Here is a 400705-nt window from a genome sequence, read left to right on the forward strand (position 1 = left end):
GGACCCTGATATTGTAATCAAATAATCCTTTCTTCCCATCGTGCCTAAAGGTATTGCAGGCCGCATTTCTTCCAGGGAGAAGAAATCAAAGCGGTTCTAAAAGATTAAGGTAGCTATAGCGGCGGGGCACCACCTCTTCCCATTCCGAACAGAGAAGTTAAGCCCGCCAGCGCCGATGGTACTGCGTAAAAGTGGGAGAGTAGGCCGCTGCCGGATTTATCCAAAGCCCGTGTTCTTTTGAGCACGGGCTTTTTTATGAAATCCTGTTAATTTTCATGAAAAGTTTTTAAGTTTTATCCATCATTCCCTTGCTTTTTTTAGTTTTGCTTTGCTTTTGCACAATGATATGCGCGTTTTAAAAAGTATAAAATTATTGTTGGTCGTTTTGACCCTTTTGCCCGGTACGGTTTATTCACAAACACAGCGGGAAATGAGGATGGGGCAAAGGCCTCAGGGGATGCAGGACGAAGGAACCCAACACAATCCTGAAAAGCAGGTTGAACCGGGCATTAAACTTTGGGAATTAAAAGGGTTTGGTGCATTTAAAGATTCTGTCCGGTTAGATACTTTGCTTGATTACTCACATATTTACCATCCTGTGTATAAGAATACGCTCACAGCTTCTTACGTAGGGAATTATGGCTCTCCTTATCTGGATAATAATTTTTTTAACAGAGAACTGGATAATGATTTCTTTTTTCTGAGAACGAGAGACGCTTATTTAATGACTCCGGGAGCTATTAGCTATTACAATACCCGCACTCCCTATACTGTCCTTGATTTTACACAGAGTGAACACCGGACACGGAAAAATGAAACCCGGTTCAATGTCCTTCATACCCAGAATGTCAATCCGTATCTTAATTTTACTTTCCGGTACGATCAGGCGCGTTCTGCCGGGCAATACCAGAATCAGAGTACAAAAAATAATTTTGTAACGCTTTATTCAAGTTACAATAAAGATAAATGGAGTATTCATACCGGATTTATCAGTAATAGTATTTTGAATAATGAAAATGGAGGGTTACATGAAGATGCCGATCTGTTGGGTGAGCCGGATACCGACTTTCTTGACGTCAATCTTACCTCTGTTCGTTCCGAGTTTTCGAGTACATATATTTTTGCAACAGGGGAGTACCGGTTTGGACGGTACATTGATGTAATACCTGAAGATACCGATTCTGAAGATTCAGAGGAAGAGGAATTAGTAAACCAGAAGAAGTTTAAACCGTTTGCAGGGATTCTGTACTCTTTTGAATTTCAAAATCACAGGAAAGAATATATTGACGAGGAAGATACAACCAATACTTTTTTTGAACATGCTTATTTCGGGGATGACTATACGAAAGACTCCGTTCGTTTTAGGAGAATAAAAAACATTGTTCAGCTTAAACATTATGAAAACCCTGATAGAAAAACCAGCTTTGGGAAACGTGCATTTTTGGGGCAGGAGTTTGTAAAAGCCTCTTCTCCCGGCCCTGTTTTGGGATTTTATAATTATAGGACCCATAAATATTCAAATGTTTATGCCGGGGGAGGTATCTTTCGGGAAACAGGTAACTTCTGGAGATGGAATTTTGATGGCCGTATTTATCTGCTTGGAAGGAATGTGGGGCAAACCGAGCTCTCGGGTGTGGTGACAAAACCATTGCCGTTTTTGGGAGATTCCCTGGCTTCATTAAACCTGAAAGGACGAATTGAAAACTTGAAGCCTGACTATTTTCAGGAGGAATTTTATTCCAATCGAATCCGTTGGGATGAAGACCTGAAAATGGAACAGCGAATGACAGTGAACGGTAGCCTGAATTTTCCATCCCGGAAATTGGAATTGAGTGCCAATTATGCCATTATAAATAATTTTATTTACAACGATACTTTGGGAATTCCTTCACAGTTTGGAGGACAATTACTGGTTTTATCTGCTTTTGCCGACAAAGATTTTAAAGCTGGTAATTTTCATTTCAGAACGAGATTGTTATGGCAAAAAGCATCCAATGAGGAAATACTGCATTTACCCGACTTTTCTGCTTTTGTTTCAACCTATTTCCAGTTTGTGGTATCCAAGGTCTTATTTTCCCAGCTTGGTGTGGATATGCGGTACAATACAGCGTATTATGCTGATGCTTACCACCCGGCAACTGGTCTTTTCTATTTGCAGAATCAGGAAAAAATCGGCGATTTTCCGTATATTGATGCGTATGTGAATTTACGCCTGAAACGAACAAGGGTATTTTTTAAAATGATGAATGTAGGGACTGAATTTATAAATAAAGAGTACTACACTACACCAGGGTATCCCATGAACCGTATGACTTTCAGACTGGGTGTTGCCTGGACTTTTTACGATTGATGTTTTATTCCGAAATATATAAGTCAACCGTTAAAACCTTGTTTCTTTTTTTTGTGGTTCTTTTTTTTGTCTCATCTGTCGGCTGTAAAAGAAAACGGGAAAAGGAAGCGGGAAACGATCTTCAACACATTCAGGAAACCGGAATTTTAAGAGTAGTTATCGACTTTAATTCTACCAACTATTTTGTTTACAGGGGAAGACCGATGGGATATCAGTATGAGCTGATTCAATCCTTGTGCAATGATTTGGAGGTAAAAGCTGAAATCACTGTCAGCAATGATATGACGGAAACATTTGAAGGGCTTAAAAGCGGGCAGTTTGATTTAATTGCCAAAAATCTGACCGTTACACGGGCACGTAGCCTGGAGGTAGATTTTACCGAACCATTAAAACAAACCCGGCAGGTAATTGTCCAACGAAAACCTTCAAAAAATACACCCGATTCATTATTTCTGAAATCTACTACAGGGTTGGCGGGTAAAAAAGTTCACGTTCAAAAAAATACTTCTTATTACCGAAGGTTGACTCACCTTTCCAATGAAATTGGTTATCCTATTGAAATTGTGAAAGACTCGGTTAATGGCGTAGAACAACTTGTAGCGATGGTATCGCGGGGAGAAATTGATTACACCGTTTGCGATGAAAATGTGGCAATTCTGAATCAATCTTATTATCCCAATATAGATGTTTCGTTAAAAATCAGTTTTCCTCAAAACATTGCCTGGGCTGTAAGAAAAGGCTCCGGAGAGTGGCGGGAGTATCTCAACAGATGGATAACAAAGTTTGAAAAGACCGAAAAGTACAGGCAGATTTATTACCGTTATTTTGTAAGCCCACGCACTTCGGGGCGTTTCAACAGTGAGTACCATAGCATTTCAGGGGGGAAAATCTCAGAGTTCGATCCAGTTGTGAAAAAACTAGCTGTAAAATATGGGTGGGACTGGCGGCTGATTTCTTCTGTAATGTATCATGAGTCCCGGTTTAATCCTGAGGCTGAATCCTGGGGCGGGGCATACGGTCTGATGCAACTCATGCCAAATACCGCCGAGGCGCTTGGCGTGAATGATATTTACGATCCGCAACAAAATATTGAGGGGGGAATCTTACTTCTAAATTGGCTTGATAAGCAACTAATTACTTCCATTTCTGATTCGACAGAACGAATAAAGTTTGTACTGGCCGCCTATAACATTGGGTTGGGACATGTGCAGGATGCACAACGGCTGGCAGAAAAATACGGAAAGAACAGCCATGTTTGGGAGAACAATGTAGACTACTACCTGAGGTACAAATCATCTGAAAAATATTTTGAAGACCCCGTAGTCCGCTGGGGATATTGCCGCGGAGAAGAGGCCTTCAACTTTGTAGACAGGGTAATCGGAAATTATGAACATTACCGTAACCTGATACCTCAATGACACCGGGCATTATTGTGCCAATGTAAACCGGAAACTTACCCCAAAGTTTGTATTTGATGTTGGGAACGAAAGTTGCGTAAACGGGTTGTTCAACACCTTGTCAAAAAAGACACGAAGCTGGAACCGGTCGCTTAGCATATAATCCGCGTACGTTTTAATAGTAAAAGCGCTTTGTCCGGCAGTAATCTGATTATCCTCTTCCACAATTTTACGTAACACAGTTTTATTTTTCCGGTATGAAATATCAGCCCTCAAATTAAGGTCGTTGGAGTAAGCTTGTTGTGAATTTTTTGTTTTAATAATCAAATCCATCTGGGTGAAACGGTAGCCGGCTCCAATGGTGTATTCATTACTCAGCACTTCGGTGAGCTGATTATTGGCAAACGAAAGGGTCAGGTTACGCGACCGTTTTATTTCAGCACGCGTGGTCAGGTCGCCCTGCCAGGTTATATCTATATTGATAAGCGGGCTGAAAGTTTCCATGATACTTACCGAGTTAAAATCGTAAGCAGCAATAAAGTTGGTGTTGGTAGCCAGATCGCGTATGTAACTGAATCCGTCTTCCTGCTCAGCATATCTCAGATTGGTAATGAATGAACCCACATTGTAGCTTGAACGGTATGCATGTGTAAAGTTCAGGGAGCGTATTACGCGGTTCAACCCAGGTATTTTCGAAACCATCCCTTCGTACCGGATACGCCAGTTGGGGCGAATAAATTTTATGGAAGGGAAGAGGCCCAGCGAAACGGTTTCCGGATCTTTACCCTGGTAAGCAGCCAGGAATGCCGGAACCATAACTTCCACCGAGTTGGGCCCATAGCCATCCGGATATCTCGGGTCATCCGGGTGTGGCGCACTCGGGTCGTAACCAAAACCATTGTTGGGATTACGCCGGTTCGCAAGACGGTGGGCAATAATACGTCTGTATTCTTTAAAGTTCTCAAATGCTTCCGACTGGTGCACTTCTTCTTTCCCCATCGCAAAGAAGGCGGTTCCCCAGGTAAGGGTTGACATACTGAAGTTTCCGCTTTCGGAAAAGCTGTTGGGAGTGAAGTCACCACTCCCCGGATCATAGTTGTAGAACTCGTTTACATTTTTTGAAAACGACCGGTCGGCAGTAATATCGATGCGCAGGTCAGGCAAGGGTTCTACGGTAGCCCGGATGTTGAAACGCTCGTTTTTGGTAAAAAGATAAGGCGAATTCAGGGTGGAATCGGTCGTAATCCATCCTTTGGATGCGGCCTTCCGGGCGAAGTTGTAATCCTGCCAGCCTGCCAGGAATGGTAACCCGGGAGCAAAACTGGCTCCAAAGTCACGTTCAAACATATTCATCTCCGGATAGTAAGTTCCGGCGCCAAAAAGTCTTGGCTCGGGCAAATACCCTGGTAAAACGGTACCTCCATTCAGGCTGTAATTAACCGAAATAGTACGCACACCGATAAGCATTCGGGTGGTCAGGTCAAGAATGTCTTTGAAAAGGGTTTGGTCGCCCGGCACTCCTTTAACACTAATTCGGGCCTTCCCGCTGTCGGCACGGGCTGTAAATTCAATATTGTTGACATCAGTAATATTTATACTTCCCCGAACAGGTTCTCCGTTTTCTCTGGTCGCCAATACCCTTACTTTCCGGGTATTCAGCTTGTGGCTAATCGTTTGCGGCTGTCCGGATGTAAGCGTAATTTCGGTTGAGTATGTTTGTTCGGCTTTTTTTTGCGGTTGCTGCTGCTCTTGTGTCTGCTGCCTTCCTGTGCGCCCGCCCGATTGTCGGTTCAGGCTGTAACGACTTCCACCGGTTCTGCGGAACTTTTGGTTCAGTTGCTGGAAATACGGAACTTTATTGTAGAGGCTTTGCAAATTGACACTTCCGGTGAACTGCATATTCCGGGAATTCTGTACTCGGTTACCCAACCGGATGGTGTCGGCGGTCATGGGACCTGCCTGCCAGTCGTAAGTTCCCTGATAACGTACCGTGGAAGTAATAAAATTGAACATTTTAATCCGGTTGAGAGGAAGGGTATAAGAAATGTTTACATTGTGGTTATATAACGTTGGCCTTCCAAGGTTCCACAGGTTGTTAAGGATGGAATCGCGTTTCATCTGATAGTCGTCCATATTTTTATTTATTCGGCCTTCAGGCTCGTCAATACGCGAGGTAGACCGCGACGAGAAATCAAATTTGATGGAGCGGGTCAGATCATACCTGAGATCAAAAAACCGGTTCCACAGAAAATCCTTTTCATAAGTAGCAGGAAGGATAAATTCAGGATTGGTAATATTCCGGGTTTGCGTTTCGTGGTAGCGGCGCGTAAGGTCTGTGCGATACGAAATCTGCGTGGGCAACGGATAAAAGTTAAAATCGCCCAGTAGCTTCAACGGCCCCTTTTGTAACAGGTTAACCTTCCCGAATGGTTCCACAATTTTCGGACGGCTGCTGTAATTGTATGAAAACATACCCCGGTAAGTTTTGTCGAGGTTAAATTCAGTGTTTACATTGCGTTTAAAAATTTCGTTGTACGCATAAGACACTGCAAAATTTTCCGGATCCCAGATATGTGCCTTGGTTTTTTGGCGTTGTGGTTCTACCCTTACATTGGTAAAGTTGATGCTTTTTCGGGTAACCAAATCCTGTGAGATGTGTTTGATGGAATCGCGTATTTGATCCGATTCAGCCCTTTCCAGCGACTTGTCCAGTTCGATGTCCGGTTCCAGCGGATTGTATTTGGGAGTACGTACACTGCGTGAATAGCCGTAATACAGGGGCAGCCTGACACCTGCTTTTTCAGGGAAGAAGCGGCCCAGATCGATAGAGGTGGCTACATCTATTTCATTTAAGTCGTCCAGCGAACGGCTGTTGATATTTTGACTGATGCTGCCAAACCCGGCAGAACGGGTACGTCCGGCAACGGTAATGCTCCCCAGGTCGGCCAGCCGTGTGGTAACCCTTGCATTGGCAGCCCAACCTCCGCTTTCATCGAAATCGGAAAGCCGCATTTCATTCACCCACACTTCCACCGACTTGGATCCGGTATTAAGTTGTCCTCTCTTATTGCGGATACCCATCATTATCACCTGCACATTCCCCAGGTTGGGGCTTCCCTTTATTTTTACCCGGTTTTTATCTTTATTCCAGCCGCGGTGGACATCTTCATAAATATCCTGAATGCCCAAAGTGGAGCCTGCCATTCGCATTGTTGCATTTCGGTCAAGTTTGAGGTTGGTAAAAATTTCGAGCGGAATATCAAGCCTGTTTTCATCAGGCCATACAATATACCGATCGCTTTCAATGTCGTTTCTATACAAACCTCCATTATGTGGCGGGGTCAATTTTAAGGGGACTTCGTATTCGTAGTAGTTGTAATTGTAATCGGAACCCAGGCGGATAAAGAAGTGCAATTCATCGTCCTCCAGCGGGTAATTCTCCATTTCTTCAGCATGCACTTCTAATTTCAGCCGTTTATATCTTCTGAAGTCCATGTAAAGCGCTTTATATGCAGCACGGGCGTCACCCTGTTCCAGTTCGTTTACCTTTAATACCATCGACTGTTCGTTTAACTGGCGAAGCTGCGGGTTGGCGGGATCGATTACGCGGTCAATCCCGGGAGGCAGAATGTAGTTCACCGGCGAACGACTGCCGTTTTCTTCGATGTTTACAGCGGATACATCGAAAGTGGCATTGGGCGATACAGCGTCAGATTCGCCAATGGGACGGGTGTAGCGGCGCCAGTCGGCCCGAACCAAATCAAGGGTGGCAAAACGCAAAATCACCGGATCTTCAAAACCGCGTAAATACATTCTTAAAAACCGGATTGACTTAAAGTCGCGGATGTTTCCAACCACCTGGTTGGGATTACGAACCGGTATTTTAAACTGAAACCATTTCACCTCTCCTATCTGGCCGTTTTTTAACTGGACCCGGCTCTCTTTTATATCGGTAATATAGTTTTGTCCCAGTTGCATATCCTCTTTCCGGATATTGACCCTGTATTGATAATATCGTTCGTTTTCATTCAGCGTATTGTCGCCGTTAATGTCTTCCATATTGGGAATGGAGGATGCAGCCGTCAGGTAAGGTTCCGGGGATATCTCAGTGGTGGGCGAGTTTCCGTCAGGGCCATTATACTCTTTATATCGCTCAAGAATTCCTACTTCCTGCTGGTCATAATCGGAGCCACGGTAATAATGGAAATTATCGGAGGAAGGGTCGTTAAAATATTTTTCAAACACATCGTCGTAAACCAGGTTGCGAAGTTCATTCAGGTACTCTTCGTAAAATGACTGTTCATCTTCATCATTCAGGCCGTCGAGGCCAATATCCTGGTGTTTTCTTGACTGGTCGTCGTTTACAAAGGCATTTACCAGTGACTGGAGAGTGGAAACCCGTCCCCAGATAGTAGTGTCTACATTTGTAACTTCTTCGGTAGTTGGCAGACCCTGTTCGAACGATTTTCTGCCATCCCTTAAAATATCTTCAGAAATATCGCCGAGGTTGAAATAGAGTTGTCCGCCATCATGGGTACTCAATGTATCATATACAAAAGGATCCATCATCCAGAATTCGATAAATTCGATGTTGGAAGTTTCAAAGTCACTGGTTTCGATTTCCCGCATAATTCCACCCCACCTTGATTCCGGATTTGCCAGGGTCCCGTCAGGGTTTACCCCGGCAGAGAAACCGGTAGGAGAGGTGTCATAGTTATACGGGCCGCGTTCCTCCGGATAAAAAGCCAGGTCGAAAACCGGGATGTTGGTGGGCTCTCCAACCGGCGATTCTTTGGCAGGGAAAATTTCTTTTTCGTACACCTCGCGAACGAAGTGGTTAGACTGCAGATTCGGGTTATTCCTGATATGATCGGGAGTGAGGCTGTTATTTCTCAAAAAGAGCGGATCAATGATGTACCAGGCTAACTTGGCCCGGTTAAAACCCTGGCTCCTGTCATTGGTAAGGTTTCCTTCCGGGAAAAGATTGTTTTGGTTCTGCGGGGTACTTGCCATTACCCATGCCTGCCTTGCTTTCAGATCGATGGTTGTTTTGGTTCCTTCAAAATCGTCGATATAGGCATTTCCACTTTTCTCAATTACCCTGGAGTGTCCCGGAATCAACCGGGCAACTTCCGCTTCCATGTCAATTGTAGACGGAGTATTGGTACTGTAAAACGGCAGAGCATCTACTGCCTTGGTCAGCAACATACTTTCGGTCGACCAACGTGCATCCATTCCCATCATCAGGTTTGAAATAGGATCTTCCCCGTAATCCACTTTCTGTGTCAGGGGGCGTTCCTGCATGTAGAGCGCTGTGGCGCCGAGGTTAAAATTATCGGAAAAAGCATAGTTGGCATGTGCTCCAAGCAATGTTTTCCGCTGCATGGTAAAGAGGTCTTCGCTTTCGGTCGAAACCTGGATAGGGGTGCCCGCTTCAAGCAATGCCTGGTTTATAATTTTTACACGACCCAGAGTGTAGTCCACCGTATAGTCTACATTTTCAGTCAGTTCGCGCCCTCCGGCAGTAACTTTTACCGAACCCTGGGTCAGGTTTAAGGTTCCCAGGGCAATATCGGAACCGGAAGCTCCTTTGTAACTCCCTGACAATCGGAACTTATTATGTTCCGCATCCTGCTCGGCATACACCTGGATGGAGTCGTACAATGACTGGAAAGTATATTTTTCAATGAGTACCGGATCCTGAATAGCTTTGGCCAGGTGACTGCCAAATGGCTCCACCACCGGAAAAATAATCCGTCCCCGGTTTGAGTGCACCGTAAGCCCTTCAATGTAGTCAAACAAACCGTCTTTGTATGGGTCAAGTTGCTTGTTTAACTTGTCTAAGTTCATTACCTCCAGCAGTATATTTCCATTGATTCTTCCTTCCGGAAGGTAGTTAATGTACGTTCCGGTAGAATCGTTTTGGTAAACGATATTCAGAATAAAATCATCGTTGGTAAGCTGGTAGGCATCCAGGTTGTAAATGTTTTTCATCATCAGGTCCCAGGTGGGAAGGTTCGGCGACAGGTTTGTCCCTTTCAGCAATTTCAGGATCAGCGTTTGGGGCGCAGTAATCCCATCGGTTGAAAATTCACCCACCTGGAAAATTTTGCCGTTCGAAGTATAACTAAAGGCAACTGCCAGCACTTCATCTGCGTTGAGGGATGTGTTCAGTGAAATATAGCCGAGTCGCTCGTTTACGGTGTACTCTGACGGGGAGAGTTTCCGCGCCTGTTCAATCTTTTCGTAATCCTGCCCTCCGGTAAACCCGGGGCTAAACTGGGCCATTACCGAAGTGATATTCTCGGTGCTCCGGATATCGCTGTAAGTATTTGCCATTTCGTAATAAAGGCCGTTGGCATTGTTGAGCGGGAATATGTTTTCAGGATAAGGCATTCCTGGTGTTTCCTGGAATGCGGCAATGTTGTTGTAAATATGTGGATTGTGTTCCCCAAGATCCTGGAACGCAATGATATTACGCGATTCTTCAAAATTGTTGGATTTGTTGGTTACCCAGATTTCAATTTTGTTGATGTTGATAGGCGATGTGGGAACGGCGGTATTTTGGAGCCACCGGTCGTAATTGTCGCGGAAATATTGAGAGAGGAAGAAGTGGCGGTTCGCATCGTAGTCGGCCACTGAAATTTCGAAATTGGTAATTTGGGCACCTCCTTCTGTTTCCACTGTTTGCGATTCGCCTTTATGTTGCGAAAATAGTGTGGTGAGCGTCAACCTTCCGAACTGCATTTCGGCCTTTACCCCAAACAGGTTGGAAGCTCCTGTGATGAGTGTACCGTTTAGTGGAAGAGATACATTACCGGCTTCAATCCGTTTGAGGATTTCATCTTCATCTCCGGTGTATTCCAGGTTCATTTTATTTTCGTAATCAAAGGTGGCCTCGGTATTGTAATTCACCCGCATGTTCATTTTGGTACCGATCTGGCCCATTACGTTCATCTGGATCTTTTGATCAAAATCAAAAGTGGGCACCCTTCGTAAACGTTCGGGAATGGCCGTGTTTTCAGTGGTATTTACCTGGTAGCCAAAACTAACTTCCACATAACCCTGTGGTTGAATGTTGACCGTGTTGCCACCAAAAACCCGGTTAAACGCTTCTCCTCCGATAGTGAGTTTGGGAATGAGTGAACCGCGTTCGTCCATGTCCTGCAACCTGCTGCGCTGTTTCCAGTAATCCCTGATCGACTTATCAAAATCATAATCGATGTAATCGTCCAGGGTCATGGCTTGTGGCAGACGGTAGTTTAACCGGCCTATTTTTTCGTAGAAGACGTATTGTCCGGTTTCGGCATCGTATTCAATTTCAAAATTGATGTTACTCGGTTTATTCAGGTAAAGTTTGGTTGAGTCCTGCGAAGGGGTACCAAAGGCAGGCTGATCTTTAAACGGGAACGGTAACGATCCGGTGGTGTCAATTACAACCGAATCAGGGAGTTGCACAATGGGTTGGTACTCCAAATAATCGGATGCTGCAAAACTTCTTCCCCCATAAGTTAGCAGGGAAGCAATAAGGATAGTAAAGAATAATTCTCGTAAAAAGCGGGCCATTCCTGAATTTATAACCTTTTTAATGCCTGTTTTATCACACTCTGCACTGTTGCGTCCGGTTTATCCCGGATAATTTTCGACACAACTTTTTCTGCATCTTTCCTTGTAAAACCCAGTGTGACTAATGCAGATAACGATTCATTTTGCAGAGTATTGTCTGGTGAAATTAAAATTTGCCCGCTGTCCGCCAGTTTCCCGAATTTATCTTTTAAATCGATGATGATACGCTGGGCTGTTTTTGCACCAATCCCTTTCACTGCCTTTAATGTTTCGGCATTCCCGGAAGTAATGGCAGCCACTATTTCATCGGGCTCCAAAGACGAAAGCATCATAATCGCAGTACTGGCGCCGACACCACTTACCGAGATGAGATTCCGGAACAGATCCCGTTCGCGTTTCTCTGCAAATCCATATAAAATGTGGGCATCTTCGCGCACAACCTGGTGAATGAGAAGGTTGACTTCCTTTTTGTCGTTAATTTTGGTGTAAGTATTCAGTGAAATATTTACAAAAAAACCAATTCCACCGGCTTCAACCACTGCGCTTGCCGGGTTCAGTCCGGCAATAGTTCCCCGTATAAATTCGTACATGGAAAATCGGATTAATAATTTTGTTCGTCTTCGGCTTCAATGTCAACGCTCTCATCTTCCTGGTTGGAAGTAATGTCATATTTTTTCAGCGGGTTTCTGGAAATTTCTTCATGGATTTGTCGGTTTTTGTAAATGTCGAGTGCCAGATAGAGTGCCTGACGGAATGAATCAGGAGAAGCTTTACCTTCCCCGGCCAATGCATAGGCTGTTCCGTGGGCAGGCGAGGTGCGGACAACGGGTAACCCGGCCGTGTAATTCACTCCCCGTTCAAACGAAGCCAGCTTAAACGGAATGAGCCCCTGATCATGATACATGGCCAGGATGGCATCAAATCGCCGGTAGTTTTCTGAACCGAAGAAACCGTCGGCGGGATATGGTCCCAAAGCAATAATACCTTCCTTTTTGGCCTCCACAATGGCTGGCAGAATGATTTCATTTTCTTCATTTCCAAGCAAACCATTATCGCCGGCATGCGGGTTCAATCCAAACACTGCAATACGTGGCCGGGTAATGGCAAAATCCTGCTGCAGCGACTGTGAAATAATTCGCAGCTTCGATAAAATAACCTCCTTTGTAATGTGATCAGCTACCTGTGAAAGGGGCAAATGAGTGGTTACCAGCCCGACTTTCATCGTTTCACTTACCATCAGCATTAAAAAGTTGCCTGCATTAAATCGCTGGGCTAAAAATTCGGTGTGCCCGGGAAAGTTGAATTTTTCACTCTGGATATTGTCTTTATTAATGGGAGCGGTAACCAGCACATCAATCAAACCTTCATGCAGATCGGTAACTGCCTTGTCAAGCGCCATAAAAGAGGCTTCGCCTGCCATAGGGGTTGATTTTCCCAGTTCTACCCGTACATCGTCGTCAATGCAGTTAAGCACATGGGCGCGATTGGGACCGGCTTCTTTTGGGTTTCGTATGTGGTTTAGACTGAGATTGTTGATGTTCAGCGCTTTCCGGTGATAAGCCGCTACTTTGGGTGACCCGTAAATAATGGGCGTACACATTTCCAGGATGCGCGGGTCGAGTAAGGTTTTCATAATAACCTCGTAACTAATCCCGTTAATATCGCCATGTGATATTCCTACTTTGATTGTATTTGTCATTTTTTATTTTCTATCAGATTAACAATTAATCTTTTAAATGCGAGAGGCAAAGTTACGTTTTTAATTGAATTTTTTCAAAAAGTGATAAAGCAGACGGATTCCAAAACCAGTGCCTCCGGCTGGTCGGTAAAAATCTTTTTCCTGAAGGAAAGCCACCCCGGCAATATCGAGGTGAAGCCAGGGGTAATCCGTAAAATGTTCAAGAAATTTTCCGGCAATGGAAGTTTGCGCTTCCCGCACACCAAGGTTATTTAAATCAGCTACAGTTGATTGGAGTGGTTTGGCAAACTCTTCCCAGAGGGGCACCTCCACCATCCGTTCGTAAACATCTTCCCCGGTTTTTTTTAGCCTGAGCAGGTTTTCATTGCTGTTTCCCATTCCGACAAACGCCTGCGTACCGGTAATAATTTCTGCGGAGCCGGTAAGCGTTGCAATGTCCAACACCAGTTCGGGATTATACTTTTTTGCATAACTCAGCGCATCGGCCAGCAGGAGGCGCCCCTCGGCATCCGTATTTTTAATTTCCACGGTGGTACCGTCGAACATGGTAATCACATCGCCGGGCACGTAGGCATTTCCATCAGGGCGGTTGTCGGTGGCAGGAACCAGGCCAATTATGTGCAGGGGCAGTTTATTTTTGGCGACGGCGTACAAAACCGCTGCCACCACGGCGCCACCAGCCATGTCGCTTTTCATGTAGTCCATCGATTTTGCCGTGGGTTTCAGGCTTAAACCGCCGGTGTCGTAAACCACTCCTTTGCCCACAAGAACCAGCGGCTTTTTATTCCGGGCGTTTTCAGGTTTCCATTCCAGGACATTAAAAGTGGGCGGATCGATACTGCCTTTGTTTACCGCCAGAAGGCCGCCCATTCGTAATGACTCAATTTTTTTCCGGTTGAATATTTCCACGGAGAATCCTGCTTCATGCCCCATTTTTTCCATCTCTTCCGAAAAGCGGCTGGCAGTGAGGTACGAAAGTGGCTCGTTTACCAGGTTGCGGGCACAAAAAACAGCGCTGGTCAGTGTTTCCAGTTCAGTTATTTTTTTCTCGTCTACCCGGTCGTCGAGTACAAAAATTTCTGCCGGTGCATAGTTGTCCTTTTCTTTTTTATACTTTGAAAAAGAGTAGGCCGAAAGCAGCAACCCTTCCAAAAACGGAAGCGTTAGTTCATTTTTACTGCTCCCGATTATTTGCAGGGAAGTGATTTTTTCCGTTTTCAGCACATCGTAGAATTTGGAGCCGGCTTGTCGGGCCGATTCGGCTTGTAACCAGGCAGCCTTTCCTTCTTTGGCTTTGTGAAAAAAGAAAACCAGCGGCTGTTTAAAAACCGTCCACTCGTTTTCGGAAGCCATTTTTTCTTTCAAATAGCCGGCTTCTTTTTCAGCAAAAGAGGAGAAAGAAGGAGATTCAAAATTGTCGAACAACAATGCTGCTGAGATATTTTCTCTGCGATGGGTAATTTTTTTTATATTCGGTAGCATATTTTTTCAATTTGGGTCAAAAATACGATAAATCTTATTGTTTCTAAACCCACTGTTTCCATTGAGATAAATCAACGAAAAAAACGTAGCTATTGTTTTTTGAGACAAAGGTTTATTCTATTTTTGTGCATTCTAAAAGATAAGAATACAAAAGCAACATGTTTACATTCGGAATTTTTTCAACCCATTTGCCCTACCTCGCTTTTGTATTTTTCTATGCCTTTTTTTTCTTGTTTGGAATGCAAAAAGTTGCTGACGATGATTTACCGGGCGATGAAAAATGTTTCCGTCACCACGTGGTGGTTGTCACCGACCATCAGCTTGATGCCAGCGCCGGACAGTTCAGTTTTAATGCATTTGATTTTATGCGGTCTCCCGAAAAAGGGAAAACGTTTTATGTGGATCGAAAAACAACGTTTTTTTACGCTCCGGCAGAAAAATTGAAGCCGGAAATATTTTACTTCTCTTTCTTTTCAAGGCCCCCGCCAATTATCTGATTTTTTGTTCGTTTGATGAAAAATGGGCTTTGGGATGCAAGGCCTGGGTTTTTACATTGCCTTTTCAAAAAAATCATGAAAAAATTAACACTTTTAGCCATTATAGTTGTATCCTGCTATGCCGTAACCAGGGCACAGGAAGTAAAACAGGACAGTATAAAGAATTACAAATTAGACGAAATTGTTATTCAGTCGCCCAAATATAACCGGAATATCTTTGAAATTCCGGCAGCAGCAACCATGGTGTCTGAGCGGCTGATTGAAAACAGCCGGGTGGAAGACCTGACAAGTATTTCGTTGGTGGTTCCCAATTTTTTCATGCCGGACTATGGATCTAAATTAACCTCCCCAGTTTATATCCGGGGGGTAGGTAACCGCATCAATACCCCTTCGGTTGGGTTGTATGTTGATGATGTTCCCTACTTTGAAAAGGCCGCTTTCAACTTCGATTTTTACGATGTGGAGCGAATCGAAGTTCTGCGCGGCCCGCAGGGAACCCTTTACGGAAGGAATGCGATGGGTGGGCTCATTAACGTGTTCACCAAAAAACCCGGGAAGAAGCAATCAACGAGCGTTTCGGTTGATTACGGAAACTATAACCAGATTCGGTCGAATGTTACACACAACCAGCCCCTGGGGAAGGCGCTGTCTGTTCAGGCGAGTTTAAACCAGCGGCACAACGATGGATTTTATGAAAATACATTTTCGCAAACCGAAGTGGACAAAATCAATAGCTACTCCGGGCGGGTCAAGGCGCTGCTTTCGCCATCGGACAAGTTTAATGTTCTGACCAGCATACAATATGAAGACAGTAAGCAGGGAGGATATCCTTATGCTTTATTTGACGATCAGGAAATGAAAGCCGGTGACATCAGTTACGACAAGGAAAGTATTTACAACCGCCAGCTATTATCTGCCGGAGTAAACATGAATTATTCGGGTCCGGGGTTTTCCCTGCGGGTGAATTACAGCTACCAGTCACTGGATGATTTTCAGGAGATTGATCAGGATTTTACGCCCCAGTCATTGTTTTTTGTTGTGCAGGATCAGCAATTGAAAATGTTTGCCCAGGAGTGGAATATTGAGTCGGCAAAAGGAGGGGTTTATAATTGGCTGTTTGGCACCTTCGGTTTTAAACAGCTTCTTGACAAGGCAGTTACCGTAGAGTACGGCGAAGATGGACTAGCAAAATACAAGCTGCCGTTTTCGCAGTACCATTACACCAAGTTTTACGACAACACTAATTCCGGCATTGCCTTTTTTCACCAGTCAACGCTAGACCTGGGCGGGTTTTCGTTGTCGGCCGGCATTCGCGCAGACTATGAAAAGGCTACCCTCGATTATGTGCATGATCTTTTTATGAATGGCAACCGGAACAATGCCGATGCCTTTGTCAGCGAGATGGATTTTTTTGAGATCCTACCCAAAGTTGCGTTGAAATACAGCATCGACGAATATCTTGTTCCTTATGCAACTGTGGCAAAAGGGTACAACTCCGGCGGCTTTAATTCTACCTTTGAGCGGGATGAAGATCGTTCTTTTAAGCCCGAGCATTCATGGAATTACGAAGCCGGAGTAAAAGCAAAATGGCTTCAGCAACGAATTTATGCAAACCTAGCCTTTTTTTACATTGACTGGGTTAACCAGCAGATATACCAGGCAGTTCCCAGCGGCACCGGTTCCATGCTTACCAATGCCGGTAAATCGGAAAGCAAAGGCGTTGAACTGGAGTTAAAAGCGCTTCCGGCACGGAACCTGGAAACCTGGGTGAATTTTGGCTACAACAAAGCAAAGTTTGTTGAATACGTAAAAAACGAAAACGAAGATTACAGCGGGAATTACCTGCCGTATGTCCCCCAATATTCCTTTAATGTGGGCGGAAATTATCATTTTAACGTCAGGGCAAACTGGCTCGATCGTGTAAATATTCACCTCACCTACAATGGATTTGGTAAGCATTACTGGCACGAATCAAACGAAGCTTACCAGAGTTATTACGGCCTGCTGAACCACCGGGTCAGCTTTGATAAGGACAACATTACTTTTTCCTTCTGGGGAAAAAATATCCTGAATGCAACCTATAATTCATTCTACTTTCAGGCGTTGGGGAATTCATATGCCCAGATTGGCAAACCGGCCACCATGGGGGTTAACCTAAAAATATCATTTTAAAAAAGAATGAAAAAACAGGAAACAACAAAGTATTTTACGCTGCTGACCCTCTACCTGGCGCAGTCGATTCCCATGAGCTTTTTCTCTACCGTAGTGCCGGTCATTATGCGAATGGAAAATTATTCGCTAGAATCCATTGGCTACCTGCAATTGATTAAACTGCCATGGATTATTAAGTTTTTATGGGCGCCGATGGTTGACAGAAATTGCAACAATACAAGGCAGTACCGTCGGTGGATACTAGTTTCGGAAACGTTTTATGCCGTGGTCATTTTTTCCATTGGTTTTTTAAACCTCGAAACCGATTTTACCTCGATCATTGTTTTAATGGTGATTGCTTTTACCGCTTCGGCAACGCACGATATTGCCACCGATGCGTTTGCCATTCTTATTTTGAAGGAACGTGAACGCAGTTTGGGGAACAGTATGCAGTCGGCAGGCAATTTTATAGGAACCCTCATGGGCAGCGGTGTATTGTTGGTTATTTACCATTATTGGGGTTGGCAATACCTGCTTTTTTCGCTGGCGGCTTTTGTACTTGTAGTCCTGATTCCGGTTTCGCTTTACCGCGACCGGGAACAAAAGCAACCCGAACAATCGCGTAAAAATATTTCTCCCCTTGAGTTTGTCTGGTTTTTCAGGCAGAAAAAAATCGGGGGGCACCTTTTGCTTCTGTTTCTTTTTTATTCAGGCCTTATCGGTATTTTAACGATGGTGAAACCTTACCTGGTTGATTTGGGTTACAGTGTAAAGGAGATTGGCTTTATTTCCGGTATTTTTGGTACGGCTTGTGGTGCAGCAATGACAGTTCCTGCCGGTATATTTATCCGGAAAGTGGGTTTGTCCAAAGCTGTTTGGGTTTTTCCTCTCATAAACCTGATGGTAGCCTTTTACTTTTTTGGCCTCACTTTTACGAGCCATACCACTTATCTTATTTATATTGCCGTGGCATTGCTTTGGAGCGCTTACGCCATGTCGTCGGTGTTTGTTTATACGCTGGCCATGAAAATTGTGCGGAAAGGCCGCGAAGGGACCGATTTCACCCTTCAGATTGTAATCACTCACCTGAGCAGCCTCATTATTGCGGTGATGAGTGGTAAAATAGCCGATGCTGTGACGTACCGGGGACTTTTTGTCCTCGAAATCGGCATGGGACTTTTGTTAATTATACTGATTCCGTTTATATTTAAAAACCATTTTTACAAGAGCTATGCAGATTCCTGAAAATTTGATTCAAAAATATAACATCCCTGTTCCGCGGTACACCAGCTATCCGCCGGCCAATTTTTTTTATGAAAATTTTGGAGCAGACGATTATGTGAAGGCCATAGAAGCGTCGAACAGCGAGTGGCCCGAAAATATTTCCCTTTACATTCATATTCCGTTTTGTTCCAAGTTATGTCACTTTTGCGGTTGTAATACGCAGTTTACCCGCGATAAAGAGAAAATGGGCCGTTATGTGGAAGCGGTGAAAAAAGAAATCCGGATGGTGAAGCGGTTGCTTGATCCGTCGCGAAAAGTCTCCCAGGTGCACTGGGGAGGAGGTACGCCCAACACATTACCGGTTGAGATGATTCGTGGAATAATGGATGTCATTCACGAAAACTTTTCTTTTATCAAACGGCCCGAGATTGCCATCGAATGCCACCCGGCCATGCTCAATGAGAATTATACCGGTCAGCTGGTATTGGCCGGATTTAACAGGTTCAGCCTTGGGATTCAGGATTTCAGACAGGAGGTGCTCGACAACGTAAACCGTGATGCACCTAAAAGGCCGGTAAAAGAAATTGTAAGTTGGATACGAAGTTTTGAAAATACCAGTGTGAACCTCGATTTTATTTACGGGTTACCGTTTCAGGATGAAAGAACGTTTTCAGAAACCATTGAAAAGGCTTTGGAGATTTCACCCGACCGGCTGGTTACTTTCTCGTATGCGCACGTGCCCTGGATTAAGAAAGCACAAAAAATTCTTGAAAAACGCGGGCTTCCCGAAGCAGATGAAAAGCTGACAATGTTTGAAGCCGGCTTCAAAATTCTGACCGAAAACGGGTATACTCCCATTGGGCTCGACCATTTTGCAAAAGATACTGATGAGTTAAGTATTGCTTTGAAGAACCGGAAGCTGCACCGTAACTTCCAGGGATACTGTACCCGGGAAACCACCGGCCAGGTTTATGCTTTTGGCTCCACCGGAATCAGTCAGCTCGAAAGTGTATATGCCCAGAATGAAAAGAAACCCGACAATTATGTGGAATTGATTAACCAGGGAAAGTTTACAGTTGAAAAAGGATATCATCTGAACAGATCCGAAAAAGTTATACGGCACGTAATTACCGAAATCATGTGCAATGAGTTTGTTTCGTTTGAAGAAACCGCTGCACATTTCAGCATTTCAACAGAGGAAGTAAAAAAAGCACTGAATTTTGATAAATCCCAGTTCAGTGGCTTTGTGGCCGACGGTTTGCTGGAAATAGAGGGTGATCACAATTTCAAGGTTTCCGGTAGCGGCCGGTTTTTTATCCGCAACATTGCCGCCCGTTTCGATCCGAACCTGAATAAAACGAACAAACAGTTTTCAAAAGCGTTGTAAGCAAAATGAATAATGGAAAAGGAAGCAAAAATAAAAGTGGCCATTGTAGGTGCCGGTCTGACAGGACTCACCACAGCATTTTACCTGCGTAAAGCCGGGATCGATTTCCGGGTTTTTGAAAAAGCCGGACGACCCGGGGGGGTTATTCAAACACACAGGGAGAACGGTTTTACTTTTGAAGCAGGCCCAAACTCCGGTGTTTTGTCAAGACCGGAAGTAGCAGAGTTGCTCGAAGACCTGAAAGACGACTGTACCCTTGAAACAGCTGACGAAGCAGCCAAAGCCCGCTGGATTTGGAAAAAAAACAGGTGGGTGCCGCTTCCATCAGGCCTTGCTTCAGGAATTTCAACGCCGTTGTTTTCTTTTCCCGATAAACTGCGCCTGCTGGGAGAACCTTTTCGTAAAAAAGGCGACAACCCTGACGAATCGCTGGCTCAGCTCGTTTTGCGTCGGATGGGGAAAAGCTTTCTCGATTATGCCATCGACCCGTTTATTCTCGGTATTTATTCGGGCGATCCCGCCCGGCTGGTTACCCGGTATGCTTTTCCGAAGCTTTACAGGCTGGAGCAGGATTATGGCAGCTTTATAGGCGGTTCGGTTAAAAAGGCAAAGGAACCCAAAACCGACCGCGATAAAAAAGCTACCAAAGCCATTTTTTCTATTGAAGGTGGATTGGGCAATCTGATCCATGCTTTGGTGAAAAATATAGGGGAAGAAAAAATTCAGTTGAATTGCAACACGATTTCCTTTGGGAAAAAAGACAATGGATTTTTTTCCAATCAGGGAGACGAAGCGTTTACCCACGTGGTTTCCACTACGGGCAGTTATGCACTGGAAAGTTTATTCCCGTTTCTTGAAAAAGAGAAACTGCATGCGGTTACAAAAATGGAATACTCCAGAGTGGTGCAGGTTTCGCTTGGCTTTAAAAAATGGGAAGGGAATGAACTCAGGGCATTTGGCGGGTTGGTACCCTTTATTGAGCAGCGGCGTATTTTGGGTGCGTTGTTTCTTTCATCTTTTCTGAAAAACAAAGCCCCGGAAGGAGGCGCTTTGCTCTCTGTGTTTCTTGGCGGTGTTCGCAGGCCCGAAATAATAGATCTGTCCGATGAAGAAATTGCTCACATCGTGGAAGAAGAACTGACAGAAATGTTTCAGCTAAATACATTTAAACCGGAACTCCTTAAAATTTTCCGCTACAGCCATGCCATTCCTCAGTATGGTTTTGAATCCCATGAAAAGATGGAAACCATTGCACAGCTGGAAAGTGAGCACCCCGGGTTGGTGCTGGCAGGGAACATCCGCGACGGAATCGGTATTGCAGATCGTATAAACCAGGGGAAAACGGTAGCTTCCCAACTTATAAATTCCGGAAAATGAAAAACGATAAAACGGCAGTCCTGCTGATGAATGTGGGCAGCCCCAACGAGCCCAAAATTGGATCTGTTTGGAGATATCTTACCGAGTTTCTGAACGATAAACGGGTTATCGACCTTCCTTTTTTGCTTCGTAAATTTCTTGTGAATTGTATCATTATCCCGTTCAGGGTGCGGAACTCGACAAAGTTGTATCAAATGCTTTGGACAGAAAAAGGCTCGCCCCTTATTTTTTATTCCTTTGAAATGAAGGAAAAGCTGCAGGCCAAGCTGGGGGATAATTACGAGGTTTTTGTGGCAATGCGTTATCAGAATCCTGACTTCCGGAAAGTTATCGGGAACATTAAACAACGCGGGTTTAAAAAGTTGGTATTGTTTCCGCTTTACCCGCAACATGCCATGTCAACTACAGAAACAACGGTTTTTGCCATTGAAAAGGAGTTAAAACAGCAAAAGGCAACTATTGATCTGAAGGTAGTCGGGCAGTTTTACGACAATCCGCAGTTCATTAAAGCTTTTGCCGAACAGGGCCGGAAATACGACCTCTCAAAATTCGACTACGTGGTTTTCTCTTATCATGGTCTTCCCAACAGGCACCTGGAAAAAGCCCACCCGAACATCGATCCCGAAACCTGTTCCTGTGAGGTTTCCGTTCCGTCATACGGGAAACAGTGTTACCGGGCATCCTGCTACGCTACTACAAGACTGCTGGCAAAGGAGCTGGGATTGGAAGCGGGACAGTATTCCGTTGCATTCCAGTCGCGGCTCGACAAAAACTGGATGGAACCGTTTACGGATAAGGTGCTGATTGAAAAGTTGAAAGAAGGAAAGAAGCGAATTCTGGTTTTTGCCCCTGCTTTTGTGACGGACTGCCTGGAAACCATCATCGAAATTGGCGATGAGTACCGGGAGATATTCCTGGAACAAGGAGGGATGGATTTGCAACTGGTTGAAAGTTTAAACGCTGAGGATTCGTGGATTGAGGCTATGGACGGCCTGATAAAACATGTGGCTTTTTAGATGGGACAGGAGTGAAATTCCGTTGCTTGTCTAAATAATCATTATAATAAGCACAAAAAGATATTTTTTTGCTATTATATGTTTTCAGGAAGTAGATTTTTTTTGCTATGTTAGCAAAGTGATTTCTGAAGGTGAGTAAATTGTATTTTAAAATACTTTTACAGTGTAATGGCAGATGATATTCATTTAAAAGGCGTTGATTTTAACTGCCTCCATTGTGAGAAGCAGCATAACGACTGTGAGAAAACATTGGACTGCTGCTGTAAAAACTGTTTTAATGACGGTAGTACCAATCTTTTGAAATCACTGGACTACAAAGAACTGGATTTCCTGGTGGACGGGAAGCAACAAATAATCTACAAACCGGGTGAAACCATCATCAAGCAAAATACTTCTTCTACCTATGTGGTTTGCATTCGTAAAGGTCTTGCCAAAGTATATGTTGAAGGAGTAAAGGGAAAATCATTGGTTGTGAGGCTCATTGGTCAGCATGATTTTGTTACCGGCGGCGATCTTTTTAACGGGAACGTTCAGAAATTCACTATTTCGGCGGTTACAGAGGTTCACTGCTGCCTGATCAGCGCATCGAAACTTTCACAACTTTTTTCAGAAAACAACCGCTTTGCCGTGGAGCTGCTGCGGCACCACACGAAACAGAATAACGACCTGCTGAACAAGCTGGTAGTCCTTACGCAGAAATATATGCCGGGCCGGGTTGCAGATACACTTCTCTACCTGAAAAACCACGTTTTTTGCGTCAATCCGTTTTCGGTTCCGCTAACCCGGCAGGATTTGGCTGATATGTCGAATATGACCAAAGAAAGTTTGGTGAGAATACTTCAGCAGTTTAAATCTTCCGGATTAATCAAAACACAGGGAAGTACCTTCGAAATACTGGATGAGAACGGCCTTCAGGAAATAAGCAGAAACGGCTGATTGATATATGTCAATCTTCTGATTGTTCCAGATCACTTTTCATAAAAATTTATATCAATTACAACTCATTGATATATCATCAATTACACTCCAGTTTCAAACGGTTTCCATTGTATTTTTACGACATGAAGTTTTTAGTAATTAATTAGAATTATAAACAACTAAACTGGTCATGTTATGAAATATGTATCTTTTTTAAAACTGTTATGTTTTTGCGTCGTGTGTGCATTTCTTGCCACATCGTGTGTGAAAGAAGGACCAATGGGACCTGCGGGAGCCGACGGTGAAGATGGTCAGGATGGTATGAATGGTGTGGACGGGAATGTTTCCTGTCTGGCGTGCCACAATAGTGATAATATAGAGTCCATTCAGGGGCAGTTTGCCATGTCGGGGCATTATGCCGGTGAAGCAGCAGTTGCTTATGCTGGTGCACAGGCAAGATGCGCTCCCTGTCACTCTCACGAACAATTTGTTCAATATGCTGAGTTGGGTGGAGTGGCTGGTGATATTTCGAGCCCGAGTGCATGGAAATGCAATACCTGTCATGGGTTGCATGAAACATTTGAAACGACCGACTATGCCCTGAGGCTAAATGAACCGGTAGTTGCACAGTTTGATAAATCAACCGTTTTGGACATGAAGGGGAACAGTAACCTTTGTGCCAATTGTCATCAAACCAGAACTCCTTCTCCGGTAGATGAAGAACAAAAAGCCAGAGACGGAAGTGTTATTGATGAAGCGGGAAATGGAATGTTTGCCATTACTTCAACCCATTACGGACCACACCACGGGCCACAGTCTAATTTGCTGGCAGGAGTTGGTTTTGCAGAAATTCAAGGTTCTGTTTCGTATCCTTCTGCCGGAAATTCAGTACACCTGAAAGAAGAGGCTTCCTGTACGGGATGTCACATGGGTGAATTTAGCAACGGTGGCGGCGGACACTCCTGGCATCCCAGCCTGGATGCATGCAATACATGCCACGAAACAGCAGATTTTAATTATCGTGGAAGACAAACCGATGTGGCAACAAAACTTACTCAACTAAGGGAGAAGCTTATTGAATTTGGAGTTGTGGAAGGAAACGAAGAAGAAGGATTTGAGCCGGTGGTCGGTACTTTCCCAATGGTTCTGGCACAAGCCTATTTTAACTGGATTGGTTTGGTGGAAGACAGAAGCCTTGGGGTACACAATCCTCATTATACAAATGCCTTGTTGATCAACACGCTGGAAGCGTTGGATGCATATCAACCAGCTAATTAGCAGGTACTGTTATTCAGGCTTTGGTTGCTTTAAAAGTAGCTGGTACAGGAATGAAAAATGATACAAGATGAAGATTCAAACTAAAATATTGCTGTTGGTTGTTGTAGCGGTTTTTTTTGCTGTAGGGTGTAAATACGACTGGGTAATTCCCGAAGAAGTTCCGGATATCGATCCGAATGAAGATGTCATTAAATTCTCGGAACATATCCTGCCTATCTTTACAGACAATAATAACTGTACAGCCTGCCACGACGGGGGCCAGATTCCCGACTTACGGACTGATAAAGCTTATAATTCGCTGAACAGCGCCAGGTATATTAATAAAACATCGCCCGAAGAAAGCAGAATTTATTCTGTCCCTCATCCTGATACAGACGGCCATTCGCAAAAAAAATATTCTGCAACGCAGGCTGCATATATTAAGGCATGGATTCAGCAGGGCGCTGAAAATAACTAACCGCAGATAAAATGGTAAAAATGAAGAATTATATATTGCTCCTTTTACTTTCCATCCTGCCTTTTTCCGGAATTTTTGCACAGGAAGAGCAGGAGAAGGACAAGCCGGTGAGGGCGCCTTTTGCAAGTGGATATCTGATTGATAACCAAACGACCATGATTCCAATTAAAGGCACATTGGAATTTGCCATTCAGCATAAATTTGGAAGCATTGAAAACGGCATTTCCGATTTTTATGGAATTTATTCTCCCGGCTCAAATATCAGGCTCGGGTTAAATTATGTGCCAATAACCAATTTTCAGGTGGGTCTCGGTTTGAGCAAAGAAAAAATGTACACCGACCTGAACGCCAAATGGACCATTCTTGAACAAACCCGTGAAAACACCATCCCGGTGGCGGTTGCGCTATATGGAGTTCTAGCTATTGACGGCAGGAATGAAAGCGCTTTTGGAGAAGGTAAAGTTTGGCACTCGGGAGAAGGAATATCAGAATTTGAAATGGTTCTTGCCGACCGGTTTTCTTATTTTTCTCAACTGATTGTTGGCCGTAAGTTTAATCACTGGCTTTCGCTTCAAACAGGCGTAAGTTTTACGCATTATAACATGGTTGAACGGGAATTTGACCACGATAAAGTCGGATTGCATTTTAACGGACGAATTAATGTTTCACCACAGTCATCCATCATTTTCAATTACGATTTGCCGCTGAAAATTCAGCAGATTTCTGAGCAACTTGAAGTGCCTAAGCACCACGAACCCAACGTAGCTTTAGGTATTGAGATTGCTACCAGTACGCACGCTTTCCAAATTTATATGGGAAATTCGGGCGGTATTATTCCGCAAGATGTGATGATGTGGAACTCAAATAGCTTTAGCTGGAAAAATTTAGCATTTGGTTTTACGATAACGAGAATTTGGAATTTTTAATTTAACCATAAAAAGAACATCATGAAAAGAAGTAAGATGAATTTTTTAGTATATCCCCTGGTATTCCTGTTCGCAGGAATACTATTGGCAGCATTTGTATCACCTTCAGTAAATATGTCGAAAGAGTGGGATATTCCGGCAAAATATAAAGAGATGAAAAACCCGCATGCAGGGGATAAATCCCTGGAAAGGGTGGGGAAGATGCTTTATGCAAAACACTGTAAATCCTGCCATGGGAACATCGGTCTTGGTGATGGCCCTAAGGCGGCAAGTATGGAAACCAAAATGATTCCATTCAACGATGCAGGATTTCAGGGACAAAGCGATGGCGCTATCTATTATCAATCGATTATAGGACGGGATGAAATGCCCAATTTCGAGAAAAAAATCCCGGATGAGGAAGACCGCTGGGCGCTTATCAATTTTATAAGGACCTTAAAGTAAGTTATAAAATCGAAAGCTGCTTCGGAGAATTTTGGGGCAGCTTTTTAATTTCACACTATGAAGTGTAAAATTCATACTCTTCTGTGTCTGATTGTAACCGTTTTTGCCGGTACTGGTATTGTTAACGGGCAATCTTCTGTTCCGGAAGAAAATCGAGCCTGTTTGAAATGCCATGCCTCACAAACTTTTTCCATATATAATGAATGGACGGAGAGAGAAGAGAAACGGTTAATGAATCCTCTTTATATTCTGGATACCGTGCAACTGGCAGGGGGCGTTCATCATACGTTTAACTGTATCGACTGTCACTCCTATGAATATGAAACATATCCGCACAACGGGGAGTTGAAACTTGAACCGATGATGACATGCATCGATTGCCATGGAGGAGATCCTACATTTGCAGAGTGGCAGTTCGACAGGGTTGAAGAGGAATTTAAGAAGAGTGTCCATTTCGAAACCCATGGAGAGCAGTTTTCCTGTTCGAAATGTCATAGCCAGCACTATTACCGGGCTACTGCCAGAACAAGTAGTGACGTAAAGGAGATTGTAGAATACAGCAACAATATGTGCCTTTCATGCCACGATAACATGACCAAATACCAGTTGGTTTCGGAACACGAAAATCCGCAACTGATAGAAATTCATAGCTGGTTGCCCAATCAGGCCCTGCATTTCAGGCGGGTGCGGTGCATCGAGTGCCATACAGATGTACAGGATTCTTTAATGGTTTCACATAATATTTTAAGGAAGGAACATGCAACGAAAAACTGTGTGGAATGTCATTCCGCCAATTCCATGTTACAGGCTTCGCTTTACAAATATCAAAATCTTAGAACGCGAACGGAAACCGGGGGAAATAACCAAAAATCATTTTTAAGTCTTTTTAAAGTAAATGCTTCGGATGAAGAATTTACATCTGAATATTATGTAATCGGAGCTTCGCGTGTTCCTTTCCTTAATGTGTTTTTTGCCGTTGTCTTTTTTGCTGCGGTCGGGGGGATTGTTATTCACACCATCATGAGGATGATAAAAAAATAGGTTTATGGGAACAGGAGGAAAACTTTATTTGTATCCGCTGTGGTTAAGAATCTGGCATGCAATAAATGCCCTGGGAATATTGGCATTAATTTTTTCCGGGATTAGCCTGCATTATTCCGGCAGGGGATTTCTCCTGCTGAAGTTTGAAACAGCAATTGCCCTTCACAATATGGCAGGAGTACTTGTTTCAGCAAATTATTTTTTATTTGTTCTTGGAAATATTATGACCAAAAACGGGAAGTATTACCGGGTAAAAGTGCCAGGCCTTTCCAAAAGAATAAAAAAGCAAATTCAGTACTATGTTTCCGGAATATTTAAAGGGGAAGAACCTCCTTATCCGGTATCGGAGAAAAGAAAATTTAATCCGCTGCAAAAATATTCCTACATTTTCATAATGTACTTTTTTTTGCCTCTTTTAATTGTTACCGGGTTTGCTCTCTTTTTTCCCGAGATTATTATGGAGCAGGTTTTCCGGGTGAGCGGAGTTATGCTTACGGCAGTGTTGCATAGTGTTTCCGGTTTTCTGGTGTTTATCTTTTTGCTGATTCATTTGTACGTTGCTTCGCTTGGGAAATCACCTTCCGATAATTTCAGGAGTATTTTAAACGGGTGGCATGGCTGAAAACCAGGAAGCTGTGGGGTGATAAGCGTCATTTTTTGTTAAAGAGAATCAAACTATTTTGAGGATCAGTTTAAAAATCCATATCCAATGAAACTACCACAATCACTTCGAAACTGGACCTCCATTGTTGGGGCAGCACTTGTCGGATTAAGCTTGTTTTTAATCGCCCTGCTATTTATAATTACATTGGTTCTTGATATTGGAAGTTCGTATGTCGGACTGTTTATATACATCATTCTCCCCATTTTTTTAATTATTGGGCTGGTTATGATTCCTGTAGGAATGCTGGCCGCAAAACGCAGATTAAAAAAACAGGTACAAGTTTCTGAAGGAAAAGACTGGCCGGTCGTCGACTTTAATAATCCTGCTACCAGAAATGCAACCATAATTTTTTCAGTGGGCACTGTCTTGATTTTAATTCTTTCGGCCATTGGAAGTTATGAAGCTTTTCACTACACAGAATCGGTAGAATTTTGCGGGAAGGTTTGTCACCGGGTTATGGAGCCGGAATATGCTGCATACCAGGAATCTTCCCACGAGCGTGTATCATGTGTAGAATGTCATGTGGGTAGTGGTGCCGACTGGTATGTAAAAAGTAAATTGTCGGGTCTGTATCAGGTATATTCTGTGATGTTCGACAAGTATCCGCGTCCCATTCCAACTCCTGTTCATAGTTTGCGCCCGGCAAGGGAAACCTGTGAAGAATGCCACTGGCCGGAAAAATTTTACGACAGAAAGTTACGAATCAAACGTTCATATATTGCGGATGAAGGAAATACGGAATGGGATATCCACATGCTTTTAAAAACCAGTTCGGAGCATAGTGCTAAAGGGATTAGTGAGGGTATTCACTGGCATATTAATCCGGAAGTAAAGATCGAATATATTGCTTCCGATGAAAAGCGCGGCACCATTCCGTGGGTAAAATATACCAATCTGAAAACCGGCGAAATAACCGTTTACGAGGATAAGGAAAATAAACTCCCGCAAAGCCGGATGGACTCACTGGAGGTGAGGGTAATGGATTGCCTTGATTGCCATAACCGGCCATCGCACAACTATAAAGTGCCCCAGAATTTTGTGGACGAGTATTTGGCTTCCGGGGAAATACCCAAAGATTTACCCGACATTAAATCGGTTGCAATGGGCATTTTTACGCAGGATTACCCAACTACCGACAGCGCATTTACAGCCATCAAATTACAGGTAAACGAATACTATGAAATTATGTATCCTGAGTTGCTGGAATCTAAAAAACAAGACATTGAAAAAACCATTGCTAGCATACAGGAAGGTTACTCCAAAAACTTTTTTCCCGTGATGGGGGTGAAATGGACCGAGTATCCCAACCATCTGGGGCACCTCGAAACAGAGGGCTGTTATCGTTGTCATAACGACAGGCACACTTCGGCACAAGGAGAAGTCATTTCACGCGACTGTAACCTGTGTCATCACATTACTGCGCAGGGAACAGTGGATAACCTGGAAGTTTCAAATGTAGCTAACCCGCTGGAGTTTAAACACCCAGTCGAAATTAATGAAGTTTGGCGCGAACAACACTGCTCCGAATGTCATTCCCAATTGTATTAATTTTTAGCTGTAAAATTTTTTTCTGATTTTAGTACCCACCTTAACTTTTTAAAAGGGAACTATTTGAGTTATGAAACGAGCATGTAAAACAGGTACGCCCGGGAGAATGATGAAAATGCATGCGAGTTCCCGTTTGACCACGCAAGCCGGGCTGGAATACTTTACCTTTGAAAAACAAACATTTTTAGTAGCATGAAAAAATTTAGTTCGTTTTTGTTCTCCATGTTGTTTACCGGAATTCTGGTAATTGTTTTTGCAATTTCAATCGGCTATGCCACTTTCATTGAGAATGATTATGGTACTGCTACCGCGAAGATTCTGGTTTACAACTCCAGGTGGTTTGAAATATTATTGGTAATAATCGCCATAAATCTTATCGGAAGTATTTTTGAAAATAACCTCTTCAGTAAAAAGAAATGGCCGGGATTTCTGTTCCACATTTCTTTTGTAATTATGATTATTGGCGCCGGAATTACCCGGTATTACGGCTACGAAGGCACCATGCATATTCGTGAAGGGCAATCGTCTGATTTTATCGTTTCTGAGGAAACATTTATAAAAATAGCCGCTGCCAACGGAAATGCGGCTGTTGAAGAATTGTATGAAGTTAAATTTTCGCCCTACACGGCAAACCGGTTTTCTGAAGAAGTGTCAATTAACGGGCATGCAGTTCGGGTTACGAATTTGCAGTACATGCCGTCAGCAGCCGAAACAGTTGTGGCTGACCCGGGCGGAGAGCCGCTCGTTGCGCTCATGGTCGTTAATGCGGGAATGGAACGGACTGACTTCGTTTTGAAAAATGGTGACAAAAAAACGATTGAAGGCAGCACCATCGGGTTTAATGAACAAAACGGAATTTCGGATATAAACCTGGAAATGGATCAGGGAAATTTATACTTTACTGCCTCCGATTCTGTTTTTGTTTTGGATATGAGCGGGGCAAACAGGGAGACAATAATTCCCGGGATTCGCCATCAGCTAAATACCCAAACGATATATTCAACCGGAAATATTCATTTTGCAGTCAGGCAGTTTTTTCAAAAAGGAAAAACACAACTGGTTTATTCAACGCCCCAACAGGGACGGTCCATTAGTGATGCCATCCAAACGGAAATTACCGTTGGAAACGAGAGAAAAAACCTGGTGGTTTATGGCATGAAAGGCATGGTTGGCGAACCCTACACTACAACAATTGGCGATACCGAAGTATCAGTTACTTTCGGTTCCCAAAAAATAGAACTTCCTTTTTCCATCCATTTAACTGATTTTCAGCTGGAGCGTTATCCCGGATCCAACAGTCCGTCATCTTATGCCAGTGAGGTCGTTTTAAAAGATGGCGCCACTGAAAAACCGTTTCGTATTTTTATGAACAACATTTTGAAATACCAGGGTTACCGCTTTTTTCAGTCTTCGTACGATACCGATGAAAAAGGCACCATCCTTTCGGTAAACAGTGATGCCTGGGGGACTTCAATCACATATTTGGGTTATTTGCTTATGGCCATTGGATTTGTTTTGACGCTTTTCAACAGAAACAGCCGGTTTATGAAACTTATAAAAGCTTCGGCCAAATTGCGGGAAGAGCGGAAAAAGCTGTTCGCCATTTTTATTTTCGGACTTTTCTTTTCTGCATTGAATGCCCAGCCAGTGCAAAATATTCAGTCGCTGAATAAAAATCATATTTCTGAATTTGATGAATTGTTGCTTCAAAGTACCAAAGGGCGGACCGAACCAACCGCAACTCTTGCCTCTGAAATATTGCGAAAAGTTGCCAAAAAGAACAAGTGGGAGGGAATGAGCGCCACGGAGGTTTTTCTTTCCATGCAGGCCAGTCCCGAACATTGGAAAAATGTACCGATTATTAAAGTGGCCAATCCCGAACTTCGGAAAACGCTGGGAATTTCAACGGATTATGCACCCTTTAATGCCATTGTCCTGCCACGCGAAATGGGGGGGTACAAGCTGAATAAAATGGTTTCGGAAGCTTTTGCCAAAAAAAGCAGCGAGCGTAACAAACTCGATAAGGAAATTATTAATGTGGATGAGCGGGTGAATATTATTTTTAATGTTTTCTCCGGGAACTTTTTAACTGTTTTTCCGGTTCCCGGCCACGAAAACCAGAAATGGGTTACGGCAAACGATGCAGGCACGCTGGGTGCCGAAGGGGACACTTTTGCCAGACAGACCATTCAAAGTTATCTGGGTGCTGTGGCTTCGGGCGACTGGGGAACTGCAACCCAGGTGTTGGATCAAATAAAAAAATACCAGCAAAAAGAAGGCGCGCAGATCATTCCATCCCCTGCAAAGGTCAAACTTGAGATTTGGTATCATAAATGGGATATTTTTGGTAAACTTTCGAAAATATTGCTGACTGCTGGTTTGATTCTGTTGCTGTTGCAGCTTTACACCATTTTTAATCCGAAAATAAAACTGACAACGCTCAAGCAGGTGGCCTTTGTTTTTATTTTGTTGCTGTTTGCGGCCCAAACGGTTGGGTTGGCGGTTCGCTGGTATATATCGGGCCATGCTCCCTGGAGCAACGGGTATGAGTCGATGGTATTTGTAAGCTGGGCTACCTTGCTGGCAGGACTTGTATTTGTGCGCCGTTCAGAAATTACGTTGTCGCTTACCACGCTGCTCGCCGGATTAACACTTCTCGTCGCCGGTTTTAGTTGGATGAGCCCTGAAATAACCAATCTCGTTCCTGTACTGAAATCATACTGGCTGATTGTGCATGTGGCCATCATCATGGCGAGCTACGGCTTTTTGGGAATCGGTGCCATGCTGGGACTTTTAAATCTTGTTCTGATGATTTTCAGAAACGATAAAAATAAAATCAGGCTAAACCACACCATTAAAGAACTGGTGGTAATAATCCATATTTCTTTGATTCTGGGTCTTTTGATGCTGGCTTCCGGCTCATTCATTGGCGGGGTTTGGGCCAACGAAAGCTGGGGGCGCTACTGGGGCTGGGATCCCAAGGAAACTTGGGCAATGGTTACCATTTTAGTGTACACGTTTATTGTGCACATGCACAAAATCCCCGGATTTAAAGGAAACTACGCCGTAAGCGCTGCTTCATTGGTTGGCTTCGGGTCGGTCTTAATGACCTATTTTGGGGTGAACTACTACTTGTCCGGGTTGCATTCTTATGCACAGGGAGAGCCAGCGCCCATTCCTGCAGGCGTTTATATTGGAATTGGTATTGTGTTGCTGCTTGTTTTAGTGGCTTTCTTTTCTGACAGAAAGAAAAAGCAGGATGAGGTCGTGCTGTTGTAAATATTTTTAGAGTCTGAATGTTTTTGAAATGATAAAGGTAAATCCTGTGCCGGCGCCCAGTTGAGTGCCTTTAAAGTGCTGGTAAACCGGAATGTCGATCATGCCCGAGAGGTACCACTCTTCCCGGAGCACAAAATTGAGTTGTGGTGCGATAAAAAACAAAGTGCTTCCCGATGATTCTTTTTTTTGTTCTTTTATTTTGTCGGGTGCCCTGATTTCATTTCGCAATTGCAGAATGGCAGTCCAGTTATCCTTTAGCCAGGGTTGCTTGAGGTGCTTCGAAATATAAAAAGAGTTGTATACAGAGGTTCCTAACCGGTAGCCTTCTTTGTTGGGGGAGTGCATTTCCACCCGGTTGGTGAAAAAATAGCGCATGCCCGTTTCCGAACTTTCTTTTACAAAAGATGCTGTAAGCACAGCTCCGAATGCCCCGATGGTGGGCTGTACTTCTACGGGCAGTTTTACATTCTCCGACCATTGCAACCTGCGCGAAAAAGGGATCTTTGCACCCACGGCACCGGTAATGTAAATGCGCCTGAACGGATCTGTGAAAATGCTGTGTTTGGCAAGCAGCACCGCATTGGACAATCCTTTTCCTGTGAGGGAGTAAGCCGGCTGGAGATTATAATTTTGTGTTTTGTTGAAAAAATGGCCCAGCTCCGTTTCCAGGGTTAACTTGTGGGTAAGTCCGTAGCTAATGATGGTCGAAAGGTAGTTGTAGTACGCCTTGTTTATCAAATTAAAATCTGAATGTTCAGACCCTTCAAAATAGTGGTATCCCTGTCCGTATTTATAAAAGGAAATAACCCTCAGGGAGTTTTTCTCCAATACCAGCAGGTTGTTTGTTCCGCCAACAGGGTTCACAGAAGAAAGGCACTGAGCCTGTGAAAACCGGGGGTAAAATAGTGCGACGACTATCAGAAAAAAACAATATTTATTCATAAACAACAATATCGATGGTCTTCGTTTGCGACAGTTTGCTTCCATTGGTCACTCTGCATGTAACCTGGTTTTTCCCTATCTGGCACGGCGATGCGGCGTAAGTTACCTGGGCGCCTGAGCCCAATATATCGCCTACGGAGGCCGACCAGAAATATCTCAGTTCGCTGCCGGTGGCCTTGGCAGTTAGTTTTACCGTTTCGCCAGGAGCCATGGTGTCCTTTTCTGCTACCAGTGAGTAAAAATCGAAATCAGAGGGTATTTCCCTCTCTTCTTCGCTACAGTATAAAAACAGGAAGGAGCAGGCAAGAAGGGCCAGAGTGAGTATTATTTTTCCGTTCATTTTTAAGAACTATTTTGTTTTTTTATTTTGTATGCACCGTACAGAAAAGCCGTAGCTTTTAGGGAAAGTATTCCAGCGCCCCACAGTCGGGGAATTGACATTGAGACAACGGCGCCAGGCCAGATCCTTCTCGTATTCGGTAGAGGTCCACATGTATTCCATTTCGCCAATATACCCCAAACGCCCACCGGATGAACGTCTTCCGGCTAATTGAGCATCATAGCCGGAATTACCCCCTTCTTTTAGTGAAGTCCCTACCAGCGAGCCTCTCCATGTGTTTGCCATTTCGGCTTCAGCTTGTGTCATGCCGAGGTGTATCTCCAGCTTTTTGAACTCATCGTCGTCAGGAATGTGCCAGCCACAGGGGCAGATTCCCTGTGCCTCCTCTTCTGTGGAGCCATTCATGGCAACATCCCAGGAGTATAGCCGGCCGTACCTTTCTTCTGCTTCGGGATTATCAATATAAACATAGCTGATAATTTCCGAACCATCGGGAGCATGTTTCACCCGAAGGTTTTCACCCATCCAGGTTTGTTCGCCAATGGTGATGACGGAGTAAATATTGCCGTCCACATCCATCACTCCATCCAGTTCGGGTTGTATTACCTCAAAGGTGTCAGTTACTGTTTGAGATGATTGATCGGAAATCGTAACCGAATAGATCCCTGCCGGTATTCCGGATAAGTCTTCGAGGGTGTCGGTAGTGACCACAAAAAGCGGAAAGGCTCCCTGCCTCCCGTTGCGGTCAAATCAATGGAGCCATCGCTTCCACCAAACTCTGTTACATGTTGTATCTCTGCTTCCAGTTGAATGGGCAAACTGACCTCTTCTGTTTGGCATTTGAGTAACATACACAAAAAGAGGGCGGTTGTAAGGACTTTGGTCGTTTTTGTTATAATCAAAAGTAAATAACTTTTGTTCATATATTTTTATGTATTTATTTCAAATACTATATATTATGAACTTCAAAATTACAAAAATTGATTATAAGATATAATGGATTGAGAAAAGAAATAAAGGGGGTGAAAGAGTGAATCAATATTATTCTGAGACTCTGCTGAGTACACGTTCGGGATTATCTTTTTTGGCGAGGCTTTGTATCGTTTCTTTTGTGAGGAGTTCATTGATGCCCTCGCGAATGGGGCCGTAAGCGTCGTGAAGGGGGCATGGGTTTTTTTCATCGCAATGTTTCAGCCCAAATCCACAGCCTGTAAATATTTTATCGCCTTCGATGGCAACAACCACTTGTTTAAGTGGGATTTCAGGGCTCTGGGGGTTAAAATAATAACCTCCGTTTTTGCCTTTTATCGATTCAAGAAATCCCAGTCGCACCAGTCGCTGCAGAATTTTTGCAGTGAACGACGGCGGGGTATCTATTTCTGAGGCAATTTCAACAATTCCTGGTCTTCTGTCCAACTGGTTTTGAATCTGAATATATACCAGCCCTCTAAGTGCATACTCGGTTTCTTTCTTAAACACGGCTTTTTTTCTTTAGATGACAAAAGTATAAAAAAATTGTAATGATTAAAAGACCTTTTTGTCAACAAAAGAAAAAGATTTTTATATTTGCGCTATAGAAAAGTAAAAATCAGGCTTTATGAAGACAAAAAAATTGTGGTTAGGTTTTATCGGAGTAATGGTGATTTCGTTTGGGGTATTGTTATATTATGGTAAGGAAATTTATCGCGAAGCTCCGCCTGTTCCTGATAAAGTATTGACAGAGGACGGGAGAACTTTGTTTACCGGTCAGGATATCAAGGACGGTCAAAACGTCTGGCAATCGCTTGGGGGCCAGCAGTTGGGAACTATTTGGGGGCATGGCGCGTACCAGGCTCCCGACTGGACTGCCGACTGGCTGCATCGCGAAGCGGTTTTTATGCTGGATGAGCTCGGCATGGAAACTTACGGCAGGGGGTACGACGATCTGACGGAAGAACAGCAGGCTGCCCTGCGGGTTACCTTGCAGCGCGATATGCGGACGAACACCTATGACCCCGAGCGGGATGTTATTACGGTTTCTTCGCTCAGAGCTGAGGCTTTTATCCATAATAGTAAACATTATGGCGGACTGTTTACCGATGATCCTGAACTGGCGCATTTACGCGATGCATATAGTGTTCCTGAAAATTCACTGAAAGATGAGGAACGGGTTCGTAAGTTAAATACGTTTTTCTTTTGGGCTTCCTGGGCCTGTATTACAGAAAGGCCGGATAAGGATATCACCTTCACAAATAACTGGCCGCCTGATGACCTGATTGGTAATAAACCAACCGGGTCCCTGATTCTTTGGACAGGATTTAGTGTAATTCTTTTGCTGGCAGGAATCGGGATAATGATTTGGTACTATGCGTCGAAAAAAGAAGATGATGAATTGAAGCCTCCTGCTTCGCATCCTTTAAAGAATATTGTGCAAACTCCTTCTCAAAAGGCAACGTTAAAATATTTCTGGATTGTAACCCTTTTAATTCTTGTTCAGGTAATCATGGGTGTTGTGACGGCACATTACGGTGTTGAGGGACAAGCATTTTACGGGATTCCGCTTGCTGACTGGCTGCCCTATTCCATCTCGCGTACCTGGCATGTGCAGATAGCCATTTTTTGGATTGCCACATCGTGGTTGGCTACCGGGCTGTACTATGCGCCTGCTATTTCGGGCGTTGAACCAAAATTCCAACGGTTAGGAGTGAATGTACTTTTCAGCGCACTTCTGGTGATTGTGGTTGGTTCATTGGCCGGTCAGTGGATGGGAGTAATGCAGAAATTGGGACTGGTGGAGAATTTTTGGTTCGGTCACCAGGGATATGAATATGTCGATTTAGGCAGATTCTGGCAAATATTCCTTTTTGCCGGTCTTTTCATCTGGCTTTTCTTAATGGGGAGGGCTATCTGGCCGGCATTGAAACAACGTAACGAAAGCCGCCATTTGCTCATCCTTTTTCTTGTTGCATCGGTTGCCATTGCTGTTTTTTACGGAGCCGGCCTGATGTGGGGCCGTCAGACCAACCTGGCCATTGCCGAATACTGGCGCTGGTGGGTGGTGCACCTGTGGGTAGAAGGGTTCTTTGAGGTGTTTGCCGTTGTGGTAATGGCCTTTCTGTTTGTGCGAATGCAGCTTGTAAAGGCAACTACTGCCACGCTCGCTGTGCTGTTTACAACAATCATTTTTCTTTCAGGTGGGATTTTAGGGACGTTTCACCATCTTTATTTTACGGGTACGCCAACTGCTGTAATGGCGCTCGGGGCAACTTTTAGTGCCCTTGAGGTAGTGCCGCTCGTGCTCATGGGGTATGAGGCCTACGATAACCTGAAAATATACCGCAGTTCGGAGTGGATAAAACCCTACAAGTGGCCTATCTACAGTTTTATAGCCGTCGCATTCTGGAATTTGGTGGGAGCAGGAATTTTTGGTTTTCTTATCAATCCGCCCATTGCACTTTATTATATGCAGGGGCTGAATACCACGCCGGTTCACGGGCACACAGCTCTGTTCGGTGTTTACGGAATGCTGGGTATTGGCCTCATGCTTTTCGTCCTTCGCGACATGGACTCGGTTTCAGTCTGGAAAGAAAAGTGGTTGAAGTTTGCTTTCTGGTCTATTAATATCGGGTTGCTGGCCATGGTGCTCATCAGCGTATTGCCCATCGGGATGGCCCAAACGTTTGCCAGTGTTCAGGAAGGACTTTGGTACGCCCGTTCCGCCGAGTTTATGCAGCAACCACTCATTGATACATTTAAGTGGCTCAGGGTAATCGGTGACACAATATTCGCATTGGGAACGGTTGCCTTGGTGTGGTTTGTATTCGGTCTGAAATTTGGCTGGAGTATTTCCAAAGAACGTAAATAGTTAACATATTGTTTTATCATTCTGGCCGGGTATTCCGCCCGGTCAGAATTGATTCATTGGTTTCAGGTGTAGTTTTGTGTTTACCGACTCTGTTTTAGTATCCGTCTCTATCCGGCCTGTATCATTTTTTGAAGAAAAGGTTAACCGGATGATATTCATTTTTTTGCTCTCTTTCGGTTTTTTAATCTATAATTGAATTTTTCAAGATTGGTAATATTCTTTATTATGTTTATTTAGAATATCTGTTTTTACCAAAGTTTCAGTTCGCAGAATCAATGCTCAACAAAATGAGCGGCAGTTCGCCTGCGGTTATTGCACGAAGCAGGTTAAAAAAGGATACTCCGGTCAGTTATTAGGCAGCAGGCAGTAAATCAGTAGTTTGAAATATAATTTTCACCCGTACACTATTACCTATTTTGGATCAGTATACAATCCGGGTATATCAGAAAACAGGACAGAATTATCTTTTTTATTAATTTTACAAGATCGTATGTTAAAACCAGTCGGATATTTACTGGGTTTTCATGTTACGTTTTAAAAATATATTATTTGTATGAGTGAACATATTGACAATTCAAAATTTAGGAAAGCAAAGCTGAAAGAACTTATTTTGAAGTTGCACGAAGGTGAATCGCAGGAAGGAGTCAGAGAGCAACTTTTGGTGAGTTTGAGCAATATTCCTTACGGTGAAGTGGTAGAAGTGGAGCAGGAGTTGATTTCAGAAGGGCTCCCGGAAGAAGAAGTGTTGAAACTTTGCGATGCTCATTCTGCTGTTTTGGAAGGAAGGGTTGATCTTTCATCTTCCAAAGCAGTTCCCGAAGGACACCCGGTGGATGTGATGCAGGAAGAGAACAAGGCGCTGAAGCGTGTGGCCGGGAATGTACTTTCTGTCTTGTCTGCCCTGGAGTATGTGAAAGAAGAAAACCTGGAAGAGACTATTCTTCAGTTAAAAGCTGGGTTTAATCAGTTGATTGATGTGGATAAACATTACCTGCGAAAAGAATATTTACTCTTTCCTTACCTTGAAAAGATAGGTATTACCGGGCCGCCTAAAGTAATGTGGGGAAAGCATGATGAAATAAGGGAGTTGCTCCACGGGAGCATTGAGATTTTGAATATGCCCGGGCTGACAAAAGACGATTTGGCGGGTTCGGCAGAACTGATTTTGCAGCCAGCTGCCAAAGCGGTCGTGGATATGACAGTGAAGGAAGAAGAAATCCTGTTCCCAATGGCGATGGATGCACTTACCGATGGCGATTGGTACCAGATTCGTAAGCAGTCAGTAGAAATTGGTTTTTGCCTGTACGATCCGCCAACAGAATGGACTCCGGCAGGGATGGAAGAGGAAAGCATTAACGAAGTGCAGAAAGAGGGAGGCAACATCCAGCTGCCATCGGGTAGTTTTACTGCCGAAGAGTTAATGGCTATTTTGAATACTGTTCCGGCAGACATGACTTTTGTAGACCGTAACGATAAAGTGAAATATTTCACTCAGGGGGCCGAACGGATTTTTCAACGGAACCGGGCAATATTGAACCGCGATGTACGGCACTGTCACCCACCGGCCAGTGCACATATTGTTGACAAGATTCTGGAAGATTTTAAATCCGGGAAACAGACCCGTGCGCCCTTCTGGATTAACCTGCACGGAAAATTCATTCATATCGAATATTTTGCCCTGCATAATGAAAAAGGAGAGTACCTGGGTACCCTTGAGGTTTCAAAAGACCTGACTGAATACCGGAAGCTGGAGGGAGAACAACGCATCTTGTCCTACAAATAGGTAGATTGCTATTTTTAATCGCGTTTTTCCCATGGATAACAGCGCATTTTAATTTTATACATAGACATCATGGAAAACAAGAACGATATCATTATTTCTCCCAAAACAAAGGTGATGCAACTCATTGAGACCTGGCCGCAACTGGAAGATGTACTCATAGATTACGTGCCGGCTTTCAGTAAGTTGAAGAACCCGGTGCTGCGAAAAACAGTGGCTAAAATTGCCACACTGCAACAGGCTGCCACCATCGGAAATGTAAAGGTGGAGGATCTTATTAATCGGTTACGCAAAGAGGTTGGGCAGGATTTGCTTAAAGAAACGGAACACGGAGGTTATAACACGGCTCGCCTGTGGTGGGTCAATGAACAAAAAATTTATAAAGAGATGGATGCGCGCAAAATGCTGGCAGCAGGCGAACATCCGGTAACCCAGGTGATGGCTGACCTGAAACAGCTTCCTGCGGGCATGGTGTATAAATTATATGCGCCATTCTTGCCTGCCCCACTCATCGATAAAGCAACCAGCCTTTCCTTTGAGCATTGGGTAAATGAAATCTCGGAAGCGGAGTTTGAAGTGTATTTTTATAAATCGTAACCTGAATAGTACTTTGTGGATGTGAAATATTTTCAGCTTTTTGTGGATACCGGCGGCACATTTACCGATTGTATCGGAATAGACAAATATGGGAACGAGTATCGACAAAAAGTATTGAGCAACAGTAGCTGCAGCGAGTCAGGGAACCATGAATAACGTCCTTTTTGGTAATCAACATTTCGGTTACTACGAAACTGTTTGCGGAGGTTGCGGTGCCGGAGAAAGTTTTAACGGAGCCCATGCGGTACACCACCACATGACGAACACCCGGATTACCGACCCTGAAGTGCTGGAGCACCGCTACCCGTAAATTTTGTGTCTGGAAAAATTCAGGCGGGAATGGCAGGTGGAAAGGAGGAGATGGTGTTATCCGTGAGTTCATATTTCTTGAGCCAATGAGCCTTTCTGTGCTTACCCAGCGGCGTAAATCCGGGCCATTCAGTCTGAGTGGAGGAGAAGAGGGTGAGCCGGGATGCCAAAAAATTATCCGGGAAAACGGGGAAGAAATTCAGCTGGATTCCATTCAGAATATAAATTTGGTGGAAGGAGACAGATTTATTATTGAAACACCCGGAGGGGGTGCTTCGGGAAAGAGGAGGAGTAGCCGGTTTTTTACGTTGTGCCATTCACGGCCTTTGTCTGTTTTTTTGCTTTTCAGTTCGCGGCAGAAAGGTTGCAAAGCGGTATGTTTCTTCCGGGGATCTGGAGTGCATTGTGAATTCTTCATTTTAGATATGGCATGATTCCGGAGTAAAAAGATGTTTCTTTTGGGAGGGGAAGGTAGTTCGGAACAACAACGAAATCAGGGATTTTGTATCTTCTGTTCTGATTTTATTTTTTACATTTACCTGGTAAACAGAAAGAATCAAATTTAAACCCATTCCCATGTTGGTAAAAGCTTACGGAAGTGCAGTTTTCGGAATAAATGCCACTACCATTACCATTGAAGTAGACGTAACACAAGGAATCAAATTTTTACTGGTTGGCCTCCCTGACAACGCTGTAAAGGAAAGTCAGCAACGTATTGAATCGGCCCTCCGGCTGAACGGTTTTAAGTGGCCGCGATACAAAATAATTATTAATATGGCGCCTGCCGATATCCGTAAGGAAGGATCGGCGTATGATTTGCCGCTTGCCACCGCTGTTTTGGCGGCTTCAGCCCAAATTAATGCGGAGAAACTGGAGAAGTATGTGCTGATGGGAGAGCTCTCGCTCGACGGCACGCTGCAACCTGTGAAAGGCGTTTTACCCATTGCCATCAATGCAAGGAAAGAGGGGTTCGAGGGATTCATCCTTCCAAAACAGAATGCCCGTGAAGCGGCGGTGGTAGACAAACTGAAAGTTTTCGGGGCAGAAAACCTGCGGGAAGTAACTGATTTTTTGAACGGCGAAGAGAATCTGGAACAAACTGTTGTGGATACCCGCGCTGAGTTTTACGCGCAAATCAGCAATAATCCATTCGACTTTTCCGATGTGAAAGGGCAGGAAAATGTGAAGCGGGCGCTGGAAATTGCAGCTGCCGGAGGACATAACATTATTCTCATTGGTCCGCCCGGGTCGGGAAAAACAATGCTGGCAAAACGGATTCCTACCATATTGCCGCCCTTTACGTTAAAAGAGGCATTGGAAACCACTAAAATACATTCGGTAGCCGGAAAAATAGGGAAAGATACTTCGCTGATGACCCAGCGACCGTTTCGCAGCCCGCATCATACCATCTCCGATGTTGCCCTTGTGGGAGGCGGGAATTATCCGCAACCGGGCGAAATAACATAAGATAATATTAAGGGTATCTCCATATTTTTTTGTATTTTACACCAAAACTTTACATGGCACAGAGATGCGCAATTTATATCCGAGTTAGTAGTGATATTCAGGATTACGAAAGACAAGTGTCAGATTTAAAGAGTTTTGTGAAAGATAACAATTTCATTTTTGAAGACAAAAATCTTTATGAAGATAAATTAAGTGGATTTAAAGATGAAAGGGAAAGAGAAGGTCTGGCCAAACTTTTAAAAGAGGTAATTGCATCTAATATCAAAATAGTGTTAGTATGGGAGATGTCGCGTCTGGCAAGAAAACCAATAATACTGCTCGAGCTAACTGATTTCTTTCAAAATAATTCAATTAACGTTTATTTTTACATTCAGAGGTTTTGGTTATTGGATGAAACCGGGAAAGTCAGTCCTCAAGCTGGATTATCTATCTCCGTTTTTGGATGGCTAACTGAATATGAGGCTCGGCTAACAAAAGAGAGATTTATATCTGCAAAAACAAATAATGTTAAGCATGGTAAATACAATGGGGGAAAAATTCCATTTGGGTACACCCTAGACAACGAGAATCGTTTCGTTGTAAATGACAAAATTATAGAATCTTTAGATAAGAGTGAAGCCGATATTGTACGAGAAGTGTTTGACCTTTATGAAGACGGTCTAACCTGTTCAAAGATTAGCAGAATATGTCGCTCAAAGAAGTACCCCAAAATCGTTTGCAATACTCATACTTTGGCAAGGGTTCTTCGGAACACTCAATACATAGGGTATAAAATAGTAAAACTTGGAATTAGACCTACACCACCTTTGATATCAAAAGCACAATTCAATCTTGTACAAGAATTGGTTGAATCTAATAAGACAAAAGCGGATAAAGGTAAAAAGCATATCTTCTTACTTCGAGGGAAACTCAAATGTGCTGTTTGCGGTGAGTATTATGTGGGAAAACAAACAGATGATGCCTATATCTGTCCAAAAAATTCAGGTAGTAATAAAACAAATAAGGGAACATCTTGTCGCGGCAGTAATATTTCGATATCAACATTAGATGGTATAACTTGGGAACTGGTAAAAGAAAACTTAATTAATATGCCTGATACAGAAGTTGAAGGTTTCTTTATTTCAAGTACCGATAAGATTGATAATTTGAAGAATCAGATTAACGAATTTCAAGATCTATTAAAAGGAATTGAAAATAGGCGAAAAAGAACCAATATTATTTTTCAGAATGAAGGTTATTCTGTGGAAGAATACACGAATGAGATTGGTAAAATAAACAATGAAAAAAATGAATGCCTAAGAAGCATCGAGTTATATGAACAAGATTTAAGATATAATGAAAGAATTCTTGAAGAATCTAACAATATTTCTAACCGATTACAGGAACTTGATTCAATTTCTGATCGTGTGCAAATTAAAAAGGTTATAAAAACTATTGTTCGTGAAATTACCTTTCATAAGATTGGATTTTTTAAAACCATCGTAATTATTGAATATATTAACAACTACAAGGAAATGATATTGTATAATGCAGTTGCGAAAAAAAATAGCAACAGATTTAAGAAACTAAATTACACGTTCTACTATTTCAATCCTGATGATAACCAGTTTTATGCTTTGGAATCTGAAAATGATATTTATTTCGAAGCAAAAACTGAATACTTGAAGAAGAATAATATTGGACTTAATCTACCGGATAAAATCTCAGCACAAATGTTTCATGGAATATGTAGAACTTCAAACCTGACAGATTATGATCCATATGAGATTAGAATTCCACATCCTCGTTATGACTATAATAAGGTTTATTCTTTTGATGAAATGTTGTTGCATCCTGATGATTCAAAAACCTCAACACACCCTTATAGCAAGATAACCTATTTCAAGGAATTAAAAAGGGAACGTTTCAATCGAAAAAGATAAATCCTTTTTAAGTGCTTTTATTGCCAATTAAAATTGACAAGCCCATCTTTTATGATATGTGTTCCCGGACAGAAGGGTTCTACCCATCCCCTCTTAGAGAGTCCCCCCCGGTAGCTTGAAATAGGTCTTGACTACCTTGAAAATTTTGGTCCATAAAAAACGCTAGAATTCAAATTTTTTTCTGCCAATTTTTTCCCTAAAATCTGACATCCTGTAAAATACAGGAACGACATCTCCTTCATTGCGATTAGCAATACAAATAAAAAAAACATAGCAATTATCCATTGAAATTTGATACAATTTTTGGGAAATTTTTAATATAATTTACTATTCGATGATACTTATATGCATCTGATAATAAATAAAAAGATAAAAACTTTATACAATGTTAAAAACAAGTATTCAAACAGAAAACAAGAATGTAAAAGTCAACCTTTCTTTGCCGGTTGAGTTTTATTTGAAAGTTGAAAGAAAAGCACACAAGGAATATCTGCCGGTTGCCACACTTCTCAAACAGATCCTCATGAAAAATCTTATTTGGGGTGATAATTCAATAGAAAAACATCAACCCTCAAATGGAACACAAAAATGAAATTACTTATCAACTAACAATAAATCCAGCCCCTTTATCATCAAAACCACCAAAAGATGATAAAATAATTGGCAAGATTGTCAACAACCTAAATGTCACCACCGGATTAACAATTAACCACTTCTCCAAAATCGTAAGACAACCTTTCGGTTATACTTGGTCTGGTGGTCTATTCCATGGAAACATCAACAATGAAAATTGGTATCTACAACAAATTTTTGGTCTTGATTTCGATAAAGGGGAAATAACTATTGAGGAAGTTTTTCAACGACTAAACGAATTCGGGATAACACCACAGGTTTGGTACACTTCCTTTTCGGACTCTCCTTCATTACGAAAATTTAGGGTGGTATTATTTACTGATATGCCAGCGAATAATCAATTACAACATTCTTATATCGCCAAAGGTCTTTTGACATTATTCCCTGAAGCAGACCAAAAATGTAAAAATCGTGGTAGGTGGTACTTTGGTGGTAAAGAATCTTTTATTATTCATACTGATCCAATCCCTTTACAAAAACTAGTTGATGCACTTGGAATCACAATGACTTCTGAAGATGGTGGAAGAACCAGAAAAATTACACCGGAATTATTTAAAAATTCCAGCAACCATAAAAATGGTAAAAACTGGTCATTTCTATATGATTATAATACAAATACCCAGATTTCACCAAAAAATAAAAAATACAAATATGAAGGGGGTCAATTAGAAAAGATTGATTGGTGTGTAGCTAGGAAAAAGGTTAAAATACTTGATGACTTCCTTAAAGGTAAATGGTTGAATCATGATTTACTTTGGGGACTAGCAACAAACTTGATTTATATAAATGGTGGTAGGAAACTATTCAAAGAAACAATGCAGAAATACAATGAATTGGGACTAACACAATACACTCAGAACAATTTCAATATTCATAGCTATTTAAATGTCCCCAAATATCCACCACTCCCGCTTTATGAGTTTTCTCCTTATAAAGAAGACCATGAACACTATGATATAATCTCAGCTACCAAAGATATTAGGGGTGAAGTTATAATTACACAACCCATTAATATGATAAAACTATCTGATGCAGAAGCTCTACTAAAAGAAAAATTTGAGTTTTTAATGAAACATGCTGAAAAGGGTAAGATTTACATTTTTATACTACCAACGGCAATTGGAAAAACTCGATCATTATTATTCTTAGAAGGAGTAATCATAAGTGTACCTACAAATGATTTAAAAAATGAGATAAGTGATACGATGAAAGTAAAACATATAACTTCCCCAGATCCGGTAGAGTTTGAAGATGAATCATTAAATCGTACTCTAAGACACTATTATTCAATCGGTCTGCCGAAAAAAGCTACAGCAATACTATATAAGGTGATTGAGCAGGGTATTGGAAGATATTCTCAGAAGGACATAGATTCAGCACAAAATTATATTGACCAACTTAGTGCATGTAAATATTCCACAGAAACGATACTTACAACACATTCAAGAGCATTACATACAGAATATTCCCATGACACAATTGTTTATGATGAAGATCCCTTGAATCAAATTCTCGATATTAAACAGATTCAGATTTCCGATTTGCATAAATTAAAGATACAATCAGGAGAAATATTTAAAAGTGATTTAGACCCAGTTATCGAGAAACTCGAAAAATCTATTCCTACCGAGATTAATAACACACCAACATTGATTGATATCGAAATAGATGAACTAGTGAAGCAAGTTTCAACATTTCAATTTGAAAGTAATATTTTCGAATTCTTTCATAGCTCCTTTTTCGTGAAAGATAAACTTGACCATAACATTATTCATTATGTGGTGAAGAAAGAATTACCAAAGGACAAAAAGGTTATAGTAATGTCGGCGACAGCACCCTCATTTATATATAAAAAGTTGTATGGGGACAAGGTTGAAATTATTGACCTAACCGATGTCGAGCAACAAGGAAAAATAATCCAATACACAAATAAATCCTGTTCCAGAAATGGATTGAATAGATATGTTGATTCAATCAGTAAGCAGGTTGGAGACAAACCTGTAATAACGTTTATGTCATATGGTCATCATTTTAAGAATCCTGTAAAAGAAATGTATTTTGGGAATTGCTCAGGATATAATGGAATGAGTGGTAAAGATCTGGCTGTTGTTGGCACGCCTCACAGGAACAATGTAGAATATCTGTTAACAGCGAAGGTTCTTGGTGTTGATTATAAAACAACTGATACTACAATGAGTTATCAAAACATTGAGTACAACGGCTTTAAATTCAAGTTTAATTGTTTCGACCATGAAGAATTACGCAATATTCAGTTGGCACTAATACAAAGTGATTTAATTCAAGCCGTTGGTCGTGCGAGAACTTTACGAACAGATGCACAGGTCGATTTGTATTCAAATTTTCCTTTACGGATTTCCGATGAATTTCGGTACTAGGTATTTTTGATATCAAATGAAAAACAGGTGGTGTCTTTTATAAAGTTAATTGAATTATATAGTTGGGATATTTGGGAGACAATACCAACTGATGAATTTGCTGCAATCCATTTTAACAAAGTTTTCTGATTGGGTAGTGAGAAATCCCTTCAGATTGGCAACCTTTAAAATTACACTACCGGATTTGCTCTGGTAAGGTATTTTCATGTACGTTTAAGAATATAATTTATCGTATTTTGTATCTATTGGCTTTCTTTAAATTTCATCACTTTTTTTTGGGTTCCCGTGTACAGGAACGAGAATATGAGATAAAATTTACTTTCCAAAATTTACCCCAAGAAACTATCCCATTCGATAATTTCTAGCAATTTTTTACATTTTATCAATTTATGCTATAATTAGGACTTATTAGAAGTTCCTGTAATACCAATGAAATGGGGAATTTTAAAGAATATTCTACATCCTGTAATTTACATGAAGCAGAAAAAAATCAATAAATTTTAAAAATGTAATTCACTTGTTTTGAATTACAGAATATTTTTCTTTACTTTGTTCTGTAAAAATAATGATTTCATGGAATTTATTGAATTTATATTAGCCAGTCTAACTAGTGCAGGGGTAGTTAAATCATTAATGCTACTACTATTAGAAGCTGAAGATTTAATGACAAATGAATATGTAAAAGAACAGATGGAACATTATATGAAATATCAAAAAGATGTAAGAGATAAAGACAAGGCACGCGAATTTGTGTCATGGGCTTTTAACGACAACTTTAGTGCGCAGACATTGAATCGAAATATATCCTTATACCAATTTCAACTTGAGGTAGTAAGGAATAATATTTTAGATTTCTATTTTAAAACAATTGATAAGCTTTCAGAGGAAAAGAATGATATCAATATGGCTTGTGATGTGGATAGTACCCTTAGTGATTTTGTCATTCAACTGATGCGGATAAGAATGGTCGTGCAGCCAGAAATTCGAATCTCAAATGGTGTACATCCTGTCAGCAAGATAAAATATCTATATGTGAAGTCATACTGGTTAAGTGATAATGGTAAGAAGGTACGAAAGTTTACTAAGCTAATTGGTAAGACAGAAGATTATAAGCTTGGGATTAAAGATCCTCAAGCGTTGGAAGATGGTTTGAATCTTATTCAACCGGTGATGTATGAACATTATAAGGAATTGTACATAGATTAAATTTTTTTGCAAAACATGTAAGTCATTTAATGTGATTTACATTTCATATAAACAACTAAAACATAAAAATTAGTGAACAGCGAGGGTGAGAAATCATCTTCGCTAGAGAGCTGCGTTCTCTTTTTTTGAAAAATATGTAAGTCATTAAAATAGAATTACAATTAATTAATTTTAAAATTTTACACAATGGAAAGTAAAAAAACAAACAAAAAAGAAACTTCAAATGAAGTAGTTAATGAATCAGTAAATGGTTCAAGTGTTGAACTATACAATGGGTTGGACAAATCCAATCCAATGGCGAATGTTGAAGATATGAAACCCTTTCAATCTATCTTCAAAGTTTATGAGACTAAGGATCTTTCCATTCTCAAGTTGACAATTAAGTTAAAGGGATTACTGGAACCCATTGATGTTGTAATGCGTGGGGGAGAACCTAAAATTATCAATGGCATTAGTAGATACTTCGCTTGCAGGGAACTAGGGTGGAAAAAATTGCCGGTTAAGATTCACGAATTATCTGATGATGAAATAAACGAGCAGTTCGTATTTAAAAATTACAAGACGAGGCGGTCAATAATGGAACTCTTGAAACAAGCTCTTGTCATCCTTGGTGTACTCGGATTGAGTCAAGGTAAGGTACGTGAAAGAATTGGTGATATAGAGATGGGTGATGACGAATTTTCACTTGTAGGTAAAGATAGGTTTCAAATTGCTTGTGATATTATTGGTGCTGACATTAAAGCTTCTTCATTGAGAAGGTTGATTGCGGTTAAACAATTTGTGGATAATGGTGATGACGAAATTAAAGGTCTGCAATTGCTAGAGAAATTGGATTCTGGCGAAATGAAAATTCATAATGCTTGGAATACAATGAATAATTATATCTTATTCAAGAAGCAAGAAGGTTCAAATGAATTGACAGAATCATTGGATTATGTACGTGGAAAAAACTTTGAACTACACAATAAATCCTGTGAAAACCTTGCAGCTGTTCCCGATAATAGTGTGCCATTGGCAATCCATTCAGGACCATATTTCCAACAACGTAATTATTTGAAAAAGGGGAATGATGAACCACCGGAGCATGGATTGGAAAGAACCCCTGAAGAATTTATCGAAAAAGAGGTTGAGATATATGATCAGGTTTATAAAAAGTTAACCGATTCAGGAAGTTTGTTTGTCAACATTTCAGATAGCTATGATAAAGGTGTTGACTGTCTGATACCGGAACGGTTAATTCTTAAAATGGTAGAACATGGGTGGTATGTCAATCAGAAATGGTATTGGGTTAAGGAAAATCCAAAACCGCAACACAATATCAAAAGATTAATGCCGAATGTCGAGGTGCTGATACATTTTGTAAAAGATCCTAAAAAATTCTATTTCAGAGATTTTATTAATTGGAAAGAAGGTAATTATGAAACAAAACGAACTTCAAAAGATTCGGGAATAGGTAAAGAAAGGAAAGACCATGGTTGGACTTTGGTCAAACCCATTGAAAGGTTTCGTAGTTTCTTAGACGAGCAACACGTTAAAAATGTAATTGAAGCCAATGGTTTCCGTTGGGATGAACTCAAGGAAATAGATCCCAATTTTCGTCATCTTGCTCCTTTCCCTTATTACATCACACTCCTTCCAATATTAATGTGTAGTAAAATCGGTGATACTGTCCTTGATATTTTTTCAGGAACGGGGACAACTGCCGCTGTTGCTTTACAATTGGGACGTAAAGCAATCGGATTTGATATCGACAAAGTCAGTCATGAATTTGCAGTCAAACGACTTAATATGGTGGAACAGAACCTACCTGAATTGAATGAGATTCAAAAACTTGAAAAAGAATTTCTCGAAGAATCGAACGGTGATGTTCAGGCTGCATAATAGAATAGGTCGAGGTAGATCTTAATTGACAAAGGGAAGTGGTTACAACCACTCTCCCTTTACACTAAAAACCAATGATTATTTAAAAACAAAAGATTATGAAAACTATAAAATTCACAAACAAAAATTTGGAAAGTATATTATCAGAAAATTGTATTTTCCGGACGACAGATGGTAGAAATCATGCCGTATTCCATGCTGAAAGTGGTTCAGCTACTGAAAACATTATAACAGCGTTAAATAAAAACGGCATTACCTTTTATTTTGAAAACTATTTGGACGAATATGAGGAAATTGATGAAGACAATGGAGAAACAAAAACAGTTGAAGGAGAACAGGTTAAGTTCTCGAAGTTTGTTATAAGAATAGACGACTTGAAGGATGTATGCATAGACCTGTTTATCGAATTAAAATTAAAGGAGAAGATAAGTAAAAAGGTTTGGCAGGGTCTTGTTGAAAACAACAAAATTAATGACGTGTTCTTTAGTTGAATCCCATTTGTAATAGTCTTAAATTAATTCTGAAAGAGATCCTGATATAAATAGTTATCGGGATTTTCTTTTTATAAAAACAGACAGACATGAAGATTGAACAAAAATCTCATGTCATTTATATTTAAAAAGAAGGTGATCCAATATAAAGACACCTTCTTTCAAATGAAAATAATAATTACCGGACATCACCGAGTATATCAATAAATATCAACCATTTTAATAATGCTCCGACATAATTTAATTAAATTTATTGCAGCTAACTGATAAACTCAAACGATGTATAAAGTAAACATTACTGACAAGTCGCTAACCAAACTGACCCCTACTAATTTTTCGGTACACAACCTTTTAGAAAGGTATGATATTCAAGAATGGATTGAGAAGACACCTGAAATATTAGGGGAAGAACTTTTAATAATTGCAAAAGAATTACCAACGCCGTCCGGCAGCCGGTTGGATCTTCTTGCAATTGATAAACATGCACGACTTGTTGTCATCGAGTTAAAGCGTGATGATTCAGGGAGAGATGTCGATTGGCAAGCAATCAAATACACTTCATACTGTTCAAATTATCTAGTGGATGAAATTATAAATCATTTTGCGGTTTATTTGAAATCAGATGAAGATGATGCTCGTGATAGAATAGACGATTTTATTGATGAAGAACTAGATATACTAAATCATTCCCAACGAATAATTTTAGTTTCCAAAGAATTTCATTCTGACGTGATATCATCTGTTTTATGGCTTAGGGATTATGGAATTGATATCGAATGTCTTCGTCTTGTTCCTTTTGTCGATGAAAATAATGATCTATTTGTACATCCTGACAAAATTATTCCGTTACCTGAAGCTAAGGATTATATCGTTAAAAAAGAGAGAAAACAGAAGGAAATAAAGAAAGCACAGGGTTCATTTGACCGAGGTACAGTTATTGAAAATGTAACGATTTCTCTTAAACGTGGATTATTCCGCCTTGACAGATATGACACCACCACAATAATCGTGTTTAATCTTGATGAAGAAAGAGAAGAAACAGCAAAACCAATACTTCGTGAAATCAACAATGAATTAGATCTTGGCGTGCCCCTATTAAATTCAATGGGGAATAATAAAAATACGAGAACACTTGGGAAAGATATTATTGCGGAAATAAAAGCTCAGCAAAAAGAATATAAGTCAGATTCACAGTAAGATTAAGTGGTTAATACACTTCCTGTAAATTAAACGAAGTCATAATTCAATGGATAAGTACAGATTAAAAGAAGTTTTAAATAGTAGTTTTCTTAGTTCCCTGAATATTACTGCCAATGATAATTTCCACTTGAATGCCTTAAAGTCAGCCAAATTTGTCTCAACGGTAGGTCATTCCTTATTTAATGAATTCTATAAAAATACTGATTACACTCTGAATGTGATACCCGTAGATGATCAAGGAAATAAGTTACCCGGTGAATGGTTATTAGACGTAGCAATAACACAAAACGTACATGGATTTAGAAAGAAAATTATTCTTGCTGTTGAATCAGAGAGTAGCACTTCCATTAAAGCATTCAATGATGATTTTGCCAAACTTGTTCATATTCGTGCAGATAATTACATTTATTTAAATGGACTTGATCAGAAAACAGAAAAAGGAAAACAAGATTATACAGATCGTAGATTATTGTATGCAAAAAATCTTCTATCAACAGGGAGTTACCCCTCTTTTTATTTGGGATTTTGGGCATCACCTAAAAAAATTAAGGGATATAAATCTATTTGGGCTGCTATTCTCGATGGTGAATTTTCGCATTTGAAAAAAGTTGAACTGTACAAATATCAAAATGGTGATTTCATAAAAGTGTAAATAATGAATAAAATAGATAGAATAATGGCATTGGGGAATTTGCTTCAATATTATTATACAGATTTGATATACATAAATAATTTCCAAAAATACAAAGCTGGCCAATTGAAGACAGAAGATTACTTGCAGAAATCAGATGGTTCTTTTAAATCTTTTATAAATGAATTTCGTGTTGCAAGGAATATTGAAAAAGGTAAAACGGATGAATTACTTAAAATGGCTATGATATATACCAGCGAAGGAGAAGGAATATACGTTGATGATTTTGCAGAATTCTTAAATGAGATTGGTATTACCCATGGAAAAACAATGACTTCTCTGGCTTCAAAAGTTTTGTTCTTAAATAACCCATGGAATATATTGCCAATTGACAACTTAGTAAAAAGAGCTGTAAATCTAAGAGAAAACAAGTATGAGTCTTATAAAGTAAAGTTTAATGAGTATAAGAGAAATCATATGTTGGAAATTAACGAAAGCTTGGCTTCCGTTGAAAAACATCTAAATATTATTGAAGCACCATTCATGGGAAAACTACCAGATATTCAAACAATCCGATTTAATCGTTTTCTCGATAAAATACTTTGGACAATTGGTAAAAAGAAGTAAAAATCTTCATGTAGTATTACAGGAAAATAGCTTTTGCTCGCAGTTTAGTAAGAAGTTGCAGCAGCTTATATCTCATTCTTTCGGATTAGTACGATAATTACTAAAACCAACAAGAATAATGTCAATATATAATTTGCGACTATTAGAGGTTGTGTATTATTTACTTGTCCTAAAATGTATGTTTTATTGTGATGATAATATTGTAGCCCAAAACCGATAAACACTAATGCCATTCCCAAAGAAGAAAGAATTTTTGTGATTTTTTCGACTAACTTTTCATTCGATGTAGGTGATTTGTAAATAATACCGTATTCTTTTGTGAATTTAAAAGGAGATCCAAAGACGAACAACATAAAAGAACCTATAATATTTGATATTAAACCAAGTTCATTGTAATCCATAACGTTATAAATTTTTAATTTCTTTTAGAAATCTTAGAAATCTTTTTGATGTCAACAAGAAGAAAATCAAAAGTATTAATAATCCTTGTGCAATAACCCGGATTATAAAACTTGAATCATTTTCAATCCAAAAAAGTGATCCTGAAAAAACTATATATAATATAGTTGATATAATTTGTAGAGAATATTTTTTCATGACATTAATTTTAATGCCACTTTCCTAAACAGAAAATGGGCGTATTCTTTAACTTCATACTCCCATATTTTTAAAGGTAGCAATTTTGCAAATATTAGTTGCAATTATTTATCTATTTTGCTGAAGCAATTCTCCTTGAATTTTTATAAAACACTTCAGAATTCTAAAATAACATCATTACTAATATTCGTAATAGCCTAGTTATTTGATATTTATCACATGTTGTCTTAAGGCGAAAAATAATGAGAGTAATTATATAGTTAAATATTGTTGATATATCCTATTTCAACAACTTTAGCAACCCATATAAAGTTAGGCATTGTGAGTTTAATCAGTATCAGTCTGGTTCACAGGGACTTTGCAATATTTAAGCCATCCTATGATTAAATTGAGTAATACCCCACATAGTGATATGCGCACATGCAGTTATTACCTTATCTTGATCTCTATACGCGAAAGTGCTTTTATTTTATTCAAGAAGTATAAGCAACAATTTTTTCGATTTTATTGGTCCACAATCACTTACGAAATTTCGTTAGTTAGTTCTGAAATTTAGCTTATACTTAACCTTGGAAATGCTGCGAAGTATAAGGTTTTGCGGTAGTTTTAAGTATAAATCTATAAACTTTATACTATGTCATTACCGGGTCAAAAAACAACAACTTCAAGCATCGACTGGGACGATTTTAAGTCCTTAATTTTTAAACTTGAGAGAGATAAAAATTACAAATACTGTTTGCTTATCGCAACTGGAGTATTTACAGGTCTTCGCATATCGGATCTTCTCCAATTAAGGTGGTGTCAATTTGATGATACTAATTATTTAAATGTTGTCGAGAAGAAAACGAAAAAACCGAGGAAGATTAAAATTAATCCTGACCTATTGGATTTAATTGAACGGATTCAAGTTAAAATGGAAATTACAGACACCAGTCAGTATATCTTTCTTAATAGATATGGGACTAAACCAATTGATAGAAGCTGGGTTAATGTCAACTTGAAGAAAATCTTCAAAAAATACAAAATTGAAGTTGAAGGTAATGTTTCAACTCACATGTTTAGAAAAACTCTTGGTAACCGGATTCTGAAGCTCAATAATTATAGTAACGAAAGTATTGTCCTACTTAATAGTATATTTCAACATTCTTCGATCCAACTTACTAAGGTCTATCTCGGCATTAAAGAACGTGAAATTATGGGAGTTTATGATAGCTTACATCTATAAGAATATAAATTTGGATTTTGATATGTCTTTCGATCAATTAATATTTAATTGGTATTTTTGAACCGTAGCATGAACAAGAGAGGTAATATCCTTTTTAGAATAGCAAATGACAGAATTTAAGAAAATTGACGGAGAGGAATTAACTTCAGCAACAAAACTCATCCTTGGGGATTCAAGGAAAGTACTTGCTTCAATTCCTGAAAATACTTTTCAATGTTGTATTACCAGTCCACCATATTGGGGTTTGCGAGATTATGGAATTGAAGGACAGATTGGTGCTGAATTTATTATTGATGATTACATAAAAGATTTGGTTGACATTTTCCGTGAAGTCAGAAGAACCTTAAAAGAAGATGGAACCCTATGGTTGAATATTGGCGATTCCTTTACTAGTGGGAATAGAAAATGGAGAGATTCTGACAAAAAAAATCCAGCAAGAGGTATGTCATATAGACCACCTACTCCAGAAGGACTAAAACCAAAAGATTTGATTGGTGTTCCATGGAGATTAGCTTTTGCACTTCAAAATGATGGTTGGTATCTTAGGTCTGATATCATATGGAATAAACCAAATTGTCAACCGGAATCAGTTAAGGATAGACCAACACGTTCTCATGAATTTGTATTTCTTTTGAGTAAATCAAAAAAATACTTTTATGATCCTGAAGCCATTAAAGAACCTGCAAGTGATGGAAAGTTGAAAAATAGAAGGAGCGTTTGGAATATTAACACAAATGGATTTAAGGGAGCACATTTTGCGGTTTTCCCCCCAGAACTTGTAAAAGTTTGTATGTTGGCCGGGTCTGAAATGAATTCAATTGTTTTGGATCCATTTTTTGGTTCAGGAACCGTAGGTATTGTCGCAGAGCAGTTGCAAAGAAAGTGTGTTGGTATAGAATTAAATCCTGAATATGTTGATATTACTAAGAACCGGATAAACGAACTTGTACTAAAATTTTAAATATCTATACTTTCAAAACTCCAAGATGCGTGTACGATGCAATATTTCTTTAGCAGATTTTTGATTTGAAGCTTCCTCTCTGAACCACCATCAAAATACAGTTGAAATTTTAAATTTTCTAGATCGTCAAAAACATCACAATATCCCGGTTTAGGAGTTTGCTTACTACCCAACATCATTCGGAGTTGACCATTTTCAGCTTCTTGAAGTAAAGATTTTGGAATCTCAACTAGTTCATATTTCCAACCCTTTGATTTTTTTGATAGACATCTTAAGGTAAAAATTCTTTGATATCCCTTCATGTGATTAAAGAATAAATCCATAAGATTATTTAAGTCATCAGGATTATCACCCCATGAACCTTTACCCAATTCCATGAATTTCGATATATGAACTTTATTCAATTTAATATCTCTATCAGCTTGGGTTTTGAGTGAAACTTTTACATTATTAATTTCAATATCATGGCCGGGATTTCCTATTCGAGGCATTATTATATTGTACCCGTTGAGTTTTAGTATTCTTTCAAGTGCATATTCAAATTTATCTTTCCTAAAAGGTTCATGAGAAAAGCAATGATGGATTCTTAATGTATCACCAAAATCTTTTAAAACAGAATCATTTATTAAATCAGAATCACTATTTCTATGAATTAATAAATATGGTTTCGAAAATTGTTCGATTATTTGTTCAATAACTTCAATTTGGGTTGAAGAAAGTGCTGCAATCTCTTTGCAAATTTTCTCGATTCTGGGATTCATATCTTTGGATTAGTTAAAGAGTGTCCAATGATACAATGATTTTACATAAAATCCCAGCGTAGATGCAAAAAATATTCGATTAAAAGAAAAACTAAAAAATGATAACTTTATAAACTTATATTAAATACTAAGTTGATTATCTTTAAATGTAATTATACCTGAATGCAAAATCTCAAATTAGGATATAACAGTATAACATCTGTTTACGAGTTGCTTGGTGATAAGGAAGATGACATGACCTATGGACTTGGTTATGTCCTTTCAAAAAGTCCTGCTTTTCTTTCATTGGCACTTTTGCAATATGGCCACCAGTACATAGACCCTGAACTTTGTAAAATTCAACTTCAAAGACATGAAATCAAAGACAGAGGTTACTCTGATATCGAAATTTGGTATCGAGAAAAGCGATTGTTAATAATCGAAGCAAAAAAGGGATGGGTTTTACCTAATATCAATCAATTGGAAAAATATAAAGGACGTTTTACTAAAAATGATTTCCCATCTAGTATCGGAGTTCTAAGCGAGTGCTCAAATGAGTATGCCAAAAGAAATCTTAACAAGCATTATAAGTTTGTATCATGGAAAACAATATATAAACTACTAAATAAGGCATACAACGAAACGACCTCAATAATTGAAAAAAATCATTTAAACGAATATTCTACATATTTATCAAAACTTATTACAATGGACAGAGAACAATCAAATTGGGTCTATTGCGTATCACTAAGTAGAACTAAAGTTAAAGGTTCGGACGCTACATTTATTGACATTGTCAACAAGTATAGTCGTTACTTTTTCCCTTATAATCAGGGAAATGGCTGGCCAACTGAAGCTCCAAATTATCTGGCTTTCCGTTATGATGGAAAATTACAATCAATTCATAAGGTCGAGAAATTTGAGGTCAACGACAACTTAAATCAAAGTATGCCGACAGTTATTAGTGATAACACTCCTGACTTACATTTTTATTTGCATTTAGGTCCAGCAATAAAACCCCCGAAAGTCGTTAAGAATGGTAAAATTTGGCCTAATGGAAGATTGTGGTGTATGATTGACACTTTACTCACTTGCGACACGATTGAAGAAGCAAGAAACATTAGCCAAGAAAGAATGAAAAGATAAAATACTTTCATTACAAAGAAGTTTAATCTAGCCTAAGAAGTGTTAGTCCCCCGTAATCCCCCAGCCTGTATGTTTGTTCAATGCAGCTGACATCTCTCTTAGTTTTGGGAATGATAGTAGGAACCCATTTTGATAAGGAAACTTTGTCTTCAATGTAATCGGTATTAATATCAATGGAGTCTAACAGTCCAAATTGACTTTTTACTCCGTCAACGTTCACTTTTAATGCTGGTCGTCCTTTTACTCCGGTTGCACTTGCAAAGGATTTTGAATAACTGATAAATTTTGGAGTAATATCAGCATTCCATTTAATAATCATACACTTTGAAATATCAAGCTGTGCATAACGTATTACAGTACTTTCGATTGAAGTATTAAATTGGGTTCTTAAGTTTAATATTGTTTCTAAACCCGGTTCAAATTGGTTAGAAAGATTAACAAAGTGTTTTTCTGGCATTAAAAGATTGGATGCAAAAAAATTTGCTTCCTTCTCTATTTCATAATTAATTCCACCTTCAGAATCCGATTTATGTAATGAAATGCCTTCTTTCAGAAGATTCCGATGTTCGTCAATAAAATAGTGTCCTAATTCGTGTCCTAATGTAAATCTCGCTCTAGGGGAGTTTTCATCTATCAATTGATCATAGTTTAGATGAATAAAAAATTCCTCTGTATCAAAGACCAATTCCCCTATGAAGTAATCTTGATAATTTCCAGATATAACAGATATTGATTGATTTTCTGCAATCTTAAAGGGATCAACTTTATTTTCAAAAATAAATTCCTCTGCAATAGATTCTGCTAGATAACCTATTTCCAATAGTTTTTCATCAATCATTTTTTGTTTTTCTTACTTCGAGCGATATCTCGTTCCTGTTTCATTTTTTCTTTGATATGTTCAGGAATAAAATTCTTCCCATCTCTGGCAGCCATTGTAACTCTGACTGTATTAGTTGTATCGGGAAAGATAATATCCTCACTCTTTTTTGTATCTAAAAATACAGGTTCTTGAAGTTCTTCAGGTAAAATAAAATCAGTATTACCATACAAAAGTTCATATTCCTCTACTTCATCGACATTTTCAGGGAATAAAAATCCACCTGTTCTTAAAGCACGTTGAATGTTCATTTCTTTTTGGGAATCTTGATACTTTGAATTTGATTGCTTTTTCATTTTTTACTTTGTTTCTTCGAAACATTTACTTTTAATCTTATCCAATGCTCTTTTTTTCCTTTGCCTGATATTTGCAGATGTTGTTTTATGTGCGGAACAAAGAAATTCCATTGCATTTTCGCTAATATGACGTGTATTATCAATGCAGTCTTCGGCTGCATAAGTTAGTACTATATGTTTATCTTTTTCTTTTAAATCATTTAACGCTGATTGTAGTTTTTTCATGAAAATATTTGAAATTGGCTGAACATTTAATTCTTCATCTTCATTTTCAAAGATTTTTAGTTCCTCTATTTCTATTTTTTTATTGCATCTTTTTTCATTTATATATTCAGCAATCGTATTCAACAATACTTTATTACCAATTTGTCCAAGCAAAGCTTTAATAATTTTATTTGCTTCTTCATCCTTGATACCACTTTTAAAAGTAAAATTTGGTAAATAATCAAAAGCTTTAATAAATGTGTTTTGAACTACTTCTTTAGCTAAAAAATTAGGATCGACAAAATTGCTACAGCTCTGAACTGCTAGTTTATAAACATATCCAGCAAAGATTTTGTAAAATCTTGTCTGTGCAATTTTCACTTCCTTTTCATCGCCATTTTTAATCTTATCAACCAAGTAGATTATTGAATCATTTCGAACAGCAATTTCCATTACAATAATTTCATGTTTATAACATAAACGCCTAAGCGTGACATTTCGGTTGATGTCACGCTTCTATGTTTTATGTTCGAAAACAAATTTAAAAAAAGATGGAAAAAATTATTATTGACCTTGAAGTTTATGCGAAAGAAGGGAAAAGTGTTCCTAAAGCGCAAAAGTACAAGTTTAAAGTGGACAGGGAACATTATACTGTCGAACAGGAAAGAATGACCGGAAGGGAAATTCTAATATTGGCCGGGAAAAATCCAGTCGAAAAGTATCAATTGAATCAAAGGAGTAATGGTGGTAAGGTAGTTAAAATTGATTATGATCAAGTAGTCGATTTTACCGAACCGGGGATTGAAAAATTTATGACGATCCCTTTAGATCAAACTGAAGGGGGGAAGTAAGCGGTGAGGCGTCAATTCACACTTCCTGAAGAAGATATACTTTTTCTGGATAATTTAGGATTAGAATGGGAAACTATTATTGACAGAGGAATGCATTGGGTAATCGTACATGATTACCCCGTTCCTTTAAAATATGATTGTTCTTCAGTAAGTGTCGCAGTAAAAATTGAGACAGGTTACCCAAGATTAGGACTAGATATGGCTTATTTCTTTCCACATTTAAAAAGGTCAGATGGGAAAGGGATTCGTGCGGTCTGTAATATGACAATTGACGGGAAACAATATCAACGTTGGTCAAGACACAGGACTGCTGCGAATCCATGGCGAGCTGGTGTTGATGATCTATCTACACATTTTAGTTTAATAAATTTCTGGTTTGAACAAGAATTCATAAAACAACCATATGGACTTCCAGCTTAAAATTTCAGGTGAACACTATAATTCATTAAAAAATCATTTACTCCCTAATGATAAAAAGGAATCAATCGCTATCGCTTTATGTGGACGTCATATTGATGAAGATTGCCAATGTCTTTTTGTCCATGAAGTTATTTTAATACCATACGAAGATTGTCAAGTTAGGGAGAATGACTTAATTCAATGGTCAACAAATAAAATAATTCCTTTTTTTAAAAGGTTAACAAACACAGATTTTGGTATTCTGAAAATACATAGTCATCCATTGGGATTAAGAAGTTTTTCTGAGCAGGATGATTTTTCAGATAAAGAGTTATTTGATTCTGTTTATGGCTGGTCGAATACTGGAAATCCACATGCAAGTGCCATAATGATGCCCGATGGAGAAATCATTGGAAGGTATATTTTTAGTGATTTACATTTCGAACCGATATCGAAAATTTCGATTGCTGGTGACCGACTTCTCTATTTTGGTGGGAATAGTGACGATTATTCAAAACCGGAATTTGCACTAAGAACTATACAGACCTTTGGTGATACAACATATCAAAAACTGAAAGGGTTGAAGATTGCTGTTGTCGGATGCTCAGGGACGGGGAGTCCAGTAATTGAACAATTGGTAAGATTAGGTGTTGGGGAACTCATTTTGGTTGATCCGGATATAGTCGAGTTTAAAAATCTGAATAGAATAATTAACTCAAAATATACTGACGCAAAAAAAAGAAAACCTAAAGTTGAAGCTATTGCTAATGCCATCGAAGAAATTGGATTAGGGACAAAAATTAAAGTATTTCAAAAGAATCTGTTTGATGATATAGCTACTCTAAAAGCAATTTTAAAAAGTGATGGTGTTTTTGGTTGTATGGATAGTGTTGACGGAAGGTTCTTGCTAAATCAGTTATGTTCTTTTTATTTATTACCCTATTTTGATCTTGGAGTCAAATTGGAAGCAGATGGAGAAGGTGGAATTAATCAAATAGTTGCATCAGTACATTATGTTCAACCACTTAAATCTTCCCTTCTAACAAGAAATCTTTTTGATATGAACGATGTTAGAGCTTCAAGTCAATATCGAAAAAATCCAGAAGAATTTTTGGAATTGAAAAAGAACGCCTACATTAAAAATGTAAATGTAAATAGTCCAGCAGTTATTAGTATTAATATGACTATCGCAAGTCATGCAATTAATGACTTTCTAAACCGAATACATCCCTACAAGGTTGAAGAACCTAATGAATATGCATCAAGCACAATTGATATTACAGAGGGATATATTATTAATGGAAAAGAAGAAACATATGAGGTTGATCATTACTTGGCGAAAAGAGCAGGTAGGGGTGATATGACACCTTTTATTGAAATGCCAGAATTATCCAAATGAAAGTATTAAAGAATTATAGAAATTTCCATTTCTGGTTTAGAAACAAATATAAAACAAGAGTTGCTTATGATATTATTGAAGAATATAAAGCCAATACCATATATCTTATAAAAGATACGGATAAGAATCCATGGCTGATTACCTTTTTATGTCCATGTGGTTGCAAATCAGAGATTCATTTAAATTTATTGAAAGAAGCAAATCCTTGCTGGAATTATGTAGTTGATAAAAAGAACCGAATAACAATTAGACCATCTGTCAATAGAACTGTTGGATGCAAAAGTCATTTTAATATAATTAAAGGTCGGATCTATTGGGTATAAGTAAATTTGTCTTGACAATATTTCTAATAATCCTTATTTAAAAGGGGGAAATTTAAAGAACTAAAGCAAGGACAACTGACAAAATACCAAGTATGACTGAGATCAATGCCAAAACGGTAGATAATCGAAAGGATGGTTCAGGATGATACAACCCTGCAAAAATGGATTTAATCCGCCCCGTTTTAGTTATAGTTAATTTAATTGGTTCATCTATATCTTCATCTCGATTATTAAGGTCTAACCAGCCTACCCAGTCCAATAAGATTTCTTTATCATTGTTGTTTGAACTTGTCCCTTTAATGTTTGGAGCAAATCTAAGTACCCGGTATATCTTTTTATGGTCACTTTTTATAGTAAACCATTTACCATGATATTCTCGCCGGTCATTTTTATCCTTCATTAAGTTGAACCCAATAACAAACCATCCAACAGGGACTGGTATCTTTTCTGGTAACTTTCCAAGAGGTTTTCTTACAAAATTTCCTTTTATTTCTATTTTATTGGACATAACGAAGTACTTTTATTCTGGTTTTATAGGATTTTAAACTTACTTAAATCAGTAGGAATTATAGATAAGATGTTTAATAATTTAAAAATAATATTCTTGTTGTTGCTTATTTCAAGCTACAGCTATTCACAAATCCCCGATGGTTACTACACCACAGTTGACAATTTAATTGGCGAGCAATTAAAATCTGAACTTCACAACATTATCAAAGACCATGTAGAATTTCCATATACATCTTCATCAACCGACACATGGGATATACTAAAAGAAACCGACCGGGACACCACCAATCCCGAAAATGTAATACTTTTTTATACTGGTTGGTCAGTTAATGCAGCCCAAGAGTACAATGATAATACAGGATGGTCAAGGGAACATGTTTGGGCTAAGTCGCATGGTGATTTTGGAACCACAATGGGTGCAGGAACGGATGTTCATCATCTTAGGCCAGCCGACATCACCGTAAATAGTGCAAGAAACAATAAGGATTTCGATTATGGTGGTTCTTTGTATGTCGATGGTGATGGTGCAACAGAATGTTATACTGATGCCGATAGTTGGGAACCAAGAGACGCTGTGAAAGGTGATGTCGCTAGGATGCTATTTTATATGGCTGTCAGATATGAAGGTGATGGTGATGAACCTGACCTTGAATTGGTGGATACAGTTAATACCTTTGATTTAAATGAATCCGGCAAGGGGTATATGGGTAAACTTTCAACCCTTTTAGAATGGAATAAAGAAGATCCGGTTGATAGTTTTGAAATCCATAGAAATGATGTAATATATTCTTACCAAAAGAACAGAAATCCCTTTATCGACCATCCAGAATTTGTCGATTTGATTTGGGGAGATAATGTAACCGTAGTGGATGTTTTCGATATAAAGGAAATAACTTTATATCCTAATCCTGCGTCAGAGTATGTTGTCATAGAAGCACCATTTGAAGGTGATGTTTCCGGGGAAATTTACAATACAAGTGGTGTCTCTGTATTACGTTTCGATTTGGTAGGGTCATCAAAGAGGATCAATTTAAATGGCTGGTGTAATGGGATTTATTTTCTTAAAATAACAAACGGTGATGTAATTTACCGTAAGAAAATGGTGGTGTCGAACTTCATGTAAATTACAGGAAGATGTTACCAATTTCTACTCGTACTATTGCAGACCGTATTTTTATACAACCGAAAATTCGATTATGAAATTACAAGAATATTCAACGCTTGACGAAAAAGAGGAATTCTTCATTAATGGAAAAACCAAAATTAGCGTCAATATAACTTCAATATTTAAGAAACTTAAAGAATTTGAAACAGAAGGAACCAATTTTATATTTCGGGGTTGTGGTGAAGCAAAATATCGAATGTACAATTCTGCACAAAGAGTATACATTACTCAGGAATTGCATAAACAGGTTCCACCTGATTCAATTAGCGAGCATTATAATAAATTCGTATCGGAATCAATACAAAGTTGTAAACAATGGAATGATGGAGTTGTGAAACGACTATTAGAAGATTCAGGCATAAATGAAAATAATTCTTTGGCATACTTGAGCTATATGCAACATTATGGAGTTCCAACACCATTTTTAGATTTTACTTATAATCCTTATGTCGCTTTATATATTGCCATAGACGATATTTCCTTTACTCCGAGTGAGAATGAGATAGATAATTACTTCTCGCTTTACTATACTTATACAGATGCAACAGCTTTTAAGATGTGGGAAAATGTTTTTGACAATAGGTTTAACTCGCAAGAAATACCATATGAGCAGGTTGCTGAAAATGAAATGAGCATTATTTTACCAAGTTCAGAAATATACAAGGTTATCAATAATGTAAATATAATCAATCAAAAAGGTTTGTTTTTATATAATAATCACCCATGGTATCCTCTTGAGCATCAGTACAAAGAATTTGCTGCATATGTAAAAAAAGAAATGGGTGAGGAAAAATGGGATATGTTATTACTACATGATACAATTGCAGGGTGTTTTAATATTCATAAATCGTTAATTCCTGCTATTAAAAAACAATTAAAAAGTGAAGGGATTGATAAAAAATATGTGTATCCTGATATGAAGGATTTTACTGAGCAAGTGTCATCCGAAGGTATTCTTAATTGTTTAACCTTGAAAAAGTAGTTGATTTAAACACAATTTAACCCGAAACGATTTTTTAATTTTTCAGCGGCGTCTGTTTGGAATAAAAAGGGAATAGGTACTGAAAGTTTATTTTGAAAGGTGATATCTTTGATAGGTTGTTTGAATTTGTACTGCCTCGGAATTTCTGAAGATTTTATCACAATTCTTATTTTTAAGCCAGTTCTTAATCTTTCAACAAATAAAAACTTTGTTTGTGTAAAACGAGTTCATCTCTATCAATTCCATCCAATAGTTCATCATATGATTCAATAAATGGATCAAACCAATCCGCTTTTTTTCTAATCCATTCAATTCGTTTTTGGGTTTCATTGCCTAAGTCATTATTTGAAAGAGCTGATTGTTCAAGTTTATCGGCAAATCTCCTAATTGCTTGTGCTTTATCGTGTCGCAGAGATAATTTGAATATTTCCTTAAAATCGTCAAGTTCCTTTTCCTTTTTGTCCTGTATTTCTTTTTCCATTAGCTGTTTTTGTCTTCTTTCTTCCCATTGTTTTTCGTTTTCAATTCGTTCTTCATGATCTTTCCTGCCTCGATACTCTACACTAGCTAGAATTTTTGAAACTTGTTCTTCGATGGGTATTTTCCCTTCAGTCCATTCTTTTCGAAAGTAAGATTCACCAAGTCTAAATGATAAACGCCCTGTTGGTTCTAATTGAGATTCTTGTCTGCCATATTCATTAGTAATTTTTATCCTTCTTTCTTTCTCCTGACAAGATATCCGATAGTCTTCACCATAAATTGCTAAATGTGCACTTCCGTTTTGATTTATAAAGTGGTGCCCCCTACTTCGTAGTGCCTTTATCATTGTATCCATGAATCGTAGAGCTCTATTAAGTTGAGACGGGGTCACGTAAATTCCAATGCTCCCTTGATTGTGGTGAATAATACCTTGGCTTTTACGATATACTTCCTTCTTATATAGTCTATCACGAGCGGTAGCTATTAATGGATCAGGATTAGTCAATCTTTCTGGGACTTTCAAATTGACATTGGAGTCTTCCTCAATTTCCTTTTTAATATTGGAGATTTTCTTCTGTATAGACTCTTTCTTTTTTTCATAATCCTCTCTCAATTTAAGGTATACCATATCGTAACCGGAGTATTGAGGTAATGGTACTTTTGTTGGTGGATTGGTGGTATCTTTCAACTGGATCCAGTATTTTAAGTTTGGCATTGGGATATTCCATTCCTGACATTTTTTAATCAATCCATTTTCAGAAATGTAGTATTTTTTAGCGATATCACTTTGTCTTTCTGTCCATACCAGTTCATATAATTCGTCTCGTGATATACGAACTTCTTTAACATTATCATAGTCACTTATAGGCATATGAATGATTACGAGAAAATGCAACACATGTTTTTAAGAATCGTTGAATAAAACAATCACTAATCAAATAATTATGGAACAGGATACTGATTTTCAGAGATTACTGCGAGATTTACTGGAACCAATAATTGACGACTGTGTAACTCGTGCATTTAATAAGAACATCAATGAACTCAAATTTGAGAAACCGGAGAATGAAGAAGTGTTCGACATGAAAGAAGCGATGGAATATCTTAAATTGAAAAAGGGGACAATGTATCGTATGACTATGGATCGTGAAATTCCGCATTATAAAGTTGGGAGAAGACTATTTTTCCGCAAAGAAGAATTGGATTCTTGGATAAACAAAGGTAAGGTTAGAACCAATGATGAAATTAATCAAGAGGCTGATGCATACATATTGAAAAAAGGCAGGAGATATTAAATACTGATTGCTTTTTTTCTGTTTACCGAGGAAATAGAATATAATAGATCGTAAGGATTCACAAATTGAAATTAATTGGCAAAAGGGGACACTTAGAAGTCTTGATTTTAAAGTCAGTCCTTGATTTTAGTAATTTGCACATGTGTCTGAAAAATGATCTAAAAGATCCAGAAATGTGTAGTTAATTGGCAAATCAATTCTTAGGATGATTGTTTTTTGATTATATTTTTAAATCAGAATTTTCAGTAAAAATTCCTTTGAGTTCTTTGGAAAACTACTTTTAGAGGATTGGGGAGCCGTATATCGCAATAGCACAACAAATTAGAGATACCCTATATATAACCTATTGTTATTTCTTTGGCGCACAACGGGGTGTTGTTTCTCGATGAGTTGCCGGAGTTTAAACGCACAGTGCTCGAAGTGATGCGCCAACCACTGGAAGACCGCCTGATTACCATCTCCCGGGCAAAATTTTCGGTGGAGTACCCCAGTAGTTTTATGTTGGTGGCTTCCATGAATCCCTGTCCGTGCGGCTACTACAACCATCCTTCCAAAGACTGCGTGTGCGCGCCGGGCGTGGTGCAGAAGTATCTGAACAAGATTTCCGGACCGCTGCTCGACCGCATCGACATTCACCTGGAAGTGGTGCCGGTGCCGTTTAAAAAACTGGCTGAAATGGAGGCCTCGGAAAATAGCGAAGCAGTCCGTAAGCGAGTGATGGAAGCACGAAAAATACAGGAGAAACGATTTGCTGAATACAAGGGCGTTTATTCGAATGCACAAATGAGCTCCAAACACATCCGCAAATATGTGCAACTGGATGAAGCCGGTAATGAACTTATCAAAAATGCCATGGATAAACTGGGGCTTTCGGCCCGTGCCTATGATCGTATTCTGAAAGTGGCCCGTACCATTGCCGATTTGGAAAGCGAAGAACAGGTGCAGGCACATCATCTTTCGGAAGCCATCCATTACCGGAGCCTGGACCGGGATAATTGGGGAGGGTAGTAGCTTTCGTCGTTGCAAACGACTTATAGTTTACTCCTCGTTGCAAACGAGGAGCAGGGGGGTTTTTTAAAGGGAAAGTGGAATTCCTTCCGGGCGTTTGTGTTTCCAGCGGCGGTGTGACCACAGGTAAAATTCAGGTTCTTTACCAATAACTTTCTCCATTTTTCTAATATAGGCACGCAAAATTTCTTTGGAGTCTATTTCCTTCGGGTTTTCAATCAGGAGAATAAAACGGGCCAGGTAACGACCGCGTCCGGTTTTGGTTACATGCTGAAAGAATACCGGCTGGTTGGTTTTCTCTGCAATTTTTTCGGGTCCTGAAAAAAACGGTGCTTCGCGGTTCAGGAAGACAGTCCAGAATTTTGAGGTGGCAGCCGGAGTCTGGTCGGCACCCAGCCACAGGGCCGTGGGAATTTTTTCCCGGTGAAAATGTAATGCTACCCGGGCCGATTGATGTACCGGAATACATTTTCCTCCCCATTTTTCGCGGGAGTGCAGCAGGAATTTTTCCATGGCCTGGTTACCCCGCACCGGGTTGTAAATCATCAGAATCAGGTGCTTTATTTTGGTCTGTGCAAAACTGCACCATTCCCAGTTGTTGTGGTGCATGGCCAAAACAATAATACTTTTCCCCTTTTGGTAACACTCGTCAATGGTGTCCAAACCTTCAAATGTAATCCGTTTCTCCATCTGCTTTTCGCTCATACTGTGTAGCTTGATGCTCTCCAGCATCAGATCGGTAAAGTGGCGGAAAAACCGGGCGGCTATTTTTGTTCGCTCTGTTTCACTCTTTTCAGGGAAAGCATAGTGCAGATTTTCCAGCACTACCTTTTTCCGGTAACCAAAAACGTGGTAGATTAAAAAGTACAGGAAATCTGAAATCAGGAAAATAACCGGAAAAGGCAGGAGTGAAAAAAGGAACATAAAACCGGCAAGGAGCCTATTGAGGTTTTTTTTTAAAAAACCTTCGCTGTATCGTTTGTCTTTTAATGCCAGATTGTCGTCCATGATTGGAATAACTCAATAATTGGGATACAAATTTAACCTTTTAGCGGAACATCTGCAGGGCGTTTGTTTTTCCATCGCTTATGCGACCACAAATAGTATTCGGGCTGCTCCCGGATAGTGGCTTCCATCTTCCGAATGTATGCTTTCATTATTTCCGTTTCACTGAATTCCTGAGGGTTTTCAAATAATAGGTCAAATGAAATTTCATAAACGCCTCGTTGTTTCTTTACTGTTTTCTGAAAAAATACAGGATAATTGAAACGGCGTGAAATGGCAGCAGGGCCAGGGTAAAACATGGTTTCCTGGTTCAAAAAGGTGAGCCAGAACTTGTGAAAGAACGGCGGGGTTTGGTCGCCGGCAAGCCAAATGAACACTGGTTCTTTTTCTGTGTTGGCTTTTATTACCCTGCGGAGAACCTGGAAATTGGAGATCATCTCGGCTCCCATTCGTTGGCGGTTTTGATATACAAACACATCGTATTGCGGGTTGTGGAGTGGTTTGTAAACTCCCAGGATTTTATGTTTTATAAAAAGGGGAAAACAACTCGCCCATTCCCAGTTGTTGTAATGCATGGTGAGTACAACTACACTTTTCCCTTCTTCGAAAAAACGGTTCACCGATTCTGCGTTTTTAACGGTTATTCTTTTTCGAAAATCGGTTTCTTTCATTTTGCCAAGTTTGATCACTTCAAGCATTAAGTCGCCGAGATGCTTGTAAAACTTCCTGAAAATGGATTTTAATTCTTTTTCTGATTTCTCGGGGAAAGATTTTTTCAGGTTTTCCAACACTACTTTTTTCCGGTAGCCAACCACATAATAAACGATCAGAAAAAATAATCCGGATAAAAAATAGAGTACCGGAAAAGGAAACCGGGCTACCTGTTTAAGGAAAAAGATACCGATATTTGAAGAAAAGCCCCTGTTCATAGTAGTTCTAAAAGAGAGGTAAAACTACACTTTTTTCGACCAAAACAGGTCAAAAAACTATTTTCCTTTTTATCTTCGGCATAAATAATATACTGCTATGAAAACTTACTGGACATTTTTTATGGTTCTTTTTAGTACGGGGCTGTTTGCCCAGCAAACATTTATTGCCCATCGTGGGGCTTCGTACCTCGCGCCTGAGAATACCGTTGCCTCTGCCAATCTGGCCTGGGAACTGGGTGCCGATGCTGTGGAAGTGGACATTTACCTTACAAAGGATAACCGGGTGATGGTTATTCATGATAAAGACACAAAAAGGACTGCAGCCTGGAAAAAAAATATGGTCATTAAAGATTCTCCTGCGCTGGTGCTGCGCGACCTTGATGTAGGAAGCTGGAAAGATGAGAAGTACAAAGGGGAAAAAATTCCGTTTCTTTCTGAAATAATTGAAACCGTTCCGGAAGGTAAAAAGCTGGTGGTGGAAATTAAATGTGGAAGTGAGGTAATTCCTCATCTCGAACGAGTGGTTGAAAAGAGCGGGAAGAAGGATCAGATTATTTTTATCTGTTTTGGTTGGGAAACCATCCTCGACACAAAGAAAGCTTTTCCGGATAATAAATGTTACTGGCTGAGTTCGTCCAAAGGTGGATTGGAAAAGAAAATTGAACAGGCTGCCGCTGCCGGTTTGGAGGGAGTTAACCTTCATTTTAACATCGTGGATGAAGAGGTTATGGAAGTAGCAAAAGCAAACAACCTCGAGGTACTGGTATGGACTGTGGATGACCCTGCCGTTGCCCAAAAATTGACGGATTTAGGTGTTGCAGCTATTACAACCAACCGTCCGCAATGGCTGAAAGAGGAAATGGGGAAACTGTAATGTCTGCCGGCAATTTATTTTGTCAACCGTTCAAGCCTTTTCATAATAGAAAAAATGAAGGCAGCTGAGGCCAGACAGCATATTACAAAAATGGCCCATAGTTGCCACAGTTCCAGTCGATCCCAGAAGTAGCTTCCGATTCCCAGCAGCTTATTTCCAACTGCGGTTGCCAGTAACCATCCCCCTTGCATAAGTCCCTGAAAACGGACCGGGGACACTTTTGAAACAAACGAAAGTCCCATAGGGCTGAGGAATAATTCTGCAATAGTAAGTACCAGATAGCTGTTTATTAGCCAGTAAGGAGAAACCCTGGATGTGTCAGGAACAGGTTCTCCCTGTAGTTGCACGGGCGACACTACATCGAGCGAAGCCACCAGCATGATGAGAAACCCGAAGGAGGCGATGATCATGCCAATACCTATTTTTTTCGGTGTGGAAGGCTCCTTCCCGCGGTTGGCAAGCCAGGTGAATATGCCCATTACCATGAAGGTGAGCGAAACAATAAACAACGGGTTGAACGATTGAAAAATTTCGGGTGCAATGGCATTTTCCGGTTTGCCATGGCTGAAAAAATAGTAAGAAAGAAATCCCAGTCCGGCAAAAAGAACACCTCCCAGAATGCGAATCTGTTTCTGAAGTTTCTTCCGTAACAGCATAACCAGTCCGGCAATGGCTCCGATAAAAGCAAGGATATACCAGAGGTTGAAAAACAGGTAAGTAAACGGGCCTACTGATTTTGCGGTGTAGTCACGGGCAAACATGGTTTGCGTCAGCCCGTTCTGGTGAAATGACATCCAGAAAAAAATCACAACCACAAAAACCAGCAGTAAGGCTGTTACCCGCGGACGTTCCTGTTTTGTAGATGCCTGGAGTATCCAGGCAACAAAACCGCCAAAAAGGCCGAATGCAAAAGCAATGTCGGCATTGCCAAAAAGCAGGTAAATAACCAGGGCAATTGCAACCATTGCACCTAAAGAAAGGGCAATTTTTGAGAAGCTCTTTTCTACTTTTACTTCAGGCGCTGAAGTATCTACCTCTTTTTTTGGTAGCAGTTTACTGAAGAAAATATAAACCAGCAGCGAAACAAGCATAGCTCCGGCAGCCACTGCAAAGGCATAATTGTAGCCTTTTGCAAAAACCTCAATGTACTCGTGGGCAAATTTGTCCACATCGGTTACCGGTCCGTTCAAACAAACACTGTTTGCCAGCTCGGCAAACTGCGTTGAATGGGTAAGTTTTCCGCTGATAACCTGGTGGCAAAGTGCAGGCAGACTGCCATCGTGCACGAACCCGTTGGTTTTTAGCCACCAGTTACGAACACTCGTGGCGGCAAACGGCGCAAAAAAAGCGCCGATATTGATACCCATATAAAAAAGCAAATAGGCTTTGTCGCGTAGTTTTTCATATTTCGGATTGTCATACATTTGACCCACCACTGCCTGCAGGTTTCCTTTGAACAGACCGTTCCCAAGGGCAATGGTGAAAAGGAAAATCACTGTAAGCGAAAGCGGCATACCCGGGATGGCCATCATGGCATAACCAAGCAGCATGATAATAATACCGCTGAGGATAACCGTTTTATATTTTTTTGTGGCGTCGGCAATAATACCGCCAAGCAAGGCAAGCGCATAAATGGCAAAATAAAACCAACTGTAAATGCTCCCTGCAGTTTCTGCATTTACTCCATATTTTGCCTGGAGAAATAACACGAGAATAGCCATCATGGTATAAAAACCAAATCGTTCGCCCATATTAGCAAAAAAGGCAACGATCAAACCTTTGGGATGATTCTTAAACATCGGTTGCTGATTAAAATGATTTTTGATTCTTTTTTTACGGGTGATAAAGATAGTTGGATAACGGGCCTTTAAAGTGTGATATAAGTCAGTCTTTTTCCCTGATTTCAAAAAAAAGTCACATCCGGGTTAACTGTTTCTGTCAATTTATATTTTTGAAGTGAATGGGAATGTTACAGAAGATATTTTTAAAAATGATGTACTTTTATAGCTTGAATCACTTATGTATTAAATGCCAGAAGTGAAATAACTACTAATTACTAAAACAATAACAAAAATTAGAGACCAATGAAGTATGTTTTTCTTTTCTCAATGATCTTTCTAATGCTCCACGTAAATGCGAAGGACTATTCTGTTCAATCTCCGTCAGGAAGGATGGAAGTAAAAATATCGGTGGAGGAAGCTATTCAATATTCCGTTTTTCTTCATGGTGCGGAAATCATTTCACCATCGCCAGTTTCTTTGACACTGGAGGATGAAGTACTGGGACAGAATGCCAGGGTGAAGAAGGCCCGGACCATTTCGGTAGATGAAAAAATAGTGCCGGTTGTTGCCTGTAAATTTGCCCAAATTGAAGATACGTATAACCAAATGACCCTTTCTTTTAAAGGGTACAATCTGATTTTTCGCGCCTATGACGAGGGAGTGGCTTATCGGTGGGAAGTTACCAAAGACGGCCCGCTGAAGGTGATGCAAGAGTTGGCATCTTTTACTTTTCCTGCCGATCACCGGGTTTGGTTTCCGGAGGAAGAGAGTATGTTTTCTCACCAGGAGCGTATGTATCTCGATGTAAAACTATCTGAAATCACTCCCGAAAGGTTTGCCTCTACCGGATTATTGGTGGATTGCGGGAATAACGTAAAGGTTTACATCTCTGAGTCAGACTTGATTACCGATTATGCCGGCATGTTTTTAAAAGGTTCTGCTGAAAATCCTTACCGGTTGGAAGGAAAATATGCTGGTGTGGTGTTGAAAGAAGACAGGCGCAACGACCGGGATGTGGCTCCGGTAAAGCATGCAGATTATATCGCAGAACTGGAAGGCCCTAAAAGTTTTCCGTGGCGTGCAATGATCATTTCTGATGATGATAAGCAACTGGTGGAGTCGGAACTGATTTTTAAACTGGCACCTGAAAACGTACTGGAAGACACCGAATGGATCAAACCCGGCAAGGTAGCCTGGGACTGGTGGAATGCACTCAATATCTACGGGGTTGATTTTGAGTCGGGAGTTAACAATAACACATACAAATATTACATCGACTTTGCTGCAAAATACGGCCTCGATTATATCATTCTCGACGAGGGCTGGTATCACCTTGAGAATATTATGGATGTTGTGGATGAAATTGATGTTCAGGAGTTGGTGGACTACGGAAAGGAAAAAAATGTGGGCGTTATTCTTTGGGTAGTCTGGAAAGCGCTGGATGATAAATTTACCGAAGCGCTCGATCAGTTTGAAAAATGGGGAGTGAAAGGGATTAAGATAGATTTTATGCAACGTGACGACCAGTATATGGTGAATTTCTATGAAAAAGTTGCCCGTGAATGTGCCCAACGGAAACTGCTGGTGGATTACCATGGCGCTTACAAACCGACCGGTCTTCAGCGCAAATATCCCAACGTGGTTTCTTTTGAAGGGTTAAAAGGGCTGGAGAATAGCAAGTGGTCTGAGCAGCCCGATCCGGAGCACAATCTGACCTTGCCGTTTATCCGCATGGTGGCAGGGCCCATGGATTATACACCCGGAGCCATGCTGAACGCCAATAAAGAGAATTTCCGTATTATTTTTAATGCTCCAATGAGTCCCGGAACCCGTTGCCACCAGTTGGCTATGTATGCTGTATTTGAGAGCCCGTTGCAAATGCTTACTGACAATCCGTCGAACTACTACCGGGAGCCGGAGTGCATGGAGTTTTTGAAGCAGGTACCTACCGTTTGGGACGAAACCCGTGTACTGGAAGCCAAAGTGAGCGACTACATTTTAGTGGCCCGCCGTTTGGGTGAAACCTGGTATGTGGGTGCCATGACCGATTGGTCTCCCCGTGAAATGGAGCTGGATCTCGGGTTTCTCGACTCCGGAAATTTCAAAATGCAGGTGTGGAAAGACGGCGTGAATGCAGACAAACATGCGGCAGATTTTAGCCAGGAAGAGGTGAATGTAACCAAATCATCTAAAATTAAAATCGAAATGGCTCCCGGTGGTGGATGGGCTGCAATAATTAAAAGAAATTAGGAATCGGGGTTTTGCTGGTTTCTTTGGTGATTGCTCCGCCAAAGAAACATCGTCATTACTTAGGTTCATTTATGTTGAAATACAATTAAAACCATAACCAATGGAAAGAAGGAATTTTATTAAAAATGCCGCAGCCAGTGGAGTTGCAATGGCTGGACTCGGAAATGTATGGAGCGCTGGAGCGTCGGAGAAAATGACCACCAACGAAGCCAGGTTTAAGTTGAAGTATGCCCCTCATCTGGGAACATTTGCGGCACATGCAGGGAAAGACCCCATTGACAATATTAAGTTTATTGCGGATCAGGGGTTCAGGGCCATTTTCGATAACGGGCTTATGAAAAAGCCGCCTGAGTTGCAGGAAAAGATTGCCAGCGAACTGGATCGTCTTGGAATGGATTTAGGTCCTTTCGTGCTGTATGCCGATTTTAGTGTAAAGTCTTTTGTTTTACAGGATGCGGAAATAAAAGAGATGCTAAAAAAGAAAATGCAGGAAGCCCTTGAGGTGCAAAAACGTACCAATGTAAAAACAGCTTTGGTTGTACCCGGGCGTTACGATGAAAAGTTGCACTGGGATTATCAAACAGCCAATGTGATAGACAACATGCGTTTATGTTGCGACGTTGTGGGAGATTCCGGCCTTGAACTGGTTATGGAACCATTGAATGCCCTTACCAATCATCCTGGTTTATTCCTTACCCGGATGCCACAGGCCAAGATGATTTGTGTGGCTGTGGACCATCCCAGTTGTAAAATTGTAAATGACATTTACCACCAGCAAATTACGGAAGGGAACATTATTCCAAACATTGATATGAGTTGGAATTACATTTCCGCCTTCCACATTGGCGATAATCCGGGTCGTAATGAACCCACTACCGGAGAAATTAACTACAAAAATATTTTCAAACACATCTACCACAAAGGTTACGACGGAGTGCTTTGCTGTGAGCACGGGAAAAGTATTCCGGGCAAAGAAGGGGAGTTGGCTTTTATTAAAGCCTACCGGGAAATGGATGCGTTTGAAATTTGAATCCACGGAAAGTTCGTCTGCTGACTTGTGTTGACGTACTGACTTTTTTCGTAGAATAAGTGAGCTGGTGTGTCGGAAGCCGCCAGCTCATTTTATATCCTTTCGCTTGTTGACTGGCGATTCTTAGCGAACAGTTATTTTATGAGGGATTCAGTGAAAGAGCTTGTTTAAAGCGCAGGTATATTGTTTTTTTCGAAAGGGAAGTACCGTCCAAATTTTTTTGCCCAGAAATTGCCCTATAAAAAAGCTGCCCAGCAGAAACGGCGCCAGCGACCAGGTCAATTCCAGATGATGAAACTGACGGATGAGGATAATTAGCGGCACCGGTGCATGAATGGCAACAAACCAGCAAACGGAAAGTTTTTGCAGCCCGCCACGCAGGTAGCCAAATGGCAGGTTGATGAGGATAGTGGCCAGGCAGGTATAAAATACGCGCCATTCAAGGCTCAGCATGTTGCTGAAAAAAAGCATATTGCCGGTATCCGGATTCATGTAGGTTTGGAATTAAAATGTATCCAGTCTATCCCCTTTTTTAATAATCCGAGTGTGTTTTCCTCAAAACCGCCGGGTTCTGGCGAATAATTGTACTTCCAGGATGCATTTGCGGGAAGACTTGCAAGAATCGATTCGGTGTTTCCTCCCGATTCCAACCCGAATTTGGTGCCCCGGTCATGTACCAGGTTAAATTCCACATACCGTCCACGACGCAGTAACTGCCATTCTTTTTCACTTTCAGAATAAGAGCGGTGGCCGTTTTTTTTCATATATCCCACGTAGATATCAGGGTAGAGTAGTGACAGGCTTTTTGTAAATTCAAAAAGCTTTTCAAACTCTTCGGAACTTCCGGGTTTGAGCCGGTCGAAAAAAATACCGCCCACGCCACGGGTTTCGTTACGGTGAGGCAAAAAGTAATAATCGTCTGCCCACTGTTTATAGTCCTGATAGAAACGGGTATCGAACCGGTCACAGGTTTCCTTTAGTAAATGATGAAACGAAATAGCATCCTCTGGTTCAATAATATGTGGTGTGAGATCGATTCCACCGCCAAACCACGAAATTCCATTGTCAAGTGCAAAGTAGCGCACGTTCATATGAATAATGGGCATCCATGGGTTTTGCGGATGGATAATGGAGGAGATGCCGGTGGCGGCATAATGTTGTGCATTTTCGCCCAGTATTTTTTTCATTTCCGGCGAATATTTTCCTTTCACAAAAGAAAAGTTTACGGCTCCTTTTTCAATAATATTCCCGTTTTGAAAAATGGCGGTAGTCCCTCCGCCAATTTCTTTTTCCCACTGATCGCTACTGAACTTTCCTTTGCCATCGGCTGATTCCAGCGTGTTGCAAATTTTTTTCTGAAGGTCAGAGTAGGTACGGGCTATTTTTTCAATTTTATTCATGTTTCTTTAACCGATGTAACCTAAAAAACTATTTTTCCTTTTTAGCGTGGTTTCCTGTTCGTGCTTTTCAGAAAACATACGCTCAAAAAAAGAGATGATGTTGTATTTAACAGCCTGCGTGTAGTATTGTTTTCTTAGGCACAGTAAAAAGGCAAGATACAACATATTGTTTTTCACATAAAGTATATTGAAAAAAACCGCAGTAAAAATTTGAGAAAAGTATCGTTTTTTGCTACTTTTATCGAAAAATTACTAAAGTGAATGCAAAGAAATATATCAAATATTTATTGTCAGTAGAAGATTATTCCTTTTCACTTGAAGAAATTGCAGGGAAAACTGATGGCAATGGTACCTCATTAAAATTTGAACTGTTGAGACTTGCAGAAAAAGGGGAGATTATTAATCTCCGAAAAGGGTTTTATCTGATCATTACTCCAAGATATTCATCAGCGCAAAAATTACCGATCCAGCTTTATTGTGAGAAACTATTTACCTTTTTGGAAAGAAATTATTATGTCGCTCTTTTTTCTGCTGCAAAGTTTTATGGAGCAGGTCATCAGCAAATTCAGCGAGATTATATTGTAACTGAAAGGCCTAAATTTAATGACATCTCAAAGAACAACTTTGATATACGTTTTTTTACAACAAGCAAATGGTCTGAAAAAAATATTCAGATTAAAAAATCGGATGCTGGTATTTTTAAAATATCCGGCCCGGCTTTAACAATAGCTGATTTAATTCATCATCAAAGTAAGCTGGGGGGAATAAACAGGGTATTTTCAGTAGTAGAGGAACTTACTGAAGAATTAAAAGAACCTGATTTACTTGAGTTATTGAAATGGTATCCCAGTAAAAGTACTCTGCAACGTTTTGGGTTTTTACTTGAGGAATTAGGAATTAGTAAAAATTTTCAGGATATCATATATGATAGCTTAAAGCCAGTGAAAATATTTCCGGTTTTGTTAAGCCCAAAATCTGACGAAAAACCGGGAGCTGTTAATAATAAATGGAAGGTTGATGTGAATGTAAAATTGGAAAGTGATTTATGATTCCGAGGCCTTATATCGCAAAATGGCAGGAATATGCCCCCTGGAAAGAATTTGCACAGGTGGAACAGGATTTAATTATCTCGCGTGTTCTCGTTGAGATATTTAACGACGAGTTCCTGCTGGAAAATCTGGCATTTAGGGGAGGAACTGCCTTGCATAAACTATATCTCAGTCCTGCCCCACGATATTCCGAAGACATTGATTTGGTTCAAATTAAGCCAGGCCCCATAAAACCAATAATGCAGCGAATAGGCGAAGTTATTTCGTTTTTTGAAGAAGAAAGAACAACACAGGTTAGAGGGCATGGAGCAAAAGTGCTTTATCGTTTTACTTCGGAGTATGAAGAAATACGGATGCGATTGAAGTTGGAAATAAATTGTAAAGAACACTTTAATGTACTTGGATGGGTAGATTTTCCTTTTGAAGTAAGCAGCGAATGGTTTACGGGGAAAACTCAAATAAAAACTTATACGCTAAATGAGCTGTTAGGGACAAAATTAAGAGCCTTATACCAACGAAGCAAAGGACGAGACTTGTTTGATTTAAGTTATGCCCGTCAAAATTTGGAGTTGAACTATGTGCAAATAATAAAATGCTTTAGAGAATATACCTCATTTTCAACAGGGAAAAGATCTCCCGGTAAAAGGGAATTTTTATTGAATGTTGAAGAAAAGGAAAACAGCCCGGAATTTAGTGGAGATATAGAAGGCTTATTGCGACCGGAGATTTTTTACAATCCGGGCGAAGCTTTCGAATGGGTAAAATCAGAACTAATTGAAAGAATTTAAGAGATACTATAGTGAAGTCCGTTAAAATTCAGCTATTTCGTTTCCAATCAGTATTTTTTACCCAGTCTGCTAAAAACAATGCGTTCTCAAACGGCAACCCCGGAATAAATCCGTGCCCCAGATTAAAAATCCAGTTTTGGTGTTGGTTTCCGAACTCAATGTAATTGTTCAGGGTTCTTTCTATCTCCTCGCGGCTGGCAAACAGCAGACGCGGATCAATGTTGCCCTGTAACCCTATGTCATTGTGCACCAGTTTTCTGGCTGTCGTCAGAGGTGTCTGCCAGTCGATGCTCAGAAAATCGCAATGTTCGGGAGTGATTTCAGCAATACCGGTTCCCACACCTTTCGGGAAAAAGATAAAAGGGATATTCTCTTCACGCACAGCTGCCGCAATTTTTTTTGTTGCCGGTAAAAACAGTTTTTTATACATGTCGAACGGCAGCAGTCCGGCGTGTGTATCGAAAAGCTGGAACACCTCCACTCCGTGCCTGATTTGCTCTTTTGCATAAATGATGGAAAGTGTTGTGATGGCATCCACCAATTTTTGGGTTGTTTCCGGGTTTTGGTAGATGAATTTGACCGCATCGGGGAAATCGCCTTTGCGGCCCAGGCCTTGCAGCATAAACAGCAGTACAGTAAGCGGCGCCCCGCAGAAGCCAATCAGCGGGGTATTTGCCGGCCTTGTTTTGATAATCTCATCTACTACATCGTAAATATAGAATAGCTTCTCTGGGTTAGGATTCAGGTTCTCCAGCGGGTTTTTGCGCTGTGCCAGTGGTTTTTCAAAAACAGGCCCGGCATCAGTAAAGTCAAGCCCCATGCCCATAGCGTAGGGAATAACCAGGATGTCGCTGAACAGAATGGCTGCATCCACCCCTAAATCATAAACCGGCAAAAGAGTAACCTCTGCTGCAACTTTGGGGTTTTGCATCATCTGCCAGAAGGAATACTTTTCCTTTATTTTCAGGTACGAAGGTAAAACCCTGCCCGCCTGGCGCATAAACCAAACGGGGGGGCGCGACGTAGGCTTTCCTTTTAAGGTCTGTAACAAAATGGGTTCCGGCATTATCCTAACTAATTTTAATTATTTTTTTAGTGCTTCTATCCTCTCTTAAAATCTACTTCAATTTTTTCATTGCCATATAACTGGCCTCCACCGTTTTTTGAATGTCTTCTTTGGTGTGTGCTCCTGAAACAAATCCGGCTTCGTATTGCGATGGCGCCAGGTAAATGCCACTTTCGAGCGACATTCTGAAATATTCAGCAAACAAGGCAGTGTTGCATTTTTTTACATCGGCAAATGACTTTACACTTTTTTCGTCGGTAAAAAACAACGTAAACATGGAACCAACCCGGTTGATTACGCCATTGAACTGGAGTTCATTTAGGTTGTTTTGTAGCCCTTCTTCCAGCAAAGCAGCGGTTTCTTCCAGTTTATCATAAAAACGTGTCATTTCATTGAGCAGTTTGAGGGTGGTAATGCCGGCAGCCATGGCCAGTGGATTACCCGACAATGTTCCGGCCTGGTACACCGGCCCTTTGGGCGCCAGGGAATCCATAATTTTTTGTTTCCCTCCGTAAGCACCAACGGGGAGCCCTCCTCCGATGATTTTTCCGAATGTGGTTAAGTCAGGCGTGATGCCAAGTAACTCTTGTGCACCGCCTTTTCCTAACCGGAAACCGGTCATTACCTCGTCGAAGATGAGGACAGTATTATTTTCATCACACAATTTGCGGAGTCCTGTAATAAATTCTTTTTCAGGAATTATAACTCCCATGTTTCCTGTAATTGGTTCGAGAATTACAGCGGCAATCTGGTTTTTATATTTTTCGAAAAGCCGTTCTACTGAAACGAGGTCATTAAATTGTGCGCTTAACGTATCGCGGGCAGTTCCCTCGGTAACACCGGGCGTATTGGGCGTTCCAAAGGTTAGGGCCCCTGAGCCGGCCTGAATCAGAAAACTGTCGTTGTGGCCATGGTAGCATCCTTCAAACTTAACCACCAGGTTTCGGCCGGTGTACCCCCGAGCAAGGCGCAATGCGCTCATGGTAGCTTCGGTTCCCGAGTTAACCATCCGCACCATATCAATAGAAGGCACCAGCTTTTTTATAAGTTGTGCCATTTCGGTTTCGGTTTCGGTTGGCGCTCCAAAGCTGGCACCCAAGGCAGCTGTTTGCTGAATGGCTTCAACCACCTGGGGATGAGCATGACCTAAAATCATTGGACCCCACGAACCCACGTAGTCGATGTATTCATTTCCGTCAATATCGGTAACTTTGGAGCCTTCGGCTTTGGCGATAAACGGTGGATTTCCGCCTACACTGCCAAATGATCGTACGGGTGAATTTACCCCGCCGGGAATATGTTTTTGTGCTTCCTGAAAGGCTGCAATGCTTTTTGTAAGATTCATTTTGTTAACTGTTTTTTAAGTAACTCATGAGTTACCTGCTACAAATCCTGAATAATTTCCTGTGTGTGATACGAAATAATGATGTCGGCGCCGGCGCGTTTCAGTCCGGTGAGTAGCTCGTGTACAATGCGTTTTTCATCGATCCAGCCTTTGGCGGCAGCGGCTTTCACCATGGCAAATTCGCCGCTTACGTTATAGGCAGCCACGGGCATATTGAATGTGTTTTTTACCCGGAAGATGATATCCATGTAGTTTAGGGCAGGTTTTACCATCACAATATCAGCGCCCTCTTCGATGTCGAGCTCTACTTCGCGCAGGGCTTCATCGCCATTGGCCGGATCCATCTGGTATGTTTTACGATCTCCAAACTGTGGGGCGCTTTCGGCTGCCTCACGGAACGGTCCGTAAAATGCCGAGGCATATTTGGCTGAATAGGCCATAATGGGCAAATTGTAAAAGCCTTTTTCGTCGAGTGCTGCACGAATAGCCTGCACCCGGCCGTCCATCATGTCGCTCGGCGCTACCATATCCACGCCGGCCTCTGCCAGCGAAACCGATTGTTTGGCCAGCGTCTCAAGGGTGAAGTCGTTGTGCACATCGCCGTTCACAATAGTTCCGCAATGCCCATGGGTGGTATATTCACAGTTACAGATGTCTGCCACGAGAAACAGGTTGGGAACTTCCTTTTTCAGGGCCTGAACAGCCTGTTGTACAATTCCGTTGTGCTGGCAGGCAACCTCTCCGGTTTCGTCTTTCTGCTCAGGTATTCCAAAAAGAAGTACTGTTTGCACCCCTTTGTCGAATAACTCCTTGCCCTTTTCCACCAGCTTGTCAACCGAAAGTTGAGCGTTGCCCGGCATCGAAGAAATGGGGTTTTCAACTCCTTTCCCCGGGCAAACAAACAGGGGCATCATCAGGTCGTTTCGCGTTAGGGTGGTTTCACGTATCAGGTTGCGAATAACTTCCGTTTGGCGCAACCGGCGAAGTCTTGTTACTGGAAATGTCATGGTTATGTCTTTTTTATGTTTTTTGAAATATAATAATTTAAAATGGATTCAACGATTCCTGAAGAAGAACTGTTTTGTGCCACCGCCAACGGATGATAACCGCTTTCCCTGGCTGCATGGGCAGTAATTTCACCAATACAGGCCAGGCGAATTTTTTGAGTGCTCAGTCCCGGAAACAGTTTCAGAAAATTGTAAATTCCCGAAGGACTGGTAAAAATGATCATGTCGTATTTGTCTTTTTCAATTCGATCGACCACTTCGGGATCCATCTTTTCAGGCATTTCTGTCTGGTAAATATCTATTCTGGTACAATCGGCCCATTCGCTTAAATGATCCTGGATAACCGTGCGGGCCAGATTTCCAAGGGGCAACAATATTTTGGGTTTTGTTCCGGTTGTTTTGATGTGCCGGGCAAATGGCTCCGAGAAATCTTCGGCTGTAGAACCCGGGTTTATGAACGCTGCCCGGTATCCGAATTTTTCCAGTGTTTTTTTTGTTTTTTCCCCAATTACAGCGATTTGCAGTTCTTCCGGTAGTTTACTATTCCCCTTTACTTTCTGCAACATTTCAAAAAAATAACTGACGCCGTTAGAGCTGGTTAAAACCATCCATTGAAATTTTTCCAGCTCCAAAAATGTTTTTTCTTCCTCACCGGTTAAAGCCAGCGCTTTGATTTCGATGAGAGGAAATTCCAACAATGTCGCTCCTAAGTCTGTCAACAGACTATTTAATTCACCGGAAGCGCCTTTGGGACGGGTTGAAATGAATACCTTATTTTGGAGATGTTGGCTCATGAAGTTCTGATTGCCTCTATCATTTTTGCCGCGCCTCGTGCAATGAGTTTTTGGGCCAGCCTTTCGCCAACAACAGCTGGATTAACCGCGGATCCGGTTTCTGTATCCGACAGGTAAGAGGTGCCGTCTAAGGAAGCAACAAAACCGGTTAGTGAAAGATGCTCCCCGTCGAATTGTGAGTAGCATCCTACCGGCACCTGACATCCTCCCTCAACGGCATGAAGAAATCCGCGTTCAGCTTCCGCGGCATCCCAGGTAGCGGCATGGTTGATCCCTTTCAGAAGTTCATCGGTGACTGTGTCGCCAGTCCTCGATTCGATGGCAATAATTCCCTGACTGGTAGCCGGAATAATGATTTCAGGCTGAATGATTTCGGTGATATACTTTTCAAGGCCAAGCCGCTGAAACCCGGTTGCGGCCATGATCATTGCGTCGCAGTAACCCTCTTCCATTTTTCGCAGACGGGTGTTTACATTTCCCCGGATATCGATAATCCGGAAGTTTTTGTTGTACCTGAGCAGGCTTGCTTTCCTGCGCAGGCTCGAAGTAGCAATTATGTCGTTTCCTGTCAGTTCATCTAACGTGCGACCGTCTTTGCAAACCAGGGCATCCCGGAATTCCCCCCGTTCGAGAACCGCCCCCAGTTTCAATCCTTCGGGAAGTGAAGTGGGAAGATCTTTGAGGCTGTGCACGGCCATATCTATTTTGCCATCAAGCAGATCCTTTTCAATTTCTTTGGTAAAAACTCCTTTGTCGCCAATTTTTGAAAGGGCAACATCCAGAATTTTATCTCCTTTGGTTTTGATGATTACAATTTCAACATCGGTTTCAGGGAACTTTTCCAGCAATTTTTTCCGGGTTAGTTCGGCCTGGAAAAGGGCAAGCTGGCTACCCCTTGTTCCAATTCTGACGGTTTTTTTATTCATTTTTTATTCGTTGCCAATACTGAACAATTCATTAACTAATTTCAAAGATTCGGTTCTTTTGCCGTTGGAGGTCATTTCTTTCAGGTTTTTAATGAACAGTCGCGTATATTTTTGAGTGAGGTGATTTGAAAACTCTTTGATGGCATGCTGCGTTTCTTCTGAATTAATATTGTTATAAAGCGATAACTCTTCTTTGGTCACTTTCAGCATATTGTAGGTAATGGCCTTAATGGCGGGCCGTAAAGAACGACTGGCCAGCCACTCGCTGAATTCTGCCACAATTTCGTTGATGATTTCGTTGGCCGCATCGATACTGCCTTTTCTTTTTTCCATGTTGGCGTTTACAATTTCCTGTAAATCGTCAATGGTAAACAGCCGGGCAGCCTCCAGTCCCTCAACATTTTCCTCTATATTCCGGGGCACAGAAATGTCGATATAAACCTGGCTGCCACCTTTCCTTTCAGTCAGGGCCTGTTCAATCATAGTGCGGGTAACCAATGATACTTTTGACCCGGTGGCCACAATAACAATATCGTACAGGTACAGGTGGCTCGGTACCTGGTCAAAAGGCAGGACGGTGCAATGGTGTCTTTCGGCCAGTTTCCGGGCTTTTTCTTCGGTCCGGTTGGTAACGGTGATTTTTGTGATGCCGTTTTTGTACAGGTTTTGTAAAACCAGGCCTCCGGTTTCACCGGCGCCAATCATTAAAACTTTTTTTGCCGCAAGGTCTTCAAACAAAGCAGAACATTTCTGAACTGCAGCGCTGCTTACCGAAGTAGCGCCCATTTTTATCCGGGTTTCGGTGCGCACACGTTTCCCTGCCTCAAACGATTTTTGAAACAACCGCATTAAAACCGCATCGGTCAGTGCCGCTTCGGTGCAAAACAAGTAGGCCTCTTTAATTTGCCCGATGATCTGGTCTTCGCCAATAATCATAGAGTCGATGCCTGAAGCCACTTCAAACAGATGTTTTACAGCGTCATCGTTTTCATAGCTGTAAAAAGAGTGCCAGTATTTGTTTTCAATTCCTTTGAAATGTTTCAATGTTTTGTACACCAGCTTTGCCGCCAGCTGAAAATCGTACTTGTCCTGCGAAAAGTAAATTTCGGTCCGGTTGCATGTGGACAAAACCACAATGTCTGAAATTTCGGTTTCTTTTTGCAACAGTTCCGAGAAAGGAATAATTTCTTCTTTCGATAAAGAGAATTGTTCCCTCACTTCAACGGGCGACGTTTTATAACTAATCCCTGTCAGGCCAATCATAATTTTGTTTTTCGAATAAAAAAATCACTAATGAAATTAAAGATAACAGGAGTGCAATGTGTTGATACATACCTGTCAGGCAGTTTCCTTGTTTAATCCTGCCGGGTTGAAATGAATTTATAATGAAGTGGGAGGCGGACGGCCAAAAAGAGCAGGGTGAAAGCAGTTATTCCATTTTTTAAAACAGAAATAGCTTGTATGCTGTAGTTTCTTTTTAAAGACAAGAAATTCATTAGTACCGGGAGAGAAAAAATCTGCATTGCTTTGGTAATGAAAGTTTGAAAAATATCCGGTAGCAGATTCAACGTAAGTTTTTCCGGTAGCAGATTCAATGAAGATATTGTGTTCATCCCATTGAATTTCACCTGCAGAAGCTTTGTTTACACCAAAAAGCAGGAAAAAGGCATAAAACATCACAAATGCGATGTAGGGAATATGTGTGGTAAAAATGCCTATTGTAAACATTCTGCTTTTTTTGTTTCTGTCAGTTTGCTAAAGTATAAAAAATAAGTCGGAAAATTGTTTAATGTTTTTGTGTTTAAAAGAGAGTTTGTGTAAACATCAACCGGGTGGTTGAGATATGTCAACGGGTTGTTCAGGTGTTTCCACGAAAAAAATCAAACGTTCAGATAAGAAGGAGTATTGGAACCCGGTCGGGCAAAAATCGGGAAATGTACCTTCAGTATATGTAATTTCAAGTTCTGTCTGTTTTCGGACCTCTTTTGGCCGAATGGAAGGTTGTAATTTTCGGCTCATTCTTAATTTTAAATTTATCTTTGTCTTCATTCCAAACTTAAATAACTAAAAATGAGAAAGGAATGGCTTTTTGTTTTATTCGTTTTGTTGTTAATGAATTCGTGCGTGAATAGAAAACCAGTTGATTTGATAGTAACGAATGCCACTGTTTACACGGTGGATAATACGTTCTCAAAAGTGGAAAGCTTTGCTGTGGTAAATGGAAAGATTGCAGCCACCGGAACTGCAACGGATATTTTAGCAAAATATACCTCGGAAAATATACTGGATGCCGATGAAAAATTTGTTTTTCCGGGATTCAACGACGCACATTGTCATTTTAACGGCTACGGCGAAAACCTGATGCAGTATGCCGATTTACGGGGAACCTCGGGCCCGGATGAAATTTACCGTGCCATTCGTGCGCACCACGAAAAGTTTGGAGGAGAATGGTTGCTGGGGCGAAGCTGGGATCAGAACGACTGGCAAGCAGCTGGTTTCCCGGATAAAACCAAACTGGATGAACTCTTTCCGGAAACACCGGTTTACCTGGTGCGAGTGGACGGCCATGCAGGCTGGTGCAACTCCAAAGCACTGGAACTGGCCGGAATTACTGTCGCAACCAAAGTGGCTGGCGGTATGGTTGAAATAAAAAATGGCGAACCTACCGGAATTTTAATTGACAATGCTATGGGATTGGTTTCGCGCTTGATTCCTGATAGTAGCCGGGAGCAACAAAAAAAGGGGCTTTTGGAAGCACAGAAAAGTTGTTTTACAGCCGGGCTTACCTCTGTTACCGACTGTGGCCTGGGTAAAAATACCATTCTGCTCATAAAAGAGATGCAAAACGGTGGCGAACTGAAAATGCGCATCAACGCCATGCTGAATCCTACGGAAGAGAATTTTGAGTTTTTTGTGAAGGACGGGCCGGAGAAAAACGAACGGCTGGTGGTAAACACCATAAAACTTTTTGCCGATGGTGCCCTGGGATCACGGGGAGCGCTGTTACTCAAGGATTATTCCGATGACCCCGGGAACAGTGGAATTCAAATAGAAGGACAGGAGTATTATGATCGGATTTGTCAATTGGCCTACGACAACCATTTTGCAGTGGCCACCCATGCTATTGGCGATAGCGCGAACCGACTGGTATTAAATACGTATGCCCGTTTTTTGAAAGAAAAAAACGATCGGCGCTGGCGCATTGAGCACGCGCAGATTATCGATTCGGATGATTTTGAAAAGTTTGCCCGTTATTCCATAGTCCCGTCGGTGCAGGCTACCCACGCTACTTCTGACATGTACTGGGCCGGTGACCGCCTGGGAGAGAAAAGGCTGAAGAATGGTGCATATGCCTATCAAACCTTGTTGAAGCAGAACGGCTGGCTGCCTAATGGCACCGACTTCCCGGTAGAGCGTATCGAGTCGCTGTTTACTTTTTATGCGTCGGTTTTTCGTACCGACCCCTCCGGTTGGCCCGAAGGTGGATTTCTGAAAGAGGAAGGACTTTCGCGTGAACAGGCGTTGCGTTCCATGACCATCTGGCCGGCAAAAGCTTCGTTTGAAGAAAACGAAAAAGGAAGCCTTGAGCCTGGTAAGTGGGCCGACTTTGTTATCCTTGATACTGATTTAATGACGGCCGATCCGCAGGAAATGTTAAAGGCAAAAATCGAAAGTACGTGGATTGCCGGGGAGAAGGTGTTTGGAAATTAACCGGGAGAATTTGACTCCACCTGCCTGGTAGTTAACATTCCGGATGTTGTTTCCGTTGTGTTAACGCAGTATGGATAAAAACCCGATATCAGGGATATAAGCAGATTATTTATTTACTTTGCAGCGTCAAATTTTTGAAGCAATGATGCTGGTAAAAACCAAAAAGGAACTTTTTGAAAAGTTACAGATGCTCCGCGAAAAAGGGAGCATTGGCTTTGTTCCTACAATGGGTGCGCTGCACCGCGGGCATTTGTCGTTGGTAGATTTCGCTGCAAGGGAGAACCCTGTGGTGGTAGTGAGCATTTTTGTAAATCCTACACAGTTTAATGATCCCGACGACCTGAAGCGTTACCCGCGTGACCTGGAGGCCGATCTCGAGTTGCTGAAAACGACCGGCTGTAACCTGGTATTTGCTCCGGAAGCAGCGGAGATGTATCCGGAACCCGACACCCGGAAATTCGATTTTGGGCACCTGGAACAGGTAATGGAAGGGAAGCACCGTCCCGGACATTTTAACGGCGTAGCGCAGGTAGTAAGTAAGTTTTTTGAAATAGTGCAACCCGACCGGGCCTACTTTGGGCAGAAGGACTTTCAGCAATTGGCTGTTGTTAAAATGCTTGTGCGTTTGTTAAACCTGCCGGTTGAAATCGTTGCCTGCCCCATTATCAGGGAAAAGAGCGGGCTGGCCATGAGCTCCCGCAACGAACTGCTTTCTCCGGAGGAACGCGAAAATGCCTCTCTGATATTTGACATACTAAGTCAGGCAAAAAACCTAACCGGGGAAAAATCCGTAGAAGGACTTGTAAACTGGGTGATTGAGAACATCAACAAAAACCCGTTTTTAAACGTTGAATATTTTGAGGTTGTTGATAGTGAAAACCTTCAACCAGTGAAAACCTGGGAAGAAAAAGGTGAAAAAACAGGGTGCATTGCTGTTCATTGTGGTAAAGTACGATTGATCGACAATATAGTTTTGAACTGAAAAACCGTGTTATGCAGATAGAAGTTTGTAAATCGAAAATACATAAAGTAACCGTCACCGAAGCCAACCTGCAGTATGTAGGTAGCATTACCATTGATGAAGATTTGATGGATGCCGCCAACATGATTGAGAATGAGAAGGTACAGGTGGTAAACATTAACAACGGTGAGCGTTTGGAAACATACGTTATTAAAGGCGACCGTGGTTCGGGAACCATTTGTCTGAATGGTCCTGCCGCCCGGAAAGTGGCTGTTGGCGATGTGGTTATTATTATCTCTTATGCTTTAATGGATTTTGAGGAGGCGAAAAGCTTCAAGCCCTCTATCATTTTTCCCGACCTGGAAACCAACAGTCTGGTGTAGCAGATAGCAATATTTACACGAACTTTTCTCTTTTCTGCAGATTGAAAAGTCCGTAAAGAATAAAAACAACCATCCCTACTCCCAGGAAAATCCTGTTTTTAGTAACAATTCCCTGCCAGATGATTTCGTTAAAATTATTGGGAATCTGAAACGGGTTCAAAAATACATTCCATTGCGTACGTTCCACGGCGTCCTGTAAAATAATGAGAGCCACTCCAATCAGCACCATGAGCACCGCCGTTCCGTTTCCGTTTTTTATAATCGTTGAAAACATAAAAGAGAGAGAGCCCATAAATACAATGGGGTACATGAGTTGGTAGGCCATTTCTGTGATATCTACCTTGTAAAGAAGAATGGAGGCTACTCCCGAAAACAGTAAGATGATCAGGAAAATCAGGATGTAGATCATGAGTAACCTTACCAGCCATACTTTGTAACGGTAGTTCGGAATGCCAAAGAGGATTTCGAGCATCCGCGCATCGTCGTCGTTTTGAATGCCGAATACCGAAGGATAAAAAATCAGCAGGATTCCGGGGAAAATAAGCAGGCTGTATACTGTGCCCTCGCTCAGTACACCGCGGTTCCAAACTGTTTGAATGGCGAAAAAAAGGAAGAACGCAAAAGCGGCGAGCAGGAACCAGATAAACCGGCCGGCAAAAATAATTTTCAGGTTGTACCGTACCATTCTTGCCAGGTTGATAAGACTGTTTTTTATATCGGGATTTCGTTTCATTTGCTACACATTTTTTGCAAAATCTTTTAACAAACATAAATAAGCATCCTCAAGGTGAGGAGACACGTTCACTGCATCCTGCGCCGGTTTTTCTTTGGAAAGTACACGCACCTTAATGTTTTCGCCGTCGCGCATGTGGTGCACAATCAGTTGTTTGTTGGCAAAGTTGTCGAATTCTTTGGCTGGCAGGGTCATTTGCCAAACAAAACCTTCGCCCATTTTTACCATGTCGCCGGGTGTCCCGAAATATTTCAGATCGCCCCGGTTTATCACAGCTACCTGATTGCACGAACTGGAAATATCCTCAATGATATGCGTCGAGAAAATTACGATTCGTTCGCGACTGAGTTCCACCAGAAGGTTTCTGAAACGGATACGCTCGCGGGGGTCGAGCCCTGCCGTTGGTTCATCTACAATGAGAATGCGCGGCAGGTTAAGCAAAATCTGGGCAATACCAATACGTTGTTTCATTCCGCCGGAGAATGAACCTATTTTGTCGTCTTTGCGCTCAAACAGATGTACACTTTTCAGTACGTATTCCAGTCGTCCTTTTCGCGTGCCGGCATCCCTGATTCCTTTCAGGATAGCCTGGTAGTCGAGAAATTCCCAGGCCGACATATTCTCGTAGGTGCCAAAAGCCTGGGGCAGGTACCCGATAAGTCCCTGTAACTCTTCCCGGTGTTTCTGGGTGTCGAGGCCGTTGATCCAGATTTTTCCGTAGCTCTGTTCAAGGATTCCGCAGATAATGCGCATCATGGTCGATTTTCCTGCGCCATTAGGCCCCAGTAATCCAAACATGCCGGTTTTAATTTCCAAAGAAACGCCGTTCAGCGCCCGGAAAGGTACTTTACGTTTCCCGATAACAGGGATTTGCCGTACCAGGGTAAAGTACCACCGGCGGAAGGTTGCCAGTCTTCCTTCAATGCGTGCGATGTTCAGGTTTTTCCGGTGAATGTATTCGCCCGAACTGTAAATAACAAGCAACAATAACCACACAATGCCAGCAAAAATGATCATCCCAATGTTGTCCCAACGCCTGAAAAAGATAAAAAGAAACAGCGCCGGGACTCCCCAGTAAATTACATTTTTTACGATTCGGTTAACTTTCAGGTAAACAGGTTTTTGGGTTGCTTCAAATTTGTTGGACATTATCTGTGCAAACGGAACTCTCAGCAGGAACAGGAAGAAATATACAAAATGTGACATGACCCACATCCATACATTGCTTTCAAGATAGAAGAAGGTGAAATAAATAAGAAATCCGAATAGTGGAACCTGCCACACGAGGTCGTAAAAATCACGTAGTTTCTTGTAATCCTTCAGCAAGCCGGCACGTTCCCTGATTTTGATTCCAGCCTTCCATTCACGGGCCAGCCGGCTGTCCCGATCATAGATTTTTACCAGTTTGCGAACCACAATACGGATGGGCTCTTTTTCGTCGATGACCCTGGAACTTGCCTGCCTCAGACTGGTGAGCACAAAGGCGGTCACTCCCGGAATAAGAATGACAACCAGCATAAAACTAAGGAGTTGCCACATAAAGGATTCTACTTCGAAATAAATGTAGATTGTGCCAGCAACGAAGAGTACAATTTGAAGTACTTTCAGTGACCAGTGGAGTGATTTGAGCCAGTTCACGGCATTTTCCATCCCGAAATAGAGCGTAGGCACAAAAACCAGGGTAAGCAACGTACTTACCGAAAGGCCTCCGATTACCGTAATAGCGAAAGGCGCCCCAATTGCCCCAACATATTCCGACTGCCCCATTGCCAGTGGCATCATCGCCACAATGGTTGTGATGGCGGTAATCAGGATAGGTCGTACCCGTGAAAGACCGGCTGTTATAAGCGCCCGTGACTTGCGGTATCCGCGTTTTCGAAGGATGTTGGTAAAATCGATTAGGATGATGCCGTTGTTGACCACTACGCCCAGCAAAATAAGAAATCCTGTCAGGGTGTTGGCATTGAACAGGCTATTGCCGGTAAATATCAATGCGATAAATGAACCGATGGCAGCCAGGGGGACTGAAAACATCAGTACCACCGGTGTTGTAAGCGATTCGAAAACCGAAGCAAGGATCATTAAAATCAGGATAAATGCCGCCCCAATCAGGAAATAAAATTCGGTATACTGATCTTCCTGATGAATCACTTCAATTGCCACACCGGAAGGTATTTTGTAGTTACCAACAACCTGATCAATTTCAAGGCGGTAAGCTTCCAGCAGATCTTTTGATTGTTCTGCTTCAGAAGCAAAGCGGTAAAACAATTCAATCTGTTTTTCCTGATTTACCCGGTTAATGCTTGCCATCCCGTCAGCATATACCAGATCGGCAATATCCTGCAAATCGTAAGCAGCACCTTCGCTGTTGTTAACCTGGAGCCGCCTCAGGTCTTCAATGGTTTTTTCCTGTTCTTCTTCCTCTTCTGCGAGGTTTTCTTTTATGATGATTTCGTATTCTTCAGTTCCCTGCTTAAAGTTGACCCCTGATGTAAATTCACGGGAGAAAGAGCCCAGTTCTGAGGCAATATTGTTCAGGGTTAATCCAAACTCAGTAAGCAGAAGCTGATTGAAATAGAGGTGCAGTTCAGGCCGGTCGCTGGCTACACTGATATTAGCGCTTCGTATCGATTCCAGGTTTTCGATGTAATATTCCAGATCCTCGGCCACCCCTTTCATCACCTCGAAGTCTTCCCCTTTAATTACAATCCGCTCACGGTTTTCACCAATTCCAAGAAAACGGCTGAAGTTTTCCATTCCGGCGCCTCCGCGGCCACCCCCACGGAAACTGGAACTGGATGCCGGCGCTGAGAGGCTGATTTCAGCCTCCGAAAGTCGGTTAATCATGCCTTCTACCTCCGATTTAATTTCGGCAATATTCCGGTCATCGATTTTTTCATAATCTTCCTGCAACACCACTGTAATTATTGCCTCCTCTTCCTGGATGTTGGCAATGACATCCTGCCTTTCCTCAATTTCTCCCAGCCGGTTCTCCACTTCGGCCACTACCTTGTCTGTTGCTTCGAGTGTAGAACCGGTTGGCATGGTTACATAAACGGAGAACCGCGTTTCTTCCACTTCTTCCAGGTTATTTACACTGATGGCAAGCACAATAAAAATGGTTATAAAAAACAGCACAATGGCTCCAACAACTGTAGCAGCAGGTGACCGCATGGCGCTTTTGAGCAACAGTACATAAATCTGAATGATGCGGTTATTGGTAGTTACCTTTTCATAAAAAATATTGTGGGAAGATTTTCCTTTCAGAAGAAAGTGTGCTGCCATGGGAATTAGTAACAACGCCACAAACAGCGAGACTGTGAGGGTGGAGATAATGGAAACACCTATATGACTCCCCAGCAACTTTATCATATATTCCGAAGAAAAAAGGAAAGGGAGAAATACGGTAACCGTGGTGAGGGTGGCGGCAACAATGGAGCGCCAAACCTCGGAAGTTCCCTGCACCACCGCTTCGTCGGCCCCATAGCGTTTGCCCGACAGGCGGTAAATGTTTTCCAGAACCACCACGCTGTTGTCGAGCAGCATTCCAATGGCCAGTACCAGACCTACCAGTGTCAGGCTGTTAATGGAAACATTAAATGCATAAAACAGGTTAAATGCCGTAAACACTGAAACGGGAATGGCCAGTGCAATGATTGATACAATGCGAATGTTTTTCAGGAACATCCATAAAACGAAAATGGCCAGAAGTCCCCCAATCAGCGCCAGGTTCATAATCTGGTCGATATTTCTTTCCATGGTTTCGGCCAGGTTGGTTTGTACCACCAACTCTACATCTTTGGATGCCAGTTTTTCGTTCAGCGCCAAAATACGGGCCTGTACTTTTTTCGAAAGTTCGATGAGGTTTGCCTGCGAATCGCTTACCAGCATCACGGAAACAGCATCCAGCCCGTTTACACGACTAATGGTTTCTTCCTCTTTTACACCAAAAAAAACATCGGCTACATCTTTCAGGTACACTGGCCCATCGGCAACCACAATGTTTTCAATGTCGGTTACCTGTTTGTACTCAGCCGTTACATGTACAAAATACTGCTTCTCGTTTTCGTGCAAAAAACCGGTAAAAGTCCGGTTCGACGAATTGGAAGCAACGGCGTTCCGGATTTGAGCCGGTGTGATGCCGTAAGCCTCACAGGCTCCTTTGTCGTAAGTGATTTCGATGGAACGTTCATTTCCGCCAAATACATTTACCGATGCAATGCCATCAATATTTTCAAACTCAGCAGCAACCTCCTGGTCTACAATGTTTCGGAGCCGGTCGGTTCCTCCGCTACCCCTCATCTGTAATTCCATGAACTGGTTGCTGAGCTGCCGGATATCAACCCGGTTAACTGAAACAATAAAATTTTCGTCAAGGTTATCGGCTGCCTGTTCTATTTTTTCCTGAAGTTTCAGGAATGTGTATTTGAAATTGACATTTTGGTTGAAGTTAACCTCTATGGTCGCCCTTTGATTATTCAGAAAGGTTTCCATGCTTTCAATTCCTTCCATCGTCCCGATAGCCCCTTCAATGGGAATAACAGCCTGGTTTTCCATGTAGGTAGGGTCCACTTCGATACGCGAATTGATCTGGACGAATAACATGGGCAACTCGGCATTGGGCATTAGCTCTACCGGCAATTGTTTGTACGAAACGTACCCAAGCAGGGTAAGCCCCGTAAACAACATGCTGATAAGTATTTTCCTGTTTATGATGAACTTCATGCTCTAAAAATCCCTTTTATCCTGTCTAAAATATCATACACGCAGGGGATGACAACCAACGTTAAAAGAGTGGAGGTAACCAGTCCGCCAATGACTGCCAGAGCCATAGGGGAACGCAGCGACGCACTTTCGCCAAAACCGAAAGTGAGCGGCAACAGGGCCAGCACAGTGGTAATGCTGGTCATAAAAATAGGGCGGATACGTTGCTGCCCGGCCTGTAAAATGGCTTCCCTTCTGTTCATTCCTTCGCGAATCAGCTGGTTTATCCGGTCAACCAGGATGATGGAGTTGTTAACGGCAATCCCGGCCAGCATAATTACCCCAATAAGCGCCATAATGTTGAATGTTTTTCCCAGGGCAAAAAAGATGAGAATGCTCCCCACCACAGCGAGTGGAATGGTAAGCAGTATGGTAAACGGGTGAATGAGCGATTCGAACTGCGAGGCCATTACCATATAAACCAGAATTACGGAAAGCAACAACGCAAAACCAAGACTGCTCATCGATTCCTGTCTTTTTTCTTCTTCTCCGGTTACTAAAATCCGGTAGTTGGCGGGCAGCTCGATGGAAGCTGTTTCAAGCCGGATTTTTGCGGCTACCTGGTCCAGGGGTAGACCTTCGTCCAGGTGGGCAATGACCCGGCCTGTGCGGCTCTGGTTTTTCCGGTGGATTTCTTTGGGTGAAACGCCATAGGAAATATCGGCAATCTCACTGAGCCTGAATACCTGGGTTCCTGAGGTAATGGTAAGATTGTGAATATCATTCAGCCCTTTTTCCGGAACTTTTATGGTAATGTCCCGCATTTCGCCGCCTTTTTCCATTTGCCCGGCATTTTTCCCTTCCAGCTGATCCTGTATCTGTGTAATAACGGTGTTGATATCGATATTGTACATTCCTGCCCTGATGCGGTCTACATGTACTTCTACCTCAGGTGCGCCGTCTTCAATGGACGTTTGTACATTGAACAAGCCTTCGATGCCCGTCATTTTTTCTTTTACCTGGTTTACGATTGTTTCAATTTCGCCGAGATCTTCACCCTTCACCTCCACAACTAAGGGGGCTTCATCGGTACCGAGAATGGATTTCAGGGCGCTTTGTTCTTCGGAGAAACTAACTTCCAGACCGGAAATATTGTCCGTAAGTTTATCCATTGTTTCAATCACCTGGTCTGTTGATATGGTTGTTTTATCCGTCAGAATAACTTTTATCTGTGCGGTATTATCGCCTTCAAAAATGGATGTAACACCGCCCGAGATACTGGTGGACGGTCCGGAATGGGAATAGAGTTTTTCGAGGTTGTCGCCGAGGTATTCCGTTAAAATCGACTCTATGTTTTTTACGGTTGATTCCGTTCGTTTCAGCTCTGTCCCTTCCTGTAATTTCAGGTTCATGGTAAACTCGCGTGTTTCGGTTCGGGGCATGAACTCAGCGCCAATCCGGGGCACCAGTAAAAAAGATCCTGCTACAAGAATTACAGCGAGTAAAACAACCACCCACTTTATTTTTAGTATTCTGTCGAGAAATCGACTGTAGCCTCCCATTTTCAGCGATCGCTTTTTTACCGGCGCTTTTTGGTTTTTGTAAAACCAGTGGTAAAGTGCGGGAATAACAAAAATGGCCACAAGCAGGGATGAAACCAACGAGAAGGCCACGGTCCAGGCCTGGTCTTTAAATAGCTCACCCGAAGCGCCATGCAGGTACACAATAGGAAGGAAAACGATAATGGTGGTGAGGGTGGAGGCTGTAATGGCGCCGCCCACCTCGGCTGTTCCGTTTATCGCAGCATCTTTCACATTCATTCCGTTTTCATGATTGCGGAAAATATTTTCCAGCACTACAATGGCATTGTCAACCAGCATGCCGGCTCCCAGCGCAAGCCCTCCCAGTGTCATGATATTTATGGTGAGGTCGTTGAAATACATGAGGTTGAACGTGGCAATAATGGAGATGGGAATGGCAATGCTTACAATGAGGGTAGTCCCCAGGCGGCGAAGGAATAGGAAAAGGATAAACACCGCCAGCAAAATACCGAGCAGGGCTGTGTTTTGTACTTCACCAATAGCGTTGCTAATAAAACGTCCCTGGTTGGTTACCTGCTGCAACGAATACCCCGGAAGGGCCTTTTCGATGGTGACCAGCGCTTCATTGATTTGCTCTACTGCTTTTACTGTGTTAAACTTGGTTTCCTTGTAAATGGCCAGACCCACGCACCTTTCACCGTTAAAATGTACAATGTTGGCGGGTTCTTTATTGCCCAGAGTTACTGTCGCCACATCTCTCAGAAAAACAGGGGCCATTTCCACGCTGCGTTCCCCTTGGGTTTCAGTTCTCACAGCTTTATATCCTACAATCAGGTTTTCAAAATCTTCTACATCGTTGAGCAACCGGACTCCTTTCACGATGTATTGCAGTCCCATTTCGCTTATGCGGCCTCCGGACACATTCCGGTTAAAATTTTGAATTCGGGAACTCACCTGGTCGAGTGTCAGTCCCTGCGCTTCGAGGCGATAATGGTCGGTGTGGATGATTATTTCGCTCTCTTCCTGCCCCGACAGCTCCACCTCAGCCACTCCTTCCAGACGCACCAGTTCATTGCGAATGTAGTTTTCCGCCACTTTTCTGATTTCATTCATGTCGGTGATTTCGCTGTGCCGAACGGCAATCAGCATCACCGGGGCGGTATTGGGGTCGTGCTGGGTAATCCTCAGGTCATCGATATCTGCATTTTGTGTGAGTGCATTCAGCGCTTTCTGAAGGTCAAGAAATGCCTCGTCCATGTCTTTGTTCCAGGCATATTCAACCGTTATTTGTGCCGTTCCCACTTTTGTAACGGAAGAAACCTGCACCACGTCTGACTGCCGGATGGCCAGCGCTTCGATGTTTTCCACAAACTGTTTTTCCATTTCCTCGGGTGGGCGTTCACCCGACTCGATTTCCACAAAAATGCGGGGCGAGTTGAGATCCGGAAACAGGTCAACTCCCAGCTTGTCGAACGAAATGTACCCCAGGAGGATGACTCCCAGGACAACCATCAGCACGGTAACCGGGTAATTGACAGAAAATTGTGTTAGTTTTTTCATTGCAAACCTTTCTTATGGTTGTCCGGGAACTCCTACCGGATGATCTTAACTTTTGAATCGTCGCGAAGAGTTTCAAAGCCTTTGATAATGAGCCGGTCATTTGGCTGCAGGCCTTCCACCACTTCCACATAATCCTGGTTTTCAATTCCGGTTGTTATCCAGCGATCGTCCGCCGCACTGTTTCTGCCTACCACAAACACATACTTTCCACGGCCTCCTGTCATAATAATATCTTTTGGGATTACGATGGCGCTGTCTTTCCGGGCAGTAATAATATCGCACTTTACAAACATCCCGGGACGTAATTTTAATTCCGGGTTATTGATTTCAATTTTTCCCGGGAAGGTGCGGGTTTCAGTGCTGATGGCCGGTGAAAGCTCCGTTACTTTCCCTTTCAGCGTATCTTCAGGAAGGGTATAGTTTGTTATAAGTACATCCTGTCCCAGCTTTACTTCCGAAATGTTTTTTTCGGGAAGGTTCATGTTCATGTACATTTGGGTGTAGCTCATGAGGGTAACCATGTGGGAGCCGGATGCCACCCGCGTTTCTTCTGTGTAGTAAGGCAATTCTGTAATGACACCGGAAAAGGGGGCCGTGATATTCATTTTGTCCAGTTGAATCCGGGCATTTTCGAAATTGTAGCGTGCATTGGTTTTCGACACTTCCGAATTTCGTAGTTCGCGCAGGGTAACTCCGCCCTTTTCGTATAATGATTTTTGTTTCTCATATTCCTGTTCTGAGATTTCGAGGTTTAGTTTCACCGCATCCGGGGCCAGGTTGTTCTCATATTCCTCGTTTTCAAAATGGATGATGGTTTGTCCTTTTTGTACCCGGTCGCCCAGCTTAAAAGTCCTGCCGGTTGCCGGATTGGTTTGCAAAAAGTAGTCGCCGGCCATCTCCGAATTCATGACCACTTCTGAGGTGGCATTTACCGTTCCGGTAGTATTTACGAATTGCTGAATATCCTGAAGTTTGATGTCTTCAATGGAAACCGGAACGGCTAATTCGGTACTTTCAGATTGGCTCTGGTTGTTGCAGGCTGCAAGGACTGCCACAAGGATGAGGAGCGGAATGAATCTTATATTTTTCATTTTATACTATTTTGCTGGATTATTGATTGTTTTCGTCTAAGTAAAGTTCGGATGGGAGGATGGATTGATTGGTTTCAAAGTCGTACAAACTTTGAATTTTCAGGTTCAGCAATTCAATTTTATAATTGATAAGCGCCTGTGCATAGGCAATTTTCCTTTCTGAAAGCTGTGTCTGATACAGGTTGAGATCCATTCCGGTGAGGTCGCCGTTTTCGTACCGTTCGAGGTTGATTTCATATGTCAGTTCGGCATTGGTCTGGCTTTGTTCTGCAATTTCAATCTGGCCCAACTGGTTTTGCAGGTTTCTGAAAGCTTGCCTGATTCCTATTATGATTTGATTTTGTTCATCGGAATAATTCAGCTTTTGCGACTCAATGGCAGCCTCCTGTGCGGCAATGCGGGCTTTTTTCTCGCCCCAGTCGAACAGCGGAATGTTGAAACTTACGGCTACCGAAGGGCTGTTGGTTGGAGCGTCAAAAATCTGGTCGAGGTTGGGGTTGTCGCCCGAAATACCGAGGCGGAGGTTTACATCGCCACGGAATTCATTTTGCGATTTGGTCCGAATCAAATCAAACTGCCCGTTTTCAATCTCGATTTCGCGCTGCCTTAATTCCATGCGCGATTCAAGCCCGGTCTCAATGGCTTTTTCCAAATCAACCCGGACCGGGTTCATCGCCACATCGGCCAAAATGGAAAAATCTTCGTACAGGTCCATCCCCAGATACAGTTTTAGCTGGTCTTTGGCGTTCTCAAACGAGACCTCCCGGTTCTGTAAGGTGGATTTGGAAGTAGCCAGGTTGAGCTCGGCCTGGTACAATTCCTCCCTGGCTGCCAACCCGGCCTCCACTTTGTTTTTGATAATTTCGTAACTTTTTTGAGTGTTTGCCAGTTCTTCCTTTGCAATGTTCAGGTTCATCTGAGCCATATACACATTGTAAAAGAACTCGGTAACATTCCGCTCCAGGTTCAGCCGCTGGATGGCGTAACTGATGTTGGCATTTTCAAAACTCAGCTCCAGCTCTTTCAGTTCCAGCTTTTGCCTGTTGTAGGTAAAAATGGGTTGGTTAAAGTTAAGGTACAGGTTGTTGTAAAAAACCTGGCTTTCGGAATCGGTAGCGTCCGAAAAATTGCTTTGCCATCCGAACTCGTTGGTAAGTGAAAGGGTACCGTCGGTTAAAAGTATGGGTTGCTCAACCCTGAAGAGGGCATTGGTTTGAAAATTTTCGTTGGTGTACCACTGCGACACCCGGTTGTCGAAACGGCGGTTACGGCTAAACCCGACGGGTGAAACATCGAGCGAAAAACGCGACTTGAGGGCGGCCCGCTGTGCTTCCAGGTTTTTTTGGAATTGCTCTAAGTTTAGCATCGAGCGTTTCAGGTCGGGGCTTCCGGTTTCGGCCACTGAAATGGCCTTGTTGAGGGTGAGGATTTCCTGGGCATTGATTGCCGGAATAATAAAAAGGAGCAGAGAAACTCCAAAAAATATTTTCAAACGCTGTGTCAATTTCCTGAGTGGATTCATATTTTTGACAATTTATTGTTTTACAATTTTACGAGCCGTACGGCATCGGCAAAAACGATGCGGAGCTCTGACTTATTGGTTAATTCGATGAGTGCTGTGTCGGGCGAAAAGTAATAAGATCCCAGGTGGTTCCAGCCTTCGTCGGCGCTTTGGTAAGATAGTGTTTGCTCTTCCTGCCCATCGTCGCTGTGAATAAAGAACTGGTATTCGCCCTGTTCATCTCCTCCTCTCCGGCCAAACCTTCTTGTTTTATAAATATGGTAATACACATCGTAATATCCGGGTTCGGTTACCGGCACATGCCACTTTGCTTTCATAGAACCGTCGCCCGCTTTGATGTAATAGCCGGAGCGCACATATTCACCGTAAAAATCAGAATTGGTAGTGGCTGTCCAGTTTACAGGAGGCCGCCAGTAATTCATTCCTTCATACTTTCGTGTTCCCTCTTCTTTTTTTATCAGCCATTTTTCCAACAGACTGATTTTTTCGGTTTGGGTAATTTCAAATTCAGGGTCTTCGTTATCTACAATTATTTCGCCTGATAATTCACTCTTAACCGGTATATCCGTTATCACTTCTCCTTCAAACTGTACCGCTCTTGGGTCTTCCTCAATGTCGCGGAACCCTTCTGTAATTACCTGCGGAATATTCTGGGAAGTCATGGTATTCAACATTACCATTCGGGGGTCGGCATCAAGCATAAAACTGATATCCTTGCTTTGTCCCGGGTCGAGGTATACCAGCTTGTTGATCATGTCTTCAGCACTCGGACCGCGGCCAAATCCTCCGCCACGACCTCCTCTGTCCCCAAGCCTGAAAGAAAATTTTACAATCCCTTCGATTTCGGAAAAATTGGTTGCTTTCAAAAATATTTTTGTCCGCATTCGGTTTTGGGTTCTTACCTTTACCGCTTCGATGGGTGAGAAAAGGTAACCGGGTAACTTTTTTTCCTTGAACCAGTTGTCCATCATGGGGATAAGCTCAATGCCAAATTTTTCTTTTATCTTCTGGTCAAACGTTTCAAACGAGATATTTTTGAACCGATACTGTCTTAATAAATCACGTAAAAAATCTTCAAATTCTTCCTGGCCTGCTTTCCACTGTACCATGGAAAACAATACTTCCCCTTTCAGTTTAATCACATTATCAATGATTCTTTTTTGTTCGGGGTCGGCCAGAATTTCTTCAAAGGTGCTGTCTTGCAGGGCGATGTTGGCCAGTTCATCATCACTCATTCCCTGCATGTTACGCATCCATCCCGAGCGTAGGTTGGCTGACTGACTTCTCAGGTAGGCCTCAAAAATGCGGTTTGTGATGGGCCATTCTTCCGATTGAATATTATTTTGAAAGTTGTAAAGCATGGGAAAAACAAAGTAAGGGTTGGCCAATTCCACTACAGAAAATCCACCGCGCCTTCCCCGGAAATCCGTTTTCTGTTCTTCTGTAAATAATCCGAGAAAATCATTTAAAATGCGCATCTCAATGTCTTTCCCGGTCATGTTGTTATTGCCGCGTCGCCCCCAGCGCTCCATTCTTTTTTTTGAGCCTTCCAGGTCGGCTTCCCTGAGCAGGTAGCCTTTTTCGGGAATCAGCACCTGTTCCGGCTGAACAAATTCCTGCCGGGCCGACCATATCCGTTCATACGTTTTAAATTGCACGGGCACTTCCATCAAAAAGAGCCGGTCGAATGCATATTCCAAATTATAGGTGCGTTCAAAATCGCCCATCCGTTCCCCAATAAGTTGTGGAATTGTATCTTTTATTTCGGGAAAAGCACCGGTGAAAAAGTCATGTCCTTTTATATGCCAAATGCCGTATTCCAGGCTGTCGTATTCCATGTTCTTTTTTTCATAGGCACCAATGGCAAGCGAAATCTGGGTAAGGGGAACGTTGTTGGTGAAGGTAAACCGGCCGTCTGAGATTTCAGTAATTTCACCCTGGGAAACAGCCTGAAGTCCAGGTGCTGTTTTTACTTCCAGATTAAAATTAATAAATTCAGGACGGTTCCAGCTTACATCTTCCGTGCTGTAGGTAACGCCCGTTGTTGGATACCAGTTTGCTTCGGAAGTGAGCAGGACGTAATGGGGAGTTAAAAAGGCATATCGTTTATCCACATTCAGCACAAATTTTCCGTATTTTTTTTGCCGTTCTTCTTCCGGAATATCAAGATAGCAAAGGTTTTCGCTGATATTTCCGGCGTAAACGATTTCAGCCTTCGCTTCCTGGCCCGGCTGCAGGAGAACATCCTGAGTTACGAGAATCAGATGACGCTTGCGCAGAAAAGGGATCTCTTTTCCATTCCATTTAAAACTTTTTACTGTCAATCCTTCATTCAGGCTGAAGATGAGTTTTTCAAGTGGTTTTGCATTTTCATTTTTAAGCGTGAGCGTTGAAGTTGCTGCCAATTTTTTCCCCTGGTGTTCCATTGAAATGGAATGAGCAAGGGTAACCGGAAGTTGTTCTTTTACATAGGAGTTATTCAGCTCGATTGCTTCGGTTCGAATGATTTCATTTTTTTTAAACTGATCGATATGACGGTACCCGAGATATCCTCCGGTTCCCAGAAAAGCAATGGCAAAAACGAGGGAGAAGTATGTCATGGATTCCGATTGCGGAAGCCTTTTCAACAGGAAGATAGTGAGAAAAATGAAACTGGCGCCAAGTGAGAAGTAAATGCCGCGGTGTATGAGTACCTTTTCGAGGTTCCCCATGCCGGTAATGTCGGAAATAAGCATGGGAATGTTGAAAGCCATGTAGTCGAAAATGTAGTAGAATTTGGCCTGAAGCAAAAAAAGTGTAATGCCAATGTAGCCCAGGATGATAACAAATGTTATCGCCTGGTTGCGGATAACGCTCATTAGCAGGAACGAAAGCCCCATAATAAAAACCAGCGTGGGCACACTAATGAGTAAGAGGTAAACCCCGTACGATTCCCAGTTGACAGATGTTCCCTGCGACAGCATGTTAAAAATGAAGGCCATGAGAATGACGGCAATGTTTAGCACCAGAAATACCTGGAGGTTTCCCCATGTTTTGCCAATAACGTACTCGCCGTTGGTCATGGAACGCATGTAGATAACTTCTGTGGTGTCGAGTTTTTTATCGCGTTTCAGAAAATCAGATGCCAGGAAAACAGCGATAATCGCCTGTGCTACATTTAAAATCAGCAAGTTGAAATAGGGAATTGCTGCCGGAATACTCCGGATAGCCCAACCATCCGGGCCGCCGCCTTCGATAATAAATCCGAAGTTCAGTCCAAACAACACGAGTAACGAAAGGACACTGAAAATGCGAAAAAACCAGCTTCGGAGCAGCGTTTTTCGTTCGTATTTGGCAATGGACAATATGTTGTGCAATGAAATCATTCTGCGCTGTTTTTATTTTATGAATTGGACCATTGGTTCAGTTTGTTTTCCATAAAATGTACGTAAGCATGTTCCAGGTTGGGTTCTATCTGTTTTCCGTAGTAACCGTTTATTTCGGGCGCAACTACCTGCACCTCCCAACCTCCTTCGGTAGGAATAGTGGAAATCACCGGGTATTTTTCGTTAATTTCCATGTATTCGGTTTCGGTGGCGCTAATCAGCCAGACATTTCCTTTGGCTTCTTTAATCAATTGTTCGGGCGACCCGGTAAATGCCAGTTCTCCCTTATTTAAGAGGGCCATGTTGTTGCAGGTGCTGGAAATGTCACCCACGATGTGAGTAGATAAAATGATGATTACGTCGCGGGTGCTGATATTGGAAAGCAGGTTGCGGAAGCGGATACGTTCCTCCGGGTCCAGGCCGGTGGTAGGTTCGTCCACAATAATAATTTTTGGGTTGTTGATGAGCGCCTGTGCAATACCAAGCCGGCGTTTCATCCCGCCCGATAGTTTGTTGGCATTGCGGTCGCGGGCTTCAAACAAGCCCACTTCCTCCAGCATCTGATCGACAGCGGTTTTGCGGGAAGCACCATTTTTCATGCCGGCAAGGCGTGCCGTGTAATCTAAAAATTCATACGTTTTCAGTTTCGAAAAAAAGCTGAAATCCTGCGGCAGATAACCCAGCATCGCCCTGATTTCGCGGCGGTTTTTTGCCAGATCCAAATCATTTACCAAAACCTTGCCTCCCGAAGGCTTCATTAAAGTTACCAAAATCCGCATCAGGGTCGATTTTCCTGCACCGTTCGGCCCCAGTAATCCAAACATACCATTGGGAATTTCGAGGTTCAGGTTTTTGATGGCATAATTCCCGTTACGGTAAACTTTATTCAGGTTTTCAATTTTTATCTGCACGGTTTTTTATCTCTAACTTGGTTGAACTCTGATTTGGACTTGACCTACACCAAATAGTTTAACCCTGCCTGAAATTATTTCTGTGGTTCGAAGCAGGATAAAACACAAACAATATGTGTGACAAAAGGGGAAAATATTACGTCGTAAGAAAATGATGACCATAAAAATATATTTCCCCGGGCGAATAGTGTCATATTTCATGGGAATCCTTCCGCCAGAGTTAAAGGGATTATTCGTGGAAATATGCAATGAAAAATGCAAAAAAGTGGGATCAGACGAATGTAGATCCCACTTTGCAATTGGCATTTAGCGGGTTTTTTCTGCAGTTAATTCCATTTTTCCTCCTGAGGAACCAACCGTTCCTTTCATTTTTTTCCCTTCTATTTTTGTTTTTACGGTAATGAGTTCGTAGTCAACGTATAAACTAAATGTCAACTCTCCTTCTTTATACAACACGTCCTTTAATTTAATTTTGTACCCATCGGCAAATTTTACTTCACCGGACAGTTGCTTTTCATTTTCAGAAAAAGTTAATGTTCCTTTTTCGTAGCCATAAGGAGCAGATTTTACATCATATTTCCATTCTCCTACCACATCATTGTTGTTCTGAACCATTGCAGCGTTTACTGTCATTGTAAATGCGGCAAAAAATACAAGTACTAAAAAGCTTTTCATTTTTGAATTATTTAAAAGTTTAACGGGAACAAATTTTACACGGATTGATAAGATTTCCAAATGTTTGGGGTGAATGAACCTATGAGGGGGTAAATAATCCGGCTTTAAGAAATGTAAGCGAGAAACAGGGGGAAATATTTTGAAGAAACAGGAATGGAGCTATCGGTTTGTTTTAGTTTGAGGAAAAGTCTTTTTCCTTTTTTGTACGCCATTTCTACATTTTGGGTATTCACAATGAATGATCGGTGGCAGCGTAATATGTTTCGGGCCTTTAAAGCTTCTTCCAGGTTTTTTAACGTATTCCGTAAAATTCTGCGGTTCTTTTTTCCGTCAGCCAAATAGTAAACATAAACATAGTTGTCGGCTGATTCCAGAAATAATAAATCTTCCGTCAGTATGGAGAAATGGATTTTACCCTTTTCGTCTTTAAAACCGATGAGTTTGCCGGGTGCCGGCCTGGCAGCCTGTTGTTTCAACGTTTTTATTTCTGAGTACTGGTTTTTATAATAGATAAGAAGCAATGCAAAAGAATAAGGAAGACAAACACCGGGGAGGGTATATTTTATGGAGAAACCCATATCGTTCATAAAATTACCTAGCGGATTTCCGTAGGAGAAAATGTAAGTGAGATTTATAAGTGCGGCCTCAATTGACAGCCAAAGCAGGTAGGTTTTTACTTTGAAATGGGTTATTTTAAAGATTTTCCGTAGGGGAAACTGGGTGAAAAGGAAAACTATGGCAATAATTACTCCGTAGCTTGAAAGTCGCAGAAACTGAATGAAGCCCGAATCAGAATACCACCTGTTAATATTAAACGGGACAAAAACATTTACAAAAACGACACTGAAAATAAGGCAGATAAGGATAAGCAGATAACGATCCTGCTTTTTGTCAAGAAGAGTAAATTCAGCATTAAAAAAGCGGTGTATCCCGGACCGGTTCTTCATTTTTGTTTTAATCGGTATTTGTTTGCTTGTGTAATTATTTTATGTCGCAATTTAATTATTCCAATTGAATTGTAGGTGGTTGATGTTCAATTAACCTGCAAAACGATTGCCGTAATGTTGTATTTCCATTATTTTTTAGGACGACTGCAAGGGGAGTTCTTTGCAAAGTATTTTCGCGGGCGCTGAAGGTTTCTCCGGGAATATTTTAAACATTCAGGACGAAACCTGCACGCTGAATCCTTCTTTTTTCACCCGTTCTGCAATGGCATTCAGTTTTTCAAGCGAAACCTTTTCGAGTGTGTCCAAAGGCGTGTCGCGGGCAATCGTGTAAATCATCACTTCTCCGGGACGAATTTCTTTGAGCAGTTCCAGCCAGGCTGCAATCTCCTTTTCGGAGGTGTTGTTAACCGGACGGTTTTTAAAATGCCCTTTGATAAAAAGGGTCTGGATAGTTACTTTTCCGTCGAAACGTTGCAATTGACCAACTACTTTTTGCAGATCGAAATTGCCCCGGGGGCAGTCAAGTAGTTCTACTGTTTCTTCGAAAGCCGAATCAAGTTTTTGAATGTTGTCCTCTATTTTAAGAAGCGCGTTAAAAACGTCGGTTTTGTGCAGCATGGTGGCGTTCGACAAAACTGCTATCCGGGCTTTTGGGGCCAGTTTGTCGCGCAGCTTAATGGTATCGTCAATAATTCCTGCAAACTCCGGATGGAGCGTGGGTTCTCCGTTTCCGGCAAAGGTAATTACATCGGGGAGCAGGTTGTTGCCGGTCATTTCCTGCAGTTTTTCCTCCATTTTCTGCTTTACTTCCTTCCTGGTTGGAAGGATTACTTTTTCCTTGTATTTTTTTGGGGTGAATCCGCATTCGCAGTAGATACAATCAAACGAACACACTTTTACATTTACAGGAAGCAGGTTCACTCCCAGTGAAACACCCAGCCGGCGGCTCTGCACCGGCCCGAAAATAATCTTGTCAAAAAGAAAAGTGGCCATGGTTTTTTAATATTTGGCAAAGATAACCCGAAGAGTGGGGAATAGTGAACAATGGAAGGTAAAATTTAAACTAAAGATTATGGGTTTGGGAAATAAAAAAGCCCCGTCAAATTGACAAGGGCTCTGGTTTCTATCTGTTTTTTCAGCTTTTATAATACACTTTCCACATTTTCGTGAGACAGGTTAAATGCTTCGGCAACACCTTTGTACACTACTTTTCCATCTACAACGTTCAGTCCTTTGCGTAAAGAGAGGTTGTCGGAACAGGCTTGCTTCCAGCCTTTGTCTGCAATTTGCAGGGCGTAAGGCAGGGTAGCGTTAGTGAGTGCTATGGTGGAGGTACGCGGGACAGCACCCGGCATATTGGCCACACAGTAATGAATGACATCATCGATTGTAAATGTGGGATCGGCGTGAGTCGTTGCCACGGTGGTTTCAAAACATCCTCCCTGGTCAACCGACACATCCACCAGCACAGTCCCGGGGCGCATGATTTTCAGCATGTCGCGGGGTACGATGTGGGGAGCCTTGGCGCCGGGGATAAGCACTGCACCAATAATTAAATCGTGCGTTTGAACCATGTCACGAATATTGTATTCGTTGCTCATCATGGTTTTTACATTGGCCGGCATAATATCGTCGAGATAGCGCATTCTTCGCAGGTTAATGTCCATTATGGTTACGTCGGCGCCCAGGCCGGCTGCCATTTTTGCCGCTTCGGTGCCTGCAATACCACCGCCCAGAATCAGTACTTTTGCCGGCGGTACACCAGGAACCCCGCCCAGCAGTACACCGTAACCCCCGAACGTTTTTTCCAGGTACTTGGCGCCTTCCTGCACCGACATACGGCCTGCAACTTCACTCATAGGAACAAGAAGTGGTAATGACCCATCGGGGAGTTCCACCGTTTCGTAAGCCAGGCAAACCGACCCGTTTTCAATCATCGCTTTGGTAAGCCTTTCGGAAGATGCAAAATGGAAGTAGGTGTAGAGAATCTGTCCTTTTTTAATCAATTTGTATTCCGGTTCGATGGGCTCTTTTACCTTCATAATCATTTCAGCGGTTTCGTAAACCTTTTCAATGGTAGGAAGCATTTTTACACCTGCGTGGAGGTAATCTTCATCTGTAAATCCACTGCCATTGCCTCCTCCGGCCTGTACATAAACTTCGTGTCCCCGCTTAACCAGCTCGGCTGCACCGGCAGGAGTCAGCGCTATCCGGTTCTCGTTGTTTTTTATTTCTTTCGGTACTCCAATTATCATTTTCATAAAGTTTAATATTCAGGCCAAAAATAGAATCCTTAACGGTATTAAAATATGATAAAACTTCATAAATATAATTTATTGTAAAAAGTGGGTTTGCTGGGATTAGCTTACTGATAATTTGAAAGTTAATTTTTTAATAAAACTCAAAATTGAAAATTTTCAATAATTATTGTTTTAAGATTGTTACTCGTATATTTGTTCCCTTTATATAATATTTTACAATATGCCAGAAGTTTCAGATAGAGGAAAGGCCATGCCCGATTCACCCATACGGAAGTTGGCTCCGCTGGCCGAGAAAGCCAAAGAGCGGGGAGTGAAGGTTTATCATTTAAATATCGGTCAGCCCGATTTGCCCACCCCGCCCGAAGCATTGGCAGCGATAAAAAATATTGACAGGAAAATCCTTGAATATACACCCAGTGAGGGCATTCGCTCTTTACGCCAAAAGCTGGCGAAGTATTACCACAAATTCAATATTGATGTGGAGGCGGATGATATCATTGTTACAACAGGCGGCAGTGAAGCGGTAACATTTGCATTTATGAGTACACTGGACCCGGGGGATGAAATCATTGTGCCTGAACCAGCTTACGCTAATTATGAGGCATTTGCCATTGTGGCGGGAGCAGTAATTAAATCAATTGCAGCCACTATTGATGATGGGTTTGCCCTGCCTCCGGTAGAAGAGTTCGAAAAACTCATTACCCCCAAAACAAAGGGGATTATGATTTGCAACCCGAACAATCCAACCGGATACCTTTACACACGTGAAGAGATGAACAAAATACGCGATCTGGTAAAAAAATATGACTTGTATCTTTTTTCAGACGAGGTGTACCGTGAATTTTGTTACACCGGGTCGCCCTATATTTCTGCTTTTCATCTGGAGGGGATCGAGCAGAATGTGGTGCTGATCGATTCGGTTTCAAAACGTTACAGCGAATGCGGGCTGCGAATCGGGGCGCTCATCTCCAAAAACAAAGAGGTGCGTCGGAATGTACTGAAGTTTTGCCAGGCCCGGCTGAGCCCGCCTCTGATTGGGCAAATTGCTGCAGAGGCTTCACTTGATGCCGATCCGGAGTACATGTTAAACAACTACAATGAATACGTGAACCGGCGGAAGTTTTTAATAGACGGACTGAACCGGATTGAAGGGGTCTATTCTCCCATTCCAATGGGGGCCTTTTATACTGTAGCCCGACTGCCGGTTGACAATGCCGACAATTTCTGCTCCTGGTTGCTTTCCGATTTTGAATATGAAAAACAGACTGTTTTCCTCGCTCCGGCTTCGGGCTTTTATACTGCTTCCGATAAAGGAATGGATGAAGTGCGTATTGCGTACGTTTTGAAAAAGGGAGATTTGGCCGTTTGTCTGAAAATATTGGAAGAAGCGCTGAAAGTTTATCCGGGAAGTAAGGTGCGAAAAAGCGCGCCAATAAAGGAGTCTGTAGAATAATTCAAAAAAAATTATTTTTTTTTAAACCTTTTCTAACCTGGTGTGTTTTGATTGTACACTTAGCTCACTACACACAATGGTTTGGTTTTTGGTTTAGTTTAGGTTTAGGTTGATAGAGAAAAGGCTGGTTGTTGAACTGGCCTTTTTGTTTTTATATCATCTCTGTTGTCAAAAAATATTTTACCTGCAACGTTTTCAAACATACATTTTCGTACAAAAAATTCGTTTATAGATAGTGAAAACTAAATAAATGAAAATCAATAAGAAAGTTAATCAAATGTTAAACTTTATGCTAAAAAACATATTTAAATAATTATTTATACATTTGAAAGGGACATTAATGTCTTTTTTTGCAACAAAAAGTTATGGAAACAAAAACAAATCACAATCAGATTGTCATTACGACAGGTTCTGAGGACAGGAAACAGAAGCTGCCTGTAAACTTGCTGATTACATTGGTAGCAGGTGCTATAACAGGCATGGCAATTATTTTCGGCCTTTTTTGGGGGGCAGAAATGCTTTTCAGTCTTTAATTTTTGATCCCTGAACCTGCAATCAAAAGCGGAATTCTTTATCTTTCGACAAAATTCAATTACAGAATAAGTTTTTTGCCGAAAATTAAAGTCCAATGAAGCACTTTCAAAATTTTTTGCTGGCGGTAATATTGATTGCCATATCCCTGAACAGTTGTAATACAAAAGAAACAGTAACTGAAACACGTCCTAACATTATTTTGGTAATGGCTGACGATCAGGGGTGGGGTGACATGGCCTACAACGGACATCCGGTGCTGCAAACCCCAAATTTTGATAACCTGTCAGCTTCCGGATTACGTTTCGACCATTTTTATGCCGCTGCGCCAGTGTGTTCCCCTACTCGCGGGAGCGTAATGACCGGCAGGCATCCTAATCGCTTTGGCTGTTTTAGCTGGGGACACACATTGCGGCCACAGGAAATAACCATTGCCGAGGCGCTGCAATCAGCAGGCTACGTTACCGGCCATTTTGGAAAATGGCATTTGGGTTCGGTGGAAAATGGCAGTCCGGTAAGTCCGGGTGCCAGTGGTTTTGATGAGTGGATTTCATCCCCCAACTTTTTTGATAATAATCCGATTCTTAGTCGCGAAGGTACTGCTGTTCAAATGCACGGCGAAAGTTCAATGGTAACTACAGAAATTGCATTGGAGTTTATACGTAAATATGCAGATTCAGAACAACCTTTTTTTGCCGTTGTTTGGTTTGGTTCCCCGCATGTTCCGCACATAGCTGCTAAAGAGGACAGCGCTTTGTATCCGGGGTTTGAGTCACATCTTCAGCATTTTTACGGAGAAATTTCCGGAATGGATCACGCCATGGGAAAGCTCAGGCAGGAGTTAAAAGATTTGGGGATCAGGAACAACACCTTACTTTGGTATTGCAGCGATAACGGTGGCCTTCCAAAAGTTGGAGCTACGGGCGGACGCGGGCATAAGTCAGACATTTATGAAGGTGGCCTCCGCGTTCCTGCCATCATTGAGTGGCCGGCAAAAATACCACAACCCGGAGTGGCTGGAATCCCGGCCAATACGTACGATATTTATCCCACCCTGCTCGAAGTTGCCGGAATTCAACCGGCAAACCAGCCCGTTCTCGACGGGATTAGTTTGTTGCCTGCGATGGAGCAAAAGGAGCATCAGCGCTCCAGGCCAATGGGGTTTTGGCAATATCCGGTTCGCGGAAAAATAACACCGGCCCATAAATGGATGTCCGATTTACTGGAAGCACAAAAGCAGGGAAAAGCTGTTTCAGACTCGGCCAGACTGGTTTTGGATGCCGGAGATATTTCTGTCCAGTATCCGACAGATTCCCTTCCCGGTCATTCCGCCTGGATCGACTGGCCGTGGAAATTGCATCGCATTCAGGATGAATCAGGCGAAATAACGATGGAACTCTACCATCTGGAGCAAGACAGTATGGAACAAAACAACCTGGCAGATTTGGAAGCTGAAAAAGTACAGTCGATGCTTCCCGAACTGGAAAAATGGCAGGAGTCTGTTGTACAAAGTTTGAACGGCAGAGATTACCGCTAAACGTTGAGCCGTAAAAAGTCAGCTACCATTTATTCTTTTGGGTTAAACTTCTGCATTTTTGACTGAATGATTATCTTTGTCCTTTCATTTTAAAATTGGTCAGAATGTTGGACAAAATCAAAGCTTTGCAGCAGGAACTTGAAAATGCAACGGCTTCGTCTCAGGACGATGTGGAACTATTGCGCATTAAATATATAAGTAAAAAAGGTAGTATCAACCAACTTTTTTCCGATTTTAAAAATGTTCCCGGCGACCAGAAAAAAGAGGTGGGCAAGGCTATCAATGATTTGAAAAATTTTGCCCTTGAAAAAATTAACAGTCTGCGCGATTCCTTCGAGTCGAAAACGGCTGAAACCTCTGGTGCTGATCTGACCAGGCCAGGAGAACCACTAAGGTTGGGCACACGTCATCCGCTCTCACTGGTTAAGAACAAAATTATCCGCATTTTTGGAAGACTTGGTTTTACGGTAGCGGAAGGCCCTGAAATTGAGGACGACTGGCATGTTTTTTCGGCGCTGAACTTTCCACCCGAACATCCGGCCCGCGATATGCAGGATACCTTTTTTATCGAAAAAGATCCGGATATATTGTTGCGCACCCACACTTCCAGTGTTCAAATACGGGTGATGGAAAACCAACAACCGCCCATCCGTGCCATCTTCCCCGGAAGGGTTTTCCGGAATGAAGCTATTTCGGCCCGTTCACATTGTATTTTTCACCAGGTTGAAGGTTTATACGTGGATGAGAATGTGTCGTTTGCCGATCTGAAACAGACCCTGCTTTACTTTGCAAAAGAGCTGTTTGGCGAAGATACCCAAATCAGGTTACGCCCGTCTTATTTCCCGTTTACCGAACCCAGCGCCGAAATGGATGTGAGCTGTTCGATTTGTGGAGGAGAAGGATGTAATGTGTGCAAGTACACCGGCTGGCTCGAAATCCTGGGATGTGGAATGGTAGATCCCAACGTGCTGGAATCCTGCCGTATCGACAGCCAAAAATATAGCGGCTTTGCTTTTGGTATGGGAATCGAGCGGATTACCATGCTTCTTTACGGGATAAAAGATATTCGTCATTTTTTCGAGAATGATGTTCATTTTTTAAAACAATTTGGGCCTGCTGTCTGATAGAGAATAAATTGCACCCCGAAAAATTCTGCAAGCACCGGTAGTTTTTATTATGTGGTAAACACATTCTTCAAAAATAAGATAAAAATATATTTTTCTATTAATTAGGAATTCTGTAACTTGTTCATGATTTTTTACAAACTCGATACAGAAGATGACCGGACGAATTGATTCCACTTCAAGTGAAAATTGAGGGGATTCTTTATTGAAAGCTAAAGTTTACAAATGAAGAATTCTCTTATGTTGAATAAATTCCTCAAATCAGGGTTCCTGGCTCCAGCCAGGTTAATGATACTGTTGTACAAACCCTCTAAATTTCTTGTCAGTTTAATACACAGGCTTTTAGTATTGAATATCCGGATAAAGTTTGAACCATTAAATAATAATTATGAAAAAGTGTACTTTAATCTTGTTTTGTAGTAAATTCTTTTTTCCCATTTTTGATTCAGGGGGAAAGAAGCTCTCTTTGTTGCTTTTTATGCTGGCGGTTCCGCTGCTTATGATGGCGCAACGGAAGTATCCGGATATGGATGTATCCATATCTTCCAACGGGTCTGATTACACAATTAGTTTTTCTTACGATGGAGCGGGTGTGGTTGGATGTAGTGAATCTGTTAAATACGATTTTGATATCTTTAAGAATTCGGATTCCAATTCACTTAAAACAATCTCTGGTTCAGGAAGCCAGGGCAGTGGCACCCTGACTTATGTTGCCGGGCCAAACAACTCAGGGGATTGGGGCTTGCGTTACAAGGAATGGGAAGATTGTATTTGGGCCTGGTGTAATTGTGTGGAATGGGCCTGGAGCGGCTATCCGAGAGACATGACCGACAATGGTTCCCATCCTTCAGGATACAGTGTGTTAACCCACGCTGCTACGGTACCCATAAAGTCCCCTTCAAATGTTACTGCTTCGAATGAAGCATTTTATGACAAAATCACCATTGAATGGACCAAAGAAACCGACATTCCGGATGGAAGTACAAACTACCGGATTTATCGGGGAACAACTTTGAACAATGGAACATTAATTCACACTACCGATGGTAGCACCCGTTCATGGACGGATAACACCGTTGAGCCCAATGATGAATTTTATTATTGGGTAACTACTTATACTTCTTCTTGGGGAAGTCATGAGTCGCCAAGAAACAGCGGCAGGGCTGTGCTGGGGAAGGCAAAAAAACTCTCAGTGCAAGCTTCTGATGGTCTGTACACCAACAGGGTCAAAATTGAGTGGGAAGATTTGTCTGAGTTTGCGGAAGAAATTCGTATTGAAAGAAGTATTCCGGAATCGGCAGAAAGGGAAGAACTCGACATTCTGAGCAAAAATGCACAGGCATACAGCGACGATGGGGCAATTCCCGGATACAACCATACATATTATATTACGCCTATTCACGAGTCTCGCACTTTCCCGTCTTTTTCAGATAAGGGTTACAAAAAGCCCAACGGGACTATTAAGGGAAATATTACCTCGTTGCTTGGCGCAGGGGTAGAGGGTGTAACCGTTTGTGCGGTACTGGCTACACAGGATTTGCCGGAAGGGGCAGTACCTGTTCCTTCGTTAGGGTACTGTACAACAACGGATATAGACGGATACTACGAAATCAGGAATATTTACTATTTCGAAGAGGCCGAGTTTAAGATAGTTCCCTTCAAATCGGGACCTGTCGGGCCGCATATATTTTCTCCGGACACCATCACCCGAATTCTGGATTTAAATTCCAAGTTAAGTTCGGGTGCGAATTTTACGGATGAAAGTGTATTTACGGTTTCGGGGAAAGTTATTTTTCCAACATCCTCAACAGGTGTAGAATGTGGCGTGCCAGATGTTGAAATAAAATTTGACGGCGAAAGCCGGGGGATTTTTACCGATTCTGACGGAAACTGGAGTTATGCCATTCAGGAAGAAGGAACGTATACCTTCGCTCCGGAGTTTATGCATCATTATTTTGAAAACGATGAGGGAAATACGTCGACCACCGTTTTGGTAAACGACGATATTTCCAATATAGATTTTACCAACCTTCAGGTGGATAGTATTGAAGTGAAGGTACAGGGCGGATGTGGGAACCCAGTGGCTAATTTTGCAACGGTTCGCGTTACATCTCCGGGAAATTGTTACAACCAAACTTTTGCGACTGATGCCAATGGTTTGCTGACACTTAAAAATTTACCGGCACGTGAGTACGATGTACAGGTGATTGCACTCAGTCCAACAAGTTCCAGTATAATGGACCAGATTGGAAACAAACCCGTTACAATTGACCTCACCGTCCGCGATACAACGGAGGTTGTAGCTGAGCGGGACAGTATCAGCATTACCCCTGCCGATACGTTATTCTTGCCGAATGGAAGTGTTTCCATAACTCCTGCCGATACAACCGTTGTAACCCTCACCGATACAACCCGCAGCGAAGTTATTCCACGCGCTGATTTCATTTACCATTCTCCGCTACAAATAGATGTTGATTTTGAAGATACCGGAGCAGAGGTTATCGATGATTGCCTGAACTCCGACGGAGATCCTATCATTTTGATGGAACAAAACAGCAAGTATAAAATAGTTTTTGATGTAACAGAACAGTTGGGAGATTGTCCGATAAAAGAAGGCACTCTGCGTATTTTCGATTTTGTGAGTGACAACGGGGATGAACCCATAGAGGTGCCTATTGTCAATGGTTTTGCTACATATACTGTAGAGGCAGGGTTGCCTGAAATTGCTGAAAGTGAAGAGCACAATCATGAAAAATTGCTTTACATTGTACCCGAAGTGGGATTTCTGGAGGCACAGCCCGTTGAATACTGGGTTATGGTAACCGGAGTAAAAACCCAGGCTCCGTCGTTCATCACAAGGTCGGTGGATTTGCCTATGTTGGTATTGCACGATCCTCCGGGAGACAATAGTCATGCTTTTGTAGAAAAAGGGACTGAGTTTAAAAGTTTTGAAACCCACGAAGTACTGGTTGGAGGTGAAGCGGGCGTTTTTGCAAATTTATTGATTGGAGCCAAAATAATTACTCCATTCTCCACCAACTCGTTTGGTACCATGGTCAATTTTAAGGCGGTTGCCGGAAGGGATAATTTCGACCGGGATGGTATTGAGACAACCATCACATTTAATGAAACCTTCTCAACTTCCGACATGGAAAACCTGACCGGTAACGACGGGGACGTGTTTATTGGAGCAGCATTTAACCAGGAGTTTGCAATAGGCGACGAATTAGCTTTCGACAAAGATCAGTGTAAACCTGTGATCAAGGTTGTACCAACCATCGACGTTACCGGGTTTGCCACTACATTTATTTATACAGAGAAACATATTAAAAACACTCTGTTGCCCAAGCTGGGAGAATTAAGGGCTGCCATTATTGGCGGAAAAGACGCCAGCCAGTTAACCGAGGAAGAAAAAATACAGGCCAACCAGCTTATGTTCGACAGTCTTCACTGGGAGAATGTAATGGCTAAAAATGAAGCGAACCGCGATACCAATGCTATTTTCAAAGAAAATAAATCATTTAGCGCAGGGGCTCCCTACAGCAATTCATATTCATCCAGTACCACCAACTCTGTTTCGTATGAGTACAACGCATTCGTTAATATTGATCTGGATATCGGGATTAAAATTGATAACGCTGCCGGTGCCTGGTTTGACAGTGAATTGGGGGTGACTTCGAAATTCAGATGGGGTACAACAACAAATACAGGAACCGCAAATACCACGAGCAGGACAGTGGGATATATTCTGGATGACAATGATATCGGCGATTTCTTTAGTGTCGATATAAAAGAGGATACGGCCTATGGTGTGCCATCCTTTAAATTGAAATTGGGAACTACCAGTTGTCCTCACGAACCCGGGTCCCAACCCCGCGACGATGCGCGGATTCAAATTTTTCCGCCTCAGATTAATAATGTGCCCATTGGAGGCCAGGCGGTGTTTACTGCAAATTTGCTGAATGAAAGCCAAAGCAGGGAAACAAGGGAATACCACGTCCGGGCGATATCTACTACAAATCCTGACGGAGCAGTGATTAAAATTGGCGGCCAACTTATAAATAACGGTGGTGCATCCTTCTTCCTCGACTTTAACCAGACTGCCAGCGTAGCGTTGACTGTGGAGAGAGGGCCGTTGGCCACTACCTACGATTCAATCGGGATTATGATGTACCCGCCTTGTGAATATTCGTTGTGGGAAGACAATGGAAATATTACCAGCGGCGATACTGCGTGGATTTTTGTTGATTTCCAGAGCGACTGTTCCAATGTGTCGTTGCACTTGCCGGGTGATGGCTGGCTGGTAAATCAAAATAATAATGACATCCTTGATGTTGCTTTTACAGGATACGATTTGAATAATGAATACCTAGAGAGCATTACCCTGCAATATAAGCGGGAAGGTCAAGGCTGGGTGGATGACATTACTATCCAGAAAGAGGAATTGTCTGGTAACTTTTTTGATTACGCATTCGATGTGTCCGGGTTGCCCGATGGAAATTACAGGCTAAGGGCAAAATCCTTTTGTGGTATCGAAGGCGGGCTTTCCTATTCTTCGGAGCAAAAAGGAATCATTGACCGCACTTCGCTGGCGCCGTTTGGTATGCCTTCACCGGCTGATGGGTTCCTGCGGTTTGGTCAGGAAATCAGTGTCACTTTCGATAAAGATATCAATTGTAACTTCAATAGTTACGATCCGGCCCTTTCGCAGGCCTATGTGAGACTTTTCCTTGAAGATGGAACTGCAATTCCTGCCACGGTCCAGTGTTCCGGAAGTCAGGATAAAATCATTATTGTTCCCAACGAAGATTTGTTTTCGCAGCCATTGCTGGAAGGAGTAAGGGTTTTTGCCGTAGTAGATAGTATCCAGGATATTTCCGGAAATGTGCAGAAATACCGGACCGAGTGGTCGTTCCTGGTAAATGTAAGTCCGGTTTCATGGAATCCGGAAGATATTCATCGCACAGCAGTAGAAACGGATGAGGTAATTATAAGCGCCAACCTCGATAACAGCGCTACGATAACCAAATCGTTCATTATTTCAGAATGGCCCGATTGGCTTACTCCTTCGGTCACCTCTGCTTCTATTCTTTCCGGGAACAGCTTTACGGTCCAGTTGCATGCTGCGGATGACCTCGAGCCCGGCCTTTACGAAGGACAGGTGGTTGCATTGGTTGATGAAGTTCCTGAGATTCTGAACGTAACATTGGAATTATATGCTGAAGATGTGAACTGGAATATTAACTATCCGGATTTTGAGCATAGTATGAGTATTGTTGCCCAGTTTAGTTCTGATGCAGGGGACTTGAATCTGTCAACCGGATTGCGCGACAAAATTGCAGCGTATGTTAATGGAGAACTGAGAGGGGTCGGAAATATTACGTTTGTTTCCGAACTGAACAGGTATGCTGCGTTTATAAATGTAGCCGGAAATATAAGTGGCGAAAACGGTAGTCTGCTTGAAGCGGAAGATTATGTGAGTGATTTGAGTGTACAGGATATCACTGTTACGGACGAAGGAGTCAATTCCGGAGCAACCCGTTTTAAAAAGAATAACTGGATTGAGTTCGATGTTTATGCTACGAAGCCGGGCACTTTCGATGCTGCCTTCAGGCTGGCAAGTACAAGATCGGGCGAAGAGGTTGAGTTGTATGTTGATGGGGTATTGAAAACTACCTTCACTGTTCCCAATACCGGGAGCCTCAGCGCTTTCTCAACATTTGTAACCAGTGTTGAAATGAGTGCAGGAGCCCATCTTCTTCGTATTCAGTCAAAAAATGCTGAGTTCGATTTAAACTGGATTAATTTTCCGGAATACCATGTAAGAAATCAACATACTCCGGAGGTAATTAAATTCAGGATGTGGGATGGCTTGAACGGGATAGAATATGGTGCCATTGAAGAATTAACTTTCTTCAGCGACGGTGTTGTAGGGAATGCCCAGGAGCCATTTATTCTGCACCCGGCCGGAGGAATCCAGGAAATGATACTGGCCAAAGGCTGGACATGGATTTCGGTTAATAAAGAGAGTGACGATATGAGCGTGGGTAAAGTACTCGAAAGTATTACACCTCCCACTTCTTTGAATAATATCACATTGAAGTCACAAACAGCATTTTCTCAATATACCAGCGAAGCTGGCTGGCAGGGAGGTTTAGCCGATATCGACTTACAGTCGGGGTATATGATTCATCTGGATACCCATGGAGATACCCTGAATTTAATCGGGAAAACACCTGAGAATAATGTAAACATTTCTCTGACGCCAAAATGGAACTGGATTGGTTTCCCCAAACCCGGAATAATGGGTGTGGATAGTGTGTTGAACCAGTTGACTTCTAATCCGGGAGATATCATAAAAAGCCAGTTCGAATTTGCGGAGTACAACGAAAGTGCCGGTTCCTGGATTGGCGATTTAGACTTCTTCAAACCTGGAATGGGCTACAAATTATTTGTGTCGGATTCTGATAATCTGGAATTCCTGAAATCGGGTAGTCCGGAGGAACAGTTCCTGAAGTTTGAATATAATATGACGCTTACTGCTGCCATTGATTTTGGAATACTTCCTGAATCTGAAAATTACAGGTTGAGAACATATATCAACGGTCAGTTGCGAGGAGATAACTCGTTAGCTTATGTTGATGGATTGGAGAAATTTATGGCATTCAATATGGTTTATGGTAACCGGTCCGACATTGGAGAAAAGGTCGACATTGTGTTGTGGGATAGTTTTAATCAGAAAGAGATTGAAATGTCTTCTGCTGAAATTAGTTTCGGTATCGACAAAATTGCCGGAACCCTTTCCAGCCCGGTAGTTCTTTCTCCTTTAAGTGTCGGGATTGACGAACAGGGTGGTGGTATGTTTGAATTTGATACGTATCCGAATCCGTTTGCCGGCAAAACCAAAATCAGCTATTTCATCCCGGCTGATTCGCATGTTGTCCTGACAATAAGCGACTCGTTTGGTAAGGAGATTACCCGACTTGTTGATGAACAACAGCGGGCCGGACAGTATGATTATACTTTTGTTGCAAAGAATCTTCCTTCAGGTATCTACTTCTGTACCTTAAAAACAGGTAATGAAGTGAATACTAAAAAGCTGATTCTTCTCGAAGATTAATTATGACAGACGAATGTAACTGGTTCTAAAAGAGGATTACAGTATTAGATACATTTTATTTATTTGATAAAGGATGCAGACCCATTGGTTTGCATCCTTTCTTTTTATACGTTTTGATCTTTTTATTTTCCTTTGCTGGTAGTGGGCCACGTCATAGAATTCCATATAAAAATGCGCATAAAGTATTATAATGCTTTGCTGTATTTTATTTAGGACTCCTGTTTCCGAATACGCTCTTTTTGCATAGCGGCCTTTGTGCAATGGCTCTTCTTTGGGCTCACCTTGAATTTTCTGCTTCGTCTTTGCCTCAGGGTAAAGATGAAGACCCCCGGTAGGGAAAATAAATTTATTAATGCAAATCAAGAGTTGAACCCACTTCGGTTTTTTTTTCATACCCACTTCATTACCATGGGTTTTACCCGTGGCTATTATTGTTTAATCCCTTTCGGGATAAAAAAATGTCCGAAGGACACAAATAAAAATAGCCCCGTGCGAAGCTCGGGGAAGGAAATACGTTGTAAAGGCGTAACCCCGGAGTGGGTTGAATTGTTGATAATCAGCTAATGCCAACTTTTGATTCATATTATACTTTAATTTTCTTATCCCACTCGCATTTTTTAATGTGCTCTGCCTTTAGAAAACAAATCGGAGTGTTAGAAATGTCACTTTCTTTCTGTTTCGGGTAGCTGAAATTTTTGCATAAAAAACTAAATCCACCGGATTTTCAAGATGAGCCCTTCTTTGCACATCTCATGGCCACGGGATGTATAAAATGGTTCAAATATTTTTTTGTGCGCTTGAGGTACAGGCTTTTAATCTTTTTTTTGCCGGGCATTACTTTTTTGTTGTAATGCTATTTTAAGACGTACCAATGGATGAAGTGTCTTGTAAAGGGTTCTGAGGACGCTACCCTTTTAATCATTTATCCATTTATTCCGAGTATATTTTGCAGCGACTGGATTTCAGCTTTTAGTTTGCTTTTTTGTTTTAATGCTTTGGAAAGGGCAATGGCATCTTTTACAGCCTGTTTGTCATAAGTTTCCAAAATGATGTAGTAGTATTTGTTGCCGAGGAAAACTGCTTTCAGGCGGCGGTCGGCATTGTTGGCAATAAATTCCATCACCCCGTTATCTTTGCCATTGCGGTAACTCACTTTTTCCCATTTGGCTTCCATAAAATCGCTGCGGTGGTTGTTTACATCGCCAATTGGAATTTCCTCGGTTTTGGCATCATCTCCCTGGTCGTAAACACGAAGTGCTGTGTGGTCCAGCCATTTTTCACCATGGTAATTGCTGCTTAAGTAAATCTCACCGCGTTCATCAAGGTGAACCTGGATGTAGGAGCGATCCCATGCCCGCTTAAAATTTTGCCTTTTATGAATGTATTGTGTATACCGGTCAAATTCTGTTTTTTCCTTTTCAAATGGCTCTTCCAACTCGGTAATTCGCACTTGGAGTGAGTCAAACTGTGCTTCTTTTCGGTGGAGTAAATCAAATTGCACCTCACGCTGAAGGTTTTTGGCTGCATTTACAGCATAAACTGCTTTGGGGAAAAGTTTTGGGATGCTGTCGAGGTGACGCAAAGCAACAGTAGTGTCATTTTTTTCCAGGAGTGTCCGTGCCTGTTCAAGCTTTGTGCGGGCCTTGTCTTCATCCGACGGACCGCAGGCAACCAGCAAAACGGCCAGAATTAAAACGGTTATATGGAATGAAATCTTCATTATCGATTGTTTTGCACAAAATTACTATTTTTCCGTTACCTGAAAAATGTATGATCTTTTGTTCTGAACAGCCCCAAAATATTCATATAATGCGATAGCTTTTTTTTGCGAATACAGAGCCCTCATTCAGGGCGGTATTGTATTTTTTTCAAATTTGTAGAACAGAAATAAAAAGAGCCGGTTAAGTTTTTGTAATAAAATCAGATTATCACGGCTTTTTTTTTCGGTACATAAGATATTTTCTATTTTTAGTGCCAAAATTTTTGCGCCATGATAACGCTTACCCAACTGGAATATATTGTTGCGGTAGACACCTACCGGCATTTTGGAAAAGCCGCTGAATCGTGCTTTATTACTCAGCCCACACTCTCCATGCAAATTAAGAAGCTGGAAGAAGACCTGGAGATCATTATTTTCGATCGTAGTAAGCAGCCGCTTATTCCAACCGATGTGGGGCAGCGTATTATCGAACAGGCACGGGTGGTGTTGAAGCAGTCTGAAGAGCTTACGAATATTGTAAAGGACCATAAGAATCAGGTTTCCGGAATGTTGCGCATTGGCATTATTCCAACTCTTGCCCCTTATCTTTTGCCGATATTCATAGGCCGTTATAAAAAGAAATACCCTAATATTTTTATTAAAGTGGTGGAACAAACCACTGATCAGATTGTGAACCTTCTGAATAAAGATCTTATTGATGTGGGCATTTTGGTCACCCCGCTGGGGGAGCAGAAAATTATTGAAAAGCCTCTTTTTTATGAAGAGATGCTCATTTATGTGAACCCGGAAAGTGAGCTGTACAAAAAGAAGGAAATTACCCTGAAAGATATTGCGATCCCGGAAATCTGGCTGTTGAGCGATGGACATTGTTTCCGCGACCAGGTAATTAATCTCTGTTCTTTTCTTGGAACGGTGGACAGTCAGTTGCCTTTCCACTTTGAAGCTGGTTCGCTGGAAACCCTCATGAATATTGTTGACAGGGAAGGTGGTATTACCCTGATTCCCGAGTTGGCCAAGTTGGGAATGTCGGAGAAAAGACAGGAAAACGTACGATCTTTCAGCAACCTGAAACCATTGCGGGAAGTGAGCCTCGTTTACTCGCGGCACTTTGCAAAGCATAAGCTGATAAACCTGCTTTGGCGCGAGATTAAAGATGCCATCCCAGAAGAACTTCAAAATGAGCAGAGAGGAACTGTTGTTGAGTGGAAATAATTTTTTATTGATTTAAAAAAAATGGTTACCTTTGCGCCCTGTTTTTAGCGGACGTGGCGGAATTGGTAGACGCGCCAGACTTAGGATCTGGTGCCTTATGGCGTGGGGGTTCGAGTCCCTTCGTCCGCACAAATGCCGCCGGCCAACCTTCAGGGGATTTGCGCCGGCGGTTTAAATAAACAGTTCTGTCAAATTATTTTATCATGAAACGAGTATGAAAATTTTCTTGCAGAAATAGTACAAAGAGTGCATACAGGTTTCATGCTTATCAAAAATGGAAACAAATAATTTTTAAAAGATGAATATTACGAGGGAAAATATCGACAGTGTGAATGCGGTAGTTAAAGTTTTGATTGAAAAAACAGACTATGAAAAAACCGTCGAAGAAACATTGAAAGAATACCGTCAGAAGTCTTCTATCCCTGGATTCAGACCGGGAAAAGCTCCCATCGGGCTCATCAAAAAACGGTTCGGCACATCTGTGATGGTAGAAGAAATCAATAAGATGCTGTCGCAAAATCTTACCCGCTATCTGGTGGATGAGAAACTTCGGATTTTGGGTGAACCACTGTCGAGTACCGAACAGCAGAAGCCTATTGACTGGGACAACGATGAAAACTTTGAGTTTGCTTTCGATGTGGCCCTCGCACCTGAAATAGAGGTTCCGCTGGATGAAAAGGATAAACTGGACTATTTTACCATCAAGGTAGCGGACGATATGATTGACCAGCAGATAGAGATGATTCAATCTCAGATGGGCCAGAATGTGGATTCCGAAGCGGTAAAAGAAAAGGATTTGTCTCGTGGTGATTTCGTGGAACTCGATGCTGAGGGAAATGAAAAGGAAGAAGGTGTGCGTGCCGAGGGCGTGCTTCTTTCGGTTGATTTAATAAAAGATGAAGAGATTAAAAAACAATTCCTGGGAAAACAAAAGGGCGAGGTGCTGGTTTTCGACCCGGTTAAAGCCTATCAGGATCGCCATGAAGTAGGCCACCTGTTAAAAATTAGCCATGAAGAGGCCGATGAACTCAACAGTGAATTCAAATTTACCATTACCGAAATTCTTGAGTTTAAAAAGGCCGAATTGAATGAAGAGTTGTACAAAAAAATATATGGAGAAGATACCGAAGTCAAAACGGAAGAAGATTTGAAGAAAAAGCTGAAGGAAGAAATTGCACTCAGTTTATTGCAGTCTTCTGATCGTAAGTTTGCAACCGACGTACGGGATACCCTTGTGGAGAAAATAAAACCCGAACTTCCGGAAGCTTTCCTGAAACGCTGGCTTATTGAGTCGAACAGAGATGTAACCGAAGAACAGATCGACAAAGATTTCGACGGATTTTTGAAAGACCTGCGCTGGCAGCTCATTAAAGATGTTATTATTAAGGATAATGAGTTGAAGGTAGAAGAAGAGGAAGCCCTCGGTTTTGCGAAACAGCTTGCCCATGCACAATACAGCCAGTATGGGATTTACAATGCACCCGAAGATCAGTTGGAATCCTTTGCGAAAATGATTCTGGAAAAACCCGAAGAGAAAGAACGCTTGTATAATAAGCTTCTGGAAGACAAGGTAATCGATGTGGTAAAAGAAAAAATTACACTTCAGGAGAAAGAGGTTACCCGCGAAGAGTTTGAGGAAATGGCCAAGTAACTTTTGAGAGAGACATATTCGCAAACAACTTTTTTGTAACTTTGGTGTTCATTTTCAATGTAAAACAAATAACACAGTTATTTTTTTAAAGAGAAAGAAAATGGAGAGATACGACGAATTTAAAAAATATGCAGTTAAACATAGCGGAATCAGCAGTTTAACTTTGCAGCGTTATAATTCAGTATACGGTAGCTATATTTCGCCAACCATTATTGAGGAACGTCAACTGAACGTAGCTTCAATGGACGTTTTTTCGCGGTTGATGATGGACCGGATTATTTTTCTGGGTGTGCCGATCGACGATACAGTTGCTAATATTATTCAGGCACAATTGCTTTTCCTGGAATCGACTGACCCAACGAAAGACATTCAGATTTATCTGAATTCGCCCGGCGGGCATGTGCATGCGGGTTTGGGAATTTATGACACCATGCAATATATTTCGGCCGATGTGGCTACCATTTGCACCGGTATGGCCGCTTCCATGGGAGCGATCCTGCTTACTGCCGGAGCCAAGGGAAAACGATCGGCCCTGAAGCATTCACGGGTTATGATTCACCAGCCAATGGGTGGCGCCCAGGGACAGGCTTCTGATATTGAAATTACCGCACGCGAAATATTGAAAATTAAAACAGAGCTTTATAATATTATTTCCGAGCATACCGGAAAAACCGTAAAGCAAGTTGAAAAAGATGCGGATCGTGATTACTGGATGACCTCGGAAGAGGCGGTAAAGTATGGTATGATCGATGAAATTTTAGTAAGGGATAAGGCAAAAAAGTAATCAATGGCAAATAAAATCAGAATGGATAAATGTTCTTTCTGTGGTCGCGAAAAAAAGGAAGTAAACCTTTTGATTGCCGGGATTGACGGGCATATTTGTGATCGCTGTGCTGAACAGGCTTATTCAATTATCCAGGAAGAAATTAAAAAAGACAGTTCGTTTGATTTGGCCGGGATTCAATTGCTGAAGCCAAAACAGATCAAAGAATTTCTCGATCAGTATGTGATTGGTCAGGATGAAGCAAAAAAAATTATCTCGGTGGCTGTTTACAACCATTACAAAAGGTTAACACAGCCGTTTGATAAAGACGAAACGGAGATTGAAAAGTCGAATATTATTTTGGTGGGTGAAACCGGTACCGGAAAAACGTTGCTGGCCCGCACAATCGCCAAAATGCTGCATGTTCCTTTTACCATTGTAGATGCTACGGTACTTACCGAAGCCGGTTATGTGGGAGAAGATATTGAAAGTATCCTCACCCGTCTTTTGCAGGCTGCCGACTATAATGTGGAAGCTGCCGAGCGGGGTATTGTTTTTATCGACGAAATAGATAAAATTGCCCGGAAAAGTGATAATCCTTCCATTACCCGCGATGTATCGGGCGAAGGAGTACAACAGGGACTGCTTAAGTTGCTGGAAGGGGCAGTAGTGAATGTTCCTCCGCAGGGCGGGCGTAAACATCCAGAGCAAAAATTAATACCTGTGGATACGAAAAATATCCTGTTTGTTTGTGGCGGAGCGTTCGATGGTATTGAACGAAAAATTGCCCACAGGCTCAATACAAAAGTGATTGGGTACAGTGCCGCCAAACAAGTGGATCGTATAGAGCGTGAAAATCTACTTCAGTACATCGCTCCTCAGGATTTAAAGTCGTTTGGCTTAATACCTGAGATTATTGGGCGTTTACCTGTGTTGGTTCACCTCGATCCTTTGGATAAAGAAGCATTACGGAATATTCTTACCGAACCTAAAAACTCGGTAATAAAGCAGTATAAAAAGCTGTTCCAAATCGACAAAATTGAACTGGAGTTTGAAGAAGAAGCGCTACAGTATATTGTGGAAAAGGCTGTAGAGTTTAAGCTTGGCGCCCGCGGGTTGCGTTCTATTTGCGAAAGCATTATGAACGATGCCATGTATGAAATGCCTTCGGAAAAAGCAGAACACCTGATTATTACCCGGGAATATGCGCAGGGAAAAATGGATCGTTCCAGTATCCGCAGACTGAAAGCAAGTTAAGCAAGTCAATGTATGTGAAAATACAAAAAAGGCCGTCTCCATTTTGAGACAGCCTTTTTTCTTTACTAAAATTTATAACTCATTTTTCTCCGACTCAACATTTTTTACTCAGTCGGTTCTAAAAAAAAAAGGAAGCCAGCGCTTTAAGCTCTGCTCTTTCTCTTTTTAACTTTTTCCTCCTGTTTTTTTATCTTTTTCTCCTGCCTTTTTTCTTTTATGCTTTTCTTGGGCTCTTTTAACCCCGCATTCTTTTTTGCCATATCAATAATTTTTTAATCAGCGTTTATTTCTTTTCCTCCGGGTAAACAATATTTTTAATTTTTACCTTTTTTACACCCCGTGGGGCATTGAACGAAATGATACTGCCCGCTTTGTAACCAAGCAATGCGCTTCCGAGCATCGATAGAACAGAAATATTCCCTTTTTTAAAGTCAGCATCTTTTGGGTAGACGAGTCTTACCTTCATTTCTCTTTTGGTATCCAGATCGATTAATTCAACCATTGAATTCATAGTGATAAAATCGGGCAGGTTTTTTTTACTGTTAATTCTTCTGGCCCGTTTAATCTCAGAACCCAGGTATACCAGGTTGTTCATCTCTGTCGTGTGCCCGTCTTTTTCGGACTTAATCAGATTACACAACCTGGTGTAATCATCTTCTGTGATATTGATGTTATTTTCCATTTTAAAACATTTTTATCGTATTCGTACTAAATATATCGTATCCGATGCAATATTAATAAAACTTTTATATTTTTACAAAAATTTTAGCTGAATGGGGAAAGACAAGTACGCTATTCTGAAGCAGATAATTGATCTATATGAGGATTTCGAGGTAGAGGAAAAACATCTGGATCTGTTATCCTTTGCACAGTGGATAATAAAAAAGTTGCACGATACACCCGAGTTAAACAAAAAGGCTCCGCCAGAGAAGTACCCCAAATTTTTTCCGGATAATACGCCTGTCGTTAAAAAGTTTGAAGAAAAAGCGCGATTGCTTGAAGCTGCTTCGCGAATTGCCCGTTATCATGAGTTTTATTCCAGAAAGGCCCTGAAAGATTTGGTTATCAATACCCGACTTGAATTTCTGTTTCTTCAGGCGGTAGATATGACGGAAAAGGCGAAAAAGACCGATCTCATCAATATATATCATCTGGAATATACCACAGGGATGGATACCATACGGAGGCTAACGAATAACGGGTTGCTTAATGAGATTCCGGATGAATCAGATAAACGGGCGAAGTTGTTGGTACTTACTGAAAAAGGTCGAAATATTTTGGAACAGGCCCTCAAACGGATGAGAGAGGAAAACAAAATGTTTCTGACGGCTATTAATGACAATAAATGGAAAAAAGTTTTGGTTATTCTGGAAGAGATTGATGAATTTCACAGCATGGTTTATCAGAACCACGGTGATAAACCTTTCGCGGAGTTATGCAACCTGATGGACTCCCTGAAACATTTATATAAATAAAAGAGGGATTGGGCTGTACCGTGTTTATCAGCTTATTTCATTATGCTGGCTTTTTATTTGTTTGTGTCGATTTACCTGGAAAATAGAGGATGGCCAACCCAACAAGTATTCCGGGCATCCCTTCGTAAATTGTGGTTTCCCATCCCAGTATCCGCCATCCCAGGGCGACCGCTAAACCCGAAAAGATGGCCAGTAAAGCCCGTATCCGGCCGGGCTTTCCGCCAAGGCTTAAATAGATGAGCAATGGCCCGAATGCACTGGCAAGTCCTGACCAAGACATAATTACCAGACTGAAAACACTTTGCTTGTTGAACAGGGCCCAGCCCAGTGCAGCAAAAGTAATAACTGCAGTACCTGTTTTTAGTAAATAGGGTTTTTCAATTTTATGAGGAATTAAGTCGTGGGTGAGTGCAGAAGAGCAGCTTAATACCAGTGAATCAGCTGTGGACATCGTGGCGGCAAAAATACCCGCCAGAACGAGGCCAACCAGATAAGGGGGGAGTAGCTCAACAGCCATGATGGGCAGGGCAAGTTCCGGGTCAAAGCTTCCCGGATCCTGAAGGTAAATGCGTGATAACATACCTACACCTGTTGACATGACATAAAACAGAGTAAACCAGGTGTAATACCAAACTCTTGCCCTGCGCATCTTGCCGGTATCGCTGAGGGTCATAAAACGGACCATCACATGGGGCTGGCCAATTACTGAAACGCCGGCAAAAGCCCATCCGACAGCAAAAAGGATACCTCCTGAAATGCCTGGAAGCAGAAGGTTTTCCGGAAATAGATCCAGGAAACCATCCACTTTGCCCATTTCCGCAATAGTTTTCTCCATGCCTCCCAAAGAATACACCCCGATAATTAACAATGTTGCCATGGCCAGTATCATTACAACTGACTGTGCTCCATCCGTCCAGATAGAGGCACGTATTCCCCCGGAGAAACAATAAAGCACAACCAGTACTGCCCCAATGGTTGCCCCTGCCCAGTTAGGCCATCCAAACAGCACATGCAGCGCTTTGCTACCTGCAACAAGCTGGGCGCTGGCATAGGATAGCAAAAATACAAGGGAGATAACAGCGATGGTTCTTTGAAGAAGCAGGTTTTGTTTCCCGTTCCAGTTGCTCAAAACCCCTGCAAAACTTACCTCTCCTGTTCTTTGAGTGGCTTCGCGTAGTTTACGGTGGATAAATATTGAGCCGAGAAAATCGCCCAGTATCCAGCCGGCCATCAGCCAAACGGCGGCAAAACCTGTTGCATAGGTGTAGCCAATGACGCCAATAAACATGTATCCGCTGTTGTTAGTGGCTACTGCTGATAAACCTACCAGCGATGGGGGAATTGAACTGCTTGCCAGGTAGTAATCCTTTTTAGTACCACGACTTCTTAGTACAGAACTTACACCTACCAGGGCAAACATTCCGAGAAAAATAATAAAGCTGAGAATCATAAAAATAGTTTAGTGCCACCTAACCATTTCCCGGCAGGCTTATGCCGGGATAGGTTCTGTTTCTGCTCTGGTACAGATGTATTCCGGACGTGGTGGCTGGTTGCAAAATGGTTCTGTTACATGGTTTGAAACAGCATTAAAAACAAAAAATATGTTTGAACGGGGATAGGGAGTGACGTTCCCGTTGGAGCCATGCATTGTGTTGCAGTCAAAAATAATGACATCGCCAGGATCTCCTGTTGCTGTAACGATGCCACCTTCTTCAACCATTTTGGCTAAATTTTCGTTGCTGGGTACACCGTATTCCTGTTTTTTTAGCGATGACTTAAAATGATTTTCCGGCGTATTTCCTTCGCACACGGCGAAAACATTATGCGAACCGGGGATAAGCATCAATGCACCGTTGTAAGAGTAGTTTTTGGTTAAAGCAACGGACATGCTCAAGGCACGCATACGGGGCATGCCGTCTTCTACATGCCAGGTTTCGAAATCGGAATGCCAGTAAAACTCTTTTCCTTTGAATCCGGGTTTGTAATTTACCCGCGACTGGTGAATGTATACATCGTCATTTAGTATATATCTTGCTAACCCTGCCAGACGCTTGTCGGCAGCCAGCTTTTTAAAAACAGGACTTATCTGGTGTGCTTTAAATACCGATCGTACATCGCCGCTGGTGGGTTCAGTAATAGTGTAATCCAATGATTTTAGTTGTTCGTCATTTTTTAACCGTTCAAGCTCATCCTGGAATACTGCAATTTCACGTTCAGAAAAAAGATTTTTTAAAATGATGAATCCATCCTCCCGGTATTTATGAATTAATGCTTTTTCGATGGGGGAGTCTTCAAAATTATCCCGGTAAACTACCGGGTCTGTTCGCGGAATTAATGTTGCCTTTCTCCCCCCGCGTGATGGATAAAAGTCTTTGCTCATTGCTTTTTGTTTTTAATGTGAATTGCTAATCTGCTATGGTTTCTGCATCTAACTCATAAGCACCTTCTGCGTTATGCACCTCTTTCCCGCTTAATGGAGGGTTAAAAACGCAAGCCATCTTCATCTCGGTAAAGGCGCGTAAAATGTGCTCGTCGTTTTTATCTAAAATATAAATGGTACCAGGACGAATTTTATACTTGTTCCCGTTTTCCAGTGTTTCTATTTCACCTTCTCCCGACATGCAGTACACTGATTCGAGATGGTTTTTATAGTGCATCCGGAAATCGGCACCTTTGTAAATGGTCGTAATGTGAAATGAAAAGCCCATATTGTCGTTTTTCAACAACAGGCGTGTACTTTCCCAATTGCCATCGGGAGAGACAATTTTTCTGTCAGACTGCTCCGCCTCGTTTAAATTTCTTACTATCATGTTCTATTTATTGTTATTGTTTAAAACTACGTCGTCAAAATAGTCTGAATCTACTGGTACATCGGCATTCCGGCATACCTCTTTAACCGATTGCTCGATTATATCGATACCCTTTTCCAGGTTTTTTATGTCGATGGTTAAGGGGCAGAGTAATTTGATAACCTGGTCGTCAGCGCCACTGGTTTCAATCATGAGTCCCTTTTTAAATGCTTTGCTTGTAATGTTGTTTGCAATTTCACCGTTTACACAGTTTATTCCCTGGAACATACCGCGCCCACGTGCGTGCAGATTGCCATCGCCGTATTTGGCAATAATGTCTTCCAGTCTTTTCTGTACATAGTCTCCTTTGGTACGAATTTCTTTTTCAAATTTATCATCCGACCAATAGGCATCTATTGCAGCTTTGGCTGTTACAAATGCCAGGTTATGCCCTCTGAAAGTCCCGTTGTGTTCTCCCGGTTTCCATAAATCGTATTCCGGTTTGATTAAAACGAGAGAGAAGGGGAGTCCGTAACCACTTAATGACTTGGAAAGAGTAATAATATCGGGCTGAATACCAGCTTTTTCAAAGCTGAAAAAGGTTCCTGTACGTCCGCATCCGGCCTGAATGTCGTCTACAATAAGTAATATTCTGTGTTTTTTGCACACGGTCTGCAGGTCTTTTAACCATTCCATATCGCATGAGGTAACACCACCTTCGCCCTGCACGGTTTCTACAATAACTGCAGCCGGTGTATCAATACCGCTGCTTGAGTCAGAAAGAACTTTGTCGAGGTATGCGGTGGTATTTACGTCTTCTCCCAGATAGCCATAATAAGGCATCCGGTGTACTCCCTGCAGTGAGATACCCGAAGCGCTCCGGTGTGTTGAGTTTCCTGTGGCGGCCAGCGAACCAAGTGTTACGCCATGAAACCCGTTGGTAAACGAAATGATGGTGTCGCGTCCGGTATAATTGCGGGCAACCTTTAGCGCGGCTTCAACGGCATTTGTTCCTGTGGGGCCGGTAAACTGGAGCATATAATCAAGTCCCCTGGGCTCCAGTATTTTTTTCTTAAACGTTGTCATAAAATCACCTTTGGCGTCGGTGTGTAAGTCCAGACCATTGGTAATCCCATCACTTTCAATATATTCAAGAAGCTTTTCTTTAAAGATTGAGTTGTTGTGGCCGTAGTTCATGGAACCTGCGCCTGCAAGAAAATCAAGATATTCATTTCCATCCTGATCGTAAATAAATTCTCCTTTTGCTTTTTTGAATACCCGGGGAAAAGAGCGGGCATAACTTTGAACTTCTGATTCAATTTCATTGAATATTTTCATAATATTCGACTTTTAATTTAAATAAAATGTATTTTAAAATTCAGATAATCGGGCCAATACGGTAGAGCTGTTCTGTGTCATGCAACCCGTTAAAATGTTTTTCTTTGGTAAAAGCATCCGAAACTTCGATTTTTGTTTTCAGATTATTTGCCAGCTTTTGAAATAGTTTTTTTGAAGCGGTGTTTGAAGGAGTGATTGTTGTTTCTACAAACCGTACATCTTTGCAGGCAGGACGGTCAAGCAGCTCGTGCAACATGCGGATTGCCAGTCCGTTTCCCCTGGCCGGTTCAGCTACTGCTACCTGCCAGATAAAAAGCGTATCGGGTCTTGTGGGGATAAGGTAACCGGAAATAAACCCAGATAAATTTTCGCCTGTTTTTGCACAAACCGATGTTTCTGCAAAATGCGAACTTTGTAAGATGTTGCAGTATACGGAGTTGGGGTCTAATGGTGGGCTGGCTTCTATCAACTGATTGACTGCATAGCCATCTTCGGCAGTTGGGCGTTTAAATTGAAATGATGTCTTTTCATACGATGATTCATCTTGTAACATAAATTATCCTGTTTTTTTCATTCTGTTTAATCACACTACACTTTTGCAGGATTACTACAATTTTACAATATGTATAAAAAGCAACACTAGGGGTTTTAGATTGTTCAAACAAATTTTTTGGAGAGAACATTGGATACTTGGGCCAAAGTTAACATTCTCGTTAAACACATGCGAAAGTAGTGCGTATGGATTACGTGTTTCTTCTTTTTCAGGATACCCCAATTTTTGAAACACGGGAATCCTGTTTTTAACAAATTATCACATATTTTTTAGGGTGATTTTTTTTACGTCTTGAGGAATGGCAGTTTGTTTTCTAATGTCATAAAAATCAAAAGGCTTGCCAAATCTGGTAAGCCTTTTGATTTTTAAAGTCTTATTTTTTGAATAATCAGTTTATTGATAAATCATAAGGCATGCGGGCAAAAATGCCATTCATCTGAGAAGATTTTTTCAGGTATTCGTAGTACCGGTATTTTTCACCCAGTTCCTTTTTCAGGAACCATGTACGTACGTTGTCGGAGCCGGTTTTTAACAGTTGCTGGAACGGGTCCAGTTGTTCAGGGAGGGAAACGGTACGGTAATTCTCCAGACCTTCAATTTCTGCAGCCAGCTCAATGGCATCCTGAAGTCCGCCGAACTCGTCAATCAGTCCTATTTCCAAGGCATTTTCACCAGTCCAGACACGGCCCTGCCCAATTTTATCTACCTCTTCTTTGGTCATTCCCCTACCATCTGCCACATGCGAGATGAACAGATCGTAACCTTCTTCTATGCTTTGCTGCATCAGTTGCCTTTCGTATGCTGTCATCGGACGTGTGAGTGAAAGCAAATCAGAGTTTTTGTTGGTTTTTACAACGTCTGTGGTAATGCCCAGTTTGCTGTTTAACAACTCACCCATATTGGGAATCATGCCGAATATGCCAATGGATCCCGTAATGGTATTTGGATGTGCCACAATCTGGTCGGCCGGGCAGGCAATGTAATATCCTCCCGAAGCCGCTACATCGCCAAATGAAACAACCATGGTTTTTTGTTCGGCTGCAAGTTTTACCTCACGCCAGATAACTTCCGAATCGAAAACACTTCCACCGGGGGAATTGATTCGCAATACAATGGCTTTGTAGCTGCTGTCCTGGCGTGCTTTTCGTATCTCACGGCCCAGTTCATCACCAATTATCACCTGGTCACCCATTGACATGCCGATATCGCCGCTGGCGTAAATCACGGCAATTTTATTCCGGCTGAATGGTTTACTGAATTCTTTGACCGGTGCTTTGGCATAATTGGTTACACTAACGATTGGAACCCCTTTGGTTCCTTCAATTCCGGTTATTTTGCGCAGGTCATCCAATACTTCATCTTTGTATTTGGCAGCATCCACCAGTCCTGATTCCACCGCTTCGCCGCCTCTCTTAAAAGTTTGAACTTTATCAGCCATATCATTTAATCCTTCTACAGGAATATCTCTTGTTTCCGAAATACCCTGCAACATTTTATTCCAAAGGCTACCCATGTACACCAGTTGTTGTTCGCGGTTTTCTTCGCTCATTTTTTCAAGCATAAACGGTTCTACCGCCGCTTTAAATTTCCCGTGGCGTACAATTTGCATTTCAATGCCCAGTTTTTCAAGGGCTTTGGTGAAAAACATCATTTCGCCCCCGAGTCCTCTGAAATCGACGGAACCTAACGGGTGAACCACAATCTCGTCTGCTACAGTGGCCAGGTAGTATGCTTTCTGATCGTACATGTTGCCATACGCGTAAATCGGTTTGTCGCAACTGTCTTTAAATGTTATCAGTGCATTCCTGATTTCTTCCACCGAGGCCATTCCTCCATTTACCATGGAAAGTTTCAGGTAAACACCTTTAATGCGGTCGTCGTAAATGGCCTTTTCCAGCGACGATTGAATGTCGTCTAATCCAATGGCTTTTATTTGAGGAAATCCGGGAATGTCAAGATCCTGGAAAGGATCGTTGGGCGCACGATCGATAATCTGATGCTCTAAATCAATTACCAGCATCGAATTGGCTTGTACCGAGACCTGTTTCTCGGTAGAGGATACCAGAATTCCAATGACCATAAAGAACAGGAAAAATCCAATGATTGAAACTGCCGCAATCCCAACCACAGTTGCCAGCACGTACTTAAAAAATTCTTTCATCTTATGTATGTTTTATGTTTTCGCTACCTTTATCAATAATTGATGGGTAAATTTATATTTAAAAACATTACAAATATACAGTTCAATGCACCAGGTTTTTTTAGGAATTGGAGGAAATATTGGGAACAAGCGGTTAAACGCTGAAAAAATATATGTTTTAGCAGAAGAAGAACTCGGTGTTATTCTCGAAAAATCATCCGTTTACGAAACACCTCCCTGGGGATTTCAGGCCGAAGAAAACTTCTGGAATCAGGTGCTTTACATAGAAACCGGACTGGAACCGGAGGAGTTGCTTTTTAAAATTGAAAAAATTGAACAGCAGTTCGGCCGCAAACGTGAACCAGGAAAGTACTCATCGCGTGAAATGGACATTGATATTTTATATTTTGATGATCTCATTTTAAATGAAGAAAAGTTGTGCATTCCCCATCCGCGTATTGCCCGGCGGCTTTTTGTGCTGGTGCCACTGGTTGAAATAGCCCCCGGGTTTATTCACCCTCAGTTTAAATTGACTAACCGGCAATTGCTCGCGCAGTGTGACGATAATGCGCAAATTAAAAAGATTGAGTTGTAGGTGTATTTTTTCGTTTATTCTCTGTTGTGAAAATTCAGACCGGGATTATTGCTTTGTATAACTCTGGGTTCAGATCCAAATAAAGATTAATTGGTCAGTTAGGAGCTAGTACACAGAATGGGTAGAACGATACATTTCGTAATACCCAGAAAACGACAATGATCCCGAAAATGATCCAGGGGGTATTTTTCAAATAAAAAATATTGGGAAGTTTCCAGTTTAATTTCCGGTTAAGCAAGGGGTGGAGATAGTGGTATGCAATGGCTAAAATAGCTGGCAGAAACAGGAGGTTGTTGCTGACTACGCCAGCTAAATTGAGATGTAACAAATTGTGAATAGCCCGTTGGGAACCACACCCGGGGCAGTAATAGCCTGATATCGAGTAGAAAATGCACCGGGGAAAAATCTCATGTTTCCCGGGGTCAAGCAGAAAAAAGAGGGCTGCTGCCGCCAGTATGCCCAGCAGCAGTCCTCCTTTTAAAAGTTTCTTCATGTATTACACACTCAATGAATCGAGGGCGCCGAGGCCCAATCCGGCTACCACTCCAAATATGACCAAAAGGAGCCACAGAAGCATACCGGCAAGGGCTGCACCAAAGGATACCCACGCCCACAATTTGGCATTTTTACTCGAAATTTTTGCCCCATCGTAATCGCCTGCCTGCCACTTGGTATTTACCTGTGCTGCATACACAATGGATACAATGCCAAACGGAAGGCAACACAAAATAGTAGTAAGAATAGCCCAAACCAGGTAATTGGATGGAGGAGCCTGTTGAGAAACTTGCGGTTGTTGTTCCTGCTGTTCGTTCATAATGATATTGGTTTTAAAATTTACTTTTTAATAGTAGAATTGATTGCAAACAAATTTACCAACTGATTCTTTAAAATAAAATGGATTCTGTAAATAAATTTAAGAAGGACCCAATAAGCAGGAAATTATAAGCTTAGTAATGTATAATAAACTACAATACTTTGCTCATGCATCGTATTTCAATCTTTTGCCCTGTCCTTTGCCTCCTCCTGATTTCCGGCGTTTTCCTTGCCCTTTTCCCAGTTTTTGCAATAGTTCTTCAAAAGGTTTGTCTTTGCATTTTCCAAGGCCTCTCCCTGTTTGGGAGCCCTTCCCTTCAGGGCCTGTTCCGTTTAATTTTGGCATGACTGTTAAATTAAGGCACGATATAATTTTTTTTCCTGATTTGGTTGAGTTTATTCCGGAGCAACTTTCTTCTGATTGCGCTAAGTTTGTCGATAAAAAGCGTTCCTAGCAAATGGTCGTATTCATGCTGAAAAATACGTGCAACAGTGCCATCCAGCGTTTCTTCATGCCAGTCGAAGTTTAAATCACGGTAGCGTACTTCCACTGCTTCGGGGCGACTGACATCCTCAAATATTCCCGGGATGCTCAGGCATCCTTCGTTATAATAAACGTTGTTGTCACTGTAGTTCAGTATTTCAGGATTGATGAACACTTTTTCCTCACTTTGAACCCCTTCACTCTCTAAAGGCGATGTGTTGATAACAAACAGATTTTTCAAAGCTCCTACCTGAGGTCCGGCCAGACCTAACCCGTCAGCGTCTTTTAAGGTTTGCATCATGTTTTCTGCCAGTGAAATGATTTCATCCGGTTTTTCAATATCGAACGATTTTTTTCTCAGGATTGGTGAGCCGTATATTACGATGGGCATAATCATATCATTTTTAATGGTGCTAAATTAAGTATATGTTTAAAATTATTCAAATTTATAACCACCGGCGAACCTTTCGTTTATATTTCAAAAAGGCTTCACCGAACTGCTCTGTCAGGTATCGTTCTTTTTTTCGGATATAAAAAACTTCCATAGCAAGCCCGAATAAAAGGAGGGTAAAAGCAGAAGAACAGATTTTAACAAAATTACTACACCGGCAAGAATGAGCAACATTCCGAGGTACATGGGAGCCGGTTAATACTTGTTTATTCCCATGCTTAATCCAGGCCTTCTCGATGGTACTGGTCCAAATGCTATCATGTTAAGATTGTTGGTTAAAATATACAACCGAATTTTTCGTATGCGTGCCAATCAGTTTCCCAATTACATCGCATTTTACCATAAACAGGAAAAATATTTTTTTCTTCCGGTTATTAATCAGTCCTTCCAGGTTTCCCTGTCCCTTGGAGATGATGATATCGACTTCATCAAATAGCTTTTTAAACGAAGGGGAACAGTGTTTCTCCAGAGTGGAAGGTGCATCGTATCCATTTGAAATAATTTTTGCAACATGAGCCATTCCCACGTTCTCCGCGTCTTCCGTTGTTACATCGTTGATAACCGGTGCACCTCTTGTGGCAAACCAGAGGTTGGGGTGGTTTATCACGCTGATAAAAATTTTATCGAGCACAATTTCTCCGGTATTGTCGCCAAGATACAATACGCTGGAGGCTCTTTTTAGTTCTTCGTAAAGTAATTCTGAGTGATCGATGACAGGTATTTTCGAGGCAGCTGTCGCCAGCGTCTCCAATACATTAAATGGCTCCGGCGGGCCAAAATCAATGATATTTCCTGCCAGCGCGTAGCGCAACGCCGTTTGGAAGGGATTTGCGGATTTGTCAATTTTTTCCCGGATATCTTCTTCCAGGTCCAGCATGAGCTGATTGTATTCTTCTTTTTCGGTTTTATATAAGTCTTCAATATGGGTTTCTTTTTTTATTAACCGGTGCAGGAAACATGCAACTTCAGGTGATGGCAGGTTGTTGTTCCTGTTTTTATGTATGAACAGCTTGAAGCTATCCATAATATTGTTTGACCGTTCTTTCGGGATATTGTGTTTTGTCAGCATCTTTTGTGCCTGTACAAGCAGGCAGTTTATACAATCAGTTTGCATCACATGATATTTTTCCACAAAATTAATGAGAATGATTTTATTTTGAACTAAAGTTTGATTAATTTTGTTTATTTCCTTCTGGAAACCCTTTGAATAGTAAGGAATAGTTAATAGGCGGCTTGGACGAATAGTCAAAAGGTGTAAGGAGTATTGTTACGGTATGGAAGCAATGAGAATGACAAAATTTTGTTGCAAAAAATCATTTTAAGCATGCGGATTTTATTGAAATAAGTTTACGAATTCTGTTGGGAGTCACTAAAGTAATTGATGGAGTATAGCAAATTAGTCACTGGAATGAGAAGAAATCTTAAATCAAAAATCATGAAAACTTACGATGTAATTATTATCGGCGGAGGCCCGGCTGCTATTGTAACCGGGATGACAATCAAAAGATTTTTTAAGGGTAAATCTGTCCTGATGATTAAAGAGGAGGCAGATGGTCTTGTGCCGTGCGGAATTCCCTATATTTTTTACCTGCTGGCAAATGATTCCGAAAAAAATAAAATGGGCCCGAAACCTTTTGTAGACCTGGGAGGAGAAGTAATAGTAGGCAAGGCCGCTAAAGTAGACAAGGAAGAAAAGGTTGTTTCAATAGAATCGGGAGATCTGTTTGGTTACGATAAATTGGTTTTTGCTACCGGCTCACTTCCGGTTGTTCCGACTTTTATTCCGGGATACGACCTTCAGAATGTATTTTATATGAAAAAGAGTTTTCCTTACATTCATAATCTGGCTTCTCAAATCAACCGGTTCAAAAATGTTGTTACTGTCGGCGGTGGATTTATCGGGGCCGAAGTTGCCGAACAGTTGTCGGCAGCCGGAGCAAATGTTACCCTGATAGAAAGTGAACCGCTCTGCTTCTCCAGGGCTTTTTCGCCCGAGCTGAGTTCCATTGCCACCGAGGCTTTAAAAGGGACAAAAATGAAGGTATTGACCTCTGCCCTTGTGAAAGAGATTGTTGGTGAAAATGGTACGGTTCAACAGGTAATGCTGGCCGATGGCAGCAGGATCGACGCAGATGCAGTCATCCTTTCAATCGGTTACACGGCCAATTCCAAACTGGCGAAAGAGGCAGGCATTGAGTTGAACAGGTATGGCGATATTCATGTCGACCATTACGGACGTACAACTGCAAAAGACGTTTGCGCAGTGGGAGACTGTGCGCAAACTTATGGATTCCTTACCGGGCGAAGTGATGTAATAAAACTGGCCTCAACTGCCACGGCTGAAGCACGTACGCTGGGGCATAACCTTTTTGGGATAAGAATAAAAAAATGTACAGCAGGAACACTGGGTGTATTTTCTACTGAAATTGACGGATTGGCTATGGCTGCATCTGGAGCAAACGATAAAAATGCCAGGGAATGGGGTGTGGATCTGATATCTGCTAAATTTTCGTCTCCCGACAGGCATCCGGGTTCTTTGCCAGGAGTATCCAACCTAACGGTAAAGTTGTATGCCTCGCCAGTCGATGGAAGTATCCTGGGCGGTGAAGCCTGGGGTGGAAAATCGGTTGGGGAAATTATAAATGTTATCAGCCTTGCTATTCAGAAGTCTGTTACGGTTTTTGAACTGGTATCTTTTCAGGTGGGGACGCACCCGCTGCTGACAGCTTCTCCGGTGAATAACCCGATTATAAGAGCTGCCGAAGAAATTGTGTATAAAATGACTTCGTAAAGAAAACGGTAAGATATGGAGATGCAATGAAAGATATAACTTTTCATCCTGTGGGTGTTATCCATTCATCCTTTAAAAAAACGGAAAGAATGCCCATTCAGCCAGCGGCTGCTGCCGGGAGCAAGGGGCGGATCGAAATTTTCCGGGAATATGCCGACGGGTTAAAGGATATAGAGGGATTTTCGCATATTATTTTGCTGTATCATTTTCACCAGGCAGCCGGTTTTAGATTAGAAGTAAAGCCGTTTTTGGATGAAAAATATCACGGGGTATTTGCTACCCGCGCTCCCCAAAGGCCCAATCCTATCGGTCTGTCGATTGTAAAGCTTGTTGGCAGGACAGACAATATTCTTGAAATCGAGAATGTCGATATTCTGGACGGCACTCCGCTGCTCGACATTAAGCCTTTTGTTCCTGAATTTGACGCAATAGGTGAAATTTCTATCGGTTGGCTGGCAAATTCGAAGCACAAAATAATTCATTCGGTAAGCGATGGTCGTTTCAATAGTAACTTTAAAACAGAAGATGATGACAAACCGGAAATTTGACAAATCCAAAGTCAATCTGATAATTGATGGCATCATGCTATTGCTGCTGGCTCTGATGGCCGGCCTGGGATTCCTGATAAAATATGAGCTGGTGCCCGGATTTAAGCGAAACGCTGTATATGGGGGCGACGTAGAGCTTTATTTTTGGGGACTCGACCGGCATCAGTGGGGAAGTGTCCATTTGTACATCAGCTTTGCATTTCTTTTTCTTATTCTTCTTCACATCGTATTGCACTGGAAAATGATAGGGTGTATTTTCCGGAAAATGGTTCACGGGAAAGTTCCGCGAACTGCTGTCGTGATTTGTCTGAGTGTAGTTTCCTTGTTTTTTTTCGTTGCCCCGTTGCTGGTGTCACCCGATATTGCTCCGCTGCAGGGCAGAAGTATCCACGGTGGCCATACCGGGCATTTGGAGGGTGGCTCGCTGAGGGAAGCGCATCAAAATATTTCTGTTGCATCTGAAGCTCTGGCGGAAGAAAAAGCGGGCAAGAGTAACCCGGAGAATCACCCGGAACACGCTTTTTCCCATTTGGAGATTCATGGAAGCATGACTGTTGATGAGGTTTGCAGCAGATACTCTGTTTCTGCAAATAAACTAACAAAGGCATTGGATATTCCGTCCGGTTTGTCATCTGAAAGGATTGGGCGACTGAAAAAGAGGTATGGGTTTGAGATGGAGGAGCTAAAAGAGGCTATCGTAGAAATCAAAAATCATAATTGATTGTTGGTACTGACAAATTTGAGTTTTTAACAGAAATTCGTTTAAAAAGTATTTATTTTGTTTTCAATATGATAGCAAAAATAACAAAGGTAGTTCTGGTTATTGTTGTTTCCCTGTTTTTTGCGTGTAACTCAAAAAGGGCTAAAAACAATGAAGATGAGCAGGTAATCACAGTTAGTATTTTACCGATAGAGACATTTGTAAAAAAAATTGCCGGTGACGATTTTAGGGTGAACGTGTTGTTGCCTCCCGGTGCAAGTCCCGCCAACTTTACACTTATTCCTTCGCAACTGGAAGATATATCCCGCTCAAAGGTTTGGCTGCGTATTGGTTACATTGGCTTCGAATATTCATGGAAAGAAAAAATAGCGCAGGCTAATACAAGTATGAAGGTAGTTAACCTTTCGGAAGGATTGGATTTGATTTACAGTGGGAAGCAAACTCAAAACAACTCAAAAACGGCCATGGGAGTGAACCCCCATACCTGGTTGTCGCCCATTCTGGTGAAACAAATGGCAGAGGTGATAACCAAAGAATTAATTGAATTGAATCCCGGGAAGAAAGAAGTTTATACCCGTAATTACCTCCAGTTTGTAAAGGAAACGGAGCAGTTGGATCAAAAAATCAGAAGCGGGCTGCAAAATTATAAAGGACGTCAGTTTATCATGTTTCACCCCAGTCTTTCGTATTTTGCACGAGAATACGGGTTGGTTCAGCATTCACTGGAACCCGGAGGAAAAGAACCCACACCGCAGCGGATGGCAAGTCTTGTGGAACTGGCCCAAAAAGAAGATATTGGCGTTATTTATATTCAGAGTGATATGGATCGTGAGCAGGCCCGTGTGTTTGCAGAAGAGATTGATGGAGAAATTATTGACATGTGGCCGCTAAACCCTGCGTGGGAAGAGAATTTGATAAAAATTACTGACATGCTCATTGATAACTTTTGATGAGTTGGATGCTCATTGTTTTTCTGGGAGCCTGTCTTTGATACAAAAAAAAGGCAGGTGACGCTCCTGCCTTTAAGCACAATTAAAAAATTTCCGGCTAATTTTCTGTAATGGTATAAGTTACCTGTACAGAGAATGTTTCTGCCATCACCTTATCAAATTTATTGTCTTTTACTGCGAGACTGTACGTTAACCGGTGTCCTTTTCCTGCTCCATTTTCTGTATAACAACTGCCAATGTCGTCGATTACTGTTGTGGGGCCTTTTTTAAGGGCGATTTTCTCCTGGATAGCAGTACCTGTCTGGCCGCTACCGGAAGCAATTGTCCCCACTTCAAGCATCAGATCGAGGCCGTCAGGAAGGTTTTCATCTATTTCGGCTTTTATTTTTCTGGTTTTCGAACTCCCATTTCCATTTCCATTCCCGTTATTTCCTTGCTCGATAATGGAGGTGTAGTTTAACCAAAGACTGTTATCATTTGCAGTAGTAAAATCAACAGCGGCACCGGCTTCCAGGTTATTAATATTCGGAGACAGGTTAATTGTTGTGCCTTCTCCGGAAGGACCTTCCACGTCAACCAGGGCCACCTCAGGAACGGAAATGCCAAGGTTATGTGAGGAAGTTTCGTCGTCACCCGTGCTACCTGTCGATACTTTAACTGTTGCTGAAATTAAAATAATAGAAGTAAGAATGAATGCTAGTTTTTTCATGATTTTGTGTTTTTAAAGTCTGTTAAAAATTTTAGAGTTTGTAAATTCAATCTTCAAAGCGTTTCTGTGCCTCCCCATTTCCAATATGAATGCCAAAAACTTAAATTCCTGTTTTTTAGTTTATTGCGAGAAGGTGCATTTTTTCCTGTCGTCCCGTTATCAGAACGTGTGTTTTATTTTGGGACAGCTGTTTCAATTCGGTTGTCTGTTAGAAAAGACTTATGGTATTAACAACTCGTTAACAAAAACCGGGTTAAACCAATAAGGGAGCATTTTGTCTTAATATCTGCGTGCTCAATTTGATCACATAAAATAAATAGCGAAAAGGATGAAGAATTTGCAGGTACTGTTATATTTTCTTGTTATAGTTTGTCTGTTGGTAATTCCTGTTAAAGAAATAATGGGAGACCCTTCTGACGATGATTCAAAAACGGTAAAGATCACTGGTGTGGTGCTTGACGAGGCCACGGGAGCACGTTTAGAGTTTGCCAATGTGGCTGTTTACAGTAAAAATGATTCATCGCTTGTGTCGGGAGTAATAACCGATGAGAAAGGCCGGTTCGAAATAAAAGGTCTTGGTTACGGAGAGTATTACCTCGAAGCTAATTTTATTGGTTTTTCCAAAACAAATGTGGATGATATTGTTGTGAGTAAGGACGAACCTTCTCCCGACCTGGGTAAAATTCATTTACGTCCCTCTTCCGTCGAGCTTGGTAGTATAAATGTAGTGGCAGACAAAGCCGCTGTTGAATTTGAACTCGACAAAAAGGTGGTAAATGTGAGCCAGGTAATTAGCGCTGTGGGTGGTACTGCGGTTGATGTATTGGAAAATACTCCGTCGGTACAGGTAGACATTGAGGGCAATGTGAGTTTACGGGGTTCTTCCAATTTTACGGTTTTAATAGACGGCCGCCCGAGCGTGCTCAGCGGCAGCGATGCTTTGCGCCAGATACCTTCATCTGCGCTTGAGAGTATTGAAATAATTACCAATCCTTCTGCAAAATACGAACCCGATGGAATGGCAGGAATTATTAACCTGGTGACGAAAAAAAATTCAATGAATGGGTTGAGTGGTATTGTCAATGGTTCAATTGGAACCGGGGATAAATACCGCGGCGATTTTACATTGAATTACCGTACAGAAAAAATCAACTTTCTGTTGGGAGCAGACTGGCGTGATGAAACGAACTACGGAAGCATGTATTCTTTCCGTGAAACCTATTCAAACGACACAACTTCTTATCTGATTATGGATGGTTCCAGAAATTTTACCCGCGGAGGACATAACTTTAAAGCAGGGGCAGAATGGTTTCTTTCTGATAATACAACGCTGTCGCTTTCTGCCGAGCAGGGAAAGTCGAAAAATTTACGGGGAGGAGACGGGAAAATGCAAAATTATACGATGCCCGAAGAGGAACATATTTTTTCAGTAACAGAAGAAAGTTCGGAAAGAGAAAATGATTTTTATAGCTTCAACCTAAACTTTCAGCATAATTTTAATAAAGAAGGGCACAAGCTGGAGGCCATGGCTTTTTACTCGGGAGAAGAGGGAACTGATACGGAAAAAGAAGATGAGATTCTGGCTGATTCTGAATTCAGCAAAACTGATGAGTATATTGAAAGGGTATTTACCCTGGAAACGGAAGAAGAGCAGGAGATAAGGCTGAAAGCAGACTATACTTACCCATTTAGTGAAAAAGGCAGGCTGGAAGCGGGATGGCTGAGCCGCCTTGATAGCGAAACAGAAGGAATGACTTTTGAGAATTTTGATCCGGTATCAGGAGAATGGATTGTAAATGATGATTTTACCAGTGTAACCGACTTCAGGCGCGATATTCATGCGGTGTATTCTACGTACAGCAACGCATTGGGTAAACTGGAATACATGGCCGGACTACGTGGTGAACTTACCCAGCGTGAAATTCTGAATACAAATTTTGCGGAACCTTCTTTGCTTAATCGTTTTGATTTGTTCCCCACACTTCACCTCTCATTCAGTTTAAAGGAAAACAATGAGTTGATGACCAGTTACAGCCGCCGGATTAACCGTCCCGGAGGACGTGATTTGGATCCAAATCCTAATTATTACAACCGATACACCATTCGTATCGGGAATCCCGACCTGGAGCCTGAATATACAGATTCTTACGAGTTGGGAATGTTGAAAAGGTTTGGAAACAGACGATCGTATGTTTCACTGGACGCCTTTCATCGGGTTACCCGCAACAAAATAGAACGTTATGAAACCCTTGGTGATGACGGAGTTTTTTACCTGCAAACAGATAACTTCGATAAAGATTATTCCACCGGATTTGAACTCGCCGGGAATGTCCATTTTACGGAATGGCTGCTTGTTAATACCAGCGTGTCTATGTATAATTACCGGATTACGGGAGAGGTAAACGGGGAATCTTTCGATCGTACAAGTACCAACTGGAATGGAAGAATGAACACAACACTCCGGTTTTCCGGTAGCTCAAGAATGCAGGTGAACGGGTTCTTCCGCGGTCCGTCTGTTTCTCCCCAGGGCGAAACCAAATCCATGTTTTATTCCAGTATTTCTTACCGGCAAGAGCTTTTTGACAAAAGACTAATGGCCACGCTCAGCGTACGTGATCCACTTGGGACGGCCAAATTTGAGCGTGAAACGGTCGGAGGGGATTTTAAAAGCCGGTTCAGATGGGAGCGTGAACCCCGGGTAGTGATGCTGACCCTTAGTTACCGGATAAATAACTTTACATCAGAAAACCGGGATAATGGAAATGGCGGAGGAAATGTGGATATGGGAGGAGGGGAATATTAGCCTTTTTCAAGGTAATCCGCAGCTATTTGCAACTCTTTGTACCATTCTTCTCCGTATTTCCGGATAAGGGGTTCTTTCAGAAACTGGTAGAGTTTTACCTTTTGCGATTTTCCACAAGCGCGGCCTGGCTTACAAATATCCAGTTCTTCGTAATTTACGGCATCGAAATTTTTGTATTCTGTGATACGTATCGGGAAAAGGTGGCATGACACCGGTTTTCTGAATTGGGTTTTTCCTTCGAAAAAGGCCTTTTCAATGCTGCATTTCAGAATGCCATTCCCGTCATAAAAAGAATAGGCGCATTGGCGTTTGTTTACCAGTGGGGTAACCAAATCGCCGTCATCGTCAATAACGGAGTATCCCTGTTTTTTTATTTCTTCCCGGTGTTCTTCCGGGAGGTAACCTTCGAAACGGGAATACTCCTTCTCAATAGTTTTTGCTTCCCCGGGGGTTAACGGAGCACCTGAATCGCCTTCCACACAACAAGCCCCTTTGCATTTCAGCAGGTCGCAAACAAAATGCTGCTCAAATACATTGCGGCTTATTATGGTGCGACCTATTTCAATCATGAATTAAATTTTTTCCAGTCATCTCTTTCGGAACCTCAAGGCCCATTAAATGCAACAGAGTTGGGGCAACATCCGCCAGGATACCATTGTCGATTTTTACGTTTGTTCTGTCGTTGCTCACGTAAATACATGGTACCGGGTTCAGCGAATGAGCTGTATTTTCCGATCCGTCTTTATTCACAGCATTATCGGCATTTCCGTGGTCAGCAATTATTATAATGTTGTAATCACCTTCCAGCGCGGCTTCCACCACTTCTTTGGTGCACTGGTCAACAGCCATTACAGCTTTGTAAATGGCCTCATAAACTCCGGTGTGGCCAACCATGTCGCCGTTTGCAAAATTGAGGCAAACAAAATCTGCTTCCTTGTTTTTTAATTTGGGAACAATGGCATCTTTGATTTTCGGTGCCGACATTTCGGGTTGAAGATCATAAGTAGGAACGCGCGGCGACTGAATCAAAATACGTCCTTCTCCCTCAAATTCTTCTTCCCGTCCACCGCTGAAAAAGAAAGTAACGTGCGCATATTTTTCTGTTTCGGCAATTCGGATTTGTTTCCGGCCAGCATTTGAAACCACTTCGCCCATGGTGTTGGTTACGTTTTCCTTGTCGAAAATAACATGGACTCCTTTAAAATCGGCTTTATAGTTGGTCATGGTGTACCATTGCAAATCCATGGTCTTCATACCAAACTCCGGTAAATTTTCCTGGGTAAAAGCAATGGTAGTCTGACGAAGACGGTCGGTGCGGAAATTGAAACAAATAACCACATCTCCCTCTTCAATTTTTGCAAGAGGTTCTCCTTTTTCGTCCACCATCACAACGGGTTTTATAAACTCATCGGTTACGCCATTGTCATAAGAAGCCTGCACTGCTGCCAGAATATCAGTTACTTTCTCTCCTTTTCCTTCAGTGTATAAATCATAAGCCAACTTCAGTCGATCGTAATTTTTATCGCGATCCATGCCGTAGTAGCGGCCAATAATTGAGGCAAAGCGGGCATTTGTACCTTTCAGCGCTTCCAGATCATTTTTAATAAATCCATAACCCGAGCGCGGGTCAGTATCACGTCCGTCGGTAAGTCCGTGAATAAAAATATCTTTCAGCCCCATTTCCGTGGCAATCTGGCTCAGCGCTACCATGTGAGAACTCAGCGCATGCACCCCGCCAGGGCCAATAAGTCCGATAAGGTGAACCTTTTTACTGTTTTCTTTTGCGTAAGTATATGCTTTAACGATTTGCGGATTTTCCCACAACGATTTGTCTTTAATGGCGCGTGTGATTTTTACCATGTCCTGGTAAAGTACACGCCCGGCACCAATATTCAGGTGGCCTACCTCAGAATTTCCCATTTGCCCATCGGGAAGCCCTACATGTTCGCCCGAAGCCAACAGTTGCGAATGGGGATATTTTTCCATTAGGGAATCCATAAAAGGGGTAGGTGCCGAAGATACGATATCCCCTTTCGACCCATCTCCAATTCCCCAGCCGTCGAGGATCATTAACAGTGTTTTCTTTTTATCAGTCATATTTTTTTTGTTTTTTCCAAGTGAACAGACAAAAGTATCTTTTTTTGAATCAATAATAAAAAACAATCAATCCGCTAAAAATGATTTAACAAATTCTTTGCGGGTGTGGTTTGGGAAGTTTGATTTTTTGAGTCGAACGTTCTTTGTTTGGACTTTCAAATGTCAGGGCTTCTATAAAATAAGTGAATGTAGCCGTATTCAGAACTGAGAACAAGAAATTTTACACTATCAAAAAAAATGCTGTTTGGAACAATGAACCAAACAGCATTTTTTTTGATAAATATTATATCTGACTAATAAAATTTAGTCCGCTGATCTTCGATTTCAGCCTTCTCACGATGCGCATTATAGGCTTGTGAAGAAGCACGGAAGTTCAGGCTTTGTGCCAACCGTAATTTTTCGCTTTCCACGTCCTGGTTATCCTCTTCCGAAGCGGAGGTAACTTTTACAATAAAAACACCGTTATTCCCGGCCACAGGCGTTGAAATTTTTTCTGTAGAAAGGCTGGAGGCAGTTCCGATAACTTTCGGTTCCATCCCTACGCCTGGTATCTGGATAGCGCTAAAGTTAATATTATTGGCGTTTCGTACCGTTGTTCCCAGCTCGGTAGCAATTTCTTCCAAATCGGTTTTCCCTTCCAGTGCAGCATTAGCTTTTTCCAACAGGTACTGACTTTTCTTTTCTTTTAAAACGGCCAGCTCAACCCGTGCTTTTACACTCTCGAAACTTGCAATACCTTCTTCTGTGGCCGAAATAAGCGTAGCAACAATGAAGTTGTCGCCCAAGTCAAAGATGGTAGAGCCTTGCGTATCCTGGATAATTTCTCCCACTTCCGAATTGTAAGCGGCGCGAATCAACGAACGTGAATTTTCAAGACCGGCAATCTGGCGGTCAGCTTCCCTGACAGACGCTGTTTTTTTATCGAGGTTTTGCTCCGCAACAGCGGCATCAAAATCTTCTTTGCTAAGGTTTTTTCCTGCAAACTCACTTGCTTTTGCATACACATTCTGGTAGGTTTGTGTACTCGGTGTTACGTTACGCACAAGATAGGCAATCTGCACCTGCCTTGATGCTTTTCCCCGGTCGGTAGTTTGAACAAGGTGTATTCCAAACTGAGACTGAACAATGGTTATTTCGTTCACTTTGTTGCTAAAGGCTGCTTCTTCAAAAGGTTTTACCATTTGTCCACGGCCAAACCAGCCCAAATCTCCACCCTGAATGGCGGAACCCTGATCGTCGGAGAATGCGCTTGCAAGACTGGCAAAATCACTTCCACTTTCAATGGCTGATTTCAAACTGTCTGCCAGGGCTTGTTTTGCAAGTACTTCCGGCTGGGTATTTATTCGCAACAGAATATGACGGGCTTCAACTGAGTCAGGCATCATCTCAGAAGCATACAACTTGGCCAGTTTATAGGCATCATCTTCAAAATATGGCCCGAAAATGCTGTTTACTTCCGCATCGGTTTCAAAAGCCCAGGTTCCAATATCTTCCGGTAAATCTTCTTTCTTATACCAACTGTCATCAAAATCCACATCGGAGTTTGCATTAATAAAAGCAACATTATCAGTGGCCGATGCAAAATCAGAAACAATGCCGTTTATCCATTTTTCAGTGTGTTCGTAGTCTTGTTTTGAAGGGGTAACCTCAAATGCAATGTATTCAATCCGGCGCAGTTTTTCCTGCTTGTAATTATCCTGATTTTCATCGTAATATTTTCTCAGGTCTTTGTCGGTAACTACCACCTGACTGTCTGCTACGGAATTGTGATTCAGCATAATATAGTCGAAATTGACCTGCTTGTTCCTTTGTTCTACGCTCTGCTGCGCTTCCTGACTGGTAACATACAAACCTTTTCCAACCATATTGCTGTATTTGCTCTGAACGCGTTCATCCACAATTTGATTTTCGAGGTAAAGCCAGTATTGGCGTTGTTCCGGTGCCACACCGGTTTCCAGGTTTCTCAGGAACTGGACCACAGCGCCGCGATCAACCTGACCGGTATTGGGATTACGGAAAAGCTGCTGAATAATGGGGTGTAAATTGGTTCCCTGCAGCATATCGAAAAGTTCTTCAGAACTTACCTCTATTCCCAGGTTATCGTATACATCGCCCATTATTTGGTCGCGCACTATATTTTGCCAGGTTTGCTCACGAACCTGTACCCAGGTTTGTTCGTCCAACTGGTTTTGACCACTATTCATTCGGTAAATATCTCCAAGCTTTTCAACCTCCTGCTGAAATTGCGGATATTGGATGGATTCTCCGTTTATTTCACCTATTTCCAAACGGTTTCCCTGAAAAAGGGAACTTCCCCCCTGAAACATATCACCCAGAATAAAGGCAGCAAGTGAAACTCCAATCACAATTGCCACCAACAATCCTGCTTTTGTTCTGATAGTTTGTAACGTTGCCATTGATTTACAGTTCTTTTAATGCAATTTTTATTTTAATTTTTCGAGGTACGAAGATAGCAATTTTAAAAAGAATCCATGAGATTTTATTCTTTTTTGGGAACTCCGTTGATAAGGAGTTATATTTTATTGATTTTCAGTGTGTAAAATTTGAGGTTTCCTGCGCTTTTTTAGGATTTGAAGGTTTGTTTAATTAGGAAAAACTTAACAGGTGACTGCGCGTCAGTTGCCCAATTTAAGAGGTTGTTGACCCGGTCGTTGCAATGTCATTCCTTGTTGTGATTGAGGCGAACGAAGTGTATCTGTGTCATTTTGCTCCTGATTATCTTGCACGTCGACATATATGGTGCCCTTTGGGTTTTTAATTCTCCAGTTTTGAAGCGATTGGTCAGACACAAATCCAATTCCGGTGATAATCTGATCGGTGCGAACGATTCTTACAAATTCTTCGGTATAAATCTTCTCCTCTTTTTCTTCCCAAATCAGGTGTTCGGTTTTTAATGTGTCGCCCTGGGCATTGGTGGCAACTACATTATTTTTTGCCTCCCACTTTTTTTCCTTTTCGAATTGTTTGGCATAATCAGCAGTAATGCTGGAAATAATATTCTGCTTTTCGTCGTATTTTATCAGTTCAATTCCTTCAGGAAATTCAGCGAAAGATTTTCCATCGGTTTCAAAGCGTAAAAGTTTCGGGGCTTTTAAAAAAAAACGTACTTCGCCACTGTCCGTAAACATCGTTTCAAAATTGGTTGCTTCCAGTACCGGAAGGTTTTCCGGAGAGCTGAATGCTTTTATTTTTTCGATGTTGTCTTCACAGGCAGAGAAAAGAAATGCAGCCCCTGTAAAAAGGGCTGCAATCTTTAAAAAATAAAATATTTTTTCGGCTTTAGAACCTGACTTTTGTGCTTTCATTGATCCAACCTCCTACTTTGTAGGTTTTTCCTTCCTGCAAGCTACGGAAGAAAGCTTCTTCTTTGTTGGGGAAATATTTACGGTAATCTCTAATTTTTGTTGAAGCATCTACTGCACAATCGGGATTTGACCGGGCACGTTCAAAATAATCGACTACTAACCAGAAGATAGAGGCTTTTTCAAAGTCGTCTCCTCCGAAAGAATGGCTTGCTGCCACATAAATTTCGCCAATCAACATAAGTGCTTCACAATAGTTTGACTTAATATCCAATGCTTTGCGAGCATAGCTTCGTGCTTCCTGTAATGCATGTTCCTTCGCAAAAATGAAAAGGCCATATTCATAATAATACTTGGCAAGCAATTCTTTGTCTGTTTCCTGCTCCATTGCCTGCTGGTAGTATTTTTTAGCTCTTTCTGTATCATTACTTTTTACATTCCGCCGTGCCATGTTGTATGCTGCTTCGGCAGAAGGATCCAGCTCGTAAAGCCGTTCAGTTGCATCAGAAAACAATGGTGTTTCATCACAATTTGCATTACCCAGTCGACGCAGCATATTTTTTATAAAATCAATGTCATCCTTGTTTTCATCAAACTGAGGCGTAAAAATGTTTACCAGCGCTTCACAGTCTGCTGCACCCGATTTACTAAATATTTCTTCGATAGCAACTTTAACCTTTTCTATGTCACTGAGTTTTGACTCTTCTTCCGTTTCTGCCTGAATCGTATTGAGCAGGTTATTACAAATGTCGTAGTTTTTAACTACTGTTTCTTTCGGAATTTCACCCAGTTTGAAAAGAGAGCGGCTCGTTTGCATAAATAATACCAGCACCGGGAGCTCGGTTTTGCTTCCTCCTTCGGCAATCGACTCGTTAGTCCAGTCGTAGCCTTTTGTCAGGGTTTCTTTTAACTCTCCATTTTCAAGCTCCCTGCCGTTTTCGAGTTTATATTTGAGCCATGCGGTTGCTTTACGCCCCAATACAAAACCCTTCTCGTTAAAATACTTGACCCTTTTGTCATAAATTTTCATCAACTCATTGATGTTCTCATTCTTTTTTTCCGGCGAATCCGACTTCTCAATAAATTTTTCAAACATGTTGGCGCCATGAATGTAAATGTTCAGAGTGGATTTCGGGTACCTGGCATAAATTTTTCTCCAGTGAGGAAGGGCAGACTCAAAATTTTCCTGCTTGTAGAACTGATCGTACAACGACCATTCATTCATAAAATCCCTGTCCTGATCCTGGATGAGTTCTTTTATGGATTTTAATATAACATCGGACGATTCTCCTTCTTCCTCTCCTTCTCCGGCAGAAGGTAACTCTCCTTCAAAAGGAAAATCGAATACATCGCCTGTTTTATCTTCAATATCCAGTCTTTTGCTCTCATTGATATAAGTAAACTTAATCCACTTGGTTTTTTCGTCGGCCTCTACTTTATACTTCCCGTCGAAACTTGTCATCATCGAACTGCCACGATGGGCTTCAACATTAATACCCGCAGCAGGTTCCCCGTCACGGTAGACAGTACCGCTTATCATTCTTTGAGCCTGCAGGTTGGAGGCGAATACCAACCCAAGTGAGGTAATTAAGAGCGCTATGCGAAAAACAGCTTTCATAGTTTTGTTAATTTTTATCATTTAATTTTTTAATCAAATCTCCGTTGAATAAACCATAAGTCATATAAATTGACACTCAGGTTAATTTTTGCATAATTTTCAAGAACCAAATTGTTTTCTTTTGTTCCTCTTTTTCCCAATTCAGCCGAAATATTGATCGTTGAATTGGACCGATAAACAGGTAATCCAAAACCAAAAGTTATGCCAAAATCATTAATCTGTTGACCTTCAAGCTTTAAGTATGTTTGCTCATATTTAAAACCTGCGCGATAGGCAATCCGGCTCAGGTAGCTCCTTATGGAAAATTTGTCTGGAATCCATTCGGCGCCGACGGCAAATTTATTTAAATCTGTCAAAACAGGATTCGTTGAGCCAAGGAATTTTGCTTTTGACCATGCCTGGTGGTAGTAGTCGGCATTAACCTCCCATTTATTTTCTTTTACATAAGAAAGTCCAAATCCGTAAGTGAGAGGAAACTCAATGCTGCTCTTTTTCTCACTTTCAAACGGAATAATGGTGTCCTGATCGGATATGCTACTATTCCCAATCTGAAGGGAAACAATTTTGCGGGTTAAATTGGATGCAAACCCGGCGTAAGAAGGTTTGTTTTCCAGAACAGCAGCAAATGTCAGGGATTGTTCTTTTTTTAACGGTAAGGTAGCCTGCATTCCCAGGCTTAGGTTAAAATCACGCATCCTGATGGATTCATATTCCTGGTTATCGTAAATGTCGGCAGCGTCTAAGAAGTAAGTTTCTGCATTGTTATTTAGTCTGCCGAATAAATAATTCAGGTTAACACCAATCGAAATATTTTTCACAGGGTCTAATGCAAATCCCATGTAGGCTTTCGACAAAGAACCTTCTCCATAATATTTTTGCAGGACACTTCCTGCATTTTCCACTTCTTCGTTCAACTCCAGGTCGTACCCTACATCAGAGTATGGTAATAATCCAAGCGAGGTTGCCAGCCAGTTGGTTATTTGAAAATTCATGGCGAAATACCTGAAGTTGGCATCGTTGGCAGTCATGCTGGAAATATCGTTGCTGTATTTGGCAAATGAGCCACTCAATCCGAATTCAAACATAAAGGCCAGCGAATCGACAGCGGTGTAGGAAGCCGGATTGGAAAGGTTGATTTGCTGTTTGTTCCGGCTTGCAAGCGAAGCTCCTCCCATGGCCGTGGTTCGCCCGAAACTGTACGGCTGGAGATCGCCCAATCCAAACCGTGAATACGGTGAGGTAGTATTGTTGTTAAACTGTGCAAATAATAAAGCCGGCAGTAATACTAACCCGGCCAATAAACTAACGCTTCTATATCTCCCCATTATATTCTAATATGCGGTTTAACCCGATGGCTATTAAATTGAAATGTACAAAGAAAGAATTTTTTAATTTCTTATCAAAAAAATTGGCATTGCCGCCGGTAATAATAACGTATAAATTTTTATAAAATTCCTTAAATCTATCGATTACCTTATCTGTTTCAAAAACAAGGCCGTTTTGCACTCCCCCCAGGATGGCTTCTTCGGTTGTCTGTCCGAAAAGTTTATTGAAGTTTTCATTTCTCTCAACTAAAGGCAACCTGCCCGTGAACTGGTTGAGTGCTTTAAAGCGCATCTCCAACCCTGGTGAAATAGTGCCGCCGAGGTATTGTCTGTTTTCGTCTACCAAATCGTAAGTAATTGCTGTGCCAGCATCAATTACTAATACGTTGTTTTCCGGATACAGATGGAAAGCTCCTACTACGCCTGCAAGCCGGTCTTTCCCTAAAGTTTCTTTCGATTTATAGCAATTTTCAATGGGCAAAGGGGTGTGCTCGCCCAGCTCAATAAATTTTTTTAATTTTTTTTGAAGGAGTTCTTTTAAGGCGGGGGAATAATCCTTTACCGAAGAGATAATTGCTTTTTCAATAGAAGGATATTCTTTCAGTAAAATTTCTATATGCGAAGGCAATAATTCTTCAACGGGGACTGAAATCATTTCCTCCCCATGGTTAAAAACTGAAAACTTGGTGCGTGTGTTGCCTATGTCAATTACCAGATTCATTCTAATCGATAATACGCTGACTGATATCAAGGGCCTTTACCGAATGAGTAAGCGCCCCGATGGAGATGTAATTTACACCGGTGGCCGCTACTTTTCGTATTCGCTTCAGCGTCATATTTCCCGAAGCTTCAATTTTTGTGCGCTTGTTTATTAATTCCACTGCCTCTTTCATCATTTTCGAACTCATATTGTCGAGCATAATGATATCTACGTCGGCATCAAGAGCTTCCTGTACCTGTTCCAGGGTGGTGGTTTCCACCTCTATCTTAATACTTTTGGGCACTTTAAAACGGATCGCTTCCACAGCCTGCCTGATACTGCCTGCCACCTGAATATGGTTATCCTTGATCATGACCATGTCGTACAAACCAAACCGGTGATTGGAGGCACCCCCCATTCTTACGGCATACTTGTCGAGGTAGCGGTAGCCGGGCAATGTTTTTCGGGTATCAAGTATTTCCACATTGTGCCCTTCTATTTCTTTCATGCATTTGTTTGCGTAAGTGGCTATGCCTGAAAGGCGCTGCAGAAAATTGAGAGCTTTCCTTTCCCCGGTAAGTAATGCCCGGTAATTACCCTTAAATTCCACAATGATATCGCCCGGTTTTACTTTACTTCCATCGGGCAAAATTTCTTTCCATTCGATGTTTTTATCGAATTTTTTAAAAACCATTTCAGCGACGGCCAGTCCGGCAATCACTCCCTCTTCCTTAGCAACCAATATGGCTGTTCTGTCGGTGTCTGGCGGCACCAGGTTGTTGGTGGTAATGTCTCCATCTCCAATATCCTCTGCATAGCCCAGGTCAAATAAGACCTCGGCCGATCTTAATGTTTTTTTATCTATCATCCCTTCTCTTTTCTAACGTGTTCAAACTGAATTTCTGTGTCTTTCTGATGTACAATATGTACGATAAGATCGGGGTTTTCTTTTGGAAAATCGTCACGTATATGCCCGCCCCTGCTTTCTTCACGTGTGAGAGCGGCCTTGGCAATTAAATGGCATATGGTGGCGCTGCTGTTTATTTTGAGTTGGTTATAATCATCTCCAAAGTAAGTGTATTCTGTACGGATTTTTTCAAATTGTTGAAGCGCTTTCAAAAGTCCGTCCCGGGTTCTCACAATTCCAAGATGTTTCATCATCAGCGAGGCAATTTCATTTTGCTTCTGAAGAAATATCTTTTCATTTTTAGGATTTATTCCAATAGGGTCGGTTTGAGACAGATTGTTCTCCTGTGGCCGGTCAAGCCTGGCTGCCGTTTGGCTGGCACGTTTCCCGAACACAAGGCATTCCAGCAAGGAATTGCTGGCCAGCCTGTTGGCTCCCATGACTCCTGTGGATGCTGCTTCGCCGCAAACAAACAGGCCTTTGATATTTGTTTCTGCATCAAGATTTGTTCGGATACCTCCTACCATGTAATGGGCTGCCGGAGAAATGGGGAGCAGGTCCTTTGTCAGATCAAAACCTTGCTCTTTCAGGTGAAGAAAAATATTTTTAAAACGGAATTTAATTTTTTCAGCATCAAGGTGCCGCAAAGACAAATAAACGTACTCTTTGTCCGATTCCTGAATTTGTTTGAAAATATTAAATGATACCACATCGCGGGGAGCCAGTTCAGCCAAAGGGTGAACATCTTTCATAAATCTCCTGCCTTTGTGATCAAGCAGCCAGGCGCCTTCACCCCGTACTGCTTCACTAATCAGATAAGCTTCTTTGCCCGGTACATACAAGGCCGATGGGTGAAACTGAACAAATTCGATGTCGGCAATGCGTGCGCCGGCTTCATAGGCCAGTGCAATCCCGTCGCCTGTGGCTGTGTGCGGGTTAGTAGAACGGGTAAAAATGCGTGAGAGACCTCCGGTAGCAAGAATCACTGCATTCGCTTTGAAAAGCATGTTCTCGCCTGTTTTAAAATCCAGCGCCTGAACGCCAACAATACGCCCGTTGTTTTTTAGTAGTTTAACAGCTGTGGTAAATTCAAATGGCGTAACATTGGGTTGCTCTTTTACTTTTTGGAGAATAAAACATGTCAGTTTTTTACCGGTGGCGTCGCCACCGGCATGCAAAATGCGCCGGTTTCTATGGCCACCTTCCAGTCCAAGAACAAACTCTCCGTTTTTTTTGTCGAACTGCATTCCCATATCAATCATTTCCAGCACCCTTTCTTTCCCCTCATTCACGAGCACTTCTACAGCATCGTGGTCGCACAAACCGCGTCCTGCAGCTAATGTATCCTTTAAATGTCGGGCAGGCGAATCGTCCTGGGCTATAGCTGCTGCAATACCTCCCTGGGCATAATACGAATTACTCGTATCGAGTTCCGATTTGGTAACAATGGCAACCCGGCCGAATTGAGCAGAATGATAAGCAGCCGTTAATCCGGCAAGCCCGCTCCCAATGACAACCGTATCAAATTCAAGTATTTGCATTATGCTGGTTTTGAAAATGCGCGCCAAAGTTACTATTTCTTTCAAGGAAATACATTTTTTTTCTTTCCAAATAGTTTTAATTACTTATTATTTTTGTAGAATAATGTTTGTTCCGGGGAGATTTGTTCTTTTGAATAGTAAAGAATGACAAGCTTAAAGTAAAATGAAACTTTTTTCTACAAAACAAATAGCTGAAGTCGACAGATTCACGATTGAAAACGAACCTGTTACCGACATCGATCTGATGGAACGGGCGGCCATGCAAATTACAACCTGGATAGACCAACGTTTTTCTGAAGAAAACAAAATGGTTTTCTTTGCCGGTCCGGGTAATAACGGTGGCGATGCGTTGGCTGTTTCCCGCCAGTTGGCGGAACGCGGATACCGGGGGGCGGTTTACCTTCTCGATTTTGGCAAGCCACTGAAAGGCTCTCCGGCCATCAATTGGAAACGCCTGGAGGAACAGGGGAAAGTGGAATTGCACCGGATTCAATCCATCGATGACTTTCCTGAAACAAACCCTTCCGATATACTTATTGACGGGCTGTTCGGATCCGGTTTGTCTCGTCCGCTCGAAGGACTTCCGGCATCCATTGTTCGTAAAATCAATGGTTTGCCCAACAAAGTGATTGCTATTGATATTCCCAGTGGATTGATGGGGGAAGACAATTCCGGAAATATTCCGGAGAATATTGTAAATGCTTATTTTACGCTGACGTTACAGTTCCCGAAAATCAGTTTCCTTTTTTCTGAAAACGAACGATATACAGGTAGTTGGGAAGTTCTCCCCATTGGATTGCATCCTGAAGGGATAGCTCAAACACCTTCGAAACTGTTTCTTGTGGATAAGAAGGAGGTGACAGGAATGATTCCCCGGCGTTCCAGGTTTGCCCATAAAGGTACGTTTGGACATGCGCTGCTGATTGCCGGGAGTTATGGAAAAATGGGTGCTTCGGTACTGGCATCCAAAGCCTGTTTGCGGGCAGGTACCGGATTACTCACCTCGCATGTGCCCCGAATGGGGTATTCCATTATTCAGACGGCGGTTCCTGAAGCTATGACAAGTGTTGATCCGCACGACTCTATTTTTACTGAATTTCCGGATTTATCACCGTTCACAGCAGTTGGTATCGGACCGGGAATCGGTGTAAAAAGTAATACGCGAAAAGCGTTGCATGAATTGCTTGAAAAAGTACAAGTGCCGATAGTATTCGATGCCGATGCGCTAAATATTTTATCCGAAAATAAGGAGTGGCTGAAACAGCTTCCTGAAAACTCGATCCTAACACCTCACCCTGGGGAATTTCGGAGGCTGGCAGGAGAGTCTGTCAACACCTGGGAACGGATACAACAGCAGCGGCAAATGGCCAGAGAGTTGAAAGTAATTATCGTACTGAAAGGGGCTTTTACCACCATTGCCATGCCCGACGGAAAACTGTTTTTTAATGCGACCGGCAATCCCGGGATGGCTACCGCCGGAAGCGGAGATACACTCACCGGAATTATTCTCGGATTACTGGCTCAAAGCCTGCCTCCCCAGCATGCTGCTGTTGTGGGAGTGTTTTTACATGGACTGGCCGGTGATCTGGCTGCCAGAAAGAAATCAATCAATGCCCTTATTGCAAGCGATATTACCGAATTTTTGGGAGAGGCCTTTCTGGAGATGGAATCCGTTTCTGCGTTTTGAGATTTTATATATCAGAATTTCCTTTTGATATTCAGCTAATGGATGCTGTTAATGTAGTTTTTATAACAGAATTTGCAGAGTAGGAGCTTTTGCTTGTGCGAAGGATTGGTTCATTTTCGAAACCGTAAAGTCAGTTCGTCCGGACAGAGAAGTCATGGTCTGCATAGCCAGAGGCAAATCCTGGTATGTTATCTTCTCTTCCAAAATATTGTACCTTTGTGACCGAAAATTTTACGGATAATGCAACAACGGGAAATTGAAATTATGGCGCCGGTAGGTTCTTATGAATCGCTGATGGCAGCTATCCAGGGAGGGGCAGGTTCAGTTTATTTTGGCGTAGAGCACCTGAATATGCGGTCACGATCGGCCAATAATTTTACGCTCGGCGATCTGAAAAAGATTGTTGAAATTTCTAATACATACCATGTAAAGACTTACCTTACCCTCAATGTCGAAATTTTCGACAATGAAACAGAGCAAATGCACGAAGTACTCGATACGGCAAAGGAAGCGGGTGTTTCAGCAGTTATTGCCGCCGACATTTCTGTGATAATGTATGCACGTTCCATTGATTTGGAAGTGCATATTTCCACTCAGGTAAACATAACCAATTTGGAGGCTGTGAAGTTTTATGCCCAATTTGCCGATGTGCTGGTGCTGGCCCGCGAAATGAATCTGGGGCGGGTTTGTGAAATTGACAAACAGGTTAAAGAACAGCAGATAAAAGGGCCTTCCGGAAACCTCGTAAGGCTTGAAATGTTTGTCCATGGTGCATTGTGTATGGCGGTAAGCGGGAAGTGTTATTTGAGCTTACATGAGATGAATTCTTCAGCCAACCGTGGTGCCTGCCTGCAAACCTGCCGACGTGCATACACGGTTACCGACAATGAAACAGGGGCTGAGCTGGAGATAGATAACCAATATATTATGTCTCCGAAGGACCTGAAGACCATTCATTTTCTGAATAAAATACTGGATGCGGGTGTTTCGGTGCTTAAGATTGAAGGACGTGCCCGTTCACCCGAATACGTGAAGACCACCGTGGAATGTTACCATGAAGCGGTAGAATCTTATTTTAGCGGAACCTTCACCGAAGAGAAAATTAAAAATTGGGATGAAAGGCTGGCCTCGGTTTTTAATCGCGGCTTTTGGGACGGTTACTATTTGGGACAGCGACTGGGAGAGTGGAGCGCTAATTACGGGTCAAGGGCCACTAAACGAAAAATATACATCGGGAAATGCACCAACTATTTTACCAATATCCAGGTGGCCGAATTTAAACTGGAAACACAAAACCTCAAGAAAGGCGACGAAATTATTATTACAGGGCCGACAACCGGTGTGTTTCAGACTTTTGTAAAAGAAATCCGTTTCGACCTGGACCCCGTGGAAGAAGGATTAAAAGGGCAACGTATTTCAGTGCCGGTAGAAACTAAAATCCGGCGCTCCGATAAAGTATTTAAGGTAGTGGATGCGAAAGAGGTAAAACAGCGGAGGTAAAATTTGATATACTTATTGGCTTTTCCACAGAGAAAATAATATCTTCATGCCGCGGGAACATAAAAATTGGATATGAGACTAAACCTGCTTTTTTTCATTTTTTGTCTTCTGTTAGCCGAAGTGACGTCCGGACAGATTTTGAGGTATCGTTTGAGCGTCAATAGTGGTATGGTATTGGGTGAGCCCGGTCAGGCGGAGATAGATCATCCTATGAAAGAACAAGCATCGTATTCGGGAAGCAAGGATTTCGAGCCAGGCTTTAAGGCAGGAGTGGAATTTGAGATGATGGCTCCGGTTACAGCAGATTTTGAATTGGGCTTGCAGCTGGGTTATAATCAGCTTTCCGGTCACACGCCCAAAGCTCCGTTGTTCAATTTTTTTCTGTCCCGGCACAACCCGCTTCCCAATTCATATAAATATCCCGATGAAGCATTGATTTATGATACAGAATTGTTGAATACCCTGGCAACTGCCAGATGGTATTTTCTTCCTTATAACGATGAGCTGAATATTTTTATGAAACTCTTTGGCGGTGTGGCTTTTGTTGGGACCGACTTTACATTTCATGATCCGGTTTACCGGGTAAAATATGATGTAGGCGTCCTTTATTCCCGGGGCACACAAAATAGTGAATTTCCCAAAATGGCCGGCTTCAATGGAGGAGTAGGGTTGGGTGCTACGTATCGTTTGTCTGATAAGATTGACCTTTGTTTTGAGACAACCGTTTCGGCGGTTCGTTCTGATATTGTGAACGGTGTGCCAAACTTCAATTATGTTGAAACCGGCGAAGAGACAAGTATGCAACGAACCAACGCGCTAACCACAATGGCTCAGGCAAGTATCGGAATTATTTATTCAGCTATACCCGACAGGAGGCTTAACAAACGTAATTTTACCCGATCCAGAAAGAGTAATAAAAATCTGTTTTGGAAACGAAAGAATAGCAGACCATATTCTAAAAGAAAAAGGTGAATTGAATTTATATCAAGTATTCAAACTGCATTTTAAAAGTATGTTCCGAAAGGTTTTTGGTAACAGATGTTTATTTTTAGAAGTATCAGCTTTTTTGTAATTTTAACCTAAACGATTCATTCATTTTTTAAGAGCTGAGTGTAATTCAGATTAACTTCGGCTGAGGTGAGGTTAAACTTTTGAAAAGAGAATTACGTACGCATAGTCGTCCCGGGTTGACAGAAAAATGGTTGGATTTTTCAGATTTAAACAATCGATAAAAACAACATCAAACAGACTGATATGGAAAGGGAAGAAAAGCAGGGCCCCAAAAAAATATCGAATAAGTTTTACAACGCAGAACTGAATAAGCTCCAGATTGAACTGGTAAAATTGCAGGAATGGATTAAGAGAAAAGGGCTGAAGGTTATCGTTATTTTCGAGGGACGGGACGCCGCAGGGAAGGGCGGAACCATTAAAAGGATTACCCAGGTGCTGAATCCCCGTATTTGCCGGGTTGTTGCACTCGGTACACCTACCGAACGCGAAAAGACCCAATGGTATTTCCAACGGTATGTACCCCACCTTCCGGCAGCCGGTGAGATGGTTCTTTTTGACCGGAGTTGGTACAACCGCGCAGGGGTGGAAAAGGTGATGGGGTTTTGCACCAACGATGAATATTGGGAATTTCTTCGCTCCTGCCCCAATTTTGAACGTATGCTGATCCGTTCGGGAATTATTCTTATCAAATATTGGTTTTCGGTAAGCGAGGAGGTGCAGGAAAAAAGATTCGGGGCACGTATGTCTGACCCTACAAAACGATGGAAATTAAGTCCCATGGATTTAAAGTCGCGGGAGATGTATGTGGAATACTCCCAAGCAAAAGATGAAATGTTTGCGTATACTGATACAAAAATAAGTCCCTGGTATATGGTGGATGCCGACAATAAAAAACGTGCGCGCCTGAATTGTATTCACCATCTGTTATCCATGATATCTTACGAGGATCTCACTCCCGACCCGATGGAACTGCCTCCCCGGAAAGACAGCAAGGGGTATGTAAGGCCGCCCATTGAAGAAATGACCTATGTGCCGGAAGTTTATTAATTGTCGAGAGTCCTTGTCATATTGTAAAAGGCTCTTTCCTGGCTTTCAATAAATCCCTGAAAAAGTTTGCGCCCGCCGTTTTCTTCCACCCAGCCGCGCTGCACCAGTTCTAAATAGCCATACGTCCAGGGAATTTCTTCCATCCCGTTGCTTCCTTTCACCTTAACATCTTCTTTAACCGCAAAGGTGGCAGACTGTTGCAGCGGACTGTTCTGTTCTCCCTCTTCTTCCTCTTTCATCGGTAACCCCGCCTTTTTTAATGCCTTGCAGGTGGATTTTAAATCGGGCCAGGCATCTATATTTTGCCTGTTGACGAGGGCGGCAAAATGGCTTGGCGCATTTCCGTGCAACAGTACCCATGCGGCATAGTGCGACACGTCGTTTATTCTTAAAATTGTATCCTTTAAGGGCGGTTTCCAGGGACGATGAAAATATCGGGCCAGTTCATTCTCTAGAATTTCAGCCGCCTCGGAAGTCAACTGGTTATCCTGATTCAGCATGCCGAGGAGTTCGAGCCCCCTGTCGGAAAGTAGGTAGGGAGTGTCGGAAAGGGCAGCAGGCAGCAGGTCTTGTACCCAACCGGGCAGTTGTGAAACTTCAAGCTGGCTTATAAATATTTTTGGCAATCCTTCGATTTCCGGTTCAAGGTAAACGGCATTCAGCTTTTTCTTTTTGAACGTATATTTTGCAGCCGGGCGGTAACCCAGGCAATCAAAAATATGGCGGATAGATTGTATTCCTTCCGGTTGTTCCCCGGTATGGGTATTCAGCGTACGAAAACCGATATGATCCGGGAAAAAATGGCCTCCCTTCCTGCTCATCATCTCGTTATAGATTCTGGCATAAGGTACCCGAATTAAAAAAGCCTTTAGAAGATTTATAATGAGGCTTGCAGCAATATCATGCGCAGTTTTCTTCATACTTGTTTAAACAGAAAAGAGGTCTTCAGGGTTACCAAAAAAGATGTGTTTTAGAGTATTGTTTTATTCGAAAATTATACAGGGGATTGGGGAGAGAACAAGCTGCTTTTCCGGCGCCTTGTGGGAGAAGGTTTAGTCTTTCTCCGAATGTTGTTTTTTGCTATTTTCCATAAAACTGAGTACATCTTGTTTGTCGAAATAAGAGGTAGCACCCAGTTTAGTGGCATTAAGCGCCCCCGCAGCATTCCCAAAATTGAGTGCTTCCTGCAACGAACTTTTTTGCAGAAAGAAATGGAGAAAGCCTGCTGAAAAGGCCATGCCCGATCCAATATTGTCCTCCATTTCAATGAGGTACCCTGAATCAAAAAAGGCTCCCTGCTTTTTATGAAAAGCGAACACCCCTTTTGCTCCCCGGGTAATCAAAACCAAATCGATATTGTATTTATTTACCAGTTGCTCTCCAAATTTCTCCAGTCCGCCGTTTTGTAAGCCCAGTTTTTCAGTTAGAAAGCCAATCTCTTTTTCCTTTATTCTGACCAGATGGGAAGAAAATAGCAAGTTTTCAACTACGCTGACATTGAAGAAGTGCTGAAAAAGTTTTAAATCGAAAAATTTGAGAGAGGAAGGAGATTCTTTAATCAATTCACGGATGGTATTTTTTGAAATACCAAAACGTTGTGGCAGTAATCCGAAAAACAGACAGTCGGCATTGCGTACCAGTTTTAGCGCTTCCGTAGAGAATTCGATATGGTCAAATGCCACGTCGGGGGTCACATTAAAAACAGGCTCATTTTTGTTGTCGAAAGTAATGTTTACCGTGCCTGTAGGGAATTCAGAATCGACCTGAACATTGGCAATAGAAATTCCCAACTCCTGTAAACGGGCCAGTGCCTCGTTTCCCAGTTCGTCATCTCCCACCCGCGAAAGAAGGTGGCCTTTTTCGCCAAAGGAGTTGCACCGGAAAACCATGTTAGAAGGCGTTCCCCCTAACACCTTGTTGTGGGGCAGAATATCCCATACAACCTCTCCAAATGCTACAATTTTTTTTCTCATCGGTTTCTTTTTGCCGCGACAAAAATAGCGATAAATAAAGAAGGATTCAAATTTTGTTTTCTATCTTGTCCATTCGTTTTTAAAAGGGGAAGGGTGAACTTTTTAGCACATTTATATTTGTCGGGAGATGACGAGAAATTGCTCACCGGTAATTTTATCGGCGATTATGTGAAGGGTAAAAATTTTTTGAAGTATCCCGGAAAAATAAGAGAAGGTATCCTTCTTCATCGTCAAATAGATTCATTTACGGATAAACACAGGCTGTTCAGGGAGGTTAAAAAACTATTCCGCGATGAGTTTGGACTGTATTCGGGCGTAGTTACCGACCTGGTTTTTGATCATTTTCTGGCCATTGACTGGCGGGCCTATCATCCTTTAACACTTTCCCGGTTTGCCCGTCGTGTTCATGCAGTGCTGCTTTCCCATTTTTTTTACCTTCCCCCCAGAGTGCAGGGTTTTCTGCCTGTTTTAATCAAAAACAAAAGGCTGGAGTCGTATGCCCGGTTAGAAGGGATTCAGCAATCGCTTGAAATCATGGGCCGTTACACATCACTTCCTCCCAAATCAGAGACAGCCATTGAAATTTTGCGGCAAAACTTTGACTTCATTGAGGGCCACTTTGCCCTTTTTATGAACGAAATGATAGACTTTGCAGCGACCGAGACCGGGATACAAATTAAAAAGCCGTAGCCAATTCTTTTATGCCTGCATCCCGTAATACGCTTCTTCTTCGAAGAAAAAGCTGGACTCCCCGAATGCCGGTTCCAAATCATCAATCCAAATAGCGTCCGGGTTGTATTTGGCAAAGAATGGTTTATCCACCCAGCTGGACTCTCTACCCTGCAGAAAATTCAGTACGAAAATTTTTTCTCCTTTTACCTCAGAAACACCAACAATCTGAATCTTTCCCGGATGACACGACATGCTCGGGCCTTTTACCGTACGGCAAATTCCGCTCACCTGGTTGTAGGCACTTCGAAAGATTTGCCATGCCCTGTTCAGCGAAACAGCAAAATAATCCTGCGCTCCGGTATCGCGTGCAATAAACATGTAGTAAGGAATAATACCCATTTTTACCTGCTCCTTCCAGTTTTCAGCCCACAAATCGGAGCTGGCGTTAATATGCCTGAGGATCGGAGACTGGGAGCGTATTTGTACTCCGGCGGCAATCAACCGTTTCACCGCTTCTTTCACCGCTTTGGTTTTTAATTCGCCGGGGTGATTGAAGTGGGCCATCAAGGCAATATTGATCCCTTTCTTTTTCATTTTTTTGAAAAGACGGATCAGATCGTCGGCATCGTTGTCGGTAGTGAAGCGGTAAGGCCAGTATGCCAATGATTTTGTTCCGATGCGGATGTTTTTCAGGTTCGGAATATCTGCTTCTGCAAGCGCATCGAAATAGGTTTCAAAAAAGCGGGTTTTCATGACGGCCGGATCGCCTCCGGTAAAAAGGACATCGGTAATTTGCGGGTTGGCTTTTAAGTAACGGATGAGGGTATCTGCTTCTTTCATGGCAAACTTGAACTCATTGAGTGCAAACTGTGGCCACCGGAAACAGAAGGTGCAATAAGCGTGGCAGGTTTGTCCCTGGGTAGGGAAAAACAGCATGGTTTCGCGGTATTTATGTTGTATGCCGTTCAGTTTTTTCCCTTCGAAAACGGGGACATTGCTTTCCTGTCCGGCGGGGTTGGGGTTGAGTTTCAGCCTGATTTTCCGGACCGCTTCCTGTACTTCTTTTTTGGAAACTCCGCTTTTTAACAGGGAAGCAACGGTGCCGAAATCAGCCTTGTCGAGCATCTCTTTCTGCGGGAAATTCAGGATAAAAAACGGGTCTTTTTCAAAATTGTCCCACTCAATCAGTTCATCCACTACGTAATTATTGGTTTTGAACGGTAAAACCGTTCCAACTACTTCAATGTCAAATTTCTGTTCTTCAGATAAATAATCCATTTGAGGGATTTCCCTGAAATTGTGTAAAGAAAAAGATTTGTACTCCACCATAAGCAAAAAAATTTATAAAGAACTGAATATTCATTCTTTTTTGTAATAATGTTCCCGCCGGAACATTAGAGGAAACAAAAAATGATGATTTTATTAATGTTACGCGAATATATAAAAACAGGGGAATTCCTGAAAATAAACTGCAAAACGAATGGTAGTCTTAACTTTAGGTTTTAATTGGACAGGTGGTCAAGGCGACTGGCATCGAGCCGCAGAAAGATGAAAAGCAGAATGGTAAAAGCCCAAAGAGACGAACCTCCATAGCTAAAAAAGGGCAATGGTATACCAATAACAGGCATCATCCCGATGGTCATTCCAACATTAACCATAAAATGAAAAAAGAGAATGACGGCCACAGAATAACCATAAATTCGTGAGAAGCCCGAGCGTTGTCGTTCGGCCAGTAAAACAAGCCGGATGAACAGGGTTACAAACAAAAGCACTACCAGCGCAGTACCGGCAAAGCCCCACTCTTCGCCTACCGTACAGAAAATGAAATCGGTACTCTGTTCAGGCACAAAATTAAATTTAGTCTGCGTTCCGTTCAGAAATCCTTTGCCCCAAAAACCTCCGGAGCCAATGGCAATTTTGCTCTGGTTCACATTGTAACCCACTCCAAGAGGATCGGACTCAATGCCGAGCAGTTCATTAATACGGGCCTGCTGGTAAGGTTCAAGCATATTGTCGAAAGTGTAGTCCACCGAAATGGAAAACAGTACCGACCCGATGAATACGAGTGCAACCAGAGCATAATTTTTCAGTTTCATGCGGAGGCTGTAAATAAAGATTGCCACTCCTCCGAGAAGGAGCATTCCTGCCAGAAGCTGTTCGGGTTTGTACCCTGCCAGTATCACAAAATTAATTCCAGCCAGCAATCCAAAAGCAATAGCAAAAAACAGGAGTATTCTGAAGAAGTGCTTTAGCCCCGGATTTATTGCGAGAAACACCAGTACAGCCAGGCCTGTCAGCAAAGCATACAAAGCAAGCGGCGACAATACCAGTGAGAAAATGAACAACAGCGCTATCAGGGTACCAAAAAACAATACAACCCCGGAAAGTCCTTCGCGGTATAAGACCAGGATAAAAACAAAATAAACCAGTGCCGAGCCTGTATCGTTTTGAAGAAATATCAGGGCAGCCGGCAAAAGAATAATTGCGCCAATTACTACGAGCGACTTAAACCGTTGTAGTTTAAATCCGAATGAACTCATGTATTTAGCCAAAGCGAGAGCCGTGGCAAACTTGCCAAATTCAGCAGGTTGAATAGCAAAACCACCAAGTGTAAGCCATGACTTTGAGTTGTTCACTTCGGTTCCGGCAAAAAGTACTGCAACGAGTAACAGGATTATGGCTCCGTAAATGATGTAGGAGAAAAAAACATAAAAATTGGTTTCGATGAGCAGAATGGTAAAAGCGATGAGCAGGGCGGCGCCAATCCATATCATTTGTTTGCCGTAGCGCTGGGTAACATCAACAATGCTGTGATGTTCGGTGTCGTAAACTGCAGAATAAATATTCAACCATCCCATAAGAACCAATACGAGGTAAAGGAAAACGGTAAACCAGTCGATATTTGCCCAAAGGCTGTTTCTTCTTGCCACGTTATTTTGGTTGATTTGGATTTAATAAATTGGCCTCCAGCATTCTTTGTTCCAGCCATTTTCGACTGTCTGCAATGGAATCTGTCAGGTACTTTTCCACAATAAGGCTTGCAATTGGTGCGGCATACCGCGCACCCCACACCCCATTTTCGATGTAAACCGAAATGGCAATTTTCGGGTCATCTTTCGGGGCAAAAGCCATAAAAACGGAATGGTCGGAACCATGTGGATTCTCAGCGGTGCCGGTTTTCCCACACATTGTAATTCCGTTGATTCGCATTAACCCCGAGGCATTTGTTTGTTCAACCACCATTTGCATTCCCTCAATAGCAGGTTCAAAATATTCGGCTGAAATACCTGCATCATTCCGGGTTTTTAACCTGTTGTTTATTTCGGCTTCTTCAATTTCTTTTACTACGTGCGGAGTATAAAAATAACCACGGTTGGCAATGGCGGCACAAAAGTTGGCCAGTTGCATGGGGGTTACCCCCAGTTCTCCCTGTCCGATTGCCAAAGAGCGTACCGTTAATGCATTCCAGCGACCTTTTCCGTAAAACCGGTTATAGTAAGATTCTTCCGGCAGGCTGCCTTTTGATTCGACAGGCAGGTCAATGTTCAGTTTTTTCCCCATACCGAACCGGAGAACATGCTCGCGCCAGACATTGTATCCTTCGGCAGAGGTCGGAAACTTGGAAAAAACGGAGCGAAAGGTATTCCACAGGAAGGGGTTGCATGATTCGCGAATCGCCTCTACCACATTAAGGGGTGAAACATGATTGTGCGTACAACGAATGGGAGAGGAACCCGGTCCTGCACATGAAAAATGCGTGTGTGTGTTAATTGTTTTTTCTTCCAGCGCTGCCAGCACATTCAGTACTTTAAACGTTGAACCAGGCGGGTATTCCGCCAAAAGGGCCCTGTTGAAAAGGGGTTTTAATGTATCGGTGAGTAGTTTGGTATAGTTGGTACCTCTCACCCTGCCCACCAACATTCCCGGGTGGTAGGCAGGTGCGCTGGCCAGCGTGAGAATTTCCCCGGTGGCCGGTTCGATAGCCACCACGCTGCCTTTTTTATTCTGAAGGAGTTCTTCTGCATAAAGCTGTAAATCGATATCAAGGGAGGTAATCAGGTTTTTCCCAATCTTTGCCGGAATATCTTCATCGCCATCAAGAAAACTTCCCTGTATCCGGTTATGTACATCAACCAGGTATTTTTTTATGCCCTTCTCTCCCCGTAGCCACTCTTCATACGAATTTTCAATCCCGTCCACCCCAATATAGTCACCCATGCTGTAATAGCGGTCACGGTTCAGATCTGCCTGGTTTACCTCGCCTACATACCCCAGCACATGCGCTGCTGCGGGGTAGTTGTATTCCCGCAGGGTTCTCGATTGAGTGTGAAAGCCTTTAAACCGGTAAAGCCTCTCCTGCAAAACTGCATAGGTTTCAGGAGGGATTTGTTTTACAATAATGGAAGGTTTGTATCGTGAATATTCAGCGGCTTCCCTTATTCTTTTTTTTAGGTCTTCTTTTGTGATTTCAAGCAATTTACAAAGGTAGAGCGTGTCGAAAGTTTCTACCTCGCGTGGAGTGACCAGCAGGTCGTAGGCTGGTTTGTTGTGTACAAGTAGTTTTCCGTTCCGGTCGTAAATCAATCCGCGTGCCGGGTATTGCACAACTTCGCGAAGCACGTTGTTGGTGGCAAAAACTTTATAGGTCGGATCGAGCACCTGTAACCTGAAAAGCCCCACGGCAAAAATTAATCCCGTGAGCACAAAGATGCCGATTATTACATAACTCCTTTTCACCCTGTTTTACTCCCTGAATATTAAAAATTGGCTTAAAACTATTACAAAAATGGAAAAAACCGAACTTAATATTACCCGCAAGAAGGTGGTAAAAAAATGGGAAAACGTAAAAAACTCAAGGTAAAAAAGAATAAAATGGTGAATAAACACCATAATAAAGGTATAATATAAAAACCAGGAAAATTTATTTTGCTTTAGGCCTGGGTATTCACTTCTGTCTTCTTCCCGGTTGGAGATAGAACGGATAACAAACGGTCTTATAAAAGCGATGAAAACGGTGGCGGCCGCATGAATGCCCAGGCTGTTGGAGAAGGCATCGATGGTCAGGCCGATAAAAAAGCCCAGGAATAGCAGCAGGTAATGGGGAGTACTAAGGGGCAATAACAAAATAAATAAAATGTAAATAAACGGATTAACGTAACCGCTAAACTGAACCTGGTTAAATACAAGTACCTGCATTAAAACCAGTACAACGAACATTGTAATGTATTTAATCAATACCTGGAGCATCCCTCAGCATATTTTTGAGTTCATTAATTTCCTGCTTGTCCTGGTTCTCAATAATTTCTACATAAGAAAGCGATTTAAAATCGACAGCAAGTTCCACCTCAATCGAATAATAATTATCTCCGTCGGGGCGGGAGAAGTTGCTAATGGTCCCCACGAGTATCCCTTCCGGAAAAATAGAAGAATATCCGCTGGTTACCACTGTGTCACCCTTTGCAATTTCCACATGCAATGGAATTTCTGTTAACCCGGCATAGCGGTAATCATTTTCCTGCCAAATCAGCGAGCCATAATACCCGCTTTTTTGCAATTTGGCGGAGACACTCCAACGACGGTTTAACAGTGATAGCCCCATGGAATAGGATTCTGAGACCTGTGCTACCACACCAACAATTCCTTTGGGGGAAATAATTCCCTGGTCGGGTTTGATGCCGTCTTTGCTTCCTTTATTTAAGGTAATATAGTTGGAAGGCCTGTTTACCGAGTTGCTAATAACCATAGCGGGAACAAAACGAAAAACCGTATTTGTTTCGCCGGCAAAGACAAACATGGTGTCTACCCCGGCAATTTTTCCTCCGTGGTTTTCAAGTAAGGTACGCAGCCGGGCGTTCTCCCCGGCCAACTCTTCATTAACACCTGCCAGCCCAAAATACCCGGTAACAGAATGAAACATGTTGTACACATTGCCAGTTAGCCGGGAGGAAGAATTCAGGTATTTTGCTTTCTGAAAACTGTTGTAATTGAAAACCATTACCAGGGCAAGGGTTTCCAACAGAACAAAAAGCACAAAAGCATGGTTTTTCAGCAAATACCTGACTAGGCTTCTCATTTTGTTTTTTTATTCCCGACCGTTATCTGATGAGAAATGAAAATTTATCGACGTTCTTTAATGCAATACCTGTTCCCCTGACAACAGCCCTCAACGGGTCATCGGCAACCCGGAAGGGAATTCCGATTTTATCCGTAAGCCTTTTGTCCAGTCCTTTCAGCAATGCCCCACCGCCGGCAAGCCAGATTCCTTTCGACACAATGTCGGCATACAATTCGGGGGGTGTTTGTTCCAGGGCTCCCAACACAGCCGTTTCAATTTTCGAAATCGACTTTTCAATACAATGGGCAATTTCCTGGTATGAAACAGGCACTTCAATGGGCAACGCTGTCATTTGATTGGGGCCTTGCACTATAAAGTCTGGTGGTGGTTCCTTCAGTTGTGAAAGCGCTGAGCCCACATGAATCTTAATTTCTTCGGCTGTACGTTCGCCAATTTTTATATTATGCTGATGGCGCATGTATTCCATAATGTCGGAGGTCAGATCGTCACCGGCAATGCGGATGGATTTGTTGGTTACAATACCTCCCAAAGAAATAACGGCGATTTCTGTGGTTCCACCACCAATGTCTACCACCATATTTCCTTCAGGTGCTTCTACATCGAGTCCGATACCGATTGCTGCCGCCAGCGGTTCATAAATCATGTAAACTTCCCGTCCACCGGCATGTTCTGCTGAATCACGTACGGCGCGCACTTCCACCTCGGTGCTTCCGGAAGGGATACAAACAACCATTTTTAAAGCCGGTGAAAACATGCGCGGCTTGGAATTAATCATTTTGATCATTCCGCGGATCATTTGCTCTGCGGCATTAAAATCGGCAATAACGCCATCGCGCAGCGGCCTGATTGTTTTCAGGTTGGCATGTGTTTTTCCCTGCATCTGCCGGGCTTTCTCTCCAATCGCTACCATCTTTTCCGATTTCATATCGATGGCAACAATGGATGGTTCATCCACTACAATTTTATCATTGTGGATGATTATCGTGTTTGCTGTTCCCAGATCAATGGCAATCTCCTGGGTTAAAAACGAAAATAGTCCCATCTTCTGTTATATTAGAAATATCAATGTTTAAAGTGCCTTCTTCCTGTAAATACCATGGCAATGTCAAATTCGTTGCAGGCGTCAATCACTTCCTGATCCCGAATGCTGCCGCCGGGTTCCACAATGTATTTTACTCCGTATTCGTTGGCTGCTTCAATGCTGTCGCGAAACGGGAAAAATGCATCGGAAATAAGAACTGAATTTTTCAGTTCAACCCCTTCCTTCATATCAAAACGGGGCATCGTTAAATGCCGTAGGCTGTCAAGACGGTTGGGTTGCCCCATTCCGGCACCGGTAAGCCAGTAAGCGCCATTTTCTTTTTGAGTAACAATAGCAATAGCGTTGCTCTTCAGGTGCTTGCAGGCAGTAACTCCAAATCTTGCCAGGTTTATTTTTTCTTCTTCAAATTTTCTTGCTGTTACCGGTTCAAATTGAGTATCCATTCCTTCGTCTTCATCCTGCACCAACATGCCGCCGTTAATAGAACGGAACAGTTTTTCTCCCGTTACCTCTTTCTTTACCGGTACTACCAGCAGCCGTAAATTTTTCTTTTTCCCAAATATTTCCAATGCTTCCTCTGTAAATTCGGGAGCAATGATGATTTCTACAAATTTTTTCCCAAACCACTCAGCAACCTCTTTCGTAACGGTGTTGGTAAAACAGATAATACTTCCGTAAGCACTGATGGGATCGCCCGCCCAGGCCAGGTCGAGCGATTCAAGAATGTTGTCTGTAACGGCTAGCCCACATGGATTAAGGTGTTTTACCACAGAAACGGCTACTTTATTTTGAATGTGGCTTACAGCATGGAATGCGTCGCTGGCTGCTTTCCAGGCGGCATCCGCATCGAGCATATTGTTGTACGAAAGAGCTTTCCCCTGCAATACATCTGCACCGGCAAGCGATACTTCCGAAGGTGTATTTTTAAATTTGTAAAAAGTGGCCTTTTGGTGCGGATTTTCCCCGTAGCGGAGTACATGGCCGTTATTAAGACTTATTCGTTCTGTAGCATCCTCGCTGCCCTCATTGAAATAGCTGAAAATGGCGGCATCGTAATGTGAGGATACGGCAAAAGCTTTTGAAGCAAACCACTTCCGGTCTTCGATGGAAGATGCACCGTCCTTTTCATTTAGTAAATCGAGCAATGGCTGGTATTCGTTTTGGGAAGGAACGATTATCACATCCTTGAAATTTTTGGCTGCTGCCCTGATGAGTGAAATACCCCCGATGTCTATTTTTTCGATGATTTCCTGTTCGGAAGCACCAGACGCAACGGTGCTTTCAAAAGGATATAAATCCACAATAACCAAATCTATTTCCGGAATTTCATATTCAGTTAACTGACTTACGTCGCCCTGGTTATCACGACGCGATAAAATACCCCCAAAAATTTTTGGATGCAGGGTTTTTACACGTCCTCCCAAAATGGAAGGATAGCCGGTAAGGCTTTCTACCGAAGTTACCTGAACGCCTAACGACTCAATAAAACTTTTCGTTCCGCCGGTACTGATTATTTTTACATTCAACTGGTTTAAGCGCTGAATGATCCCATCGAGGTTTTCCTTGTGATACACCGAGACAAGGGCAGTCTTAATTTTTTTATTATCAGCCATTTATTCCATTTTTCAAATTCGTATGCAAAGATAGAAAAATCAATGCAGATCCTGTTATAAAACAGAAATTTGTCTGAAAATAGAAAGTTTCGCTGCCGTTTCAAAATCCGATATGTAATCATTAAGAAAAATTAACACTAATAAACCGGGTACTTGCAGAAAGAGTAAATTTTTATCCGGAATCAAGACAAATTGTATTTTTACATTCATAAAAATGAATGAGACAGATGCTTCTGATCAGGCTAATTTTTGAAAGTTTTTCCTTTGCTTATAACGCGCTGAGGGCAAACAAGCTGCGAACGTTTTTGTCGTTGCTTGGAATTACAATTGGTATTTTTGCCATCATCTCGGTTTTTACAGTTATCGATTCCCTGGAACGTTACATACGTGAAAGCCTGAACGCATTGGGAAGTAACATGGTTTATATTCAAAAATGGCCCTGGATTCCACCCGAAGGTGAAACAGAATATCCGTGGTGGAAATACCTGAACCGTCCGGTTCCTACCATGGAAGAAGCGGAAGAAATTATGCACCGCGGCGCTTCTTTTCAACATGCTGCTTTTTTTTACGGTTTTTCGCGTACGGTGCGTTACGCCGGAAATCAGTTGGATAACGCTACGGTGATGGCTACCACCTACGATTTGTTCGATGTTTGGAACCTTAACGTTTCGGGAGGACGGTATTTTAGCGAAAGCGAAATGCATGCCGGGGCTCCGGTAGCGCTTATTGGAGCTGAGATTGCAGACAAACTGTTTCCGGGAATGGAGCCGGTTGGAAAATTTATCAAAATCCAGGGATTCCGGTTTCAGATTATTGGTGTTTATAAAAGAACCGGACAAGATATGTTTGGGACCAGCATGGATAATTATATCCACATCAGCGTCATCAAATCGTTTTATATGGTGGACGTTCGAAACCGCGATATCAACCAAAGTATTTGCGTAAAAGCAAAGCCCAACGTTAGCAAGGGCCAGTTTATGTCTGATGTGGAAGGGACAATGCGTAGCATCAGAAGACTGAATCCCCGTGAAGAGAATAATTTCGCCCTGAATGAGGTAAGCTTGATTTCCAGTCAGTTTGATCAGTTCTTTAAAGTGTTTAATCTGGCTGGATGGATTATTGGCGGTTTTTCTATTGTGGTAGGTGGTTTTGGCATTGCTAATATTATGTTTGTTTCGGTGAAAGAACGAACCCGGATTATCGGGATTCAAAAGTCGCTGGGGGCAAAAAAATACTTTATCCTGCTTGAGTTTATTTTTGAAGCAGTTGTACTTTCCGTGATAGGGGGAATCGTAGGGTTGGCCCTGATTTTTTTCGGAACGCTCGTTGTAAATTATGCTACTGAATTTACTATTTTGCTCACTGCCGGGAATATTATCCGGGGACTTTTAATTTCCAGTGTTATCGGTTTTATTGCCGGTTTGATGCCGGCACGGGCAGCTTCGAGGTTAAATCCTGTGGATGCAATGAATGCAGTGTGAGTCAGGTTAGATACAATGACTCGACGTTGCTTTTTGGGCCGGAAAACTCGGGGGTGCCTTGCATCTGCCTTCCATTATTTTACGGATGAAACCTGAATACACCCTACTTTCAATATCCGGCCTCCCTCCAGAGGCAATGGTTTCCGAACCGGTGATTTAAAGCTGTGCATATTCATAAATGTAGATTTTTTACGTGAGAATCAGGTGGGCATGTTGGAAGGGGTAGCTGAAATTTGCGGCACCCGTTTGATGAGGATTGATTCGGCGGTTTTGTTGTGTTACGATTCATTATAAGTTAATTATAGTGTCTTCCTCCATCTGTTGTTTATTTAGTCCTGATATAAATTAATGTTTGTTTACAATAATGTATTGTTTTTTGGGGTTACCTTTTTGTTTTTCCCTGAATATATTAGTAATAACCGGGGCACCAGGGCTCTCCCCAAATGCCCGAAAAATAGTTTATCACAATGAAAAAAATGGCAATGTTATTTGTTGGCCTCCTGTTTATCGGAGGCATGGTTAACGGTCAGGAAATAACCATAAAAGAGGTTTTTGGCGGGCAACAATTTTATCAGAACGGTAAAAAACTCACGATGGGCCAACTGGTTAAAACCATGGAAGGAAATGAGCTGGCATACAATGAAATTAAAAAAGCGCAGTCAACATATACGCTGGGGGCCATAGTAAGCGGGGCTGGCGGTTTTATGATTGGCTATCCTTTGGGAACTGCCCTCGCCGGCGGAGATCCCAACTGGGTTCTTGCAGGTATTGGAGCCGGGCTGGCTGTGGTTTCCATTCCTATCGCCAAAAAATATAACAAGCAGTCGCAATCTGCTGTCAAACTTTACAACGAAGGGCTGAAAAAAGAAACGGGTTTTGTAAAACCTGAACTCTATTTCGGCTCTACTGAAAATGGTATAGGTTTCAGATTGTACTTTTGATTTTAAAAGGCGAAATATCCGGATATGAAACCCGCAAGACACAGGGAATTATAATTTAAAGTATTGAGGAATATAAAAGTAAAAAGCCGGATGTTTTTATGTTGGAAGTTTAGTGTCAGTCGATTAAACACAAAAAAGGGATCGGATATCCGGTCCCTTTTTTGTGTTTAACAGAAAGTGCCTGATCAGTAAAGGCCTTCTACCGAAAGATATCTTTCTCCGTGATCATAGGAGAATGTGAGAATGCGTGAACCGGTTGGGAGTTCTTTTATTTTTTTTGCAACAGCTGCCAGCGATGCCCCAGAGGAGATTCCTACCAGCAACCCTTCGAGTTTTGCCGCTTTTTGGGCGTATTCGAAGGCTTCTTCATGGGTTACAGATATTGTTCCGTCAAGAAGTCCTGTTTTTAAATTGTCGGGAATAAAACCTGCGCCAATTCCCTGAATCTTATGTGGTCCGGGATCCCCTCCGCTAATTACCGGGCTGTCGGCAGGCTCTACTGCAAATACCTGGATTTTTGGAAATTTATTTTTTAGCACTTCGGCTACCCCGCTAATATGGCCACCGGTCCCCACACCGGTAATCAGATAATCGAAACCTTCAGGGAAGTCGTTTACAATTTCTACTGCTGTTTTTTGTTTGTGGGCTTCAATGTTGGCCGGATTGGAAAATTGCTGCGGTATCCATGAGTTTTCAATAGAAGCGGCCAACTCTTCTGCTTTGGCGATGGAGCCTTTCATACCTTTTTCTTTGGGAGTCAGCACCAGTTCAGCTCCGAATGATTTGAGAACCCTGCGACGTTCCAGAGTCATGGATTCGGGCATGGTAAGTATCAGCCGGTATCCTTTTACCGCAGCTACCAGCGCAAGTCCGATGCCGGTATTTCCCGAGGTAGGTTCAATAATGACCGACTCCGGTGTCAAAATGCCCTTTTTTTCAGCATCTTCCACCATTGAAAGTGCGATACGGTCTTTAATGCTTCCCCCCGGATTGACCTTTTCCAGTTTTACCCATACTTCGTAGTCAGACGGGAAAAGACGGTTCATTTTTACATGGGGCGTGTTCCCGATGGTCTCTAAAATGTTCTGTGCCTTCATAATTTTTTATTTTAAATTCGATAAAAAAAAGCTTTCCTGGTTACCCGGGAAAGCTTTGGCTATTTAACTAAATTTCTTTCTGATTAATTGATATAACACGCCTTCCCTGGTTTTGAAACCCGGCAACATATTGTAATATGGCATGTCATGTTTTGCATTTCGGCTGCAAGATAAGCAAATCCTTTTAAATCAGAATAAAATACCTGATTAATTTTTTAATTTTTATATCTTAACCATTTAATCAGCTCTTTCAGGGTTACTTTTTTCCCGTACATTAACAGGCCGGTTCGATAGATTTTTGCAGCGGCCCAGATGGAGCCCCATGTTGCCAGAACGAGCAGAAACATGGAAAGCAATAATTCCCATACCGGAACGCCGTAAGGCACCCGTGCCAGCATGGCAACCGGCGAGGTGAATGGTATGATGGAACCCCAAAAGGCTACCGGTCCTTCAGGATTCCGGGCAATGGGGAACAGCAACATGATGGAAAGAATAAGCGGGAAGGTAATGGGAAATACCATTTGTTGCGAATCTTCGTCGTTATCTACAGCAGCGCCTACCGCCCCAAGTAACGAGCTGTACATCAGGTATCCGGCCAGGAAATAAAATACGAAGGAGAAGAAGATGAGCGGAAGGTTCAGGTTCCCGATTAGTTCCATCATTTCCGTTAACTGTTGTTCACCGGCAGGCTGTGCTATGGCAGGTCCCATTCCCTGCCGGCTTTCCATGAGGCTTTGTCCCATTTGCTGTGAGACTTCAGGGCTGAAAAAGCTTTGGACTGCCAACAGGGCAATCAAACCGATAACAACCCAAATGGCAACCTGTGTAAGCCCTACCAGTGCTGTTCCGATTATTTTTCCGGACATCAGTTGAAACGGTTTAACGGAAGAGATAATCACTTCCACAATCCGGTTTTTCTTTTCTTCCATTACACTACGCATGACCATAGCCCCATACATAAAAACGAAAAAATAGATAATAAATCCCATGGCATAACTGGCAATAAAAGCTACTTCCGAGGAACTTTTTCTGGCCTGTCCGGTCTCGGAAACCTTGAGAGTATTAAGTCTGACTGAGGTGCGTGTGGCGGCCAGCCGGTCATCCAAATCCGAAATGCCAGTTTCGGCAATTATTTTTTGCCGTTTATCATTCTCAATAAACCGGCTGAGTTTTCGCGAGATTTGCTCTTCCAGTTCAAGCGGCACTTGTTTTTCTGAAATAAGTTGTGCTGCATTGTTTGTATAAACGTCTTCGGGAATGTACAACAGCGCATAAAAACTACTTGTTTTCAGGTTTGTTTTCAGCCTGTCGTATTCTTCTTTGGGAATAAAATGATATCTGGTATATCCTTCCTGTTCCAGTTCACCAAGAAAAAGGGTCGATTCGTCGTAAACAGCTATTGTTCGTTCCTGCTTGTCATCTTTCACCGATAAAAAGATGATGAGCGCAAACATTCCCGCAAACAGGAACGGTACCAGAAGCGTAAGTATAATGAACGATTTTTTCTTTACTCTTTTTAAGTATTCCTGTTTGAGTATCAGTATTGTTTTGTTCATTTCTTATACGTTTTTGTTGTTAGATTCCTGTACTGCTTTGATAAAAACATCGTTCATGCCGGGAATAATTTCCTCAAATGCAAGTATTTCTGCCGCCGGAATAATTGCCTGCAGCAATTCATTGTTCGACCCTTCGTCAAGGTATTGAACCTTCACCTGGTTTGCTTTTTCATTTTCTGTATGTTCAAGCACTTTGAAACGGCTTCCCAGCGCCTTGTCCACCAGCCCGAAGTCCCCTTTATATTTGATTTCAAAAATATTTGATTTGTATTTTTGACGGATTTCGTCTGTCGGGCCGTCTTCAATTTTTACTGATTTGTTGATAAGCGCAATGTGGTCACACAATTCTTCCACTGAGCCCATATTGTGCGTGGAAAAAATGATGGTTGCCCCATCCTCACGTAATTGAAGAATTTCCCGTTTCAGCAGGTTGGCATTGATGGGGTCGAAACCACTGAAAGGTTCGTCAAAAATAAGCAGTTTGGGTTTATGTACCACTGTCGTAACAAACTGCACTTTTTGCTGCATACCTTTTGAGAGTTCTTCTACTTTTTTGTTCCACCAGCCCGTCATTTCAAATTTTTCGAACCAGTGTTTCAGGTTTCGTAAAGCATCTTTTTTACTTAGCCCTTTTAATTGGGCAAGGTAAATGGCCTGTTCTCCCACCTTCATTTTTTTGTAAAGTCCCCTTTCTTCCGGGAGGTATCCGATTTGTGCTACATCTGTACGGGTTATTTTTCTGTTTTCAAGAAAAAGTTCGCCTTCGTCGGGAGCAGTTATTTGGTTTATAATTCGGATGAGGGTTGTTTTTCCGGCCCCGTTGGGCCCCAACAATCCAAAAATGCTTTGTTCTTTTACTGAAATGCTCACATTGGTTAATGCCTTTGTCGAGGAAAAAACTTTACTCACATTTCTTGCGCTGAATAATTCCATTTTTCAAAGTTTATTTATGGGTATAGAATTGTTGGTGTCAATTACAGGTTTTTTATCCTGGCTTGTAGAAAAAATAAGTCGCTTTATCGAATAAATTATACCCATTGTTCAGAACAATATTAATATTGCCTGCCCAAATATGGTTTAATTATGAGGATACTAAAAATACTTTCTGTTCTTTTTTTGCTTCATGCACTAAAATATTCTTATGCCCAGGAGGATAAGCACTACGAACAGGTAGTTCGGGGAGTAGTGGTTGACAAACAAACCCAAATGCCATTGCCGGGCGCTCATGTGGTTTTGACTGGTTCCGATCCATTGGCTGCCACAGCTACCAATCCGGAAGGTGAATTTCGTTTAACAAACGTTCCTTTGGGCCGTCAACGTTTAGTAGTAAGTTCAATCGGGTATCACAACCGGCAAATAAATAATCTTATCATTCATTCTGCACGGGAAACAGTTCTTTTTATTGAGATGGAAGAAAAAGTGGAAACCACTCAAGAGGTGGTAGTAATTGGAAATTACAGAAAAGATCAGGCGATGAATAAAATGGCCAGTGTGAGCGCACGGGCATTTACGGTAGAAGAAGCGGCGCGCTATGCCGGGAGCCGGGAGGATGTAGCGCGGATGGCGATGAATTTTGCCGGGGTATCTGGTGCCAACGACCAGCGAAACGATATTATTATCCGGGGGAATACACCGGGTGGAATACTTTGGCAGCTCGAAGATGTGGATATTCCAAACCCGAATCATTTTGCTGCTTCGGGAACAACCGGCGGGCCTGTTGGAATGCTGAACAACAATACTCTGCGAAATTCGGATTTTTTCTCCGGCGCATTTCCGGCAGAATATACCAATGTTTTTTCCGGTGTTTTCGATTTGAAGATGAGAGACGGGAACAATGAAAAGTATGAATTGCTGGGTCAGGCAGGTTTCAACGGATTTGAACTGGGCGCAGAAGGACCTTTAAAAAAAGGAAGTAGAAGCTCGTTTTTGGTCAACTATCGTTACTCTACATTGAAGGTGTTTGAATTATTGGGGATAAATTTCGGAACTTCTGGTGTTCCGTATTACCAGGATTTAAATTTTAAGGTGAACGTTCCGTTTAAAAAAGGAAAGCTAACCTGGTTTGGTTTGGCAGGAAAGAGCAGCATTTCCATGTTAGATAGTGAGGATAATGAAACCGATATGTACACCGAAGAAGGAATGGATTTAAAGACAGGTTCCTCCCTGTTTGTCAGTGGGTTGAAGTATGCCTGGTTCCACAATGAAAAAACATATAGCAGGTTTGTTCTTTCCTACATCGGACAAAACGGTTTTACCGATCTCGATCAATTTGATCCGGGAGAAGAACCTGAACCTTTTTACAGGGAGGATAACACGGAAACACGGTTGACTTTTAAGTACATTTTGAATACAAAGTTCAGCAGGCAGCTTTCTGCTCGCTCCGGGTTCACTGTCAATCGGTTTGGCTATAATCTGAATGTCAAAACATGGGAAGAATATGACGATAAAAGTTATAAACTGGATAATAGAAAGCCGGTTACGGAAGGCCCTGCCTTATACAGCGGATATTCGCAGTTGGTCTATAAATTTTCCGATAGGTTTGAAATAAAGCCCGGATTAAGTTTTTTGTGGTTTGGGCTAAACGACAAAATTTCAGTGGAACCCCGACTGGGGATAAACTGGAAAACCGGATACCGGACAAGCCTGAATTTTGGTTACGGCAAGCACTCCAAAGCGCAAACAATGGCTACCTATTTTATGGAAACCATATACAACGACGGCTCGGTGGAGTTGACAAACAGCAACCTCGGTTTTACGGGGGCGCATCACTGGGTACTTGGTTTCGATGCACTTCTTTCCGATCATCTTCGCCTGAAAACGGAAACCTACTATCAGTACTTGTATGATGTTCCGGTTGAGGCTCTTCCTTCTTCTTACAGTGTGTTAAATGCCGGATCGAGCTGGGGACTGAACACCCGCGATCTTCTCATAAATGAAGGAGAAGGCCGGAACTACGGGGTTGAGTTTACGCTTGAAAAATTTTACCATAACGATTATTATTTTTTGACTACACTGTCGCTTTTCGACTCGAAATATACTGGCAGCGACGGTAAGGAACGAAATACAGCTTTTAATGGAAATTTTGTTGCCAATGCTCTGGTGGGGAAGGAAATAAGAGTTAAGGAAAATGCCGCCCTGGTGTTCGATGCCAAGGTAGTGTGGGCAGGTGGCAAACGGTACACTCCCATTGATTTGGAGGCTTCGCGAAACGATGAGGGGAATTTTAATACGGTATATAAGGACGAACTGGCTTATTCAAAACAGTTCCCCGATTATTTTAAAGCCGATATAAAAATAGGGTTCCGCCTCAACGGGAAAAAGGTGTCGCAACTGTGGGAGTTTTATATTGAAAACATCACCCATCACAAAAATCCTATTAACCAGTTGTACAGTAAAAGTAAAGACCAAATAGAAACTGTTTACCAGTTAGGCTTTTTCCCGATGCTTAACTACCGGATTTATTTTTGAAAATATCTTGTGCCCAGGTGTGGCTTGGCGCCACTCCATTTTCACATGGTCGAAGAACTTAATTTTGTTCTGCCTGCAGATGACGGATATAGTTTACCAACTGCCACGTGTCTTCCACTGACATTTGAGGGCCATGCGCACCCATGACACCAAACCCGGCTCGAATGTTGTGAAAAAGCTGGCCGTCGGTCTTGTTCATCGCCCGTTCGGCTTTATAGCTTGCAGGCGGCATGGGGTATTTCCCACTGGTAAAGAGAAAGCCCTTCCCATCGCCATTATCTCCATGGCACATCAGGCAAAAGCGGTCGTAAAGTTCTCTGGCATGTTCCTGATCAAAATCATTGGCAAGCGGGTTTGTCAGCGATGCCGCTTTCAACTCGTCTTCGGGCGTTTTTACAAAATGGTATGCATGTTCATGCGTTGCCACAGTACCTTCTACCGGGCCTGCCATGGTTTTTCCTTCGGGCATGTTTGGATTTTCACTCCAGGTTTCGTAAGCCTGGGATTGTTCCATATCGTTAAAGAAACTCCATCCCGGTTCATTCCGATTTTCGTCGCATGAATATAAAAGTGCGATGGCAAAAATTCCCATCAGGTATTTTTTCAAATCAAATGTTTTCATAGTCTGAACTTTCAATAAAATAAGGATGATTTTCGGGTACCGGTTTTGCTTTTTCGAAGAAAACAAGAAAGAGAAGAAGGAACGCTGCCAGGTAAAAGAAAGGTAACCCAATCTCAAGAAGGCCAATGGCAGCCTGTTCGTGACCTACTGCTCCCGGCATAATGGCCAGGTATAAATCGATGTAATGCCCAATGAGAACAACAATGGCAATTACGGAGAGATAAAGCGGCTGACGTTTGGCTCCTCTCGTCATCAGTGCCAGAAACGGGAATAGGAAATTTACGGTCATATTTACATAAAAAAGTGTATTAAAGTTATCCACCCGTTCCACATAATAAATGGTTTCTTCCGGGATATTTCCGTACCAGATTAGCAGGTATTGGCTAATCCAGAGGTAGGCCCAGAAGATACTGAACCCAAAAAGGTATTTTCCCAAATCATGTAAATGCTCGCTGTTTATATTTGGCATAATGTTGAATCTTTTGAAAGCTACTGAAATCAGGATAATAACTGAAATAGAAGCTACAAACATCCCCGAAAAGATGTACCATCCGTAAAGCGTGCTGAACCAGTGTCCGTCAATCGACATGAGCCAGTCCCAGGCCGAAGTGGAGCTGGTGATGGCAAAGATTACAATGAACCAGCCAGAAGTGCTGCGAAGCTTTTTGAGGAAATTATCCCTGGGTTCAAAATCATTTTTTACCGAGATTTTACGCAGGTAAAAGGCAAAAAAGGTCCACAAGGCAAAGTACGAAACAAACCGGATAAGCCAGAACGGCATATTGAGGTATGCTGTCTTTTTTTGTAAAATTTCATCGAGGTGTTCCGTATGTGTCCATTCAAAAAGGTGCTTCAGCCCTGGGAAAGCAATAACAAAAAAGAGTATGGCGAATGGAATGGTTAATCCCATCGATTCCATAATCCGTTGAATGTTTATCTGCCAGGTGGATTCGCCCAGGGTGTTTACCGTCCAAAAGAAAAGGGCGCCTAATCCCAGGAAGAGAAACATGAGTGCATTCAGCCACAGGTTAGCCCAGATGCGCGATGCCGGCAATTGTGCAATAAATACACCCCACAGCAAGGCAATCAGCCCAACTGCTGCAGCAATGCCCAGCCACGTTTTTAGCTTTTTCCCAAATTTAAAGGGGACAGCGTCCGGTATATTTTGTTTTTCCATCATTTTTCTGCATTAACGTGTTTAACATCGAGAGCACCGGTGGCGGCAAGGGCCTCAACCAGTTCTGTCTCTGAAAGGTTGTTGTTTTTTTCTGAAAGTATGATTTGAAAATGGTCATCTGTCACTTCTTCGTCCAAAATATCGGGAATGGAACCAGGCCCTAGGTTAGAGCGAAGGAGAAAAGCAATTCCCATGGAGAAAGCGGCAATAAGTACCGTCAATTCAAAAGTAACCGGAATAAAAGAAGGCAGCGAAAGAAATGGTTTCCCGCCAAAATTGAGCGGCCACCCTTTGGTAAATACCCAAACCTGGAAGAATAAACCCAGTGTACCTCCTATCAATCCTCCCACAAAGGCCACTTTAGGCAAATGGGAGCGACGAAGTTTTAATGCCGCATCTAATCCGTGAACCGGGAAAGGTGTCCGTACATCGGCAATCCGTATGCCTTTGTTTTGAAGCTCTTTGACAGCATTCAGCAAATCGAGCTCATCGGTAAAATATCCATAAACGATTGCTCTCATAACTACTGTTTTTCAGATGATTGTTTTTTAATTGGTTTCCCCAGAAATTTACGGGCCGAAGAACGGGCTACTGATTTTACTTCAGCCAAAGCAATGACCGGGAATACACGAATGAAAATAAAGAAAAGTGTAAAGAACAAACCGAAAGTTCCCATGTAAATGGCTACCTCAACCCAGGTGGGTTTATACATTGCCCAGCTTGATGGCAGATAATCGCGGTGCAGCGAAGTTACCACAATCACAAACCGTTCGAACCACATTCCGATATTGATAAAAATAGACAGAACAAAGGTGAAGGCCAGGTTTCTTCTGAGTTTTTTGAACCACAACAGTTGGGGAGAGATTACGTTACAGGTCATCATAATCCAGTATGCCCATGCATAAGGGCCGAGTGCCCGGTTCATAAAGGCGTAACGTTCGTATTCCACACCGCTGTACCAGGCCATAAAAAGTTCGGTGATGTATGCAATACCCACAATGGAACCGGTTGCGATGATAATTTTGTTCATCGATTCCACATGGCCTACGGTAATGTATTCTTTTAAATTAAGTGCTCTTCGCGTAACAATCATCAGGGTAAGCACCATGGCAAAACCTGAAAAAATAGCTCCCGAAACAAAGTAGGGCGGGAAAATAGTGGTATGCCAGCCCGGGATAACCGATGTGGCAAAGTCGAAGCTAACAATGGTGTGCACTGAAAGTACCAATGGAGCTGCCAGACCCGCCAGAATAAGGCTCATGGATTCATGGCGTTGCCAGTGGCGTGCCGATCCTTTCCAGCCAAAACTCAAAAAGTTATAAACTTTCTTTTTCCAGAGTGTTTTCATGCGGTCACGGATAGTGCCTAAATCAGGGATGAGGCCCATGTACCAGAAAAGCAATGAAACCAGAAGGTAGGTGGTAATGGCAAACACGTCCCACAAAAGGGGCGAGTTAAAGTTTACCCATAACTCCCGGGTGTTGGGGTAGGGCAAAATAAAGAAGCCCAGCGGCAATCTTCCCATGTGTATGAGCGGGAAAAGCCCGGCACACATTACTGCAAAAATGGTCATCGCTTCGGCGGCACGGTTAATACTTGTACGCCATTTTTGCCGGAATAACAGCAAAATAGCCGATATAAACGTACCTGCGTGACCAATACCTACCCACCAAACAAAATTGGTGATACTCCATCCCCAGCCGATGGTGCGGTTAACTCCCCAGGTTCCTATTCCGAACCAGATGGTGTAGCCAATCATCGCAAAACCAATCAGCATAACAATGGCGGAAATTCCAAGTCCCACAAACCATAGTTTTCCGGGTTTGGCGCGCACGGGGGCCACCACATCCTTGGTAATATCCTTGTAACTTTTTTCTCCGTTTATTAGCGGTTCTCTCACCGGTGATACATGCATCATTTTGGTCAGCTTTTATTTCTAATCTTTGTTAAATATCCGACACTTGGCAGGGTGTGCAATTCCTCCAGCAAATGATAGTTTCTCGGGTCTTTCATCATTTGGGAAACTTTGCTGTTGGGATCGTTCAAATCTCCGAATACAATGGCATCAGAGGGGCATGCCTGCTGGCAGGCTGGCTGCAGCTCTCCGTCTTGTAAAGGACGGCCTTCGCTTTTGGCAGTGAGCTTTTTCTCCTGAATACGTTGAACGCAGAACGAACATTTTTCAATTACCCCTTTTGCCCTCACTGTTACATCAGGATTATGTCGCATCCTGGGAAGGTCGAGGGTCAGGTTGGCAGGGTCGTAACGGTTATTCGGAATTGCATCCGATCCGGTATAGTCCAGCCAGTTGAAACGGCGCACTTTGTAAGGACAGTTATTATTACAGTAACGTGTCCCGATGCACCTGTTGTATGCCATTTGGTTCAATCCTTCGCTGGAATGGTTGGTCGCCGCTACCGGACAAACATTTTCGCAGGGGGCATTGTCACAATGCTGGCACATAACCGGCTGACGCACCACCTCCGGGTTTTCCTCTTCACCGTTGTAATAGCGGTCAATCCGTATCCAATGCATCTCGTGCGCTCTTTTAACTTCTTTTTTGCCAACAACCGGAATGTTGTTCTCGGTGTTACATGCCAGCACACAGGCGCTGCAACCGGTACATTTGTTCAGGTCGATGGCCATTCCCCACTTGTGCCCTTTGTATTCATGTTCTTTGTACAAAGTCGTGTGGTGATGTTCTACCTTTTCGTGCATTTCGTTGCCGGCTGCCGGATCTTTTTTCCATTCATCCAGCGTTGCCTCCCGCACAATCGGGCGGCCTTCCATTGATTGATGCCCCTGTACCAGGGCCATATCTTCGTGTTCCCCTGTTTTTTCTATGTTGAATCCATCGGCACAGAACTGGCGAAATCCGTTGTCCAATTTTGCCAGCTGATAAGCATTTACCCCGGTAACCAGTTCCTGAGGTACTCCTGCTGTCCGGCCATAGCCTACAGCAATGCTGATGGTTTTAGCAGCCTGTCCCGGCTGCACAAAAGCCGGAATGGTAAGGTTGCCTGTTCGGATTATATCTCCGTTTATTATTCCAAGCTCCCTTGCTGTGGATGGGGCGATGGAAGCATAATTGTCCCAGGCAATCCGTGTTACGGGATCGGGACACTCCTGCAACCAGGGATTCAGCGGGCCATGGCCCGTTCCAATGTTGATGTTTTCAGTCAGTTCGATGGTGAATCCCTGTGCCGGCTTCTCCGTAGCAATACTTCGGAAAGCTTTACCTAATTCGGTTTCATCGAATGAGACAGAAGTTGGCTCCACTTTGCCGGTTAATTCACCGTTTCGTAATATTTCCACCCAAAAACGATCCGTGTTTGTCTGTTCGTTTTGAAGTTGGAAATAGTTAGAAACCCAATGGCTTTTTATGTATTCCCGCCATGCCGTTTCATTACCCATCCATTTCAACAGCGATTCCTGTGCCTGCCGTGAATCGAACAACTTGTGCAATGTTGGCTGCATGACGGAAACAACTCCTTTTTTGTATTCCGCATCGTCCCAGCATTCCAAATATCCGGGTGATGGAAAGACGTAGTGACATAATTCACTTGTTTCATCCGGCAGGGAACTGATGGCCACCGAAAGCGGAGCTTTTTGAATGGCCGCTTTTATTTTATCCGATTCCGGGTGGTTGTACACCGGATTTGCATCCCAAACAATTACTGCACCGGGTTCGGCATTCAGCAATGTATCTTTCCATTTTTCGGTTCCCCGGAAGTGGTTATAAGTCCGTTCAAATCCAACGGTTTTCCCAATATTTTTAAGTACCTGGTTTATTCCGTTCACGATAACCTGGTAATCGGGATTGTTGTCGCCGCAAATAACCAGCGAGTTTCCTTCACTGGCAGCTAAATCCGCTACAACATTATCCAACTCTGCTGCCACAGCAGGGGCAGGTATATCCGAAGCAATGGCTGGAAACCCTTTTTGAGTTGCCAGGCTATTATAAATGTAAGCAAGGATTTTTCCATATTCTGACCGATCGGCCCGAATCCGGATATCGGCATTGGAACCGGTAAGTGACATGCCGGCTTCTATCTGATAATGTTTGTGTAAGTCCGGGTTTTCCTTGTGCAGGTCACGCCGGCTTGCATACTGTGCTGAAAATTCAACAGGCGAAAGCCAGGTGCCCAAAAAGTCACATCCGACAGAAACGATACAATCTGCTTTTTCAAAATGATATTCAGGCAGTGCATCGGTTCCAAACACCCGTTTATTCGCTTCCCGGTATCCATCCATCGGGATGGCATCGTATTGCTGCCATTCGGCCCCAAATGTTTCGGCAAATTCAGCGATCAGCTTTTTGGTGGACGGACTAATAATAGTCGGCGTAATCAGCACAATCGGGCGCCCTGCATTGGCAAGTTCGCGTAACTGCTCCACAATTTTATTATCGGCAGATTCCCAGTCAATGGGCGCGCCCTCCTTTTGGGGCCCCTGAAAACGATTGATATTATATACATCCAGGACTGAAGCCTGCACCCGACCACTGGTTCCGTTCGGTGTTATTGCCGATTTCGGGTTGGGTTCCAGTTTAATCGGGCGGTTATCACGCACTTTTACCAGTACATTACAAAACTCATTCTGGTTAAAGTACGACGAAGCATAATAGGCGGCTTTTCCCGGCGTGATCTCTTCCGGTTTAATAAAATAAGGAATCGCTTTCTCAACCGGTTTCTTGGTACAGGAGGCAATCAGCGCTGCGGATGCAGTACCTAGTCCCAGTACTTTCAAAAAATTACGGCGCGAGACAGGGCTTACTACCTCCTCACGGCCGTTGGGCAAACGCGCATCTTTTATCGGCTCGAACTCTTCGAGAATATGCCAGTATTTGTTTTCTTCACTCATCAGGTAATATTTTGAACCGTGACAGAATTAATTCTTTATTTAACTGTGATTATTAATAGTGACATTTTTGGCAGTCATTGGCACCAATGTCGGCGGCAACTACAGAGTCTCTGACTCCTTTTTTCAATTCCTCATGAAATGCTTCGTAAGTAGCATAATAATCATTATCGACAAAATCCACCTTGGTTTCACGATGACATTGGAGGCACCACCCCATAGAAAGGTCATTTTCCTGGTGAACAACGTGCATCTCTTCTACCAGGCCGTGGCATTGCGCACAATCCAGCTTCCCTGCGCCCACATGCTGTTCGTGAGAAAAGAAAACATGGTCGGGAAGATGATGGATACGTGTCCATTCAATGGAACGTCCTTCTTCGTGAGCCTGTACCAATTTGTCTATTTCAAACCGGCCGGACCGGGTCCCTTCACGCACTACGATGTGACAGTTCATGCACAGGTTTGTGGATGGAATGTTTGCCGATTTGGAGTCAGCAGCTGTATGGTGGCAATACATGCAGTCAATCTTGTTTTCAGTAACGTGTACCTGGTGCGAAAACTTGATGGGTTGGTCTGGCTGGTATCCCTGGCTGCGGCCAAGTTTAACCGCCTCTTCATATATTATGGAAAGCTGGTAACCCAAAGCTCCGATAACGATGAGGGCCGGAATAAATTTGTATTTCACCTTCTTGAAAAAGATCAGGTCAAGAAGCGCCCAGGTTATAAGCAAGCCCAGAAACAGGAACAGAAGGAGCGTGTTGATGGAGGGTTTCGACGGTGCGGGGCCTGTAACGGCCAGATGATCGAGGTAAACCTTTATTGTCTGAAGGTCTTGATCGCTTATGTCGAAATTCTGGTGCGATGCAGACATCACTTTTCCTGAGGGTTCCATTACTACCTGCCGGAATGAAGCAGAGTCTCTGCCTGCATATTTCAGGGCAATATCCATAGCCGAAGGGTTCCAGTTTAGCGTATCGAGCGGGGTAAGATTATGGCACGAAACGCACGACTCGTGTTCCCTTTCAAACGGCAGGAGTCCCATAAAGAAACGTTTTCCGCGGTTAATTTCTTCTTTCGAGTGGCCTCCGGTAAGAACCGGGTCAGCAGATTCTGAAAACGATAAAAGAGGAAGGGTAAAAAAACAGGAAAAGGCAACCAGGAAAATATAAAACCGTAACATCATTTTGTTTCCTTCACCTTTAAAAAATTTTTTCATTCCGAACAGTTTAGAATAACAACTATTTTGCTTTTTTTTTACAGTATAAAAGCTAACAAAAATCCACTTTAAAGGTTTTAACAAACCTGAGATTTTTAATATTTTAATTTCTATTCTTTCTCTTTCAGGTTCTCCGTTAGCTTTCTAACTAACTTCATATTTTCAAAAAATTCTTTGGCGACTACCCGTACAATGGTGTAAGTAGGGATTGCCAGGAACATTCCCAGAATGCCAGCCAGGCTCCCCGCAGCCATGATTACCAGGAAAATTTCGAGCGGGTGGGCTTTTACACTACTTGAATATATGAGGGGCTGAAAAAGAACATTGTCTATGATTTGAACCGATAAAAAGACTACTGTCATGAGCCCCAGCAATGGCAGTGTGTGGCTCATAAAATCGGCATTGATGTTGAGTGAAGCGCCAATTAATAACCCCAGCATGGCCCCCATCCAGGGCCCCAGGTAAGGTATTATGTTAAAAAGCCCGCATAAGAATCCGATAATTACCGCGTGGTTGAAATTAAGTCCGACAAGTGTAAGGCCTATTGTGTCAAGCAGCATTACCATAAAAACCTCCAGGATGATTCCGATAAAATAACGGCGCAGCAGGTAGGAAATAGAGTCGAGGATATGCGAGACTTTTTCTTCTATGTTGGTGGGAACAATCAACATTATTCCTTCGCGAAACATGCTTTTTTCTTTTAAAAAGAAAAAGGTGATGAACGACACGGCAAAAAAGCCGATAAGAAGTTCCCCGATGGTGCCGGCAACAAATGCAAAAATATCGGGGAGTTGGGAGAAATTGATTTTGGAACTTAACTGCTCAGCTAACACATCAAAGAAGGTGCGTTCTTCTACAATTAACGGTTCATTTCCCCAAAACTTCATCAATTTGGTCAGCGGTTCTTCAATGGATTGGAATACCGCTTCAAAGTCGATTTGGGATAATGTTTCAAGTTCTTTAATCAGAAGGGGAATGATAAAACGGAAAAAGGAAATGAACACAAACCAAAGGGCAATTAATGTGAGGAAGGCAGCAAACCCTTTTGGAACCTTTATTTTTTTGTATTTTATTTTGGTAAGCCAGCCAACCAGAGGTCTGCCAAGAAAAGAGAGGACAACCGAAATGAGGATGTAGGTAACAATGGCGCTAAAATACCATAACAGAAAAATCAGGAAAATTCCACCTCCGATCAGAAGAATATTTCTGGTCCATCCTCGTAGTTGTACCATTTTTGCCGTTTTAAGCAAAGATAATTTATTTTTACAATTGGCTGTATCAACAACGATTAGTTATTTTGGCGATATGTTTTTGGCTATACCCGGGATTATGTTTGTCAGGAAATGAAAGGTTTTTATCCTTACCATTCGGTCTTGAAAATGGGCAGAAGTTTCATTCAGGCATAAAACAATACTATTGTATTTTTTTCCATTTGACCAGGATTCTTAAAGGAACAAAGTACACTTTGTTCATTATGCGGTCAAGAATTTTCCAAACTTTAAAATTCAAATATTTCAGAATTACATGCAGGCGCAAGTGGATAAGAATTTTATTTCCGAAGGTTTGGTAGTGGCATTGTTTCAGATCCGGTTCGGTATATAAAGACGTTAGAATTTTTTCGTCAAAAGAGTGTAGGTGTGCGTTGAACGGTGTGGGTTTGTTGCAATGAACGCAGAGTGAGTAGCGGATTTTTTCTTTGTAGGGTGTTGTAACAATTAATACTCCGCCGGGTTTTAAAATTTGGAACAGACTTTTTACAAAGTTGTCAGGATAAGCCACATGTTCAATAATTTCTGAAGCAATAATGTAGTCGAATGAATTTTTTTTGAATGGGGGAGAGTAGGCGTCGGCTACAACTGCTGAATGATTTTCAAACGGATACCTTTTTAATGCCTCGGATGTATTTTCCAGTGAGATGTCCATGGATGTTACTTCAAATCCCTGTGGGCAGAAGTCCCGGGCTACCCAGGCTTTGCCACATCCTACATCAAGTATGCGGCCTTTTTTCAGAGAAATTTGCGATGCAATGTATTCTCTCACTCTTCTGTCACCATGTTCGGTCCCACTGTCGCGTTCCGAGAAATAATTGTAAACCTTCGCGTCTTTCTGATAGTGTTCGATGTAATTAAACAGGGTTCCCTGGTTTTTATGCAACTCTGTGGCCGGCTGTTCTTCAGGTTCAGTATATTGCAACAACAGGGGTACATTATTGGCGATATCATACTTTTGGTTGCAGTTTGTGCAAATCAATTCGTCGTTACCTGATGGCATCCTTAAACTCCCCTTGTGGCAATGGTTACAATCCAATATTTCCAGCAATTTTTTATTCATTGTCTTTTTTGTTTTGAATGACACAGTGCTGAACGGGGCACAAGTTAATTCAATATATATAATAAAATACGGCCAACGTCAAAAAAGAGTAAACGGTTAATAGGGTTACAGGGATATATTTCCCCGGTAAAACGCCACATTTTAATTTAAGGTAAGCTATCCAGATTATTTTTTGAACAGCATAAGCAATCAGTGTGGCAAATGCAATACCTTCTATTCCCCAAAAATGGATGAATAAAACACTGAGCGATATATTAACTATTAATTCTGCAAGCGACGCATACATCACAATTTTTGTTTTTTTCAGGCCGGTCAGGATGGCCTGCGGAAAAACCAGTCTGCTGATTATAAGCAGCAGGTAGATATTAAAAATAACAGCACTTTCAGTAAAGTTAGCGTTAAACACCCTTGGATAAAGCCAGCTACTGAAAAGAAGAAATAAAATGGAGACCGGGAAAAGCAAATGCATGAGCCGGGCCGACTTGCTTTTTAACGAAGCCAATGCTGCTGCGAATTTTTCTTTGCCCGAAAACTCCGGAATCATGGCAGTGCTTAATGCATTGGCCATTAACAAAACCAGCGGAAACTCCTTCGCTCCGTACCTAAACACGGCGAATGTGGCTGCATCGTATTTGTTCAGCACCAAAAAGCCATCGACATAATGAGCCGAGCTTCCAAGTAATGTGCTTATTACTAATGGGTAAGCAAAATGAATATGTTCTTTTATAAATGGAAGTGAAAAACGGGGAGAAGCATATTTTTTTATTAAAAGGAGTAACCATATAAATCTGATTCCTGACACAACAACCAACCCTTTTATGCAGAGTTCCATACTTCCTCCGAATACAGCGAGAGCTGATATTAAAATGAATTGCAGGGAAAAAGTAATGAATCCATACCGGAGGATCCAGCCGGGCCGGTTTTTTAACAGGTAGATGTATTCAATTAAAAAAGACGGGCTGCTTAAAAAGATGTATACAAGTAAGAGGTTAAAATAAGGAATGGTGTCAGTGGCAGACAGGGTTTTTGATAACAAATCCTTAAAAACCAAAAGAGCAATGATTGTTAAAAGGCTTAATAAGCTGATAAAGACAAAGACATTAAAAATTTCGGGTGATTTGCCTTCATTTTTTTGAAATGTTTTGTTATTCCTAAATAGCGGTAAAAACGCCTGAATTAAACCGTTTATCCAAAATGAACACAACAGGGAAGCAACAAAAAGGAATATTTCATAGTCGCCAATTGCACCAGTCGACAAATTACTTTTTGTAAACACAATGCTTATCAGCAACAGTGTTCCAAACCGGATTAACTGAAATGCCTGCAGTCCTGCAGTGTTGTCGATATACTTTTTCAGAAGCAATTTATTTGCTTGTTTTGCAAAAGGCAAAGTTAAACTTTCAGTTTGATTCAGTATTTGTATTTATGTTAATTTTGCACCCAGTATTTTAACGTTATGGATTTTTTACTTGACAACCCGGAAACAGAGAAAGAATACCAGCGGTTACTCCGCCAGGTTAAGGTTCGCAAGAATGGCGAAGTCTCTGCTTTAATGAAACGGCAGGGCATCGAATACAAGCTAAACTGGGGCGTTTCGGTGGTGGAATTGCGTGAGTTGGCGCAAGAACTGAACCCGGATCATTTACTTGCATTAAAACTTTGGAACAAGCAGTGGCGCGAAACCATGATTTTGGCTACCCTGCTGGATGAACCGGAGAAAGTAACTGAAGAGCAGATGGATTTTTGGACCAAAAGCTTTGAAAACCGGGAGGTTGCAGAACAGGCTTCAGCCAACCTTTGGGTGAAAACCAGGTATGCTTTTGTAAAAGCCATTGAATGGAGCCGTGGGAAAAAGCACCTGGTACGTTTTACAGGCGTACATCTGATGGGCCGGCTGGCCATTACCCAAAAAGAAGCGATCGACGAAATGTTTGAGCCGTTTTTTGAAGAACTGGCTGTTGTGGGGAAAGACTCCCGCCTGAACGCCGTTATTTACCGGGCTGTCCTTGCACTGGGAGCCCGATCAAAGTTGCTCAACAACCAGGCTTTGGAACTGGCTAAGACGTTCCAACTGTATGAACAGGAAGATACAGTAAAACTGGGTGAAATGCTTTTTGATGAATTGACTGCCATTACATTTCACTAAAAAGAAATTTGGAAAACAATGCATAAAAAAATTGTTCAATACTTTTTACAGGGAATTTTACTGATAGCGCCTGTCGTTATTGTGGTCTACATTCTTTATTCCCTTTTTGTAACGGTTGACGGCTGGCTGAACGGAAAACTGGAACCCCTTTTAGGATTTACCTTGCCAGGTCTGGGAATTCTGATTCTTTTTATTTCGTTAACCTTGCTTGGCTTTTTGGGGCAAACAGCTTTTATCAGTCCACTAAAAAGGATTGCGGGAAATTTGGTGAAAAGAATTCCATTGTTAAACCTTTTGTACTCGTCCATTAACGATTTGTTTTCGGCTTTTGTCGGGAAGGAGAAAAAATTCAATACCCCGGTGAAGGTGTTGTTTAACCAGGAAAACAATTTATGGAAATTGGGGTTTGTTACGAAGGAGACCCTGGATGAAATAGGGAATGGTGAACTGGCGGCTGTCTATTTTCCCCACTCCTATAATTTTTCGGGTGAACTGTACCTTGTTCCCAAAGAGAGGGTGCATTTGGTAAATATGTCGCCTGCTGAGATGATGAAGTTTATTGTATCGGGTGGTGTTACCCGGTTTGAAAATATAGAAATTTTAGAGAACGATACGTTCGAAGAAAAATAGGAAGAAAGTTATGGTGAGAACATTGTCATCGTTTGATGCGGTTATTTTTGATATGGATGGTGTGCTGGTTAACTCTGAGCCATTTTATGTAGAAGTAGAACAAACAAATTTCCGGCATTTGGGACTGGATATATCTGAAGAAGAGCATCAAACTTACCAGGGAACTGCGACCGACCGCATGTGGAAGTTGATAAAAGAGCGGCATGGTATTGAGCATCCGGTGGAGGAACTGGTCGAAATGACCAACAGTCTCGTCACGCCGTATTTCAACTCGCTGGAGAAAATAGAACCGATGGCTGGTGTGGTGCAGTTGATTGAAAGGTTGAAGGACAGAGGTATTTCTATAGCCCTGGCCTCTTCGTCTTATTCAGATGTAATTGAAATTATTCTTCAGAAAACCGGGTTAAAAGAATATTTTGATGTGGTGGTTAGCAGTCAGATGGCCGGGTCCAGCAAGCCCGAACCGGATATTTTTCTTTTGACGGCAAAAAAGTTGAATGTTCTGCCGGAAAAATGTGTTATAATTGAAGATTCGACCAACGGTATTGAAGCCGCAAAAAGAGCGGGGATGTATTGTGTGGCTTTTGCCGGGCCGGGTTCCGAGTTACAGGATCAAAGTCAGGCAGATTGGGTGGTTTCGGACTTTAGTGAGCTGGTTTTTTAAAACAAATCAACCGGATTAATTTTCAGGAGTTCCTTCCAGCTTAATCCTTCATTTGAAACCAAATACATTTTGTAAGGGAATCCGGCTCTCTTTTCAACTTGTTGTACTAATGTTGTTTTTCCTACCTGCCGGGGACTGGTAATGACCGGAATAAACTTTTTTTATTCTTTTATTTTTTTTGTAGTTCCTGAAAATGAGGTCTTTTGACCATGTTTATCTGTTTTACTCAATGCACTGAGTAAAAGTGCTCAATACGTTGAGTAAAATAAATGCTTTTAAAGTAATAAGTATTGAATGAGGCATTTAAACAATATTATTATGCATATTAAACCCAGAGGATTTGCATGTTTCTAGTAAATACATTAGTGAAGGATATACAACCCCGGTGGCGTCGAACTCCATTTTTTTTATCGGTTGATTTCGGTTATCCAATCATTTCCCCTGGATGGTAGGAAGTTCCGTTGGGAGTAAAATTATGACAGAAAATGAATGGCTTTTGTTATTCGTTCCCCAAAAAATATTCAAAAAAGGTATAAAGCTGTTCATTCGATTCTTCATTGGGCGAATGTTCCGGCCGGTTGGTCATGGCCACCCGGTTTTTGTAGCCCAGTAGTTTATTGACAGCAATGGTGTGATTTAGTGCTTTCCACCGTTCAGGTGGGTCGGAAGATCCTCCTGAAACCAGAAAAGGTCGTGGGGCCATCAGGGCATGAAGTTCGTGAAGGTCATATCCTTGGTGGACAAGCTTTGGATAAAGGCCTTTTGCGTCTTTTGTCATTCCGGTTTTGCGCCAGGCGTTGCTCCATGGTGGAGGATAATATCCCAGGTACCAGGGTTCCCAGTAGTTTACAGCAGAACCTTTTGTTTCGTCGAACACTATGCCGGGGTCTGACCAGGCGGAGCAGGCAAACTTTTCGTACAGGCAGGAGGCAAACATGGCCCATTTGCCACCGAACGAATGCCCTGCAATTCCAATACGTGTGGAGTCAACCTCTTCCTCCTTTGCCAGTGCGTTCCATGCATTGGCTGCTGCATAGGCCAGCATTGAAAGCGGCTCTGCCTGCACATTTTCAATACTTGGGTAGTAGAGTGAATAGGTTTTGTTTTGGGAGGATTCCGCCGTGCCAATCGACAAAGTGACAAATCCTCTTTTGGCAAGCTGGTACGCAAAATCCCGGAAAGGCTTGCCCATTCCAATCGCTGTTTCCGGTTCATAAAAAACGGTTATTACAGCTGGTTTTTTACCTGCTTTGTCCGGAATTAAAAGGTATCCTGTGGTTTGTTCACCGGGAAGCCAACGGAATTGCACCTTGTGTTGGGTGAAATTATCCCTTTTTGTCGTTTCAATAATTTCCAACTTCTGATCTATAATCAGCTCAGGCCAGGATCCCATCATTTCGTGCCAGCGATCCAGGATCTCTTTCCTTCTTTGTTCCCAGTCTGCAGGTGTTTTAACGGTTTCACCGCTATAAAATTTTAACGGAGAACGAAAGTTACCCATCGCATTTTGGTAACCGGCAGGAGGGGAAAGGTACGGCGTAATTTGTTCCAGTAACTTTTTTTTGTTTCGGTTTTGGATGTTTTGTGACTGTCCTGAAACAACCAACAAGGAAAAAAGGAGAGTAAAAACCCAGAAGAACTTCATGGTAACCCAAAAATTAATGTCGTTTAAAATAATTATCGGCAAACTGAATGAACTGTTGCCAGTCATAAGGTGTCATGTTGTGTTTCCCCTCACGGTTGTGGAACCCGATGTGAGGGCGAATGATTTGTTCATTTACATCAGGCATTTCTGCTGGTAAATTTGTATGAACTTTATAGAGTTCATATACATCCTGAGCTTCTGTTAACGCCAGGTATTGACCTTTGGGATCGGCCCACAGGTCTTCGGCAGCGCTGGCAACATAAACAGCCCGTGGTGCAATAAGGGCAATCAGCATATGCTGGTCAACCGGTAGTTTGTTTTCATTGTTGGCGTATTGTTGGTAATTGGGGCAAAACCAATACGGAAAGTGGTTGGTGATCCGTTCCACTGTTTCCCCAAAATTCCTTCGCGAAAGGGCTGCCCCGGAATTACCCGATTCATTGGATATGGTAATGGCCACCCGCTTATCCTGTGCGCCAAACCAAAGAGAAGCTTTTCCTCCACGGGAATGACCCACTGAAATAATTTTTCCGGCATCGACTGCTTTGTCTTTTTCAAAATAATCGATGGCCCGGGCGGCTCCCCAGCCCCAGGCTCCCAGCGCGCGCATCCCATTATTCATTTCCAGTTGTTCGGGATAGAGCTGGTTCAGAACTCCTTCCCTGAATTTTACCTTATCGTCAGGGGAGACATCAATCACATCAAAACCGGAAATTCCGTATCCTGCTTCAATCACCTCTTCCGCCGGCCAAAATCCATCCTTATTCTGACGTGTAATATCCATTGTTTTGATTCCCCGGTGGTTAATTACCAGGAACATGGGAACAGGCTTCTTTGCCTTATTGGGTGTAAACATCAGCAGGTTTATGGAAACCGATTTTTGATTTCGGGTAACCGTAATGGCCACCTCTTTTAAGGTTGCCTTTCCATCCATTGCATTTTTGTCCAGGTTTGTAACCTCGAATGCAATGTCATCAAAATCCTTCGGAACCTGTCCATATACATGATTTTCGAAAAGGTTCAGTATCTCCGGGCGACGGATTTTTTCCCAATCTTTAATGGTGGAAACGGTTTTTCTCTTTTGCGTTTTTAAAAGTTCAGGAAGCCGGTAATTTCCCACTTTCGACTCGTCATAATTTTGGGCCATCAGTGTCTGCAAAGAGAACATTACGACCAGGATAAAGGGAATGATTTTACCAGCTTCCATGAATTTATTTATTTTGAATGATTTTTTTGTCTTTCGAAGCGTTGTAGATATCCAGTATTACTGCAACCGATTTACGAGCTTCCGTTCCGTCAATCTCAAATTTCCTTCCTTCGTCAATCGCCGATAAAAAGGCTGCAATGTTTTTGGCATGGTTTTCAAAAGAAATGGCTGCAGGGTCGGCTACCCCGCCACCACCTTCAATTTTTCCATGTTCCTGAATAATTTTTTCATCTTCTTCGGTCATTTCTGCAAATTGCCAAACCCGGAGACTGTTCTCAACCAAAACGATGGTACCTTTTGTGCCGGTAATTTCAAGGCGCCGAAATTGCCCCGGGTACGAAGCGGTTGTCCCGTAAATCAGGCCAAGCGCATTGTTTTTAAACTGTAAAATACTCACGGCGGTATCTTCTGTTTCAATTTGCGGATGTCCCGCTTTTGAACTGAAGGCGCCCAGGTTTTCAACGGGTCCCATCATGTATTGGAGCAAGTCTATCATGTGGATTGACTGGTTCATCAGGGCACCCCCACCGTCCAGACTCCATGTGCCGTGCCATCCTTCGTAGTATTCATTGGTTCGCCACCAGGGAACATGCACGGCAGCATAAGTAATTACGCCCAGCCGGTTGGAATCGACAGCTTCCTTTATAATCCGGGTGGTTTCGTTGTACCTGAGATTAAAGATGCCCCCCAAATAAGTACCCGCCTTTTCATGGGCCTCAATCATTTGATCGATCCGGTCGAGTTGTATTTCCAGGGGTTTTTCGCAGAGCACATGTTTGCCATACCTGGCAGCCTCAACAGCCGGATCCAGGTGAGCGCCACTTGGCGTGGCAATCATCACCATTTCAATCTCATCCGACTGTATCATACTGCTGATGGTATCCCAGCTTTTTACCCCATACTTTTGGGCCATTTTCTCCGCTTTTTCTTTGCGGATATTACTAAAACCGACCAGTTTGGCATTGGGTAATGATTCTATTGCCCTGGCATGAAAATCAGCAATCATGCCGGCTCCAGCGATTCCGATTTTCCAGGTTTTCATTTTATTTGTTTTTAAGTTGAATGTGTGGATTGTCTCCGTATTCAATGGTTGCAATTTGTCCGTCGTTTAATATGGAAAGACGGGCAGCTTCCACAACCAGTTCATTGATGTAACTATTGGCAGGTGTGGCTATAATTCCTCTTTTGTCAGCAGCCTGAATCATTTCCTGTCTCTTCTTTAACGAATCAGTTTCGGATAATGTTTTGACCTGCTTTTCGATGGAGTGAGCGCTGGATATAATGGCTGATACCGACTCAAATCCGTAGCCAATTGGCTTGTAGCCATCACCTTCCCACGGGACAAGCTTGAAAAAGTCAGGGCTCACATAGTTAAAATGAGTCCCTCCGGGGCCAATTCCGTCTAAATAGGCATATTCCACACCGCGAAACTGGTCGTTATGTTTCAGGTGACCGGATTTTCCTTCTCCCTCAAAGTACATGTGCAGGTTTTGTTCGTTACTTCCGGCTCCTTCGTCCGGGTAACCCAATCCGTTTATAACGGAAAGTACAGCATTGTTTTCAAACTGCACCCGGCCATTTGCCCACATGTAGCCTTCATTCCCGTTAGGAAATTTCCCTTTAATACCGGTAACAGAAACTTCAACCGGTTTTAACCCGGTAATAAAATATACCAGATCCACATAATGGCATCCGACATATACAAACGGGTCTGTTCTGTCGCATGTAAACCAATTCTGGAAATTTGAAGATCTGTAGAAGTAAGGTTCAATCATTTTCGCTTCACCAATAACAAATTCACCTAGTTGCTGCTGCTCGTAGCTTTTTTTGGCAAGCAAAGATCTGTTATCGAAACGTTTGTGATATTCTACCCCAATAAACAGTCCTTTTTCGAAGGCAAGCTTTTCAATTTCTACCGTTTGATTGTATTTCAATACCAACGGCTTAACACACAACACATGTTGGTTGTTTTTTAAAGCTTCCATAATGACAGAGTAGTGGAGCTGGTCTGGCATAGCAACAACGACCATTTGCCGGGGCTTCATTTTGGCAATGACTTCCTTGTACAAGTCAGGATACTTATTCTCTTCCGGTTCCGAAAGGGAAGGGTATGCATTAAACTCCTGTCCGGGAAAAGCTTCTGTCATCTCTTTTGATTCCTTGAGCAGTTTCAGGGGAGGGGAATCAAGTGCACACACATTTATATCCTTTACTACCCCCGTTCTCTGCAGGTGGAACACAGATGGAAGAATGACATCATGTGTAATCATTCCTCCACCTACTATTGTAACATCAATACTACTTTTTAAATTGTCCATTCTATTATTATCCTAATAATTCGTCACATACTTCCTCTAAGACTTGAATTCCTTCGAGCAATGCTTCTTCAGAAATAATCAAGGGAGGTGAGATTTTAATACATTCTCCGCCAATTCCAACCGGAGCAAACATCAGAAGACCTTTATGAAAACATTTTTCATTGATTTTTTGTGCCATTTCAGCATCCGGTTCTTTTGTGCCTTTTTTAACAACCTGTATCCCGGCTACCAAGCCTTTACCATGAAAACAGCCTAACACATCCGGGTACTTTTCCTGAATCTTTTTCAGCGCCGGATTTAATATTTCTCCCAGTTTGGCTGCTCTTTCAACAAGCTTTTCTTTATGAATAATTTCTAAATTTTTAATAGCAGCAACAACGGGCAGCGGACTTGCAGAGTGGGTTGAAGTCATTGAACCCGGAGCATAAAGTCCCATGATGTCTTTTCTTCCAATTACCGCCGAAATGGGCAAAGAAGATGAAATACCTTTTCCACAAACGATCAAATCAGGCTTGATATCGTAATGTTCATAAGTGAACATTTTACCTGTTCTTCCAAAACCGGCCTGAACTTCATCAAAAATAGTGATTATATCGTGTTCTTTACAGAAAGCAACCAGTTTTTGGGCGTACTCAACCGGCAGAAAATCTGGTCCTACACCCTGGTAAGATTCAGTTATAACACCGGCTATCTCGTCAGGCTTGATTCCTTTTTCCTCTAACGTTTTTAAGAAAAGGTCGAATGAAGTATCTTCATTTTTATAGCCATCGGGGAATGGAACCTGAACGAAGGTTTGGCCTTCATCTACAATCCATGTTTTTAATTTGTCCATACCTCCGGCAAGTTGAGAGCCGAGGGTTCTCCCGTGAAAAGCATTTTTAAATGATATGAGATATTTTTTCTGCCGTCCGTGTTTATTGACAGCGTAAGTTTTTGCAAGCTTAATGCTATTCTCAACAGCTTCACTTCCTGTACTTAAAATAAAAACAGAATAGTCGGATGGCTCCGGAGCCAGTTCCTGGAGTAACTTTGTCAGTTCTGCCCTTTTTTCGTGCACAAAAACGTAAGTTGCCAGCAGGTGCTTGTCAATGACCTCTCTTAATCCTTCGATAATTTCTTCGCGGCCATGACCGGCGTTGGTGATCAAAACTCCCGATGACCAGTCAATCCATTTATTTCCCCATTTGTCATAAATCTGGAATCCTTCTGCTTTATCCCATACCACCGGGGGTTGTCCCATCATGGAAACAGGTTCTGATTCTGACAATGCCTGGAAAATACTTAATGATTCAGGAACAGGCAGTTTAGTATTAATACTCCTGTATTTTGTGTTAACCTTTGGTATTTCAACAGGTTGCAAATTATATTTTGCCATAATTAAATTAATTTAAAGTTGATAATCACGTTGATTTTTAGAGATATGATTTTATAATAACTCTGTAATTGCGAACCAGGTTGTCATAAACGAAAAAAGAACGACAGCCAAAATGCCAATATTTTCCCGAAGACCGGCTTTGTTGTTCCCCATCAGTTTTTTCCGGTTTATGAGCAGAAGAATGGGAATAGCTACTGCCGGAAGGATAATCGCCTGAAAAGCCTGGGAAAAAACCATGAGCGCCGGCGGACGTTGTTCCAGAAAAACAGATCCGAAGGCAAATAACATGGCAAATAATATGAGCATACGCGACTGAGTCGAATGAATATTCCGGGGTTTCCCGGTGTAATCGGAAATCAGCCAGGGGGCAATCAGCACAATAGGGAAGATGGTGGAAAGACCTGCACCTACAATACCCAAAATCAGAACGAAAGCGGCAATATCGCCACCAATGGGTTCAAAAAGGTGTATCATTTCAACCGTATTTTCCAGTTTCATGCCCATTACATGCAATGTTCCTGCTGCTACCGCCATAATTACCCCGCTCAAAAACAGCATCATAGATGCTGACACAGCGGCATCTTTTTTCTCTTCTTTCAGGTTTTTTATGCCCCAGCCTTTTTCTGCTACCACAGTACTCCGCATAACAAAAACTGCTGCCGAGCAGGTGGTGCCGGCAATTGCCGCAACCAGTCCAAATGCGCCGGGTGTGTCGGGTATACCTGGAACCAACCCTTTTGCAATTATCGAAAAGTCCGGGCTAACCATAAAAAACACAACGACGAAAGAAAGCCCCATAAAAATGACGAATACCGTAAGTACCTTTTCGAAGGTTTTGTACTGGCCAAACCACAGCAGAAAATAAAGTGCGACAGCTAACACCAGAATAATCCAGAACCGGCTTATATGAAAATCGTTGAACAGTAGCCGAATGGCTTCCTGTACCAGATCGGCCACAATGCCCATCACTCCCATTAATGCAAGTAGCTCACCAATGATGAGAGCTATCAGGATATAAAGCGCTAGTATCCAGCCGTGCTGAAATTCGTTTTTAATATTGTTAAGGGCTGTTTTTCCGGTAACGAGGGTCACTTTCCCGTATGCAACCATTAGGATAAAAGTAAAAATACATGACAGCACCAGCGCCCAGAACAGTTCCATGCCATGTTCGGCACCTGTTTTGGCCATTGTGGTAACACTGCCGGTTCCGATGTTATATCCGATAAGGAACAACCCGGGACCTACTGCTGCCAAGGCAATTGCTGCTTTTTTATAGATTTTGCTCATGAGAACTATTTTAATTTAGTTTAGAAAATACCCGAATATTAGATGCTAAAAATTCAAATTTGAGGACAACGAATTCTACCCATTTGGTTATTGAGTACTAGTTGTTTTTTTAAGTTTTTAAATACGCTTAGCGGTTCACGACCGCTAAGCGCTTTTTGTCAACTATTTACTGTTTGTAAACGAGCTTCCCCTGTACCCAGGTTTGCTGAATATTTACTTTGAAGTCATCCAGAGTGAACAACACGAGGTCGGCACGTTTGCCAGGCTCCAGTACGCCACGGTCGTTCAAATTGTAAAGTTTTGCGGGATTGGTGCTGGCCATTTGTACGGCGTCGGCCAGTGAACAGCCCGTCACTTGCATGATATATCCTACCCCTTTAGTAATAGGGGAAGCAGAACCATACAGTACTTTTTGGGCCGGGTAATGTAGCAGTCCATCTTCGGTCAGCTCAATGGTTTCCCCGGTGGAAGTATTGTATTTGCCTGGTTCCAAAGCTGCATAGTGAGTTACGTCGGAAGTAATGACTGTTTTTTCTACCCCTTTTACTTTGTAGAAAACCTGAATTTCTTCCGGGAGCAGATGGAAACTATCGCAAATAATGCTGACGCTCAGTCGGTCGTCTGCTAACTGAGACCAGAACGGATTCCGGTGACGGTTGATCATATTGGCTGCACCGTTACCAAGATGTGTGGCAATTTTAGCCCCCCGATCGATTGCTGCACTCACTGTTGCGGCGTCTGCATTGTGGTGTCCCAATGCAACCACCACTCCTTTTTTACTACAGTTTGTAATAAAATCCAGCGCCCCTTCCATTTCCGGAGCCAGGGTCACCTGCATAATGTGACCGCCCGCTGCTTTTTGAAATCTCATGAACTCATCCCAGTCGGGAAGTTTCACAAAACGTTTGGGATGTGCTCCCCGGTAACCATCCTCCGGATTAATGTAAGGGCCTTCGAGGTGGAAACCTGGGATGGACCCCATCATATTTTCCGCATCCACTGCTTTTGAAAGGATGGATAAGTTTTTGATAAGAAGTTCCGTGTTGTTGGTAGTAAGCGTGGGGAGATAGGTAGTGACCCCTTTTTTCCACAAGGCATGTGTGGCCTTTTCAATCCCTTCGGGAGTAAGATCACTGTCTCCAAAAACAAATGAAACTCCTGCAAAGCCGTTAACCTGATTGTCAAAAAAACCAGGTGCAATAAATACAGGATTTTCTCCCACAACTTTGTCGATGACGGTAATATCTTCTATTACTCCATTGTTTATTTTGACCTGCACCGGCTGTCCGGTGTGGTAATGGATCCCTTCTATTATCTGTTGCGCACTCATTTCAGACATTCCAAAAAGAAATAAGGCGAAAACCGAAAAACTTCTGATAATAAATGATGTTATTTTTTTGTAATTCATATTTTATTTCTTTAGACATTAAATCCTGAACTTTAAACAGTTAGATACTCTACATTAACCCACTTTTCAGTTTCTGCCGATTTTTCCAGCGCTTCAAGTACCGATACACAATTCAGAATACTTTGATGTGATCTGGGCTCTTTCCCGGTTTTAAACATTTCTGCCATGTCAGCATAATTTTTGGGCGGGTCCGATTCTTCTACCTGTGACTTCAGTTCAACCAGGTTTTTTGGCGTTTCGACAAAGGTTTCCCACCCGTAAGCTTTCCGTTTGAAAATTAATGTGGCAAACAGGCCGCTTGAAAATTTCAGGCTGGCATTTCCGTATTGTCCGTCGCGGGTTATTTTGACACGTTCAATATCTTCACCAAACACGTACATGAGTGGCTGAACAATGTGTACCCCATAGAAAAATATACCACCGTATTTAGAATCAAGATCTGCCGGGCCGTAACAAACTACTTGTTTGACATCCATCTCCTTAACCTGCTCTTTTAAATCGAAGGTGGCAGCGTTGTATGCAGCAGAACTGTATGAAGAAACCGGTGTGCCTGATTTCCTTGCCAGTTCCAGAAACTCTTTCCCTTCCTCCGCACGATAACAAAAAGGTTTATCGATAAATGTGGGAATACCCTCTTTTATAAATGGGATAGCAGGTTCTAAGTGGTATTTCGGATGGCGGTGATCTACGATCAGCGCATCTATTTTTCCCAACATTTCATTTGGATCTTTCACCTGGTAAGGGATATTGCCGCGTTCCATAGCCCGTTTGGCAAATTCATCGGTTTCGCCCCACACGTATTTCACTTCCATCCCCGGAAATTTTTTGTCTGTGTTGAACATCTTTCCATAGCCGATGGTGTGCGAGTTTTCAGCACCGATGATGCCAATGCGGATTTTTTTTTCAGCTGGTACAGAAAAGGCAGACTGTGTTACTATTCCCGGAGTAACAGCAGCCATGGCGACACCTTTTCCCGCTGTTTTGATAAAGTTTCGTCTTGAACGCATCTTTATCAGTTTAAAGTTTCATTTCCCAACCTTTTTCATACTCTCTCGACCACAGTTTCTCTGCTTGCCTGTCACCAACAATGTGGCCATTTTCAGGATTGATTTCCAGAGAGTGTCCCACACGTTGGGCGATGTTCCCCAATTGGACAAGTAAGGTACTTTTGTGTCCTGAATCAATATCGGCTACGAGGCTCTCGCCCGAATAAATATTGTTGAAGAGGTTGCGAATGTGCAATGAATCCAGGTGGCTCGACGGGTTGGACGCGTCGCGCGGATCTACTTTCTTTTCATTTTTCACTTCTTTTACAACATTGTTTTTCAGGTCGAAAACAGTATATTCGTTTCCACCCGGAATAAACATACTTCCCTTTTCTCCATAAAAGATAACGCCTACAGAAGTTCCCTGTATGTGTTTCCCGTTACAGCTTCTTCCTTCCCAACTCATCGAAACACCTTCCTTGAAGTCGATATTAATAACCTGGGTGTCAGGAGTTTCCCAGTCGTCAGAGTAATGGAAACGTCCGCCATTTGAGCTAACTTTTACCGGGTAATCAACTCCAAATCCCCATCGCATGATATCTACCATATGGGTTCCGTTGTTGAGCGCTTCGCCGGTTCCCCAGTGCCAGAACCAGTGCCAGTTATAATGTACGATGTTGTCTTTGTAATCCTTGCGTGGTGCCGGTCCCTGCCAGAGATCCCAATCGAGCCATTCCGGCACGGCGGCATCTTTACCAACCCCAATAGGTCCTCTGTTATTGGTGTACCATCCTTTCCCAAAGTAGGGGCGTCCGATAATTCCGTTTTTCAGTTCGGTAATGCCTTGTACTACATTTGGAAAAGAACGACGTTGGTTCCCCATTTGTATTGATTTGTTGTAGCGGGCGGCAGCTTTTATCAGAATTTCTCCTTCAGCAGGATTGTGGCTGCATGGTTTTTCGAGGTAAACATGTTTGCCTGCCTGCATGGCCAGCAGTGCTGCAGGAGCATGCCAGTGGTCGGGCGTGGCAATCACCATCAGATCAATGTCCTTACTTTCCAGCGATTTTCTAAAATCCTGAAAACCCTGTGGTTTTGGATCCTGTACCTTCTGGACTCTTGCTGAACATTTTTCAATGGCCCGTGTATCAACATCGCAAATGTGAATTACATCGCAATTTTCCTGGAAAGCAAAATTCTGTGCCAGCGCACTTCCTCTTGAATTCACTCCCATTACTGATGCGCGCAGTTTTTGGTTGGCACCCATTATTCGGCGGTAGCTCGAAGCACTGAATCCGGGGAGGATTCCTCCTGCCACGATAGCGGCTGAAACACCTGCGGATTTTTTAATAAATTCCCTTCTTGAGTTATTCTTTATCATCTTAGTAAAATATTTAAGTTATTGTATCTTTCGTTTCGTTCATGAAGAGCCGGTTAAAACTGATGTAAAAGTCCAGATTTTCATAAATGATGATGTCCAGCGGAACATGTTGTATTTTTTCAGGCTCTTTTTTGAAAACAAAATAATCGAATAGTGTTTGAATGGCTCTTTTCCCCTGTTGGAAAGGACCTTGGGAAATGATAAAATCGATTCCCCCGGTTTTTAAATGATGGGCGTTATCTTCCACAAGGTCGTAGCCTACCACCCGGATGTCCAGTTCATGTTGCCGGTGATATTCAGAAACAAGAAATGATTTGGAGTTGGTTACAAATACACCTTTTACAGAAGAATTTCTGATATAAAATTTTGTCAGTTCCCTGAAAACGGTCTCTTTATGGGTTGAACTTATGGTTAGGACTTGAATCGGCCTTTCTTTTTCCAACCCTTTGTTTTGGAAATATTCCCTAAACCCATCTTCTATCCGGCGAAGGGCAGCAGCGTTTTCAAATCCTTTTACCATATTTACAATAAGGATTTCGCTGTTTTCGGGTAAAACGGAATTCAACAATTTACCTGCAATAAAAGCACTGCGTTTTACATCAGGGCCAATATATGAAAGGCTGTTCCCGCCAGGAAGATCGGCATCAATAAAAATATAAGGGATTTTCTTTTTCTTCAGTTTTTCTGTAAATGTTTTACTTTCCTGAAGGAAAAGGGGAGCCATAATTACACCATGTGGTGACGCATTTAGAATGTTGCCGGCCTGTTTTACAAAAGAAGTTTCGTCAAAAAGATCGTAATAATAATATTCCACTACAATCCCGTAGTCATTAAATTGTGCGGCAGCTACGTCAATGCCCTGTGTGGGTATCGACCAGTAATGTCCGGGGTACGGTGTAGATGGGATAAGGGCACAAATTGTAAAGCGATTTCCTAATGCGAGGGTGCGGGCAAGCAAATTGGGATTGAAATTGAGCTCTTTAATGGCCTCTTCTACTTTTTCCCTTTTTGCAGGAGATACTTTGCCCCTGTTATGAATAACCCGGTCAATCGTTCCAACCGAAACATTGGCATGCCGGGCTACATCCTGAATTGTTATTTTTTTTGTTTTTCCCACCAATTTACAATCATTGATATTCTGCAAATCTATTCAAATGATTTTCAATTACAAAAAAAAAGTGTGTGCGCACACACTTTTATGTGTGGAGGGAATTCTGTTTGGATTTTAATTTCTTGTAAAATAGAATTATAAGTATATTTTTATTTTTTTAACTATGTTGTAAAACACAAAATATGTGTGCCTGCACATATTTTTATCGGGGAGATAATTAAATCTTTGCAGCAGATTACCGACAATTGATTATCATTACAAAAAAAAGAGGATGGTTGTACAGGTTTTACTTTTGGTTTTTGGATTGGTGCTGTTAATCAAAGGCGCAGACTGGCTGGTAAGTGGGGCTGCCTCGCTGGCAAAAAAATATCATGTTTCGGATTTGGTGATTGGGCTGACCATTGTCGCTTTTGGAACCTCAATGCCGGAAATGGTGGTGAATGTGATTGCTTCGGTACAGGGATTTAATGATATTGTATTGGGAAATGTACTGGGGAGCAATATTGCAAATCTGTTTTTAATTCTGGGCATAACCGGAATTATTTACCCTCTTGTGGTGCAGTCAAGTACTACATGGCGGGAAATTCCGTTGTCGTTGCTTGCCGTTATTCTTTTGTTTTTACTTGCCAATAACCTGTTTCTTTTCGAAGGGCCTGTCATTTCGAGGTACGACGGTTTTATTTTATTGCTGATGTTTGGGGTTTTTATGTTTTATATTTACCGTCTTTCTAAAACAGATACTGCCCCCAATGATGTTGCTGTCAGTGATATGTCAGGTTTTAAGATTTATACATTTATAATAGTCGGGCTTGCCGGCCTGGTGATTGGTGGCCGGCTTGTGGTTGACAATGCCGTTAAAATTGCCACCGTTCTCGGACTCAGTGAAAAAATTATCGGTTTTACCATTGTCGCTGTTGGTACATCACTACCAGAGCTGGCTACATCGGTGGTTGCTGCTTTAAAAAAGAATACCAACATTGCCGTCGGTAATATCATCGGGTCTAATATTTTTAATATTTTTCTGGTTATTGCCATTAGCTCGGTGGTTAGTCCGGTAACCTTTAATGTCAGTTTTAATACAGACATTTATCTGTTGGCGGGAGGTACGCTTTTCCTTTTTGCAGCTATGTTTACAGGTGGACGAAAAAGGTTGGATCGCTGGGAGGCTGTCATTCTACTTATAGTTTACCTGACTTACACGACCTGGTTGGTTGCAAAGGAGCTGTGAAATGTATAATTGCGAAAAGGGTTATTTTTCTCCCATTAATCCAATCACATTCCCTGCCATTACTTTAATGCCCGTTTCAATGGTTTTTTTGTAGTCGGGATTCAGTCTTGGTGAATGCAATGGGTAGGGTTCTTTTCCTTCGGCTTTTAATTGTTTCATTAAAGCAGGTTCCGTACTTCCGAGCCAGATAAGGCAAATTGGAACGTTCTCGGGGGTACGACCGTATTTCCCAAAATCTTCCCCTACCATAGCCGGTGGGGTTTCCTGAATGTTTTCACTTCCAATGATTTCAGTGGCGAACTGAAATGTTTTTTGGCTCAATTTTTCATCATTTATTACAGGTGGGGTTTCTTTTTCGTAAATATGGACAAAAGGTAACTGATCTTCAGGCATGCCGGCCATTTGTGCTGCCGAATGGCTAATGCGTTTAATTGCGGCAATTACTTTTTTTATCACTTCATCGGAATAATAGCGGAGGGTTAATTCCATTTTTACCTCATCGGGGATGATGTTGGGACGTGTGCCTCCGTGAATGGAACCTACCGTGACCACGGCCGGTTCCAGCGGGCTGATTTCGCGACTGACAATAGTTTGCAGATCCATAACAATGCGTGAAGCAATGACTACCGGGTCGATACATTTTTCCGGGTATGCACCGTGCCCTCCCTTGCCGAAAACTGTTATTTCTGCTGTTTTAACGCCGGCAAAAACGGGTCCGCCAATCAGTCCGATGGTTCCTGATTCGAGCGAGGGATTAATATGATAGGCCAGAGCGTAGTCAGGTGTCGGAAAGCGGGAGAACAACCCTTCATTGATGGCCTTGTCAGCGCCGCCGCTATATTCCTCTGCCTGCTGGGCAATCACCAAAAGTGTGCCTTTCCAGTGCTCCTTCAGTGCAGCCAATGTATGAATCGTTCCGGCCCAGACCGACATGTGAATGTCGTGGCCACAGGCGTGCATTACCGGCACTTCTTTCCCATCAGTAGTTTGACTGGTTTTGGTGCTGGCAAATTCCAAACCTGTTTTTTCTTCAATGGGAAGTGCGTCCATGTCGGTACGCAACATTACCACCGGACCATTCCCATTTTTTAAAATTCCCACAACGTTGTTGCCTCCAAAATTCTCTGTCACTTCAAATCCGGCTTTGTGTAATTCCGAAGCCATTCGTTTGGCCGTTTCAAATTCCTGAAATGACAACTCAGGGTTTTGGTGAAGGTACCTGCAAAGCTCTAATGCATAGCCGGTCTGTCTTTGGGTTTCCTTTTCGATTTTTTCTCTGATCTGAGGCATTGCATCTATTTGAATTATTATGGCAATACCTATCAGAAATAGTTTTAAGTTCATCTGAATTTTGATTTGAAATATTCCTTGTTTAGAACATCTGAAAATACAGAATGTTCTTCAGAAAAAACCTTCAAAGATTCTGAATCTTTGAAGGTTCAATAACTGTCGGAATAATTTTTTTCCTATTTGGAAATGGGAGTCAGTACGAAATTACGATACAACACCTTTCCATGGTCGCCCTGCAGGTAGATAGGGCCCGGTGCAAATACATCAGCCTTAATAGCTCCGCCAGTAGGGCCGTAAGCCGGCTGGTTGTTGATGACTGTAACGCCGTTTAGTTTGACAGTTACATGGCGATCGCACAGGGTTATATCCATTGTTTGCCATTCCCCGGCAGGTTTTTCTGCAGATACCGACGGGGTAATTCGGCTGTATAAAGCTCCCATGTTGTGCGAATCAGTTTCTTTTCCGTAAGAATCCAATACCTGAATTTCGTACATGCCACGCAGGTAAACTCCACTGTTGCTGCCTTTCGGAACATTTACTTCCAGTGTCAGGTTAAAATCTTCAAATTCCTCTTTTGTACGAAGGTTGCCATACGAAATATGTTCTCCCTCCTTTTTAACCGGATCATTTACCAGTATACCATCAACTGCTTTGAAGCCGTTGGTTTGCTTTGGATTGATTAGTTCCCACCCTGAAAGATCTTTACCATTAAATAGTTTCACCGGTTTGCCGAATTTTAATTTCGACAAATCGGGTGCGGGAGGAACATCGGGGAGTTTCCAGCCAGAGAATTTCAACTGAGTTGCTTCCATTCCGTCATTCGAAGGTTGGACTGAAACTCCTTCGAGTTTGTCTCCTGAGCGGGTGATTTTGAACAGGTGCGGAGCAGCCATGTTACGTTCTTTTCCGTCGTTCCCGGTACGTTTTACTTCCCGGGTTCGGGAAACCACTAAAGTGTTGTTGTCCATTAAAAAAACATGGGCTACCGGCGTAACACTTCCGCCTCGCCAAAGCAATTCGGCATCAAGGAATCCGTTGTTTTCAAAAACATGAAGCCAGCCAACTGATCCGCCTTCGATTTCAAGTGTCCACATCCCGTAAAAATCGTCAGGGGAATTTTGGGCGCGGGTAAACATTACTGTCATTAAAACCGCAATGAGCGATACAAATAATTTTCTCATTTTTTTTAGGTTTTTTGATTTAAATTCTGAATCGTACAAACATACGAAAAGATTGAATGCAATGATCCTGTTTGGAATATGTTCTCCGTTTGCAGGGTGGACAGAAGGGGCTGCCCGATAAATAAAATAACCCGGCGGAATAATTATACTATTTGCGAGTGTTTTTTTATAGCCTTGAGATTATCATACGAAGTAAACAATACACATATAAAAATACAGAGTCAGTGCATTGTATATATTATTTGCTGATTTTACTTTAACCCGTTTTGTTCCAGGGGTTATTTCATGGTTAGTCCTTTGGGTTTCATTTCCCAGTATTTACCTATCATATCGCCATCCCAGGTATTTGTTGTATTTTCAATATCGTATATGATATCAACCATGCTTTCGTCAAGAAAAATAGATTTGCCTTCAGGAACTTTTATGGTAATGTATACTTCCTGGTCGCGCCACTTATCTCCTTCTTCCAGGAAAAAATACGGTTCGAAAAGCAGCATCGAATCTTTTAATTGGTAATTGTACTCCAGATCAGAGGCATGCTCCCGCGCACTTTCGCGTGTCCGGCCCCGTGAAGATTTTTTTACGCTGACAATAAAAGTTTCCCCGCTTGCTTTTTCAACATCTAACCGGGGGTTTCCGAGAATTACTTTCTCTCCGTTCATTTCTATCACTTTCAATTTGTTTAGATCCCAGCTTTGCGTTGCATTTCCTTTATAATTATCTTCTGTCATTTTTAAATAAAGCGTTTGACAACTGTCACACTGAATGTTAGAGCTTTCTACCACCGATGACCGGTTCCTGAAGTTGCTCAATTGGCCAGTGGAGATCACAAACAGCATGATAAGGGCAACCAGCCATACGCCAACCATTCCAAGGCCGACTGCTGCGTTGTTTGATTTATATCTGAAAACCAGTTTTGATCCAATGTAAAGCATGGCCAGTAAGGGGATTCCTGCCAAAATGCCTACAGCAATGAGTCCCAGTTTAACGGTTCCCGGTTCTACAAGGTATTTTAAAATGTCCGGGAAATGTATTTCGGGCCCCCAAATCATTGGCCATCCCTGAACAAATGAATGACCGATTACCAGTGAGGATATCATCCCAAGTAACCCAAAAAATCCGGATACAATAAGGATAACGCCAATAATTAATACGGTAATTTTAAGGAGAAGCTTAAAAACACTGTAAGTTACCTCACCCGCGTTTTCTACTTTTTTTTTCCCTTTTGTATAGGTTTCCGATTCCCTGAACTTTTTATAGCTTTCTTTCACCTCCTTTACCTCTTCCCGAAAGGATTTTTCAATGTTTTTTACGGTGGCTTCCTGGCCTCTCATTTCCAGTCGCTGGGCAGTGGTAACCGCCTTGGGTACAGCTATCCAAAGCACCAGATAAGCCAGTAACGCAGCACCGGAGGTTGCGAAAAATAACACGGCAAAAATTATCCGTAAAATTACAGGGTCCATATTAAAATAGGCTCCCAATCCACCACAAACACCTCCCAAAACACGATGTTCCGGATCGCGGTAAAGCCTGCGTTTTCTTTTTGTCTCTGATGAAAAAGTTTCCTCTTCATCTCCTTCTACCTCAGCAAAATCTTCAGGCGTCCCCATCGTTTCAATTACATATTCAACCCAGTCGAGGGTAATTACCTTTTTGTCATCTGACGCTTTTTCGATAAAAATTTCGGCGATCCGCGCCTCAATGTCGGCCAGAATTTCTTTGCCTTCTTCTTCGTTTCCAAAATGGTTTTTTAGTTTTACCAGGTATTTTTGCAGCACATCATACGCATCTTCTTCGATGTGAAAAACAGTACCACTGATATTAATTGTGAATGTCTTCTTCATATTGTTTTTTATTTCCTATTCGAAATTTTGGTTTGTCGGAATGGTTTAAACCCTGTTTTTTTTGATTTTGTCAACGGCTTCAACCAGCTCGGACCACGAGCCACCCAGTTCGCCCAGGAACTTTCGTCCCTTTTCAGTCAGTTCATAATACTTACGAGGCGGCCCCTGAGTTGATTCTTCCCAACGGTAAGCCAGAAGGCCGGCATTTTTGAGCCTTGTAAGCAATGGATAAAGGGTCCCTTCCACGACAATCATTTTTGATTCCTTCAGCGCCTGGATGATGTCACTTGCGTAAAGCGGCTTACCATCCAGCACCAGAAGAATGCAATATTCGAGCACCCCTTTCCTCATCTGCGCTTTTGTATTCTCCAGTTTCATTGTGTCCCTTCGTTAATTTTTTGTAATTGTTTCCAAATGGTTTTGTTGGCGTCCACCTTACAGTTCAAGCGCCGGGTCGAAAGCTTTGTCGAAGGAATACCAGTTTGTACTTTCCTGTTCCGAAAGTACAGATGCGCTATCTTTTTTGGATGTTTCAACCATCGCATTTGCAATTTCATTGAAACTGCTATGGGTTAAAAGTTTTTCCCAAAACTCCTGCGCACTCACGGTAATACTTATCAGGACAATGCTAACGACAACGGCGGCCAAACGTAGGGCTGCTTTCCGAAAATCTGATTTTGTTTTCATGGCTTTTATTGTTTTCATGTTTGCTGTTTTTATTTTTTTTCTGTTTCCATTTCCATTATGACGCTATGTTTTATTATATGTTACACCTTACAAAGAACTTTTTTTAAAAAACTACTTTTATATACCCTGATATTGGTATTGCAAATATATGAATAAAATTTAGTACTATGCAAAACAAAGTACTATTTTTTTGAGATTGATGTAAAAAAAAGTTTAACCCAATTTTAAAAGCGCCTTTTATAAGGTATTTTTGTGTTCTCTTTCAAACAATTCAGACAAAAAACGGTTTTTTTTGTAAATGAATTTTTATTTTTACCGGCTGATTCAAAAAGGACATTCTGAAATTTAGAGGAGATGGAACAGTTACAAATCGAGCGAATGCTGGAGGAGAAAGGATTTATTGAAGAACAGATAGATCGGGATATAAAATTGGTTGAAGAAATTAACCGGCTCAGAAAGGAAAAGAATGCGGTTATTCTCAGTCATTTTTATGTAGAGAGTGAATTGCAGGATATTGCCGATTATGTGGGCGACAGTTTGGGACTAGCACAAGCTGCAGCCCAAACAAAAGCAGACATGATTGTGTTTGTGGGAGTTCACTTTATGGCGGAGACGGCAAAAATTATTAATCCCGAGAAGAAAGTGATTCTTCCCGACCTGAAAGCAGGGTGTTCGTTGGCAGAGTCGGCCCCGGCAGATGATTTTGCTGCATTCAAGGCCAAATACCCCGAACATAAAGTTATTACGTATGTAAATGCTACCGCAGCATTAAAAACGATGTCGGACATTGTATGCACATCCGCCAATGCAAAAAAAATAATTGACAGTTTCCCGGAAGATGAAAAGCTGATTTTTGGCCCTGACAAAAACCTTGGGAATTACCTTAACAGCGTTACCGGACGCAATATGGTATTATGGGATGGTGCCTGCATGGTGCACGAAAAGTACTCAGTAGAAAAGATTATCGATTTAATGGATCAATACCCCGAGGCCGAATTTATTGCACATCCCGAATGTGAACAGCCGGTTCTTTTATTGGCCCGTCACATAGGCTCTACTACATCGCTGTTGAATTATACAAAAAGCAGCCCGGCCAGGAAATTTATTGTGGCCACTGAAAGTGGGATTTTGCACCAGATGAAAAAGGCTTGTCCCGACAAACTCTTTATTCCGGCACCTTCGGTTGATTCCACCTGTGGATGTAACGACTGTACATACATGAAGCTGAATAGTATGCAAAAGCTGTATACTTGTATGAAACACGAACAACCCGAGGTGACATTACCCCGCGATGTAATTGAAAAAGCACGAATTCCCATTGAAAGGATGTTGGAAATCTCAAAATAGATTTTTTACCACAATTGGCCGGGAGCAGATTGGGAGTTTGATACTAAATGTTTTATTGCCGTTTTTTTGCTTTCCCGGGTCGGGAAATAAAACCAATACCAACATTAGCAAAACACCGGCAGAATTACCAATGTATCTGCAAGTGGCAACGTTTGTGAAACAAATTTAGAATGAAGTAAGGTATATTGAATTAAGTAACTGCAACTTCAGCATTAATTCCCCCCGCAGTTTGCCCGTTCATATTTTTCCATTAGATCGGTTAGCAATTGCAGTTCCATTAGATCTTCATCTGTTTTTTGTGATCCACACAGTCCTATGAAGCGTTTTAGAGCTTCACGGTAATCATCCTCCGTTTCTATTACAACTATTTTTTCCATACTAGTGAGCATCGAGCCAGTTTCCTGCATCATTCATTTCTACGGTAAGGGGGACTCCTAAATCAATAGCATGTTCCATTTCTGTTTTTACAATATTTTTAACTTTCTCCAGTTCAGATTTCCATACGTCGAAGTTCAATTCGTCATGTACCTGAAGTACCATTTTTGATTTTAATTTTTCTGCTTTGAACTGCTTGTAAATATTAATCATCGCCACCTTTATGATATCTGCAGCCGATCCCTGAATGGGCGCATTAATAGCATTTCGTTCTGCCACTCCGCGCACCACTGCGTTGGCTGAGTTGATATCATTTAAATAACGTTTGCGGCCTTTAATTGTTTGCACATACCCTTTCTTTCCCGCCAGTTCTATCTGTTTGTCCATAAAGGCTTTAATTTTCGGGAAGCTTTCAAAGTAACCGTCGATCAGTTCTTTGGCTTCGGTGCGAGGTATGTTCAGGCGTTGTGACAGCCCGAATGCGGAAATACCATATATAATACCAAAGTTGGCAGTTTTAGCTTTTCGGCGCATATCGGAAGTTACCTCGCTTTCCGGTACTTTGTATATATTGGCTGCTGTGATGGCGTGGATATCTTTTCCCTCTGCAAACGCTTTCAACATCTCGTCATCCTTGCTAAGCGCTGCCATAATACGCAACTCAATTTGTGAATAGTCGGCCGAAAGAAAGGTGTGTTCCCCGTCGGAAGGGATAAATGCCCGCCGTATTTCCCGCCCGTTTTCGTCGCGGATAGGAATATTCTGCAAATTCGGGTTCACCGAACTAAGGCGTCCGGTCGCTGTAATGGCCTGGTTGAAAGAAGTGTGTAGTTTCCCGGTTTTTGGATTCACCATTTGCGGCAATGCTTCCACGTAGGTAGAAAGTAACTTTTTCATTCCGCGGAAATCCAGAACTTTGTTCACAATGGGATGCTTGTCGGCCAGTTTTACCAGCACTTCTTCCGAGGTGGAGTATTGTTTGGTTTTGGTCTTTTTAGCTCCGCTGCTGGCTGATATTTTTAGTTTTTCGAAAAGAATAGGCCCGAGCTGTTTCGGCGACGAAACGTTGAACTCTTCACCTGCCAGCTCAAAAATCTCTTTTTCAACCTGAATGATTTGTTCCCGGAGTGTAACTGCATATTCTTTTAAAACCGCTGAGTCCAGTTTTACCCCCGCCTTTTCCATGTGTACCAGTACCGCCACCAACGGCATCTCTATCGTCTCAAACAGTTCGCGCATTTCAAACTTATCCAGTTCAGGGTCGATGGCATCTTTCAGTTGCAATGTGAGATCGGCATCCTCACAGGCATAGTCCCGCAGTTTTTCTTTGGAAACCGACCGCATGCTCAACTGGTTTTTCCCTTTTTTGCCGATGAGGTTTTCGGTAGGAACTTTTCCGTAGTTAAGGTAAATAGAGCAGAGGTGGTCAAGATTATGCTTTTGTTCAGGCTGAATCAGGTAGTGGGCCAGCATGGTATCGTAAAGTTTTCCTTTCACTTCAATGCCGTAGTTGGCCAGCATAAGCATGTCATATTTTATATTTTGTGCAATTTTTCCAATGTTTTCATCGGCAAAAACCTCACGGAATTCATCCAGTACCTTTTGAGCTTCTTCACGTTTTGGGGGCAATGTTACACAGTAAGCCTCGTGTTTGCGAAAAGCAAATGAGAGGCACACAATTTCGGAAGAGTGGGTGTCGAGGCCCGTTGTTTCCGTATCGAAACAGAATGCGTCGGACACTGCCAGTTCAGCACGCAGGCTGGCTCGTTGCATTTCGTTTTCCACCAGGTAATACTGATGGGGAATTGTTTCAATATTCTCTTGTTTTTTTGCAGAAGGTTGTGTTGTTTCCACATCACCAAAAAGAGTCTGCTGAACAGGAGTATCGGTTTTGGCATCTTCTAATCCAAGACGTTCGGAGAGTGTCCGGAATTCCAGATCTTCAAATAGTGCTTTTAGTGCTTCCTTGTTGATTTCTTCCCGGGTAAGTCCTGTTTTGTCAAATTCAATAGGTACGTCCTGAATAATGGTTGCCAGTTTCCGGGAAAGGCGCACCTGCTCTTCGAATTCAATGAGGTTCTCTTTTTGTTTCCCTTTCAGCTTGTCAATGTTCTCATAAATTCCATCGATGCTTCCAAATTCGGCAATTAGCTTTTCTGCCGTTTTTGGGCCAATTCCCGGGCAGCCGGGGATGTTGTCGGAGCTGTCTCCCATTAATCCAAGGATGTCAATAACCTGTTCCGGCTGTTCAATGCCAAAATTTTTCTTCACTTCCTCCGGCCCCCATACCTCAGCAGCTCCTCCCTGTTTTGCCGGTTTATACATCCGAATCTGGTCTTCTACCAGTTGGGCATAATCTTTATCAGGGGTCATCATAAAAGTGTCGAATTTTTCTTTTTTGGCTTTTTTGGCCAGGGTTCCAATCACATCGTCGGCTTCAAAACCTTCTTTCTCGATGATGGGAATATTGAATGCTTCTATAATTTTCCGGATGTAAGGAATGGATTTCCGTAAATCTTCGGGCATCTCTTCCCGGTTGGCTTTGTATTCTTTGAACATTTCGTGACGGAAAGTAGGCGCCGAAACATCGAATACTACGCCGATATAATGAGGCTCCTCTGCTTCAAGTAATTGTATCAGCGAGTTGGTGAATCCCAGCATGGCCGAGGTATTTACTCCTTTTGAGTTGAACCGTGGGTTGCGGATGAATGCATAATAGCTGCGATAAATCAATGCGTAGGCATCAAGCAAAAAAAGCTTTTTCGGGCTGTCTTCTGTCATAATTATCTTTTTAACGCGAAGATGAAGAAACGCAGGGATTTTCCCGGGGATTCAAATCTACTTTAGGACCTGTGGCTCTGAATCACCAGTTCTGTAAAACACCATCCACAACTACACCTTCGTCAGGTAATATATTAACAACAAATTTAACGTTAACTTTTGAAAAAATACTATGGCCCGGCTAATCATTATCTTCGGCAAGCCACTCGGCAAACGATGTTACCGTTTCAAAAAGGCGAACGCTGAACAGCGAAATCTCCTCGGGCAGATGCTGTTGGAGAATATCGGCAATGTAGGCAGCAATGTTCTCGGTGGTGGGTTGAAAATCTACAATTAGAACACGTTCCGAAGTTTTTTGTAACAGCGCAATTTGTTCTTCGGAAACCAGGCGGTTAACCATCAGTGCATGGTCAAAGCGGCTGACAATCTGGGATTTTACAATATGTTTCAAATCGGAAAAGTCCATGACCATCCCGTCTTTTGGGTGACCGGGTTGGTTGCGTGGCTCACCGATTAAGGTTATTTCGAGATTGTATGAATGCCCGTGAATATTACGGCACAGCCCGTCGTATCCATGAAGCGTGTGGGCCATCTCAAAATGAAAGCGTTTGGTTACCCTGATTTTTGGCATAACAAAAAATTCAAATTTTATGGGGCAAAAGTACCCAAATTAGTTGAATTGGGTATTTTTGCAGCTTAAACAAAAAATGAGCTTTATCCAATTCATAACATTTTTTCTGATTGGCGTCGGATTGAGTTTCGATTCTTTTGCTGTTTCTGTTTCCTGCGGATTGATGAGGCAGGAAATCCGGTTTAAGCAGGCTATTCCCATTGCCGTATCGCTGGCATTTTTCCAGGCATTTTTTCCGGTTATTGGCTGGCTGGCCGGTACCACGCTTCATAAGTTGATTTATTCGGTTGATCACTGGATTGCTTTCGGCTTGCTTGCATTAACAGGAATAAAAATGATGGTGGAAGGAGCCAAACCGGACGGGACGTTGCAAAGCTTTGATCCTTTTAAAGTCCGGATTATTTTGGGGCTTTCAATAGCTACCAGTATAGACGCACTGGTGGTAGGTCTCAGTTTCGGTTTTCTCGAATTACCTATTTTATTCCCGGTAGCTATTATTGGTGCTGTAACTTTTCTTGCCTCCATGCTGGGCATGCTGTTTGGCAAATACATTCCGGCCAAATGCAGCAAACAGTCCCTTATTTTGGGAGGGATCATTTTGATCGCAATAGGAATCAAAATATTGGTGGAGCATCTGTTCGTCTGAAAACAAGCCGGCACTAAATCCTGAAAATCCGAAGTGATACCCTGTAATCTTCTTTTTCAATTTCTTTTTCCAGTTCCGGATAAGGCGAAACGTTCATCAGTTGAAAAGCAAAATCATGAATTGTATCCGATTGATTGTTATAGGTGTCCAGCCACAATGTGTCAACCACTGAGGTGTGAACTGACAGCTTTACCCTTACCATCCCGGCCCAAATGCAGGTAGCTCCCTGCGGGCATCTTGAATCCTGTATGTCGGTAATTTTGAAATACATTAAACTATCAGGTGAATAGTAGTTTTCCTCGAAGCTGAATCCCTGTTCTTTGCTCCATTCAAAAGTACCGGGCAGTGCTTCCTCGTTACAAGCGAAAAAGGCTAAGACTAAAAGCGTAAATAATCCATAAAACTTCTGCATGACGTTTCATTTTTGTAATGAATGAACAACAGTGTAATGTTAAATATTAAGCGACATACGCCTTTCACATTCCCGACTCCGGTCGGTCAGTCCTGCATGCAATTCCCTTTGAGGATTAAAGGTGTGTGGGGATTTTATAAGACACAACACATAGACGCGAAAACGGGGTAGAAGGTTGCGTGTAAGGTAATTATTTGTTGCGGGTTTATATTCTGCCATTCGGTCTGAACAGCGGAGAAGCTTGTTTCCCAATGATTAATTAAGCTGAAATAATTGCATGAAGAATAGCCAAATTGAATTTTTCTCCTGTTTTTCCTCGTCCAATTTGTTACTTTTGTGGTTTCATCGAAAAGGAAAAAAATGAACACAGACTTTACGAAGACCAACTATCGGTTGCAATCGGTTAATACCGGGAAAATATTTGATGAAAACGGCTGGATACTGGATGCACCGGGAGAAACAGAACCTACCCTTATCCGTGCTTTATATGAAAAAACACAACTCAACGTAAAACACAGTTCATGGGGATTATATCAATTTGCCGATTGGCTTCCCATTGGCCGGGTGCTTCATGGATCATCGGCACCGGTAACATACAAAAGTGAAGGGTTGAGTAAAGAGCTGGGACTGAAAAATCTTTGGATTACATTCAGCGGTTATTGGCCTGAAAAAGGGGCCGGAATAACCACATGTAGTTTTAAAGAAACTGAAGCCTATTCCGTTTGCGGACGAATGACACCCGATATGGACAAAATACTGGTGGTAGCGTCAGCCGGAAATACATCACGTTCATTTGCCAAGGTTTGCTCTGAGAACAACATTCCATTGTTGATTTGTGTTCCGGAAGATAATCTCAGTGCCCTTTGGTTTGATAAGCCGCTGAATGACTGTGTAAAGTTGATATGCAGCCGTTCCGGAAGCGATTATTTCGATGCCATTCATCTGTCGAATATTGTGGCAGGTATGGAAGGTTTTATCCCGGAAGGGGGTGCAAAAAATGTGGCACGCCGCGATGGAATGGCCACCACCGTACTTTCAGCTGCCACTACAATCGGGCAAATTCCGGAATACTATTTTCAGGCAGTGGGGAGCGGCACCGGAGCCGTTGCTGCATGGGAGGCCAACCTGCGCCTGCTGGCCGACGGAAGGTTCGGAACCAACAAAATGAAGTTAATGGTTTCCCAAAATATTCCGTTTATTCCAATGTTCGACGCCTGGAAGGCTGGTTCCCGGGCCATGCTGCCACTCGACGAAACATTGGCCCGGAAACAGGTGGAAGAAATTGATGCCAAGGTATTGTCAAACAGAAAGCCGGTTTATCCTATTGCCGGCGGATTATATGATGCACTTATCGATTCCGGCGGCGATGTGCTTATTGCCACCAATGAGCAGGCAAGAGATGCCGCACAGTTGTTTGAAGAAACAGAAGGTGCAGATATTCATCCTGCCGCAGCCGTTGCTACTGCCTCATTGATTGATTTGGTAAGAAAAGGAATAGATAAAGAGGCTCTTATTATGCTTAATATTACTGGTGGCGGCGAAAAAAGATTCAAAGCTGAAAATAAGTTATTTTACCTGAAGCCTGATATGGTTTTCGATTTCAATCCTGATCCCAGCGAGGTTCGAAAAGGGGTTGAAATGTTGTTTCAATCGGCTAAATCATTTTCTGTTTTGGAAAAATAGGGAACACATTCGGCATGTGTTTTTTTACTTTCTTACTTTTAGAGCGAGTATAATAATTTAATTCATATAACATGAGGAGGCTCAAAATTTCATTGTATTTCATCATTGCTTCTTTTTATATATTGGCCGTATCGTGTAACCGGTACACCGATTATTCAAGTGTTCCATGGGAACAAAATGAAAATCCACCCTGGGAAGATCCGGGTGTTTATGAAATAAACCGGGAAGCCGCACATGCCCATTTTATTCCGTATGCTACTGTGGAGCAGGCGCGTTCAGAAGACAAATGGCAGTCGCCTATGTTGCATTCGCTCAACGGGATGTGGAAGTTTCATCTGGCGCAGCATCCTTCCGAAAGGCCCTACTGGTTTTTTAAGGATGATTTTGATACCCGGCAGTGGGATGAAATTGAAGTGCCGTCTAACTGGGAAGTGGAAGGATATGATTATCCGATTTATACCAATATAACTTATCCGCACGGGGCAACACCGCCTAAAATTGAGGGAGACCACAATCCGGTGGGCTCATTTAAGCGTACTTTTTCCATTCCGACTGGCTGGAAAGGAAAAGAGATCATCCTTCATTTCGGTGCGGCAGGTTCCATGCTTAACGTCTGGGTAAACGAACAGTTTGTTGGGTACAGCGAAGACAGTAAAACCCCGGCTGAATTTAACATTACCAAATACCTGAAGCCGGGAGAAAACTCCCTGGCGGTGGAAATTTTCAGGTGGAGCGATGCTTCCTATCTCGAAGATCAGGATTTCTGGCGTTTGAGTGGCATCACCCGTGATGTGTATCTTTGGGCTCGCAACCAGCAGCAGATTCGGGATTTTAGGATCGCTTCCGGCTTGGATGAAACATACACAAACGGTATTTTTTCGGTGGAAGTGGATGTGTTAAATCAGGGAGAAAAGGCCGGTTCAGCCGTTCTTGAAGCTGTTCTTTACGATCAGGGAGAGGTCTTGGGAGAATTTTCAGAACCGTTGGAAAACGGAGAACAAAATGTTCTTTTTGAGGCTGAATTTCCGGAGGTGAAAAAATGGTCGGCAGAGTATCCCAATTTGTATGAACTGATTATTACATTGAAAAACGAAGATGGCCTGGTGGAAGTTATCCGGCAGGACATTGGTTTTCGAACTGTAGAAATAAAAAATGCCAATTTGCTGGTAAACGGACAGTATGTGTACCTGAAAGGAGCCAATCTCCACGAGCATCATGATGTGAAGGGGCACGTGGTAGATAAGGGAACGATGCTGAAGGATATTTTTACAATGAAAGCCCATAATCTGAATGCCGTTCGAACATCTCACTATCCGCAGCCGGAATTATGGTACGAGCTCTGTAATAAATACGGTCTGTATGTTATAGATGAAGCCAATATCGAATCGCACGGGATGGGATATGATGCCGAATCGCTTGCTAACGATGAAGCATGGAAGGAGGCACATCTCTATCGTACCCGTAATATGTTTGAGCGGGATAAAAACCAGCCCTGTATCATTATCTGGTCAATGGGAAATGAGGCAGGAAACGGAGTGAATTTTTATGTCACTTACGATTACCTGAAATCGGTTGACCAAACCCGGCCTGTTCAATATGAAAGGTCTTTACTGGATTATAATACAGACATTTACTGCCCCATGTACATGCCGATAGAAGGAATGGAAGAGTATGCCAAATCGAATCCAGAGCGCCCGCTGATCCAGTGTGAGTATGCACATGCCATGGGTAACAGCGTGGGTAATTTGCAGGATTACTGGGATTTGATTGAAAAATACGATGTGTTGCAGGGAGGTTTTATCTGGGATTGGGTAGATCAGGGGCTTCTGACTAAAAATGAAGATGGCGAGGAATTCTGGGCTTACGGAGGCGATTTTGGCCCTGAAGATGTTCCTTCCGATGGTAATTTCTGCCTGAATGGGTTGGTGAATCCCGACAGGGGGATAAAACCCCATTTACTGGAAACAAAAAAAGTGTATCAGTATATTGGTTTTGAACCGGTAAATTTGAACGATGGAATTATCAGTATCAAAAATAAATACGCTTTCCGTAATCTTTCTGATTTCTATTTTTCCTGGGAAATTACAGGAGACGGTAAGGTTATTCATTCAGGAAAATTTGAAAATGTACAGGCGGCTCCCGGTGAAAGTGTTCGTGCAAACTTTGATCCTTCGATTGTTGCCGAGCCCGGTGTGGAGTATTTCCTGAATGTGAAGGCTAACCTGAAAAATTCGGACGGATTATTGGAAGCCGGCACTGAATTAGCTGCTGAGCAGCTTAAGCTACCGGTTTTTGTTCCGGTAGAGAAAATGGAGCTGGCAACTATGCCCGGGCTTACTGTAAATGATGGTGGGCAGTCGGTTGCGATTTCAGGAGAAGGATTTTCCATTGCTTTTGACAAAGCGGCAGGCACAATAAGCAGCTTTAAAAAGGGCGGAACCGAATTGATGGAAAGCGGCCCTGTTCCGAACTTTTGGCGGGCGCCCATTGATAATGATTTGGGTAATAACCTGCACAAACGCAGTCGGGTATGGCGCGCTGCCGGGAAAAGCCGGAAGGTGTCCAATGTGGCAGTAACCCAAAAGGCCGGCAACCTGGCTGAAGTGGTTTTTGATTTTGATTTGGTAGATGATTCAGAAGAAAAAATTGCAGAATACCAGTCGGTTTACCAAATTTATGGTTCAGGAGATGTGTTGGTTACCAATCATTTTAAAATGACAAAAGATGAGTTGCCTGAAATAGTGCGAATGGGCATGAACCTGATAATGCCCCGCCGGTTTGACCAGGTTGCCTGGCTGGGCCGCGGGCCTCACGAAAGCTATTGGGATCGTAAAACCAGTGCGTTTGTTGATTTGTATGAAGGAAGTGTGGCAGATCAGTACTGGGCCTACCTTCGTCCGCAGGAAAACGGAAACAAAACCGACGTACGTTGGATGGCCATTACCAATCAGGATGGTAACGGGCTGTTTTTTGAAGGAATGCCGCTGTTGGAAATGAGTGCTCACCACAACCTGCTGGAAGATTTTGAATCGTTGGAACGCTCCGACGGCAAGCAGCCGGAAGGTGTGAAGGTGGTAAACCGCCACACAACCGATGTGAAGCCGCGCGATCTTACATCCGTGAATGTGGACTTCAGGCAGATGGGTGTAGGAGGAGATGATAGCTGGGGAGCATGGACGCACGACAAGTACCGACTCACCGGAAAAGAATATAAATACAGTTTTCGCATGAAAGGGATGGGGTCTGAGGACAATCCGGCGGAACTGGCAAAACAGAAATTATAAAATATATTTTTATCCGAAGGGCACGAAGAGGCAGGTAACTTTGTTTTGCCTCTTCGCGCCTCCTCGGTTTAATTTTTTCGGTTACCTTTGCCCGAAATAGCCGATTATGGATGTTAAGAATTTCACCTACCTGTTGCTCTTACTGGGCTTGCTGGTAATCCCACCGGCTTTTGGTTTCAAAAATCAATTACGTTTTTTTGCCCGGCTGAAGTACCTGCTTCCTTCCATTGTTTTTTCAGGTGCAATATTTGTTTTGTGGGATTTGCGCTTTACAGAACTCGGAATCTGGAGTTTTAATCCGGAATATGTAACGGGTGTTTATATCAGGAACCTTCCTCTTGAAGAGTGGCTTTCGTTTTTAGTAATACCCTATTTGTGTGTTTTTATATACGAATATTTAAATGAAAAACTGGCCCGGTTTGAAAAACCCAACTTTTTTCTGGCCGTAAGCCTGGTGTTGCTGGTTATTTTTGTACTGCTTGCCTGGTTTGCCCGTCAAAAACTGTACACATTTTTTACCTTTTTCCTGCTTTCAATTTACTTTGGGTACACAATTTTCAGGAATCGTTTTAAGCAACATCTTACCAAGTTTTACCTCACATGGCTCATTTCACTTGTTCCGGTTTTGCTTGTAAATGGTATTCTTACTGCACTTCCTGTGGTAGAATATAACGAGATTCACTTACTGGGTATTCGTTTCTTTTCTATTCCGGTAGAGAATTTCTTTTACCATTTTCTGCTTCTGATAATGAATATCACCATTTATGAGTACCTTAAAAAACAGCGTTTCTTTTAGTCATTCCAAACATCTCTTAAAACTTTGTTGAGCATGAAATTTTTGTACAGAACCGGCATTCTTTTTTATTCCCTGTTTGTCAGGGTTGCGTCGCCTTTTAATTCCAAAGCCAGTCTGTTTGTAAAAGGCCGGAGAAACTGGCAAAAAAAGCTGGCGCAAAAGATTGAAAACAACGCCCGGTATTTGTGGTTTCATTGTGCCTCGCTGGGCGAATTCGAGCAGGGGCGTCCGCTGATTGAAGCGGTCAAACAACAGTACCCGGAGTACCGGATTTTGCTTACCTTCTTTTCGCCTTCCGGCTATGAAATTCGGAAAAATTACGAATTGGCAGATATTGTGATGTACCTTCCGCTTGACACAAATAGAAATGCCCGAAAATTTATTCGTCTGGTACAGCCTGAAAAGGCATTCTTTATTAAATATGAGTACTGGCACTTTTTTATAGGCGAGCTAAAAAAACAAAATATTCCCTTGTACATTGTTTCGGCTATCTTTCGCGAAAACCAACGTTTTTTTAAAAAGGACAACTGGAGTAAATGGTACCGGAAAATGTTATTTCATTGTTCACATTTTTTTGTGCAGGATGAAAGATCCGGGGAATTGCTTCAGTCAATCGGGCTAAACAATTTCACCGTTTCCGGCGATACCCGTTTCGACCGTGTGGCTACCATTGCCCATTCTGCAAAAGAAATTCCTGTTGTTGAAAAGTTTAAAGGCAAACAACCGCTACTTGTTGCCGGAAGTACATGGAAGCCCGATGAGGAGCTACTTGCAGAGTTTATTAACAATCACCCGGAACTGAAAGTTGTTTTTGCTCCCCACGAGGTAACCTCTGCAAATATGAACAGATTGGAGCAATTGTTGAAAAATCCGCACATACGGTTTAGTAAAGCCGGAGAAAATGAGATAGACCGTTTTCAGGTGTTGATAATTGATTCTGTAGGGCTGCTTTCTTCTCTTTACCAGTACGGAACACTGGCTTATATCGGAGGTGGTTTTGGCGTAGGCATCCACAATATTTTGGAAGCCGCTACTTTCGGGCTTCCTGTAATTTTTGGCCCGAATTACGAAAGGTTTAAAGAGGCAGTAGAATTAAAAAAATTGGGAGGTGCAATGCCGGTTAATAATTTTAGTGAATTGGAGCATACCCTGAACGATTTTTTATCAAAGTCCGGTAGATTGGAAGGTGCATCGGATGTTTGCAAAAATTACGTAGAAAAAAACGTGGGATCCACAAATCTTATCCTAAAGAAAGTTTTTAACAAGTAGCCCTTTTTTGCACGTATTTTGTTGTTATTTTTTTCCCTGAAAAATTGGTTTTTTTCATCCGAAAATTCTATTAAAAAAAATCTGACGAATCCCAAAAAATGACCACTTTTTGTAAACTTTTTTGTTGAAGTAACAGGTCAATATTCTGTAATAGAGCACAATAACAATTCAAAGTTGATAACTTTTCATTTTTTTAATCGTAAAAGTATACGAGTGTTTTGGTTTCTGTTTTATCTTGCGTTACACAATTTCAGAGCAGGGACCTTTTCAAAATTTAGAATAAATAAAAGTACTATAAATATTATAACTGGACACTATGGCATTTGAAGAAGTATCAGTAAAAACAACCGCCGCCGGTAAAAAAATTTATTCGCAGGAAGAAGCGGTAAAAGCCTCTCTCGAGTATTTCAAGGGAGATGATTTGGCTGCCCGGGTATGGGTAAATAAATACGCTTTGAAAGATTCTTTCGGGAATATTTTTGAACGTACGCCAGACGATATGCACCGCAGGCTTGCAAAAGAAATCGCGCGGATTGAAAAGCGGTACCCTAACCCGCTTACTGAGCAGGAGATTTACAACGTTTTAAAGGATTTCAGGTACATTGTACCACAAGGAGGACCCATGACAGGGATTGGCAACGACTATCAGGTGGCGTCCCTCTCCAACTGCTTTGTGGTAGGAAACGACGGAGATTCAGACTCGTATGGCGGAATCATGAAAATTGACCAGGAACAGGTACAATTGATGAAACGCCGTGGCGGAGTGGGGCACGATCTTTCTCACATCCGACCTAAAGGTTCGCCCGTAAAAAACTCAGCGTTAACCTCAACAGGTATCGTTCCGTTTATGGAACGTTATTCCAATTCTACACGTGAGGTAGCGCAGGATGGACGCCGGGGAGCGCTTATGCTTTCGGTCTCCATAAAACATCCCGACTCTGAAAGTTTTATCGATGCAAAGCTGGAGCAGGGTAAGGTTACCGGCGCCAATGTGTCGGTTAAAATGGAAGACAATTTTATGAAGGCAGTGGAAGAAGGTAAAGCCTACGAGCAAACTTACCCTATTTATTCCAAAAAACCACTGTACAAAAAGGAAATTGATGCAGGAAAGTTGTGGAATAAAATTGTGAAAAATGCCTGGCAATCGGCTGAACCGGGAATTCTTTTTTGGGATACAATCATCCGGGAATCAGTGCCGGATTGTTATGCAGACAAAGGGTACCGGACCGTTTCAACCAACCCGTGCGGTGAAATCCCACTGTGCCCTTATGACAGCTGCCGGTTACTGGCTATTAATCTTTATTCTTACGTGGAAAACCCGTTTACATCGAAGGCCAAATTTAACTTCGATCTGTTTAAGGAACATGTGCATTACGCGCAGCGGGTTATGGATGACATCATCGATTTGGAGTTGGAAAAAATTGATGCCATACTTGAGAAAGTAGAAGCCGATCCCGAAGATGAGGAAATTAAGTTTGTGGAGAAGAAACTATGGGAAAATATTAAGAGAAAGGCGAACGAAGGACGTAGAACCGGAATAGGTATTACGGCTGAAGGCGATATGCTTGCCGCACTGGGACTACAGTACGGGAGTGATATTGCCACCGACTTTTCGGAAGAAATCCATAAAACAGTGGCCCTGGAAGCTTACCGCTCTTCAACTTTTTTGGCTAAAGAACGCGGTTCGTTTAATATCTACGAAGCGGAAAGAGAAAAAGATAATCCGTTCATTAACCGTTTAAAAGAGGCTGATCCCGGTTTGTACGAGGATATGGCAAAATACGGACGCCGGAATATTGCGCTGCTTACCATTGCGCCAACCGGAACCACCAGTTTGATGACACAGACCACTTCGGGTATTGAACCCGTGTTTCTGCCAGTTTACAAGCGCCGTCGTAAAGTGAACCCGGGCGATAAAGATGTGCGTGTTGATTTTGTAGATGAAGTAGGCGACCACTGGGAAGAATATACCGTGTTTCATCATAAGTTTAAAACATGGATGGAGGCCAAGGGGCACGATATCAATCGTGAATACTCACAGGAAGAACTGGATGAACTGGTAAAAGAATCGCCTTACTTCAAAGCAACCTCCAATGATGTGGACTGGCTTTCGAAAGTGCGGATGCAAGGCAGGATACAAAAATGGGTTGATCATTCCATCAGTGTAACCATTAACCTGCCGTCCAATGTGTCGGAAGAGTTGGTAGGTCAGCTCTATTTTGAGGCATGGAAAAGCGGTTGTAAAGGTGTAACTGTTTACCGTGACGGATCGCGATCCGGCGTTCTTGTTTCAAACAGCGGCTCCGAAAAGAAAAAAACAGGATTTCCTACCAAGCGTCCGGAAAAACTGGATGCAGAAGTGGTGCGGTTCCAGAATAACAAAGAAAAATGGATTGCCTTTATGGGGATTATGGATGGTAAACCCTACGAAATATTCACCGGGTTGTCAGATGACGAAGATGGTATTTTGCTTCCACGCTCGATTACAAGTGGTTATATTATTAAGAGTTATGACAGCGAAGGAAACTCCCGGTACGATTTTCAGTATGAGAACAAACGGGGCTACAAAACTACGATAGAAGGACTTTCGTACAAATTTAACCCGGTGTTCTGGAACTATGCCAAGCTGATTTCCGGTACGTTGCGTCACGGAATGCCTATTCATAAAGTAGTAGAGTTGGTAACCAGTCTGCAACTCGATAATGAAACAATCAATTCGTGGAAAGCCGGAGTGGCGCGCACATTGAAAAAATATATTCCCAACGGAACACTGGCAGAGGATGCCTTGTGCGAAGAGTGTGGTTCCGATGAGGTGGTTTACCAGGAAGGGTGCCTCACATGCTTGTCATGTGGCTCTTCAAAATGCGGATAGTAATCTGTTTGTTTTGAAAAAGATGCCTTTTGGGGTAGTATCATAAAAAAAAAACAGGATTGAATTTCAATCCTGTTTTTTTTTATGATATTTATTTTTTACTTCTTTTTTCAATTCCTGCTTTTAAGCTTCAATCATTCTTTTGTAGTCTTCTGCAGAAAGTAAATTTTCCAGTTCTGATTGATCGCTGATTTTAATTTTAATCATCCAGCCTTTTCCATATGGATCTTTGTTTACCAACTCCGGCTCATCAGCCAGGGCTTCATTTACTTCGGAGACTACGCCATCCACCGGCATAAATAAATCAGAAACCGTTTTCACTGCCTCAACAGTTCCAAAAGTTTCGCCTTTGTCGAGTTCTTCCCCTTCTGTTTCGATTTCAACAAAAACTACATCGCCCAGCTCTCCCTGGGCAAAGTCAGTTATCCCTACAATGGCTGAATCTCCTTCCACACGAATCCATTCATGGTCTTCGGTGTATTTTAATTCTGCTGGTATTTTCATATTTCCTGTTTTTAAGTTCTTGTCAAAATTAATACTTTTTACTGAAATCAGACTTTCAAACTTTATCCAATTCCCTGATTTATGTCTTATTTTGGTGAGACCTACCATTTACAGGTGGTGGATAACAGAAAAAGTTGATCATTTTTCTTCCGGCTCAAAGTGCCTGTTCCCGTATGTAGCGGGCTGTTCTGAAATCAGGTTGCCATTCGAACAAAGATGTCACCGCCAGTTTGATCCGCGAATAAAGAGGCGGCAGCGAGAGTCGCTTATTTACAGATTATATTTTTTGAAAACAGTGGTTACCGTGTGGCCGCCAAACCCAAAAGTGTTGTTCAATGCAATGTTCACTTTTTTATCAAGCGGTTTGTTGAGCGTGATATTTAGTTTAGGATTTATTTCAGGATCAACCTTCGTAACATTGATGGTAGGAGGAATTTTGCCGTTGACGATGGTCTGAACACAGGCAATCGATTCAACCGCTCCTGCAGCGCCAAGTAAATGGCCGGTCATCGACTTGGTGGCACTGAGGTGAATACTCTCCAGTGAATTACCAAAAATATCAGCAATTGCTTTACATTCACTGATGTCTCCAACGGGTGTGGAGGTCGCATGAACATTGATATAATCCACATCCTGTTCCTTCAATTTCGCGTCAGTAAGTGCCTCTTCCATGGCCAGTTTGGCTCCCAGTCCGTCGGGGTGGGTGGCAACCACATGGTAAGCATCGGCCGCTGCGCCATAACCTGCTAACTCGCAGTAAATTTTTGCCCCTCTTTTTTGGGCGTGTTCCATCTCTTCAATCATGAGCACCCCAGCTCCTTCGCCCAGCACAAAACCGTCGCGATCCTGGCTGAATGGACGTGATGCCGTTTCCGGCGAATCGTTCAGGGTAGACAATGCTTTGGTGGCATTAAAACCGCCAATGGCCACTTTTGAAATAGTAGCTTCACTGCCACCGGCAATTATAATATCTGCACGCCCAAGCCTGATTAGGTCCAGGGCAGTGGCAATGGCATTATTCGATGACGCACAGGCTGATATCACTCCATAGTTTATTCCATGTAACCCGTAGCGTAAAGAGATTTGTCCTGCCGCCATGTTAGCTATCATTTTGGTGATAAAGAACGGGCTGAACCGGGGGTTTTCTCCGTTTCGTCCAAAATTCAGGACTTCGTCTTCGAAGGTGATCATCCCGCCGATTCCGGTTGCCATGATGACGCCTATCCGGTTCCGATTGCTCTTTCCCAAATCCAGTTGAGAATCTTCCATACACTCCGAGGTGGCGGCTAATGCATATTGCGTGAAGAGATCCGTCTTCCGGGCCTCTTTTTTGTCCATGTATTGCAGTGGGTTAAAGTTTTTAACCTCGCAGGCAATTTTCGTTTTGTAGTTGGTGGTATCAAACCGGGTTATGGCCGTTCCTCCACTTTTCCCTTGCAACAGATTATTCCAATATTCATGAACACTGTTCCCAATTGGAGTAATGGCTCCCATTCCTGTTATAACTGCTCGTTTCATTTTATGCTGTTTTAGTGTGAAATCTATTTATTAGTAAGTAAGTATATATCTCAAAAAAAATCAGGGCCTCAAATTATCGAGAATAGACTGGCTGTAAGTTTTATAATCTACCTTCTCAACAATACCGTGAATTTGTAAACTGGCTACCAAACCCGAGAAGATTGCCAACGCTTTGCTCTGGGTATCTTCTTTGAACGCAAAAATATTTTTTGCCTTTCCTGATTCAAGTATTTGGGTTAGCCATTTCATAATTATATCGATCATTTTTTTTAATTCTGTTTGGGTAGCCCCGTCAAGTGTATTGTAGGCAGGGCCTAATGAGCCCACCAGGCATTTTTTATTTTCACGCCGGCTTTTTACATAAATTTTAATAAACGCTTCGAGTTGCTTCCATTCATCAAAACCCAGCGAGTGCATGTTTTCAACCATCTCTTCAAAACGCTGAATGTTCGTTTTTACAATGCTGGTGCCCAGGTTGGCCTTTGTGGGAAAATAGTAATGCACTGCTGCATTTTTTATCCCCATTTCTGTTGATATGTCCTGATAACTAAAAGCGTTGTATCCCTTTGTGCGTATAAGATTTTCACCTAACTCCAATATCTTCTCCCGGGTAATCGACATAGTTTGCTATTCTACATATTAGAACGGCAAATATACTTACTAATAAGTAAAATTCAAAATATATCACTCGTGTTGACTACAGGGTGTTGTTTGTCAGGGGTTTAGTTTTTATTCGTGTTGAGGAATGCAGGATGGATAAGAGAAATATTAAAGTTAACCAATATCAGGCACCTTTTCAGCATAGGCTGAAAAGAGTGCATAATGCTGTTGTGATAAAGTCTTAAAAGCTGTTCACAAGTCTATTGAGATTTTCGAGAGCGGAGGCACATCCTTCTTTAAGGCCCATTGTAATAAGTGATTCCAAACTGGATAGACGGGTCAAAGTTATTTCAACTGTTACAAGCGACGAATTTTTTGCTGTAGTATCCAATTCCCTGGTCAACACATTTTTTGTCATTTCCGGAATGATATATCCTGGCAAATTTTTAGAAAAGCTTTCAAAAAAATGTATTTTTATTTGTTAAAAGCCGGTTTAATAATTTTAATTTTTTGAAAATTCCTTCGCATGAACAGGCTGCTCAATGCTTTTGATGATTTGCTGGGTTTGCTGTATCCATCGTTATGTATTACTTGTGGCGAACGCCTTGTTTCACAGGAAAAATATGTTTGTCTGAAATGCTGGCTCGATTTGCCTGTGTGCCGGTTTCACCACGACTCAGACAATAAAGTGGCGCAACTTTTTTGGGGGAGGGTACAACTTGAAGGGGCCACTTCGTATTTTCAATACCGGAAAGGCAGCCGTTACCAGAAGCTCATTCATTTTATTAAATACAAAGGATTGAAAGGGCTTGGTTTTGAAACGGGTTTGCGGTTTGGCGATGTTTTGGCCGAGTCTGACAGTTTCAGCGCTGTTGATATGTTGGTCCCGGTTCCGTTGCACCCCCGTAAACAGAAAGAACGCGGGTTTAACCAGAGCGAATGGATTGCCCGTGGAATGGCAGATTCGATGGGGAAACCCGTCATCTCTGAAAATTTGTTTCGTAAGATGTTCTCCTCCACCCAAACCCGGAAAAGCCGTTTTGAACGGTGGCAAAATGTGGAAGATATTTTCGGGGTAAATGCTCCGGAGACATTTGAGAACAAACATATTCTGTTAGTTGATGATGTAGTTACCACAGGCTCTACTCTTGAGGCTTGTGCTACCGAGCTTTTAAAAATCCGGGGAACCCGGGTGAGTGTCGCCACGCTGGCATTTGCCAGTTTTTAGCAAAAGAGGAAAAATAACAATCGTTTGAATGCCGTAATTTTGGATGAAAATTATTTCGGTAAAAAATGAATGTGAAAAAAAGTACCCAGGATTATTATTACGAACGGATAAATAATATCCTTCATCATATTAGTAACCATTTGGATGAGCGTTTCGATTTGGAGGGTCTGGCACAGTTAGGCAACTATTCCACCTTTCATTTTCACCGGATTATGCGCGCTTACCTTGGCGAGCCGCTGATGGCGTATATCATTCGCTTACGATTGGAAACTTCGGTGACCCTTCTTCGCTACTCCAATGATAATATAGGTGTCATTGCGCTAAAGGTGGGCTACGAAAACCCGTCTTCCTTCAATAAGGCATTCAAGAAACGTTTTGGAATATCACCCGCTGAATACCGGTTAAATAATGAACTCCTTCGGGAAAATAAAAATTCAAACTTAAAATTTAAAGAGATGAAAAATTTGACAAGTCAACAACCAAAACAAGTTGAATTAGAAAGTAAAGATGTGATTTATGCCCAGGTATTGGGAGATTACAAAACAGGAGCAGGAAAAGCATGGGAAAAAGTATGTGCGTTTGCAGATGCAAAAAAGTTGTACGGGCCAAAAACTGAATTTATTGGAATCAGTCATGATGACCCGAATATAACAGATGTGGAGAAGTTACGTTACGATGCCTGCATTGTGGTTTCGGATGAGGTTAAGGCCGAAGGTGAAATAGGAGTACAGAAAATAGCCGGAGGGAAATTTGCAGTATTTACGCATAAAGGGCCTTATGAAAAATTTATGGATAGTTACGATTATATTTTTGGTAAATGGTTGCCTGAAAGTGGGAAAGAACTGAGGAATGTGCCTGCATTTGAGAAGTACCTGAATGACCCGGGAGAAACGGAACCTGAGAAGCTGCTCACAGAAATATTTATCCCAATTCAATAATTATTCAACCTCTTTGTTTTCTGTTTGTTCTTTCTTTTGATTGAATATAATAGAAAATGAAATTCGAAATAAGTAAACATATTCCCGGACAACGCCCTGAAGTATCACTTCCTTCACATGAAATGTTCCATATTTTGGGAGAAGAAGGTATCCGCGCGTTGGTGAGCGATCATTACGATCTGCTGGCAGAGAGCGAGATAAAACATCTGTTTCCACAGAATACAGTCGGTTTGGATCAGGCAAAAAAAAACTCTTCCGACTTTTTTATACAAATCTGTGGCGGCCCCATGTATTTCAACCGCAACCGCGGGCGCCCCATGATGTATAAGCGCCACCTGCCGCATAAAATCACGGCCGAAGCGCGTGAGGTATGGCTCGACCTTTACCGGCAAGCGTTACGGAAATTGGATTTGCCTGAGGACGTAGCCCGGTCATTTTGGAATTACCTTGATGTTTTTTCGAAGTGGATGGTCAATTCCTGAAAACAGGTTATCTTCTGAAATTATAATATGCCGCCAGCGAAATAACATTGTTAAACTGGTTATTCAGCCAGTAGTAGCTGGTGGCATTATCACCAGGCTGGCCACGAATGGGCAGTACAGACAAAGCAAAACGCAGGTCGAGTTTCAGTTGGTCGAGCAAGCCGAACTGGAATCCCAGGAATGGTTGTAAATCGAGGTTGTTGAAGGCGTGCTGATCCTGAACGGGAAACTCACCGTATTCATCGTACTCCATGGCATGGATAAGGTAACCTGCAGATACCCCCGCCAGAATTGCCCCGCGGTCGTTGGTGCGAAAACCCACAAAGAGTGGAATGTCCACGTAGCCCAGCCGCATGATGTACTTTTCCGGATCAGGGTCTTTGGGGTTTATTTTTTTTCGCGATCCTTTTTGGGAATATTTAATTTCCATTCCTGCAAAAACAGCCGGGGCCAGATCGGTTTGTACAAAAAAGCCTGTCAGTATACCCGGTTTGTGAAACCCTTTAAAATTGTCACCTTCTACCTGTGTTGCATTAAAACCTGCCAGTACACCTCCTTCGAAGCGTTGTGCCGAAACCCATTGAAACAGCAACAGGAACAGCGCCGGGATTACAATTTTTTTTGCCATTTATTTTAATATTTCCAGTTTCGATTTTAATATTTCAATTCCTTTTACAGCCTTTTCCTGAATATAAACAGCGTCTTTTTGGTTTACCTTTGGACTATCCGGGTCAATCACAAAAGCGGGTATTCCGGGAGTAACAAAATGAATAAGGCTGGCTGCCGGGTAAACCGCCAGTGACGTTCCTGCCACAACAAAAATGTCTGCTTCCTGTGCAATGAGTATCGCTTTTTCAATAGCAGGGACCGGCTCGCCAAACCAAACAATATGAGGGCGCAACTGGCTCCCTTTTTCACAGGTGTCTCCTAGTTTTAGTTCCCAGTGCTGCAGGGTATAAACCAGATTCGGGTCTGCTGTACTCCGGGCTTTGCGCAATTCGCCGTGCAAGTGCAGCACGCGGGAACTGCCGGCCTGTTCATGCAGGTCGTCCACGTTTTGGGTGATGACATCTACATCAAACCATTTTTCCAGTTCGGCAATGGCCCGGTGGCCGGCATTGGGTTTGGCCTCCCAAAGTTGTTTGCGCCGTTCGTTATAAAAACGCAGCACCAGTTCCGGGTTTTGCAGCCAGGCTTCCGGACTGGCCACCTGGGTTACATCGTACTGTTCCCACAGCCCTCCCATGTCGCGAAATGTTTTCAGCCCGCTCTCCTGACTCATCCCCGCTCCGGACAGTATGACCAGTTTTTTCTTCATGCACTAAAAGTTTCAGGCTTAAAGATAGGGAAAATGTGTAAAACAAAATATGGCTCAAAACGCCGGGATGAATACCAAAGGTGTAGGATTGGATGGTTGTAAGCAGGCTAAGGGACACCTGTTGAAATAAAAACGGCCTCCCTGTTCGACCGGTAGAATCCGGATAGCCGCTAACAGAAACGGACACTGGTCCCGAATGAATTTTATACTTTTGTTTTCCTGAAATATACAATTGACAGAGCCGTTTAAAGAACCAATCGAAAAAAAGAAATGTCGTTCATTCTGAATTGATTGAGGGGATAAACAAAGTGAGAAGTTATTCCTTATATAAAAAATGAAACAGCTTTTGCAGGAAATATCGAAATGTACTGTATGCGAACCGCATTTGGAATTTGGTGCCCGTCCTGTATTGACGGCGCATAAAAAAAGTAAAATTGTGATTGTGGGCCAGGCTCCCGGGCTGATTGTTCATAAAAGCGGAATTCCCTGGGGCGACAAAAGCGGGGACAACCTGCGTAACTGGATGCAGGTGGATAAAGAAACTTTTTATGATCCGGAGCAAATCGCCCTGATTCCCATGGGATTTTGTTATCCGGGGAAGGGAAGATCGGGCGACTTGCCGCCGCGAAAGGAGTGCGCCCCTTTGTGGCACGAAAAGTTGCTTACCCTAATGCCCGAAGTGAAATTGACCATCCTGATAGGAAAGTATTCCCAGGCCCACTATCTGGGAAACAGCGTGAAAGTTACCCTCACCGAAACTGTTCGTTGTTTCGATGAATACCTTCCTGACTATTTTGTGTTGCCGCATCCTTCGCCCCGGAACAATATCTGGCAGGCGAAGAATGAGTGGTTTGGGAAACAGGTTATTCCCGAATTTCAGAGAAGGATAAAAGAAGCATTGGCATAAAAACGAAGGGTAATGACTCGCCTTAGAAAAATAGTTTCGTCGCTCACTTTTGCGGGCGTGATTTTTCATGAGTTTGGTCACAAGTTTTTTTGCGATATTACGGGGGTGAGAGTGTTAAAGGTGTGTTACTTCCGGTTTGGAAATCCTTCCGGATATGTAATTCATGAGCGGCCTAAAAATTTTATCCAGTCTTTTTTTATTGCCACCGGGCCACTGATAACAGGAACATTGTTCGCTCTTCTTTTTTTTGATTTGGCTACAAACAGAACTATGGGTGTGTGGCAGCAGGTTTTGTTTTTCTGGTTGGGGGTTTCAGTGGCAATGAACGCTTTTCCGAGTAATACAGATGCAAAGAGTTTATGGCGCGATACCAACCGGCATATCCGGCATAATATTTTGGCTGCATTTGGTTATCCGTTTGCGTTGGTTATCTGGCTGGCCAACAGCCTTTACCTTATTTGGTTTGATTTAATTTATGCGCTGGTGCTGTACTATCTGGTAAGTAGCGGTTTGGGGTAAAGAATTATTCCGGAATGTTTTTACAGATGCCTTGTGTGGAAAAAGACGAAGCAGAATTACGGGGATATGAAGAAAATGAAAAAAGCTGCCCGAACAGGCAGCTTTTCATCTTAATATTTTTTGAAGTACGGCGCGAGTCAGCCTGAATTATTGATTCATAGCTGCTTTCATCCCTTCTGTTGTAGTGTAATATTTTACAATCATGTTAGGAACTTCCCATTCGGGCATTTTTCCCTGGGCTAAATATTGCAGGTATTTTTGTGTTACCTGTCCGAAGTGGGCTTCGTGGCCTACTTTATATTTTTCTGGAATTTCCACCATCCAGCGGTTGTCATTCAGCTTTTTCAGTTGAACGCCGGGAAACTTGGCAGCCAAATCCTGATTAACCGCTTTTTCCAGTCCGCCGGCAAATGTATCCAATCCCTCTTCAGAAGTAGCTTCGACATAAAGTTTGGGTTTGTACCCTTCTTCTTCTCCTTGTTTAATAATAAGGTTACATTTTGTTCCGCGCATAATGGAGTAGTGCGTGTCGCCTGCACCTTCCGGAGCCTGATAATTCCAGATGACAGAAACTTTGGCGTGAATACCCTTTAATTTATAGTTGATTTCGCCGTTACTGTACACTTTTAAAATGTCATTTTCCACATCTTTTTGAAGGTAATCCGGGTATTTATCGAGTTGTGTAACTTTTTGAAACATTTCCGGAGTGAGATCGGTGGTCCAGCGCCGGGCGGAAACAATATTTACATCTTCCTTTTTCAGGGTAACTTCCGGGAATACTTCCCACTGTACAAGGTCAACGAGGTGGGTGGTAACATCTACAATACCTTCTCCCTGCTGATTTACATCAAAAAACCAGGCCGGGCGTATTAGCGGACTGCCCGAAACGTGTTTGAAAAAGTGGTGTACACTTTCTTTGGTGATGGCTGGATTTTCAGGTGTTCCTTCCACTAATGTACCAAATACCTCCGGGACGTTGGATAGTTCACGCTGAAGCATGGTGGTAATTTCGTACCGTTCAGTCATAATGTCGTAAAGCATAACCCCTTTTTCTTCGGCTACTTTAAATGCCTGCTCCAGTTTAGGAAATTCATCGGGTGAAATGACCATGGGTTTGTCGGCAAGAACATTGATGCCGGCTTCCACTGTTCTCAGAATAAAATCTGTCTTTTCCGCATTATTCCCTGCTGTAACCATTACATTACCGGGTTTTTCGCTGATCATTTTCTCAAAGAAATCCTGACCGGTGTACACTACAGATTCCCATGATGTTGGGTTTTCGGCCCGGTTGTTAAAACGCTCTATCAGTTTAAGATGACTTTGCAGTTCGGATCCTTCGGGCGCATAGATGTGCACCACCGGATCTACCTGATCGTACATAGATTTTTGTACCAGGGCAGCGTGAAAATGCCCCGGGTCAAGGGTCATCAGTTTTACTTCTCCTTTAGCTCCTGTAAACATACTTTTGGTTTCTTGAGTTTCTGATTGTTTGCTTCCACCTGAACATGCCGAGAGCATAATTGCGGCAGCCAGCATAAAAAACGATATTTTCTTCATTATGGTAACTTTTATATTGATTCCGTGAACGTACACAGTATGCAAAATTAAAATTTTATTTGAATCCCTGCGGTCTGTATCGTTGATTTATTCAGCCCTTTTGAAAAGGTTGCTTCTATAATGGTTTGTCTATCCGAAATTGTTGTGTTTTAAAATACTATCCAGTCATCGAATGTTTTACAATTCCGGGTCTATATAATATTTAATTTGGGAATCATAATTTGTGTAATGAATGTATTTTTTATTTTCCATCCAGAGAATGACCGTTTTGGCATTTTTAGTCTGGTACCTTGGCACATAGGGCCGCACATTGTCGTAAACAGAATGTGTTGTAATGGGTGTTATTTCCCATGTAGCTCCACTGTCCTTTGTTTTGAATTTTTCAATTTCGAAGGTTCCTTCTACTTCTCTTGAAAGGTAAACTGTGTTGGGGTTAAGAGGATGGAATGTCATGTTTCCCATGTAGTGTTGCTCCCTTTCAGTTTCGCCAGGTTGAGTTTGCGGAAACCATTTGCCGGCTTTGCAAATTTCAACATCCTCCCACTTTTTTTCCGCCTTATTGTAGTAGGCATAGTGGTAGCGGTGATCGGTTTCCTTGGGGTGCCGCGAATACAGGATAAACGGAGTGCCATCTTTTTCTACAATGTCGGCAATCCAGGCCCTTCCCTGTTCTTCGGAGGCCTGGTAAACCAAGGAGGCGTCATGGGTGGTAAAAGGTAAACCGGACAGGTCGCAGATTTTTGTGCCGTCGGCCCGCCAGAAAGCGCGGTTTTCGTAATAGCAATAATACACAGAGTTTTCAGGTTCTACACGCGGATGACCGTCGGTGAAAACCAGGTGGATTTTTGACTGCCCGTCAGAATAGTATTTTACATAAGGCCTGTTGTTGGCATCGAATGGTTTACTGCTGATTACCACGTATTGTTCTTCCCAGGTATTTCCATTGTCGCTGGAAATAATCATATTGGGCTTGTACCCAATCCAACGGCCAAATGCGAAAAGCTTGTTGTTCTCTTTTTCTAAAATGTAAGGATTGGCGTAAGTGTAGGTTTCATGTGGAAACTGTTTCAGAAGTTCCTCTGTTCTGGGCATGTACACCACGTTCTTTCCAAATGTATTGATATCAGCGCCTTCTGTCGTTTGATTATAGATGATTCCTTTTTTTGAGGAATGCCAGGCAAACATCGTAAACACATTTCCGTCAGGTAAAACGGTAAATGCCGGATTGTCGTGATCATCAATTTCCATTTGCGGGTAAATGTTTTGAAACTCTTTTTGTTGAGTTTCAAGGTTGAGTGAGGCAATTTCTACAGAACCATCATTTTTTACCCATCCGGTTATAATCTGATTGTCAGAATAATAAATGGCCCTGGGATCGGAGAACCAGCACCAGGCCCCATTGTCGGTTAAAGTCTGCACGGAATCAGAAGTTGCGTGGTCTGCCTTCTGGCCGGCTGATTTGTTGTTCTGGCCGCAGTTTGTCAGTCCGCCAAGTATCAGTAAACAAATGGATAGCAGTGTAATATTCTTTCTAAACATAGCCTTTGAATTAAAAGTCACAAAGTAAATATAAAAATTTGCAATGCCTGATTTTCCCTTGATATATTGGGTTTTACAGGGTAAATATTTTACTAACTATCTTCTGATGTATTCTGTACCGAACGGGTACCTTTGAGGCCGGCTTAACATGGAGTTGGCCAGGTCGTTGTCAGAAAATTTTTCGGTTTTAGGGTTCCATTTCAGAATCCCGGGAATTTTCATTGCAATGTGACTGATAAGACAAACCGTGCAGGCACGGTGCCCGATTTCTACCGGAGATATGGGCTGTTTGCGCGACTGAACACAATCGAGCCAGTTCCCGTGTTGCTCCTCACTGGAGTAAAGGTGGATTTCATCTTTTCCAATTTTTGATTTTAAGATTTCCGGGTCGCTGGCATCAAGCGCTTTAGTGCTGCCTTCCGGGATGGGATCACTTGCTGTGGCACGGTACGCTCCACGGGTCACAAAAATCCAGCCTTTGTCTCCAATGTAGCGGATTCCGTTCGGGAAACCGCCGCTGGTGTAAACGGTTATTCCGTTTTCGTATTCGTGTTTTACCATAAAATCCCCATGTACATTCCAGTCTCCGGATTTTGGAAACTGTGCAATGGCTTCCACTGAAATGGGACCAGTGAATTCCGTATCCATTCCCCAGGCTGCGGAGTCATAATGGTGTTGTCCCCATCCGGTAATCATTCCGGCGCCATAATTCTCGTGTCTGAGCCATCCCGGGCGACTGTAATCATTTTGCGGATGCACCAGGTTTTCTTTGTATTCAACTTCAGGAGTAGATCCGAGCCACATGTCGAAATTCAGGCTGGAAGGAACAGGTCCGATTTGGAAAACCGGTCCGGATGGATCGCCGGGTAACCCGATTTTTACGGTATGTACTTTCCCTATCCGTCCGTTGCGAACCAGTTCGGCAGCTCTTCTGAACTGTGCCCACGAGCGTTGCTGGGTACCTACCTGCAAAATTACCCCCTGCTGATGAACCATGTCGCTAAGCAAACGTCCTTCCTCAACGGTTAACGAGGTGGGTTTTTGCAGGTAAATGTCTTTGCCGGCCAGTGCTGCTTCAATGGCGGGCTGTGCATGCCAGTGGTCCGGCGTACTGATGACTACTGCATCAATGTTCTTGTCGGAAAGCATGTCCTTGTAGTCAGTATACATTTTTACATCAATGGGATTGGAGCTTCCTGTTTTTTCCCTGTAAAAATCTTCCACAAGTTTTTTCCCGTCAGCCATACGTTTGTTGTCTACATCTGAGACAGCTACCATCCGGGCCACGTCGTATTTTAATGTTTCAGCCATATCATGGCTTCGGGCAATTCGGCCGCACCCGATTTGACCAACATGGATTTTATTACTGGGGGCATTTTTCCCAAAAACCGACGAAGGAACAATGGTTGGGATGATTAATGTTCCGGTAGCCGTAAGGGTCGTATTTTTTAAAAAATTTCTTCTTTCCATTGTTTTCTCCTTTTATTCTGATTTATACTTTTCAAATTCTTCTGCAATCTTTGCTTCTTTGTGGTTCCCGGAGTGAACGATTACCCGGTATCTCAGTTCGATTTGTTCTCCCTTTTTTAAGGTGATGTTTTTTTCGTTTTCAGGCCAGTACATGGGCGTAGGGGAGAAGAATCCGTAATCGCGGGTGAACCAGGGGGCCGGAAACCATTCGTTGGAAGGGTGTTGCAAAATGGCCATTCCTTCAGTTTTGCCCATTCGTTTGCCGGAGTAATCCATCCATGCGGAGCGTTTTCCGAAGGTGCCTTTTTCGCCGGTTTCTCCTTCTGAATTAACCATTGTTCCGCCGTTCACCACCGCTAAATCGGGATCCATTCTTCCGCTGAACAGCGAATGGTTGGTTTTGTCAATGGTCACATCTATCAGCATTTCCATTACAATATCAAAATCGATTTGGAATTTTTCGGGCGATGGAACAGAAACCGTGATTCTGCGTTTGTCTTTGATGGGTGCATCGGCGCCAGGCCGTTTCCAGATACATTCATTTTCAACAACGGCTTTTTTATTGCCGGTTTCAAGAATGTCAGCCCGGAGCGAGATGATTTGCCCGCGTTCCAACCCTTCCTGCCAGTAATTTCCTCCATTTACCTTGTCGCAGCCGAAAAAGAGTGAGCTGTGGTGCGGGTAATTGGCATTGCGCATGGACGTTACGGAGGCATTCGACGGGCCATTCACCGGGAAAAAGAACGGGTACTTTTCAAATTCAGAAAGAATGTAGCTGGTAAACAGGTTTCCGTTTACCCTGAATTCAATTTTATCGCCAACTTGTTCGGCGGTAACTTTTGGCTGGGCTTTTCCAGCTTCCGAAGCCGCAAAAAGAATGATAATCAGATAAAGCGTTTTTTTTAGCATACTTTTATTATTTTTTAATCAGGTTAATTTCCGGGATTTTGGCAAAACTATTCCAGTATTTTTCTGCTGTTGCGGCGTCTATTGCGCCATCAAAAACAATCATTCTGTATTTTAACGTATAGTCTTGCAACGCTTCCAGTTTCCAGTTTTCATGTCTGATGGGGACAAATTCAAAATACATATCGCCGCGTCCGCCGTTGGCATCGGGAGGCCACACGCGCATGGGTTCCGGGTGCATCCGGTTGGAGGGATGGCTGAGGAACAGGATTCCGGATTGCCCTTTCTCCGTATTTGATTCACCTTTCACCATACACCAGCGGGCAAAGGACCCATCGGCATCAGCCCTTGTTTTTCCGTCAGAGGTTAATACGGAACAGTTGTTTTTATGCCATTTTTCGGTAGCGCGAAAACCAATTCCGCCTCCGTAGCGGTAAGCATCGAGCATAATTCCATCGGGTAGCGGACTGTTAAGCGTGGTGGTATAATCTATTACCCACACTTTCTCTGAAACACTCCAAACCCGCACATCCAGAATCTCGCTCATGGCCACCTGGTCTCCTCCCGGTGCACCAAAGTCAATGTGTTGTTGCAACGCTTTAAACCCACTGAAAACTGCACCTTCAGTCTGCGATAAAAAAGATGCAAACCTTACGGTACCCTGTCCTTTAATCAGGTTCCAGAAATCCACTTCGCGCTCGCCGATATGGGTTTTTGTCCAGGGGCCCCAAATTCCGTAATGATGATAATGGTCGGGCGGTTGAATACGTGATAATACTTCACCTCCCGGCGACCAAAGCGGGTGAATGAACCCCGAGCGTTTGAAAAGCGGATTAATTCCTTCGGGAGGATAGGTGGTGGCAAAGCGGTAATTTAAAACCGGTTTTTCATTTACCTTGAAATGGAGGTCTTTGTGGTTTTTTTGCAAGGCCACCTTCGGTTCCTGTTTTTGGGCTCCTTCCTCTCTTTTCAGAATGAAATTCCGTATAGAGTTTTTTGCTGAAATGCCTTCAAGGATAAACCAAATCCTGGCTGAATGACCGGGCTCAAGCTGGCTTGGCACAAATTTTTCACCTTTTGCTGTTATCTCATAAAGCACAAGAGAACTGTTGTCTGTATTATAATTTAGCCCATCAAGGGAAATCGAAACCGGCGCGTCGATTTGTTCTTCTTCAATGTGGACGGTCATTTTTGCCAGGTCCTGTGCCAACAGGCCGAAAGAGAAAAATAGCAGGAGCATTAAATGTATTATTTTCATCCTTGTAAAGTTAAGCCCTTCGAGCCCCAAAGGAGAGGTTGCGAGGGATTAGGTTTCATCAATTGTTTCCTTGAATGCCCGGATGTTTTCTGATGATACATTGGGCGGCATTCCTCCGCCGCATGACCAGACAACCCGGTTCTTATCTCCGAATTCATTCATCATTTTACGGGTTTCTTCGCGCACTTGTTCCGGTGTTCCGGCAGCCAGTACATCCCGGGGAGGCAGGTTACCGAGCAGCGCCACTTCCGGGCCGGCCAGTTCGCGAATTTCTTTCAGAGAGTGTTCAAAGCTGAAGTTGAAAAGGTTAACGCCCATTTCTTTCAGGTAAGGCGCTGAGATTAGGCCCTGGGCATCATTGTGAAAGAGGTTTAGTTTTGAATCGAACGCATTAAAAATTTGTTTGATATAAGGCACGGCATATTCTCTGCATTCATCGTCGCCCACAAAACCCACAATATCATCCAGTAGCAGAATACCCTCGATGGAGGGAAAAACTTCCTTTTGGCGCCGGAGCCAGTCCGTGGTAAATTGTGTTATGGTTTTCAGCAGCTTGTGGCTGTTTTCAGGATCCATCATTAAGCCCGTCATCAGTTCGGTGGTGCCCATTAAAAATGAGGCGATGTTTAGTGGGCCACGGGCAATGGCAAATTTTATTTCATGCCCCGTTTCCTGCATGGGTTTTTGGTAATTCAAAAGCCGTTGTATAACAAATGGCAGCAATCCGTCCGTTTTGGGGTTGGGAACTTTCAGCTTTCCCGCTTCGGAAATGTCGCTGATTATTTTGGAGGCATGTGGCAAGTTGTATTCATCCCACACCATTTTGGCTCCAAAGGCCGATGGTTCGGTGCACATGCCAAACTCTGACCAGAAACCGGGAAGGAAAATAATGTCCGGGAAGGTTTCAACTGCTTTCTTATTCGCCTGAAACCAAATTTCTTCTGAGGAATAAAACTGAAGGGCGGAAACCCCTGCCCAACCCGGAATCCAGGGACTGTCGATGATAAAACCTGTGACAGGTTTTTGCGGTGTTTTTCCCTGCACAGTATCCAGCAATAGCTGCCATTGTTCTTGCGTCATAATTTTTTTTGTTAAATCGTTCAAAATTAAAGGTTCTGTGCGGTATTGAGTAGTATTTTTTTTGCAGAGATTTGTACTGAATTAGCGTTTTTGCTAATATTGAGGAATGAAAGCAATGCAGGAGCATATTGATTTTCCGCTACGGTCGGTAGTGAAGGTGAAGTGGCAGAAGAAACCTCATTTTACCTATCCGTGGCATTTCCATAGCGAATATGAAATTCTGTATGTAATTGAAGGAGCAGGGACCAGTTTTGTGGCAGACAACATTGAACAGTTCGGGCCGGGTGACCTTGCCATGCTGGGCAGCAACCTTCCGCATTTTTGGCGAAGCGACGAGAAATACCATGTGGAAGATAGTGCCGGGAACATCAACTACATCGTGATACAATTTTCAGAGGATCTGTTCCGGGGGCCTCTTTTTCAGTATCCTGAATTTCATATTATACAGGAGTTGATTGAACGCTCCTCGCGAGGCATCCGGTTTTCGCCGCCGTTTTCAAAAGAAGCCGGGAAGCAGATCATAAAAATTGCCCAAAGTTCAGGGTTCGACCGTGTGATTTTATTGTTGCAGCTTCTGCACGAACTGGCTAAAACCGAACAGTTCAGGATGCTTGCCGGGGAGTTGTACCATTTTCAGAAACATGATTTTACAGATGACCGCCTGACCAGGGTGTTACACTTTCTGGCCACCGGGTACCAGCAAAAAATTGAGCTGGAACAAGTGGCCGAAATTGCCCACCTTCATCCTTCGGCTTTTTGCCGGTTCTTTAAGGAGAAAACCGGAAAGTCACTTTCGGAGTATGTATGCGATTTACGTATTAGTTATGCTTGTAAGCTAATCGTTGAGGGGAAACTTTCTATTTCACAGATTTGTTTTGAGAGTGGCTTTAATAACTTGTCCAACTTTAACCGTACGTTTAAGCGGCACACTCAAATGACACCCACCGAATATTTCGGGCATTTTCATAAATAGAATGTATCTTAACATCCGCCAATCCCTGTGAAGCGTTTTTTTACAGAAAGTAGTTGTTGTTTGCGCAAGAATATGTAATTTCCATCTTTTCAGTTTGATAATACATTTTTTATGGAAAAACCGGTATTAACATCGCGCCGGAGCTTTATTAAAAGCTTAACTGCTGTTCCGGCATTGTCTGTGACGGGCCTTACTCCTTTTTTTATTCAAAGTGAAAAAAAGGAAGAGCCTTTTTCGCATAAGTTTAAACTCAGTCTGAATGTTTATTCGTTTAATTCTCCGCTACGGGAGGGGACAATTGATTTGTTCGATGTACTGAATTTTTGTGCCCGGTACAATTTTGACGCCATCGATCCCACCGGATATTACTTTCCCGGCTATCCGGTTCCTCCTGCAGATGAATTTATAAATACGTTCAAGCGAAAAGCATTTCTTCTGGGGCTTGACATCAGTGGTACTGGTGTGCGAAATGATTTTGCCAATCCCGATGCGGAAGCCCGGGAAGCTGACATACAAATGATAAAAAAATGGATTGAGGCTGCTGCCAGGCTGGGGATCCCCAATCTCCGCATTTTTGCGGGCACCAATCCTCACAAGGGATTTTCGCGCGACCAGGTTTTTGAATGGATGGCTAAAGATATCAGGGAATGTTGTGATTATGGGCAACAATTTGGGGTAATTATTGCGTTGCAGAATCACAACGATTTTTTGAAAACGGCCGACGATGTGGATCGTATTTTCGAAATGGTAGATTCCGAATGGCTGGGACTGAACCTTGATATCGGAAGTTACCGGCAGCACGATCCGTACCGGGAAATTGAAAAAAATATCCACCGCGCCGTCACATGGCAAATCAAGGAAAATGTTTGGATTGACGGAAAGGAAACTCCCACTGATTTTGTAAAATTGTTTGAGCTGGTTAAAAAGGCCGGTTATCGGGGTTACCTTCCGCTGGAAACTTTGGGGGCAGGTGATCCGTTTGAAAAAATTCCCCGGCTGCTGAAAAATGTAAAAGAAGCACTGCAAACCATTTTACCATGAAAGAAGTAAATGTTCCGTTTAACGAAATGCAATCCGTATTCCGGCAGATTTTACAAACCCAGGGATTTTCAGAAGACAGAGCAGACACGTGCGCCCGTATTTTTGCCGAAAACAGTCTTGACGGAATTTATTCACACGGGGTTTACCGGTTTCCCCGGTTTTTGGATTTTATTAAACGCGGTTTTGTAAAAGTGAATGCCGGGCCAACACTGGTTCACACCGCCGGCGCGTTGGAGCAGTGGGATGGCAATCTTGGGCCGGGGCCGCTGAATGCCATGTTTTGTACAGAAAGAGCAATGCAACTGGCTGATAACAACGGGCTGGGTTGCGTTGCTGTTGCCAATACGAATCATTGGATGCGCGGGGGGACCTATGGCTGGCAGGCTGCAAAAAAGGGTTTTGCATTTATCGGTTGGACCAATACCGAAGCCAATATGCCGGCCTGGGGCGCCAGAAGCAGCCGGCTGGGAAATAATCCGTTGATTTTTGCTGTGCCGTTTGGCAGTGAAGCGGTGGTGCTCGATTTTGCCATGACCCAATTTTCTTATGGTAAAATGGAAACGGCCCAACTACAGGGGAAAATACTACCTTATCCGGGCGGATTCAATTCTGCCGGAAATCTTACGAATCAGCCGTCCGAAATTCTGGATTCTTTTAGGGCCCTGCCAATTGGTTACTGGAAAGGAGCTGGGTTATCTTTACTGCTCGATATTCTGGCAGCTGTTTTGTCAAGCGGGCTGGCTACTCACCAGATCAGCAAACAGGAAGTGGAGTATGGTGTGTCGCAGGTGTTTGTTGCCATTAGCCTGGAAAAACTGAGTAATTTTCCGGCAATCGAAAAAACAATAAACGAAATCATTTCAGATTTTAAGGGTTCTGTGCGGGATGAAAGCCATTCTGAGATTCGCTACCCCGGTGAACGGGCAATCCGTACGCGGAAAGAAAACCTTAAAAAGGGCATTCCTGTAAATAAAAAGGTGTGGGAGGAGATTTGCCAAAGTCTTCCTCTTGAAGACTGAAGGACACAAAAAGGATGCATGGCACTACGCTAATGCAGTACAAGCACTTTTCTCTTGTAATCCACAATTGCTTTGTGCTTCATCAGGAAATCGCCGCCTATTAAACCGCAGATATGCAAATTGGTGGCCCGGGAGTAAAGTTGGTTGATGTGGGACAGATCGAGCAGCGCCACCCTCAGGGTTTCAATTTTTAGTTTCCCCAGCGAAAAAGGTTTCAGGTAGGCTATGGTCGTTTCAATAGGTTTTTCTCCTATACCGGCAGTATGCACCTCGTCGGCTTCTTCATCAGATGTATCGTATCCTTCTTCAAGGTTTTTGTCGAAAACAGTTTTAGAGGCGCCGGTATCCACCACCCAGTATCCGGTTGTTCCGTTGGAAAAAGAGCCGGAAACAACGAGGTGAAAATTATCATCTTCCAGTTCAACTATTTGTAAAGGAACCTTTATTTTCATGTAATTATTATTGTCAAATCTTCAAGGTATTCCCAAAATTGACCGGGAATACTCTTATTAAAATTATACACCTGTTTGCGAGCATGAATCACAAATGCAGGATTGTTTTATCTTTCAAAGTAAACCAAAAAAACGGCTGTTTCGGAAAACAGCCGTTTGAATATTTGAGTTATATAGCTTTTGATTTTTTCTGCCAATACTTCTGTAAAGGGAAGAATAATTTATAGCTCTAGAGGATATTCATTCCGTCCAGAACATCCATTACACCTTTTACAGCGTTGGCCGAGTCATTTAACAGTTGTTTCTCATCATCGTTCAGCGCTACTTCAATTACTTGTTCTACACCGTTTTTGCCAAGTTTAACCGGTGTGCCAACAAACATGTCATTCAATCCGTATTCGCCTTCCAGTTTTACACAGCAGGGGAAAATACGTTTTTGGTCCATCACAATGGCTTCTACCATTTGGGCTGCCGCCGATCCGGGGGCATACCATGCTGATGTGCCCATGAGGTTTACCAACTCGCCACCTCCTTTTTTGGTGCGCTCTACAATGGCATTGAGTTTTTCCATGTCGATGAGCTCGGTTACCGGAATTCCGGCAACAGTTGTGTAGCGTGGCAGCGGAACCATGGTGTCGCCGTGTCCGCCCATCAGCAATGCCTGAATGTCGCGTGGAGAAACGTCGAGTGCTTCAGCCAAAAACGCACGGTAACGGGCTGTGTCAAGAATACCGGCCATACCCATCACTTCGTTTTTCGGTTTTTTGGCAGTGGCATATGCAGCATAAGTCATCACATCCAATGGGTTGGAAACAATAATGATTTTAGCTTTTGGTGAATATTTTACCACATTCTCAGTTACGCTTTTAACAATACCTGCATTGATGGAAATGAGGTCGTCGCGACTCATCCCTGGCTTACGCGGTACACCGGAGGTTATAACAACTACTTCCGAACCGGCCGTTTGGGAGTAATCATTGGTTGAACCAACCAGGCGGGTATCGTAATAGTTGACCGGGGCAGTCTGCCAAAGGTCAAGCGCTTTACCCTCTGAGATACCTTCTTTAATATCGAGCAGTATTACTTCTTTTACAATGTTTTTTTCAGCTACTATTTGTGCACAAGTTGCACCAACATTTCCTGCTCCAACTACTGTTACTTTCATCTTTGAATATGAGTTTATTATAATAAAAATAATAACAATCTGGAATACACCATTTTTTAAAAATCCAAATATAATTGATTTTATCGACGTGTAAAATTAAAAGTATTATGCCATTGCGGTTTAACGTTTTGGTAAACATCCATTAGTTTAGCCAATAGGTCACTTTTAGTACCAGTGCCCGGTTGCGGGAATTCCAGCTTCCGGGGATGTAGTTATCGGTATAAACTACATAAATATCTGAAACGGGCTGGTACCGCCATTGAAAACGCATGTTGATATTCATGTTGTCGATTTGTTCATTGTACTGAACAAAAGTCGTCCAAAAGATTTTGTCCGTAAACGTGACATCAAGTTTAGGTCCGAGTAACCAAAATTGGGTCCGCTCAAAAGGCATGGGCAGATGAATATCCGTGTAGTTAAAGTTTAGGGCAAAATTGATGTAGGGTTGATACCGGTATCCCAGTTGCCCCTGAACATATTGGATATTGCCGTTAAAAAAAGTTGCCTTTGCTACCTCGGCATTCCATTTAAACAACCGGCTGGCACTTGACTCGTAACTGGTGAATACCCCGCCATAATTATATTCGGAACCAGCTGGAAGCACCTGATCGCTAATGTGAGTGGGGTCAAAATCATTCAGCAGTTTCACAAACCAGTCCTGGTATCCTAAAATAAATTTGGAGCGGTCTTTAAACTCAAACTGGTAACTGAATGTATTTTCATGTTCGGTTTTATGAAACTCAGGATCGAAGTAGTATTTAAAATCAAGATAAGCGCCATGGCTTACTACACGTTTATTCGGTAAAAAAAGATATACCAGTTCCGGACTTAAATAGTTGTAGCCTGTGCGTTGTATGTAGCCAGTTTCGGCTTTATAATTTTCTCCGATCGAACGCTGCATGAGTTCAAGCTGAAGGTTTTTGGTATTGTATGCCAGTCCGGCACCTTGTGCAAATTGTTTATCCGGATTTCCGTGCTGAAATGAGCGGTGGTAGAAAAATTTTCCGTTCCAGACGTTGTTTTTGCTGGCGAGGTTGTAATCGAAGCCGGCTACCCGGTTAAACAGGTTGGTGGTATCTGGCTGAGCGAGGTACTCTTTGTTTACAAATATGGCACCGAAGTTGGAACGGGCAAACACCTTTTTTTGCACCGAAGCAACGGTGAAGTTACGTGCCAGGTGTTGGCTGGTTTCCTGGGTCGTCATGTTCATAAAGCCGATACGCCAGTCGTTACCCAGTTTTCCGCTCAGCCGGGCGCCGCCCAAAACAGGAGCATCCAGCCCGATTCGCCGGGAGAAAAACGGAGTGGCCATATTGTCTCCAAAACCTGAAAAAAGATCGCTGTTTTCCAGAAAGAATTGCCGCTTTTCGGGGAAAAACAGTTCGAACCGGTCAATGTTGGTTACCTGCTGATCAACTTCTACCTGGGCAAAATCAGGGTTGTAGGTCAGGTCCAGGTTCATGGAAGAAGAGAAGCCTACTTTGGCATCGAAGCCAAAATCTTTGGTGTACTCAGCGCCGGTCCCTGCTTCGTAGTCATTGGCAAAACCGCCAAAAACGTAAGGGATAAGCGAAAACAACATTTTCGATTTTGGCAGGGGTTCCGCAAAACGCATCATGCCGGTGTAGGCAAGTGATGCCGTAGGAAACTGACGGGGTACAGGTGCCCAGCTCGATTTCTCATTGGTTTTTAAATCAAGCCGGCTAAAGTTTACATTCCAGCGCTGCCCGGCCGAAGGGTAACGAATGGACTTGAAGGGGATGCGCATTTCTGAAACCCACCGATCGTCGGAGTGGGTCGTTTCCGATTCCCATTTGCAATCCCAGTCGAGGTTGACTTTCGAGCCGTCGCTCATGGTGCCGTCCCATTTGGCACCCGAGGCAGAAATACCAAAGGAAAACCCGTTGGTTTGGTCGAGGAATGTATCAAAAAAAGCGAGGAAATTATCGTTATTCCCAAAAGCAAAATCGCGCCGGAACGATTCCATCACCCTTTTTCCCGGAATGGTATCATGAAATACAAAAGCCAGGTAAAGCGCTTTCTCGTCGTAAGTCATCATCACTTCCGACTGTTGAAGAGCAAGTCCCGTATCAATGGGCAGCACCCGGAAAAAACCATCGGCTTTTTGCGCCGCTGTCCAGTCGGGTTCATCCAGCACTCCGTCTATCTGAATGCTTCCCTGCGTCTTTTTTACGTGGTAAACAAAATCTTTGTTGTACGTGTCGTTGATGGTATCGTTTTTCCACTTTTTAAATGGCGCTGCTTCTGCCAGTAATCCGGCAAAAACAAATAGAAGTAATCCCAAAACCTTCATTCCTGAAGAAATTTAATTGGTTTAAGTAACAGGGCGCAAAGATATTGCATTAAGCCTATTAAACAAGTATCCATTTAAAAATTTACGCCCGAAAAACAGGATGTGGGAGTACAAATTATCAATTTGAACCAGGTGTGTGGTGAATTTGTATCCTGTCAAGATAAGAGACTGGTTGTAGAACCAGAACCATATGAAAACTGCTGCATGTTTATACAGCATTACATTTATTATGGCTCAACAATCTCATTTTTGTTTTCCACATCAATCTTCTGAATTACATCTGGTGTTACCTTCAACGATTTCATCATTAGATTGTAGTCGTTTATGTCCAGCCCTTTTTGGGTTATAAAATCGGCCGGGAAAACCACAATCCGGAATGCCTGGTTATCGGTGTCAGCGGGTGGCAGTGTATTAAAATCGACGGTACCATCCAAAAAAATCTCGACATCGTTAAAGGTGTAATCGTAGTTGTACTGTAATATACCTTTATCGCCCAGATCTACCGTTTGGGGGAGTAATCTCCATACATCCACTATTTCACCTGAATTATCTTCCACTTGTTTCCACCGGATGTAAACCAAAACTGCGTCGGTTTCGTAAACCGTGATCGATTGTGGAAATTCATAATATAAGGCGTATTCGTTTTCCGGAGTAAAATCATCCTGAAATTGAAATACTGTGCCGAATAATGATTCCCCGTCTTGTCCCGGAGGCCCAACAGGTCCTTCGCACGACGATAAAACAACGAGGGCGAATAAAAAAATGATTCCTGTTAATGTTTTCATAGCTGTAAAATTTAAATGTAAAAATTGATTTCTGTTATCGAAAAAGACAACATTGATGCCAATTGGGCGGAAAATGAACAATTTTTTTTAAGATGCGCAAGTTTTTATGTTGAAATGTGTCTGAATGAGTGATAGTTTTTTTATTCACAAAAAAATAGAGTCATGAGAAAATCAGAAAAACTTTTTGTTATGTTGGTTATGATAGCCGGAGTGGTTATCCTGAATTCATGTAATAAAGAAGAAGTGGAGAGTACAAATCTGAAAACGATTTCAAAAGATTATTTGAGCCTTTTCAGTGCATTTAACACAGCATCCGAGGAGGAAATCACGAGCGGCGATGAAGATGATTTAAAATCAGCGGAAACGTGGACCTGTTTAAATGTAACCATTCATGAGAACGAAAACGGAGATTTTTGGCCGCGAAGCTGGACGCTGGACTATGGGGAGGAAAACTGTGAAACCTTTTCAGGAAATACCCGCAGGGGCAAAATTCATGTAACCCTTTCCGACTGGTGGAGGAATGAGGGCTCTTCCCGGGAGATTGTATTTGAAGACTATTATTTCAATGACAATAAGCTCGAGGGGGTAAAAACCATTACAAACAACGGTGAAAATGATGAAGGACATCTCACTTTTTCAAAAGAGGTAACAGGAGGCAAACTGATTTACACCGATGGTACTGAAATGAAGTGGGATTGCCAAAAGGTCAGCGAGTTGATTGAAGGAAATGACACGTTCAGGTTTTTTGACGATGTGTGGTCGGTTACAGGTTCGGGAGCAGGAGTAAACCGCGACGGAGCAGAATACACTTTCGAAATTACCGACCCGCTGATTTACCAAAACGGGTGCTTTTATCCTGTAAGCGGTGTTGTCGAGATTGTGACCGAAGGCAGTTTAACAATTATTGACTATGGTAATGGCGAATGCGATAAAGTAGCGACGGTTACTACCGACGGCGTTACCACGACGGAAGAATTATAATTTTTTTAAATGAAATATTAGATGTATTTCTAGAATGAAATCTTTAAATTCGGTGGAAAAATATTTCGTTGGGGAACAATAGAAAAAATCAGTAATACCATCAAATAATGGAAATAGTAAAGGAAGTGAAGATCAGTGAAAACGGGTTTGTTTTCAATTCGAAAACAGGCGACTCGTTCAACCTGAATCCAACAGGGCTGGCACTGATAAAATTGATTTCAGAAGGAAAAGAACTGGATGAAATTAAAAAGGAGTTTGTTTCAGCATACGAAGTGGACGACCTGACCTTTGAAAAGGATTTTTATGAGTTCTTTACGTTGCTGAAACATCATCAAATTATGGTTCAGTCCGATCCACTCGAATTTAAATAAACTGACATGGGAAAACAACGTATCAGGCTGGCGGTAACCGGGCTTAACAACACCGATAGTCCCGGCCCCGGGGTTCCATTTATCCGGGGGGTAAAAGAATCAGATATTTTTGATGTGCACATCATTGGTCTGGTGTATGAAAATTTAGAACCGGGCATTTATATGGAGGGGTTGTGCGATCGCATTTTTCAGATTCCTTACCCGTCATCCGGCTCCGATGAACTTATCGAGCGTATTGAATACATCCATCAACAGGAGAAAATTGATGTATTGGTACCCAATTTCGATGCCGAACTTTTTTCATTTATGAAAAATGAGGAACGCCTCCGTAAACAGGGAATCCAAACTTTCCTGCCTACCCTGACGCAGTTTCAGGAACGAGAAAAGCACCGGTTGCCCGAGTATGGGAAGAAATACGGAATCAGGGTCCCGGCAAGTTTGAACCTGGGTAGCCTGGGGCAAATCACTGAGATGGAAGATAAGTTCGACTACCCGGTTATGGTAAAGGGGCAGTTTTATGACGCTATTCAGGCGGGCAATAAAGAGCAGGTAAAACAGGCTTTTATGAAAATTTCAGCCAAATGGGGCCTGCCGGTTATTGTCCAGGAGTTTGTATCGGGCACAGAAGTGAACGTGGTGGCGCTCGGCGATGGAAAAGGCAACACCGTGGGCGCCGTTCCCATGCGCAAACAGTACATTACCGATAAAGGGAAAGCCTGGGGAGGCATTACGCTTGCCGATGAAAAAATGCTGGAGTTGACCCGTTCTGTCATTGGGCAAACCAAATGGCGCGGGGGGATGGAACTGGAACTGATAAAAACAAGAGCGGGAGAATATTACTTAGTGGAAATTAACCCGCGGATACCTGCATGGGTTTACCTGGCAGTGGGTGCCGGTCAGAATATTCCGGAAGCACTGGTAAAACTGGCCCTTGGGATGGAGGTAAAGCCCATGCAGGCATACAAAATCGGAAAAATGTTTGTGCGGTATTCGTACGATATGATTGTCGATTTGGAAAAATTTGCAGCTATTTCAATGAACAAAGAAATTTGAGCCATGGAGAAATTAAAATATGAAAAGCCGGTCATCAGTAAAATAACTGCCGGGGTGCCAAGTAAATTCGGGCTACCGGCCAGACAAAAAATCATTTCTGAAATTGACGGAATCCCTGTTTCAAAATTGATGGAAGAATATGGATCGCCGGTATTCGTATTTTCAGAAAATACTATCAGGAATACGTATGCCGAGGCGCGCCAGGCGTTTGAAACACGCTACCCGAAGGTGCAGTTTGCCTGGTCGTACAAAACCAATTACCTGGATGCCGTTTGTAATATTTTTCATGATGAGGGGTCATGGGCAGAAGTGGTTTCAGGTTTTGAGTTTGAAAAAGCGTTGGCGATCGGTGTTAGTGGCTCACAAATTCTTTTTAACGGGCCGGAAAAGTCTGAAAAGGATTTAACGCTGGCCATTAATCACAATGCCTGCGTTCATATCGACCATTTCGATGAATTGTACCTGTTGATGGAAATTACGCAAAAGCTTGATAAAAAAGCACGGGTAGCCATCCGGGTGAATATGGATACCGGGATTTATCCGATGTGGGACCGGTTCGGTTTTAACTACGAAAACGGGGAAGCCTGGAATGCCATTAACCGAATTATGCTGGCCGACAGGCTGGAGTTGATTGGGCTGCATACGCATATTGGAACGTATATTATGGCTCCTTCAGCTTATGCTATTGCGGCCACTAAGCTGGCCAACCTGCTTGTGGCTACCCACAGCAAATTTGGACACTGGCTGAAATACATCGATTTGGGGGGCGGTTTTGCATCGAAGAATACGCTGAAAGGCGCCTACATGCCTGGATCAGAAACGTGTCCTACATTCGATGATTATGCCGAAGCCATCACCAATGCGCTTATCTCTTCTGAAATACCGCACGAAAACCTGCCGACCCTATTTCTGGAAACAGGGCGCGCACTGATTGACGATGCCGGGTATTTGCTTACCACTGTTTTGGCAAACAAACGCTCTTCTACGGGGCGCCGCAACATGGTAATCGATGCCGGGGTGAACCTCCTTTTTACTTCGTTTTGGTATAACCTGGGCGTGTACCCAAGCAAATCGCCTTCGGAATATCTGGAAGAGACAACCATTTACGGTCCGCTCTGTATGAACATTGATGTCATTCGGGACGCCATTAATTTTCCACACGTAAAAACGGGAGATCAACTGGTAATTGAGCGCGTTGGCGCATACAATGTTACCCAGTGGATGCAGTTCATTACCTACAGGCCCAATGTGGTACTGATCGATTTGGAAGGAAGGTCACACGTAATCAAAAAGAAAGAAGATTTGGAAACATTAAAAAATAAAGAAGTAAAACCGGAATAATTAAGATATAAAGCTAGTCTGACGGCGCTTACAGGTTAAAGTTGTTCGACTTGTCAGCATGCAAAGTACCTGGCCACGTCAAGCAGATAAATAATAATGAAAATGCCAGAGAGTCAAAATAAGATCACCGGAAAGGAGATTCTTTATTCCATCCTCAACAGTTATTCGCAGGTGTTTTTTTCCACCTCGAAAACGCTGGCTGTTTTTTTGGTGGTTATCAGTTTCTTTGATTACGGCGCCGGAATTGGCGGCCTGGTGGCGGTAATTATTGCCAATTTACTTGCCTGGAACCTGGGCTATAATACCTACCTCCTTCGTTCGGGATTGTACGGATTCAATGCGCTGCTGGTGGGGTTGGGTGTGGGATTGTATTATCAGCCCTCGCCTGAAGTTTATATTTTGGTTGCCATTACTGCGTTAACCTGTTTTTTTCTTACCGTTGTTTTTCAGGGAGTGCTGGGCAAATACGGATTGCCTTTTCTGAGTGTGCCTTTTTTGCTTACCATTTGGATTGTGGCGCTTTCGGCCAACAGTCTTTCAGCGCTCAACCTGAGCGAACGGGGTATTTTTGTTTACAACGAACTCTATTCCCTCGGAGGAAAAATATTTGTTGATTTTTACGACTTCCTCGAAAAGAGCATCGGGTCATCTTTTATCCGGATTTATTTTCACTCACTGGGCGCTATCTTTTTTCAGACTCACCTGCTTGCCGGAATTGTCATCGCACTGGGGCTGCTCATCTATTCGCGCATTACGCTGGTATTGTCTGTTTTAGGATTTACCGTGGCTTTTTTATTTTATCGGCTGGTAGGAATTGAGTTCGATTCGTTGGGCTATACATTTATTGGGTTTAACTATATACTCACGGCCATTGCTTTAGGGGGGTATTATTTGGTGCCAGGGAGGATTAGTTTTGGGTGGATTATAATTTTGCTTCCTGCGGTGGTTTTAATTACCACCAGTACCCAACAGGTTTTTATGTTGTTTCGGATTTCTCCTTATTCGCTGCCTTTCAACGTCATTGTTCTGGTATTTTTATATGCCCTGAAATTGCGCGAACAGCGGCCACGTCATTTAATTGAAACCCCGGTGCAGTTGGGCAAACCGGAGAAGAATCTCTACCTGTATTCCGGCAATATGAAACGTTTTCCGGCAGCTTACCCGGTTTCGGCTACGCTTCCTTTTTTTGGCGAATGGACCGCAAGTCAGGCACACAACGGGGAGTACACGCATAAAGGTGCCTGGCGGCATGCTTTTGATTTTGTTATCACCGATCGCAAAGGGCAGCAATTTAAAAACGAAGGTGACTTTGCCGAAGATTATTATTGTTTTGGAAAAGCGGTGCTGGCTCCGGCTGACGGGATAGTGGCAGAGGCGATTGACAGCATACCCGATAATACCATTGGCGACGTAAACACCAAAGACAACTGGGGAAACACCGTTATTATTAAACACAATGAAACGCTGTATTCGAAACTGAGCCACCTGAAATTTCACTCGGTGGAAGTGAAAACCGGGGACTCTGTAAAAAAAGGACAGCTTATCGGGCGATGTGGCAATTCGGGGCGTTCTCCTTACCCGCATCTGCACTTCCAGTTTCAGGCCAATCCGTACGTCGGGTCTTCTACCATCGATTATCCTTTTGGACATTACCTGTTGAAAGAAGAATCCGGGTATTCCCTGAAAACGTTTGACTTTCCGCAAAAAGATCAGGTGCTGGCCAATCCTTCCAAAAACGAAGTGCTCGCAAAGGCGCTGCATTTTATTCCGGGAAGACGCATGCATGTTACGGTAGAAGTGGATTCCGAAAAAGCAAAATGGAAAAAGCTGGCCGGTGAATACTCCTGGGTGACGGAAACAGATGTGTACAACACCACTTTTATTCATTGCTTGAAGAATGGCGAACGAGCCTATCTTTATAACCAGGGAGACATGCATTATTTTACCAATTTTTACGGTAAAAAACATTCGCCACTTTTCTGGTTTTACGTTACCTTGTTTAAGGTTCCGGTCGGATTTCAGGCCAAAAGCCGGATTGACGACACGCTCCCGGTTCACCTTCTTTTTAAGGGAATATTAAAATACTTACAGGATTTTGTGGCACCGCTGTTTTTATTTTTGAAAGCCGATTATCAACTCATCACCAAAGAAGCGGGTGATATTCTTTCTTCGGATTCGGTAAAAGTAAAATCGGTGATAACCAAAAAAATTGCCGGACGGAAGGTAAAGGTTTGCCAGAGTTCCACAGAGGTGAATCTGAAGGGCGATTTTGAAATTTCAGTTAAAATGAACGAGGCTAAGATTAAAATGATATGTCGAGACGAATTGGATTCATAGCACTTTTTTCCCTGTTGGCACTGGGTGCCCTGGCCCAGCAAAAGCTGAGCTATCCGGAGGTGGACAAAACTTCGTACGAGCTGTTTCAGCAAAAAAAATGGGCAGAGCTGATTCGCTACACGGCAGATGCCCGCAGACAGGGAATTGACTTTTTCTACTTGCAGGTGCGAACAGGGATTGCTTTCTATAATCAGAAAAAATACCGCACGGCTTCGAAATGGTTTTTTAGAGCCTGGGAAAACGATAAGGCTTTCAGTTGGCTGCAGGAATATCTGTACTACAGCCTGGTGTTTGGCGGACGAACCACCGAAGCGAATAAAATTGCCGGAAGTTTTTCATCTGACGTACAGCAAAAAATCGGGTTTGCCCGCAGTAAAGTCACTCGTGTGGCATTGGAAGCAGGGTACAGTTTTAATCCTGATTTTGAATCCCTGACAGGAATGTCTCACGGAGAACAAGCGGGTGTTGGCGAAGATTACGGGGAAGCATACTACCTGAAAGATTATCATTTTGAATCCTTCGACTTTAGTCACCAGGTAGCGCCGGGTTTTAGCCTGAATCATAACCTTACTTACCTCGGGCTGAACCGCGAAGAGCGTGTAGACTGGGGTGGTAAGAATACCTTTCCTTTAAAAATCAACCAGTTTCAGTACTATTTTAATCCACATTTTGTACTGGGAAAAAAGCTGTACGTTTCGCCGGCGGCATCGGTAATGTGGGGAAATTATGATTTGATGCTGGGTGGTTTTACCGGTACTCAGACAAAAATGTTTTACGGTTCATCCTATCGTTTTTCCGACTTCGTTTTTTCAACGGCTGTCTGGTTGCCGTTGGGAAATTTTTCACCGGGAGCGGAAATAAATTTAGCGAACATCAGGGATAATAATTTTACACAACTTTCTACATGGCTCACGGTTTATCCGTTTTCAAACCTGAGTTTTTATTTTACCCCGAGGGTTTATTTTAAGAACAATGAAAATAGCGGGTTGGACTATAATACTTTTGGTATTTCCGGAGGGTTTCAACTAGGGGCGGTGCATTTTTACGGACAGTACCTGAATGGAGAAATGGAAAACTTTATTGAGTCGGCAGGCTATGTGGTATCAAACTTTCCTGGAACTTCGGAGCAAAAAATCTCCGGGAGTATTTATTTTCCCGCAGGGAAGAAATACCAACTGGTTTTGCGCTACCTTACGCAGGATGTAACAGAAACCTACCAGGTTTATACCAATACGGTGAAAGGTCAGGCCTTGAATTATAATTATATAAAACATACTTTAACAGCCGGAATATCATGGAATTTTTAAGAATAAAAGTGATTTTGTTGATTTTATTTTTGGGGGCAGAACCTCTGTGGGCACAGGTAACCCAGGAAACATTGGAAAAGGCGTTTGCCCGGAGTTATGAGTTGGAAAAAACCAAAGATTTTTCGGGTTCTGTTGAAACGTTAAAGAAGGTTTACGATCAGTCGTCCTATGAAATTAACCTGCGGCTGGGCTGGTTGTATTATAATACCGGGCAGTTCTCAGAGTCGGTAACCTTCTATTCTTTGGCACAGGAGTTAAAACCATACTCCGAAGAGGCACGTTTTGGGTTGATTCTGCCAAAAGCAGCCCTGGGCGATTGGAATGCGGTAATTGAACTTTATAATGAAATCCTCGAAATCCATCCGAACAATACTGTTGCCATGTTCCGGTTAGGAATGATTTATTACGAACGCAAAAATTACGACAAGGCTATGCCCCTTTTCAAAAAGGTGGTGGATTTATACCCGTTTGATTACGACGGGCTGCTGATGCTGGCATGGACTTCCTATTTCACCGGGAATTTTAACCAGGCCAGAATTCTTTTTAATAAGGTAAAACTGTACAGTCCGGGTGACAACTCTGCAAACGAGGGGTTGCAATTGATGAGGTAAGATGGTTGCAAGATGGCAGTTTTTCATTCGATTGCCAGTCCCAGTCTGATAAAAAATTACTGAACTAAAATTGGCTTGTTTTTAATCTATTCAGAGTCTGATTTTGAGCGGAATAATTATGATTTGTTATTTCGAGGATCAGCAATTGAAAGACTTTAATATATACAATGATTCAAACCAAAGTTGCCATTAGCTTGTTTCAACAGAAATAAGCATTTAAAAAATTTTCTCCTGAATTAAATTAAAGCTTATATTTATTAAAGCAATTGACAAAGTATGGCAAAAAAAAGTCGGTTAAATAAGGAATTGGGTCTTTTCGATGTGTTTGCTATCAGCACAGGAGCAATGTTTAGTTCCGGTTTTTTTCTGTTGCCCGGTTTGGCCTCACAGTATACCGGTCCATCGGTATTCCTGGCCTATTTGGTATCCGGTGTACTTATTTTGCCAGCTATGTTCAGTATTGCGGAAATCTCTACTGCCCTGCCCCGATCCGGAGGCGCCTATTTTTTTCTTGATCGTAGCCTGGGTCCCTTGCTCGGGACCATTGGCGGTTTGGGAACTTACTTTGCCCTGATGTTTAAAACCGCTTTTGCGATTATCGGGATCGGGGCGTATGCATCTTTTTTTTGGGAGGTGCCCGTAAAAACTATTGCCATAATGGGCACACTGTTTTTTATGGTTTTAAACCTTTTTGGGGCAAAAAAAACATCGGGACTCCAGAATTTTTTCGTAAGCTTTCTTCTGGTTGTGCTCGGAACATTTATTATCGATGGGCTGTACAATATTTTTTTTACAGATAGGATTGACGTTCCAAAGGCAAATGAGCATTTCAGACCGTTTTTTACAAATGGTTTTGAAGGGATGATCATTACGGCTGGTTTTGTTTTTGTCTCATACCTTGGGCTGACACAAATTGCCAGTGTGGCCGAAGAAATAAAAAAGCCGGAACGGAACATTCCTCTTGGAATGTTGCTTTCATTGGCAGTTACAGGACTTGTTTATTTTCTTGGAGTTTTTGTGATGGTGGCGGTAATTGAACCGTCTGAGTTTGGTAACGACTTGGCGCCTGCAGCCACTGCCGTAAAAAAGATTTTTAACTGGATGCCGGGTGATTTAGGCGCCTATCTGATGACAGGTGCGGCCATGGCTGCTTTTGCCTCCACCGGAAATGCCGGACTGCTTTCTTCTTCACGTTATCCGTTTGCTATGGGGCGCGACAAACTCTTCCCTGAAAATTTTTCGAAGGTTGGGAAGAAAGGGACTCCTGTACAGGCTATCTTGCTTACAACAAGCTTTATTTTGTTGTTTATTTTGGTTTTGTCAGAAGAAGGAATAGCCAAACTTGCCAGTACGTTTCAGCTTTTAATTTTTATGTTTATTAATTTTTCTGTAATTGTTTTCAGAAACAGCAAAATAGAATCTTACGATCCGGGATATCACTCTCCCTTGTATCCTTATATGCAGGTGGCCGGAATTATTATTTCCCTGGTACTCATTGCTTATATGGGGTGGATGTCCATACTCTTTACCGCTGCAATTGTTCTTGTCGGAGTTCTCTGGTATAAATATTATGCCCGCTTTAGGGTGCAGCGTGAAGGAGCTATTTTCCATTGGTTTGCGCTCCTTGGAAAGTATCAATATGCAGAACTGGAAAATGAGTTTTTGAGTATTATTAAGGAGAAAGGACTTCGGCAGGGTGACCCCTTCGACGAAACGATTACCCGTGCACGGATTACGTTTAATGAAAAAGAAACTGATTTCCCGCAATTGCTAAATTATGTCTCAGGGATATTCTCGGCTGAGATGCATGTAAAAAAAGAAGAGCTTATAAAGGAATTTCTTACGGTGTCAGCCATTGAACCCGCCCTGGTTATCCCGGAGGTATCGATTCTGTTTGCAAAAAAGGAAGGAATTGATCATCCTTCCCTCCATATTGTGTTGTCAGAGAAAGGTATAGGAAAATCTGTTGAAAAGAACGGTATCTCTTCGGAAGATTATATCCGGGTTTTCTTTTTCCTGGTTAATCCGTCGAAAGAACCACGTCAGCAATTGCGTATGTTGTCGCGCCTGATTGATATTATTGAACGCGATAATTTTATTAACGAGATACTGGGAATGAAAAGTCAGCGGAAAATAAAGGAGTACCTGTTGCATAACGAACGTTACATTACCATTCAGCTACTGCCCGGAACCGTTCAGGCTGAAATGATTGACAAGCAATTGAAGGAGATAAAATTTCCGTCAGAGGTGCTGGTTGCCCTGGTAGAACGCGAGTCTGCCACATTTGCGCCAAACGGAAACACCCGGCTGCTCGAAAACGACATACTCACCGTTATTGGAGAGCCAAAATCAATATCGCAACTTTACAACCGGTTTATGAATGTGTAAAGTAGTTTGGACCCCGGGATGCCCGCTGTCCTCGCCTGTCAGTTTTAATTTGTATTTGTTTTCGTGTTGCGTCTTTTGAAGTTCCCCTTTTTTCTTCTGCTTTTCTTCTTTTTTGTTGTTTCCTTTTCGAACCGATCAATACGATCATTGTTCATCGTTTGCCAGCCAATCTCATCGGTTGCCGCAGCTACCTTTTGTTTTAATTCCGGCTTTTCTCCGCGTTTATTTTTCTGAATAATATCCTTCACTTCTTTCAATGAAAGGGAGAAAGCCCCAGAGGTGATGTTTCCCTCAAAGGTAAACCAGATTTCTTTCTTTAGGTAGTCGGTTTTAAGTGGTTTGGCCAGACCGCTGGCTGTTTCAAGGAAGATGAGCTCTTCGGGGAACTCCTGTCTGGCTTCCATGTAGGTATCCAATTCGTAGAGCAGGCAACATTTTAGCTTTCCGCAGGCGCCGGCCATTTTCTGTGCCGCAGGCGAAAGGCCTTGTTTTTGTGCCGCATCCGATGAAATACTTGAAAAGTCGGTACGCCAGCTCGAGCAGCAGAGTTCCCTTCCACAGGAACCGATACCTCCTACCAATCCTGCTTCCTGACGGGCGCCAATTTGTTTCATCTCCACTTTTATTCTGAACTCCCGGGCATAATATTTTATCAATTCCCTGAAATCGACCCGTCCGTCGGCAATGTAGTAGAAAATGGCTTTTTTGCCGTCTCCCCGGTATTCTACCTCCCCAATTTTCATGTCGAGCCTAAGGTCGGCAGCAATTTGTCGGGCACGGATCAAGGTATTCTTTTCATTTTTTCGGGCATCTTCCAAAACCTGTATGTCATTGTCCGTAGCTCGCCGGTAAATGACATTTAACTGGTAGCGTTGCGGGTTTTTTACCTTCCGTTCAAACTGCTTGTCGGCAAGGTAGCCTGTAAGTGTCACTTCCCCCACATCGTGTCCGGGAGAGGTGGCCACTACAACTTTGTACCCTCTTTTTAAAGGAATACCATCCGTGTTTCTGAAAAATTCTTTTCGGGAGGTTTTAAACTTAACTTCCACTATATCTGATTGATCCGACGTGTCTGGCAAATCATTCAGCCAATTATAAACATCTACTGTTTCGTCTGTATATGAATTATTGAACGAACATCCTGTACAACTCATTTCTTCCCCATCTTTAATAATTCTAAGCGCAAAGATCAAAAAAAAGATTGAAATGTCGTAAATTAAGTCTGTCTAAATTAAAATAAAAAATTATGGAACCTATTGAAGTACTCAGTAGCCTCAATTTTTGGGCCGTGCTGGTGGCTGCTTCCAGTGCGTTTATTGTGGGATGGTTATGGTATGGTCCGCTTTTCGGAAAGCAGTGGATAAAACTAAATGGTTTTTCGAAAGAAGATCTCATGGAGGGAGGTATGTCAATGCCTTTGATTATGATTATTAATTACATTGCTACTGCCCTGGCTGCTGTGGCCATCGCAATGTTTATTGGCGCTGAGGCAACAGCCGCTTTTGGAATTTTTGCAGGCCTTATGATTGCCATTTTCTGGATCGGCACCAGCCGGTTGAACGATGTGCTTTATGAAAGAAAACCCTGGGGATTATTTTTTATAAATACCGGGTACAATGTAGCAATCTATGCCATTATGGGAGCCGTTCTGGGTGCCTGGCATTAAACTCTTGAGAGGAGTGTCGCATTAGGGTATTCTTCCCGTCTTTTTTCTGAAGTTATTGTTGAAAAATATTGATTGAACCATCCCCCGAATATTTTCTCTGAGAAAAGCAAAGCACTATCTTTGTTTTCCGATGACAGATTCGAAAAAATATGTGGAAACGCCCTTGATGAAGCAGTATTACACAATCAAGGACAAACATCCTGATGCTGTTTTGCTTTTCAGGGTAGGGGATTTTTACGAAACATTTGGGGAAGATGCCATTAAAGCGGCTGAAATATTGGGAATTACTCTCACACGCCGGGCAAATGGAGCAGCCAGTTATGTGGAACTGGCCGGCTTCCCATACCATGCACTAGACACTTACCTTCCCAAACTGGTACGTGCCGGGCAACGGGTGGCAATTTGCGAACAACTTGAGGACCCTAAACTCACCAAGAAGATTGTTAAAAGAGGCATTACAGAGTTGGTTACCCCAGGGGTTTCTATTAACGATAATATACTTGAAAACCGGGAGAATAATTTTCTTGCTTCGGTTCATTTCGATAAAAAAATGGCTGGAGTGGCGTTTATGGACATTTCTACCGGTGAGTTTTTGACAGCAGAAGGCAATTACGAATACATCGATAAATTGCTGAACTCTTTTCAGCCAAAAGAAGTACTGTTTCAGCGGGGAAGAGGACAGGAGTTTACAGAAATTTTCGGCAATAAATATTATACCTACAATCTTGATGATTGGGTTTATACCAGCGATGCGGCGGCCGACCGCCTGACCCGCCATTTTGAAACCACATCGCTGAAAGGGTATGGTATCCAGAATATGCAGCTTGCCATCATTGCTTCGGGCGCTGTATTGCATTATCTTGACCTGACCCAGCATCACCAGATTAAACATATTACCGGACTAAGCCGTATTGAGGAAGAGCATTACGTTTGGCTTGACCGGTTTACCATCCGCAACCTTGAACTTTTTTCGCCCATTCACGAAGGGGGAAAATCGTTGTTGCAGGTTATCGATAAAACGATTACCCCCATGGGCTCACGCCTGCTGAAACGCTGGATAGCGCTTCCTTTGAAGGATATTGGTCCCATCAGCGAAAGGCTTGATGTAGTGGAGTTTTTTCTAAAACACCCGGAAATAAAGGAGAACCTGGAGGATCACCTTCGGCAGGTGGGTGATTTGGAACGACTGGTTTCAAAGGTGGCCGTAGGACGAATCAATCCGCGTGAAATGGTGCAGGTAAAAAATGCGCTGAATGCCATTATCCCTGTGAAACAAGTGTGTGCCGGTGCCGATGATAAAATGCTGAAGCGGGTTGCCGAACAACTCAATCCCTGTGATCTTATCCGTGAACGAATCCATAAGGAAATTGTGGCTGACCCGCCCACTGCGATAAACAAGGGTAAGGTGATTGCCGAAGGTGTTTTGAAAGAACTGGACGAATTGCGGGAGATTGCCTATTCCGGAAAAGACTACCTGGCACAGTTGCAAAAGCGTGAGGGCGAAGCGCATGGAATTCCATCGCTGAAAGTAGGATTTAATAATGTTTTCGGATATTATATTGAAGTACGGAATACGCATAAAAACAAGGTCCCTTCTGACTGGATCCGAAAACAAACCCTTGTGAACGCTGAGCGGTATATTACGGAAGAACTTAAAGAATACGAATCGAAAATTCTGGGCGCCGAAGAGAAAATCCAGTCGTTGGAAACCAGGCTGTTTAATGACATTGTGCTGGCCCTTTCGGAATACATTTCAGCAATTCAGCTGAACTCTTACATTCTGGCGCAAATCGATTGCCTTTTGTCGTTTGCAACCTGTGCCGAAAGTTACGGCTATTTCAGGCCTGAAGTGAATGACAGCACTGATATCGATATTAAAGAAGGACGGCATCCTGTTATTGAACACCAGTTACCTATTGGCGAATCGTATATTGCCAATGATGTGCATCTCGATCAGGATGATCAGCAAATAATTATTATTACCGGACCCAACATGGCCGGTAAGTCGGCACTGCTGCGGCAAACGGCGTTGATTACCCTGCTGGCACAGATGGGGAGTTTTGTCCCGGCTCAATCAGCCCAAATTGGAATTGTGGATAAGATTTTTACCCGTGTGGGGGCGTCCGATAATATTTCGCTGGGCGAGTCTACTTTTATGGTGGAGATGAACGAAGCTGCCAGTATTTTGAACAATGTGTCGGATCGTAGTCTAATTCTTTTCGACGAATTAGGGCGCGGCACCTCAACTTACGATGGCATCTCCATTGCCTGGTCTATTGTGGAGCACCTGCATGAGCAGCCACATGCAAAGGCCAAAACCCTGTTTGCCACTCATTACCACGAGTTGAATGAAATGGAAGCCTCTTTCCCGCGGGTGAAGAATTACAATGTTTCGATAAAGGAAGTAGGAAACAAAGTGATATTTCTCAGGAAGCTGGCGCGGGGTGGAAGTAACCACAGCTTCGGGATTCATGTGGCAGCCATGGCCGGCATGCCAAAATCGGTCACCCAAAGGGCTGATCAAATATTGAAAAGGCTGGAGGGAGCCAAAGAAAAGGAAGATCTTTCCAAACCGTTAGGTGAAATAGGAACGAAGCGTGAGGGGATGCAACTCAGCTTTTTTCAGTTGGATGACCCGGTGCTAAAACAGATTCGCGATGAGATTGCACATCTTGATGTCAATAACCTGACACCTATCGAAGCACTAAATAAGCTGAATGAAATAAAAAAACTCACCGGTTTACGTTAACTGCGCGCGATGGTAGAAAAGGGATTGAGGCAATTTTTTTTCAATATCTTGGGATAACAAAAAATTAGCAATATATTTGCATCGCTTAAAAAAAACGTTCTTTTAAAATAAGCGAGAATAGCTCAGTTGGTAGAGCACGACCTTGCCAAGGTCGGGGTCGCGGGTTCGAGTCCCGTTTCTCGCTCCAGGGAAAGAAAGTGGCAGGAGGTTTATTCCGGTAAAACCGGAGCATCCTGTTGGTCATAAAATCGTTGACGAAATTTCCCGATAAATATTTAAGGAGGCCCGGGTGGTGGAATTGGTAGACACGTTGGACTTAAAATCCAATGGCCCTTTACGGTCGTGCGGGTTCAAGTCCCGCCTCGGGTACACCAGCGAGAATAGCTCAGTTGGTAGAGCACGACCTTGCCAAGGTCGGGGTCGCGGGTTCGAGTCCCGTTTCTCGCTCGAAATTATAAGGTTGCAGTAACGCAGCCTTTTTGTTTTTATGGAATCGCCTGAATATTATATTTATTTGATTGAAAGTGAGGCCTCAGGAATCTGGTATGTCGGTCTTTCGCAAAATCCGGAAGAACGATTGTTGCAGCACAATAAAGGGAAATCAAAGTTTACAAGCGGTCATATTCCCTGGAAGTTGTTGTACACAGAAAAAGCCGGTTCAATAGGTGCTGCCCGGAAATTGGAGAAGTACTATAAAACGTCGTCGGGGAAGAGAAAACTGAAAAAGAAATTAGGCCGGTGATTGGTTGGTCGCGGGTTCCCTGTCCGGCTGGGCGTCCAGACGGGGAGTCCCGTTTCTCGCTCGAAATTATAAGGTTGCAGTAACGCAGCCTTTTTTTGTAAAAACCTTCTAAAACCCAATAATTGTCATTGCATAAATTTTAAAAAAATGAGTTATTGCAATCAGAAAAAAACAAAGCAAAATGAAGCTTTTATTGATTAGCAATTCAACAATGTCTGGGGAACCCTATTTGGATTACCCAAAATATGAAATACAGAAATTTCTTGGAGAGAAGCCGGTAACCGCCGTTTTTATTCCTTATGCAGCCGTTACTTTTTCATTCGATGCATATTGTGAAAAAGTGGAAGAGCGTTTTGCAGAAGTAGGACACCACATTAAGGGGATCCATACCTTTGCCGATCCTGTAAAAGCCATCGAAGATGCCGAAGCCATTGTTGTGGGTGGCGGTAATACCTGGCAGTTGGTGCGCATGCTACATGACAGGAAACTGATGAATCCCATTCGGGAAAAGACTTTTGTTGGAACACCTTACATTGGGTGGAGCGCCGGCGCCAACATTGCATGTCCAACGCTGCGTACAACCAACGATATGCCGATTATCGACCCGCGTGGTTTTGAGTGTATCGGACTGGTGCCTTTCCAGATTAACCCGCACTACCTTGATGCAAATGCGGTGGGGCATGCCGGCGAAACCCGGGAGCAGCGCATCGAAGAGTTTATTGAACTGAACCATGAGGTTTACGTTGCCGGGTTGCGTGAAGGAACCATACTTAAACTGGAAAATGAAAGGCTGGAGTTGATTGGCGACCGGATGTGCCGGATTTTCAAACATGGAGAAAAACCAGTTGAGCTTTCATCGGCTGACGATTTCAGTTTTCTGATGGAAAATGGATTTGTGCCATAGAAAATTTGGACTGCCTCCGGAAAGTTGAAATACCCGGATTTTCCATTAAAGGATTTCCGGGATGAAACGAAAATATTCGGCACAGGCTATTTTCGTTTCATCCCGGAAACTCAGTTTTTGTTATTCGGGAGCGAGCCTGACTACTTTCCCCGGATTATTCAGGACGACATAAATGGCCCCGTCAGGGCCGGTTGAAACGTCGCGTACCCTGCCGGCTCCTTTAAAAATAACCTGTTCGTGCACCACACGGTCTTCTTCTATTTGTAGTAAACGCACTTCTTCGTATTTCAGCGCGCCTACCAACAGCCTGTTATTCCATTTTTCGAAGAGGTCGCCTGAATAGAAATCGAGGCCGCAAACCGCAATGGAAGGCTTCCAGTAAAGATTGGGTTGTTCCATGCCAGCCTGATGGGTTTGATCAGTAATAATAGTTCCGTTGTAATTTTTTCCATAGGTAATGGTTTCCCATCCGTAGTTTTTGCCGGATTCTATCAGGTTGAGTTCGTCTCCTCCCATGGGGCCGTGTTCGGTAGTCCAAAGCTGACCGGTTTCAGGATGAATGGCCATTCCCTGAATGTTGCGGTTGCCCAGGCTGAAAAGTGATTTCATGGCACTCTCATCGTAAAGAAACGGGTTGCCTTCAGGAATACTCCCGTCTTTATGGATGCGGTGTACTTTGCCGTTTGGCAGGGTAAAGTCTTGTGCCTGGTAACCAGCACCACGATCGCCGATGGCAAAGTAGAGATATCCCCATGGATCGAAAACAATCCGGCAACCGTAGTGATGGCGTGTAGTCCGGTATGTTTCGTGCGGTGCTTCAAATAATACTTGTTCGTTTGTCCAGGTATTGTTTTCAATTTTTCCACGTACAATCCGTGTCATGGCCGGCGGGCGGGTTTCCTGCGAATTTTCAAGCACATGGCTGTAGGCAAGGTAAATCCAGCCGTTTCGATTATAGTCAGGATCAACAGCAACATCCATCAAGCCTCCCTGCCCTTCGTGCAGTACTTTTGGTGTGTTTTTTACTGCTTCCGATTGAAGTTTGCCATTTTTTACAATCCTTAAACGTCCCGGACGCTCCGTTATTAAGGCAGTATTTTTATCAATGAAATCAATCGCCCATGGAATTTCGAGGTTGTCGGCAAAAGTTTCCACCTTCATAAAGTAGTCCATGGTTTCAAACATCTCAGGAGTCGGTGGTTTCACTACGCCTTTGTCTTCTTCTGCCGCGCGAATGTATTGCACCACCGAACGAATATCTTCATCAGATATGGAACGCTCGTAAGATGGCATACCCAAATGCGGAATACCGTGCTTAATATTGCGGGTAATGTATCCGTTTTCGGAGCCAAACTGCCAGATACCGTCAATGAGGCTGGCAGCATTGCCCCCATTTAGATCCGTACCATGACATTGTGCACAATATTGCTGGTACAAGGCCGGGCCGTTGGGTTGAGCATACATTTCAGAAAAGAAGATCAAAAGAATCGAAATGATCAAGGTTGTCCTTCTGGTTTTTTGAACGAATGATTTCATTTACGAATGATTTTAGATTATTATTCAATATACAAAAAATCAGACGTCAAAAGGTTTAATAATCAACCCGTTTTTTATAAAAAAATACACTTTGTGCTGGCTGTTTGAAAAAGGAAGGTAATTTTCAAAATGAAAGGCTCACTATCTCAAGTTTCAAAATCACATAGTCTCGTCAATGCAATGTCCGCTCTATACTTTCCCAAAGTAGCCGGGCGGTTTTATCCCAACTGAACTTTTTCTTTTGTTCGAATCCTTTTGCAATCAATTCTTTCCTCAATAGAGGATCGCCGGAAATATTCAGCATAGCGTCGGTAATCTGTTTTATATCGAACGGATCGACATACAATGCGGCATTGCCTCCCACCTCAGGCATTGAGGTAGTATTGGAACAGATTACCGGAATGCCGGCGCTCATCGCTTCTGCGATTGGAATGCCAAAACCTTCGAAAAAAGGTACAAAAGTAAGTGCCAGGGCTGATCCGAAAACAGAGTGTAGCGCGGAGGTGGATACACGGCCTGTAAAAACAACGTCATTTTTGAAGTGCATGTTTTTCCAGGTTTCAAAAATTTCACCGGTTTTGTGCATTTGTCCGCCTACAATCAGCAGCTTTTCCGTACCTCCCTTTTCCGTTTTAAACGCTTCAAAAGCGTTTAACAAACCAGTTACGTTCTTTCGGGGATTCAGCGCTCCGACAAATAAAAAGTAAGGGGCTCCTCTGGTGTATTCTTGTCTTATGCGGTTTTGTTTTTCAGGAGGAAGAGGCTGAAAGGCTTCATTTACTCCGTCAAAAACCACATCGATTTTGTCCCTTTCGACGTTGAAAGACCGAATAATATCTTCTTTTGAGTAGTTGGAAACCGTAGCAATACGTGTGGCTTTCCGCGCAAACTCCGGGAAAAAGCGGTTATAGTATTTTTCTATTATCCAGGGGAAGTCTTTGGGGCGGTGCACAAAGTTGATGTCGTGTATTACCGCCAGTTGTGGCACTTTGGTTTTTAAGGAAAGGTACCCGTCAGGCGACAAAAAAAGGTCTGCTTTGTACTTTTTCAGTACCCGTGGAATTTGATATTCAAACCATAAATAGAAAAGGATGGGATGCCTTGCCGGAGGGCCAATCACAACAGGAATTATATTTTTTGAGAAGATGAAGTCTTCCGAATAGGGCCTGTCGAAAATAAAAATAAACTGGTGCTCAGGGTGGTTTTGGGTTATGCGCCTGAGGGTTTCGAATGAAAACCATCCGATACCTTCCAGCTTTCCCTTTAGAAGTAACCTTGTATTTACTGCAATCCTCATATTGGCCAGTTGAAAATAGAAACAAAATTACAATATCTTTGCAGTATAGCTAAAATAAATGAAGACGTTCACAAAATACATTCTCCAAAAAATACTGGGTTTTAAAACATACCTTTATATTTTTTCGCTTTTTGTTATTGTAAAAATACGCTGGGATAAAAAGGAAAGGGATTTTTTCCATTTCCTTTCGCTTCTTCCCGCCGGAGGCAATGTTCTCGACCTTGGGGCAAATATTGGTGTTACAAGTTATCATTTGTCGCGTGCACTGCCGGAAAGCACCATTTTTTCTTTTGAACCTTTACAGGTAAATATGGATATTTTGAGACGGGTGAAAAAACGGTTTCGTCTGGAGAATGTCCGGGAATATTTGCTGGCTGCGGGAGATGAAAATGCGACCCTCAAAATGGTAATGCCGGTTATAAATAACGTTCCTATGCATGGTTTGAGCCATGTGATACACAAGGATATTACGGAAAATAATTCCGGATTCATTTCTGAGGTCCCGGTGGTAAAACTGGATGATTTTCAGGAACTGGTTAACAGTTCGCAACGGGTTACGGGGATGAAAATTGATGTGGAAAACTTTGAATTTTATGTGTTGAAAGGGGCGAAGAAGTTGATTGAAAAGAATAAGCCGGTAATTTATTGTGAATTGTGGGATAACGAAAATCGGAAAAATTGTGTCTCACTTTTAAATAAATTGGGTTATTCCGCGTTCATACTTCATAAAAAAGAGTTGGTTGCGTTTAATGAAATGAACAATCATAAACACAATTTCTTTTTTATTCCGGATTCATTAACTGATTGATTCAAATTATTTTGAGACGTAAGTTTGTTACTAACCTCATATTGTTGCTTTTCCTTAACCTGCTGGTGAAACCGTTTTGGATTTTTGGCATTGACCGAACCGTTCAAAACCTGGTAGGCGATGAAAGTTACGGACTCTATTTTGCCCTGTTCAATTTTTCGATGATCCTGAACATGCTGCTTGATGTGGGAATTACCAGTTACAATAATCGTAACATTGCCCGACATAACTATTTGCTTCCCAAACATCTGGGAAATATTGTAGGGTTGAAGCTGGTGCTGGCACTGGTTTATGCTGCTTTTAGCCTGACGATTGCCGCTGTGATTGGGTACGACAAAATCCAGTTTCACCTGCTGTTCTTTCTTATTTTCAACCAGTTTCTTATTTCGTTCACCCTTTACCTGCGTTCCAATATTAGTGCGTTGCATCTGTTTCGTACCGACAGCCTCATTTCTGTGCTCGACCGTACCCTGATGATTATCATTTGCAGTGTTTTACTTTTTACCGACGTTTTGGGAGGCCGGTTCAATATCCAATGGTTTGTTTATGCACAAACAATAGGATATGCTTTAACAACTTTTGTCACGTTTCTTGTCGTTTTACACAAAGCAGGAAAAATAAAGGTGCGGTTTGATCTGAAATTCTTTGTGGTTTTCCTTCGAAAGTCGTACCCATATGCCTTGCTTTTTTTGTTGATGGCCTTGTATAACCGCATTGACTCTGTAATGCTGGAGCGTTTGTTGCCGGGAAAAGTGGGGCATGAGCAGGCCGGTATTTACGCGCAGGCATTTCGGTTGCTGGATGCCGTTTCCATGTTCGGAGTTCTTTTTGCGGGGCTGTTACTGCCTATTTTTTCAAAAATGATAAAGCAGAATGAACCCGTAGGGCAGATGGTAAAACTTTCTTATACTCTGCTGATTGTTCCGGCCATCATCATTGCCGTTTCAAGTGTTTATTACGACCAGGAAATCATGTCGCTATTATATAAATCGAATACCGCTTACTCTTCAGACTTGCTGGGTATCCTGATGATTGGTTTTATTGGCATCGCCAATACATATATTTTCGGGTCGTTGCTTACCGCCAACGGCAGCCTGAAACAACTCAACCTGATGGCTTTTGTGGGAATGCTACTAAATGTTACCCTGAATTTGATATTGATTCCCCGTTTCCAGGCCTACGGTTCGGCTTACGCTAGCCTTTCCACCCAACTTTTCACCGGTGGAGCCCAACTCATATTGGCACTTTCTGTTTTTAAATTAAAGCCTGGTATTTCTTATGTTTTCCGGCTTTTGGTATTTACTGGTGTGGTAATAGCACTGGCGGGTATTACCCATAATATGGTAAATTGGGTGTACGGGTATTTTCTGATGATTGCAGGTTCGTTAATATTTGCTTTTCTTATCAGGCTTATTAGTATAAAAGACATGTACAAAATAATTCTTTACGAATAGAAATGGCCAACCCAACCATAGAAGAACTTCGGAATAGCGGGAAATATAAGCTGGTGGGCGAGTTGGAGCACCACCGGATAAAAGAGTTTGTTATGGACCAGTTAACCACTGAAAGCCGGTTGATTCGCTGGTTTATGGTTTACCAGGTTGTTATGAGTCTGGTGGGGTTGTTCTTTTTTACGCGGCCCCTTGTGCTGGCTATTCGCGGAGATATGCAGCCCCTGTTTTACCTGATAGCAGCTGTTATTTTTTCGTTTACTTTACTGGTGGTCATTCATGAATTGCTGCATGCCCTGGCTTTGAAGGTAACCGGTGCGCCCCGCATTCGAATTGGGGGGTACCTTAAAAAGTTTATTTTTTATGCAGAGGCCGATCGCCATGTGTTAAACAGGGATCAGTTTGCATTGGTGGCACTTGCTCCGTTTGTGGTAGTAAAATTGATTACACTTACCGGTATAATTTTTACTTTAGGCCAACCTGTATTCTATTTCTGGATTTTTGTGATGAGTGTCCACAGCCTCTTTTGTGCCGGCGATATTGGGATGCTATCGTTTTTTGACCGGTTTCCCGGTTCCGGGATTTACACATTCGATGTGAAAGAGGAAAAGCGGAGTTATTTCTACCGGAAGGTTTAGAACTCCATCACGGCGGTTGTTTGTTTCCCGGGGTCAGAAATCATTTTCAGATTGCCTCCGTGCAGCAGCATAATTTGCCGGGAAAGACTGAGTCCGATTCCCGAACCCGATTCTTTGGTTGTAAAAAACGGAACAAAAATTTTGTCCATTAAATCTTCCGGAATACCGGGCCCGTTATCTGCCACAATAATATGGACATGCCCGTTTTCATGGATATCGCCTTTAAGGATTACTTTTCCTTCCGGATTGTTTTTTAATGCTTCCAGCGAGTTTTTAACCAGGTTGATCAGTACCTGGGAAATTTGTTTTTTGTCGGCAAAAATTTCCAAATCAGGTGGATGTAATTCGAGGCTGATGGTAATGTTTTCGCTGTTGGGGTCGGTATTAACAAGCGTAATTGTATTTTCAAAAAGCTGTTCAAGCCTCACCGGTTTTTTATCAGGAGGAGGAATGCGGGTGAGTTTTCGGTAGGTATCCACAAAGCTGATAAGTCCCGTACTTCGTTCGTTGATTACTTCAAGGCCTTTAATGGTGTTTCCAATTATTTTTGGGGAAGGAGTGTCCCCGTGAGCATCTTTGTAATAACCCAAAATGGTTTGCGAAAGCGAAGTGATGGGGGCAACGCTGTTCATAATTTCATGCGTTAACACTCTGATGAGTTTTATCCAGCTTTCCAACTCTTTGGTTTCCATTTCATTTTTAATGTCCTGAATGGCAACCAACTGGAATTTGTCCTGCGCTGTTTTAAAAAGGGTCGATTTTAGGGAAAGTTGAATCGTACCCGTTTTGCTGCTGTAATTTACCAGTTTTCTTTCGCCGGGTTTTAATTCTTTTATAGCAAAACCTAATTTTTTGTCTACTCTCTGCAACTGGTTAATGTGGGTCAGCGGATTGCAATTTAGTAAACTGCGGGCTGTAGTATTTGATAAGAAAATATTGCCTTGTTCGTTGAAAGTAATAATCCCGATGGAAACGTGTTCCAGTATGGTTTTAAAATATTGTTCCTGTTTTTGTAGTTCAATTTTAATGTTTTTAATCGATTTATTGACCTTGTTCAGGCTGATGTTGAGTTCATTTAGTGACTTATTTCCTGTGTTTGCCGGGAAGTTAAGGCTGGAGTCGTCATTTCTGACAGCATCAAAAAAGAAAGCGATTTGGCGGTTTGTCCGGTTCAGGTAACGAATAAGTTCTGTTACCTGGAAAACAAATATTACAGCCAGAAAAATGCCCAAAGCAGGTATCTCCCGGTCGAAAAATATCCAACCTGCTAATAGAGCAGAAACTGCGAGGAGGCAGCATCTGAGAATAATATTCAGGTAAAGGTTTTTGCTTCCCATTTTTACAGGTTGAATTTTTTCATTTTATTGTAAAGCGTTTGGCGTGTTATTCCAAGTTTCTCTGCGGCCGCTGATAAATTCTGTCCGTTTTTTTGCAATGCCCTCACAATCATTTTTTCTTCCATTTCCCCGATGGTGCCGTCAAAAATATCACTCATTCCATGGGGTGTCCGGTTAAAAAAGAAATCGTCGGGAGTCAACTCCTTTTTGTCTGAAAGAATCACTGCTTTTTCAATGGTGTGTTGCAATTCCCGTACATTGCCGGGCCAGCGGTAGTCTATCAGTTTAGACCAGCCTGCTTCGGAAATTACAGAGCACGGCTTTCGGTATTTGTTGCAGTATATTTTCAGAAAATATTCGGCAATGGCTTCAATGTCTTTTTTTCGTTCCCGAAGCGGTGGAATTTCGATTTGGATGGTATTGATTCGGTATAACAAATCCTCCCGGAAAGTTCCGGCTGCAACCATTTCGGTTACGTTGCGGTTGGTGGCACAAATCAACCGGATGTCCACAGGGACTGGCTTGTTACTTCCAATAGGCGTGACCTCCCTGTTTTGCAAAACCGATAAAAGTTTGGGTTGGAGGTGTAATGGGAGGTTCCCGATTTCATCAAGAAAAAGTGTGCCGCCATTTGCGTTTTCAATTTTTCCGGTGCGGTCTTCGCGGGCATCGGTAAACGCTCCTTTTTTGTGTCCGAAAAGTTCGCTTTCAAAAAGTGTTTCGCTAACAGCGCCCATGTCCACGCCTACCATTATTTCATCGGAACGTTTCGAATGGCGGTGCAGTTCACGGGCAATCAGTTCCTTGCCGGTGCCATTGTCGCCAGTGATTAGTACATTGGCATCGGTTTTGGCCACCCTTCGCACCAGGTTTAGTACATGTAACATTTGCGGCGACTGGGCAATAATAAAATGTTTTTCCCGGTTGATTTCGCTCTTTAATGCACTCTCCTTTTGCTTTAGTTTTTTAATCTCTTTTTTAGACTGCTGAAGTTTGAGCACATTACGCAGAGTGGCCTTGAGTTTTTCGTTGTCCCAAGGTTTCAGAATAAAGTCGGCTGCCCCCTTTTTCAGGGCTTTCACCGCCAGTTCCACATCGCCGTATGCGGTAAAAAGTACCACCTCCATTTCGGGGCGTATTTCCCTGATTCGTGAAAGCCAGTATAATCCCTCGTTGCCGGTATTAACACCTGCCGTAAAGTTCATGTCAAGGAGTACTAAATCATACAGGCCAGATTCGAGCAACGCAGGAAGCTGGTTGGGGTTGGTGATTGTTTTTACTTCGTCAAAATCATCCTGAAGCAACATTTCCAGAGCGCTTATGATGCTTTTGTTGTCGTCGACTATGAGTAATTTACCTTTGGTCATTTTACATTTTTCTAAAAATGTGGCTAAAGCCAAATCAGCTTTCAGTTTATTTATCGGTTAAAACCGACGGCAATAATATTCTCCTTTTGCTCCATTTATTTCTGTTATATGCATTTTTTCTTCTATTGCCGTTGGCTTCAGCCAACGACTTAAAAGTCATTGAATGACTTTTGGCTTTAGCCTCATTTATTATTCTTTGAAATATAGCTCCAACCATATTTTTGCATAAACTCATCCACTTCCTCATTAAAAGACTTTGTACGATGGTGGCTCTCCTGATTATCAATATATTTTCTAACTGCCACAGCATGGCTTTCACTCACACTTACGGCCCAGTAATCATCCTGCCAGGAAAACTTTTGCGGAATCAAATTATTTTTATTTATCCAAAACGAAGATTCTCCTTTAATTAACTGGGCAATTTTGCTTATAGTCTGTTCTCTTCCAAGTGAAACAAGGCAGTGAAGGTGTTCTTTGTGTCCATTTACTGAATCAAGCCAGATTCCCTTTTCACGGGCATTTTCATAAATGTGAAAAAATACTTTCTTTCTAAGTTCTAATGAATTTAAAAAGGGTTTTTTGTATTTGGTTGAAAAAACCAGGTGCACCCAGATTTTTACCCAACTCATAGGTTTTATGTTTTTGATTAATTTTTCTAAAGTGGCTAAAGCCAATTATTTTCTGCTGTTTCTATCCGTCGGTTAAAACCGACCGACTTTTATTTTTCATTGATATTTTATTCCTTTTTCTGTGATTGTTGTATTTCAAAAGTAGGAGAGAATCATCTTAAATCAAATACTGTGTCAAAAAATTTTACACAATTTGTCTATTTTTTTTACAAGCGACAGAATCAAAAGACTTTTTATTGTGTGTAATTGTTTGTTAGACAATTGTTTGTGTTTTTTGGCATTTGTTTAGCGTATAAAAACGAGATTCAAAAGAAAAATGGGAATGAATATCAAGATCGTCATACTTTTAACTACACTTTTCATTTTCGGCACTGAAATGTCTTTCGCACAAAAACAATGGACGCTGGACGAATGCATTAACTATGCTCTTCAAAATAATCTTGAAATTGAATCACAGAGAATTACGACGAAAACATCGAAAGAAAATTTTGAACAGTCGAAAAGAAACAGGCTTCCTCAAATCAATGCGGGTTCCGGATACAGCATAAATTTTGGTAAGTCGGTAGATCCCAATACAAACAGTGTGACTTATAACAGTTTTGCATCAAACAGTTATTCCCTGCAAGGAGGTATTTCCCTGTTCGATGGTTTTGTTCGCAATAACCAGATTGCCTATTCCCGGTTTATGCTTCTGGCCGGTATTGAAAATGAAAAGGTCGTGAAAATAGATATTGCGTTTGGGGTAATGAATGCATTTCATAATTCATTGTACTATAAAGGGCTACTGGATATTGTAAAGGAACAAAAAGCGCTTTCGGAGATGAACCTCGAAAAAATAGAAAAGCAGGCGGAAGTTGGCATTAGCGCCAAAACGGATATTCTGGAAATTGAGGCCAGGCTGGCTGATGAAGAGCTGCTGGTAATCAGGACGCAAAATAATTTGAAGGCTTCAATTCTGGAATTAAAAAGGACGATGAATTTCCCGGCAAGTGAAGAACTGGAGCTAAAACAAATCAGCGATATCGATTTTATTGAAGCGACAGTTTTTGAGAATGCAGACACGGTGTATTCGATGGCCCTGGAACACCTTCCGTCGTTAAAAGCAAAACATCAGCAACTGATGGCTGTTGAAAGATCGCTTTCCATTGCAAAGGGCTCACTTTACCCATCGCTTTCGCTTTCAGGAGGGTACTATACCGGTTTTCACGAAACCCGTACCGATGACCAGGGGAATACCATTTCATTCAGGGATCAGATAAAAAACAATGCTTCACAGTCGATAAGTCTTTCGCTTTCCATCCCCATATTTAGTCGGTGGAACAGCCGATCGGCGATCAAGATTAATAAGTTGGAGTTGGAGAAAGAAAAAGTGGAGTTGGAGAACTTCAAAAATCAATTGTATTACGAGATAGAATCTTATTGCCAGGAGCTATCGGCTGTTTCAGCAGAATACCTTCAGGCAAAAAAACAAACGGAATCGAACTGGCTGGCGTATGAAGTGGCACAAAAGAAAAAAGAACAGGGGCTGTTCAATGTTATTGACTTTTATACCAGTAAGAACCTGCTCTCGAATGCTTTGGGAGAATTGTTGCGTACAAAAATGGAATACCTTGTAAAACGAAAAACCATCGACTTTTACATGGGAAAACCGGTATTTAAAAATGTAACGGAGTGATTGGGTGAAGCGATTTGTAATCGCTTTATAAAAAATAGGTTTTAATGATTATATATGTTTTCAGTAATAGGTTGCTTTTCCCTTTATACATCGGGTTCATGTAACGTAAAAACTTAAAAACAACGAAAATGGGAATGGATAAAGCAATAGAAAAGAAAAAGGGTTTACGCAAGAAACATGTGTTCTACATCCTGGCGGGCGGGTTGTTTGTTGCCCTTATTTTGCAAATTATATTTGCTTCAGGCACGTCTACTCTCAAAGTGGAAAAGGACAAACTGACCATCGATGAAGTGAAGTACGGGCAGTTTAATGACTACATTCGGGTAATTGGGAATGTGCAACCTATTACTACTATTTACCTTGATGCCGAAGAAGGAGGACGGGTAGAGGAACGGTTGATTGAAGAGGGAACCATGGTTGAAAAGGGCGATGTTATTCTGAAACTCGAAAACAGCATGTTGTACCAGGACATTATGAACAGCGAATCGAGCCTGGCCCAGAAACAAAATATGCTCCGGCAAACCCGAATAAGTTTTGAGACGCAGCAGATAGAATCGAAAAGGCATCTGCTTAATTCCCATTTCGACATTCTCCGGAAAAAAAGGAACTATGAACAACAGAAAGCGTTGTATGCCGATGAATTGGTTGCGCAGGAAAACTATTTGCAAGCAAAAGAAGATTGCGAGTATGCGATTGAGATGCAGAAAATTAATAAATTAAAGGCAAAACAGGATTCGTTGATCAGGGTTTCTGAAATGAAACAACTGGAGAGTGACCTGGAAAAGATGCAACTTATCCTGAAACTGGTGTATGAACGACTGGATAAACTTAACGTAAAAGCACCGGTAGACGGCCAGTTGGGAATGCTCGATGCAGAAATAGGGCAGAGTATTGGCAGGGGACAGCGCATTGGGCAGATCAATGTTTTGACCAATTTTAAAATTGAAGCGCTGATTGATGAACATTACATTGACAGGGTGCGCCGCGAACTTGATGCTACTTTCGAGCGGCAGGATAAAGTTTTCGGGCTAATGGTAAAAAAAGTGTATCCGGAAGTGCGGGAAGGGCAGTTTAAGATTGACCTGGTTTTTACTGACGAACGGCCGGATAACATCCGCACCGGGCAAACGTATTACATCAATCTGCAACTTGGTCAGCCACAAAATTCGTTTTTGATAGCACGAGGGGGGTTTTTCCAATCTACCGGAGGGCAGTGGGTTTATGTGCTGGATGAGTCGGGAAATACCGCCACGAAGCGGATAATTCAGATCGGAAGGCAGAATCCAAATTATTATGAAGTGATTAGTGGCCTGCAAGAAGGGGAAAAAGTGGTAACTTCAAGCTATGAGTTATTTGGGGATAATGACAAGCTCGTTTTGCAATAAGGAGCAGAGGGGAAAGAGTGTGGAACAAGGGGTAAAGATGAGCGTGTGCGGAACAGAAGAAAATTAGAAAACTAAAAATAGGATATGAATCAATGGGGTAACTTTAGAGCAGTGCTTTTTTTACACTTTGCTCCATTCCATTGTAAAAAACTAAAGTTATGGCACATTTCAGAAAAACAGTTTTAACGAATATTAATTGAAAGCAAAATGTAGTTGGATTAGTGAGTTTTGCTTAACCGCCTGCTCTCTGCTCTTAACTCTTTGCTCTTAGCATTTTATAATATGATAAAAACAGAAAACCTGACAAAAATTTTCCGTACAGAGGAAGTAGAGACCTCCGCCTTGAACAAGGTTAGTATCCATATTCAAAAAGGCGAATTTGTGGCGGTAATGGGCCCTTCGGGATGTGGAAAGTCAACGTTGCTAAACATTATCGGTTTACTGGACAACCCGACGGAGGGGAAGTATCAGTTTGATGGTGTTGAAGTAGCCGGTTTGCGTGAAAGGCAGCGTACGATGCTACGTAAGGGAAACATTGGTTTTGTTTTTCAGAGTTTTAACCTGATTGACGAACTGAATGTTTACGAAAATGTGGAACTGCCGCTCATTTATTTGAAGCTGAAAGTCCGCGAACGAAAAGAGATGGTGGGCAAAGTACTGGAACGTATGAAAATAGGGCACCGCAAAAAACATTTTCCCCAGCAGCTGTCAGGGGGGCAACAGCAGCGCGTGGCCATTGCAAGGGCTGTTGTTGCCAATCCAAAGTTGATCCTTGCCGATGAGCCTACTGGTAACCTCGACTCAAAAAACGGCCTCGAAGTTATGAACCTGCTTACCGAACTGAACCGCGAAGGAACCACTATTATTATGGTAACCCACTCGCTGCACGATGCCGGTTTTGCGCACCGGGTCATTAACCTGTTCGACGGCGAGGTTCTTACGGAGAATGTAAACGAAAGGATAGCAGAGATACTGTAGAGAAGCCTCTCCCTGTCCCCCCGGGGAAGGGGATTTTAGACCTTCAAGGTTTCTGAAACCTTGAAGGCTTGGCCGCAAATAATATAATAATAAAATGAACAAAAGTATTTTGAAAAACAGGCAAGAAAGTCCCCTTTCAGGGGATTTAGGGGTGAACTGCGAGTTGGCAATGCCGGAGAGGGGCAACAAGAAATCCTGTGGAGGCGCTGAGATGTGAGTAAAATTACATGTTAAAAATGAGAAGGTTATGTGTCAGCTAATAAAAATCGTATTTCGAAATATAATTAAGAATTTCAAACAGTCAGTCTTGAATATTGTGAGCCTGACACTGGGGATCGCTGCCATTTTGTACATTTTTACGTACATATTTCATCAATCCGGTTTCGATAGGTTTCATACAAAATCAGAGAGGATATACAGATGCGTTGCCGATGTGAAATTTGGAAATACCGTTGAAAAGCTTACTAATTCACAAATACCACTAGCCGAAACAGCATTAAACGATTTACCTGAGGTTGAAGCAGCAACACGGCTTTTTTACGACGAGAAAGTAAATCTCGAAATAGAGAATAAATGTTTTTATGAAAATATTTTTTGGTATGCTGAAGGTAATTTCTTCCAAATATTTGACTTCAACCTTTTAAGCGGAGATAAAAACACGGTATTAACTGAACCTAACACAATTATTCTGACTGAAAATTATTCGAAACAGTTATTCGGAATTGAAAATCCCATTGGGAAAATTATTAAAGTTAAAGAATTGCAAAACAGTTTCAGGGTAACCGGCATATTAGAAAATATACCTGCCAACTCGCATTTACAATTTAAGTTTCTGGCATCATTCAAATCAATCCCCAACGAAAGATTAAAGAGGATGAGCGATTGGGGAAATTTTGCCAGTTTATATACCTACCTGTTATTGAATGAAAATACCAACATTTCTTCTTTTAAAAAGAAGTACAACGATTTTCCAAACGATTATGTAAATGGAATGCTAAAAAATTTGAATTTGTCTTTAGCACAGTTTGCAAGGGATGGAAACTATTTCGACCATCGATTACAGCCGCTTAACGAAATTTATCTGGACCCGGTTTTTTCAGACCAAATTCATAAATACGGGAACAAACAGCACCTGGTCATCCTTGCAATAATTGCTTTGTTTATTCTGATAATTGCTTGTTTAAATTTTATTAATTTAAGTACGGCCTTCTCTTCGTTAAGAGCCAAAGAAATAGGCATAAAAAAAGTAATTGGTTCATCTAAAAACAAGTTAATTGTACAAATTCTATCAGAGACCTTTTTACAATGTAGTATCGCACTTATTTCTGCCCTGGTGATATTGTTTTTCGGTCTTTCTGTTTTAAATCAGTTTACAGATATCGATATCGAATATCAATATTTTTACAATACCTATTCCATTTTAACAATTTTGTTAATACCTGTTGTAATAACCGCAATGGCTGGTATTTATCCGGCAATTATTATTTCCAAATTCAATCCGGTTGTATCGTTAAAAGGAAATTTGTTAAACCGGGGGGCAAAATTGTATATGCGGAACGGTCTGGTAGCTTTTCAATTTATAGTATTTATAGTTTTGGTTTGCAGTACTATTTTGGTAAAAAAACAATTGCTTTTTCTACGAAGCCAGAATCCCGGGTTCAATAAAGAAAATGTTCTGATAGTTAAAAATTCCCGTCAATTGAAGGACAAAAGATTAATTTTTAAAGACGAATTATTAAAATCGCCTGATGTCCTTAGCGCATCATACACATCCGCTTTACCGTCAATGTTTGACGATGCTTCCAACATGTTTCAAGTACCCAACTCTAATGAAAAAGTAATACTTAACAGGATTTTTGTTGATGAAGATTTTGAGAAAACATTAAAAATAGAAATTGCAGAAGGTAGTTTTTTTACAGAAGAAAGAGGCAATGAAAACAATAATGCCTTAGTAAATAGAAAAGCTGCTGAAATGCTTGGTTGGAGGGATATTCAGGATAAAGTTATATACGATTTCAATTATAGGAAACAGTATAATATTATCGGTATCGTTGAAGATTTTAATATTAAATCGTTCAAGGAAGAAATCCTGCCATTTATTATCCGAAAAGAAGCTCAGCATGATTATCTGGCTGTTCGGATACAACCACAAAGTGCTGTTTCTGTGGTTAAACTGATAGAAGAAAAGTGGAAACAATTTAACATGAAATCAGTACTTGATTATGAATTTCTTGACCGTTCCTTTGATAATCAATATAAGGCAGAAGTTCGTTTGGGTAAAATGGTTGGATTGTTTTCATTCATTTCAATTCTGATTGCATGCTTCGGATTATTCGGTTTGGTTTCGTTTATCGCTAACCGAAAAGTTAAAGAAATCGGCATCCGCAAAGTTAACGGCGCCAAAGTTTCCGAAATACTTACTATGCTCAATAAAGATTTCATAAAATGGGTAGTGATTGCTTTTGTTATCGCTGCTCCCATTGCGTACTACGCCATGAATAAATGGCTCGAAAACTTTGCCTACAAAACCACTTTGAGCTGGTGGATATTTGCATTGGCCGGAGTGCTGGCTTTGGGGATTGCATTATTAACGGTTTCGTTTCAATCATGGAAAGCAGCTACGAGAAATCCGGTTGAAGCGCTGCGATATGAATAAACAATCTGCTTTTTCACCCTCTGACTCCCTGAAGGGAGAACCTGAAAAAGCTACGAATGATAATAAAATGAACAAAAGTATTTTGAAATACTTGCTCAAAAGTCCCCTTTCAGGGGATTTAGGGGTGAAATGTGAGCTGGCAAGCGGGCGGCTACGCGGAATCCTGTGGAGGCGCTCAGGTATGAATGATGAGGTTTCAGAAATGAAATAATTATGAATGAAAACAGTAAGGTGTAAATAACTAAAAAAGAAAGTATGTTCAAGACTTTGATTAAATATAAATTCAGGAAGATTTTCAAACCGGAACAAAAAAATCTGGTTAACCTGGTTGGATTAACCATTGCATTAATGGTATTTATTGTAATTTTTCATGTTACATCCTTTGAACTAAGTTTTGATAAATTCCACCCTGATTACAAGGATATCTACAGGGTACAAAATACCAGAATTTACAAAAATCTTGTTGACGAAAGTGCTGGTTGTCCGCCGGCAACAGGCCCTACGTTGCACGCAGAAATTAGCGATATAACTGATTTTACAAGAGTGAAACCACTTTCCAACAGCGTAATTACAGTTATAAAAGGGAGCGAACGCTCAAATTACCCACACAACAATCTGTTCTATGCAGATGATTCCTTTTTTGATCTTTTTTCGTCCGGTTTTGTAGCCGGAAAAAGAGAAGGGATTTTGAGTCAGGCCCGTACCGCTGTTGTTACCAAATCGTTTGGCCTGAAATATTTTGGAACTGAAAATGTGTTGGGCGAGCATTTTTCCTGCAACAGCAGTGAGGGATTTGACGAGTTTACTATTACCGGGGTGATTGAAAACTGGCCGGAAAATTCGTACCTGAATTTTGATTGTCTTCTGTCGTATCCAACGTTGGAAAATCATAACAGCGATGCTATTAATAATTGGGGCTGGAATTCATTTAACACATTTGTGAAACTGAATCCGGATGCAAACCCGGACTCGGTTGAACAGCAACTTAAAGATGTGGTGAAAAAATACCATTTGTTCAACGATGAAATGACCCGCGAATTTACGCTTCAACCAATAGAGCAAATACATCTCAATTCAGACCTCAGGCATGAAATTGGCCGGAGGAGCAATGCGTCATCCATTTATACCTTAAGTTTAATCGCCATTTTTATTCTTTTGATAGGCTGGGTAAATTATATTAACATAGCGGCGTCGCAAACCAAAAAGCAACTTTTATCTATTCATATTAAAAAAGTACTTGGAGGAACAAAAGGGCTGCAGGTTTTTGATTCTGTTATGGACGGTATTCTTTTAAATACAATAGCCTTGGCAAGCGCCACTTTTTTTGTAAAAATACTAACCCCGTCTTTTAGTCATTTGTATGATTTTAAAATATATGATTTAAGTATGAGTAAGTGGCTTGTAATTATTTTGGTCAGCTATGCTATTTCAATAGTATCAGGTATTATTTCTGCATTTACATTAGCCGATACAAAACAACTTGTTAAAACAAGAAAGGGAAATATTTACGGTAAATCATTTTCATTGCGAAATGCATTTGTCGTTTTTCAGTTTGTTGTTTCAATTGTATTTATCATTACAACAACCTTGATAATAAAGCAGATAAATTTTTTGGACGAAAAGCAGAACGAAATGGATTTAGGGAATATTATTACGATAAAAGCCTTAACCAGTGAAGATTCATTTGTGCAATCGCAAAAAGCATTCATGAATGAAATAAATCAGATTCCGGGGATATTGAATGTATCAACTTCATCATCGGTTCCCGGAGCTAATTTTTCAAATGTTATCGGCGGGATTCATCCGATTGGCGAAGATCCTGGCAAAGGAATAAAGTGCAGTTTTATTGATATAAATGAAAATTATTTCGACATCTATCAAATACCAATACTGGCAGGCAGAAATTTTTATGCGAAAGGTGCAAATCCGCCTCAATCGGTATTAATCAACAGAAAGGCTGCCGAGATGTTTGGATTTGAAACGCCCTCGGAAAGCATCAACCAGGAGCTGATATTAAGGGAATACAGTGGTCAAAAACGCCTGATTGTTGGGGTGGTGGAAGACTTTAATCATCATTCGCTGGAAGAGCCTGTCCAGCCAACCATGTATCATTTTTTTGAATATGGCAATTATATTTCCATAAAATACAGCCCAACACTGGAGAGTAAAATTATCCATTTATGCACAAATGCCTGGGAAAAAAATTGTTCTTCGCAGCCCTTCGATTTTAGTTTTAATGATCAATATTATGCGTCGCAATACAGTAAGTATCGTCTTTTTAGTCGCCTGGTTACTACTTTTTCATTGCTGATTATTCTGATTTCCAGTATTGGCCTGTATGCGTTGGCAAAATTTACCATTGGCAACAGGGTGAAAGAAATAGGTGTACGGAAAGTCAACGGAGCCAGGATTACTGAAATATTATCGATGCTTAACAAAGACTTTGTAAAAAGGGTAGTGATTGCTTTTGTTATTGCTACTCCCATTGCGTACTATGCCATGAATAAATGGCTCGAAAATTTTGCTTACAAAACCAGTTTAAGCTGGTGGATTTTTGCCCTGTCGGGAGTATTGGCGCTGGCAATTGCATTACTAACGGTAAGCTGGCAAAGCTGGCGGGCAGCTACGCGGAACCCGATGGAGGCGTTGCGGTATGAGTAACCGCCTGTGGTGACTGTAAAATGAGAGTTAACAGGAAACAAAATTGAATACATGGGACTAAATTCGTTTAAAATGGTAGTTCGGCAGTTAGCCCGTAACAAAGTATTTTCCGCAATAAGTATTGTTGGACTGGCCATTGGAATTGCCTGCGGATTGGTAATCTATGAAATTATTAGCTACGAATCGGGGTTTAATAAATTTAACAAAAACTACCCAAATATTTATCGGGTAATTAATCAGTTAGAACCTTCCGGGATTGGGACAGTGCTTGCAGAAGGGCAGGTTCATCCGCTTGGGGCAGCTATTCGAAATGATTTTCCCGGAGTCGTTGCAGCAATGACTTTTTATGCCGAAAAAGGCCAGATTTCGATTGAAAACGAAAATGGAGCTTTCGATCGGTATCTGGAGGCCGATGGTTTGGTGTACGCAGAGCCACAGGTTTTTCAGATATTTGACTTCAAATTTTTGGCAGGGAATCCTCAAAATGCGCTTTCAAATTCCGGGAGTATTGTTATTAATTCTTCACTGGCACAAAAGTATTTCAAATTAAGTCAAGGAAATGAAAGTGACGCTTTGGGAAAGCCTATAAACATCAATAACAAAGGCACGTTTAGTGTAACTGGTGTATTTGCTGATTTGCCTGAAACTACCGATCTCCCATTTAAACTTATCGGCGACTACAAAAGCCAACCTGCATCAAACCCGTATTTCAATAACGGCACCGACTGGCAAGAGTATAATTCAAATACCAATTGTTACTTGCTTTTACCTGATGAAATCTCAGCAATCAATTTTGAAAGCCAGCTTGTTTCTTTTTCCGCAAAATATATGGGAACCGAGTCTCCTGTTAAACAAAAATATGTTTTGCAACCTTTATCCAAACTTCATTCATGGGAAGTTGGTAATTACAGCCACCGGCAAGTACCCGAAAAAGCGCTGTACTTGCTTGGCTTTGTGGGGCTGTTCATTATACTTTTGGCTTCAATCAATTTTGTCAATTTATCCACTGCACAATCCTCCAGAAGATTTAAGGAAATTGGTGTAAGAAAAATCTCAGGCGTCAGTAGATTTCAATTGATTTGGCAGTTTATGGGAGAAACAATTCTGGTTTCGTATATCGCTGCGGTGATTGGGTTAGGCGTTGCCCATGTCATGTTTATTTATCTTACCGATATACTTGGCTACCGACTAACCCTGGATTTGTTAAAAAATGGCGGAACCCTGATTTTTTTGATTATCTCAACCTTTTTAATAGGAATTATTTCAGGTATTTATCCTTCAATTATTATGTCGGGAATGAAACCTGTGGGGAGCCTGAAAAATTTCCTTTCGGTAAAAGGTAATTCTGGCTCGGTATCCGTCAGGCGCGTGCTTGTTATTGCCCAATTTGTGGTCTCACTGGTATTAATGACCGGGACCTTGGTAATGCAGAAACAGATTAAATATTTTTTCTCCGCCGATATTGGATTTAATAAAGAGGCAATCCTGATAACTAAAATTCCTGAAGTGGAAAAAAGTAAGCTGGAGTTATTAAGAGCCAACCTGTTAAAATATCCGGATATAAAGCAGGTCAGCTTCGAATCAACCAGCCCTATGGCTGATTGGAAAGTTAGTAACAGCATTAATTATCCAACTATTGAGCCAAACCTGTACCTGGGAAATTTAAAAACTATCGACGAAAATTATCTTGAACTTTATGAAATCCCATTAATTGCCGGAAGAAATTGCAGCGAAAGAAAGAATTCAGGAGAAGCCATTGTTAACCGGAAGTTGATACAATTACTTGGTTTCAAAGATCCCAATAGTGCTATTGGTGAAATTTTCAGTTATGGTAGAGAAAATATGAAATTCACTATTGTTGGCGTAGTTGAAGATTTTCATGCTATGTCGCTTCAACAAGAAATGGACCACATAATTCTGAGCAATGTAGGTTTTAATATTAAAGAAATTGCCGTAAAAATTAATCCTGTTACTGCCAGTTTAACAGGATATAACAGTTCTATTGATAAGATTAAAAAAGAATGGGAAACTACTTTCCCGGAGGATGTTTTTGAATATGAATTCCTTGATCAGAAGATTGCAGGTTTTTATAACAGCCAGGTTAATACCTTAAAACTGGTTCGTCTTTTTGCACTTATTGCAATATTTATCGGTTCTCTTGGATTATATGGTCTAATCTCGTTTATCGCCAGTCAAAAAATAAAAGAAATCGGCATCCGCAAAGTTAATGGCGCCAAAGTATCAGAGATCCTTACTATGCTCAATAAAGATTTTGTAAAGTGGGTGGCAATTGCTTTTGTTATCGCTACTCCAATTGTGTACTACGCCATGAATAAATGGCTCGAAAATTTTGCTTACAAAACCAGTTTAAGCTGGTGGATTTTTGTCCTGTCGGGAGTATTAGCGCTGGCAATTGCATTACTAACGGTAAGCTGGCAAAGCTGGCGGGCAGCTACGCGGAATCCAGTGGAGGCTCTCCGTTATGAATAGGAAAGGGAGGAAATATCGATTGCAAGGGTGGAAGGTGTTGAAGTTTAATTAAAATTTTAAAGCATCGAAACATGACTTGGTACAACATGAAATTAATCGCCCGCAGGATTATTGATGACAAAGTTTTTTCGTCCTTCAACGTAATTGGTTTGGTTGTTGGAATTGTGTCATTTCTAATTCTGTTCCTTTACGTTGCAAACGAAAAAAGTTTTGATAAACATTTTAACGACCACGAACAAATTTACCGGGTAACTTCTGTTCCCGGGGGTCAGGAAGAAACTCCATGGGCGCGGAGCCTTGGAATGATTTATACAATTGCTACTTCAATTCCTGAAATTGAACTAGCCACACAATTTTCGCATTGCGCGGTGGGAACTATAAAAATGAACAACCAGTCGTTTCAGCAAAACGATATCATGTCAGTCGATGAGGCGTTTATTGAAATGTTTTCGGTAAAAGCAAAACTGGGCGATTTATCAGAAATCTCGAAACCCAACACCGTGTTTGTTTCCGAGGGTTTTGCCAATAAATACTTTAAAAACGAAAACCCGGTTGGAAAAATGATTACCGTGGATGCCTTGCAATATGCACGAAATGTGGGCGATTACGAAATTCGCGGGATTGTACAAAATACGCATCCCAAAACCCATTTTAACTACGAACTGCTGCTTTCGCAAAAAGGCGGTTTGCAGGAAAGATACGAAGCACAGTCCAACCAGAAAACACATTGGGTTTACAACTATATAAAATTAAAAAAGAGCGCTTTGCCTGGCGATCTTGAAAAAAAGTTTTTGAATTTCTTCGATGCAAGCAATCTAAAAAAAACACGTGGTCCAAAAGAATATCAGTTTCATTTGGTTCCAATGGATGAAATTCATTTAAAATCGAATTTTCGGTTTGAGCTAAAAGAGAATTCCAGTAAAATAAACATCGAATTATTTATAATTATTTCGTTTGTTATTTTGCTACTTTCACTGCTCAATTTCGTGAATCTCACTGTGGCCAAACTTATAAAACGGTCGAAAGAACTGTGGTTAAAAAAATCAATTGGCGCAACTCACGGGCAATTAATCAGCCAGGTTTTATCTGAAGTTTTTCTGTTTTGTTTGGTTTCGGTTATTCTTGCATTTGGTGCCATTGAAATTTTAAAACCTTTTATCAACGGTTTTTTTGAAATCGACTTTAACATATATTATTCCGAGCCAGTTGTTTACCTGAGTGTAATTTTAGTGTTGGTATTTTGTCTTGGACTGACTGCTGTTTTTGCCGGATTTTTTCTTTTTGAAAAAACGTCCACCATTGATATTCTTTCCGAAAGAATAAAATATTCAGGAAATCCTGTTTTAAAATTGCTGCTGGTTTTGCAAATCACCATTGTAATTATTATCCTTTCAAATGCCTTTTTGGTGAATAAACAAATCAATTTCATATTTAACCAGTCACTGGGCTTTGACAAGGAAAATTTGGTGGTTTTACAGCTGAAAGATTTTTCGAAAGACCCGGCCATTTTTGCCAGTGAACTGGAAACCCAAAGCCATATAAATTCGGTAGGATTTGCCGCCCAACATTTTGGGTATCCGGCACAAGGCTTTTCACTTGAAGGTTTAGGTCTTGAAGGAACAGCCGAATTTGTATTTGCCAATTACAATTACCTGAAAACCATGAATATTGAGCTTGTTGAGAATTGGCTCAATCTAGCTGCTGATACCATTGACGGAATGGTAATCAATAATCATTTGTACAAAAGGCTGATGGAACGCCATGGCAGTATGGAAGCGTTAAAAATATTTCAGGAAAGTCAACCGCTGGCGCCCGATCAAACCAGGATTAATATTATCGGGGTTACGAATGACTTTAATTACAGCTCGGCACATGAACCTATTGGCGAATTTGCTTTTTGGCTGGGGGAATCGCGCAACAGGGCCAGGTTTATTCATGTCCGGCTAAATCCGGGGAATCTGCATTCAAGCTTAAAAAGAATAAACGAAACCTGGAGCGAATTTTATCCCGGACAGGAATTTAATTTCTTTTTTATGGATGAGAAAATCGCGAAGCAATACAAAGCCGAAACAGTTTTGAGCCGGATTCTATTCACATTCTCCGGCATTGGACTATTAATAAGTGTAATCGGAATAAGTGCACTTTCCCTTTTTATTTCGCAACAACGTACCAAAGAAATCGGCATCCGCAAAGTTAATGGCGCCAAAGTCCATGAGATCTTGGCAATGCTCAATAAAGACTTTGTAAAGTGGGTAGCTATTGCTTTTGTTATCGCTACTCCCATTGCGTACTATGCCATGAATAAATGGCTCGAAAACTTTGCCTACAAAACCACTTTGAGTTGGTGGATTTTTGCGCTGGCCGGGTTACTGGCATTGGGAATTGCGTTGCTAACTGTGAGTTGGCAAAGCTGGCGGGCGGCTACGCGGAATCCGGTGGAGGCGTTGCGGTATGAGTGAAAAATCTGCTTTTTCGGCCTCTGATTTCCTGACAGGAGAATCTGAAAAAGCGGCTAATGACAATAAAATGAACAAAAGTATTTTGAAATACAGGTCCGAAAGTCCCCTTTCAAGGGATTTAGGCGTGAAAGATAAGTTGGCAAATGGAGGCATCGACTGGCAACCCCGGGGAAAATTTATCATGAATATTTAACCATATTAATAATGATACTTCGTTTTGTAATCAGAAATCTAAAAAAACATCCTTTCCTGAATTTTATAAAAGTTTTGGGACTGGGACTGGGACTGACCGGGATCGTATTCATTTCGCTCTTTTTGAAAAATGAACTGACTTACGATACATGGCATAAAAAAGCGGATCGGATTTACCGGTTTTCCATTACGAATCCTTCTTTTTTGAACGACGGCCATTTTGCCCGTTTTTACGATTCGGGGCAGATTCCGCAAATGGCGGAGTATTTTTCTGAAATTGAGAATTATACCCGACTGGCACCCGTGCGCGAAGGTGTAATGTTGTATAATGAAAGGTACTACGATGTGAATCAGGCTTTTGTGTGCGACAGTACTTTCTTTGATGTTTTTGATGCGGAACTAGAGGTTGGCAACCGGGAAACAATTCTCGATGATCCTGCTATTATGGTCGTATCAGAGTCGTTTGCAGAAAAAGTATTTGGCAATTCTAATCCAGTTGGCCAAATAATGTCGCTTCCACCCGGTCAGTTTTACGGCGAGAAATCGGATTTCACCATTAAAGGCGTGATGAAAGATTTTCCGCAAATTAGTCATTTTCATCCCGATTTTATTGTCACTCCGGTTCAGCAGGAGATTCAGGGTTGGGCGTGGAGTTACCTGCTTTTGTCTGAAAATGCCCAACCTGAAAATATTGCCAAACAATATCCCCGGTTTTTGGCAGACAACTCGGAGCAAACCATCGAAGAAATTCAGACAAAAGCCTGGTTGCAAAAGCTCACTGATATCCATTTACACTCTGATAAGCTGCGCGAAATTGAACCCAACGGAAGCCTCACGAATATTTATGTGCTGTCAATTGCAGCACTCATTTTATTGCTGATTTCAATGAGTAACTATGCGAGTCTGAACCTCGGAATGGCAGGTTTCAGCGGCAAATTTATGGCAGTTAACAGGGTTTTGGGATCTTCAAAAAATACGAACCTGCAGTATTTTCTCACTGAAAGTCTGATTGTGGTTGTACTTTCCATTTTTTTATTTGCAATTATTTCTATACCGGTACAATCCATCATAAAAAGTAGTTTTAATATGAATCTGCTGAGAGGCAATTTATTACTTGTAGTAGTAGCTGTCTCAGTTTTTAGTTTACTGGGAATCTTCTCAGGTATTCAACCCGTTATCAGGCAGAAGCTTAACGGATTAAATGCGGGTGCTGGAAAATACGAAGCGCTGAAATTGAATAGTGTTTCGGTAAACAAAGGCATCATTATATTTCAGTATACGTTTACCATTGTTCTAATTGCCGCAGTACTCGTCATATCTCGCCAAACTAACTATGCGTTAAACAATTCAATGGGAGTCAGGGAAGACAATGTTATTTGTTTTGAATTGGTACATGCCAACATTCAGCAAAAGTTTGATGTTTTCAAATCGGAGCTGCTCAAATATCCGACTGTCCAATCGGTATCGGCCATGCTGGAACCTCCCGGAGGTGAGGCAAACGATATGTTCCCGTTCCAACTTGAAGGATATCAGCAGGGAGAATTATCGGAAGAACGGTTGGGGGTATTCCCTTGCGACTATTCATTTGCTGAATTGTTTAACCTGCAATTTTTAAGCGGGATCAATTTCTCGGAAAAGAACGAGGATAACGAAGGATCAGGTGAATACATCATCAACGAGGCAGCTTTGCATCAACTGAATTATACCGATCCGGATTCAATTGTAGGCAAGCAGTTTCAACTCATTTCGCCGGTTCAGGGAATTGAGCTTCCGAAAGGGAAGGTGATTGGAGTGGTAAAAGATTTTCACCTTTCGAGTATTAAAAAGAAGGTGCGGCCACTGGTCCTGTTCAAACGGAAAAACCTGTGGATGATAAATTTTGTAGTTGCCTATAAAGAGGGGATGCGACATGAAGCAATTGACGACATTCAAACCGTATGGAATGAACTGTTCCCGGCATATCCATTTCGTCACGAACATGTTAGTACCATGTACCGGCAGTTGTATAAAACTGAAATATTACAGGCCCGGTTATTGACGATTTTTACCCTGTTTTCAGTGTTTATTTGTTCAATGGGATTGCTCGGTCTTTCGCTTTTAATCAGTCAACAGCGGACAAAAGAAATTGGTATCCGGAAGGTGAACGGTGCCCGGATAACCGAAATTTTAGCAATGCTAAACAGGGATTTTATGAAGTGGGTAATTGTATCATTTGCTATGGCAACCCCGGTGGCCTGGTATGCGATGCACCGCTGGCTTGAAAACTTTGCCTACAAAACCACTTTAAGCTGGTGGATTTTTGCGCTGGCCGGATTGCTGGCATTGGGAATTGCGTTGCTAACTGTGAGTTGGCAAAGTTGGAGAGCAGCAACGCGGAACCCGGTGGAGGCGCTGCGATATGAATAAACAATCTGCTTTTTCACTCTCTGACTCTCTGGAGGGAGAACCCAAAAAAGCTACGAATGATAATAAAATGAACAAAAGTATTTTGAAATACAGACCCAAAAGTCCCCTTTCAGTGGATTTAGGGGTAAAGATGCCGGCAGGAATCCAGGGGAAGCTATCCGGTATAATAAATTGCCAATCCTGTATGTTTTAAGAACCAGCCTAAAGTTCAGCCTATTCACCAACAAAAGTGGAAGGCAAGCTCAATAATTGATACTGGATTGTTTTAGCCAACCGGTAATTCCCCAATGAATTCGGGTGCAGACGATCGGTCTTTTCATTCATAAAATATTTGACATTTGAGTCTTCAATAGGATAAAGGCCACTGATAGAATAGAGATCGATAAGCGGAGTAGCCCAAACGGATGCGGCTTTTTTCAGCGTATTCACGTAATCTTCAATATAGAGTCCTAAATCATTTGAAAAACTCTCTTCAGGTTGAACATTCTTTTCACTAAAGGCTGCAAATCCCCTGTGGATTGGTGTCATTATAATAATTTGCTGGTCGGGATAATTCGCTTTTAGAAAAGCCATTACCTTATTAATTCGTCCGCAAAACGTAGAGTCGTTGTTTTCGTGTATCCGGTATTTTCGGATCACATTCGTTCCGTTAAAATTGGTTTCTTTCGCTGTTTCGCGATAAAAATTTCCCATTGGGATGTTATGGTTATAATCGTTGGTTCCGGCAAAAATCAATATCGCATCAACTTGGGTACCATACTCTTCTTTTAGTTTCAAAGCCTGACCATAAATGTCTGACCATTGATGTCCGCTAATTCCATAAACATAAGGTTCAATTCCCAGCATTTCTGTCAGGTATTCCCAGTAAACAGTCCGTGGAATGTTATCTCTTTGCCATTTCTGAGTCATCGAATCTCCCAAGAAAGCTACCTTTTTGCCTTTCCATTGCGAATTTTGGAGAGTTATTTGCTGCGCGTAACCCGAAAATATAATTACTGCAATAAAAAGAAATGAGACGGTTATTTTTTTCATATCGAAGAGCTCTGATTAATAAGGTTCTGATTTTTTCGACGCTAATTTAAGTCAAATTATCAGATCTACATAAGTTATGATAGCAGAAACCATCTCATTTTTTATAGTATCATACTTCTTTGAAGAAATTAATTGTGGTAAAAAATTAGACACCTTTTGTCAAAAAAATTTACACTTTAATAAATCGTATCTTTGCTAAACATTTGTCATTCAGGCTGAATGATAAAAGGCACAAGAGTTGATTGTACTATATTTGTTTGATAGTAAATAATGCTGGTGGCTCATGGCTATCCGCTAATAACTTTAGAATGTACGACCTAAAAATTATCATAAGACGCCTGTTTAAAGACAAGGCCTTTTTGTTCATTAATATTTTGGGTTGGTGATCGGAGTTTCATCATTCCTGATTCTGTTCGTTCACGTTTCAAACGAAAAGAGCTTTGATAAACATTTCGCGGGGTATGAAAGTGTTTATCGGGTAGATTCGACGTTTAATGGAAGAGGGGGGGGCACCTTGGTCACGAAGCATTGGGATAATCCAAACTGCATCAAAGTTGGAAAGCAGCTACAAGAAATCCGTTAGAGGCATTGAGATATGAATAGTGAGAAGTGCGAAGATCCCGATTTTTTGGGATAGAAACGTCCAGATATGAGTGCACCCGAATACTCGGAGCTGACTTTGGATGGACATATTAAGGAATGACTAACTAAAAATCTCTATACAATGTTTAAATATTCAGTAAAACTTATACTTCGGCAAATTGCAAAAGGGGACCGGCAATTGCTACTAAATCTTTTAGGACTAAGCGTGGCTTTCGCCGCTGTTCTTTTTTTAAGCACGTTTTTCATAACGGAGCTCAATAAAGGCAAATCGTTAGAAGATTATGAAAACATTTATCGAATCACTGCAAAAGAAGGAGATTACTGGTCATCGAGAAGTTTAAAGGAATTTGAAAATAAATTTCCTGAAGTAAGGAGTATAACTAAACTCCATAACAATTGGTCGGATAAAAGTTATTATGAAGTTGACAAACGCAGCGTAAAAGCGGGAAAGATTATTATCGCTGACGAACATTTTTTTGAGGTGTTTCAGTACCGGGTTTTGGTTGGTGATCTCAAACAAGCACTGATGTTAAAAGAAAATATTGTCTTGACTAAAAAGGAGGCATTGAAAATATTTGGGAACATTGATGTAGTTGGAAGAAAACTGCAATTTATGACAACCAGTTTTGGGAAAATGGATTTGACTGTTGCTGCTGTAATCGAAGATCAGTCTCTTGAGGCGATGCTAAATTTTGATGCCATTGTTCCTGTTCTTGTCATCGAGAGTAATGTTGCCTGGTACAAATCAGATCATTGGGGGCAATCCAACTTTGAAGCTTTTGCTTTACTCCATCCAAACAGTTCAACGGCGCATTTGGAAGAAGAGTTAAACGCCACATTTAAGGCTTCTGCACCCGACTGGGCAATAAAAGATAAAGGAGATATTTATCTAAAAGCATACAGCAACTTATATTTTTCAGGCTCAGCAAATAGTGTGTTGTCACACAGCAACCTAAAAAGAGTAAAAACTCTGGGAGCCGTTATGGTTGTTATTTTTTTACTGGCTCTTATTAATTTTATCAACCTAAATACCGCTCAAAAAATAAAACAAGCTCGAAACATTGGGATTCATAAAGCAATGGGAGCGAGTATCTGGAATTCCTTTAACCGGATTATTGCAGAAATCTTTCCAGTTCTGCTTATCGCCTTCCTTATAGCGATGGCAATGGTGCTAACTGCACTTCCATTATTGAATGAATTGTTTAGCTCGAAATTTAGTATATCCAATTTTTTAAGCGAAAAAAGTGTGCTGACTGGTTTAAGTATGGTTTTATTAACCCTGGTTATTTCAACACTATTTATCGCAGTTTATTTTCATCGCTACAACTTGCTTTTGGTTTTAAAAAATAACTCCATAAGTAAAAAAGAAAATCTGCGAAACGTACTTCTCGTGGTGCAATTCTCTCTGTCAATTGGACTAATTATTTCCGCACTGTTCATTTACAAACAAAATAATTTCCTGCAACACCATTCCGTAGGTTTTAAAAATGACAACATTGTTTATCTGCCTCTAACTGATGAAATGAGCCTGCAAAAGGAAGCATTAAAACAGGCATTATTGGACATCGCAGAAGTTAGTGCCACAACAATGGCTTCTCACCCGTTGGGCAAAGCAGATATGGGCTGGGGTATGTCATTAAATAACAACGGTGAAGAGAAACGAATTGCATATGAAGCGATGCTTGTTGACAAGGACTTTTTCGATTTTTTTGGAATTAGAATTATTGAAGGAGAAAATTTCAGGCCTTCGTCTATACGTGAAAAAGAGCATATTTTTAATGAAACGGCCATAAAAACGTATGGAATAGAGAACATAAAAAATGCCCGGATAAGTTCTTACGATGGAGCCACTGGTGAGATAATAGGTGTGGTTAAAGATTTTAATTTCGAATCATTACATCATGCTATAAGTCCCATTGGTTTTATTTGCAGAAAACCAGAGAATCTGGATATCATCTACCTGAACCTTCAGGCTAATAACGGGAAACAAATACAAAAAACACTTGCCGAAATTGAAACGGTTTGGAAAAAATTTGCAAACGACTGGCCTTTTGAATACTATTTTCTCGACCAAACACTTGACAGTCTTTACAAGGAAGATTTAATGTTTAGTAAAATATTTTTACTGGCAACTATTCTTTCTGTTTTTATCGGATGCTTGGGATTGTTAAGCACCGCAATTTTTGTTGCCGAGTTGCGAATTAAAGAAGTAGGGATACGCAAAGTAAACGGGGCAAAAATATCTGAAGTTTTAATCATGCTCAATAAAGATTTTGTGAAATGGGTCGTAATTGCCTTTGCTATTGCAACCCCGGTGGCCTGGTATGCGATGCACCGCTGGCTTGAAAACTTTGCCTACAAAACCAGCCTGAGCTGGTGGATTTTTGCGTTGGCCGGATTGCTGGCCCTGGGAATTGCGTTGCTTACTGTGAGTTGGCAAAGCTGGCGGGCGGCTACGAGGAATCCGGTTGAAGCGTTGCGGTATGAATAAAAATCCGCTTTTTCACCCTCTGACTCCCTGAAGGGAGAACCTGAAAAAGCTACGAATGATAATAAAATGAACGAAAGCATTTTGAAATACAGGCCCGAAAGTCCCCTTTCAGGGGATTTAGGGGTGAATTGTGAGCTGGCAAAGCTGAGAAATAACTACACGGAACCCGGTTGTGTTGTTGAGGTAAATAGTTATTTCATTCCAGACCTCTTCAGGGGTCTTAAAGAAAGAACAGAATGAGTATTGGTGATAATGTTTCGATGTTTTATAATGCCAAACCTTATATTTTTGAAAGAGCAAAAATGCTGAGAAAAAATATGACAGTGGCAGAAAAAATATTGTGGGAACAGCTGAGAGGGAAGAAATTGTTCGGATTACGGTTTCGTCCGCAACACCCGATTGACATTTTTATAGCTGACTTTTATTGTCACCCGTTAAGATTGGTTATTGAAGTTGACGGAGGCATCCATAAAAGTAAGGAACAAAAAGATTATGATATTGGGCGCGAAGGAGAATTAAAAAGCTGGGAAATTAAAGTAATTAGATTTACTAATGAGGAAATTGAAAATAATATTACACAAGTTATAAAAGAGATAGAAGAAGTATGCAAAGAACGTCAATCGGAGCTTTCTTCAAATCCCCTTCAGGGGGTTTAGGGGTAAAGATGCCGGCAGAAGATAGCGAGCCGCAACAAAAAATCCAGTGGAAGCACTCAGGTATGAATAAAAAATCCGCTTTTTCACCCTTTGGCTTCCTGAAGGGAGGAGCCGAGAAAGTAATATTAGCAGAGTGATAAAAGAAATATTTCGCATGAATAAAAACTAAAACCAAGGACCACCATGTTTAAAAACTATCTTGCTTCCGCACTCCGATTTTTACAGCGAAACAAACTATTTGCCGGAATCAATATTATGGGGCTTTCGTTTGCCCTGGCTGCATCGTTTATAATTCTGCTGTTTGTTATTAACGAACTAAGTTACAACACCTGTTTTAAGGACCGTAAACAGGTTTATCGGGTGTTAAATTATAATGATGAGGTAAAGGTAACTGACGAAGGCACGCCCTATATCCTTGCTGAGAATTTGAAAGACGAATTTCCGCAGGTTAAATATGCGACGTCAACCAAATTGATGAGGGGATTTAGTATAAAGTTAAATGAAGAGTTTATTCCCATAGACAAAGTTATTGGTACTGATTCTGAGATTTTTAATGTGTTTGATATAGTTGTGGTAGGGCAACAGGGATATATTCTTGATGAACCCAATTCGATTGTTCTTTCACAGGAACAGGCACAAAAGTTTTTCCCGGATAAAGACCCGGTTGGAAAGGATTTGGTTGTTCAGGTAAATGATAAAGAAGAAGTTTTTGTAGTAAAAGGAGTTTTTAAGAACATCCCTGTTAACTCTACTTTTCAGGCCGATTGTTTTATCCATTCAAAGTGGCCTCTTGAATGGATTAACGGGAGAATAAAAGATAGGAATGCCGAAACAAACTGGCGTTCCTTTTATTGGCAAACCTGGTTGTTCCTCGACAAAAATCCTGATATCGCATTGCTCAATGAGCAGTTCAGGGCACTGGAAAAAAAGGTTTATGGTGAAGAAGAGAAATATGATTTTTTTCTTCAGAATTTATCTGATGTGTACCTCGGCTCGCGGGAAGTTAACAGCGGATTACCAAAGGGAAACCGAAAAAATATTCGGATTTTTTCGGCTATTGCAGTACTCATAATAATTATTGCATCGCTAAACTATATCATTCTTTCAACAGCCGTATCAACAGGCAGGTCAAAAGAGATTGGGATCCGGAAGACAAATGGTGCAAATAGGCAATCCATTCGAAAACAAATGCTGACTGAGTCAGTAATTCTGTCTGTTTTGGTTTTACCCGTTGCTCTGTTTTTAGCCTGGCTTGGAAAACCTTATGCCGAAGATCTGTTTCAAACCAAACTGCTCATTTTTAAATCAAATATTGCTATTTACGTAACTGTTTATGTGGTGCTTACAATGTTTATTGGGGTAGTGTCAGGGCTTTACACTTCTTCATTTTTATCGAAGTTAAATGTTATCTGTATTTTAAACAATTCAGTACGGACCGGAAAACGTAAATCGCGAATTCGTTTTGCTCTGATTGTAGTTCAACTTATCATTTTTTGCTCTTTTGTATCGAGTACTTTAATTATTCGTTCGCAGTATAAATTTGCCCTCAGCAAAAATCCGGGGTATAACAATGAGAATGTTTTGTTTGTTGATATGGGGAAGAATTCCCCGGACTCAAAAGTATTTATAAACAACATTAAAGCTTATCCGAATATCATTTCCGCCGGAGGGGCCATCGATGCTTTGCCAATGACCGGTTTTTGGCCTTATCCTATGGAATTTCCTGGTGACAAAACGAAAAAGGTACCTATTGAGCTTTTGGCAGTTGACTATGATTTTGTTGAAACCATGGGCATACAAATACTTGAAGGGCGGAGTTTTTCTCGTGAGTTTGGCAGTGATGAAGAAAATTCATATTTGCTAAACGAAAAAGCGGTAGAACTACTCGGATTAACCAACCCGATTGGGAAAAAAATAGATGTAGTGGAAGGAACAGTAATCGGCGTGGTAAAAGATTTTAACTTACACTCTTTTCACAGGGATATCCCTCCTTTGCTAATAGTCGCATCTGATGGATTTGTTATGCAGGTAGCTGTTCATTACAAACCTGGGACACTTGTAAATATTCTGCCTCTAATTAAGGCAGAATGGGAAAAAATCGCCCCTGACCAACCGTTCAAGTATAAAACCATTGATGAATTTAAGAAAGAAATTTATTCCGAAGAGAGAAATCTTAGTGTTATAATCTCCATTTCGTCATTGTTTTCTCTGTTGGTTGCATCATTTGGTTTATTCGGATTAACCCTGTTTATGGTCAAAACCCAAACCAAAGAAATTGGAGTAAAAAAAGTGCTGGGAAGTACAGAAAGAGGGATTGTATTGTTTTTTCTGCGTAAAAACTTTGTTATGGTAATTATTGCAAGTATTCTTTCCGTTCCGCCCACAATTTTTATTATGAATCGTTGGCTCAGTAACTTTTCTTTTAAAACCAATATTGAATGGTGGATTTTTGCATTCGCATTTATCGTTGCAGCATTTGTAGTTTTACCTACTGTCGTATACCATTCATACCGGGCTTCCCGGATTAATCCGGTTGAGGCATTGAAATATGAATAAAAGTATAGGGCCGGGAGGAATGAGTGGGCGAAACCGCCATCTCTATGCCCTTGGCACTTAGTAAATAATTAGAGAATAATAAATAAAAACTTTGAATAATGATCAAACTAAAAAACATTGACAAGTACTACGATGCAAAATTTCAGCGGACATTTATTTTAAAAGGGGTTGATCTTGACGTAAAACAAGGCGAGTTTGTAACAATTATGGGACCCAGCGGTGCCGGGAAATCCACATTGCTCAACATCATTGGGTTACTGGATGAACCCAATGCAGGAGATTATTATTTCCTGGATGAACCGGCTCATAAAATCAAAGAAAAACAGAAAGTGCAGTACCACCGCAGTCACATCGGGTTTATTTTTCAGGCTTTTCATCTTATTGACGAGTTGAATGTGTATGAAAATATAGAGACACCTTTGGTGTACCGGGGAGTTAAGGGGAAAGAGCGTAAAGCCATGGTAGCTGATTTACTCGACCGTTTTAATATGGTGGCCAAAAAAGATTTGTTTCCCAATCAGCTTTCCGGTGGGCAGCAACAACTGGTGGGCATTGCCCGTGCCATCATTGGTAACCCAAAATTACTGCTTGCCGACGAACCTACCGGAAACCTGCACTCTGAACAAGGTGAGATGATAATGAGGTTGCTGAAAAAGCTGAATGAAGAAGGAATGACTATTATTCAGGTAACACATAACGAAGATTTTGCACAGTACGGAACCCGGATTGTGAAGTTGGTTGATGGGTTAATTGAAGAAGATTTACCTGTTCAATAAAGAAAGAAGTAAATTATAAATGGGGCAATCCCATGCACTGTATCAGCAGGGTAGGGTAAAGTAAAGTCCGGTAATTAATTTGAGTTATATTTTATTCTCATCCTGAGGTTTTGTTGTCGCTTGATGCTCCACCCGAAATACAGCCAATGGTTTTATGTATTAATGAATTAAAATCAAGTAATCCTTTCTTTTGAGGTCATAGGAGGGGCGATCTAAAAATTTTTTTTTAAAAAATTCTAAATCGGATATGTGTATTTTGTTTCCCTGTCGTCCTTAATGTAAAACGCGAAATAACAAATGGAACAGGCATGGAGAAATTTAGCATACAGGCATATTATCATAATGCAAGTTTCATTGCGATAAGTACTTTTTTAAGGGACGATTATAATGGAACATCATGAAATAGAAAAGTTGTTGCCGGCCTTTTTCGAAGGCACATTAGACCTGGAGGAAAGAGAAAGGGTAGAACAGTGGAAGGCAGTTTCTGAGGAGAATCGGCAGGTGTTTGCCGATTCCCTCACTGCCTGGGAAGGGATAGAACAACTGCGACTCATGCGAAAATACGATCCTGGGAAAGCCATCGGACAGGTAAACTCCCGAATAGAATCCCGAAGCAAATTACGGATACTGGTGGTATTTCAGAAAGTGGCGGCCATATTGTTGCTCCCTTTATTGGTGGCAACCCTTTATTTTGCTACTCAAAAAACTTCACAGAAAGAACTTCCATTGACCTGGCATACGTTGGAAACGCCTGCCGGTATGCGTTCGGAGTTTATTTTACCCGACAGTACCAGGGTATATCTTAACTCGAAAACCAGGCTTCGTTATCCACTTGTTTTCAGCAACAATATCCGTGAAGTGGAGTTGACCGGAGAAGCTTACTTTGAAGTTGCAGAGAATAAGAAAGTGCCGTTTATAGTCAATACAGGGAGAGTCAACATTGAAGTGACCGGCACTGAATTTCTTGCTACCAATTATCTCCATGAGAATGTAACAGAAATTGTATTGGTTGAAGGGAATATCAATCTGTTTCAGGGTAATTACTCTGCGGGGAGAAGGGATATTGTTCAGTTGAAACCCGGACAAAAAGCACTATTGAAAGAGGGGGATAAAAGAATGGTTACCTCCCATGTGGATGTGGAAAAATACCTGGCATGGAAAGATGGTATTCTGATGTTCCGCGACGATTCCATGCCCGAGGTGGTCCGCAGGCTAAACCGCTGGTTTAATGTAGATATACAACTTACCGGATCTGCTTTGAAGAACTATGTCTACACGGCTACATTCGAAGATGAATCACTGATACAGGTTTTGGATCTGTTAAAAATATCGGCACCCATCGACTATACTATCAAACAAAGAGAAATTAAAACGGATAAAACTTTTAGCAAAATGGAAATAGAAATCAAACAGAAATAATATGAACTAAAAAAAGAGGATGCTCTGAACCAGCATCCCCCGTGTACTTTTTACCTATCCATTTCCTTGCCAGAAAGGGATAGCATTAATAACCAATTTATTAATTTAAAAGCATGTAAATTTATGAAAATTTTATGTAGTAACTGGCCCGTGCTGAAAAAACTGTGGGCCGCAAAAATGTTTCGTAGTATGAGGTTAACATTGTATGCCGTATTACTCGCAGTTGTCCAGAGCTATGCCCTCAGTGGTTATGCGCAGGCAACCAGGCTGAACCTGAATATGGAAAACACAACCATAAAACAGGTACTACTGGAAATTGAAAACATGTCGAAATTCCGCTTCCTTTATAACAGTAAGATGGTTGATGTGGAGCGGGATGTCAGTGTGGATTTCAGAAATATCACAATCGATAAAGCGCTGGACAAACTTTTTGATGGCGTAAATGTAGAATACCGGATTGTCGACCGACAGGTGGTTCTTTTTTCCACAGATGCCCCCATTTATGATTCCGGCTTTGTACAACAGCAGCAGCGCGTTGTTTCCGGAACTGTAACCGATGAGTCTGGGCAGCCACTTCCCGGTGTAACTGTTGTTGTAAAGGGAACACCGCAAGGAACGGTTACCAATGGGGATGGAGAATATTCAATAACAAATGTTCCGAGGGATGCTATCCTGGTTTTTTCATTTGTAGGGATGAGGACACAGGAAATTGAAGTTGCAAACAGGAGCACTGTTAATGTAACAATGATTGAGGATGTAATAGGCTTGGAAGATGTTGTTGTGACGGCCCTGGGTATAACAAGAGAAAAAAAATCTCTTGGATATTCTGTAGGAGAGGTTAGTGGAAACGAACTGAATGAAACTCCTCAGGGGAATTTGTTAAATGCCGTTGCCGGAAAAGCAGCCGGTGTTCAGGTATCGCAAATGTACGGTCTCGCAGGTTCCTCTGTAAATATGATTATAAGGGGGGCCAGTTCTTTAAACACCAAAAACCAGCCTCTTTTTGTTATTGACGGTGTGCCGGTTACTAACGGGATTAATAATAACTATAAAGATGTAGACATGGGTAATGCCATTTCTGACCTAAACACGGAGGATATTGAATCCATGTCAATACTGAAAGGCCCCAGTGCCGCAGCGCTATATGGTTCCAGGGCAGGAAACGGGGTCGTACTTATTACAACAAAATCTGGCAGAGGTGCAAAAAAAGGTATTGGAGTTTCTTTTAACTCATCGTATATTCTTGATAATCCGTATCACTTTGTTCCCTTTCAATCAACATTTGCTTCCGGTAAAGCAGGAGCTCATAATTTAGGAGAACAGGAAAATGAATCATGGGGTGCCATTCTTGATGGAACCTTCCCTGATTCTTATCAATGGGACAAATCACTGTTAAATAACAACGGTACATCTCTACAACCTTTGGTTGCCTATCCAAACAGGCAGCAGGATTTTTATCAGAACGGGTTTAGTCAATCAAACAATGTTGCATTCGAGGGGAATTATGATAAAGCAAACTTCCGTGTTTCTATCGGTAACCTGATTAACGAAGGGATATTGCCCAATACAGATTATTCCAGAAAAACAATCGGGGTTAACGGGAGTTATAATCTTGCTGATAATTTGAAAGTCAGTGCTGCTATTAATATTTCTGAAGCAGGTTCAGATAACAGGCAAAATATCAGTACCGGCCGCAGGGACCCTTCCAGATCGGCTCTTGAGATGGGAGTACAGGTTAACATTCTTGATTTGAAGGATTACTGGCTTGAAGGTCAGGAAAACATTCAGCAGAGAAAGAGTAAACCGAAACAAAACAACCCGTACTTCAATGTTTACGAAAACCTGACAGGTTTTAAACGGAATCAGACCATGGCAAAACTCCAACTTGACTGGGAAATTTTTAAAGATCTCAATTTTATGGTCCGGTATCTCACAAATGTGTATAACCAAAGAAATGAGGCAAAAGTCGCCTGGAGTGACTATGATAATAACAGAGGCGCCTATTCTATTCAAAGAACTTTTGCGAAGGAGGAGAACTGGGAGGCCATGTTTACATACGATAAAAATATTGTTGAAGGATTGAATCTGACTGCAAATTTGGGGGGAAATCTTCGCTACGATTACAACGATGCCATCTCAAACGAAGCATCCCAATTGGTATTACCAGGATTGTTTACCATTTCGAACGGGGTTCCGGGTACAGTTTCCTATAGCAGTTACTGGGGCGAAAAAGCTGTTAACAGTGTCTTTGGTGCTGTTTCTGTTGGATATCAGAATATGATTTATCTGGACCTGACAGCAAGAAATGATTGGTCCAGCACTTTGCCAAAAGATAACAGGTCTTATTTTTATCCTTCTGCATCTTTAAGCCTTCTGGCCAATGAGATATTGCAACTTCCTTCATGGATTAACCTGGCAAAAATAAGGTCAGGATATGCGCAGGTTGGTAATGATGTTGGAGCTTACGCTTTAGCTCAGTATTATGCGACTACCAGCGATTGGGGGGATGCTAAACGAATGTTTATGCCCGGAACCCTGAGGAATCCGGAGTTGAAGCCTGAGATAGCAACCTCAAAGGAAATTGGTTTGGACCTTTCATTGTTTGATGGCAGAGTTTATCTGGATGCAACCTATTATATGGTGGATAATAAAAACCAGGTACTTAGTATTTCAATCCCTAATGAATCGGGAGCAACTGCAAAACAAATCAATGCAGGGCTTGTCCGGGGCAGGGGATGGGATATATCTTTAAATACAGATTTAATACGGAAACGTGATTTTTCTGCCAGTCTGGGCCTAACGTTAACCCGAAACAGGACTAAAATTGTTGAACTGGCCGAAGGTATATCATACTATCAATTTGGCTCAGTAGGTCAGGTAAGGCTTAGAAGTTATGTTGGCGATGACATCGGGGATATATATGCATACCCCTACCTGAAAGTTGAAGATGAAAGCTCTCAGTATTATGGTTATCCGATTATTGCAGCCAATGGCAGGACACAATTAGATAACAGGGAGGAGAGCATAGAAAAAGTTGGCAACTTCAATCATAACTTTTTAGTCGGTATTCAACCTGTAATCAAATATAAAAATTTCAGTGTTTTTGCAAATTTTGATTGGAGATCAGGTGGTGAATTCTATTCCAGATCTATGGAATTTTTCAAAAATAATGGTTGGTTGGAGGAGACATTCTCCGGCGTAAATTACGATATGGATAAGGACATTGTACAACAAATTAAGGATAATCCGGATGCATATTTTAACCTGTGGGTAGGAGGCCGGACGGGTGATTATGGCGGATTTCCCTGGCCCGATGGAGCTACACAGAATTCAAGATCATATATCGATAAAATTTCAGGGGAAACAGTATATATTAACGATGCCAGTTTTATCCCTGGTGTTCGTGAAGATGGTGCAGGGGGATACATCGAAAACCTGGGAGGCCAGGGAACAGTTTGGTTGACACCCTTTGATGCAAATAAATATTCCACAAGATATTATGGGGGAAATAATATTTATAGCGCCACTTATGTAAAACTAAGGGAGTTGTCAGTAACATACAAATTTCCTCAGCAGTTAGTAAGAAAAGCAAACCTTAGCAACGTGGCATTATCCTTAATTGCACAAAACGTGTTTACCTGGACAAAGGCCAAAATACCAGTTGATCCGGAGCTTGCTTTTAAATCAAGTGGGAGCTCTTGGATTCAGGGCGCTGAATATTATAATGTTACGCCTTGGTCCCGATCTTTTGGTGTTAAACTTAATGTTGAATTCTAATTCTTGTAATCATGAAAAAAATAGGTTTGATTTTAATCATTATATTTTTGGGACAAATTATTCAATCATGTCATGATAATTTTGATGATATGAATGTGAGTCCTAATAATGCAGAAGAAGTTTCGCCAAATTACCTGCTATCTTATGTTATTTCAACGACGACAATGCAATTTTATGGTCTAATTAATGAACATACTGATATAGCAGGTGCAATGCAATATACACAAAGAGGGACAGAATTTAATGCAGCAAACCAAAACTGTTATCAGTGGGGAAAAGGTTCGTGGAGTGGGTATTATGACATTTTGAGGACCAATCAACTGATGTACGAATTAGGAGAAAAAGAAAATAACCAATTCTTTATGGCGGCATCATTGATAATGAAATCATTCACTTTTGGTTTGCTGGCCGACCTGTTTGGAGATTGCCCTTATTCTGAAGCCCTACAAGCTGGTACTAGCTTACTGTTTCCAAAGTTTGATGCACAAAAAGACGTATATGAAGGAGTTTTAACCGATTTAAAAACGGCGTCAGAACTCCTCGAAGGGTTAGATTCCAAACTGAGCGTCTTGCCATCTTCTGACCTTCTTTATAAAGGAGACAGAGATAAATGGATAAAGTTTGCTAATTCTCTTAGGTTGAGATATTGTTTACGACTGCACAATAAAAAAGACCAATTGGGTATTAACACGGTAAGCGAGTTTCAGGATGCGGCAAATAAGGTTTTTGGAAGTAATGCTGATAATGCTACGTTAGTGCTTTTAGGCCTGGCAGGCGAAAATTCAGCTGTTGGCGGCCCCGTCAGATCTTCTAATAAACCATATGCATTTAAACCCGGAAAACCATTGGTTGAATACCTGAAAGAAAGAAATGATCCAAGGCTTCAGCGTTGGGTAAATCCGGTAGAAAGGAAATGGGATTTTAATGCTTCAGAAGAAACTACGATAGATTACATCGATATTTTTGGGAATAGTTATCAAATGACAATTTTGCCAACAGATGATACAAGCCTTGATACTTCTGTGTATGTAGGATTGCCTATAGGATATGATGACCTGGAATTTTTAGGAAATTACAACAGAGGCGATGGCATTAGGGATTACCCTGATGAAAGAAGCACTTATATTTCTTATTTGACACCCATCTATTTTGAAAATAGTAATGATTTTGTTAATCCGTCATTAATTACCTATGCAGAAGTTGAGTTTATATTGGCTGAAGCAGCCTTATTAGGAGATTATGGCGTATCGAATGCCGAGGACCATTACAAAGCCGGGATTAGAGCTTCGATGGAACAGTATAAAATATTGTCGGAAGCACAAGGTTTTGATTTTGATGCATTCTACAGTCAACCGACAGTTAGCTACAGTAGTTCTTCTATAACCAATAAGCATGAACTTATTATGACACAAAAATGGATTGCCCTTTGGTTGCAGGCAGAACCATGGTTTGACTGGCGAAGGACTGGATACCCGGATTTTGAACCGGCAGCAAATCCTGCTTATGGCCCGGCATTGCCTTTAAGACTTGCCTATCCAGAACCATTTGCTGATCCTCAATATGTAGAAAAGTATGAAGAGGCAGTGAGTAAACTGGAAAAAACCAGTTTTGTCCCTTCCAATCAATCAAATGACCATAGTTACTCAAAAACCTGGTTATTGCAGGGGACCGGAAAACCCTATTAGTGTTAAGATCGAATAAAAGAGGTTGTTCTGCGTGTTAAAATGCGCAGAACAACCTCTTTATTTTTAAGGTAATGGTGCCAGAAATAGTTGGTGGAATTGATTATTTTTACAATTTTTTCAGGTAATTCCTTATTTCCATCAACATACCATAGAAAAACATGTGTGTCTAACAAAAGGTCCATTACATGTATTCTTTAAAATCATCAATAGGATCATCAAAACCAGGCTTTAAAGTAATTTTTCCTTTTGCATAACCAAATACCCTGTCTTTCTTTATTTTTCTTTTTCCCTCTTAGAATGGAGGAAGTCAACAAAATCAATTACATCCGTTTTTTTAAGAATCAGGCAATGATGATATTTTAGTATACAAACTTAAATCTGTCATTTTTTATGTTTTTGTTATTCGAAGATTATAAATTGATGTAGCGCCATCAAAAGGTAGTTACTTATCAGGTAACTGTTTTTTTCTAACTCATTAAGCTCGATCCTAAGTGTTTTCCTTGAAGACAGGAGTCTGCGAAAATCAGATACATCTGCGGGGACATAGGAAGGATTCTCCCGCTGATTTATAGCATTGCTTTATCATAATTGAAAGTGAAAATTATTATTTTAGCCCACATTATGAAAACACTATCCGTATTGGTTGTAAATCTTGCAATTTGTTTGTCCGTTTTTTCACAAACAGATAATGCAGTACTTCTTGAAGCCGAGAACTTCCAAAATAAAGGCGGCTGGGTGGTCGATCAGCAGTTTATGGATTTAATGGGATCGTCGTACCTTATGGCACATGGAATGGGCGTTCCGGTGGAAGATGCCAAAACAACGGTGGAATTTCCTTCCACGGGAGAATACAATGTTTATGTTCGTACTTTTAACTGGACCTCTCCCTGGTTCGAAGGACAGGGGCCGGGTCGTTTTCAGTTGATGGTTGACGGGAAAAATACAGGTCCGGTATTGGGGACTACCGGCACCCAATGGATGTGGCAACAGGTTGGAAAGGTTCGTATCCTCAATAAGAAAACAACGGTCAGTTTGCACGATCTTTCCGGTTTTAACGGCCGGGTAGATGCCATTTATTTTACAACAGAAAATACACCACCTCCCAACGAATTAAAAGCATTGGGCAAATTCCGGAAAAAGCAGCTCGGTATCCCGACAAAACCAGAAAAAACCAGAAAGTTCGGCCTGGTGGTCGTAGGCGGTGGTGTTGCTGGTACAACGGCTGCCATTTCTGCTGCCAGACTGGGTTTACAGGTGGCACTGATTCAGGATCGGCCTGTTCTGGGAGGGAACAACAGCTCAGAAGTTCGTGTTCATCTGGGAGGCAGAATAAAGGTGGAACCGTTTCCTGCCCTGGGCGATGTGGTAAAAGAGATCGGTCCTTCCCGCGGAGGGAATGCGCAACCTGCCGAATATTACGAAGATGAAAAGAAAATGGATATGGTGCTGGCAGAAGAGAATATCTCTCTCTTTACAAACTACCGGGCCTTCGAAGTAAAAACAAAAGGTTCTCGCGTTACAAGGGTGTATGCCCGGCACATTGAAACCTCGGAAGAAATCGCTTTTTTAGCGCCGTTGTTTGCTGACTGCACCGGAGACGGAACCATCGGTTTTCTTGCAGGTGCCGACTTTGCTATGGGGCGTGAAAGCAGGGATGAATTTGGCGAAACCACAGCGCCGAAAAAGGCTGATAAGTTGACAATGGGCTCTTCGGTACAATGGTATTCCGTGGAGGAAAATGATCCTGTTTTTTTTCCTGTTTTTCAATATGGAGTGGAATTCAACGAAAAGAATACCGAGCAGGTAACCATGGGTGAGTGGACTTGGGAAACGGGAATGAACTTCGACCAGATTTATGATTTCGAACGCATCCGCGATTATGGGTTGCTGGTGGTTTATTCCAACTGGTCGTTTCTGAAAAACTTCAGCCCGGTAAAAAATGAATACAAAAACAGGAAGCTGGAATGGGTAGCTTACATAGCAGGTAAGCGCGAGTCGCGCCGGTTAATGGGCGACCACATTCTTACGGAACAGGACGTTACCGACTATATGGTTTATCTTGATGCTTCGGCGCCCACTACATGGACTATTGACCTGCACTATCCCGACCCTAAAAATACGGAACACTTTCCCGGAATGGAGTTTAAATCTATTGCAGTGCATAAAAAGATCCATCCTTACCCTATACCTTACCGCTGTTTATACTCAAGGAATGTGGACAATCTGTTTATGGCCGGAAGAAATATCAGCGTAACCCACGTGGCTTTGGGGACTATTCGTGTGATGCGAACGACCGGAATGATGGGAGAAGTAGTGGGCATGGCCGCTTCAGTTGCTGCGAAGCACAGCACTACTCCGCGCGGGGTGTATGAAGAACATCTTGGGGAACTAAAGGCCCTTATGGAAAAAGGGGTGGGTAAATACAATGCGGAAAACATGCAAAATTACAATGAGGGGTCAACGTTGGGGCCAAAGGAATAAAAAAACAATCAGGTAATAAGCTTGTTAAAGTTTCATCAGGTACAAACCTTGAAGGTTTCCGAAACCTTCAAGGTTTATATAATCGAAGTTGTATATGATAACATCTGTAATAAAATATTTCCTCTTGTTTCCTGTTGTATTGGGAATCCTGATGCTTACCGGTTTTTCCGGGGCTTTTCCCGACAGGCCGGAAACCGGCTTCTGGGCCATGGAGGGTACGCTGGTTACGCATTATTTCGAAGAAAAAACCGATTCACTTTCAGGCCCTGAGATTTTTGAGCTGCAGGATGAAAACGGGCTGCCCATCTGGTTTGGCAGGCATGTATTTAAAGATGTATGCATATCCGGTGAATGTAAAATGATTCGTCTTTGGTTGTTTTGGGATGGCGCAGGAAATTACCTGGGGATGCAAATTCCGGAGGGGAAACCCCTCACTAAATCAGACCATACTCCTTTTGAACAGGAAGATTACAAAAAACTGGATGGCATTCTCAGCGATACAGCCTCTATCCTGAAAGATTTAAAGCAGGAAGATTTGATTGTTGTGCCCGACACAATCGACCCCTACAAAGCTTACGAAGTGGACGGATATACAGCAGCCACCCGCCCTGCGCTTGCCGAGGTGGTGGTAAAAGATGCCGTTTACTCCTGCCATACCCTGTGGCATACGGTTTACGGTCCTGTTCAGAATGCCATTTTTGAAATTTTGGAAAAGCAGGTAAATGAAGAGTTTCTTGCTTTGATGTTCCGCAGTAAAAATCCGGCCTATATTTCTTTTGCCATTCGCAGTATGGAGAAGTTTCCGGAATACAATGAAACTTTTTATCCCAGGGTACTTGATTGTGTTCGCTCCGAAAATCAGCCACTTGCCAAACAGGCGCTGGATTATTTTAATCCCTCTCTGTTAGAAGATACTCTCATTCAAAATGAATTGGTCGATATGATGTCCGGGGTTGATATGAATTTAAAATATGGGATTCTTTGGAAACTTATCGGATTACAAAAGGTGGATGAAAAAGTAGTGCTGAAACTTTTAAATATGTTTGAAGAAGAAACCCTGGGAGTGGGCGCGCTGAACCTGATTTATCGTCTCATTTCTACAGAGCACCTGAACAATAATCCGGAAATTGCGGAAGTGCTGAATAATCTCACTAAACATGAAAATGGGTATGTTCGAAATCTGACGCAACGTTTATTAAATATAACAAGTCAGGTCAAATAATTTTATTCTGTATTGACATATTTTAAGGGCGATTTACATTGATTCCCTTGAGGAATGCAAAGAATATTGAGATAAAAAGAATGTGCCTGTTTCAAATTAAAATTGTAGTTTAGGACCTCGTTTTTATATTTATCTGATGATTATATTTTAATTTTTTATTGATGATTTCACTTATAATTTCCCTGTTGGTATTACTTGTTGGCTACCTGGTTTATTCTAAATACATTGAGCGGGTTTTTGGTGCCGATGGCAACCGAGCTACCCCTGCCATTACGATGGCTGACGGGGTGGACTATATTCCCATGCCGTGGTGGAAGATTTTTCTCATTCAGTTTTTAAATATTGCCGGGTTAGGCCCCATTTTCGGCGCTGTAGCAGGTGCTATGTGGGGACCGGTGGCTTATATCTGGATTATTTTGGGTTCTGTATTTGCCGGGGCGGTACACGATTATTTTTCGGGAATGCTTTCTATCAAACATAATGGATTAAGTATTACTGAGATTGTGGGTATATACCTGGGGACAGCCACCAAACAGGTTATGCGCGGATTTACCGTGATGCTGATGGTGATTGTGGGGGCCGTTTTTATTTTGGGCCCGGCGAAAATACTGGCAGGCCTGACACCCAATTATGCCACGATGACCTTCTGGGTATGGATTGTGTTTGGCTATTATATTCTCTCCACCCTACTACCCATCAATAAAGTTATTGGGCGGATTTATCCTGTTTTTGGATTTGCCTTGCTTTTTATGGCTGTTGGGCTCATTGTGGCACTCTTTGTAAAGGGCTATCATATTCCTGAACTTACATTGGATAATTTTAAAAACTTTCACAGTCAGGCTGAACAGTTTCCCATTTTCCCGATGTTGTTTATAACCATTGCCTGTGGTGCTATTTCGGGTTTTCATGCCACACAGTCGCCGCTTATGGCCCGCTGTATGAAAAATGAAAAGCTGGGGCGCAGGGTTTTTTACGGAGCCATGATTACAGAAGCGGTAGTAGCTATGATTTGGGCTACCATCAGCATGAGTTTTTTTGGAGGAATTCGGGAATTGAACGATATTATGACCGAACAGCAGGGGAATGCCGCCTGGGTAGTGAATGAAACAGCCAATGTGTTGCTGGGTAAATTCGGAGCTTTCCTGGCTATTCTCGGTGTGGTCGCTGCTCCCATCACGTCGGGAGATACTGCCTTTCGCAGTGCCCGGCTTATTGTGGCTGATTTTCTCAAACTAAAGCAGGGACCGATAAAAAACCGGCTGCTTATCAGCGTTCCGCTGTTTGCCATCGGCTTTTTTCTGACGCAAATAAATTTTGATGTAATATGGCGCTATTTTGCCTGGTCAAACCAGACACTGGCTACTGTGGTGCTATGGACTATTACAGTTTACCTTGTCAATTACCGGAAAAATTACTGGATAACGTTGATTCCTGCATTGTTTATGACCTCAGTAATAACAACCTACCTCTTTCTGGCTCCGGAAGGTTTTCACTTACCGAAGGAAATAGCTTATCTGATTGGAGGTGGCGTAACTGTTTTGTCGATCATATTGTTCAGAGTCTATCTGAAAAAAACGCAGCGGGCAACCTCTGTGGCATAATTATAAATCTAAAATAAAAACGTATTATCCTAAATCTATGGCAAAATTCAAGCTCTCTTTAATGATGCTCCTTCAATACATGATGTATGCTGTCTGGTGGGTTCCGCTGGCCGCTTATCTTACGAACCTTGAAGTGGGGAGTACTCAAAAGGCATTAATTTTAAGTTCAATGGCTATCGGCTGTATGTTTTCACCTTTAATTGGAATGTTAGCCGACCGGTTTTTTTCTGCACAAAAGGTGCTGGCTGGGTTAAATTTCGTCCATGCAGGTATGTTACTTTGGGCAGCTACAACAAGTAATCCGGATGTTTTATTCATTTGTCTTTTGCTGGCTATGCTGGCTTATATGCCTTCATGGGGCCTTACCAGCGCCATTGCCATGGCACATCTGCCTTCAGAAGATTTTCCCAAAGTGCGGGTATTTGGATCCATCGGCTGGGTGGCATCCGGTATATTCAGCATCATCTTCATCAAATTTTTGAATATTGATTTTGACGGGACACACATCCCTTTTTATTGTGGCGCCGGAGTAAGTTTTCTGGCTACATTTATCAACCTGGCCCTCCCGGATACACCTCCGCTGGCCAAAGGGCAAAAGGCCACTCTCATAGATGCTTTTGGGCTTCGGTCGGTACAACTGATGAAAGATCGTAACTTTGCCATTTTTATCGTTTTGTCCTTTCTTTCCCTTATCCCTTTTGCCATGTACTACTCCTTTTTCTCGGAGTTTTTGCTGAATATCAATACGAAATATATTTCAGTAACCATCAACTGGGGTGTGCTGGCTGAAATGGGTTTTATGTTGCTGGTACCTCTGGCAATTCGAAAATTCGGGCTACGAAAAACCATGGTGCTTGGACTGGTGGCACTCACTATCCGTTATCTCTCTTTTTATGCAGGAGGGGTCATTACACAGCCCTGGATGTACTACATCGGGATTTTATTTCACGGGTTGATTTTTGGCTTTTTCTATGTGGGCGGTCAGATTTATATAGATAAAAAAGCGCCTAAAGAGCTGAAATCACAGGCACAGGGATTCATTTTCCTGGTAACATTCGGGGCGGGTTTGCTGGTGGGCAATTTTTTGTGCGCCAACCTTATCGATCATTACAAAACCGCATCAGGTTATAACTGGAATGCTATATGGGGCATTACCACGCTGGTGTCGGCAGCATTGCTGCTGGGATTTGTACTGCTGTTCAGGGAAGATAAAGATTTACGAAAATCCGTACAGTCAACCTAGAGAAAATAATATGTCATGATTAAAACAACCTGTCTGTTACCTGCCCTCATTCTGTTTTTTGCCGCGTGTCAAAATCAACCAGGGAAGGAAACGGTGCGGCAAAAACCAAACATTATATACATTCTGGCTGATGACTTGGGATATGCCGAATTGGGTTGTTACGGACAGGAAAAGATTGAAACGCCTCATATTGATGCGCTGGCTTCGGAGGGAATGCGTTTTACACAACATTATTCAAGCGCACCTGTATGTGCTCCTGCGCGTTGTATGTTACTTACCGGTTTGCATGCCGGGCATGCCCAAATCAGAGGGAACGACGAATGGGCCGAACGGGGCGACGTATGGGATTTTGAAGCGATGGCAAACGATCCGAACCTGGAAGGGCAGCGTCCGCTGAAACCAGGAACGCAAACCATCGGCACCTTACTGCAACAGGCAGGTTACAGAACCGGTGTTGTGGGCAAATGGGGCCTCGGCGGACCACTCACCGAAGGCATCCCCAACAAGCAGGGATTCGACTTCTTTTATGGGTTTAATTGTCAGCGGCAGGCACATACTTATTTTCCGGTTCACCTGTGGAAAAATACTGAAAAGGTGCCACTCAATAATAGAATGGTGCCGCCGAGTACCGGACTTCCGGAGGGGGCTGATCCCCATAATCCTGCATCATACAGTGATTTTTGGCTTGAGGAGTATTCTCCTGAGTTGATGCAAAAGGAATTGATTCAGTTTATAAAAGAGAACAAAAACCATCCGTTTTTTATGTATTATGCCAATCCGATTCCCCATGTTCCATTACAGGCGCCCAAACGCTGGGTGGACTACTACATGGAAAAGTTTGGTGATGAGGAGCCTTACACCGGTGATCAGGGATACTTCCCTCATCGTTATCCGCGTGCTTGTTATGCCGCCATGGTTTCCTATTTCGACGAGCAGGTGGGAGAAATTCTAGCGACGCTGAAAGAGCTGGGATTGTATGAAAATACAATTATCATGTTTTCTTCCGACAATGGCCCTACTTTTAATGGTGGAACCGATTCACCCTGGTTTGACAGTGCCAAACCCTTTAAAAGTGAGCAAGGGTGGGGGAAAGCCAATCTGATGGAGGGAGGGATACGCATCCCGATGATTGCCAACTGGCCCGGGGAAATTGAACCGGGTTCCCAAACAGATCTTATTTCTGCTCAATATGATGTGCTGCCTACCCTTTGTGAAATAGCAGGAATTGAACCTGCCGGTAATGTGGATGGTATCAGTTTCTTGCCAACCCTTTTGGGACAAGGCAACCAGGAAGAACACGGATTTTTATACTGGGAATTTCCGGCGTCGGGCGGGCAGCAGGCAATCCGAATGGGAAAATGGAAAGGCATCCGGAAAAATATTTTCCGAGACAGCCTGCGGGTTCGTCTTTACAATCTGGAAGAAGACATGCAGGAGTTGAACGATGTTTCTGACTTGCACCCGGAGATCGTTCAAAAAATGGAAGCCATTTTTGTTCAGGAACATACACCGGCTGAATTGGAACGGTTTAAAATAAAGCAGTTGGGAGATTAGAGGTTGTATTTAATCTATTAAAATTAGAAAGTTTCAATATAAGTCGGACCATTGGAAAAATTCGGTTTTAGCGGGATTTTTTTGTGACTGGTTCCCTGTCTGACTGTACAAGCTGGGCTGGCATGTTTAGAATTTTAAAAATGAATAATTATAAGAACATGAAACTTTCAGCATTATTCCTCCCTGTTATATTCTTTCTAATAACCTCCTGCTCCCAAAAAACCGAGTTTTCGGCTAACTTCGATAATACGCACAACCGTATTTGGATAGGTAAAAACTTCTGGTCTGTTCCATTGGAAGACTGGAAAGTAGAAGAAGGCAAACTGCACTGTATTGGTACTGTTCCGGAGTCGCGGGTAAACCTGCTTACCCATGTACTATCGCCGGAAGAAGGAAATTTCAACCTGTCGGTAACGATTGGCCTCACAAAGGAAGGTAGTGCTGGGGGGTCTGCCGGATTTCTCGTTGGGATAGTCGACAAAGAAGATCCTGATATCAGGGCGGCATGCTATTTTGGAGAAGGAATAAAAGCCGGGGTCAACCTGGAAGGTTATGCCTTTTTACAAACGGAAAAAGTTGAGTTACCCGAGGGGTTCGATTTCAGCGAATTTAATATCTCTGTTGCCGGAAGTGGCAACAACCTAAAAATGAAGGTTATTGACAAAGCAGGAAACCATATAAAAGAACTTTCCCTTCCTGTGGAAGAAGAAATACAGGGTCTTGTTGCGGTTGTCAGTAACCTGAGGCCTGAAGGAAAAGAAAAATCTGGAAACTCCACGTTTTGCTTCGATGATCTGAAATTGTCGGGTTCTAAAGTGGTTGCTCAACCTGACGAAGCTTTTGGCCCCGTTCTTTGGACCATGTACACTCTGAGTAAAGAGACGGTAAAAATGATGGCTTTATTGCCGCCAGTCGGAAAGGATGACAATCAGGAAGTAAGTCTTCAGTTAAAAGTAAGTGAAGAGTGGAAAACGGTTGCGACAGAAAATATTGATCCCGATTCCCGAACGGCCGTTTTCAAACTGCAAAACTGGGATGCTACAAAAGGTGTGAATTATCGTATTGAGTATATCGAGCGGGAAAAAGGCGGAGCCGAAACGCCGGAATATTATGCGGGAACCATTCGGAAAGATCCCGTAGATCGTCCTTTAAAATTTGGCGGGCTTACCTGCCAGTTTCATTTCGGATTCCCGTATTCGCCGTTGGTAGAAAACGTAACAAAGCTTGATCCCGATATCCTTTATTTTTCAGGAGACCAGATTTATGAAGGCAACGGTGGTTATCCAATAAAACGCGAACCGGCTGATGTTTCCATCGTCAATTACCTTGGTAAATATTATATGTTTGGGTGGGCATTTGGCGACCTGATGCGCGACAGGCCTACCATTTGTACACCTGATGATCACGATGTTTTTCATGGTAACTTATGGGGTGAAAGTGGAATTTCCAAACCGGGAGGAGCAGGTAGTTCAGATACACGTGGGTTTATGCAATCGGTAAAAATGGTTAATGTTGTGAATCGTACCCAATGTGGGCAATTGCCAGATCCTTATGATGCATCACCTATTGAACAGGGAATGAGCGTTTGGTACACTGGTCTTACTTATGGGAGGGTGAGTTTTGCCATTATCAGCGATCGCATTTTTAAAACCGGCCCGGAGGCAGTTTCGGATTGGGAGGGGCGCCACGACCATATGAAAGAGCCCCGGGAAGATTTGTCATTTTTGGATAAGCCGGGAGTAGAATTAATCGGTAAACGGCAGACTGAATTTCTTAATGACTGGATAATGGACTGGGAACAAGCCGATATGAAAGTATTGCTTTCGCAAACGGTTTTTGCCAATGTCGCTACCCATCACGGTTCGTTGAGTAATTACCTGTATGGTGACCTCGACTCAGGGGGCTGGCCAAAAGCAGACAGAGATAAGGCCATTCGTTTAATGCGTAAAGGGGCCGTTTTCCACATTAATGGCGACCAGCACGTTCCTTCTTTGCTGCAATATGGGCTTGAAAACTACCGTAGTGGCGGTTGGAGTTTTTGTACGCCTGCTATTGCTGTTATATACCTTCGCTGGTTTTTACCGGATGAACTAGGTATATCGGTTGTTGACCGGCCTGAACATGGCTATCCCAACACCGGGAAATATGAAGACGCTTTTGGCAACAAAAACTATGTGTATGCCATTGGAAATCCCGGGAAAAACACAGTGGATAGGGATAGTCGTTACAATCACGCCCAAATCCGTTCATCAGGTTTTGGGTTTGTGACTTTTGACCAAAAGGAACGAACCATTGTTGCTGACGCCTGGCGTTTCAAAGCCGATGTGGAGAATCCCAATCCTATGCGCGACCAATTTCCGGGGTGGCCTTTGGAAATTTCGCAATTCGACAATCTGGGATTGGGGGCTGAAAATGTCCTGCCCGAAATTACCATTACCAAACCGAACCAGTTAATGCAGATTCGAAATGAGAAGACCGGCGAACTGGCACAAATTTATCGTTTGAAAGGCAACATCATTCAACCTAAATTACATTCAAGCGGAACGTTCAGGGTTATTATCGGTGAAGATGGGAACCAAAAAGAGATTGCAGGACTGAAAACCCTAAAAGGAGAAAATCCAAAAGAGGTTCTGGTGGAACTTTAATGAAATAAGAATCTGCGGAAATCAGTGTGTTCTGTGGGAGAATAAGGAGATAGTTCCCGCAGATTGCGCCGATAATCGCAGAAAAACTCAGTAATTTGGGACAAACCAGAAGTTTTAGATATGAAGGAGAATGATATTTTTTGCAAAATCAAACACGTTATTTTTTTGTGTCAAAGATACACTGGGACAGGAGGTTTAGGAATTAGTAGTAAATTATAGGAAAGTAAATAAATTTTGGTTTACCATTGTACTCTGCGAAAATCTGCGTGTTCTGCGGGAGAATAAGGAGGAAGTTCCCACTGATTACGCCGATAATCGCAGAAAGACTCAATAACTTCAGAACAAACAAAAGTTTTTAGTTATGAAGGAGAACAATATTTTTTACAAAGTCAAAGGTGCTATTTTTAATGTTTAAAATTTACTGGTACCGGATTTATAGGAGTCAGCTTGTAAATTAGAGGGAAGAAATAATTTAGCCGGCCGTTTTACTCTGCGCGAATCTGCGTGTTCTGCGGGAAAACAAAAAGAAAGTTCCCGCTGATTGCGCCGATAATCGCAGAAAGATTCAATAATTCGAGTTAAACTAAAACTTTCAGATATGACAGAGAATGAAATTTCTTATAAAATCAGGGGTGCTATTTTTAACGTATACAATGCATTGGGGCCGGGTTTGTTGGAATCAGCTTATGAGGCTGTTTTAGCTTATGAACTGAACAAACAGGGACTGGATGTTAAAACACAAGTGCCTTTGCCATTGATTTATGAAGAGGTCAGGCTCGATGTGGGTTACCGGCTTGATATTCTTGTTGAAAATAAAGTTATTATTGAAATAAAATCTGTTGAAGCTATTTCTGAAGTGCATCACAAACAAGTGATTACTTATTTGAAATTATCAGACTTAAAATTAGGGTTGCTAGTCAATTTTAATTGCAATGACATTCAAAAATCAATATACAGGAAAGTAAATAAACTTTAGCCGGCCGTTTTACTCTGCGCGAATCTGTGTGTTTTGCGGGAGAATAGGAAGAAGGTTCCCGCAGATTGCGCCGATAATCGCAGAAAAACTCAGTAATTTGGGACAAACCAGAAGTTTTAGATATGAAGGGGAATGATATTTTTTGCAAAATCAGATACGTTATTTTTAATGTTTACAATGTACAGGGATCGGATTTACGGGAATCAGCTTGCAAATTATAGGAAACTAAATAAATTTTGGTTTACCAATTTACTCTGCGCGAATCTGCGTGTTCTGCGGGAGAATAGGACGAAGGTTCCCGTAGATTGCGCCGATAATCGCAGAAAAGTTCAATAACTTCAGAACAAACAAAAGCTTTTAGTTATGAAGGAGAACAATATTTTTTACAAAATCGGAGGTGCTATTTTTAATGTTTACAATGTCTAGGGATCGGATTTACGGGAGTCAGCTTGTAAATTAGAGGGAAGAAATAATTTAGCCGGCCATTTTACTCTGCGCGAATCTGCGTGTTCTGCGGGAGAATAGGAAGAAGGTTCCCGTAGATTGCGCCGATAATCGCAGAAAAATTCAATAACTTCAGAACAAACAAAAGCTTTTAGTTATGAAGGAGAACAATATTTTTTACAAAATCAGAGGTGCTATTTTTAATGATTACAATGTCCAGGGATCGGATTTACGGGAGTCAGCTTGTAAATTAGAGGGAAGAAATAATTTAGCCGGCCATTTTACTCTGCGCGAATCTGCGTGTTCTGCGGGAGAATAAGGAGGAAGTTCCCACTGATTACGCCGATAATCGCAGAAAGACTCAATAACTTCAGAACAAACAAAAGTTTTTAGTTATGAAGGAGAACAATATTTTTTACAAAGTCAAAGGTGCTATTTTTAATGTTTAAAATTTACTGGTACCGGATTTATAGGAGTCAGCTTGTAAATTAGAGGGAAGAAATAATTTAGTCGGCCATTATACTCTGCGGAAATTTGCGTGTTCTGCGGGAAAACAAAAAGAAAGTTCCCGCTGATTGCGCCGATAATCGCAGAAAAGTTCAATAACTTCAGAACAAACAAAAGCTTTTAGTTATGAAGGAGAACAATATTTTTTACAAAATCAGAGGTGCTATTTTTAACTTGTTGGTAGTCAGTATTTCGAATGTTTTGATGGTTGCCCTGAATTCATTGCATTTTCGTAAATTGCAGGTAAATACAATTAAAATTAATTGAAAAATGGATAAGAAAGTTGTACGTTCCGTTAGTTCCGGTAGAAACAGTGTGCCGGCCAATAAAAAAAACCGTGGATATTTTTATCTGGTCTTCCTTTCTGTGATAATTATTGGATTGGCAGCAGGTTCCTGTAAGAATTCTGAGCCCAACTGGTTGCGCGGAAATATGCACACCCACACTTTTTGGAGCGACGGAGATGAATTTCCGGAGAGTGTGGCTCGTTGGTACAAAGAAAACGGATATGATTTTCTTGCTATGACAGATCACAATACAATATTAGCAGGAGAGCGTTGGAAAAATTTCCCTGAGGACCATGCAACACTTCATAAATATGTGGAGGAATATGGGACGGAGTGGGTAGAAATGCATTCTCATGAAGAAGAGGGAACCCAGCGTGTACGTTTGAAAACCCTGGAAGAGTTTCAGTCGATGTATGAAGAACCGGGAAAATTTCTGCTTGTTATGGGCAATGAAATTTCCAATCCACATTCAGTTCATTTACTTGGATTCCATCAGGATAGGGTGATTCCAGCCATTCAGGGTACCGTGAACGAGCGGGAGGAGATGATTCGGAGAACGGTTGAGAATATGAAAGCTTACCGGGAAGAAACCGGAATAAATGCTCATCCGGCGCTGGCTCATCCTAATTTCAGGTGGGCCATTACGGCTGAAATGATGCTGAATGTTCCTGAACTTCGTTTTTTCGAAGTTTTCAACGGTCACCCGATGGTAAATAATACGGGGGATGAAAGCCGGGCAAGTACCGATAGAATTTGGGATATTGTGTTAGCCAACCGACTGATATCCGGTGATGGAGAACTTCTTTATGGACTGGCTACAGACGATGCCCACAATTATCACGGAGGTGGGGCCGGTCCTGGTAGAGGGTGGGTAATGGTGCGTTCAGAAGAACTTTCTCCGGAGGCCATTCTTGATGCCATAGACAAAGGCGACTTTTATGCTTCAACCGGTGTTAAACTAAAAGATATTCAGTTTAATGGGAAAAACCTGAAAATTAAAATCGAGCCACAGGAAGGCATTGAATTTACAACGGAATTTATCGGTACACAGAAGGGTGTGGATACAACTGGTAAACCTACATTGGATGCGGAAGGCAATGAAATTGAAAATACCACGATGACCTATTCCGGAGAAATTGGAAAAGTACTTGCATCCAGTCAGTCATTAACCCCTTCGTATCGGTTTACCGGAGATGAGTTGTATGTGCGGATCCGGATCACTTCTTCGGCAGATCATATCGATCCAAATACAGGAAAATTGTTGGGGAAACAAAGAGCCTGGGTGCAACCGCACGTTCAGACAAACTAAAATTGGGTACTCCAATTTTTGTGTTAAGACGGTTCATTTTCTCCGGGCGGCATTGAAATATTATCGACCTAAAAAAATAAAACGATGAAGCCAATTATTTTTTCTGTACTGATTTTAATCGGAATGCTTTCGGGATGTTCTCCTGCCGAGCGATCAGATGAAAGGAAGCCATATCCCAATGTACTGTTCTTTTTTGCCGACGACCAGCGAGCCGATGCTTTGGGTTGCTCCGGGAATCCATACATTAAAACACCTAACATTGACCGGCTGGCTGAAACAGGTGTTCGTTTTTCGAATGCATATGTAATGGGCGGTCACCATGGCGCTATTTGTGCACCCAGCCGGGCCATGCTCATGAGTGGGAAGAGTTTATTTCATGTTTACGATGTTCTGGAAGGAATAAAAACCATGCCCATACATTTTGCTGAACAAGGGTATGAAACGTTTGGAACCGGTAAATGGCACAATGGAAGCAGTAGTTTCGAGGCCTCTTTTCAGAAAGGGGAGAATGTTTTTATTGGCGGCATGAGCGATCACTTTCAGGTGCCGTTGCGTAGCCTTGGGAAAGATGGCATACTGACCGAACCTGTTGAAAAAGGATACTCAACTGATCTTTTTGCCGAAGCCGCTCTGGACTTTTTGCAAAAATATGCAGCCGGTAGCAGGGAGGCCCCGTTTTTTTGTTATGTCTCTTTTACCGCTCCCCACGATCCGCGTTCTCCCCGGGATGATTATATAGGCATGTACCCGGATGAAAACCTACCGCTGCCGGGAAATTTTAAGGGACTGCACCCTTTTGAATTTGATGATCTGAATATCAGGGATGAGACCCTTGCCCCGTGGCCGCGTTCTCCCCAAATTATCCGGGCTTCATTGGCCGATTACTATGCATTGATTACCCATTTGGACGAGCGAGTAGGCGGTATCATAGAGCAGCTCAAAAAATTGGAACTTTTTGAAAATACGATTATTGTTTATGCTGCAGACAACGGGCTGGCCATTGGAAGTCATGGATTGCTCGGAAAACAGAATTTGTACGAACACAGCACCAAAGTTCCTTTAATCATTTCCGGTCCGGGAATTCCGCATAACGAAACGACCGATGCGCTGGTTTACCTGTTTGACATTTATCCAACCCTTGCCACATTGTGTGGATTACCGGAACCGGAAGGGGTTGACGGCAAAGATTTGAGCCGGGTGATCCGGGGGGAAACAGAAAGTGTTCGAAATACAATATATACCGTTTACCGAAACACGGCAAGGGCAGTCCGCGACGATACATGGAAATTGATATGGTACCCACAAAGAAATTATAAACAGCTTTTTAATCTAAAAAACGATCCACTGGAACTTTTGAACCTGGTAACACATCCCGGCAGTCAGTCAAAAGCAGAGGAAATGATGGCATTGCTGGAAAAGTGGTATGCCGAAACTAACGATACAGCTACTTTATTCCCTGCGACTAATTTACCGCTGGAATATGATTACAAAAAGTTGCAACAGATTCCTGACCGGCATCAGCCGGAGTATGTGTTGAAAAGGTATTTTGGGAGATAGCCGGGGAAATGCTTTGGCACTTTTATGTTGCTGATTCATTTGGCTGGTATCCTGTATCTTCTTTTAGTCCTGCACCCAGTGACGCTTCTACGGCCAGTTGGTCGCAGCGTTCGTTCAATGGATTGTTGGCGTGGCCTTTAACCCATACAAAACTCACATCATGGTTTTTATATATTTCGAGAAAACGTAACCACAGGTCGGGATTTTTTTTCCCTTTAAAGCGTTTTTTTACCCAGTTAAAAACCCAGCCTTTTGTCACTGCGTCAGCTACATATTTTGAGTCAGTATAAATGGTGACTTTGCTTCCCGGTATTTTTAACGTTTCAAGTGCCACAATCACAGCCAGGAGTTCCATCCTGTTGTTGGTGGTGAGCCGGTAGCCTTCTGAGAGCTCTTTGCGGTACTGTCCGGAAAGAAGCACTATTCCGTAACCTCCCGGACCGGGGTTGCCGCGGGCTGCGCCGTCAGTATAAATTGTTATTTTGGGTTGAGTCATTTTAATTCTTTTATGCAAAAATGAAACAAAGATTTTAAAAAACAACAAAAAACCCCGCCTGAAAAGACGAGGTTCATGCTTTGGTCTTTATTTTAAATATTATTCCATTATTACCATTTCGTCGATGAGATGGGTAGCGCCGGCATATTTATCGATAACCCACAGCACAAAGCGAATGTCTACGTTGATACATCTTTGCAGGTCGGGTTCGAAGGCAATGTCGCCACTCATCGCTTCCCAGTTTCCGTCGAAAGCTACACCTATTAATTCGCCGTCGGCATTGAGTACCGGACTCCCGGAGTTACCCCCTGTGATGTCGTTGTTCGAGATAAAACAGGTGTGGAGTTCCCCTTCTTTACTGGCATATCGTCCGAAATCTTTTGCCTGCAGCAGGTTTTTCATTCTTTCGGGAACGTGAAACTCATCATCTCCCGGAATTTCTTTTTCCACATAACCATCGGAGGTAGTGTAGAATTTGTAAACGACACCATCGCGTGGTTCGTAGTCGCTTACCTGTCCGTAAGTGAGGCGCATGGTAGAATTTGCATCAGGGTAAAAGTTTTTATCCTGTTGCATTTCCATCAGCCCGGCCATAAATAACCTGTTGCCGGTATCCAGTAAATCATTGTTCTCTCCTGCCAGATCGTTCAGCTCTCTGAATTTATCAAAAATATCGCGTGCAGCCTGAAAAGCCATATCCTTTTCCAGTGTTTTGGCATTGGGGTCCTGCAAAAACTCACTTAACTCATCCTCGTTATCAAATACGGAATTCTTAAACATTTTTTCGGTGTACTTTTCGAAATCACCTTTGTATTTCTTTTGTACTTCTTTGAAAAAATCCGGATGGTATTGCGGGGCAATATTATCGGAATATAATTTAAGCAGGGCAGCTGCCACTTTTTGATCGGTACGGGCATCATAATCTTTAAAATGGGCATCCATTCCGCTTGTTACCCGTGTTTTAATCATTTCGATAAAATCCGGACGGCTTTCGCCTTCACTTAACAAGCGGTAGACCGGTAAAGCCCGGTAGGCAAACATGAATATTTCAGGGCCACGTACCATAGCTTCTGCCATGTATTCCTGCGCTTCACTGATTTCCTTTTCGCTGTATGCTTTTTCAATATATTCCAGCGCTTTCCCATATTTCTTTTTGCGCGTATTGTCTGTACTTATCCATTGGGTAAAGTCATCTTCCAGCGCCTTCTTTTTTTCTATTACATTCAGATTCCCGAGCCCGCGGTTTTGTCCGATACTGTATTTGTAATAATTGGAACTCCGTGCATATTTTGATGCGTACTGGATGCGTGCCTTTTGGCTGCTACTCATGTATTCATCAATGATGCGCAGTTTCTCTTCCCTCACGTTTACGCGTACGGGATTGGTAACGTCCATCGTATATTGTACGCCGTAAGAAGTTTTATACCGGTTCGTGCTTCCGGGGTAGCCCAATACCATGGCAAAATCGCCCTCATCCACTCCTTTCAGGGAAATAGGGAAAAAATGTTTTGGGTTGTATGGAATATTGTCCTCCGAAAACTCGGCAGGTTTTCCGTCAGGGCCCGAATAAACGCGGAAAAGTGCAAAGTCGCTGGTATGGCGCGGCCACATCCAGTTGTCTGTATCGCCTCCGAATTTGCCAAGCGCCTGAGGAGGAGCTCCTACAAGCCGGATGTCTTTAAATGTCTCAACGACAAAAAGATGATACTGGTTTTCATTGAAGAAACTACGCACGTAAGTTTCATAATGTGTATCGCCTTTGGCCTCTTTTTCCAGTTCTCTCGTAGTGGAGTAAATTTCTTTATTCCTTTCTTCTAGGCTCATATCTTCAGACAAGTTAGCCATCACTTTATCGGTTACCTCTTCAATTTTTATAAGGAAGGAAACCGATTTTCCCGGATTTGGCAATTCTTCTTCACGGGTCATGGCCCAGAATCCATCCTGCAGGTAATCATTCATTACGCTCGAATGGCTTTGGATTTCGTCATATCCGCAGTGGTGATTGGTAAGCAATAAACCGTCATTCGATATTAATTCTCCTGTGCAGGAGCCACGGTCGAGAGCAACTACTGCATCTTTAAGGCTGGCTTTATTGATACTGTATATTTCTTCGGCACTCAGCCGTAACCCCATTTGCTGCATTTCAGAAATATTCAACCTATGCACCAGGGAGGGTAACCACATCCCTTCGTCAGCTATTGCTCTCCCCCAAAATGCAAAAACCAGGAGCAGCAAAATACTCAATCTTCTCATGTCCTCAATTCAATTTTACAATTATTTAGAAAGTGCAAAGATAATATTTCAGTTTTCATAGCTCTGTGATTTGTATCGTGTTTAAAGACAGTATTTGGTTAAAAAAATCTAAACCGGGCGGCGATTTCTCAATTCTTGTTAAATTTGTAGCTCTCAAATGAAAGGCAGAGAGAAAGTGAAGAAAAAGATATTAAAGAAGCTAAACGATCGCTACCGTTTAATTATATACAACGATACTACATTTCAGTCGGTTTGGAGTATGAAACTCAGTCGGCTGAGGGTTTTTACCATTACGAGCCTTCTGTCCGCAATTATTGTTTTTCTTGTTATTTTACTGATTGCCACAACGGGTTTACGCGAATATATTCCCGGTTATCCTAAAGCAGAATACCGGCAAATGCTGGTGCTTTCGGCCCTGAAAGTTGACTCGCTTGAGAACGAACTACGCCAGCGTGATCAGTTTTTTAACAGCATACAGGCCATTGTTTCGGGCGAAGTTCCGGAAGATAATTTGTTTGTGGATACCACGGTGCAATCCAACCAGGTAGAGTTCACTGAATTTAACCACGATTCAGTATTTCAGGACAAGTTGCTGGCAGAGCAAACCAGCCTTTCTTTGGGGACAGATAACAGCAGAAAGCTTAGCCTTAGCCAGATTCATTTTTTTGTGCCTGTAAAAGGGGTTGTATCTGACAAGTTCAACGCGGCAGTCAATCATTTCGGAACGGATCTCGTGAGCGAACCAAGTGCCCGGATTTATGCCATTTTGGACGGAACAGTTGTTTTTTCGGGTTGGACTATTGAAACCGGTTACGTTATTTATATTCAGCATGATGCCGATTTGATTTCGGCGTATAAACACAATTCGGAATTACTTAAAAACAAAGGAGACAGGGTCCGGGCCGGAGAAGCTATCGCCATTATCGGGAGCACAGGTGAATTGTCAACCGGGCCGCACCTGCACTTTGAATTGTGGCACAACGGGACCGCACTCGACCCGGAAGAATACATTGATTTTTAATTTTTTATGAAGAAACGAATTGCCATCCTCGGTTCAACCGGTTCAATAGGTACCCAGTCGCTCGATGTGATCGACCAAAACCCCGATATGTTTGAGGTAGAGGTGTTGACTGCCAATAATAATGTGGAGTTACTTGTCGATCAGGCTAAAAAGTATCAGCCCAATGCCGTTGTTATTGCCAATAAAGACAATTATAAAACCGTAGCAGATGCTTTACAGAATGAACCGGTTAAAGTATTTGCCGGAGCAGAGGCGCTAAACCAGGTTGTGCAAATGGATTCCATTGATTTGGTAATTACTGGTATGGTTGGTTATTCCGGGCTTATTCCCACCTGGCATGCTGTGAAAGCGGGGAAAAACATTGCCCTGGCTAACAAAGAAACGCTGGTTGTGGCAGGTGAAATTATTACGAAGCTGGCAATAGAGAAACAGGTGGATATCCTGCCGGTTGACTCGGAACATTCGGCTATTTTTCAGTGTTTGACGGGAGAGATTGCCAACCCAGTGGAAAAAATATATCTTACCTGTTCCGGGGGGCCTTTCCGCGAAAAATCAAAAGAAGACCTGGGAAAAGTAACGGTTGCCGATGCCCTGGCACATCCGAACTGGGACATGGGCGCTAAAATAACCATCGATTCAGCAACCCTTATCAATAAAGGTTTTGAAGCCATTGAGGCGCATTGGTTGTTTGGCCTTCCTTCTTCAAAAATTGAGGTTATCGTTCATCCGCAATCCATTGTTCATTCCATGGTGCAGTTTGAAGACGGTTCGATAAAAGCACAACTCGGGCTTCCCGATATGCGACTGCCCATTCAGTATGCTCTCGGTTTTCCTTACCGGATAAAAAATGATTTTCCCCGGTTCAGCTTTCTCGATTACCCCACACTTCAATTTGAACAGCCAAATACAAAAATTTTTCGTAACCTTGCACTCGCTTTCGAAGCATTGGATGCCGGTGGAAATGTTCCCTGCGTCTTAAATGCAGCTAATGAAGTGGTTGTACAGGCATTTCTTGAAGGGAAAATCACGTTTTTGCAGATGCCGGAAATTATCGAAGAAACGATGGAGAAAGTAAGTTTTATTGAGAAACCTAGCATGGAAGATCTCATTCAAACGAATGCCGAAACAAGAAGAGTGGCACAATTGTTAACAGAAAACAAAATTTAAGAGAAAAAAATTGAATGGAAACAATATTAGTTAAAACGGCCCAACTCATTTTAAGCCTTTCCATACTGGTAGTTTTGCATGAGTTCGGGCATTTTATGTTTGCACGTCTTTTTAAAACTCGGGTAGAAAAGTTTTATCTGTTTTTTGATCCCTGGTTTTCACTGTTCAAAGTAAAACGCGGTGAGACAGAGTACGGTGTTGGATGGTTGCCGCTTGGAGGGTACGTCAAAATTTCAGGGATGATTGATGAATCGATGGATAAGGAAGCGATGAAATTACCTCCCAAATCCTGGGAATTTCGTTCAAAACCCGCATGGCAAAGATTGCTGATTATGCTGGGTGGGGTAATGATGAATTTTCTTTTTGCTTTTGTTATATACATCGGTGTTTTGTACGCCTGGGGAGAGGAATACCTGCCTACCGACAGTGTGAAATACGGAATTGTCGTAAATGAGGTGGGCGAAGAAATTGGGTTGCAGACTGGCGACAAAATTTTAACAGTGGACAACCAGCACATCGAAAATTTTAATAAAATTATTCCTACCGTTGTTCTCGACGATGCAGAAGCCATACAGGTGGAGCGTAACGGGAAGGTAGTGGATGTGGAAATTTCCGATGAGGATCTTGCATTGTTGCTGAAAAGTAAAACGGTGATGTCGCCGCGTGTCCCTTTCAGGATGAAAGTGGAAGGTTTTACTCCGGAATCTCCGGGAAAAGAGGCCGGACTGCAGATTGGGGATGAGATAAAAGGTTTGAACGGACAGAACTTCGGCTTTTATGACGAATGGAATAAAGAGCTTAAAAAATACCAGGGGAAATCTATTTTACTGACTGTAGAACGCAATGGGAAGAACCTGGATATGCCGATGGTACTTGGCGAGGATGGAATGATTGGTATTAAAATCAATCAGTTTCTCGAAGATTTTTTTGAGTTTAAAACCATCAATTACGGTTTTTTTGCTTCCATTCCGGCAGGGATACAACGGGGAGTTCAAACTACCAAAGATTACCTGAAACAGTTTAAGCTGTTTTTTAAGCCCGAAACAAAAGCATATGAATCGTTGGGTGGTTTTGCTACAATCGGAAATATTTTCCCAGCTACATGGGATTGGTTTTCGTTCTGGAATATGACGGCTTTTATCTCCATCATTCTTGCCATTATGAACCTTTTGCCTATTCCGGCACTGGATGGGGGCCACGTGATGTTCCTCTTCTTTGAAATGGTAACCGGAAGAAAACCAGGTGAAAAATTTCTCGAGTATGCACAAATTGCCGGAATGGTGTTGCTATTGGCTCTTGTACTTTATGCTAACGCCAATGATATAATAAAAATGATTAATGGAACATTTTAACTAAAAAAATTCTATTTTTGCATCAAACCATTTTTAACTTTGCATCATGAATTTATTTGTAATTGCAGGATTTATCGGACCACAGGAAATAATTATCATTTTAATTATAGTACTTCTCCTTTTTGGCGGACGTAAAATTCCCGAATTGATGAAAGGCCTCGGTAAAGGAATGAAAGAGTTCAAGAAGGCTACAAAAGAGGGCGAAGACGAAAGCGAAAAGGCTGAGCCGGAGAAAATTGAAAAATAATTTGATTCGGTATATCCCGAAAATCCCGTTGTTGTATTTTGCAGCAGCGGGATTTTTGTGTTATACCAATTTAATTTACACATTCCCAAACTGGTAAGATTTTTGTAGCAAAATTGGCGAACCAAAAAATGACAAATGATGAAACCAAAAAGAATAAACCAGATTTTTTTGCTATTTGCATTCATTGCATTGGTATCATGTAAAAACAATGAAGGCAGCGGTCTTTCAAAAAATGTTACCGGGAAGGCGGGAGAACTGATTGTTGTTATTACAAATGAATCCTGGGAGGGAGCTCCGGGAGAGCTTATTCGTAAGACCCTGGCGCAGGAACATATTGCCCTGCCGCAGGATGAACCGCTGTTCGACCTGGTAAAAGTGCCGCCGGAAGGATTTAAAAGCATTTTTAAAACTACTCGAAATATTATTCAAACCCGTATTTCCCCTAATGTCGATTCTATAGGAGTTTCTTTCCGGGATGATGTGTGGGCACGTCCGCAGGCAACAGTCATTATTCAGGCAAAAAACAAGGAAGAGTTTGAAAAGCTGTTTAATGAGAACAAAGAGCGCATTCTGTCCTATTTTGTTAATGCCGAAAGGAAAAGACTTACAGGAAATTACAATAAATTTTTTGAGAGGGGAATATATAATGTGCTGAATGAAAATTATGGGGTAACCATGAAAGTGGCGCCGGGTTTCCAGATTGCCGAACAAAAAGAGGACTTTATATGGTTTCGCTATGAAACTCCTGAGATTTCCCAGGGAATTGTGCTTTATACATTCCCTTATGTTTCTGACAGCGCTTTTACGGTTGGGTACCAGTTAAAGATGAGAGACAGTACCTTGCGTGTAAATGTTCCCGGACCAACAGCGGGTAGTTACATGGCTACGGAAAGAAGAGTTGAACAGATATATAATATTCTCGAGCACAATGGAAATTATGCTTCCGAAATGCGTGGTCTCTGGCGTGTTATGAACGATTTTATGGGCGGCCCCTATGTTTCATTGGCAGAGCTTGATGCGGCCAATCAACGTATTATTGTTGCTTTTGGTTATGTGTATGCCCCCAGCAAGGACAAACGAAATTTGCTGCGCCAGGTAGAAGCAATGATATATTCGCTTAGACTGAATAATCAGGCTGAAAATGACAAGATAAACAGCCAGGTAAAAATGGGAAACTAAGCGGGAACTAAAATTTGTTTTAGAATACAGCTTTTACAATTTCTTTTACATTGTCTGAAATTCCATAAGTATAAATATGAAGCGACGGGGCATTGTGGGCAACCAGATCTTTCGACTGGTAAATGGCCCATTCGGTACCTACCTCCCGGGCTTCTTCATTATTTTTACATTTAGCCAGTTCCTTTGAAAGATCCTGAGGTAGGTCGATGCTGAATATTTTTGGTAAAACAGTCAATTGGTTCTTCATGTTAATAGGCTTAATTCCCGGGATAATGGGCACATTAATACCTATTTCACGACATTTTTTTACAAAATCGAAATAAGCCTGGTTGTCAAAAAACATTTGTGTGACAATGTAGTCGGCACCGGCATCTACCTTTTGTTTGAGGTAGGAAAGATCCTGTTCCAGATTGGGCGCTTCAAAATGCTTCTCCGGGTAACCGGCCACTCCAATGCAAAAATCAAGCGGTGTATTATTTTTCAGGTCCTGTTCCATGTATTGCCCTTTTCCAAGGTTCACAATCTGCTCTACCAGTTCGTTGGCATGGGCATGTCCATTCTCTTCAGGTTTGAAAGTGTGCTGGTCTTTCAGTCCATCACCCCTTAGAGCCAACACATTTTGTATTCCGAGGAAATTTAAATCGATAAGTACATATTCGGTTTCACTTTTGTTAAAGCCGCCACAGAGAATGTGCGGGACTACCGGTATCCCGTACTTGTGTTGTATGGAAGCCGCAATGGCCACAGTTCCTGGTCTTTTCCTGATGGTGCGTTTTTTGATAGAGCCATCAGCTAGTTCCCTGAATTCCACCTCGTCGCGATGGGTTGTAATGTTAATGTACTTGGGGTCGTAATCTACCAGGCTTTCAATTGTTTTGTAAATCCGACCGGCATTGTTGCCTTTTAGTGGCGGAAGTAACTCGAAGGAAAAAACAGTTTTGTCTGAATTTTTTATAATGTCAATAACTTTCATATCATTCATATTTGGCGGTGCAAAATTAATAAAAGGTATCTGTCAATGCGAAAAAAAAATTGTTTCTGTAAGAAAATAAATAAAAATATCAGCAGATTGCTGATGTACTGAAGAAAGAAAAAACAGATTGACTTCAGAGATAAAAATGGAGTTAGTGTTAGTATATTTGAAGGGAAGGAGCAACAAGAGTGAGGTTGCTTGAGTCTTTTCGGATTATTTTGCAATGTTGGGACAACTATAAAAGAAGCAAAAGAAGACATTGAAGTTTTAACGTATAATCAGTTAGACTTTTCAATGTTGTTTAGAGATAACTGTATATTTTTAATAGTTTCTGAATTGATATCATATTTTTTTGCAATGCTACTCCATTCTGCAACCGCACTTCTTACTTCGTCAATTATTATTTCACCATCTTTTAATCCAAAGTGGTTGGCTAATTTTAGAAGATGTTTCTTGCCTGGGGTTTGACTCTCTCCTGCAACCATTGTGCTGTGAAATCCGAATGAAGAGTAGGAAAAAGTAAGGTCATAAGCAGGTGCAAGTTGCCATTCTCCGCTTGAATTCATTAGAAAAGAAAAGTTTTTGCTATGGTCATCACAATTATGACTAAATACATTAAATGCAGCTAAACGTAATACCTTTTTATAAGCATTTACGTGTCTTTCCAAGCGAAATGCACAATCCATTAAATGTCCATAATCCATTGTACTAGCTCTAAAATTGTCATGCATCAGGCCGGAAGCAGAATGAACGTGTAATCTCATATTGCCTATCCTGTCAAATCTTTTGGTACCGAAATATAATTTGCCGGATTTTCCTTCAAAGAGTTTACAAACACTCATTTCGATTCCCGCTTTTGTTGCCATTTTGTGGTAAGCGTATTCAATTTTGGCAATTTCAGGGTTGTCAGATGATGACGGAAATTTGATTATCCAATGCTCAAATCCGCTGGGGAGCTCTTCTTTTCCATGAATTATTTTTTCATTACCTGGATTGTAAGCAGCAAATATTTTAGGCCTGGCACCACCTGATGAACCTCCAAGTTCAAATAGCTCCTCAATAATTTCAGAACTGTTCCCCTGCAAAATTTGATTCATTTCCTTTGCAACTACATCCAATTCAATTTGGGAGGAGAGCTTCGTGGCGCCTTCAAACTCGGGCTGGTATATAAGTGCTCCCATTCCTCCTGAGCCAACAAAGGCTAGTCGGTCAAGGGGAGTAATTTTCGAAATATTTATTCCTTTAGAACTCAAAGTTCTGTCAAGTAATAAACGACCCCAGCCATCAGGCAGCGAATCATTGAAAACTCCAAACAGTCCATCAAAAGGTTCTTTTTGACACGTACTAATTTCATTATTAAAAGGCAGTTTTATAGGTGAGAGGTTCAAGTTTGAAGATATAAAATTCGTGTTGTACCGGAAGTATATCTTTTGTTCGGAGAGCACCAGTTCACCAACTTCATACTTCTGACCCTCAATATTAAGTGAAACCACTAGTTTGTTTATCGTTTTCATGGCTTTTATTTATTGCTGAAAAGCTTTTCAACTTCATTTAAATCATCACCGGATTGAAAGATTGACTCAAAATCGTTAAGTCTTCCCATTAAATGAGCAAGTTTAAGAAGAGCTTCCAGTGATATTTTACCAGTATTTTCAAAACGCTTCAGACTACCCAACGAAATACCTGAGCGTTCAGCCATTTCTTTCTGTGAAAGGCGAAGTTTTTTGCGCAACAATTTATGTCTTTCAGCTAGTGCTTTACATACCTCTAGTGGAGTTGATTCTAAAGAATACATCTTGCATATAGTTAAAATATTAGCTAAATATAAAGAAAAGAAAGCAGAATAGCTAAAATATTAGCTAAAGCAGATTGGATATGTTGCGGGGAAAGCTGACACTTTTGTGAATCCGACCTGAACTGTGTCAACCTTTTTATGGAAAGATTATGATGTCTTTGTCCATTTTATAGAAGCAGAGGAAGGCATACTGTAACAAATCTTAAAGGGAGGTCATTTATTACTAGCTTTAAAAAAAACAGGAGTACGAAGACAAATCGTATCCCTGTATAGCCAAATTGACCAAGTAGTCCCACCAGGAATCGAACCTGGATCTACAGTTTAGGAAACTGCTATTCTATCCGTTGAACTATGGGACCTTCCATTTTTATGGTGTGCAAAAGTAGCTAAAAACAGTTTCCCCTACAAATCATTTAAATAATATTGCTGCATTTTGCTGTTTTCATTGAAAGAATGGAAGAAACCGAATTTAAAACAACATTGCCACTCCTGGTAAACCACACGTTTTGCAATCTGGTTTGTTCAAGTTCAACAATTGTTACAAAAGAAAATCGGTTAAAAATGTTGCAATTTGCAGGAAAAACATCACGGATGTAATCTTTAGAGACAGATTATTTGTAAACGCCAATCCATTTTAAAAAATAAATATGTAATTTTAGCGTCCGAAAAATAAAATATGTATCAATCAGCATCATACGGTAAAGAATGGCACTGGCGCAACGTGAAAATGGAAGCGCTAGAACAAAATATTAATAAACCCGGATAATCTGAAAAGGGATTTGTTGTATTGCAGCAAATCCCTTTTTTATTGAATATATAATCATTAAAAAAAATAAAATCATGACCAGACAAAAGAAAATTTTTCTTGAAGAGTCAGAAATGCCTAAACAATGGTACAACCTGGCACCCGACCTTCCCACTCCAATGAATCCGCCACTGGGTCCCGACGGAAATCCATTATCGCCGGATAAGCTGGCACCTGTGTTCCCAATGAACCTGATTGAACAGGAGGTGAGCCAGGAACGTTGGATTGATATTCCTGAAGGCATCCGCGAAATTCTGGTGCAGTGGAGGCCAAGCCCGTTAATTCGTGCTTATGAATTGGAAGAAGCATTGGGAACTCCGGCAAAAATATACTATAAAAATGAAGGCGTTTCGCCGGCTGGGAGCCATAAGCCAAATACTGCTGTTGCGCAAGCCTGGTACAACAAACAGTTTGGCATTAAAAAATTAACCACTGAAACCGGTGCCGGTCAATGGGGGTCTGCCCTTTCTTTTGCCTGTGCGCAGTTGGGTGGAATTGAATGTAAGGTTTTTATGGTTCGCGTAAGTTTCGACCAAAAGCCTTTCCGTAAAATGATGATGCAAACATGGGGTGGAACCTGTATTGCAAGCCCGAGTACCGAAACACAGGCTGGTCGCAATATCCTGGAAAAATATCCGGATACACCAGGAAGCCTGGGGATTGCTATTTCAGAGGCCATTGAAGCAGCTGTTTCAGATCCCAAAGGGGAAACCCGCTATTCGCTGGGGTCGGTACTTAACCACGTTATGTTGCACCAAACGGTTATTGGCCTGGAGGCAAAAAAGCAATTGGCTAAAGTGGGTATTGAAAAACCAGACGTGGTTATTGGCTGCTGCGGTGGTGGAAGTAATTTTGCCGGTATTGCATTTCCGTTTATGTACGATAAAATTAATGGAGCTGACATACAGGTGATTGGTGTTGAGCCATTTAGTTGTCCAACCCTCACGAAGGCGCCGTTTATCTACGACCATGGTGATGTGGCTAAAATGACCCCGCTTCTGCCAATGTACAGCTTGGGGCATTCATTTATCCCGGCGCCCATCCATGCCGGCGGATTGCGTTACCACGGGATGGCTCCGCTGGTGAGTGCCGCTCTGAAAGACGGGTTGATGGAAGCGCAGGCTGTTCATCAAAGCGAATGTTTTGAAGCCGGATTACTCTTTGCCAAAACCGAAGGGATTATTCCTGCACCGGAAACCACCCACGCCATTGCCTCTGCTATTCGCGAAGCCAAAAAGGCGAAAGAAGAAGGAAAAGAGAAAGTTATTCTTTTCAACTTTAGCGGCCACGGGCTGATGGATTTGGTAGGATACGATAAATACCTCTCGGGCCAACTGAGTGATTACGAATATCCGGAATCTGAAATTGCCAATAACCTGAAAGAGCTGGAAGGTTATCCAATGCCGAAGTAGAAGTCTACTCAATTTTCGCAGACATATAAAAAATATGCGTGCCGTTACAAGAAAGTAGCGGCACTTTTTTTAGAAAAAGGCAAAAACCAATTCGTCAGAAACTTCGGGAAAAATATCTGCCAGTTTTTGCCGGATTCCTGTGTGGAAATGCCTTGCCCCAATAAGAGTTTTGTTTAGTGTTGTCGCCTGCATCCCGGAAAAATAATCCCCCTCAATATGTGCCTCTTTAATCTTTCCTTTTTCCACCTGCAATTCAATTTTTAGCTTTTTCCCGGCATCTGAGAAGTGGTTACTGAAAGAGTACTTGGGTGAGTATCCGAAGTTCCAGTCCCATGTATTAAATTTTTCAGCTGTCAGCTTTTGAATAGACAGGACATCTTTTTCGTTCAGTTCATAAAATGAATTGTCCGGATTTTTTAGTTGAACGTCTATCAGAAATGAACTGAAATCATCTGTTGTCCAGTTCCCTTTCATAAAGGGAAGGATATTGGTAACCTCGCTGCGGTTCGATTGTACAGCCTTCCCGTTATATTTTCCAGGTACTGCCTTAATGGCCTGCCCAAGTTGTTCCAGGTTCGAATTAAAAAGTACCGTTCCGTGATGTAGTACCCGGTTTTTAAAAACATGCTCTGCGTTTCCCGAAATTTTTTTACCTGCTACCAGCAGGTCGTTACGACCGGAGGAAGAGGCTGTAATGCCAAGTTTTGCCAGTGCTTCCACAATGGGCGTTGTAAAGAGTTTAAAACTGATATCTGTCGTGCTTTTTACGTTTTTGATATAAGCAAAATTTACATTCCCCTCGTCGTGAAAAACTGTGCCGCCGCCAGAAATACGCCGTGCCACATGTATTTTTTTCCTGTGTACAAAAGGGTAGTTTATTTCAGCCAAAGCATTCTGGTGTTTGCCCACTACCACCGTGTTGTGGCTTTGCCAAATCATAAAAATATCTTCCGAAAAATTTTTCAGCAAATACTCTTCGGTAGCCAAACAAAAATAAGGGTCGTTATTTTTTTGGTGAATACAAATCATGGTTTTATTCTTACAAGATACGATTTACACATTGTAAATTACATTTGTTGTAAAAATCAGAATTTTTTTTGTTCTTCCAAACTCGCGCATTGCAGAGACTCTGGGTTTATCCGGCTTTTGATTGGTGTTTTTCTGAAGGTGAATTAGAACTCCAGTATTATTCCGATGGTGGGCAAAACGGTGCCAGAGGTGTTTACCACCCTTTTCAACTGGTAACGCGTCCCGTTATCGGTAAGAATAAAATTTCCGTTTTCATCTTTAGCCCTTACGATAATATCCTGTTGTTCCGCCTGAAAATTGTATAGATTTTGAATGTCGAGGTAAAATTTTGCGGTTATTTTTTCGAGGTAGAATGATTTGTCTACCCGCACATCCAGTTGGTGGAAAGGTGAAAAACGTTTTGAATTTAATCTGTCAAAATCGTAATACGGGCCTCCCGAAAGGTTCCATGCCTCCACGAGCGCGCTGCGCTCCAAATCATACGGGGTGTAGGGCAGTCCTCCCACAAAGCGCCACCGGGCCCCAACGCGCCATCCTTTTTTTAACTCAGTTGTTGATGTCACATTCAGCAGGTGTTTGGAATCCCAACCGGTAGGAATATACTTACCTGTTCCGTTGAAGAATTCACTGCGTACCAAAGTGTAGGAGAGGTTCAGGTTAAAACCGCCGGTAGCATTCACCCGTGCCTGAAACTCGGCTCCGTAAGCCCGGCCTTCCGATTGTGAAACGACTTCCTCGTCGCCCACCACACCATAATCGGCTCCTTTGTTTGCCAGGCTAATCCCGTCTTTCACTGAAAGCGGGTAATCATCATATCCTTTCCAGAAACCTTCCAGCGTAAACAAAACAGTTTGTTTCGGGCGGAATTCCAGTCCTCCGATAATATGGTCTGCCGAGATGTATTTCAGGTTGTTTTCCTTGTTCACCAGCACGCTGTTTTGCTGAAAACCCAGCGAAGTGTACGGCGGTAATTGGTAGTACCTGCCGGTGTTAAAGTTCAGGCTCCATTTGCTGGTTACATTGTACGATGCCGAAAACCTTGGCGAAACCTGCTTTAACAAGTTGGACATACTTTCCGAATAATTATTGGCATCTGCCCGCACTCCCAAAGAAAGCGCTAAACGTTCGTTAAAAATTTTTTTGCTGACTTGCGCGAATAATCCCCACTTTACCAGGTTCATCGATGTGTTATAATTCACATTCAGGATTTCATCTTCATAAAATCGTTTTTGAAGCGTTGAATTTTTATAGGTTACTGCATCAAAATTTACTCCGACATTCAATTTGTAACCATCTATCCTGGACATATTTTCTATGCGTAGTTTATTTTCAATTTCTTCGGAAGAATAATCCAGTATCTTGTTTTCTTCTGAACTGTCGTCATTTTCAAAATACTTGTAGGCTCCGTTGTTCAGGTGGCTTCGGCTTAATACCACTGTTTGAAAACTGTTGTCCCTGAAATGTTTATAGACGGCTCCCAGTGTGTAATTCCACTGCTCATTTACCGGAATCTGACTCAGTATAAAACTTTGTTGCTCATCCGGATCTTCAATTTCCAGATTTAAATCAAATACATCAACTGCCCCCAGGCCGATGAAAGTTAGTTCGTTTTTTTTGTCGAGACGGGAACGTACTTTAAACTGCATGTCAGTGAAGTTGGGTAGAAAAGGGAGTTCGAGCACACTAAAAAGGAGTTGAAGGTATGATCGGCGGGCTGAAAAAACAAAGGTTGTTTTCTCCCCGAGAGGGCCGTCCAGTGTGGCTGCAACTTCTGATGCTCCCAATGTTCCCTGAAACTTGAGTTTTTCCTTGTTCCCATCTACCTGGAAAAACTCAAGCACCCCGCTGAGGGCATTTCCTCGGTTGGCTGGGAATGCTCCGGAATAGTAGTTTACTTCGCGCAAAAAATCAGCATTAATAATGCCAACCGGACCGCCGGATGCTCCCTGAGTGGAAAAGTGGTTGATGAAGGGAACCTCCACGCCGTCCAGGTAAAACCGGCTTTCTGAAGGCCCTCCTCCCCTGATGATTACATCGTTCCGGTAGGCAGGCGTTGACTGAACACCGGGAAAGGACTGAATTACTTTTGAAATGTCGCGGTTGGCGCCGGGGCTTTTCTCTATCTCGCCAATACCAATACTCCGCAATGAAACCGGGCTTTCTTCTGTTTTTCGAAAAGGCGATGCGGTAACCGTTATTTCCTCAATCTGTTCGTTTTGCTTTTCTAGCAGGATTTCAATGGTATTGGTTCGGACTACACTTATTTCCACTTCAGAAGAAACAGCTCTTTTATATCCGACAAAGGAAGCTTCCACTCTGACAAAGCCGGGTTTCAGCCCGGTTAAAATGAAATGGCCATCCATATCAGTGCTGGTGCCAATGGAAGTTCCGGAAATAAGTACGTTTACAAAAGGGAGTGGCTCATTATTTACAGCATCCAGCACCCGCCCTTTTAGTGATGCCTGCTGTGCTGAAGCAACAAATGATAAAATAGTGATAAAAAATATAATGTAGATTGTTTTCATTGTTTTTTCGTACTTGGTTATAAGCTATTTTTTTAACTTTTGTTTTACCTTTTATTTAGAAAGATGAACAAAAAATGTGCAGAAATGTTTTGTCTCGCTATTATTTTTATTTTAGCAAAAAATACAAATACAATGAGGGTAGTTGTTCAAAAGGTTTCGGAAGCTAAAGTGAATGTAAAAGATGAAGTCGTTTCTTCCATGGGCAATGGCTTACTGATTTTATTGGGAATAGAGGACGCTGATACGGAAGAAGATATCGACTGGCTGGTGAAAAAAATAGTACAACTTCGAATTTTTAATGATGAGAACGGGGTCATGAACAAATCGGTACAAGATGCAGGTGGAGATATTATTGTAGTGAGCCAGTTTACATTGCATGCCAGTACCAAAAAGGGGAACCGGCCTTCTTACATCCGGGCTGCCAAACCTGACTTTGCCGTACCACTGTATGAAAAGTTTATTGCCCGAACCGAAGCGGTTTTAAATAGAAAAGTAGGAACGGGAGTTTTTGGTGCTATGATGGAGGTTTCGCTGGTGAATGACGGACCGGTAACGATTATTATCGATTCGAAAATGAAAGATTTTTAATACACATTTCAATTTTCAGATTATGAGCAAAAACGAGATTACACTGAATAAGGCCCAGGAAATGGTTGACCAGTGGATAAAAACAGTGGGGGTACGTTATTTCAGTGAACTGACCAACATGGCTGTTCTGACGGAAGAAGTAGGCGAGCTGGCCCGCATCATGGCACGAAAGTACGGGGATCAGTCATTTAAAAAATCAGATGAAAAATATGATCTTGCAGATGAGATGGCCGACGTACTTTGGGTGTTGGTGTGTCTCGCCAACCAAACCGGTGTGGATTTAAACGAAGCATTCGTTAAAAATCTGGAGAAAAAGAGTGCCCGTGATAAAACGAGACATGTTCAGAATAAAAAATTACATGATTAACAACGTTTAGCGTTTTTGCAGCGGATAGGGTACGTATTCTTCATTTTTTGCGCGTTGTAATGTAATTCACCAGTTCTACCAGCGAGGTACGCGCGTCGCCGTCGGGAAATTCCATTAAAGAGTTGATTGCTTTTTCTTTAAACTCGTTCATCTTCTCCGTGGCATATTCAATCCCTCCGTTTTCTACAACCAGTTGAATGAGTTCCTCCACCACTGCTTTGTTTTTATTTTTTCGTTTAATAAGCCTTAAAATCCGGTTTCGTTCAGAAGCATCTGATTTTTTCAGGACATGCAACATGGGAAGCGTAATTTTTTGTTCCTTAATGTCGTTCCCGGTTGGTTTTCCAATAAGTCCTTTGGCCTGGTAGTCAAAAATGTCGTCTTTAATCTGGAAGGCAATGCCTGCATCCTGTCCGATGCGGTACATTTTTTCAGGAATGTCAGGATCGTCTGTTACCGAGGCCGCTCCAATAGCCATGCTGGTGGCAATGAGCGAGGCCGTTTTTTTGCGAATAATTTCAAAGTAAGTTTCTTCGTCGATGTCCAGTTTGCGGCTTTTTTTTATCTGTAAGATTTCGCCTTCGCTCATATCTTGTACCGCCCGCGAAATGAGATGGAGAAAGTTGTATTTTTTGTCCTCCAGTTGCAGCAATAATCCTTTGGCAAGAATGTAGTCACCTACAAGAACTGCCAGCTTGTTCTTCCACAAGGCATTGATGGAAAAGGTGCCGCGTCGTTCGTAGGATTCGTCCACCACATCGTCGTGTACAAGCGTAGCGGAATGGAGCAATTCTACCGAACAGGCTGCCAGTTGTGAAGAACCGTTGGTTTCACCGTGCAATTTGGCTGACAAAAATACAAACATGGGACGTAGTTGCTTCCCTTTGGTACGATACATATAATTCAATATCGTGGACAAGAGAGGGACATCGCTTTTGAGTGACTTTTTGAAATATGGTTCAAAATCTTTCAGCTCCTGTTCAATTGGTAATCGTATCGTTTTTATTTTTGACATTCGGCAACCCCTTAATTTTATCTATTCATTAACGAACATAGAATAATTTGGTTGAAAAAAGTAAATTTACATTAAAAAAGTACAGTCAAAAAGCGAATTATTCAAAAAGGCTATAAATTGAATAACCTGCATAGTTTTATTCCTAAATATTTATATATTTGCATGATTCAAATAATATAAAAAATGGTAGAAATCAAGGAGTTGGATATCACGCGGTTAGATACAGCGGCAAGTATGCTGAAAGCGATTGCCCATCCGATGCGTATTGCCATTTTAAAACACCTCGAAGGAGGCAAACGGTTGACAGTAACAGAAATACATGAATTACTCGGAATTGAACAATCGACTACTTCGCATCATTTGGGAATACTCAGGGATAAGGGTGTGCTTTGCTCAAAGCGCGAAGGGAAGAATACGTTTTATTATTTAAAGTATGATATTCTGAGTCAGATTGTGGACTGCCTTGAAACTTGTACATGCGAATAGTTAGGTTACATTTCGAAATGAAGTATATTCTTTCCTTCCTGTTTATTTTACATATTTTATTACCAGTTAATGCCCAATCAGATTCTCCAAAGTTTGAATTTCGTGCAGTATGGGTTGCTACTGTTGCCAATATTGACTGGCCTTCTCAAACCGGCCTGACAACAGAACAGCAAAAACAAGAGGTTCTGGATATTTTGAATAGGCAGCAACAGCTTGGTATGAATGCTGTCATTCTGCAGGTTCGTCCTGCTGCTGATGCTTTTTATCCGTCGGCGCTTGAACCATGGTCACGTTATCTGAGTGGTATTTCCGGAAAAGCACCTGAACCTTTTTACGATCCGTTGCAGTTTTGGATTGAAGAATGCCACCGGCGAGGGATGGAACTGCATGCGTGGCTAAATCCTTTCCGGGTAGCATTGAACCATCGGCAACCGTTGGCAGGCAATCATGTAGCTTTTGAACATCCTGAATGGATTTTGAAATACGGAAACAGTCTTTATTTCGATCCGGGCCTGCCGGAAACGGGAGAGTTTGTGGTTCGGGTGGTAAAAGATATTGTTTCGCGCTACGACGTGGATGCCATTCACTTCGACGACTACTTTTATCCTTATCCGTTAAAAGAAGATTTTCCTGATACTACCTCATTTGCTTTACATCACCGGGGTTTTTCTTGGGAGAATAAAGCCGATTGGCGCCGGGAAAATGTGGACAACATTATAAAAACGCTGAACGATACAATAAAGTCAGTCAAGCCATGGGTAAAGTTTGGCATTAGTCCGTTTGGCGTTTGGCGCAACAAGGCCGACGACCCTCGGGGCTCCGACACCCGGGCGGGCGCGACCAATTATGATCATCTGTACGCCAATATTATTCGGTGGCAGGAAGAAGGATGGATTGATTACACGCTGCCTCAGCTTTACTGGCAGGTTGGCCATCCTGCTGCCGATTTTGAAAAGCTTGCTCACTGGTGGAAATCGCATGCATACGGACGAGGCATGTATGTTGGCCACGGGGTGTATAAAAGTGATTCGGTTTCAGAGATAAAAGAGTGGGCGCGGCCCGGTGAGTTGCCGAAACAAATCAGGTTGCTGAGGGAAATTCCAGAGATTACAGGCTCTGCTTTTTACAGCAGTAAACATTTCAACCGTGATCTTATGGGTTTTCAAGACACGTTGAGAATGAGTCTGTATAAAAACAAAGCGTTGGTTCCGCCCATGCCCTGGCTCGATCACCAGCCTCCATTTCCGGTAGATAAAATTAAGAAGAGAGGAAAAACAGTGAAATGGAAAACAAAGGAAGCAGATTTAGAGTTGGATAAACCCAAACATTTTATTCTTTACCTGAACCGGAAAGGCCAACCGTTGAATCCTGTTGATACGGAATTTATTCATGTTATTTTGGGGAAAGATGAAACCAAGTTCCGGTTTGAACGGATAAATCAGAAACGACAAAAATATGAAGTGCGTGTTTCGGTACTTGATCGCCTGAATAACGAAAGTTGGTTGAGTGAACCGGTGATTTTGCGACTTTAGTTTTTATTTTCTTTTAATAATCGTTGATGATTCTTACTTTTGTAAAGGAAAACGGCTTGTAGCTCAGTTGGCAGAGCAGCTGACTCTTAATCAGCGGGTCCAGGGTTCGAGCCCCTGCAAGCCGACAAACCCCGAGAAGAATTATTGTTATTCAATCAAAAAAATCAGAGTGCCTGGTGTAATCGGTAGGGAAGGTTATGCCATACCTGATTACTTCATTAAAATTAGGCTTATCAATTTGTTGGAAGTGTTTAGCAGGAGGAGTTCAGGCTATGTTGAAAGAAAGAATTATTACGTTAAGGGAGCTTTCAAACTTTGGTTCTGTTTCCGGACTGAATGACCAGGCCGTTGCGCTCGTGAGGCAGCAGCAGAAAACCTGGGAAGTTGCACAGAAGAATTATGCAATGCTTTTAAATGCCCAAACCAAAACATTCAAATTTGGCCATTTTGAGATTAAGGTGCAGCACAATCCGGAACGAATCCGGTCGTCGGCAGCCAAAACAGATGCAAAGTCAATTGCCGGCAGGGCCTGTTTTTTGTGCCTGGAAAACCTTCCTCCCGAGCAAAAGGGAATTATGTTTCGGAATAAATACCTGATTTTAACCAACCCGTATCCCATTTTTCCGTTTCATCTTACTATTTCGATGTTGAAGCATACTCCGCAACGAATCGGGATATTTTTCCCGGACATGCTTGACCTTAGCAGGGAATTAGCTGGTTTTTCGTTGCTTTACAATGGTCCGCAAAGTGGCGCTTCGGCTCCGGATCATTTTCATTTTCAGGCTGGGAACAAAGGTTTTTTGCCTGTTGAAACCGAAGTTAAAATTCTTGAAAACAGGAATGAAGCAAATGTTCTTTTTCAAAATGAAAAGACAACAATAATAGCGGCTGAAAATTATCTGCGTCGGTTTATTGTCCTGTCTTCTTCAGATGAAAGTGAGATTGTTCGTTTTTTTCAGTGTTTTTATTCAATCCTGCCTGCCCGCAGGGGCAATGAACCGATGTTAAACATTTTGTGTAATTATGAGAGAGGGAGGTGGCGCGTTATTGTTTTTCCTCGCGAAAGGACACGTTCGTCACATTTTTATCAAACGGGTGATAAACAGGTTATTGTTGGTCCTGCGACAGTCGAGTTGGGCGGAGTCTTAGTCCTTCCGAGATATAAGGATTTTTTGTCAGTCGATTGCCAAATCATTTCAGAAATCTATGAAGAAGTTACTCTGTCTTCGAGTTTATTTGAACAATGGTTAGATATTTCTATGGACTCTATCGGTAAATAGGATTCAAGGGAATTCCTCATTTTTGGGAGGTTCGGCATTTAATAAATGTTTTGTAAATGTTGGTTTTTTCAGGAGAAAAATTATATTTGTGCCAAGGCCTTCGGCTTTTGGGGGCAACATGAAGATTTACAAACCTGAAAAGCAAAAGAAACAGATGAGAGCGGATGATCTTTTGGACGCGTTCCCTGTAAACTTTTATGTCATTGATTTAAAACAAAAGAAGATTGTTCGTACCAATGACGTGAATGTTAAAACAGGAGAAGAACCTTGTTTTAAGCAACTGTTTAATAAAAAGGGACCTTGCGGGGTTGAAAACGGTCATTGTTTGTGTGAGCAGTTGGTTGAAACGGGTTGTGATGATGAACTTGTTATTGAGAACGAAGAGGGCAGGCGGAGAGTTTTTCTTAAGGTGAATGTTAAACAGGTAACGGAAGATTTGGCCGTTGCCATGTTTATTGACATTACTGATAAATTAACCACTGAAAAAATGTGGCATGAAAGTCAGGAAGATTTTTGTCTGACACAGGAAATTGCCCGCATAGGCAATTGGAAATATGATCCGGAAAACAATACCCTGCGCTGGTCAAAGCAGATACCCTTCATATTAAATGATAATGAGATTCCTGTTCATCCTGATATTCAGTATTTCAAAAAACTGATTGCCGAAGAGCATTTTGCTGTGTTTGAAAATTTTGTTAACAGGGCTTTACATAAAGGGAAAGCCTTTGAGCATCAGTTTATAATCAAACTTAGTGATAAAACGGAAAAGTGGATTGAAATCATTTGCAAACCTGATAAAAAACGAGGCCAGTCGGGTTATTTTCTTCGGGGTACTATTCAGGATATTACCGTTACAAAAAGAATTGAAGAGGAACTGAAAAGCGCCAAGCAAAAAGCAGAAGAGAGTGATCGCCTTAAATCACTTTTTCTGGCTAATACGAGTCATGAAATCCGAACCCCACTCAATGGGATTTTAGGTTTTTCCAATATCATTTGCTCCGGAGATGCGGATCCGGAACAATTAGCTTATTTTGGGAAAATTATTCAAAGCTGTGGTCAGCGCCTTACGAATGTAATTGATGATATTGTTGATATCTCGCTTATTCAATCAAATCAGTTGAAAGTGGATTTTAATACATTCGATATCGATGAATTACTGGAAGAGTTGTTCGTTTTTTACCGAGCTCAGGAAACGGTAAAACTTCAAAAAATTGAATTTAAAGTAAGTTTATGCGGCAATAGTAGCTTCCGTGTTCTGCATACAGATAAGAAGAGATTAATTCAGGTGTTGAAAAACCTGTTAGATAATGCTTTTAAGTTTACCGGAGAGGGATTTATCCGGTTCGGTTGTTTCAGTTTCTCAGAGAATGAAATGGTATTGTTTGTGGAAGATTCAGGTATTGGGATTGAAGATGAAAAAATCAATATGGTTTTTGAAGCTTTCCGTCAGGCTCAGGAAGGGTTTTCTCGGCAATATGAAGGGACCGGTTTAGGATTGCCTATTGTGTCGGGTATTATAAAACGGCTTGGCGGTAAAGTGTGGGTGGAATCAGAAGCAGGGAAGGGATCGGTGTTTTATGTTTCCATTCCCCGAAATGAAGAGGAGATTCTGAGCGAAAATGACCGGGCAACCCAGTTAGAGAACAAAAAGGAAGAAAACCCAGTTCGCAAAAAGATTGTTTCTTTTGAAGACGATCCCGGAAGTATTGAATACTTGAAAAGTGTTGTAAATCTGATGGGGCACGAGATTATCAACTTTGAACACCCTATCCGCGGTCTTGAATACCTCCGGGAGAATCCGGCAGATCTGATTTTAATGGATGTCAGGCTTCCGGGAATGAACGGATTGGAGGCAACCCGAATCATAAAATCGGAATTTCCCAATCTTCCTGTCATCATTCAAACTGCTTATACCATGCGAAGTGACAGGGAGAAAGCGTTTCAGGCCGGCTGCGACGATTACCTTGCCAAACCCGTTTCCCTGAAAGCTTTGAGAGGCAAAATCAATCAATTTACAAGAAAGGTAAATTAAGACTGGAAAAAGTAGAGCCAGTTGCCGGTACACCAAAAATAGTGGTGATTTGAAAAGAAAAACTCGCTGTTTTTATTAACCCAAATGTATGAACCGAAGGGTCCGGACTCTGGCCTGACGATTGTGATCCAGGAAATAAAACAACTGGGTCGGCCAGCAGCATGCTTTTATTAAATAATTGATACTTAAAATTTCCGCACCCCGTTATTTTTATAAATTTGCCGGAACCATTTTGTTCAAAGTAAAAATATGAAAACGCCAAAACCCAGGAAACTGAAAAAGAGAGTATTCCGTTCATGGATAACCTCCACGGTGAGTATTTCGCTGGTGCTGGTTATGTTGGGGGCGTTGTTGTTGATCCTGGTTAATGCCGGAAGGTTGTCTGATTATGTGAGGGAACAGATCGGTTTTACGCTGGTGCTCCATGAAGATGTCAGAGAAGTGGATGTCATTCGGTTGGAGAAGGTACTCGCAGCTACTGATTATGTGAAGTCTACACGCTACATTGATAAAGAAACGGCAGCCCGCGAACTCACCGATGAGCTGGGAGAAGATTTTTCCGGATTCCTTGGTTATAATCCACTTTTTGCTTCTTTCGATGTTAAGCTTTTTGCTCCTTATACCAGCGCCGACAGCCTGCTTTTGATTGAAAAAGAATTTTTGGAATTTCCACAGGTGAAAGAGGTTTACTATCAAAAAGACCTGTTGGCTGTAATCAACGAGAATGTTAGTAAAATCAGCATCTTTCTGCTTATTGCGAGTGGGCTGACCGGGTTTATTTTTATGTCACTCATTAATAATACTATTCGCATCTCTATTTATTCAGAGCGCTTTACAATCAATACAATGCAACTGGTAGGGGCTGCACGTTCATTTGTACGTAAACCCTTTTTGCGCCGTGGATTGTTGCTGGGAATTTACGGGGCACTGGCCGCCAACACCCTTCTTATATCCACAGTTTTTGTTTTCAGGAATGAACTGGGAGGCATTGTTGATGTTGCAGACCTCAAGATTCTGGGGCCGGTATTTTTGCTGGTCATTTTGCTGGGAGTGGCTATCTCCTACATATCAACCTGGTTCGCTGTAAACAAATTCCTGAAAATGAAATTTGATGAATTATTTTATTAACTATCTTTGGCCATTATGAAGAAGAAAAAAGGAACAATAAAAAACAAAACGGCTGAAGAAACCGGTTTTGCACTGGGCAAAGAAAATTACCGGCTCATGGCTATCGGTTTTGTTGTAATTGTTATTGGATTTATTCTGATGATTGGGGGCGGTAGCGACGACCCCAACGTATTCAATTATGAGATTTTTAGTTTTAGGCGTATAACATTGGCCCCCCTGTTATTACTTTTTGGTTTCCTTTTTGAAATCTACGCTATTCTCAAAAAGCCCAGGGAAAAGAATTAACTCCTTTCAGAAATGAACGAAATACAGGCGCTTATTCTTGGGTTGCTACAGGGCCTTACCGAATTTTTACCCGTTAGTTCCAGCGGACATCTTGAGATCGGACATGCTATTTTGGGTGTCCATACAGGCAACAACCTTCTTTTTGCAGTTACAGTTCATGTAGCTACGGTTTTAAGTACTCTTGTTGTTTTCCGGAAAGATATTAGCAAATTATTGATCGATCTGTTTGCATTCCGGTGGAACGAATCGACCCAGTATGTTTTCAAATTACTTTTTTCTTCTGTGCCGGTTCTTTTTCTGGGCCTTTTTTTTGCGGAAGAGATCGAACAGTTTTTTACCGGAAACCTTGTTTTGGTGGGTGGCATGTTGCTGATAACAGCCGGACTGCTCACTTTTGCCCATTTTGCGAAAAAAGGAGATGGCTCAATCACGTGGGGTAAATCGTTTATTATTGGCATTGCCCAGGCCCTTGCCGTAATGCCCGGGATTTCGCGTAGCGGATCTACCATTGCTGCCGGGCTACTCTTGAAAACCAAAAAAGACGAAGTGGCCCGCTTCTCCTTTCTGATGGTTTTAGTGCCTATTTTGGGTGCGGCATTTCTCGATATTTTGAGCGGTGACTTTTCTGATCAGACGGCCATTGGAACAGGTCCGCTCATTATAGGCTTTTTAGCGGCTTTTATCTCCGGATTACTGGCCTGTTCGTTAATGATAAAAGTAGTAAAAAGGGGAAAACTCATTTATTTTGCCATTTACTGTTCTGTTATCGGGTTAATTGCTATCTTTGCAGCCTGATTGGTGAATCCGTTAAAAGTCTGAAAATTAATTGTTTGAGAATGTCTGGCCTGGGAAAAACGTATGATTTTTTAGGAGGAGAGGTTTTGCTGTTCGACAAAAACCTTGATTGGACTTCGTTTGATCTTGTTCAACGGGTGAGAAATACTCTTTGCCGGGAGATGGGGATAAAAAAAATGAAAGTAGGGCATGCCGGCACGCTTGACCCGCTTGCTACCGGGCTGATGATTATCTGTACAGGCCGGGCTACAAAACTCATTGAATCATTTCAGGAAAAGGAAAAAGAATATGTGGCTACTCTGAAACTGGGAGCAACCACACCTTCTTTTGACAGGGAAACAGAAGAGGACAATCAGACAGATGCGAGTTCTGTAACCAGAGAATCTTTTATGTCTGTGTTGCAAAAGTTCGTTGGAAACATAGAACAGGTTCCTCCATTGTTTTCAGCGGTAAAGGTGAAGGGGAAACGTGCATTCGATTATGCAAGGAACGGAGAAGAACTGAAACTTCAACCTAAAAAAATTGTTATACAAAAGATTGATGTCGAATCGTTTGAATTGCCTTATGTAACCATTCGGGTGGTTTGCAGTAAGGGAACATACATTCGTGCTTTGGCCCGCGACATCGGGGAAGAACTGGGATGCGGGGCGTACCTTACCGGATTGCGCCGTACGCGTATCGGGGAGTTCAATGTGGAAGAGGCCCTTTCCATTGATTTTTTCTTGAAAAATCTTGACTCTTTTGTAACAAACTGACTAATCTTACGTAAAACGGGACTCAAAAATTAGGATTTCTACAAAAAAGGTTAGAAAAAAATAATGAAGTTGTTAATCAAAAAATAAAAGTAGCTGCCCATGAAATTATCGAAATTCAAGTACGATTTAGATGAGAAAAAGATTGCGTTGCACCCGGCATACAACAGGGATGAATCGAAGTTGATGGTATTGGACAGAGCATCGCGAAAAATAGAACATAAAGCGTTTAAGGATATTGTTGACTATTTTGATGATGGGGATGTTTTTGTATTCAATGATACGAAGGTGTTTCCTGCCAGGTTATATGGCAACAAGGAAAAGACCGGTGCCGAAATCGAAGTGTTTTTGCTGCGTGAGCTGAACCGTGAGATGCGGCTTTGGGATGTTTTGGTAGACCCGGCACGGAAAATCCGTATTGGTAACAAGCTTTATTTTGGCGATGATGATATGTTGGTAGCTGAGGTAATTGACAACACCACCTCTCGTGGACGTACCCTGCGCTTTTTGTTTGACGGGCCTTACGACGAATTTAAAAGCACTCTTTACAGTTTGGGTGAAACTCCACTGCCCAAGTTTATTAAACGTGCGGTGGTGCCGGAAGACAAAGAGCGCTACCAAACCATTTTTGCCAAACACGAGGGTGCGGTGGCAGCTCCTACAGCAGGACTGCATTTTAGCCGTGAATTGTTAAAACGGCTTGAAATAAAAGGTGCCGAGTTTTCTTTTGTTACATTACATGTAGGATTGGGAAATTTCCGTAGCGTGGATGTGGAGGATCTTACAAAACATAAAATGGATTCGGAGCAAATCTGGATAAGGGAAGAGTCCTGCGAAAAAATAAACGATGCCAAAACGAAGCGTAAAAATGTCTGTGCTGTGGGTACCACCGTTATGCGCACACTCGAAAGTTCTGTTTCCACACAGGGCTTTGTAAAACCTTTTGAAGGCTGGACGAATAAGTTTATTTTCCCTCCTTATGATTTTAGTGTGGCCAACCGTATGATTACCAATTTCCATCTTCCATATTCTACGCTACTTATGATGGTAGCCGCTTTTGGTGGGTACGACTTTGTAATGGAAGCATATAATGTGGCCTTGAAAGAAGATTACCGTTTCGGGACTTATGGCGATGCAATGTTGATAATTTAGTCTTCTTTACCGAAGATTAAATTTTGTGTTGTGACATTTGCCGGATCGGTTTTTGATAACACTTTTCTTTCACATTAAAATTTATATACAATGAAGTATTTACTCCTTTTAGTAATATCGGTTTTTACCCTATCTCTTCACGCTCAGGATAAGGAAGGGATTCGGTACATAGAATTGAAGGGCAACGCTGAAATGGAAGTGGAACCCGATGAGATGGTGCTTCATATCGGTATTGAAGAATACTGGGAAGAAGAGTTTGAAAAGAAGAAGGAACCTGAAGATTATAAAACGAAGGTTCCGCTGGCCAGAATCGAGGACTCCCTTATAAAAAGCCTGCGTGAAGCTGGAATTAAGAAGGAAAATGTGAAGGTAAGAGGCATGGGGAATTATTGGCGCCAGCGTGGGAAAGAATTTTTATTCAGCAAACAGTTTGAAGTTAAAATTACGGATTTCCCGAAGGTAAATAAGCTTTCCGGCCTGCTCGATTCCAGGGGGATAAAGTATATGAATGTCGGGCAAATGAGCCATTCTGATATTGAAACCTTTAAAACACAGGTAAGGGCCAATGCCCTGAAAGATGCCAGGGAGAAAGCTTCTCTTATGGTAGAAAGTTTAGGGGAAGAGTTGGGCGAGGTACTTTCCATTTCAGAAATAAATGACGGTTATATTCAGCCTTATATGGCGAAAGGGCGCATGATGGCGATGGAAGCTTCCACAGAGAGTATCAATCAGGTTCAGGATATAACTGTGTCGTACCAGGTGATGGTCAAATTCCGGATTAAATAGGTGCAGATGGCAAAAATCGATGTCCGGGATTGTCCTGTTTGCGGTGGTGAAAGTTTTACCACCTTTCTGGCATGTACTGATTTTTTCGTTTCCGGAGAGCATTTTGAAATAAAGGAATGCAGTGATTGTGGGCTTAAAATAACTGCTAATGCTGAAGATGAAGAAAACATAGGGAAATATTATCAATCTGAAGAGTATATCTCACATTCCAATACATCTAAAGGATTGGTAAATAATGTTTACCATCGGGTTCGAAATTATATGCTGGGAAGCAAAAGGCGGCTTGTTAAAAATGCAAGTGGTATACCAGAAGGCCGTCTGTTGGATGTTGGAACAGGAACTGCCTTCTTTTTAAATGAAATGAACCGTTGCGGATGGAAGGTTACCGGGACTGAAAAAAATCCGGAAGCGCGGGAATTTGCACAAAATGAATTCGGGTTGCAGGTAAGCCCTCCTGAAGATCTTTTTCAGTTTGATGAAAAAAGTTTCGATGTTATTAGTTTGTGGCACGTACTGGAACACATTCACAGGCTGAAGGAAAACATGGAAGCTTTTGCCCGCCTTTTGAAACCGAATGGAAAACTGATTATTGCTGTACCCAATCACACTTCATACGATGCCGGGCACTACAAAGAATACTGGGCTGCCTGGGACGTACCCCGTCACCTTTGGCACTTTGGACCGGAACAAATGGAACGCCTGGGTAAAAAATATGGTTTTAGGCTTGAGCAGATTCGCACTATGCCATTTGACTCGTTTTATGTTTCCATGCTTAGTGAAAAATATAAAAAATCGAAGCTGGCCTTTATAAAAGGAGTGTTTCACGGAAAGATTTCCTGGCTGAACAGCCTGGTAAATCCCAAAAAATGCAGCTCAGTTATTTATGTTTTTGGTGTAGCCTGAAAAAGGGAAGTCTGCCTTCCCTTAAGGTTAAAAGCAGGCTCAGGTCAGAATCTGGAAAAGCTCATCTACGCTTTCTGCCCAAAAATCCGGTGCTTCTTTTTGCAGGTCTTCTTTCTTTCCGAAACCGTAGGTGACAGCTATGGTAGACAGACCATTTTCTTTTCCTCCTTTGATGTCGTGTACGGTGTCGCCAATCATCACGATATTCTTTGACGCCTCAAGTTGACGGGATTTCAACAGACCGGAAATAAGGTTACTCTTGGTGCCGTATTCTCCTCCATAATCAGCACCTTTTAGCTGTACTACGTATTTATCGAATCCGAAATGTTCGCAAATCTGCAGCGCAAATTTTTCCAGCTTTGCCGTGGCAATAAAAAGTTGCTTCCCGGTAAAGTACAGCTCTTCCATCAGTTCAGAAACTCCGGGGTACGGGTCGTTTTCCAATAATCCGAATTGGGAATAATACTCCCGGAAGTACTCTACAGCCAGTTCAGTATTTCGCTCGTTCAGACCGAAAAATGTTTTAAATCCCTGTTGTAAAGGCGGCCCTATAAAACCATCGGGTAACTTACCATCGTAGTTGTCGATTTGCATTTCTTCCAACGCATATTTTAAGGACGCTGCAATTCCACGGGTATTGTCTGTAAGCGTTCCGTCAAGATCAAAAATGATATGAGAAAAGTGTGTCATATGTTTTAAAAAATGCGAAGGTACAGCATAAAAATGGAAAATCGGGAAACACCGGAATGGTTTTTGGTATTTCAACCATAAGCTATGTAAACAAAACAGGATGAAAACTAAATTTGCAATATCATTTTTTACCTTTCTGCTTATAACCGGTTTTGCAAATAGGGCTTTTGGAATTTTCTTTTCTTTTAAGCCCGATTCCATCCGAATTGAAATTGACCCTGAACAGCTAATTCTTCCCGGCGAGTCATTCCACATGGGAGTCATTTCTTACCATAAAAGAGGGAAGGTGAGAAAAACACTGGGACTGAAAGGTGGTTTTGTGCTTTGGTGGCGCTATAAAGTGGAAGTTGTCGGGGGAACTTTTGCATCAGGGAAAGTTTTTGTAAACGAACAACTGATGCCGTCTAAAGGAAAATTTATAGAAATAAAGGTGTTTCCTAAAAAGCGCCCGAAGCTTATGACCCGGGTTTTGATTCCGCTCAATTACGAAACTGAGGTACTTTTTCGTCCTTTAAATCATTTTGATAAAGCTCCCGGTAGTGTGGTAAAAGGAGAAATTGTTTCAAAATTTGATAACGGTCAAATTAGGGTTTTGAAAAAGTTACATAGGAATGCAGAAGTGGAAAAGTACAGGGTTACTGCTTTTGGGGGGAATTTCGATAAAGGTCGTTTTTACATCGATCCGGATTTTCTGAATATCGAAAATCACACGGCAAGCCTGGTGGTTCAATCCTTAAGGAATTATGCCGTTGCAGATACATTTAATGTAAAAATGGATTACAAACATGCTTATCGTTTAAATTTTTCGGGGACTGGTGGTTTTTTTGGTTTCTCCGGAAGTAACGGAATTTCCGGAAGCACCGGTTGTCGTGGGGGAGACGGGCAGCCAGGACAAAACGGAGGACCCGGTGGAGATGCACCTGATGTAGGCGTTTGGATTGACCTCTATTTTGATTCGTTACTAAACTGCAATTTGTTATATGTTTTTGCTGAAAATTTATTCACCGGTAAAGAGTCCAGATATCTTGTCAATCCGGCTGGTGGCTCTTTTTACATCTCTTCGGTTGGTGGAAACGGGGGAAATGGCGGAGATGGAGGCTTCGGCGGGAATGGCGGAAAAGGTTATGATGGAAGAATCTGGTATGAACAGAAGGTGATAGAGAAAGTGGTTAAAAAGCCTCGTACCCGGAGGGTGGAAAAGAAAATTACAAAAAAGGTGGTTGATGCAGAAGGAAAGGAAAAGGAAGTAGTGGAGACTGTTTGGGAGGAAGAAACCTATTATGTTGATGTTATTGAGAGAGAGGTTATTTCAATAAAACATCAGGAGCCGGGGGAACGAGGTGGTGATGGCGGAAACGGTGGAAACGGAGGTTTTGCCGGGCAGGGAGGTAATGGCGGTAATATTTTTCTGTATTTTACAGAGGACAGCAGGATACATGAAAATATTTTTACGGCCCGAACAACAGGCGGAACCGGGGGACTTAACGGGAACGGAGGTTCTGGCGGAAGCGGCGGTCCGGGGGGAGATGGAGAACCAAACGGACCTTCCGGATACAACGGAAGTAGTGGGTACGCTCCAATGGGATGGGCTCCCGATGGTTGGGATGGAGAAGTATTCAGGGGAACAACAGATGAGTTTTATATTATTCAACCACAAGAAGAACCAACGGCCGAAAAAAACGCATTGCCGGATATAAACAGCTATTAAATCAATTCGTTGAATCAATAACTTCTGTACCGATAACCACAAAAAAAATCCACTATCTTTGTTGCCCAAAAGAAATTTTCAAAAGCTTTTTCAAAAATGACAGACTTTAAACGGACACTTATAACTACTGCACTTCCGTATGCAAATGGTCCGATTCATATCGGACATCTGGCAGGGGTATATGTACCTGCCGATATTTATGCGCGCTACCTTCGCCTGAAGAATGAAGATGTGTTGCTGATTGGTGGATCTGACGAACACGGGGTGCCCATTACCCTGAAAGCTAAAAACGAAGGTATTACGCCGCAGGATGTAGTTGATAAGTTCCATCGGATTATAAAAAAGTCATTTAAAGATTTTGGAATTTCGTTTGATGTATATTCGCGCACCAGTGCTGAAATCCATCATAAAACGGCTTCGGAGTTTTTTAAAAAAATGTACGACCAGGGGCAGTTTGTGGAAAAAACCTCGGAACAATATTTTGATGAAGAAAACCAGCAGTTTCTGGCCGATCGTTACATTATCGGAACCTGTCCTAAATGTGGGTTTGAAAAAGCGTATGGCGACCAATGCGAAAGTTGCGGAACCTCGCTCAGCCCCACTGAACTGATTAATCCTACTTCGATGATTAGCGGTAATCAGCCGGTTTTAAAGAAAACCAAACATTGGTATTTGCCTCTTGATCAATACGAACCGTGGTTGCGGGAATGGATTCTGGAAGGACACAAAGAATGGAAATCCAATGTGTATGGGCAGTGTAAATCGTGGATTGACAGCGGGCTGCAGCCCCGTGCCGTTACACGCGATCTTGAATGGGGTGTGCCGGTTCCCGTAGAAGACGCAAAAGGAAAAGTGTTGTATGTGTGGTTTGATGCGCCCATCGGCTATATTTCTGCAACCCGCGAACTAACGCCCGACTGGGAAAAATACTGGAAAGACCCTGAAACGAGGCTTCTTCATTTTATTGGAAAAGATAATATCGTTTTCCATTGTATTATTTTCCCGAGTATGCTTAAAGCAGAGGGGACTTTTAACCTTCCGGACAATGTCCCAGCCAACGAATTTTTGAATCTTGAAAACGATAAAATTTCCACATCACGAAACTGGGCAGTATGGTTGCACGAGTACCTCGAAGAATTTCCGGGGAAAGAAGATGTGCTGAAATATGTGTTGACAGCCAACGCTCCGGAAACGAAAGACAATGATTTTACCTGGAAAGATTTTCAGGCAAGAAATAATAACGAACTGGTGGCAATACTGGGTAACTTTGTGAACCGGGCACTGGTGCTTACCAACAAATATTTCGACGGGAAAGTGCCGGCAAGAGGCGAACTTACCAGCTACGACAGGGAAACGCTGACTGCTATTTCAACGATAAAAGCGGAAGTGGAAAAAAGTATTGACAGTTTTCGCTTTCGCGAGGCGCTGAAAAATGCGATGGATCTCGCGCGCCTTGGAAACAAATACCTGGCCGACGAAGAGCCCTGGAAAGTATTTAAAACCGATCCCAAACGGGTCGAAACTATTTTGAATATTTGCCTGCAGATTACAGCAAACCTCACCATTGCACTGGAACCATTTTTGCCTTTCAGTATGGAAAAACTGCGCGGGTTCCTGAATTTTGGGAAACAGGAGTGGGGTAAACTGGGCGACAGCGACCTGTTGGCAGCAAGTCATCAGGTGAACGTGCCGGAATTACTCTTTGAGAAAATTGACGACAGTGCCATTGAACAACAACTGCAAAAACTGTTCGATACCAGGAAGGCGAATGAGATGCTGGAAGCTAAAGCCAATCCGGTAAAGAAAAACATTGAGTTTGACGATTTTGGGAAAATGGATATTCGTGTGGGAACCGTGATTGAAGCGGAGAAAGTAGCCAAAACCAAAAAGCTGCTGAAACTGAAAATTGATACCGGAATAGATAAGCGTACGGTGATTTCAGGTATTGCAGAATATTATAAGCCGGAGAATTTGATTGGCAGGCAGGTTTCTATCCTGGTAAATTTAGCGCCCAAAAAACTACGTGGGATCGAATCGCAGGGTATGATTCTGTGTGCTGAAAATGCAGACGGAACATTGTCAATTGTTTCACCCGATCAGAAAGTGAAGAACGGCTCGGAAGTTAAGTGATCCGGTTTTCAGGATTGCTTTTACAACATAGGGCTGACGATATGTGCCAGCGATTCACGGAGTTTGAAAATCCAGGAACGCTGTTTCCATTCAGGAAGCTTTATTTCGCGGCTGTTTTGCAGGTCGGATAAAAAATACTTTTTAAGTCCGGCAGTAAACTCTTCATCGTAGATAAAAGCATTCACCTCGAAGTTTGTTTCTAAACTCCTAAAATCGAGATTGGTGGTGCCCACCGAGCAGAAAATATCGTCTACAATGAGGTATTTACTGTGGATAAATCCTGCTTGGTAAAAGAAAATCCGCACTCCTGCTTCAAGCAATTCTTCGATGTATGAAAACGAACTCCACATGGGAATGGCTGCATCCGATTTTTCGGGGATTAAAATACGTACATCTACATTTCCAAGGGCAGCAGTTTTCAGGGCAAAAATAATTTCGGGCGGAGGCATCAGGTAGGGAGAGGCGATATAAATTTTGCTTTTTGCACCGGCAATGGCTTTGAAAAAAGCCTGATCGATGCTTGCCCAGTCGGAGTCGGGACCACTGGCAGAGATTTGCATGGGAACGCCTTTCTCTTCGCTTAGAAGCGGGAAATATTTTTGACCTGTCAGGTTTTCATGGATAACAAAAAACCAATCGGCAGCAAAAACCACCTGTAAGCAACTTACTGCATCGCCTTCAATACGGAGGTGTGTATCGCGCCACGGGCCAATGCCTTTGGCTCCTTCCAGATACCTGTCGGCAAAGTTTATGCCTCCTGTAAATCCGGTTCTCCCGTCAACGACCACAATCTTTCTGTGGTTCCGGTAATTCACACGTGAAGTGAGACGGGGGAAGCGCACTTCCATGAATGAGTATATTTCAATGCCATTATCGCGAAGTTCTGACATGAATTTGTTTCCCAGGCTCCAACTTCCCACATCATCGATAATGATGCGCACCTCTACCCCCTGCCGGCTTTTTTTTATCAGCAAATTTTTTAACCGGTTACCGGTTTTGTCATTGGAAAGAATGTAATATTCTAAATGAATATGGTGAACGGCTGTTTCAATGGCTTCAAAAATAGAGGAAAAGGTTTCATCGGCGTTGTTCAGAATTTTAACTTTGTTGCCGGTGGTTAGTAACGCATTGGAGTTTTTCAGAAGCAGCCGGATAATGTTTTCTTTTTCTCTTACCTTGGGGTCGATATTTTGCAGTGACTGCTCGAACTGACGCAATTGCCTGAATGAGAGGCGCCGGTAACGTGTCAGGCTTTTCAATCCTTTGCGTGAAAAAAGTTTTTGTTTGCGGTATTCCTGGCCGAAGAACAGGTAGAAAAACACCCCGAATACAGGAAGAAGAATTAATGCCAGGACCCAGGCCGCCGTTTTATAAGGCGACCTTTTTTCCAGAATGATCATGATAGCTACCGGAATGGCGGTCACTAAAAACACCATGGAGAAAACCGACCAAAAATCCATACCGAAGTGCATAATAAAGATTATTTTTTGATGTTGTCGTGTTAAAAATCATAAAAATTAAATTCAAAAACAATTTTGGAATAAAATTCGTAGCAAAAATTGTTCAGAAATAAATAGAGTGAGACTATGAAACAGTTATTTTATTTTACAGGAGCATTGCTTTTTATAATAGCCTGTTCCACCCAGAAAAGAGTTGTTAAGATTGAGCCGAACGATCAGGAGATGGTGGCGGAAGACTCAACGGAATATGCTTTGGAGACTTTTGATACCAAGTTTGATACCTGGTATGCTTTACACAATAGTCCGTCGCAATACCGATCCCAGGAATATTATGAAAGCTGGAACCGTCAATATGTGGCGGCCTGGAATTATAACGCCACCCGGCCTGGCAGAAGTTCGTTTTTTGAGCCAATTGTGGGTTGGGATCCTACTGTTGACTACGGGTTTGAACTTAACCACAAATTGTTCTACTATTTTCAGTATGTAGAGCGGGTTTTGAAAATAGAAATTATGTCTGGCGGGCCGAAAAGCCTTACTCTTTAAGGGAACGAGGATGCTGGGGTATTCCGGGTATGGAAGAGATATTTTATAAGAAACAGGTGCTAACTCTGCTTGTGGAAAATTTTCAACCAGTCAGAATCCAGCCTTTCATCCGATATCAGGTTACCAGGTATTTGGGGTGATGATACCCCCTTGTAAAAGAATTTGTTCCCAATAAAAACATGGGCTTCGTCCCATAAATCTGCGCGAATAAAACTTTCCAGAAGTTGCCGGCCTCCTTCCACAATGACTGATAGTATGTTTCTTCGCTGAAATTCTGCCAGAATCTGAAGAATCATTTTTTCGTTAAAATCGATTTTTACAAAATCGATCGTTTCCGTCTCCATATTCTTTATTGAATTAAAGACCAGTGTTTTTGCAGAACCGTCGAATAGTTTCAGGTTCGGGGGCAATCGTAGGTTTTTGTCGATGACTGCCCGCAACGGGTTTTTACCCGCCCAACGACGGACGGTAAGCGATGGGTTGTCTTTTTCTGCGGTGTTGGTGCCCACTAAAATAGCACCTTCTTCCGAACGGACCTTGTGTACGAGTCTGAGAGCAAGGTCACCCGTAATCCAGGTAGGCTCTCCAAAATGTTCCCTACTGCGGTCAATGTCGATAAAACCGTCGAGCGTTTGCGCCCATTTCAAAATGACAAAAGGCCTCTTTTTTTCATGAAACGTAAAAAAGCGTTTGTTCAACGCGCGGCATTCCTTTTCTAAAATGCCTTCTTCCACTGCAACACCGGCTTTGCGGAGCTTTTCGATGCCTTTGCCTGCCACTTCGGAAAAGGAGTCGATGGTACCGATAACTACCCGGGGAATTTGTTTTTCAACGATCAAATCTGAACAGGGAGGCGTAAGGCCATGATGGGCGCAAGGTTCCAGGGTTACGTAAAGCGTACTTTCTTTCAGTAAACCGGGCTCGGAAACAGAATGTATCGCATTAACTTCAGCATGAGCTTCGCCGTACTTCTGGTGGAACCCCTCTCCGATAATTTTTCCGCGATGAACGATTACACTTCCCACCATCGGGTTGGGAGCCACATTCCCAGCCCCCAACCGGGCCAGCTCAATGCAGCGAAACATATATTTTTCATTCGTATCCATTTGCCGGGAAAAAGTATCTTTACATCGCCAAATGTAACACAATGGAGGCGACAATTCAATATATCGAACAAGAATTACATGGTTTGTATCCGAAAAATGAGGTGACGGCTTTTGTGCGCCTCATCCTTGAAAACGTTTGCGGACTAAATTATACGGAGCAGGTACTTTTGCGAAAAGAAAAGCTGGACAGTCGTTTCGGAAAGCCCGTTACGGAAATTGTGGCGCGTTTGAAAACGTACGAGCCCATCCAGTATATTTTGGGTCACACAGAATTTTTCGGACTAAAACTGAAGGTAACCCCGGCGGTATTAATTCCGCGTCCCGAAACCGAAGAACTGGTGCAATGGATTACGCAAACGGAACTTCCGGCTTCTCCTGCAATCCTCGATATTGGAACAGGGAGCGGTTGTATTGCCCTGGCCCTGAAAAATCAGTTGCCGCAAGCTACGGTAGATGCAACCGACATTTCGGATGCAGCATTGGAAACGGCCGGGGAGAATGCGGCGCTTAACGGAATTGACGTCGGTTTTTTTCAGGCCGATATTTTACGCTGGGAAGACTTTACATGGAAGATGTTCGATGTAATTGTGAGTAATCCTCCTTATGTGCGGGAATCTGAAAAAGAAGCCATGTTTCCCAATGTGTTGAAATATGAGCCGGAGAGCGCTTTGTTTGTTCATGATAATAACCCGCTGCTTTTTTACCGCCGGATAGCTGAATTTGCCCAAAGGTATTTGCAGAAAAACGGCAGGCTATTTTTTGAAATCAATGAAAATATGGGAGGGGAGATGAAAAAAATGCTGAGCGTGCACGGTTTTACCGGAATCGGGATAAAAAAAGATTTGTTTGGAAAAGAACGGATGTTACGTTGTCAGAGATAAAAAATTTGCACGTAAGATTCAGTAATTTTCTTAAAAATTGGCATTTTTACAGGGTTGGAAAGAATGAATTATAGATAAGGGAGTGAGGAAGCTTTTAAAATTCATATTGTTAGGCCTGAACCTGCTAGTGGTACTGGCGCTTTTTGTTGCCTGCCTGTCCGGATACATTTCACCAGATAAGTGGTGGATTCCTTCCTTTTTCGGATTGGCCTACCCTTTGGTTTTAGGTGCCAACCTCTTTTTTGTGGTTTTGTGGTTAATCATTCGTCCGCGTTATCTTTTGCTTTCATTGGTAGCCATTCTGGCAGGATGGAGTTTTGTGGCCCGTTTTGTACAGTTTCAGGCGAAAACATCCGAAGATGACGGCATAAAAATAATGTCGTACAACGTTCATCATTTCAGGGGGAAAGGGAAGCTTTCGCAAAAGCAGACAGCCATTGAAATTACGCGTTTTTTAAAAGAACAGCGCCCGGACATCATTTGCCTGCAAGAGGTGCGTCTCAGGAAGAACAGCATATTCAACCTTGCTCAAACAGTGGAAGGACTGGACTTTATAAACCATTATCAGTTTGCGCGAACGAGCAGTACATTCGGTTCGGTTACCTTAACCCGCTACCCCATTGTGAATATGGATGAAGTGCGCTTTGAAAATTCCAGAAACATAACCATTTATACTGATATCTTAATCGGAACAGATACTGTCCGGGTCTTTAATGTTCACTTGCACTCGTACGGCATCGACCCAAAGGATTACAGTATTATTGATTCGGGAGTTTCTTCCGAAGAAGATTTGAAGGAAGCCCGTGAGGTGGGCTCGAAGCTGAAAGCCGGGTTTCAAATGCGGGCCAGTCAGGTGGAAACTATCCGGGCAATGATTGATGAGTCGCCTTACCCTGTGATTGTTTGCGGCGATTTGAACGACGCCCCGGTATCCTATTCTTATCAGCAACTGAAAAAGGGATTGAAAGATGCTTTTGTGTCATCGGGAAAAGGAATTGGGCGTACGTATGTGAATAAGCTTTTATCTTTACGTATCGACTATATTTTTCACAGCCCCGGTTTTGGATCGTTCAATTTTCAGACTCATGATTTCCGTCATTCCGATCACTTACCGGTTTCAACAGAACTGATAAAAAAAGAGCATTAGTTCTCAGAAAGTGTTTTTATCGCCGCTACTTTATCTTTTTTCAACTGTTCGGCCAGCGTTTCTATCCCACTGAATTTTTGTTCATCCCTGATTTTTTTCGTAAAAACCAGCGTGATTTCCTTGTGGTAAAGATCACCGGAGAAGTCGAAAATATGCACCTCTATGCTACGGTTATCGGCATTTTTGTTGAAAGTAGGGCGGGAGCCAATGTTCAGCATTCCGCCATATCGTTTGTTTGAAATAAGTACCTCCACCGCATACACTCCATAACCTGGAATAAGTTTATGTGGATCGGAAGCTTCAATATTTGCCGTGGGGAATCCGATTATCCTGCCCATGCGTTTTCCTTCTACCACCGTTCCGTGGAGGGTAAACCGGTATCCCAGAAGATGGTTGGCCTTTTCAATACTTCCTTCTTCCAGGGCTTTACGTATCCGGGTGGAACTTACATGATCCTTTTCGACCGAGAGGGCGTCCAGCTTTTCAATTTCAAAACCAAAACGTTTGGCACACTTCTGTAAATATTCGAACCCACCTTCACGATTTTTTCCGAAACGATGATCGTAACCAACAACCAGGCAGTGGGTATGCATTTTCTTTACCAGAATTTCTTCTACAAATTCAGTGTAGGAAAGCTCAGAAAATGCCTTGGTGAAAGGAAAAACAATCAGGTGATCGATACCCGATTGCGCAAACAGTTCTTTTTTTTCGTTCAGGGTTGTTAAGAGTCGTAAATTGGTTTCATCGGGTGCAGTAACAAGTCGGGGGTGAGGGTAAAAAGTAAAGATAACCGACTCACCTCCATGCTCCCCGGCAATTTCTTTCAGGCGGGCAATTACTTTCCGGTGCCCTAAATGTACCCCGTCGAAAGTACCGATGGTAACCACAGGTTTGTGTGCTTTAAAACTGTTTATGTCGTGATGTATTTTCACTTGTTTTATTGCCGGTCAGCGAACATAGAATTTTTTCCTGAGATATCAGACAATATATTACTGAAAAATGGAATTGCCCACATAATCTTTAAATATTATTATTTTCGGGGATTGTTATTTCCAGAACTGTGGAAATTGTTAATTTTACGGCCTTTAATTAAAAAATCGAGATGAACATCAGCAAGTTATTATTTGCGGGAATCATTACTGCATTGGTGGCAATTGGATGCAACAGAGACAAGGGGCATTTTTCTGTTAGCGGAAAAATCACCCATGCCGAAGGGCAAACAATCTATTTCGAAGAATTGGGCGTGTCATCGTCAAAAGTTCTCGACTCGGTGAAAATCAATAAAAACGGGGAGTTTAAATTTACCGGGGAGACAAGTATTCCTACCTACTACTTATTGAAACTCTCCGAAGTTAAATTAATTACCCTTTTGGTTGATTCGGTTGAACAGGTTTTTGTAGAGGCAGACGCTGCCAATTTCGGGCGGAGCTACCGGGTAGAAGGATCGTTGGGATCCCTGCAGGTAAAAATATTGAATGATCATCTTGCCAGGACCCGTAAGCAACTCGACTCATTGCAGTCGCTGAACAATTTGTATGCAGGAAATCCGGATTATCCGCAGATGAAAAAAGAGTGGGACGCTGCCTATGATTCCATTAGGGAGGAGCAAACTGAGTTTTCGAAGAAGTTTATAATGAGCAATCCTTTTTCGATGGCTGGTGTTTTGGCGCTGTATCAACAGTTCGACAATAAGGAATACGTTGTAAAAGATTTGCAGACGATGCGTGTCGCTGCATCGGCCCTTCATTCCATTTATCCGAATTCGGCTCATGTGAAAGCGCTTTATCAAAATACACTGCAAATTTTACAGGAAGAACAAAGCGCAAAGCTTCGCCAGTTTATTCAGGAAAAGGGGGAAAACAGCCCTGATATTGTTTTGCCTAATTCCGAAGGAAAAGAAATAGCCCTTTCTTCATTGCGCGGAAAGATTGTGTTGCTACAGTTCTGGTCGGCAGTAGATCGTAATTCACGTATACAGAATGAGGCCTTGGTAGATGCATACCGGAAATACAAAAACAAAGGATTCGAGATTTACCAGGTAAGTGTGGACGAAAATCGCATTGAATGGGTAGATGCCATCGACCAGGATGGATTGAAATGGATTAATGTGGGAGATATGGAAGGAAGCAACTATGCCGCCCAGGTATATAATATTCAGTCTATTCCATACAATTACCTTTTGAACAAAGAAGGGGCAATTATTGCCCGCGACCTGAAAGGACCTGCTTTGGATAAGGCGCTTTCCAGGATACTCAATTAGTGCTTCCCGGAGTAAAATGCTTCATTCATAATAAATTGGCTGAAAAAGGGAAAATATATTTTGTGTCTGATGTTCACCTCGGTGCACCCGCGCTGAAAGATAACAGTGAACGCGAAATTTTTTTTACCAAATGGCTCGATTTTATCCGTGACGATGTGGCCGGATTGTATCTCATGGGCGATATTTTTGATTTCTGGTTTGAATACAGAAAAGTAGTGCCCCGTGGGTTTACACGGGTGTTGGGGCGCCTTGCCGATATGTCGGACAGGGGAGTTCCCATCCATTTTTTTACCGGTAATCACGATGTGTGGGTATTCGACTATCTTCCGAAGGAAATCGGGCTCACCGTTCACCGCGATACGTTTGTTACCGAAATTTATGGCAAAAAATTCTGCCTTGCCCATGGAGACGGACTAGATCCCAACGACAAAGGCTACCTGCTTTTGAAAAAGATATTTACCAGCAAAAAACTGCAATGGCTGTTTTCACGCCTTCATCCCAATTTTGCTTTTCATTTGGCCCATCAATGGTCAAAGTCGAGCCGATTGTCTAAAATGGGAGAAGAGGAAGAATTTAATGTTAAGAATGAAAGCATGTATAAATTTGCAGAAAATTTTTTGGAGAAGGAGTGGATAGATTATTTTATCTTTGGCCACCGTCATCGTATGGTCAATATGGAAATAAAAGATACATCCAGGCTAATTCTTCTCGGTGATTGGATTAAAAATTTTTCCTACGGTGTTTTTAACGGCGAAAAGTTTGTGTTGAACAAATTTACCGAATAACGGTTTGAAGAGAGATTAAGAATTATGGCGAAAAAAATATATACACGGATTATTGGAACCGGAAGTTATCTGCCACCCAATGTGGTTAAAAACAGTCATTTTCTGAATTATCAGTTTTATGATGCCTCTACAATGGAGTTGTTTGATAAACCCAATGAGGAGATTATTCAGAAATTTCGTGAGATAACAGGTATTGAAGAGCGTCGTTATGTGGCCAGTGACCAGGTTACTTCAGATTTGGCTGCGCTGGCAATAAAAGAAGCCTGCAAAACAGCTGAGATTTCGAAGGAAAGCCTTGACTTTATTATTATCGGCCATAATTTTGGAGATATCCAGGAGGGGAATGTTCGTAGTGACATGTTACCCGGCCTGGCCAACAAGGTAAAAATGAAGCTGCACATCAAGAATCCTAACTGCATTTGCCATGATGTGATTTCAGGATGTCCGGGATGGACCCAGGCAATGATTACGGCCGACGCATACATTAAAAGCGGTTTTATGAAGCGTGGCGTTGTGGTCGGCGCAGATGTCCTTTCGCGTATTTCCGATCCGCATGATCGTGATTCCATGATTTATGCCGACGGCGCCGGAGCTACCATTGTAGAAGCTGTGGAAAGCGAAGAACCCACCGGTATTCTTTCTCACTCAAGCCGTTCCGATTCAGTGAGCTATGCCAACCTGTTAACGCTTGGAGATTCCAATAACCCTGATGTTGAAGGAAATGACCTCTGGATCAAAATGATTGGTCATAAGCTTTACATTTACGCCATCAAGCATGTTCCCGGTGTGGTGAAGGAGAGCATTGAAAAAGCCGGAATTGAATTGAACGATATCAAAAAGGTTTTTATTCACCAGGCCAACGAAAAAATGGATGAAGCCATTCTGAGCGGTGTGTTCAGATTATATGGTGAAAAGAATATCCCTGAAGGAATTATGCCGATGAGCATCCGGTATCTCGGAAATTCATCGACGGCGACGGTTCCCGTTTTACTTGATTTGGTGCTGAAAGGAAAGATGGATGGACAGGAGATCAACAAAGGAGACCATGTGATAATTTGTTCTGTAGGAGCCGGAATGAATATCAATTCCATCGTTTACAAATGGTAAAAAATTGCTCCATTTTGGTTAACTTGAGCCGTTTTTAACTGTACAATATTTTCCAAAATGGGCATTGAGATTGTTTTTCTGATTGTTGGCCTTGTTTTACTGGGGGCGTTGGCTGTCATCTTTTATCTGAATTTAAAAAATCAAAAGAAAACTTCTTTTCTGAAAAATGAATTTCAGGAAAAAGAAAAACAATTTGAGAACCGGCGGATTGAAGCTGAGAAACAATCATTGGTGTGGGAGGAACGTTTCCACTCTCTAAAAACGGAAGCAGATAGTTGGAAACTGGAACTGCAAAAGACCCGAGAAGAAAATACTCATCTGGTAGGCCGGCTTGAAAAAGCAAAGTCGGAGTACCTGAACCTGCAGGAAAAGCTACAAACACAAAAAGCCGAACTGGAAGAAATTCAAAAGAAATTTACGGTTGAGTTTGAAAACATTGCCGGGAAAATTCTCAAAAAGAACAGTGAAGAATTTACCCTGGCCAATCAGAAAAATATTGGAGATGTACTGGCTCCCCTGAAAGAAAAAATCCATCTTTTTGAAAAGAAAGTGGAAGATACTTACCAGAAGGGGTTAAAAGACCAGACCGATTTGCGGGCTGAACTGAAAAAACTGTACGAGCTGAATAACCGCATCAGCGAGGAGGCCGGGAACCTGACCAAAGCCTTGAAAGGTGATGTGAAAAAGCAGGGGAATTGGGGCGAGGTGGTGTTGGATCGTATTCTGGAGCGCTCCGGACTGAATGAAGGGGAGCAGGGCTACCTGAAACAGTTTAGCGACATTTCCGACGAGGGAAAGCGTATTCAACCTGACGTGGTTATTAACCTTCCCGATGATAAACACATTATTATCGATTCCAAAGTTTCGCTGATTGCCTACGAAAGGGCGGTAAATGCAACAACCGATGAAGATCGGGCGATTCATGTAAAGAGCCATCTGCTTAGTTTGAGAACACATATCAAAGGGTTGAGCGAAAAACATTACCAGTCGGCGCGCAAATTAAATTCGCCCGATTTTGTGTTGTTGTTTATTCCCATTGAGGCATCGTTCAGCCTGGCTGTTCAGGAAGATCAGGAGTTGTTTTCCTATGCGTGGGATCAGAAAGTGGTAATTGTCAGTCCTTCAACTCTGCTGGCAACGCTACGTACCATTGCCTCTATCTGGCAACAGGAAAACCAGACGCGAAATGCACTGGAAATTGCCCGGCAGGGAGGTGCGCTTTACGACAAGTTTGTAGGGTTTATTTCCGACATGGACAAAATAGGGAACAACCTCCGGCTTACCCAAAACAGTTACAAAGATGCCATGAACAAGCTCTCGGAAGGACGGGGAAACCTAATACGTTCCACGGAGAGGCTGAAAGAGATGGGGGCTAAAGCATCAAAGGAGCTTCCGAAAAAATTGCTGGAAGATTAGGTGTTGTTTTTTAAAAAACGGAGCACTTCTTCCGTATCCTGGCGCGCGTTTACCTCGTCGTTTTTATAAACAATTTTTCCCTTTTTATCGATAATGAAAGTCCAGCGGCTGGTAGTGATACCCCTTTCCAGTTCAAACGGTTTGCCGTTAAATTCGCTTTTAAATGAGCCTCCGTCGCGGGAGGGAACCCCAAAAAGCCGGGCAATATCACCCGATTCATCCGAAAGCAGCGTAAAGTTAAGGTCGTGCGCTTCCTTGAAAAACTTTAAGCCTTCCGGGGTATCGCCACTTACACCTACTACCAGGGCATCAGCATTCTGTAGATCACTGCTCATGTCGCGGTATGCACAGGCCTGGGCCGTGCAACCACCCGTCATGGCAGCCGGATAAAAATAAACAACAAGGTATTTTTTACCTACATGTTTTTTAAGATCCCATGTACTCCCGTTGTCGGCAGTAGCAGTAAAACCGGGGACTTTATCGCCCACGTCCAGACCACTTTGTGCAAATGATCCAAAAGAAAAAGCTATCATCAGAAAGAATAGTATTGTTTTCATCTTATGCTATTTTAAATTGTACTCAAAATTACGCTCCATTATAATGATTCTTACTTGAGTCAGAACTGTTTGAAAAGTCTCATTCCTCAATGAAAAAATGAATCATTAAACAGTAATTAATACAGATAACAGGCAAAAAAGTTTTAGCCTGAATTTATTTTTAAAGGGGAACTGTAAAACATAAAGCACGGAGTGTTCAAAACGGTTGATAAAATTTTTTTATAAGAGATTTCAGTGTGTTGAAAATCAATGGTTTTTTATGTAAATTTAAGCCATGTTCAAAAAGTATGGGGCGAGCGTATACATATCGTTGCGACCGTTGTGGTTTCGAAGACCGGTTCAATGAAGGGCACGGCTTCCTGATCCATCCGCAGCCACTGGATTCCTATTTGAAAAGCAGGGAAAAACTTTTTCATTACCAAACCCACCGGGTTTTAAAAGAACTGGCCAGGGAACACCGTAATTTATTTGTGGATGCCGGCTTTAAAATTTATAAATGCTCCCACTGCGGCGTTCTTTACGACAAGGTGGATGTAACGGTTTACAATGATGGAAAGGTATTGCACCGAAGTGAATTTCGTTGTACACACTGTAGATCCCGCTTGAAGCTTACAAATATTCACAGACTGAAGAAGGCAGTATGTCCGGTTTGTAAAAAGAATACATTTCGCATTGATCAGCGAAAAATGGTTTTGTGGGATTAGTGTCAAGTCAAGCGTGCTCTTACGCGCCAAGTCTTGTTCATTTTTGTTTTTTCTCATTATAAAAAGACTCACGTAGCTACGGCTATGCTTACTTTTTCTAATTTCGAAAAATTCAAAAAGCGACGGCGACTTACCCGAAATTTCACACATGACTTGACACTAGCTTTTTGATTCGGACTGCGTTGAAAGTTCCCGAAACAGAGTGTTTTGAGGAAACGTGGTGGAAAGGTTTTTAAAAAGTGTGATTCCCTTTTGGTGCTTCTCCTCAATGTTAAAATAAATTTTTCCTAAAAAGTAGGAGGAAAGGGTTGAAACAACCAGATCGCCATCGTGGGTAAAGTGTTCAATTTCAGAAAGAGCCTTTGTACGTGCCGTTCTTTTTTTATTTAGAAAGAAAGGGTTGATCAAACTGTCAAAATAGTCGAAGAGGGAGCGGTAAAGATGAAAAAGCTTCAACCTGTCGGGGCCGTAATTTAAATCAGTGGGGTTGATTTCTAAAAGCAGGTTTTTAATTTCTGACCGTAAAAGTGCAGCTCTGATAATATTATATCTTTTTAGCTCGAAACGTAGTCGGTACGAGAGCAATATCAGCTTTGTAATTTTATATTCCTGATTAACGCCCTGGTTATTTTCAGCAACATCTTTCAGTACGGATTGAAAATATTTGGAATCATCATTCGATTCAGAAAAAACAGACTTCCACCAACTCAGGTCGATTCGTAAAACATCGAAATAAAAAGGGTCTATTTGATTTTTTTCGGATTCAAGTAAAGATTCGGCCTGATGAAACTGCTGGTTGTAAATGTGTTTAAATACTTCAAAGACTAATGTTTCGCTTTGTTTGGGATAAGCTGCTTTGTAAATGAATGATAAAAGGATTAATATGGTCAGAAAGCGAATCATTGTGGTTGCTGGCTAAGGGTGTATTCTACCAACCGGATAATCTCATTATATGTTTTTTCTTTTTCCACTGAAATTTTTTCAATGGCTGTCGCTTTTGCATTTTTTATTCCTCCGGTGTAATAGCGGTAATACCAGGAGCTAACAGATAAGAATGCGTCCAGTAGTCCATAGCTTTGCCAGATAACAATGGCTACCACTGCAATGCTGCCAACCAGGGCAATGGAATTGATGCCGCTCACTAAATCGCCGCAGTATATTTGTCCCAGGCCAGGGAAAATAATGCTTAGGGTTTCAATTTTTTCCGGTCGAAAACGTTTTCTGGTCTTTTCAAACTGTTTAAAAAGATCATCTAATTTGTGTGCAGAATCCGCTGAAAATATTTTTTTAAACTCAGAAAGAGCCTGTTCGTAATCTTCCACCCCAAACCATGCAACAGCGGTAAACAGGCTTATTTTATTTGTCAGATAGTTGTTTTTGGAGGGAGGCAAAGTCAGCAAATCATTCAATGCAAAAAAATAGTTTTCCTGCTTAAAGTGGCACATTGCTTTTTTAAGGATGATTTCGCTTTTTAAACTGTCGTTTAACGCAATTCTGGAAGCAATACCATAGCTTCTGACGGCAGAATTGTATTCACCCGTTGAAAAGAAAGAATCACCTATTTTTTGATAAATATCGGGAAATTGATTGCTGGAATCAAAGAAAGCAACACGTTGGAATTCAGTGAGTGCTGCTTGGTAATTTCCCGTTTCAAACTGCCTGTTGGCAAAGTGATACGTTTCTTCAATGGTTTGTGCACAAGCGAAAAGGGCATAGAAACTAAAAATGATTGTATATGCTGTTTTGAGCTTCATGGTATAACTTATCGTATTCAATTTGATTGTATGTTCTGGCTGCCTTTCCCGAACCCCAGATATTCCCGATGTAAAAGCCTGCCGACAGGCCGCCGAAAATCCATCCGCTGGCACTTTTTGTCCCTTTCTTGTTAAAGCCTCTGTAAGAGAGCCATGCATTGGACGAAACGAAGATGAATGACATAAGGGCATCGCCCCACAGGCCGGAGTATGCTTTCCCGCTACCCGGAACTATTGCCGACAGGGCCATTGCAAGTGCCGGGCTTTTTCCTTTGTAATTCTCCATTGCCCCGATGTTGTTAAATACCGAAGGATAGGATGCCGACAAAAGGTTTTGGTTGTTTTTTGAAAAGGTGAAAAGCGAATCTTCTTCATGGTTAAAAAAGTAATAGCCCAACCTGTAAAATGCCTGCTTAGTTTCAGGGAGTGAAAAAATTGCCTTTTCAAAATCAGACTTTTGATAGCAACAATTGCAGGTAAGGGACAGGTTCAGGAATTCACTGGCAACAGTGTCGTTTGAAAAAAAGTTTTCTGCGCCCAATAATTTTATATTCTGAAAAGAACCTTCGCAAATTTTACCCAACCGGTATGTTTTTATCAGGTTGGATGTGATTTCAGCATCAGGGGGCGAAATGTTTAAAATACGTTCATATTCAATGGCCGCCAGGTTGTACTGACGGGTGTTGAGAAGGTAGTGTGCAAATTTTTTTGAGTTTTCTGTATTGAACAGATTTTGGGCGTGGCCTGCGTTTCCTAAAAGCAGTAAACACAAAAAGAATAGTTGAATTTTACCTGACAGGATCATAAAATCGTTGTTTCATGGGATCAAAATAATATTGCCCGGGTTTAATTAAACGGTGACATCTTGATAAACGGTCGAAAGTGTAAAGTGTTCCTAACAATAAATTTTTTTGTTGTAAGGCCTGAACCGAATATTCTGAGCAGGATGGATGAAAAACACAGCTTGGATTGTCTTGTGACGAAAAAAAGGCTTTGTATACGTTAAAGCTTGAAGCCATTAAAAATTCGAATTCATTTTTGGGTTTGTTTGTGTCGGATGTATATGTTACAGGTTTGTGTTGGTGTGCTTCGAACAATCCACGGAGTTCATCCATTTTATAATCATTGGATGACACCTGGGCTTGCATTGAAAAGCAACCTGCCACAAAAAAAATAATAAGGAGTGGAATAATTCTCCTTAAATCAGTGTTGCTCCCACTGATAATGGTAATTGTTTTCGTTTTTTGTGTCATTTAAAATTACATTTTCAAATTCTATCACCTGGTAATTTTCTTTCCGGTTATCATCGTATACAATCTGAACGATTGTTCCGGGAAATTCAAAGCCTCCTACCTGGATATAATCTTTAAAAAATTGTTTGCTGTGTACCATTTTATCTTCGCCTGCAATAACTACGCTGTGTAACCTGTTATCCTTTTGGGCTACAGCAATGGTAGTAATCATTTGCTGAATCTGAGGGGGAATGTTCCAGTATGAAATAACCAGATCGCCCATTTTGTCAACTTTGCCGATTGAATACATTGCCTGGTTTAAGCCGAAGTAGGCTAAATTCGAATTGAGTGAAAGGTGAAAAACAGTAAATTCATTTAAGGATGGGATTGTTTCGGTATAATAAACGGAGTCATCAATCAGTTTGTAAATTTGGGAATCCTGAATAACCCATTTTTCTTTTTCGGGGAAAGAGATATCATATATTAATTCTTTACTGTATTTGTCGTAAAAAACTTTACCCTTTGTCAGGTTCGATTTTCCCGATGTACGCTTTGTTTTGGTTGTAAACTCCGCGCTCATTCTGAAATATTCCTGTGCTGCTACATCAGGGACAAACAGGTAAATTAGAAATATGAATACAAAAATAACGCGCATGTAAAAAATAAAAAGAGTGTATCAAAATGGAAAATTTTGCTTTCCATTTTGATACACTTTGTAAAAATAAATTTTTCAGCCTAAAAACTAATTCGATGAAGACTCAACTGCTGCAATAGCTACAACATAAATAATGACAGAAACGGCAGTTCCGGCTAAGCAACCCCACATAGCTTTCTTGGCTTCTTCCTTATTGTTGTCGGTAGCAATGTAAACGAGCAAAAGCCCAAGAACACCAAATACACAACCCCAAAGGAAGGAAGGGATTCCAAGAGGTGGCTCACCTGCGCCATCAGGCATTCCCATAGGGGTGGCCTGGCTCTCTATGTTGGCAATCAGTAGACTGGCTTCTTCTTCAAGCGTTGAGAAAGTAACGTTTGTGTTACTTTCAACGAAAGCGTCCAGGTCATCCAGTTCACTTAACTCAGCATTGAGCAATTCCTCGTCAAACGAAAAAACTGATTCATCAAACTCAACAGGACTAGTCTTGTTTGCTGCATAAATGTTAAAATTCTGAGCTGAGAGCAACGAAATGGCTAAAATGATGCTCACACTTTTGAGGATAAATTTTTTCATAATAAATGCGATTAATCAATTAGTAAAATTTTTTAGAAAAGGTAAAAGTATATAAAAAATATATATAGTATTATGAAAAGCACAAGGAAATTTAGTGTATATGTTGTCTGGCATTCGATCTCCGGGATAAGATAGCCCTACCTGTCTGAAGTTCAATAAAAACATCCTTGCTGATTTTGAACAAACAGGAACATTTAATTGTACCATGCATAAGGAATATGCATTTTGTAGCGTTACGAAATTATTCTCATTATGGTCAGTGCTTTACAAAAGGGAAAATGCAACCACCAGGGAATTGTTCTGAAAGCAGGAGAGGGCGGCTTGACGAACAAAGCCCTTGCCGCCTCATTTCTCCGAACGCTGCTTTATTTCGATGTTTTTTCTTATCCACTTACCTGCGATGAAATTTTTAATTATTCTTCGTGGCAAAATCTTGATAAAAATGAAGGGATAAAAACGCTTGAAAATCTTTTGGAAAACCAATTTATCAATACGCACATGGGATTTTATTTTTTGGGAGAGGATTCCCAAAAGGTGAGCCAAAGGGTGGCCGGGAATAAATTGGCTGTTAAGCGGATGAAACAGGCGCGTTTCTTTTCAGGTATTATTGCCAGTTTCCCGTTTACCCGTGGAGTGTATATTTCCGGATCGCTTTCAAAGGGATACATGGATAACGAAAGCGACATCGACTATTTTATTTTAACCAGTCCGGGCAGGCTCTGGCTATGCCGCACAATGCTTGTGATGTTCAAAAAAGTATTCCTGCTAAACTCGCACAAAAATTTTTGCATCAATTATCTTGTAGATACCAATAACCTGGAAATTAAAGAGCGTAATATTTATACTGCTACTGAGGTGGCGTTACTTTTACCCATGCATAATTACAGGTTGTTCAGTGAGTTTCTGAATGCAAATAGCTGGGTAAAAGATTATTATCCTCGTCTTAGTCAGGGTGAAGGACAACCAGTAAAAGGATTTCCTTTTGTTAAAAAGGTACTCGAAATAATACTTGACAATCGGCTGGGCGATTTTCTGGACAATTACTTTTTCAGAGTTACTACGAAATTTTGGCAAAATAAACACGGGAAGAATGAAGTTTCCAAACCGGATTCCGAATTGTTCTGGAATAAACATGTTTCGCAATACAATCCCGGGCATTTCAGGATGAATGTGTTAAAGCGGTTTCGTAAAAAGTTGGATGACTTTGAAGCCCAATACGGGTTTGTTGTCAGTGAATATTAAATTCAGACTGGATAATGAATAACCTGCAAAGGAATATCTGGATTTTTGGCGCCACCGGCTTCATCGGGCAGGCGCTTTTTGAACACCTTGCCGCAAATACACCACATCGTTTGTTCCTGCTTCTGCATCGTAAAACTTTGTTCAGAAAGTATGAAGGATACAATACATTTATGGGCAGCTTGTCGGATTTTGATGACAGCTTGTTTGAAAGGTATCCCCCGGATGTGATTTTTCATCTGGCGCGTTTTTCCGGCAGCAATACCCTTACCCGTAGATTGGCTTCCCTTAAAGGGGCCAAAGCGAACCAACGACTCGTGGAGGTATTGAAAGGACTTGATAAGCCGCCTGTTGTTGTATATGTTTCCGGTTCGTTGATGTATGGTTCGCAAAAAGAAAGCACTTTCGCTACGGAAGATTTTCCGCTGACCCCTACGGCTTATGCAGAATATTACATCAGGGGCGAGTTGCCCTGGATTCAGGCGCAGGAAAAGGGAACTCTTGATATCCGTTTTGCCCGTCCTGGTTGGATTGTAGGATCTTCTTCATGGTTCAGGGAGTTTTTTTGGAACTATTACTTAAAAACAGGTAACGTTCCTTACTATGGCGATGGCAGCCAGCTCATGTCGGTGGTAAGTTTACCGGATTGTGCCCGGCTGATTGCCCGGTTGGCTGCGAAAGGGGCTCAACGACAGAACCTGAATATTTTTAGTATGGCTCCTCTGTCACAAAAAATGTTTAGCGAAATGCTTGCCGGGAAATTGAACGCCGCAACTGTCAGAATCCCTAAACAGGATTTATTCCGTCGGTATGGAAAAACGGTGGCTTCAGCCCTTACTTCTTCCACTCCGCTTGCTACTCTGTATCCTGAATGGTATGAGGATTTTCAGCCTTTAACGCCGGATTTGGATACTGTTTTTGACGATGTGTTAGCGCATCTTAAAAACAAATAGAGTGTATTCGCCGAATTTCCATAAAAAAGTATTGTTCAAAAGTATGTCTGCTTTCCAAAGCCACTTTCGAAACCTGCCCAGTCGTCGGTTTAGCCCATGGTAATACCAGGCAGGATGAAGAATACTGTATCCTTGTTTCTTTTGTAAGTCCAGTCCGGAAAAGGTGTTGATAATTTCTTTCGGACTGTAACATCGGCTCGGCAGGTATTTTACCGGGGAATAACCTCCCCATACAGGCCGTAAGCGGGCAAAAGCATTGGAAAATCTGAGTTTAATGAATTCTATTAGCATGCCCAAAATGTAATATTTGTTTACGAAGGTCAGCACCATTATCCCATCCTTATTTAGTATTTTTTTTAAAATACGTGCTGTTTCATCAAGGTTGGATACTGTATTCAGTGCGCCAAAGAATACGTAAATTATGTCAAACCGTTTCCCGGGAAATAACCGTTCGAGATCTTCCACACTGCCCTCTGCCGCAACAACCCTTTCAAGTTCCTTTTTTTTGGCTCTGTTTGTTGCTATGCGGTGCATTTCGCCGGAGATATCGATTCCATAAACTGTTACTTCCGGATGGGTTACTGCGAAATGCACCATGTCAAGCCCTGTTCCGTAACCGATTTCCAGCATGTTTTTAAAAGGATGTTTTTTGACTTCTTCTCTGAATGACTGACGGATTGTTTGTAACACCGGATTCTGCCAGTATCGCTTGTCGAAATCGTCGGCATCCTCATCGTAATAAGTTTTAACTGTTTTGTAATAGTCGTTTGTCATAATTTGTTTCGTAAACGGATAATAAATAGGCTGCCATTCCCCAAAAAAGGAAAGCAAACTTATCGGTGTTCAGAAAGTTATTGAAAAAAGCATGGAAAAGATAAGTTGATAAAGCTGCAAAAGAGATGATTATTTTCCCCCTTTGCGGATGATGCGGTGATTTAACAAAAACCACCCAGAGCCAGTGGCCGAGAAGAAGAAGTAAGGCAGCCAACCCGGGAACTCCTGTTTCACTTAAAACGAGGATGTATTCAGAGTGAGCAGTTCCTCCCGAATTTTCCGGTATTTTATGGGGATTTGTTACGGTGAGCCTGTTGGTTAGTTCCTTTTTTTGAAACGGAATATAGGCAAATTGGTAGGTTCCGGGACCAAAGCCTGTCAGAGGGCGTTCCGTAAACATTTTTATTCCCGCATACCACCGGTTGAGGCGTTCGACATTCGAATCGTCGGTTGTCACATTTCCTGCTGATTTTATAAATTCCGACCATTCCACATTTTGTTTCCGCGAAATATATTTGTTGTAGTATAACTTGTCATAAAGTTGCCGGTGAAATATACCCGAAAAAATCAGGGCAACGAGGCTCAGTATCGCCAGGTATTTAAAATGAATTTTCATCCGTAATAACAACCACACAAACCCAAAAGCTACCATACTTAAAATGGCCGCCCGGCTGTGTGCGAGAAATACAGCATACAAGAAAAATACGCCGGCCATTGCCATTCGTAAACGGTTAACCGGTTTTTTTGCCGAAACGGAACTGGCAAACCAGAAAGCGCTGAGTATAGAAGCAGATGCACCGGTAATAGTATGGTCTTTGTAAAAAGGCTGAAAAATACCCTTGGTAGTTACCGGGTTTAGTCCGTATTGCCAAAAACGGAAAGTGGCGTATAAAATTACCAGTGAAAAGCCGAGACTGTAGAGAATTATCATTTGATGGAAAAGCTTCGGATAAGTACTGAAAATATTTTTCAGTATGAAGAGGAAAACAAGAATATATGTTATGTTGATTAATGCAAATTTTGCAGAAACAGAGGGCATCGTAGAAAATAATGTACTGGCAGGATAGATTAGCATTAGGGGGATTGCAAATCGTAACTCTCCACCGAAAAATCTATAAAAAGCCTGCGGTTCAAGAATAATTTCAATTACCAGGGTGAGTGCGGCAATTCCAATCAGCAATTCACCCGGGAACAGGATTTTTGCATGGGAGTAAACAGATAATTCAAAGGAAAAGGGCAGAAACAGGGCCAACAGTTTTAAAAGATAAGTTTGTAATTTTAATTGAACGATCAGAAAGGATGTTGCGAGCATAAAAACTGCTGCAAGCGGAATAAAGTAGGTTGTATTTTTGATGCAAAGCCAGAATACACCTGCCACAAGTGCCGGAAGAATAAAAAAAGGAAATATTCCTTTTACATATCTATCCGGTTGATGTAACATCCTGCTTTATTATTTTAAAAACGATCAAGAGAAAAATATAGGCAAAAACTGAAGCCAGGGCAATTAGTTTTCGACGCGGCCATGTGGGCTCTGCTGCAGGAATAGCTTCTGAAATGACATAAGCCCGGGGAAGTTCTGTTTTAAAATCACGTTCTACAGTCTCCAGATGGTTCTTTCGGGAACCCAGCTCTTGTAGTTCAATGGGATATTGATTTTTTAATCTGAAAAGTTCATTGCTTTTTGTGTTATCATCGATTGTGTTTTCCAGGTTATCAATTTTGTTTTCCAGTTTTTCCACGCCGTGAAGTTTATTTTCATAATGTAGTTGAGCCTGCATCAAGGCATTCATCCGGTTTTCGTACAGAATGTCTTCTTTGATAATGTCGCCAAGTTCTACAATCGTATTTGCCATCTCTGCCGCCTTTTCAGGATCAGGATCCAATACGGTAACAGATACTGAGCTGAATCGGGTTTTTTCATATTTTATGCGGCTATCAATGGCCTTGTAAAGCCTGCTCAATCCTCCTGTTTCACTGAGGTCTATCCCAAACTTTTCCGCAAGGTTATAGCGGCTGATGAGGCTGTCTCGCATTCTTCCGGACTGAAAAATCTGGATGTGGCCGTCAATTTCAATGTCGCTGGCAAACCCAATGCCTTGTTGCTCAATTTGTTTTGATGGGATGGTGAGAGGCACATAAATAAGTGCTTCCGAACGATACAGAGGAGTAATAAAAAGCGAAGATGTTACCATCCAGGTAAGTACTCCTGTGATGATGGCCCCGATAACGAGGGTTTTTAAAAATCGCGTATTTGAAATATGTTTCAAATTTTTATTATGGAAACAATTTCAAGCGGGAATAAGTTTAGTATTCTAAAACAGTAAACTTGCAAGCAGGGTAAAAACTAGCCCGCAAAGAGCTATAATTGTTTCCATCACCGTCCAGCTTTGGAGGGTTTGTTTTTCATTCATGCCGAGGTATTTTCCTACCAACCAGAAACCGCTGTCGTTTACATGCGAAAGCAATGTGGCACCAGAAGCAATGGCAATAACCACCAATGCACGTTGCGGATCATTTAATCCGAACTCACTTAAAACCGGGGCTATGATTCCCGCAGCAGTAATCATAGCCACTGTTGCTGAACCCTGGGTAACCCGGACAATGGCAGCAAGCAGCCAGGCCAGCAGAATGGGAGGCAAAGCTGAATTTGCCATGGATTCAGCCATGATTTTTCCAATGCCGCTGTCAACCAGTATCTGTTTCAATACACCGCCGGCACCGGTAATCAGAATGATGATTCCTGCCGGACCAAGAGCTTTGGTGCTTAGTTCGAGAATCTTTTGTTTGTCCATTCCCCGTTTGATGCACAAGAAATAGATGGCGATCAGTGTGGCAATAATCAGTGCGGAGAAAGGATGCCCGAGAAACTCCAGAATATCGGTAGTGACCGATTTTGAAATGAATTCTTTTGACACGGCCAACCCTGTAAAAGTATTGACAAGAATCAGGAGCAGCGGGATGGAAATGATAATGGCAATCATCCGGAAAGGGGGCAAATTTTTGGGATCAACTTCTTTGGGTTCTTTATCGAAATCGAACGGTGGCTCCAGGTGAATTTTTTTTGAAATGTATTTCCCCCAAACAGGGCCGGCAATTACTGCAGTTGGAAAGCCCAGAATAATACCAAACAGGATAACCCATCCCAATTGTGCGTTAATGATATCAGCCACAGCTACCGGACCAGGTGTGGGAGGAATAAAGCTGTGTGTTACCGCTAGTCCGGCCAGTAACGGAATAGCATAATAAAGGAGTGAACGTTTGGTATCCCTGGCCAATGCGTATATGATGGGAACGAGGATGATAAAACCTACATCGAGGAAAACCGGGATGGCCACCACAAAACCAGTAATGACCATGGCCCACGAGGCACGGTCTTTGCCAAATTTTTTTACCAGGTAATGAGCCAGTGATTCTGCTCCTCCCGAACTTTCCAGCATCTGTCCGAAAATGGCGCCTAACCCTACTACGGTGGCTACAAAACCGAGTGTTCCTGCCATACCATCCTGAATAGACCGGATAATTCCGTCCAGGGGCATGCCGGCAACTATTCCTACGTAGATGGCTGTGATTAAGAGTGAAATAAATGCACTGATTTTGAATTTCAGTACCATAAACAGCAGTAATGCTACGGCTGAAATAACAATAAATACCAGAAAAGGTGTTGACATAATAATATGGATATAGCTATTTAGCCATAAAAATAAGATTATAGATTGAATTTATGTGAGTGAGAAAAGATTAGTTGAATATTCAGGCATCAAAACCAGAGTTGGTTGAATGGGTATTAAAAACCAATGAATCTGAATTTATCAGATTATAACAAGTAATGATTTGTCCATTTTCTTTTATAAAGAATGAACAGGTTACCGGATTCGGTTTCGGTATTGCCTTGGCGACATTCCCATTTTCTTTTTGAAATCACGTGTGAAATAATAGGGATCGGAATATCCCAGATTATATGAAATTTCTTTTACTTTCATTCTGGTGTAGTCCAGAAACTCGCAGGCTTTCAGTGTTTTTAAATGCGAGAAATAACTTAAAGGGGCATAGTTGGTCTCTTCCCTGAAAAGAGTGGTAAAGTATGTGGGAGAGTAACCTGCCTCGTGGGCAATTTGCTGAAGTGACAGCTTTTTGTGCAGGTTTTTGTCCAGGAAATGGATAGCCCGGCGCACACCTGGGTTAGATTCGTCAGCCAGATCATCGCTGGTGCGATTGGCATAAATAAATGTGGCAAGCAGGTGGCCAAAACAAAAATTTACATACTCCAGATTCTGATCGTGAAAGCCTTTTGAGAGGTTATTGAAAATTTCATCGAAGAGCATTTCCCGGTTGGCTACCATATTATTTACGGAGGGCACCAGGTTGCGAACCACCGAAAATTCACGCTCCAGATGTTTGACATTTCGTCCGTCAAATCCGGCTGTAAGGAAGCGGGTGGGGGACTTTAATACTGAATAAAACCGGAAAACTTCACCCCGGGGTACAATAAAAAATTGATCAGATGAAACCGGAACCTGCTCACCACCCAGCATTACAACCCCTTCTCCCTTAGTGCAAAAAGCCAGCAGGTAATTTTCTGTTTTTCCTTCCGAATCCCATGCAGAACCCTTTTCCACTTCTATTTCACCTGTGTTGACAAGATACAAATCACGGGTAAGCGGATTCATTTTTTGTTCATTTCCCGGGGAGGTTGGCAGCCTGAAATACCGGATTTCTTTAATCATAAGCAAATAAAGTAATATTGTCCATCTTTTTCAAAGAAAATACTATTTTTTCCCAATTTAACTGCTCATACTTTTGTGAAAACCAAAAATCTACAGAAAAATTATGAGTGAACTATTGTCAAATATTGCCGAGTGTATTGAATTCGGAAAAATCAACAAAGTTGCGCCGTTTCCCCCGCAAATGAAAGGGCAGGACGGTGCCGATGAACTTACCAGGCAGGCCCTGGACGAAGGTATTTCTGCTCAACGAATTCTTACAGAAGGGTTGATGGTCGGGATGGAGAAGGTGGGGATTAAATTCCGCGAAAACAAAGTGTTTGTTCCGCAAGTGCTCATGTCGGCCAAAGCAATGAGTACAGCGATGATTCATTTGAAACCATTTTTCCTTTCGGGAGAAGTGAAGGAAAAGGGCACATTTATTATTGGTACGGTAGAAGGTGATTTGCACGACATTGGAAAAAACCTGGTTTCGATGATGGTCGAAGGCAATGGCTGGAAAGTAGTGGATTTGGGTACCGATGTGAAAGCCGAACAGTTTGTGTCTGCCATTAAAGAACACCAAAATGCATTTGTGGGATTATCGGCGTTGCTAACCACCACTATGGTAAGTATGGAAAAAATTACCAAAGCAATCAAGGAAGCCATTCCCGAAGCCAAAGTTGCGGTGGGGGGTGCGCCCGTAACGGATGACTTCCGCAAAAAAATAGGCGCCGATGTTTATTCTCCCGATCCACAGGGGCTGGTAGAATATTTGAATGCACAGGTGGCCTGAACCAGATAAATGATAGCAAAATGTGGGTAGCGGCACAGACTAAGCTATTCGCGTAAATTAAATCAGATTTTGTTTAGAAGTTGTATGAATTTGAGAAATGCGAAATTTCTCGAAGAGGAAAGATTATGTCTGTTATTAAAGGGGAGAAGCTGTCTTTTTACTTGCAACTTGATGAAATAATACAAAGAAAATGAAAGGACTTGAATTAATTAAAAAGGCTTTTGCCCTGCAACCGGTGGAACGTGTACCATGGGTTCCTTTTGTAGGAGTGCACGGTGGCTTTTTAACCGGCACCGATGCGGAAACGTATTTGAAATCTTCCGGCGAAATTGTAAAAGGAATCAGTAAAGCTGTGGAAGAATACAATCCGGATGGGATTCCTGTTGTGTTTGATTTACAGGTGGAAGCCGAAGTATTGGATTGCAAGTTGCGTTGGTCGGAATCGGGCCCGCCGGCGGTAGTTTCACATCCGCTTGCAGAAGGGAAAAAAAGAAGTGATTTGAAAATTCCCGGAGCAGGTGACGGGCGTATTCCCGTTTGCCTGGAAGCCACTAAAATTCTCCGGGAGAAATACCCGGATATCGCACTTTATGGCCTGATTACCGGTCCGTTCACCCTGGCATTGCATTTATTGGGGACGGATATTTTTATGAAGCTGTTTGAAGCACCGGAGGAAGTGAACGAGGTGATGGAATTTTGTACGCAGGTGGGGCAGAAAATGGCAGAATACTATATGGATGCCGGATGCGACGTTATCGCAGTGGTCGACCCAATGACCAGCCAAATTGATCCGGTCACATTCGAAAACTTTGTTACCCCTTTTGTCTCCCGTATTTTTGAGGATATCCGGATAAAAGGAAAACTCAGTTCGTTTTTTGTTTGCGGTCATGCCCAGCAAAATATTGAAGCTATGTGCAACTGCCGGCCAGACAATGTTTCTATCGATGAAAACATACCGCTCGATTTTGTGAAAGAGATAACCCTTGAAAAAGGGATCAGTTTTGGCGGTAACCTGAAACTGACGGTGGTGTTGTTGATGGGAAGCGCTGACGATTGCCGGGAGCATACACTTGAATGCCTCGATCTGGGAGGGAAAACCGGATTTATTTTAGCGCCCGGTTGCGATCTGCCACGTGAAACACCGCTTAAAAACCTGAAGGCTGTTACTGCCCTGATACACGATCCCTACCAGCAGGATGTGGTGCGTACGCTTGAAAAAAAGGAAAGTACGTTGGAGATTTTCAATATGAAAGATTACGGGCAGGCCGAAAAAGTGATTGTAGATATTATTACACTTGATTCTGAATCCTGCGCACCCTGCCAATACATGGTGGAGGCTGTAAAAAGGGTGGCACCCCATTTCGATGGGGTGGTGGAGTGGCGTGAACATGCCATAAAAAAAATGGAGGCCGTAAGTTTTATGTCGTCATTGATGGTAAAAAACATTCCTACTATCTGCATCGACGGAAAGATTGCTTTTGTTTCCCAAATACCGCCGGAGAAGGAATTGGTGGCAGCCATTCAGAAACGTATCAATGAAAAACTAAAATTAAAAATACGATCGAAACGCAGCGAGTTCATTTTGCTGGGAGAAGAGGAAAGTCAATGCCGGGAGCTGCAGGAACGGGCGATGCGGGCCCTCACCGAGTTGGGTAAAGATGTGGAAATAAAAGTTGTTGCCGGAAGAGAGAAACTCGCTTCTTACGGTGTAACCCAAACCCCGGCGGCGGTGGCTGTCAGCTACAAAATAAAATCCGAAGGTTCGCTTCCTTCTGTTGAGGTAATTCGGGAGTGGCTCAAGGAGTTGTGACATTTTTAGTAATTTAGCGGGAAACAATAAGAATGGGCAAAATACTTGATAAAATAAAGCTGGGGAAAGTGCTGGTTTCTGACGGCGCCTGGGGCACTTTTTTGCAACAAAAAGGACTAAAAACCGGGGAGTGCCCCGAAGAGTGGAATATTACCCATCCGGATGAAGTCCTGGATATTGCCCGGAGTTACATCGAGGCCGGTGCCGACATGGTTGAAACCAACAGTTTTGGCGGAACACGCTTTAAGCTGGAAAAATATGGTCTGGAAGATAAAGTTTTCGAGCTGAACAAAGCTGCAGCCGAAATCAGCCGGAAGGCGGCCGGAGACAAGTTTGTCCTCGGTTCGGTGGGGCCAACCGGAAAAATACTGATGATGGGCGATGTGACGGAAGAAGAACTTTTCGAGGCTTTCAAAGAGCAGGCAAAAGGACTGGAAAGCGGAGGGGCTGACGCTATTATGATCGAGACCATGAGCGACCTCGATGAGGCGCGAATTGCTATTCAGGCTGCAAAACAACATACCCGGCTGGAAGTATTTTGCACCATGACCTTTGAAAAAACGGTTACCGGTGAATTCCGATCTATGATGGGGGTTTCGCCCACCGAAATGGTGCAGACTCTGGTTGGGGCAGGTGCAGAGTTAATTGGGGCCAATTGTGGTAATGGTATGGTTGGAATGGTTGCTATTGTGGAAGAGATTCGTAAAGCAAATGCTGAAATTCCAATTCTTGTTCATGCCAATGCCGGCATGCCGGTTTACAGTGACGGAGAAACGGTTTTCCCGGAAAAACCGGACGAGATGGCCACACTGGTGCCGAAAATTATTAAGGCCGGAGCCAATGTGATTGGAGGTTGCTGCGGTACCACCCCGGAGCATATTTGTAAAGTCAGGGATGCCATAGATAAGAGTTAAGAAAACGGCGATGCAAAAAATACCTTTTCATATAATCTCCGGTTTTCTTGGAAGCGGTAAAACCACTTTTCTGAAGCGGATTATTGACACGTATGCTGAAGAATACACACTGGGAATTATTCAGAATGAGTTTGCCCCTTCCAATATCGACGGTGCAGAACTGAAAGGGTCTGGTAAAGATTTTCATTTACTGGAAATGAATAAAGGATCGGTTTTTTGCGTCTGTTTGCTGGGTGATTTTACCCGTTCTCTGGAAAAATTTACCAAAGAATACAATCCTGATGTTTTAATCATTGAGGCATCGGGTCTTTCTGATACTACGTCGGTTGCCGAGGTTGTATCGGCCGGCAGTCTTTCCGAACGGATTTACCTTGCCTCTAACTGGTGTATTGTGGATGCCTGCAGTTTTAGAAAAACAGGTTTAATGAAGCAACGTGTGAGTCAACAGATTCGTATGGCCGATGTAGTCCTCATCAATAAAACGGATGTGGTTGAAAATGATAGCGTTTCACATGTTGAAGAAACCGTCAGGGACCTGAATCCTTTTGCTGAAATCAAAAGGACTACTTTCTGTGATGTGGATTTTACGTTAGGCGGCGTTTCTGTTTCCAAATTTTATCCTGATATGGGGCAACCGCTTGCCCGTCCGGATGTGAATTCTATGGTTATCAAAAGCGGGAAAAAAATTTCCCGGGAATCCATGGTTGGTTTTTTTAATGAATGGGCTCCTAAATCATACCGGATTAAAGGTTACGTAAATCTTAAGGATGGAAAAACCGTTGCCGTTCAATGTGTTTTCGAAAAAATTGAATTTAAGGAAATCTCAGCTAATTTTCACCCGACGGAGTTGGTAGCTTTATCCGACCAATTCGCTCTGCGTGAATGGAATCAGGCATTTAGGGAACTTCATTGAAACAAGCATTCGCTTTATATTTTAGTGGGGTGTAGGCTGGTCGGTATAAATATCCTTGTCAGACCTTCTTAGAAACAATTTAAATTAGCTATTTTAGACCGAACTTTTTGGGGATAACAGGCGGTTCAGCTACTTTTGTGCCCAAATATTATTGTCAACAAGATTAAATAAAAAATTTATGAGCAAGTTTTTGACTGCATCAATTGGCAGAAAATTTATTATGGGTGTTTCAGGACTGTTCCTGGTTGTGTTCATTGCTGTGCACCTGACTGTGAATATATTATTGATTTTTGATGACAGCGGTGAGCTCTTTAACCAGGCAGCCCATTTTATGGGGACCAACCCTGTTGTTAAAATCATGGAGCCATTGTTGGGCATTGGATTCCTTGTTCACATCCTTTGGTCCTTTTTTCTGGAGTACCAAAACTGGAAGGCCCGTCCGGTAAAATACGACAGAAAAAGTTCCGGTGTTTCCAGCACATGGACATCGCGGAATATGCTTGTTCTTGGAGCATTGGTTCTTGTCTTCTTGATTGTCCATGTTCTCCAGTTTTTCTGGGTCATTAAATTTAACCCGGAGTCAATGAATTCGGTGATTATTGGAGGAGAGGAGATGGAGGATACCTATTCCCTTGTTGCAGGTTTGTTTAGGAGCAGTGTGGCCTACGATCTGTTTTATATTGTAGGAGGTATTTTACTTGGGTTTCATCTTTCTCATGGATTTTGGTCTGGTTTTCAGACCTTGGGTTTGAGCAATAAGCATTGGATTAGCAGGTTGCAAGTTCTGGGAAAAATATTCTCTGTTATTGTTGCTATCGGTTTTTCTATCATCCCGTTGTACTTCCTCATTAAGTTTTAATTTTTTTTGAAATTCGTTTGATTATGAGCATATTAAATTCCAAAATACCTGAAGGGCCTTTAGCTGAAAAATGGAGCAGGCACAAAGCCGGTATTAAAGTAGTGAGTCCGGCAAATAAGCGAAAACTTGATATTATTGTCGTTGGAACAGGTTTGGGGGGAGCCTCTGCCGCAGCTTCATTGGCCGAATTGGGATACAATGTAAAAGCTTTTTGTTACCAGGATAGCCCGCGTCGTGCCCACTCTATTGCGGCACAGGGCGGTATCAACGCAGCTAAGAATTATCAAAACGATAACGACTCGGTTTTCCGGTTGTTTTACGATACGATTAAAGGAGGCGATTATCGCTCGCGCGAAGCCAATGTTTACCGTTTGGCTGAGGTCTCTCCTAATATTATTGATCAGTGTGTGGCGCAAGGTGTTCCTTTCGGACGTGAATACGGAGGGTTACTTGCCAACCGTTCATTTGGAGGAGTGTTGGTTAGCCGTACATTTTATGCCCGTGGGCAAACCGGTCAGCAGTTACTTCTGGGGGCTTACCAGGCCATGAACCGTCAGATTGACAAAGGAAATGTGGAAATGTACAGTCGCCATGAGATGCTCGACGTGGTTATCGTCGACGGAAAGGCCCGGGGAATTATTGCCCGTGACCTTGTTACCGGCGAAATCAAACGTTTTGGCGCCCACGCCGTGGTTGTGGCTACCGGCGGATACGGAAACGTATTCTTCCTTTCTACCAATGCTATGGGAAGTAACGGATCGGCAGCCTGGCAGTGTTACAAAAAAGGTGCTTTCTTTGCCAACCCGTGCTTTGTTCAGATTCACCCCACATGTATTCCGGTGCATGGAGACCAGCAGTCGAAACTGACCCTCATGTCGGAATCGCTGCGTAACGACGGTCGTGTTTGGGTTCCGAAGAAAAAAGAAGATGCTGAAAAACTTCGTAAAGGGGAAATCGGTCCAAATGATATTGCAGAAGATGATCGTGACTTTTATCTGGAGCGCCGTTACCCTTCTTATGGAAACCTGGTGCCCCGCGATGTGGCTTCACGGGCTGCTAAAGAGCGTTGCGATGAAGGTTTTGGCGTGAACGCGGAAGGAAAAGCAGTGTACCTCGATTTTAAATATGCGATTGAACGACTCGGAAAAGATGTGATTAAAGCACGCTACGGTAACCTTTTCCAGATGTACGAAAAAATTACCGATGTGGATCCGTATAAAGAGCCAATGATGATTTATCCGGCTATCCACTACTCCATGGGTGGATCATGGGTTGATTACAACCTGATGACAACTGTTTCGGGGCTCTACTCTATTGGTGAGGCTAACTTCTCTGACCATGGGGCCAACAGGCTGGGAGCCTCGGCGCTTATGCAGGGACTGGCCGACGGGTATTTTGTGCTTCCTTATACAATAGGGGATTACCTTGCCAATGAAATTATGACTCCGAAAGCGGATACAAATACACCGGAGTTTGAAGAAGCAGAAAAAGCCGTTACGTCAAGAATTGAAAAATTATACAATATTAAAGGTTCCAAACCGGTGGATTATTTCCATAAAAAGCTGGGACAGGTAATGTGGGACTACGTTGGTATGTCGCGCAACGAAGAAGGGCTGAAAAAAGCGGTTCAACTTATTCGGGAAATAAGGGATGAGTTTTGGAAGGACGTGAAGGTGCCGGGAGAACTGGATAACCTGAATCCGGAGCTGGAAAAAGCTGGCCGTGTAGCTGATTTCTTTGATATTGGTGAGCTGATGGCACTGGATGCGCTCAACCGCAACGAATCATGCGGCGGCCATTTCCGGGAAGAATCGGTTACCGAAGACGGTGAAGCTAAACGAAATGATAAGTCATTTACCTATGTTTCCAGTTGGGAGTATAAAGGCGAAGGACAAGAACCGGTGCTTCATAAAGAAGACCTGGTATTTGAGAATGTGGAGCTAACTCAAAGAAGTTATAAGTAGTGGGATAAAGGTTTGAGTAGTGACATTGAAAAATAAATACTATCGATATGGCAGATAAAATTCTTAAAAAACTCAATATAAAAGTGTGGCGGCAAAAGAATGCTGCCGACAAAGGAAGATTCGAAACTTACACCATCGAAAATATCTCTACCGGGTCGTCTTTTCTCGAGATGCTGGATATCCTGAATGACAAACTGATTATTGATGGGCAAGATCCCATTGCTTTTGACCACGATTGTCGTGAAGGTATTTGCGGTACGTGCAGTCTTTACATTAATGGTCGCCCACACGGGCCGGATACAGAGGTGACCACCTGTCAGCTGCACATGCGTAAGTTTAATGATGGCGAAACCATTACCATTGAACCCTGGCGGGCAAAGGCCTTCCCGGTGATAAAAGACCTGGTGGTTGACCGCACGGCTTTCGAAAAGATTCTTCGGGCCGGTGGTTTTATTTCAGTAAATACCGGCGGAGTACCTGATGCCAATGCCATTCCGGTGCCTTACGAAGATGCCGAGGAATCAATGGATGCTGCGGCTTGTATTGGTTGTGGCGCTTGTGTGGCAGCATGTAAAAACTCTTCGGCAATGCTTTTTGTTTCGGCCAAGGTTTCGCACCTTGCCAAACTACCCCAGGGGAAAGTGGAAGCTAAAAAACGTGCCCGGAGGATGGTGGCAAAAATGGACGAGCTTGGTTTTGGCGGTTGTACCAATACCGGTGCCTGCGAAGTAGAATGCCCCAAAAGTATTTCCATTACCAATATTGCCCGTTTGAACAGGGAATACTTGCTGGCCAGATTTTCAGAATAAACAAGATTTTCAGATAATGTAAAAGCCTTTTCATCTTTTTGGAAAGGCTTTTTTTATTCGTAGTTTTGTTCTGAACCTAAAACGGGCTCAGCTGAAAAATCCAGTGGATTAGTCAGTTTTCAGATACATTTTCCATCAATATTTTATGCCTTATCAGGCCGATTTTACTCTTTGGTTTAGCCCAAAGAGATAAACAGAAAACCCAAGGCTGCGTTCGCTTCACTCGGAAAAGCTACGTATTGCCGGCTAAAATTACTGAAACTCGTCGTACCTCCTCAAACAGCAGTAATTTTTTAACGCCGTCTTCACTTGTTTTCCGGCTCACCGACCGAGGCCATCGCTCCGATGTGCTAAACGTCCATATGTAGAATGGTCTGCTTTGTCAATTCCTGACTTCGGGTTATAAGTGAGCTATACCTGATGCGGGCTGTGTCAAAATTCCGTCAGTCGGGCTAATTCGATACATTGAAAAAACGCCAAGGTTAATTTTGACATGATGCTCGGAAATGCCTTCCTCGTGCTTCGTTTTTCTCATCTGGGAGAAAAATAAAGTGGGGATTGGGGCAAAGCCCCAAACAAGTGGATAACCAGTTAGTTGTCATGAATAAGGTTTTGTAAGTAAAATATCCTACATCACATTTACGTTGTTTCCTGAAATTTAATTACTTCCTCAAAGTTAGTTTTGAGAAAATTTTAAGTTAGGGAAAAAGTTAAATGAATATTGAGAGTTAAGCGTGATTACTTTTTTACTTCACCTACTTTTCAAGGTGATACCTAAAACGGCAGCCTCTCCAAATCCACGTTCCCGCCAGAAAGAATGATTCCCACTTTTTTGTTTTTTACTTCCACTTTATTTCCGAGGATGGCGGCCAGCGGAACAGCAGACGATGGTTCTACGATAATTTTCATCCGTTCCCAGATAAGACGCATGGCTTCCACAATTTTCTCTTCCGAGACAGTGACAATGTCGTCCACTTTGTCGAGAATAACGGAAAACGTGCGATCGCTCAGGGAGGTAAGCAGGCCGTCGGCAATGGTTTTTGGATTTACTGAAGGAATCAGTTTTTTTGCCCGGAACGACCGAAAAGCATCATCGGCGCCGGCTGGTTCGGTAGCAATCACTTTGCAGTCAGGCAGCAGGTGTTTGGTTGAAATGGCTGTTCCGCTGAGCAACCCTCCGCCCCCCACGGGCGCCAGTAAAATATCAAATGTGCCTGCATCTTCAATCAGTTCTTTGGCTGCCGTGCCTTGTCCGGCAATCACAAAAAAATTGTCGTAAGGATGCACTTCAATGGCGCCGGTTTTTCCGGTTACCTTTTCAAGGGTATTTTCCCTTGCCTCCAGGGTCGGTTCGCAAAAAGTGATTTTGGCGCCGTAACCGGCCACAGCTTTCTTTTTAATTTCGGATGATGTACGGGGCATAACAATGTGAGCGTCGATACCGCGTATTTTTGCAGCCAGGGCCAATGCTGCTGCATGGTTTCCCGAGGAGTGGGTTGCCACTCCCAGCTCCATCTCTTCCTGAGGCAATGAGAATACCGCGTTGCAGGCTCCCCGGAACTTAAATGCACCTACTTTTTGAAAGTTTTCGCATTTAAAATACACATCGGCACCTGTTATGCTGTTTATACTGGCTGATGTTAAAGCGGGCGTACGGTGGATGTATTCGTGAATGATTAAATGCGCTTTTTCGATATCGGAAAAATCGGGAACAGATTTCATACTTTTTGAGTTAATAGTTTATTTCACACAAAAACACCGGGTTGCAGAGTACCCCTAAAATAAATAACGCCTTGTTTGTTCAGCGTCTTTGACTGATGCAATCGTTTATCTTTCTATTGATCAGAATTCATCTTTGAAAAAACAGGCTTCGACACCTTTCACTCCCGGACGGATTTTAAAAACGCCCCCGGCATGCGGGAATTTTTTAAGTTCCTTTTCGTTTGTGTTTTGCCTGGCAGTAGTAATGTACAACGTGCCAAGGTCGTCGTCGCCAAAGGCGCACGAAGTAACATTTTTGGCCGGCACATCAATGGTACGGAGCAGTTCCCCTGTTTCGGGATTCCAGCACCCTACCGCCGCACCGCCCCACAGGGCAATCCATACGTTTCCTTCGGAATCAATAGTCATTCCGTCAGGAAATCCCATATCTTCGGGCACTTCGATTGCTGTTTGCGGATTACTGATTTCTCCAGTTTCGTTGTTGTAGTTCCAGGCCATTACCTTTCGGGTTGGGGTATCGATGTAATACATTTTTGTATGATCCCGCGACCAGACAATCCCGTTGGAAGTTGTTACCCCTTCAATCATTTTATGGACAGTACTGTCGGGATCAAGTCGATAGAGTGCGCCGGCCTTCTTTTTTCCTTCCAAGCTCATAGTGCCTGCCCAGAAACGTCCCGCCGGGTCGCATTTGCCGTCGTTGAAACGATTGCCGCTGATTTCTTTTTCCGGATCAATAATAAAGTGTTTGGAACCTGTTTCCGGGTCGAACTGGTAAAATCCGTTTTCCAGCGCAATCATTGCTTTTCCTGATTCTGAAGGCACCACGGTTCCAATCATTTGCCCGGTAAACATCTCCTTGTTGTATTTCAGTTTCGGGTTGTAGAAATTGAGGATTTTTCCGGTGATATTTACCCACATTAATTCACCGGTTTTATGGTTCCAGATGGCTCCTTCGCCCAAATCAGATTGTGTGTCGAGCACCAGTTCCGTTTTGTCCTTTTTGGGGGTGGAACAATAAACAAGAAGAACGGAAGCCACAAGTATCAATAAAATAGGTTTCATTTTTTTTGTTTTAGTATTAAAGATTCCGGCTTTTGCAGGAGCTGTGAGAGCAATATCTGAAATTAAAAATCATCAGTTTCACATTCTTAGATACTTTCAATGAGTTTTTTTAAAATCAGCGTCATTTTGGGTTCTGCTTTCATAGCGACCTGCTGTACTTCTTCGTGCGATATTTCGACAATTTCACCCGGAACACCACTGTCCGTGATAATGGAAATGCCGAAAACTTTCATGCCCGCGTGTTGGGCTGCAATTACCTCGGGTACGGTTGACATTCCAACAATGTCGGCTCCCAGAATACGAAACATTTTGTACTCGGCAGGAGTCTCAAATGTGGGTCCCTGCACCCCGACATAAACTCCTTCTTTTACCTGGATGTTATGCTCCAGTGCAATCAGTTTGGCTTTGTTTCGCAGTCTTTCGTCGTAAATTCTGCTCATGTCAGGGAAACGTGGCCCCAACTCCTTTTCATTTTTTCCGCGCAGAGGGTGCTCCGGGAAGAAATTGATGTGGTCGTTTATCAGTACAATATCTCCTACGTGCCAATCCGGATTCAATCCGCCCGAAGCGTTGGATACGAACAGGCGACTGACTCCTGTATATTTCATTACCCTTACAGGAAAAACGACCTCCTGCATAGAATACCCTTCGTAATAATGAAAACGGCCTTGCATGGCCATCACTTCCTTGCTTCCCAGTTTTCCGTAAATCAACCTTCCCGCATGTCCGTCCACTGTAGAAACCGGGAAGTGGGGGATTTCTGAATAAGGAATAGAATCAATGATTTCAAGATCGTTCACCAGGCCGCCCAAGCCGGTCCCAAGAATGATTCCTGTTTCAGGACGGGCGTTGATTCTTTTTTGTATGAAGTGCGCGGTTGCTTTTATTTTTTCCAACATAGTTTAAAATCTTTTTATTAAAGAGCTTGCCCTCTTCGTCGAGGAATTTAACCTGCACCGGCAGGTAATAAAGTACGCTTTTGAATTGCTCATCCAACTCCTCTATACCGGCGAAACGTACGGCATCCTTTTCCGTGGTAACGATTATTTTTTGCTCATTTTTCAATGATTCAAATTTACGCATTATCAGGCGGATATCTTCTTGTGAATAGTTATGGTGATCCGAAAATGTAATCATCTCTGTCTCTCCCGAAAACTGCTTCAGGTGTTCAGGAATGAGTTTGGGATAGGCAATCCCGGTTACGATGAGTATGGCGTAGGATTGTTTCGTATTTAGATCTTTTTCCAGTTCATTCCCTGAAAAAACATGGCGTATATTTCCATAGGAATAAGTCGTAAAAAAGAGCGCCTGGTAAGGTTTTAGCCGTACTTCCTTTTGCAGGATTCGCCGCATAATGGGTGTTACCTCCCCGGGGCATTTAGTGAAGATGATGATGCTTGCCCGGCGCATTTGGGTTGCTCTTTCCCGGAGGCGGCCAACGGGCAACAGGTGGTCTTCATTCAACGGACGGTTGTAGTCGATCAGCAGAATGTTGATGCCGGGAGTTATTCGCCGGTGCTGAAAAGCATCATCGAGTAACACAACATCCGGTGTTTTTTCATCTGACTGGTCCAGTAATTTCTCTACACCTTTTACTCTGTTTTCGCAAACGGAAACAGAAATTCCGGGGAACTTCTTTTTAATCTGAAGCGGCTCGTCGCCAACTTCCCAAACGCCTGACCCTGTCTCTACCCATCTAAAACCACTCGTTTTGCGTTTGTATCCCCGGCTAAGGGTTGCCACGTTGAATGTATCTTTGAGCAGTTTTACCAGGTATTCCACATGAGGTGTTTTGCCCGTGCCGCCTACAGTAATGTTGCCAATGGAGATAACCGGTACGGCAAATTCTTTCGATTTTAGAATGTTTAAATCGTAAAGGCGATTGCGGAATGCCACAATAATTCCGTAAAGAAAAGCAAATGGGTAGAGTAGTATTTTAAGCATTCAATTTATTTTTTTCCAGTTCGCTAAGATAAAGAAATGCAGTGGTCTTTCCCAAAAACGCACTGCTCATCTTTTATTCAAAGGAACCATAAAAATTGAAAAAGAAAATGGAGGCGGACTACTATTCCCCGATAATTTTTATCAACTTTCCTGTCTGCACCCGGTCAGAAAGTTCGAGATTGTTGAGCAGCGCCAGCTCGTCCATGCGGCTTTGCGGAACACCAAAATAGCGAAATGCCTCGGCCAGGGTTCCGTTTCGCTGAACCTTTTTAACTTTGATCCGTTGCGGTTTTACATTCAGTTTTGATGCTTCGGAAAGACGACTGAAATTGGACATGGTTGATTCAATGGTCCGGAAATAGGAATTGAAATCGGCTTCGGCCGCTACTCCGTGAAAAACATAAACCGCTCCTTCGTACTGAATAAAATAGGACAATACTTTTATTGCATTCTGTTGTCCTGTCTGCTGGTCTTGCGATACCTGTTCCGATACTGTTGCCACTGCCGGCAATCCGTTAACAGTGGTTTGTTTTGAATCGAGAAGGGTCAGGTTCAGATCCTTTAACGTGGTTTCAGCTGCTTCTCCAGGCGATTTTTGTTTCGACAGCATAAAAACCATCATCGCCTTGCCATCTTCCGGGGCCATTTGCACCTGCAAGGGTGAGTTTTGCAGTTTCCATCCGGAAGGTATGGGAAATTTGAACTTCATTTCGGGATGGTAAAAAACGTTCCCATCTACAAAACCCTGGCGCGGATCTTCGCCGTAAACCAAACCATCCAGCATTTGCAGGTAGTTGTTTTCATTTACTTTCCAGTCGGAATATCCCAGGCTGTCCTGCCAATGTCCGGTATATCGTTTTACTGAATTGTAACGATCGGAGGGGTTGGGATGGGTTGAAAGAAAAGTAGGGACTCCGCCATGATCACTTGCCATATTCATTTTGTTCAGCACATTAAAAAAGTCTGCCATCTTTTCGGCATCGTAGTGAACGCGTGAGGCATACTCCACGCCGAGGCGATCGGCTTCACGCTCATTGTCGCGACTGAATTTAAGGAAGAGTAGTTGCATTCCCTGCATGGCGTACCCTGCAAAGTCACGGAAATCTTCCGAAGCAATCATGCCACCTACTAATAAAAGTTGGCCCAATTGCTGCTTGCTTTGCTGACTGGCAGAGTGGCGTGCAGTGATGTGTCCCATTTCATGGCCCAGAACGCCAATGAGTTCAGCCTCGTTATTAAACTGTGCCAAAATTCCCCGGGTGAAATAAATATAACCACCCGGTACTGCAAAGGCATTTATTACCGGGGTATCCAAAATCCGGAAGTGATATTCCAGGTTAGGCCGATGGGAAAGCTTTCCCATTTCAACTCCCTTTTGCTGAATAAAATTGAGTAACCGGTCGTTTTCGTATAGACCGAAACTCGCCACCACCTGGGGATCGTATTGTTTTCCCATTTCCACCTCCTGCGCTTCCGACATGAGCATCAACTGCCTCTTGCCGGTTACCGGGTTAACAGCACATGAAGGTACCATTAATACGATGACTAAAAGAAGTATGACTTTATTGGCAATTTGTATTGCTTTCTTTGTTCCTGATTTTTTACTCATTGTTTTTTTCATTAAAATTAGCTTTCCGAATTTTTAATCAAAAATACAGATTCCGGCATAAAATAAAAATGAAGTGAGCTTGTATACTGGTCCTCCAAAAAACAAAAGGCACCTTCATCGCTGAAAGTGCCTTATTTCTTGTTGTGGGCCCACCTGGGCTTGAACCAGAGACCCCCTGATTATGAGTCCTAGATGATACGTCCTGTTAGTTTGTAATAGTTTGTTATACTTGTCATTGCGATTTTTGAAATTCCATTGTTTATCAATAAATGGTAAGTTTTTATAAGAATCCTGGACAAAAACCTGGACGATTCTGGGTTGAGTTTAGTCTTTAATACAAGGTACAGAATGTCTTAACCCAATTTTCTTTGCACTATTTTTCAAAAATAGTGCAAAGAAAAAAGCCAAAAATTTCTACATTTTTATTTGCTTTCTGAATTTTGCTTCAGAGTTATTAGGGCTGGCAGAAGGGAAATAAGGTCAGGCAGAAGTCAAAACCGGACTATGAAAGCCGATTAAACCAGCGTCAGAGAAAAATTAGAGTGATTCCAACTATTACTTTTTCCAATTAACATAGACCTTGAATTCACTTTATAAAAAGTAAACATAGACTAAATCAAAATAAATTAATTAATATTCCAAAATACTACTGATGCGTTAAAAATTATTACTGAATTTCGGATTCTGTTCAAGGAGAAATAAATTGGATCAATTTAAATTCTTGTGGGGTAAGGTTTAAATTTTCAACTTTGTGGGGTAAAAAAATACAGAGAATTGGAACAGATTGATACCTATGGTGAGCTTTTAAAACTAGTGCTCCCTGACGAGATTT

The 400705-nt window shown here is 42.2% G+C and carries 324 protein-coding genes, 6 tRNA genes, 1 rRNA gene and 1 pseudogene; 177 read left to right on the top strand and 155 right to left on the bottom strand.

The genetic code is table 11. The features are described 5' to 3' along the window. Window positions 1–105: 105 nt before the first annotated feature. From rrf to D1164_RS04325, 3 genes are all read left to right on the top strand, one after another. Window positions 106–216, top strand: a 5S ribosomal RNA gene (gene rrf, locus D1164_RS04315). Window positions 217–373: 157 nt separating this feature from the next. Next, window positions 374–2350, top strand: coding sequence for a putative porin (locus D1164_RS04320; RefSeq protein ID WP_172594334.1), 1977 nt, complete (start codon window positions 374–376; stop codon window positions 2348–2350). A gap of 38 nt (window positions 2351–2388) precedes the next feature. After that, window positions 2389–3768, top strand: a complete 1380-nt coding sequence (locus D1164_RS04325) for an MltF family protein (protein WP_241558252.1) — start codon at window positions 2389–2391, stop codon at window positions 3766–3768. Window positions 3769–3777: 9 nt separating this feature from the next. On the opposite strand, the gene sov is transcribed toward D1164_RS04325, so the two are convergent. From sov to D1164_RS04345, 4 genes are read right to left on the bottom strand one after another with little or no spacing between them, the layout of a single operon-like run. Beyond that, window positions 3778–11313, bottom strand: coding sequence for a T9SS outer membrane translocon Sov/SprA (gene sov, locus D1164_RS04330; RefSeq protein ID WP_119348731.1), 7536 nt, complete (start codon window positions 11311–11313; stop codon window positions 3778–3780). Window positions 11314–11321: 8 nt separating this feature from the next. After that, window positions 11322–11903, bottom strand: a complete 582-nt coding sequence (ruvA, locus tag D1164_RS04335) for a Holliday junction branch migration protein RuvA (RefSeq protein WP_119348732.1) — start codon at window positions 11901–11903, stop codon at window positions 11322–11324. Between the two features lie 11 nt (window positions 11904–11914). Beyond that, a complete protein-coding gene (pdxA, locus tag D1164_RS04340) occupies window positions 11915–13012 on the bottom strand; it encodes a 4-hydroxythreonine-4-phosphate dehydrogenase PdxA (RefSeq protein ID WP_119348733.1) in 1098 nt (365 codons plus the stop codon). Window positions 13013–13072: 60 nt separating this feature from the next. After that, entirely contained in the window at window positions 13073–14494 is a 1422-nt protein-coding gene (locus D1164_RS04345; RefSeq protein WP_119348734.1) for a leucyl aminopeptidase family protein, read from the bottom strand. 158 nt (window positions 14495–14652) lie between these two features. Here D1164_RS04345 and D1164_RS04350 point away from each other — a divergent pair, with 158 nt between their 5' ends. The 15 genes from D1164_RS04350 (at window position 14653) to ccsA (ending at window position 32701) form a co-directional block, all read left to right on the top strand. Then, the gene (locus tag D1164_RS04350) at window positions 14653–14991 is read left to right on the top strand and encodes a hypothetical protein (RefSeq protein ID WP_119348735.1); all 339 of its coding nucleotides are present in this window, start codon (window positions 14653–14655) and stop codon (window positions 14989–14991) included. 75 nt (window positions 14992–15066) lie between these two features. Beyond that, window positions 15067–17163, top strand: coding sequence for a TonB-dependent receptor (locus D1164_RS04355; RefSeq protein ID WP_172594335.1), 2097 nt, complete (start codon window positions 15067–15069; stop codon window positions 17161–17163). Window positions 17164–17169: 6 nt separating this feature from the next. Continuing rightward, the gene (locus tag D1164_RS04360; RefSeq protein ID WP_119348737.1) at window positions 17170–18387 is read left to right on the top strand and encodes an MFS transporter; all 1218 of its coding nucleotides are present in this window, start codon (window positions 17170–17172) and stop codon (window positions 18385–18387) included. A 4-nt stretch (window positions 18388–18391) separates the two neighbouring features. Further along, complete coding sequence (gene hemN, locus D1164_RS04365) at window positions 18392–19753, top strand: oxygen-independent coproporphyrinogen III oxidase (protein WP_241558253.1); 1362 nt, start codon at window positions 18392–18394, stop codon at window positions 19751–19753. A gap of 12 nt (window positions 19754–19765) precedes the next feature. Continuing rightward, window positions 19766–21130 (top strand): protoporphyrinogen oxidase, encoded by a 1365-nt coding sequence (gene hemG, locus D1164_RS04370; RefSeq protein WP_119348738.1) that lies wholly within the window; start codon window positions 19766–19768, stop codon window positions 21128–21130. Next, complete coding sequence (gene hemH / locus D1164_RS04375; protein WP_119348739.1) at window positions 21127–22146, top strand: ferrochelatase; 1020 nt, start codon at window positions 21127–21129, stop codon at window positions 22144–22146. The genes hemG and hemH overlap by 4 nt, the downstream gene beginning before the upstream one ends. A 168-nt stretch (window positions 22147–22314) precedes the next feature. Further along, on the top strand, window positions 22315–23082 hold the full coding sequence (locus D1164_RS04380; RefSeq protein ID WP_119348740.1) for a Crp/Fnr family transcriptional regulator: 768 nt from the start codon (window positions 22315–22317) through the stop codon (window positions 23080–23082). A gap of 261 nt (window positions 23083–23343) precedes the next feature. After that, entirely contained in the window at window positions 23344–24342 is a 999-nt protein-coding gene (locus tag D1164_RS04385) for an ammonia-forming cytochrome c nitrite reductase subunit c552 (RefSeq protein ID WP_119348741.1), read from the top strand. A 67-nt stretch (window positions 24343–24409) separates the two neighbouring features. Next, window positions 24410–24799, top strand: coding sequence for a hypothetical protein (locus tag D1164_RS04390; protein ID WP_119348742.1), 390 nt, complete (start codon window positions 24410–24412; stop codon window positions 24797–24799). Window positions 24800–24819: 20 nt separating this feature from the next. Next, window positions 24820–25725: a DUF5777 family beta-barrel protein gene (locus D1164_RS04395; RefSeq protein WP_147372026.1), complete on the top strand. Its 906-nt coding sequence runs from the start codon at window positions 24820–24822 to the stop codon at window positions 25723–25725. Window positions 25726–25746: 21 nt separating this feature from the next. Next, on the top strand, window positions 25747–26169 hold the full coding sequence (locus tag D1164_RS04400) for a c-type cytochrome (RefSeq protein ID WP_119348744.1): 423 nt from the start codon (window positions 25747–25749) through the stop codon (window positions 26167–26169). A gap of 57 nt (window positions 26170–26226) precedes the next feature. Further along, on the top strand, window positions 26227–27210 hold the full coding sequence (locus tag D1164_RS04405; RefSeq protein ID WP_119348745.1) for a cytochrome c3 family protein: 984 nt from the start codon (window positions 26227–26229) through the stop codon (window positions 27208–27210). A gap of 4 nt (window positions 27211–27214) precedes the next feature. Continuing rightward, entirely contained in the window at window positions 27215–27832 is a 618-nt protein-coding gene (locus D1164_RS04410) for a cytochrome b/b6 domain-containing protein (RefSeq protein WP_119348746.1), read from the top strand. Window positions 27833–27919: 87 nt separating this feature from the next. Next, complete coding sequence (locus D1164_RS04415; protein ID WP_119348747.1) at window positions 27920–29422, top strand: NapC/NirT family cytochrome c; 1503 nt, start codon at window positions 27920–27922, stop codon at window positions 29420–29422. A gap of 192 nt (window positions 29423–29614) precedes the next feature. Beyond that, window positions 29615–32701, top strand: coding sequence for a cytochrome c biogenesis protein CcsA (ccsA, locus tag D1164_RS04420; RefSeq protein ID WP_119348748.1), 3087 nt, complete (start codon window positions 29615–29617; stop codon window positions 32699–32701). Between the two features lie 6 nt (window positions 32702–32707). Here the strand turns inward: ccsA and D1164_RS04425 are convergent, their stop codons facing one another. The 5 genes from D1164_RS04425 to D1164_RS04445 form a co-directional block, all read right to left on the bottom strand. Then, on the bottom strand, window positions 32708–33643 hold the full coding sequence (locus D1164_RS04425; protein WP_119348749.1) for a hypothetical protein: 936 nt from the start codon (window positions 33641–33643) through the stop codon (window positions 32708–32710). Beyond that, window positions 33636–33983, bottom strand: coding sequence for a hypothetical protein (locus D1164_RS04430; RefSeq protein ID WP_119348750.1), 348 nt, complete (start codon window positions 33981–33983; stop codon window positions 33636–33638). The genes D1164_RS04425 and D1164_RS04430 overlap by 8 nt, the downstream gene beginning before the upstream one ends. A gap of 9 nt (window positions 33984–33992) precedes the next feature. Next, window positions 33993–34694: a fibrobacter succinogenes major paralogous domain-containing protein gene (locus D1164_RS04435; RefSeq protein ID WP_172594336.1), complete on the bottom strand. Its 702-nt coding sequence runs from the start codon at window positions 34692–34694 to the stop codon at window positions 33993–33995. Further along, window positions 34604–34906 (bottom strand): SprB repeat-containing protein, encoded by a 303-nt coding sequence (locus tag D1164_RS24190; RefSeq protein WP_119348752.1) that lies wholly within the window; start codon window positions 34904–34906, stop codon window positions 34604–34606. The genes D1164_RS04435 and D1164_RS24190 overlap by 91 nt, the downstream gene beginning before the upstream one ends. A 118-nt stretch (window positions 34907–35024) precedes the next feature. Next, complete coding sequence (locus D1164_RS04445) at window positions 35025–35462, bottom strand: RrF2 family transcriptional regulator (RefSeq protein WP_119348753.1); 438 nt, start codon at window positions 35460–35462, stop codon at window positions 35025–35027. A gap of 118 nt (window positions 35463–35580) precedes the next feature. Here D1164_RS04445 and D1164_RS04450 point away from each other — a divergent pair, with 118 nt between their 5' ends. The 13 genes and pseudogenes from D1164_RS04450 to D1164_RS04520 all read left to right on the top strand — a co-directional run bounded on the left by D1164_RS04450 (window position 35581) and on the right by D1164_RS04520 (window position 52967). Beyond that, the gene (locus D1164_RS04450) at window positions 35581–37827 is read left to right on the top strand and encodes a nitric-oxide reductase large subunit (protein ID WP_119348754.1); all 2247 of its coding nucleotides are present in this window, start codon (window positions 35581–35583) and stop codon (window positions 37825–37827) included. Between the two features lie 553 nt (window positions 37828–38380). Next, window positions 38381–39610: a DUF438 domain-containing protein gene (locus D1164_RS04455; RefSeq protein WP_119348755.1), complete on the top strand. Its 1230-nt coding sequence runs from the start codon at window positions 38381–38383 to the stop codon at window positions 39608–39610. 69 nt (window positions 39611–39679) lie between these two features. After that, on the top strand, window positions 39680–40204 hold the full coding sequence (locus D1164_RS04460) for a DUF1858 domain-containing protein (protein WP_119348756.1): 525 nt from the start codon (window positions 39680–39682) through the stop codon (window positions 40202–40204). Between the two features lie 148 nt (window positions 40205–40352). After that, window positions 40353–40947 (top strand): annotated as a pseudogene (locus D1164_RS04470) (hydantoinase B/oxoprolinase family protein). A 142-nt stretch (window positions 40948–41089) separates the two neighbouring features. Then, on the top strand, window positions 41090–41980 hold the full coding sequence (locus D1164_RS04475; RefSeq protein WP_119348758.1) for a YifB family Mg chelatase-like AAA ATPase: 891 nt from the start codon (window positions 41090–41092) through the stop codon (window positions 41978–41980). A gap of 53 nt (window positions 41981–42033) precedes the next feature. Beyond that, a complete protein-coding gene (locus D1164_RS04480) occupies window positions 42034–43902 on the top strand; it encodes a recombinase family protein (RefSeq protein ID WP_119348759.1) in 1869 nt (622 codons plus the stop codon). A gap of 575 nt (window positions 43903–44477) precedes the next feature. Beyond that, window positions 44478–46931, top strand: coding sequence for a hypothetical protein (locus tag D1164_RS04490; RefSeq protein ID WP_119348761.1), 2454 nt, complete (start codon window positions 44478–44480; stop codon window positions 46929–46931). Window positions 46932–47504: 573 nt separating this feature from the next. Next, window positions 47505–48137, top strand: coding sequence for a hypothetical protein (locus D1164_RS04495; RefSeq protein ID WP_119348762.1), 633 nt, complete (start codon window positions 47505–47507; stop codon window positions 48135–48137). A 186-nt stretch (window positions 48138–48323) separates the two neighbouring features. After that, complete coding sequence (locus D1164_RS04500) at window positions 48324–50018, top strand: DNA modification methylase (RefSeq protein ID WP_119348763.1); 1695 nt, start codon at window positions 48324–48326, stop codon at window positions 50016–50018. 98 nt (window positions 50019–50116) lie between these two features. After that, window positions 50117–50509 carry a hypothetical protein gene (locus tag D1164_RS04505; protein ID WP_119348764.1) on the top strand — a complete coding sequence of 131 codons (393 nt, stop codon included), beginning with the start codon at window positions 50117–50119 and terminating at the stop codon, window positions 50507–50509. A gap of 279 nt (window positions 50510–50788) precedes the next feature. Next, window positions 50789–51706 carry a PDDEXK family nuclease gene (locus D1164_RS04510; RefSeq protein WP_119348765.1) on the top strand — a complete coding sequence of 306 codons (918 nt, stop codon included), beginning with the start codon at window positions 50789–50791 and terminating at the stop codon, window positions 51704–51706. A 49-nt stretch (window positions 51707–51755) separates the two neighbouring features. Continuing rightward, on the top strand, window positions 51756–52361 hold the full coding sequence (locus D1164_RS04515) for a hypothetical protein (protein WP_119348766.1): 606 nt from the start codon (window positions 51756–51758) through the stop codon (window positions 52359–52361). 3 nt (window positions 52362–52364) lie between these two features. Then, window positions 52365–52967 (top strand): hypothetical protein, encoded by a 603-nt coding sequence (locus D1164_RS04520; RefSeq protein WP_119348767.1) that lies wholly within the window; start codon window positions 52365–52367, stop codon window positions 52965–52967. A 65-nt stretch (window positions 52968–53032) separates the two neighbouring features. Here the strand turns inward: D1164_RS04520 and D1164_RS04525 are convergent, their stop codons facing one another. Further along, a complete protein-coding gene (locus tag D1164_RS04525; RefSeq protein ID WP_119348768.1) occupies window positions 53033–53368 on the bottom strand; it encodes a hypothetical protein in 336 nt (111 codons plus the stop codon). 830 nt (window positions 53369–54198) lie between these two features. Here D1164_RS04525 and D1164_RS04530 point away from each other — a divergent pair. Next, window positions 54199–54789, top strand: coding sequence for a tyrosine-type recombinase/integrase (locus D1164_RS04530; RefSeq protein ID WP_119348769.1), 591 nt, complete (start codon window positions 54199–54201; stop codon window positions 54787–54789). Between the two features lie 106 nt (window positions 54790–54895). After that, window positions 54896–55750: a DNA-methyltransferase gene (locus D1164_RS04535; RefSeq protein WP_119348770.1), complete on the top strand. Its 855-nt coding sequence runs from the start codon at window positions 54896–54898 to the stop codon at window positions 55748–55750. Here D1164_RS04535 and D1164_RS04540 read toward each other — a convergent pair. After that, on the bottom strand, window positions 55747–56511 hold the full coding sequence (locus D1164_RS04540) for a restriction endonuclease (protein WP_119348771.1): 765 nt from the start codon (window positions 56509–56511) through the stop codon (window positions 55747–55749). The two genes, D1164_RS04535 and D1164_RS04540, sit on opposite strands and share 4 nt — an antisense overlap. Window positions 56512–56673: 162 nt before the next feature. Between D1164_RS04540 and D1164_RS04545 the strand changes: the two genes are divergently transcribed. Then, window positions 56674–57636, top strand: coding sequence for a PD-(D/E)XK nuclease family protein (locus tag D1164_RS04545; RefSeq protein ID WP_119348772.1), 963 nt, complete (start codon window positions 56674–56676; stop codon window positions 57634–57636). Between the two features lie 22 nt (window positions 57637–57658). Here the strand turns inward: D1164_RS04545 and D1164_RS04550 are convergent, their stop codons facing one another. From D1164_RS04550 to D1164_RS04560, 3 genes are read right to left on the bottom strand one after another with little or no spacing between them, the layout of a single operon-like run. Then, a complete protein-coding gene (locus tag D1164_RS04550) occupies window positions 57659–58474 on the bottom strand; it encodes an ImmA/IrrE family metallo-endopeptidase (RefSeq protein WP_119348773.1) in 816 nt (271 codons plus the stop codon). Next, entirely contained in the window at window positions 58471–58809 is a 339-nt protein-coding gene (locus tag D1164_RS04555; protein WP_119348774.1) for a hypothetical protein, read from the bottom strand. The genes D1164_RS04550 and D1164_RS04555 overlap by 4 nt, the downstream gene beginning before the upstream one ends. Window positions 58810–58812: 3 nt before the next feature. Then, on the bottom strand, window positions 58813–59466 hold the full coding sequence (locus D1164_RS04560; RefSeq protein WP_119348775.1) for an RNA polymerase sigma factor: 654 nt from the start codon (window positions 59464–59466) through the stop codon (window positions 58813–58815). 98 nt (window positions 59467–59564) lie between these two features. Here D1164_RS04560 and D1164_RS04565 point away from each other — a divergent pair, with 98 nt between their 5' ends. The 4 genes from D1164_RS04565 to D1164_RS24195 are packed head-to-tail and all read left to right on the top strand — an operon-like array spanning window position 59565 to window position 61985. Beyond that, window positions 59565–59864 (top strand): multiubiquitin domain-containing protein, encoded by a 300-nt coding sequence (locus D1164_RS04565; protein ID WP_119348776.1) that lies wholly within the window; start codon window positions 59565–59567, stop codon window positions 59862–59864. A 3-nt stretch (window positions 59865–59867) separates the two neighbouring features. Continuing rightward, window positions 59868–60284: an E2/UBC family protein gene (locus tag D1164_RS04570; RefSeq protein WP_119348777.1), complete on the top strand. Its 417-nt coding sequence runs from the start codon at window positions 59868–59870 to the stop codon at window positions 60282–60284. After that, complete coding sequence (locus tag D1164_RS04575; RefSeq protein WP_119348778.1) at window positions 60268–61662, top strand: HesA/MoeB/ThiF family protein; 1395 nt, start codon at window positions 60268–60270, stop codon at window positions 61660–61662. The genes D1164_RS04570 and D1164_RS04575 overlap by 17 nt, the downstream gene beginning before the upstream one ends. Beyond that, on the top strand, window positions 61659–61985 hold the full coding sequence (locus D1164_RS24195; RefSeq protein WP_119348779.1) for a DUF6527 family protein: 327 nt from the start codon (window positions 61659–61661) through the stop codon (window positions 61983–61985). Before D1164_RS04575 ends, D1164_RS24195 begins: the two co-directional genes overlap by 4 nt. Before the next feature lie 52 nt (window positions 61986–62037). Here the strand turns inward: D1164_RS24195 and D1164_RS04585 are convergent, their stop codons facing one another. Next, window positions 62038–62493, bottom strand: coding sequence for a hypothetical protein (locus D1164_RS04585; protein WP_119348780.1), 456 nt, complete (start codon window positions 62491–62493; stop codon window positions 62038–62040). A 69-nt stretch (window positions 62494–62562) separates the two neighbouring features. Here D1164_RS04585 and D1164_RS04590 point away from each other — a divergent pair, with 69 nt between their 5' ends. Further along, window positions 62563–63618, top strand: coding sequence for an endonuclease (locus tag D1164_RS04590; protein WP_172594337.1), 1056 nt, complete (start codon window positions 62563–62565; stop codon window positions 63616–63618). Between the two features lie 73 nt (window positions 63619–63691). Next, complete coding sequence (locus D1164_RS04595) at window positions 63692–64642, top strand: FRG domain-containing protein (RefSeq protein WP_119348781.1); 951 nt, start codon at window positions 63692–63694, stop codon at window positions 64640–64642. Window positions 64643–64826: 184 nt separating this feature from the next. Here the strand turns inward: D1164_RS04595 and D1164_RS04600 are convergent, their stop codons facing one another. Then, window positions 64827–65993, bottom strand: a complete 1167-nt coding sequence (locus tag D1164_RS04600) for a hypothetical protein (protein WP_119348782.1) — start codon at window positions 65991–65993, stop codon at window positions 64827–64829. Window positions 65994–66066: 73 nt separating this feature from the next. Between D1164_RS04600 and D1164_RS04605 the strand changes: the two genes are divergently transcribed. Together D1164_RS04605 and D1164_RS04610 are read left to right on the top strand one after the other, a co-directional pair. Beyond that, on the top strand, window positions 66067–66417 hold the full coding sequence (locus D1164_RS04605) for a helix-turn-helix domain-containing protein (protein WP_147372028.1): 351 nt from the start codon (window positions 66067–66069) through the stop codon (window positions 66415–66417). A 357-nt stretch (window positions 66418–66774) separates the two neighbouring features. Beyond that, window positions 66775–67425, top strand: coding sequence for an ATP-binding protein (locus D1164_RS04610; RefSeq protein ID WP_241558254.1), 651 nt, complete (start codon window positions 66775–66777; stop codon window positions 67423–67425). 66 nt (window positions 67426–67491) lie between these two features. On the opposite strand, the gene D1164_RS04615 is transcribed toward D1164_RS04610, so the two are convergent. Then, window positions 67492–68433, bottom strand: coding sequence for a lysophospholipid acyltransferase family protein (locus D1164_RS04615; protein ID WP_119348785.1), 942 nt, complete (start codon window positions 68431–68433; stop codon window positions 67492–67494). A 32-nt stretch (window positions 68434–68465) separates the two neighbouring features. Next, the gene (locus tag D1164_RS04620) at window positions 68466–69359 is read right to left on the bottom strand and encodes a lysophospholipid acyltransferase family protein (protein ID WP_119348786.1); all 894 of its coding nucleotides are present in this window, start codon (window positions 69357–69359) and stop codon (window positions 68466–68468) included. Window positions 69360–69456: 97 nt separating this feature from the next. Between D1164_RS04620 and D1164_RS04625 the strand changes: the two genes are divergently transcribed. Next, on the top strand, window positions 69457–70233 hold the full coding sequence (locus D1164_RS04625; protein ID WP_119348787.1) for a glycerophosphodiester phosphodiesterase family protein: 777 nt from the start codon (window positions 69457–69459) through the stop codon (window positions 70231–70233). 14 nt (window positions 70234–70247) lie between these two features. Here D1164_RS04625 and D1164_RS04630 read toward each other — a convergent pair whose 3' ends face one another. Continuing rightward, complete coding sequence (locus D1164_RS04630; RefSeq protein WP_119348788.1) at window positions 70248–72032, bottom strand: peptide MFS transporter; 1785 nt, start codon at window positions 72030–72032, stop codon at window positions 70248–70250. Between the two features lie 285 nt (window positions 72033–72317). Between D1164_RS04630 and D1164_RS04635 the strand changes: the two genes are divergently transcribed. After that, window positions 72318–74264, top strand: coding sequence for a glycoside hydrolase family 97 protein (locus D1164_RS04635; protein WP_119348789.1), 1947 nt, complete (start codon window positions 72318–72320; stop codon window positions 74262–74264). Window positions 74265–74364: 100 nt separating this feature from the next. After that, on the top strand, window positions 74365–75294 hold the full coding sequence (locus D1164_RS04640) for a hydroxypyruvate isomerase family protein (protein WP_119348790.1): 930 nt from the start codon (window positions 74365–74367) through the stop codon (window positions 75292–75294). Window positions 75295–75444: 150 nt separating this feature from the next. Here D1164_RS04640 and D1164_RS04645 read toward each other — a convergent pair whose 3' ends face one another. Both D1164_RS04645 and hemF read right to left on the bottom strand, forming a co-directional pair. Then, complete coding sequence (locus D1164_RS04645) at window positions 75445–75786, bottom strand: hypothetical protein (RefSeq protein ID WP_119348791.1); 342 nt, start codon at window positions 75784–75786, stop codon at window positions 75445–75447. Then, on the bottom strand, window positions 75783–76694 hold the full coding sequence (gene hemF / locus D1164_RS04650) for an oxygen-dependent coproporphyrinogen oxidase (RefSeq protein ID WP_119348792.1): 912 nt from the start codon (window positions 76692–76694) through the stop codon (window positions 75783–75785). The genes D1164_RS04645 and hemF overlap by 4 nt, the downstream gene beginning before the upstream one ends. A gap of 257 nt (window positions 76695–76951) precedes the next feature. Here hemF and D1164_RS04655 point away from each other — a divergent pair, with 257 nt between their 5' ends. Then, window positions 76952–77743: a type IV toxin-antitoxin system AbiEi family antitoxin domain-containing protein gene (locus D1164_RS04655; RefSeq protein WP_119348793.1), complete on the top strand. Its 792-nt coding sequence runs from the start codon at window positions 76952–76954 to the stop codon at window positions 77741–77743. Next, window positions 77740–78531: a nucleotidyl transferase AbiEii/AbiGii toxin family protein gene (locus D1164_RS04660; RefSeq protein WP_119348794.1), complete on the top strand. Its 792-nt coding sequence runs from the start codon at window positions 77740–77742 to the stop codon at window positions 78529–78531. The genes D1164_RS04655 and D1164_RS04660 overlap by 4 nt, the downstream gene beginning before the upstream one ends. A 28-nt stretch (window positions 78532–78559) precedes the next feature. Here D1164_RS04660 and hemE read toward each other — a convergent pair whose 3' ends face one another. From hemE to D1164_RS04695, 7 genes are all read right to left on the bottom strand, one after another. Next, window positions 78560–79597, bottom strand: coding sequence for a uroporphyrinogen decarboxylase (gene hemE, locus D1164_RS04665; protein WP_119348795.1), 1038 nt, complete (start codon window positions 79595–79597; stop codon window positions 78560–78562). 52 nt (window positions 79598–79649) lie between these two features. Then, window positions 79650–80942 carry a glutamate-1-semialdehyde 2,1-aminomutase gene (hemL, locus tag D1164_RS04670; RefSeq protein ID WP_119348796.1) on the bottom strand — a complete coding sequence of 431 codons (1293 nt, stop codon included), beginning with the start codon at window positions 80940–80942 and terminating at the stop codon, window positions 79650–79652. A 38-nt stretch (window positions 80943–80980) separates the two neighbouring features. Continuing rightward, complete coding sequence (hemB, locus tag D1164_RS04675) at window positions 80981–81949, bottom strand: porphobilinogen synthase (RefSeq protein WP_119348797.1); 969 nt, start codon at window positions 81947–81949, stop codon at window positions 80981–80983. Window positions 81950–81951: 2 nt separating this feature from the next. After that, on the bottom strand, window positions 81952–82743 hold the full coding sequence (locus tag D1164_RS04680; RefSeq protein ID WP_119348798.1) for a uroporphyrinogen-III synthase: 792 nt from the start codon (window positions 82741–82743) through the stop codon (window positions 81952–81954). Next, on the bottom strand, window positions 82740–83669 hold the full coding sequence (gene hemC / locus D1164_RS04685; RefSeq protein ID WP_119348799.1) for a hydroxymethylbilane synthase: 930 nt from the start codon (window positions 83667–83669) through the stop codon (window positions 82740–82742). Before hemC ends, D1164_RS04680 begins: the two co-directional genes overlap by 4 nt. Window positions 83670–83672: 3 nt before the next feature. Further along, complete coding sequence (gene hemA / locus D1164_RS04690) at window positions 83673–84932, bottom strand: glutamyl-tRNA reductase (protein WP_119348800.1); 1260 nt, start codon at window positions 84930–84932, stop codon at window positions 83673–83675. Window positions 84933–85049: 117 nt separating this feature from the next. Continuing rightward, window positions 85050–85397, bottom strand: a complete 348-nt coding sequence (locus tag D1164_RS04695; protein ID WP_119348801.1) for a hypothetical protein — start codon at window positions 85395–85397, stop codon at window positions 85050–85052. A gap of 342 nt (window positions 85398–85739) precedes the next feature. Here D1164_RS04695 and D1164_RS04705 point away from each other — a divergent pair, with 342 nt between their 5' ends. The 3 genes from D1164_RS04705 to panD all read left to right on the top strand — a co-directional run bounded on the left by D1164_RS04705 (window position 85740) and on the right by panD (window position 88724). Then, window positions 85740–87380: an amidohydrolase gene (locus D1164_RS04705; RefSeq protein ID WP_119348803.1), complete on the top strand. Its 1641-nt coding sequence runs from the start codon at window positions 85740–85742 to the stop codon at window positions 87378–87380. Between the two features lie 142 nt (window positions 87381–87522). Continuing rightward, window positions 87523–88362, top strand: coding sequence for a pantoate--beta-alanine ligase (panC, locus tag D1164_RS04710; protein ID WP_119348804.1), 840 nt, complete (start codon window positions 87523–87525; stop codon window positions 88360–88362). Between the two features lie 11 nt (window positions 88363–88373). Further along, entirely contained in the window at window positions 88374–88724 is a 351-nt protein-coding gene (gene panD / locus D1164_RS04715; RefSeq protein WP_119348805.1) for an aspartate 1-decarboxylase, read from the top strand. A gap of 13 nt (window positions 88725–88737) precedes the next feature. Here the strand turns inward: panD and D1164_RS04720 are convergent, their stop codons facing one another. The 11 genes from D1164_RS04720 to ald all read right to left on the bottom strand — a co-directional run bounded on the left by D1164_RS04720 (window position 88738) and on the right by ald (window position 108034). Beyond that, the gene (locus D1164_RS04720) at window positions 88738–89457 is read right to left on the bottom strand and encodes a hypothetical protein (protein ID WP_119348806.1); all 720 of its coding nucleotides are present in this window, start codon (window positions 89455–89457) and stop codon (window positions 88738–88740) included. Between the two features lie 3 nt (window positions 89458–89460). Beyond that, a complete protein-coding gene (locus tag D1164_RS04725) occupies window positions 89461–94182 on the bottom strand; it encodes an efflux RND transporter permease subunit (RefSeq protein ID WP_119348807.1) in 4722 nt (1573 codons plus the stop codon). Continuing rightward, a complete protein-coding gene (locus tag D1164_RS04730) occupies window positions 94179–97262 on the bottom strand; it encodes an efflux RND transporter permease subunit (protein ID WP_119348808.1) in 3084 nt (1027 codons plus the stop codon). Before D1164_RS04730 ends, D1164_RS04725 begins: the two co-directional genes overlap by 4 nt. Window positions 97263–97294: 32 nt before the next feature. Beyond that, window positions 97295–98353 (bottom strand): efflux RND transporter periplasmic adaptor subunit, encoded by a 1059-nt coding sequence (locus D1164_RS04735; protein WP_119348809.1) that lies wholly within the window; start codon window positions 98351–98353, stop codon window positions 97295–97297. Window positions 98354–98372: 19 nt separating this feature from the next. Next, entirely contained in the window at window positions 98373–99875 is a 1503-nt protein-coding gene (locus tag D1164_RS04740; protein ID WP_119348810.1) for a TolC family protein, read from the bottom strand. A gap of 20 nt (window positions 99876–99895) precedes the next feature. Further along, the gene (locus D1164_RS04745; protein WP_119348811.1) at window positions 99896–103240 is read right to left on the bottom strand and encodes a golvesin C-terminal-like domain-containing protein; all 3345 of its coding nucleotides are present in this window, start codon (window positions 103238–103240) and stop codon (window positions 99896–99898) included. Window positions 103241–103257: 17 nt separating this feature from the next. Continuing rightward, a complete protein-coding gene (locus D1164_RS04750) occupies window positions 103258–104151 on the bottom strand; it encodes an ABC transporter ATP-binding protein (RefSeq protein ID WP_119348812.1) in 894 nt (297 codons plus the stop codon). Window positions 104152–104457: 306 nt separating this feature from the next. Next, complete coding sequence (locus D1164_RS04755; protein ID WP_147372030.1) at window positions 104458–104826, bottom strand: hypothetical protein; 369 nt, start codon at window positions 104824–104826, stop codon at window positions 104458–104460. Window positions 104827–104930: 104 nt separating this feature from the next. Continuing rightward, entirely contained in the window at window positions 104931–105773 is an 843-nt protein-coding gene (locus D1164_RS04760; protein ID WP_119348814.1) for a LytR/AlgR family response regulator transcription factor, read from the bottom strand. Between the two features lie 213 nt (window positions 105774–105986). Then, entirely contained in the window at window positions 105987–106766 is a 780-nt protein-coding gene (locus tag D1164_RS04765; RefSeq protein WP_119348815.1) for a radical SAM protein, read from the bottom strand. Window positions 106767–106915: 149 nt separating this feature from the next. Next, window positions 106916–108034, bottom strand: coding sequence for an alanine dehydrogenase (gene ald, locus D1164_RS04770; protein WP_241558255.1), 1119 nt, complete (start codon window positions 108032–108034; stop codon window positions 106916–106918). A 220-nt stretch (window positions 108035–108254) separates the two neighbouring features. On the opposite strand from ald, the gene D1164_RS04775 reads away from it, so the two are divergent. The 5 genes from D1164_RS04775 (at window position 108255) to D1164_RS04790 (ending at window position 119799) form a co-directional block, all read left to right on the top strand. Continuing rightward, on the top strand, window positions 108255–109487 hold the full coding sequence (locus D1164_RS04775; RefSeq protein WP_119348816.1) for a pyridoxal phosphate-dependent aminotransferase: 1233 nt from the start codon (window positions 108255–108257) through the stop codon (window positions 109485–109487). 365 nt (window positions 109488–109852) lie between these two features. After that, window positions 109853–110020, top strand: a complete 168-nt coding sequence (locus D1164_RS23725; RefSeq protein ID WP_172594338.1) for a hypothetical protein — start codon at window positions 109853–109855, stop codon at window positions 110018–110020. A gap of 95 nt (window positions 110021–110115) precedes the next feature. Beyond that, complete coding sequence (locus D1164_RS04780) at window positions 110116–111555, top strand: sulfatase family protein (protein ID WP_119348817.1); 1440 nt, start codon at window positions 110116–110118, stop codon at window positions 111553–111555. Window positions 111556–111659: 104 nt separating this feature from the next. Beyond that, window positions 111660–112679, top strand: a complete 1020-nt coding sequence (pheS, locus tag D1164_RS04785; RefSeq protein ID WP_119348818.1) for a phenylalanine--tRNA ligase subunit alpha — start codon at window positions 111660–111662, stop codon at window positions 112677–112679. 388 nt (window positions 112680–113067) lie between these two features. Then, entirely contained in the window at window positions 113068–119799 is a 6732-nt protein-coding gene (locus tag D1164_RS04790; RefSeq protein ID WP_119348819.1) for a carbohydrate-binding protein, read from the top strand. A 36-nt stretch (window positions 119800–119835) separates the two neighbouring features. Here the strand turns inward: D1164_RS04790 and D1164_RS04795 are convergent, their stop codons facing one another. Further along, window positions 119836–120192: a hypothetical protein gene (locus tag D1164_RS04795; protein ID WP_119348820.1), complete on the bottom strand. Its 357-nt coding sequence runs from the start codon at window positions 120190–120192 to the stop codon at window positions 119836–119838. A gap of 529 nt (window positions 120193–120721) precedes the next feature. After that, entirely contained in the window at window positions 120722–121519 is a 798-nt protein-coding gene (locus D1164_RS04800; RefSeq protein WP_119348821.1) for a hypothetical protein, read from the bottom strand. A 270-nt stretch (window positions 121520–121789) separates the two neighbouring features. On the opposite strand from D1164_RS04800, the gene D1164_RS04805 reads away from it, so the two are divergent. From D1164_RS04805 to clpX, 5 genes are all read left to right on the top strand, one after another. After that, window positions 121790–122731 (top strand): hydrogen peroxide-inducible genes activator, encoded by a 942-nt coding sequence (locus D1164_RS04805; protein WP_119348822.1) that lies wholly within the window; start codon window positions 121790–121792, stop codon window positions 122729–122731. A 47-nt stretch (window positions 122732–122778) separates the two neighbouring features. Further along, a tRNA-Leu gene (locus tag D1164_RS04810) sits at window positions 122779–122860 on the top strand. A gap of 169 nt (window positions 122861–123029) precedes the next feature. Further along, window positions 123030–124382 (top strand): trigger factor, encoded by a 1353-nt coding sequence (tig, locus tag D1164_RS04815; RefSeq protein WP_119348823.1) that lies wholly within the window; start codon window positions 123030–123032, stop codon window positions 124380–124382. A 100-nt stretch (window positions 124383–124482) separates the two neighbouring features. Next, on the top strand, window positions 124483–125166 hold the full coding sequence (clpP, locus tag D1164_RS04820) for an ATP-dependent Clp endopeptidase proteolytic subunit ClpP (RefSeq protein WP_119348824.1): 684 nt from the start codon (window positions 124483–124485) through the stop codon (window positions 125164–125166). A gap of 3 nt (window positions 125167–125169) precedes the next feature. Continuing rightward, window positions 125170–126402, top strand: coding sequence for an ATP-dependent Clp protease ATP-binding subunit ClpX (gene clpX, locus D1164_RS04825; protein WP_444705181.1), 1233 nt, complete (start codon window positions 125170–125172; stop codon window positions 126400–126402). A 283-nt stretch (window positions 126403–126685) separates the two neighbouring features. Here the strand turns inward: clpX and D1164_RS04830 are convergent, their stop codons facing one another. Next, a complete protein-coding gene (locus D1164_RS04830; protein ID WP_119348825.1) occupies window positions 126686–127084 on the bottom strand; it encodes a GreA/GreB family elongation factor in 399 nt (132 codons plus the stop codon). A gap of 91 nt (window positions 127085–127175) precedes the next feature. On the opposite strand from D1164_RS04830, the gene D1164_RS04835 reads away from it, so the two are divergent. Further along, window positions 127176–127877, top strand: coding sequence for a MarR family winged helix-turn-helix transcriptional regulator (locus D1164_RS04835; RefSeq protein ID WP_119348826.1), 702 nt, complete (start codon window positions 127176–127178; stop codon window positions 127875–127877). A 40-nt stretch (window positions 127878–127917) separates the two neighbouring features. Here D1164_RS04835 and D1164_RS04840 read toward each other — a convergent pair whose 3' ends face one another. From D1164_RS04840 to sppA, 6 genes are all read right to left on the bottom strand, one after another. Further along, window positions 127918–129327 (bottom strand): sodium/proline symporter, encoded by a 1410-nt coding sequence (locus D1164_RS04840; protein WP_119348827.1) that lies wholly within the window; start codon window positions 129325–129327, stop codon window positions 127918–127920. A 39-nt stretch (window positions 129328–129366) separates the two neighbouring features. After that, window positions 129367–130257 carry an ectoine hydroxylase gene (thpD, locus tag D1164_RS04845; RefSeq protein ID WP_119348828.1) on the bottom strand — a complete coding sequence of 297 codons (891 nt, stop codon included), beginning with the start codon at window positions 130255–130257 and terminating at the stop codon, window positions 129367–129369. 25 nt (window positions 130258–130282) lie between these two features. After that, window positions 130283–130687: an ectoine synthase gene (locus tag D1164_RS04850; protein WP_119348829.1), complete on the bottom strand. Its 405-nt coding sequence runs from the start codon at window positions 130685–130687 to the stop codon at window positions 130283–130285. A gap of 3 nt (window positions 130688–130690) precedes the next feature. Continuing rightward, complete coding sequence (gene ectB, locus D1164_RS04855) at window positions 130691–132004, bottom strand: diaminobutyrate--2-oxoglutarate transaminase (RefSeq protein ID WP_119348830.1); 1314 nt, start codon at window positions 132002–132004, stop codon at window positions 130691–130693. 40 nt (window positions 132005–132044) lie between these two features. After that, window positions 132045–132557 carry a diaminobutyrate acetyltransferase gene (gene ectA / locus D1164_RS04860; RefSeq protein ID WP_119348831.1) on the bottom strand — a complete coding sequence of 171 codons (513 nt, stop codon included), beginning with the start codon at window positions 132555–132557 and terminating at the stop codon, window positions 132045–132047. A gap of 388 nt (window positions 132558–132945) precedes the next feature. After that, window positions 132946–134718, bottom strand: a complete 1773-nt coding sequence (sppA, locus tag D1164_RS04865; RefSeq protein ID WP_119348832.1) for a signal peptide peptidase SppA — start codon at window positions 134716–134718, stop codon at window positions 132946–132948. An 85-nt stretch (window positions 134719–134803) separates the two neighbouring features. Here sppA and folK point away from each other — a divergent pair, with 85 nt between their 5' ends. After that, the gene (gene folK, locus D1164_RS04870) at window positions 134804–135292 is read left to right on the top strand and encodes a 2-amino-4-hydroxy-6-hydroxymethyldihydropteridine diphosphokinase (protein WP_119348833.1); all 489 of its coding nucleotides are present in this window, start codon (window positions 134804–134806) and stop codon (window positions 135290–135292) included. A gap of 94 nt (window positions 135293–135386) precedes the next feature. Here folK and D1164_RS04875 read toward each other — a convergent pair whose 3' ends face one another. The 5 genes from D1164_RS04875 to D1164_RS04895 all read right to left on the bottom strand — a co-directional run bounded on the left by D1164_RS04875 (window position 135387) and on the right by D1164_RS04895 (window position 138154). Further along, window positions 135387–135785: a DUF2752 domain-containing protein gene (locus D1164_RS04875; protein ID WP_119348834.1), complete on the bottom strand. Its 399-nt coding sequence runs from the start codon at window positions 135783–135785 to the stop codon at window positions 135387–135389. A gap of 3 nt (window positions 135786–135788) precedes the next feature. Further along, entirely contained in the window at window positions 135789–136106 is a 318-nt protein-coding gene (locus tag D1164_RS04880; RefSeq protein WP_119348835.1) for a CD225/dispanin family protein, read from the bottom strand. A gap of 165 nt (window positions 136107–136271) precedes the next feature. Next, a complete protein-coding gene (locus D1164_RS04885) occupies window positions 136272–136451 on the bottom strand; it encodes a DUF5320 domain-containing protein (protein WP_119348836.1) in 180 nt (59 codons plus the stop codon). Window positions 136452–136461: 10 nt separating this feature from the next. After that, window positions 136462–136980, bottom strand: a complete 519-nt coding sequence (def, locus tag D1164_RS04890; RefSeq protein WP_206610926.1) for a peptide deformylase — start codon at window positions 136978–136980, stop codon at window positions 136462–136464. Between the two features lie 322 nt (window positions 136981–137302). After that, window positions 137303–138154 carry a damage-control phosphatase ARMT1 family protein gene (locus tag D1164_RS04895; protein WP_147372032.1) on the bottom strand — a complete coding sequence of 284 codons (852 nt, stop codon included), beginning with the start codon at window positions 138152–138154 and terminating at the stop codon, window positions 137303–137305. A gap of 321 nt (window positions 138155–138475) precedes the next feature. Between D1164_RS04895 and D1164_RS04900 the strand changes: the two genes are divergently transcribed. The 4 genes from D1164_RS04900 (at window position 138476) to D1164_RS04915 (ending at window position 142050) form a co-directional block, all read left to right on the top strand. Further along, complete coding sequence (locus tag D1164_RS04900) at window positions 138476–139831, top strand: FAD-dependent oxidoreductase (protein ID WP_172594339.1); 1356 nt, start codon at window positions 138476–138478, stop codon at window positions 139829–139831. Between the two features lie 26 nt (window positions 139832–139857). Continuing rightward, the gene (tsaA, locus tag D1164_RS04905) at window positions 139858–140379 is read left to right on the top strand and encodes a tRNA (N6-threonylcarbamoyladenosine(37)-N6)-methyltransferase TrmO (RefSeq protein ID WP_119348840.1); all 522 of its coding nucleotides are present in this window, start codon (window positions 139858–139860) and stop codon (window positions 140377–140379) included. Beyond that, entirely contained in the window at window positions 140360–141100 is a 741-nt protein-coding gene (locus D1164_RS04910) for a DUF4405 domain-containing protein (RefSeq protein WP_172594340.1), read from the top strand. The genes tsaA and D1164_RS04910 overlap by 20 nt, the downstream gene beginning before the upstream one ends. Before the next feature lie 68 nt (window positions 141101–141168). Then, a complete protein-coding gene (locus tag D1164_RS04915; protein WP_147372034.1) occupies window positions 141169–142050 on the top strand; it encodes a metal ABC transporter solute-binding protein, Zn/Mn family in 882 nt (293 codons plus the stop codon). Between the two features lie 97 nt (window positions 142051–142147). On the opposite strand, the gene D1164_RS04920 is transcribed toward D1164_RS04915, so the two are convergent. Further along, entirely contained in the window at window positions 142148–142759 is a 612-nt protein-coding gene (locus tag D1164_RS04920) for a hypothetical protein (RefSeq protein WP_119348843.1), read from the bottom strand. Between the two features lie 328 nt (window positions 142760–143087). On the opposite strand from D1164_RS04920, the gene D1164_RS04930 reads away from it, so the two are divergent. Further along, entirely contained in the window at window positions 143088–145562 is a 2475-nt protein-coding gene (locus D1164_RS04930) for a TonB-dependent receptor (RefSeq protein WP_119348845.1), read from the top strand. On the opposite strand, the gene D1164_RS04935 is transcribed toward D1164_RS04930, so the two are convergent. The 9 genes from D1164_RS04935 to nadB form a co-directional block, all read right to left on the bottom strand. After that, the gene (locus tag D1164_RS04935) at window positions 145559–146131 is read right to left on the bottom strand and encodes a DUF3109 family protein (protein ID WP_119348846.1); all 573 of its coding nucleotides are present in this window, start codon (window positions 146129–146131) and stop codon (window positions 145559–145561) included. The genes D1164_RS04930 and D1164_RS04935 overlap by 4 nt on opposite strands. Beyond that, on the bottom strand, window positions 146124–147659 hold the full coding sequence (gene gpmI / locus D1164_RS04940) for a 2,3-bisphosphoglycerate-independent phosphoglycerate mutase (protein WP_119349046.1): 1536 nt from the start codon (window positions 147657–147659) through the stop codon (window positions 146124–146126). The genes D1164_RS04935 and gpmI overlap by 8 nt, the downstream gene beginning before the upstream one ends. A 293-nt stretch (window positions 147660–147952) precedes the next feature. Further along, window positions 147953–150076, bottom strand: coding sequence for a peptidylprolyl isomerase (locus D1164_RS04945; protein WP_119348847.1), 2124 nt, complete (start codon window positions 150074–150076; stop codon window positions 147953–147955). 219 nt (window positions 150077–150295) lie between these two features. After that, window positions 150296–150985: an LPS export ABC transporter periplasmic protein LptC gene (gene lptC / locus D1164_RS04955; RefSeq protein ID WP_119348849.1), complete on the bottom strand. Its 690-nt coding sequence runs from the start codon at window positions 150983–150985 to the stop codon at window positions 150296–150298. Continuing rightward, window positions 150960–152600: a tetratricopeptide repeat protein gene (locus tag D1164_RS04960; protein ID WP_147372036.1), complete on the bottom strand. Its 1641-nt coding sequence runs from the start codon at window positions 152598–152600 to the stop codon at window positions 150960–150962. Before D1164_RS04960 ends, lptC begins: the two co-directional genes overlap by 26 nt. A gap of 29 nt (window positions 152601–152629) precedes the next feature. After that, a complete protein-coding gene (locus D1164_RS04965; RefSeq protein ID WP_119348851.1) occupies window positions 152630–153925 on the bottom strand; it encodes a hypothetical protein in 1296 nt (431 codons plus the stop codon). Continuing rightward, window positions 153912–154646, bottom strand: a complete 735-nt coding sequence (locus D1164_RS04970; protein WP_119348852.1) for a type III pantothenate kinase — start codon at window positions 154644–154646, stop codon at window positions 153912–153914. The genes D1164_RS04965 and D1164_RS04970 overlap by 14 nt, the downstream gene beginning before the upstream one ends. Before the next feature lies 1 nt (window position 154647). Next, entirely contained in the window at window positions 154648–155493 is an 846-nt protein-coding gene (gene nadC / locus D1164_RS04975; RefSeq protein WP_119348853.1) for a carboxylating nicotinate-nucleotide diphosphorylase, read from the bottom strand. After that, entirely contained in the window at window positions 155490–157073 is a 1584-nt protein-coding gene (nadB, locus tag D1164_RS04980) for an L-aspartate oxidase (RefSeq protein WP_119348854.1), read from the bottom strand. Before nadB ends, nadC begins: the two co-directional genes overlap by 4 nt. Before the next feature lie 163 nt (window positions 157074–157236). Here nadB and D1164_RS04985 point away from each other — a divergent pair, with 163 nt between their 5' ends. From D1164_RS04985 to ppk2, 4 genes are all read left to right on the top strand, one after another. Then, window positions 157237–158760, top strand: coding sequence for an NAD(P)H-hydrate dehydratase (locus D1164_RS04985; RefSeq protein WP_119348855.1), 1524 nt, complete (start codon window positions 157237–157239; stop codon window positions 158758–158760). Window positions 158761–159000: 240 nt separating this feature from the next. Further along, a complete protein-coding gene (locus tag D1164_RS04990; RefSeq protein WP_119348856.1) occupies window positions 159001–160260 on the top strand; it encodes a peptidase U32 family protein in 1260 nt (419 codons plus the stop codon). A gap of 72 nt (window positions 160261–160332) precedes the next feature. Beyond that, window positions 160333–161232, top strand: coding sequence for a YjbH domain-containing protein (locus D1164_RS04995; RefSeq protein WP_147372038.1), 900 nt, complete (start codon window positions 160333–160335; stop codon window positions 161230–161232). 282 nt (window positions 161233–161514) lie between these two features. Continuing rightward, complete coding sequence (gene ppk2 / locus D1164_RS05000) at window positions 161515–162318, top strand: polyphosphate kinase 2 (RefSeq protein ID WP_119348858.1); 804 nt, start codon at window positions 161515–161517, stop codon at window positions 162316–162318. On the opposite strand, the gene D1164_RS05005 is transcribed toward ppk2, so the two are convergent. Next, window positions 162315–163238, bottom strand: coding sequence for a 2-oxoadipate dioxygenase/decarboxylase family protein (locus D1164_RS05005; RefSeq protein WP_119348859.1), 924 nt, complete (start codon window positions 163236–163238; stop codon window positions 162315–162317). The genes ppk2 and D1164_RS05005 overlap by 4 nt on opposite strands. Before the next feature lie 132 nt (window positions 163239–163370). Then, window positions 163371–164291 carry a carbohydrate kinase family protein gene (locus D1164_RS05010; protein WP_119348860.1) on the bottom strand — a complete coding sequence of 307 codons (921 nt, stop codon included), beginning with the start codon at window positions 164289–164291 and terminating at the stop codon, window positions 163371–163373. Between the two features lie 93 nt (window positions 164292–164384). Between D1164_RS05010 and D1164_RS05015 the strand changes: the two genes are divergently transcribed. Continuing rightward, a complete protein-coding gene (locus tag D1164_RS05015) occupies window positions 164385–164981 on the top strand; it encodes an acyl carrier protein phosphodiesterase (RefSeq protein WP_172594341.1) in 597 nt (198 codons plus the stop codon). Window positions 164982–164990: 9 nt separating this feature from the next. On the opposite strand, the gene D1164_RS05020 is transcribed toward D1164_RS05015, so the two are convergent. The 7 genes from D1164_RS05020 to purH form a co-directional block, all read right to left on the bottom strand. Beyond that, a complete protein-coding gene (locus D1164_RS05020; RefSeq protein ID WP_241558256.1) occupies window positions 164991–166241 on the bottom strand; it encodes a KamA family radical SAM protein in 1251 nt (416 codons plus the stop codon). 224 nt (window positions 166242–166465) lie between these two features. Further along, window positions 166466–167893, bottom strand: a complete 1428-nt coding sequence (gene rodA / locus D1164_RS05025) for a rod shape-determining protein RodA (protein WP_119348863.1) — start codon at window positions 167891–167893, stop codon at window positions 166466–166468. A gap of 1 nt (window position 167894) precedes the next feature. After that, window positions 167895–169700: a penicillin-binding protein 2 gene (gene mrdA / locus D1164_RS05030; protein ID WP_119348864.1), complete on the bottom strand. Its 1806-nt coding sequence runs from the start codon at window positions 169698–169700 to the stop codon at window positions 167895–167897. A 6-nt stretch (window positions 169701–169706) separates the two neighbouring features. Then, entirely contained in the window at window positions 169707–170180 is a 474-nt protein-coding gene (mreD, locus tag D1164_RS05035) for a rod shape-determining protein MreD (protein WP_172594342.1), read from the bottom strand. 10 nt (window positions 170181–170190) lie between these two features. After that, complete coding sequence (gene mreC, locus D1164_RS05040; RefSeq protein ID WP_119348866.1) at window positions 170191–171036, bottom strand: rod shape-determining protein MreC; 846 nt, start codon at window positions 171034–171036, stop codon at window positions 170191–170193. A gap of 22 nt (window positions 171037–171058) precedes the next feature. Further along, window positions 171059–172081 (bottom strand): rod shape-determining protein, encoded by a 1023-nt coding sequence (locus D1164_RS05045; RefSeq protein ID WP_119348867.1) that lies wholly within the window; start codon window positions 172079–172081, stop codon window positions 171059–171061. 20 nt (window positions 172082–172101) lie between these two features. Beyond that, window positions 172102–173694, bottom strand: coding sequence for a bifunctional phosphoribosylaminoimidazolecarboxamide formyltransferase/IMP cyclohydrolase (gene purH / locus D1164_RS05050; protein ID WP_119348868.1), 1593 nt, complete (start codon window positions 173692–173694; stop codon window positions 172102–172104). Between the two features lie 218 nt (window positions 173695–173912). On the opposite strand from purH, the gene D1164_RS05055 reads away from it, so the two are divergent. Together D1164_RS05055 and D1164_RS05060 are read left to right on the top strand one after the other, a co-directional pair. Then, on the top strand, window positions 173913–175175 hold the full coding sequence (locus D1164_RS05055) for an ABC transporter permease (protein WP_206610927.1): 1263 nt from the start codon (window positions 173913–173915) through the stop codon (window positions 175173–175175). Window positions 175176–175651: 476 nt separating this feature from the next. Then, window positions 175652–176116: a hypothetical protein gene (locus D1164_RS05060; protein ID WP_147372040.1), complete on the top strand. Its 465-nt coding sequence runs from the start codon at window positions 175652–175654 to the stop codon at window positions 176114–176116. 185 nt (window positions 176117–176301) lie between these two features. On the opposite strand, the gene cysK is transcribed toward D1164_RS05060, so the two are convergent. From cysK to D1164_RS05075, 3 genes are all read right to left on the bottom strand, one after another. Beyond that, window positions 176302–177213, bottom strand: a complete 912-nt coding sequence (gene cysK, locus D1164_RS05065; protein ID WP_119348871.1) for a cysteine synthase A — start codon at window positions 177211–177213, stop codon at window positions 176302–176304. Between the two features lie 215 nt (window positions 177214–177428). Further along, entirely contained in the window at window positions 177429–178769 is a 1341-nt protein-coding gene (locus tag D1164_RS05070; protein ID WP_119348872.1) for an ABC transporter permease, read from the bottom strand. A 3-nt stretch (window positions 178770–178772) separates the two neighbouring features. Beyond that, window positions 178773–179702: an ABC transporter ATP-binding protein gene (locus D1164_RS05075; protein WP_119348873.1), complete on the bottom strand. Its 930-nt coding sequence runs from the start codon at window positions 179700–179702 to the stop codon at window positions 178773–178775. A 150-nt stretch (window positions 179703–179852) separates the two neighbouring features. On the opposite strand from D1164_RS05075, the gene D1164_RS05080 reads away from it, so the two are divergent. Then, on the top strand, window positions 179853–182237 hold the full coding sequence (locus tag D1164_RS05080) for a TonB-dependent receptor (protein ID WP_119348874.1): 2385 nt from the start codon (window positions 179853–179855) through the stop codon (window positions 182235–182237). A 58-nt stretch (window positions 182238–182295) separates the two neighbouring features. Here the strand turns inward: D1164_RS05080 and D1164_RS05085 are convergent, their stop codons facing one another. The 9 genes from D1164_RS05085 to D1164_RS05125 all read right to left on the bottom strand — a co-directional run bounded on the left by D1164_RS05085 (window position 182296) and on the right by D1164_RS05125 (window position 193806). Beyond that, complete coding sequence (locus D1164_RS05085) at window positions 182296–182859, bottom strand: c-type cytochrome (protein ID WP_119348875.1); 564 nt, start codon at window positions 182857–182859, stop codon at window positions 182296–182298. Continuing rightward, window positions 182846–184039 carry a quinol:cytochrome C oxidoreductase gene (locus D1164_RS05090; protein WP_119348876.1) on the bottom strand — a complete coding sequence of 398 codons (1194 nt, stop codon included), beginning with the start codon at window positions 184037–184039 and terminating at the stop codon, window positions 182846–182848. Before D1164_RS05090 ends, D1164_RS05085 begins: the two co-directional genes overlap by 14 nt. Next, window positions 184036–184557 carry a DUF3341 domain-containing protein gene (locus tag D1164_RS05095; protein ID WP_119348877.1) on the bottom strand — a complete coding sequence of 174 codons (522 nt, stop codon included), beginning with the start codon at window positions 184555–184557 and terminating at the stop codon, window positions 184036–184038. The genes D1164_RS05090 and D1164_RS05095 overlap by 4 nt, the downstream gene beginning before the upstream one ends. A gap of 2 nt (window positions 184558–184559) precedes the next feature. Beyond that, the gene (gene nrfD, locus D1164_RS05100) at window positions 184560–185954 is read right to left on the bottom strand and encodes an NrfD/PsrC family molybdoenzyme membrane anchor subunit (RefSeq protein ID WP_119348878.1); all 1395 of its coding nucleotides are present in this window, start codon (window positions 185952–185954) and stop codon (window positions 184560–184562) included. 5 nt (window positions 185955–185959) lie between these two features. Then, window positions 185960–188899, bottom strand: a complete 2940-nt coding sequence (locus D1164_RS05105; RefSeq protein ID WP_119348879.1) for a 4Fe-4S dicluster domain-containing protein — start codon at window positions 188897–188899, stop codon at window positions 185960–185962. A 52-nt stretch (window positions 188900–188951) separates the two neighbouring features. Next, window positions 188952–190112 carry a cytochrome c3 family protein gene (locus D1164_RS05110; RefSeq protein ID WP_147372042.1) on the bottom strand — a complete coding sequence of 387 codons (1161 nt, stop codon included), beginning with the start codon at window positions 190110–190112 and terminating at the stop codon, window positions 188952–188954. A 110-nt stretch (window positions 190113–190222) separates the two neighbouring features. Beyond that, window positions 190223–191344 (bottom strand): AI-2E family transporter, encoded by a 1122-nt coding sequence (locus D1164_RS05115; RefSeq protein ID WP_119348881.1) that lies wholly within the window; start codon window positions 191342–191344, stop codon window positions 190223–190225. Window positions 191345–191525: 181 nt separating this feature from the next. After that, window positions 191526–192443 carry a class I SAM-dependent methyltransferase gene (locus D1164_RS05120; protein WP_147372044.1) on the bottom strand — a complete coding sequence of 306 codons (918 nt, stop codon included), beginning with the start codon at window positions 192441–192443 and terminating at the stop codon, window positions 191526–191528. 49 nt (window positions 192444–192492) lie between these two features. After that, window positions 192493–193806, bottom strand: a complete 1314-nt coding sequence (locus D1164_RS05125; RefSeq protein ID WP_147372046.1) for an oligosaccharide flippase family protein — start codon at window positions 193804–193806, stop codon at window positions 192493–192495. A 93-nt stretch (window positions 193807–193899) separates the two neighbouring features. Between D1164_RS05125 and D1164_RS05130 the strand changes: the two genes are divergently transcribed. From D1164_RS05130 to D1164_RS05140, 3 genes are read left to right on the top strand one after another with little or no spacing between them, the layout of a single operon-like run. Continuing rightward, window positions 193900–194589: a DNA alkylation repair protein gene (locus D1164_RS05130; RefSeq protein WP_119348884.1), complete on the top strand. Its 690-nt coding sequence runs from the start codon at window positions 193900–193902 to the stop codon at window positions 194587–194589. A gap of 18 nt (window positions 194590–194607) precedes the next feature. Further along, window positions 194608–195219 carry a DUF502 domain-containing protein gene (locus D1164_RS05135; protein ID WP_119348885.1) on the top strand — a complete coding sequence of 204 codons (612 nt, stop codon included), beginning with the start codon at window positions 194608–194610 and terminating at the stop codon, window positions 195217–195219. A gap of 10 nt (window positions 195220–195229) precedes the next feature. After that, window positions 195230–195883: an HAD family hydrolase gene (locus D1164_RS05140; protein WP_119348886.1), complete on the top strand. Its 654-nt coding sequence runs from the start codon at window positions 195230–195232 to the stop codon at window positions 195881–195883. 499 nt (window positions 195884–196382) lie between these two features. On the opposite strand, the gene D1164_RS05145 is transcribed toward D1164_RS05140, so the two are convergent. The 10 genes from D1164_RS05145 to D1164_RS05190 form a co-directional block, all read right to left on the bottom strand. Continuing rightward, window positions 196383–197528: a dienelactone hydrolase family protein gene (locus D1164_RS05145; RefSeq protein ID WP_119348887.1), complete on the bottom strand. Its 1146-nt coding sequence runs from the start codon at window positions 197526–197528 to the stop codon at window positions 196383–196385. 13 nt (window positions 197529–197541) lie between these two features. Further along, window positions 197542–198735, bottom strand: coding sequence for a glucuronyl esterase domain-containing protein (locus D1164_RS05150; protein ID WP_119348888.1), 1194 nt, complete (start codon window positions 198733–198735; stop codon window positions 197542–197544). A 4-nt stretch (window positions 198736–198739) separates the two neighbouring features. Continuing rightward, window positions 198740–199777 (bottom strand): Gfo/Idh/MocA family protein, encoded by a 1038-nt coding sequence (locus D1164_RS05155; RefSeq protein ID WP_119348889.1) that lies wholly within the window; start codon window positions 199775–199777, stop codon window positions 198740–198742. A 1-nt stretch (window position 199778) separates the two neighbouring features. Continuing rightward, complete coding sequence (locus D1164_RS05160; protein ID WP_119348890.1) at window positions 199779–201053, bottom strand: Gfo/Idh/MocA family protein; 1275 nt, start codon at window positions 201051–201053, stop codon at window positions 199779–199781. Window positions 201054–201060: 7 nt separating this feature from the next. Continuing rightward, window positions 201061–202428, bottom strand: a complete 1368-nt coding sequence (locus D1164_RS05165; RefSeq protein WP_119348891.1) for an aspartate aminotransferase family protein — start codon at window positions 202426–202428, stop codon at window positions 201061–201063. 51 nt (window positions 202429–202479) lie between these two features. Further along, the gene (locus D1164_RS05170; protein WP_119348892.1) at window positions 202480–203715 is read right to left on the bottom strand and encodes an Nramp family divalent metal transporter; all 1236 of its coding nucleotides are present in this window, start codon (window positions 203713–203715) and stop codon (window positions 202480–202482) included. A gap of 166 nt (window positions 203716–203881) precedes the next feature. Beyond that, window positions 203882–205123: an N-acetylglucosamine-6-phosphate deacetylase gene (gene nagA, locus D1164_RS05175; protein ID WP_119348893.1), complete on the bottom strand. Its 1242-nt coding sequence runs from the start codon at window positions 205121–205123 to the stop codon at window positions 203882–203884. 32 nt (window positions 205124–205155) lie between these two features. Next, window positions 205156–206130: a Gfo/Idh/MocA family protein gene (locus D1164_RS05180; RefSeq protein WP_119348894.1), complete on the bottom strand. Its 975-nt coding sequence runs from the start codon at window positions 206128–206130 to the stop codon at window positions 205156–205158. A gap of 10 nt (window positions 206131–206140) precedes the next feature. Beyond that, window positions 206141–207490 (bottom strand): Gfo/Idh/MocA family protein, encoded by a 1350-nt coding sequence (locus tag D1164_RS05185; protein WP_119348895.1) that lies wholly within the window; start codon window positions 207488–207490, stop codon window positions 206141–206143. Window positions 207491–207503: 13 nt separating this feature from the next. Then, a complete protein-coding gene (locus tag D1164_RS05190) occupies window positions 207504–208607 on the bottom strand; it encodes a LacI family DNA-binding transcriptional regulator (RefSeq protein WP_147372048.1) in 1104 nt (367 codons plus the stop codon). Window positions 208608–208872: 265 nt separating this feature from the next. On the opposite strand from D1164_RS05190, the gene D1164_RS05195 reads away from it, so the two are divergent. Next, window positions 208873–209829, top strand: a complete 957-nt coding sequence (locus D1164_RS05195) for a calcium/sodium antiporter (RefSeq protein ID WP_119348897.1) — start codon at window positions 208873–208875, stop codon at window positions 209827–209829. A 21-nt stretch (window positions 209830–209850) separates the two neighbouring features. On the opposite strand, the gene D1164_RS05200 is transcribed toward D1164_RS05195, so the two are convergent. The 5 genes from D1164_RS05200 to D1164_RS05220 all read right to left on the bottom strand — a co-directional run bounded on the left by D1164_RS05200 (window position 209851) and on the right by D1164_RS05220 (window position 214849). After that, the gene (locus tag D1164_RS05200; protein ID WP_119348898.1) at window positions 209851–211173 is read right to left on the bottom strand and encodes a M20 metallopeptidase family protein; all 1323 of its coding nucleotides are present in this window, start codon (window positions 211171–211173) and stop codon (window positions 209851–209853) included. Window positions 211174–211295: 122 nt separating this feature from the next. Beyond that, window positions 211296–212300, bottom strand: a complete 1005-nt coding sequence (locus D1164_RS05205; RefSeq protein ID WP_119348899.1) for a 3-keto-disaccharide hydrolase — start codon at window positions 212298–212300, stop codon at window positions 211296–211298. Between the two features lie 278 nt (window positions 212301–212578). Beyond that, window positions 212579–214144 carry a PspC domain-containing protein gene (locus D1164_RS05210; RefSeq protein ID WP_119348900.1) on the bottom strand — a complete coding sequence of 522 codons (1566 nt, stop codon included), beginning with the start codon at window positions 214142–214144 and terminating at the stop codon, window positions 212579–212581. Window positions 214145–214189: 45 nt separating this feature from the next. Continuing rightward, window positions 214190–214522, bottom strand: coding sequence for a PadR family transcriptional regulator (locus tag D1164_RS05215; RefSeq protein WP_119348901.1), 333 nt, complete (start codon window positions 214520–214522; stop codon window positions 214190–214192). A gap of 57 nt (window positions 214523–214579) precedes the next feature. Beyond that, complete coding sequence (locus D1164_RS05220; RefSeq protein WP_119348902.1) at window positions 214580–214849, bottom strand: hypothetical protein; 270 nt, start codon at window positions 214847–214849, stop codon at window positions 214580–214582. A gap of 336 nt (window positions 214850–215185) precedes the next feature. Between D1164_RS05220 and nadA the strand changes: the two genes are divergently transcribed. Continuing rightward, window positions 215186–216178 carry a quinolinate synthase NadA gene (gene nadA / locus D1164_RS05225; protein ID WP_119348903.1) on the top strand — a complete coding sequence of 331 codons (993 nt, stop codon included), beginning with the start codon at window positions 215186–215188 and terminating at the stop codon, window positions 216176–216178. Window positions 216179–216390: 212 nt separating this feature from the next. Here nadA and D1164_RS23730 read toward each other — a convergent pair whose 3' ends face one another. From D1164_RS23730 to queD, 3 genes are all read right to left on the bottom strand, one after another. After that, the gene (locus tag D1164_RS23730) at window positions 216391–216555 is read right to left on the bottom strand and encodes a hypothetical protein (protein WP_172594343.1); all 165 of its coding nucleotides are present in this window, start codon (window positions 216553–216555) and stop codon (window positions 216391–216393) included. Between the two features lies 1 nt (window position 216556). Then, window positions 216557–219334 carry a DNA polymerase I gene (polA, locus tag D1164_RS05235; protein ID WP_119348905.1) on the bottom strand — a complete coding sequence of 926 codons (2778 nt, stop codon included), beginning with the start codon at window positions 219332–219334 and terminating at the stop codon, window positions 216557–216559. A 181-nt stretch (window positions 219335–219515) separates the two neighbouring features. Further along, a complete protein-coding gene (gene queD, locus D1164_RS05240; RefSeq protein ID WP_119348906.1) occupies window positions 219516–219965 on the bottom strand; it encodes a 6-carboxytetrahydropterin synthase QueD in 450 nt (149 codons plus the stop codon). 76 nt (window positions 219966–220041) lie between these two features. On the opposite strand from queD, the gene D1164_RS05245 reads away from it, so the two are divergent. Next, window positions 220042–220611, top strand: a complete 570-nt coding sequence (locus tag D1164_RS05245; protein ID WP_147372050.1) for a manganese efflux pump MntP — start codon at window positions 220042–220044, stop codon at window positions 220609–220611. Between the two features lie 13 nt (window positions 220612–220624). Here the strand turns inward: D1164_RS05245 and D1164_RS05250 are convergent, their stop codons facing one another. Continuing rightward, window positions 220625–221023, bottom strand: a complete 399-nt coding sequence (locus D1164_RS05250) for a hypothetical protein (RefSeq protein WP_119348908.1) — start codon at window positions 221021–221023, stop codon at window positions 220625–220627. 360 nt (window positions 221024–221383) lie between these two features. On the opposite strand from D1164_RS05250, the gene D1164_RS05255 reads away from it, so the two are divergent. The 5 genes from D1164_RS05255 to D1164_RS05275 all read left to right on the top strand — a co-directional run bounded on the left by D1164_RS05255 (window position 221384) and on the right by D1164_RS05275 (window position 230927). Further along, window positions 221384–222706, top strand: a complete 1323-nt coding sequence (locus D1164_RS05255) for a cysteate synthase (protein WP_172594344.1) — start codon at window positions 221384–221386, stop codon at window positions 222704–222706. 71 nt (window positions 222707–222777) lie between these two features. Then, window positions 222778–225990, top strand: coding sequence for a glycoside hydrolase family 2 TIM barrel-domain containing protein (locus D1164_RS05260; RefSeq protein ID WP_119348909.1), 3213 nt, complete (start codon window positions 222778–222780; stop codon window positions 225988–225990). 106 nt (window positions 225991–226096) lie between these two features. Next, on the top strand, window positions 226097–226786 hold the full coding sequence (locus D1164_RS05265) for a lycopene cyclase domain-containing protein (protein WP_119348910.1): 690 nt from the start codon (window positions 226097–226099) through the stop codon (window positions 226784–226786). A gap of 33 nt (window positions 226787–226819) precedes the next feature. Beyond that, window positions 226820–228055, top strand: a complete 1236-nt coding sequence (locus D1164_RS05270) for a 3-deoxy-D-manno-octulosonic acid transferase (RefSeq protein WP_172594345.1) — start codon at window positions 226820–226822, stop codon at window positions 228053–228055. A gap of 316 nt (window positions 228056–228371) precedes the next feature. Continuing rightward, the gene (locus tag D1164_RS05275; RefSeq protein ID WP_119348911.1) at window positions 228372–230927 is read left to right on the top strand and encodes an adenosylcobalamin-dependent ribonucleoside-diphosphate reductase; all 2556 of its coding nucleotides are present in this window, start codon (window positions 228372–228374) and stop codon (window positions 230925–230927) included. A gap of 123 nt (window positions 230928–231050) precedes the next feature. Here the strand turns inward: D1164_RS05275 and gcvH are convergent, their stop codons facing one another. From gcvH to D1164_RS05290, 3 genes are all read right to left on the bottom strand, one after another. Further along, entirely contained in the window at window positions 231051–231431 is a 381-nt protein-coding gene (gene gcvH / locus D1164_RS05280) for a glycine cleavage system protein GcvH (RefSeq protein ID WP_119349049.1), read from the bottom strand. A 270-nt stretch (window positions 231432–231701) separates the two neighbouring features. Next, window positions 231702–232949 (bottom strand): beta-ketoacyl-ACP synthase II, encoded by a 1248-nt coding sequence (gene fabF / locus D1164_RS05285; RefSeq protein WP_119348912.1) that lies wholly within the window; start codon window positions 232947–232949, stop codon window positions 231702–231704. A 60-nt stretch (window positions 232950–233009) separates the two neighbouring features. Then, window positions 233010–233570, bottom strand: a complete 561-nt coding sequence (locus D1164_RS05290; protein ID WP_119348913.1) for a TetR/AcrR family transcriptional regulator — start codon at window positions 233568–233570, stop codon at window positions 233010–233012. 505 nt (window positions 233571–234075) lie between these two features. On the opposite strand from D1164_RS05290, the gene D1164_RS05300 reads away from it, so the two are divergent. From D1164_RS05300 to D1164_RS05310, 3 genes are all read left to right on the top strand, one after another. After that, on the top strand, window positions 234076–234777 hold the full coding sequence (locus D1164_RS05300; RefSeq protein ID WP_119348915.1) for a ComF family protein: 702 nt from the start codon (window positions 234076–234078) through the stop codon (window positions 234775–234777). A gap of 65 nt (window positions 234778–234842) precedes the next feature. Continuing rightward, on the top strand, window positions 234843–235715 hold the full coding sequence (locus D1164_RS05305) for an AraC family transcriptional regulator (protein ID WP_119348916.1): 873 nt from the start codon (window positions 234843–234845) through the stop codon (window positions 235713–235715). A 56-nt stretch (window positions 235716–235771) separates the two neighbouring features. After that, entirely contained in the window at window positions 235772–236197 is a 426-nt protein-coding gene (locus D1164_RS05310; protein ID WP_119348917.1) for a globin domain-containing protein, read from the top strand. 7 nt (window positions 236198–236204) lie between these two features. Here D1164_RS05310 and D1164_RS05315 read toward each other — a convergent pair whose 3' ends face one another. Next, entirely contained in the window at window positions 236205–236825 is a 621-nt protein-coding gene (locus D1164_RS05315; protein WP_119348918.1) for a porin family protein, read from the bottom strand. Then, a complete protein-coding gene (locus D1164_RS05320; RefSeq protein WP_119348919.1) occupies window positions 236826–237515 on the bottom strand; it encodes an SIR2 family NAD-dependent protein deacylase in 690 nt (229 codons plus the stop codon). Between the two features lie 334 nt (window positions 237516–237849). Between D1164_RS05320 and D1164_RS05325 the strand changes: the two genes are divergently transcribed. Then, window positions 237850–238422 (top strand): uracil-DNA glycosylase family protein, encoded by a 573-nt coding sequence (locus D1164_RS05325; RefSeq protein WP_119348920.1) that lies wholly within the window; start codon window positions 237850–237852, stop codon window positions 238420–238422. A gap of 12 nt (window positions 238423–238434) precedes the next feature. After that, window positions 238435–238941 carry a M50 family metallopeptidase gene (locus tag D1164_RS05330; RefSeq protein ID WP_119348921.1) on the top strand — a complete coding sequence of 169 codons (507 nt, stop codon included), beginning with the start codon at window positions 238435–238437 and terminating at the stop codon, window positions 238939–238941. A 147-nt stretch (window positions 238942–239088) separates the two neighbouring features. Here D1164_RS05330 and D1164_RS05335 read toward each other — a convergent pair whose 3' ends face one another. The 6 genes from D1164_RS05335 to D1164_RS05360 all read right to left on the bottom strand — a co-directional run bounded on the left by D1164_RS05335 (window position 239089) and on the right by D1164_RS05360 (window position 246751). Continuing rightward, window positions 239089–240498 carry a putative oxidoreductase C-terminal domain-containing protein gene (locus D1164_RS05335; RefSeq protein ID WP_119349050.1) on the bottom strand — a complete coding sequence of 470 codons (1410 nt, stop codon included), beginning with the start codon at window positions 240496–240498 and terminating at the stop codon, window positions 239089–239091. Between the two features lie 177 nt (window positions 240499–240675). Beyond that, complete coding sequence (locus tag D1164_RS05340; RefSeq protein WP_119348922.1) at window positions 240676–242037, bottom strand: BNR-4 repeat-containing protein; 1362 nt, start codon at window positions 242035–242037, stop codon at window positions 240676–240678. Window positions 242038–242133: 96 nt separating this feature from the next. Further along, a complete protein-coding gene (locus tag D1164_RS05345; protein ID WP_119348923.1) occupies window positions 242134–243507 on the bottom strand; it encodes a Gfo/Idh/MocA family protein in 1374 nt (457 codons plus the stop codon). Window positions 243508–243519: 12 nt separating this feature from the next. Further along, on the bottom strand, window positions 243520–244416 hold the full coding sequence (locus D1164_RS05350; protein ID WP_119348924.1) for a DUF6807 domain-containing protein: 897 nt from the start codon (window positions 244414–244416) through the stop codon (window positions 243520–243522). Between the two features lie 7 nt (window positions 244417–244423). Continuing rightward, window positions 244424–245671 (bottom strand): DUF6807 domain-containing protein, encoded by a 1248-nt coding sequence (locus D1164_RS05355; protein ID WP_206610928.1) that lies wholly within the window; start codon window positions 245669–245671, stop codon window positions 244424–244426. Between the two features lie 48 nt (window positions 245672–245719). Continuing rightward, the gene (locus D1164_RS05360) at window positions 245720–246751 is read right to left on the bottom strand and encodes a uroporphyrinogen decarboxylase family protein (protein WP_119348925.1); all 1032 of its coding nucleotides are present in this window, start codon (window positions 246749–246751) and stop codon (window positions 245720–245722) included. A 106-nt stretch (window positions 246752–246857) separates the two neighbouring features. Between D1164_RS05360 and D1164_RS05365 the strand changes: the two genes are divergently transcribed. The 3 genes from D1164_RS05365 to yiaK all read left to right on the top strand — a co-directional run bounded on the left by D1164_RS05365 (window position 246858) and on the right by yiaK (window position 249784). Next, entirely contained in the window at window positions 246858–247724 is an 867-nt protein-coding gene (locus tag D1164_RS05365) for an AraC family transcriptional regulator (protein WP_119348926.1), read from the top strand. A gap of 111 nt (window positions 247725–247835) precedes the next feature. Then, a complete protein-coding gene (locus D1164_RS05370) occupies window positions 247836–248765 on the top strand; it encodes a sugar phosphate isomerase/epimerase family protein (RefSeq protein WP_119348927.1) in 930 nt (309 codons plus the stop codon). Then, window positions 248762–249784: a 3-dehydro-L-gulonate 2-dehydrogenase gene (gene yiaK, locus D1164_RS05375; RefSeq protein WP_119348928.1), complete on the top strand. Its 1023-nt coding sequence runs from the start codon at window positions 248762–248764 to the stop codon at window positions 249782–249784. Before D1164_RS05370 ends, yiaK begins: the two co-directional genes overlap by 4 nt. A 29-nt stretch (window positions 249785–249813) precedes the next feature. Here the strand turns inward: yiaK and D1164_RS05380 are convergent, their stop codons facing one another. The 4 genes from D1164_RS05380 to D1164_RS05400 form a co-directional block, all read right to left on the bottom strand. Continuing rightward, window positions 249814–250236: an aspartyl protease family protein gene (locus D1164_RS05380; RefSeq protein ID WP_119348929.1), complete on the bottom strand. Its 423-nt coding sequence runs from the start codon at window positions 250234–250236 to the stop codon at window positions 249814–249816. A 229-nt stretch (window positions 250237–250465) separates the two neighbouring features. Beyond that, a complete protein-coding gene (mdh, locus tag D1164_RS05390) occupies window positions 250466–251401 on the bottom strand; it encodes a malate dehydrogenase (RefSeq protein ID WP_119348931.1) in 936 nt (311 codons plus the stop codon). Between the two features lie 142 nt (window positions 251402–251543). Next, entirely contained in the window at window positions 251544–253715 is a 2172-nt protein-coding gene (locus D1164_RS05395; protein WP_206610929.1) for a DUF5916 domain-containing protein, read from the bottom strand. Window positions 253716–253942: 227 nt separating this feature from the next. Next, on the bottom strand, window positions 253943–254500 hold the full coding sequence (locus D1164_RS05400) for a collagen-like protein (protein ID WP_119348932.1): 558 nt from the start codon (window positions 254498–254500) through the stop codon (window positions 253943–253945). A 162-nt stretch (window positions 254501–254662) separates the two neighbouring features. Between D1164_RS05400 and D1164_RS05405 the strand changes: the two genes are divergently transcribed. The 8 genes from D1164_RS05405 to D1164_RS05440 all read left to right on the top strand — a co-directional run bounded on the left by D1164_RS05405 (window position 254663) and on the right by D1164_RS05440 (window position 264889). After that, the gene (locus D1164_RS05405; protein WP_119348933.1) at window positions 254663–255481 is read left to right on the top strand and encodes a hypothetical protein; all 819 of its coding nucleotides are present in this window, start codon (window positions 254663–254665) and stop codon (window positions 255479–255481) included. Window positions 255482–255588: 107 nt separating this feature from the next. Beyond that, on the top strand, window positions 255589–255852 hold the full coding sequence (locus tag D1164_RS05410; RefSeq protein ID WP_119348934.1) for a PqqD family protein: 264 nt from the start codon (window positions 255589–255591) through the stop codon (window positions 255850–255852). A 6-nt stretch (window positions 255853–255858) separates the two neighbouring features. After that, window positions 255859–256905: an ATP-grasp domain-containing protein gene (locus tag D1164_RS05415; RefSeq protein ID WP_119348935.1), complete on the top strand. Its 1047-nt coding sequence runs from the start codon at window positions 255859–255861 to the stop codon at window positions 256903–256905. 3 nt (window positions 256906–256908) lie between these two features. After that, window positions 256909–258246, top strand: coding sequence for an alanine racemase (locus D1164_RS05420; RefSeq protein WP_119348936.1), 1338 nt, complete (start codon window positions 256909–256911; stop codon window positions 258244–258246). A 102-nt stretch (window positions 258247–258348) separates the two neighbouring features. Further along, window positions 258349–260583 (top strand): urea transporter, encoded by a 2235-nt coding sequence (locus D1164_RS05425; RefSeq protein WP_172594346.1) that lies wholly within the window; start codon window positions 258349–258351, stop codon window positions 260581–260583. Then, the gene (locus tag D1164_RS05430) at window positions 260559–261890 is read left to right on the top strand and encodes a tetratricopeptide repeat protein (RefSeq protein ID WP_119348938.1); all 1332 of its coding nucleotides are present in this window, start codon (window positions 260559–260561) and stop codon (window positions 261888–261890) included. Before D1164_RS05425 ends, D1164_RS05430 begins: the two co-directional genes overlap by 25 nt. Further along, a complete protein-coding gene (locus tag D1164_RS05435; protein WP_119348939.1) occupies window positions 261878–262501 on the top strand; it encodes a tetratricopeptide repeat protein in 624 nt (207 codons plus the stop codon). Before D1164_RS05430 ends, D1164_RS05435 begins: the two co-directional genes overlap by 13 nt. 276 nt (window positions 262502–262777) lie before the next feature. Beyond that, the gene (locus tag D1164_RS05440; RefSeq protein WP_119348940.1) at window positions 262778–264889 is read left to right on the top strand and encodes an amino acid permease; all 2112 of its coding nucleotides are present in this window, start codon (window positions 262778–262780) and stop codon (window positions 264887–264889) included. 44 nt (window positions 264890–264933) lie between these two features. Here the strand turns inward: D1164_RS05440 and D1164_RS05445 are convergent, their stop codons facing one another. Beyond that, window positions 264934–266043 (bottom strand): PSP1 domain-containing protein, encoded by a 1110-nt coding sequence (locus tag D1164_RS05445; protein WP_147372052.1) that lies wholly within the window; start codon window positions 266041–266043, stop codon window positions 264934–264936. A 92-nt stretch (window positions 266044–266135) separates the two neighbouring features. On the opposite strand from D1164_RS05445, the gene D1164_RS05450 reads away from it, so the two are divergent. From D1164_RS05450 to pepE, 7 genes are all read left to right on the top strand, one after another. Further along, a complete protein-coding gene (locus tag D1164_RS05450; protein WP_119348942.1) occupies window positions 266136–266555 on the top strand; it encodes a DUF1761 domain-containing protein in 420 nt (139 codons plus the stop codon). A 166-nt stretch (window positions 266556–266721) separates the two neighbouring features. Continuing rightward, the gene (gene mutS, locus D1164_RS05455; protein WP_241558258.1) at window positions 266722–269304 is read left to right on the top strand and encodes a DNA mismatch repair protein MutS; all 2583 of its coding nucleotides are present in this window, start codon (window positions 266722–266724) and stop codon (window positions 269302–269304) included. A 111-nt stretch (window positions 269305–269415) separates the two neighbouring features. After that, a tRNA-Gly gene (locus D1164_RS05460) sits at window positions 269416–269491 on the top strand. 96 nt (window positions 269492–269587) lie between these two features. After that, a tRNA-Leu gene (locus tag D1164_RS05465) sits at window positions 269588–269673 on the top strand. Window positions 269674–269678: 5 nt separating this feature from the next. Beyond that, window positions 269679–269751, top strand: a tRNA-Gly gene (locus D1164_RS05470). 67 nt (window positions 269752–269818) lie between these two features. Further along, window positions 269819–270046, top strand: a complete 228-nt coding sequence (locus D1164_RS05475) for a GIY-YIG nuclease family protein (protein WP_206610930.1) — start codon at window positions 269819–269821, stop codon at window positions 270044–270046. Between the two features lie 181 nt (window positions 270047–270227). Continuing rightward, window positions 270228–270950, top strand: coding sequence for a dipeptidase PepE (gene pepE, locus D1164_RS05480; RefSeq protein WP_119348945.1), 723 nt, complete (start codon window positions 270228–270230; stop codon window positions 270948–270950). 120 nt (window positions 270951–271070) lie between these two features. Here the strand turns inward: pepE and D1164_RS05485 are convergent, their stop codons facing one another. Together D1164_RS05485 and D1164_RS05490 are read right to left on the bottom strand one after the other, a co-directional pair. Continuing rightward, window positions 271071–272486 (bottom strand): PQQ-dependent sugar dehydrogenase, encoded by a 1416-nt coding sequence (locus D1164_RS05485; RefSeq protein ID WP_119348946.1) that lies wholly within the window; start codon window positions 272484–272486, stop codon window positions 271071–271073. Window positions 272487–272658: 172 nt separating this feature from the next. Continuing rightward, entirely contained in the window at window positions 272659–273783 is a 1125-nt protein-coding gene (locus D1164_RS05490; RefSeq protein ID WP_119348947.1) for a glycosyltransferase family 4 protein, read from the bottom strand. 58 nt (window positions 273784–273841) lie between these two features. On the opposite strand from D1164_RS05490, the gene D1164_RS05495 reads away from it, so the two are divergent. From D1164_RS05495 to D1164_RS05505, 3 genes are read left to right on the top strand one after another with little or no spacing between them, the layout of a single operon-like run. After that, the gene (locus tag D1164_RS05495; RefSeq protein ID WP_119348948.1) at window positions 273842–274591 is read left to right on the top strand and encodes an FkbM family methyltransferase; all 750 of its coding nucleotides are present in this window, start codon (window positions 273842–273844) and stop codon (window positions 274589–274591) included. A gap of 11 nt (window positions 274592–274602) precedes the next feature. Beyond that, a complete protein-coding gene (locus tag D1164_RS05500; protein ID WP_172594347.1) occupies window positions 274603–276045 on the top strand; it encodes an oligosaccharide flippase family protein in 1443 nt (480 codons plus the stop codon). 2 nt (window positions 276046–276047) lie between these two features. Further along, on the top strand, window positions 276048–276680 hold the full coding sequence (locus D1164_RS05505; protein ID WP_119348950.1) for a DUF3267 domain-containing protein: 633 nt from the start codon (window positions 276048–276050) through the stop codon (window positions 276678–276680). Here the strand turns inward: D1164_RS05505 and D1164_RS05510 are convergent. From D1164_RS05510 to tnpA, 3 genes are all read right to left on the bottom strand, one after another. Continuing rightward, window positions 276677–278017: a sensor histidine kinase gene (locus D1164_RS05510; RefSeq protein ID WP_119348951.1), complete on the bottom strand. Its 1341-nt coding sequence runs from the start codon at window positions 278015–278017 to the stop codon at window positions 276677–276679. The two genes, D1164_RS05505 and D1164_RS05510, sit on opposite strands and share 4 nt — an antisense overlap. Window positions 278018–278019: 2 nt before the next feature. Continuing rightward, window positions 278020–279384: a sigma-54-dependent transcriptional regulator gene (locus D1164_RS05515; RefSeq protein WP_119348952.1), complete on the bottom strand. Its 1365-nt coding sequence runs from the start codon at window positions 279382–279384 to the stop codon at window positions 278020–278022. 182 nt (window positions 279385–279566) lie between these two features. Then, window positions 279567–280013 carry an IS200/IS605 family transposase gene (gene tnpA, locus D1164_RS05520; protein ID WP_119349053.1) on the bottom strand — a complete coding sequence of 149 codons (447 nt, stop codon included), beginning with the start codon at window positions 280011–280013 and terminating at the stop codon, window positions 279567–279569. A 322-nt stretch (window positions 280014–280335) separates the two neighbouring features. On the opposite strand from tnpA, the gene D1164_RS05525 reads away from it, so the two are divergent. From D1164_RS05525 to D1164_RS05570, 10 genes are all read left to right on the top strand, one after another. Next, window positions 280336–281688, top strand: a complete 1353-nt coding sequence (locus D1164_RS05525; RefSeq protein ID WP_172594348.1) for a TolC family protein — start codon at window positions 280336–280338, stop codon at window positions 281686–281688. A 134-nt stretch (window positions 281689–281822) separates the two neighbouring features. Beyond that, entirely contained in the window at window positions 281823–283073 is a 1251-nt protein-coding gene (locus D1164_RS05530) for an efflux RND transporter periplasmic adaptor subunit (RefSeq protein WP_119349054.1), read from the top strand. A gap of 282 nt (window positions 283074–283355) precedes the next feature. Then, window positions 283356–284051 carry an ABC transporter ATP-binding protein gene (locus D1164_RS05535; protein WP_119348954.1) on the top strand — a complete coding sequence of 232 codons (696 nt, stop codon included), beginning with the start codon at window positions 283356–283358 and terminating at the stop codon, window positions 284049–284051. Window positions 284052–284358: 307 nt separating this feature from the next. Continuing rightward, entirely contained in the window at window positions 284359–286707 is a 2349-nt protein-coding gene (locus D1164_RS05540; RefSeq protein WP_172594349.1) for an ABC transporter permease, read from the top strand. Next, on the top strand, window positions 286700–286918 hold the full coding sequence (locus D1164_RS05545; protein ID WP_119348956.1) for a hypothetical protein: 219 nt from the start codon (window positions 286700–286702) through the stop codon (window positions 286916–286918). The genes D1164_RS05540 and D1164_RS05545 overlap by 8 nt, the downstream gene beginning before the upstream one ends. A 44-nt stretch (window positions 286919–286962) precedes the next feature. Beyond that, window positions 286963–289368, top strand: coding sequence for an ABC transporter permease (locus D1164_RS05550; protein ID WP_119348957.1), 2406 nt, complete (start codon window positions 286963–286965; stop codon window positions 289366–289368). 51 nt (window positions 289369–289419) lie between these two features. After that, entirely contained in the window at window positions 289420–291858 is a 2439-nt protein-coding gene (locus tag D1164_RS05555; protein ID WP_119348958.1) for an ABC transporter permease, read from the top strand. A 71-nt stretch (window positions 291859–291929) separates the two neighbouring features. Continuing rightward, complete coding sequence (locus D1164_RS05560; RefSeq protein WP_119348959.1) at window positions 291930–294317, top strand: ABC transporter permease; 2388 nt, start codon at window positions 291930–291932, stop codon at window positions 294315–294317. Continuing rightward, window positions 294310–294510: a hypothetical protein gene (locus tag D1164_RS05565; protein WP_119348960.1), complete on the top strand. Its 201-nt coding sequence runs from the start codon at window positions 294310–294312 to the stop codon at window positions 294508–294510. The genes D1164_RS05560 and D1164_RS05565 overlap by 8 nt, the downstream gene beginning before the upstream one ends. 11 nt (window positions 294511–294521) lie before the next feature. Next, window positions 294522–296915, top strand: a complete 2394-nt coding sequence (locus D1164_RS05570; protein WP_119348961.1) for an ABC transporter permease — start codon at window positions 294522–294524, stop codon at window positions 296913–296915. 213 nt (window positions 296916–297128) lie between these two features. Here D1164_RS05570 and D1164_RS05575 read toward each other — a convergent pair whose 3' ends face one another. Continuing rightward, on the bottom strand, window positions 297129–297947 hold the full coding sequence (locus D1164_RS05575) for an SGNH/GDSL hydrolase family protein (RefSeq protein WP_119348962.1): 819 nt from the start codon (window positions 297945–297947) through the stop codon (window positions 297129–297131). Between the two features lie 724 nt (window positions 297948–298671). On the opposite strand from D1164_RS05575, the gene D1164_RS05580 reads away from it, so the two are divergent. The 16 genes from D1164_RS05580 (at window position 298672) to D1164_RS05665 (ending at window position 327736) form a co-directional block, all read left to right on the top strand. Further along, window positions 298672–301041 carry an ABC transporter permease gene (locus D1164_RS05580; RefSeq protein ID WP_119348963.1) on the top strand — a complete coding sequence of 790 codons (2370 nt, stop codon included), beginning with the start codon at window positions 298672–298674 and terminating at the stop codon, window positions 301039–301041. Window positions 301042–301277: 236 nt separating this feature from the next. Beyond that, window positions 301278–301697, top strand: coding sequence for an endonuclease domain-containing protein (locus D1164_RS05585; RefSeq protein ID WP_119348964.1), 420 nt, complete (start codon window positions 301278–301280; stop codon window positions 301695–301697). A 183-nt stretch (window positions 301698–301880) separates the two neighbouring features. Continuing rightward, entirely contained in the window at window positions 301881–304253 is a 2373-nt protein-coding gene (locus tag D1164_RS05590; protein WP_119348965.1) for an ABC transporter permease, read from the top strand. Between the two features lie 98 nt (window positions 304254–304351). Further along, window positions 304352–305029 (top strand): ABC transporter ATP-binding protein, encoded by a 678-nt coding sequence (locus tag D1164_RS05595; RefSeq protein ID WP_119348966.1) that lies wholly within the window; start codon window positions 304352–304354, stop codon window positions 305027–305029. Between the two features lie 387 nt (window positions 305030–305416). Beyond that, on the top strand, window positions 305417–306448 hold the full coding sequence (locus D1164_RS05600; protein ID WP_119348967.1) for a FecR family protein: 1032 nt from the start codon (window positions 305417–305419) through the stop codon (window positions 306446–306448). A 123-nt stretch (window positions 306449–306571) separates the two neighbouring features. Then, window positions 306572–310225, top strand: coding sequence for a SusC/RagA family TonB-linked outer membrane protein (locus D1164_RS05605; protein WP_147372054.1), 3654 nt, complete (start codon window positions 306572–306574; stop codon window positions 310223–310225). Window positions 310226–310236: 11 nt separating this feature from the next. Then, window positions 310237–311910, top strand: coding sequence for a SusD/RagB family nutrient-binding outer membrane lipoprotein (locus D1164_RS05610; RefSeq protein WP_119348969.1), 1674 nt, complete (start codon window positions 310237–310239; stop codon window positions 311908–311910). A gap of 621 nt (window positions 311911–312531) precedes the next feature. Continuing rightward, on the top strand, window positions 312532–314391 hold the full coding sequence (locus tag D1164_RS05620) for an FAD-dependent oxidoreductase (RefSeq protein ID WP_119349055.1): 1860 nt from the start codon (window positions 312532–312534) through the stop codon (window positions 314389–314391). Window positions 314392–314485: 94 nt separating this feature from the next. Beyond that, a complete protein-coding gene (locus D1164_RS05630; protein ID WP_147372056.1) occupies window positions 314486–315613 on the top strand; it encodes a hypothetical protein in 1128 nt (375 codons plus the stop codon). Between the two features lie 161 nt (window positions 315614–315774). Continuing rightward, entirely contained in the window at window positions 315775–317214 is a 1440-nt protein-coding gene (locus tag D1164_RS05635) for a carbon starvation CstA family protein (RefSeq protein ID WP_119348973.1), read from the top strand. A 37-nt stretch (window positions 317215–317251) separates the two neighbouring features. Then, window positions 317252–318457 carry an MFS transporter gene (locus D1164_RS05640; RefSeq protein ID WP_119348974.1) on the top strand — a complete coding sequence of 402 codons (1206 nt, stop codon included), beginning with the start codon at window positions 317252–317254 and terminating at the stop codon, window positions 318455–318457. A 15-nt stretch (window positions 318458–318472) separates the two neighbouring features. Then, window positions 318473–320011, top strand: a complete 1539-nt coding sequence (locus D1164_RS05645; protein WP_119348975.1) for an arylsulfatase — start codon at window positions 318473–318475, stop codon at window positions 320009–320011. A gap of 140 nt (window positions 320012–320151) precedes the next feature. Next, the gene (locus D1164_RS05650; protein WP_172594350.1) at window positions 320152–322656 is read left to right on the top strand and encodes an alkaline phosphatase D family protein; all 2505 of its coding nucleotides are present in this window, start codon (window positions 320152–320154) and stop codon (window positions 322654–322656) included. Between the two features lie 598 nt (window positions 322657–323254). Beyond that, window positions 323255–323632 carry a GxxExxY protein gene (locus tag D1164_RS05655; RefSeq protein ID WP_119348977.1) on the top strand — a complete coding sequence of 126 codons (378 nt, stop codon included), beginning with the start codon at window positions 323255–323257 and terminating at the stop codon, window positions 323630–323632. A 1221-nt stretch (window positions 323633–324853) separates the two neighbouring features. After that, on the top strand, window positions 324854–326179 hold the full coding sequence (locus tag D1164_RS05660; protein WP_119348978.1) for a PHP domain-containing protein: 1326 nt from the start codon (window positions 324854–324856) through the stop codon (window positions 326177–326179). 84 nt (window positions 326180–326263) lie between these two features. Then, window positions 326264–327736, top strand: coding sequence for a sulfatase-like hydrolase/transferase (locus tag D1164_RS05665; protein WP_119348979.1), 1473 nt, complete (start codon window positions 326264–326266; stop codon window positions 327734–327736). Between the two features lie 22 nt (window positions 327737–327758). On the opposite strand, the gene rnhA is transcribed toward D1164_RS05665, so the two are convergent. Both rnhA and D1164_RS05675 read right to left on the bottom strand, forming a co-directional pair. Further along, a complete protein-coding gene (gene rnhA, locus D1164_RS05670; protein ID WP_119349056.1) occupies window positions 327759–328232 on the bottom strand; it encodes a ribonuclease HI in 474 nt (157 codons plus the stop codon). Window positions 328233–328331: 99 nt separating this feature from the next. Further along, window positions 328332–330485, bottom strand: coding sequence for a S46 family peptidase (locus tag D1164_RS05675; protein ID WP_119348980.1), 2154 nt, complete (start codon window positions 330483–330485; stop codon window positions 328332–328334). A 157-nt stretch (window positions 330486–330642) separates the two neighbouring features. On the opposite strand from D1164_RS05675, the gene D1164_RS05680 reads away from it, so the two are divergent. The 5 genes from D1164_RS05680 (at window position 330643) to D1164_RS05700 (ending at window position 335451) form a co-directional block, all read left to right on the top strand. After that, window positions 330643–331506 carry a M23 family metallopeptidase gene (locus D1164_RS05680; RefSeq protein WP_119348981.1) on the top strand — a complete coding sequence of 288 codons (864 nt, stop codon included), beginning with the start codon at window positions 330643–330645 and terminating at the stop codon, window positions 331504–331506. A 6-nt stretch (window positions 331507–331512) separates the two neighbouring features. Next, entirely contained in the window at window positions 331513–332673 is a 1161-nt protein-coding gene (locus tag D1164_RS05685; protein WP_119348982.1) for a 1-deoxy-D-xylulose-5-phosphate reductoisomerase, read from the top strand. A gap of 14 nt (window positions 332674–332687) precedes the next feature. After that, window positions 332688–334025 (top strand): RIP metalloprotease RseP, encoded by a 1338-nt coding sequence (gene rseP, locus D1164_RS05690; RefSeq protein ID WP_119348983.1) that lies wholly within the window; start codon window positions 332688–332690, stop codon window positions 334023–334025. A 46-nt stretch (window positions 334026–334071) separates the two neighbouring features. Then, complete coding sequence (gene tatA / locus D1164_RS05695) at window positions 334072–334272, top strand: twin-arginine translocase TatA/TatE family subunit (protein ID WP_119348984.1); 201 nt, start codon at window positions 334072–334074, stop codon at window positions 334270–334272. Between the two features lie 135 nt (window positions 334273–334407). Beyond that, window positions 334408–335451 (top strand): DUF4837 family protein, encoded by a 1044-nt coding sequence (locus D1164_RS05700; protein ID WP_119348985.1) that lies wholly within the window; start codon window positions 334408–334410, stop codon window positions 335449–335451. Window positions 335452–335470: 19 nt separating this feature from the next. On the opposite strand, the gene metF is transcribed toward D1164_RS05700, so the two are convergent. The 4 genes from metF to D1164_RS05720 form a co-directional block, all read right to left on the bottom strand. Beyond that, window positions 335471–336424, bottom strand: a complete 954-nt coding sequence (gene metF / locus D1164_RS05705; RefSeq protein WP_119349057.1) for a methylenetetrahydrofolate reductase [NAD(P)H] — start codon at window positions 336422–336424, stop codon at window positions 335471–335473. 278 nt (window positions 336425–336702) lie between these two features. After that, window positions 336703–337938: a type II toxin-antitoxin system HipA family toxin gene (locus D1164_RS05710; protein WP_119348986.1), complete on the bottom strand. Its 1236-nt coding sequence runs from the start codon at window positions 337936–337938 to the stop codon at window positions 336703–336705. Between the two features lie 5 nt (window positions 337939–337943). Beyond that, window positions 337944–338219 (bottom strand): helix-turn-helix domain-containing protein, encoded by a 276-nt coding sequence (locus D1164_RS05715; protein ID WP_119348987.1) that lies wholly within the window; start codon window positions 338217–338219, stop codon window positions 337944–337946. 287 nt (window positions 338220–338506) lie between these two features. After that, a tRNA-Arg gene (locus tag D1164_RS05720) sits at window positions 338507–338578 on the bottom strand. Window positions 338579–339059: 481 nt separating this feature from the next. Between D1164_RS05720 and D1164_RS05725 the strand changes: the two genes are divergently transcribed. Then, window positions 339060–340436, top strand: coding sequence for a TrpB-like pyridoxal phosphate-dependent enzyme (locus D1164_RS05725; RefSeq protein WP_119348988.1), 1377 nt, complete (start codon window positions 339060–339062; stop codon window positions 340434–340436). 69 nt (window positions 340437–340505) lie between these two features. On the opposite strand, the gene D1164_RS05730 is transcribed toward D1164_RS05725, so the two are convergent. Next, entirely contained in the window at window positions 340506–341465 is a 960-nt protein-coding gene (locus D1164_RS05730) for a lipoate--protein ligase (RefSeq protein ID WP_119348989.1), read from the bottom strand. A gap of 143 nt (window positions 341466–341608) precedes the next feature. Then, the gene (locus D1164_RS05735; protein ID WP_119348990.1) at window positions 341609–343990 is read right to left on the bottom strand and encodes a TonB-dependent receptor; all 2382 of its coding nucleotides are present in this window, start codon (window positions 343988–343990) and stop codon (window positions 341609–341611) included. A gap of 132 nt (window positions 343991–344122) precedes the next feature. Here D1164_RS05735 and dtd point away from each other — a divergent pair, with 132 nt between their 5' ends. Both dtd and D1164_RS05745 read left to right on the top strand, forming a co-directional pair. Further along, the gene (gene dtd / locus D1164_RS05740) at window positions 344123–344578 is read left to right on the top strand and encodes a D-aminoacyl-tRNA deacylase (protein ID WP_119349058.1); all 456 of its coding nucleotides are present in this window, start codon (window positions 344123–344125) and stop codon (window positions 344576–344578) included. A 22-nt stretch (window positions 344579–344600) separates the two neighbouring features. Further along, entirely contained in the window at window positions 344601–344945 is a 345-nt protein-coding gene (locus D1164_RS05745; protein ID WP_241558259.1) for a nucleotide pyrophosphohydrolase, read from the top strand. Between the two features lie 40 nt (window positions 344946–344985). Here the strand turns inward: D1164_RS05745 and D1164_RS05750 are convergent, their stop codons facing one another. Further along, window positions 344986–345960: a polyprenyl synthetase family protein gene (locus D1164_RS05750; protein WP_119348991.1), complete on the bottom strand. Its 975-nt coding sequence runs from the start codon at window positions 345958–345960 to the stop codon at window positions 344986–344988. Between the two features lie 183 nt (window positions 345961–346143). Between D1164_RS05750 and D1164_RS05755 the strand changes: the two genes are divergently transcribed. The 12 genes from D1164_RS05755 to D1164_RS05815 all read left to right on the top strand — a co-directional run bounded on the left by D1164_RS05755 (window position 346144) and on the right by D1164_RS05815 (window position 357091). Beyond that, window positions 346144–346446, top strand: coding sequence for an ArsR/SmtB family transcription factor (locus tag D1164_RS05755; RefSeq protein ID WP_119348992.1), 303 nt, complete (start codon window positions 346144–346146; stop codon window positions 346444–346446). 17 nt (window positions 346447–346463) lie between these two features. Then, window positions 346464–347978, top strand: coding sequence for a glycoside hydrolase family 10 protein (locus tag D1164_RS05760; protein ID WP_172594351.1), 1515 nt, complete (start codon window positions 346464–346466; stop codon window positions 347976–347978). A gap of 52 nt (window positions 347979–348030) precedes the next feature. After that, window positions 348031–348103 (top strand) — tRNA-Lys (locus D1164_RS05765). A 147-nt stretch (window positions 348104–348250) separates the two neighbouring features. Then, complete coding sequence (locus D1164_RS05770) at window positions 348251–349258, top strand: DUF4922 domain-containing protein (protein WP_172594352.1); 1008 nt, start codon at window positions 348251–348253, stop codon at window positions 349256–349258. A gap of 154 nt (window positions 349259–349412) precedes the next feature. After that, entirely contained in the window at window positions 349413–351290 is a 1878-nt protein-coding gene (locus D1164_RS05775) for a PAS domain-containing hybrid sensor histidine kinase/response regulator (protein WP_172594353.1), read from the top strand. Between the two features lie 249 nt (window positions 351291–351539). Then, window positions 351540–352418 carry a cell division protein FtsX gene (locus D1164_RS05785; protein ID WP_119348997.1) on the top strand — a complete coding sequence of 293 codons (879 nt, stop codon included), beginning with the start codon at window positions 351540–351542 and terminating at the stop codon, window positions 352416–352418. Window positions 352419–352433: 15 nt separating this feature from the next. Beyond that, a complete protein-coding gene (locus tag D1164_RS05790; protein WP_119348998.1) occupies window positions 352434–352703 on the top strand; it encodes a DUF3098 domain-containing protein in 270 nt (89 codons plus the stop codon). A 12-nt stretch (window positions 352704–352715) separates the two neighbouring features. Beyond that, a complete protein-coding gene (locus D1164_RS05795) occupies window positions 352716–353498 on the top strand; it encodes an undecaprenyl-diphosphate phosphatase (RefSeq protein ID WP_119348999.1) in 783 nt (260 codons plus the stop codon). 41 nt (window positions 353499–353539) lie between these two features. Beyond that, complete coding sequence (gene truB, locus D1164_RS05800; protein WP_119349000.1) at window positions 353540–354253, top strand: tRNA pseudouridine(55) synthase TruB; 714 nt, start codon at window positions 353540–353542, stop codon at window positions 354251–354253. A 99-nt stretch (window positions 354254–354352) separates the two neighbouring features. Beyond that, window positions 354353–355402, top strand: a complete 1050-nt coding sequence (queA, locus tag D1164_RS05805) for a tRNA preQ1(34) S-adenosylmethionine ribosyltransferase-isomerase QueA (RefSeq protein ID WP_119349001.1) — start codon at window positions 354353–354355, stop codon at window positions 355400–355402. A 90-nt stretch (window positions 355403–355492) separates the two neighbouring features. Beyond that, window positions 355493–356188: an SIMPL domain-containing protein gene (locus D1164_RS05810; RefSeq protein WP_119349002.1), complete on the top strand. Its 696-nt coding sequence runs from the start codon at window positions 355493–355495 to the stop codon at window positions 356186–356188. Window positions 356189–356194: 6 nt separating this feature from the next. Then, on the top strand, window positions 356195–357091 hold the full coding sequence (locus tag D1164_RS05815) for a class I SAM-dependent methyltransferase (RefSeq protein ID WP_119349003.1): 897 nt from the start codon (window positions 356195–356197) through the stop codon (window positions 357089–357091). Between the two features lie 39 nt (window positions 357092–357130). Here the strand turns inward: D1164_RS05815 and D1164_RS05820 are convergent, their stop codons facing one another. Further along, on the bottom strand, window positions 357131–357781 hold the full coding sequence (locus tag D1164_RS05820; RefSeq protein ID WP_172594354.1) for an HAD hydrolase-like protein: 651 nt from the start codon (window positions 357779–357781) through the stop codon (window positions 357131–357133). Between the two features lie 100 nt (window positions 357782–357881). Here D1164_RS05820 and D1164_RS24100 point away from each other — a divergent pair, with 100 nt between their 5' ends. Next, window positions 357882–359489 (top strand): hypothetical protein, encoded by a 1608-nt coding sequence (locus tag D1164_RS24100; RefSeq protein ID WP_194074851.1) that lies wholly within the window; start codon window positions 357882–357884, stop codon window positions 359487–359489. A gap of 96 nt (window positions 359490–359585) precedes the next feature. After that, window positions 359586–361619 carry a methionine--tRNA ligase gene (metG, locus tag D1164_RS05830; RefSeq protein ID WP_119349006.1) on the top strand — a complete coding sequence of 678 codons (2034 nt, stop codon included), beginning with the start codon at window positions 359586–359588 and terminating at the stop codon, window positions 361617–361619. Window positions 361620–361639: 20 nt separating this feature from the next. On the opposite strand, the gene cls is transcribed toward metG, so the two are convergent. Then, window positions 361640–363091, bottom strand: coding sequence for a cardiolipin synthase (gene cls, locus D1164_RS05835; protein ID WP_119349007.1), 1452 nt, complete (start codon window positions 363089–363091; stop codon window positions 361640–361642). 114 nt (window positions 363092–363205) lie between these two features. On the opposite strand from cls, the gene D1164_RS05840 reads away from it, so the two are divergent. Beyond that, window positions 363206–363622, top strand: a complete 417-nt coding sequence (locus D1164_RS05840; RefSeq protein WP_119349008.1) for a DUF6146 family protein — start codon at window positions 363206–363208, stop codon at window positions 363620–363622. A 59-nt stretch (window positions 363623–363681) separates the two neighbouring features. Here D1164_RS05840 and ribD read toward each other — a convergent pair whose 3' ends face one another. Then, entirely contained in the window at window positions 363682–364707 is a 1026-nt protein-coding gene (gene ribD / locus D1164_RS05845; protein ID WP_241558260.1) for a bifunctional diaminohydroxyphosphoribosylaminopyrimidine deaminase/5-amino-6-(5-phosphoribosylamino)uracil reductase RibD, read from the bottom strand. A gap of 62 nt (window positions 364708–364769) precedes the next feature. Here ribD and prmC point away from each other — a divergent pair, with 62 nt between their 5' ends. After that, window positions 364770–365609: a peptide chain release factor N(5)-glutamine methyltransferase gene (gene prmC, locus D1164_RS05850; RefSeq protein WP_119349010.1), complete on the top strand. Its 840-nt coding sequence runs from the start codon at window positions 364770–364772 to the stop codon at window positions 365607–365609. A gap of 82 nt (window positions 365610–365691) precedes the next feature. After that, window positions 365692–366756 (top strand): endonuclease/exonuclease/phosphatase family protein, encoded by a 1065-nt coding sequence (locus tag D1164_RS05855; protein ID WP_119349011.1) that lies wholly within the window; start codon window positions 365692–365694, stop codon window positions 366754–366756. Here D1164_RS05855 and D1164_RS05860 read toward each other — a convergent pair. Continuing rightward, window positions 366753–367688, bottom strand: coding sequence for a bifunctional riboflavin kinase/FAD synthetase (locus D1164_RS05860; RefSeq protein ID WP_119349012.1), 936 nt, complete (start codon window positions 367686–367688; stop codon window positions 366753–366755). The two genes, D1164_RS05855 and D1164_RS05860, sit on opposite strands and share 4 nt — an antisense overlap. Before the next feature lie 170 nt (window positions 367689–367858). Between D1164_RS05860 and D1164_RS05870 the strand changes: the two genes are divergently transcribed. From D1164_RS05870 to rmuC, 4 genes are read left to right on the top strand one after another with little or no spacing between them, the layout of a single operon-like run. Continuing rightward, entirely contained in the window at window positions 367859–369016 is a 1158-nt protein-coding gene (locus D1164_RS05870) for a TlpA disulfide reductase family protein (protein ID WP_119349014.1), read from the top strand. 35 nt (window positions 369017–369051) lie between these two features. Then, window positions 369052–369801: a UDP-2,3-diacylglucosamine diphosphatase gene (locus tag D1164_RS05875; RefSeq protein WP_119349060.1), complete on the top strand. Its 750-nt coding sequence runs from the start codon at window positions 369052–369054 to the stop codon at window positions 369799–369801. Window positions 369802–369825: 24 nt separating this feature from the next. After that, window positions 369826–370908 carry a 3-oxoacyl-ACP synthase III family protein gene (locus tag D1164_RS05880; RefSeq protein ID WP_119349015.1) on the top strand — a complete coding sequence of 361 codons (1083 nt, stop codon included), beginning with the start codon at window positions 369826–369828 and terminating at the stop codon, window positions 370906–370908. Window positions 370909–370965: 57 nt separating this feature from the next. Beyond that, complete coding sequence (gene rmuC / locus D1164_RS05885) at window positions 370966–372324, top strand: DNA recombination protein RmuC (RefSeq protein ID WP_119349016.1); 1359 nt, start codon at window positions 370966–370968, stop codon at window positions 372322–372324. On the opposite strand, the gene D1164_RS05890 is transcribed toward rmuC, so the two are convergent. Next, window positions 372321–372881: a peroxiredoxin gene (locus D1164_RS05890; RefSeq protein ID WP_119349017.1), complete on the bottom strand. Its 561-nt coding sequence runs from the start codon at window positions 372879–372881 to the stop codon at window positions 372321–372323. The genes rmuC and D1164_RS05890 overlap by 4 nt on opposite strands. Window positions 372882–373168: 287 nt before the next feature. Here D1164_RS05890 and D1164_RS05895 point away from each other — a divergent pair, with 287 nt between their 5' ends. After that, a complete protein-coding gene (locus D1164_RS05895) occupies window positions 373169–373585 on the top strand; it encodes an LIM domain-containing protein (protein WP_119349018.1) in 417 nt (138 codons plus the stop codon). 159 nt (window positions 373586–373744) lie between these two features. Here D1164_RS05895 and D1164_RS05900 read toward each other — a convergent pair whose 3' ends face one another. The 6 genes from D1164_RS05900 to D1164_RS05925 all read right to left on the bottom strand — a co-directional run bounded on the left by D1164_RS05900 (window position 373745) and on the right by D1164_RS05925 (window position 377802). Next, complete coding sequence (locus D1164_RS05900) at window positions 373745–374488, bottom strand: hypothetical protein (protein ID WP_119349019.1); 744 nt, start codon at window positions 374486–374488, stop codon at window positions 373745–373747. Then, window positions 374485–375339, bottom strand: coding sequence for a tetratricopeptide repeat protein (locus tag D1164_RS05905; RefSeq protein WP_119349020.1), 855 nt, complete (start codon window positions 375337–375339; stop codon window positions 374485–374487). The genes D1164_RS05900 and D1164_RS05905 overlap by 4 nt, the downstream gene beginning before the upstream one ends. Then, window positions 375305–376144 (bottom strand): hypothetical protein, encoded by an 840-nt coding sequence (locus D1164_RS05910; protein ID WP_119349021.1) that lies wholly within the window; start codon window positions 376142–376144, stop codon window positions 375305–375307. Before D1164_RS05910 ends, D1164_RS05905 begins: the two co-directional genes overlap by 35 nt. Beyond that, on the bottom strand, window positions 376128–376592 hold the full coding sequence (gene yidD / locus D1164_RS23955) for a membrane protein insertion efficiency factor YidD (RefSeq protein WP_119349022.1): 465 nt from the start codon (window positions 376590–376592) through the stop codon (window positions 376128–376130). Before yidD ends, D1164_RS05910 begins: the two co-directional genes overlap by 17 nt. Further along, window positions 376543–377226, bottom strand: coding sequence for a hypothetical protein (locus tag D1164_RS05920; RefSeq protein WP_119349023.1), 684 nt, complete (start codon window positions 377224–377226; stop codon window positions 376543–376545). The genes yidD and D1164_RS05920 overlap by 50 nt, the downstream gene beginning before the upstream one ends. Before the next feature lie 87 nt (window positions 377227–377313). Beyond that, window positions 377314–377802, bottom strand: coding sequence for a hypothetical protein (locus tag D1164_RS05925; protein WP_119349024.1), 489 nt, complete (start codon window positions 377800–377802; stop codon window positions 377314–377316). Window positions 377803–378054: 252 nt separating this feature from the next. Here D1164_RS05925 and D1164_RS05930 point away from each other — a divergent pair, with 252 nt between their 5' ends. Continuing rightward, complete coding sequence (locus D1164_RS05930; RefSeq protein ID WP_119349025.1) at window positions 378055–379044, top strand: hypothetical protein; 990 nt, start codon at window positions 378055–378057, stop codon at window positions 379042–379044. 14 nt (window positions 379045–379058) lie between these two features. Next, window positions 379059–379994, top strand: coding sequence for an NAD-dependent epimerase/dehydratase family protein (locus D1164_RS05935; RefSeq protein WP_119349026.1), 936 nt, complete (start codon window positions 379059–379061; stop codon window positions 379992–379994). Here the strand turns inward: D1164_RS05935 and D1164_RS05940 are convergent. The 5 genes from D1164_RS05940 to D1164_RS05960 all read right to left on the bottom strand — a co-directional run bounded on the left by D1164_RS05940 (window position 379971) and on the right by D1164_RS05960 (window position 385492). Then, the gene (locus D1164_RS05940) at window positions 379971–380768 is read right to left on the bottom strand and encodes a methyltransferase domain-containing protein (RefSeq protein ID WP_119349027.1); all 798 of its coding nucleotides are present in this window, start codon (window positions 380766–380768) and stop codon (window positions 379971–379973) included. The genes D1164_RS05935 and D1164_RS05940 overlap by 24 nt on opposite strands. Continuing rightward, complete coding sequence (locus D1164_RS05945) at window positions 380740–382209, bottom strand: O-antigen ligase family protein (protein WP_119349028.1); 1470 nt, start codon at window positions 382207–382209, stop codon at window positions 380740–380742. Before D1164_RS05945 ends, D1164_RS05940 begins: the two co-directional genes overlap by 29 nt. After that, the gene (locus D1164_RS05950; RefSeq protein ID WP_119349029.1) at window positions 382190–383035 is read right to left on the bottom strand and encodes a GumC domain-containing protein; all 846 of its coding nucleotides are present in this window, start codon (window positions 383033–383035) and stop codon (window positions 382190–382192) included. The genes D1164_RS05945 and D1164_RS05950 overlap by 20 nt, the downstream gene beginning before the upstream one ends. A gap of 45 nt (window positions 383036–383080) precedes the next feature. Beyond that, window positions 383081–384436 (bottom strand): GntT/GntP/DsdX family permease, encoded by a 1356-nt coding sequence (locus D1164_RS05955; protein ID WP_119349030.1) that lies wholly within the window; start codon window positions 384434–384436, stop codon window positions 383081–383083. A 195-nt stretch (window positions 384437–384631) separates the two neighbouring features. Continuing rightward, window positions 384632–385492, bottom strand: coding sequence for an AraC family transcriptional regulator (locus D1164_RS05960; protein WP_119349031.1), 861 nt, complete (start codon window positions 385490–385492; stop codon window positions 384632–384634). Between the two features lie 103 nt (window positions 385493–385595). Between D1164_RS05960 and D1164_RS05965 the strand changes: the two genes are divergently transcribed. From D1164_RS05965 to D1164_RS05995, 7 genes are all read left to right on the top strand, one after another. After that, window positions 385596–386264 carry a cobalamin B12-binding domain-containing protein gene (locus D1164_RS05965; protein WP_119349032.1) on the top strand — a complete coding sequence of 223 codons (669 nt, stop codon included), beginning with the start codon at window positions 385596–385598 and terminating at the stop codon, window positions 386262–386264. Window positions 386265–386454: 190 nt separating this feature from the next. After that, window positions 386455–388074 (top strand): uroporphyrinogen decarboxylase family protein, encoded by a 1620-nt coding sequence (locus tag D1164_RS05970; RefSeq protein WP_119349033.1) that lies wholly within the window; start codon window positions 386455–386457, stop codon window positions 388072–388074. 32 nt (window positions 388075–388106) lie between these two features. Continuing rightward, on the top strand, window positions 388107–388988 hold the full coding sequence (locus D1164_RS05975; RefSeq protein WP_119349034.1) for a homocysteine S-methyltransferase family protein: 882 nt from the start codon (window positions 388107–388109) through the stop codon (window positions 388986–388988). A gap of 10 nt (window positions 388989–388998) precedes the next feature. Continuing rightward, entirely contained in the window at window positions 388999–389901 is a 903-nt protein-coding gene (locus D1164_RS05980; RefSeq protein ID WP_119349035.1) for a CobW family GTP-binding protein, read from the top strand. Window positions 389902–390079: 178 nt separating this feature from the next. Next, complete coding sequence (locus D1164_RS05985) at window positions 390080–390760, top strand: succinate dehydrogenase cytochrome b subunit (protein ID WP_119349036.1); 681 nt, start codon at window positions 390080–390082, stop codon at window positions 390758–390760. A gap of 23 nt (window positions 390761–390783) precedes the next feature. Beyond that, window positions 390784–392724: a fumarate reductase/succinate dehydrogenase flavoprotein subunit gene (locus tag D1164_RS05990; RefSeq protein WP_119349037.1), complete on the top strand. Its 1941-nt coding sequence runs from the start codon at window positions 390784–390786 to the stop codon at window positions 392722–392724. Between the two features lie 47 nt (window positions 392725–392771). Beyond that, window positions 392772–393533, top strand: coding sequence for a succinate dehydrogenase/fumarate reductase iron-sulfur subunit (locus tag D1164_RS05995; RefSeq protein WP_119349038.1), 762 nt, complete (start codon window positions 392772–392774; stop codon window positions 393531–393533). A gap of 774 nt (window positions 393534–394307) precedes the next feature. Here D1164_RS05995 and D1164_RS06000 read toward each other — a convergent pair. The 5 genes from D1164_RS06000 to D1164_RS06020 form a co-directional block, all read right to left on the bottom strand. Next, on the bottom strand, window positions 394308–395255 hold the full coding sequence (locus D1164_RS06000) for a pyridoxal-phosphate dependent enzyme (RefSeq protein WP_119349039.1): 948 nt from the start codon (window positions 395253–395255) through the stop codon (window positions 394308–394310). A gap of 120 nt (window positions 395256–395375) precedes the next feature. Beyond that, window positions 395376–396320: an SMP-30/gluconolactonase/LRE family protein gene (locus D1164_RS06005; protein ID WP_119349040.1), complete on the bottom strand. Its 945-nt coding sequence runs from the start codon at window positions 396318–396320 to the stop codon at window positions 395376–395378. A gap of 86 nt (window positions 396321–396406) precedes the next feature. After that, window positions 396407–397219: a purine-nucleoside phosphorylase gene (locus tag D1164_RS06010; RefSeq protein WP_119349041.1), complete on the bottom strand. Its 813-nt coding sequence runs from the start codon at window positions 397217–397219 to the stop codon at window positions 396407–396409. Next, window positions 397158–398264 (bottom strand): tetraacyldisaccharide 4'-kinase, encoded by a 1107-nt coding sequence (lpxK, locus tag D1164_RS06015; RefSeq protein WP_119349042.1) that lies wholly within the window; start codon window positions 398262–398264, stop codon window positions 397158–397160. Before lpxK ends, D1164_RS06010 begins: the two co-directional genes overlap by 62 nt. Window positions 398265–398385: 121 nt before the next feature. Continuing rightward, complete coding sequence (locus D1164_RS06020) at window positions 398386–399873, bottom strand: M48 family metalloprotease (RefSeq protein ID WP_206610931.1); 1488 nt, start codon at window positions 399871–399873, stop codon at window positions 398386–398388. Window positions 399874–400705: the final 832 nt, after the last annotated feature.

Origin of the sequence: Mariniphaga sediminis (assembly GCF_003573545.1) — a bacterium.
Taxonomy (GTDB): Bacteria; Bacteroidota; Bacteroidia; order Bacteroidales; family Prolixibacteraceae; genus Mariniphaga; species Mariniphaga sediminis.

What these genes read in the sequence shown, in the direction of transcription:
- D1164_RS24190 (WP_119348752.1), bottom strand. Translation starts at nt 34,906, where the DNA reads ATGAACAAAAGTTATTTACTTTTGATTATAACAAAAACGACCAAAGTC.
- truB (WP_119349000.1), top strand. Translation starts at nt 353,540, where the DNA reads ATGTCTGGCCTGGGAAAAACGTATGATTTTTTAGGAGGAGAGGTTTTG.
- D1164_RS04790 (WP_119348819.1), top strand. Translation starts at nt 113,068, where the DNA reads ATGAAAAAGTGTACTTTAATCTTGTTTTGTAGTAAATTCTTTTTTCCC.
- queD (WP_119348906.1), bottom strand. Translation starts at nt 219,965, where the DNA reads ATGCCAAAAATCAGGGTAACCAAACGCTTTCATTTTGAGATGGCCCAC.
- D1164_RS05880 (WP_119349015.1), top strand. Translation starts at nt 369,826, where the DNA reads ATGGCGAAAAAAATATATACACGGATTATTGGAACCGGAAGTTATCTG.
- hemC (WP_119348799.1), bottom strand. Translation starts at nt 83,669, where the DNA reads ATGAATAAAAAAACCGTCAGAATTGGAACAAGGGGTAGCCAGCTTGCC.
- D1164_RS05255 (WP_172594344.1), top strand. Translation starts at nt 221,384, where the DNA reads ATGAACACAGACTTTACGAAGACCAACTATCGGTTGCAATCGGTTAAT.
- clpX (WP_444705181.1), top strand. Translation starts at nt 125,170, where the DNA reads ATGGCAAATAAAATCAGAATGGATAAATGTTCTTTCTGTGGTCGCGAA.
- D1164_RS04415 (WP_119348747.1), top strand. Translation starts at nt 27,920, where the DNA reads ATGAAACTACCACAATCACTTCGAAACTGGACCTCCATTGTTGGGGCA.
- D1164_RS05410 (WP_119348934.1), top strand. Translation starts at nt 255,589, where the DNA reads ATGGAAATAGTAAAGGAAGTGAAGATCAGTGAAAACGGGTTTGTTTTC.
- D1164_RS05665 (WP_119348979.1), top strand. Translation starts at nt 326,264, where the DNA reads ATGAAGCCAATTATTTTTTCTGTACTGATTTTAATCGGAATGCTTTCG.
- D1164_RS04645 (WP_119348791.1), bottom strand. Translation starts at nt 75,786, where the DNA reads ATGAATCCGGATACCGGCAATATGCTTTTTTTCAGCAACATGCTGAGC.
- D1164_RS04920 (WP_119348843.1), bottom strand. Translation starts at nt 142,759, where the DNA reads ATGAAAAAACTAGCATTCATTCTTACTTCTATTATTTTAATTTCAGCA.
- folK (WP_119348833.1), top strand. Translation starts at nt 134,804, where the DNA reads ATGCACCAGGTTTTTTTAGGAATTGGAGGAAATATTGGGAACAAGCGG.
- D1164_RS04605 (WP_147372028.1), top strand. Translation starts at nt 66,067, where the DNA reads ATGGAACAGGATACTGATTTTCAGAGATTACTGCGAGATTTACTGGAA.
- nadC (WP_119348853.1), bottom strand. Translation starts at nt 155,493, where the DNA reads ATGATAGATAAAAAAACATTAAGATCGGCCGAGGTCTTATTTGACCTG.
- ruvA (WP_119348732.1), bottom strand. Translation starts at nt 11,903, where the DNA reads ATGTACGAATTTATACGGGGAACTATTGCCGGACTGAACCCGGCAAGC.
- nadA (WP_119348903.1), top strand. Translation starts at nt 215,186, where the DNA reads ATGGAACAGTTACAAATCGAGCGAATGCTGGAGGAGAAAGGATTTATT.
- panD (WP_119348805.1), top strand. Translation starts at nt 88,374, where the DNA reads ATGCAGATAGAAGTTTGTAAATCGAAAATACATAAAGTAACCGTCACC.
- D1164_RS04965 (WP_119348851.1), bottom strand. Translation starts at nt 153,925, where the DNA reads ATGGGGAGATATAGAAGCGTTAGTTTATTGGCCGGGTTAGTATTACTG.
- D1164_RS04350 (WP_119348735.1), top strand. Translation starts at nt 14,653, where the DNA reads ATGTTTACATTCGGAATTTTTTCAACCCATTTGCCCTACCTCGCTTTT.
- D1164_RS05585 (WP_119348964.1), top strand. Translation starts at nt 301,278, where the DNA reads ATGAGTATTGGTGATAATGTTTCGATGTTTTATAATGCCAAACCTTAT.
- D1164_RS05620 (WP_119349055.1), top strand. Translation starts at nt 312,532, where the DNA reads ATGAAAACACTATCCGTATTGGTTGTAAATCTTGCAATTTGTTTGTCC.
- D1164_RS05760 (WP_172594351.1), top strand. Translation starts at nt 346,464, where the DNA reads ATGAAGTATATTCTTTCCTTCCTGTTTATTTTACATATTTTATTACCA.
- rseP (WP_119348983.1), top strand. Translation starts at nt 332,688, where the DNA reads ATGGAAACAATATTAGTTAAAACGGCCCAACTCATTTTAAGCCTTTCC.
- D1164_RS05870 (WP_119349014.1), top strand. Translation starts at nt 367,859, where the DNA reads ATGAACATCAGCAAGTTATTATTTGCGGGAATCATTACTGCATTGGTG.
- D1164_RS05810 (WP_119349002.1), top strand. Translation starts at nt 355,493, where the DNA reads ATGAAGTATTTACTCCTTTTAGTAATATCGGTTTTTACCCTATCTCTT.
- D1164_RS05685 (WP_119348982.1), top strand. Translation starts at nt 331,513, where the DNA reads ATGAAGAAACGAATTGCCATCCTCGGTTCAACCGGTTCAATAGGTACC.
- D1164_RS05005 (WP_119348859.1), bottom strand. Translation starts at nt 163,238, where the DNA reads ATGAAGAAAACTGCGCATGATATTGCTGCAAGCCTCATTATAAATCTT.
- D1164_RS05080 (WP_119348874.1), top strand. Translation starts at nt 179,853, where the DNA reads ATGAGGATACTAAAAATACTTTCTGTTCTTTTTTTGCTTCATGCACTA.
- D1164_RS04630 (WP_119348788.1), bottom strand. Translation starts at nt 72,032, where the DNA reads ATGTTTAAGAATCATCCCAAAGGTTTGATCGTTGCCTTTTTTGCTAAT.
- D1164_RS04505 (WP_119348764.1), top strand. Translation starts at nt 50,117, where the DNA reads ATGAAAACTATAAAATTCACAAACAAAAATTTGGAAAGTATATTATCA.
- D1164_RS04460 (WP_119348756.1), top strand. Translation starts at nt 39,680, where the DNA reads ATGGAAAACAAGAACGATATCATTATTTCTCCCAAAACAAAGGTGATG.
- D1164_RS04875 (WP_119348834.1), bottom strand. Translation starts at nt 135,785, where the DNA reads ATGAAGAAACTTTTAAAAGGAGGACTGCTGCTGGGCATACTGGCGGCA.
- D1164_RS04380 (WP_119348740.1), top strand. Translation starts at nt 22,315, where the DNA reads ATGGCAGATGATATTCATTTAAAAGGCGTTGATTTTAACTGCCTCCAT.
- D1164_RS04990 (WP_119348856.1), top strand. Translation starts at nt 159,001, where the DNA reads ATGCAACAACGGGAAATTGAAATTATGGCGCCGGTAGGTTCTTATGAA.
- D1164_RS05430 (WP_119348938.1), top strand. Translation starts at nt 260,559, where the DNA reads ATGTCGAGACGAATTGGATTCATAGCACTTTTTTCCCTGTTGGCACTG.
- D1164_RS04850 (WP_119348829.1), bottom strand. Translation starts at nt 130,687, where the DNA reads ATGATAGTAAGAAATTTAAACGAGGCGGAGCAGTCTGACAGAAAAATT.
- D1164_RS04405 (WP_119348745.1), top strand. Translation starts at nt 26,227, where the DNA reads ATGAAGTGTAAAATTCATACTCTTCTGTGTCTGATTGTAACCGTTTTT.
- gpmI (WP_119349046.1), bottom strand. Translation starts at nt 147,659, where the DNA reads ATGACTGATAAAAAGAAAACACTGTTAATGATCCTCGACGGCTGGGGA.
- D1164_RS04635 (WP_119348789.1), top strand. Translation starts at nt 72,318, where the DNA reads ATGAAGTATGTTTTTCTTTTCTCAATGATCTTTCTAATGCTCCACGTA.
- D1164_RS05245 (WP_147372050.1), top strand. Translation starts at nt 220,042, where the DNA reads ATGAGCTTTATCCAATTCATAACATTTTTTCTGATTGGCGTCGGATTG.
- D1164_RS05485 (WP_119348946.1), bottom strand. Translation starts at nt 272,486, where the DNA reads ATGAAATCATTCGTTCAAAAAACCAGAAGGACAACCTTGATCATTTCG.
- panC (WP_119348804.1), top strand. Translation starts at nt 87,523, where the DNA reads ATGATGCTGGTAAAAACCAAAAAGGAACTTTTTGAAAAGTTACAGATG.
- ectA (WP_119348831.1), bottom strand. Translation starts at nt 132,557, where the DNA reads ATGTTACAAGATGAATCATCGTATGAAAAGACATCATTTCAATTTAAA.
- pepE (WP_119348945.1), top strand. Translation starts at nt 270,228, where the DNA reads ATGAAGCTTTTATTGATTAGCAATTCAACAATGTCTGGGGAACCCTAT.
- D1164_RS04835 (WP_119348826.1), top strand. Translation starts at nt 127,176, where the DNA reads ATGGGGAAAGACAAGTACGCTATTCTGAAGCAGATAATTGATCTATAT.
- D1164_RS04360 (WP_119348737.1), top strand. Translation starts at nt 17,170, where the DNA reads ATGAAAAAACAGGAAACAACAAAGTATTTTACGCTGCTGACCCTCTAC.
- D1164_RS04560 (WP_119348775.1), bottom strand. Translation starts at nt 59,466, where the DNA reads ATGGAAATTGCTGTTCGAAATGATTCAATAATCTACTTGGTTGATAAG.
- D1164_RS05840 (WP_119349008.1), top strand. Translation starts at nt 363,206, where the DNA reads ATGAAACAGTTATTTTATTTTACAGGAGCATTGCTTTTTATAATAGCC.
- D1164_RS05680 (WP_119348981.1), top strand. Translation starts at nt 330,643, where the DNA reads ATGAAAGGCAGAGAGAAAGTGAAGAAAAAGATATTAAAGAAGCTAAAC.
- lptC (WP_119348849.1), bottom strand. Translation starts at nt 150,985, where the DNA reads ATGAAAGCACAAAAGTCAGGTTCTAAAGCCGAAAAAATATTTTATTTT.
- D1164_RS05170 (WP_119348892.1), bottom strand. Translation starts at nt 203,715, where the DNA reads ATGAGCAAAATCTATAAAAAAGCAGCAATTGCCTTGGCAGCAGTAGGT.
- D1164_RS24195 (WP_119348779.1), top strand. Translation starts at nt 61,659, where the DNA reads ATGAAAGTATTAAAGAATTATAGAAATTTCCATTTCTGGTTTAGAAAC.
- D1164_RS05940 (WP_119349027.1), bottom strand. Translation starts at nt 380,768, where the DNA reads ATGACAAACGACTATTACAAAACAGTTAAAACTTATTACGATGAGGAT.
- D1164_RS05215 (WP_119348901.1), bottom strand. Translation starts at nt 214,522, where the DNA reads ATGAAACTGGAGAATACAAAAGCGCAGATGAGGAAAGGGGTGCTCGAA.
- D1164_RS04515 (WP_119348766.1), top strand. Translation starts at nt 51,756, where the DNA reads ATGGATAAGTACAGATTAAAAGAAGTTTTAAATAGTAGTTTTCTTAGT.
- hemE (WP_119348795.1), bottom strand. Translation starts at nt 79,597, where the DNA reads ATGCCGGAACCCATTTTGTTACAGACCTTAAAAGGAAAGCCTACGTCG.
- pdxA (WP_119348733.1), bottom strand. Translation starts at nt 13,012, where the DNA reads ATGACAAATACAATCAAAGTAGGAATATCACATGGCGATATTAACGGG.
- D1164_RS04540 (WP_119348771.1), bottom strand. Translation starts at nt 56,511, where the DNA reads ATGAATCCCAGAATCGAGAAAATTTGCAAAGAGATTGCAGCACTTTCT.
- nagA (WP_119348893.1), bottom strand. Translation starts at nt 205,123, where the DNA reads ATGAATTACAAAAAAATAACATCATTTATTATCAGAAGTTTTTCGGTT.
- D1164_RS04590 (WP_172594337.1), top strand. Translation starts at nt 62,563, where the DNA reads ATGTTTAATAATTTAAAAATAATATTCTTGTTGTTGCTTATTTCAAGC.
- cysK (WP_119348871.1), bottom strand. Translation starts at nt 177,213, where the DNA reads ATGAAGGCACAGAACATTTTAGAGACCATCGGGAACACGCCCCATGTA.
- D1164_RS04725 (WP_119348807.1), bottom strand. Translation starts at nt 94,182, where the DNA reads ATGAAGTTCATCATAAACAGGAAAATACTTATCAGCATGTTGTTTACG.
- yidD (WP_119349022.1), bottom strand. Translation starts at nt 376,592, where the DNA reads ATGACACAAAAAACGAAAACAATTACCATTATCAGTGGGAGCAACACT.
- D1164_RS05650 (WP_172594350.1), top strand. Translation starts at nt 320,152, where the DNA reads ATGAATAATTATAAGAACATGAAACTTTCAGCATTATTCCTCCCTGTT.
- pheS (WP_119348818.1), top strand. Translation starts at nt 111,660, where the DNA reads ATGTTGGACAAAATCAAAGCTTTGCAGCAGGAACTTGAAAATGCAACG.
- D1164_RS04960 (WP_147372036.1), bottom strand. Translation starts at nt 152,600, where the DNA reads ATGAAAGCTGTTTTTCGCATAGCGCTCTTAATTACCTCACTTGGGTTG.
- mutS (WP_241558258.1), top strand. Translation starts at nt 266,722, where the DNA reads ATGAAGCAGTATTACACAATCAAGGACAAACATCCTGATGCTGTTTTG.
- D1164_RS05710 (WP_119348986.1), bottom strand. Translation starts at nt 337,938, where the DNA reads ATGAAAACGATAAACAAACTAGTGGTTTCACTTAATATTGAGGGTCAG.
- D1164_RS05200 (WP_119348898.1), bottom strand. Translation starts at nt 211,173, where the DNA reads ATGAACTTAAAACTATTTCTGATAGGTATTGCCATAATAATTCAAATA.
- D1164_RS05790 (WP_119348998.1), top strand. Translation starts at nt 352,434, where the DNA reads ATGAAGAAGAAAAAAGGAACAATAAAAAACAAAACGGCTGAAGAAACC.
- dtd (WP_119349058.1), top strand. Translation starts at nt 344,123, where the DNA reads ATGAGGGTAGTTGTTCAAAAGGTTTCGGAAGCTAAAGTGAATGTAAAA.
- D1164_RS05495 (WP_119348948.1), top strand. Translation starts at nt 273,842, where the DNA reads ATGAAGACGTTCACAAAATACATTCTCCAAAAAATACTGGGTTTTAAA.
- D1164_RS05515 (WP_119348952.1), bottom strand. Translation starts at nt 279,384, where the DNA reads ATGACCAAAGGTAAATTACTCATAGTCGACGACAACAAAAGCATCATA.
- tsaA (WP_119348840.1), top strand. Translation starts at nt 139,858, where the DNA reads ATGAAAGATATAACTTTTCATCCTGTGGGTGTTATCCATTCATCCTTT.
- D1164_RS05795 (WP_119348999.1), top strand. Translation starts at nt 352,716, where the DNA reads ATGAACGAAATACAGGCGCTTATTCTTGGGTTGCTACAGGGCCTTACC.
- prmC (WP_119349010.1), top strand. Translation starts at nt 364,770, where the DNA reads ATGGAGGCGACAATTCAATATATCGAACAAGAATTACATGGTTTGTAT.
- D1164_RS04550 (WP_119348773.1), bottom strand. Translation starts at nt 58,474, where the DNA reads ATGATTGATGAAAAACTATTGGAAATAGGTTATCTAGCAGAATCTATT.
- D1164_RS05770 (WP_172594352.1), top strand. Translation starts at nt 348,251, where the DNA reads ATGTTGAAAGAAAGAATTATTACGTTAAGGGAGCTTTCAAACTTTGGT.
- hemH (WP_119348739.1), top strand. Translation starts at nt 21,127, where the DNA reads ATGAAAAACGATAAAACGGCAGTCCTGCTGATGAATGTGGGCAGCCCC.
- ald (WP_241558255.1), bottom strand. Translation starts at nt 108,034, where the DNA reads ATGAAAATGATAATTGGAGTACCGAAAGAAATAAAAAACAACGAGAAC.
- mdh (WP_119348931.1), bottom strand. Translation starts at nt 251,401, where the DNA reads ATGAAAGTAACAGTAGTTGGAGCAGGAAATGTTGGTGCAACTTGTGCA.
- D1164_RS05060 (WP_147372040.1), top strand. Translation starts at nt 175,652, where the DNA reads ATGGCAATGTTATTTGTTGGCCTCCTGTTTATCGGAGGCATGGTTAAC.
- D1164_RS24100 (WP_194074851.1), top strand. Translation starts at nt 357,882, where the DNA reads ATGAAAACTAAATTTGCAATATCATTTTTTACCTTTCTGCTTATAACC.
- D1164_RS05020 (WP_241558256.1), bottom strand. Translation starts at nt 166,241, where the DNA reads ATGGATTATTTATCTGAAGAACAGAAATTTGACATTGAAGTAGTTGGA.
- D1164_RS05145 (WP_119348887.1), bottom strand. Translation starts at nt 197,528, where the DNA reads ATGAAGTTCTTCTGGGTTTTTACTCTCCTTTTTTCCTTGTTGGTTGTT.
- D1164_RS05370 (WP_119348927.1), top strand. Translation starts at nt 247,836, where the DNA reads ATGGAAAAACCGGTATTAACATCGCGCCGGAGCTTTATTAAAAGCTTA.
- D1164_RS05990 (WP_119349037.1), top strand. Translation starts at nt 390,784, where the DNA reads ATGAGCATATTAAATTCCAAAATACCTGAAGGGCCTTTAGCTGAAAAA.
- lpxK (WP_119349042.1), bottom strand. Translation starts at nt 398,264, where the DNA reads ATGCTTAAAATACTACTCTACCCATTTGCTTTTCTTTACGGAATTATT.
- mreC (WP_119348866.1), bottom strand. Translation starts at nt 171,036, where the DNA reads ATGAGAAGCCTAGTCAGGTATTTGCTGAAAAACCATGCTTTTGTGCTT.
- def (WP_206610926.1), bottom strand. Translation starts at nt 136,980, where the DNA reads ATGCCCATCGTAATATACGGCTCACCAATCCTGAGAAAAAAATCGTTC.
- D1164_RS23730 (WP_172594343.1), bottom strand. Translation starts at nt 216,555, where the DNA reads ATGGAAAAAATAGTTGTAATAGAAACGGAGGATGATTACCGTGAAGCT.
- D1164_RS05565 (WP_119348960.1), top strand. Translation starts at nt 294,310, where the DNA reads ATGAGTGAAAAATCTGCTTTTTCGGCCTCTGATTTCCTGACAGGAGAA.
- D1164_RS05315 (WP_119348918.1), bottom strand. Translation starts at nt 236,825, where the DNA reads ATGGCAAAAAAAATTGTAATCCCGGCGCTGTTCCTGTTGCTGTTTCAA.
- D1164_RS05905 (WP_119349020.1), bottom strand. Translation starts at nt 375,339, where the DNA reads ATGAAGCTCAAAACAGCATATACAATCATTTTTAGTTTCTATGCCCTT.
- D1164_RS05130 (WP_119348884.1), top strand. Translation starts at nt 193,900, where the DNA reads ATGGATTTTTTACTTGACAACCCGGAAACAGAGAAAGAATACCAGCGG.
- D1164_RS05135 (WP_119348885.1), top strand. Translation starts at nt 194,608, where the DNA reads ATGCATAAAAAAATTGTTCAATACTTTTTACAGGGAATTTTACTGATA.
- D1164_RS04490 (WP_119348761.1), top strand. Translation starts at nt 44,478, where the DNA reads ATGGAACACAAAAATGAAATTACTTATCAACTAACAATAAATCCAGCC.
- gcvH (WP_119349049.1), bottom strand. Translation starts at nt 231,431, where the DNA reads ATGAAAATACCAGCAGAATTAAAATACACCGAAGACCATGAATGGATT.
- D1164_RS04765 (WP_119348815.1), bottom strand. Translation starts at nt 106,766, where the DNA reads ATGGCCACTTTTCTTTTTGACAAGATTATTTTCGGGCCGGTGCAGAGC.
- D1164_RS05605 (WP_147372054.1), top strand. Translation starts at nt 306,572, where the DNA reads ATGAAAATTTTATGTAGTAACTGGCCCGTGCTGAAAAAACTGTGGGCC.
- D1164_RS04745 (WP_119348811.1), bottom strand. Translation starts at nt 103,240, where the DNA reads ATGATTTCATTGCACAACATATTGTCCATTGCCAAATACGAACGAAAA.
- nrfD (WP_119348878.1), bottom strand. Translation starts at nt 185,954, where the DNA reads ATGATGCATGTATCACCGGTGAGAGAACCGCTAATAAACGGAGAAAAA.
- D1164_RS04385 (WP_119348741.1), top strand. Translation starts at nt 23,344, where the DNA reads ATGGGACCTGCGGGAGCCGACGGTGAAGATGGTCAGGATGGTATGAAT.
- tig (WP_119348823.1), top strand. Translation starts at nt 123,030, where the DNA reads ATGAATATTACGAGGGAAAATATCGACAGTGTGAATGCGGTAGTTAAA.
- D1164_RS04355 (WP_172594335.1), top strand. Translation starts at nt 15,067, where the DNA reads ATGAAAAAATTAACACTTTTAGCCATTATAGTTGTATCCTGCTATGCC.
- D1164_RS05635 (WP_119348973.1), top strand. Translation starts at nt 315,775, where the DNA reads ATGATTTCACTTATAATTTCCCTGTTGGTATTACTTGTTGGCTACCTG.
- D1164_RS06005 (WP_119349040.1), bottom strand. Translation starts at nt 396,320, where the DNA reads ATGAAACCTATTTTATTGATACTTGTGGCTTCCGTTCTTCTTGTTTAT.
- D1164_RS05350 (WP_119348924.1), bottom strand. Translation starts at nt 244,416, where the DNA reads ATGCTAAAAAAAACGCTTTATCTGATTATCATTCTTTTTGCGGCTTCG.
- D1164_RS04915 (WP_147372034.1), top strand. Translation starts at nt 141,169, where the DNA reads ATGATAGCAAAAATAACAAAGGTAGTTCTGGTTATTGTTGTTTCCCTG.
- D1164_RS05505 (WP_119348950.1), top strand. Translation starts at nt 276,048, where the DNA reads ATGGCCAACCCAACCATAGAAGAACTTCGGAATAGCGGGAAATATAAG.
- ppk2 (WP_119348858.1), top strand. Translation starts at nt 161,515, where the DNA reads ATGGAAAGGGAAGAAAAGCAGGGCCCCAAAAAAATATCGAATAAGTTT.
- D1164_RS05575 (WP_119348962.1), bottom strand. Translation starts at nt 297,947, where the DNA reads ATGAAAAAAATAACCGTCTCATTTCTTTTTATTGCAGTAATTATATTT.
- D1164_RS05980 (WP_119349035.1), top strand. Translation starts at nt 388,999, where the DNA reads ATGCAAAAAATACCTTTTCATATAATCTCCGGTTTTCTTGGAAGCGGT.
- tnpA (WP_119349053.1), bottom strand. Translation starts at nt 280,013, where the DNA reads ATGAGTTGGGTAAAAATCTGGGTGCACCTGGTTTTTTCAACCAAATAC.
- D1164_RS05335 (WP_119349050.1), bottom strand. Translation starts at nt 240,498, where the DNA reads ATGAAGAAAATATCGTTTTTTATGCTGGCTGCCGCAATTATGCTCTCG.
- D1164_RS05965 (WP_119349032.1), top strand. Translation starts at nt 385,596, where the DNA reads ATGAGTGAACTATTGTCAAATATTGCCGAGTGTATTGAATTCGGAAAA.
- D1164_RS04640 (WP_119348790.1), top strand. Translation starts at nt 74,365, where the DNA reads ATGGAAAGAAGGAATTTTATTAAAAATGCCGCAGCCAGTGGAGTTGCA.
- D1164_RS05955 (WP_119349030.1), bottom strand. Translation starts at nt 384,436, where the DNA reads ATGTCAACACCTTTTCTGGTATTTATTGTTATTTCAGCCGTAGCATTA.
- D1164_RS05560 (WP_119348959.1), top strand. Translation starts at nt 291,930, where the DNA reads ATGACTTGGTACAACATGAAATTAATCGCCCGCAGGATTATTGATGAC.
- D1164_RS05300 (WP_119348915.1), top strand. Translation starts at nt 234,076, where the DNA reads ATGAACAGGCTGCTCAATGCTTTTGATGATTTGCTGGGTTTGCTGTAT.
- D1164_RS04535 (WP_119348770.1), top strand. Translation starts at nt 54,896, where the DNA reads ATGACAGAATTTAAGAAAATTGACGGAGAGGAATTAACTTCAGCAACA.
- D1164_RS04615 (WP_119348785.1), bottom strand. Translation starts at nt 68,433, where the DNA reads ATGGACGACAATCTGGCATTAAAAGACAAACGATACAGCGAAGGTTTT.
- D1164_RS05920 (WP_119349023.1), bottom strand. Translation starts at nt 377,226, where the DNA reads ATGCGCGTTATTTTTGTATTCATATTTCTAATTTACCTGTTTGTCCCT.
- D1164_RS04775 (WP_119348816.1), top strand. Translation starts at nt 108,255, where the DNA reads ATGCCAGAAGTTTCAGATAGAGGAAAGGCCATGCCCGATTCACCCATA.
- D1164_RS05310 (WP_119348917.1), top strand. Translation starts at nt 235,772, where the DNA reads ATGAAATTCGAAATAAGTAAACATATTCCCGGACAACGCCCTGAAGTA.
- D1164_RS05525 (WP_172594348.1), top strand. Translation starts at nt 280,336, where the DNA reads ATGAATATCAAGATCGTCATACTTTTAACTACACTTTTCATTTTCGGC.
- cls (WP_119349007.1), bottom strand. Translation starts at nt 363,091, where the DNA reads ATGCACTTCGGTATGGATTTTTGGTCGGTTTTCTCCATGGTGTTTTTA.
- D1164_RS05365 (WP_119348926.1), top strand. Translation starts at nt 246,858, where the DNA reads ATGAAAGCAATGCAGGAGCATATTGATTTTCCGCTACGGTCGGTAGTG.
- D1164_RS05815 (WP_119349003.1), top strand. Translation starts at nt 356,195, where the DNA reads ATGGCAAAAATCGATGTCCGGGATTGTCCTGTTTGCGGTGGTGAAAGT.
- D1164_RS04910 (WP_172594340.1), top strand. Translation starts at nt 140,360, where the DNA reads ATGACAAACCGGAAATTTGACAAATCCAAAGTCAATCTGATAATTGAT.
- D1164_RS05305 (WP_119348916.1), top strand. Translation starts at nt 234,843, where the DNA reads ATGAATGTGAAAAAAAGTACCCAGGATTATTATTACGAACGGATAAAT.
- D1164_RS04400 (WP_119348744.1), top strand. Translation starts at nt 25,747, where the DNA reads ATGAAAAGAAGTAAGATGAATTTTTTAGTATATCCCCTGGTATTCCTG.
- D1164_RS05985 (WP_119349036.1), top strand. Translation starts at nt 390,080, where the DNA reads ATGAGCAAGTTTTTGACTGCATCAATTGGCAGAAAATTTATTATGGGT.
- D1164_RS05450 (WP_119348942.1), top strand. Translation starts at nt 266,136, where the DNA reads ATGGAACCTATTGAAGTACTCAGTAGCCTCAATTTTTGGGCCGTGCTG.
- D1164_RS05265 (WP_119348910.1), top strand. Translation starts at nt 226,097, where the DNA reads ATGGATGTTAAGAATTTCACCTACCTGTTGCTCTTACTGGGCTTGCTG.
- D1164_RS04530 (WP_119348769.1), top strand. Translation starts at nt 54,199, where the DNA reads ATGTCATTACCGGGTCAAAAAACAACAACTTCAAGCATCGACTGGGAC.
- D1164_RS04720 (WP_119348806.1), bottom strand. Translation starts at nt 89,457, where the DNA reads ATGAAACGAAATCCCGATATAAAAAACAGTCTTATCAACCTGGCAAGA.
- D1164_RS05140 (WP_119348886.1), top strand. Translation starts at nt 195,230, where the DNA reads ATGGTGAGAACATTGTCATCGTTTGATGCGGTTATTTTTGATATGGAT.
- D1164_RS05510 (WP_119348951.1), bottom strand. Translation starts at nt 278,017, where the DNA reads ATGGGAAGCAAAAACCTTTACCTGAATATTATTCTCAGATGCTGCCTC.
- D1164_RS04510 (WP_119348765.1), top strand. Translation starts at nt 50,789, where the DNA reads ATGTATAAAGTAAACATTACTGACAAGTCGCTAACCAAACTGACCCCT.
- D1164_RS04595 (WP_119348781.1), top strand. Translation starts at nt 63,692, where the DNA reads ATGAAATTACAAGAATATTCAACGCTTGACGAAAAAGAGGAATTCTTC.
- D1164_RS05725 (WP_119348988.1), top strand. Translation starts at nt 339,060, where the DNA reads ATGACCAGACAAAAGAAAATTTTTCTTGAAGAGTCAGAAATGCCTAAA.
- clpP (WP_119348824.1), top strand. Translation starts at nt 124,483, where the DNA reads ATGGAGAGATACGACGAATTTAAAAAATATGCAGTTAAACATAGCGGA.
- D1164_RS05435 (WP_119348939.1), top strand. Translation starts at nt 261,878, where the DNA reads ATGGAATTTTTAAGAATAAAAGTGATTTTGTTGATTTTATTTTTGGGG.
- queA (WP_119349001.1), top strand. Translation starts at nt 354,353, where the DNA reads ATGAAATTATCGAAATTCAAGTACGATTTAGATGAGAAAAAGATTGCG.
- sppA (WP_119348832.1), bottom strand. Translation starts at nt 134,718, where the DNA reads ATGAAAGAATTTTTTAAGTACGTGCTGGCAACTGTGGTTGGGATTGCG.
- rnhA (WP_119349056.1), bottom strand. Translation starts at nt 328,232, where the DNA reads ATGACTCAACCCAAAATAACAATTTATACTGACGGCGCAGCCCGCGGC.
- D1164_RS05275 (WP_119348911.1), top strand. Translation starts at nt 228,372, where the DNA reads ATGGCATTTGAAGAAGTATCAGTAAAAACAACCGCCGCCGGTAAAAAA.
- D1164_RS05600 (WP_119348967.1), top strand. Translation starts at nt 305,417, where the DNA reads ATGGAACATCATGAAATAGAAAAGTTGTTGCCGGCCTTTTTCGAAGGC.
- D1164_RS05590 (WP_119348965.1), top strand. Translation starts at nt 301,881, where the DNA reads ATGTTTAAAAACTATCTTGCTTCCGCACTCCGATTTTTACAGCGAAAC.
- hemG (WP_119348738.1), top strand. Translation starts at nt 19,766, where the DNA reads ATGGAAAAGGAAGCAAAAATAAAAGTGGCCATTGTAGGTGCCGGTCTG.
- D1164_RS06020 (WP_206610931.1), bottom strand. Translation starts at nt 399,873, where the DNA reads ATGAGTAAAAAATCAGGAACAAAGAAAGCAATACAAATTGCCAATAAA.
- D1164_RS05345 (WP_119348923.1), bottom strand. Translation starts at nt 243,507, where the DNA reads ATGGAAAGAAGAAATTTTTTAAAAAATACGACCCTTACGGCTACCGGA.
- D1164_RS05675 (WP_119348980.1), bottom strand. Translation starts at nt 330,485, where the DNA reads ATGAGAAGATTGAGTATTTTGCTGCTCCTGGTTTTTGCATTTTGGGGG.
- polA (WP_119348905.1), bottom strand. Translation starts at nt 219,334, where the DNA reads ATGACAGAAGACAGCCCGAAAAAGCTTTTTTTGCTTGATGCCTACGCA.
- D1164_RS05380 (WP_119348929.1), bottom strand. Translation starts at nt 250,236, where the DNA reads ATGAAAATAAAGGTTCCTTTACAAATAGTTGAACTGGAAGATGATAAT.
- D1164_RS05775 (WP_172594353.1), top strand. Translation starts at nt 349,413, where the DNA reads ATGAGAGCGGATGATCTTTTGGACGCGTTCCCTGTAAACTTTTATGTC.
- D1164_RS04755 (WP_147372030.1), bottom strand. Translation starts at nt 104,826, where the DNA reads ATGAAAAGCTTTTTAGTACTTGTATTTTTTGCCGCATTTACAATGACA.
- D1164_RS05970 (WP_119349033.1), top strand. Translation starts at nt 386,455, where the DNA reads ATGAAAGGACTTGAATTAATTAAAAAGGCTTTTGCCCTGCAACCGGTG.
- D1164_RS04735 (WP_119348809.1), bottom strand. Translation starts at nt 98,353, where the DNA reads ATGAAAAATATAAGATTCATTCCGCTCCTCATCCTTGTGGCAGTCCTT.
- yiaK (WP_119348928.1), top strand. Translation starts at nt 248,762, where the DNA reads ATGAAAGAAGTAAATGTTCCGTTTAACGAAATGCAATCCGTATTCCGG.
- D1164_RS05325 (WP_119348920.1), top strand. Translation starts at nt 237,850, where the DNA reads ATGAAACAGCTTTTGCAGGAAATATCGAAATGTACTGTATGCGAACCG.
- D1164_RS04455 (WP_119348755.1), top strand. Translation starts at nt 38,381, where the DNA reads ATGAGTGAACATATTGACAATTCAAAATTTAGGAAAGCAAAGCTGAAA.
- D1164_RS05085 (WP_119348875.1), bottom strand. Translation starts at nt 182,859, where the DNA reads ATGAAAACATTTGATTTGAAAAAATACCTGATGGGAATTTTTGCCATC.
- D1164_RS05055 (WP_206610927.1), top strand. Translation starts at nt 173,913, where the DNA reads ATGAGACAGATGCTTCTGATCAGGCTAATTTTTGAAAGTTTTTCCTTT.
- D1164_RS04395 (WP_147372026.1), top strand. Translation starts at nt 24,820, where the DNA reads ATGAAGAATTATATATTGCTCCTTTTACTTTCCATCCTGCCTTTTTCC.
- D1164_RS05195 (WP_119348897.1), top strand. Translation starts at nt 208,873, where the DNA reads ATGGTTGTACAGGTTTTACTTTTGGTTTTTGGATTGGTGCTGTTAATC.
- ectB (WP_119348830.1), bottom strand. Translation starts at nt 132,004, where the DNA reads ATGAAAATATTCAATGAAATTGAATCAGAAGTTCAAAGTTATGCCCGC.
- D1164_RS04880 (WP_119348835.1), bottom strand. Translation starts at nt 136,106, where the DNA reads ATGAACGAACAGCAGGAACAACAACCGCAAGTTTCTCAACAGGCTCCT.
- D1164_RS05900 (WP_119349019.1), bottom strand. Translation starts at nt 374,488, where the DNA reads ATGATTCGCTTTCTGACCATATTAATCCTTTTATCATTCATTTACAAA.
- D1164_RS05570 (WP_119348961.1), top strand. Translation starts at nt 294,522, where the DNA reads ATGATACTTCGTTTTGTAATCAGAAATCTAAAAAAACATCCTTTCCTG.
- D1164_RS04680 (WP_119348798.1), bottom strand. Translation starts at nt 82,743, where the DNA reads ATGAGCCAACATCTCCAAAATAAGGTATTCATTTCAACCCGTCCCAAA.
- D1164_RS04430 (WP_119348750.1), bottom strand. Translation starts at nt 33,983, where the DNA reads ATGAACGGAAAAATAATACTCACTCTGGCCCTTCTTGCCTGCTCCTTC.
- D1164_RS04525 (WP_119348768.1), bottom strand. Translation starts at nt 53,368, where the DNA reads ATGGATTACAATGAACTTGGTTTAATATCAAATATTATAGGTTCTTTT.
- D1164_RS05715 (WP_119348987.1), bottom strand. Translation starts at nt 338,219, where the DNA reads ATGTATTCTTTAGAATCAACTCCACTAGAGGTATGTAAAGCACTAGCT.
- D1164_RS04945 (WP_119348847.1), bottom strand. Translation starts at nt 150,076, where the DNA reads ATGGCAACGTTACAAACTATCAGAACAAAAGCAGGATTGTTGGTGGCA.
- hemF (WP_119348792.1), bottom strand. Translation starts at nt 76,694, where the DNA reads ATGAATAAAATTGAAAAAATAGCCCGTACCTACTCTGACCTTCAGAAA.
- D1164_RS05075 (WP_119348873.1), bottom strand. Translation starts at nt 179,702, where the DNA reads ATGGAATTATTCAGCGCAAGAAATGTGAGTAAAGTTTTTTCCTCGACA.
- D1164_RS04840 (WP_119348827.1), bottom strand. Translation starts at nt 129,327, where the DNA reads ATGATTCTCAGCTTTATTATTTTTCTCGGAATGTTTGCCCTGGTAGGT.
- D1164_RS04620 (WP_119348786.1), bottom strand. Translation starts at nt 69,359, where the DNA reads ATGAACAGGGGCTTTTCTTCAAATATCGGTATCTTTTTCCTTAAACAG.
- D1164_RS05120 (WP_147372044.1), bottom strand. Translation starts at nt 192,443, where the DNA reads ATGAATAAAAAATTGCTGGAAATATTGGATTGTAACCATTGCCACAAG.
- D1164_RS04895 (WP_147372032.1), bottom strand. Translation starts at nt 138,154, where the DNA reads ATGCAAACTGATTGTATAAACTGCCTGCTTGTACAGGCACAAAAGATG.
- D1164_RS04480 (WP_119348759.1), top strand. Translation starts at nt 42,034, where the DNA reads ATGGCACAGAGATGCGCAATTTATATCCGAGTTAGTAGTGATATTCAG.
- tatA (WP_119348984.1), top strand. Translation starts at nt 334,072, where the DNA reads ATGAATTTATTTGTAATTGCAGGATTTATCGGACCACAGGAAATAATT.
- D1164_RS05070 (WP_119348872.1), bottom strand. Translation starts at nt 178,769, where the DNA reads ATGAACAAAACAATACTGATACTCAAACAGGAATACTTAAAAAGAGTA.
- D1164_RS04545 (WP_119348772.1), top strand. Translation starts at nt 56,674, where the DNA reads ATGCAAAATCTCAAATTAGGATATAACAGTATAACATCTGTTTACGAG.
- metF (WP_119349057.1), bottom strand. Translation starts at nt 336,424, where the DNA reads ATGAAAGTTATTGACATTATAAAAAATTCAGACAAAACTGTTTTTTCC.
- D1164_RS05110 (WP_147372042.1), bottom strand. Translation starts at nt 190,112, where the DNA reads ATGAAAAAATTTTTTAAAGGTGAAGGAAACAAAATGATGTTACGGTTT.
- D1164_RS05445 (WP_147372052.1), bottom strand. Translation starts at nt 266,043, where the DNA reads ATGAGTTGTACAGGATGTTCGTTCAATAATTCATATACAGACGAAACA.
- D1164_RS05730 (WP_119348989.1), bottom strand. Translation starts at nt 341,465, where the DNA reads ATGATTTGTATTCACCAAAAAAATAACGACCCTTATTTTTGTTTGGCT.
- D1164_RS05045 (WP_119348867.1), bottom strand. Translation starts at nt 172,081, where the DNA reads ATGGGACTATTTTCGTTTTTAACCCAGGAGATTGCCATTGATCTGGGA.
- D1164_RS05535 (WP_119348954.1), top strand. Translation starts at nt 283,356, where the DNA reads ATGATAAAAACAGAAAACCTGACAAAAATTTTCCGTACAGAGGAAGTA.
- D1164_RS04885 (WP_119348836.1), bottom strand. Translation starts at nt 136,451, where the DNA reads ATGCCAAAATTAAACGGAACAGGCCCTGAAGGGAAGGGCTCCCAAACA.
- D1164_RS04660 (WP_119348794.1), top strand. Translation starts at nt 77,740, where the DNA reads ATGATTCCGAGGCCTTATATCGCAAAATGGCAGGAATATGCCCCCTGG.
- D1164_RS05925 (WP_119349024.1), bottom strand. Translation starts at nt 377,802, where the DNA reads ATGAAAAAATTTATCCTCAAAAGTGTGAGCATCATTTTAGCCATTTCG.
- D1164_RS05330 (WP_119348921.1), top strand. Translation starts at nt 238,435, where the DNA reads ATGACTCGCCTTAGAAAAATAGTTTCGTCGCTCACTTTTGCGGGCGTG.
- D1164_RS05890 (WP_119349017.1), bottom strand. Translation starts at nt 372,881, where the DNA reads ATGAAAACAATACTATTCTTTCTGATGATAGCTTTTTCTTTTGGATCA.
- D1164_RS04425 (WP_119348749.1), bottom strand. Translation starts at nt 33,643, where the DNA reads ATGAATAAATATTGTTTTTTTCTGATAGTCGTCGCACTATTTTACCCC.
- D1164_RS04995 (WP_147372038.1), top strand. Translation starts at nt 160,333, where the DNA reads ATGAGACTAAACCTGCTTTTTTTCATTTTTTGTCTTCTGTTAGCCGAA.
- D1164_RS04930 (WP_119348845.1), top strand. Translation starts at nt 143,088, where the DNA reads ATGAAGAATTTGCAGGTACTGTTATATTTTCTTGTTATAGTTTGTCTG.
- D1164_RS05355 (WP_206610928.1), bottom strand. Translation starts at nt 245,671, where the DNA reads ATGAAAATAATACATTTAATGCTCCTGCTATTTTTCTCTTTCGGCCTG.
- D1164_RS05655 (WP_119348977.1), top strand. Translation starts at nt 323,255, where the DNA reads ATGACAGAGAATGAAATTTCTTATAAAATCAGGGGTGCTATTTTTAAC.
- D1164_RS05160 (WP_119348890.1), bottom strand. Translation starts at nt 201,053, where the DNA reads ATGGACAATTTAAAAAGTAGTATTGATGTTACAATAGTAGGTGGAGGA.
- D1164_RS04575 (WP_119348778.1), top strand. Translation starts at nt 60,268, where the DNA reads ATGGACTTCCAGCTTAAAATTTCAGGTGAACACTATAATTCATTAAAA.
- D1164_RS04555 (WP_119348774.1), bottom strand. Translation starts at nt 58,809, where the DNA reads ATGAAAAAGCAATCAAATTCAAAGTATCAAGATTCCCAAAAAGAAATG.
- nadB (WP_119348854.1), bottom strand. Translation starts at nt 157,073, where the DNA reads ATGCAAATACTTGAATTTGATACGGTTGTCATTGGGAGCGGGCTTGCC.
- D1164_RS05220 (WP_119348902.1), bottom strand. Translation starts at nt 214,849, where the DNA reads ATGAAAACAATAAAAGCCATGAAAACAAAATCAGATTTTCGGAAAGCA.
- D1164_RS05530 (WP_119349054.1), top strand. Translation starts at nt 281,823, where the DNA reads ATGGATAAAGCAATAGAAAAGAAAAAGGGTTTACGCAAGAAACATGTG.
- D1164_RS05360 (WP_119348925.1), bottom strand. Translation starts at nt 246,751, where the DNA reads ATGACGCAAGAACAATGGCAGCTATTGCTGGATACTGTGCAGGGAAAA.
- D1164_RS04450 (WP_119348754.1), top strand. Translation starts at nt 35,581, where the DNA reads ATGAAGACAAAAAAATTGTGGTTAGGTTTTATCGGAGTAATGGTGATT.
- D1164_RS04495 (WP_119348762.1), top strand. Translation starts at nt 47,505, where the DNA reads ATGGAATTTATTGAATTTATATTAGCCAGTCTAACTAGTGCAGGGGTA.
- D1164_RS05340 (WP_119348922.1), bottom strand. Translation starts at nt 242,037, where the DNA reads ATGTTTAGAAAGAATATTACACTGCTATCCATTTGTTTACTGATACTT.
- D1164_RS05400 (WP_119348932.1), bottom strand. Translation starts at nt 254,500, where the DNA reads ATGAAAACATTAACAGGAATCATTTTTTTATTCGCCCTCGTTGTTTTA.
- D1164_RS05420 (WP_119348936.1), top strand. Translation starts at nt 256,909, where the DNA reads ATGGAGAAATTAAAATATGAAAAGCCGGTCATCAGTAAAATAACTGCC.
- D1164_RS04900 (WP_172594339.1), top strand. Translation starts at nt 138,476, where the DNA reads ATGAAAACTTACGATGTAATTATTATCGGCGGAGGCCCGGCTGCTATT.
- ccsA (WP_119348748.1), top strand. Translation starts at nt 29,615, where the DNA reads ATGAAAAAATTTAGTTCGTTTTTGTTCTCCATGTTGTTTACCGGAATT.
- D1164_RS05090 (WP_119348876.1), bottom strand. Translation starts at nt 184,039, where the DNA reads ATGATGGAAAAACAAAATATACCGGACGCTGTCCCCTTTAAATTTGGG.
- D1164_RS06000 (WP_119349039.1), bottom strand. Translation starts at nt 395,255, where the DNA reads ATGAAATCTGTTCCCGATTTTTCCGATATCGAAAAAGCGCATTTAATC.
- D1164_RS05405 (WP_119348933.1), top strand. Translation starts at nt 254,663, where the DNA reads ATGAGAAAATCAGAAAAACTTTTTGTTATGTTGGTTATGATAGCCGGA.
- D1164_RS05550 (WP_119348957.1), top strand. Translation starts at nt 286,963, where the DNA reads ATGTTCAAGACTTTGATTAAATATAAATTCAGGAAGATTTTCAAACCG.
- D1164_RS04830 (WP_119348825.1), bottom strand. Translation starts at nt 127,084, where the DNA reads ATGGAAAATAACATCAATATCACAGAAGATGATTACACCAGGTTGTGT.
- D1164_RS05645 (WP_119348975.1), top strand. Translation starts at nt 318,473, where the DNA reads ATGATTAAAACAACCTGTCTGTTACCTGCCCTCATTCTGTTTTTTGCC.
- D1164_RS04565 (WP_119348776.1), top strand. Translation starts at nt 59,565, where the DNA reads ATGGAAAAAATTATTATTGACCTTGAAGTTTATGCGAAAGAAGGGAAA.
- metG (WP_119349006.1), top strand. Translation starts at nt 359,586, where the DNA reads ATGACAGACTTTAAACGGACACTTATAACTACTGCACTTCCGTATGCA.
- D1164_RS05580 (WP_119348963.1), top strand. Translation starts at nt 298,672, where the DNA reads ATGTTTAAATATTCAGTAAAACTTATACTTCGGCAAATTGCAAAAGGG.
- hemA (WP_119348800.1), bottom strand. Translation starts at nt 84,932, where the DNA reads ATGATTGGCCTGACAGGGATTAGTTATAAAACGTCGCCCGTTGAAGTG.
- D1164_RS05895 (WP_119349018.1), top strand. Translation starts at nt 373,169, where the DNA reads ATGGGGCGAGCGTATACATATCGTTGCGACCGTTGTGGTTTCGAAGAC.
- sov (WP_119348731.1), bottom strand. Translation starts at nt 11,313, where the DNA reads ATGGCCCGCTTTTTACGAGAATTATTCTTTACTATCCTTATTGCTTCC.
- D1164_RS05150 (WP_119348888.1), bottom strand. Translation starts at nt 198,735, where the DNA reads ATGGAAGCTGGTAAAATCATTCCCTTTATCCTGGTCGTAATGTTCTCT.
- D1164_RS05155 (WP_119348889.1), bottom strand. Translation starts at nt 199,777, where the DNA reads ATGAAAACCTGGAAAATCGGAATCGCTGGAGCCGGCATGATTGCTGAT.
- fabF (WP_119348912.1), bottom strand. Translation starts at nt 232,949, where the DNA reads ATGAAACGAGCAGTTATAACAGGAATGGGAGCCATTACTCCAATTGGG.
- D1164_RS06010 (WP_119349041.1), bottom strand. Translation starts at nt 397,219, where the DNA reads ATGTTGGAAAAAATAAAAGCAACCGCGCACTTCATACAAAAAAGAATC.
- hemL (WP_119348796.1), bottom strand. Translation starts at nt 80,942, where the DNA reads ATGAATCTTACAAAAAGCATTGCAGCCTTTCAGGAAGCACAAAAACAT.
- D1164_RS04600 (WP_119348782.1), bottom strand. Translation starts at nt 65,993, where the DNA reads ATGCCTATAAGTGACTATGATAATGTTAAAGAAGTTCGTATATCACGA.
- D1164_RS05180 (WP_119348894.1), bottom strand. Translation starts at nt 206,130, where the DNA reads ATGCGTTCAAGACGAAACTTTATCAAAACAGCGGGAAAAGGTGTCGCC.
- D1164_RS05115 (WP_119348881.1), bottom strand. Translation starts at nt 191,344, where the DNA reads ATGGTACAACTACGAGGATGGACCAGAAATATTCTTCTGATCGGAGGT.
- thpD (WP_119348828.1), bottom strand. Translation starts at nt 130,257, where the DNA reads ATGAGCAAAGACTTTTATCCATCACGCGGGGGGAGAAAGGCAACATTA.
- mreD (WP_172594342.1), bottom strand. Translation starts at nt 170,180, where the DNA reads ATGTTCGTTGTACTGGTTTTAATGCAGGTACTTGTATTTAACCAGGTT.
- D1164_RS04475 (WP_119348758.1), top strand. Translation starts at nt 41,090, where the DNA reads ATGTTGGTAAAAGCTTACGGAAGTGCAGTTTTCGGAATAAATGCCACT.
- D1164_RS04695 (WP_119348801.1), bottom strand. Translation starts at nt 85,397, where the DNA reads ATGTTTACAATAGGCATTTTTACCACACATATTCCCTACATCGCATTT.
- D1164_RS04800 (WP_119348821.1), bottom strand. Translation starts at nt 121,519, where the DNA reads ATGAAGATTTCATTCCATATAACCGTTTTAATTCTGGCCGTTTTGCTG.
- D1164_RS05320 (WP_119348919.1), bottom strand. Translation starts at nt 237,515, where the DNA reads ATGAAGAAAAAACTGGTCATACTGTCCGGAGCGGGGATGAGTCAGGAG.
- D1164_RS05660 (WP_119348978.1), top strand. Translation starts at nt 324,854, where the DNA reads ATGGATAAGAAAGTTGTACGTTCCGTTAGTTCCGGTAGAAACAGTGTG.
- D1164_RS05395 (WP_206610929.1), bottom strand. Translation starts at nt 253,715, where the DNA reads ATGAAGGTTTTGGGATTACTTCTATTTGTTTTTGCCGGATTACTGGCA.
- D1164_RS05755 (WP_119348992.1), top strand. Translation starts at nt 346,144, where the DNA reads ATGGTAGAAATCAAGGAGTTGGATATCACGCGGTTAGATACAGCGGCA.
- D1164_RS04740 (WP_119348810.1), bottom strand. Translation starts at nt 99,875, where the DNA reads ATGAATCCACTCAGGAAATTGACACAGCGTTTGAAAATATTTTTTGGA.
- D1164_RS05785 (WP_119348997.1), top strand. Translation starts at nt 351,540, where the DNA reads ATGAAAACGCCAAAACCCAGGAAACTGAAAAAGAGAGTATTCCGTTCA.
- D1164_RS04410 (WP_119348746.1), top strand. Translation starts at nt 27,215, where the DNA reads ATGGGAACAGGAGGAAAACTTTATTTGTATCCGCTGTGGTTAAGAATC.
- rmuC (WP_119349016.1), top strand. Translation starts at nt 370,966, where the DNA reads ATGGGCATTGAGATTGTTTTTCTGATTGTTGGCCTTGTTTTACTGGGG.
- D1164_RS05935 (WP_119349026.1), top strand. Translation starts at nt 379,059, where the DNA reads ATGAATAACCTGCAAAGGAATATCTGGATTTTTGGCGCCACCGGCTTC.
- D1164_RS05930 (WP_119349025.1), top strand. Translation starts at nt 378,055, where the DNA reads ATGGTCAGTGCTTTACAAAAGGGAAAATGCAACCACCAGGGAATTGTT.
- D1164_RS23725 (WP_172594338.1), top strand. Translation starts at nt 109,853, where the DNA reads ATGGAAACAAAAACAAATCACAATCAGATTGTCATTACGACAGGTTCT.
- D1164_RS05210 (WP_119348900.1), bottom strand. Translation starts at nt 214,144, where the DNA reads ATGAAGAAGACATTCACAATTAATATCAGTGGTACTGTTTTTCACATC.
- D1164_RS05975 (WP_119349034.1), top strand. Translation starts at nt 388,107, where the DNA reads ATGGGCAAAATACTTGATAAAATAAAGCTGGGGAAAGTGCTGGTTTCT.
- D1164_RS05700 (WP_119348985.1), top strand. Translation starts at nt 334,408, where the DNA reads ATGATGAAACCAAAAAGAATAAACCAGATTTTTTTGCTATTTGCATTC.
- ribD (WP_241558260.1), bottom strand. Translation starts at nt 364,707, where the DNA reads ATGTTTCGCTGCATTGAGCTGGCCCGGTTGGGGGCTGGGAATGTGGCT.
- D1164_RS05105 (WP_119348879.1), bottom strand. Translation starts at nt 188,899, where the DNA reads ATGAGTGAAGAAAACAAATACTGGCATATTCTCGAAGAGTTCGAGCCG.
- D1164_RS05630 (WP_147372056.1), top strand. Translation starts at nt 314,486, where the DNA reads ATGATAACATCTGTAATAAAATATTTCCTCTTGTTTCCTGTTGTATTG.
- D1164_RS05750 (WP_119348991.1), bottom strand. Translation starts at nt 345,960, where the DNA reads ATGTCAAAAATAAAAACGATACGATTACCAATTGAACAGGAGCTGAAA.
- D1164_RS05960 (WP_119349031.1), bottom strand. Translation starts at nt 385,492, where the DNA reads ATGATTAAAGAAATCCGGTATTTCAGGCTGCCAACCTCCCCGGGAAAT.
- D1164_RS04625 (WP_119348787.1), top strand. Translation starts at nt 69,457, where the DNA reads ATGAAAACTTACTGGACATTTTTTATGGTTCTTTTTAGTACGGGGCTG.
- D1164_RS05095 (WP_119348877.1), bottom strand. Translation starts at nt 184,557, where the DNA reads ATGAGAGCAATCGTTTATGGATATTTTACCGATGAGCTCGATTTGCTG.
- D1164_RS05640 (WP_119348974.1), top strand. Translation starts at nt 317,252, where the DNA reads ATGGCAAAATTCAAGCTCTCTTTAATGATGCTCCTTCAATACATGATG.
- D1164_RS05415 (WP_119348935.1), top strand. Translation starts at nt 255,859, where the DNA reads ATGGGAAAACAACGTATCAGGCTGGCGGTAACCGGGCTTAACAACACC.
- D1164_RS05595 (WP_119348966.1), top strand. Translation starts at nt 304,352, where the DNA reads ATGATCAAACTAAAAAACATTGACAAGTACTACGATGCAAAATTTCAG.
- D1164_RS04705 (WP_119348803.1), top strand. Translation starts at nt 85,740, where the DNA reads ATGAGAAAGGAATGGCTTTTTGTTTTATTCGTTTTGTTGTTAATGAAT.
- D1164_RS05820 (WP_172594354.1), bottom strand. Translation starts at nt 357,781, where the DNA reads ATGACACACTTTTCTCATATCATTTTTGATCTTGACGGAACGCTTACA.
- D1164_RS05610 (WP_119348969.1), top strand. Translation starts at nt 310,237, where the DNA reads ATGAAAAAAATAGGTTTGATTTTAATCATTATATTTTTGGGACAAATT.
- D1164_RS05995 (WP_119349038.1), top strand. Translation starts at nt 392,772, where the DNA reads ATGGCAGATAAAATTCTTAAAAAACTCAATATAAAAGTGTGGCGGCAA.
- D1164_RS05945 (WP_119349028.1), bottom strand. Translation starts at nt 382,209, where the DNA reads ATGTTACATCAACCGGATAGATATGTAAAAGGAATATTTCCTTTTTTT.
- D1164_RS04730 (WP_119348808.1), bottom strand. Translation starts at nt 97,262, where the DNA reads ATGAAAAAACTAACACAATTTTCTGTCAATTACCCGGTTACCGTGCTG.
- D1164_RS05910 (WP_119349021.1), bottom strand. Translation starts at nt 376,144, where the DNA reads ATGATCCTGTCAGGTAAAATTCAACTATTCTTTTTGTGTTTACTGCTT.
- D1164_RS05185 (WP_119348895.1), bottom strand. Translation starts at nt 207,490, where the DNA reads ATGATAAAGAATAACTCAAGAAGGGAATTTATTAAAAAATCCGCAGGT.
- D1164_RS04985 (WP_119348855.1), top strand. Translation starts at nt 157,237, where the DNA reads ATGAAACTTTTTTCTACAAAACAAATAGCTGAAGTCGACAGATTCACG.
- D1164_RS04760 (WP_119348814.1), bottom strand. Translation starts at nt 105,773, where the DNA reads ATGAAGAACCGGTCCGGGATACACCGCTTTTTTAATGCTGAATTTACT.
- D1164_RS05270 (WP_172594345.1), top strand. Translation starts at nt 226,820, where the DNA reads ATGAAATTTTTGTACAGAACCGGCATTCTTTTTTATTCCCTGTTTGTC.
- D1164_RS04935 (WP_119348846.1), bottom strand. Translation starts at nt 146,131, where the DNA reads ATGATTGAAATAGGTCGCACCATAATAAGCCGCAATGTATTTGAGCAG.
- D1164_RS05425 (WP_172594346.1), top strand. Translation starts at nt 258,349, where the DNA reads ATGCCAGAGAGTCAAAATAAGATCACCGGAAAGGAGATTCTTTATTCC.
- D1164_RS04585 (WP_119348780.1), bottom strand. Translation starts at nt 62,493, where the DNA reads ATGTCCAATAAAATAGAAATAAAAGGAAATTTTGTAAGAAAACCTCTT.
- D1164_RS04345 (WP_119348734.1), bottom strand. Translation starts at nt 14,494, where the DNA reads ATGCTACCGAATATAAAAAAAATTACCCATCGCAGAGAAAATATCTCA.
- D1164_RS05290 (WP_119348913.1), bottom strand. Translation starts at nt 233,570, where the DNA reads ATGTCGATTACCCGGGAGAAGATATTGGAGTTAGGTGAAAATCTTATA.
- D1164_RS05250 (WP_119348908.1), bottom strand. Translation starts at nt 221,023, where the DNA reads ATGCAGAAGTTTTATGGATTATTTACGCTTTTAGTCTTAGCCTTTTTC.
- D1164_RS05555 (WP_119348958.1), top strand. Translation starts at nt 289,420, where the DNA reads ATGGGACTAAATTCGTTTAAAATGGTAGTTCGGCAGTTAGCCCGTAAC.
- purH (WP_119348868.1), bottom strand. Translation starts at nt 173,694, where the DNA reads ATGGCTGATAATAAAAAAATTAAGACTGCCCTTGTCTCGGTGTATCAC.
- D1164_RS04780 (WP_119348817.1), top strand. Translation starts at nt 110,116, where the DNA reads ATGAAGCACTTTCAAAATTTTTTGCTGGCGGTAATATTGATTGCCATA.
- D1164_RS04520 (WP_119348767.1), top strand. Translation starts at nt 52,365, where the DNA reads ATGAATAAAATAGATAGAATAATGGCATTGGGGAATTTGCTTCAATAT.
- hemB (WP_119348797.1), bottom strand. Translation starts at nt 81,949, where the DNA reads ATGACATTTCCAGTAACAAGACTTCGCCGGTTGCGCCAAACGGAAGTT.
- D1164_RS04795 (WP_119348820.1), bottom strand. Translation starts at nt 120,192, where the DNA reads ATGAAAAAAAAACCGAAGTGGGTTCAACTCTTGATTTGCATTAATAAA.
- D1164_RS05260 (WP_119348909.1), top strand. Translation starts at nt 222,778, where the DNA reads ATGAGGAGGCTCAAAATTTCATTGTATTTCATCATTGCTTCTTTTTAT.
- D1164_RS05165 (WP_119348891.1), bottom strand. Translation starts at nt 202,428, where the DNA reads ATGGCAAAATATAATTTGCAACCTGTTGAAATACCAAAGGTTAACACA.
- D1164_RS04390 (WP_119348742.1), top strand. Translation starts at nt 24,410, where the DNA reads ATGAAGATTCAAACTAAAATATTGCTGTTGGTTGTTGTAGCGGTTTTT.
- D1164_RS05745 (WP_241558259.1), top strand. Translation starts at nt 344,601, where the DNA reads ATGAGCAAAAACGAGATTACACTGAATAAGGCCCAGGAAATGGTTGAC.
- D1164_RS05440 (WP_119348940.1), top strand. Translation starts at nt 262,778, where the DNA reads ATGGCAAAAAAAAGTCGGTTAAATAAGGAATTGGGTCTTTTCGATGTG.
- D1164_RS04970 (WP_119348852.1), bottom strand. Translation starts at nt 154,646, where the DNA reads ATGAATCTGGTAATTGACATAGGCAACACACGCACCAAGTTTTCAGTT.
- D1164_RS05545 (WP_119348956.1), top strand. Translation starts at nt 286,700, where the DNA reads ATGAATAAACAATCTGCTTTTTCACCCTCTGACTCCCTGAAGGGAGAA.
- D1164_RS04500 (WP_119348763.1), top strand. Translation starts at nt 48,324, where the DNA reads ATGGAAAGTAAAAAAACAAACAAAAAAGAAACTTCAAATGAAGTAGTT.
- D1164_RS04805 (WP_119348822.1), top strand. Translation starts at nt 121,790, where the DNA reads ATGATAACGCTTACCCAACTGGAATATATTGTTGCGGTAGACACCTAC.
- D1164_RS05205 (WP_119348899.1), bottom strand. Translation starts at nt 212,300, where the DNA reads ATGAGAAAATTATTTGTATCGCTCATTGCGGTTTTAATGACAGTAATG.
- D1164_RS05010 (WP_119348860.1), bottom strand. Translation starts at nt 164,291, where the DNA reads ATGAGAAAAAAAATTGTAGCATTTGGAGAGGTTGTATGGGATATTCTG.
- D1164_RS05735 (WP_119348990.1), bottom strand. Translation starts at nt 343,990, where the DNA reads ATGAAAACAATCTACATTATATTTTTTATCACTATTTTATCATTTGTT.
- D1164_RS05490 (WP_119348947.1), bottom strand. Translation starts at nt 273,783, where the DNA reads ATGAGGATTGCAGTAAATACAAGGTTACTTCTAAAGGGAAAGCTGGAA.